The organism is Exiguobacterium sp. s161 (assembly GCF_018619045.1).
Taxonomy (GTDB): domain Bacteria; phylum Bacillota; class Bacilli; order Exiguobacteriales; family Exiguobacteriaceae; genus Exiguobacterium_A; species Exiguobacterium_A indicum.
This window is the reverse complement of the sequence record NZ_JACSNH010000001.1, coordinates 1,033,909-1,445,445: the sequence shown is the minus strand read 5'-3', so window position 1 is coordinate 1,445,445 and position 411,537 is coordinate 1,033,909. Positions and strand designations below refer to the sequence as shown.

Genomic DNA, 411,537 nt, shown 5'->3' with positions numbered 1-411,537 from the left:
ACTTCTACCGTGACGACTTGACTCATCTTTGACACCTCCTTCATCCTAATAATCAACTCCATTATAGATTGACTATAAATGCATTTCATAAGGAAGAACAGTCGGGGACATGCGGTGTCTGAAGACACCCCGTCCCCGAACTCGCTATCATCCCACCCCTAAAGGAGTGGGCTTTCTCGCTCATACATTCTGTAAAATGTCTGTAAAATTAATTCCAATTAGAACCGTGAATTTTCATCACAATGTTTCAGAAAGGAATAAAAACATCCTTTCGTTAAGAAAGTGGGCAGATTGTTTGGTGACTTAAAAATAGTGATAGTGTGTCTTTAAATTATGTAGTGATAGATATAAAGTATTAAAAAACATATGTGAACGTTCTGAACGCGTCATATAAAAGGATTTTATTATATTTTACAACAAGTTTAGTAATAGTTGAGGCTGTTGGGAGAGTAAGTGATCGTTTGCGACGTAGTGATGATAGGACAATGACGAATCGTTCATATGAAAGAGCGTCAACTGCCGACTCTCGAAGTCGACTTCTTCTATGTAGACAAGTTCTGTAGGGCCACCGGAGTGATGGAGAGGAAGCAGTTTTAAGGATAATCTCTCCCGTAAAGCGATAAATAACATGACTTCCATTTTATAAGCCGTAGAAACGGAAGAATCAATAATGGATGAATCGATGGAGAAATAAATAATTGGATTCATAGTAGAGAACGATACCGGATGAGTCATTTCTTTTTGAAGGTGTTGCATGGTGGACCTCCTTATAATAAGAACGTATGTTCATATTATGGAGTATGAATCCATTTTTTGCAATCCTATATAACGTTTAAAGCCTAATGATGTTTTATCCATAATCGTTTGAGTTTTACTATGAAGTAGCGGAATATGCTTTTCGAAAAAATGCTGAAATTCTTATATATCTTGCGATAATCGAATCATATCCGTACATCGGATCCCGTTTTCGATGATCTCTTCTTCATAGTGTCTCAAGAAAAAGTTCGGATCGACTCCAACGATTCTGAATCCACATTTTTGGTAAAGTGCTAGCTGTCCAATACTTGAATTGCCTGTTCCGATTTCAATGGTCGTATACCCCAGTGCTTTCGCTGTACGAATCGCATGTCGTAAAAGACCTTTTCCGATACCTTGTTTTTGATGTGACTCATCTACTGAGATATTTACGATTTCAATCGTTTGGGGTCTTGTCGGGAGAAGTACATATACACCAATCCATTGGTCATTCCTTTCAGCGACGAAACAATGACTTCTTTTTACATAGCTTTCGACTAACTTTTGAGACGGGTCTGCTGCTAGCAACAGCTCCATCGGTGGATTTTCATGGACGGATAATGGTCGGATGTTCATATTCTCTCTCCTCATAGATGTATTGGTATGCGTTTGACTTAGAAGTCAGTTTCACTCTATTGTCTCAATAGTTGATATAGCAGCGTTATGTAAGAACTTGTGAGCCTCCGTTCTTCTTAAGAGTACAAAAGAACATTTAAGAAAAAAAGTCGTCTTCCGTACAGAGTACCGGAAAACGACTTTCTTTCGTTAGATTAAGATCATGATCGTTTAATTAGACGGGAGGAGCTTTACGACATGCAAGGTAGATTTTTTCCGGTTCGTGATGGAGTAAGTGAGTTTCCCATCTTGCAGTAGAGGAGGGGATACCAGCTCTTCAAAGTCTGTTAAAGGAGCGACGGTCTTCGCTTTTAAGTCCGCATACATCAACTGATGGATGCCTTCGCGGAAGACGACTTTTGTATTTGAGAGGAACTGAATGCCGTCGATTGTCGTCTGGGCACTGGAAGCGGAATAGTTCAGCGTCTGTTCGTCCAATCCGATGGGATGGAACATGGCGTCGCCTTCTGTACCGAGAGCGAGATAGGTACCGCTGCGACTGAAATCAATTAATCCGGATATCTCTTTTTTGTAGGCACCATCCAGCGTCTCAAGCACACGGACGTTCTTTCCTTTGTTAAAGTGAGACGTGAATAAGGTTACGCCGTCATCGCTATCGCGGTGCTCGTATGTGAATAGACCGTCTCGTACCTTTCCTGTTTTTAAGATGAAGGACTGAAGTGGTGTGATCTTTCCGGTTTTTAACGAATACGACTTTAATGTAGAGACCGTTTTTTGTGCAGTCGCTTCTTGCGTGATCCAGGACGCACGAGTTGTCGTGACATCGATTCTCGGAGGGGACGTATCAAAGCGACTTTCGCCAGTATCAAGCGTTTTCACCTGATTCGTCGTAATGTTTAGTTGACGAATCGACCATTTCACTCCGGATTTTGTCGGCTGTTCTGTTTCGACCCATAGTAAAAACGCACCTGTACCCGTCATCATCGGGATTGCATGCTTCGTCGCATGGACGATTTTGTTGTGCTGTCGTTTCGTATCGTATGTATAGATGACACTCTTGTTTTCTTTTAGGTCAAAGTAGAAGATCTGGTTTTGATAGAAATATTGCGGATCAATCGAGGCACGGTGTTTGCTCAGTAATGAAGAAAGGTCGTACGTTTTCGTTTGACCTAACGTGACGCGCTCCGATTGCTTTTCTAATTCGATTGCTTGTTGATTCTTGGAGTCGGTCGTTGCTTTCTTCAAGGAAGTGTTTACTTGTTCAGGTGACGCGCTATTTTTCTGTGCTATACGCGGTGTTGCTTGTTCTTCCACCATGGTACAACCCGCTGTCGTCCAAACGATGGTCGAGAGGCAACAGACGGATGCGAATCGATGTACTTTCATATTAGGTAGCTCCTTCAAAGGTTTTCGGAAATGTAGTTCATTGCTGTACCTCATGTGAAGAGGGACTCGGACGACGGGTGTAAAGAAACACGAGATACCACCACTTTAATGTGTAGGCGAACAAGAAGACACACATCCATGCCCACGGTCGCAGTGTCGTCAATCCTTCGTAAAAATGTCTGAACTCTGTAATGTCAAGACGGTACAAAGAGTTCCAAATGAATAGTGCATACAGGAAATGCAACGCTACCACCGCTCGAATCGATGCTTTTCTCAAGGCTGGATGCTTGATCGCGACGAAGATTGCACTGATAAGCGTGATGAAAAAGAAAGCGTAGAATAATACCCACACCCACATGTCATTGATTGGTCCCATATGTATTCTCCTTCTCAGTTAATCATGGATGCGTTTAGACGATCTTCTAAACAAAACAGAAACAATGACATCAATCAGTAAGCCGATCAAGAACCAACTGATCAAGGTCAGGATGTAGATAGGAACAGCGGGACATGGAAGGAATCTAGCCATGTTCCAAGAAAGGATCGTGACTCAAGAAGCCAGAAGACAGGGCTCGTCAGAAACAACAAGATATTTTTGTCGTCGTAGCCGAAGGCATTGAACAGACAGACGGCAAGTGAGAGCATGGGAAGCCAAAGTCGAAAACCTTTACGCATGGTCATTCATCTCCTGTTTGAGTGGGGTGGGTTTCATCGGACTTGAATCAAAAAGGCGGATAGACCGTCGCCATGTTCATTCCATCGCGCAATGACCTCATAGGTATATGTGCCTTGAGCAGACGGTGCGATAAGAATGTTGTTTTTTAATGACACCTGTTCACTTTTCGTTTTTGAATCCCAGCGTACGACGTGAAGCGTATCGGGTTTACGATCAAACGAGAGGTGAATTTTGTCAGAGGGTGAGACGATGACGGGTTTACTTTTTTCAGTCATGTGTAAAGCATCCACATAGATCATGTCCGCACATTGAGCACTGAACAAACTGGACCAGCAATAAGAACCTTGGACAGTTGGAATCGCTTTACCGTTTACTTGGACGTTTGGATCATAGGGTTCAATTCGAAACGGTTCAAAATAGATGAAAAAAGCAATCATAGCGATTAAACAACTAATCAAGATGTATTTCAGAATAGGAGCACCTCCTTAGAATCAGTATCGTAGAGTGGATCAGTCGGTTGTATCTAGTATATTTTTCCACAAGAAACAATTGATTTCCTTCTACTGGTGGATGGAGTTTCGGGATAGTCTGATATTATTGACTCATTCTTTAAACTAAAAGAAGGACAGTGGTTCATGAGCGAATTCGCTGAACCTCTGTCCTTTGGATGGTCGACTATACAAACTGATTTGATTTAACCAATCTTGTCCTCCGTATCCGGTATGGCGTTTCTTCGTTGACGCGATACACCGATTCCTAAAGCAATAGCAGCTCCAAGACAACTCGATAAGCAGCCGAAGAGTAAATACAGAGAGGGTGTGGATTCGCCGATCATGACGGATGCGATTCCGCCGATGACGGGGAAGAGCGCGACCATATAGCCGCTCTTCGCACCACCGATCCGTTCGACGAGTTTCAGGTAAAACAGCCATGCGAGAAATGATGCAATCACGGTTAAATACAGTAAAGCAGAAAGATAGGTGACGGTTGTCGGGAGCGTAAGCGGTGTTCCTTGGAACCAGACGATAGCGCCCATCAGTAGACTCGCGACAGAAAATCCGATCGCGTTGGCATGAACCGGGTTGATTCGTTGCTTGGCGTTCCGCGCTGAACTGGCGTCACCCACTGAAGTCAATAGCGTGCCGACCAAGGCAATCAAGACACCTTTTAAATCGGTCAGTCCATGGATGCTACTTAGACTCGGAACAATCAGGACACCGACGCCGATGATACCAAAACATCCGCCAATCCAAACGTGCGCATGGAGGGTCTCTTTTAAAAACAAGCGCAGAGCAATTGGTGTCAGAATGACCTTGAGTGAGAAAATCAACGTCACGATGGCGGCAGAGCTTAACATCGTCGCGTAATAGAGACATAAGTAACTCAGAGCGAAGTTACAGACACCGAATACGACGATGAAAGGCATGTCCGACGCGGTAGGTTTGTTCGTTCGTTTAACGAATAGCGCGAATAGAATGAAAAGAACAGCGGTCATCGCTAATCGATAGGTCAGGGATACTTCCAAGGCGACAGGTGTTCCTTGGATTTTGACAGCAATGAAATTCAGTCCCCAGACGATCAAACAAAACAGATACATGAAATAGGTCATAGCAGGTCCTCGTTTAAGTAGTTTACTTCCAATTCTTTTCCTGTCTATCATCTTAACAAATATGAACGTGTAGAAAGCAGATTCCGTGAAAATCTTATTCTGGAACAAAAAAAATCACTGACCGTCATATGACAGTCAATGATCCAATAGATAGAAGCGTCAATCATAATTTGATTTTAACGGTGTAGAGATAACCGGTAAATCCGCCATGTACGTTCATCACGAAGGTGTTCTCAGTTTTTGGAACGATGTAAATGACGTCGATTTTTGAATGTAAAGGAGCGAGATATCCTAAATTATCTGAATAGGCTTTTTTATTACGATTGATCGTTTTTTCTGGCGTATAGCTTTTCTCTTGACCATCAATTAAAGGGAAAGTAGATGGTTTGTAGTCAATGTAAGAGTCAGCTGAATCTTCACCTTCTACTTGTAACTCAAGAGTGACAGAAACGGCTTGTTTGGATGATGGTAAATCAGGGAGTTGAACTTGTTTAGCAGAACTAACCTTGAACCCATGGTACTTCATAACATTAGGATCACCTGGATAAGTTTGCTTGCCACCTTTATCCATCAATTTCTTGATGACACCTGTATTCGTTTTTTTCGACTGTTTCTTTTCTCCGGTCTTTGCGGTGGTTGATGTAGCGTCAACAGCATCGACTTCGATTTTGACGGTCGTCGGCTTCGCAATGGCTTCGCTTGTCGCGAGAAGCACATACGTATTTTTATCGCTTGGAACACGGAACACAAGATCGACGCGAGAAACGAAAGGTGGGAAATAGCGATAGCCGTCCTTCCAAGCGTCTGGGTTCCGGTTCTCATAATCGACAGCTTCGTATACATTACCGCTTGTATCCTCTAACGTGAATAGATTTGGCTTATAAATACCATATCCGCCATCTGCGTCTTTATCCTTGTAGTTCTCAAGGATGACGGGAACGGTAACATATTGTTCATCATCAAGAGTTGGTAATTTCAACTCCTTTGGAGGTGATAGGAGAAGTTTATCAACGCGGAAAATATTGCTTTTTGTTTTAGGATCTCCCGGATAGGTTTGAACGACTCCACGATTCATTAGTTGATCGAGCTTGCTCGAATTGACTTTTTTCGTAGAGGACGTTTTCTTTTTCTTGTCTTTTACATCTGCCAATTTCGTTCCTGTCGTCTTGACCGTTGGTGCAACTGTTTGTACCGGTTTCGTGGACGCAGGCCCTTCTTCTGTCGTAGCAAAGAAGAATAGGGAAGCGACACCAACGACAAGGGTACCACCAACTGCGGATAAGGCGAGTCGGAAACGTCGTTCCGTCGCTTTCGTATTCGTTGCGACACTTCCAATCGCAGCATTTGGTGTAATACTGACGGCGCGTTGAGCGGGTAAGAGGGCACCGAGAACTCCCGTGATGGCAGGAATCAACAACATGACACTCAAGAAACCGAGCTCACCTGTTGGGAACTGGTTATAGACGAAGCCGATCATCGCAAGAGCGATCAGTAAGCCGATGATTCCAGCGAACAGTCCCGTCATCAATCCTTCACTTAAGACGAGCGTCCGGATTTGACCGTTCTGCCAACCAGTTGCCTTCAAGACGGCAAGCTGACTCTTTCGTTCGTTGACGTTTTGCCACATGATCTCCGTCGTCGTCAGGATGGCGATAAGTAAAGCGACACCCATCGCAACATAATGCATCGTGCCGACTTCTAGTGCAACGTATTCGCCGAGCCATGTCGCATACAAGACACCTTTCAGTCGGAAGGAGATGAATAGGAAGAAAATGAACAGACTCGTCGGCAAGGCGATCGCGATTGTCGAGAGGATCGTCCGTTGCCAATACGTTGCAAGTTGGTTGATGCTCATCCCAAGGACACTTTGTGCCCGGACGAAGCGACGACCTTTTGAAACTTCACCAGAACGCATACTTTCGAATGGTTGAATCCGGCGGATGAGCGTCATCGGGACGAGCGTACCGCCCCAGTAAATCAATAGACCAGCAAGTCCGATCAAGATGATCCGTGATAAGGCAATCGGATGATCCGTCGTCAGCCAGAACGAACCGAGGATCGTCCAAGAAATCAAGGCGACGAGTGTGCCGAGTAACGTTGCTTCTAGGAACAGAAGCTTCGAGAGCTGACGTGGACGCCAACCGAGCGACAGTAAGATCGCGAATTCCTTCTTGCGGGCATAGAGTAAGATGATGTTTGAACTAAAGACATACACGAGAGCAACAGCGATGACGCTGGCGATGATGCCGCTCATTCCTACCTTCGCTTCTTGGAAAATTGCCATCGACGAACCGAGTTTGATCCACGGTTGCTGGATCCAACCGAGTGCCGATTCACCTTTTAATCCAGGGAGGTATGTCAGCGCGAGCTGTAGCGAGGAGCCAAGCGTGACGTCGGTGATCAGACCGGTCTTGTCCTCGATCTCTTGAGCAACAGCTTTCAACTTTTTCTCACTCGTCGCGTTCATCGTCTCGACACCTTTGACGTTGACACGAATGGCAGAGATGGCTTTATCACCACGTAACTTAAAGGCGGCGTCAAGCGTCGTCAGCATCGATGGTGGTTTCGTCAAGAAGTCATACGGATCGTTCGTCGGTTTGACTTCCCGGACTGGATTGACCGGTTTTTCATTCTTGTCCATGACCCATTGGGCTTTCGCCGGGAAATAGGTCTCCATCGGCAGTTCCGTCAATGGGTCCTTCGAGATGTTCAATTTCTTCGGATCAAAGACACCAATGTAGTTCAAATGCATTTTCGGTACTTTATCAAGGTTACCCGTGTTGTCACCGAAGACACGTGCTTTTCGATACATCGATCGTTTCGAAATGAGGACGTCCTTATCGACCTCTTGAGGTGTTACTTGATAGGTGAACGGCCAACGTTTGGCAAAGGGACTAGCAATCGTTTGATAGTATTCATGATCAATGGGATGTCCCAGACACCGTCACCATAATCGTTCACGACATCATCCTTCGTGAAATAACGACTATGCGTAGCCTTTTTGGTTGCCTGATCGAGTCCAACGAGTTGTGCTTCTGCTTCCGGATCAATCCCGGCAAGCATCACTGCGCTCCCGTAACCGTAGATAGGAAACTCGCCTAATTCTTGCGGTGAAACATCTCGATTCAATCCGTCACTCTCAGGAGGGAACCAACCGGCTCCGGCAAAGAATGAATAAGATTCTGTTTCTTTCTTTAGCCCAGTATCTTGCATATCCGTAAACGAAATTTTGTAAATGCCCGGTTCTTTGAAATTATAGGTATCCGTTTCAGCATTCGTATTGTAGTTCCCAATCATCGCAATCGGTGCTGCGACTTCTACGTCAGCAATCTGCTTGATCGTCTCGTACTGCTTGCGGGTGATCCCACCGTCGAGTCCGCTCATATAGTTCGGTTCGAGCAGGTTCAAGTCTTCCGTAACACTCCGGCTGCCTTCCGGACGTACGACGATATCGTACGATGAGCCCCAGCGTTTTTGCAGTTCATCGACGACCGTTCCGTTGTTCGCTTGCGTCGTACCGATCAAGTAACTCAGTCCGGTACTGACAATCAGGACGCCGAAGAGGAGCAAGATGAACCGCTCCTTGTTACGCCACCAGGAATTCCAGATGAATCTCAGCATGTACTATCCCTCGCTTTCGTTTGATTTGAAGAAAATTGTGTAATAGGACCTCCTTATCATTTATGTACATATCCATATATTTCTTTTTTATTTTTCCATTATATACAAATAATAGTGAATTGACTAAAAAATCTGTTAATTAGTTATGTTCGTTTTTAATAGATTAGAAAAAGCACCTCACGAAGGAGGTGCTACATCAGGAGTGATTCTTTTAAGCATAGAGTGGGCTACATTTCCGCATGATGATTTCGTCGAACGAACGCCCTTCATAGGATACAGCATCAGGAATCGTTTCTACGATGTCAAAGGCAACTTTTTTATACGCAGCGATGGCTCGCTCATTATGCGAAAACACTTCAAGTTCAAGGTGATGAAGTCGAAGTTCCTCGAAACAAAACCGGATGATACACGCGATCGCCTCTGTTCCGTATCCTTGACCGGTCCAGGGGAGGGCACGCATCGAAATACGAAAGCCCGCTTGTTTCAACTCTGCCTCAATGTCTAAAATGGAACACTCACCAATTATTTCACCGGAATTCAAACAGATAGCGAAATCGAAGCGCGATGGATCAGCTTGGATCGAAAGAATGTGTCGTTCGATCTGCTCGAGCGAAAACGTCGCCGTCGTACCAGTCAAATAACGTAATGTCTCATCCTGGGTTTGTTCGAATAAGACGTGCGCATCGGTCACGTCAAGCGGACGGAGGAAAATTCGTTTTGCGGTCAGGTTCATGAATATCTTCCTTTCTCATGACGAAAGTTTGATCGTTTCGTCCGTTTCCGTCGCAAAATAATGCCGTTTCGTTCGATCCTGGACGATCCAAACGATCCATCCACCGATGAACAGGAAGCTGACTGCAGCGACGGTATACGTCAAGCGAATCGAGGTCTCAGCATAGAAACCGATCAACGCCGTCAAGAGAATGACACCAGCTGACTGTACGACGTGGATACTACTGAGGAATCGTCCCATCGTTTCGACCGGAATGTGCGTTTGAGCGAACGTCATGAAGCCGGTGTTCGCAAACGCAAGGGCGAACGTCAGCAAGAAAAAGCCGATTGCTGCCGTCAGGAATGATGTAGCTGTGGCAAAGATCACATAACCGATTGGTGTCATCAGTGCTCCGAATTGAATCAAGAAGCGGAGCGACAAGCGATGCGTGAAGATCGCATTGACGGCAGAACCACAGATGATGCCAATTCCAGCGATACTGACGAGAAATCCATACGTGCTTTCATCCAGTTGCAACACGATCGTCGCAAACGAGGCTTCGAGCGAATCGAGTCCGCTCATCAGGACGATCATCAGCGCATAGAAGGCGTAGACGAGCGTGACGTAGCGCCGCGTCCGTGCAAACTGAAGCGTCTCTTTCCAGTCCGCAAGAATCACTTGGAGTGAGAAGGACGTCGCTGGAGTCTCTGCCTGGCGGACGTCGGGCAAGACGGACAGTAAGGCAGCAGAACACAACAACGCTCCCGCATTCAGGATGATCGCTGTTTCTGGGGAACCAATCAAAAATAAGAATCCAGCAATCGACGGTCCGATAATAAAGCCGGCTGATTGAATAAAGTTCTTCAACGCATTGAACCGTTGGCGACTCGTCTCCGGAACGAGCTTCGTCATGTAGATCAATGACGATGTCTCAAACAGTGTGTTGCCGATGTTCAGGATGAAGACAAGCGCATAGAGGACATACAACGAATCGATCAGTGTCAGTGAAAAGACGAGCCCGGCACGCGAGACGTCAAGCATGACGAGCAAGCGGCGCTGATTGATCCGATCGACGACACTACCGGACCAGAGGCTCGTCAACAGTGCGGAAATTGGCAACAGAATATAGAGAACGGAGACGGCGAACGCTGATCCCGTTCGTTCAAGGACGATTAAATTCAAGGCGATGAAGTAGACCCAAGCGCCGATGTTCGAGACACCGACACCAAGTAATAGCAATCCAGAGTATTTCCAATTCGACATATGACACACTCCTTTTTATTGTTTTTTAAGCCAATAAAAAAATCCCACCTCCAAGACGTTGGTCTTGGGGACGAGACTGTGCGTGTCGTGGTGCCACCCCTGTTCGCGAGACCGTCACCGGTATCGCCTTCATCGGTACGACCGTTTTCAAACGGCAAATACCTGAGCTCGATAACGGGAGCACCCGTCACGATATCCCCGATTCGGTTCCACCGTGCTGCTCAGAGGCTTGGTTCGGTCAATGGCTGATGCTCCTTCTCACCAATCGGAGCTCTCTAGGAAAAGCCGAGATGACGTACTGTTCTCTTCGACGCGTTTAATTCATATGATTTGTCTCATCCTAGCATATACAGAATGAAACCGTAAAGAATTTTATCAATTTTTTACAATTATTGAAAATGATACATAGAAATCAGAATTAGAAAAAGCGACCTAAATGGTAAAAGATGTAACAGGTTGTATGATACATTGTCATGGTCACACGTTCACTTTCAAGAAAGTCGTACGAAAGGAGGGAAAGAAATGAAACGTTTGATTTTTTTTATATCTCCACTCCTTGTTCTAACCGGAGCTGTCTTTTTCACGACGTTCCGTCCAGTCGAGCAAGCAATCTATTTCTTAATCTTATTTTTACTGACCTGTCTATCAGCGATGATTCTAGTGGAGCGTTTCGTCAAACGTCATGATGTGATCCGTCGACTAAATACGATCCATCCACTTATCGGAATCGTAATGGGGACAGTTGTGCTTGCCGTATTAGTCGGTGGTCTCATATGGTTAGCACCTTCGTTGACGAATCCGAGTCTCATCGGTCTTCTCGTTATCTTCCTTTCCATGTATAGCGGAATCCTCGTTCTCGGTTTCATCATCAGTTGTTTCTTCGAAGGCATTACGCGTCAACCGAAGGATCAATTGATTCGCCCAGTCTTTCTGTTCATCGGAACAGGCTATCTCATCTTGACCGTCTTCGGAATTTTGCAACTGTATCGTCAAACCGGATGACAGCAAACCCCACTGAAGTCATGAGACGACAGTGGGGTTATTGTATTTACTGCACTTTTAATAAGAATCCGAATTGTCCGTCTCCTTGTTTCCAGCGCGAGTTTAGTTCGTACGCATAGAGACCAGGTTCTGTCGGGGCATTGAACTGATCTTTTTTCAAAACGACGGGGGATTCCTGTTTTTGATCGTCCCACTGTGATAGTTTCACGCTTTTAAGATCACCGGATAATTCCACACGGACGGGTGATCCAGCAGAGACGGTAACTGGCGTTTTTCCCTTTGCTAGATCAAGACCGTCACGGTACGTCTTATCGACACATTGACTGCGGAGTAAGCTATCCCAGCAATAAGATCCTTGGACAGTCGGAACATCCTTTCCTTTTGCCTCAACTTCGGGATTCGGTGGCGCACCACGGAACGGTTCGAAAACGATGACGCAAACGACGAGGATCAGTAGAACGGCTAATGTTAGACCACGTTTCATGAGACACCCCCGATGGATTTTCTTTATTTTACCAAAATAAATCGAGATAAGCTGAGGTGTCTTTGAAAAAAAGGATATTCATTTCTTAAATTTCAAAATACTTCCGTTCCCTATTATTTTTCAGAAAACAGCTGCAATCGTTTGTTCAACAACTCCGCGACATAAATCGTTCCATCCGAACCGACCGCGATGTCGTGCGCAATCCGGAGTTGTCCCGCTTCTTTGCCCCATGCACCGAATCGTTTCTCAATCCTTCCTTGTTTGTTCAAAATGACGATTTGACTCTGCGCGTTCTTTTTTTGTCCATTTAAATAGTTTCCGCCATCAGCGACGTAGACTTTACCGTTCGCACCGACTTCGATCCCGTACGGTCGACCGAGTTCTTTTGACGACCACGTATCGATGTGTTTGCCGTTTCGATTAAAGATTTGGACCCGGGCGTTGTCCCGGTCCGCCACATAGAGATTCATCTCATCGTCGCTACTGACCCCATGCGGCAGATTGAACTGTCCGTCTTGTTTGCCGAGTTCATTGACTTCCCATTTTACTGTTCCTTTTAGATCAAACATGACGATGCGATTATTCCGGTAGCCGTCAGATACGGCGAACGAGCCGTCCTTGAAAACGGTGACGTCTGTCGGGCGAGCGAACGTTTTCTCATCCAGCTGTAGCGGGATACTTGGCAAGACGTTTCGGATGCGCAGACCGACTTCCGTGAACGGACCATATGCGTTTCCGAACGTTTGCAAGACTTTACCGGACGCATCGAGCTTGAAGACTTGGTTCAGACTGATGTCGGTAATCCAGATATTGTTTTGGTCATCGACTTCGAGACCGTGCGGTGACTTGAACAGTCCTGCGCCTAACCGCTTCTTCACCTGCATCGTCTTTCCGTCGAGCACGATCAATGTCGGTTCTGTGATGTAGGTGTCATCCCCGTATGAATTATTACCTCGGTGTAAATAGTAGACGTCACCGTTCGGAGCAACAGCGACGCCGCTCGCTTCCCCGGCAATCGAACGATCGCGCGTTTCAAGGGGCCAAGCGACCTGTCCGCGATACGTCGTATCTTTTGGGATGGATTGATAGTTGTCTTTCACGACGGGATCTGCGCCACCTCTTGACCAAGAAATACCCAGTACCGTGATGGTGGCTAAAGTCCCTATAAAGATCAATCGTTTTTTCATACATCGTTCCTCCAGACGTGAATCCGTCTCCATATTATATCTAGATATTAAACGAGGACGAATCGTTCTATAGGAGGAGACAGCGGGTTACGGAAGCAGGAAATTAAAATCAGGATGAACGGGTAAAGAAAAGAGATATCATATGGAAGAAAGAAAGTGAGGCAAAAACATGAAGGCAGTTACCGTAACAGGGCATGGTGGGCTTGAGCAGCTCGCCTATATCGATCAAGAGACACCACAACCGAAACAAGGCGAGGTACTGATTGAAATCAAAGCTTGTGCCTTGAACAATACAGAAATTTGGATGCGGGAAGGCGCCTATGATGCAGAGAGTGAATCAGGCTGGAAAGCAGAAGGGGTGCAGTTTCCCCGGATTCCCGGTTCAGACATCAGCGGACGAATCGTCGCGGGCGGAGACGGTGTCGCCGAGACGGAAATCGGACGCGACGTCGTCTTGTTCCCGTTCACGGCGAGTGGAAAAATCGCTGACGAACAGAGTGCCGAGGACTTATCGTTCATCGGTTCCGAGTATGACGGCGGATACGCAGAATATGTCTGCTGGCCGCTCGAACTTTGTTACGACATGCCCCTTGCCTCCTATACAGACAGTGCGGTCTTCTCGGTCAGTGGATTGACGGCGTGGCACATGGTCGAACAATTGGATTTACAAAAAGGACAGACGGTTCTCGTAACAGGCGCAAGTGGCGGTGTCGGTTCACTCAACGTCCAGATTGCGAAGCGTGTCTTCAATGCCCGTGTCGTCGCACTCGTCGGTGACTTGAAGCTGACGGATCAATTGCACGAACTCGGGGCGGACTTGGTCGTTTCCTACCGCGAGCCGGACTGGGATCAGCAGGTCATGCAAGAAGTTGGTCCGGTCGATGCGATTCTCGACGTCGTCGGCGATGCCGTGTTCAAACAAGGACTGGATCTGCTAAAGCGCGGCGGAACTTACTGTATATCCGGATCGTCCGGGGGACAGGTGACTTCGCTCGATTTTCGGACACTTTACTTGAAGCATATCCGTCTACAAGGATCTGTCCTTGGCAATCGCCATGATTATGAGAAATTACTGGAGGCCGTTCGGACGCAGACGATTCAGCCGGTCATTGACCGGACGTTCCCGCTCGCTGAAGCGCGAGAAGCCCAAGCGTACTTCAAACAAGCAGGTAAATTCGGCAAGGTCGTCTTGCTACCATAAGAGAAACCGAACAAAACGAGCTATCCTCTTCCTGTGCAGGAAAGGGTAGCTCGTTGTCGTATCGTTAACGGTTTGGCAAGATGTAAAAAAATGTGACGGTCGAGCTGACAGGTGTCTCTTCCGTATAATCAACCAATTCCTCCTGTGATTCATGAATCGTATAACGGTTGCCCGGAAAGAGTTCCGTTACCCACGTTGGAACGTGTGAAGCGAGAGGGTAGGACTGAATCCGCTCAAGTGGGAAAGGTGTCCCGTCCGGATTCGGAGTGTGGACATGTAGTGCGTCTTGTGAAGCATCTTCGAGGATAATCGTTATGTAAACCTGATATTCAATCTGTTTTTGCTCTAGTTTTTGTCGTATATCCTGCATAGCGCTTATCGCGATCCGAAAATGTGCTTTACGAATGCGTAAACTCGCGTTGCCGTGTCCGTAAAAGTCTGGATGCGTATGCCAGTCATTGAACCAATCGTCTGGATCAATATAGGCAGGAGAAGAAAAACTGTTGAATTCAAGTTCGAGATTTTTAAAATAACGACGTTTACCGCGGAATTTTTTCATGGACCATGCACCTTTCATTAAAGGGAATTTTTTATTTTTCATAAGGGAATTAAGGCGAGCATACTAAAAAATGGGTAAATAGAAACCAATGACTTGAATGGTGTGACTCGTTTGGATCGACGATGGAAAGGTGGAGCCTTATGGAAGCATCGGTCTATGATTTGCAAGAGACGAGAACCAAAATCGATCGGGAGCTGACGATTCGATCGAGCAATGCTGTCATCTTGATGTGTGCGATTTTCATCGCCTCGATCGGATTGAACTTGAATTCGACCGCTGTCATCATCGGAGCGATGTTGATTTCGCCACTGATGAATCCGATTCTCGGTCTCGGTATGGCTTTAGGGATCTCGGATATACCTCTGTTCAAGAAAGCACTTCGGCTGTTGCTCGTCCAGTTGACGATCAGCATCGTGACATCGACCGTCTATTTCTATTTTTCGCCTTTGACGGCAGCGAGTGATGAACTGATTGCGCGGACGTTCCCGACGATTTGGGACGTACTGATCGCCTTTGCTGGGGGAGTCGCGGGATGGATTGGTTTACGCAAAAAAGGGGCGAATAATATCGTTCCCGGTGTCGCGATTGCCACCGCCTTGATGCCACCAGTCTGTACGGTCGGGTACGCCATTGCGAATCAGAACATGACCTACGCGCTTGGTGCCAGTTATCTGTTCCTGATCAACTATAGTTTCATTTTGATCGCGACGTTCCTAGGTGTCAAATGGCTCTTACGGACGGATCAGAGTTTACGGATCCAGGCATCAAAACGAATCAATCGTTCCTTGATCGCGCTAGCCTGTCTCATCAGTATACCAAGTGTCTATACAGCCTATCTGCTTAGTCAGGACAGTTTGTTTGAGACGAATCTTGACCGTTATGTCGAGGAAACGTTTCAAGAGACGTTCGTCGTTCAGCATAGCTATGACGAGAAACGCCAGCAATTGAAGGTGACGACGTTAGGCACACGGTATGATGCACGTGAACGGGAACGGCTGGCTGGAACAGTCGCTCGACGACTATGGACTATCACGTGTCAAACTGACCTTGATCCAGATCCCTGATTTGAATCAACTTGATCCTGACCAACTAGAGAAATTGTTCAATGAACGTATGCAGTGATGAAGGAACTGAGGAGGAAAGAGCATGCTGGCGTTCTTTATCTTGATCCGAAATTTTTTTCATGTCATCCGTATCTTATTCAAGCAAGAAGAACAAAAGGCATTGATGATCATGGTCGGGGCACTTTTCTTGATTGGGACGGTCTTCTATCACAATGTCGAACAGTTCAGTATTCTAGACGCTTTTTATTTCTCCGTTATGACGCTCGCGACGGTCGGATACGGGGATCTCGTCCCTCAGACGGCGTTCGGTAAATTGTTTTCGATCGTGTACGTCATGCTTGGCGTCGGTGTTCTCAGTGCCGTCATCGTGAACTTCAATATGGCCCTAAAACAATATCACCGGTACAAGAAGAAGAAGGAGGAACAGAAATGAAACCACATCTGACGCACTTCTTGCATTGTCTGATCCTCGGAGCAATCGTCGGATTGACGGCTGCCTTGTTTTTAAGTGGCATCAACGCATCGATTCATTATGTATGGGAGTGGTTACCGTCTGTACTGGATGTATCTTTCTATGGACTCGGCGTCGGTCTACTCGGTGGTATCGGTATTGGTCTGATTCAAAAGTCTGTGGGGGATTACCCGAAGACGATGCACGAGACGCTTGCTAACTTTAAGCAAGAAGGTCGTGTACCTTATCGCGGTGCCCTCTGGAAAAACGCCGTTGCCGCATGGATCGTGCTGACGTGTGGAGCGAGTTTAGGACCAGAAGCTGCGCTGATCAGCATCTTAGGGGGAATGGTGACGTGGATCGGTGACCGGCTAAGGTTGACGGAGCCGGAACGGCAAAGTTTCTTGCAGACGGGATACGCTGCGATGCTAGCGACAATATTTCATGCCCCGTTCGTCAGTGTCTCTGAAGCGATCGAGGAGGAACCGATGCAACGAGCAACGTCACGCTGGCAAAAGATACAACGCATCTTTTATTACGGCATTTGTACGCTCGTCGCAATTACCTGTTTTCGTTTCATCATGCACCTCGTACCCCATGACCGCGTGTTCGCAATCAAGATACCACCGATTAATTGGAACGGGACCGTCATTTGGTTCATCCTTCCGGCGATTCTCCTCGGTATCGCGTTCGGACTCTTCTTCTTATGGATGGAGCGGGTGACGAACTGGATGGTCTCTCGCGTCGGCAACCCAATCCTTCTCGCACTCATCGCGGGAATCGCGATTGGTCTTGCATCCATGCTCACACCTTACTTACTGTTTTCTGGTGAACATGAAATCCTAGACTTTACGAAGGAAGGAGCCTCATGGTCAATCGGCGCCTTATTGTTGCTTGCGATCGGAAAGGTGGGATTGACGCATCTTTGTTTTTCCTGCGGCTGGAAAGGTGGAAAGATATTTCCGTTGATTTTTTCGAGTACAGTCCTGGCATTCTGCCTCAGCCAATTAAGTCCGTTCATGCCTGGATTGATCGTAACACTTGTCGTCACGGCAAGTTGTGCTGTCGTCTTGCGTCAGCCACTCGTGACCGCTACGCTTCTCCTCTTTCTATTCCCGTTGCAATTCTTTCCGTTGATCCTACTTGTCTGTCTTGGCGTTCAACAATTCATGAAATACTACGGAAACCATCTTTCATTATCCGATAAATAAATTTATGACTTACTAAATTATTCGTTATTTGTCTTATGGATTGAATGAATCTATACTTTTTAGAAAGACCAAGCAAAAGGAGAAACCATATGATTGATTTTGAATGGTATCGCAGTTTCATTCATGTTTACCAACAGCGTTCCGTCTCGGCAGCGGCAAGAATTCGTTTTTTGACGCAACCGGCGGTCAGCCAGCATATCGCGGCACTAGAAGCAGAACTGGAGACATCCTTGTTCATCCGTGCGCCACGGCAAATGATTCCGACGGACGCGGGAACAGCCCTCTATACACAAGTCGTCGGATTGATTGATCGGCTCGAGGAATTATCGCTTGAGATGAAGTACGAAGCAGGGGAACAACCTCGTCCGGTCCTGAAATTCGGGGGACCTACGGAATTCGTCACGCATGGGATCGTGCCGAAGGTACCGCTCGATGTCGCAAAGTTCACGGCAGTCTTTGATTTGACGGTTCCTCTTTTGCAACGCTTGCTTGCGAATGAGCTCGACTTCATCATCGCAACGAAGCGGATCGATGAGCCGGGCGTCCAGTACGTCCCGATTGCTGACGAACGCTTTCATTTGATCGCCCCGATTGGCTACGATGCTCCGGAAGCAGATCTAAAGGAATGGATGGACCGACAGCGCTGGATCAGTTACGGACTCGAGTTACCGATCATTCGTCGCTACTATCAGACGCAGTTCGGAGAACGACCGGGCATTCGTCCGGAAATGATCTTACCAAACGTCGATGCGATACTAAAAGCGATCGAAGCAGGGCACGGCATCAGCGTTTTGCCCGATTATCTCGTCGAAGCAGCGGTCAGCGCTGGACGAGTACAACGGATTGCACCGGAACGATTCGCGACGAATCAGTTATATGTCGCTTATCGAACGGACTCGCGCCACGATCCGGTTTTGCAACAGGTGATTAAGGCGTTAGGTTGAATTGTATGAAAAAAGTCCAATCCACAAGCAAATGCTGAGAGGGTTAGACTTTTTTTGTATGAATTACATATTACTTTGATACGTAATCTAAGAACGTCAAGTATCGATCAACGACGAGATTGGCACTGTCTGCTCGATAGGCTGGATAGTGTGGTGAGGCGACAGGCTGATCGAAAGCGTCTTGATCACGCCATTGTTCATAAAAGTAGAAGACGTTCGGATCATCGATAGCGCGATGTGTCTGATACGTCAGGCACCCTGCCTCGGCACGCGAAGGGGCGATCACACCTTCGATGATAGAAGCGAACTGTTCGCCTTGATTCGGATGCGCTTCGATCCGGGCAATCAGTTGAATCATCGATAGAACCTCCTATGAAAAGAGATCCTTCATCCAAAGGATCTCTTGTTTCGATTAGTTGAGTGTATTAATGACGGCTTTCGCGACCGCGATCGTTGATTGTGGATTTTGACCCGTGACGAGGTTTCCGTCGACTTGGACGTTTTCCGTAAAGTTGTCAGCCGTGATGATGTTCGCACCGAGTTCACGAAGGCGTGTCTCGAGCAAGAATGGCATGTAGACGTCAAGACCTGTCGCGCGTTCTTCTTCATCCGTGAACGTTGCGATCGTCTTTCCAGCGACGAGTGGTGTTCCGTCTGAGAGTGTCGCACTGACGAGTCCAGCTGGTCCGTGGCAGACCGCAGCGACCGTCTTGTTCGCTTCAAACAATGTCCGAAGGGCGTTGTTCAAGGCATCACTTTGTGGCAAGTCGAACATCGTTCCGTGTCCACCTGGCATGAAGATCGCATCAAATGCTGATAAGTCCTGGATTGCATTTAAATCAAGTGTCTCTTTCAAGAGTGGAGCTGTCGCTTGGATTTCAGCTGGGACTTCGTCTTCAAGGCTCCGTGCGTCGATTGGTGATTCGCCGCCGTTCGGGCTTGCGACCGTTACTGTATATCCTGCGTTTTTGAACTCAATGTATGCCTCTGCGAACTCCGACAACCAAAGTCCTGTCGCGTGACCTTCCTTCATTTCCTTTGCGTTCGTGACGACCATTAAGATGTGTTTACTCATGATATGTTCCTCCTTTTTCGTTTGCCGATTGGCTACGTGATTAGAATACGCCCGCTTGAATCAAAAAACAAATTAATAAAAGTGAGCTTATCGATAAATAAATTTATACATAAAAATAAAAACTACTTCCACCATGATGGCGGAAGCAGTTTGAAAGATAGATTAACGTACGTCAGAAGAATAGTTAGTGAACATCGAGTGACTTCGCACTATCACGATGACACAGGCAAGACTCGCGACCGTTCCAAGGACAGCGACGATGATCGTCGAGGATCCGTTCGGAATCAAGAAGCCGACGGGAATCAGTCCGACGAAGCTAAAGACGATTAAGGATTGATAGACGACATTGATGATCTTCAGGACAGGATGTTCGAAAAATGATAGGACGAGCGGTGGTACGAATAAGAAGACAATTAGTCCAATCGCGATGTAAACCGATAATGGCTCTTCAAACGAAATGGTGTTTCCAGTTGAGTGGCGTGCAGCGACAAGGATGGCGACGATCGCGACGCATAAGGTCACACAAACGAACGTTAACCGTTTTAACATATGAACCCCTCCTTTTTACTCTGATTCCATAATAAACCATTTTTCAAATGGGAGACAATCTTTTTCCGGACGTCCAGTAGTGACGAATCGCTTCGATGATGACGTCAGGGCGATCCCAGTGTAATAGATGTCCTGTCTCCGGAACGAAATGGACCGTCGCTTGTGTCATCTCATGTAATCGGTTCGTTGCCTGCTGACGGATCGATGCTTGATCTGTCGGTAACGTTGCGACGTACAACTGAATGTCCGCTGGTGGAACGTCCGGGAGGAAATCAAGAACATCCTCGTGGTGAAGCGCGCGTACGATCGCAGCAGCCGTCTCTCCTCGCGCATGCCAGTGGAATCGTCCTTCCTCCATCCGAAGGAGGTCGGCACCAGCTAAATCGAGGGAGTGCGAGCGACGTGCATCCGGAGCATAGACAGCAACGTCTAAAAATTCGTCCCATGTCGAAACGGAATCCTCGAAATTTTGTTCATAAAAGACGACTTCTTCCTCTACGGAAAGACCGTAAAGCCGTTTACTATGATAGCCGCCGTCAATCAGAATCGTGCCGAGCACACGATCCGCATGTTCAATCAAATAATAGAGCGAGAGAACACTTCCCCACGAGTGCGACAAGGCATAGAACCGCTTGACATCAAGGATGTGTAAGACTTCGTCGATCCAGTCCGTAAAGGGTTTCATGCGATAGTGTAGGGAATCTGAGAAAGCTGGTGTTTTGCCGTGACCGGGTAAATCAATCGCAATCAGACGGAATTCGTCCGCGAGCGCTTCAGCGATTTCGATGAAGCTGAGACTTGTACTGCCGAGTCCGTGCAGACAGACGATCGTCGGAAGCTGTTCGTTTCCCCATTCCGTAATGTGGACGGATTGTTGCTGACAGGTGATCGTATAACGTTTCATTTACCGTCTCCTTTTTTCTTTTACTGTACCATGAGGAGAATGTTGGGAATTGAAAAATAAGGAAACTTTCTTTAAGGAGTAGCGTAGAGTAAGATGACACGTCATTTACATAGAGGAGAATTCACATGGAAACCATCATCACGATGCTCTTAACAGCCGTTACCTTATATGGGCTCGGTGTCCTTGTCACGAAAGTAAAAGAACGCTTGCGTTAATCAAAAATATGTCCAAAGGAGTCCGTCATGTTTCCAATCGTAAAACAAGAATTCACGAGCAGCTTCAAAAGCATCAAAGCGATTCTATTGATTCTTTTTCTGACGATCACGTCCGTCTTCACAGCATCGTATTTGACGAGGCATCCGGAACTGCTTGCTGGCGTTAATCAACCGTCTGCCTATACTTCAAGCATTAAGTTCTTCATCCTGTTCTTCGGTTTTCTGTTCGTGGCTGCGTTATCACACGACATCATCAATCGTGAAATCGAGACACGGACGATTCGTTTACTGGTCACGAAGACGTCGCGTCTGCGAATCGTTTTGGAGAAGTTTCTCGGATCATTGTTATTCTGGTGCGCGACGCTTACGATCAATTTCCTGATTGTCTCGCTCTACGCGCAGCAATGGTTCTGGATCGATTATCTGACGGTTCTGATCGTCATCCTATACATCACCAGTTTCAACATCTTTTTATCTACGATGATTGCGAAGCCTGGTTTGACGATGTTTCTCGGTATATTTCTCGGGATTGTCGTCCCGATCATCGGTCTCTGGTCAGCGTTCTCGGAAAAATGGTACCTGGTACCGTTTCAATACATCTTGCCGTACCACGCTGTCATCATGTCTGGGACGTTATTACTGTTACCTGTTTTATGGAGTGGGTTGTTTTTGACAGTCTCCTATCTCACGTTAAAGCGAAAGGATTTGTAATATGAGTGCGATTGAAGTAAATGGGTTGAAGAAATCGTTTGGTGCGAAGGAAGTCTTACGAGAAGTGAATTTGACGGTCGAACGAGGAGAAATCTTTGGTTTTTTAGGTCGTAATGGTGCTGGGAAATCGACGTTCATTCAGATTATGACCGGAATCACACAAGCGACAGGCGGAACCGTCGCACTTCTCGGTGAATCCGCTGATCGTCTGGATGCCATCAAACAACGGATCGGGGTCATGCCGGATACATCAAATCTGTATCATGATATGACGGCACGTGCGTTTCTTAACTATATGGCAGGATTATCAGGAGTTCGCATCACGAAGCAAGAAGTTAGAAGATTGCTTGAACAAGTCGGATTAAGCGGGACGGAGCGACAAAAAATCGGGAGCTTCTCGTTCGGGATGAAGAAAAAGATCAGTATCGCACAAGCGCTCACCGGAAATCCGGAATTACTCTTTTTAGATGAACCGACGTCCGGTCTTGATCCAGAATCGGCGATCGAGATCCAGCGATTGTTGCTTGCATTAAAAGCGGACGGAAAAACGATTTTCTTAACCTCGCATAACTTGAATGAGATCGAAAAGATGTGTGACCGTGTCGCCATCATGACGGAGGGAAGAATCGTCCGCTGTGGAACCGTTGCGTCCTTACAAGAAGCAATGAGGCAGGAGATTCAAATCCGTATTCGGACTGTTCCGCGATTAGCGCCATCGCATCTGCCAGCATACGCTCGGCTTTTGTCGCAAGCTGATGATTGTACACGGCTTGATTTATCGACGGAAGAGGATATTCCAGAGTTACTCGTCATGCTTGCGGAACAAGACGTCAAAGTCTACGAGGTGCAGATCGAACGTCAATCGTTAGAAGAGATTTTCTTAGCGGTCTGACCGACTAGCCTCTGATTCCGTCTCCGGAACATCTTCGAGTAAAAGACGACCCCCGTCATTCCACTGACCGTACATCTGATTCCGTTTCGTTTTTTCAATCAACGTCTGCAGACGTTTTTCATAGAGAACGGGATCCTTGCGTACACTTTGAATCGTATCGATCCGGATGCGTCGATAGAGCTCCGGGAAGTCATTAAACTGTTCATAGACGACCGGGTCTTCTTGTAGGCGCGCTTGGATCGTGTCATCAATGACGAACGCATCAGCACGCATGTCTGGTAGAACCTGTCGTCCGGACGGTTGTATCAAGCCGAGGCGCTCTAAGCGACGGACTCGTTCCTTGTTCAGTTCGGTCCAGTTGCTGTTTTTTCGACGCGGGGTGAATCGTTGCGCCAGTTCGCCGTCTTCGGTCTTCTTTGCAATTCCATCAATCCAGCCGAAGCAAAGTGCCTCTTCGACGGCATCGAGATAAAGTAAACCGTCCCCGATTTGTTTTCGACTGAGAATCACCCAACAGAAGGTCGCGCGATTCGCGTGTTTCGTCAGCCACTGTCGAAAGCCATCGCGATCGGTAAAGCGTAAGACATTCGTGATTTCCACGTTCGTTCCTCCATTTCAGATAGCAGTGCCCCCTCCACGTCACGCGAGGGGGCACTTTTCGTATTCATCGCAACGGGTCATGATGAAAGACACAATTCCGACCACTCTTCTTCGCTTGATAGAGGGCAGCGTCTGCCTGCTGGATCGTCTGCAGAAAATTATGGGTCTCAGACGGTTGATGAGTTTGGCGAGACACCCCAATCGATAACGTCACTTGCAACGGTTCCGTCGCTGATAACTCATACGTCCGTTTGGCACTGGCTTCACAGATTTGTTCCGCGAGTCGACGCGTCTCCGGCAACGAATGCTCCGGCAACAGCATCATGAACTCTTCACCGCCGAATCGTCCGAGCACACACGTTGGGGGACAATACGATGCTAGCAAAGAGCTGATTTGCCGTAAAATATGATCGCCGCGGTCATGACCGTAAGTATCATTGACCTGTTTGAAATGATCGACATCGATGATCATGATTGAAAAGTCCGTCTGTTGTGATTTGTAACGTAGGACGGTCTCTTCTAAACGACGTCGATTATCAAGCCCTGTCAACGTATCCGTCAAGGCAAGACGCCGATGCATCCGGACTTGAGTGAAGTGCCAGCGGACTTGATGCAAGATGCTGTGCAAGAGGAGACCGGCGCAACCATTCCCGACGAGAAAGATCGTCATCGCTGTCACATCATTCGGTTGAACATGTTGAACGTATGGTAAACAGAGAATGAGTGCAATGCCGAAAATGATTGGAAACGAGATGAATCGATCCGGTGCTTCATTTTGTAAGTACAAGACAACGATGCTGACAATCAGATACGTACCGATCAGCCAATAGGCATGAGCGGAATCAAAAACGAACGTTTGAAGGGAAGCGAAGACGAGGGTCGTGATGAAGCCGCTACTAATACCTCCATAAATGAAGGCGATGACAATCAAGGTAATCGATAAGTCGAATTGAAATCCCTCATAGGTGATGGCATTATGGATGACCCAGTAGCCGGCACCTGTCGCAAGAATCAGTACTAACAGATTTTTCTTCAGCCAGCTGTCGAACGTGTTTCGAAACTGAAATCGTTTAAAAAAGAACAGGGAGATGAGCACGAAGAAAAAGGTCAGAGCGACGTTGAGGATAAGATGGTTCAGCGTATTCCACATATTCGTGTTCCTCTCAAATGAGTTCTGAAAAATAACTACAAAAAAATGTTTCATTCAATGAATATTTATTCTATATAGCCAACGATACCCTAAAGATGTATGAAAATATCTTAATTTCCGTATATTTTAAAAAAGATTAGATTTCTTCAACTAAGTTAATAATACTCTGAGATTTTCTCACGTGAAGACTCGACGAGATAATCAAGTGAGACGAAATTGCGAATGAATGCATACGAGCCAATTTCCTCGATGGATACGCCTAATCTCTCTGCCTGTTGATTGATGTCATCTTCTTGCGATTGCAGCATCTCGAAGCCTGCTGCTTGCATCCGCTCTCCGTCGAATTCGAGCGTAACGACATCTCCATCCTGCCAATCATTTTTTAATTGATGAAAGTGCGTTTGATACGCTGCGCTTGGAGGATCGACTTCGAAGGCGATCCAGCCTGTTGGTGCGTCGATTTGAAATGTCGGTGACAATCCACCGCGCGTCACGATTGATTTCATGTGATGCCGATGTGTCATATGGCGTAATAGCATGGTCAGACCACTCCTTTTTTTATCTATTATTACGCGACAGCGTCAGAATATCGAGAAAAATTTTCAAAAGAGATGGAAGACTCTTGGATTTTTCTGGTATACTACGTTTTCGGAAAGCGTTTGCACAAAAGGGGGAGAATACATGCAACCATATGCCGTCAAAGCAACAGGACTGACGAAACACTATCAAATCCTACAACGGGAACCGGGATTACGCGGAGCGATCAAAGCGTTGTTTCACCGGACGTACCGGACGAAAGAGGCGGTCAAAGCGATTGATTTGACGATCGCACCAGGAGAACGAGTCGGCTATATCGGTTTCAACGGTGCCGGGAAATCAACGACGATCAAGATGCTCGCTGGTATCCTGCGTCCGGACGCGGGGAACGTCCGGGTGTTCGGACTTGATCCACACGCCGACCGCGTCAAGAACGCGTCACAAATCGGAGCCGTCTTCGGTCAGCGGACACAACTGTTCTGGGACATTCCGGTCCAAGAATCGTTTGAGCTGTTGAAGGAAATCTATCAAGTGCCGACGTCCGAGTTTGCCGAGACGCTCGCGTGGTTTCGGGAGAAGCTCGATCTCGCACCGCTCCTAGACGTACCGGTCCGACAACTGTCGCTCGGACAAAAGATGCGCTGTGAACTAGCCGCAGCCTTCCTGCATCGACCAAAAGTCGTCTATCTCGACGAACCAACGATTGGGCTTGATATCGAGATCAAGGAGACGATCCGTCACTTCATCCGCGAGATGAGTGATCGCTGGGGGACGACCGTCATCTTGACGACGCACGACATGCAGGATATCGAGGAAGTCTGTGACCGTGTGATCGTCCTCGACGACGGTAAAATCATCTATGACGATACGATCGATCAGTTAAAGGCATCGTTCAGTCACGAGCGGACACTTCGAATCACGCTCGAAGAACCGGTGCCGTTCGCTTTACCGACAGTGTTGATCAATCGTGTGATCATGTTTGAGACGGATGAACTAACGTATGAGCTCGCCTTCGACGACCGAGAACTGTCAAGCGGTCAAGTCATCAAGGAAATCGTTTCGCTGTACGCCGTTCGGGACGTCTCCGTGTCCGTACCGAAGATGGAGACGTTAATCCGCAAGCTCTACCAAGCGGGGATCAGTGCATGAGAATCCGTAAATATACCGCGTTGATGCGGTCCCAAATCAAAGTTGATCTCGCCTACACAGCCTGGTACTGGGCAAGCATGTTCAGCGTGACGATGCGTCTGTTCATCCTCTATTTCTTCTGGCAAGCCGTGTATGCCAATAAGACCGATGTTTCCGGTATCTCGCTGTCAACGATGCTGACGTATGCGGTGCTTGCGACGATGATCGATCAGTTCCGCGGGGGTGCCGGACGCGATCTCGCCCGGATGATCAAACAAGGGGCGATCGCAATCGAGTTACTCCGTCCGTATCACTTGCTCGATAAGTTACTCGCCCAAGACATCGGCTCAAAAGTCTCGGTCTTGTTCCGCTCGATCCTACCACTCGTCCTCGTCTCGATTTTGTTCATCGGCGTGGATCGACCACAGTCATGGCTAGCTGGCATTGCCTTCGTCGGTAGCGTGATTTGTGCCGTGTTGCTCGCGACATTGATTGATCTGCTCGTCGGCATCTTTGCCTTCTATACCGTCAACATTTGGGGACTGTCCGTCTTACAGGACGCCATCATCACGATCATGTCCGGTGCGATCGTCCCGTTGACGCTGTTTCCGGACTGGTTTCAGACGATCAGTCTGTACTTACCGTTTGCTTCACTCGTCTACGTCCCGGTTGCGATCTATACGGGAGAAATTGGCGCAAGCGGTATCCTGCAGGCGTTACTGATTCAAATCGGCTGGTTGATCGGATTCTTCGTCATCTTGCGGATCACGTTCGCGCTCGCAATCCGGAAAGTGACGGTGTTCGGCGGATGAAACGATACATAAAACTCTACTGGTTGTATGCCAAAAGTCATTTTAAGGTCATGATGGAATATCGGATCGATTTCCTGATTGGTGTCTTGTCGGTCTTCGGTCAACAGTTCGCCTCACTCTTTTTCCTGTCGGTCGTCTTTCAGCATATCGAGACGCTAAACGGTTGGGACTTTTACGAGATCCTATTCATTTACGGGATTGCCTTTTTAGGGCGAGCCTTACACCATATCTTCTTTGATAACTTGTGGACGATCGGCTGGCAGTACATCCGGACCGGGAATCTGGATCGGTTGTTGATGCGCCCGGTCAATCCACTGTTTCAAATCGTCGCCGAGCGCGTTCAGCAAGACGGGTTCGGTCAACTATTGATTGGCGGGGGGGTGCTCTATGTTGCTTCCGATCACCTCGACATGATCTGGAGCTTCGGTGATGTCTTGATGTTGATCGTACTTGTTCTTTCGAGCGGATTGCTCTATATCGCGATCAACCTGTTTTTTGCGACGTTCTCGTTCTGGATGGTCGACAGTTTACCGGTCGTCTCAGCGGTCTTCAGTCTGAGTGATTTCGCCCGTTATCCGATGACGATCTACTCGAAGGTGTTGATGTTCGTCTTGACCTACATCATCCCGTTCGGCTTTACTGCCTTTTATCCGGCGATGTATTTCTTTGACGGAAGAGGCTATGGTGTAATGGCAGTCGCGACACCACTCGTCGCGATCATCGCCTGTTTGATTGCTTATCGGTTCTGGTTGTTTGGACTGAAGGCATTCGCGAGTACGGGATCTTGAAATAAGAAGAACCTTGAAGTGTTGCGAGGCTTCAAGGTTCTTTTTGTTTCTAATCAATTTAGATATGGATTTCTTTATGTGAAATATGAAACTTTTGTTATTAAATGACAGTATAAAATATTGAGACATGAATCTGAGGGAGGGGTTACATTGAAAAAGGGATGGCTCGTATTACTGTGTTTGGTCTTGGTTACCTTATCGGGGTGTACCGTTTGGGAAAGGACAGAAAACTTCTTTTCACCGAACGACGAAACGATTAAAAACAAGACGATCAAGATTGGTCAAGAGGATCAGGTCAAGATTGTTCCGCTCTATACGCAATACAATCAGTACTTAGAAGAAGCGATGCAGACAGGAAACTCAGACGACAATACGAACAGTTACCTAAAACATGTCTTAGGTTACATCGATGAAATCGGTGAGCAACAAAATCTCGATCTAACATATATGAAAAGTTACTTTATGCTACAAGCAACTGAGTATAAAGAACAATTGATGAGTCGGACGAAAGAGCTGATGAAACAAGATACAGAGATCAAAAAAATCATTGAAAAAAGTTACACTGCTTCACATCGGGCATTACCAAAACAAACGAATACGATATTCATCGTGCCTGTTAACTCGGAATTCATGGAGCGTATGGATGTCATGGGAGGGGTCGCAGGATTGGCAACTAGAGATTGCTTCATGCTATTCCTTACCGCTGACTACGATAAGAAAATGTTGGAATATGCAGTAGCCCATGAATATCACCACACTGCTTTATATGATCGGATGAAGCTAGATACTTCCTTAGGAGAGGAAGCTAGTCCACTGATCCATTCACTCCTCCTTGAAGGGAAAGCGGATCAGTTCGCGAAACGCGTCGTTAAAGGTGTGACACCAGCTTGGGTCGAGCCATTAGAAGAAGAGACGAAACAGCGTGTTCTACGTTTAATGAAAAATGGTGAGTTAACGCAAGATGATATCATGGACGGCAATAAGGAACAGGATGTACCTATGTGGAGTATGTACCGATTAGGTAAAGATATCATGGACGCATATCTTGAAAAATATCCTTCAGAATCGATAGCAGATTGGACGACTAAAGACGCGGAAACGATTTTAAAGGATTACAAGTATAAAAATGATCTACTTTGATTCAAAAAATAGACCCGTCAGCATAAAGAAGCTGATGGGCATATTTTTATACTTTTGAAATTTTTCGAAATTAAGTCGAACGCTTTTGAACGATGGATGAACAGAAATAAAACGGCGAACGTGTTGTTTAGGAAATATCAGTTCGGGCGAATGAACGGATAGCGTTTGACATGGCAGGGGAGACAGGATGAATCTGTTCGATGTAATCGAGGATCACTAGTGCAGCCGTTTTATTATGTGAATAGCCTGGCATCATCTCTGAGAATCGGTTGACCATTTCTGGGAAACGTTGCTCAATCCGACGTTCCGGAGCAAACGGATCAACAGATGTCGCTTCCTCTTTTTCAAATGAGGACAGAACGTGTAACAATTGACCAACGGCAAATTGTTGAATCAAACGGAAGGCTGATAAGGTTTCGCCACGTGTTTCGCGACAGAGCCCGACATATAGATTCGTCAGTGCTTCATGGATGGCGTAATCGACGGATGGATGTTCGCTCGAACTGTTATGTGGTTGTGGGACTAAGCGTTCAAACGCGTCGAAGGAAGGATCGCACCACACGATACGACCAGCGGAAAATGCAATTTCAGAAAGTTCATCTAGTTCGAAGATGGCGAATTCGGCATAGATACCGTCGTCAAACATGACTTTATGTCCATCCTGCGTATTTTGAAATTGAAAGTGTAAAGGGTATGTGTTTTCTAACCAGTCGAGTTGCTCGATGAATCGAGCCTTTTTACCGGGCTTTGCGATGATGAAAAAGTCTAAGTCCGAATAGTCATCGAGTCGTTCAAGTTCTTGACCGACAGAACCGAGTCCGAGCAGGACAAGCGCATCATCTGTTTGTGCAATCGTTTGCCCAATTGCGTCTAATCGTTCCAATAATACGTCTCTATGTGTCATCTCTGTTGCTCCCTCTTTATGGTGTTTAAATGTAAGAATTGCGGACACTTCATTAGGGAAGCGTCCGCGAGTGTCGGTAGGGCGATCAAAAATGATCGCTTTGCATCTTATGGAGCAATTGGTCGAACGTCTCGTGGTCCTTTGATGTAAAGGCACGGAAATAACGATCATCAATCTCTTCGATCTCGGGAGCTGACGTTTGAATCAGCGCTGCACCATCTTCCGTCAAGAGAATCCGTTTTTCCCGGTTGATTCGTTTTCGGATGACGAGGTGTTCCGCGAGTAACTTCTTCACCGTTTGCGAAATGGCACCGCTTGAGAGTTCGAGCGTGCGTTCAAGTGATTTTTGTGTCGCACTCTCTTGATGATACAAGGTCATCAATAAATCGAATTGGGATTTTGAGAGTCCTTTTGGTTTCAATACATCGTTGACTTCTTTCGAATAACGAGAATGGATTCGCTGAATGGCGTTCCAGTGTTGCATTGAAGATTCGAATGTGAAGGTCATGATTTTTCCTCCTCTTCTGTCACGCAGGATTGAGCTTATCGAAGAAACGGATTAATTCTTCCTGTTGTCGCGCAGTCAAAGCAGCGAATTGTTCTTGTTGAAAACGTTCATAGGCAGGCAACACTTCTTGCAGAATGGCTGTTCCTTTTTCCGTCAAGAGCAAATAGTTCGTCTTCCATTTGCGTTTGCGGGTGATGAGTTGCCGATCAAATAAACGTTTGATTCCGTGTGAAATCGTGCCATCGGTCACTTGGATCCGTTCAGCGATTTCCTTCTGGCTCGTGCATGAGGTCGTTTGTAGGCAACGCAATACTTCAAGATTCGTATGGGAGAGATCCCATTGTTTCAAGAACGCATTGACTCGCTTGATTTGTTGATTATGATACGTCGAAATCGTATACCAGCATGTCATGGGATATGTCTCTGTTATTATTGTCATGGGGAACCTCTTAAATGTAGAATGTACTGCTGATGAATTACTTTTACCATACCATATTAAAAATATGTAGTGCTACTAGTTTGAACGCAAACCCATCACTTCCCATCATTGCCTAGGAACTGTACAAAAAAGACCTGAACGTGTCAGGTCGGTTCAGGAAGGAATCCCATTCGAAAGCGTGAGATAGGAATCCGTTAACTGGAATCCATATTTCGTAAAACATTGATCTGAGACGCGTCCTTGTAAGGTGATCGTCGCATAATCGCCACGAATCGCGTAATGAGTGTACTTTTTTTCAATATCATGAATCAATGACTCAAGTAACAGACCACGCTCGCCGAGTCCTTCTTCCCGAACGTTGATCTCAAGTAAACAGAATGTACCGTATTCGGTGAGGGATGTGCGCTCCGTTCGTTCATGAAGCACCGTTAAGAACGAACGTTTTGAAATAAGGGATCGACTATGGGGTGGTTCTAGAATCGTGACGTAATAACTGAGAGCTGGTGGACGTAAATTACGCGTGACTTCGACGACTTGCCGCTGATTGTTGTACGCGAGACCAACGAATTGTTCCTGCGGATGATGCGGCACGGTCAGTCCTTCTTGCTCACAAACGGTTTGCCACTCGGCTTCTGGAATCCAGACAGCCTCTTCGGTTTTCGCTAAAGCTTTAAAGAACTTCACGTTAAACGGATGACCTCCTATAGGGTATGTAAAATGATTATTCCTATCATGCCTGATGGCTAGACAAAAAACGAGTTACAATCTGACGACAAATGCACTTCCTTTGCTATAAGTATACCGTGAAATTTCATTTTAAAACAGACTACACCTGAACGAATCGACTGTCTATACTGAATGTATCCAGTCAGGAGGCGAGCATATGAAACCAGTCGAAGGTCCGTTTTTCCATGGCACGAAAGCCACGTTGCAAATCGGTGACGAATTGAAACCAGGGCACGCGTCGAATTTTCGTGAACAACCGCTCCAGCACGTCTATTTCACGGCAACATTTGATGCAGCGAAGTGGGGCGCAGAGCTCGCACGATCTGACGCTCCGGAACGTATCTATCTCGTCGAACCACTCGGAGCGTATGAGGATGATCCGAACTTGACGAACAAACGGTTCCCAGGCAATCCGACTCGGTCGTATCGTTCGACGGAACCCGTGAAGATCATCGCTGAACTCGGAACGTGGGAACGGCATACCGATGAAGAGATTGAGACGATGAAAGCATCCCTGCAGCGGTTACGCGCAGAAGGGAAGGATACGATCATTGACTAAAAGAGCAAGGGGAGAAGACTTGCCTGTATATGATTTCAAATCGATCCAACCGACGAACGTGAACGTCATTGATCAATTATTGGTTAATCATTTGCATGCCATCCGCCTGAATCAAGACGACGAGCGTTTGATCACGATCCTCGAAGATCCATTCGTTCCACCTGTTGAAACGATCGTTGCAGTCTATTGTGTCTATCGAAAATCAATTCTTGATCTGTTGCAAGGTAGGATTGCCTCCATCGAATCGTATGACTTTTAGAATGCATCTGTGAAAGACAAACTCATGACAGCAGAAAGCGTCGAAGGAGTGCTTGATATGGCGACATTCGTCGTCATTGCCTCAGAAGACAACACCTATATGTCTCACTATTTTATCGGCGGTGAGGCAGAGAAACTTAATTCGATACTAAATGTATGCTTTGGTCATCCGAATTTGATTGACGATCAATCGACGAAGCGTTACATCAAACGCTTCGAGCAGGATGTTTTGATCGTTGAAAAGATGGGATTCATGAAATTGCTTCGAAATGAATAGAGAAACGAATTGAATGTAAGATAAGCACTACCACGTATTTTTTTGACAGAATGCACTGCAAGATGAAGATGGAATGGTACAATATGTAAAAAGGGGGTCGTTCTAATGTCTCGCTTCAAACAAGAAAAGAGACAACCACTCGATCATCTCCGCGACGGTGTCGATCAAGGTCTCGGTAGTGCCGTACCACGTGGGCAAAACGACGGGATGCGTGGTCTTGAGATGCTCGCGGTGCTTGTCGTCCTCGGTGGAGGATATCTACTGTATCAATGGTTTTTCTAAAGCAAGAAGCATCGCCCTCATGAGGACGATGCTTCTTTTTGTTCGATTTCACTGACGATATCATCCAGTGTGACGTGAGCGAGCACCTTTTCAAGAGCAGATTGAGCGAGCTCAAAGATTGGTGTGACCGTCGATTGGATGTTTCGTCCGACCGGGCAATCTGGGTTCGGTGCGGCATGGACGCCGAACAGTTCCTTGTCCGGTACGACAGCGACGGCTTGGTAAACGTCAAGTAGCGTGATGCAAGATGACGGGCGGGCGAGTCGCGCACCGGCGACACCCGGGCGGACCTCAATCAGATCGGCTTTTTTGAGCATGCTCATGATTTTACGGATGACGACCGGATTCGTATTGACGCTGCCAGCAATCAAGTCGGATGTCATCTTCTCGTAAGTCGCAATCAACGAGAGAATATGGATGCCGACGGAAAAACGTGTACTGATGGCCAACGGATGACCCTCCTTCTTAAAAACATTGTTCTCTCATTATACGTCGTATTGTTCATTTGGCAAGAAACGGGGAATAGGAACAACACTGTTGACAAACAAAGTAATTGTAACTATATTGGTTACATGTAATCAAAGTAGTTACATATCAAAAGGAGGAATCATCATGAACATCGGAATCATCGGCGCAACAGGAAAAGCAGGACAATTGATTTTACAAGAAGCAATCACACGCGGGCATGACGTCACGGCAATCGTCCGTAACGCAGCAAAAGTGACCGCAGACGTCACGATTCTCGAGCGCGATGTGCTCGCGCTGACGAAAGACGACTTGAACGGGTTTGACGCAATCGTCAATGCGTTTAACGCAGCACCGGGTGAGGAAACGAAACATATCGAAGTCGGTCGTCATTTAATCAACGTGTTAGCAGGAAGCAAGACACGACTATTCGTAGTCGGTGGTGCTGGAAGTCTATTCGTCGATGCTGAGCATAATGTACGTGTCATGGAAACACCGGATTTCCCGGAAGCGTATTATCCGACAGCTTCGAACATGGGGAAAAACTTGATCGAACTGCAAGGGCAGCAAGACGTGACGTGGACGTATCTCAGCCCCGCTGGATTCTTTGATCCGAATGGTCAACGAACGGGAGTATATACAGTCGGTGGCGAGCAGATGATTCTAAACGCAAAAGGGGAAAGCTACATCAGTTACGCGGATTACGCCATCGCTGTAGTGGATGAGCTTGAAAAAGGTCAACATCTCAACGAGCGGTTCTCGGTCGTTGGCGAACAAGGGTGATGGTGTCAGACCGACTTACGTAGTCGGTCTTTTTTAATGGACGGAGTGAGAGATACAGCGGAGGACGGATGGCATAGTAGCATGGTTTGTTTAATATGAGAATAGAAACGACTAAAGGAGCTCAAATCATGATGCGACGATGCTTAAGTATCATCAGTCTGTTAGCTGTCTTGATCGTCTGTACGACATCTGCGCAACCGTCCCGGTTCGAACGTTCGGAACCGGTCGCGACGATCGAGGATCATTACGAAGGACAAATCAATTGGCCGAGTGAAAGCGATCCGTTGATAGAACTTCACGCCAAACCGTGATCTACATATGACCGATCAAAACCCGTCTCCTTAAAGAAGACGGGCTTTTTGGTGACGTTAAATGACAGTCATTGCGCTCAAGAAGACGAAGAAGAACGTGACGCCGCTCGTCAAAATCAAAAAGGGAAGGACGATCAGTAATTCGAGATGCGGACGAAGACCGTAGTAAAGCAGAAAGAACAAAGTCAAACAGGCGGTCGTGATCGTCAACGCAAGAGAAGTCATCAAGAGATGAAGAGGTTCGACGAACGGAACGAGAGACGATCCTGTGATCGTATCGAAAGCTAAACCGAAGGACAAAAAAATGAGTAAATACAGAAGCGATTTTTGACGAAACATGCGGCATGTCTCCTTTTACTAAACGATACATTTAGTATAAAGCGTAGGTCATCTTGTTTTATCTAACAAAAATGTAAGAAAGCGGATGATTTCAAACAGCTGAATCTTTCTTGTATAACAATGTCAAACGCGTCATCAAAAAGTAAAGGAAAGCGGCGCTACTCGCGATTGCCTGAAAATAGATCGGTTGAAACAGACCTTTGAATACAAGTAACAGTACGCCACCGAGTAATAAAGCGATGCCTTGATTCAGGAGGAGGTGTGTTATCCAAGGTAGTGGACGTGAGCGAAATCGGAAGTAACGAATCGCGTCGGTCAGGATGCCACCGACCGTGATGACGATCACAAACGACAGCAAGGTCTCGAAGACACCTGGATAATACCCATAGTCCGTATCGGGCATGAGTCGTGGTGATGACGGAAGATGTTGATAAAGCATCAGAAAAATCCAATTACTCATCAGAAGTCGAAATGACAGACGGATCATGGTACTCCTCCTTTCCAGTCTTCATGAGGATGAATAGACGGGTGATCATTACATATAAAAAGGCAGCGACTACATTTCCGATGAAAAAAACCGCAGGAAGTGAACTGAACAAGATGAACGCACCGGCAAACACGAAGACCGTACCTTGATGAACGAGGAGATGCGTCATCCACGGTAGCGAACGCTTCGTGAAACGGACAGCTAACAGAGCGTCAGCAATCACGGTACCGCTGAAGAATAATAGCATGACAGCATCCAACTGTTCATTGACAAGCTGCACCGCGTAAGACAAAAACGGAACCATCATCGTCATTGATCCAAACAATTGGAGAAACAGAAAAAAGCTGAAGACGGTCCGACCGAGCCACCCGAACAGATAGGGGAGGAATGATGAGTACTTTCGCGCCGACTCGGAGAAGATGAAATAGATCAACGCTACACCTGAACAGAATAAGATGAGAACAAGCGAAAACGAATTCGATTGCATGAGCAGATAGAGGACAATGCTTGCGAATAATGCCATGATTTGATTGAGGATGGTCCGTTTTACGAAAGAAATATTCGAACGAAATAACAGGCGTGGAAGTCCTTCCGTCAAGAGTGCGCCGGTCAGAATGGCGGGACCGGCAAACAATAGACCAATCATAAAGAAGTCGTTGAAGGAAGTGCCGTATATTGTTGGATCACCCATCCAAGCCCAGCAATGAGTGCATACAAGAAAGCGAACAATATCGCGGTAATAAAACTATTCTTTACGATAGATAACAGAAGGTAAGCCCTTTCCGACTGACGTTTAAAATAGTTTATACCAATACAACGTCAGATCGATATGTGGATTGACGAATTGTTTTAAACTATCGGCACCGCCGAGCTCGAAGCCTTCTCGCTCGTAAAAACGGCAAGCAATCAGGTTATCGTCTTGTGCTTCGAGTGACAGACCACTCAACTCGCGTTGTTGTGCCCATTTCGTCGCAGCAACAAGCAATTGGTGTCCGACGCCAAGTTTACGAAATGCTTGTTTGACCGCGATGTTTTCGATATAGGCGAAACGGTTCCAGTCACGAACAAGGCGAATGTGACCGATACAAGAAGTGCCGGAAAAGGCGAGGAGGACGATTCGATTCTCGTTTTCGATATATGTCGTCCAATCGAGTCGATCGTCAGGGAAACGGGTTTCAGTAGCGGTTTCATAGAGTTCTTCCGTATAGGACCATGTGGTACCAGAAAACTGCGGAACGATGCGTCCGATAATTGGGAATGGATCGTTGGCATGGTTGACGAATGGAATGCTCTCGAACGATAGCGGTTGAATCGTTAGCTTTTCAGTCTCTTTCATTGTCATCCTCCTTTTGTCTATAGAGATCTACTTCACTCTATTCATCATCTCCTACAGACTGAGAATTGTCACGAGGAGAGATGCGAGAACAGGTCAATTTTCGAATGAACCAGGTTTTAATTTTTCTAAAAAAGGAATTGCTTCAACAGGAACGAATACATAGTCAGAAGACGTTGAAACAGTACAGAAAGACAGCAGTAGAGGACGTGACAACATGAATATGGATACGGTCAATCAGTATCTCGATGCCTATGGATATGGCGTTATTTTCATTTTTTTATTTTTTGGCATCGTCGGGATTCCAGCACCGGAAGAATCCTTACTCGTCCTGATTGGTATCTTAAGTGGTCAAAACGAAGAACGTTTAATCTATTCAATCTTGACCGCGTATGCTGGGACGTTTGTCGGTATGCTGACGGCATATGGAGCAGGGCGCTTCTTCGGACCGACCGTCCTACGGTACGGTCGATTCCTCGGATTGACGAAGGAACGCTGGGAGCGGGTGTCAAACGGCTACATGGAACGAATCAATCGAACGATCATCGGCGGTCTTTACATTCCGGGTGTGCGGCAGATCAATCCATATTTTGCAGGCCTGAAGCGGATTTCTTTCGGTCGGTACTTTTTTGTATCAGCAATCGGTTCCGCGCTGTGGGTCGTACCTTTTGTCTTACTCGGTCACTTTGCAGGAAAGACATTTCATATCAAGCCGGAAGTCGTACCGTATTTCGGACTTGCCTTACTCGTATTGTTCCTGATCGGAGTGCTCGTGAAATGGCTCAAGCGGAAGCGACTTGAGAAACGCGTCGTTTCAGGGAAAAACCAAGCGGGAAAAGAAGACTAAACGTTACTTTTTTGTTGAAGGAACGTCGGAACAGTTTGAAGGAGTGGACAAACGATGCAAAAAATAGTGATCTTTCCTTTTTTAAGGATGCGATCCGGTCATCATCTGGTTGCCGAAGCGATCGCCGAACGATTGCAAGGACCAGGGATTGAAGTCAAGGAAGTAGAATTGCTCAGTACGATCAGTCCATTTGCGGAATGGGTGACATCAAAGTTTTACCTGAACTGGATCCGACACTTCTCAAACGGCTACAGTCGTTTTTATCACCAGCATATTGCCGGACGTTCGAGCAATGCCCGGTCGACAGGGTGGACGTCGCATTATTTCCAACAACAGATGTTACGGATCATCCGGACGGAACAACCGGACGTCATCATCTGTACACATGCGTTTCCTTCCTATCTCTTGAATCAATTAAAAGAACGAAACCTTTGTGACGTACCGGTCATCAATGCCTATACCGATCTATTCGTCAGCCGCGTCTGGGGAAAGACGCATATCGAGTATCATCTGTTGCCGAATCGTGAGGCAAGGCAAGAATTGCACGAGCATCATGCTGTACCAAGTGAGCGCTTGTTCGTGACGGGTATCCCCGTCCATCCAGCAATTTCTGGTGGTTCCATCTTTCGCTCGACGCAGTCCCGCAAACAAATTCTTGTTGCTGGCGGAAACGGTGGACTCGGTCAACTCGAGACCTTACTGACGCAGATCGAACAGTGTCCAGAAGCAGATTTCCATGTCTTATGTGGGAAGAACCAAACATTGTATAAACGACTAGCTTCGCGACATCATCCACATATCCATCCGCTCACCTATATCGATTCACGGGATGAGATGAATCAGCTGTATGAACGAATGGATGCGATTGTCACGAAACCAGGTGGCGTGACGGTCAGTGAAGCATTCGAAAAACGTGTACCGTTGTTCATTCAACACGTCCTACCGGGACAAGAAGAGATCAATCGTACGTATTTGATGGAGAAAGGACTTGCGTTCGCATTTCATCAAACGGATACACTCGCGGACGTCATCCGTCGGACGCTTGAGAACCCAGACGTCATGCATGCTTGGCAACAAGCAGTCACGCAGTATCAAAATGATCGTGTCATGGCCGATCAGCGGTTCTTCGCGGAACGGATTGCGGGTTGCCTGCAAGTCCATCGCCGAAAAGTAAATGAATAAAAGGGAGTTAGTTTCTATGCGTTCACGTCTTATCACAGCAGGAATTCTCGCGACACTCGCCTATACGGTCGTCCCGTACGTGGCGTCACGCGTCTTTGGATGGCGCGTGACAAAATCACTGAACTCACGATACGTCGCTTTGACGTTCGATGATGGTCCAGATCCCGTCTATACGGCAGAACTGCTCGATCTCTTACAACAAGAAGGCATTCAGGCGACGTTTTTTGTCGTTGGTCATAAAGCAGAAGCACATCCGGACCTCATTCGCCGGATACACGACGAAGGGCATCAACTTGGTATCCACAATTACGTCCATCGACCGAACTGGTCGATGCGACCGTCGACCGTCCGTTCAGGCATCGAGCGGACGGCTACAGTCATTGAACGGATCACGGGCGACCGACCGACCGTTTATCGTCCACCGTGGGGTGCGCTTAATGCTGGAGATGTCCTCTGTCCTCCTTCTTACAAGATGATTCTCTGGTCGAAGATGGCGGAGGACTGGAAGCTAGAGGGCGGGAAGGCGAAAATCAAACGGCTACTATCAAATGTGTCAGAAGGAGATATCATCTTGCTCCACGATAACGGGGATACGTTCGGCGCGGACCCACAAGCACCTGTGCAGACGATTGAAGCGCTTCGTGAACTCTTGCCGAACTGGAAAGCACGCGGCTTACAGTTTCGTCGCATTGATCAAACGTAAAAAAAAGAGGAGCTATCCGGTGCAGGATAGCTCCTCTTTTGCATGGATTAAGCATTGCGTGACATGTCGTCCTCGTCTGCTTGGAGGATCAAGCGTCGTACGACGAACGAGCGTAAGAATAAGATGAAGGTGATGAGCGGAAGTAGTAACCACCACGATTGCGTTAAAAATAAGTCATCAAACGTCGTGATCATGACGAAATGATGCCCGATGTACAGCCACTTGAACAAGGAACTGACGAACAGAATCGCTTCTGATGTCGTCATGAACTCAAAATCGGATTTCATTGCTTCACTCCTTATGGATGGATGATCTGTTTTTGCATCATCCAGCGCAATCTACTAAATAATCGAATGCGTATGATAAAGATTAAGAACGGACCGGTTCGCGGTCTTGTGTCGTCATGGCTGCCTCAGCATCGACTTCGTACAGAATGACGCGGTTCCGTCCTTGTTCCTTGGCGGCATATAACGCTTCGTCGGCAAGGATATTCATCCGCTGGGCAGCAACGTGTTTCCCATGGGCGATTCCGACGGATGCTGTGATCGAGATGGCGGAAAAACCGTCGAGCTGAAAGCGCGTGTTCGCGATCCGCTCCCGGATTCGGTTGGCGACCTTCGCGACTTTCGAAGGCGTCAAATCATAGACGAGGACCATGAATTCCTCTCCACCGATGCGCGCCGTGATATCGTGCGGACGCGTTTCTTCCTGTAAGATCCGTGCGAACTGTTGCAAGACGAGATCACCGTTCGCATGCCCGTATGTATCGTTGACATGCTTGAAGTGGTCGATGTCGAGTGCGAGCACATTGTAGACACGTCCTTCTTCTTCAAGCAACGCCGTCCGTTCGTCCCAAACACGGCGATTGTATAGTCCCGTCAAGTGATCGACTTCCGCTGATTGTTTATAGCGTTGCACCTGTTCGTTAAGCAACTGAAAATCAATCGTCAACAGGCTCGATAAGAGTCCGACCGCGAGTCCGATCGTCCATGTCGAAGCGAGCAAACGAAGAGCGGCATCACTAAAGCCGAGATTAATCGAGACAGCAATCGAGATCATGAACAAGGCCCAAACGTTCATGATGAGATTTTGCAAGAATGGTCGTTGGAGCAGCCGTTTGTGGATGAAGTACATCCCGGAGCTGATGCCAAGGACAGCAAGAAAGGCGACGACTGCTTGGGGTGTCCAACCGAAATAGAACCGAGAGCAACCGATGATTAGCGTCGCGATGATCAGTGGCGAGCGGACGCCATAAAAAGCGAGCAGAACGAGTGGCAAATGTCGCAAATCCATCCGTAACGACTCGTTGACGGCGATCCCCTTAAACATCAATAGCACCCCGAGCAGCCCGGTCGCGAGACCGACGATGAGGGTTTTCAAGCTACTTGACGCAAGACGCTGACTATAGATGATTTTGGCAATCAAATAAAAGCCGGTGAAGGCGATGCAAGCATTCAATAACAACTCGGCAATGAACATCGGTTCCACATCCTTGAGTATGATACCTTCACGATAGCAGTTTGATAAACGATGTCAACGAGAGACACTCAAAATTTTAGTAAATCAGGTAAAGACTTGCTTCGATATGATCATTTGGTAAAATAAGAGAGCTTTAGGGAAAGGGAGGGATGAGGTTGGAACCGAAACATCTAACGATTGAAGCGCGGAAGTTTGACGGACGTCCGCACTACTCGTGGGACGGAGACGTTCTTGTTCAGACGGAAGCGTATCTGCTCGTCGCGAATACGCCAGTGCGGACACTTTTACATCATCGTCGCGAAGCCGTTTATACATATGACAATTATAGTCTGGAATTCTATCCGCTTGATGCTGATTTTACGGTCGGTCTCGATATAGAGCGGACGGGAGAAGTGACGTACTACTGTAACATTTGCTTACCGCCGGTACTTCAAGGAAATACCTTATCGTTCATTGATCTGGATCTCGATCTCGTCCATCGAGAGGGAGTGTGGACGGTCGTCGACGAGGACGAATTTTTAGAGAACCAACAATTGTACGACTATCCGACTGATGTGATTGAACTAGCTCGTGCATCGTTACTGAACCTACAACAGCGAATCGCGCAGCAACAGTTTCCGTTTGACGGCTTTTTGGATTCATTCATCCCGACCGTCCTACAGATGAAGAGAAGGGGGAATGACACATGAAGACGATTCGTTGCCACCGGGCATTTGGTGTCTATGGATTATTGATGAAGGAGGATGCCTTACTCGTCATCGACAAGAATGGTGGACCGTATATCAATCGCTATGACTTACCAGGGGGAAGCCTCGAAGAAGGAGAGACGCTCGCTACGGCGATGCGCCGGGAATTCACGGAAGAGACAGGGCTCGAAGTGGCACTCGAACGACAGATCGGCGTCGCGGACTTCAAGCTTCCGTGGGATTGGCGCGAGTTCAACGAAGTCCATCACATCGCTGTCTTTTATCTCGTCCGACAGACGGGTGGAACGCTGAGTATCCCCGAACAATTCGTCGGACAAGACTCACTCGGTGCGCGCTGGGTCAATGCGAGTGACGTCTCGATTGATAACGCGTCACCGCTCGTACTCGAAGCGTTTCGCTGGATCGAGGAACAGCGACTCGATCTCGAGGCACGACACTTCTCGAATTGGGACGTCTTAAAATGAACAGGAGCGCTCTTCGTTGACGGAGAGCGCTTTTTTACGTCTGCAATGTCATAAAGACGAATCGTCAGGAGTGTTGGTCAAACCAAGCAGCATCATCTGATTGGTTCGCATGTATTTTTTTCGAACAATCCTCGACTTCTTCCTGTCATATTTCCTAGAAAGGAGGAATCACCATGCAAGCCCCATATCTCCCGGTTCCCCATACGCTCTTACGGAGCGGGACGGCATTTGCGTCTGTCCATGAAAAGATGATCTACCTGATTCTTGAGAGCTTCAGCGGTCAGGATGGTCAAGCATTCCCGTCCTATCAAACGATTGCCGACGCTGTCCCGTGCAGTAAATCGACGGTTAAGTCATGTATCCAGTCCTTGATTGCAAGCGGTCGGATCGAGAAAGTCGAACGGTTCACGAAACACGGAGGACAGACCTCGAATGCTTATCGTGTCCTGTCCCGTGTCGACATACCGTCCCCGGCGAGTCACGAGACGACTGCTCCCGAGGTTTCTGCTGCCTCCGAAGAAGAAGTCTTGAAGAATACGACTTTAAAAAAGGAACTGATGCAGCAGTACGAAACGAATCTCGGCAAGGCGACACCACGAATCGAGCAGGAATTGCTACAGCTGGCAACAGACCATCCGATTGAGCGCATCCAGTATGCGATCGAAGAGGCGGCGCGGGCGAACAGTCGTCATTTTGGTTACATCGAGCAAGTCGTAAAGCGTCTCGCGACTGGATTACCGGCTGAACGGCGAAAACGAATAACCAAACGTTCAAGAAGAGACACTTCATTATTTCAATTACCGAATTGGATGGAACGAGAAAAAGCAGCGCAACGAGTGTATGAAGCACACCAGAAGGAGAACCAGATCATACCTGACGACGCCGAAATTGCTGAACTATTACAAGGACTGACAAGGGAGGGAGCCTGATGCAACTAGAAGAAATACTCCGACGTGCCAATCAAAAACTATCCGTTCCGGGCATGCATCCGTCTGTCGTCCGGATCGCGCGTGACGCGATTCGAGAGCTGTATCCGCATGGAATCAAACTCGGTATAGCGCAAAGTTTTCGGAGCATCGCGGAACAGAACGTATTGTACGCAAAAGGACGGACGACACCAGGACCCATCGTGACGCAAGCCCGCGGTGGACAATCAAACCATAATTTCGGTGTCGCAATCGACGTCTTTCTCTATCAGGATGGAGCATTGTTCCTTTCTCCGCCAGACGCGCGACTCCGGCGGATCGTTGCAGCGATGAAACGACGCGGAATGGACTGGGGAGGGGATTGGTCTCGTTTTCCCGACTACCCACACTTTGAACTGTACGATCATGTCAGTCTAGCGCGTCATCACGTTCCAAAACAAGGGCGCTATCTCCGGGAAAAAATCCAAGCACCGGAACTCGTCCGAGCCATTGAAAAACGCTTGGGTCTTGTGGTGACAGGAATCTTTGATGCCCGATTGACGCACGCCGTTCGAACGTTCCAACAGACATGTCGTCTAGTCGCTGACGGAATCGTTGGTCCGCAAACATGGCGTCAACTCTTTCCGGTGTCACCATGATACGACTTCAGGCGTGGATCCGTCTTTTAATACCGCTCTATGTTTTCCTTGAGTTACTCTTGCCGACGCTCGGTTTTACGGCATTGCCAGTGTCGGCAAGTGACGTCGAACGGTTCGTGACGGGTTTAGTCGGACTAGTTGGTCTACTCGTCGCTTGGTGGAAGAACAATGATGTGACTGAGCGGGCACTGAGACGAAGGCAGGCACAGGAACAGTTGGAAAACACATCCATGACCGATTGAGTAGTCTGGAAGCGTTTGGAATATGCTAGCAACGGGCATTATTTCATACAAACGACTAACAGTTTGATTTCAAGACACCGATAGAAGGGATAGACTTTAGTCAATTAGAAAGAGAAAGAAAGGTCGGTCTTTTTGTGAAATGGTCAACGTTGCAGCGCTATTTGTTTTTGGCACTCTGTGCGCTTTTATTTACAAGCGTATGGAGCTATCAAGCTTTCCTGAAAATCGAACGAGAGAATGCACGCATCTTAAACGAGGCGATTCCCATCTCGACGGAAGCAGCGGAGTTGTTTCCGGCGTTACTAAATCTTGAACTGGTCGTTCGCAGTTACATCCTCTCACCGAACGAGGCGGATATAGCGCAGTATGATCGGACGATTGATCGGCTTGATCAAACGATCAAGCGACTCAATCAACTCGATGAGAATCATCCAATCATGCGAAAGCTCGTTCGGACGGAAGCGATTCCCCGGATCGAGACAGCAACCCGGTTTTATGATGCCCAACTGGCACTCGTTCGAAGCGGGGATCAAGCAGTCGCTGAGGCAAAACGCTATCAAGGAATGCAATATATCGAGACATTTCGTCCGATCGATGCCCGTCTACGGACGGACGTCAACCGAATCATCGCCGAAGCAACGAATCGTTCCGAACAAGCATCGAGTGCTGCGAAATGGGTCATCGTCGTCGTCGCAAGCATCGCCGTTCTTGTCTTGATCGCCTTCATCCAGACGTTTCGGATGGAACGCAGTAAACGAGCCTTGATTCATCGTTCGCTTCACGACGCCTTGACCGGTATCCCGAATCGGCGGGCGTTCGATGAACGATTGGAGCAACTCCTTGAAGAAGCCAAACAACAGCAGACACCACTCTCCCTGATTTTGATCGATGTCGATGCCTTTAAGTCGTATAATGATACGTACGGTCATTTAAAAGGGGATGAATGTTTAAAGGAAGTCGCCCGCGTCTTGAAGCGTCAAGCACGGCATGGACAAGTCGCACGGTACGGTGGAGAGGAATTCACAGTCTTGTTGCCGCGTGGAGCAGAAGAAGCCCGGCACATTGCAGAACGCATCCGACAGGACATTCTCGACTTAAATATCGTACATGAACGGTATGAACCACTTTGCCGGGTCAGTGTCAGTCTTGGTTTGACGTCACTTGTACCCGAAGCAGAGATGACGGAAAAAGAGATGATTGACCAAGCCGATCAAGCGTTGTATCGGGCGAAAGAGAATGGTCGGAACCAAATCGGTGACATGGCAGGGTAAGGCATAATCAGATGGGAATGAAGAATGGTGATACAGGTAGGATTTGTTTTTGAAAAAACGGAAGACATGGAAAACGCTGCTCGAACGGTCTTGGATGCATTTCATTCAGACATAAGATGTCTCGGATACAGTTACGCGACGGATATTGATGGATCACATTGGGGCGAGGAAAAAGGTCTTCCGAATGACTGGCGTCAATTGCTGAGTCATCATTACGGGAATGCCTCGCTCGTCTTCTCAGCGTATCATGGTTTAACGACAATACCTGTTCGAATGACGATTGAAAAAGAGCCTGACTGCTTTGGTTTTCGATTCGGTTTTCAAGTGGAGAAGTTGATTCCGTTGACGACCGACCAGCAAGAATTGATGTTCATGGAGGACATGCAAAGGATTGCTGACAGATCAAGCGCTCTGTATGCCTTTTGTGATTTTGATGCGGAAATCGAGCATGCGATAACGGAACGGGAACACATCAATCGAGAATATGCGATCGTCTACTGGTCCAAGGAGAAGACTTTTTTAAAGAACGCATGGAAAATCGATGGTTTTACAGACCGATGAACACAAAAATACCCCGCGTGAGAATTTGCTTCTCATACGGGGTATTTTAAAATTCATTGTAAGATGACGCAATACGATCGATCGGAAATGAGAGGTGCCGATATGATGTAGACCGTTTTGACGGGAACACCCCCGACACGTGCATCGAGTTGTGTGAGTTGAGACCGAATCTTGCGGCTTAAACCATAGCGAATTTCAGTACTAAGTTCATCGACATCTTCTTGTACGTGTAAGAGAAGTTGGAACGGTTCAAGCGAAAAGATTGAAAAATCACAGGAAATCCGCGGATCTACAAATTTCTCATTCAATTCGTTCTTAATGTAGTAGGCTTCTTGGGCACTGATCATCTTCTCTCACCTCACTCTCCAAGTTGAAAGATTTTTCTCTACTATAGTCTATATTACCCAGTTTTATGGCAACTAATCGTCTGATTTCGAAAAAAAGTCAATTCAATCTGTAAAGTTCTCTAAAATATTTTTTCAAGAGCAATCACATCTGTAAACACAAAAAAACGCCAAGCTTCAATCCGCAAGGCGACTAGATTCAAGAAATTGATGACTGGACTTGGCAGTTCCGAAGATATCGCTCCATCGCTTGGACGAAGAAGGTCAATTGATGTGTCGAGATGACCGGCATTTTCCCATATCGCACTTCAAAGTAGAGCGGATCAACAGGAGATGGAAACGCAATCCGGTCGAACCATTCTGTTACTGTCTCGTGGGTCCGGCGTCGTAAGGAAAGCGGCAATTGTGCATTAAAGTGAACGAGTTGTTTTCGAATCGAGTCAGCAGGCAGGTCTTTTGTCTCATAAATGAAGATTGGAAATCGTGGCGGAAGCACATACCCTGATGGATCGATACGCGGTCGACGCAACCACTGGAGATAATGCCAGAAAAACCAGCTACAAAACAGGAGAACGAGACATAGTATGAGAAGATAAGGAGGTGTCGTCACCGAAGAATCGAACCCTGTCCGGAACCATGGAGCTGGTGGATCGACTTCGCTCATTGTGACCGTGCTTTCACCATAAGACGTTCCTTCTTCGATCGTATCGAAGATCGATTCCTTTGGACCGCAACGGTCGACGCAATATGTATTCGTTGCTGGATCAATTCGTCCAAGGAGTGACGTATAGAGCGACGGGACGAATTGTTGCACGGTAAGTAGTAGTAGACAGACAAGTGGAATAAGAAGCAATAGGCGAGTGCGAAGCGTTTTCACGATAGGGACACCTCCTTTGACGAGTACGTTTAACAGACTTTCGCTACACAGTATAGCAAAAGTGGAGAGGGAATATTTTGATTTTTTCAAAAAATAGTCATTGATTTAGAAGGGAATGAAAGAGATGGATTTACGAACGAGTTACCAAGAAACGACGAAACGTTTAGATGGACATGGTAGTCGGACGGTCGGCGTGTTACAAGAAGCGCTCCGAACTGTCTCGGCTGATCAACCAAGTGATATTTATGGCAACGGCGAATTAATCAAGACGTTTGAGCGCAAGATGGTAGACTTACTCGGACACGACGATGCGGTCTTTTTCCCGAGTGGCACGATGGCGCAACAGATTGCGCTACGTATCTGGTCGGATGAACAGAACAATCGTAAGGTCGCTTATCACCCGCTCTGTCACCTTGAGATTCATGAACAGGACGGCTTAAAGAAATTGCACGGGATAGAACCAATACTAGTCGGAGAAGCCGATCGGATGATGACGATAGACGACGTCAAAGCTTTGCCGGACGTCAGCTGTCTGTTACTCGAACTACCACAACGCGAACTCGGCGGATTGCTTCCGTCGCGTGAAGAACTCGAAGTGATTTGTGCGTATGCCCGCAAACAGAATATCCGTCTTCACTTGGACGGTGCCCGTTTACTTGAGGTCTTACCGTATTATGAGGCAGAAGCTAAGGACATCGCGCAACTGTTTGACAGTGTCTATATCTCTTTTTATAAGGGGCTCGGCGGTGTCGCAGGAGCAATCTTAGCTGGACCAGAACCATTTTGCCAAGAGGCACGGATCTGGAAACGTCGCTACGGCGGTGACTTGATCAGTCTATATCCGTATATTCTGTCTGCCGATTTTTATTATGAACAACGAAAAGACCGCATGGCAGAGTACCATGCAGCCGCAAAGGAGCTTGCGAGCAGATTAAATGCGATTTCGGACATCTCGACTCGTCCCCAAGAGCCAGTCTCGAACATGTTTCATCTCTACTTCAAGGCAGAAAAAGCAGTCGTCGAGGAAAAATTGGTTGAAATCCAGTCTCACGGAAAAGTAGGTATCGCTGGTTATCTAGTTGAGAAAGAGAGCGGCTGCGCGACGGAAGTCAACATCGGCGATAGTTTTCTTACGTTGACGCCTGACGAACGTGAAACAGTCTATCGTCAATTGACGGAGGCGTTCTCAGAGGATTGAACAACATCAGGAGCGGGAATCGTAGGATGGAGGCGACGATAAGTGTCGACTTTTTCTGCGATCATTCGCTCCGTTTCTTGTAATGCTGCTAGCTGTGCTAAGACGTTCGCATGGTGTGCTTCAAGCAAGGCGAGCCGTTCTGGGGTCGTATCCTGCTCGCCGTGAGCAAGGAACAGCGTCACGTAAGAACGGATTTGCTCGATCGGCATATGCGTTTCACGCAAGCGAAGGACGAACCGAAGCCACGTTACGTCTTGGTCGTCGTATCGACGTTGTCCGTTCTGACGCTTCGGAAACAGTAGCCCTTCTTTCTCGTAATAGCGGATCGTATGGGCATTCGTATCGGTCAATCGACTGATTTCAGAAATCGTATACATACATCTCACCTTTCTGCTTGACTTAGAGTTCACTCTAAGGATTAGACTCTCACTATACCAAATCAAAAAGGGGATATGCTACATGAAGTACACGGTCATTACAGGAGCAAGTTCAGGAATTGGATATGAGACGGCAAAACTACTCGCAGGAAAAGGAAAATCACTCGTCCTCGTCGCGCGACGGACGTCTGAGCTCGAAAAACTTCGGGATGAAGTCAAACAGATCTCACCAGATAGTGATGTCATCCTCAAGTCGGTCGATCTCGCCGATAACCAAAACGTCCATGATTTATATGATGGACTAAAGGAACTCGACATCGAGACGTGGATCAACAATGCCGGATTCGGCGATTTTGATCTCGTCCAGGACATTGAGCTCGGGAAAATCGAGAAAATGCTTCGCTTGAACATTGAGGCGCTGACGATTCTATCGAGTCTGTTCGTCCGCGATCATCATGACGTCGACGGAACGACGCTCGTCAATATCTCGTCAGCAGGCGGTTACCGGATCGTGCCGAACGCGGTCACGTATTGCGCGACGAAGTTCTATGTCAGTGCTTACACAGAGGGTCTCGCGCAAGAACTGCAAAAAGGTGGGGCAAAACTCCGGGCGAAAGTACTGGCACCAGCTGCGACTGAGACAGAGTTTGCGGATCGTTCGCGCGGCGAAGCAGGGTTCGACTACAGCAAGAACGTCAAGAAGTACCATACGGCAGCTGAGATGGCAGGCTTCCTGCATCAGTTGATCGAAAGTGACGCGATCGTCGGTATCGTCGACGGTGAGACGTATGAGTTCGAATTGCGTGATCCGTTGTTCAATTACGCAGGGTAAATAAATAACAAGCAAGGTCCCTTTCTCGAAAATGAGAAAGGGACCTTTTGATGTAAACATAATGCATACGAACTAAAACGAATGAATCACTTATTTTTTAAGAATTTTCTTGACTAGTTTCCATACAACATAAACGACTACGCCGATGATCAGAAGATTCATCAGAGCGCCGACAATCATGAATTGCCCCACGAGTTAACCACCTCTACATACTTTTTTAGAGCGATAAGCATCCTATTTACGTTTTCGCTTTGAAAATCTCAAGCTGATAAAAAATAATGCCATCAGCACGATAGCGATATTCACAGCTAACGTTAATCGCTCATTTTCAATCACTCGACCATTCAGGAGATTCAAGATGATAACAAGCATCATTAATGACAATAAAAAGTATTTTATGGATTTTTTTATCATAAACTGCTTCCTTTTTTTGTGGTCTTATATTAGTTTATACATATCTAGTTTTTAAAACAAGGGGAATGGAATCTGGAAATACGATATTTTTCTTATTTCTACTCGGGAGTGATGATATGAAACGAATGTATGTATGGATTACGATAGTGATGATTTTAGGAGTGGGCATCATCGGTGCTTCAGCCTATAAGGTGTTTTACTATGATGAAAAACAAGAGGTCACTCAGGAAATCGATCATTATTTGAAGCAACAGAAGTATATCACATATGTGAAGAACAAGAAAATTCGATACGATACGAGCACGGGTGAGTTCATTGCACGGGTCGTGTTCCAGGATGAACCGGAAAATGAATATGAGATTTATCGATCGGGATCTCATCGCTTTAAAGTCATGGGATTCAAAGATGGCGAACAAATTACGAACAAACAAGAAGGACGGTATATTTCAGAGTATTGACAGCAAGTAGTCAAGAATGGGAGTGAGGTGACAAAATGAAAAACATGGTCTTTTTAGGAAGCGTCGTTGCGCTACTCATGGTACTCTTTTCACTTCATTACGGGCTACATCTAATCAATGATACGACGCTCAAAGTATCGCTTTTGGTTACGCTAATCGTTGTACTGATCGCGCGGAAGAAATGGAAGATTTCGTTTTAATGGGAGATTGATTCGGATGACAAAAGATTGTTTGGAGGAAATGATAAGTGAAAGTCAGTGAATTTTTTGGTTGGAAAATCAGCTTGGATGATGAACTGTATGCCGTCATTGATGAGAAGGCGAGAAAAATGGTAGTGATGGGGGATTTCATCGAACTGACTGCGGTCTTGTGGTTGGATCAAAAGAACATCTTACAATTAAAGCCGACATGGGATTGTGTCATATCCATCGATGATGCTACAAAACAAATTATGATTCGCTCGGCAGAATCATTGAACATGAAAGAAGAATGTTAAGAGGTACATAAATCGAGTCCATTCATGAGCTACCTGAATGGACTCGATTGTTATATAAAGTACATTGTCTTCTTAAACTTATGTTGAGCGGAACTAGTCATTTCGATATTCCGCCGGTCGTATTCAGTCGTCAGTACATGATTCCCAACGATTTCATAGTAGTATGTATAATCCGATTCATTCGTGTATACGACAAAATGAGTGAGAAGGTGGTTCTATACGTTTTTAGATGAGGAGTGATAGGCGATGGAAAAGAATAAAGATGAAATACCGTACAATATGAGAAACGTTCCTTTTTTCTTTCTCACGGCACTTCTCGCACCGGTAGCAGTATTACTTGTACTGCTCAATTGGGATAAGCTCTCGGCACAAATGAGAAATAACCATTTAACCTTTTCAATCTTAATGACCCTGTTATACATCTCAAAAATACTGCCTGATGGTCTGTTTAAAATCATATTCGCAGTCTTTACGTGGACGTTGATTTTATTCGTGACATACATCTACTTCGGTGGCGGAAGAAAAGGAGGGAAATCATGAGTAAGTATCATCTATCAAGCATTCGGTTAGTTCTCATTGTCGTCATTACATCGTCAATCTTGTATTTTGGATTCGACTGGGAACTCGGTTATGGAATTATCTGGTTGATCGGTTTAGTAGGATTCACGATTTATCGCAACTTTGAGGCTGCTCGTAATGAGAAAATCGAAGCGCAAACGAAGAGCGATTGATTTCATCTGAAGTCCATCGTTCTTTTTAAATATGACCCCACCGAACTAAATCGTCGAGATAATCACGATACGATTCTTCGACTTCTTCTTCTGTCAGCTCTCTGGAAAAATCAACTTGGATAATCGCCGATTCAGCTACAAAAAAGGTCAATCGATGACGATAAATAGGTACAGATTGTTCTTTTGGAAAACTGTCTTAGTACATGAATGATATATAGAAGGAGTTAATGACACCATGAATGAAACCTTACCGAGAGCTCTACGCTCTCCAGCAATCTTATCGAGCCTGGAAGCAAACGTCGCGATGATTTATTTTGATCGCCAACGACGTGTCGTCGACGTCAATGACTTGTTTGCAAAAACGATGAAATATAAGCGGGACGAGATGATTGGCTTACAGCACCATACGTTTTGCACACCAGAATTCGCAAACAGCCGTGAGTATCAAGACTTTTAGACACGCCTGTTTTCGGGCTTCAGTACAGCGGATAAAATCAAACGAGTCGATGCCCGGGGCGACATCTTATGGCTTGAAGCAACCTACATGCCGATATTTGAGGGAGAAGAAGTCGTCGGCGTCGTCAAGATCGCGAGTAACATCACGGACCGGATTGACCGGGTACAAGGATATGCGAAAAGCTTCCAGACGCTTGCTGAAGGACTAAATCTGCAATCGGTTCAAGGATCGAAAGATGGCAACCAGCTTCAAGAGACGATGACTACGATCGCGAGTGAAACGGCAGAAAACCAACAGACATTCGAAACGCTGTATGACCAAGCCATCGAGATCACAAAGATTGCTGATACGATCAAGGAGATTGCTGCCAGGACGAACCTGTTGTCTCTGAATGCGGCAATCGAAGCGGCACGGGCAGGGGAGCACGGTAAAGGCTTTACCGTCGTTGCCAGTGAAGTCAAAAACTTATCGGATTTAGTCGGCAGTGCAGTTGTCGAAGTACGCACGAATACGGAAACGATGAACCGTCAAATCATGGCGATGATGAAAAAGATTGAAGCGTCCCATCTCGAAGTCGCGTCGAGCCTTGCGACGGTAAAAGAAACGATGCAACGCTTTACCGCAATCGAAGAGGTCGCACGACAACTCGAGCAGCAAACAGAGGATTTTCGGTCGTATATTTGAAAAGGATATGGTATAAGCGATGGTAATAGGCCATCGTTTTTTTGTTTAGTCAGATGAGTCGTTTTAGAAGAGTAAAGGCGTGGGATATAACAGATGAGCCCGTTGACCACAGAACGAAGGCACGTTATAATTCAAATAGACGTTTGAATGTAAGGTAAAAGGAGGCAACGTCATGGCACATGATCATCATCACCACCATCATCATACCGACAATAAAAAGGTACTGGGCCTGTCGTTTCTGATCATCACCGCGTTCATGATCGTCGAGGTCATCGGCGGAATTTGGACGAACAGTCTCGCGTTGTTATCGGACGCTGGGCACATGTTAAGTGATTCGATTTCACTTGCGATCGCCCTGTTAGCCTTCCAGTTTTCGAGTCAAGCACCGGATGCGAATAAGACGTTCGGTTCAAAACGCTTTGAAATCTTGGCCGCCATCATAAATGGCGTGACGTTAATCGTCATCGCTCTCTATATTTTCATTGAAGCGATTCAACGCTTCATCGATCCACCCGCTGTCGCAACGACCGGGATGCTGATCATCAGTGTCCTTGGCTTGCTCGTCAACATTCTCGTTGCCTGGATCATGACACGCGGCGGAGGACATGAACACAACCTCAACATGCGCGGTGCGTATCTACATGTGTTAAGTGACATGCTCGGATCGGTCGGTGCGATTGCAGCTGCTCTTCTGATCATGTTCTTCGGTTGGGGATGGGCGGATCCACTGGCAAGTGTCATCGTTGCGATCCTCGTCTTACGGAGCGGCTATTACGTGACGAAGGCATCCGTTCACGTCTTGATGGAAGGAACGCCGAGCGACGTCGATATCGATGAGGTCGTTTCGACGATTCAGACGAACGAAGCCGTCCTCGGATTACATGATCTACACATCTGGTCGATCACGAGTGGGTATAACGCATTATCGTGTCACGTCGTCGTCAATGAGGACATGACCGTCAGGGAATCGGAGTCGATTCGTGAACAGATTGATCACGATTTAAAACACGTCGGGATTAACCATGCAACGATCCAGGTCGAAACGGATCAGCATGCGCACGGTAATACGTTGTATTGTGACGGTAAACACGAATCGCATACGCATTAAAAAACGAGCACGCGTCCAAGTCGGACGGGTGCTCGTTTGCTTATGCTCAAATGATCGGCACCGTTGGTAGAAACAGCGTCGCGAACAGACTGATACTCAAGAACATCGAGTATCCGAAAAAGGTCGTTTTGGCATTTCCAGCAGCTCGGTTACCTAAGTACATGAAAAAGACGATGGATAAGAACGTCAAACCCGTCAATACGGACGAGTGGTGTTGATCCGGCGAAGGAGCAAGCGACTGGACAAGATGCGCGAGACCAAGCGGCAGGACGATCAAAAGAAAGTAGTAGCCTAGACGTGCCTCGGATGGGACGTCGACTTGTTCCTGTTCGGTTTCATAGTCATAACGCGTTTGCGTTTTCATGGATCTTCACCTCCCTATGCGTTTTAGTATAGCGAATGAACATGTCGGCTCTGTTACAGACGGGTAAGAATGCCTTAACAGACGATGACGATGTGATGACGAAAAAAGAATGGGCAGCAATTGAGAAAAATTGTAAGATAGACAAGAAGTCGTTTTAGGAAAGGAATAATGCATCATGTCGCGTGCGTTTCGTTTTATGTATGTCTCGGATTTGTTATCGACCGTCGGGACGAGTTTTGTCTATATCGCAATCTACTGGGTGAGTGCGGAAGAGATTAGTGCTTCTGGCGTCGCCTTGCTTGCGACTGGTGTCTTTTTGATTCGTTTTCTCGTTTCAACGTTCGTCGGACCATGGATCGATCGATTCGTCAGTGCATCCTTGTACCAAATGTCGTTGCTCATTCGATTGCTTGCGCTTGGGATCGCGTTAGCGGGAATCGGTCTGACGAACGTCGTCCTACCGTGGTTACTCGGCTTACTCGTCGTGCAGACGATTTTGCAAATCATTGGTGGCAATGCCGTCTTCACGTGGGTCGTTGATTTAGTCGAAGATGACCAATTGCCGCAAGCGAATGCGTACCTTGCTACGATTGAACGGATCGGTACGTTGAGCGGATTTTTACTCGGTGGGATGATGGTCGCCCATTTCTCGATCGCGAGTATCTTATGGCTTGATCTTGGTCTACATCTCGTCGCCTGGTTACTCGTTCGACATATGACAGGGCAAGTCGCAGAAGAGGCGCGTCATGGTTCGTACCGCGAAGCGTTGCTCGCAGGGATCGGACACGTCGTCCGTGACGGTCGCCTGAAATGGATCCTTGGTTGTGCGATCCTCGCAAACTGGATGATCACACCGATGAATACTTTACTTGCGCCATATGCCAAGAGTGTCTTGTCGGGAAATGCCCAGATGTTTTCTGCACTCGAACTGGCGACGGTGATCGGGGGAATCGCGATGTCGCTCCTATACGGGAAGTGGGTCGCCTCCGTACGACAGGATAAGCTGTTTCGTTTTGCCGTCGTCTTGCAAGGTCTCGCAATTGCGATCGTCGCCTATGTCTCATTCGTCCCAGTGGCTGTTGGTGGGTTCATCTTGCTCGGCATGGCGCTGACGTTATTCGGGATTCCATTTGCGACCTTGTTGCAGCGCTCGACGCCTGCGCATTTGCTCGGCCGGGTCCGGACGGCGATGGTCGCAGCATCAACGGCATGTTCCGCGCTCTGTTACGGATTGTCGTCGTACTTGACGTCGTTCTTTAGCATCTCGTTCGTCTTTTTGTTCTTTGCCTTGAGTGGTCTTGTCATGACCAGTGTCTGGTTACTGATTCATCGTACCGTTTCCTTTTCTGAAGTACGACAGGACAAGGTCGGATGAAATATCCGCCTTGAGGTGGAGGTAAGCGGTTTCGCGCTTATGTACACTAGAGATAGAACTGAACGATGAGGAGTGGAGTCGATGGAGAGTTTATGGATCACAGCGTTATTGTTTTTGATTCCGATTAGTGGGATGACGGTCTTCTTGAATGTACTGTGGCGCCGAATGGAAACGGAAGGCGTTTCGGAGTAAGGATGAACTAACTAAACAGTGCGTCTGCTTACCAATTTTAGATTGGACAGCAGACGTTTTTTTCATTTGAGGCATAAATGGTCGTAGAAGAATGACCTCAGATTCGTTAAATCAATACTTCCCGTGTAAACTGAAGTAGCAAGCGGTTTTATGATTTTCGATCGAAGATAAGGGGGAAGCATCAACATGAAAGCAATCATAACAGGTATGAACGGTACGGTAGCACCCGTCGTTGCGGATGTCTTAGCAAAGCACGACATCGAGACAGTCGCCTGGGACCGGAAGAAAGTCTCAACGACTGACGAATCGGCGATGCGGACATTTTTAGAAACGGAACGACCAGATTATTTCTTACATATCGGAATGGGGTCTGTCAGTTGGACGGAAGCGCTCGTCCGCTTGTGCCAAGAATATGCGATTCCATTTTTCTTCACGAGTACGGTGTCTGTTTTCTCGGACGACGTGCCGGCACCGATCGAAAAGGACGCGGTACCGGACGCGACCGACGAGTATGGTGCCTATAAGATTGCTTGCGAGCAAGCGATTCAAGCACTCGATCCACAAGCGAAGATCGTCCGGATCGGCTGGCAAATCGGAACGGAAGCTGGTTCGAACAATATGGTCGACTTCTTCACGAACGAGATGAAGCAGCACGGCGTCATTCGGGCGAGTCGGAACTGGTATCCGTCGAGTTCGGTGCTTGAAGATACGGCTGAAGCGCTCGTTACGATTTTACTTGAACACGAAGCAGGTCTCTATCAGTTGAACGGTAACGATCGCTATTCGATGTACGACTTAGCACGTGCCTTGAATACGCTTCATGCAAAAAACTGGACGATCGAACTGGTCGATGAACCACGCCGTGATAACCGAATGGCAACGGACGTCGTCTTGGTCCGTCCATTGTCAGAACGATTGCCACTCTAATCAAACATCCCGCTCTCCTTGACGTGTGTCAAAGAGAACGGGATGTTTTTTATTGCGCAACTGGTGTTTCTGCTGCAAAAGCGAGTGCTGGTCCAAAGATTTCGTAATGCAGTTTGTCCGAAGACGCCGTAAAGTGTTTAATGACGTAATGAATCATTGCTTCCGGACCACAGACGTATGTCGAATCCGTGATACCTGCGATAACGTCTTTCGGCAGGCGACCCGCTTGATCCATTGCCTGGTGTTCTGCGTAACGAATGACGCGTGCGCCACGTTGCTCAAGCAAGGCAAGTTGCTCGTTAAATGGACGATTGCGTTCGTCTTGGACAGCGTGATGTAACGTTACCTGTCGACCAGCAGCTAACGCTTCGTCTGCCATTGCAAGCATCGGTGTGATGCCGATTCCACCAGCAATCAGCACGACTGGTTCGTCTGACGCATCGAGTGTAAAAGCACCCGCTGGCGCACTAATGAACACCGTGTCACCGACTTGCGCTGCATGTAAGTAGTCCGAGACGATGCCTTCTCGTTTGACACCAATCGTATATGTTTCCATGTTCGATGCCGTCGTCAGACTGTATTGACGATTGTGCCATAAGCCATCTTTGTCTTGAATCCGCACCGTAATGTATTGTCCGGCTCGATAAGCGGGGAGTGGACCGTCCGTGCGGAAGGTCAAGGCGCGAATCCCATCCGCTTGCTCCTCGACATCCGAAATCTCGACTGTCTGATATCCGGAAAATCCTTTTGCTTGTTCATCCTGTGCGTAAAGTTCGGCTTCAAGCGTGATGAACAGATTTGCAATCTCCCCATATGCTTCTCCCCACGCGCGCAAGATGTCTGGCGTTGCGGCTTCTCCTAAGACATCTTGCATTGCCCCGAGTAATTCGTGTCCGACGATGGGATACATTTCCGGTTTGATTTGTAGACTACGGTGTTTATGGAGCACAGGTAATAAGACCGGCTTTAACGTCTCGAGTTGATCGATGTGAGCAGCAGCGGCATACACGGCTGTTGCGAGTGCTTGCGATTGGCGGTCGCTTCGTTGATTCGATTGATTGAAGACGTGTTTCAGTTCCGGATGAGCCTGAAACAAGCGCTGATAAAAGACTTTCGTGATCGCGGCACCGTGCGACGCGAGGACTGGAACAGTCGATTGAACGATTTGAATGGTAGAGGTTGATAACATAAGACCACTTCCTTTTCACTAAGTAATGAAGACAGTCTTAGTATTTCGCAGCCTCACTTTTAATGCAACATTTAAAATACTAGATTAAAGAATACCGTGCGTTTTGTCACAAACAGGTCAAGATTTCGTCAACGATTCGTCACGATTGGTTGGAAATCCAGAGCTTCGAGAAATCAAAGTAACCGAACGAGTCAATCGTGATGTTTTGCAGCTCGATCGGATACGGAATCAGTCGTGTATCGTGATAGAACGGGATGAAGTACGATTCGTCGATCAAGTAACGCTCAATCGTTTGATGAATCGGGAGCCAGTCTTCGAACGGTGTCGCGTCATATTGTTCGATCGATTTCAACATCTCTGGTATCTGCTGAAACAGTCGGATCGGTGGTGAAAACGTATTTGTCATGAACTGATAAAAAGCGTACTGGATATTTCGCTCGAACACTTCGGCATGGATGGCGAGATCGATCGTATCGTAGATATGAAAATTCGTGATGCTCTCTTCAAATCCGACCTCGACGAACTCATACGGAATCCCGTCTTGATCAAATCGCTGACAGAGCCAGCGTGTCACTTTGTCCGTAAAATCAGTCAGCTTGATTCGGATCGGTTGCGTGAATAAAACGGCAGGACCATCCGGGACAGTATACGGTTGACTATAGGACTCAAGAAAACCACAATCGTTCGGTTGTGCCCGTTCATGGAAGTCATGAATGCCACCACGGACTTCGGCGACGAGCCGGTGGATATAATGACGCGCGGCTTTTGATTCAAACGGACCACCGGCGCGTGGATGGAGCAAGACGAGACAAAACCCGGATTGCGTTGCGATCGTATCAATCGGACTGGAGTCAGATGCCGATGTCCGGTAGACCGGGTCATATTTCTCCGGCATCTGGATGAACTCGATCCGGTCGAGCAGGGCACGTATACCGAAGTAATTCGGGAACGCCGTCAGAACGGTCTTCTTGTCGTCATGTTGCGTCAGTTGGAACGGTCCCGTCCCAATGCCATCCTTGATGATGCTCGTGTGAATCGAGGCAAGCTGCGGAAAAATCGAACTCCGGCGCTGATCGAGTGTGAGGTCGACCCGGTACGGACCGTTCGAGACGATCTGCTTTACGTGCCGGTAAGAATAGGCGTAAGCCGGATAGGCAATCAAGGCACGCAGGCTCTTCGTCACTTCCTTACTCGTCAGGAGCGAGCCGTCATGAAAGCGTACGTCCTTCCGTAAGAAGAGACTGAGCGTCGCCCCGTTCCAGACATAATGATGGGCGAGTTCACCCTGGATGTTGCCGTCGACATCGATCGTAAACAGCCGGTTGAAGACGTTCTGGACGAGATGGGCACTATGGATATCGGCTGCTTCTAAAGGGTGTGTCGTCAGGAAGTTCCATTTTCGCGGAATCAGTAACGCATCAGACGTCGTCTGTGTATAGCCGAATTTTCGTTCCAGTTGCCGCATGAAGCGTCCTGCTTGCGCCGGCGACCAGTCCCACGTCAATTCCTCCGTCACCGATTCGATCGAGTCACGGTCAATCCGCTCGAGCATCCGTTTCGCATATTCCCGTTCAACGTGGCGCAACCAGACGAGTTCACTTAAGTTGCCTCGTCCGCGACCACTCGTGTAACCAATCCAGCCGTCTTCCTGCCATTTATTGAGATATCGTTTCGTTTGTTTAGGACTGAGATGGATGGCATCTGCAAGCGTCGCAATCGAGTAGTGTCCATTTCGGCAAGTCTTCCATAACATAAAAAGATAAGCATCCATCGTACTTCTCCTCCTTAAAAAGGGGACATTTTTTTTGAATGACGTCCATTTTTTCTGCGTCTTGTCTTGTTTATGATACAGGTAGAGAATGGAAGGTGACAATATGAAATGGAAAGAAATACCGAAACCAATTAAAGTACGTCTTATCACATCGTTTTTCAACCGGGCTGTCTCGTTCTCCATCATGCCGTTCATGGCCCTCTTCTTCGTCCAGGCATTCAACGAAATCATCGCCGGTGCATTTTTGATCGCGATGGTCTTCGTCAGCTTCATCACGAATCTACTCGGCGGATATCTTGCCGACCGCTTTTCCCGTAAACGTCTGCTTGTCACGACTTCTGCGCTCACGGCGCTGACGTTCATCACGATGACGATTTCGTTGACATTCGATTGGATGCTGTTGTTCATGGTCATTTACGCTGTCTTCTCGGTGACGAGTAATCTTGGCCGGCCGGCAATGGGGGCGATCATCATCGATGCAACGACGAAGGAAAACCGCCAAGCGGTTTATGCGCTCGACTACTGGCTGATCAATCTCTCGATCGCCATCGGTACGGCGCTCGGGGGCTGGCTCTACGTCAGTAACCAACTGCTGTTGTTCGGGATCCTAAGCTTCACGTCGTCCGTTTTACCGATTGCGTACTACCTGTTTCTCGACGACACGCCACGGACGTGGCAGCGTCAAAAACTACGTGGTGTCCTCACGGATATCTTCACGAGTTATCAACTCGCTTGGCGGGATCGTCCGTTCGTCAAGGTCGTTTTCGGTTCGATGTGTATCTTAGCGGCTGAGTTTTCGATGGGCAGTTACGTCGCCGTCCGACTCGCCGATTCGTTCGAACCGCTATCATTTGCCGGGTGGTCGATCAACGGGGTCCGGATGATGAGTATCATCAACATCGAAAATACGTTGCTCGTCGTCACGTTGACGTTCATCGTCCAGCGACTAGCGAAGCGTTTCTCTCCGCGCCGGACGCTCGCTGCGGGTCTCATGCTGTACACGATCGGCTACGTCGTCGTGACGAGTGCCAACAGCATGACGGCACTGATGGTCTTCATCTTCATCGCAACGATCGGCGAGTTGCTCTACTCTCCGGTCTTGAATACTCAAAAAGCGAACATGATGCCAGCAGATCAACGCGGGGCATATTCAGCGTTCGCGGGAACGTCGTTTGCTGGAGCCGATTTACTTTCCCGGTCGACGATTCTCGTCGGGACCTTCTTGATCCCGTCGATGATGAGTGTTTACCTCGGATTGATCCTCTTGACGGGCTTTGGATTAGTCTATACGAGTCTGTTCGTGAAGGAATCTGTCGAGCGAGAGCGAAACGTATCTTAATAAGGGGGAATACAGATGAACTTACCAGATACTATTGAAACGCCACGGCACTTGTTACGCCGTTGGCAAGACGACGATGCAGAAGCATTGTATGCTTACGCGAAGGATCCAAATGTTGGACCAAAAGCAGGCTGGGCGCCGCACGCGTCACTTGACGAAAGCCAAGAAGTGATCGGCATTTTCCAAGCGTCACCTGGCGAATATGCCGTGACCGATAAGGAAACTGGTGAAGTGATCGGTAGCTTCGGTTTTCACTTCAATCGTCGTCCGGACGATTCAATCACCCATGACCGTCAAGTCGAGATCGGCTATGTCCTCGCGCCTGATTACTGGGGAGAAGGGCGGATGCCGGAAATCGTCGAAGCAATACTTGATTTCATCTTCCGGGAACTGCCTATCGATGTCGTCTGGTGCGGGCACTTTGATTTTAATGACCAATCACGCCGTGTCGTTGAGAAACTCGGTTTTACCCCTGTTCTTGACCGACCATTCGTCTTAGAACGAATCGACGGTCGGACCGTGACGAGTCATGTCTACAACTGGACGCGTGAGCGGTATGAAGCAAAGAACGGGATGAAGAATACGTAATACATCAAAAACGACCTCAGCGCTGAGGTCGTTTTGACGCAATTTGATTAAAAAAATCTGAGCTAAAGTGTAATTTACAAAAATAAAAATTTTATGATGCAAAAAATATATCGGAAAATTTATTAGTTGATATAAAAAAGTAATATTTTGTTAATGGTAACTAGTATAATAGTTAAGAATTAAAATAATCTATTAAGGAGTTAGTTCAATTGATCAAACAACAGATTTATTTAGATGGAAAAGAATTTTTATGCATTTATCACGATGGATTTACAGATTACCCTAAAAATCGCGAATTAATTCAAACAGAAAGCCTAGAAGGAACAAAGATAGAGTTTCATGAATCATGGATAGATAATCTTAAAGATGAATTAATTACTTTTGATAACGTTTTTACTGGATTTCTACAATTGAATGACGATAAAAATCCTTATAATTCATTTTGTTGTCAGTTTGAAGAATTTATAATTTATGAAAAACCTTTGATAAAAAATGAAGTTATTGAAAATCTAAATTTTTTTAAAGAAATTACGAATTTTATTAAAAAATGGACGGGACTTGACCTTTACAAAGTACCGTATTTAATGAATAACATAATAATTTTTAAACCAACAAAACTTCAACTGAAAATACGAATGGATGATCAAAACAATCGTAAATTAAAAATCAAATTATTGGAAAATGGATATGAAGAATTAATAGGAGTTATTAAGTTTAAAAATTTTGATATAGTTGTAGATACAAAAATAGTAAAAATTGTTGATTCTACTTTTTATGTTGAATCGTCTCTAGAATGGAAAGCTGTAGATATTGAATTGTTTAAACAAGAAGAACTTGTATTTGCAACTTACAATTCATCATTTATACAATCTGTCAGTATAGATATGCAATTTACTACCAACAGAGTAATAGACAATTTACATCAATCCAAAAGAACAGTTTCTTTTGAAGAGTATTCATCTCAACCAATTGATATAGGTGAAACAACAAATGATTCTAATGAATTAATTACATATCAAATTCAAGAGAAACGACTTAAAAACCACCTTAATTCTAAAATGACATTTAATTTTTTATTAAAAGGAGAATATGAAAAAGGTTTAGATATATTTAGCGAAATTGCTAAAGAGCGAGATTATGTTGAATTATGGATATTTGATCCGTATTTCCTCTCGTATGAGAGTGGAGGCAAAAATCGAATTAACGATATTATTAAAATACTTGGAAGTAATCTTAATTTAAAGAAAAAAATAGTATTTGAAGCAAAGCATGATGACACACAACAAAAATTTAATGATTTTAAAGCTGCAATCAATACAACTGTTAGTAACTTAAAAAGAAAAGGTGCTCTATTAGATTTTGATTTTATCGGTACAAATGAACATTTTCATGATCGATTTATTTTTTTAAAAAATGATTATAAACTAAGATCTTTTATGCTTGGTACTTCTTTTAATTCATTTGGTGAAAATTATTCTGCCATTATAGAATTAGAGGAATTAAACGGTAAATATGTGTTTGAATCTTTAAAAAACAATATTTTAAGAAAGGATAAATTAATATTAAATGAAAATATTCAATGAAGCATAACATTTACAAATATGTATAAAATAAATTTTTGTTTTTATTACCATTTAATTTAAAAAAAACGTTCGAGACATGTTACAGAAGTAAAGATAAAAAATAAATAAATAATGATTTTTAAAATTATATTAGTCTAATAGTTTAGTGATGCTCGTTATTTAGAACGATGGTGCTAGCGCTGCGGTTTTATACTAATAAGCATATAAATAAAAAAATAAAAATAACATATTTTTTTAAAAGTATTTATCGGAGGTAATGAATTGTTAGAAAAGATTAAACAAATCTCACAATTATTTAATGATCAAGAAAAATTAAGATGGTATGGGTTAGAGCCTGAATTAAATAAAATACTTGGTACAAGAACTTTGGAAGAATTAATAAGTGATTTAGAAGAATCATTAGAGACTTTTCCTAGAAAAAAATTACCTCATTACTGCTTAGTGTTTTTTCTTGCGATATTCATTTTAAATGATTATAAACAGTCTGATAATATTATTGCAGATATCAAAAGTAAAAAATGTTATAAAAATCTAATAAATGGGCTAAAAATTTTTTTGGTTTCAAAGTCAGCAGATTTAAGGTATGAAATAGCAGAATCAAACTATGATGATTATAAAAATAAGTATGAGTATGTTGAATCATTTAGCTCATATGTTTACACATTTGAAATTAAAAATAGTGCATTTTTGAATATCTTAAATTTTATTTATTTAGTTGAACCAAAAGATTTTTACAATATTATAGTTCATGACAAACAAAATATTTTATTTCTTTGTTTTTTCACTCGTGGAAGACAAATGTTCAAATATGAAGATTTAATCCAGCTTCTATTGATTGATGATGAAGTAAAATCAAATAGTGTATTTTTTCACTTAATGTTGGAGTGGCGAAGTCTTGTTCGAAAATACTATTCTGAAAATGTTCCAGCAAAGAGAGATGATTTATCTAAAGAAATTGAGAGAATAAATTTAGTTTTTTCTAAAGTGCCAATTGAACGGAGAACTCATTTTATTATTAATTTCTTATTTGTTAAGAATAATAAAATAAATGAATATCCTATTTGCTTTGTTGAAGATTTACAGAATATCGATATAAATATTTTGATTTTTGAAATAAAAAAGTTAGATTTAAGTAACCTTTTTGTTCTAATCAAAATTTTTGAAGTTATGAAATTATTAAGTAGTCAGGAACTGGAAAAAGTCTTTACACAGTATTTCTTGAAATGGATTGATACAAATAGTAACCATTATGTATGGGAACAAAATAAAAAAGAAATTTATAAAATTCTTCATCTTATTACTCCTAAAGCTAAAAAAAATATATCTTCAGAGTTAACACTTCTTAAAAATAAATTATTTATTTCCTCTTTTGATAGGCAAGTTAGGTACACTATATTTTATAAAGACGAAATAAAAGGGAAAATAATTGCAGAATTATTAGCAATAAAAGATATAAATTAATTCGTTAAAAAGAATTTAATATATAGAAGACGTGGAAATATTAAAAGCAACTACTTGTCTTATTTCTATCTTAGCTAATACATTGATATCTGAAATCTTCTTCACCTTTAATTTTTACCAATAGTCATATTTCTTCGATAAAGAATTTTGGTAACTTTCCAAAGACTTGATGGCCATTTTGGATAACAAATGTACTTGTCGAATAAGTTTATTAATCATCATCTATATTAGACGTTTATTACTTAAATTAAAAACCAGTCATTTAAATCGATTTAAGAGTGTAAAATTTTTAATTTGTTTAATTCCTCAGCTAACTATTGTTGAGGAATTTTTAGTTTTAAATAAAGGTAGTATCGATGTTTAATATGTAATATATTACTTGTATGAAACCTACAATTGATGACTTATCCATTGCACGGCTTCCTCTTAGTGAGGAAGTGTATCGACGCCTGCAACATCACATCATCACCTTACGCCTCGCCCCAGGTGAGAAGGTGAACGATCAAGCGCTCGCGGAAATGTTCGGAGTCAGCCGAACACCGGTCCGAGAAGCCTTGAAACGACTCGAAGAGGAGGGATTGATTTTTGCGAAACGGGGCTCACGGACGATCGTGACAGAGCTTGACGCTGAACAGGCACAGCAAACCTATCCGATCATCGCGACGCTGCACGGACTAGCAGCGCGTCTAGCGGGACCACTCTTGAAGGAAGACGACTTAACGGAGCTTCAGACGATTCATCAACAGTTCACGACGGCAATCGATCAACAGGAGACGGAGACAGCACTGACGTTAGACGATGCCTTTCACGATGTCTTTGTGTTGCGCAGTCAGAACGCTCAGCTACGAGAAACGATTCGCCGATTAACACCGCTGATCCGCCGGCTTGAATACGCCCAGTTCGATCGACTCGGACGCCAATCGATTGCCGATCATGCGGCGATTTTGATCGCGTGCCAACAACGGGATATCGAACAGCTCGTCCAAGCGACGGAACACAACTGGAACGGACTCGGACGTCTACTCGTCTCGACCCTAAAGGAGGAGCGCTGATGCGACCGATCATGTATGGCATCCTAGCGGCGATGTTCTTTGCCGTCACCTTCATCTTGAATCAATCGATGCAAGGAGCAGGGGGGCACTGGATCTACAGTGCGTCGCTTCGCTTCTTCTTGATGTTGCCGTTCTTTATCGTCATCGTCTTGATGCGTCGGGGAATTGGTCGCGTCTTACAGGCACTGCGAGCCGACTTCGGTTTTTGGTTACTGTACGGAACGATCGGTTTCGGACTGTTTTACGGTAGCATCTGTCTTGCTGCCGATCATGCGCCGGGCTGGCTGATTGCCGGAACGTGGCAATTGACGATCCTAGCCGGACCGTTGCTTGCGCCCTTGTTCAAGCAACGGATTCCGTGGTCGGCTCTCAAGTATTCCGTCTTGATCGTCCTTGGCGTCGTCGTCATGCAGTTATCCATCGCAGGAAGTCTATCGCTACAATCCTTACTGTTCGGTGCCTTGCCGGTGCTCGTCGCTGCGATTGCCTATCCGCTCGGGAACCGGAAGATGATGGAACGGTATGGGGATGAGCTCGACGTGTTTGAACGGATCCTTGGGATGACGATCGCGAGTCTACCGTTTTGGATCGTGCTCTCCGTAATTGCTTACATACAAGTCGGATTACCAAGTGTCAGTCAAGTGACCCAGTCCGGCTTCGTCGCCTTATTCTCAGGCGTCATCGCGACATCGCTCTTCTTCTACGCGACGTCACTCGTCCGGACGGAACCGGTCCGGTTAGCCGCGATCGAGGCGACCCAGTCGTTTGAGATCGTCTTCACCGTTCTCGGGGAGGTTTTGTTTCTCCATGCGGCACTACCGACGGGACTCGCGACATTCGGGATCATCCTCGTCATGCTCGGGATGACGTTGCATAGCCTGAATCAGGCGGAGCGGACGGTCGTCCGTCCTGCGAAACGAAAAATCAATTGAGAAAGTAGGCTGTCAGATGGTTTTAACAGGTACACTCGTCAATACCGTCCTGATCATCATCGGGACGTTGCTCGGATTGATGTTCCACCGGATTCCGGAACGGATGAAGGAGACGGTCTTGCAAGCGATTGGTCTAGCCGTCGTCGTGCTCGGGATCCAGATGGGGATGAAAAGCACGAACTTTTTGATCGTCATCGGTAGTCTCGTTCTCGGAGGTGCGATCGGAGAATGGTTCCGCCTTGATGAGAAGCTCGACCGGATGGGGGCGTGGCTCGAACGTAAGATCAGTCGCGGTCGTCCATCGAATATCGCCGAAGGCTTCGTCACCGCGACGTTGATTTTCGTCATTGGAGCGATGGGTGTCCTCGGTGCGCTCGACGGTGGACTGCGTCAGGATCACGACGTCCTCTATACGAAGGGATTGATTGACGGCTTCACGGCGCTTGTCCTCAGTTCAACGCTCGGAATCGGCGTCATGTTCTCGGCGATTCCTGTCTTCCTCTATCAAGGGGCGATTGCACTGAGTGCCGTTGCGATCACGAAGTTCATTCCCGACGCCGCGCTGCAAGAATTCATCTTGGAGATGACGGCGACCGGTGGAGTGATGATTGCAGCGATCGGTCTCAATCTCGCCGGAATCACGAAGATTCGTGTCGCGAACTTGTTACCGGGCATCGTCATCGTCGCTGTCATCGTGACGGGCTTACATCTATTCTAACGAAACATCCCCGCCTGTCCGAAAGGACGAGCGGGGATGTTGTATTATGTCTCAATCAATTCATGTGTCTCGTATGCCGTGATTGTATGGCCATCATAATGGAAGTCATGCAGTAAAGGGTGCTCGGTCGACAGAGCAATCGGTAGGTAGTGCCGGAGGTTGCTGATGACACCCATGTTATCGTCGCCTAAAATCCAGTCGAGTGATTTCCAATCGAGGATTCCTTCAACTGTCATGACCGGTGTCGGAAACGGACGAACTTCTAAATCAGCCAGGTAGAGGTACATGCCAGAGGTCTCTTTCCCATGTAAGCGGACGATGCCTTTTGATGTCACTTTATTGAGCATGATACCCGTCTCTTCGAACGTCTCGCGGACGACAGCAGCTTCCGGTGTCTCGCCTGATTCGATTTTACCGCCGACGCCGTTCCACATGCCCATCGCTGGACGTTTTTGTCGATTGACGAGTAAAAAGTGGTCTGCGTGGCGGATTAAACAAAGCGTATAACGATCCATGGTTTACGACTCCCGTCCTAAAAAGTGTGTGTTGTACAGCATCTCGAATTGGGCGGGACCTGCGACCGGTAACTCGGTCGTCGTCGTTTCTTCAATCCGTAACGTCCGCTCAGTCAACGTCTTTTGTCCGGTTGGCGTCCGCATCGCGACGAGGCGACCTTTATTGAACGGCGAAGCGTCGCTCTGCTGGATGATCTGTTCCATCTTCGATAAGTCATCTGTTGTAATGGATGTCTCGCGGTCGAACCGGTAGCCAGTCACAAACTCTGCTTGTCCAGTTCGCTTCATCTCAAGTGTGTCATTATTGATGATCCGGTAACTGCCGCTAGCGGAATGAACGGTCTCCCCACTCAACGGAACAGGAACGAGCGGTAAATTAACGCCGAAGCCGGTATCAAGCAGGTGTGTTTCATTCCAAATGATCGCGACATGGGTCGGTCCGGTCGCTGACCAGGCATCTGACTTCGTATCGTAAACAGTCGCTTGAACGAGTCGAACAGGACAGTTCAGTTCTTGCAGGACTCGATGTAGCAGTCCGTTTAAGTCATAACAGACACCACCGCGTCGCTCTGTCAGAAATGTCTCGATGAAGCGCTCGTCGCTAAACGGACGGATGCGCTTCTCAAGGACGGTCGTATTCTCGAACGGTAACTGGTAGGCGAAGGCTTCGAGTAAGTCAGGTAGTTGATCAAACGTGATTGCATCGAGCGGAAACTCAATCCGCTGTCCTAAGTCTTTCATCCAATCCATCTCTGATTCCTCCTTTGTTCACTACCTGATTATCCCATATTCCTTCAGATAATGTGGCTTTCAGTCTATATTATCTGAAAATAAGGATTTCCCTTTTGTTCGATGGAAATCTTTGATATGCTGAGACAGGATTAATTAAGAATGATTCTCAATGTCGAATCACGAATTAAAGGAGGTCTCACCATGAGACGGAAAACTTGGATGATAGCGTTGACGCTCCTCGTGTTGAGCAGTTTGATGCTTGCAGCTTGTTCAGGTCAAGCAGAGCAATCGAGCGAAAAGACGCGGACGATTACGCACGAAGCAGGAAAAACGAAAGTACCGGAAAAGCCGAAGAAGGTCGTTGCGCTCGAATTCTCGTTCGTTGATGCGTTAGACGAACTCGGCATCACACCGGTCGGGATTGCACAAGAAAACAAGACCGATGTCTCTGGATTACTCGGAAAAGACATCGAGTTCACGGAAGTCGGTACACGCCAACAACCGAATCTTGAAGTGATCAGTTCCTTGCAACCGGATTTGATCATCGGCGACTTCAACCGTCATAAAGGAATTTATAAACAATTACAAGAAATCGCACCGACGATCATCTTGAAGAGTCGCAATGCGACGTATGAAGAGAACATCGATTCGTTCAAGACGATTGCGGAAGCGGTCGGCAAAACGAAACAGATGGACGATCGCCTTGCCCTGCATGAAGAGCGCTTGCAGGCGGCGAAGAAGAAGGTTGATCCAAACGACGACCGGAAAGTCATGGTCGGTGTCTTCCGCGCCGATTCATTGACGGCACACGGTGAGACGTCGTTTGACGGTGAATTGCTCGAGAAGATCGGTATCGAGAATGCCGTTACGAAAACAGCGGAACCGACCGTGACGATCACGTTAGAGCAGATGGTCAAGTGGGATCCGGACGTCATCTTCATGGCGGAAGCCGATCCGAAGTTATTGAAGGAGTGGAAGGATAATCCGCTCTGGAATCAGATCACAGCAGTCAAAAACGGAGAAGTCTATGAAGTCAATCGTGACCTCTGGACACGTTACCGTGGTCTGGACGCTGCTGAACAAATCGTTGACGAAGCAATTCAATTGCTCAAACAGAAATAACGAACGACAAAAAGCCGGAGCAATCTGGCTTTTCGTCTTGATGAAAGGGGAAAGATCCGGTGCAGCGGAAACGTCTGATTTTCGTACTTATCTTACTCAGTTGCTTGGCCGTTTATAGTAGCTTGTTCTTTGGTATCACACAGATGAATCCGGTCCACTTAGTGCAGGAGTGGATCAGTGGCACGACCTCTAAAGCGGGACTCGTGCTGACGAATCTGCGCTTGCCGCGTCTCTTACTCGGATTGTTGCTCGGAGCAAACCTTGCCGTCGCTGGAGCGATCATGCAAGCTGTGACGCGGAACCCGCTCGCTTCACCACAAGTCTTTGGGGTCAATGCCGGTGCGTCGTTTCTCGTCGTCTTAAGCCTGCTCATCTTTCCGTCACTCGGAACGGCGAACTTGCTTTACTTCGCTTTTGCTGGTGCCTTGCTCGGTGGTGTGCTCGTCTTTTCATTCGCTTCGATTCGCGGAATGACGGCGTTAAAACTCGCCCTCGTCGGGATGGCGATTCATCTCTTGTTGACGTCGCTAACGAAAGGCTTGATCTTGTTCAACGACCGGATCACGAACGTCTTGTACTGGTTGTCCGGTTCGCTCAGTGATGCAAGCTGGCTCGAGCTCCGGATCGTCTTACCGTGGTCGCTCGCCGGTTTGATTCTTGCGGCAAGTCTTGCGAAGTCGCTCGCCGTTTTCCAACTCGGGCAAGACGTCGCGGTCGGACTCGGACAAAAAGTGACGCGGATCCGTCTTCTTGCCGGCATCAGTGTCGTGTTACTCGCAGGGGTAACGGTTGCCGTTGCCGGAGCGATCGGCTTCATCGGTCTGATGGTGCCGCATATCACGCGTCGCCTTGTTGGTGAGGACTACCGGATCGTCTTACCCGTCTCTGCCGTCATCGGTGGTCTGTTGTTGACGTACGCCGATGTCCTGGCGCGCTTCATCGCCTATCCGTATGAATCACCAGTCGGCATCGTGACGTCATTGCTCGGGGCACCCTTCTTCCTTATCTTGGCACGCCGCCAGATGAAAGGGGGATTACGATGAGAGAGATGCGTCGGATTCTACTTGTCGCAGTAATCGTTCTTGTCACAAGTTTCGCCTTACTGTCGGTCGGTTCGATTCAGTTGTCGTTAACGGAACTCTGGCAGTCGTTCTTCGGTGGAAAGGATGCCTTCATCGTCCAAAATTACCGGCTGCCGCGAACGGTCCTTGCCTTTTTAGCAGGTGCGAGTTTCGCTCTTGCTGGAGTCATCTTACAAAGTGTCATCCGTAATCCATTGATCTCACCGGACGTGATCGGGGTGACGAACGGAGCGTCGCTGTTCGCTGTCTTGACGATTGCCCTCGTGCCGGATGGTCCGCTCTTGTTGACACCGATCGCCGCCTTTATCGGGGCAGCAATCGTCATGCTGGCATTGATGATGCTTGAGCGGGGAGGAAACGTCTCCCGCAGTTCGTTTGCGTTACTTGGTATCGCCGTTAGTGCGATCTGTGCTTCAGGAACAGAATATCTATTGATTAAATTTCCACTCCAGACGAACGATTCACTCGTCTGGCTTGCTGGAAGTCTGTTCGGGAAAGGGTGGCAGGAAGTGTTGATCTTAGCGCCGGTGCTCGTCGTGATTGGTGCGATCCTCTTCTATCGCCATCGTCAACTCGATGTCTTATCACTTAGTGAGGAAGTCAGCATTGGTCTCGGGTTACCAATTCAGCGGACACGGCACGTCTTCTTGGCGCTCGCTGTCGTCCTAGCCGGTGTTGCCGTCGCAACAGTCGGTGCAATCGGTTTCATCGGTCTGATTGCCCCACATATGGCACGTCGTCTCGTCGGACATAAACACCTCGCTGTCTTACCGATGGCGCTGTTGCTCGGTGGAGGGTTACTCGTCGTCGCTGATGCGCTCGGTCGCGGGATTCATCCGCCGCTTGAAATACCAGCCGGATTGATCACAGCGATCATCGGTGTACCGTACTTCCTGTATCTCTTACGAAGAGAGCGGGCTTCATGAACAGATAGCAGAAAATAAAAATAATCCCCCTCATTTCATAAGTGGAATGGGGGGGATGTTGTATAGAAGTTTTTGTTTGATTCATCATGAGGCAAGTTATTCACTTTATGCCGAGCGAATTTCTGAACCTAAATTCAAGAAGATCTCTTCCAACGACGCTTCCTCGACTTCGAGTCGATACACGTTAACGTGTTGCGAGACGAGGTAGCTATTGATATTAGCAATATCGTGTTCACTTTGGACGATGAACGTCGAGTGAGTAGAGGAGACGTTGACGTCTTTCGCAAGTGTCGACAACTTGGTCTGCAGATGTTGTCGTGTATCATTGTCGAGCAACGCATGTTTTACGTGAACGGTGATGTTCTTCTCATGTTGTTCCCGTAACTCCTCCATCGTGCCTTGCGTCTGAATCGTTCCGTCCTGCATGATCGCAATCTCCGTACACAGTTTTTCGACCTCGTCTAAGTTATGAGACGTTAAGAAAATCGTCGTTCCGTCTGCTGCAATCTTGCGGATCAATGTATGAATCCCGAGAATCGAGTTGGCATCAACGCCAGACGTCGGTTCATCTAAAAATAGGATTTCCGGTCGATTAATCAGGGCTTGGGCGATCCCGAGCTTTTTTTTCATCCCGAACGAGTAGTTTTTCGTTTTCACATCGATGGCGTCTTCGAGTTGTACATCACGGAGGAGTTGTTTTAATTCGTCCGTCGTCGTCTTCAGACCGAGGACTTTACTGAAATACTTCAAGTGATCGAGCGCCGTGAAGTTTTCGTAAAAGGTCGAGTAATCCGGCAGGACGCCGATTCGGGTCCGGACGTCCTTCAAAGAATCGTTCGGCGCTCCGAGTAACTCGAACGTTCCGGATGTCGGACGTACAAGACCTGTGATCATGTTGATGAATGTTGATTTACCGGCGCCATTTTGACCAAGGAAGCCGAAGATGACCCCTTGTTTGATTTCGAGATTCAACTGGTTGACGACGGTCTTATTGCCGTACTGTTTCGTTAGATTGGTTGCGCGAAGGGCTAGCATCATAAATCTCTCCTTTTAAAGATCATCAAGCTCGCGATGACGAAGACGGCGATATGGATCAAGACAAGATACGTGTATGCAGTGTTTTCTTGCGTATAGTAATAATAGGGCGTCAAGTAAGACAACGTATCAACGATGACATTCTTCGAAATAAGACTCCACATCCCGATGACCGGAAGCGCGATCGAGATGAAGATGCCGACGAACATCGTCATTGCAGAGTTATTGACGACTGTTGAAAGAAACAGCGACAGACCGATGAAGTAAGAGACGAAGATGATGCTCTGGATCAAATCGACGATCGGAAACGATTTTGAAAACGGGACGATCAACAAGAGGGCAACTGTCAGACAGAGGATCCAAAACGAGACGTTGCCTAAAAACTTCCCGAAAATGATATTCTTACGAGATGTTTTCGTCGCGAGAAAACGAATCGTCTTTGATTCGATCTCCTTGTTGACGCTACTATGAGAAATACTCGTCACGAATAAAGGAGCAGCTAAGAACAAAAGCAGCATCAAACCGATGATATAGGCGTTGTCACCTAGACCGAGATCACTGAGTTGTCCTTTGAACTGGCTGACGAGCTTAGCGGAACCAATCGACACACCGAACAAGACGACGATGATCAGGATGGCTCGAATACTTTGGAAAAGCGATTTAAATTCTCGAAGTGTAATCGCGAACATTTCGACACACCTTTCTGTTTGAGTTTAGTATTGCCGTGCTACCTTTTTGTTCTTCGTGACGTTAGTGATACCGGCGATCAAGTAAGCGATTGAACCAAAGACACCGGCGAGTAATGTGAAGATCCCACCAAGAATTGCAGTGATGATCAACATCTTTCCAGCTGAACCGTTTTTGCGAATCCGGACGACTGAGACGATTCCGCCAATCGTACATAAGAGAGAGACGGCACCAAGGTACAAGAAGAATTGTTGGAAGGATGTGAGGATTTGGGTAGACGTGACATCCGTAATGTTCTCATCCTGGATGAATTGATCGACCAACTCCTTCATGCCAGCGTGATCCGCAATCGATCCAGACAATAGAAACCCACCTAAACATAATGATCCAAACAAGACGATATCGATGACAGCAAATATGTATTCCGTTGTTCTTTTCAAGTAAAACACTCCTTTTCCTTATTTTTCCGATTTGACAATCCTAAACTACCATGACCCGAATCACTATGACAAGCGAAATAATGAATATATTTTAATTATTTATTGGTTAAATGTTTAATTAATATCAAAAATACTTTAACTTTATTTAATTGGGTGCTATTATGGTGACATGGGAGGGAAATGGTAAATGAAAAAAGATGATGTTCCAGATTGGGTTTTATCTCTAGAATTGGAAGAGATAGAATTCGTTAAAAAATTTATCATAAGCTCGGGTTCCTTAAAAGAACTGGCGAAACATTATGATGTCTCCTACCCCACAGTCCGGATTCGCGTCGATCGGATCATTCAGAAAATCGAAGTGAATGAGAAAATCGAGAATGAACCGTTCATCGCATACATTAAACAAATGGCCATCGAGGATCGGATCACGATTGAAGATGCCAAAAAAATCATCGAAAAATATCGACTTGAGAGGGGTAACAACGAATGAACTTTATCATTTCTGCTTTATTCATCACCGTTGGATTAGGATTACAGCAACTATTATCGAGTCGAAATAATCCGTATCTTGGCGTCATTATGCCAATTTTATTGACAATCGTCATGACGTGGCGATACCTCAATGGTGGGTACAATAGTTTTCTAGCTTATGTATTAATTTTAGGATTCGGTTGGATTGTACTTTCAGTTGAATGGTCGAATGGGCGGAAATCTTTTAAAAAGAAGCAAGAAAAAGAACTAGAACGGATGCGCGTCCACGATACACTATGATGGAAAGCGTGCATCTTTTCTAAAGGAAGACGATCTCAAAAGAGGTCGTTTTTTTAATGACCAGAAGAGAAAGGTACTGCGGTTCATTTCGTACATCAATATAAAGGAATGATTGGCAAAAGGAGCAAATGACTTTAACTTCCTCATCACAGAATCTGTGAATAAATAATGGTCTAAGTCACATCACGCTGAATTCATAAATTTCAATTCGAAAATAAATATAAAATTGAAGTGTGAGTAAGAATAGAAAAACAGACGGTGAAAGTATAGGAAAAGAACAAATAACGTGATAATTTGAGAATATATTACATAATCTAAAAAAAGTGAGTGGAAAAAATGAAGCGTAAAACGATGACGTTCTTAACAGCATTGAGTGTTACCTTAACCAGCTCCTTTATGTACGAGGCATTTGCAGAGGGAAAACAAAAGGCACTGACTCCACAACAAAAAAACCAATATTATCAGCAGTATGCGGTTATTCTTCGTACTATTAATTCGCTCATCCAGATACAGATTTAGAACTCGTCGATCAAAAATCCTTTAAGGAAAAGGATTGGGTGACGCCGAACCGTTTTCGAAAGATAGCGGAAGATCGAGTCAAAGTAAAGTTCGCATCGACGTTCGATTTCTCAAAGAAAGAATCCACATCTAAATCAAAAACGATTCATGCGAAGGGGACAACATTTGCCATTTCGATCACTGGTACATTTGATACCGCACTTCGTGAGGAGGCAGAAAGGCAAGTCTTTAAAACTATCACGTCTATGACGTCAACCGCTTCATCGAGTAAGGGGACATGGAGACAGCTTGGATATACCGCTACTTTGATGGATGGCGGAAGAACATACGATGTAACAGTCGGTGGAGAATTCATTCAACATGGTATTTCTTCCACACACAACATTCCTCTGGAGTTTTATTGTAGTGCAGAAGGTGTGATTAATTAGTTCAAAGTAGCAGTGGAATAGACGTTGATCTGTATCCTATAAAGCAGTAAAAAAAGAAGCTTACATAATGTGTAAGTGTCTTTTTTACTGCTTTTGTACGTAAAAAAGAAGATTCAATCGACACGTGACTTCGATATTTTTTCACAAAAATCATCCGTATGATATACTAATTTATGTAAAATTGTAAAAGAGGTGAATGACTTGGATGATAAAACACAAAAGATCTTACGTATGTGGCTGAGTATTCCTAGATGGATGCGTACTTCCGTTCCGGTACTCCTATCTTTACTTGTTGTGCTCGGTGCCATTTTTAAAGGGATAGAGATGCTGATTCATCCTACTTCACTCTCGATCTCACTCTCGGATCTACTGATTTGTTTCATCCCATCCCTTGTTTTAACTGTAGTGATTATAAAAAATACGAAGTAATCGACAGAACACTCATATGTATAAAGGAGATGAGACGATGGATTCGCGTAAGAAAAAAGTATATTTTGTTGGATATATTCTCTTTTTAATCGTGTTATTGATAGATTATTTGTTCGTCCCGAATACAGCATTTTATTCTGTCTTGTGGGTACTGCTTGGTCTTTTTTTGATATTTAACATTTTTCTGTTCTTCCTTGAACCCAAAACGGATTGAGAACGAGCTGAAGTCATTTTTAGCAATTCGCTGCTTTAAAAAATAGCTATATTCGAATAGATAGGATGTATACAAAGAGGGTGATCCATTTCAATAACGGAATGGATCACCCTTTTGTTTTGATTAAATAAGGTAAGTGATGTGTTGCTTACTCTACTTCATCTAGAGCAGCAGCTCCGATGACGCCTGCCTGTCCTTTCAATTCGGCAAGACGGATATCGACCTTTGAACGAAGGGACGGATATACGAGTTCGCGAACACGTTCCTGTAACGCTTCCCAGTATAAATCAGCAGATCCCGTAACACCTCCTCCAAAGATGATAATTTCCGGATCAATCGTGTGAATGATGTTTGCAAGTCCAGTTGTTAAATGATTAGTAAAACAATCCCGCTCTTGCGGATGGGCGAGTAATCGCTCGATGGATGAGACATGGCGATTTGAAGCGCGTGATTGTAGTGCTGTACCACTGGCATATCCTTCGAGAGAACCTTTGTTCAACACAGGATGCAGTGGACCCGAGGAGTCGATAATCGTATTGCCAATCTCACCAGCGTATCCATTTGCTCCACGGATCAGTTGTTTCTTATAGACATAACCTCCGCCGATTCCTGAACTGACGGTTACATAGTAGACAGATGATGAGTGACGTCCCACACCGTATAACGCTTCACCAAGAGCCGCAGCATTAGCATCGTTCTCGAGAAAGACGGGTAAGTCGAATGCGGAGGAAAGTGGGGTAACCAAGTCGACTTCATCTCATCCTGGTAAATTTGGTGGAGATAACAGAAGTCCATTCTTCGTATCGAGTGGACCAGGCGCGGCAATTCCGATGTTCGATAGGACGAATTCCGTTGACGTTGATCGGTCTGTAAATAATTTTGAATCGTACCACTCCACCCAATTGACATGCTAATCACTCCAAACGATGAGAATTTTAGAAAAACAAATGTATACGTAGATAACGTTATAGGTTCTTAAAAATGGTCTATGAATAAACTAGAACTTACTTTTTTATGGATAGATGGAAAATAAATCTATATAATTATTTTATAAGCATTATTCGATACAATCATTTCAACAATAAGGTGGTAAATAATTTTGAGAATACGTCTAGCGTTCTTTTTATCAATACTCATTTGTTGTGTATCAGGATGTACATTCCAACCGACGCAGTCGACTGAGAAACCCAAGTCCACTATTCGAGAAGTTGAACTAGCAAAAGACCAGCATGCAAAAATCATCACGTTGTATCCAGCCTATATCGACTACATCACAAAAGTTCAGAAAAAGATGAAGGACACAAACGTCACGGACGAGGACCTACATCGAATCTTCGATAAAACCGTCCGTCGGGAACTGGATCGCATTCAGAAAGAGCAGGATATCTTTCTTGATTTCAAGGGGTTCAATGACGTGTTTTCCGCCACTTCCTATTTGAACGATTTAAAAAGATTGACGAAACGTTTGATGCATGAAGAGAAAGAAAATATGAAAGCTGTTCATGAGGCACTCCGAAAATCAGCTGACCACCTTCCTGGTAAAGATAAGATTATCCTGATGCTACCCTTATCGGAAGAGCATCGATACGCCGCAAAGGCGACGAGCGGGCTGATTGGTTTTACGATGAGCGATGGTAGTATGGTGATTATGTTAGGTGAAGAGTATACGCATGAGATACTGGAGTACGTTGTTGCGCATGAGTATAATCATTCCGTAGTGAACGAACATCCTGAAATCAGACAACCAAGTTCCATCGACTATCTCATATTCGAAGGTAAAGCGGAGGTGTTTGCGAAGGAACTTTATCCTAAAGCGCCCCCTATAGAAACAGAAAAGATGGCTTTCAACGATAAAAAGAAGATACTCGAACAGGTTAAGAACAACTCCTTAAGCTACGAAGAACTTAGCACTGGAAGTGAAGCGAAGGATGTCCCTCGATTGACTGTTTACAGTTTAGGAACGGAGTTAATGTCAGATTTCCGACAAAAAAAATCTGAGCAGACACTGCAAGAGTTTTCATTAACACCAGTTTCAGATGTCATTCATGAAGGAAAGTTTAAATTGATTCTTGAGTAAAGAGGAGAAGGTGCATAAAAAACACTGACGTTTGAAGCGAAAAAGTAAATACTTTCAATCTAGAAGGTCAAAACGCCAAAAGCAACCGAAGATATAATAGAGAATGTGAAGAGCATACTCTCAGGTAAAGTTATGCTGAAGTGACAGCGTGACGATCTATTGGATATAAGAATGTTTTCTCTCTTACATATACTCTGAGGGAGCGTTCTTTTTAGACAGTCACATCTTTGTAAGAGCTTAGACATTCGTTATCCAATTCGAACGATCCGATTTTATGCGAAAATCCCTAAAAAATTCAAGACAGATAGTACAAATAAAATTAAAAGAACTATCATTAAAATAAAAGCTAACATTTTGCCTATACCTCGATTACTAAAGATAGCAGCTAATAAAGCAAGGACCAGACCACCAATGAGGATGACGTCGCCCCAAAATCCATTAATCGGGAATGTAAAAAGTACCAAGAAAGTAAGAAACATTAATCCGATAGAAATCCAGCCAAGTTTTGCTCTCAAGAGAATACTTCGTTTTATTTGTATAAATTCCATTATCAGTATACAAAAAATGGGATGTTATTCAAACAATTAAAGGTGTACGTCTCTCTTCTAAACGTCTGTCATCCGATCTCACTTACTTAATGATAACTATGAATCATCCTCTTATACGTATCGTAAATTTTGATTAGGTTAGTTTTTTTATATTGATAAGCATTTTTGATGAAAATCATTAAAGTAAACTTACTTTTTAATACAAATAGAAGGTCGTATGGTAGAGTGATGATTGTCAACTATTAGCTATGAATAAAGGAGATTTGAGGATGTTATCTTGGCTCGGTATACATAACGTAGAGAAACAAAGACATCAATTTTTTGGGAATATCGAAAAGCGGACTATAACTTTAGTTTTAATGACGTCCGTGTTGGTTTCATATGGGATCAAGATGTTGTTTACGTATGTAATTCCATTCGCATTTTTGAAGGATCCCATCGTTGCTGTTTTGCCGGGAATAATTGGAGTATTGGTTGCTGTAATATACGTATTCGTTCTAGAGAGACGACTTCAAGAGAAACACGATGAAAACATTAAGCAAGGCTGACGAATTAATAACATAAATTGATAGATTCATGCTTGGAGGTACTTATCATGTTTACAGTCGAAAACTATATTGATTCAATTAAGACCCATCTTGAAAAGCAGTCAGGTTTAGTGGAGGACCAACTCCAGAAAATCTTTTCTTATCCGTTCTCTAAGGACATCGAAGTACTGGACTTCACAGCATTCATTGAACCGACTAGATTCGAACTTTCGGTCATCATGTTCTCAATGGATAAAGAAGCAAATGAAGTATTTTACGAAGGAAACGATTCAACTGTTTTTGCTGGGAGCGAAGATGTATTACAAGAAGTCGAATATCATCAAATGAACGACAGTCAACTCGAGGTTTTTTTTGAATTTCATGAGCAAAATGAAGAAAAGTTAATTCCACAAGAACAAAGCGTTTTTGCACAATGGTTCAGATTGTGCTGGAAAAAGCTGGTGGAGCGTCACTAAATCTTCCATCGTACTTTACGATACACGATAGTGATGATTCTCTTGATTTAAAAAACAATTGTTGGATGGATGCTGAAGAAAAATGGTCTTGATGAAATAAGAATGGTAAGCTTCCTAAAAAAGTAGACAGCTTTGATATTTCAACTGTCTACTTTTTGGGGGAGCTTTTACTATAGCTACATCTAGATTTTGATAGGTCAAAAACAATACATCATTTTCGTCACGATGGGTGAGGATGGAACAGACTCGATTAAGTCAATCGCCTCGCTCTTCGAGTTTTCAGTCACGCCCTTGAATAGTTGAAGGAAAAAATATCGCATGGGAGTATTATCTACATTTGATAATCGAACAAAGTGGACACGCTAACCAGAAGAACTAAGGATGAAAGCTTTACATGCGGTTCTGACTCAAAAGGAATCGCTCTCTAGCGCTAAAGTATTTTTGGTAGGAATCATATAGTAGAACGATGTTCAGCTCACTATCTTGGTTGATCACTGCGGTCTTTGCTCTTACTTGATCACTTGAGTGTTATTCCTTACACGCAGATAGAATCAATAAAGGGATACAGATAATGGGTACGATTAAGAGTTTCAACATACGATTGTTCTTTCGGTCATTTACTAAATCAACATATTACTGTGGTAGTGTACTTATGATATTTTATGAAACGCAGACTGCTTATAGAACGTAAATGGATAAATAACATGATATCTATTAAAACAGGAGAAAGGAGCAACGATCTTGAACGATTCCATCGTGTATGTCGTGATTTTAATCCCCATGCTAGTGTTTGCGATCGTTTTATCAAGAGGAAAGGGTGCCTCATTGCTTGCAGGATATAATACGATGTCAGAGAGTAAAAAGGAAACATATGACGAAGTCGCCCTGTGTAAATTCATGGGGAAGATCATGTATGGGATTAGCTTTAGCCTATTATTGATCGCATTCAGTGAGATATCTGGATATTCGTTTTTATTCGTAGTAGGCTTCGTTCTACTCGTGTTTTTTATAATTTTTGCAGGCGTCTATACGAATACGAAGAATCGATTTAAAAAAGGACTGTAAATTCGTCTAAGTCAGTATGTCCTTAGTCGTTTAAATCATAATGTAATTTAGAGAAAGGGCGACTAATCTTAAAATCGAAGTCAATCAACGTCTGTATATCATTTTTTTGACGATAAAGTTCTCTCATGAATTGTAAGAAGATGTAGCGACATGTGTATAAATCGTCTCCTGTATCTTCTCGCATCGCTCCGTAATTAATCTCCTCACCAATCGAATCATACACGATCGTCTCAAACTCCAGATTCGTATGCCACATGAAATCTAAAAACCCATGCAAGACTGCTTTTTTATAGGTATCTAGTGAAAAAGTAGCCAAGAGTTGATTTTGATAATAAAATTCTACTCGTTTTTTTCGATAAAAAAATCGAATAATGAACTGGTTAGAAATTTCTTCATTTTCATATGGAAGTGACCAATCAAACTTTTCGATGTCATGCAAATCATTCGTGGTCACACTTTTTATTAACGCATGCCAAAATTGGAATAGCTCGCTCACGTGTGCGTTAAAGGGGAGAGGCGTGCCCTCTATACAAAAGACGACTTTTCCAGCAGGATAGCCGCCAGCTCGACCAAAAGCATAGTTAAAAATATCGTTGTCGATCGTATGGGTCATCTCTACGAATCCTGGATAAGTTTGATTCACATCATGCTCTTCTTTTTCAGGCGGAATTTCATGATAGCTTTTAATTTCGAGATTCATAAAAACGTCCTTTCTGTTATCTCATAAGAGTAAAGCTTTAATAGTTGCTGTTGTCGCTCACTAGAACGTATTAAGCGTCATCAATATTATAAGCGAAAATATACATGGGTGAATTCGTCGTCTCAATCGCCTCAACTAAAGTCCATCCTAATTTTTTATAATATGCTGAAGCGTTCTCTGTTTTTAAATAGATTGTTGTGATCTATCGTGATTTGGCGTAGACGATTAGTTGATTGATCAGTTGCTGCGCGATCCCTTGATTCCGATAGACTTTTTCAACGAATAAAGAAGCGAGCCAAGGCGTATAGGCTGGTCGTTCGTTCAAGTCATTTTCAAAGAGGGAGACGGTTCCAATACACGTGACATCATTTAAGGCAATCAACGTCACAGGATACGACTTATCTGATTTTTTGTCTAAAAAGGCTTTTATTTGTTCATAGGGTGTCGTCCCTTTTTTCTTTTGAACGAATTCGGTATGAATCATTGTGGCAACTACTTCTAATTGTTCAGGATGATTCGATAATGTAACAATGATGATCTTTTCATCCTCCTTTCTACAATTGTTATATCGATCCGTCCTGCAACAGTTATTTAAAACAATACATCTGTCCTCATCAGAATAAAGGAGTTTTAAAATGAACTTAGAACAATACTTGCAACAACATTTTGGGAAGGTGAACTTATTTGATCGTTCCTTTGTCAAGAAGGATTTAGTATTCCACGTAGATTTAGTGAAGGATCTTTATCAGCTAAAGGATAATTTAGATGAAATCAATGAAGAATACTTCAAACAGGTATACAAAAAATCAAACGAACTGTTTGAAGATGTATTCCGAGAAGAGGAGTCCCTTTATTTAATTGTGCATGTGAGAAGTGAGCGCGGTAAGTATCAACAGTCAGCGACGAAAGTGTTTCGTCAGTTAAGACGTAGAGCAGATAAATACAACATAAAGTTTGTAGAGAAAGTGATGGATGAGGAAGAGCAAGTGATCGAATATGCCGTGTTATTACCGAACAAAAACGCATTAGATTACAAGCGTTTAATCAAAGCGATTTGCCATCAGGATTTCCCACCGCTGCAACCAAGATTTCGTCAAACATATACATACTATCCGGAAGTCTTTTTCGTGAACGTAGATCGAAAAATCGTCATGAATATCTATGATGATCGCGGTTGTTTCCTACTGTTCGGTGATTCAGCAACGTATGACGTGTTCAAGAAGAAATATCGTAATGATATCAGCTAATCGAATGTAATCGCTTCTAGAAATACTTAAGCTAGTGCCAAGAAGCCGATTACTGAAAAAATAAAAAGCACCAATAGAGAAGTGAGTAATGTTAACGCAATGATTTTCCCCATATTTCTTAGACTTATGATGGCGCACACTAGCGCAAGCAATAGTCCAGCTAACATATAGTTCGTACCCCAAAAACCATTGAACGGTAAGAGCTTAACAGTGAGGAAAGTGAAAACCACAATACCGATTGAGATCCATCCTAAGTGTTTTCGCATAAACTGCCTCCTCTTAAATGAATACGTATAGTCATAATTTGGTTCTTTTTTAGCATATCATTACAAATGTTTACAGCGAAAGAGTTTTGTAATCGTCGCTTAAAGATAACCTGAATGAAATACGTGTCAGACAACTGCTCGTCACGGGACATACCAACAAGCAGAAAACAATTGAACAGTCATCGACCAACAAACAATCCCTCACTCTAATCAGAATGAGGGATTGTTTCGTTTCATCATTAGACCGTCAACTCAATCACATTACCTTCCGGGTCTGCGATCGTACTTTCATAATACCCGTCACCCGTCGTCCGGGGACCGTCAAGGTGTTGTATACCGGCGTCCCGTAACCGAGCCGTCCAGTCGTCGACCGCTTGTTTGCTGCCGAGCGAAAACGCGAGGTGGGCATACCCGAGCGCATTCATCGTCCGTTCCGTGATATCCGTCCGTTGCATCAACTCCAGTCGCGCACCACTCGAGAACGTCAGGAAATACGACGTGAACCCTTTCGTCGGATTATGATACCGCTCGCCTGCCGTAGCATCAAAATGTGTTTCGTAGAATTGACGCATCCCTTCCAGGTCTGACACAAAGAGGGCGATATGTTCAATCTTCATCTCCATTCCTCCTTTTTTCAAGACGCTTTTGCCAATCGCTGTCTGAATAACATCCGGTTCAAGCCTTCCGTAGCGACCAGCATCAAGAAGATGAGACTGATCGTAAACCAATGGAACAACGATAAGGAATAGGACGTCGCCAGCCATCCGAATAATGGCGGCATGAAGGTACTACCGGTATAGGCGAATGCCATTTGCACCCCCATCAGCCGTTGCGCCGCAGCCTCCCCGAAGCGAACCGGTGTCTCATGGAGCATTGCCGGGTAAATCGGTGCGAGACCAAGCCCGACAAGTACGAAACCAAGCGGCATCCAGGCAGTGGGTGCGAGGATGAAACAGGCTGCTCCGATGAATGCCGTCCATTGACCGACACGAATCAAACGACGATTCGACCAGCGTAGCGATAGAAAACCACTGATAAAGCGCCCCGCAGTGATGCTTCCATAGTAGACGGAAATCCACGTCGCTGCTGATGTTACGGAAAAGGACCGGACTTGCACAAGATAACTACTGCCCCACAGCCCGACGACCGCTTCAACCCCACAATAAAAGCAAAACGCTGCGAGAGCGGCGATCAATCCGCGTGGTTTTCCGGACGACGTATTCACAGTCTGAACCTGTTCAGACACCTGTTTCGGAGCCCGTTTCCAGAGCGGTAAACTGACGATCAAGATAATCATCAAGACAAGTTGCAATGCACCGACGACGAGGTAACCTAAACGCCAGCCGGAATCGAGCAATACACCAGCCATGATGAGCGGACCAGCCGTCGCACCGATGCCCCAAAAGCAATGGAGCCAGTTCATATGATGCGCTTGATAATGGGTGGCAACGTAGTGGTTTAACGCCGCGTCGACGACTCCAGCACCGAGTCCAAGCGGGATCGCAAGGACGAAGAGCCAAATCAAGGACGGAGCAACGTAAAAACCAATCAATGCCAGTGCCGTCAAACCGGCAGAAACTGCCGTGATCGGACCCGTTGAATAACGTTCGATCAGACGACCGCTAAACAGACTCGAAACGATCGTTCCGGCAGCAATCGTCATAAAGAGCCAACCTGCCATGTCGAGCGGTGCGTCGAGATCGAGCCGCATCACGGGCCACGCCGTACCGAGTAACGCATCCGGCAGACCGAGACTGATAAAAGCGAGATAAATCAAAGGTAATAGTAGACGGGTCATCGGGCGAGACCTCCTAACGGAATTTGTTCAATGAATGACTGGATGCTCAGTTGCATCAAACCATCTAAATAATCGGTTTCCCAGTCGCCTTGCCGCAACTGAGGTAATTTGTCGAGCGGAAAGCGCTTGGCGCATCGTTCCGTCAGCCGAGCTAATCCGTCATCTGAGACATCGGACGACGTAAATAAGATGGCATCCGGATTCAAGGTGACGCTAAACGAGAGGATGATTCGACTTAACGCTTCATACCAGTCGTCAGAGTGTGGTGTAGTCGTCGCGAGGACTTGTCCGACATTTCGCTTGTCGTCAAACGGGATGAACGAGATCTCTCCAGCGAAGTGATGCGCTCCGCGGATGACATGACCGGAAACGGCGATGCCAGCTCCCGGTCCGTTCGTTCCGAGATACACATAGACAGTCGTCTCGTTATCAGAAGCTTGGGCACGGACCGCAGCGTTCATATCATTTTCGATGACGACGGGTCGCCCGAACCGTTCCGTCAGTTCTTGTTGCAAGGGGCGACCGTCTAGCGTCGGATAATCTGGGGCGAATAGGATCGTGCCGGTTGTATCAACGGCACCAGCGACACCAATTGCAAGCGTTTGAACATCTGGATGATCGTCGAGTAATGTTGATAGCGTTTTCAATAAATGAGATCCATGATCCGTCGAATCGAAGTTCAGGCGATCCGTTGCGATCAGATGTCCACCGACGTCGTGGATGCGATACTGCAGATACGTGCGTTCGAGATAAAGAGCGAGTCCGTGGAAGTGATCCGCGCGATAGCGATACCGTTTTGCCGGACGCCCTCCGCGAACCAATTCAAGTGGTGTCTCTTCAATTTCCTGTGCAGCGATCATCTGATCGATCTGTTTGCTCGCAGTCGGAAAACTGACATCCAAAACGTGACGAATCGCAGGGATCGTATCGAGATGGTCAACTAAAAAAGCGTGACGTGTACGTGAAATGAGTTCAGTCAAACAAAGACCTCCAAACTAGTTTACTTATTAAAAAAGTTTAATAAGTTTTGATTTGAGTATATCAGGTTGGGAACAAAAGACAAGTTTAAAAAAGAGGTGTAGGATATGAATATTTAGAAAAATCACGTTTCATTCCATCGCTGTCTGGCTATATGTAAAGAAGATAAAAAAATTTTAGTCATATATCTTTGATTCATACTATTCCGATTTGTAATATCTTGGATAGCCTGCAACGGGAGGTAGATGACGAGAGGAGTTTGTAATCATGACCACCCAAATTTCAACCAACCTAGGATCCCAAGATATTTTAGCCTCCCTGCAAGATAATGTCGCAATGATTCGATTCGACCGGCAACGTCGTGTCGTCGACGTCAATGGTTTATTCGCAAAGACGATGAAGTATAAACGAGAAGAGATGATCGGGATGCAGCATCATCTCTTCTGCACGACGGAGTTTGCAATGAGTGACAGTTACCAAGCATTTTGGCAGAAGCTGTTTAGTGGCTTCAGTACGGCAGATAAAATTGAACGCATCGATGCGCATGGTCAATCGATTTGGCTAGAAGCAACCTATATGCCGATTTACGATGGAACGGAAGTGACCGGTGTCTTGAAGATTGCTTCCGATATTACTGATCGTCAGCAGACGATTCAAAAGTTCGCGACTTCGTTTGACACGATTGCTAGTGATTTAAATACTCGGTCGACGCATGGCGAGCAGGAAAGCGAAGCGTTACGGCGAACGATCGAACAGATGGCCGAGACGACCCGTGATAACCATCAGACGATTGAACGGCTGCAACGCCAGGCGCAGGACATCGCTCAAGTGACGGAGACGATCAAAACAATTGCGTCACAGACGAATCTCTTGTCACTCAATGCATCGATCGAGGCAGCGCGAGCCGGAGAACACGGCAAAGGATTCAATGTCGTCGCGACTGAAGTCCGAAATCTCTCAAAGCTCGTCGAACAAGCCGTCGTCGATGTCCGACAGACGACGCAGCGAATGAATGATGAACTGCAGCGGATTGCCCGTGCGATGACGCAAGCAACGTCGGATGCACAAGCAAGTGTCACAGTCGTCGCGGAAACGGTCAATCGCTTCCATGACGTTCAGAGTGCGGCATCGACGTTAACGAAGACAGCGCGAGACTTTACAAAAGCCATTTAAGTGAGAGACGGCATTCCGATAAACGGAGTGCCGTTTTGTATAAAAAGTATCCCTACACCTTGGAATAATATGTTAATATACTACAAAACGAAAAGGGAGCGAACTTCTGATGAATATCCGCACTGCTCGTCCTGACGATTTTCAGGCCTTGATTCCATTGTTCCAGCAAATCCACGATCAACACGTCGCCTTACGACCTGATCATTACCGTCCGCACGAGATGCCGGTTTCGGAAGACTTATATCTGTCGCAACTCGAGAATCCGGATTATGTATTACTCGTTGCGGAACAAGATGGGCTTGCCGGTGTGATCGTCCTAAAGGAAGACTTCGTCGAAGGAAGCGGCTTCGTCTTCGATAAGCATTACTTACGCGTCATCAGTCTCGTCGTTGCGGATACGCATCAAAAACAAGGAGTCGGGAGACGATTGATGCAAGCCGCTTACGCGCACGCGGAAACGATTGGCTGTGACAAAATCGAACTCGGCGTCGATGACGCCAATCAGGAAGCGATCGTCTTTTATGAGACACTTGGAATGGCTGTCCGCTCGAGACGAATGGAATGGAACGTGACGTCAAGCAGGGAAACGACGACTTGACGTCAAACAACAGGTACTAGAAAGGAGAGAGGTCATGTTCAGATTACAAGTATCCGATCACGTATCGCTTCAATTGTTTGAACGGCACCATGCGGAAGGATTATTCGCCCTCGTCGATGCCAATCGCGCACATCTCCGCGAATGGCTCGGTTGGGTCGATGGTGCAACAGAGGCAAGTACATATCAGGAGAGCGTCATTCCAGCATGGCTGCAACAATTCGCCGATGGCAACGGCTTTACGTGTGGCATCTATCTTGAGGACGAGCTCGTCGGAACGATCAGTTTACATGAAATTAATCGGCATCTCGGGCAAACGTCAATCGGCTATTATCTAGGAGAAAAGGGACTACGAAAAGGTGTCATGACGGACGTCGTCCGGTTCGTGACAAACTACTGTTTCGAGACGCTCGGCTTGAACCGTGTCGTCATCGAGTGTGCGACCGGAAACCTCCGGAGCAGACGAATCCCGGAACGACTCGGCTTCACGGAAGAAGGCGTCTTACGGGACGCTGAGAAATTGTACGGGACGTATCATGACATTGTCGTCTATGCGATGTTAAAGCAGGACTGGTTAAAAACAAAGGAGATGGCAGCATGCGCATCGAGCAAATGAGTCAAGCGACGTATGACACCTACTTACCAGTCGCGATTGAAGAATACGCGGCAGAGAAGTGTCGTGCCGGTACGTGGTCGGAGAACGAGTCGCTCGAGAAGGCAACACAAGAATTCGCAACATTGTTGCCAGAAGGTCTGAAGACGAAGGATCACTACTTATTTACGTTTCGTGACGAGACAGGGAACGATCTTGGAATGGTCTGGGTCCATGTGACAGAAGAATCACGCGGACGTTGTGCTTTCATCTTCGATGTCAAGATTACGTCTGAAAAACAAAATCAGGGCTATGGCAAGGAAGCGCTCCGTTTACTAGAAGTGATGTTGAAGCGGATGAACGTCAAGAAGATTTCCTTACACGTCTTCGCGCATAACGAACGGGCGATTCATGTGTATGAATCGCTTGGGTACGAGAAGACGGATTATCATATGTCGAAACGTCTCGATGACAGTCATTAAAAAGCTTCCTCTTGCGCAAGCAGGAGGAAGCTTTTTCGTTTAACGCCATGTCTGTAAGGTATTCGCGAACTGGATGTTCGTCTCCAGTTCTCCTGTGATCTCGTTTTCTGTGAAGTCATTGCCAGCGAGCCAATCGGCAAAGTCGAATGTAACCGGTTCCTGATCACCACCGAGCGCGAACCAGACCTTCAACTCTTCCGGGAAGTAGGCAGACGTATGAATCGTACCCGCCCACTGGGCATATAAATCAGCGAAGACACCTTTATCGGTATCGTTCAAGAGTCGAAATGCGGACTCCGCATCTTGAATCAAATGTTGATGCGTCTTTAACTCCATCATCCGACGTTTCGAGTCATCCAGATGATAGCGGTTTTCGTGTTGCAGCAAATCGAAGTGATTGGTGCACATGTTCGATTCCCGCACTTGGACGTCGCGTGCCGTCGCCTCGATGACGAATGAACGCGCGGATTTATCGTGGACGACATACGTGAACGATCCGCGATGCGGAATCTCCTTGACGAGTGAGATCGCGTCGTCGACCGACGTACACATCTCGAGGATGATCCGCCCGATCATGAAGCTGACGAACCCATCGCCCGGACGGCGACGGTTGATGAAGTTATAGCCCATCGCAAGACCATGTTCATTCATCCCGTCCATCCGACCGGTTACCCGTGATGCCGGACCGATGATCGCTGATCCGCCATCGTTCGGTTGAAAGACGGAAAATCGACCATCATATGTCATCGGATGGTAATCATAGTTACGGACGAGGAAATTATCACCGGTCATGATCGAACAACCACTTTTCGGTCCTTCGACCCGGTAATGCCCGAAATGGAGTAACGTATCCGGAAGCGACAGTTCAAGTTCGTCCTGGAGTCCAAGTAACTCGTCCCAAATATGCGGGGCGTACCGGAGAAACATCTCCTTCGTCTCGACCGGATCGACTTGAAAGCGCGGAACACGGATCTTCCAGTTGTCCTCCCGGTTATGGAGCAACTGGTTTCGTTTGACGTAACGCCCTTGTTCGCGACCAAACTCATAATGACTGCCGCGAAATTGCGTGATTTCATTGGCTACACGTTGCATGGAATCCATCCTTTCTTCTCCTGCTGTATGCTGATTATATCGAACACGAGAGAGAAAGTCGTATGGCAGGGCTTTGCTTGAGCACATCAAAATGAAGGAATATTGAAAAATCAGTCAACTATTTTCATCCTGAACCGATAAAAAAACGGGAGGGGATGGAATGAAACACATGTCAGTCAGACGGAAGATTCAAGTATTGATTGCGACAGCGATCGTCGCGATGCTCTTAATCGCAGGAGCCGCGTTATATTTCTTGAATCAGATGTCAAATGCTTCACGCACGATGTATCAAGAAAATCTGATACCGATTCAAGAGGTGGCACAGATCCGAATCGATACACGGGCGCTCGATTCCTTTTTAGTCGAGATGATTTTGACGAAGGACGAGACTCGAATTGGTGAGTTGCAGGCGGATATCGATACGCGGCAGGCGCAGATCCGTACATCGCTCAATAAGGTAGAAGATACAGGACGATTTACCGCACAGTCAAAAAAACAATTAGAAGACTTAAAGGATAACGTCCTAGCCTATGATAACGGGATGAGCCTCGTCCAAGATGCCGCGACGCGAAACGAGAACGAAGAGGCTTATAAAGCCTACTCGGAGAGTTTGGAGCAAGTCCGGGACAATGTTGCCAGTTCAGCAAAGTCGTTGATGGCTTCGATGACGAGACAGGCGAAGGATCTGAACGCTCAAAATCAGTCAGAAAAACAGACCGCCTTTTACTTAATGCTCGGAATCATCTTGTTAGGTGTCGTTCTATTCGTGGGACTTGCTTTATACATCACGCGTCTGATTACCCGTCCGATTCGTCGATTACAAGGCTGGATGGACCAATCGGGTAACGGTGATTTGACGGTTCGTGGCGATTATGATTCTAAAGACGAACTCGGTCAATTGACGACGTCCTTTAATGAGATGATCGCGTCACAACAACAAGTCGTTTTAGAATTGACGGGAACAGCAGAGCGTGTCGCTGTTGCTTCAGATGAACTCAGCGTCAACGCAGAGTCGACGACCAAAGCAACCGAGATGGTCGCTGTGACGATGGAAGAGATGGCAAGTGGTGCGAGTCAGCAGCTGCATCAAGTGTCCGATGCTTCACGGACGATCGAAGAATTAACGACATCTGTTCGTTATGTCGCCGGAAATGCGCAGCAGATGACGGAACGTACGGCAGATGCAATGGAAAAAGTCGCACTCGGTGGTCAGGTCGTCGGAACACTCGGGACACAGATGGGACGGATTCAAGAAGACGTCTCGCGTCTCAGCCACGTCATCGATGGTCTCGGTAACCGATCGCAGGAAATCGGACAAATTACGGATTCGATCAAGGGTGTCGCGGCGCAGACGAACTTACTCGCGTTAAACGCAGCAATCGAAGCAGCGCGCGCAGGCGAACAAGGACGCGGATTCGCTGTTGTCGCAGCGGAAGTCAAAACGCTCGCTGAGCAGTCGGCAGTCTCGGCAAAACAGATCGAGTCGTTGATTCGTGTCATCCAACAAGAGACGGAAGCATCGGTTGTCTCGATGGAAAAAGTCTCAACCGAGATGACGAGTGGAATCGCTGTCGTCGATCGGGCAGGTGCCTCATTCTCAGAAATTGAGACAGCCATCACCGACGTGACAGGGCACGTCGAGGAGGTATCCGGTGCCGTTCAGGAAATGGCGGCGGCGAGTGAACAGATTGCATCTGTCATGCGGACGATTCAAGCAGTGACGGAAGGAACTGCTGCCGGAACGCAAAACATCTCCGCTTCGACCGAGGAACAGATGGCGTCGATGGAAGAGATTGCGTCCGCGTCCCAATCACTCGCAACGATGGCGGATGATTTAAAACACGTTACCGGACGATTTACTGTATAAGATTAAAAACGACCTCGATGGAGACATGATCGAGGTCGTTTTTATGTAGGGATAAATGAGAAAAGAAGGGGATTCATGGAAACGCGTCGTATGTATCTGAATACTATATTTTAGGAGGCATACATATGAACTTTCAATCGTTAACGACCAATAGGCTGGATTTGATTCGCGTTACGGAAAGTCACGTCGATGCTTTGTATACGATCTTATCTGATTCACGCGTGACTCAATATTATGGCATTGATCCGCTCACGTCTCTTGAGGAAGCAAGTCAGATCATCCATTCATTTGATCAAACGTTTTCTATGAAACGGGGAATCCGATGGGGCATGATCGACCGTTCGACAGGGCGGTTCATTGGAACGGTCGGACTCAATAACTGGAGTCCATATGCGAAAAAAGCCGAACTTGGATTCGAATTACATCCAGATTTTTGGCGACGAGGCTATGTATCGGAAGCTGTTCAAGAAGTCATCCGGTTTTCGTTCGAAGAATTGGCGCTTCATCGGTTAGGTGCGGTGACATTTCTTGAGAACGAAGCGTCCTGTCGCTTACTCGAAAAACTCGGATTTACGTTTGAAGGCGTCTTACGCGGCTATCTCTATCAAGGCGAAAGGTCGCATGATGCACGGATGTACGGTCGGTTACGAACAGACGTTATCACGCCTCAGGTAAAGATTGAAGAAACTGTTTGACAGCACGGCGGGACGTCAAATGAATGACCTGTTTATCGGACGTCGCTGTAAGCGTTGAGAGGATATTCGGTCGTTTATCGATCGGGAAACGCCAAATCCATTTCAGAAAATCGAACGATAGTTTCTCCGGGCAGTCTGCTGCCATATCCGGTCGACCGGTTTTGCGGTAGCGCCAGGTCCGTTTCAGCGCCCGGTACAGACAGAGTGTCCGCGGTAAATCAAGGAAGATGATCGTATCCGCGGCATTGATTCGTAAGTCAAGCGTTCCACCGTAGTTGCCGTCAATGATCCATGCGTCGCGTAACGTGAGCGTATGTTGAATCTGGCGTTGCTCCTCACGCGAAACCGCCTCCCAATTCGGGCGCCATAATAAGGTGTCGAGGTGATCGACGGGATAACCGAGTTTTTTGCACATCTCGCGGGCGAGCGTTGATTTACCGGATCCACCGGAACCAATCAGGATGATCTTTCGCATGCAATACCTCCTATTTTTTGTCATAGGAATCGATCATACCACGGTTTTCTAGTCGAGGATAGGACGAAAGGAGTGGATGAGATGGTACCTAGTTTTATACTGGAAGGGATGACAATCGTTTTTACACTACTCGTAATCGGCTGCGGCGTGATATTCCTGCCGCAGCGATGGAAGCGATATGGCTTGATTTTACTTGGTTTGGTGGCAATCGGGTGTAGTTCCTTCTGGTGCATCCGACCGACGCTCGTTAATCAAAAGATTGCTGAGAATACGAAGCGCGCAAAAGTAGAACTAGCACGCCAGTTTCCAGGTGAAGCATATACGATGAGACCACAGAAGTTTTCATACGAATCGTCAGCAAATCCGTATATGATTGAAGTCGAATTCGCGAATGAACCGAACATGATCTATATGTTGAAATTCCGTGAAAATGATATCGAGTTAGTGGGTTGTGTCATCAAAAATGAAGACATCTCTTATGAACAACAACATCAATTCAAATAAAGACCGGATGGTCAAAAACATCCGGTCTTTTGATTAAGTCGATTTCAAATTTTTCGTAGCAGACATCGTTTTGACAGCGAAGAAGGCAATCAGACCGAATCCGACCTTGTTGATCAAGTCAGCGAAGTTATAGATCAATTCGCGGACGAGTTGCACCTCGATGCCGGGTGCAAACAAGGTGACCGCGTAACCGACTGGATAAATCGCCCATCCAATCAAGATGAACAAGCGCATTTGCAGCAAGGCTTTGCGAATTGGACCAGGCTTATCTTCAGCGGCTTTCGTGACGTTCGTGAACAAGAGATAAATGATATAGAACCATGCGACACAACCGACGACGTATGCCCAAAGACCGAGTTGCGTGAAGCCACCCGCCAGATTGATGGACGACTCGCCGATGTATCCACCGATGATCATGATGATGTCGGCGATGACAAGTTTCGTTAGAAGGGAGCGTCCTTTTCCACCTTTTAAACCGAGTAACAGCGGAAACTTGATCAGCAAGAGAGGTGTCGTGACGAGCCAATCGATGTAGCGGATTTCAGTCGGAAAGCCATCGATCTCCGTCAACAAACCGGATTCCCCGACAGCTTGCTTCATGAAATAATAATGAATCGCAGCGACGAACGTGACGAGTGCAGCGACTGTTGCGGTCGAGCGGTATTCCGGGGCGAGGGAATTTCGTTCGACGAGAAAATAGAGCGTACCGGCGGCCATTCCGACGAATCCGACCCAGAACATATACTGGGTCGCAAGAACGAGAAGGTTGACGTCTTCCATGTTGTTTCGACTCCTTTTCGTAAGTGGACACGACCTTTCATACTTTTATTTTACTGACGATACAGTCTTCAGACACCACGTCGAAACGCTCTTGATGTGTGGTCTATCAACGGTTTGACAACATTTCGACACACTTGAGGAGGAGTGACGGATGCCGAGTAAACGAATGGATCATATCAGTCTGAACGTCGTGAATTTAGAAGAAGCGATTCACTTTTTTTCGCTTTGTGGTCTCGAAGTACGCGGACGATGGGAGATGAAAGGAGAGTTACTCGATCGTTTATTGAATCTAGAGGGAGCGGAGACGGAGTGTGCTGCACTCGGATTACCAGGTGAACCGATATGGCTCGAACTCGTTCGGTTTAAACACCCGCGCGACACGGCTTCCGTGATTCAATCCGTCCATGCCAGTGGATTGCGTCATCTCTGTTTTGAAGTAACAGAACTCGTCGCACTCGTCGAACGTTTAGCGGACAATGGATATCAGTCGATTGGCGACGTCGCGAATTACGAAAATGAGTATCGCCTATGTTACGTAAGAGGACCAGAAGGCGTGATCATTGAGTTGGCAGAAAAAATCGAACCCGTCTAAGACGGGTCCGATGTATATTTTTAAGAACAACAGGAAGTCGATGATTGTGGCAGGGAAACGTTGCACACACCCGTCTCCGGTAATGATAACTTAACCTGTTTGGCACGTGCCTCGTCTCCGATAAGAAAAGCAACGACTGATCGAACTTGTTCATAACCGGCCGCAAGCAGGAAGGTCGGAGCACGACCGTAACTTTTTGCACCGACTAGATAAAGTCCGTGATCTGGATGACGTAACTCTGCTTCCCCATGTGGACGGACAGTCCCGCAACTATGAAGGTTCGGATCGATCAGAGGAGCAAGTATTCGACTACTCTCGGTGACAGGATCGATATCAAGTCGTACTTCCTCGAGGAACGAAAAGTCGGGTCGACTTCCTGCGTTGACGATCAGCTGATCGATATGATGGAGAGACCGACCATCTTGAGCAGTGATGTCAAACGACTTTCCTTTCGATTCAATGGATTGGGTCTTGAAACTGGAGTGAACCCTAATCTGATCTCGTTCAACGAGCTGACGGATACGCGAACCGAGTGCCCCGCGACCTTCCAGTGCATCCTTATCTTCTCCGCCGTAGGCTTGAACGGGGTCAGATTTGCGAAGGATCCAATGAATCTTCGTTTCAGGGTAGTGCGCTTTAATGGAAACGAGTTCAAGAAGCGAGTTCAAAGCCGAGTGCCCGCTACCGATGACAGCGACGGATTGATTAGCGAAAACAACAGTATCACGTTTCGCATTTACGATCGAATACCGGACAGGTAAGTTCTGCTCGATTTCGACTCGATGACCAGAACTGATTGCAGGATTTGGTCGCATGAGGACGCCAGACGCATCGATGACCGCGCGAGCGAGAATATGTTTACGTCCATTCGGCGTGTCTATGACTAATTCGAACGGTGTTACATCACGTGAGGCATTCGTCATCTTGTCTAGACCTGCCCGTGAGATCGAGAGAATTTCATGTTGGAAATGTAGAGATGGAGCAATTTCCGGTAATGCAGCAAGTGGGGCAAGGTATTGTTTGATCAATTCAGTTCCGGTCGGCACAGCATCGTTTGCTGGTGCGATCCAGTCCGTCAGCTCGAGCAAGTGACGTGCTGCGTCACTGATATTGTATTGCCACGTCGAAAACATCCGGACGTGCTCCCATTGTTTGATATGGTGGGCAATCGAAGGACCTTTCTCAAATAATAAAAACGATTGTCCTTCCACTACAAGTTGAGCTGCAGCTGCAAGACCGATCGGACCGGCACCGATGATGACGATGGGGTGAGAAGAACCGTAAGACATGCATAAAACCTCCTTTTTATTTGTAAATTGCAAGTGTTAGAGACATGGTTTACAGCAGACGTCACTCTCGCCCATCTTCGTATTCAGCAAGTCGATTGCCTGGAGGACATGTGCTTTTTCGAAGGAAGTCATCGATGAGAAGATCGAATCAAGATACGTGTTCATCTCTTCGTCAATGGCTTGAGCAACACGCAATCCTTTCTCGGACAGGCGAAGTAGGTGAATTCGCCGATCGTTGATCGCGGGACGCTTTACTAGTAGGTCCCGCTTAATCAATGTTTGTACTTGTCGGCTGAACGTAGTGATATCAAGAGCGAGTTGGTCCGCTATTTCTTGCATTGCGGAGTCAGGATGTTTAGCAACCTGATAAAGCAGATGGCTTTGAACGAGAGAAATTTCTTCTTCTAGGATGGCGCAACAATTCTTATTCAATAATCCGAAACGCCGAGTGAACGTTTGAAATAATTCACGAGTTTCATTCATGTATAGCTCTCCCTTCGTTATTTCGATTATGAATTAGTTATACGATATAAACTTGCAAATTGCAAATAATAAATATATGATTTTCTCATATTCAGTCGTTAATAAGGAAAGGGGAATTCGATGCTTGTTCGTTCGATGGAAGAGAAAGATCATAGCACTGTGTTAGCCATCTATCGTCAAGGAGTAGAAGAAGGGAACGCGACGTTCGAAACGATAATTCATGAGCAAGAGTGGTGGACAACGCTGACGCAATCTGAACGATTCGTTCTAGAGCAAGGTGGAAAAGTGATTGGCTGGGCTAAACTGGGACGTGTTTCTGAACGACATGTCTATCGTGGCGTTCGAGAAGTCAGTATATATCTAGAGCGTTCCGCTCGAGGACTCGGCGGTGGACGATTCTTAATGGAGGCATTGATCACCTATGCGGACGTCAATTGGATTTGGACGCTTCAATCACACATGTTCCCAGAAAACATCGCAAGCAGACGGCTGCATGAGCGACTTGGATTCGAACTAGTCGGTCGACGACGTGCCATCGCACAGCATCATGGTGTCTGGCGAGATACGTTGTTATTTGAGCGACGAAATGACCTCAGGTAATGAAGTGATGTTTACACGCTTGATTGTTCATTTCAAATCTTCTAGCATGACCTGCCTTCGCTGAAGCGAGGGTTTTTTAGTTTATCCCTCGATGGAAGAAGGAAAGTATTAAAGACGAATGATACTACCTAAAATGACGGAGGAGGATGGATGGATGTTGCACGCCTTATTTTTAAACTGCACCTTAAAAGCATCACGTGAACCATCGAATACGGAGGCGCTGATCCGTGACGTGATTGCATATTGGAAACAAGAGGACGTCACTTCAGAAATTGTCCGCATCGTCGATCACCAAGTGGCGTTCGGCGTCACGGAAGACGAAGGCAACGGGGATGAATGGCCCGTGATTTTCGAAAAGGTGAAACGGGCGGACATCGTTGTCATCGGAACACCGCTCTGGCTGGGTGAAAAAAGTAGTGTTGCGACGCAAGTCATTGAACGATTGTACGGAGGGAGCGGCCTGACGAACGATCTTGGACAAGCAATCTACTACAACAAGGTCGGTGGCGTCATTGTCACGGGGAATGAAGATGGAGCTAAACATGCGTCTGCTTCCATCTTGTACGGTCTGTCGCATATCGGTTTTACGATTCCGCCGAACGTCGATGCTTACTGGGTCGGTGAAGCGGGACCCGGGCCATCGTACATTGAAGCAGGACAGAACAACGACTTTACGAAGCGGCACGCACAGTTTTTAGCTGCCAACCTATACCATTTTGCGAAGATGTTAAAGGAACATCCAATTCCAGCAGAAGGGAATGTGATGGAATGAAAAAACAACGTTTAACAGGGTACGGTGTCGCGACATTGTTCGCGATGAGTTTAATGCTTGCGGGTTGCGGAAACGACGAAGCGTCGACGGATAAGGTCGAAGAAGGATCAACGAATTCGAACACGACCGACGACACGATGCAGGACAAGGATACGGTAACGAAAAATGCCGACACCGATTATGACTTCAATAGTCTGTCGATTGAAGCGGTCGTTGATGGGGATAACGATGCCATTGATATTAGTTATGACCGGGATAATGACGGAACAGAGGCGGAATATCGCTATAAAGGAGAGCAAAAGCAAGGAGACGACGCGATGGCGGAACTCGACGCGAAGTTCAAGAACTTAAAGATTGATGCAGATACATCTGAAAAAGAGGTCATCAGTGAGGTTGAGCGTGTGTTTGCGATTCAAGATGCTTCCCGCTTAGAGGTTGAAATCGAATTCTCAGACGGAACCGAAAAAGAATATAAAAAATAAACAATAGGTCTGCGCCCGTAACGGGTGTAGACCTATTGTCTTAGTGTAGCGTCACATGAGCGAGGACACCGTAATGATCGCTCGGTATAAGCTGATGCGGCAGTCGATGTTCTCCGATCAGCTGGACGTGCTGTAAGGTCACAGGTAGAGGCGAACGCTGACAGAGTAACCAATCGTACCGGGAAGGTGTCGTGACGCCGTCATTCTTTTTGGCATAAGGGTTTGTCACGGGATTTAAAGTCGTTGCAGCGAGTTGACCGGTTCGCGTCGCGTAACTGTCAGCAAGATCGACCCACTTGTGTAATGCGACCCGATGCAGGGGAGACTCCGGAAAGTCATTAAAGTCACCGCCTAAGAACTCGATCGTCGTGTCATCCGTCTGTGAGGCAATCCATTCGTTGACGAATCGAAATTGATCGAGACGGATGTCTGAAGCACGCCAATTGAAATGAATGTTTGTCACGGCAAAACGAACACCGTCAATCGAAAACGGGATCCGAATCGCACAGTGGTGGTTGATGTTTGCTGTCGCAGCGGCACTCGAATCCGTTCGTTCGAACGGTAATTTCGTCAGAATGGCAAGTCCTTCATCCGGTGAATCCATGTAAGGATCCATCATCCAATAAGGATAACCAGTCGCCTCTGCAAGATGCTCGGCAATCGAGATGAATGGTTCATCCGGATGGAAGGTCGACATGACTTCTTGTAGGAGGAGAATGTCCGGTTGATGTTGCTTGATCTCCGCGCACAACGCCTCGAACCGTTCTTGTCGTTTGTGCGTGTGATGCCAAATGTTATATGTCGCAATCGATAACGAAAGACTCATAGCTGTAAGCCCATCAGAACCGTATCGTAAAAGCAACCGTCCGATAGTAACCGGTCATGACGCAGTCGTCCTTCTTCCTGAAATCCATGTCGCTGATAGAGACGAATAGCGCCGAGGTTCGTCTCGACGACTTCGAGCTGAATTTTTTGCAGGGTTTGCGCTTTTGCCCAAGCAATCATCCGTTCCATCAGTTGCGTACCGATTCCTTGCCCCCAGTCGGATTGAAGTACACCGAGTCCAAATGATGCCTTGTGCGCGAAACGTTTTAAATGAAAACCACGACACCGGGCGTAGGCGATGAGTCGTCCATCGCGCTCGACGACGAGGATGCGATCCGGAACCGAGGAATTACGTAACTGATCTGCGAAATCCGTCGCCGTCATCACGTCCTCACCAGGCATCCGGTCGAAATATTCCGTTTCCGCATCGAGCGTTTGGCGTAATTCAGCGAGGGCTTCAGCGTCACTGAGTCGAGCCGGTCGAATCCGTTGTGTATCGAACGAGTGGTGCATCGTCTGCATATGTAATCCTCCGTTCTAGATGGAATATGCTATCATTATGGCAGGGATGGTATCATTTGTAAATTTAAGGAGAGAAGAAATGAAAATTCAAACTGGAACGAAGGAAGATAGGACATTCATCCGCGAGCAATTGATTGCCTACAATCGGCAACATGTTCCTAAAGCCTTATATGAACAATCGGAAGAACTTTGTTTTACAGCATATAACGAGAAGGGCGAATGCATCGGAGGAATTACCGCGTCTTACGGTTGGCAACACATTCATGTCCAGTTCATTTGGGTGAGCGATACAGCACGACAGGCAGATGTCGGAACCCGCCTGCTGCAAGCAATCGAAGGATATGCGAAGGAAGCAAGGTGTACGAAAATTCTTTTGGACACGTTTGATTTTCAAGCACCAGACTTTTACCGCAAGCATGGTTATGAAGAGTATGGACGACTGACCGATCATCCATCGATTGGACAAACTCAATACTTCTTCGTCAAGCGGCTTTAACGACGGACATGGACAATCCATGCCGTCATATACGTGAGTGTTCCAACCGAGAGAATGAGAGCGATCGCATAGAACGGAAACGCTGGAAACAGTTGTAGTAACGGCTGTTCAAACAAGAAAGCAATCATCAGGACAGGAAGGCTGATCATAAAAGCGACGTACGCTGCGCGGGTCGCTTTACCGGTGATTTGTGCCTCACGTTCATCTGAGTCGGAAAATTCTGCTGTCGCAAATGAACGCGAACGGTCTTCTCGTAAAAAATAACTGACGATCGAAAGGGCGATTGAAATCATTAAGACTGGTATGACGCCCATTAAATTTAATTCCAGCGACAGGCCCGTACCGGATACAGGATCATCTTGAAATAGTTTCAGATTAGCATGAATCGCACTAATGAGATAAGCAGCTAAAAAGTAGAGACAACAATTAAGTAAAGATTGAGTGACGACACGTTTCATTTGGAATCCTCCTCTAATTGAAATAATTCCTCCACCGGTCGATCGAAGACGCGGGCAATCTGCATCGCGAGTAATAGCGATGGGGTATAGCTTCCTTTTTCAAGCGAGATGACGGTCTGGCGTGTCACGCCGATTCGTTCAGCGAACTGCTCTTGTGTCCACTTATGCTGTTGACGATATAGGCGAACATGGTTCGTCAGTTGCATCTGACGACCTCCTTTCCAGTTGTTTACATTGTAAAGTCTGTTTTACATTTTGTAAAGTGGACTTTACTTTTTAGACGTGAAAAAACCAATGCGTCGATTCGATGCATTGGTGTCGTCGTTCACGATGGACATTCGCTCTATCTTATTAAAGGGATGCGTCACCAGCGAACATCACATGACATGCGGCGTTATAATGACAGCTAGAAGACAAGCGAACGTCGTAATGGTGTGATGACGACGTAAGGACAAGGGAAGCGAAATCAGCCCTGCGATTGTTACACCGGATAAGATCCACCCTAAAAGAAATTCCGAGTCAGGAGAAGCGACTGGAATGCTCAACAAGTAAGCTGTCGCGTACGGAAATAAGCCGATGGCATCTAACAGGATACCGCCAAAGACACCAATCAGCAGCAAGCCGATCGACAGACGAAATAGTGCGTTACGTTTAATCATATGCATGCTCCTATTCTGTTTGGTTGACGCAAGAAATCCTATTGTTGCGCCTATTCAATATGTTTCTACAAAAAGCGAGGGATTCCTTTCTGTTATCTATCCCTGAACTTTATCAAAAATCCTTGCTTCTGCACATAAATCGGAATATTCAGATAATTATCGGGTATTCTGTTGAAAACGCCATCGCCGATTCAGTGGAGAGGAGAAGAGAAGATGATGCCTGAACTGATACCGGATGACCGGGAGCTCGAACGAAGGATTCGGATCGTCCATCTGTTGCGAAAACTGGGTAAGACGGACGAAGCGATTGCCCGATCCTTGTATGTTTCGATCGAATGGGTTCAATCGATTTATGAAGAAGACGACTGGCAGCAAATGCAATCATCCTAAGGCAAGGACGTCTCGTCCTTGTTTTTTCACGTGTTCCGGTATACTAAAACAAGCATCTCAAATCGAGAGGATGAAGTGAAATGAACGTTGCCATCATAGGAGCAGGAATCAGTGGTTTGTATCTCGCGACGCGTATGCAGGAGCTTGGAAACGACGTGACGATCTATGAAGCACGTGACCGAATCGGCGGTAGAATCGAGACAGTCGATTTCGACTTAGCCGGGCAAGCATATGCGTTTGATCTTGGACCGACTTGGTTTTGGCCGGACAGTGAACCACTGATGGTCGATTTGATCCATCGATTCGATTTACCGACACTGGAACAATATGCGACGGGAGCACTTCGACTCGAACGGGCTGACGGAATCGAGTCACATCTGGTTGCGAATCAACCGACGGTGCTTCGCCTTCGTGACGGAATCCGCTCCGTAGCTACGGCACTTGCTACACGACTCACACCGGGAACGATTCGACTCAAGTCTCCGATCAGCCAGATTGATGTCACGAACCGGATTCTCGTCAGTTCAGGAAGAAAGAGTAAACCGTTCGACGAGATCATCCTCGCACTGCCACCGCGTCAAGCGGCAAGACTATCGTATGTTCCAGCTTTACCTGAAGCAGTCCTGGATGAACTCGAAGCATTACCGACCTGGATGGCGCAGCAAGCGAAATGTCTGATTTTTTACGAGAAACCGTTTTGGTGTGATTCGGGCTGGTCCGGTCAGGCAATCAGCTGGACTGGGATGGTGCAAAAGATTCATGACGCTTCCCCACAAGACGGACCGGGAGCGTTGTTCGGTTTTTTCCGGACACAAGCACGTGAACGACAGTTATTGACCGAGGCGGAAATCAAGGAAACCGTACTCGCGCAGCTGGTTCGTCTGTTCGGTGAACAAGCGCGTCAGTCGATTGGTTGGGCGTATAAAGACTGGTCGACGGATAGTTGGACAGTAACACGAGCTGATGCAGCACCGCTCGTGGATTTCCCGGCATATCATGCTATCAATCTCGGAATGGAGCATGCAGCGATTTCACTGATTGGGACAGAGACCGATCCGAGTCATGGTGGACACTTAGAAGGGGCCATACGATCCGTTGAACGCTATTTAGAAAAGAGAGGAGTAAAAAAATGATCAAGAGGCTACATTATGATGTGTTCACGACGACGCCAGGAAGCGGTAATCCAGCTGGGGTCGTCTTAGACGCCGATCAATTGACTGAGTCGGAAATGCAACGAATCGCTCGGATGAACGGCTTTACCGAGACGACGTTCGTCCTGGCTTCCGAGCAAGCGGACTACCGCATGCGCTACTTTGCACCGGAACTGGAAATGGACTTATGCGGCCATGGTACGATCGCTGCATTAACGGCACTCGATTCAAAGATCCGTTTATCTACAACATGTCAGATTGAGACAAAGTCAGGTATCTTGCCTGTGATGCGTTTAGCGAACGGGATGTTTCGCTTGCAATAAGGACAACCACGATTACATCAGTTTGACGGTGACATAAAGCACGTTCTAGCCGCGATTGGTCTTGAATTGACACATCTCGATGACCGGTGGCCAATCGTATACGACAGTACTGGGAACTGGACACTGCTCCTCCCGATTCGTCGACTTGAGGACTTCCACCGGATGATACCGGATAACCAACGCTTTGCCACAGTGATGATCGATCTCCCACAAGCCTCGATTCATCCGATTTGTCTCGATACATATGACCGACAAGCGACGATCCACGGACGTCACTTTTCGGCAACAGGAGCAGGTAGCATCGAAGATCCGGTTACGGGAACGGCGAGTGGTGTGATGGGTGTCTACTACCGAAAATTCATCCAGCCACTTGAAACGGAAACAGCAATCATCGTCGAACAAGGACACGAGATGGGACGACCCGGACAGGTCGGAATCCGTATTTCTGGCGAAGGTCTTGATCATAGCCAATGGAAAGTCGAGATGGACGGGCAAGCCGTCTTTGTCGGCGTCAAGAGAGCGGGAGAGGAAGAGGCAGATGTTGAAACATTTCATTTGGGATTTTGACGGCACCTTGTTTGATACGTATCCGGTGTTAGTCGATGTGTTCGTGGAATTACTCGAGCGTGAGGGGCGAACGGTCGAACGCGAGCAAGTAGCAGAGCTGATGGCGATTTCAGCAAAAACGGCGTATGAGACGTTTGATGTGTCTGAAGCATTCATTCTGAACTACAAGCAACAAAAGATGATGATCGAACAAGAACGATCTGAACCGTTTCCCGGAATCTGCGAACTGCTAGAGGCGTTATCGACGAGAGGTGCGACGCATCATATCGTCACCCATCGCGGAACATCGATTCATGCGTTGCTTGCAAAACATGGGTTGACGCATCATTTTCAAGATGTGTTGACGGCACCGGATGGATTCGCCCGAAAACCGGATCCGGAAGCTGTCACGTATTTAGTCAATCGGCACCAGATGGCACGAGACGAGACAATCATGATTGGAGACCGGGAACTCGATGTCTTAGCCGGACATCGTGCCGGTATCAAGACGTGTTTGATAAGCAACCGACCAAATGAGACCGTTGCGACGTATACCGTAACGTCGCCCGGTCGATTAAAGGAATTGTTACTGACATAACGACAGCCCCGCTTCCAGTGATGGAAACGGTGCTGTTTTTTAAGAAGACAATCGATCTGCTTCGGTTGCTTCAGCGCGTGGTGCACGCCAGAAATACGTCAGGAAAATACCGACTGCGAGCATGGCTGTCGCAAAATAGAACGGATAGTTCAAATTGACGTCAAAGAGTATTCCACCAACGATCGGTCCGAGAATGTTGCCGATGCTCGTAAACATCGAGTTCATTCCGCCGACGAATCCCTGTTCATTTCCGGCAATCTTCGAAAGATAGGTCGTGACAGCGGGTCGCATCAAGTCGAAACCGACGAAGACGACCATCGTCACGAGAATGATCGAGAGATAGTTCGTCACGAACGTCATCAAGACGACGAGCAGTGTCGAACCGATCAAGCTGTACCGGATCAACCGAATCTCACCGAACCAGCGTGTCAAACGATCGAACAGTCCAACTTGGACGATGACGCCGACAATCGCACCGAGAGAAATCGCAAGCGCAATGTCCTTCGCCGTGAAGCCGAACTTCCGGTCGACGAACAAGGCGAATAACGACTCGAATGAGGCAAGACCGAACGATGAGATCAACAGAACAAGAAAAGCGATGAAATAGAGCGGACTGAAGACTTTCCGGAAACCCGTCTGTTGTTTGACCGTCGTTGTCTCGTAGTGACGTTCCGGTTCCTTAAGCGTAAAGACGGATAACACCATCGCTGTCAAACCGAACGCAGCAGCAAAGAAGAACGGCGTCCGCGAGCCGAGGTCAGCGAGGAACCCACCGATCCCCGGTCCGATGATGAAACCGGTCGAGATGGCAGCAGACATATATCCGAGCGCTTTCGGACGAGTCTCGTTCGTCGTGATATCAGCGATGAATGCCGTGACGGCTGGCATAATGAAAGCCGCACTGACACCACCGAGAATCCGTGACGCGAACAGGACTTCGACGCTTTGACCGAGACCGAATAAGAGCTCGGACATGCTGAAGATGAATAAACCGATGATGATCATCGGTTTACGTCCGTACTTGTCAACGGCACGTCCCGCGAGTGGTGAAAGAATCAGTTGCGCAAAGGCAAAGGCGGAAACCATGTAACCGACTGTCGCCCCGGAGATGTTCAACTCGTTCATGATCGTCGGTGTGACGGGAATGACGAGTCCGATACCTAAAAAGGCGATGAATAAGTTGAGCAGGAGTGTACTTAAAATCAATGTATTGTTTTGCATAGTTCACCTCAATAGAATTAAATCGTTTTTGACATACCGCGCCAGACGATCGGCCAGACAGCTTGCTGTCGAGCGTGAAACGCGTCGACACCGTTGTAGACGAGTTCCGTCAGCGTACCTTCCGCAACTGTCAGATAGGCGAGAGCGGCACTTTTGTAATCCGTCGAATAGAGAATCTGTTCCGTTCGGTCTCGTTCGCGTAGTAATCGCGTTAATAGATCGTGCAGTGAATCGAAAAACGGATTGAAGCGGTCCGTCATTTCTTGTTCGAGCTTCTCCGGTGGAAAATAGGCAGCCCGAAGGATGAATCGCATCAGGATATCGTCTTGCTGTTCCGAAATGAACCAATCGAAGAAGCCGTGCAGCGATTGCTCGAGCGGCTGCTGTCGCGTATTCGTGAAATACGTTGCGAAGCGGCGCTTTTGTTCTTGCAGGGCGTACGTCGTCGCTTGCAGGAACAGATCGTCCTTCCCTTTATAGTGCGCATAGATCGATGGCTTTTTTATGCCGACCTCTGTCGCAATTTCTTGCAGCGATGCCCCTTCATAGCCATGCGCGGCAAAATGATGGATGCTCGTCTGTAACAATTGTTGAGCTTTCAGATGAATCACCTTCCTAACGGTCGTTAGGTAACACTGTAACAGCAAATTTCAAATGTAGTCAATCAGATTGTCTTACCGCACAAAAAAACTGACTCCGCGAAGGCGGAATCAGTTAAGGAAGAATCATTATTTATTCATGACACGACCGCGTGTTGCGACGCGTGAGCCGACGATTCCTGCGAATGACGTGAAGATAAGAGTCAGAAGCAGTCCGACGAACGCCCAGATTGAAACTTTTGACGCCGTTTGTGTCGCTTGTTCTGTTTGCTCGCGGACATCTTGGACCGTTTTCTTGAGGTCAGCGGATGTTTCATCAAGCGTTTGTTTCGCAGTCTCAATTTGTTGAGTCGTTTCTTTTGATGCCGTGTTGAGACCATCAACGATGTTTTGCGTCGCTTCTTCCGCTTCAGCACCTGTCAAATCGGTGTTTTTCGCAACAGCATCAGCGATTTTATCTTCATCGACTGATTTCTCGATTTTTTCAGCTCGTGCTGTCAACGAATCACCGAGATCCTGGACGATCGTATCGAAGTTCTCTGGTTTCGTGATCGCTTCCTTACCAGCAGCCGTGACGTCTTCTTGAACAGCGTCAAGTTCGTTCTGCAAGTAACCTGGTTGCAATTCTTTGATGTCCGTATCTTTTAAGATTTCGTCGACGTTCCCTTCAAGTTCTTTCGTATCAACTTGTGACACGTTTTTCGTAATCGAATCGAATCCTTTCGTCGCAGCGTCTTGCGCCGTCGAAGCAACGGATCCGATACCGTTACCAGCCGCACCACCGACCGTACCGAGTAGTGAGCCGACCGATTGTAACGTATTGACCGTCGTGAACGTCAAGAGAGCGAACAGTAGGATGACGCTCGTCGACCATGTCAAGAAACCGTGGACGAGACCGGCACGTGCCGACGTCACACCGGAGACGAATCCGGCAACGAATAGCGAGATGAGCAATGAAAGGATTGCCCAGATGATCAAGCCGGTTCCGACACCATCGAACGGGTTATTCGACGTGACGTCCGTGACGCCGAGTCCGATTGCTAAACCGATTAAACTAAATAAGATCAATAAAGATAGAAATGATACCACACCTGCAAAAATCGAGCTCCATGAGATGTTACGACCTGCTCCGTCCGCTTCCGCTCGGAAATGCGACGAAAAGCCTCTGTTTGTTTTTTCCATACTAAGCACTACCTCTCCCCAAATTGGTCTTTCAAGTTCGAGATGTTCATGAATGTAAAAGCTTCATCTCAAGTTTCTTACGCGCATAGCTCTTATATAACCGGTAACTAAATAAGAGAAACCTAGTATTACAGGTACATGATTAATGGTCGTCTGAACTTCAACGAAGTGATATTGGTTGCGTTTGAAGAAAAAGCATCGTACACTCTTATCAAGTGTCACGTTATACTGTACAGTTTAAAATCAAAAGGAGGTGATCCCCCGCTTCTAGGGGGATACAAGTTGGACATCGTCTTAACACTGAATTTGTTGTTGCTCGTCGTATTGATTGGTTTGACTGCGTTTTTCGTCGGTTCGGAATTTGCTGTCGTTAAAGTCCGGATGTCACGTCTCGACCAGATGGTGCAAGAAGGAAAAAAGGGAGCAGTACTTGCGAAGAAGGTCGCAGGAGATCTCGATTATTACTTGTCGGCCTGTCAGCTTGGTATTACGATCACTGCACTTGGTCTGGGTGCACTCGGAAAACCGACCGTCGAGAAATTGTTGACACCGGTCTTTGATGAACTCGGTGTCGCCGTTGCGCTCTCAACGCTTCTCTCATACAGTATCGCTTTCATCTTCGTCACGTTTCTCCACGTCGTCATCGGAGAACTCGCACCGAAGACGCTCGCGATCCAGTATGCGGAACGGATGACGTTATTACTGGCGCCGTCACTCTATGTATTCGGAAAAGTCATGTATCCATTCATCTGGATCATGAACGGTTCGGCCCGTGTCCTCTTGCGGATGTTCGGTGTGAAACCAGCCGGTCACGAACAAGCCCATTCCGAAGAAGAGTTGAAGATCATCATGGCTCAAAGTTTTCAAAGTGGTGAGATCAATCAATCGGAACTCGCCTTGATGCAAAACGTCTTTGCGTTTGATGAGCGTGTCACACGTGACATCATGGTGCCACGGATGAACATGATGGTCATTTCGGACGAGATGAGTTGGGAAAATCTATTACAGACGATGTCTGACAATCCGTATACACGTTACCCGGTCAGTGAAGGAACGGATAAGGACCGGATTAGTGGTTATATCAACGTCAAGGAAGTGCTCGCCCATCACGCGGTACAAGACGAACGAGAACTTGCATCGTTCCTTAAACCGTTGCCGGTCGTCTCGGAATTGAGACCGCTGCAAGAAACGCTCTTGAAGATGAAGCAGACACGGTCACACATCGCTCTCGTCATCGATGAGTATGGTGGGACATCCGGTTTGATCACGATGGAGGACATTTTGGAGGAAATCGTCGGTGATATCCGAGATGAATTCGATGAAGCGGAGCAAGCTGATATCGAACAGTTACCGGACGGATCGTACCGTTTGGCCGGAACCGTCCTATTAGTTGAGATCGAAGAACGATTTGGTCTTCGTTTCACTGAATCAGATGCAGTCGACACGATTGGTGGGTATATCCAATCACGGACGGCCGCTTTTGAAGAGGGAACCCTCGTTACAGATGAGGCGTTTACGCTTGAGATTTTGCGTTCTGCTCAATACCAGATTCAGGATGTCAAGTTAACAGTGACGGCGCGTTAACAGAAAGACCCGTTTTGCTTAGTAGTTCAATCTACTGAGCTGGCGGGTCTTCTTTTATCAAACGAGGTCTTAGCGCGTTCATCAAAGAGAAGTATGATAATATTCCAGACCGACGAGCTCGCGAATCGATAAGATTTGGCGATAAAGCGAGAGTATATCTACTAGATGCTCAGGAAAGTGGTCTCTTTAATCAACAAACGTTCAAGGTTATACATAATTATTGTGATTTTCCATTCAATTGTTAGAAGTTCGAGACGATATAAGGAATGAAGTTCACAAATAAACGAGGGAGAGAAGCATATGAAATGGTTCGCGAAATCAGCATCACCTTCCTTTGACGCGCTCATTGAAGTCGAACACACGCATGTCATATTGAATGTTCCAGCATCCTTACATGAACAATTACGTCTAATCGGTCTACACGCCATCGATTTACAAATTGCACGAGTCATCCGCGAAGATGTATCCCGTTGGATGCCGAGCATGGTCGATGCGTTCTACGAGGAGCTGGTCCGGGTTCCGTCTCTCCGTCAGTTGATTGAACAGCATTCGACACTCGAACGATTGAAAGGCACCCTCGCTCGGCACATCCTGCAAATGTTCGATGGTCAGGTGACAATGGACTACATCGAAGCTCGGCGCCGAATCGCTGAGCGGCATGTTCAAATCGGTTTGCATAATAAATGGTATATCGCCGCATTCCAAAAAGTCTGGAACGTTCTCAGTGAGAAGATTGACGACAGTGCTTGGCCGGAAGCAGAGCGCGTCCGAATCATGCGGGCAGCGGGCAAACTCTTCAACCTCGAACAACAAATCGTCATGACGATGTATGAGGATCAAATCGATGAAGAACGCCAAGCGATCGCGACAGCAAAACAACACGTCGGGGATGGCGTTCAAAAATCGACCGAGGAACTCGCTGCGATGAGTGAGGAGTCGTCAGCGAACTTCCAGGAGATTGAACGGCACGCCAAACACGTCTCAACGACGACAAACGCGATTTCGATCCAGTTGACGGAAGCGGTCAGTGAAGCAGAAGCGGGTGTCGTCCTCGTCGAAGAGGAGACACGTCGCTTTGAACATGTCGTTGCAGATTTGTCACGGACGACCGAACAAGTCGCTGAACTGTCCCGTCTGTCGCAGGAAATCGAACGGATCGCTGGGATGGTGACGACGATTTCTGATCAGACGAACCTTCTCAGCTTGAACGCCTCGATCGAAGCGGCACGTGCCGGGGAGATGGGACGCGGGTTCACCGTCGTTGCGCAAGAAATTCGGAAGCTTGCCGAAGAGAGTAAACAGTCGGCAACAGAGACGTCGCGGATCGCCCAAGAGATTACACAAAAGATGCTCGTCGTCTCAGAGCGGATGGGAACGACGGAGACAGCGGTCGTCCGGACGACGACAGAGATGCAACAAGTCGTCCGTGCCTTCTCACGGATTTCGGAACAGACCGACAATGTCTCGCGGCAAATTCATGAACTATCGACCGATACGAAGGATGTCGCCGGCACGATCGAAGGCATGCGTAAGATTGCAGAAGCGATTGCTGAGACAGCGGATGACTTACAAGAAGTCGCCGCGACCCTCTGATTTAGTCCTCCTTTCCATGTGAAAGGAGGACTTTTTTGACGTTTTATGGAAAAATAAAGTTGGAGGTGTAAAAGGTTTATGGTGCAGAGTCTATCATTGATTGTTTTATGCTTTTTCGCTTTGATCGGACATTACCTGACGACGTGGGAACTTGCTCCACGTGAGTTTTATGGATTACTTGGTTTAACGGGCGTCGCTTTCTTGATCGGTGGAGTCGAATGGTGGCAAATCCGGCGTGATTTGCGTTATCGTGGACGAGAGGCAGGGGTGTCCGTTCACTTAGCGGACCGGGCGACCCTCTCGCGCATGAACAATGGCTGACGTTCTCACGACGTTATGCCACTTGGTGGCAGGCAATCCTTGTGCGCTTCAAGAAGTTTGAATCGTTTTTCCTCGATGTAACGTTCGACGGAGAAGGAACCCTTCTTCAAATTAAAGAAACGAGAACGAAATGGCTTCGCAATACGACACATTTCGTGATTCGTAAAGATGGACGTGACGTCGGTACAATCCGTACCGATCCGGCACTTCGTCAGCAATTGCGACTACAAGAAGTCTTACTCGTCTCGTATGCCGGTCAGGAGTATCAAATTCGTTCCTCGACAGTCACGAGAAAGATCGGCGTTTATCAAAACGGGGACTGCATTGCGACGGGTTCACTACACGGGGCGCAACTTGACTTTGATTGTGAGACGAATATACGTCTATTAGCTGTCGCAAGCATGATCGTCTTTCAACTTGTTTAATCAAAATGATTTTATTTCAAATACCTCATTGCTGTTAAAATAAAATGAATCGGTTTCAAGGGAGTACGGCATTACATACTAAACGGCTCCGATTACGAAAAATCCGACTGGCTGATACGGAAGCGATGTTTAGAATGGATTATCGGACAATCGTGTCATACGTCATTTGATCAAGGGACCACACGAAATGATGGCGCAAACGAAGGCACGCGTAACGGAAATCCTAACTTCTTATGATGAAGACACTTTTTGCTAATGGAGGATGAAAGAGAATCGCAGTGGTATGTTGATTAATGTCATCGATCTATTCGCTTTCGAGGCGACAACGGTTATAGTATCGGATACGACTAGGGGAACAATGGAAATGGTAGCGAGGAATTAGCTGCAGTCCTTGTCTTTGGTTTTCAAGAAATGCTCCTTTATAAGGTTTCAGTCGCCCATAATATCGATAAAGCTCCAGCAGGAGGAATCATGCAGAAGGTCGGTATGATTCAAGAAGGACTGTATGGGTGATGATTCACAATGCGACTGGAAAATATAAGGATTGTGCAATCGATGGGCTTCTTCCTGAAACTTATGATATAAAAAGAACAAATAACGAATGAGGTGTGGTACGTTGCAAGAAATGACACTGTATCGGAATTTTAACGAACTGGCAGATGATGTATTGGAATTAGCGAAAGAGATTCTACCTGATCAATTGTTATATTTAACGACGATCGAAGAAAACCAACAGATGATTTTACGACTCTCAAATGATCATCAACGAATCGAGATTCGAGCAGGACAAGTGTTTGAGATGGAAAAGACACTTTGTCGTCACATCAATTTCGAACAGAACGAACCCATCTGGTATGAGTCCATTAGCGATGACGAGCGCTTAGAAGATATGCAGGACGCATTAAAAGCGTTACAGATCGAGTCCTATCTCGGGATTCCAATCAGTTTAACGAATGGTCAAACCTTTGGTACGTTGTGCGCTGTCCATGATGAAGCAAGTCAATTCGAAGAGAAGAGCATTCAACTTCTCCAACGGATCGCGAAACTGTTTTCGTATTACCTTGAGCTCGAACAGTTTGCATGGAAGGACACGCTAACACAATTGTATAACCGACGTTATTTGACGAGACAGTGGGAAACGGAACAGCAACATTCCGGTGCGCTGTTTTATCTTGATCTCGACGGATTCAAGCAAGTGAACGACGTGTATGGGCATGAGACCGGCGACAAAGTCTTGATCGACGTCGCGAAACGACTACAGGATAGTACACGTTCTTATAAAGACGCGTTTTCTGTCCGGATCGGGGGAGACGAGTTCTTGATTCGTTTCACCCATCAGAAGACGAAAAAGGAGTACGAACGAATTGCGCAGCAGCTCCTTCAGAAACTTGGAACATGGCAGACGCCATACGCTGTCTCGACCAGCATCGGGATCGTGCTATTTGATGATGAAACCATTAAGCTAAAAACGATCATTCAACAGGCAGACCGTGCGTTATATGCCGCAAAAAAAGACGGTAAGAATACGTTTCGTTTTGCGGATGCTGTCTCACATCGCATCCAATAATCAACGAAAAAACGCGATGTTTCCTCACAAGGAGGAGCATCGCGTTTTCAATTAACCGGTCTTTCGAATCGATTCGAACAAGCGTCCCTTATAGACATCAGCGATCGTATTGAGGAACGTCTCGCTCAGTTTTTTCGGGAAGAACGGTTTTGCATAGACATACTGGTAGGCTTTCTTCAAATCATCCCATTGTGTACACGGTTCGGTTTGACGGAACCTTGCGACATCGATGATCCGTGTTCCATTTGCCGTTAACAAAATATTGCGTAGATGAATATCTGATGGATTAAGACCTACGGCGCGTGCCTCTGCTAGCGCTGCATCGACAGTCGTTAAGACGGATTCTGGAATATAGGTCCCGCTGACGAGGCATTCGAATAACGTTTGTCCCTCGATGTATTCGAGCACAAGGTAATCGGGTCCATATTCGAACATCCTCGCATACGTCGAAAACGTCGTCAGTTGTTCATAAATGCCGCCTTCTAACTCAGCGAGAGGACGAAATGACGGATAGAACTTCTTGATGACGCGGTCGGTGCCACGAACCCGGAATACATAGGCGCTACGACCGGTGCCGATCCAGTCGAGCTCTTTTGGGAGATGTTCGATCGTACAGACCGGTCCCGTTTCTTTCAACTGAATCAAATCGGCTAACTCAGCGTCTGTCTTCACTGTTGCCACTTCCTTTCGCTCTGCTTGATCGTATGTTCATTATACGCTCATCTGACGGGAAAAGTTTCAAAAATCATTCGTGTGTGAAAGTTTTGAACATTTTGTGATATGCTAAAAATGCTACACTGTTACATACTTCAAGGGGGTCTCTAATCATGTCAACGACACAACAATGGCGCGACCATTTTGATGGTCTTCGCGCATACGAAGAAGCCGTCGCATTACTATACTGGGATATGCGGACATACATGCCGGATCAAGGTGCAGCGAACCGTTCCGCTTCAATCGGATTCCTCTCAACAGAGAGCTTCCGTCGCCGGACAGGAAAAACGTACCAACAATTACTGGCAGCGATGGAGCAAGAGACGCTGACGGGCATCGAAGCGATCTCGTTCGCGAAAGCAAAAGAAGCATTCGATCGCGACTCGAAGATTCCAGAAGCCGAGTATCAAACGTTCATCACGTTGATCTCTGAGGCAGAGAGCGTCTGGGAAAAGGCGAAGGACGCGAATGATTGGTCGATGTTTGAACCATATCTCGAGAAAATCGTCGCGATGGAGCGCCAGTTTGTTGAGTATTGGGGTTATGACGCGCACCCGTATGACGCGCTCCTGCATGACTATGAACCTGGGATGACGGTCGCGACACTCGATCCATTGTTTGCGGAACTCCGTCAAGCGATCATCGGTTTGCTCGGTCAGCTCGAAGGAAAAGACTTCCCGAAGCTTGACTGGTCAGCGGACCGCGAGACACAGATCGCCTTGAACCAAGAGTGGCTCCGCGATATCGGCTATGACTTCACGTCTGGTCGCTTGGATGAGACGGTCCATCCGTTCCAGACGACGATCAACCGGAAGGACGCGCGCATCACGACGAAATACGATGAGAACGACTACCGGAACTCCGTCTTCGGCACGATGCATGAAGCCGGACACGCGACGTATGAGCAAGGGATCGAACCGGAACTCGATTCACTCGGTCTTGGTGACGGGGCTTCGATGGGGATTCACGAATCACAATCACTGTTCTTTGAGAACTTCATCGGACGCAACCAAGGTTTCCTCGACGCACGTTATCATGGCTTACAACAAGCGATTCCGTCACTGGCTGACGTTCCGTTCGAACGCTTCTATGCCGCGGTCAATGAAGTCAAACCGTCACTGATTCGGATCGAAGCCGATGAATTGACGTATGCGCTTCATATCATCATCCGCTATGAGCTGGAAAAACGCTTGATGACGAAAGAGCTCGAAGTCAAGGATCTTCCGCAAGAATGGAACCGCCTCTATAAAGAGTATCTCGGTGTGGATGTGCCGAGTGACGCAAAAGGCGTCTTACAGGACGTCCATTGGTCAGGTGGCTCGTTCGGTTACTTCCCAAGTTACGCGCTCGGTCTCGTTTATGCGGCACAGCTGAACGAAGCGCTTCGTCGTGACGTCGATAACGTCGATGGTCTAATCGCGGCGGGAACACTCGCTCCAATTAAAGGCTGGCTGAAAGAGAACATCCACCGTCACGGGAAATCGAAGACACCTGCTGAACTGATCGAAGCAGCAACGGGTCAATCGATCTCTGTCGCACCACTCGTCAACTACTTGACGAAGAAATACACGCGTGTCGTCGAGGCACTCTGATGTTATGGTTTGCACACCGCGGCGTCAGTGACCGTTTTCCGGAGAACACGCTCGAAGCCATCGCTGCTGCGATTGAAGACGACGTCGATGGGGTCGAATTCGATGTCCATTTCTCAAAGGACGGTGTCGGTGTCATCATTCACGATGAGACCGTCAACCGGACGACGAACGGGAAGGGGCGCGTCATCGACATGACGGTTGCCGAACTGCAGGCGCTGGATGCTGGAGCACGATTCAAAGGGGAACCGATCAAGACGAAGATTCCGACGCTTGACGAAGTCCTCGCAATCCTTGCACCAGTGACCCTGCGGCTCAACATCGAGCTGAAGACGGATACGATCCGCTATGACGGGCTTGAAGCGTATGTCCTTGAACGCTGTGCAGCGCACGGCATCGCGACCGACCGATTGTTATTCAGTTCGTTCAACCATTATTCGGTTGCCTTGATCCGGAAGCTCGACCCAAGCGTCGAGACGGCGATTCTCTATCCGTATCCGATCTATCATCCGGAAGAACAAGCCCTCCGAATTGGTGCGACCGGGATCCATCCCGATTATCGACGGGTGACGGAAGCGGACGTCGCGTTCGCTCATGCGCAAGACGTCACGGTCCGGGTCTATACCCCGAAGACGGTCGAGGATGTCCGGCAGATGCAGCGGATCGGCGTCGACGCCGTCATCGTCAATGATCCAAAAGGGATGCGCGATACACTCGAAGGATGAGGAGGAGGAAGGGATGCGCAAGGAATACGTATTCGTCATCAGTTTGTCGCTCGTCGCTTTATTCGTCGGACTTCAGCTTGGCTTTGCCCGCTTGCCGGAACCAAAACCGAAGCAAGTGACAACGACACCGATGCGCCCTGCGGATTATCAGGCAGGACTTGCGTCAGCGAAACGGGAACTGAAGCAGATTCAGCGCTTCACCTTGAAAAGCACCCTTCCTGCGGATGGAACGACGGTGACCTGGATCTATGAGACCCCATCCGATGAACGAATTGCGGTCGATTGGTATTACGTCGAGAGTTATCCGGAAGAACAAGTCCAGATGACACGAAACGAGACATCCCGGATCATCTCGTACGAACGCTATTTAATCGTCATCCGACCGATTTACGGAACGGTCGTCGATAGTGAACTGGAACAGTTCGCTCTTCGCTTTACAGGTTACTTCACGACACAACAACAGGGGGAAAACGATGTCAGGTAAAATCATTCTCTTGATTGGTGGATCGGGCAGCGGAAAGTCCTCCCTGATCAAACGTCTGCGGACGGAATACGCGCACGTCCGGTTCATCCCGTCGGTGACGACCCGACCGAAACGACCGACGGAGATTGATGGAGCAAGCTATCATTTCGTCGACGTCAAGACGTTCCAACAATTGATCCAAGACGACGGCTTCATCGAATACGCCCACGTCCACCGGGCGTGGTACGGGACACCGCGTCAAGCGTATGTCGATGTCCTCGAACAGGATCAAATCGTCATCAAGGACATTGATCCGAAAGGGGCGGCGAACTTCAAGCGTTTGTTTGGCGACCAAGTGATCACGATTTTCGTCTCGGTCCCACCCGACTTGATGAAGGAACGACTGTTGATGCGCGGGGATACACCGGAGTTTGAAGCGCGACTCGTTGATTACGAGGAAGCGTGGAAAGACCGCGATCATTATGATTATATGATTGAAAACATCGATTTTGAGACAGCGTATGCCGATCTGCTTGAGATCATTGCTGGCTACATTCCACAGGCATGACGAAGAGGACGCAGGATGCGTCCTCTTTTTGATGTCAGAAAGGAGTCTTCATGTTACCTTTGCATCCCTTACTCACGCACGTTGTGAGCGAAAGACAGTTATCTGGTCGATCGCGCCAAGCCGTCTGGTCCGTCAAGACGGCAACAGCGCACTACATCGTCAAGGTCGTGACGGACCCGTCAAGTCGTCAATTCGAACGAGAAGCCGCTTTAGCGATTCCAAAACAAGCAGGATTGTCTCATGCCTTACCGCTAGCGACCGGACGGACCGCAACGACCGCTTACGGCATCTATCCGTACCTACCCGGAAAAACCGTTCGAAGCGTGCTCGAGGAGTCACCGGAATTAGCACCCCGACTCGGTCAGGAGACAGGGCGAGCGTTGAGACGCATTCATGACGTCACCGCACCGAGCGGAATAACGTCATGGAGCGAACGTTGTCAGGCGAAACACGATCGCTATCGCGTGGCGATTGATGGGTTGCTTGAGCCAACGTGGATCGAGCGTCTGGATCGATTCATTAGCAAGCGGATTCCGTTACTTCAGGCACGTCCGAATCGATTGCAACATGATGATGTTCATCTCGATAATCTCCTTGTCGAGGATGGGCATCTTTCCGCCTTCCTTGATTACGGGAACCATGATTATGGCGATCCGTGGCATGACTTCGTCAAATGTGGTCTGTTTCAGGTCGAGACGAGTCCGGTATTTGCCTGTCAGATGATCGATGGATACTTTGAGAACGAAGTACCGTCCGACTTTTGGCGAATGTATAGTCTTTACATGGCAATGGTCGTCTTCTCGGCACTCGTCTGGGCGAAGCGGTTCGATGCAGACGGAATGCAAGCGATGCAACGACGTGTCCAGCGAATCATTCAGGATCATGCTGGATTTCAGCGGGACATCCCGCTTTGGTATGAAGGGCAAATTCATGATTAAAAAACAACGGGTTCGTTTCTTTTTAAGAAGAGACGAACCCGTTGTTTTTATAGGTGAATCTTAAGATGAAAATAGAGATTACCACTCGAAGCCTTCTTCACTATACTTGCCGTTCGAATTGAAGAATCGTTCTTCTGTTTTACCGTTTACCGTACTCGTATAAATGACGTAGACGTCGAGATGATCATTTTGATCCGCCATCTTTTTAGCAGCTTTCTTAGCATCGGCTTCAGTCGTATAGGTCTCTGACTTGCTTGCCTTGCCGTGTTTTTCTTGCCCTTGTTCTTCGTAACCTTCTACTGTCCATACTTTTTTTGATGACATCCTTAACTTCCTTTCCTGCCAAAAGTGAGTCCGCTTGGCTGTTACATTATGCTGTGCAAAACGAGCACTCGTCAACCGTTGCCGTTCATTCTTTGACGATCTCGTCCAAATGATCGGCATAATAACGGATTGCTCGGTCAAATGTCTGGATCGATGTGTCTGACGACGTCGTAGCAAGACTCTTTAGCAACCGACCGATTGCCTGATCGGCTTGACCGAGATTGTACTCCGTCATCGCAAGGAAGGCTTGTAAGGCATGGGCGTCCGGAAACTCAAGGAGCGCACGATGAAACACGTCTGACGCAACGTTGAACTGACCGATGACACGATATGTACTGCCGAGCCCGATATATGCCTGCAGACGGTCCTTACCTGTAAGACCGAGCGCTAGGGCTTGTTCGTAATAGGGAACAGCAGCATGTTCCTCACCGAGACTATCATGACACCACGCCATCTGATAGAGGACGGTCGGGTCGTTAGGTGCCGTCTCGACATACTGACGGACGACAGCCTTCGCTGCTTCATATTGCCCCGTCTGTCGTAACTGTTGCACCGATTCGAAATCAAACATCGTGTTTCCTCCTTCTGAATAAAATAAAAAACGGACCCGGTCGTCCTGACCGGATCCGTTCGATTGAACAGCTTAGACTGTTTTTTCAAGCTTCGTTAAGAGCGAACGGAACAACTCCAGTTCCTGATCCGTGAAGTCCTCGAAGACGTCTGCGAGGTAATCCATCTTCATCGATTCGAGTTTTTCATAGAGCTCGATGCCTTTTGGAGTGGCGCGGAGTTCGACGACACGACGATCGAGTTCGCTTCGCTCACGCGAGATCAACTCTTTTTTCGTCAATTCGTCTGCTAATGCCGTGATCATGCTCGCTGAGAATTGGAACTCTTGCGAGAGGGCAGAGGCGATTTGCGGACTGTTCGCACAAAGGGACTTCAAGATGAAGAACTCATTGCGTGTCAAGTACGTCGTGAACATGCTACGCACGTCCTTCTTGATCGCGCGGTAGTTCATCCGTAATCCTTTTTCTGTATCAACGATCAACTGATCGCGTTGTGCTACTTCTAGTGTAGTTGCCATGTATCGTTCACTCTTTCTATACCGTAGTTTCTTTCACTCGTGATTTAGTATAGTGAAAAATTTTAGTTTAATCAATATTTTTCTCTTGAATCATCTGTTTCGACGACGCGGGCGACTTGGGCGACGATCTCTTCGACGTTGCGCAGTTCCGGGTAGAAGCGGCGGAAGAAGTAATCGATTCGGTGTGTATCTTCGCCAGCAATCGTCAGCGCCATGCAGATATAGGCGATGCCGATTCCTTGACGAGGCAGGAACGGATTCGGCATGACCTTCGCACAGCGTAAGGCGAGTGGACTGTGCGTCGTCACGGCTTCAATCAACTCCCCGTATGTCCGGATATCGACATAATGGAACATCCGAATTAGTTCGTTGATCAATTGTTGATCGGAATCGAGCATCATTTGCGATGTAACGAGTCGTTTATCGAGCTCGTTGATAACCGGGGAGTGATCGATGAAGTAGTTCAAGTTATCTGCCGTGATCCGGACTTGATGGGGGTCAGACAAGATTTGTTGAACGGTCTCGTCTTCAAATTGTTTCAACTGTTTCTTGATGTTGACGAACTCCTGATCGGCGATTTCGAGTAATCCTGCCACCCGACTGAAGCTGCGCCGGACTTCTGCTGGGACACTGTTCGGATTTTTATATCCAAGATCATGTTCGATCTCCGCCCACGCGTGTTGCAGGATCGAGCGAATCTGGATCTCAGCCGTGTAATCCTTGAAGCGACCATACTCGCTCAGGGCAAGCCGCTGATCGCTGAGTGAAGCGACGAAGTGGACCGAGAGATAACCGAATTCCGTCGTATCGAGCAACGTCGACTTATCGACCGATTGATCGCGATCAATCGCGAACTCATTCTCGATGATTCGTGCCGCTTCCCGGACGTCGTCATGGAAATAAGTGACGATCCGAATCCCGGTCAAGTCATGGACGTCCTTGAGTGAACGGTATTTGTTCGGTTGCCGTAAGACTTTTTGATACAGACTCTCGGAGTCCTTCGTCCGGGCGACGATTGAGTGGTATTTGATGCCTGCCGCGTCGAGCAACTCGGACAAGAGCATCTTCAACTTGTCGGCGTAGGCATCGTATTCTTCCTTATCGTTGACATATTCGAGCATCATCGTATTTAAATCTTGTGATTGCACCGTTTCGCACCTTCCTCATCCTGTAGTCATCTAGCCATATTGTAGCACTCTGCTTCGTTAAACGCACAGCAAGACCCTGTTTGAAGCAGTACGATTCGTGGGAAAAAGACAAGTAGTACGTGTCCGGGAGGAGATTAATCATGGAAATAGTGGATGCCCGTGCTTTACCCGCCGATCATATGGATGTTTTGCATGTCACACCATCGTCGATCTATTTTCGACGTCGTCTCGATGACGCTCGTTACCACATCAGCAGGTATGATCTTGAAGATCAAGAACAGGTCGATCTAACGCCAGAAGCCTTGACGGATCACGGACCAACCCGACCGTTCGTGCGGCACGGAAGAGTCTATTGTTTAAATGAACATACGCAAGAACAGGGCGGGGAGACGGAAGTGCTCGTCATCGATCTCTTGTCCGGCAAACGGGAGCAGATTGCGTCGTTTTATGTCGAAGGGGATTTGACGCTCTACTGGGTGCTCAATGAGAACTATCTCGTATTCTTACAGACGACGGATACGACGTCCGCGTTTCTGTATGACGTCAAGGATGAATCGCGGCAGACGATTCGCGATCCACGGCTCTACGGGATGACGGAGAATTACCGGGAACTCTATTTCTTTCTCGTCACGCTCGAAGAGAAGGAGTACATCGTCTGTAACGCTCGGCTCGATGAGTTCTCGTTCTATGACGCCCTTGAAAGTGGTGTCATCTCACCAGAAGATCCGATCGACCACTCGGAAAGTCTGTTGATTGCCCCACTGCCGACCTTGATTGAGGAAATCGAACGCGGTGTTGAACACTTATCGTTTGCAACCTTGTTGAAGTTAGAAGGGGAAGGGGATACCGTCCAGTATCTCGGGGAACAGGAAGGGCATCTGATCTTTAGTGCCTATACCGATCGTCTAAACGAAGAAATCTTTTACCGGATCGACACGGAAGCGAGTGTCGAAGAAGTCGCCCGGATTCAGTGGAGTGACTATGAACCGCTCGACTTCACGTACGATGACGTTGAGTCGACGATCTTCATCGTCAATGACCGGTCTGAACACCATCATGAAGTGATCAACTTACGTAACGGTGCCCGATTCCTCGATAAGGAGCCGTTCGAACGCGTCCTACGCGGACGCTTCTATTTACACGAAGCGATCGGAGACGACGCGGAACCGATGGTCACGGTTTACGACGCAGAACACAATGAACGCTATCGGTTCGAGGATGCCTATTATGTCACCGTTTCCGGGGAACTCGTCATCTTATCGGTCCATCAACTATGAAAAAAGAGCGGTTGTTCTTGTCGTGAGAGCAACCGTTCATCATCAAAAATATAATTATTTCAACTACCGAAATTAATATAAAAAACAAAAAACCAGCCGAGAGTAAACCTCTGGCTGGCTAGAAATGCTACACTTATTCTGCGTCAGTCGTACGTGTGTAGACGTCGACTTGGATGTTTCCAGCAGTTGCACGTGAGTAAGGGCAGACCGTATGCGCGACTTTCGCAAGTTCAGCCGCCGCTTCTTCCGAGATCCCGCGGACGAGAACATCGAGTTCGACGGAAAGCATGAATCCGTCAGCTGCTTCGTTTAATGTTACGTGTGCTGTAACTTCACTTCCGTCGTGTTTGATGCCTTGTTTACGAGCAACGAGATTCAATGCAGAGTCGAAGCAAGCAGAATATCCTGCAGCAAAGAGTTGTTCTGGGTTTGTGGCTTGTTTTTTCGAACCTGGTACAGGCATTGCGAGAGCGACGTCAAGGATTCCGTCCTCCGATACGACGCGTCCATCGCGACCTCCGACAGCTGTTGCAGATGATGTGAACATTGGTTTCATGTGTGTAACTCCCTTTCGTTGTTGGATTCAAATAAGTAGCTTACAATTAGATTGTATACAATTTAAATCGAAATGCAACTCGTTTGCTCACGATAGGAGGAATTTTTTATGAACCCATTAGCTTTAGATGAACAACTCTGTTTTCCGTTTTATGCGATATCGCGTGAGATCACGCGTCGTTATCGTCCGTTACTTGAACCACTTGGTCTGACGTATCCGCAATATCTCGTCATGCTCGTCGTCTGGGAGGAGGAGGGACAATCGCTGAAAGCCATCGGTGAACGGCTCCATCTTGATTCGGGAACGTTGACGCCGTTACTGAAGAAACTCGAAGCGGCAGATCTGTTGCGACGCGTCCGTAAGCCGGAAGACGAACGGCACATCCAGATTTTTTTGACAGATGCCGGTCGTGCGTTACGGAAACAAGCAGAGACCGTTCCGCTTGATCTCGTCCGGACACTCGACGTCGACGAAGAAGACTTACGCGTCGTTAAAGCGGCACTGAATCGTCTCGTCATGAAAATGAGCGACCCGGATTAACCGGATCGCTCATTGTCTTATTTACGGCGGAAGCCTTCTTCTTCAAGATAGTTTGCTGCTTCCTTATACGAGTTGAATGCACCGTCTAAAAGATCACCGGCATAAACGAGCCACGTGTCGATGTCTTCATTGAGCAACGTTAATTCGAACTGGTTATCATTGACCCATGTTTCTTCGAGTGTTTCGACCGATTGGACCGTCGAGAGTGCTTTGATTGCATCTTCTAATAAGAGAATTAAAGCAGGCTCTGAGAATTCACGGATGTTGACGAATCCTTTTTCGTCCGTTTCATAACCTGGTAGACCAGCCGCATAGACGAAGCCGTTCCCGTTCGGATGCAAATGATAGACGAGATTCTTCTTCTCATACTGACTGTCCGGGAATTGGAAATTGACGCGCTTTAGCGAGACATCTTTGCGGACGAGTTGTGGGAAGGTCTCGATAATTCGTAGTTTTTCTTCAAAAGTTAACATGGTTCCTCCTTGGTGTTACAGTTCTTCACTTCTATATATGCGATGAAATCAAACGAAATGTCAACCGCTGTCTGAAACCAAGCGACGTTTTTAACCGTAAATGGAAACGAAAGGAAGTGTTTTTTGATGTCTACTGTACAATGGCATACGCTGCCAGAACGATCGATTCGAGCAGAACGGCTCGGATTGTTGCCGTTACACGGCTTGATCGCCGTCATTTTGATTGGAACGACGATTACCCAAGTCATGTGGCTCGACCTGACACCCTGGTGGATGGGCATCGTCGGTCTGCTTTGGCTGATCTATTTCATTCCCCGTATCGTCTACATACCCGTTCTTCGCGTGAAGTATATGCGTTATCGTATCGATGAGGAATTTCTCGTCGTCCGCAACGGCATCTTTTTCCGTCGCGAAGTCACCGTGCCGCTCGTCAAGGTGCAACTGATTGACAGTCAAACGGGACCAATCCTGCGTCGCTATGATTTGATCACACTGGATATTCGAACGGCATCCGGATTCGTCACGTTGACACGACTCGATCGTGCGCAAGGAGACGCGCTACGCACACAAGTCGAACGCTTCGCGAAACTCGAGGAGCGGGAGGAGGAATCGTTATGACCCGGCGCGTCCACCCGCTGTTCATCGTGATGTCGAGTATCTCGATCATCCGCTCGCTCCTGATTCCGTTCGCCGCCTTGATTTTAAATGCGATCCGCAAAGGCGAGATCAACACCTATACGTGGATCGGAATCAGTGTTGGGATTGTGTTCGTCCTCTTATACGGGATCGCCTCCTGGTATTTCTATACGTTCACGATTGATGCCGAGACGATTCGGGTCCGCAAAGGAATTTTCCAAAAAAGTGAACGGACGACGCAACGTAAACGGATCGAGTCGATCGGCATTCAGCAAAACGTCATCGAACGACTGTTGCGTCTTGCGACGTTGACCGTCGAGACATCGTCTGAGAGCGGAACACCGGAAGTCGAACTAAAAGGGATCCGACTTGATTTTGCGAAAGAACTGAAATCGTCGATCAAAAACGAGGGACAGCTCGTCGTCGAAGAACAGCAGGCGGAAGTCGCCTATACGATCCCTGTCCGCGATTTGGCATTAGCCGGTGCCTTGTCAGGACGCGTCGGACTAGCGCTCGTCGGGATCGGGACCGCCTATCAATTCATCGATCAGTTCATTGAACGTTATGTCGATCGACTGTTCTCAGAACTCGCTCATTTATCGTTGTTCGTTTTGACGGGACTTGGCATACTCGTCTTACTCGTCATCTACATCGGCTCGATCATCGTCTATATCTTGAAGTACGGTTCGTACCGTGCCGTCTTGCAACACAACCGATTGTTGATTGGGTACGGGATGTTGAACCGGACCGAGGTCGCGTTTCATGCCGATAAGATTCAAGCCCTCGTCATTCAGGAAAGCTGGATTCAGCGGTTGATCGGTCGAGCGAGTCTGTCCTTACACATCATCTCGGCGACCGGAGAGAAGGAGCGACTATTGCTCCATCCATTCATCCGGACGAACGAGATTGATCCGTTTCTGGCGACGTATCTGCCGCGCTTTCGTCAGTTCAGTCCGCAGCATGAAGTCGCACCGATTGGCTTTCGTTACCGGGTTCGTTGGCCGTTACTCGGTTATGCGCTGTTGTTTACTGCACTAAGCAGTGTCGTCATCATCGTCCTTGATTCCTCATGGCGCTTCCTGATCTTGCTTCTGTTCATCTGGTTACCGTTCTATTACTTCGCTGTGCGCAGCGGTTACCGAAAGACCCGTTTCGGAACCGGCCACGATCTCTTGATGTTACGCAAACAATGGGTCCAAAAAGAGACCGTCTATACGCCACGACTGAAAATCGAGGAATTGACCTGGTCCGTTTCTCGCTGGCTCGAAGCAAAGAAGATTGCCCGGATTGAGATTCAACTACGGGGCAATACTGCTTTTAACGCGCTTTATTTTGAACGAACGGATATCGATACCTTACAACGCTGGTATAAACAATCGTTCCTTTCGACCCCGTTGGCAGGGGAAGTGAAAACCGACGACGAATAAGGAAAGACTCACTGTCGGAAAGGAAGCGAAGCACATGCGCAAATGGGGAATCGGCATCGTGTTGCTCGTCACGTGTCTGCTACTGTTCATCGTCTATGATGGATACCGAATGCAAGAAACATTGATCGGTCAGTCGGACGCTTCTCCGATTCTGAAGACGACGAGAACGGACGGACAGGTGACGAAAGACGAGACATGGTTCAAACAAACGAGCGAGACACAGCAATGGTCGAAGGACGGGCTCGTCCGCTTCGGTCGTTATCTACCGGTTGACGTTAGCAAACAGACAGTCCTCCTCGTCCCGGATGAGATGATGTTTTCACAGACCGGTGTTTATGCCCTTGCCCGCTATTACCATGAGGCGGATTTTAATGTCTTACTCATCGAACGGCGTGGGCAGGATCGAAGCGGTGGCGTCCGGAATTACGGTTGGCTCGATCGACTGGATGTCTTGGAATGGACGAAGCGCTTGCTTGCTGAAAACGGAGACGATACACGGATCGTCTATCACGGACTCGGTGTCGGCGCATCGACCGTCTTACTCGCTTCTGGCGAGACCGTACCGACACAAGTCCGGGCGATCGTTGCTGAAGGAGCTTACGCCCGACTCGACGACTGGTTCAGTCTACTCGCAGATGAACAAATCCTTTACCCGGCACTGCCGTCTCTGACGGTCGCGAGCATGTGGAACAAAGGTGAGCAAGATTTCTTTTATGGCGATGTCTCGGTGACGCGCCAAGCAACGAAGAGTCGGGTTCCGACGATGTTCATCCACGGACTGAAGGACGATCTCGTCCCGGTTCGGATGATGTACGAACTGTATCAAGCAAAAACGGGATTAAAACAATTGTATCCGGTTCGCGATGCCGGTCATGACGAGACGTATACGATGGACCCGGACAACTACGAAAAACGATTACGCTTATTCCTGCAACCGTACTTGCGGGAGATGTAAAGAAGGGAAGACTGATGCATGCAGACGACACAATCATCCTACTACTGGGTCGGATCCGACGAACCATTCGTCGACACGAAGCAGATTGACCAGATTGGTCGGGTGACGCTCGGTCGATTCGGAGGCTGCTCAAGAAGCGGTCAATATAAAAACGAAGACGGGGCTGCCATCTTGATCGGCGACGATTGGGAGATGACCGTCGTCTTAGACGCTCATAAGACAGCGGATAGTGCGGCACTTGTCTTACAGCAGTTGGCACAACACGAGTCGCGTATTCGGACTGATCTTGATGCACCACTTACGGAAGCATTCCGACGAATCGAGACGACCGTGCTGGATCTACTTCAAGACCCGGACTTTTTAGCGGCGTGTGCGATGTTGCAAGGGGAAACCGCTTGTTTGATCGCCGTCCGCAAAGGACGTTTCATCTGGTGGTTCTCCGTCGGTGACGTCGTCTTGTATCTGTTTCACCCGGATTTGATGAAGATGGGACAAGCCGCCTTGAATGAGCGACAGTTCTATGAATGGATTGGACGCGCGAACACCTTTGCGTTACCAGTGCCGAGTTACACACGAGGCGTCCGCGAGTTGCGGCAAGGGGACAACCGATTGTTCGTGACGACGGATGGTTTGCTCGAGTGCCCGGGAACACCGTATGCTGAACCGAAGCAGATGGAGGACACTTTACGATCAGGTGGTATTGCTGAACTCCTCTCGACGATCGAAGTACAGGGCGTTCGTGACAGCACGACGGTCGTCACGTGGACCGTCACGATTGACGAACGCGTCACCCAACCAAGTGATACATGAAATAACCCGCGCTCAAGCACGAGCGCGGGTTATTGTTATTCTGTTTCAGGCGTTTGTTCCTGTTGTTGATCGAGTTCGACCGGTTCTTGGTCCACGGGTGGCTTCGCTTCAGCCAACGGGAAGGCGATGCCCGCACTTGTCAGCAAGGTGATCAAAGCGGCGCTCGTTAATGTTTGACGCATGGTCCGACACGTCCTTTCTGTCTGATTCCGACGCTATATTTTAATAATTCTGAACATTCTTCATCGTTTCGTCAAGCAATCTTTTACTTCCACTACGTATTTTTCCCAAAAACCCAGTATACTTAAACATGAAAAAGGGGGAAATCGATTGAAATTAACGAAAGCCAACACACGTCTATTAGAAACCGTTTTACCACGCTTGAACCTGAATGTCGCAGAACCGGACCGTACGGAAATTGAAGACCGCCTGCGGGCAGATATCTATGAAGCCCAACGCAAGCAGCGTCCATTCGAAGAGATTCACGGTCTATCCGTCGAGGCACGCCTCGATCAGATGATCGCTGAATTACCACAGCGACACCGGATGGAGACACAAAAGCGTTGGACACGAAACTATGTCTCCTCTATCCTGATGTTCATCTTCATAGAAGGGATCGACGGATTGTTCCAGTTCGCTTTGATTGACTACTTATTCTTCTCGATCATCGCTCTATTCTTGATCGACGCGATGTCACAAGTCATCACGGCACCGAAGCTTAAACAAGTCAAACCGCGGGTGTGGATTCAATTCGTCATCAGCTTCATTTTGTTTTCAACCTACAAAGCACTGCTCGTGACGGTCTTCCCGGCACCGGACGTCTTGATTCAAGTCAGCGGAACGCCGTCTTATCTCATCGGCATCGCGGGACTCGTTGGTCTCTACATCTACTGGTCAAAGAATCCGTTACGAAAGCGCGGCGCATAATTCGCGAGAGGAGAGGGTTGCGTGGAGTTCACACATTGGAAACGACGGCTGCAAGATCATTTCGAACGAATGGGCTTTTCTCTACTGACGGAACGATTAGCATCGCAGGACATGGTCAAGCTCGAAGCGACACATGGTGCCTTCTTGTTCTTTCCGGTGACGATCCATCTGTATGAGCGGTCCGGCTGGAAGATGGTCGCCTTCGAGGCAAAGACGGAGGAGGAGCCGCAACTCGTCGAGCAGCAGATTGCCTCGTTATTCCAACTCTTAATGGTGACGTTCCAAGAAGAAGAGCGCGAGTTCCTGCTCGGATTTCACGCGAATACAGGTCGTTACCTGACGGACCGTAATGCACCCGTTGGCCGGCTCGTCCGTCTGATCGAAGAGTGCTGGTATGACGGTGGCGTCCTGCGAGTCGACACATTCGATCCGTTTCCGGGACTGTTCGTCGCGCCACCTTTCGCCCATCAAAGTTATGCCTTCATGCCGGAAGAACGGACGTGGCGCTTATCTGTCGGGCGTACTGGACGTCCGGCGAACGATTATCGATTTGACGGAACGATTTTATCGCCACACCGCTTACCGGAATCGGAATTATTCACCGTGACACCAAAGACGATGCCGTTAGAGGATGAAGAAACGATCCGGACCTTACTGGAAACAGAACGACAGACGATCACTAAATTCCATGATCGCGCCATGGCGACGATTCGGGCGTACGACCCATCATTTGGTTTTGCTTGGCGCGGGACGCAGACATTTTTCCACGGTGTTCCGGTCAATCCATTCGCACAGCGCTTGTGGCTCGAGAACGGCGTGACGCGATACCGGATTCTACAACAAGGATCGACGCGATTGCTTGCTTCCGGTGAGACGTGTGACGCTGTCATCGAGATGCTCGATGCTGCCGTCAGTAGTGAAGAACCGGATGGTCAATCGGTCAGTCCGATTGGTCAACTGATCCTCGGGATTTGGCAACAGATCGAGTCGGACGAAGCGACGTATATCACGAACGTCGATTGCCGCGGCATCTCGCGCACACAAGCCGATAATCGGATTCGTCACGCGCTAGCACGACAAGAGACGATTGAGTGGGTACACCGGGCACCGAACGAAGATGATAGTTGTCGCTTTGCCGGTCTGACGTTGACCTTCCCGCATCGTCCGCCGGGTGTCGTCACGATTGAACGAACGGAAGCAGAATAACACGAACAGGCACGTCCGCGAGTAAGCAGACGTGCCTGTTCGTTTTTTAGTGCGCGTGCTGTGACAATCGATGAAAGACGACGGATAGACTGTAATAGATCATTGCCGTCAGAGCAGCAATCGTAAAAGAGAGCGGCAGATCAAATGCGTCCTTCGTCGTAAAGAGAATCAGGAGACTCGCGATCACGATGCCGGACACTCCGTAACCGAGGACTGTCGGAACATACGCTAATGTCGTCGATGACCGGTTGATGATCATGCCGATGATGAAGTCGAGTAAGAAGCCGGACAGCAAGATGATCGGCAAAGCAAAGATGACGTATGACACAAACGTTGAACCAAGCGAGTCGTACATCGTATTTGCTTCCCTCTCTGTAATCGGTGTATAGGATATGTACGTCAGCACAGTGCAAACGAGACCGGTTGTCACAATAACGGCAAGCAATCGCTTCAGCATGAAATTTCCTCCTTTATATTCCTTATTGAGTATACCAAGCCACACCAAAAAACACACCCTACCTGAGGATGTGTCAAATGATCTATATTCCGAGTGACGCAATCAACCGTCGCACGTCCTGATCCGCTTGTTTAGGTGTCAAAATCAACAGTTGATCGTCTACGAGGACTCGTGTCTGACCACGCGGCGTCAGAATTTCATCTTCACGAATGATGGCAACGACGAGCACATCCTGGGGCATCTCGATATCCTGTAGTGTCTTCCCCGCAATATGACTGTCTTGCGAAACGCGGACCTCGATGATCTCCGCTTGTGGATGGGTGACGGTCATGAATTTCAGGAACGGTTCGACCGTCGTGTCGGGCTGTGTCTCAAGCCCCATCCGCCGGACGATCCACGGCAAGGCCGTTCCTTGCAAAAGAGCAGACGTCATGACGGTGAAGAAGACGATATTGAAAAGAAGCGGCGCTTCAGAAAGACCGCTCGAAAGCGGATAGGTCGCGAGAATGATCGGAACGGCGCCCCGTAATCCGGCTGCCGTGATGACACTCTGTTCTTTGACCGTGTACCGAAACGGAAGCAGCGACAAGACGACGGCAAGTGGACGAGCGAGCAGGATCAACGTCAGGACGATGACGGCCGAGACGAACAATGTCCGGGGATCGAGCAATTGTTTCGGGAAGACGAGCAGTCCGAGCATGATGAACATGCCGATCTCTGCTAAATGCGACAAGCTGCCACTGAATCGTTTGAGCGTCTCACGGTAGATCATGTCATGATTGTTGATCCAAATCCCGGTCAAATAGACGGCGAGAAACCCACTGGCGTGCAAAATCGTCGCGAGACCATACGAGAAGAGAGCACCGCTAAACAGTAAGGTCGGATAAAGGGCGGACGATGGCAACTCGATCCGGTTCAGCAGTTGTGTGACGAGATACCCGATCGCAAGACCCACTAGTGTCCCGAGTCCCATCTCGTAGATGAAGGAAAGAATACCCGCACCGATCGAGAACGATTCCGGTGCTAACGCAAACGATGTGAACAAAATCGTCAGGAAAACGGCCATCGGATCATTCGTTCCGGACTCCGCTTCGAGCGTATGTTTGACTTTTGCATCGACCGGTCGTCCACTAAGCAAGGAAAAAACAGCAGCCGCATCAGTCGAGCCGACGAGCGCGCCGATCAATAATGCGACCGGCCAAGAAAAATCAAGTAATAGATACGCAACGACGGCAATGATCCCGGTCGTTGCAAGGACCCCGACGGTCGCAAGTGACAGGGCGGCAGGGAGGATTTTCCGGAAGTGTGTCCACTTCGTGTGCAAGCCACCGTCAAACAGAATCAGGACGAGCGCCATCGTCCCAAAGAGACGAGCTTGCTCGAAATCACCAAAGTTGATGATTCCTGTGACATCTGACCCTGCCACGATCCCGACGACGACGAACAGGATCAACGTCGGTACATTTAACCGGACGGCAAACTTCGTCGTGATGATCGCAATCAATAGTAACGTTCCTGCGACGAATAAGATCGTCCCTTCTTCCATCCGACCACCTCTTTCGTGATAACATGTTCTTCTTTTAGTATACGTTACTTTTTGAAAATTTCGAAAAATAACGTCAAAACGAGGTGTACAAACGAAAAGAAAAAGGAAAACTAGAAGCAGAACTACATGCGTTCAATACGGAACACAAGGAGGAAAAGGGATGAACATCTGTATCGTCACGGGTGCCAACTCCGGCATGGGGATGGTCACGATTCAAGAATTATTGGAGCGAGGAGATCGGGTCATCGCTACCGTCCGTTCGCAGAAAAAAGCGACGGCACTCGTGCAACTACTGCGAGAACATGGTGTATCGCATACACATCTCGAAATCGAAATCGTCCAACTCGATCAACTGGACTCCGTCCGTCGCTTTGCGGATCGTCTGTTTGATTTAGTCGGTCGCATCGACCGCTTGATTTTAAACGCCGGTGTCATGGTACCGCCGTATCATGTTACGAAGGACGGCTTCGAATCACAATTCCAGGTCAACTACTTGAGTCATTTCTACTTGATTGAGCGCTTATTGCCGTTACTTGAGAAAGGGAACGACCCGCGTGTCATCTCGATTTCGTCGCTCGCAGGTGAAGGCGGCTTGATTCGGACCGACGTCGAACTCGAAGCGATCGCCCACGTCAAAAAAGAACACTATAGTCCGATGCGTTCTTACCGCGAATCAAAGCTCCTGCAAATGATTCATATGCGTGAACTGGCTGAAAAACACGGTGACCGGATCACGTTCGTCAGCGTCCACCCAGGAATCGTCAATACGGATCTGTTCTATCGCGGCAAGTACGGCAAAGTGATGAAGACGTTACTCAAACCGGTCGCGCAAGTCGGATACTGGACCGGAAAACTCTATACGCCGGAATACGGCGCGAAGACGGCACTCTATCTCGCAACGACTGACGATCCGCTCGATAACGGCGGCTACTATACGGATTCCGCTCCACGACTCAGCAATCCGATCGTCGAAGACGACGAGTATCGGGCGCAAGCACGGAATTTGTCGCGTCGCTGGGTTGAACTCGCCTGAACGACAAAAAACGACCGGCTCGTGGGAAGTCGGTCGTTTAACCGTTGTGACGACTGGGGGTCAGATCACTCCTAAAGGATACGTTACATTGAAATAAAATTGTGGAATATGAAAAAAATCACAAAATAATGGGCAAACGTGAAATCTTGAAGCAAAAAGGTTTTCTTCTCGCTGTACATTCGTTAGGATAGAGAAGAAATTTTTTTGTAACAGGAGGAATAACATGATACGACAAGCTACATCAAAAGACGTTCGAAACATCGCAACCCTACTTGAGCAAAAAGCGCTCTCCCTCAAAGCCAGTGGTAGTAGCCAGTGGTCTGCTTATCTGGAGCAAGACATCGAGCAACTCGTCGCGCGAGATTTAGAAGCAGGTCGCTTATATGTCTTTGAGGATCAGAACGAGTTGCTTGGTTCCGTTGCCCTGCTTCCTTCGCTCGAATGGGATCAATCCTTGTGGGATGATGTAGAAGGTCTGTATATCCATCGAATCGTCGTCAGCGACCGTGCCAAAGGACGCGGGGTCGGTCGGAAATTGCTGGAACAAACGATTGCTGTGACAGAGGATGAAGGAGAAATCCTACGACTCGACTGTGTCGCTTCAAACGAGTTTCTCAATGCATATTACACGTCCTTCGGATTCGTCCATCAAGGAACACGGGACGGCTTCTCGATTTATGAGTATGAACGCATCGAAGCGACAGCCTGAAGCGGTTCAATCAAGACAACGGTCGTTTCGTTTGGTATGGTAATAGAAAAAGAACGGTTCAAGGAGTGATCGGATGCGATTGAATATCGGCTTCATCGGCTTTGGCAAAAGTACGACCCGTTACCATTTACCGTACGTGATGATCGAGGACAACTATCACGTCACCTGGATTTACAATCGGAAGGAAAAACCGGAGCTGTTCGCCTCCTATCAGGATCGACTGCCGGATGCCCGTTTTACGACGAATCTGTCCGAAATGCTTGCTGACCCGGCACTTGATGTCGTCGTCATCAATACACCACCGGCGACTCATTTCGAATACGCATTGCTCGCGCTGCAACATCAAAAGCACGTGCTCGTCGAAAAGCCATTTACGGTGACGGAAGAGGAGACGAAGCGTCTATTTGCGGAAGCATACGCGCAAGGCGTCAAGATTCTTGCCTATCAAAACCGACGTTACGACAGCGACTTCCAAGTCGTCGCACAAATCATCCGTTCCGGAAAACTTGGTCGTCTCGTCGAGGTCGTCTCGCAATTTGATCTATTCCGCCCAGAAGCGGCTTCAGCTGACGCGCGTCACGAGAACGGTGCGCTCTACGGACTCGGTGTTCATACGCTTGACCAAATCATCGCCTTATTCGGAAAACCGGACAAGGTCGCCTTTGATGTGCGTAGTGTTCGACTGCCGCACAATCCAGACGACACATTTGCGATTGATCTCTATTATCCAGAGCTCAAGGTCAGCGTCCGGACGAGTCATGTCGCGCTTGCCCCGGCACCCCGGTGGATGTTACACGGCACGAACGGCACGTTCATCAAACAACACGTCGATCGGCAAGAGCTTGATCTGAAAGCGAACTACTTCCCAGGAGAAGAGGGGTTCGGTGAGGATTCAGAAGACGATTATGGGCGTTTAATTTATCATGATGAACACGGTCATCTGCAAGACGTCCGGATCCCAAGTCCTGTTGGCGATTACGGTAAAATGTATCGCGCCTTTTACCGTAGTATCGTCGAGGACGCGCCGCTACCAGTCAAGGAAGAGGATACTTTGTTCGTCGCCCATCTGCTCGAACAAGCATTTGCGCAACCGTCACCATATATTTTAACGATTAAAAATTAAATTTTATTTTGATTTCAGAAAGATGACAACTCGACTGTGCCCATAGGCATGATCGAGTTTTTTTGATATAACGAACAAGGACGTTCCTCATTTTTCAGATTTTTCTAAAGAAATGTTGATTATTTTTTCAAAAAGTTGGGAAAAGGGGAACGAGTCACCAAATTACACCATAGGGGGTCTATCATGAAACGTTTTTTCTCCGTACTGCTGATTGCAGTCATCTTCGTTGGCGTACTCAGTCCTTCGCTCATTGCTGAAGCCGCAACGAAATTAACCGTGACGACGGATGTTTTGCGCGTTCGCGAAAAACCGTCGACATCGAGTAAGATTCTCGGAAAGATTTACAAAGGAAACGTCTACAGTTCAAAAGGCACGTCTGGCAGCTGGTACAAAATCAGCTTTAAATCCCGTATCGGCTACATACACAAGGATTTCGTCAAATCGTCTTCGTCGAAGTACACATCGACCGGGACGAAGTATACGACGGTCGGCACACTTAACGTCCGGACGGGTGCTGGAACGAAGTATAAGGTCGTAGGGCAGCTGAATAAAGGAGTTGCCGTCGCGACATACGGCATGTCAGGGAGCTGGACACGGATTCTCTACAAGGGAAGCTACCGCTATATCTCGACGCAATACGTCTCGAAGTCGAAACCATCGACGACGACGAAGAAGCTAAACGTCCCGTACTACAACCAATATTCACTCGGGTATCCATCTGGCTGTGAGTTCGTTTCACTGAAGATGGCACTCGAATACAAGAAAAAAGCCGTCTCTGCTGCGTCACTCTATAAGCAAATGCCAAAAAGCATGAAGAACGCGACGTATAAGAACGGGAAGTACTACTGGGCAGATCCACAAAAGATGTTTACGGGGAATCCAGCCGGTACGCTCGACTACTACAAGAACTGGGGCATCTACCCGAAAGGAATCCTTCCACTTGCGAAAAAATACCGCAGTGGTGCGGTTGATATCTCGAAAATGGGCGTCTCGAAGATTGAGAGTGAAATCCGTAGCGGTAACCCAGTCATCGTCTGGGCAACGGTCGATTTCAAGAATCCATATGGCTACTTCTCTTGGATCAAACCGGATGGTAAAACATTCACAGGTTACCGGAACTATCACGTCATGCTCGTAACAGGTGTCTCAAGTGGTTCGTTCTACGTCTCGGACCCATACCGCGGTAAGTACAGTGTCAGTCGCTCGCAGTTCACATCCGTTTTCAATCAAACGGGACAATATGCGTTATCTGTTCGTTAAACCCTCATCCGGTCGCTCCGACGCGACCGGATTTTTGTCATTTTCAGGCATATCGATACGAAATCTACTGTAAAATGAAGGAGTTCACCTGCTAGGTGTGTAAAAGAATGACAATGCATCTATGAAAGGAAGTGAAGAGATGGAAGATCCACGGATCACGCGTCTCGAGCAGGAGGTCGCGGCGTTACGACAACGAGTAGCTGCCCTTGAAGGACAGCACACTTCGCCTGTCGCACCTGAACCGAGCGAACCAGAAGTAAGTACGGTCGCTCGCCCAGCTCCGCGCCCTGCTTATACGAAACGAAAACCGGTTGTTCCTCAACCAACATTTAAGGAAAAACGCTCCCGCGAAGAATGGGAACAGGTCATCGCGACCGTCTGGTTACCCCGGATTGGAGCGATATTCGCTGCACTCGGGGCTTTATTCCTTTTCTCCTACGCCTCGGTTGCCGGTCTGATCAGTCCACCAGTCCGCATCGGAAGTGGGGTCTTGATTGGTTTACTCGTCATCGCTCTCGGAGAATACCAGTATGAGAAGAAACGACGTGAGCTCGGGGTCGGACTTGTCGCGACCGGTACGATCGTCGCGTTGGCGGCACTGTTCGCCGGGATGGCCTTATATCAATTCTATCCACCGTCTTTAGCTTTCTTACTTGAGCTCGTCGTCGTCTTCATCGCGTACGGTTTGATGCTCTGGATGCGGTCGCAAGCCTTGCTCGTCCTCGTATCCATCACCGGTTTCTTATTACCGTATCTACAATTATCGGACGAGCCGAACTTACCGCTCTTCTTATTGTACGAAGTCGTCTTGTTCGCAGCGATCTTCTTTGCCGTTGACCGACTGAAGGCCAAAAAAGCGTTCGTCTTCGCTTGGGTGATCTTGACGATCGCACTCGCGTTCGGTCTACTCTCGTTAGAGCTCTACTGGCTTGATGAACAGGTACCACGACTTGATGAGTGGTCGGTCTTACTTGCAGCACTCTTTGGTTACGGTGCGACGTCGTTCGTCGGTCGACGCATCCAGTTTCAGCCAAACGTCCCAAGCTGGCTTGCCGGAATTGTCGTCTTACTGACGTTACTGATCCTTGATTGGTCGTTCGGAATGCTAGTAGCGATTCTGTTCGCCGGAATTGCCTACGTGCTTGCGGAACGATTAAAGGATCCCGCTCAAAACGGCGTCGGTCACGTTGCCTTACTCGTCGCCGTCCTCTTGATTCCGGCAGATGCCCTCAGCTGGACTTATCAACTACGCTACTTCTTGATTGCCGGATTGATCGCCGCATTTTGGTTCGTTCCGCGGGCGCGCATGCCACATCAACGGTTGTTTAACGTCGGCTTGTATGTCGTCTTTATCTTTTCAGCCGTCGTTGATTATGAATCCTATCAAAACATAGGTTTGTCCTACGCTTTGACTGTTCTCGCGATGGTCGTCGCTTCAATGGCATTCGTCTTGCTCCTCGTTCAGACACATCGTGATCCGCTCTGGAAAGGGTCATGGCAACTTGTCCTCGTTTTAGCCGCAATCGGGGTTTTTACGACCTACACGTTGATCATCATGGAGCTACCATTCTACCGCGGTCTTGAAGAGACGGCGCGTAGTACGACGTTGTCCGCTGCCTATATTGTCCTCGCACTCGTCCTTGTCGCGATCGGTCGGATGCGGACGTCGTCGACGTGGCGATTGTCCGGATTGTTGCTACTGACCATCAGTGCCGTCAAGCTCTTACTGTTCGATTTGTCGTTCCTGAGCTTATTCCAAAAAGCGTTCGTCTTCATTGGCTTCGGGATCGTCACGTTCATCATTTCACGGACGTACTTCAAAAAACGCAAAGAACAAGCCTGATAGAGCGCTTGAATCGGTTGAAATAAACCGGTTCAAGCTTTTTTTATTGCCAAAAATTTTTATTGATAACGATTATCATTGTCGTCTATACTATTTAAGGAACTGACTTAATTAGTAACAGGGGGAACCATACATGAAACAAGCATTATTGATGACAGGGGCGCTCGCCGTCGTTTTAGCAGGTTGCAGTGAAGCGAAACAGGCGGAGACACCAGCACCGAAAAAAGAGAATTTTGATCAGGTCGTTGAGGATTACCGGACGTATGCGATTAACGAAATCGATACGTTCGTCCGCGAGACGGAAAAATTCACCGATGCCGTACAGGCTGGCAAGCTTGAAGAAGCGAAAGCATTGTACGCACCGACACGGATGTATTACGAACGCGCAGAACCAATCGCAGAAGTGTTCGGTGACCTTGATCCGAAGATCGATGCGCGAGCAGGCGACGTGAAAGCGTCGGAGTGGGGTGGTTACCACCGGATCGAACAAGGGTTATTTGAAAAGGGAACGACAAAAGGTTATGAAGCGTACGCGAAACAATTGATGAAGGACGTCCACTTACTGCGGGCGAAGGTCGAGACGGTCGAGGTGACACCAGAATTACTCGTCACGGGGGCGACTGATTTATTGAACGAGGTCTCGACGTCAAAAGTGACAGGGGAAGAAGACCGTTATTCGCATACTGATTTATATGACTTCGCGGCAAACGTCGAAGGGGCTGAAAAAATTTACGAACTATTGAACCCGGCGCTGAAAAAACAAGATGCGGCGTTATCAAAAGAGATTGCGGCTCGCTTCAAGGATGTCCATGCGTTACTCGACGCGAAGAAAAAGGGCGATGGCTATGTCCTTTATACGAGTCTCTCGAAACAAGATGTCAAACAGATGAGTGTCGCCATCAATGAACTCGCGGAACCGCTCTCGAAGATGGGCATCGTACTGGAGGGATAAGCATGAAACCAATCCAAGAAGGTGTCACGCGGCGTGACGTTCTTAAGGTCGCGGGCTTGACGAGTCTCGGTGCTGCCCTGTATGCCAGTGGTCTTGAAAAGTTTCTTCCGCGGACATTGACTGTTGAAGCCAGTGATCAAGAGCCGTTCTACGGTACGTATCAAGCGGGAATTCTGACTCCACCACAAAATCACGTCCAAGTCGTAGCGTTTGATATCAAGACGGACCGACGCGACGAACTCGTTGATTTACTAAAGCGTTGGACGCGATTATGTGCCAGACTTGCTGCCGGGTTACCATATGGCGACTCTGAGTCCCGTTACGTTCCACCGGAAGATACGGGGGAAGCGGATGGATTATCTGCCGGACACTTGACGTTTACGTTCGGGTGCGGTCCAAGTCTGTTTGACGGTCGCTTCGGCATCCGTCATAAACGACCGGATGCCCTTAAACCGTTGCCGACGTTCGATCTCGATCGTCTGGACGAAAAATGGAGCGGTGGCGACCTCGTCGTCCAAGTGTGTGGTGATGATGCCCAAGTCGTCTTCCATGCGATCCGCAACCTCGTCCGTGTCGGGCGTGGGACGGTCGCGATACGTTGGTCGCAAGCCGGTTTCCAGCGCAGTAAAGCAGCAGATGCCTCTGGTGGGACGCCGCGTAATCTATTCGGCTTCAAGGACGGCACAGGAAACCCTGACGTCTCGAAGAAGCAGGTCCGGAAAGAATCGCTCTTTTGTCAGTGGCAAGACGGGACACCGTGGTTGACGAACGGCTCGTTCCTTGTCGTCCGTCGCATCCAGATGCATCTCGAAGTCTGGGACCGGACGATCCTAAAAGAGCAAGAACGGACCTTCGGGCGCGAACGCGCTTCTGGGGCTCCGCTTGGCTCTACAGACGAGTTCGCTTCCGTCACACCAGCGAAACGACAAGCTCGTGGCGAAGCCGCCTTACCGGTTGACTCGCATACCGCTGTCGCGCACGGGGACGGAAAGACAGCGATCTTACGCCGTTCCTATTCGTATCAAGACGGCATCGATGAAAAAACAGGTGCCCTTGATGCGGGTCTACTCTTCTTATCGTATCAGCGTTCACCAAAACAATTCATCGAGATTCAGCGCCGTCTTGCCGCACAGGACCGATTGAATGAATACATCACGCACCGTGGAAGTGCCATCTTCGCCTGCTTCGGTGGAATCTCGAAAGGGGGCTACATCGGTGATGCGTTATTTGCGTAATCTCGTCCTTGTATTTGTACTCCTTATAGCCGGTCAACACGCGGTGCCTGTCTATGCTGCTTCGACGGATGATCTTTATGTCGCGATCGGACAAGCCCTGTCTGCCGTCGCAAGTGAAGATCGCGCGGCACTGAATCAAGCAATCGATGAACTAGGACAAGCTGCTCAAGACTTACCTGATCAACAAGCGGCAATCATGAAAGCCGTCAAACAGGTCGATGCTAAACGAGAGGCAGCGTTTCCGGAAGTCCGAGAGCAACTGACAGCACTTTCTGCTGCCGTCCGGAATCAAGAAGAAGCAACGAAACCGAAGACGGATCCGGTCGCGAAAGCAAAGGTGAAGCAATTGCTTTCGTTGACGAAAGAAATGCGGCAGGTCAAAGCGAGCGACCGTCCGGCAGCGGAGCAACGATTGTTGACCGCATGGGCGACGCACGAAAGTCTTGTTCGTAATGACAGTGTCGGTCACTATGGCAATATCGAGATGGCGCTCGCGTCGATCCGGATCGCGGCGGCGCGTGATTCCGCGGATACGAAGGAATGGAAAGCCGCGCTTGATCAGTTCGATATGGCTGTCCAGTCTTTCCTCGACGGAAAGCAGGTCCAGGCAAAGAAAACGGGACTGCAGTCGCTGTTGACGCCACTCGAGGAGGCGCAAACCGCACTAGCTGCAAATGATTTACCGAAAGCGAAACAAGCACTCGAATCGTTTCTGAAGACTTGGCCACGTGCGGAAGGCGAGGTCCGGACACGTAATGAAGGTCTCTATTCCCAGCTTGAATCAGATGTACCACTGTTACTTGCCCGCCTGACGCCGGAAACGCGGGAAAAGACGGCACAAGAACTCCAGTCGTTTGAGAATGCTATCGCACAATTACAAACGAAGACGCATTATACGTTTGTTGATGCAATGCTCGTCATGCTGCGGGAAGGTCTCGAAGCGTTACTGATCGTCAGTGCGCTCGTTGCTTTCGCACGGAAAAGTCGTTCAAAACAAGAAGGGAAGGTTTGGGCAGGCGCTGGGCTTGGTCTGATCGCAAGCGGTCTGTTAGCGCTCATCCTCCAGACGGTCTTTCAGGCCTCGTTCGCGGCGACGGGTCGGGAACAAATCGAAGGCTATACAGGAATCGTCGCGGTCGTTGTCATGTTGTTCGTCGGCTATTGGTTGCACTCGAAAAGCGCCGTTGCGAAACGAAAACACTTTTTATCAACGCTTTCGACGACGTCCTTGTTCTTCGTCAGCTTCTTGACGATCTTCCGAGAAGGCGCCGAGACGTTGTTATTTTATATCGGAATGGCACCAGCGATGACGAAAACTGCCTTATTATCCGGAATCGGTCTCGCGATCATCATCATCGGTCTCGTCTCGTATGCGGTCATCCAGATTGGTGTCCGTTTACCGATCCATCGTCTGTTCCAAGTCGCGTCGTGGTTAATCTATCTAATGGCGTTCAAGATTCTTGGTACGAGTCTGCACGCGTTGCAGCTGACGAACGTCTTACCGATTCATCCGATCAATGGACTCGGAACTGCCGGGTGGATTGGTTTCTACCCAACGCTCGAGACGCTTATCCCACAAGTCGTCCTGATGATTCTGATTGCCTTGTTTACGATCTGGCAAAAGCGGCGTGCGTCTTCAATCCAGACTGCTGCTTGATTCATTTTTCAATTTCAGGTTTCAACTATTATGTTCCGGGTATAACTTCTTATCAGCAGCTTGCTGCATGAAAGAGAGGGATTTTTATGCTTGAAACACGCATCGTACGAAACATGACCGCTGTCGACGCAGAAGTGACGAGCCTCAAATCAAGTGGCTATTCGAATAAACAGATTTACATCTTTGCCAAAGACGAAGAACTCGCGGAACGGATCGCGAATGACACACAGACGTTACCATACCGCGTGACGAAGAAGTCGTTCTTTGAGACGTTATTATCAGCCGTCCGGAGTAACCGAAATGACCGGATTGCTCAGTTGTCCGAGCTTGGCATGACGAAGGATGTCGCTGAGGATCTAGAAGATGAAGTCCGACACGGGCGGATCGTCATCGTCGGTTCGAAGTCCGATTTACTGAATCCAGCGTTCGCGGCGTCTTACGTGACGGATGAAGCAACCGATTATGGTGCTGGAGTTCCGAAACTTGAAGACGAGGAAACGACGACGACGTTACCAGCCGATCAAAACGTCAAGTTAAAAGATGAATGATACAAAAGCCTCCTGTTTCTCAGCGCAGAGACAGGAGGCTTTTGTTTAGCCTTCTCATGGAAGGGAATGGGAAAATTGAGAGGAGGAAAGACAATGCAATTCTTATATGTTGGTTATTATGATGCAGACCGAATGGATGTTTTATCGAAGGAAGAGATCGATGCTTTGATGTCGCGTTGTGATGCGTTGATGAACACCTTCAATGAACAAGTCGATGTCCTATCAGACTGGCACCCGGGTCTTACGACACAAGCATTTTACTGGCAAGATGGGGTCGTACAGAAGAAAGTAGAGCCGGATCGAGCGCATGGAGAGCAGATTGGCAGTTTGATTGTCTTTGAAGCACGTGATTTGGATCATGCGATGGAACTGGCTTCCCTTCATCCGACGACTCAAGTCGCAGAAGGGGAATCTTACGGTTGGCGCGCAGAAGTCCGTCCATTATCAGGTACCTCTTGATGTATGGATTATGGACGACATTTACGACTCAAACCGGACAACGCGACCACGTCATCGCCCTGTTACTTGAAGCTGCGGCTTCTTTAGAGACTCATCCGAGTTGTCTGCACTACATCATCAGTATTTCTGACGAACCGGATGTGCTACATGTCCGTGAAATCTGGACGGATGCCGCTGCACACCTCGCGTCTTTAGAGTTACCGGTGACGCGGCGTTTGATTACGCAAGCGCGTCCATTGCTCGAGCATGTTGAACGCGTGCTCGAAGACCACCCGCTCGGTGGCAAAGGACTCATGTAAACCAAAAACCCCTCCTCTAGTTGAGAAGGGGTTACATGCTGTTAGGTTGTCGTCCACTGGATATCGATGACGTCCGACGATCGCACCATCCGGCGCATACCTGTCGATGTGACGAGTTCAATCGTTCCGCGGTCATGAAAAATCGCTTGGATCGAACCGGATACCGTATCGAGTTGTTTTAATCGGACGTGGACCGTCTGTCCGGTCCGGACTGCACGTTCCATGATGTGTTGTAAGGAGAGGCGATCACGAACGATCGTCTCTTCGCGTGATTGATACAGATGTTCAAGATGAAGGATATGCTGGCGTGAAGTCAGTTGTTTCCACTTGCGATTCGATCGTTTTTTAGATGCGAACATGGCTGACCACCTCCTGAATTAAGTCGTACGCTAGATAGTCGTGCGCTCTGCTTCAGTTATTTCCCTTCACGAACAGTGCTTAAACACGTGCTCCTGACATTTTTTCACGAAATGCCTCGATTGCGGCAATCGCCTCTTGATCGTGCTCGACCTCACCTGGTGCATTCCCTTCGGCAAGAATCGCTGTCTCAAGCGTTGCGCCAAGGAACGATGCGATATGCTCGAACTGCGTGACGAGTGCTTGTCCTTTGACGCGTGGATTATCTCCTCCGACCGCAATCAAGTGGAATCGTTTCCCTGCCATCCGACGTTTGAATTCAAGTTCTTCATCGCGCAGTGACTCGCTGAATCGGTCAATGAATAATTTCATCTTCGTCGACATCGAGTACCAGTAAATCGGAGTGATGAACAGGATGTCATCGTGTTCAAGCATCTCTTCGACGATCCGGCGATAGTCATCGCCAATCGGCAAAAAGCCTCCGTGATGACGGCGGTCTTCAATCGGCTGAATCGAGACGTTCGCCAAATCGACAGCAACATGAGGGATTCCTTTCAATGCTTGTTCCCCGAGCCATTCACTGTTTCCTTTACGTGAGCTACCAAAAATCGTATACATATCGTGCATCTCCTTTTGAATTCGATTGTTCTATTCTATTCCAAACTGCACTGTCAATACACCGATATGCTCACAATTGGTTTTGAATAAGGGTTTTGCGGAAAAAGACAAGAAGACGAAAAACAAATAGGGGAGGAACAGTCGAATGGAGAGAAGTACGCTCATTGCGCTAGAAAAACACTTATATGCCATCCACCTCGAGATGGATGGACTGGCGCGCCTCATTACGAAACAATTAATTCATTTGAGCCAAGTGGCTGCATCCGTCGAACATTTTCGACGGATGAGCTTTGATATCTATAAAAATCGGACGTCACTCGAGCAGATTCCGTCACAAGTCTTGTATGAGACGGCACTCGACTACGAAGACTGGCTCGAGGAAGAGTTTGATGAGATTCCTGCTAGCTGGCAGCTGGCAACGAAAGAAGAAGAGGCACTCGAGCAGCTTTGGTGGTTCGAATTCTCACGAATTCAAGCGGAGCTTGAAGAATGGCTCAGTCTCTATCTGATTCGCCGGATTCGAGAAGACGTTCGTTACATGCCACCGGTGATCGAGAAAAATGCCTATGCTTTATCAGAGGATGCCCGCCATGTCTTTTGGCGTCTCTTACAACGCTCCGTCGCGAAGCCTTCATCAAAGATTAAGGCGAACCAACTGTCATGTCGGATGGGCATCGCTGAGATTGCCCGCTGTGCCCGACTTAATCAAGACCGGACGCGTCGTGCGATTGGTGAACTGACGCGTCGTGGTCTGATTGCGATCGAGGAAGATGATGAGAAGCTAAAAATGCGGCTCCGCCTTCAAGTCATCTGATTGAAGGCGATGAATCGTTCGATCATCCGTTCATCTCGACGTGCGGATGGACCAATCCAAATCAGGTGACCAGGACTTTTCGATTCAATGAACTGCGCGTGAGGAATGCTCCGTCGTGCGTGTTCGGCATGCTCGAACGGAACAGCACGGTCTGACTTCGAATGGACGATCAAGACGGGACACGTGACGGCTTCAAGCCGTTCTCGTTCGATGTCTTGTGTGATATCAAACAAGACACCTCGCCCAGGACCATTTTGAAGACCAACTTCATATAATAACGACGCATCCGTCTCACTAATGTGGGTACGGATCGTTTCGCGTGGTAAAAGACTTGTCATCTCGACCATCCGAACTGCTGCTTCTTCAGGAAACTTGCGTATCTTATCCTTCACATACGTCCAAAGCCCCCACTGGATGAACTGTAAAGGACGTTGTAAGACCGGTTGGATCAGAAGACGATGGTACGGCAGGGAAATCCGGTGCGTCATCGCACACGCTAAGACAAGGGCATGGACGCCTGGATCCATTCCAGCAAGCGCGATTGCCGTCGGTCCGCCGGCAGAGATGCCATAAACGGTGTACTGTTTAATATGACGGGAAGCAAGCCACTTAGAATAGAATGTTGCGAGCGCCTCTGGACTATCAGCGAGCTGAAGTGGGGTTTGTCCGTACCCGGGGCGTGACGGTACGATGACGCGATATCCTGCCGCGATTAACTTCTCGACATGGTAGACTTCTCGGTAATCCGATTGTGTACCATGAATTAATAAAATGACGGGACCACTCCCGCTATCCCGGTATTCAAAACGCTGACCGTTCCATTCTGCGATATAATGCATCCCAATTCTCCTATCTCTTAATTTTTACCATTTTATTGTTAATCTCGTGTTTATTTTCATGTATACTGTAAAGTATAACCAAACCATTGTGACTTAGGAAATGAGGATGCGTAGTGTCTAACGAAAAATTAACGAACCGTGACCGCTTACTTGCTGTACGAGAAATCTTCGAACGTCAGTCGGATGAAGACCATACGTTGACGCTTGAGCAATTGAGCACGGAACTCTCGAAACGAGGACTGATCGAGAAGCTATCCCGAAAATCGTTGAAGGATGATATTGCGGCACTTGCCAAATCAGGTTTTGACGTCGTGGCGGAAGAGACGAAGAATGGACTTGCCATTCCGTATCATCTCGTCAGTCGTCCCTTTGAGCATCATCAACTCCGATTGCTGGTCGATGCCATCGCCAGTGCGAAGTTTATCTCGGAAAGTGAGACGACGTCGCTCGTTCAGACGATTCAGTCGTTGACGAGTGATAAGATGGCGGAGTCTCTCCAGCCGGTACTACATACTGTCAAAAAACCAAAAGGAATGACGTCGCGCTCGATCGATACGATCCAGAAAGCTATCAGTGATGAGTTCGTCATCAGTTTCCAGTACCAAGGAAAGTTTAACGAACGGACGCGAAAGTTCGAGTTACGGAAAGATGGCGAGCATTACCTCGTTTCTCCGGCTCACCTGTTGATGGATAACGGAAATTACTATTTGATTGGACGTGATGAGCGGATCAAAGAGATTCGGACGTACCGGGTCGACCGAATCGTCAATTGTAAAGCGTTTGAACCGATGGAAGAACCGGTCCATGTCGAGCCGAGTTACTTAAGTAACATGTTCAACATGTATGGGGGAGAGAACGAGCAATTGACGCTTAAATTTCAGGAAAGTCTAATGCCGACCGTCGTCGACCGGTTCGGAACGGATATCCGCTGCCGTCGTCTCGATGACCTCTGGTTCGAAGTCAAGGTCGATGCGCTCTTTTCCGACGGGTTCATGATGTGGCTGATTCAATTCGGCAATCAGGCGGAAATCATTGCGCCTGTCGAACGCCGGGAGACATTCAAGAACAAGGTGGCAGGTCTTGCGACGATGTATCAAGTCGAAACACCTGCTCTTTAAGAGTTGAAGCAAGGTTCACTTGACCGTGGTTCTTGCTTTTTTTAATTGTCGAGAAAAAAACTTTTTGTCGTTTTTTGTCGGATATTCATATTTGAATATTTTAAGCGAATAGTTCCAGTTACTATTAAGGATATCTGATACTTATGTAGGAGGAACGACATGCAACAGATGGAAAAAAGCCAATCAAACGGGATGCGGAAACTAGCTACTTTCCTCTTCTTCGTTTGTCTATCCTATACATCGTGGTACTTATTCTCACTTTTTGTCTTTCATCTCGTGTTTCCAGAAGATGTCGTGACATCCTTAGATATCGTCGTATTCGGATTCAGTCCGCTCGTCGCTCTTGTTGTCACCATCGGCTCGTTACGCTTGATCGAACGACGTATGAAACCTAAATTCACACCGCTTTTATTGATCGGATACATCCTTTCGACAAGTGTGCTGATTTATTACTCACTTGCTAACGAACTTCTGCCCCGACTGTGACTTGCAACTCCCTAACAATTGGCATATGCTACGCTTATAGCTTGCTAGGTAAGGGGGGATACGATGAACGCACAGTATATCCTCGACTGGATGCCGCTCGTGATTCCTGTCGGTGCCATCGTCTTTATTGTCGTCATTGCGCGTAAGGCTTCAAAAATCGATGCTGAAAAGTAAGGAGACTCCGATCAGGGAGTCTTTTTTTATTGGCTTCTGTTGGTACTTTATTCACGCGATTTCCCTATTGTGCAAAAACATAACGTCATCCATTTCTATGGTATAAAGGAACTAGGCGAAAGACCTAATATTAGGAAATCATGGAGGGACAGATGAGACAAAGAACCGTCATGACTTTACTTGCACTCAGTCTACTGCTTACCGTATGTATGATGAAAAAACCAACGTTGACGCCAAAAGCCAGTACCATCGATCTCACCATCGCCGTCGTCGGAACGGCTCCAGTTCTTACGCAATCACCGGACTTTCACTCGATTGATCTGCAGGAGATCAAAGGAGATTTACGACGTTACGATGCCGTCATGATCATGCCGGAGTACTTACATCAGGCATCGGGACGTGACTATGCCACCGTCTACCGGAAAGCACAGATTCCGTTTTTCTTCATCGGCTCTCAAAAATCCGTCGAACCGTTTCTTGATCCGAGTCTCTCCTATGAGGAAAGCATCTCGGTGCCGAATCCGACGTTTGCGGCTGGTATGCTCTATGACGATACACAAGAGACGACCTGGTTGTTCGGTGAGGGGATCGAACGACCGAATCGTTCAGAGCAACTCCAAATCTATCAATCAATCTTTCAAACGATTGAACAGAGTCACCTAATAAAGTAACGCTTACATGAAAACAGACCGAAGCGCTCGGAAGTACATCCATTTCCGAGCGCTTCGGTCTATTATTCGTCAATCGACTTGTTTCGTCGGGGCTAAGACGATTTCTCGAATATTGACGTGTTGTGGTTGCTCGAAGGCGAATAAGACGGTGTCCGCGACGATTTGCGGATCGAGACCACCGTCAATCGACTGTTTCCATTCGTTGTAGCCGTCCTTGATCGCGTCACTTGTCGTATGACCGAGCAGTTCTGTCTCGACGACTCCTGGTGCGATCGTCATGACGCGGACACCGTGAGAGGCGACTTCACCCCGGACGTTCTCACTCATCGCGTGGACGGCGAATTTCGTGCCGACGTACGCGGCGTGGTCGGCGAACGTCTTTTTACCGGCAATCGAGCTAATGTTGATGATCGTGCCGGTCTTCCGTTTCACCATCGAGGGAAGGACGGCTTGCATGCCGTGTAAGACACCGAGCGCGTTGACGTCAAACATCTCTTCCCATTCTTCCGCTCCTTGCGTCTCGATTTGACCGAGTAACATCCGTCCTGCATTGTTGATGATCGCTTCGACCGGTCCGAACGCTTCCGTCGCGTCTGCTAAAGCAGCATCGAGGGCAACTCGGTCGGTGGCTGCGACTTGGCGAATCAAGACATCGTCTGAAGCAAGGCTCGCCAGACGATCAATTCGTCGTCCGAGCAATAAGACACGGTATCCTTTCTGAATGAATGTTTGAGCAGTCGCATGCCCGATTCCTGACGTGGCACCTGTGATGGCAATGAATCCTGTTTTCATGATATCGTCTCCTTATTTGATATGATAGATTGAAGATAACAGAGGGAAACTGTTCCGAGAAGTACGCACTTTTAGGTCAGTCGGTTACCTTTTGGTAAGGGAGGGAACGGTATGCCATATCTAAATGAGTTCGATGCGACGATGCGTCAGATTCAAGGCAAGTGGAAAGTGATGATCTTGTACGAGCTGCACGAAGAAGGGAAAGTACGTTTTAATACACTGGAGCGTTATATCCAGGACGTCTCACCAAAGACGCTGACGCAACAGTTGAAACAACTCGAACAAGACGGCTTGATTACACGGACCGTTTACCCGGAGATTCCACCCCGCGTCGAATATGCCTTGAGCGAAAAAGGAATCTCTTTGATTCCCTTACTTGATGCGATTTGCGACTGGGGTCTTGCGACGACACCACGCAACCAATTGATGCGCACGTTATGCGACGAGGAAGCCCCCGCTCCATGAGCAGGGGCTTTTTGTTAACGTTCGATTTGTTCCCGTACTTGACGGCGGAACGTCTGGATGTCGTAAGCTGGTTCACTTGGACTGAACTCGATTCCATCAATCAGACGCGCGTTTGGTGATGCATCCGGGAACTCGATCCGTGTCAGCCATTCAAGCGTCGTCTCTTCATGGCGTCTTGGGAAGGCTTGCTCGAGTTGAGAGGCAATCTTCAGAAGCGGATGATGACTATGCCGCTTTGGCGCATGCGCCCGTACCTGCTTGGAGTGCTTGACGGTTTGTTCTCTTTCGATTGCTATGACTTTTCGCTTCCGGATGACATAAAGCGTAATCGCAACTAAGATCACGGTCAGAAGCGTCGTTGCGATCCAAATCCAATCCGGTGTTCCTGCCTGGACGACAGCTTGATCCACGTCTTGAACACCTTTGATATTCTTTAGCCCCATTGCCCGGTTCGTCATCGTGTCCGCTTCTCGACCAAGTGGTTCCGTCCAAAGGAATAATGAACCGAATGCTTCAAATAGCGGACGAATCGCACTCGTGACGGATCCGACGAGCGCTTCTTTCGTGAGCCGGAAGACGACAGCGATGATCAGCCCCGCGCTGAGGACTAACGCGATCGTCGGTAAGATACGCCGCCATTCTGTCATGTACGTGACGACGAATGGATACGCAATGACGAAGACCAAAATTAAAAATGCGCCAATCGGTGGTGTCACTCCTGGGAACAATACCATCACGACGCCGATGACCATCGCACTCGTAGCGTATCGCCACGGCGAATCGACCGTATCAAGAAACGCGGTCCAGGCGACGAAGACGAGCGCTAAGACGCTAGCTACGGGAGAGAGGAAATATAAGGACCCCGCTACGAGTAGCTGTAATCCGATGCGAAGCGAACGATGCGGCACGAAGGCAAGTGCCGGAAGAGCGAGCGCGAGATAGAACGGAACCGGTAACAGACTTGCAAGGAATATCCACCAGAGAATCATGCGCTCACTCCTTTCTGCCGGTAACCGAGGTGAATCTCCGCCGTCGTCGACGGCACACTACGTTGCAATCGCTTCGTGAAGTACCGGCGCTCGAGCGGTAGATCGTACTCGGAAATCCGGGCAAGGCATTCCATCGTCCGTAGGAATTGATGTTTTCCCATACCAGACGGAACATGGTACCACTGACCGGATCGATTGACCATCGAAATCCAGAGGCTGTAGGAAGCCCCTTGTTTCTCGAGTTCACGGATGATCGTCGCGGCACGCGATAATAGTTTCTCGAAGTCCGAGCGGAGGGCGAGTCCGTCTGCGGACAAGCCATCGACGATGACGGCATAATCATGGTTACGTTTCCGGTCATATTGATACGAGTACAGCTCATTCGTCTTCGCATAAGCGGACCAGTAGATCGACTTCGCATCTCCGGAGTAGGGGACGACGGAGTGGAAACTCGAGCGATCGGTGAACGGACTCGAGCGATCAATCGTCTCACCGGGAATCATCCGCTCATTCCACTCGACTGACGCTGGTGCAAAGTCAGGGAAGACGTGACCCAGCTCTTGGATATCAAGCGTCACATAGATTGTGATCAAATGAAACGGATCCGAGATCATGACGTCAAACGACTGAATCCGAATCGTTCCTCGGTGAGCGGCAATGACATCGATTGAAAACGGCACAATTGTCTGTTTGCTGACATATAAGTGTTGACGCCAAAATTGACTACTCGCATCAGGAAGCTTGATCTGATCCCCGAGCAACCCAGAGATCGTGATGCGACCGAGTGGTAACTTCGTTGGGTTCGACAATTCGAACGGTATCTGGATCGTTTCCTCTCGAAAAGCGCGAACGGTCTCAAGGAGGCGGACGCGAATCCGCTTCGCAACGTATTCGAGATAATACGGCATCACCCAGCCATATAATGTATAGGCGAGTAATAAAGCCGCAATCCAGACAGGACCATAGAGGCCGACGATGACGCCGCTTGCACCTGTCATCGTAAGAATGATGAGGTTAAAGCCTTTTGGTATGATCAATTGCATGATTACACCTCAGTTGGAACAGTGAGTGAATCGAGGACTTGCTCGACGAGACGTTCGTTCGATAGCTTCAGCGTCGCTTCGAGCGTCAAGACGAGACGGTGGGCAAGCAATGGCGTCGCCAAGTGCTTGACGTCCTCTGGTGTGACGTACGTCCGCTCCTGCATCCAGGCCCGTGCTTTTGCTGCTTTTAAGAGTGCGAGCGTCGCTCGTGGACTCGGTCCGATCTCAACGTCACGATGGGCGCGGAGTGCGTCACAGACATCGAGTAAGTAGTTTTCGACGCTATCCTCGATCGAGACGGCGACGACTTCCTCTTTCCAGTCATTGAGTTGTTCGAGCGGAATCTGTAGTTCGGCTGCTGTTAAGTGCGCCCCGCGTAATAATGCTTTTTCCGCTTGACGTGTCAGGGGAGCGAACGATAATTTGAACAAGAAACGGTCGAGTTGGGCATGCGGTAATGGGAATGTACCGTGTCCATCGAACGGATTTTGTGTCGCGATGACAAGAAAGTGTTGCGGTAACGTATAAGATGTATCCCCGATCGTCACTTGCCCTTCCGCCATTGCCTCGAGCAATGCTGACTGTGTCCGTGGAGTCGTCCGGTTGATTTCATCGACGAGGACGATGTTCGCGAACAGCGGACCAAACCGTTGTTCAAACGATCCTGTCAGCGGGTTGAACAGCTCCATCCCAAGTAGGTCGGTCGGTAACGTATCCGCTGTACATTGAACACGTGAGAACTTCGCTTCGAGTGTCTGCGCCAGTGCTTTTGCTAATGTCGTCTTACCGGTCCCCGGACGGTCTTCGAGCAACACATGACCTTCTGCGAGCAAGCCCATCAATAAATGATCAATCACATCGTCCTGACCAAGGACAGATTGTTTGAGTGATGTACGTAACGTTTGAAACATGGATGATTCCCCCTTTAATATGCATCGTATTTCTAAAGTGTACGAAAATTCAGAAAAAACTGCTAGTGATTTTCCAGGAATCACGCATAAAGAAATACGTCTATCTTTTATACTACCAGTTTCATCCAAAATTTTCGTAAAATATCAAAAAAATTGAAACAGGATTATGAAGTTACTTAGCGAATAGAAGGATATAGTCATTGGAATAGGGAGGATGGACAGATGAAACCACATACTTACCGAATCGAACTCTACTCTAAACCAGCAACAGGATGTTGCTCACAGTCCTATTGACGAGTATCAACGTATTGTTGCCGGAGGACCTCCGAATCGCCGAGCCTTTGCCGCGATTCGTCGGCTCCCATTCGGATTACGTTTGCTGACGTATACGCTCGGTTCCTTATTCACAGCATCATCGCTGGTCTCGTCATCAGTCTACTGGGTTAAAAAAGACTCCCTCAGCGTTCTAAGGGAGTCCCATCATTCTTCAAAGAGATCATCCATCAAATCGGTGATCTCTTTTTTACGTGCGTTCGTCTCATCGCGTAAGATCCGAATCGAGCGCCCGGTCCAGTCGAGTCGGTCGCCAATCGTCGCCTGGCGCGGCAAACGACTTTTCGGTAATGTGATCGTCTCGCGTTCGTCCGTCTCGCAAATCGCTAGATCGTCTTCAAAATCAGCTAGGGTCAATCGCATCTTATGCACCTCCACGTCTTGTTATTCCGGTCGTAAGTCGGTCCGGTTCGATTCCTTGATGCCGTCACCAGTCGAGATATACTGGATCGTTCCGCTTTGATCGGTTCGATCAATCGTAATCCGTTCTGTCTTCAGCTCCTGTAAGACGGAGGGACGTGGGTGACGATAGGCATTGTCCTTCCCGGCTGAGATCAATGCTCGCTTCGGATCAACGGCTTGTAGGAAGGGCAGGGAGGACGATGTGTCTGCTCCGTGATGTCCAAGCTTCAAGACATCGGCGCTAAGATCGGCATCTGACTCGAGCAATTGTCGTTCCGTCCGGATCGGTGCGTCGCCCATGAAGAGGAACCGGTCCTGTCCATGTTCGACCCGCAGGACGGCACTCCAGCTGTTGAGATCCTGTGTCCCGTCCGTTAGGGGAGCAAGGAACGTAAAGCGTGCAGCTTCACTCGGTATCTCAAGACCTGCCTTAACCGATTTGATTGTCACCCCTTCGCGTTTGACGGCAAGGAGGAAATCGCGGTATGTCTCTGTCGTATGCGTGACACGCGGGGCATAGACGCTATCGACTGGAAAGGCATCGAGGACGGTATCAAGTCCACCGATATGATCGGCGTCCGGATGTGTCGCGATGACTGCTGTTAAGCGTTTGACACCCAATTCTTGCAGGTAGCGGACGACATCCTCGCCTTTGCCGTTATTCCCGCCGTCAATCAAGATCGCGTCTTCCTTCGTCCGGATGAACGTGCTATCTCCTTGACCGACGTCAAAACCGTAGACCTCCATCTGTCCCGTGTTTGGGGCAGGGGGCTCTTCGTCCCGTGTCGTATAAAAGATGACGATTAAACAGAGTGCTAACAGAATCGTTGATCCCCATTTCAACATGTCGGTTCCTCTTTCTCGAACAGATACAGCATGCCGTTACGCGGATGACCGAACCGTGGCCCCTGGTAACCGCGCCGTTTCAACGCAGCCCGCATTAAAATCATCATGCCGCCGTGACCGACGAGTAAGACCCGTTCATCATCCTCGAACATCAGTTGATTCAACAGGACCTCAATCCGTTCATTCGCTTCCTTGATCTCCGCTTGAATCCGTTTGCTGAACGGGGCTGCGAGTCGACCGAGGACCGCCCAGCCAAGAAACGGTAACCGTAGATTCGACTGAATCGTCGGAAACGGTACTTCCCGTAGTAGATCCGTCACGATGATCTCTTTATCGTAGACACTCTTCGCCGTCTGGACGGCGCGTGGCATGCTACTGGCATAACAGACTGTCCAGTCGATCTGACCGAGCTCGACCGGTTGAATATCGATGTCTGACGTATCATACCGTTCAATCCATTTTTCAATATCGCTGGCACTGATCCAGCCTTTCGTCGGGTATCCTTCCGTCACCCGGTGATGTCTCACTAATCCAATTTGTTTCATACTTCGTGCGACGGTCAAGACCGTCTCCCTCACTTTCATTCATCGTTTAGAGTGCGACGCGAATCGCGAGTCCACATAAAATCGCACCTAAGATACTGAGCAAGCTCCCGATGATGTAATATTCCGCAAAACGGCGATCTTCAAACTGTTTAAAACGGGCCAGTGCCTTCAAAGCAATGATGAAGCCAATCGCTCCGGTTGCGTTCGTGACGACGAGCAGGGTAATGATTGCCCGTTCGACGAGACCGATATAACGCCCGATTCCGTTTAATTCCGTCGTATAACTGCGCGCAGAATCTTCGACTTCATGTGTGACGGTCCGTGAGACGCCGTCGAGTTGCTCCTTACGTGTCACTTTTCGCTCGAAATGCGCTTCGATCAAGCGCGGAGCAAATGGTGCGAGCATCAAAGCAATCCCGTGACCGAGTAACTCTGTCGTCACTAAACTAAAGCACAGAATCCAGAGGACCTGCTCGGGTCGCGCGAACGACAATGACCAATCAATCGGAACGAACACCCATGTCAAGGCAATGATGGCAGCGATATGTAACGCTTGATCGATCCAGTACGCCGCTGCTTGCTTGACGCGACGTTTGAGCGGGGAAGCATCGAGTAGGGCGTGAAACACGAGAATGCTCCCTCCTAGCCATCCGGCGATGTCGAGGGTCAACTGCCCTCGGATGACGAAGAACGCGAGGACAAGTAGCATCAGAGACGCATGGACGGCAAGATGTTGGAACAAGATGCGTCGGTGTCGATGTTTCAGTTGCGCCATCCGTCTCGTCTGTAATGGAAAATCAGCAAGTAAGTGGACAAGGATAAGGCTAAGTAAGACAGTCACCGAATCGCCTCCCAGACTTGGAATTGCTCCAGTGCCTGTGCCAAGGCAGCTTCAAGTCGCTTGCGTTGCTTACGCTGCGAGCGAGAGACGAGTTTTGCGACATTCGCGCGAGCATCTTGTTCCTTAAAGCCCATCTTTAAACCGATCTCTTCATACGTATCATCCGGATATTGATCCATCAACCGGTGCAACTCAATCTGACGGTCCGTCTTCCCGAAATACGCCGGATAGAGCATCTCAAGATAACCATTCAGCAGGGCGGTCGGTAAGTAGGGCGGTCCAGCAAAGGCGATCTGTGACGGAAGCGTCTTCGCCAATTCCTGTGCTTCAAAGGCATGAATGATCGCACTACCATTGGCTTCTTCAGCTTGGGTCGTCGAAATCGTCTCATACTGACCAAATCCAATCCCGATGTAACCTGGTAATTCTTGATTCAATAAGTGCAGAATGACCGGATAACTAACCGGATAATCCGCAAATACCGCTAGTAAGCTATCACCGGATTTGATTTGGAACGGAACGATACTCGTTGGAAATGCCGTATTCAGATTGTTCGCGAGTTCTCGGAGCGCTTGAAGTAATGCTTCTTTGCTCGGATAATCGCGGGAGCCTTTGACATCAAACGACAAGGCAACAGCTTGCATGACGATTCCTCCTGTTCATTTGTTGCCACAATTATGGGAACATTTGATTTGTTACCGTTAAAAAGGTAACATTCGCGGTGTTACTGTTATTAGAGTAACAAAGAATGAAGAAGAAGACCAACAGGACGATAGACCGATTTTTACACGACAGGGGGGATGGATGAATCTGACCAGAAAATCATTTTTTTATTCAAGTTAACATAACATATATTATCAATAGTTATAAGGTTCTGTCTCATAATCAAGGTAAACTTAAGATATTGAGACAAAACAAAAAAAACACGGGATTAACCGTGTTTTCGACAATCATACGGACGTGTCCGTTCCAATCGATGAATCAAACGATCCAAGAAAATATGATGGCGGCGTTCGAGTTGCGTGATCCGATCAAGTGGCAACCACGCGAAATCAAAGAAATCACCGCAATCCTGACCGTCACCAGCCACACAATGCGTCCAGCGGTTCTCTTGGCATTCGATGTGCGCATGGTAGAAATACGTGTAATGCACCCGCATTCGCTCCGGATAGCGCATCTCTTCTTCGCCGATGTACTGGACGGATGCTAACGAGAGACCACTTTCCTCAAGCGTCTCACGGACAGCCGCTTCTTTTGCGATTTCAGCATCTTCGATCGTACCTGCGGGGATCTGCCAATCACTCTCAGGAGCCGATTGTGGATGAAAAACAAGTAGTTCCCATCCGTTAGGTTTTTCCCGAGTGATATAGATTGCTACTTTTTCGCGACGTCTGAATTTCATCTTCATCACCTCTCCAAGGTCGGCAGATTGCACAACAAGCAGCTAAAGGGACGGTCCCGTAGCTGCTTGATCAATTGACGCTATAAGCAAAGCTGCGGAGACGCGTGACCCGACGCTTGTTCGTGACGAATCGTGACCTGACTATTTCTTCTATTGTAGCCGTTATTGGTCAGTGTTTCAATTTGTAAACGATATTTATAGCGATAAATCTCAAAATTCCCCCTCTCCTGCCCCGCTAGATCTAAAAAAGCTCCCCCGTTATCCGGAGGAGCCTCGTCTTATCGTGTATACCAGTCGAGTAAGGGACCGAATTTCTCTTCATCGTAGGCAAATGAACCGTTCGATAAGCGGTCGAGGAACGATAACGAACCGATTTGGATCGTTTTTTCCTGTTCTTTTCCGCTGAGGACCAATTCTTTCGCTTGTGTGACGTCGATCAATGCAGCGACTTGGTGTGGTTTCGATTTCAAGTCACGGAGCAACTGTAAGCCGCGGAGCGCACGGCTCGAGACTTGGAACTGATCCGCGAGACGCATCTTCTTCAAGGCACCCCGTTGCGTCAAGAGGACGATCTGTGGTGCTTCCTTGAAGCCAATTGCACCCGCGACGACATCTTGATCCTTCAGGTTGATCGCTTTAACACCGGCAGCCCGGACACCGACGACAGGAACGTCGTCTTCCGTGAACCAGAGACCGAAACCGTTCTGTGTCGCAAGGAACAGTTCCGATTGACCTGTTGAGACCTGAGCATACAAAACTTCGTCATCTGCCTTCAAACGGACACCTTGAAGTGGTTTTGACTTCCGCTGGGCGTTGTAGTCACTCAGTTTCGAACGCTTGACCATCCCTTGACGAGTCACGAACAAGCAATGCTGTGCTTCGTCGAACGAGCGGACGAGATCCGCTGAGAGAACCCGGTCACCCGGTTCGAGTGGAACGAGGTTCGCGACGTGTTGACCGCCATCTTTCCACTTCGTATCCGGCAATTGATGGACCGGAATCAGCAAGTAATTCCCGCGAACGGTCCAGACGATCAAGTGGTCGGTCGTCATCGCTTGCCCTTGGAGCAACGGACGATCCTGTTCCTTCAAGTCCGGCAAGTCGTTCGAAGCACCGAATGAACGGAGCGACGAACGTTTGACGTAACCGTTTTTCGACAGGAAGACCATCGTTTCTTCGACAGCAATCATGACTTCCGTCTTCAGCTTCAGTTCTTCAACTTCCGCTTCGATCGTCGAGCGACGTTTGTCCGCGACTTGTTCCTTCAAGACTGTCAATTCCTTGATGATCAGACGATTCCGTGTCTTTTCATCGTTAAGGATCTTCTCAAGACGAGCGATTTCCTTCTCGAGTTTCGCAGCTTCTTCCTGTAACTCGACGATATCGGTATTCGTTAACCGGTACAGCTGGAGCATAACGACGGCTTCCGCTTGGCGATCCGTAAAGTTGAAGCGCGTGATCAGCTTCTCCTTCGCATCTGCTTTGTTCGACGCAGATCGGATCAAGGCAAGTGTCTCATCGAGGACAGAGATCGCTGTCATTAAGGCAGAAACGACTTCCTGACGGCGTTTCGCTTGTTCGAGATCAAACGCTGTCCGGCGGATGACGACTTCCTTGACGTGTGCAAGATACGCATCAAGTAGTGTCAAGACGCCCATTTGCCGCGGTGTCCGTTCATGGATCGCGACCATGTTGTAGTTATAGGCAATTTGTAAGTCAGTCTGTTTGAGGTAGAAGTGTAAGACACCTTCTGCGTCCGCTTCCTTCTTCAACTCGATGACGACCCGTAAGCCGTCGCGGTCGGTCTCATCACGGACTTCAGCGACACCTTCGACCTTTTTATCAAGACGGAGTTCTTCCATCCGTTTAACGAGATTCGCTTTATTGACCTCATACGGGAGCTCCGTGATGACGATTTGCTGACGACCACCCCGCAGTGTCTCAATCGTTGAGCGCGAGCGGATGATGACTTTCCCGCGTCCTGTCTCGAACGCCTTCTTGATGCCGTCAAGCCCTTGGACGACACCACCAGTCGGGAAATCAGGACCTTGCATGTGCGTCAACAAGTCATCGACGTTCTGGACCGTACCGGAAATCCGACCAATCGCAGCATCTAGGACTTCTCCCGCGTGGTGCGGTGGAATCTCGGTTGCGTAACCAGCGGAAATCCCCGTCGAACCGTTCATCAACAAGTTCGGCAGGAGCGACGGTAAGACGAGCGGTTCTTCCGTCGTATCATCGAAGTTCAGCGTGTAATCGACGGTTTGTTTGTTGATCCCGTCGAGAATCAGACTCGAAACTTTCGACAGACGGGCTTCCGTATACCGCATTGCTGCCGCGCTATCACCGTCGATTGACCCGTTGTTCCCTTGCATATCGATCAGCGGGTAACGGAGTTTCCACTCTTGGCTCAAGCGGACCATTGCTTCATAGACCGATGAATCACCGTGCGGGTGATAGTTACCGATGACGACACCGACCGTCTTCGCTGATTTCCGGTAGGCCCGGTCGAACAGGTTGCCTTCCGTATGCATCGCATACAAGATTCGGCGTTGAACCGGTTTCAGACCATCCCGGGCATCCGGTAAGGCACGATCTTGGATGATATATTTCGAATAACGACCAAACCGGTCGCCGACGACTTGCTCGAGCGACAGGTTCAGGATGTTTTGTAGATTAGACATGTTCGTTCACACTCTCTTTCGTCACGTGCTCATTCTCGATGATCGAGAGGTCTTCCGCGAGACCGAAGGCGACATTGTCCTCGATCCACGTCCGGCGGTGACCAACGTTATCGCCCATTAAGACCGAGACACGTTTTTCCGCAACAGCAGCATCGTCGATCGTGACCCGAATCAATGTCCGTGTCTCGGGATCCATCGTTGTTTCCCAGAGCTGTGGTGCATTCATCTCCCCAAGTCCTTTGTAACGCTGGATCATATAACCTTTACCGAATTTCTTCGTCGTTTTCTTGAGTGTCTCTTCGTCCCAGACGTATTCAAATTTCTCCGATTTGCCTTTTCCTTTTGAGACACGATAGAGCGGTGGTAAGGCAACGAAGACCTTCCCAGCGTCGATCAACGGACGCATGTAGCGGAAGAAGAACGTCAATAGCAAGACTTGGATATGTGCGCCATCGGTATCGGCATCCGTCATGATGATGACTTTGTCGAAATTACAATCCGACAAGTCAAAATCGGCTCCGACACCGCCACCAATCGCATGAATGATCGTATTGATCTCTTCATTTTTCATGATGTCAGCGAGTTTCGCTTTTTCCGTGTTCAAGACCTTACCACGGAGTGGAAGAATCGCTTGGAACGTCCGGTTTCGTCCTTGTTTCGCAGAACCACCGGCAGAATCACCCTCGACGAGGAACAATTCATTCTTGTCCGCGTTTTTCGAAGCAGCAGGTGTCAGTTTTCCGTTCAAGATGCTCGAACGTTTCTTCTTTTTCCCATTTCGTGCTTCTTCGCGGGCTTTACGTGCTGCTTCACGCGCTTGCGCTGCGCGGATCGCTTTTTTGATCAACAGCGTCGCCGTTTGCGGGTTCTCTTCCAAGTACGTCGAGAGACGACGACTGATGACAGCGTCACAGCTCGTCCGCGCTTCCGGTGAACCGAGTTTCGACTTCGTTTGTCCTTCGAACTGAAGGAATTCTTCCGGAATTCGGATCGAGACGATCATCGTCAACCCTTCGCGGATATCATTTCCGTCAAGGTTCTTATCCTTTTCCTTCAAGAGCGTGTTCTTTCGGGCATATTCATTCATGACCCGTGTCATCGCCGTCTTCGCACCAACTTCGTGTGTTCCACCGTCGCGTGTCCGGACGTTGTTGACGAACGACAGGACGTTTTCCGAGTACGCATCCGTGAACTGAAAGGCGATATCGACTTCGATCTCGTTTTCCGTGCCTTCGAACGCGACCGTCGGATGAAGCGTATCTTTATCATCATTCAAGTACTGGACGAATTCGCTGACACCGTCTTGGTACTGGAAGATATCTTGTTTATCGGACCGTTCGTCCGTCAGCGTAATCTTCAGACCTTTCAGCAAGAAAGCGGATTCGCGTAAGCGTTCTGCGAGCGTATCGTAGTTGTATGTCAACGTACTGAAGATCGAGCCATCTGGTTTAAAGTAAACGCTCGTTCCGTTTTGACGCGTCGTACCCGTTTCAAGCAACGTCGTCTTCGGCATCCCACCGTTTTCAAACGTTTGCTCATATTGTTTCCCGTCACGGAAGATCGTTACTTTCAAATCCGTTGATAAGGCGTTAACGACCGACGCCCCGACGCCGTGTAAGCCACCGGACGTCTTATATCCACCTTGACCGAACTTACCGCCAGCGTGAAGGACTGTGAAGATGACTTCAGCAGTCGGCTTTCCCGATGCATGCATCCCCGTTGGCATTCCACGTCCATGGTCACGGACAGTGATTGCATTATCTTTATGAATCGTGACGTCAATTTGTTCCCCGAATCCTGCAAGTGCCTCATCGATTGCGTTATCGACGATCTCGTAGACGAGATGGTGAAGTCCACGGTGATCGGTTGAACCGATATACATACCTGGGCGCTTCCGGACTGCTTCGAGTCCTTCGAGCACCTGTATGGCATCATCATTGTAGTTATTTAAGTCTGTCGCCATTCATTTCACCTCAAAATTCGAAATTACGACGTCGTTTTTACAAACGTTCGTTCGTTATTTCAAGTAGTCTGTCTCTAATTGTAGGCATCTTCTTGCTTCCTGACAAGCATAACCTGTAAAGCGCATGAAAAAAGACACCTTCACGAACGGGTGAAGATGCCTGAAATCGTGCGATGACTCACAGATATTGATGCTCGATTTTGATGCAACGATTCTCAATATATGGAATACCAGCACCGAGTGCAAGACTTTCTGCTTCGACACTCGAGAGACCAAGCTGATTCCAAATCATCCCGACGTCACCGTGAGCAACAGCATCTTTGGCGACATCCGCTAAAAACTCAGACCGACGGAAGACGTCGACTATATCGATGTGTCCTGGAATGCTTGCGACGCTCGGATAGACTTTTTGACCGTTCCACTCGTTTAACGTCGGATTGACCGGAATGACTTCGTATCCATGTTGGACTAAGTAGTCAGCAATCCAGTTTGCGGTCTTTCCGGAATCACTCGAGACACCGACGACGGCAATGCGTTTAGCATCCTTCAAATACTGACGTGCTTGTTGATCAGTAATCATTTAGAACTCCCCCTTATGAAAATAACTCTTACCTAACACTCTATACCCGAACCAAGATGAAGTATGCGAAATCGAGCACGTTTTCGACGTTTTTCAGAAATCGTCTTGAAATCAAATGAGTCGACCAATGACCCGTCGAACCACTTCTCGATGCAACTGAGAGCGAAATTGAATATTCATTCTTTTTTGATGATTTAGGTTACATAATACTATTATTGTTATTAAAAAGAATGTCGTAGCTCAGAAACGATAAAAATAGGTTGAATTCTCACGTGCATCGAGTTGATCAACGACCCGTCTGGTGCGTTGTCGATGCAACTGAGCGCTCCCTGTCTGACAATTTAACGTTGCGTGAAATAACTATTTCACGCAAACAAGTGTCTTACGTACCAACGTTTGGTATACTACTACTAGAGGGGTGATTGTGGGATGAGTTTATTTAAAAACCTAGGAAAAACGATACATAAAACGACCGTTTCGGCTACAGCACCAGCGATTCCTGGTTATGAGCGGATGCCACGCTTCATTCAGTCCTATTTGGATCAGTTAGCAGCAAAACATTTCTCATTAGCAACGATGCGTCGCTACGTCTATGACTACGAAGCGTTCTTTCAATTCGTCGCTGCGGCGTCTGGCGAAGAAGTAACGGCGCGAGATATTCCGCTTGAAGCGTTCGTCGAGATCGATGCATCAGGAATTGAAGCTTACGCTGAATATCTTGCCTTAACGAAACAAAATGCACCAAGCGTGATCAATCGAAAGCTATCGGCGTTACAGTCGTTGTTCCGTTATTTGGTCGATACCGGTCAGCTGTCAGAAAACCCGGTCGCAAAAGTCAACCGACCAAAACAAGCAAAACGGGAACCGGTCTACCTGACGAAACGCGAGTGGGACGAATTGATTCAGTTGTTACCGTCGAACGTCGAGATGAATGCCCGGGAAGCGTCGCATTATGAACGTGATCGCGTCCGCGACGTGACGTTATTCCAACTACTCGGCTATAGCGGGATGCGTTTGAGTGAGATGACGCAACTCGTCTGGAATGATGTCGATTTCCATGAAAACACGCTCCGCGTCATCGGAAAAGGCAATAAAGAGCGGCTGATTCCACTCGCGAAACCAGCACGGATCGCCTTACGCAAATACGCGATTCATTATCAGATGCCAACGAGTGGCGCCGTGCCTGTCTTCCAAAAACACGGGAAACCACTCAGCCCACGGGCAGTCCAGCATATTTTGCAGCGGCACACCGAACGATTGAAACCGGTCCTCCCCTTTTTAGAGCGCAAAAAAATTACACCGCATAAATTGCGGCATACGTTTGCGACACGTCTTGCGACCGGTGGGGTCGATGTCCTGACGATCCAGCAGTTACTTGGTCATGAATCCGTCGCGACGACACAAGTCTATGCCCATATTGGCGATTCGGAGAAAAAACGCGCCGTCGATTTATTTGATGGTGAACGATAATCATATTATGTTAACTAAAGGAGAGTTGTCATGAATTACGGGCTCAGTGAACGCAAAATCAAACAGATGTCTGATGCCTATGCTTTTCGACGGGGAAAGAAGTATGTCGCCGCTCGAAAGGTCACGTTGCATAATTATCGAATGGGCGACGAGCTGATCGAAGCGAGTGTCGACGGTAAGGAACGATTCACGGTGACGGTCCGCGTCAAGGCGCACGGTGTCGACGCCGGCTGTAATTGTCCATCACTTGCGATGGATACGTCATTTTGCGGACATATCGTCGCCGTTTTACTGGCGATGCATCATGTACAGGCGCACGGTACACCGACGCCGTTATCGCCGCAAATCCGTCCCTTCACGGCGATTCAAGTCGATGACGCCGGCGCGCGCCATTATTTACGCAGTCTCACACCGGATCGTCGGGTAGCGATTCATTTCGAACTGACCGGCCCCGTCGTGACGCTTAAACGATTGACGGACAATCAACAGCATCAACTGTCCCTACCCTACTTCGATCGGTTGCTTGAACAGACGGAGTATTTGCAGCGGGTCGCAGATGTTTCGTTCAGTCCTGATTTACAGGAACGAATCGTCTCCGGAACGCCAATCGTCAAGTTGCATCTTGACCGAACGGCTCGGGAAGTCGAAGTCCGTGTGTCGTTTGATTATCAAGGGATTCAGCTGAATCCGCTCGACGAGACGATTTATGCTGGACGGGATCAAGTAACGGAGCAAAGTGTCTTACGCTATTTACGTGAATTCCAAGCAACACCATCGAATTCGCACTATGTCATCACCACTGACGCCGCGCAGTATGCTTTTTTGCGGAGTCTGCTTGACGAACGAGTTGCGCTCGGTCAACTGGAGTTATTTGCAACGCAAGCGATCCGAACGACGTTACCAAAAGGACCCTTTCATCCGCGGATCGAAGTCGACGTGACAGACCGCCTCGACTGGCTTGTGTTTAACTTTTCGATGGACGGAATTCCGGAAGACGAACTGAAACGTGTCCTAAAGTCGCTCATCTTACAAAAACGCTATCACCGTTTGAAATCCGGACAGTTCGTATCTTTAGAGGCACGGGCCTTTCAGCAGTTGCAACGGGTTCTCGCCCAGATGGAAGCGAGTGAACGCGACTTACGCGACGGGCGACTCGTCTTACCTGCCGTCCGGAACATGAAGCATCTGATCGGTGCCTCCATCCTGCATCTCCATGCCGATTTGCTCGAGAAATGGTTCGAATTGAAATCCGGACAAGGATTCTGGCTCGACTTGCCGAATTCATTAGAGTCACAACTCTATCCGTATCAACGGACGGGCATTCAATTTCTAAAGAATTTGGACGCGCACCGATGTCACGGCATCTTGGCCGATGAGATGGGGCTTGGAAAGACAATTCAAGCGATTGGTTATATAGCAACGATTTCGGATAGTCGTGCACTGATCGTCGCACCAGCATCACTGCTCCGCAACTGGGAGGCGGAATTGAAGCGCTTTTTACTCGGTCGACCGGTTCATGTCGTGACGGGATCTCAAACTAGCCGACTTTCCGAACTGGAGTACTTGGCTGAAAACACAGTGACGATCGTCTCCTACACGACGCTTCGGACCGACGTCCGTCGCCACCCCGTATATGACGTCGTTTTCTTTGATGAAGCACAGCACTTGAAGAATCCGCAGTCACAAACGGTCAGTCAACTGCGACATCTGCAAGCAAAACGACGGTTCGCCTTAACGGGCACACCACTTGAGAATCGTCCGCGTGATATCTGGTCGATTTTCCATGTCTTGTTTCCAGAATTACTGCCGGATTTAGCGACGTTTGAGAAATGGTCATTTGATGACATGCAACAGTTCATCCAACCGTTCTTATTACGGCGTGAGAAACAAGATGTCTTACAGGATTTACCGAAGAAACAGATCGAGCATCATTATGTCGAGCTCGGTCCTAACCAAAAACGGTTATATGCGTCGTATCTTGCCAAATTGCAACTCGAGACGCTGCAGCACTTAGACGAGACGAAACGCGAAGATCGTTTGAAGTTACTGGCTGGGTTAACGCGGTTGCGGCAAATTTGCGACGATCCGGAGTTATTCGTTGAGGGATACACGGGAGAAGCGACAAAACGAACGCGTCTGCTCTCATTGATTGCCGAAAAACGGGCCGCCGGAAAGCGGATCTTGATTTTCTCGCAGTATACACAAATGCTCGAGCGCATTCGCTCGGATCTCGCGCAACGTCACCTCCCTCACTTCCTGTTGACGGGTGAGACACCACTCGAAGACCGGGTGGCGTTATGCGATCGGTTCAATGACGGTGAAGTCGATCTCTTCTTGATTTCCCTGAAAGCGGGTGGGACGGGATTGAATCTCGCAACTGCTGATACCGTCATCCTCTTTGACAGCTGGTGGAATCCGGCCGTCGAACAGCAAGCTGCCGATCGTGCCCACCGGCTTGGACAACAATCCGACGTGACGGTCATCAAATTGCTGACACGCGGGACAATCGAAGAAAAGATGACGGAATTACAAGATCGAAAAGCCCAGATGGTCGATGCCGTCCTGACGGCTCCAGACAGTGATGCCTTGACCGTCAAAGAACTCGTTCATCTCGTAGAAACAAAGGAGGAACATCGGTGACCCTTGATCTCCTGCTTGGTTACCTTATCGGCAGTATTCTTGGCGGTACGCTCTGGAAGTACGTCAGTCGTACCGATTTGGCTCAGGTCGGTTCCGGAAACATCGGTGCCCGCAACGCCCATCGTGCCGGTGGGCTCCCGGCCTTTTTATTCGTGTATCTGTTTGATGCCGCGAAGACCGTTCTTGCACTACAGATCACAGATGCATTTTATCCCGTTGCTCTTGCCGTGCTCATCGGCCACTTGTTTCCATTGTTTCATCCGCGACGTGGCGGTAAAGGATATGCCGTATTTTCCGGCATCGTCTTCGCCATCACGCCGTGGGCATATCTTGTCGGACTAGGCATACTCGGTCTGTCTTATCTCGTAACGAAAGATAGCGTCAAAGCGGGGCTGATTCCGGTTGTTCTGCTCCCGTTACTCCCTGTCTACTTTGACGCGGGACCCATCAATATCTTGTGTGCCGTTGCCGTAAGTCTACTTGTCCTGTGGGCTCATGATGCACTTCACAAGCCAGTCATTACATAAGGAGGACGTCTCATGATCGACTTTTCCATTGCCACCGCTTCGGACGCGGAAGCAATCCATGAACTGAACTACCTCACCTTCACGGAAGAGATTCCGCAACATCAACCGAATATCGAACGGAAACGGATTGACCGGTTTCATGATCAAAATACCTATCTGATCGGCAAGGAAGACGATCGACTCGTCGCGATGATTGCTATTCGAAAGCATCGTCCTTTTTCGCTTGAGGAAAAGGGCGTGACGCTAGATGAGACACTGACGGACCCAGCGGAAATCCGCTTACTCAGCGTTCGTCCCGAATACCGCAATAGTCGTACGTTCATGCAATTAATGCGTTTTTTGATGGTCTACTTGGAGCGGGAAACGATTGATCATGTCTATATCAGTGGTACGACACGGGAAGCTAAACTATATGCGCGGTTCGGCTTCACACCAATCGCAGCAACGCTCGGTAGTGGCGATGCCCAGTTCGTACCGATGTTGTTGTCACGCGCAACATATGAACGATCCGTCATCGCGGACGTTTTACGTCCTCTGCATTTTCTAGCCGGTCCAGTCGAGGTTGCACCAACGGTTCGCCAAGCGGCGCAACAAGCACCGCGCCCGCACCGGACGGCTTCGATGCGCCAGCTCGATCAAGATTTACGTGGTCGGATGTGTCAGTTGCTGGATTTGCCACATGTCTCGATGGCTGTCGGCAGTGGTACCCTCGCCAACGATATCGTCGCACAACAACTGAGTGGACATGGATTGATCCTAAACGGTGGCGAGTTCGGTCAACGCTTGATCGATCACGCGGCACGAGCAGGAAAGTCATTTGATATCCACCTGCTTCCGTCCGGTCACCCAATCGAATTAGAACAACTCGCAAGCCAGCTGCATCAAACGGAATACGACTGGATCTGGTTGACGCATTGTGAGACGTCTACGGGCGTCCTCTACGATCTCGATGCGGTAAAAGCACTGTTAAATCAACGAACCGCACTCATCGTCGATGCGATCAGCGCCGTCGGAACCGGACGTTTCTCATACGCTGGTTGCAGATTCGTCACGACCGTCTCCGGAAAAGCAATTGGTGGTTTACCGGGTCTTGCGTTCATCGGTCATACAGACAGCATCCTACCTTCTCCACGAATTCCACGTTATCTGGATCTCGGACTCTATGCGGAAGGCGTCGCCTTTTCCGGCTCATCGAACTTGTTGCTCGCCTGTCAGGCAGCGCTCGATGCCCTTGATCTCGATCAAGCCGCCATCAAGATGACCTATCTCGAACAGGCCGTTCGGGCGACTGGTTTCAACCTGCTTGCGACTCAAGAAGCACAAGCGCCGGGAATTCTGACGATCGTCCATCCGTCAGCAACCGCTTTAGGAGACGCTCTCCGGATCCAGGGCTATCATGTTCAATATGAAAGCGACTATCTCGTCCATAATCAATGGCTCCAAATCTCAACGATGGGACAGACGACGATGCGGCACATCGAACGTCTCATCCGAGTATTAGTCCGTGAAAACCAACGCATCACCATAAAAAATGAAAAAAATGAAAGACCTCTTAACCCTTGATTTCAAGCGTTTTGGAGGTCTTTCGACTTTAAAAAATAAAAAATAGAGGTTTAAGGATTTAAAACATAGGGGTATAAACTCACTAGCACCGCATCAAACGGTGACTTACTCACACATGTTTCTCAATATCAGCGTAATGACCTGGGAGAGAAATGCAAAGTCACGAAAGCGTCAGATTCAATGCGAGTCTGGAACCGATTGTCTTAGCATATTTAAATTGTTCAGGACTTGTCCTGCTCCTACATTCATTACCTTTTGAGGGCTATACCAAATTCAAGGGGGAAATGAACATGTCAGTTAAATTAACAGCCGAAAAACGCGAGGTACGTCCACGCTCACTCCGTAAACAATTACGTCATGAAGGAAAAGCTCTTGGTGTCGTGTATGGTTACAAAGTGGAAAGTACACCAATCGCATTTGAAGAAAAAGAATTGCTTAAAATCGTTCGAGAAAACGGTGAGAACGTCTTGATTTCACTGAAACTCGACGGTAAAAATATTAACGTCTTAATCAACCGTCGTGATATGGATGTATTCACACCAACTGTCGATCACGTTGAATTCATCGCCGTTAAAATGGATGAAGAGACAGAAGTCGAAGCAGACGTCGTACTCATCGGCGAAGCAGCTGGTGCTAAAGTCGGTGGATTCCTGTCACAGACACTCTTTAAAGTGACAGTCGCAGCAACACCAGATAAATTACCAGAGAACGTCGAAGTCGACGTCACAAACCTCGAAATCGGCGATTCAATCTCTGTAGCTGATCTTCCGGAACAAAAAGATTTCCGTATCGTCACAGAAGGCGACATTCAAGTCGCAGCTGTCGTCGAATCAACGCTTGAACAAGAGCTTGAGGAAATCAAAGAAGCAGAAGCTGAGGCACAAGCGGAAGCTGGCGAAGACAACGAAGCGGAAGCTACGGAAGAGTCTTCAGAAGAAGCAAAAGAAGAGAACGAAGACAACAAATAAGTCGTTTAACGATACGCCTTTCGTGGCGTATCGTTTTTTTGTGTCTTGACAATAGACAGAAGATTGCCTAAAGTGAACAGCGTATCATCTATTACCATATCCACTAGGGGAGCCCATTTGGCTGAGACGATTCACTTCGGACCCTTCGAACCTGATCTAGTTCATACTAGCGTAGGAAAGTGGAGCGATCACATCCAATGACTCCTGCTGCGCGCAGTTTTTCTGAGGACCGCTCTCTTTTTTACGGAGGGCGGTCTTTTTTGGTGTCTCCCCTACTTAAAGGAGGACAAACACGATGCAACACTGGAAAATGAAAGAAATTATGGTCATGATGATGCTCGCCGTCGCTTGCGGGGTCATCTATCTCGGTTGGTCGACACTCTGGTTACCGATGTCTGCAATCTTCGGGCCAGTCGGTGCCAACTGGATGTTTGGGATCTGGATCATCGCAAGCCCGCTCGTCGCAGCAATCATTCAAAAACCAGGTGCTGCCCTCATCGCGGAAATCGTCGCGGCAGCCGTCGAGCTGTTCACGGGTAGTCACTTTGGCTTATCGGCTCTACTGATCGGGGTCTGCCAAGGACTTGGTGCGGAACTCGTCTTCGCGATGACGCGTTATCGCCGTTATGACACCTGGACATTGATGTTATCGGGTGTTGGAGCCGCAATTGGTAGCATCGTCTATAGTCTGATCGCGAACGGATTCGGTTACTACACGACGACGACGTTGCTTGCGACAACAGGTTTACAAATGATTAGTGGTGCATTACTCGGCGGCTTGCTTGCAGCGATTCTCATCCGTCGCCTTGTTGCGACCGGTGTCTTGAACGGGTTTGCGGCAGGACGTGCGAAACGGGAAGTCGCATGATTACTGTCGACGATCTCAGCATCCGCTATCCCGGTCAGATGAAATCGGTGCTCAATCATGTATCGCTGACGATCGAACACGGAACGACCCTTCTGCTCGGACGCAGTGGGAGTGGCAAGACGACACTGCTTCATGCCCTAGCCGGACTGACACCGGAGACGATCGAAGTCGAACAGACTGGTACAGTTACCCGGTCCGGTTCGGTCGGAGTCTTATTTCAAAATCCAGAAGAACAGTTCTGCATGGAAACGATCGGACGCGAAATCGCTTTTAGTTTAGAAAACCGGTCGATTCCACGCGAAGAGATGGAGGAACGCATTGAACGCTTACTCGCACTCGTTGGTCTCCCTCTCCCCTTCTCGACACCAATCGCGAGTCTATCCGGGGGGATGAAACAACGCCTCGCGCTCGCCGCGGTCCTGGCACTTGAGCCGACGATTTTATTACTAGATGAACCAACGGCTCAGATTGACCCGATCGGGCAACACGAGCTGATGGCGTTGATCTTTCGGATTCAGAAAGAACATGATTTAACGATCGTCTTGATCGAGCACCAACTCGATGTCTGTTTGCCGTATGTCGATCAGATCATCTTACTTGAAGACGGATCGGTGACTGCAACGGCGCATCCGCAGGATTTGTTCCCGCAGGGGTATAAAGAGCTTCAATCGAAAGGGATCGCTGTTCCCTCTTTGTATCCGTACACGTTAGAGACGTTACCCATAGATGGACCACAAGCAGCGCGACTTCACGTGCTTCCTCCAGTCGCTACAGCAGGCACTGCCTTGTTACACGTCGCTGCATTATCGACGAAAGCACCTTACCCGCTGACCGATGCGACATTTTTCCTGAAGACGGGAGAATGGGTGATGCTGCTCGGGGCAAACGGATCCGGGAAAAGTACGTTGCTTGCAACACTCGGGCGGTTGCTCTCGCATCAAGGAACATATCGGTTCCAGGAACGTCCGGCTCAGCGTTACTCCCGGCGACGCTTTTATGAGCATGTTGGTTATGTCTTTCAACAACCGGATCTGCAGTTTCTCAAACTGACAGTCGAAGCGGAAATCGACTGGAGTCACCGGGCAGCGACGAGTGATGAGCGCACAGCGTTGCTCGAACGGCTGGAACTCGCATCTGTCAAACAGCAGTCACCGCTTGCGCTTAGTACGGGGCAACAACGAAGGCTCAGCGTCGCGACGATGCTCGGGCAGTCAAAGGATGTGTTGTTGCTCGATGAACCGACGTTCGGACAGGATGGATTGACGACGCGGCGGCTCATGGAACAGTTGTTGACGGAACAACAAAACGGAACGACACTCGTCATGGCAACACACGATATGGAACTCGTCGCCCGATACGCGGATCGTGTCCTCGTCATGGAGCAAGGGCGGATTGCTTTTGACGGGCGTCCGAGCGAGTTATTCGCTGACGTTCCGTTACTCGAACGCTGTCAGCTACAACGTCCACTTTCGTACCAATTCCAGGAGGTGAAGCGCAATGCAGACAAACGCGTCACCGTTCGCTAAACTCAATCCTGTCATTAAGGGGAGCGGATTGGTTTTGATCATGTTTGCCTTGATTGCAACGAACGACTGGGTCAAGACGTTGGTGTTCCTGAGTTTTGCTATCGCTCTGCTACTCCTCTCCGGGTGGGGTCCTCGCGATTTCTTGAAACGACTCGCACCTTACAGTCTATTATTCTTATTGACGTTCTGGATGATGGCAGCCTTCGGCAAAGGAACGAATCCTCTATGGTCGTTTGGTTGGTTTCATGTCACGTCGGAAAGTGTCATGCACGGCTGGTTACTTGCCTTACGGATGGCAACGTTCGTCTGCTTAAGTTTCGCTTTCGTCACGACGACCGATGCGACCCGGTTCGTGATGAGCTTAATTCACCAGGCAAAGGTGTCGCCTCGCTTCGCGTATGGGTTCCTTGCCGGGATCCGCTTTCTGCCACAACTGGTCGAAGAAGTCCGCGTCTTACGGCGAGTCCGAATGATTCGGAACGTGCACAGTCGCTTTCCTGGTGATGCGTTCCTATCAATCGGCTTACCGCTCTTCTCGCGATCGATCCAGCGGGCAGAACGGATGGCAATCGCTTTCGAAGCCCGTCATTTTTCAGTGGAACGGACATATTATGAAGTGCCAGTCGTTCAGCGCCAGGATATTATCTACCTCGTGGTCATCCTCCTGTTTATCAGTCTTGTCTTTTGTCTATGATTACCGCCACCCGTATCCGGGTACATTCTAGCAAGACAGATTGAAGGAGAACGACATGAAACGAATCCTCTTGATTGGTGCAGGGCACGCTCATCTGCATTGCATTACCAATGGACCAACAGAAGACGTCGAGTGGCTGATTTTAAACGCCTCGACGTACCAATATTACTCGGGCATGTACTCCGGACTTGCTGACGGTACATACGACATTGATGAGATCCGTATCGACGTCGCCGTCTTATGTCGCGCCTATGATAAACAATTCATCGAGGAGACCGTCATCAAAATCGACCCCGTTGAAAAAGTCGTCTTCGGTGCATCCGGCAGACACTATACTTATGACGTCGTCTCGACGAATATCGGCTCGTTCGATTGGTCGGAAGATACGACACGATTATCGATCAAACCGAACTACCGGTTACCGGATACATTAAAGCGTCTGCAACAAGCAAAGCGTCCAGTCTTGATTGGAAGTGGTGCAGCGGCCGTCGAGATGGCGGCGTCCTTGAAAGTGGCGGATGTGCCGATTACACTGATCACGGATCCCGAGTTGCTTTCAGGACACCCCGCAGCGGAAGCCATTAAACGACGCTTACAAGAACTCGATGTTCATTGGATTCGAGAACGGCCACTGAACGAGGCGTCTCCTCTCCGCTTTTCACATCACCCACCAATCGAGCCAGATGCCATCATCCGCTTGACGGGTGCGAAAGCTCCGGCATTGTTTGCGGACAGCAAGCTCTATACGGAAGACGGATTTCTACTCGTCAACGAACAGCTGCAAGCGCTCGATGATCCAAGTCTGTTTGCTGCGGGTGACGCGGCGACCCTCGTCGCTTATCCCGATATTCCGAAGAATGGTGTCACAGCTGTCCGACAAGCACCGATCTTACTGGCAAACCTCTTACGGTACGTCCAGGAAGAGGCATTGCAAACCTATCGTCCGCAAACGAACTATTTGACGATTTTATCGATGGGACCACGGCATGCGGTTTCAATGTATGGCAATCAGTATTCGACTCACCCGTTCGGTTGGTACCTGAAGCGCTGGATCGATCAACGGTTCATGCGGAAGTATCGCCCATAAAAGCGTGCGCCGGCGCACGCTTTTTCCTGTACACAAAAACAAGCCATGGATGGGTGTCCATGGCTTGTTGGATTAGACGGTTTGATTTCCTTTGACGTACGAGAGTAGCGTTTCGTTGAATTTCTCTTGTTCATCAAGCAACATGCCGTGTCCACTCTCTTCGAAGACTTCAAGTCGTGCCTGTGGAATTTCCTTTTGCATTTCTTCCGCGAACTCGAACGGACAGACTTGGTCTTTTTTACCGTGGATGATTAACGTATCGACTTTGATGTCTCCGAGTTTTCCACGTAGGTCTTCGTCACGTAAGGCGATTGCTGACTGAATCGTACCGTGGGACGAAGCGGCGATACTAAGTCCATGGAACCATTGTTGAAGTGGTTCTGGATGTTCCTTCGCAAAGAAGATTTCCCCGAATCCTTTGAGCATCGACGGACGATTCTGTTTCGTGTCGGCAATCAATCCATCGACTTCTTCTTTTGTCATCCCGTATGGATAACCGTCGCGTTGTGTAAAGACAGGAGCTGCGGCTCCAGCGAGGACAAGCTTACTGACTTTTGAATCCCCGTAGTGCAAGAGATAGGACAAGGCGATTCCTCCTCCCATCGAGAAGCCGAGCAGCGTGACATTCGTTAATTTCAGCTGTTCGATGACTTCATTGACATCGGACGCCATCGTCTTGTAATCGTATCCCGTTGCCGGCGCATCTGATTTACCATAACCGCGATAATCGATCCCGACGTAACGGTATCCTTCTTCGACGAGCAGATTCTTTTGATACTCGAACATGTTGTTGTTTGCCGGCCAGCCGTGTAAAAAGACGACCGGTTGACCCGATCCGACATCCTCGACATAAATTTTCGTGCCATCAACTGCTTGAATGAATGTACCCATCATAAAACCCCCATAGTAATAGATTGACCGTGCATGCATCTATTATTCCCGAGTCAAGAGATGTCAAACATCTTGATGTCAAAGTGTAATAGAAAATTCTGTCTATTCTAGAAATTATGGTAAAATATAGTCATTAGGATGAAGGAGGGTTTTCATGAGACGCTATATACATACCGGTATTCTCGCAGGCGCAGTCCTACTTGCCGGATGCGGTAAAGAAGAATACCTAGACCTTACATATGACGCCAATTACTGGGGGGGTATTTCGACTACCTTTGATGGGCAAGAGATACCGGATCTCCCGAAAAAACAAACGGCTGCTTTGTTGAAGGGTTGTCAGCAAAAATCTGACATGAAGCGCTTACCTGACCGATACGTGCAACACGAAGGATTCGATTTGTATTTCCTTCCTGCAAATATCCAAGGGCGTGAGTTCCAACACGTTCGTTTCCTATCAGACGAAAAAAAAGACTATCTGGCCTGTCAGCCGATACGCCATGCGGATTATGCGGTCCATCAGATTAAACGAAGTGATTATCCATTCGTCGATTGGTCAAAACAACCGGTTAAAGCTAAATCGACGATTGTCCGCTTTAAACCTGTACCAAAAAAAGTAATGGATCAGCAAAAACAGGAAAATGAAGAAAGTAAGCAATCGAAAGAGATGGGACATTACCTCTTCCCGTCCTACCAGCTGTCCTTACCACCGGAAGGTCAATTCGTTCTTTTCATGAAAGACAAAAGTAAGGACGACGAACAAACACTCTTTGAGACGACCGAATCCCTATCCGGTTCCGAATTGAATTTAGCTTTTCGTGTCATTCCGAATAGTGGTTTGCAACATACATCAATCGAACTAATGACCAGTGGTGATCGTATCGGAATTCCATCCGTCATTCAAGATCATGTGATGGGGCAATCGTATCAAATCGAACGAAAACAACTTCCTGATACACTTTCAGTGGGACAGACGGTTCCTTTTGCGACTGTTCGGAAGAAAGAAGAAGGCAAAATCATTCAGGAAACATCGATTTATATGCGTCTCAATCCGACTTACGAAAAACCCGCGAATTACAAATACGTATTCTTTGATACATCGCCAACCAGCTATGTCGGTTTTATCCATCAATCACCGAAACAGCTCGTCGAGAGCGATTATAAGTTTGTCTCGGCAATACCGGATAAATTAGCGAAAAAAATCGCTCAGGAATTAAAAGAGACCGATGTCATGGAGCCACAGGGCACGAAACTAAATCAGAAAAAATTAACATTGATGCGCCAAGGAAAAAGCCAAACGTTCGAGCTATTTGAACGCAAACGCGCCAAAAAGCTTGAAATCTATGTCGTCAAAAAGGGAACAAAGAACGGTGCTAAGCTGTCGGGTACGACAAGTGAAGCACTCAGTGAGGTGCTTAACAAATGAACAAACGTTACTGGATCGGACTCACACTTGCAGCAACGCTCGCGTTAAGCGGTTGTCAAAGTGATGCGCCGAATTTCAAATGGGATTACTTATCGAAATTGTATGATGGAGCGCGGTTTAAAGGCAAAGAACCTCCGAAGATGTTATCGGAAAAGGAAATGAGTGTCATCATGGAGGAGTGTCGATCAAAAGCGGTAAAAGCTCCAAAAAATTATTCTTACGGTGACACGTTCTCCGTCGTGATGACGGCACCATTTGAAGATTACTTAGGACAAATGGCTCGTTATGTCCAGTCCGGAGAACAAACATATCTGTATTGTCAGAATATGGCTGACAGCGAGTATCACCTCTTATCAACCAAACAAGATGTCTTCGCGAAAACGAAGCTGGTTGAACATCCGAACGAGTTAGAAGTCCATCCAGACACCATTAAAAAAGAGGACTGGTTCTCACGTGATGATAACATCATAAACGGTTCTGTTCGAAAATTAGCGCTACCTGGATCAGGTTACCTGGTGATGAAAGCGACTGATGTAACGAAAAAAGACGAACGAAAGACATTCGTCGTCTATGCAGAAGCCCTTACTCCCTTTACTGAAGATACGAAGCTTTATCTGACGTACAATGAGAAATATAATGAGAATGACGATATATCGTATAACTCCTTTGTACGCATACCGCAATTGATCAGTGGACAGCAGATGGAGACGTCGATCCATGCGATGAAACAGCCCGGAAAAGTCCGCTTCATTCCTGGTGACGGCACACCGGAACATTACGGCACGCTTATCGCAACAGAAAAAAACGGACACCAATTCCGCTACGAATTGTCGATTCAGCACACGATGGAACGTCCGTCTGAGCTTGCTCGACAGGACTTATCGGAAGAAGATGTTCTATCCACTATCAATGACATAACACTCTTCCATCAAAAGCAGTTCAAGCATTATCTTTATGATCAAAGCGATTCTTCTAAAGATCGTCTTAAAGTCGAAGATACGATCATGATGACGAGTGATGAGTCCGGGAAATTGCAAAAAGCAATCAAGACAAGTGAACAGGCTGACGTAAGAGGAAAACGGGCGAAGTGGAAATACTTGACGTTCCGAAAAGGAGTGAAAGGACAACAATACGAAGTTTATCTCGATAAGCGTGTCAAAAAGACCGATATTTACTTGAAGGATCCGAAACGTGACGTGTCGGTTCATCTTTCGGCGACAGGTCGTGACATCATTCTCTCCTTATTTGAGCTATACGAAAAATGACTCACACCATAAAGATGAGATGTTGGAGCAAGTAAATCAAGGAACACCAGAAGATGAAAGCAACCCCCTCGCGTAACCACTCTTTACGCGTCAACGGTTCACGTAAAAAGGACACGCAAGCAAACAGCAAGACGAAGAAGTAGAGATAAATGAAGCCACCGCTCGTCAAGAAACCAAAGAGCAGGATCATACCACCGAGGACGGACAGGCTAGAGACGACAGGTTTACGATAGACCATGCGGTGTCACCTCGTTTCATCTAGTTTGTTAAAGTATACCCAGATTACGGAAAAACAATCTAATCTATCATTACAAACAACACCCCTGAGAGAAATCTTCTCAGGGGTGTTAGTATTTATTCCACGACGGCACTGTGATCAGCGACGATCGCATATTCCGTAACGGTATTCGACGTCACAAGCGGTTTAACTTCGGACGTTCCGTTATCCCGCTTATGGTGCACGCCTTTGTACGCTTGACTCTCTTGCCATGCATGAAATGCTGCTTGATTCGACCACGTTGTCATGATCGTGACGATGTCTTCTTCTTCCTGACTGATATCGACGAGGACTTGCATCCGGTGGAACCCTTCCATCCGTTCAATTCCTTTCGTCGTCTTAAAACGTGCCGCGACCTGATCTGCCGCACCTTTGACGACGTGTAACTGGTTCATGACGATCCACATGTTCTTCTCCCCCTTTTTCGTCTTCAGTATACTAGAAGTCACGGGTCGTAGAAAACACGGATGCGTTATCGCTTGGTAACGTCAAGCGTTGGATCGTCTCTTTCCCGTCTACGCTCGTCGCGATCATCTCGAAATAGAGCGAATGCGGGAAGGCATCCGGTAACGGTTGGACGGTATGGAAACGTTCCTGATCTGCTACCGACAAGGAGCGTTGCATCGGGCGAAGGGGCGCTTCGCCATCAGCCGTCGTCTTATACGGCTCGAACCGGATCGATTTCATTTGTTTCGAACCATTCATGCCGTAGGCGACAAGGTATCGACCTTCGTCCGTCGTCAACAAACGACCTTCAAACCAATCCGACTCCCTCGTCTGTTTTGAGCGAATGATTCGGTCGATTCGTTGTGACTCACCGGTTTGTTGCAGGAGCAAAAACAAGCGGTCGTGCTTCGCTTCAAGATACGCGACGGCATAATGGTCAGATAGTCGTTCGACGAAATAGACATCACGCGCTTCGACTAGTGTGTTTGTCATCTCTGTATATAACTTGGCGACTTGCTTCGCTGTAAAGGAAACGGTCTCTTGACGTGGATGCATCCCCGTCAGCGTTCCGAGCACGAGACCGAACAATAAGATGAGGGAAAGACGCCGTTTCATCAGTCAACCTGTTTGACGAGCAGATGATAGCTCATCCCTGGTGGATAATCATCGATTCGTCCGACTTCGACGAATCCCTGTCGCTCATAAAACGGAAGCGCTTGAAACGAGAACGTCTCGACGCGAATTCGCTGAACACCCGCTGCTCGTGCCCATTCCTCCAGTTGACGGAATAACTGAGTACCGAGCCCACTTCCCCGTTCCTCTTCGACGATGAAAAACCATTCAATATGTAACCAGCCCCAGTACATTTCCCCTGAGATGCCACCGATCGGTTGATCATCATGCGTCGCAAGTAATGTGACGGCTTGTGTTCCCTCGGAGCGTTTCGTCGCATGAAGCGGTGAACGCTCGACATTATATTGACGCACTTGTTTTCGGAGCCAGTCCTGTCCGTCCTCATTTTCATTGAGTTGAAATTTCAACATTTCCGAATCCCCTTTCTTGTTATAGTAGTAGTGGAGGTGAATCCGATGGAACCTACATTCCAGATTGATTGTACGAAGTGTTTTGGTTTATGTTGTACCGCACTCGCTTTTTCGAAATCCAGTGATTTTGGTCATGACAAACCGGAAGCAACACCGTGTCGTAATCTTGACGCGGATTACAGCTGTCGCATCCATGACCGGTTACGCGATAGCGGCTACAAAGGCTGTACCGTCTATGATTGTTTCGGTGCCGGACAGCATCTGTCACAGCGGACATTCGAAGGCGATGATGCACCTAAGCGACGCCAAGCGATCTATGCTGCCTTCCCGAAGATGGTTCATTTGTTTGAAATGATGTGGTACATAACCGACGGGAAACGTGATGTCACGCGTGACATCCACGATCAACTCGATGAGACGCTTGCCGCACTGACTCGGTACGCGGCATTACCAGCCGATCAATTTGAACGACTTGACTTGATAACGGTTCGTCAAACCGTTCGACCACTCCTTGAAATGATTGCATCGCGTGTTCAAGCTCAGTATAGCGGAAGACGCGACCAGACACCACGCGACTGGGTCGGAAAACAGCTACAAGGACGTAATTTCTCAGGTGCCAGTGTTCAGAATCAGTGGTTGCTCGCGACGAACTTGTCGCACAGTAACCTGCGCGGAGTCAACTTTCTTGGGGCTGATTTGCGAGACTGTAACGTCAAGGACGCCGATCTGACGGACGCGCTCTTTTTGACACAGGCACAAATCAATGCGGCAGTCGGTAATGCCGCGACACAGTTACCGCGTCGCTTACTCCGTCCGTCCCATTGGCGTTAAACAAAAGCGAATGATAAAGAGGCACGTTTTCGGTCGATTGATCCGAAAGCGTACCTCCTTTTGCTTGTTATCGTTTACCGAGCGTAAAGCCGTCAAAATAACGCCCACCGAATGGAGCAAGATAATCATCGACTAACGCGACGACTTCTCGTCGGTCATCTGATTGATAATACAACTCGAATGCCAGCGTATGTCGACTGGCATAGTCTTCGTCAAACTCCGCAAGAGCACGAATCGCCCACTTTCCTTGTCCGATGAAGCGACGATTGGCACGAAGGACGAATTCGATGCTCTGTTCATATAAACGTGATGCAATCGCTAAACCTTCCGCGCGGTTCGTCACACTCTCGAAGTCGTCGAGCATATCACTTAAAAAATAACGTGCGCGCTCTTGTTCCGAAGTCGTCCACGCAACAGGTCCGTCCGCCAATTGTTGAACGGCTTCCTGACGGATAGTTGCAAGTCGCGGATGATCCTCGATCGTCCAGCTGTCAGCAATCATTCGTTGCAGGGACGGGCGACCACGTTCCCGGTCACTCTCGAAAAACGGCTGGATCGTCTCAAAGGAATGGACGAATGCTTCGACCGGGACACCGTCATGGATGAACGATTCCCGGTATGCCTGACCTCGACTCACTTCAAAGATGATCACATCGACATCTGATTGAGCGGTCGCTTGCCCTCGCGTATGACTGCCGGCAAGTAAAATAGCGCAGTGATCCGGATAACGTGACGCAACGAGCGGCATGATCCAGTCGCACCACTCCATGCGTGTCTTAGTCTTCAACTTGTTCACCGATTCCGGAGAAGACGGCAAGTTCGTCACCCGGTACGGCAACGATCGTCGCGTCGGCTCGGTGTGGTGCGAGACCGATATCGATCGCCCACGATTCATAATATGTATCCGATCCGTTTAAGACGAGCGTTTGTCCGTTGCTAAACGTTAGGAATAAGTGGGGTGCCGTCTTTCCGATCCGGACACCGGTGATGCGTTCCGCGTGAAGCGAGACGATCAAGTGTAACATCTCTTCCTTCGTCGCATGGCGGACGACCCAGTCCTGTGTCGTCTCGACATCGCCATAAAACAGACGATCCGTCTCGATCCGAAGTCGTAGTTCAGGCGCAGTCGTATCGAACAAATTGATGAATTCGAGCGTGACGTAGCCTGCGACATGGACCGTCGCTAACTGTGTGCCGATGAAATAGGTCGTCAAGAGCTGACGGGCGAGTTGATGATCTTCTTTGTTCATGATGAGCACCTCATTTAAAAAGAATGAATGGTATCGGGATGAGTCCGAGAAACTTACTTCCACTCAATTTACCACAAATTAGTCGATCCGAACATGAGAAGAAAGGCATGTTTTCGGTTTTCTGCGGCACGGAGGTGAGAATACGGTATACTGATGAGGAACTGACGTCGATCGTGATCGACAGAGAGGAGCTCCATTCATGCAATATTTCTACATGAGACCCTATCCGGATGATCCAGACTGTTCTACGCAACAAGCGGAAGCCGACAAGATTGATGTGACGACACGTGTCATCGAGACGCATGATTCGGCCAAACGACGGACGGAATTAGAACAGATGCTCGAGACACTTCAGACGGGAGACGAAGTCATCGTCACGCATCTCTACATCTTAGCAGACTCGACGCGGCACTTGATCGAGATGCTCGAGCACATGGAGACACGCGGTGCGACGCTGTGGTCACTCCGCGAACAGATTCGGACGAGCGAGCGCGCCTCCTTGTCGTTTCTTGAAACGGCACGCCACCTGGTCCAGCTGCAAAGTGATGTCATCAGCATGTCGACGCGTGCCGGACTCTCAAAAGCAAAAGAACAAGGAAAGCAGACCGGTCGCCCCCGGAAGCCGGATGAAAATGTCCGCCGCGCGATCGCAATGTATCAAAGTAAAAACTATTCGCTCGCTGATATCCGCGAACAGACCGGTATTAGTAAAAGTACGTTGTACCGATATCTCGAAAGCGAGACGATCGATGCAACGGATAAAGGCTGACTCCATTGTGGAATCAGCCTTTTTTGTCAGCTATTTTGCTTTAATGTGTTGCCGAGCCATTTTTGGAGGGCTTTACCGCCTTCATAGAACGAACAATCCCGTAATTCATACGTATGACCGCCTTGTTCAATCAAGTCGAGGAACGTATTCCCGACGTCCCGGTTTTCCCATTTCCGCTGATCCGTCAAATACTTGAAGCCAAAGTTACACTCGACGTTGAAGATGATGTGGAAGGGTTCCTTGAAAGATTGGACGGCGCGGATCATCTCGATCAAAATCATTCGTTTTGGTGAAGACGCTTCGAACGTATCGAACAGTGTCGTCCGGCGTCCGTGAAACTCGATGACACGGATTGCGCGTCCGGTATCAGCTTTAAAGTCATAACTCGTCCGAATCGAGACGATGATTTCACGTTGGTCTGGTTGTACTGGCATGGTGTATCGCTTCCTTTCTCTCGGTCGATTATAGCATGGACCTGTTCAATTTTAATAGATGTCAACGACTCAGTCTCAAGAAGGATTGTCGTAACCTAAAATTTGTCTTATACTAAAATTACCAAATACATAAAGGAGCGTTTTCGTGAAACATCTATTTTCGATACTCCTCTCGGCGAGCCTCTTGTTCACGGGTTGCTACTGCACTCTCGATGAACGGACGGATGAGCCGCACTTCAAATCACGTGCCCGCTCCATCTCCTCGTATCATACCTTCGACATCGAATACGCGAAAGGACTACGGAAGGAGCAAGTTTCGAACCGAACAGTCACCGTGACGGATTCGAACGGTGAACGGATGCAAACGGAGATTGAAGTCCTTGACGGCAAAGAAATCCGAATCAAACCACCGCGCTCTGGGTACAAAAAAGGACGCCGCTACATCATCCACATTCGGGATTCGATCGACGCCCGGAAACAAGTCCATACGAATACGATTCGGGAACGAACCTTCACTGTCGACCGCTGACAGACAAGGTTCGTTTTTTTATTTGGATCGAGCAGGAAAGACGGTGTAACTCATCGAGATGACGCCATCGATCACGAGGACGAGCCCCCACAGTTGTAACGTCCGTAAGAGACTCTCCGTCTGCTCAGCATCTCCCAGCCAGAGAATCATCGCACCGAGTAACGTACCACCAATCAAAAAGGCCAGGATGTGTCGATAGAAACCGTTGCGTTCCCGTCGCGCACGCGATATCCGTTCTTTTGCTACGTGCTCTTTTAGGACAAAACGGCGGTAGACTCCGTCCGCCCAGGCAATCATTTGTTTCCCAAATGCAAGTGAGACGCCTATATAGATCGCAGCAAGACCGTGTGCAAGCGTTGCGGTACTGCCGCGACTTAAGTCAAACACTGTTAAGAGCAGTAAGACGATATCAATGACCGGCGACATCGCCATCAATCGAAAACCGAGTCTTTCGCGCCTGAATCCATAACGCACGATCAGTCCGGCGACGATGAATACCCAAAATAAAATCTCACAACCGACGATTGCCCACGCGACGAGTTGCATATCAATCCTCTCCTTTTTAATACGACTGTATTATAAAGATAACATCACATTCGTCACTTGACTAGTCTTTTTAATACATTCGTGCTAAAAAAGATGATATACTTGAGACATGCCAAAACAAGTCAATCACGAAGAACGCAAACACCTCATCGCCGAAGCGACGTGGCGCACGATTTCTCAAGTCGGTATTGAACAAGCCAGTGTCCGGACGATCGCCAAGGAAGCGGGACTCTCACTGGGTGCCTTGCGATATTACTTCACGACCCAGGACGAGTTGCTCCGCTTCTCGATGGACCTCGTCCAAGAACGGGTCCAAGCACGCATCACAACCATTTTCGAGAAAGGAGGAACCCCGGAAGAAACGTTATGTGACGTTTTACTTGAGGTCTTACCTTATGCACCAGAGCATCAGCTCGAGATGAAGGTCTGGTTTCAATTCATGATGTCCGCGTATACGTCCCAAGCGACGGAAAATCCGGACGATATCTACCATATGGTTCAAGTACTGTTGACACAGATTCCGGACGGTACACTCCGCGCGGGCTTAGACATTGAGCTTGAGAGTGAACGGCTCGCAGCACTCGTTGACGGGTTAGCCTTTCATGCTCTGTTTCGACCAGAACGATTACCAAAAGAACGCCTGCGTCATGTGCTCGTCCATCACTTGAACGCCCTCTTCGTCCGTCCTTTAGCGATCGACGACAAATAACCCGCTGTTCCCTTTGCGCGCGAGGGAAACAGCGGGTTATTCATCGTCTTGCTTCTACGAGAATCAACGAGACGGAACGAATCAAGAAGAACGTCAAAAACGCTGCCCAGACGCCCTGATTTCCAAAAGTCGGTGTCAGCAGGAGGACGACCGCAAAACCAATGCCTGCTTGAATCATCGAATTTCGGACGGGTGTTGCTTCAACCCGTCCGGCAAAGATGCCTTCATAAATCATCGCCCAACCGGCGAGAAGCGGTAGGATGATGATCCAGAAGTAATAATCGCGCGCCGCGTCTAAGATCGCCTCTTCTGAAGTGAACAACTGTAGGAGCGGTGTCTCAAGGAATAGGAGCACTAGTGACCAGAAGACGACCGAGTAGAATCCGAACGTCCGTGCCAAACGGACACTCGTCCGGTATCCTGCCTGATCCTGATTCCCTCTCGCCCGACCGACGAGAACGGTTGACGCATGACCGAGTCCACCGAACCAGTACGAAATCAAATACTGGATTTGTAACAGAATCGCGTTGGCTGGGAGGACATTCGGTCCGAATTGTCCTCCAGCACGTGTGAACCAACCGGTAACGAGTAGAAGGAAAATCGTACGAATGAACAAGTCACGATTGACTTGAAAGAATTGACGATACGCGTGCCACGCCGTCAAGGCACGCCATTCATCACGTGTCATCGCCAAATGACCACGAATCAGGTACAGACTACAGACGACGATGCTGATCTCCGCGATGACGGTCGCAACCGCGATTCCAGCAACACCGGCATCCAATCCGTAGACGAATCCGATATCGAGAACGACATTGACTCCTGTACTAAACAATTGGACGAACAAGGCGTGCTTGACCTGACCGGTACCAATCAACCAGCCGAGTAACACATAACCCATCAACACGAACGGTGCACCAATCATCCGGTATGAAATATACGTCTTGACCGTATCAAGCAAGTCAACGGGTGGTGCCAGTAAGTACAGTCCGATTTGCTCGAGCGGCTGTCGGAACAACAGGATAAGCAGACCGATGCAGGATGCTAGAAACAACGGTCGGTAGAGGGACGTCCGTAAGGCGTGCACGTCATTCGCCCCGCTTGCTTGGGCACTGAATCCTGTCGTACTGACTTTTAAGAAACCGAACAACCAGTAAATCGTATTGAAGAAGACGGCTCCGACGGCGATGCCGCCGATCGCCCGCGGATCACCGGATTGACCGATGACGACGGTATCGGTCACACCAAGCAAGGGTGTCGCAATACTTGAGAGAATCAGCGGATACGCGAGTAACCAGTACGTTTTGTGCGTCGGTTGTGCGTTCACCATCTTCCGGCCTCGACGAATCGTTGGGTATACGCACCACCTGATTCCAATCGATCAATCAAATCAACAGCACGACCGTCACGTAAGACGAGTGTTTCCGAACAGAGACGCCGGATGAAGTCGATATCGTGCGAAATCAATACGAGACTGACACCAAGTGTCTGCTGCAAGCGTTTTAGTAGCTCGATGATCTGTGTGCGGGAGACGACATCAAGTCCCGTCGTCGGCTCATCCATCACGATGATGTCGGGTTCAATCGATATTGCGCGGGCGATCGCGGCACGCTGAATTTGTCCCCCGCTCAATTGATGGGGCAATCGATCGAATAACTGTTCCTCGACCCCGACAGCAAACGCGAGAGCTGTAATAAGATCCACTTCTGACGTCGCTGGGAAATGCCGCAAAATCGGACGATGCTGACGAAACGGTTCAAGAATCGATTCCCGCACCGTCCATTCTGGATTAAAGGAAGCGAGAGGATGTTGAAAGACGGCTTGAATAGCTCGTCGCTCGTTTCGTTGCCCACTCGGAAATACCTTTCCATGTAAGGAAATCAAACCATGTGTAGGTTTAAGCAGACCGAGGATCAATCGTCCGAGTGTCGTCTTGCCACTCCCACTTTCCCCGATGATGCCAAGTGACGCCTTTTTCGTTACGTGAAACGAGATATTCGACAAGATAGACTGACCCTTTATCTGATAAGTAAGATCTGTTACGGATAAGACTGGTGACATGAACTCTTCCTTTCTTCCAGTGACGTACGATGCGCTTGCATCAAGCTCATCGTGAACGGATGACGACTTTGCTCGATCATCTGTGGTGTTCCCGTCTCGACGATTCGTCCATTCTGCATTAAGACGAGTTGCTCCCCGTAATGTAAAGCAGGTCCTAATTCGTGGGTGACGAACACAATCGTTGCCCCGTACTGGTGTTGGTACTCGATCAACCAGTCGAGTAAACGACGTGTCAAGACGAGATCGAGTGCCGTCGTTAATTCATCCGCTAAAATCAACCGTGGTTTTAAGGCAACGGCAAACAGGATCGCGAACCGTTGTAATTGCCCACCGCTCAACTCTCCTGGATACCGATCCAACCAGGTCGGGTCCAACTCAAGTGTTCGCAAGACGTCATCGATGTAAGGATGATCGATCTTGCGTCCATGTGCGCGATATGTATCCCGTAACATCTGACGCATCGTTAAAAACGGAAGAAACGCATCGGTATACTGCTGCGGTATGTAACCGATATCGAGACCACGCCGAAGAGGTTCGTCCGAGATGACTTCTCCCCTCGACGACATCCCGTCCGGCAATCGATCTAGTAATCGTTTCAGCAAGAGCGTCTTACCACTCCCGCTCGCTCCGACGAGACAAATGAATTGGTAAGCTGGTAGCGATAGATTCACGTCATGCAGAAGGACGTGTTTCGCCCGAACGTGTAAGCTCCGAATCTGAATCATTTACGTGTCCTCCTTTTTTCTTCATCCACCGTGTCCATCCCATCGTCGCGACGACGGTCAAGACGAAGCACGCACCTGGCAAAAGCATGAGCCGGGGTGCCGAACTGAAATAAGGACGTCCTTCGTTCAACATCGCTCCCCACTCTGGCAGTGGTGCTTGGACACCAAGCCCGATATAAGAGAACGCCGATAAGAATAAGATAACTTTGCCGACATCCAAACTCATTAACACGACGACTTGCCGGATGATGGGCGGTAAGATGTGGCGTCGTAAGATCATTCTATTTGTTAACCCGTTGATGCGAGCCATGCTGATGTATGGTTTTTGAATCGTCTCGGTCACGAGTGTCTCACTTAATCGCGCGTAGGAGATCCATTTGATGAGTAAAATCGCAAAGATCAAACTTTGAGGACTAGCACCAAATAGTCCGGCAATAACGAGTGCTAGAACGGTGTCCGGGAAAATCACGAGACCATCTTCTAACCGATGAATCCACCGCTTGAGACGTCCATCATAAAAGCCAGCTAGACAACCAAGGCAGGTACCGATGCAGGCTGTGAGCAACACCGTAAGTAGACTGAAACCTAAGGATATCAAACCAGCTAAAAAAAGACGAGCTGCGAAATCTCGTCCTAAACCGTCTGTTCCGAGCAAATGTTCGAATGAAAGAGGCTTAAGTCTTTTCGCTACGTTTGTATTAAATGGATTAACGTATACGGTATATGAAATAAATAGTAGGATACATCCTCCGAAAATGAGCCATGTTTTTTTCATGTGTGTATTCCCTTCTGCCAATCTGGTCGTAACGCCCGGTTTAACGATCGGATACCTTGATGCAAGACAAAAATGATGCCTGTCGTCAGCAAGATGTAGCCTTGGATCAGTGGGTAATCGCGTTGCAAAATCGCATCGACCATTAATTTTCCGACACCTGGATACGCGAACAGAACTTCGAGGACGACGACACCCCCGGCAAGACTGCCGAGCGTCAGACCGAACACGGACAGGACCGGTGGCACACTGCCGCGTAACGCATAACGCCAAAGGATCGTCCGCTCGGATATCCCACGCATCCGTGCCAACTCGATGTACGGTTGGTTCAGTTCACGGCGTAGATTCAGTCGAATCAATGGAATATAGACGCTCGCAAGTGGAAAGCCGAGCGATAGAGCCGGGAGGACGAGTGACGTCATCCCTTCCCGTCCCATCACAGGTAACCACCCGAGACGGACGGCAAACAGATCGACGAGCAATAGACCGATCCAAAATCTAGGCACGGCCGCTCCGCTCATGCTGACAAGGTGGGCGAGACGGACGACGCTTCGGCGCGTCGTCAAGGCGCTACCGATTCCTAGGGGTAAGGCGATCAATAAAGCGATCGTAAGACCACCAAGTGCCAGCTCCGCCGTCACGAGATAACTCTCTAACAACATCTCAATGACCGGTCGTCCCGTCTGTAACGAGTTTCCGAGACGTAAGGTGAGTATGTCTTGCAGCCAACGGACGTACTGGACGAACAACGGCTGATCGTATCCTAATTCACGGCGCGCGGCCTCGATTTGTTCGGGCGTCGCTGATAATTCATCGATATTCAATAACGTCAAGACCGGATCACCCGGCAGTAACCGCAGCAAGACAAAACAACCGAACGTGATGAGTAGAGTGAATAGACTCAGCGACAGCAGTCGTTTGACGATCGAACGCATCAATCGGTCACCTGTAGCGTATTCGTGATCATGTAGTACTCACTTTTTTCTGTTTTCCATCCTTTGACGCGTTTGCCGTCGTAGGCAACGAGAGTCGATGGATGGAGGAGAAAACTATTATAGCGGCGTTCATCAACGTAACGGGCAATCTCTTCAGCAAGAATCGATCGATCCTCGACCTTTAACGTCCGGTTCAACGTCTCGATCTGTTTCGTCAACTTCGGATCCGCGACACGACTGAAGTTCAGTCCCCCGTTCGGATGATAGGTCGCGTTTAAATAATAACCAGCATCCCCACGCGGAGCTGTCAGATTGCTGTACGTCGCGATATCCCAGCCCCGGTTACTCGCCATGTATTCTTCTGGGACATCGATCTGTTTGATCGTAATCGCCACGCCAATCTTTTTCGCGTCATCTTGAATGACTTGAGCGATTAATGGAAGGTCTGGTCGAGCCCCATACGTCAATAAGGTCAGTTTTAAAGGGCGACTGTCCTTTTGCATCCGTCCATCTTGCTTCGTATAACCGGCTTGCTTGAGCCATTCCTCAGGCGTCTTCTGCTCTTGTTGCGGGTAATCCGGAGCAAATGGGAATGACGATAGGAACGGACCACGCGCTGGCACCGCATATCCTTGGAGGACGTGATTGACGAGCTCTGTTCGATTGACCAAAGCGTCGATCGCTCGTCGGACTTCAAGGAATTGCATCGGACCGTTGGCGACATTCATCGTCAACTGATGGACGCGGAACGTATCCGTCGCATGGACTGTCAATCCTTCAGACTTCAACTGCTTGACACTCTCGATTTCCGGACGATAGACGATGTCTGCCTGTCCGGCACGCAAAGCGTTCGTCCGTGCGCCAGCGTCTTCATTGAAGACAAAATCAACGGAATCAAGTTTCGCTTGTTCTTGCCAATAGGACTTGAAACGTTTTAACTCGACTTTTGTTCCCGGAGCGAACCGCTCGACTTGGAACGGGCCTGTTCCCATCGGTTCTTTCGTCACCCCTCTCGCCTTCGTGTCAATGATCGCTGTGTTCGGGTTGACGAGTTCCGAGATGAACTCTGGATACGTCGTCTTCGTTTGAATGAGCAGATCTGGTCCGTCCGTTTTAATCGTCTCGATGTTCAAGGCATTTTTGACACCTGGATTTTCGTCGATCGAGCGTTCGAGAGACGATTTGACGGCTGCAGCATCGAGTTGTTTCCCGTTATGGAACGTCACGTCTTCCTGTAAGACGATCCGCCATGTTCGCTTTCCTTCGTAGGACCATTTCTTCGCAAGCCACGGCTCGACCGTCAAACGTTCGTCATCAAGACGGACGAGCGTCTCCGTCACCCCCGCGCGAAGCGGAACATAACTGCTGTCCCGATGCGGATCGAGCGATTGTGTCGCGAAGTTATAGACGAACGTCAAATGATTTTGCTCTTGTGGCGTATCAGAAGCAGCACAACCGGCAAGGGTCAAACCGAGGAAGACACTACCGATGAGGCGCGCAGTTTTATATGTAGACATTGTTTCCCACCTTTAATTCGGAATAATTACGTTTTACATCATATCGTAATGATTCCGATTTAACAAGCGTCTTTTCTATTTCTCTATATTGAATTCGCCATCAAAAAAATACCGAATCAACAACAAGCGAACAGCTCGTGTGATCCGGTATCGATGTGTGTCATAAGACATTGACGAATTGTTTTGCCTGACGCTCGAGTTGTTTCGCTGAATCAGCCAATTGATCGAATTCACTGACTGTATGCTCGAGTTGACCCGTACTGTCCTTGACCTTAGACGAAATCCGCTCGATGCTGTGCGAAACGTCTTCAATCCGTTCAACAATCCCTTCAATGTTGTTCTTAATCTCCCCGATCGAGTGGGAAACTTTGTTCGACAGGTTACGGACTTCGGTCGCGACGACATCGAATCCGCGCCCATGTTCACCTGCACGTGCCGCCTCGATTGCCGCATTCAAGGCGAGCAGATTCGTCTGCGCTGCAATATCACGGATCGTCTTCACGATGTCGGTGATCGAGTTCGCATCCTTTCGTAAGGCAACAAGGCTCGACAGATTCTCGACGGATTCCGCCTCGACTTGTTGGACGGTCGCCAGCACGTTCAGACCATCCTGACGACCACTTTCCGATTTGACCGTTAAGAACGCGGATGTCTCGTTGAGTTCAGCCGCCATCCGTAAGACGTCCTGTTGGCGAATCGTAATGTCCGATGCAATTTTTGAAACCCCGACGATCCGGCGCCCATCATCTGAGTAGATCGGCATATACGTCGCTTCGAGCCATTTCTGTTGCCCATCGGCAGCCCGGCGTTCAATCTTGTCCTGATACGTAATTCCTTGCATCAATTTGCGCCAAAACAACTCATAATCCGGACTGTTGACGTACGCTGGAAAGCAAAGATCACGGTGGTATTTACCGATTAGCTCTTCCACTTCATACCCCATCGTCCGGGCAAACAACTCATTGACGTATGCGACTTTTCGTCGATCGTCAAAGCGAATGATTGCCAGATTTTGCTCGATTGCTCGAATGACTTGTGTGTCGGTGACGTGTGCTGCCTGTTCCTGCATCGACATGCCGATTCCTCCCTGGATTCAAACTCAAGGTCATAATGCTCCTATTGTCATATTATCCCTTATATCGACATGTTCCTGCCATTTTAAAATGTAATCTAGTAAATAAGATACGATTTTTAATACGCACTCCATCCACCATCGGCGACGACGATCGCCCCGTTAATAAAACTCGCCTCGTCAGACACGAGGAACAATGCCAATTTTGCGATCTCATCCGGCTGACCAGCACGTGGATTGAGTCCCATACCGAGCATCGCCCGTCCCATTCCGAATTCATTCAGGTTCGTCATCGATTGCCCGATGTTCGTCTCGACGGCTCCAGGAGCGATGCCGTTACACCGGATCCCCTCTCCGGCGTAAAAGAAGGCGGTATTCTTCGTCAAACCAATGACGGCATGTTTGGAAGCGGTATAGGCTGCTCCTGCTCGGGCACCGTTCAGACCGCCAATCGAGATGTTATTCAGAATGACACCACCTTTTACTTCCTTGAAATGCTTGACCGCTGCGCGCATCAGACGCATCGTTCCCGTCGTATTGACGGCGAAAACATGATCCCAGCGTTCATCGGAGATGTCTTCCACTCCCTCCATTCCGTCCATGATCCCAGCATTGTTGACGAGAACGTCCAGTTTGCCGTAAGCCTCAAGCGCTTGTTGGACGAGTTCTGTTGCTGCGTTAGGTTTGGCGATATCACTCGCAACAGCCATCGCTTCTCCGCCCGCTTCCTTGATGTCAGAGACGACCCGCTCGACGGTTTCCAACCGAATGTCCGCTGCGACGATCCGTGCGCCTTCTTGTGCAAACAATTTGGCCATGGCTTCACCCATTCCTGAGCCAGCTCCCGTGACGATGATCGTTTTACCTGTTAGTCGCATCATGAATCATCCTTTCGTTTATCGTGATACTAATCTATTCCCGAAAAAGGCTCTAGTTTAGTCAAACGTCGTGTCGATTCCATGAAAAAAGACCCGACGAGTTCGTCAGGTCCTGCAGTGAATGCGTTGCAATTGTTTCAATGCGACATCAACGTTGAGCCGGTTTCCGGATTTCTCCGATTCTCGGAACTTGCTCGGATCAAATAATTTAAATTGATGATTGATCCAGTTTTGTCGATAAATTTCGTGTGCTTGTTTTATGATTTCTTCGTCTGACAACTGTTTCATGTCTACTTCCACGCAGTCGAAATCATCTACACCGAACTCAAAACCACAGCATGGACAAATTTCGTTACTCCCCGCAAAGTGTTCATAATATGGTGGATCTTCAAGTTTATTGCATCCACACACAGGACAGATATAATACGGATCGTTTGGTTTCAAAGATACGATGCCTCCTTAGATAATGATCATTCTTATATCTATCGTAACCCATCCAACCGTTATTTTAGAGAGGAAGTCATGTTATGAATACATGAAAAAAAGACCCGACGATTTTCGTCGGATCTTTTGACTTCCTTATTGCAGTTCTCGGCTCTTTTCTTCTTGTTCGTTGTTCGATTTATTTTTTGCTTCAAATTCAGCGCGTGTCATGACGTCCTCAACGTGCATGTTGACTTCGACGACTTCAAGTCCTGTCATGTCACTGATTGATTTTTTGATTTTTGCGACCGTCTCTTGGAAGATCGACGGAATGTTTTTACCGTATTCGACGATGACTTTTAAATCGAGTGCGACTTGGCGTTCGCCGACTTCAGCACCGATTCCTTTCGTGATGTCTTCCGAACTCCGGAGACGATCCGTCAGTCCACTCATGAATCCACCACTCATTGACAAGATGCCTGTCACTTCATTCGACGCGATTCCTGCGATTTTTTTGATGACTTGATCTTCGAACGTCAATTTATTCTCGCGTACTACTTCGTTTTCAGTTGTTGTGTTTACTTCGTTTGCCATTTGAAATCTCTCCTTTTGAATGTTTAGTTAGTAATATATGAATCAGTCCCGTTGAAAGAACTGAATCCACCCTTCGATATCAAGCGCACCATCGCGCCACTTCCCAATCAAGAATCCAATCGCTGCGAAGGCAACGATGAGGATCGTCGGACCAAAGCCAATCGTCAAGAATAAGATGGCGAGGATTAGACCGACAAGTCCTCCGATCAGTCGGAACCGATACGGATAAAGTGCTTCCCTTGTCTTCATGTTCCCTCTCCTCTCTTAGACGACACGTTCTGATGTTTTCGTTTTCGTATCACTGATCGTGACCTTCGTACTCGTGACCGGCAACTCGAGTAAGGATTCGACGGCTTGTTTAGCGCGTTCTTGAATATCCTTCGCGATCGTCGGAAGCCCCTCTTGTCCGAAGACCGAGCAGTCGACTTTTAAAGCGACCGTCTCTTTTTTCGAGTGGATGTCGGCATGGACACGCGGTGTCCGTACGCCACCAATCCCACGAATCGACTCCAGTGCCGTCCGTTCGATCGTTTCCTTCGAAATCGTGATCGTTCCGTCACCCGTTTGAATCAACAGACGTTGACCTTTTGAGCGGCTGAATAATCCTGTGAATAATAGAATGACGAATACGAATGCTAAAAAACCTCCAATGGATAGAACGGTATAGCTATACCATTGCTGATCCTGCCACTGCTCGATTAACGAACTGAGCCGTGGAACATCATACACACCGAGCACAAGCAGCCCTACACTGACGAGTCCGAGTATGCCTATGATGACGAGTAAGAATCGATTGAACCCATTCATCTGCACCTCTCCTTTACGATTGTTAACTTCTTTCACCTAGGTGATTCAACACATGAAATATTATGTGTATGATGTGTTTATTCCCGTTCATTCGAATCCGAAACATTTACATACACTTCTGTTAAAATGTTCATATATTATGATTATTCAGACTATATTTAGCGAAACAAGTGGATTATTTACTATATTTAACGAAAAAATACCTCTTCTATTCAAAGAAGAGGTCAACGATTCATTTATTAACACTAAACATACATCCTGTCAATATATTTTTATCTTGCCTTTCATTTCACTTCAATCGGAAAGGCGAAATCGCCATCACCTTCTTTCCAGTCGGCTGTAATCTGGTAGACGTATCGTCCGGGAGTCGTCGGGACGGAAATCTTCCCGGTCTTCTTATACGTTTTAATTTCTTTTTTATCCTCGACCGACCATAGAACAATCGTGACAGACTTCGGAGTTGGCTCCTCTTCAAAGCGAATCATCAAGCGATCTTCAGGATTTGCTTGCGTACTCGGATCGCCTTTTACTAAATCGACGGCTTCCGACTTCGTATCAGCTACTTCTCCACGAAACATCCCTGACCAACTATAAGTGCCGGTATACACCTTCACGTCGCGACCTTCGATGGTTACAGTAGGTTCTGGTGGTTGATGCCGAAATGGATCAAGCGATAAAAACCATCCGATTGCCATTGCAATCACAATCAATCCAATAAAGAGATACCGTTTCATGAATAAGCCTCCTACACAATGTTTTCAAATCAATAAAAGCGGCAATACCTCTCAAGGAGTACGTTATTCAGAAGGAGGAGTTCAGATGATTCAGGATAAAGTCGTCATCATTACAGGAGCATCAAGCGGGATTGGGGAAGCAACCGCTAAAGAACTTGCAAAACAAGGCGCAAAACTCGTTCTTGCTGCACGCCGGGAAAATCGTTTGCAAGAACTCGTCAAAGCCGTTGAAGCAGAAGGTGCTCAAGCCGTCTATCAAGTGACGGACGTCACTGATCGCGAGCAAGTCGATGCACTCGCTAAGCTTGCGAAAGACAAGTTCGGCTCAGTGGATGTCATCGTCAATAACGCGGGACTAATGCCACTATCACACCTCCATAAGAATCAACAGGATGAATGGAATACGATGGTCGACGTCAACATCAAAGGAGTTCTCCACGGAATCGGAGCCGTCCTCCCGTACATGCGCGAACAAAAAAGCGGGCACGTCATCAACATCTCGTCCGTCGCAGGTCACGAAGTCATGCCGTCAAGCGCCGTTTATAGCGGTACGAAATTCGCCGTTCGCGCCATCACGGAAGGTCTTCGTAAGGAAGAATCCGTTGAAAATCATATCCGCGCAACGATCATTTCACCGGGAGCAGTCGATACGGAATTGAAGGACCATATCTCGGATGAAGAGATCAAACAAGGAATTGGTGACTTAAAAGCCATCGATGCGAGCGCGATTGCGCGTGCCATCGCCTATGCCGTTAACGAACCAGAGGATGTTGCGATCAACGAGATCTTGATTCGTCCAACGGCTCAACGTTAATTATTTGTAGATTTGTAGATTTGTAGACAGGACCCCTCATTAGCCAAACAGCAAACTAGGGGTCCTGTTATGTTTAGAGTAGTCGCTCCGCGATGAGCTGGTACGACTGCAATCGTTTTTCTTGATCAAAGGCATTGTTAATCAGTAAAAATTGATCCGTTTGATAACGGGTTGCTAATGCCTCAAGCTCTTGCGCAACGACATCCGGTGTTCCAACAATCGCTCGCCGGCGATCTTTACGAATCCGTTCCGCTTGCACGTCATTCCAGACCTTTGCTTCTGTCGTCGTAAACGACGGAACGATCGAATTCCCGAGTCGGACGCCTTGAATCCAAGCATCTTGCGTCCGAGCGAGCCGTTCGGCCTCTTCTTGTGTCGGGGCACAGATGACGAAGACACAGACGATGACGTTCTTCCCACCTGCCTCGCGATATGTCGAGAGCGTCTCTTCCCAACGATCCGGATTGATGAAGTGACCAAAAACGAGACCACGATCTTGTTCTGCTGCAATTCGCGCACTACGTGGCGACAGACCAAGGATCGAAATCGGTGACGGTTGACGGTCACGCGGTGTAGTCTTGACGATCCGGTATGGGTGTCGATTCGATAAACCGTCTGTTAAGAAACCCGCCGTTTCATTGACGAGTCGACTAAACTCAGCTGCCCGATTTTTCTCTCCATCCGTCAACGCAAGTCGTGTCCGTTCGCTCCCGCCCGGAGAATTACCGATCCCGAGTTCGATCCGCCCCGGATAAAACGCATCAAGCGTCGCAAAGCTCTCGGCGACTTTCAGTGGATGATACTGCGGCAACAACACTCCACCTGAACCAAGCTTGATTTTTGACGTCTTCGCACCCATTCGGGCGATGAACAACTCCGGTGCCGCACTGAGCAACCCGTTCGTATTATGATGTTCGGCGAACCAGTACCGTTCATAACCGAGTCGCTCGGCTTCTAAGACGAGTCGTTCCGTCGCTTCCATCGTCGCTTCGACCGTATCGCCCTCATGTAACGGCACTTGATCCAGTATTCCTAGTCGCATCACGCATTCCTCCTCTACCCTTTCAGTGTAAAGGGTGGAGGAACGGAGTTCAAAAACGAGGCTCAGACTCGCACGAGACGATCTTCGATGATGACGCCATCTCGCATCTCGATCGTTCGGTTCGCCCGCTCTGCGAGTGCCGGATCGTGGGTGACGAACAAGACGCCGCAGCCCTTCTCTTCGTTTAATGACCGTAAAAGATTGAAAATGATTTCTCCCGTATCCGTATCGAGATTCCCTGTCGGCTCATCGGCAAGCAACCATTTCGGTTCATGAACGAGTGCTCGGGCAACGGCGACCCGTTGCTGTTGTCCACCGGAAAGTTGCGACGGCAAACTGCCTGCTTTATCAGCGAGACCGACTTGCGCGAGTAACTGCTCGGCGCGTTCTTTTTTATCGTATGGTACTTTCCGACCGAACAGAGGCGCCATGACATTCTCAAGCGCTGTCAGCGTCGGAATCAAATGAAACTGTTGGAAGATGAAGCCGATGTTTTCGAAACGGAAATCGGATAGTTCCTTACTGTTCAATTTATTGATCGGCTTTCCGTCATAATGCAACTCCCCACTCGTCGGACGATCGAGGGTTCCGATCAGGCTGAGTAACGTCGATTTTCCGGATCCTGAAGGTCCAATGATCGAGATGAAGTCACCTGCCTCAAGCGTCACATCGATGTCTTGTAACGCATGTGTCTCGACACCGTCTCCCGAAAATGATTTTCCCATCTGTTTGCATTGAAATGTTCCTTCCATATGTAAGCCCTCCATATATTCGTGATACCGTACTATTCAAGAATTTATTGGGAATTCCTTCTAAATGAGAGGAAATAAAAAACAGCATTCTTGAGGAACAAGAATACTGTCAAGAAACACGTGGTTGAATGGAGACGAAATTTTTACGATAGACGAGTTCATACGGTAAGACGAACAATAGGCAAGCGAGAGCCGTGAATTGGATCATGCTACCGAATGGTGGTAACGGAGACAGTGACGCATCATGCCACGCTTCATATAGACCGATGAATAGAAATAAGACGACAGCACTCGTCGTCACGTAGATGAGTAGACGAAGGGTTAACGGATAGTGGCGAACAATCCACAACATTGGTAAACCAAAGATAAAATAGGATAACGTCATCGCAAACGTTCCGAACTGATAGACGATCTCAAAGTCGATCGTCGTCAAGAACGAATACGCTGTGAACGCTAAGAACGAAAGAATCGTCACAACAGCCGCATAACTGATCCAGCGCATACGGTTGGGCTCCTCTCCTGAATGTCGTTCCTGTTCGCGCAATCGCGACAGAAACCGGATATGTACAATTAGTGTAGGCAGTCCGATTTCATTTGTCAATTGTCTTCAGATTGACTTATTCAGTCACTAAACGATTGCACGGGAAGCGGATTCATTGAATAATGGAAAAAACGGACTAGGAAAGTGAGGTTTTACCGATGGAGGACCAATTCACGAATTTTCGTGATCGTTTTGAAGCTACTCCTGATCGCCACGAGGGTCTTTCGTATGACGAGGTCGAGTCACGACTGACGTCTTCGAAACAAGCAGCCCTCGCTTGGATGGAACAGACAGGCGGAGAGCCGAATGTCGTAACCCTTGATGGACGATTCGTCATCGTCGACACTGTCAAAGAGAGTCCGTCTGGTCGTCGAAGCGTCTGTCTGGACGAATCCGCTCGACTTGGTCGAAAGAAAAATGCGCCTGCCGCAAGTGTCGAGTCGATGATTGAGACGCTAGAGGTGCACCTCTTAACACCTGAACAGTATCAAACACTGCAGACGCAGTTTTCGTTTGACGAAAAAACCTCCAGTTGGCTTGCGACGCCGGACGTGATTCGTCAAAAAGGTGGCGCTTTATTCGGAGATCGTCGTTATGAGACGACGTTCATCTATCACAATGGGGCGGATTCCTATTATGCGAGCCGAGGATTTCGTGTCTGCATTAAGCTAGACTAATCAAAAAACACTCTACGATTAAAGTAGAGTGTTTTTTGTAAATTATAGGTAATAAAACCCAATTATGATATGATGGTCGATGAATAGAGGAGGTGGACGTCATATTTGTATTGGGATTGATTGTGGGTGGTCTTCTCATGTTGATCAGTTTCCGGTTATTCCGCCAGCAACAGCCGGATACAATCGCATTGTGTAAAGATATCTTCTACGTGTTCGAAGTCCAGCCGGAATATCGGTTTCGTTATATCAGTCCTTCCCTCGATGACCATATGGGGAAAGGCGTGGCAGCAGCTAGCTACATGGATCCAGACGAGTGTTTCGCGCGGATTCATCCGGAAGACATCGAAGTCTTGATGTCGAAGATTTCGGGCGACTGTGACTACGATCAGCCATTTCGGCAACGCTGGCGGACGAATGACGGAACGTACATCTGGTTCGAAGAATATGCGACACCAATTCGTGAAAATGGACAGATCGTTGCCATCCAAGGGGTGATCCGTAACATTGACGAGCAGTTGAAATCACAACAGGTATTGCTTGATCAATACCGGATCGATGCTTTGACACGTCTTGGTAATCGCCATGCCTTCAACGAGGCTGTCCGCACGCTCGATCAAGATAAGACGACTTATGGGTTGATTCTGCTTGACTTGAATGAACTAAAAGAACTCAACGATCGGTTCGGTCACGCGGTCGGTGATGCCTTGCTTGAACAAACTGGACTTTGCATCCGCCGCTTGACAGATCATGGCTACCGGATCGGTGGCGATGAATTCGTCTTGATTGATGAGAGTCCGTCGATTGAGACGTTTGAGGGATTCGTCGAACACGTTCGCTCGACGTTCGCGACGCACGAAATCGAGCTCGCAATCGGTGCCGTTCATACAACAACAGGACGCCGTGTCGACGACGTCCTGCATGAGGCAGATGAACAGATGTATCAAGAGAAGATAAACGAACGCTTAAGTCGTCAGCATGGATTGATGCGCTTGAAGCAATAAGGCGTTGAAGCGTTCCGGTTGATCGAGATTCGCCGTATGCCCGGCTCCCTCGACTGGTAAAACGATGACGTTTGGCACATGTTCCGCAACGAACGCGGTTGCGTCGACTTCGTATGTTTCATTCGTTCCGTTTAGGATGACGACCGGTAAGGTGATCGACCGCAGCATCGTTTCCGTCAGTGCCGGGAAACGGAATGTCATCAAATCAAGGACTGCCCGCGCCGTCGTTTTCCAGGCAGGACCATGCAACTGTTCGAACTGGTCGGCAATTTCCGGTGCTTGTTGTTCGAGGTCGAGGAAGAACTCTCGTTGCTTGCGCATCAGCGGCTCCATCGCTTTAGGAATGAATGGTGAAAAACCCGTGATACATACCCCTTCGAGTTCGTCCGGTGGATCGAGTGCCAGTTGCATCGCAAGCGTTGCGCCGAGCGACAACCCGAGAATCCATCCTGGACCTTCCTGTGCCATCCGTTCGCGGATGGCACGTGTTGCTTGTGATAAGTAATCTTCCGTTGCCGGTCCCGTCGTCATTCCGTGACCAGGCAGATCAATCGGAATGAACGTAAAATCATCCGCTAAAGCGGATAGCTGTGGTGCAAAGTGTGTTGCTGCCGTCCCCATTAAACCATGCAATACGTACATACGTGTCATACGGTAAACTCCTTAAATTGATGTAGTGTCAATATCGCGTTTGCGATGACGTCCGGACGATCGCGATGCATCAGGTGCGATGTTCCCGGAACGAACGTCACGTTCGCCTGATAGGATAGATTCGCCTGTCGCTGAATCAATTCCTGCCATTTCTCTTCCATCCGCTCCAGTTCGTCTTTTGGAAAACCAGCAGCAATCATCGTCTCGATTGACTGCGCTTTGTCCCGTCCAAGAACGGTCAACGGAACACCGAGATCGCGCATGCGTGGTTGAAGATCTTTCGCATCATCTTTCCACTGCGAGATGATCGCATGCATCGAGCGGTAATACGCCGGGTTCCAATCCGTGCGGTCATCCCCGTCCGGAAAACGGTCACGTAAATCAGTTGCTTTTGATAGTTCCGCAAACCGGTCGATCCAGACAGCGTCATCCCCTTCTCGGTCGAGCACTGGTGTATCCAGCTGATCGAGTTCTGCTAAATCAATGGACGTCGCATCCACGAGGACGAGACCGGCGACGCGTTCTGGATGATGTAAAGCAAAAGCTTGAGCGACGAGTCCACCATAGGAATGACCGACGAGTGTGACTGGAGTCGTGATATCTATCACGTTAAGGAACTGGTCGATTTGGCGTAAGATGCCGGTCGTCCCGTCGATGTAATCCTCCGACCATTCGTGTGGATGAAAGCTGACGACGCGGTAGTCCGGTGTCAGTTTAGTCAGAATGTCCGCCCAGTCCTGATACGTCCCACCGAGCGAGGGTAGAAGTAACAACGGTCGACCTGTCGAACCGTCATCATAATACGTCACTTGTTTTCCCTGATGTTGCATAATTCGTTCCATTATAATCACTCCTCTAAACTTTGAAAGATGGTGTTTACCTTGATTCGTGCCCTATTGTTTGATTTAGACGAGACGTTACATGACCGGTCCGGTTCTCTTCCCTATTTCCTTCGGGATCAGCATCAACGTTTTCGTGAAGTTGCGCATGTTCCGATCGACGACTACATCACGACGTTCTTGGCGCTTGATCAAGAAGGACGCGTCTGGAAGGACGTAGTCTATACGGAAATGATTCGTCGCTTCCAGTTGTCGCTTTCTGTTGAAGTACTGCTACACGACTACGTGACGCGTTATCCGATCTTCGCACGGAGCTTTCCGGGAGTCGACGCCTTTTTTGCGCAATTACCGCCTGAGCTACCCATCGGCTTACTGTCGAACGGTCGGACGACGTTCCAACGTGCCGTCTGTGACGCAATCGGACTGTCACCCTCCTTTACGCAGATCGGGATCTCGGAACAAGAAGGCGTCCGTAAACCGGATTCGACATTTTTTTTCGCTTAACGGACCGTTTAGGTGTTCGCCCGGACGAAGTCCTTTATGTCGGCGACAATTACGACCACGACATCTTACCGGCACGCGCCCTCGGCATGCAGGCGATTTGGAAGCGCACAGGCGATGTTCCATTGATCGACACCCAATTTTCGGACTGGTGCCAGTTACCTGCTCTACTCCAAGACCTGATACGAAAGGAGAACCATCCATGACGGAACAGATTCGCCGTTTCCAACCTGACGATTTTGAGCAGATTCATCGATTGAACGCATTAGAAGGGTGGCAGGATCTCGTTGCTGATCAAGAGCGGACCCGCAACGCGTGGATGAATGCAAATGCCGCTTTCGTCCTTGAGTCTGACGGAGAAATCCTTGCCTATGTCCGCGCTTTAACGGACGGTTCAGTGACGACGTTCGTCTGTGAGCTCCTCGTCAGCCGAAACGCACGCAAGCGTGGGTACGGACAAAAGTTGCTCGATCACTTGCAACTCACCTATCCGACGCGGATCGATCTCCTGGCAACCCGTCAAGCTGCTTCTTTTTATGAACAACAAGGATTTCGTGCTTTCCATGGTTTCCGTAAATCACGATGAAGCGAGTGATTTCGAATAACTCGTGCTCGTTACGCTGTAGCCCATCGCTTGATAAAAGTGATGGGCTGCTTCGCGTTCTGGTCGATTACCACTGTTCAGTAAAACGGCAGTTGCTCCTCTTGCATGCGCCCAGTCTTCCGCTGCTCGGATCAAACGGCGTCCGATTCCCTGCCGACGATGTTTCGCGTTGACGACAAACGCGACGATTCGGACATAGGTCGTATTATGCTCGAACGCTTGCGCCTGAAACAGACCGACGCAGCCGAGAAGCATATCGTCGTCTTCTAACACAAGCAATTCATAATCCGGATGACGAGTGATCCGCGAAAATCGTTCGCGTAAGACGTCCTCGCTTGCCGGATAACCAAGTGGCGTCATCAATCCGACCAATTGTGGTAGATCGTCTGTTGTCCAAGACCGGATGGTCATATTTCTCTCCCCCCTTATCGTGTGGGCGACAGAATCATCACCCGTTCTCGACCCTCTTCCTCACCGACGACCAGCACGTGCTCAGATACCGGATCGTCCTTGACTTGATAGACGGTAAACGCATCGAGGTTCGACGCAAAATCAGATGTGTCCTGTTCTAGTTGCGTATCAGTCAAGACATCATCCGTGACACCGAGTCGCTTCCCTTTCAGCTGTTGCCAATCTGTATCCGTAATTTTTTTGGCTACCGTGTATAACTGTTCATCATAATACATGCCGACGACCATCGATTGCGACGATTGCTCGGGAACGGTCTCATGCAAGGAACTAAAGCCGATGATCGTCAGACCGGCAGCGAGACAAGCAGCTTGTAACGAGCGCCGGCGCCGTTTCGCTTTGCGAATACCTTGGATTGTCCGTTGCCTGACAGATGACGGTACGTCGATCAAGATTTTTGGCTCGTGATTCATAGACTCATCCCCTTCTGTCGTCGTACTTTCTCGAGTGCGCGGTACAACGTGCTTTTGATCGTACTCAGTGGCACATTGAAGGTTTGCGCAATCTCTTGCAATGACAAATCTTCTTCATACCGGAAGTAGACGAGTGATCGCTCGGTCGGCTCGAGGACATCCAGTAAATCGTCCAAGTACAAGCGATCGACGAGACGCTCTTCAAACAACGTCGTTTGACTGGGTTCGATCGCGAGCGGCTGAAACGACGCTCGATGTTGCTGGAAAGCGCAATTCATCGTGATGCGCGTCAACCACGTCTTAAAATACGAAGCATCCCGTAAACTCTTTCGCCCACGCCATGCCCGGTACGCGACCTCTTGGACGTTCTCAAGCGCTGCCGCCTCCTCTTTCAGATAAATGAAGGAAATACGGTACACATAGTCTTCTTCTGCGAATAAAGCTGCTTCAAAAGCAACGTCGGATAATGCTGCACCTGACTTTCGAAACACATCGGCATCCTCCTTTTTGGCAATCACTCCCCTATTAGATACGCGACACGATTAAAAAGTTTCATTTTTTTCAAATTTTTCTTATAATTCCCTTTTCTTGCATGAATGAATTCGATAGGATGGGAAGCAGAGAGGATGATGAACGTGTACAAGAAACTTATTGCTTTACCGGAGCTTACGCATCTCGAAGGGGCGGTCTCCATCCACCAGCAAGGTGAACAAACCTTTAGCCATGCTAACGGATTCGCACATCGGGGCTACCGCGCATCGAATGCAGAAACGACACGCTTCGGAATTGCTTCTGGTGCGAAACTTTTCACGGCGGTCGCCATCTTACGGTTAGTCGAGGAAGGAAAGGTAGCACTCGACGAACACGTCACGACGATTCTACCGGACATAGGAATCGATCTAGACGGTGTGACCGTGCATCATCTGTTAACCCATACGTCAGGCATCGGTGATTATTTTGACGAAGCGACGATGACCGATTTCGAGGAGGTTTTTCAAGATTTCCCGATGTACCGTTTGCGTCGTCCCATCGATTTTTTACCGTTGTTTCAGGACCAAAAAAGACTGTTCACTGCGGGCGAACGTTTTCATTACAACAATGCGGGATACATCCTGCTCGGCCTCGTGATCGAACAATTGACGAAACAACCCTTCTCGGATTACGTGACGAACGAATTATTCGCTCGTGCGCAAATGACACAGTCTGGTTACTTCCGACTCGACTCCCTACCGGCAGATACAGCCACCGGCCATATCGAGAATGAAGACGGTACATGGCGAACGAATCACTATGCGTTACCAATCATTGGGGGACCAGATGGCGGTGCCTTCCTCACAGCATCAGACATGGAACATTTCTGGCGAAGTCTTCTGACGCATCAATTGCTGTCCGAATCGATGACCGCGCAACTGTTTCTTCCTCACGTCAAAGTCAACGATGTTGCGTCTTATGGTTACGGCGTCTGGCTGAAACGACTCGACGCCTCGCACGAGAAGTGGCACATCATGTGTTACGACCCGGGTGTCAGCTTTCATTCCGCCTATTATCCACAATCGGAAACAATCGTCACCGTCTTATCGAATACGTCTGACGGAGCCTACGCGCTCGTTCAGGCCATCGAACAACTTTTACTTGAGAAAGGAATCCATACATGAACCTTTATATCGCTTCTCGCTTTGATCACACATTGACCGTCCGCTGGCTCCGCGATGAACTCCGCTTGCGTGGACACGATTTAACATATGACTGGACGATGAACAATCGGGCAGAGGATCCCGAAGCATTACGAAAGATTGGTCTTGCTGAATTCGAAGCCGTACAACAAGCGGACGCCTTCGTGCTTGTGTTACCAGCAGGAAAAAGTAGTCACGTCGAACTCGGGATTGCGCTCGCGACGAATCGTCCGATTTACTTATGCATGCCGGATGCGACCTACTTCACCGGACCATTGGCCAGTACGTTTTATCATATCGGACGGACGACCTCTTGCTTCGGAACGAAAGAAAATTGGCTCGCGCAGATTCTCGCCGATCGCTTACCGGAAGAACAACTGACGTCATGAGGACCGTCCTGTTGACGATTGGACCGACCCATGCCGGGAAAACGACGTTCGCACGACAGCTTGCTCAACGTCTCTCATCAAGCCTTGTCATCGATCAAGATCTTCAAGCACGTTTTTTGCTCGAACATTATCCAGACCTCGTTCCAACAGAAGGACCAAATCAGATCAAACATGACTTGACGGGATGGTTGATCGAACAGGCAATCACGTCTTCCGTTGAGACGATCATCTTATGTAATGCCAACACCACGCAGACCGGTCGTAAACAATTATTAGATCCATTCTCCCGTTCGACGTTCCGCTCGATCCTCGTCTGGTTCGATTTACCCGAAGTGACAATTGCAGACCGACTGATTCACTCCAAACGCGATGGACGAGAGATTCGTGGCGACTCGTCGTACTACGACATCTATCAGCGGCAACGAATCGAGCCGCCAGTTTCCGGTGAAGCGGACAAAATCGTTCGTCTTCGTTCGACGGAAGACGTTGACACATTCCTCGATCAAGTCACGGATCCGTCGCTTGACGCTCTCTTCGATGCGGTGTCGACTGATTGAAGAACAGGACAATTGTGCGTAAAGCACCCGCTTCTTCATCAACGCATGCAAAAAGACTAACCGATATGTAACCGATTACAAAAAGAAAGAAGGAACACTCATGTCTGAAGAACAACGATTGACTGGCGGAAATGTCTCCGCTGTCTATCAAAAAGGTGAGCATGTCTATCGCTCACAAAAAGAGAACAGCAACAACGTCCAACGGTTATTGCGCCACTTAGAAGCTAAACGCCTATCCGGTGTTCCCCGTTTCGTCGGTATCGACGAACAAAATCGAGAGATCCTGACCTTCCTCCCTGGCGAAACGGCCGATTATCCCCTAAAAGCATACATGTGGCATGATGACGTATTGGACGATGTCGCACGTCTGATGCGCCAGTATCATGACGCGACAGTCGACTTCGACGTCTCACCGGACTGGGCACCGTTGCTCAATACCCCGACTCCATACGAAGTCATCTGTCACAACGATTTTGCCGTCTACAATACGATTTTTCAGGATCAAAAACTGAGTGGCGTGATTGACTTTGACCTCGCGGCACCCGGTCCGCGTGCTTGGGATATCGTCTATACGCTCTATACGTTCGTTCCGCTTAGCAGCAGACGACAAGCACCTGACGAATCCGTTCTTGCTTATTCACCAGAGCAAGATGACACACGTTTCGCCAAGCGAGTGAGTCGGTTCCTTGATGCGTATGGCTATGAAGGACCGCGTTCTGAACTCCTATCCATGTTATTGTTACGCGTCGAAGCCCTCTATCTTTTGATTGATCAAAGAGCTGCGAACGGTGATGCTGCCTTCATCAAGATGAAAGAAGAGGGTCACGATACACATTACCGCGAGGAATACCGTTTCATCGCGGAACATGGGGAGAAGTGGTTCATCGATAAACCTTCGATAACATAATGTTCTACGACATCGATCATCACAAAGGAGTGATTTTTTTGAAGATTATTGATCTCGATTTTTTACTGACGACTGAAGAATATGATCTCGAACTGGATACGATGTCGTTAAAGGCGAACGACCATTACGCGATTGATTTCTATTTTTATGGCGCTGACGAAACATTCAATCTTTTGATTGACGATCCTTCGCGCGATTACTTTTTGATGCGTTTCGAAAAGTACGCCGTTTTCCTAGGAACGTTGCAAGAGCATGGCATCATCGACGACAGACTCCGAAACCCTTGTCCGGTCGTGAAGTCAAAAGAATCGATATTTGGAGAGTTCGCTGCAAAGTATATGAAAACGAAGGAAATTTATACGGAACGGGGGGACTTGCACTTATTTGCCATCAGGACACATGAACAGGATTTTTACATTTTGTCCTACAGTGATCCAATCATCATTGATCATATGGCGAAAGAGGATTAATTGAACAGCAGATGTTGTTACACCCTAAAAAAAGAGGAGTATGAACGTATATTGAAAAAATCACTGACCTTACTTTTCGCTATCCCCTTCCTGTTCTTAACTGCTTGCACGGAACAAGAGAAGACAACACGACCCTCTACTCAACAGATCTTAAAGAGTGAAAAAATACAATCCGAATCTGTAAAAATCGATGCCGAAAGTAAATTGAACATTGTTTTTCTTTATGAACCATACAAACAATATCTACAATCGTCCTTAAAAAACAATGATCCTGAAGAAGATAAAAAGAATTATGCGAAATATGTCTTAAGCTATATCGACAAAATCGGGGAAAAGGAGCAGTTTGCGACAGCCGACTTGAAAGGTTTCCCAATGTTGCAATCAACCGTGTACGAACAAGAGCTACTCGACAAAATCGAGGACTTGATGAAACAACAAGATGACATTACAAAAATCATTAAAAAAAATTACATCGCTTCTCATAAGATCCTTCCCAAAAAGAAAAGTACCATCATCGTCGCTCCGGTTAATCCTGAATCCTCTTTCGATCTTCAGTCAATGAAAGGTGTTACAGGAGCAGCCTATAAAGATGCATTCATTCTCTATCTGGATACAAACTACGATAAAGACATCCTGGCATATTCGACGGCACACGAATATCATCACTTAGTCCTCAAGGATACACCTGATTTTAGTTTAAGTACGACTCTTAATTCCGTCATCGTCGAAGGAAAGGCAGATGCCTTTGCCGACCGAATCGTCAAAGGCGTCTCCCCTCCATGGAATGTCGAAATGGATGAAGTAACGAAGAAACATGTCGTGCATCTGGTCAACAGCTATGAAGTATCACAACTCGACTTCGTCGTAGGTAACAAACAAAAAGAGATTCCTCGCTGGAGTAACTGCATTTTGGGACGTGATATCCTCAATCACTATTTTGAGTCGCATCCAGATCAGTCCATTGCTGACTGGACCTATACGAATCAAGCAGATATCTTAAAAGGGTACACGTATCAAAAGATTCTTGAACAATGAGGTGCTTTCATGAAATACATATGTCCCGTCTGCGGATATGCGCAAATGGACGACGTTGCTTATGACGAAAATGGTGACGCTTCGTTTGAAATTTGTTCTTGCTGCGGCTTTCAGTTCGGAGTAGACGATAATGTCGAAATCGAGGACGGTATCTTTTTATCGAGAAGTGAGACACATGAATTGTATCGCTCAAACTGGCTCAAAGAAGGTGCTAAAGTCTTTAGCCCTTATGCCTTTGAGCCTGGTACAGGAAAGGGTGAACCTTTAGCGAGAACGGCTTTGAAAAAACAATTACGAGCAATTCATATCAGACTAGAAACATAAAAAAGGAGCGCTGCTTTTCACGATGACTCGTGTGAGTTCGTGCTTCTTTTTTATGTCATCATGCTTGAAGCTCGTGCATCATCAACATAATTGTCATGCTAGTTCCTTGATCCGGATGATTTTCAATCGTTACCTCATCGTCAGGTGAAGCAATAATTCGTTTGAAGATCGACGGACACGCCAAGTAAATCAAGGACAAGTCGAAGTAATTTCTTCGTCCACTGTTGTTCCTGAGAAGCAGAAGAATATTTTTAATGTCTTCGACTCCACTACTCTTTTCGTTCCTTACGCCTCTCATCGTCTTAAAAAGATGGTGGTATCAATTCACAGGAGCTTCAGCATGATTCTTCTACTAATGCATAGCCATTTCTTACGTCTTCGTTTCATTTTAAATATCTCCCTAGATTGGGGTTAATCCAATCTTAGAGAGAAGTTATAAGAAAAACATAAATGAGTAAGGATTTCGAAAATAAAAACACAATAGACAAAATTTTCTAAAAATAATACACTATATTTAACCAAATTATGTAAAAGGAGTGGCCACATGAATATTACCTTTCAAGATGTTTCGCACTCGTTCGAGCGAAGCGGTGTCCGGACCGATGTCTTGCATCAACTAAATGGACAATTTTTGCAATCGGAAGTAACGGCACTCGTCGGTCCGTCCGGGTCCGGAAAATCGACGTTCCTTAGTCTCCTTGGTTCGCTCGATCGTCCGTCGTCCGGTCAGATTCTCTATGACAGACAGGACATTACGTCTTGGAAGAACAAACGGTTATCACAATTCCGCTCGCAAGAGATCGGCTTCATCTTCCAGCAGTTTCACTTGTTACCTGCACTGACGGTGTCTGAGAACTTAAAGGTCGCCTTGTTAAAGCAAAAGACATCCTTCAATCAAGAGGAGCGGATTCTCGAGCTGCTCGAACGGGTTGGACTCGACGATAAACGGAATGCTTTACCGGCTCAATTATCCGGTGGACAACAACAACGGGTCGCGATCGCCCGTGCCCTGCTTCACCATCCGCAATGGATTCTCGCGGACGAGCCGACCGGTAATCTTGATTCCGTGACCGGTGACGCAATCTTCGAATTGTTACTAGAGCTGCATCGTGAAGCCAAGTGTGGCGTTTTATTTGTCACACACGACCTAGAACTCGCCGAACGTGCTGACCGGATTCTCTTCATGCAGGATGGACGAATCGTCGAAGATCGCCGGAAGCGTACGGTGCAAAGTGTTTAAGTACTGTTTAAAGGGAGGTGTCTCGCGTTGTACACGTTTCGTGCCAAATTAATCACGAGCTTTATCGGCTCACTTGTCGTTTTTCTGTTGCTGTCGGTATCGACGCAGTCTGCGTATGAAGCGTTTCGGAATGCGGACTTCTCGGAACAGGAGACGACGATCGTACGAGATTGTAATCATGATGACTTATCAAAACTTATTTTCAAAAAAAATAGTTGTACACTCGATAACACAATCGACGAAAATTCTGAAGGTGAAATTTTAGGTATAAGTACAGGTAAAACGGAAAAAGTGGATAGAACAGCACGTGGAAAAGCCAATGCTACCAAGTCGCCAGGCTTTTTAGAATCAGCAGAAGAACAGGCAGGCTCTAGTTTTTCGATCATCCTTCTCTTGTTGCTTCTTGTCGGAAGTTTCATCATTTATTTTGTAATCAAAAAAAGAAAGCGACTCACAGGAAAACATACTTTTGAGAGTGCGGAGGATATGCAAGATCAATCAAACTTTTCTTTCAAGAATAAAACTTCTTCTACAATCACTCAATCGATGCCTACTCCTCCTATCGAATCACTGCGCTTGATGTTGTTTGATTTTAATCAACGATTACCACGTGCCCTCAAACGGCGAAGTCATGAATCGTTGACAGACTGGACGGAGCGCATTCATCTGGTGACGCCACTCTCTCCTTACTTCGTCACCCGCTACGCAGCGCAAGCAGAAGTAGAAGCACTCGATGCACAAGCGATTCACCATTTCGGACAAGATCTTGCGCTTTATTTAAAGACGCAGATCTCCCAATAACAAGCAAAGGAGACTACATATGTTACGCTTTGTCATCAATCAATGGCGTCGGCAGCGCGGGAAGTTCATCCTGACGCTCGTCGGTGCGCTCATCATCAGCGCTGGACTCAGTCTGATGTTCAACTTGACCGATTCAAGTCAGGGAACGGTCGAACAAACATTACAAAAGAAATGGTCGTCTGCGTATGACATCGTCGTACGACCGAAAGGCAGTCAGCTTGCAAGTGAGTCGAATGATTTACTCGAACCGAACTATTTAAATGGTATCAATGGTGGAATTTCCTTTGAACAATACCAACAAATCAAACAAATGAATGCGATTGATATTGCAGCTCCGGTTGCTATTATGGGATATGTAAACGCTGTTACTTCGTTTAAAAATGTATTGAAGTTTCCAAGCGAACCCGGTATGTATCGTCTAACAGAAACGAATTTTATCGAAAATGGTTTTACGAGAGAACGTCAATCACATAGTGTCATCCATATCTCTCAAGGTACGAAAGTAAATGTTCCGAAAAATGCTTCTTTTTTCAATGAACCCATTGAAACGTTTAAAAATGCAATTGCAAGAAACCCAGTATTGATTGTTGGAATTGATCCTGTTGAGGAAGCTCGACTTGTCGGATTAGATAAAAGTGTTCGCTCAAATAAAAAGTCTAGATATTTCAACAGCACAGATCAACACCAATCCGGAAACTATCCGGACGAACACATCATACCTGTCTTAATAAATCCAAACTCCTTTAATAGAGGAAGCTATGAATATACAATCGAAAAATTAGATGCCCCTTTTAAAACAGAGCAGGATCAACAGAAGCTGATTGATAGTCTAGTAAAAAAACAACCGAAGCGTTCAGTTCTTCGTTCAGCGTTAACTACGTATCCTGCAAAAAAAATACAGCATCTCGAAATTCCAGCATCTAAAGTGGAAGAAAACTACCTTCAAACACTTATAGAAAAGACAAATTCTACGTATGTTGATATGGCAAGCGCTGAAGGAGCCCAACTACTATATAAATCTGGACCACTCTCGTTTAAGCCAGCTAATAGTCCATATCCAAGTCGCTGGAAGACTGCCTATGAAGTATCGGCTTCGCCAACTGAGATCAAAAATTGGACATATGGAAAACAGTTTTTCCCTACAAAAGGTTTCCGTTCCCTTGAATCCGTCGGACGTAAGATCAAAAAACCAAAACCAGGTGAGTTGGATACCGTCTTCCCATACCTTGCATTCAATGTCTTCGGACTATACGATCCAAATAACATCAAGGTCTCAAAAGACCCGCTGAACGAGTTACCAATGGAAACTTATCGTCCTTCGTCTGCCGATCTTGTTTTAGATGCGAAGGGGGAACCTGTCAACCCAGCGAAATCGATTGATACGTCTGGTAATCCCGTCGGACTGTTGACGAGTTCTCCAAACATCCTGACGACGATTGACAGCGCGCGAGCAGTCAATGGTGAACAAGCCATTTCTTCGATTCGCCTTAAAATCAAAGGCGCTTCGACCGTCAGTGAAGCATCGGAGCAACTACTCCAAGACGTGAAAAAGCAAATCGAGCGAGAAACCGGGCTCATCGCTACGATAACTAAGGGTTCTTCCCCACAACCGGTCGTCACGAAAGTCGTCGAACAAGGCAAAACACTCAGTTGGATCGAACAACCATGGGTTCATATCGGTGCTGCGATGACGATCTTCCGCGAGATGAGCGTCGGTTTTTCCGGTGTTATCTTCGCGATGCTCGCGGTCGCGATCGTCTATGTCCTCGCGACGAGTTATGTCTCGATGCTCGCCCGCCGGAAAGAATTCGCCGTCTTACTCGCACTCGGCTGGCGGACGAAGGATCTTTATAAAATTGTCTTGATCGAGGCGGCGATCCTCGCCGGATTCGTCTCGACAGTTGCCTTAATTGTCGAAGGAGTCTTCTCGTATGTTCGTAACGAAGCGATGAACGGCTGGAGCCTCCTCTGGATCGCGCTATTCAGTCTCGTCATCTACTTCGCTGGCGCGACCTGGTCAGCGTGGACGATTCGCCGCATCTCACCGTACGAAGCAATTAAGACTGGCGAATACGCGAAAGCGGCTCGTGTCGGACTGAAGCTTCGTTCGACCGTGACATTGGCGCTAAAAGAACTAATTGGGAAATGGAAGCGTAATAGCCTGTCCGTCCTCTCAATCGCTCTACCGACGGCGCTCTTGACGTTCTTCTTATTCGTGACGTTCCATTTACAAGGTGTTCTTTATACGTCTTGGCTTGGTCAATTCGTTGCCTTACAAGTCGGTCCGATGCATTACGTGACGATGGGTGTTGCAATCACGATCGCCATTTTGACGACGGGTGAGATCATGTGGCAAAACGTCACCGATCGCCGCGCCTCACTCGCCGTCTTAAAAGCACTCGGCTGGACGAACGGTGCGATCCGACAATTGATTGTCCTCGAAGGTTTCCTTGTTGGTCTGATTTCTGGAGTGATTGGGCTGATTGTCGCCTACACGACGATTTATGTCTTGTACGATCTTGTTCCATGGAATGAACCGTTATTGATTGGTGTATCGCTCGCCTTACCGATTCTATTCGGTGTCATCGCTGCCTTCATCCCAGCACAACTAGCCGCACGTGTGCAACCGTATCAAGAACTAAAAGATGCTTCGTAATCAAAGGAGTTGTACACATGAATTCTATTCAGGCAATATTTCTTGATCGAGACGGAACGATTGGTGGAGATGCCACCGTCCACTACCCTGGAACGTTTGCGTTATTTTCTTACGTTCCTTCGCTAATCGAACGCTTACGCAATCAAGGGATTTTACTGATTGCGTTTACGAATCAACCTGGTATTTCAAAAGGATTGGCGCGTGAAGAGGATTTTCGAACAGAATTACAGAACTTCGGCTTTGATGATATGCTGATTTGTCCGCATGCAGCGGAAGATTGTTGCACTTGTCGCAAACCTTCACCTGAATTATTATGGCAAGCTCAAGTAAAACACGATCTCCGACTCGATCAATGTGTCGTCATTGGGGACCGATGGAGTGATATGATGGCAGCTGCGCACGCCGGGTGTATCAAAATCTTAGTCCGAACCGGTGCCGGAGAGAGCTCCATTCGTGATTACGCTGACCGGGTGGAACAAGCAAACGTCGACTATATTGCCAACGACTTGACGGACGCGATCGCTTGGCTCGATACGCAAAACTAAACAAACAAAAAGGCGCGCTTCCGCAATGGAAGTCGCGCCTTTGTTATTTCTTCGAATGTTTCGATTGCGAAGATGAGAGGATATTGTGCGCTAACACAAATATGAGTGCAAATCATGTCGTAAGTATTGTACCACCGCATCCTTTAGATGATACTTTAATGGTCTCACTCCTGAAATGTAACAATTACTAGTCATATTTTGTGACTCATAAAGTATGTGATATCTTTTAAAAATTGATTTTTCTCTTGTAAATTCAACATGTAACTATTTTTCTCATCATAACGAGCTACATAATACATATTTGGATTAGCTCCAAGTTCAATTCGTTTACACCATTCATGAAACGTTTCTGAACTCAGTCTTTTCAAATTCAGAGGGAGTGTTTGATTTAAACGTTTGACAGCATCTCGTATGGCATTATTTAGTAAAGTCTCTTCATCCTCATAAAAGTTAGTCACATTATGATTTATCATCGTCGTTTCTTCTGATCTAGATTGACTTAGATAAGGGTTTTTATTAAATAGGACGTTACGCTTTTTCCATGATCGAAGTCCGTATAAAAAAATAATAATGAGAGCTATTATAAAGAAATAATATTTCATGTTTTTAATATTCTCGACGACGTCATTTATGATTTTTTCTAACTTTGATTTTTTTAATTTCGCCGCTTTCACATCTTCCTTAAATAAGTATACTTTCGGATCTACAGAATTCATTTTTTCACTTTTCCCCTTTGTATCCTTAGGCGCGTATCGTGGTTTTAGTAGATTAGGAAGTATCTCGCTTGCAAGTCTAAAGTATTGTCCTGAAGAAGCATCAAGAGATTTTTTTTGATAGTAATTGTATGCATATGAAGTTGATTCTTTAATAATACATATCAAAACAATAACCAATAGTATGTGTAAGACTATTTTTTTTAGCATGACTTAATCAATCTCCTTTCAACTAATGAGGAAATACCAGAAGGTTTTTCTCAATATTCTGAATTTATGTTATGTAAAAGATTGAAGGAAACTTCTAGGGATAGCATTCTTGCATGTAGAGAGACAATAGAAGAACGTAAGCGATCTCGTCGACGACAATCAACTCGAATGTATTTTGATGTTATTGTAACTTCAAATTAATACGTAGTTTTTGCTCCCTCTAAAATCTAGACGTAACTCTAAAAAAAACTCTCTTCAAAAAGTAGATAGTATTGATTGTTTCAACTGTCTATTTTTTGAGGGAGCATATCACAATGGGAGTCGCGCATTTGTTATTGCTTCGAACGTTTCGGTTGAGAAGATGCGTAGACACTGACCGCCAATACAAATAAGATTGAAAACCATGTCCAAAATGACATGCCACCGCCTCCTTTAAATGATGCGTAGTTACTTTAACTACCTTCTTGTTCTTACCAATAAATCCCTGCAACCATTTATTAGCAATTTTTCGTAATAGATAAAGCGCGTAAGTGATCGATGAACAGTCTTCTCCCTGAGAATGATATGAATACTTCCGAGTGACACGTTTATAGATAGATTAAAACCTGACATGTTGTTTTCACTTATGTTTCAATGCGTCTTATATTTAATCTACTATCATAATGCAATAGTCTAAATTTTCCCGCCTTACAATTATGTAATAATTTTCAATAACCCTTCATTTTTAATAGATTCACGTTACACTGAACGTACGAAACAGAGGTGAATACGTTGCAATTAACATTTGAGTACATGCCTTATTATTACGATGATGATCATCAGTTGATTCCAAATGATTTTTCAGACCCTGATAATCTGCGCTTCGTCATCGAACAAGACTACACGTCAGCTTTTAGCATCTTTACGAATCCAGACGATGAATCCTCCTCATTTGAAAGTTCATTTCTTGAAGAGTGGTTTCATCGATTACAAGCTTTCCCATTATTCGTCTGTGTAGAGGTGAATCGTTATGACGAAGAAGAGTTTGAAGCGTTATGTCGCTTTTGTTCAATTACATACAACGATTTGACACCACTTGCGGACAAACGTTTCATCGTCGCTGAACTGAAGCATGCCGAAGACTTTCAACGATTGTATTCTTACATCCATCCCCACGCGAGTTGGAATGATCTCGTTATCTGGTCGACCACACCAAATGTCTTTCGGATTGAATACCGAACGTACTACCACTCCGAACGACCAGAAAAAACGGTCATTATCTCCATGCAGGAAAACATGTCCGTCTTTGCGTTCAGCTACGATGCAGATGTCGTCAATGTTGTCTCGAATCAACCGTTTTTTGAGACAGCCGATCGCTTATTCCAAACCTTACCTGACTTCGTCATTCCGACTTTAGATGACGATACTGAAGACGTACAAGAAAAGGAGTGAATCCCTTGGATACTTTAACGAAACAACTGACTGAATATATGCTCGAGAAATATCGTTTAACCGATTATGTGCTTCATGAATCGTCCTACACGCAAAACAAAAAGAACGATCAAACCGCCTACTCTTTTGAAACGTTTTGGATTCCGCGCGGTACATCAATTATTGAGGAAGAAGATGGCACGATGCTTCCTGAAGGAACTGTACAGATCGCGATAAATCCTGTCACGAAGCACACGACGACGTTATCCTTACATGGTCCGATCTCTCTTCATTCCGTGCCTGACGATTTACGTGATCCAACCACTCGGATCGCTTGGCTCGAGTCAGAGACCGGCATGATTCATGACACGCATTTCATGCTCGAAGAAGACGACGAAACATTTTTCAGTTATGTGAGTTGTCACGACGGGATCCGGCTTTCTCCCGGTTGCTTCATCCATCTGACATTAACGGAAAATGGTCAACTTGATGAGTTGTTCCAATATGGTCCTCATCCGCTTGATCTTCATGTGAATCAGGAATCTTTCGCCTTAACACTTGAGGACATCGAATCGCTAACCAAACAACAAATAAAATGGTTTTCCTACCCTAAAACAGGACATCAATACGCGCACACCGTCGCCGAGACGTTTATGACGCAAGAAGGGGCTATCCTTGTTCCAAGTAAACTAGATTTCACGTCCTCTATCGAAGTGAATGATGTGTTATCTTGGACAAGTTTACCGTCTAAGACGCATAAACGGCATCCGGATCAATCTGGAGAAACCGTGACGGCGAATGACGTGATCAGACAGATCGAACATCCGGATTTTCATCCGATTCCGCAGGAGACGATAAACGATTGTCGTACCTTAATCAAAGACATCATTCAAAACGAGTACCCTGCCGATTCCGGACAATGGACGATTCGGTACATTTACCGGCAACATCCCTACCTTGCTGTCACGTTGTCACGCGCGCACCCGACGTCCTATGTTGATCAGCAGCGACGCGTCACGATTCTCCTTGACGAAAAGACACTTGACTGGATTAGCTTGACCGACGATCAGGAACTCCATACCGCGCTCGCATCCGATACTCCACCGGAGCTCGAGGATGATCAGCAAGATGTCATTTTCAATGCATTACGTCCGTACCTTTTGCTCACACCGCGTTATGTGTTTGACGCTTCAAAAGGTCACTACGTTCTTTGTGGCTTGCTCGATTCAAATCATGCTTACTTACCGGCAACGAACGAAGTCGTTTTATTGCGCGACTTATGAGTCAGTTCAGCCATTGATCTATCCGATTCCTTATTGCTTTTGGAAGAACGAGTCGTCTCAGCTGTTCCAGTCGTTCTCGGTCAGCTTCCTGCTTAGCAAGACAGTGCTCAATCATCGCGACCTTTTGTTCCCGTCCTGGAATCAGTTGATAAATGACATACCAATCAACGAGTGACATGAACGGACGTCCAGCTGAATCGATCGATTGTTCAGCAAACGGATAGACGAACACGCCCTCGTCATGGCGAATCTGCAGTCCGCTCATCAGATCGATATCGATTCCTTCGATGATGAATTCCTGGAACACTTCCGTCGCGTAAAGTGACGTCTCGTCTTGTTCAAGGACAGTTCCCATCTCAGATAACAATAGGACTGCCCGTTCGGCGTCCGCTAATGCGACGACGAGATCAATGTCGAGAGGAGTGACAGGAAGTCCATGCTGCGCCAACAATAATGAACCACCGATACCAAAATGAATCCGTTCTTGCTGCAAACACGCGACGACTTTTACTAACACTTGCTCAAGACTCATCGTCGGAACCCCGCTGCTCGAAACGGTCCTTCCATCGAAATCGTAAAGATGATTCGCGCAATTTCATCCGGTGATGTCTCATTTGGGTGGCTCAACCAGGATTCGATGACACCGAGATGGGCGGCTGAGAGATAGGCAATGAGATAATTTTCTGGAACGAGCCGTTCTCCTTGTTCCGATAGTCCCGAGAACAGAATCTGTTGCATGTAATCACGGACCCGCTTCCGAAACATCCCGTCACTCGTCGGACTGAGTAAGATCCGCATCAGCGTTCGGTGTTCATAAAGAAACGTCAGAAACGGAATGATGCGTCGGTACGGTGAGTCCTCTGTTTTGTTGATCAGGACGAACGGAATCTCCCGTTCAAACGTCGCTTCAATCTTTTCAAAAATCTCATTCGTCATCCGCTCGAGCAGTTCGTATTTATCCGCGTAATGATGGTAGAACGTCCCGCGGTTGACTTCCGCCCGATCCGTCAACAACTTGATCGTCACAGCATCAAAACCAACTTCGTCGATCAGCTGAAGGAACGTCTCACGAATCCTCCTGTCGGTCCGAATAACGCGTAAATCCTGTTTTTTCATCGAAATCGCCTCTTTCTTCAACAGTTTGTCGGAATGTGTCGCTTAAGCGACAGATGGACGTCAACTGGTCATTGCTCCCAATTTCTCTCCCTTTTATAATGAAATTAATCAACACGTTGTTCAATAATTATTTTATAAAAGGAGGGAAATAGGATGGATTTACGACTACACGGTGTATCGAAATCGTTTCATCAGCAGACCGTCCTCCAACAGATTGATCTTTTGATTCCGTCCGGTGAAATTTGTGGCTTGCTCGGTCCGTCAGGTTCTGGTAAGACGACGTTGATTCGTTTGATGATTGGTGCGATCCAGGCAGACGCAGGTTCGATTCAGATCGGTGACACTTCGATGCCAAGCTTCAAGATGTTACCTGAGATTGGTTTCATGCCACAAAACGATGCTTTGTATGAGGATTTATCGGGGCTTGCGAACCTGCAATTTTTCGGTTCCTTATTCAACATGTCCCGTCAGGATTTAGCAAAACGCATCGAGGAGGTCTTGACACTCGTCGATTTAACGAATGATCAAAAAAAGCTCGTTCGCCATTATTCCGGCGGGATGAAGAAACGATTGTCCCTCGCCATCTCAATCTTGCATCGTCCGACCGTCTTATTCCTGGATGAGCCGACCGTCGGGATTGATCCCGTGTTACGCCGCCAGATTTGGAATCAATTCCAAGCGATTCGTGCGCAAGGTACGACGATTGTCGTCTCGACTCACGTCATGGATGAAATCAATGAATGTGACCGGGCAGCATTGATCTATAACGGTCGGATCATCGCCTACGATCCGCTCGACCGTTTGCTCGCACAGACTGAAAACGGTCAGGTCGAGGAACTGTTCCTGCTCGCTGGAAAGGACGTGACGTGATGTGGCAACTCGCACGACGGGTCATCCGTCAAACGTTGAACGATAAACGAAGCGTCGGACTCATTTTGCTTGCTCCGTTATTGATTTTTACCTTGATTTATTTTTTGCTCGGAAACGATGACTACACGCCTGTCGTCGCCATCAGTCAAGATGTACCGGCACCGGTCTCACAAGCGATCGAAAAACAGGATCTGTCGATTAAAACGTATAACGGCAGCGATGCGGACGCCTACCTCAAGGACCATGAAACGGTCGACGTCGTGTTAGACATGAAAGATAACCAGCTAGCATTGAACCTCCGCGAACCTTCAACGAAAAGTTCAAAGGCACTACGCGAGATTCAAGCTGGACTGGCATCCCTGCAACCGACGATGCAACTTGAGACGAACTATCTCTATGGTGATGTCGATCAATCGACGTTTGATGCGCTCGGTTTCGTCTTTTTATCCTTGTTCTCGTTCTTTTTCGTCTTCATCTTATCGGCAATGGCACTCGTCAAAGAACGCAGTGGTGGCACGCTCGAGCGGTTAATGATGACACCGATTCGCCAAACCGACGTCATCTTCGGCTATACGCTCGGTTATAGCGTCTTCGCCTCCATCCAGGCGATTCTTGTGGTCCTGTATGCAACGACCGTTCTCGACTTACCGTCTGAAGGTTCGATCATCTGGGTCTTCCTGACGATGCTTGGACTTGCCGTCGTCGCGGTCTTGTTCGGCGCAACGATTTCGATTTTCGCCCAGTCTGAATTACAAGTCGTCCAATTGATTCCTTTTACGATCATTCCGCAGATTTTCTTCTCGGGCTTGATTCCGCTTGATTTGATCCCATACGGACTCGGTAACATCGGATACATCACCCCGATTTTCTACGGAGCGAGTGCGATCAAAGAGGTACTTGTCTACGGCAACGGTTGGTCGAGCATCTGGCCGTACTGGCTCGGACTATTTCTTTATGGTGCAGCACTGTTCCTCTTAAATATGCTCGCCCTTAACAAGTATCGCGGACACCAAAAAAGACACGGCTGATTACACGAGCCGTGTCTGATTTTGCTTAAGCTGTTCAAGAAAAGCAGTCCGTCGAGAGGGATCGAGTGTCTGTTCTGCCACGTCGGCATAGCGAACGAGCTGATAGATTTCATGCGGGACTGTGACTTCTAAGCGTGTTAACCACTCCGTCAGCGTTTCATATGTCCGCTGTTGCTGCGCTGGAGCAAGTGATTGATTGAACGCGCGCACCGCTTCACGAATTTTTGAATCAAGCATACTGTCTTCTAAGGAGAGCTGGACTTCAGGGGTTAGCGGAAGCGATAAAGCGGTTCGCTTCCTTTGATGTAACGATGGGAATGACCACTGCATACGGTTGAATCGTAGTCGACGATAGAGATAGATGATCATCACTAGAGCGACCATCCAAGGAGCCACGCGAGTGATTTGATTGATTGCATCCGTCAAGAAACCTTGTCCAAGTTCAATCGGTTTTTTCTTTTTAGGTTCCTTCCGATATCCTTCTTTTCCACTTTTCGAAGAATCCGGTTGTTTGATAATTTGCTTTTCTTTCACATAAATGACTTTTTTAGTCGGTAAGATCGTGCTTGGGACATGTACCCAGTTTCCCGTCGACTGATCGATCGGAGGATCGACTAATGCTTGATACGACAGTTTTACACCAACGACGCCTAAAAATAGCAATACGCATGTCATGAAAGTCATTCCAATGATTCGACTTCTCATTTCATCCTGCACCTCCAAAGGAAATTGAAATCCTTAACACAAGACTTTTTCCCATATGTTACCATGAAAGGAGGCGATTCAGATGAGTTACGAAAAAGTATTTCAAATGCCAATGCAACAGCTGTATCAGGTATACCGTCAAAAAGTCGAGCGCAAGCAAAGGACGCAAGAAGAGCTCGATGACGTGCTGTTCTGGTTGACCGGACACACGCAATCAACTCTTGAACAAGCCATACAAACCCAAAACGTCGCAGCCTTTTTCGAGCACGCACCCGCCCTGAATGAACGTCGTTTTTTAGTCACTGGCGTCATCTGCGGGATTCGTGTGGAACATCTAACGGATCCGCTCATTCGTAACATCCGGATTCTCGACAAACTCGTCGACGAACTGGCGAAAGGAAAAGCGTTATCTAAAATCCTACGATAAGGAGGAATGCTGATGTCTACTTTACTCAGTACACTGGCGATCATCGTCATGGTGACCAGTGTGACCTATTTCATCGTCTATCAAGTTAAACGAAACAAAGGAACCCATCGTTCCCCCGTCTATCGACTTGTTTTTAGTGGTCTGTTGGTCGGCTTGATGGTCAGTTATTTTTTGCTGACGTGAGTCGTGATTTTTAGTTTTTGATTTTAACAATAAAATCATTAATACAGTATTTGAAATAATGAAGGGGGTATACGCTTGAAACTTCGAAAATGGATTCTTCCACTTTTATTGCTCACCTGTCTCGCATCACCGAATGCTGCGACGTCGTATGTAAAATGGACGGTCGCTCCAACGGGTCACTATCTCGAACGTCTTCAAGCGGCTGACATTCCTTATAAAGTCCACCAACACACGCTTTACATTCAAGAAAAGGATCTGCGCCGCGTCACGTCGTGTTGTACGTAACAACCATCCAAAAACCCCTCATTTCGAGATGAAATGAGGGGTTTTTATAGTAACTAATTAGCGGATTGTTTTTAACGCCGTTGCCCACGGGATGACTTGATCTAGCATTTGGTTGACCGATGTTTCTTGAACGGCTGCCGCTTTTAAGACCGATCCGTTCTCGAAATCAGTGAACAAGGATAACGCCGGATGCACCCGGACGTCGGCGATCAATAACTCACCTAAGATGCCGCGCAAATGTTCTGCTGCCCGTGCCCCTCCGACAGAACCATAAGAGACGATTCCTGCCGCTTTGTTATTCCATTCGATCCGTAGATAATCGAGCGCGTTCTTGAGTGAGGCTGCAATCGAATGGTTGTATTCCTGGACGATGAAGACGAAGCCGTCTTGTGCTGCGACATCCTTCGACCAAGCAACAGCACCTGATGCATCCGCGTCTTTTTCACCTAGAAGCGGTAATTTGTAGTCGGCGATATCAAGAATCGTGTAGTTTGCATCGCCCCGTTGATCCGCGAGTTGTTTGACCCAGTTCCCGACTTGTGGGCTGAGACGTCCTTCACGTGTAGATCCTAAGATGATACCAATGTTTAATTTCTCCATTTTTATTTCCTCCTCTTATTTTATTTAGATGCTGTCAGTTCACTTTCCTATTAAAGATATTCTTTTTCGATGTTGCGCGTACTCCGGACCGTATCGATTGGACGGACCATTTGTTCGATCTGTGCTCGTTGTGGCTCGAGGAATGGTGGTAATGACAATTTCTCCCCGACCGTTTCGTATGGCTCATCACCCATGAAACCAGGACCATCTGTTGCCCATTCGAACAAGACACCGCGCGCGACACGAGCGTAGAGCGATTCGAAGAAGAAGCGATCGACGTAACCGGACGTGTTGAAGCGTAGCTGTTGCATCCGCTCGATCCATTCTTGTAAGGCAGCCGTATCTTCAACGCGGAAGGCGACGTGGTGCACCGTTCCGAATCCTTGACGTCCGCTTGGTAGAACGACGTTATGCTCAACGATGACTTGGGCACCATTTCCGCCTTCACCCATCTCGAACAAGTGCAGGGAACCCGCTTGATCGACTTCGCGCATCAACATCGCTTGTTCAAGTACCGCTTTTAAATTGTCGAATTCCGCGATCCGGATGTGAATTGGACCGAGTCCCGTGATCGCGAACTCGAGGGGTACCGGACCGTTTTGCCACGGTGTGCCGGAAGCGACACCTTGATTGTGCTCGTCAGAGATCAACATGTATTGTTGCTCATCGAAATCGACGAACGAGAGCGTCTGCTTGCCGAATTGTTCTTTGATACCACGGTGCTTGACGTCGTATTTGTCAAAGCGTTTAATCCAGTATTCAAGTGCCGCATCCGTTGGAACACGGAACGCCGTCTTGAAGATTTCATTCGTTCCGTGTGATCCTTTTTGAATACCAGGGAAATCAAAGAACGTCATATCCGTGCCGGCAGATCCTTTATCATCGGCGAAGAATAAGTGATACGTCTGGATGTCATCCTGATTGACGGTCTTCTTGACCAATCGCATTCCTAGGACGTTCGTAAAGAAGTCATAGTTTTTCTCGGCACTGCTCGTAATCGCCGTCACGTGGTGGATTCCTTTTAGTTCATTCATGAAAAATCGCTCCTTTAATCGTTATTATCTCGAATTCGAGATATCAACCTAAAAAATTTTATTGTTTTTTTGCTTGATAGCCGATTGTTTTGGCTGTCTCGATGAATGCTTCGAGGTCTGACGGGGCTATTCCTTGAAATACTTGATTAATCGCTTGCTCGTGCTTTGGAAAAATCGTTTCCATCAGTTGTTGCCCTTCAGAGGTCAGTTCCGCAAATGTCACGCGCCGATCTTCTGGACATGCTTTACGGAAGACATAATTCTTTTTTTCGAGCTTATCGATGACATAGGTGATGCTACTGCTCGTAATCAAGACTTTTTTCCCAATCAATTGAATCGGTTGCCTGCCCCTGTGAAACAGCAACTCAAGAACCGAGAAATCCGTCGGGTTCAGCCCCCACTGCGCAACGTCCTTCTTGATGACTTCATGTAACGCGTCGACTGCGCGCACCATGACCGTTAATGCTTTCAAGTTCGGGTTCGGTCGTGTCATTTCGTTCACCTCTTTTGTATCTTTAATTCATATATCTTTAATTCGAGATAAATATACCATCTCAATTTTTGTTCGTCAACTGTTTTGATTCACTTTTTAATCACGATGATGAACACAACGGATGTTCGAAGCGTTCATCATCATTTAAAACAAAGCACGTACCCTTCGCCTAATCGATAGTGATCGGTCTCAGATTGAATATACGCCGTATTGTCAGGTAATCCGATCGCATAATTCATTTGAGGCAGGTATTCCTGAAAACGAGCTGCTCGTTTTTCCTGATTCAAATGAGGACAGAGACAACCGCTCAGCCAGCCTTGCCCCAAATCCAGGCAATAGCCCGTTCCGCCCTCATTCGTTCGGATCCCGTATGTCATCGCATAGATTGCTCTAGCGCTGACACCGACGTACCATGCTGTGATTCGGTATACGGTCAAAGTTCCCTCTTGCTCATCGAGCTTTTCACGTCCTCGATCTCCCCCGTCAGTTGTTCGATCCGTACACGTGTCGCTTCCGTCATACCGTATATCCCGTGAACGGCACTGGCGTCGACAGCCGAATCCAGGTTGATGGTTTGCCGTAGACCGATGCATCATCGAGAAAACGTTCCAGTGTTGCAACGGACGCGGTTTGCAACTTGACCATGAAGTTATAGCTACCGGTCAGGCGGTGACACTCGACGACTTCTGGATGTCCTTTACAAAATTCAATCAAGCCTGCGCAACGTGTCTCTTCGAACATGACGATCGCGAGTAACCCTTGCGCGAGTGCTTCTGGATTAATGACAGCGCGGAATCCTTCGATGATTCCTGCGTCCTCCATTTTTCGGACCCGTTCGATGACGGCTGGTGCCGATAACCCGATCTGTCGTCCGAGTTCCGACCATGGGATCCGTGCATCATCTTGCAGAATCCGGACAATCTGGTGATCAATCTGGTCCATTTTCCATCCTCCTTCTGATTCAAAACCACTTTCTTCAAATTAACATGGAATCAAAGGAAAATATAGCCTTTTACTTTGTTCTGCTGCTGTGTTCATTGAATAGTATTTCTTATACTACTAATAGGAGGTGATACGCATGGAACCAACCTGTGTCCGGTGCCAAGAAACGATTGAAACGACGGTCTATCAATGTTCACATGCTTGTACGTTTTGCGAACCGTGTACAAAAACGCTCGATCATATTTGTCAAAACTGTGGGGAGCTGCTCGAACCCGCCACGCCAGTCACTACATAAAAAGACGGATGCCTCGGCACCCGTCTTTTGTCTATTTAGATCGTCTCTTGTGATTGCCGCTCGGTTAAGCACCCTTTTGCTTGTTCTTGATGCGGCTTGATCGCCGACTCCCCGAGTGCTTTCGCTAGACCTCATGTTGGAAGATTGACATACATCGACTCATAATTGCTGACTTCGAACGTCTCATGAAAGATCCCGACCGCTTCTGTTGTCCCTGCTTTCTGATTGAATCGTTTCCACGCCGTCAAATGACGGGAACCATGGGCATATGACATCAATTCTTCCGTCGAACGCCAATATTGAATCAACGTCACGGAACGCCAACCGACAAGTGACTCATGCGAAATCAGACCGACATCGTTTGCATAACACTCTTGTAGCATCGGTCCCATCGCCTGGACCGTCGGCAACCATTGCCGGACGGAACGTAAGCGATTGATTCGTAAACCGATGATGAACACGACGACGTCTTTGTTCGGAGTCGCAATGATCCGTTTCATGTCAATTTCCTCCTTCAAGGGTCTCATGGGAAGCGTCACACCAATCGAGTAACGCCCGTGTCTTCCGAATGCCATAATCAAGCGTCAATAAACAATAGATGGCATCATTCGAGTCCGGATAAGAACGAATCATCGCATCGATCGCTTGATACGTCTCAAGCCGTTCTTCGAGCAATCGCGCGTGCTCCTGAATTTTCTGCAAGGTAACCTCTTTTGAAGCATGTCGAGCGAAGTACAGCTTCAACGATAGGTCGTTCCGTTGCACCGGCAGCTCGACGGACGGTTCAGCGACCCATCGCGCAAGCTCCGCATGCCCGTTTTTCGTCAGGGCGAATTGTTTCCGTTCCCCATCCGTGACCTCTTCAACGATCAATCCTTCCGCCTCTAACCGTTTCAGCGTCGGATAGACTTGTCCGAAGCTGATTTTCCAAAAGTGATTCAAGCTCGTGTCGATCGTATGTTTCATCTCATAACCAGACGTACATCCACATGCAAGAAGTCCGAGAATCGCATAACGGGTCATGTTTTCTTTAGGCATCGGTCCCTCCTATATCTAAAAGATACTATCTTTTAGATATAGTTCCTGTTCATTCAAATGCCAAACAGGAAATTTACTGGATGAAGCAGGAATTCTCGTTTTAAATCCGAATTCTTGTTCACATACTTAATTAAAAGGAGTTCTCACATGACATACGCTAAAGCTTCTATCTTCTTTAGTTTGCTCGGTCTTTTCATCGCCTATATAATTTTCCCACCGCTCAACTGGTCGTTCGGACCGAACTCGATGCTTACGATTCCGATCGGACTTGTCATTTATCTGTTCGGAATCGGACTCGGGATCGTCGCCTTCAAACGACGCGAACCGGGAATCCTCAAATACGTCAGTCTCGCCTGTGCCGTTCCGCTTGGCGTGTTACTACTGCTCTTTCTCGGTTTCATCTTCAGCGGGCAGATTTAATCGCCTTACAATAGTTGTTCATGAGACGTTTTCCCGCTTGCATCGAATGTCAGCTGATGGATTGCTGGACTCCCCATCGCGCCCAGCCACTCATTTGCCGGTCGTTCAGTGTAGTGTTCGAGCACTAACGCCAACACGAGACCATGCGTCGCGACGACCACTCGGTGGTACGGGTGGGTTTTAAGTAGCTGATCGATGGCTACTAGAGCACGATTGCGTGCTATTTGATTCGACTCTCCACCTTTTTGCGCGTAATCGTCATTTTGGAATGATCGCTTCAACAGTTCTTCTAGCCGTTCAGGTGATAAACGTTCGTCTGTTTCCTGAAAACACCGTTCCTGAAACGCTGCCTCGTAGATCGGCAAACCTCGTTGCTCAGCAAGCGGGCGAACGGAGTCCATCGCTCGTTGCATCGGACTCGAATAAATGGCGTCAATCGGCAGCGCTTGAAAGAACGCTACGAGTTCTTGCGCTTGTTCCTGACCTGCATCTGTTAATCCCCGCCCTCGATCACTGCCTGTTTTGATCGATTCGCAATGGCGAACGAAATAGATCGTCCTCATCGCAACTGGACCCACGTTCCTTCAGAAATTACATCTACGTTCGAACCGATGACACGGATCGCTGTCGCGTCGTCGATTGCGTAAGCTGGATTCGTTAATATCTCAGCCCAAGACTTGGCAGCTTGTAAGTGATTGTCCGGTAACTGCGGATGATCGAGATGCGGGAAGATTGAAAAGTCAACGAGACCTAATGTTGCGTCCGATTGCTCCGGCGTCTTTTTCCACCCAACGAAATCCGTTCCAATTCGTGGCGTAAGCACCATGCTACCGGCACTCATCCCGACATAGACCCCTGTCAAATTCGGTAACATGCGATCAAAACCCGATTCGACGAACCAATGATGTAGAAAGAGTGGATCCCCACCATTAACGAGGATGACATCCGCTTGTTCGACAGCTGGTTGCCAAATTGCTGGATCAATTACCGAGACCGCTGATAATTCCAACAGACCGACTGACTTCCATCCTAAATCAACCATCGGTGCCTCATCTTTTCCTTGAATGAAGTTTGTAGCAAGCTCCAATCCTTTGGATAACGCATATGAAGCTGTCGTGATCGCGATGGCATGGCATTCCTCAATCGGTTTTCCGAGCATCTCGCGTAACGCGTTGTGAATCGATGGATTTTGTATCCCACCAGACGTTAATAAATAGTCCATCATGATACCTCCTGTCCTTTGCTTCAGTTTACAATATTTGTACGTTTCTGGTATCCTTACTTTTATTCCCACTAGAATAGGAGGAATCATATGTCTTTCGATTTAATGACGTTACCTGAAACGACGTTACACTATCGTCTGATTCTCGGAACTTCCAATCAACCGACGTTTATCTTTGAAAATGGATATGGACAAGATCTTTCAACTTGGCAACCAATCATGGATCAAGTTGAAGGACTTGGAACGATTTTGATGTATGACCGTACGAACATCGGTGGTAGTATGCAGCATGATTCCGAGACTAGTCGCCAGAGCGTGAATCGCCTTCGCCGTTTGATCGATACCTTATCTCTCAAACCACCCTTTATTCTTGTGGGTCATTCCTATGGCGGCACGTTAGTTCGACAATTTGCATCGCAATATCCAAGTGAAATAAAAGGTCTATTGCTCATCGATACAACACCAGAATCCTATATTCAACGCTTCTTACCAGTAATGCCAAACACGTTCCAAGCCATATACAAAAAACAATTCACGCTCGAATGTACATACGAAGATTTTAAAGAGAGTATTGAAGCGACGAACGTCGATGTCCTCTATCCCTTTCCAGTCGTTGTTCTGTCTGCTGGTAAAAAGGATCATTATTCGCGTGAGGCGCAACTATTGTGGCACGAATTGCAACGACAAACTGCTGCACAGTCGATCCAAGGGTTGTTGATCGAAGTTCCAAACAGCCGGCACTTCATTCAACAGGATGCCCCCCATATTGTTATCGATGCGTTACATCATTTGACTTCAGGTGATTCTTAAGCTCTTTTCAAAGGAACTATTTCCCATTTCAGAACGTATACTTAATATAAGCTTGATTCGACACACTGATTGGAGGCACATATGTATTCGATTCCTAGCTACTTTATACTCTACTTAAAAATCATGCTGACGGATAAGATTCCGGTCTTTTGGTCGTTGATCTTCCCATTGATTCTCGCGTTCGTCTTCGGGTCACGACTCGATTTCACAGAGAGCAATTTTCTCTCATTTCTTGCACTCTTTTGGGGCTATATCTTACTTTCGATTTATGTCAACGGCATTGGTCTCCAACTTGCCCGGATGCGGGAACATGGTTTGATGAAGACGTATATCATGATTTCCGGTAGCAAGATCGGTTTTATTCTCGCACTCGTACTCGTTCAGCTCGTGTTTGCAGCCGTTAGTTTGACGGTCTTTACGACAGTCCTTATGCTCGTATTCGGCCTTTTCTCACCTTTGACGTTGTTACTCGCTTATCTCGTCTTGTTGCTCAGCATCCCGCTTGCTTTTGCAAGCATCGCCTTGACGATGCTTCCGGCTAAGATTTCGAGTATGTCGACATTAATCAACATCGTCATGTATCCTCTGTTCTTGTTCGCGAATAGCCAACCGGATCGCTGGTACAGTTACTTGAATCCTTTTTATGTCATGAAAACACTTGGTCTTGCCGTCTCTGAGCACGTTACGGGAGCATCGTTCCTTATCTTGACCGTCGTACTCGTCGTTTATCTGTTACTTGGTCTATTCTCTGTCAAACGTTTTAATCTCATGTCATTACTGACCCGATAGGAGGATTCAGATGCACGTTCAACACGTACGCTTCAACTATCCGAAATCACCTGATCTGTTACACGATGTCTCCTTTTCGCTTGTTCCCGGGAAACTGAACGTCTTGATCGGGATGAACGGTGCCGGGAAAACGACACTGTTTGATTGCATGACCGGCGCCTTACCGATCACGTCCGGAGAACTGGACTTACCCGATATCTCGGACATTCTCTATTTGACGCAATTCATCTATTACTCGGATGAATTAAAGGGCAAGGATGTCGCCGTCTTCGTCGGTCGGCTCGCTCGTTTGAAAGCATATCGCAAGCAAGAGACGTATACGCGTCATCTGAAACAGCCACGAGAGCTCGATCTATTCGCTCATCTATGGGAGATGAAAATCGGTAAGATGTCCGCTGGTGAAAAGAAATGGTTGTTCGTCACCCTGTTGACGACAGTACCGCGTTCGCTCTACATTTTTGACGAGCCGACAAGTGGCGTTGATCCGGCAACACGACTTCATATCATGCGACGCTTCGAGCAGATGGCAGCAAACGGTCAAACGTGCCTCTTCTCGACCCATCAATTACATGATCTATTGCATACAGATGCCCATGTCATCTTCCTTCATCAAGGTCGTATTTTGTACGAAGGCGACTTCAAGGATTGGTTGAACCGATTTGAGACGACAGATCCGGACGTCGCGTTCGTCCAAATGCTTGAACTAGCAGGGTAACGTTAACCACCTCTCTTTTGGAGGTGGTTTTTTTGTAATATTTGAAATGTAGGTTTTCGAAAAACATGTACAGGATATACACATTATAAGAAAGGAGGACGTCCGATGAACTTCATTTCCGGTCAAGCATTTATCACGATGATGGATTCACTTTTCAACGAAGAGGAATGGAATCGACACGTCTTATACATCACTGCGAATTCAGCAGCGATCCACTTACAAAAACGATCTACCACCATTCTCTCGCATCCTATGGAATATCAGATTTCGTTTCTCGTGCATTTACCAACGCTAGAAAAACGACTGATCGTCAAAATGAATCAACAGGAGACGCGTCAATTTTTCTTTGATTCAATGGCTTCCATCGATTGTATGTGCACTAGTTTAATGCCATGGACGAATCCAGGGCGATTTAATGAGGAGGAAAACGTTCATGTCCATCAACACTCTTGAACAACGCATGAATGCCGTCCTCGATTGTTTGGCGGCCGCAAAGGACTACCAACGTATCGCCGGACGGCATGATGTGTCGTATCAACAATTGTATAACTGGGTCCGGCGCTATGAGAGCGGCGGTATTCCTGCCCTGACGGATCGCCGTGGTCGGAAGTTACGAAGCGAACGACTTACTTCGACTCAGCATACGCCTTGAACCGATCAAGGATCGCCTGCCAACCCGCTTGTTGCATCTCAGGCGGGTTAATCGTTTCGGCATCAAATGATTCGACGACTTCGGTTTGTTCCCCGTTCCGAGAAAAGTCGATCGTCACCTGACGACCATCCTCAAGGACATACGCAATGCGCTCATAAGGAACGATCGCCTCATATGTACCCGTGAAATCAAAACCCACGCTTCCGTCTTTTGCTTCCATTCGATTCGTGAATTGACCACCGACCGTCAAATCATTCGTTGACGCCGTCGTATGCCAATCGTCAGACGCTGCGTTCCAGCGTTTGATGTCTTCCGGTGCGTTCCAGATCTCCCACACGGTCTCGACCGGACGATCAATCACGGCTTGAATCGTTAGTTTCGTCATCTTTCTTCCTCCTTACTAATTTGAAGTTCTCTCCTTTTTTCGAGAATACCTAGACAAATCCCTTGTTTTTATCGATTAATTCAGAGGTGATTTTGCGCTCTTTGTTTTCCATACCACAAACAATAGAATCGCCGGAACGAGACAGATGATTGAATCGGTAACGGTTGGTAGGCGTAATGCTGAGCTTGTTAAAAAACGAACGCCTTCCACCGTCCAAATTGTTAACATCAAGGCGGTCAATATTCCGAGTCGCCAGCGTCTCGGAATCCGGATCCAGTAAGCGAGTAATCGTTCCGATCGCTTCATTCTCATTCCACCTTTCGAACGGCTTTCAAGAAGCTTTGTTCCGTTTTATAGGAGGCCTCGCGCCACATGAAACGTTTTGTATGCTTGAACGTATTTTTTTCAAACTGGTTCCCCGAACTCGTCTTGAAGTAATGGGCGACACTTAAAGGACCGTCGAATGTGTTTCTGATGATCGTGTTATCATGGACGTCATGCTGGACGAGCAATTGACCACCCTCGAGCCCTTTCGTATCATTCCCGATCAGCTGATTTTGCTCGATCCAGACATGATTTGTACCGCCCCGCTTCGTGTCATACCCACCGATCGCAATCCCGGTGTAGACGTTTTTCCGTACATCATTCTGGCGGACGATGACATCTTCTGCGTACCGTCCGGCATGTTCACTCGTTACCTCGATCCCGATGTCACTCGCTTCGACGAGATTCTTCTCAATTGTTAGGTTTTTCCCACCATCGACATAGATGCCGGCTGCATTGTATTCCTTCCCGTAAGCAGGATTCCCGTAGCTTGACGTCCGGTAGACACGATTTTCCGACACGACGCCTTCACGGACGTAGTCGTCTTTCTTCGATCGAGCGATTCCTTCATATCCGATCAAATCAATGCCGATGTTGTCGTTATCCCGTACGACATTCTTCGTCACACGGAAATGTTTGACGTTTCCGTTCAATACGAGGGCTTCACTGAAACCGAGGCGATTCTGCTCGACTCGGTTGCCGGTGATCGTCAGGTGACGAATCGCTCTCGTTCCATAGACAGCGATGCCGTGTGCATTTCCGTCTTTCGCGAGCGTCTTGATCTGGCGAACCGTATTGTTCTTCAACGTGATGTGTAATCCTGATCCCGTGACCAAAATGCCGATCGGTGTCGCATCCGACCGTTTCGACTGAATGGCTTCGATCTTCAGTCCTTGGATTGTCACATATTTTCGATTTTTCACCTGAACGATCGGTAAGGTTGCGTCCCGATCTTTGATATTTTTCCCGCTTAACGTGACCTGCTCGTCTTGATAGTTTCGGAAGGAGATCGGGCGTTCTCTCGTTCCGCTCTGTCTAACGTTCAGTGCCTCGTGATACGTTCCCTTTCGCAAGTAGACCGTCGTACCCGCAGTCGCTTTTTGCGTCGCTTGTCGGATCGTTTTAAACGGATGCTTCAACGTGCCGGTATTTTCGTCACTGCCGTTAGGTGCGACGTATAACGATTTTGCCGTCGATTCGGCCTCTTCACTTGTCGAGGCACAACCGACGAGCAGGACGGTTGCTAATAACCATTTGCCTTTCATGATTTCCTCCTTTATTTAGCAAGAACATTGTTGGTATAATCTAGGTATCATTTCTATTTTTTTGAATATTTCAATTTCATCTCGATTCACTATGACTATGGAAAAGAGGAATACGTCATGAAATATGCGCTCTTATTCACCCTAACCTTCTTGCTTGCTGGTTGCACAACGGAAGCAACCGTCCTTCCAAAAGAAACCGTCAAGATCAAGAAGTCTTCCTTTTCGATCACACCCTCTTCCGCAAAGGACGGGTCGCAGCAACAGCGGACATTTTTCTTAACTGGTACACTCGATCGCCCACTCGAGCTCAAGGCGGTCCAATTTGACGATACAGAACCACCAGAGGTGCTGATCGACAAATCGATTCCTGCCGGTACATATGATCGCACACCGTTCCAGTTGACGTATGATTTGAACCTGCTCAAGGATTCGCATGCCTTCACCTATTCGCTTGATGCGAAGAATGGTATTCCTGAGACGAAAACAGTCTATACCTTACCTCAAAATGTCCAGACTGACAGCGGTCAATTCAATGATCAGAAACAGACGAATGCTTCGTTCTACCCCTTACTCCTCAAACGCTATACGACAGGAGAATCGATCATCGGTCGCTCGATTGACACGTTATCCTCTCCTCACCTAAAGGTCAGAAAACAAGAAGGCGCAATTTTGATCTATTTGACTAAATCACGATAAGGAGAACGGCGGACCGAGAAGAGTCCGCCGTTTTTTTAGTCCGCTATGACATGCGACATGTCAGCTTCTAATCGAATCACGGCTTCCCCATCCCTGTATTCGACGATCGTCAAACTCGTTCCATGAATGAACGGCGGATCCCATAATGTCGCGAAAGGCTTACGTTGAAGATATGTCAGCAAGATGTTAAGGAAGATGCCGTGGGTGACGATTAAGATGTTTTCGTCTTCTTCATGATCTGCCAGTCGTTCCAAAAACGATAGGATGCGCTCGCGGACCGCCTCAAAGGATTCTCCACTCTCCGGTATGTAGGTATGCGGCGTTTGCCAAAATGCAGCATGAGCAAGCGGATGCGCGACTTCAATTTCCGCCGCCGTCCGTCCTTCCCAGGTTCCCATGTGCATTTCACGCAATCGATCGTCGATGGTGACCGGAATCGCTGGATCGAGATCCATCATTCGAACTGTTTCTCGGACGCGACCAATCGGACTGATATAGAGATGATCCAGCTGAACTTCACGTAAGCGGTGACCAAGGTCTCGCGCATTTTGCCTGCCCTTTGCTGTCAAAGGAGAGTCTTCCCAGCCTTGCATTCGTTTTTCTAAGTTCCATTCCGTCTCGCCATGACGCGTAATGTAAAGTGTTGGCATCTGTTCCATCCTTTCGATTTCTAGTTTCTTTCAAAAGTGTATCAAACTCTGGCTGCTTTTTCCTGCAACTAGAGAAAACGAATCCAGAAGAGAAATTCACTAATCCGTTCGGTATGATGAAGATAGACCTAAAGGAGGAATTCGATGAATCGCCAAGAGATGATTGACCTTGCCAAACAAATCCGCTCGGATGAGGAACGTCCTCAAGTCACACCTCCTCATCCACCGCAAGCGACCACGACTACGCTACACGTGCCGACTTCAGTCGGAGATATCCGAGTGCTGTGCCACTCACCGCTTGATGCAGCAGAACCGCTACCTGGATTCATCAGTTTCCATGGTGGTGGCTTCATCACCGGAACGCCAGAGATGGATGAACCATGGAATCTGTTTCTCGCTGAGACCGCCAACTGCCATGTTCTCAATATTGAGTACCCGTTAGCGCCGGAGCATCCATTTCCTGTTCCGGTCCACACCGCCTATGAAGTCGTTCAGTGGATTTTCCAACATGCTGATACGTTACGCCTCGATGCTTCACGCATCGCCATCGGAGGGCATAGTGCCGGTGGCAATCTTGCGACTGCCGTATCGTTATGGAACGCTGAGCAGACAAATCCTGTGCCGCTCATCGCTCAAATCCTTGATTATCCTCCGCTTGATCTCGCAACAGATCCCGCGGATAAACCATTCTTCGAGGAAGCGATTCCCGCTGAACAGGCACGGCAGTTCAATGCGATGTACATCGCTCGTGCGGAAGACGCGTATCATCACCTCGCTTCGCCACTCTATGCGGCTCAACTCGATGCGTTACCACAGACGCTCGTCCTAACGGCGGAGCACGACTCGCTGGCGCAGGAGGCGCGGCAGTATGCGAAACGCCTTCAGGCGGCAGGTGTTGCTGTTGAGCACCAGGAATTCGCTGGTCAAGCTCATGCCTTCACACACCACAGTGATATAGACGCGGCACTTCAGGCTTGGCAATGCATTGCGGATTACCTCAAGTCCGTTTATCGTTCGTAAGTATAGGGGGAGTTGACTCAAAAGTCGGTTTCCACAAAGATAAGGGGGGCAGAATGATGATCTGGCCCCCTTATCGCGTAAATAAAGAATGACGCGTTTCACGCCACTCCTACAGGAAAAAGTGCATTGTTGCGCTGTCAGAGACAAATAAGACCCGCTTACCTGCTTGAATAAGGCAGGTAGGCTGGCTTGTGTCTCGCCTGAGGAAAGGGCGTGAAAAGACACGTCATTCTTTTTTTAATCAGCCTCTTTGTCTATTCGGTCTGGTCAATTGTCTACTCGGTGAGAAGCAAGTCAATCGGACTGTCTGGTGATTTCTGAATCAACCGCATGGTTGTCTCTTCCGGTCGATCACTGACGATCCACATCACGTCTGTTCCGTTTTGGTAGGCAAGATTGAGCTGTTTTCCTTGCTTTTGAACGTGTACCTTCAATCCGTTGATGGTACGTACCCGTTTTCCAAATCGTGCCGGAATCCGCTCACTTTTCAGTCGTGTCTCAATCATCGTGTAATGACGATTCGTGACAAGTTTCGTCGTCATTTTTTTCTTGTTTCCTTCCCACGCTAGGCTCCCTTCGATCGACTCGCCTTTCGTGGATTGATCCCGAGTGAGATCCATCGAACTGCTTAACATCCAGTTCGACTTCTTTTCATAAATCATCAGCGAATCGTATCGTCCATCGATGACGCTTGCTAGCAGTAAATTATAGTCACCGAATTTAGCGTCCACTCGGAAATCGTCTTGCTTTAACGTATAGGTGGACTTGTCGCTCAAGTCATATTTAAACTGATGCTCGGCCGTTTCTACAGCAGTCGGATAGGAGCCACTGTCGAACAAACTCGTACCATCAACGTGAATCTTTTCTTTCACCTCGACATTCTTTTCCGGTGCGCACCCGCTGATACAGAGGAGTCCTACTAGTAGAAGCGGTATCGTTTTTTTATAACTGATTTGTTTCATCACATACGCTCCTTCTTGTTTCATGTACATACTTTTAGACCTGGATCATCTTGCCATCCTTTTTCAATTACTCGTCGCTGAAAAATCGAATGACGCGCGGTGCCGACTTGAAACGGTGGCGTCGGTCGAATGATTTGATCCATAAAGTCATCTGCCCCATATGGAAGGTAAAGTTCAAAGTCTGGTCGTCTCGTCACGCCGATTGCTGTGACGGTCTCAGGAAACTGTGAAATCGCATCCGTTGCGGACTGATAAGGTGGTAATCCATTGACGAGATGCATTCGCGTTTGATTTTTAACAGACCACGGCAAATTCAATACTTTGCGTAACTGTTCTTCATGACGTTTTTCCGTGACTTCCGAAAGATCAGTAGGATCAAAATAGACGATATCGATGTCCGATGTCGCCTGTCGTTCGACGTTCCAAATTTTCGAACGTAAGACACCGGCACAGATCCACCAATCAGGCAAGTGGAGTGTCGCTACCAACGCTAGCATCTCTTGTAACTCATGATCGTTTCGTAATCGCTGTTCAATTTCTTTATGATCCACACTCATCTCCTCCGATTCGTAGAACTATTTTCCCTTGATACTGTCGGGATTCCATCAACTGATGTGCCTCTTGCACTTCTGATAGTTGAAACTCGTGAATCATCGGCATCTTCAATTTCTTATTTTCGAGTAGAAACAGGATATGGGATGCAGCCCGTTTAATCCGATTTGGATCCAATTGACGCGTCGTTCCAAGGCTAAATCCACGAATCGTCCGGCAACTGGCATGGACATCTGTCGTCGAGAGTTCACCTGCTGATCCGCTACTGTTACCAAATTGTACGAGTGTCCCGTAATTAGCGAGACAATCAAGACTTTTTCGCGTTACGTGACCTGCGACAGAATCAAAAATGACATCTGCTCCCTTCCCATTCGTCAACAAAAGGACGTTTTCGGCAAAATCATCATATGTGAATACATGTTCCACACCAAACGATTGTACGTATTTTATTTTCTCAAGATTTCCTACTGTTGCGATGAGTTGCTTCACACCTCTATGTAACGCAAGCTGAATCAATGCAGTGCCTACTCCACCTGCTGCACTATGAATAATGATTGTGTCGGTCGGCTTCACTTGACCAATTTCAGTCAGTAACATCTCGCTCAGAATTCCTACTGTAGTAAATAAGATTGCTTCCCGCAACGAGATCGATAGTGGGACTCGATATACGAGTCGCTCGTCCGCTCGAACGATTTCGGCATATGATCCGGTTTTTGCAAATGCCATGACACGATCGCCTATTTGAAATGCCGAATTTGGGTTAGAAGCTATTACAATGCCGGTTACGTCTAAACCAAGTACGAACGGAAACGTACCCGTTGCTTTTCCTCCTCGGCGTTGTTTTATATCAGCAAAATTCACACCCGCCCAAGCAACTCGAATCAAGACCTCTCCAGGGTTAAGTACTGGATCCAAACATTCATCTTGTTGAAGCACGTTAGCCTCCCCGTATGCATGTTGTATGATACGTCTCATCTTATTCCTCCTTATCACTCTTTCATTTTACCTCATATTTCCATTTAACAGCATAAAAATAGACATCTGCAACCGGCGGATTGCAGATGTCTTTGATTTACAGCCGAATCAATACGATACCACCAAGCATGATGAGCAAGCTGACGATTTGCACACCTGTGACTGGTTGTTTTTTTGCACCGAACCAACCGAAACGATCAATCAATAGGCTGCCAGTCAGAAGACCGATCGTCACGATGACGACAGCGAGTCCTGTACCGACGAGCGGAACGATGAAGGCATTCCCGGCAACGAACAACGCACCGATCAATCCTCCGATCCAAATCCAAGCAGGTAAGGATTGCGACCGATCGATGTGCCACTTCGTTCGGAGGATCAGATTCAGCAATAGCAAGCTAATCGTACCGATGATAAATGAAATCAAGGCGCCTTTGACGGCTGACCCAAGAACACTTCCGAGATGACCATTGATCGCCGTCTGGGCAGCACTCATCATTCCGGTTAGAATTCCGAGCAGACGCCAGACAAACAACGAGTTTTCTGTTGATGCCACCTGCTGTTTACGACGGCGTGCGAAATAATCACCGAGGGCGACCGTTCCGACGACACCGAGTAACACAAGCACTGCGCCGATGACCCGTGTCAACGAAAGTGTCGTGACGTTCGCTTCAAACAATCCAAAATGATCGATCAACAGTCCCATGATGACTTGACCGAAAATCGGCATGATGACCGTTTGGACACCACCGAGTCGCGGAAACAGCAAGATGTTTCCGGTCAAATAGATGACGCCGAGCAGTCCTCCACCCCAAATCCAGAACGGTTCATCGGCGGTAGCTGAGAGACCTGTAAAATCCCCATCGACGAGCAAGACGAGAAGCAGTAAGAAGAGTGAGCCGATCGAAAAGGAAATCAGCGAAGCGAGGAACGGTGAACCGACGACACCCCGCAATCGTGTATTGACACTCGTTTGAACCGGTACGAGCAGACCGATGATGAATCCAATGATGATCGCAAGCATACGAGGACCTCCTTCTTCATGTGCCTTTCCATCATACGGCAGTCTCGCACGCGGAAGCGACAGGAATGCTCAAAAAGGAGCCGGTTCATCGACCGGCTCCACGAATTAGATCTTTTTCCACGACTTCTGATACGTCCGCAGTTCTTTCTTCGTTGGATGCTCGGCATCGAGACGTTTTCCGTTTCGTTCAAGTAGCATATCGGACACGAGCAAAACAATCGCAAGGACGACATAGACGGCAAAACTAAGGAAGAATGGCAAGTCGAATACGATGATCAGTGGGAAAAATAATCCCATTAAGATCACGAACAAAAAATCAGTCACATACTGCCATTGAATGATTTTTTTCATCTGTGGTTTTACCGTTAATGCCATATCACGTTCGACTTCTTGCGAGTGAATCCGCGCAATCCAGACCAATGCTACAAGTAAAAAGAACAATGGCCAGTACACGTCCCGATTGGCGACGACTAATAGGATACTGACTCCGTACAGCAACGAGCTGTACAAACGTGGTTTGACGAGTTGACGCTTTTCTTCTTGAATGAACGCGATACGTTCGGCTTTTGTTTTCATTTAAATCCCCCAACTGATGTGACGTATCTTTTTAATCTGATCGAACCGTCCGTGATCGACCGATGTACTCGACTTTATTTTGAAGTACACGATACATCCGGTATTCTCCCGTCGGTGCCGACTTCAGCTGAACGGCAATCTGATGACGTCGTGATTTCGATGATTCCGACGCTACGAAGTACGGTTTGACCGATGCGATATCATCACGTCCGAACTGCTTCGTCACGTGTCGAACGACTTGCACTTCAACAATCTGCTCATAGGTCGCATCCCGTTCACCTGCGATCATCCACCAACCGACACCGCTAATTACTACGAGTAATAGAATCGCACCGATCGTTTTTCGCATTTCGATCCCCCCGGTTCACTTGCCCTTACTTACTGTTTCAATTCGTGAACGAGGTTTTCCTGCTTTCGTCGGGTGACGAACCAAGCGATGCCTATGACAAGCACTATCAAACCGGCACTGGTTCCGGCAATCGTCGGTACATTGAAGTAAAATGATCCCGTATCATCGATCCGTGTCATGAAGAAGGTCGCACCAAGACCACTGATCAGTCCAAAGGTGATGCCACTCCCAATGAATAAGAGCATTTGAATGAGTGTCAGCTGACGGAGCTTGTTCCGTGTCAACGCAATCGTTCGGAGCAAGGCATACTCGCCTCGTTTTCCACTCACGAAACTGAGCAAGGCGTTCGCAAGTCCGAACCAGACGGATCCACTCATGACGACGAGCGCAATCAAGAAGACGAACCAGCGTTCCGTCGTTTGTTGCTTTGCATCGCGAAGTGCGTCAGATAGTCGATTCACTTGCAATGTCGGATAACTTTCTGTGATCTCTAATAATGTTGTGGTCACTTGCGCCTTCGTTAACTCGGACGGAACGTCGATAAAGACATTCAAGATGTGATCGTTTGGTTGCCGCAGTTGCTCGTTCCGCCAATCCACGAGGACGTCTGGTGCTATCTTCTTTTCAATTCCAACGATTCGGAATTGACCGACCGAAACGTTTCGTTCTTGTTCCCCGTCCCATCGCCCTATTGGCAACATATCGCCTTTTTGAAGACTGTGTGTTTTAGCAAAGGTCCGTGAGACGATGATTCCTTCTGTGTCACTCGTCTGCTCTCCCGCTAAGACATCAAGACGACGATAATCCGTCACTTCGTATTCGATCGAGACATCTTCTTGAGGCGACTGGTATTCGAAGGAATTGCGAGACGACAGAAAGGTCGCTCTTGCGCCAGGTAGGTCCGTTTCAATTTGTCGAATCAATTGCAACGGGTTTCCTTGCGATCCTTCATCCAAACGACTCTTTAGGACGACTTCTGTCGGATATTGGCTGATGATGTACTTCCGCTCGTTTTGTTGCACCGTCTCAAGGAACGTCGAGCCGATGACGACGATGATCATCAAGACTTGAACGATCAGCATCAACCAGGCATTTTTCCGAAGTTGCGGCAACACGCCCCGGAAGGCGACGAAACTCGTTGGTCCCGCTAACCGACGAACAATCGGTTCCGCTCGCTGGAGCACTCCCTTCAAGAGGAGTGGCGTCACAAGATACATCGTCAGTAAAAAGGCAACGGTCGCACCGAGCCAGGCGATTGCCCGTGACCCTTCCGTACTGGCAATCACTTCAGCGAATAACACCAAACTGACGGTCAATCCACTACTGAACAGGACGAGACGTTTTCGCCGGGTCGGTCGTGACGCCGTTTTCAGATTTTCTCGCAAGACGTGGAGTGGTAACACATCCCGTTTTCGGTAAGCCGTACTCGCGAGCAACAGCAGAATTAACAAAGCACTACCGAACGTTACGAGCATCAAGAACGCTCCTTGTTCGATCATGAGGGAGACGATCATTTTACCCTCTGTCGGCCATACGAGTTGACCGAGTAACGGTAAGCAAATACTGCCTAGAATTGTAAGCATCGTGCCCGCTAAGACAATCAATCCAGATTGAACGAAGAACAGCTGAAACAGTTGCCGTGTCGTCGCCCCAAGCGTCCGCATGATCGCAAATTGGACGGCATGTTTACGTAAATACAAGTCAAAATTCGCCATCAAGATGAAGCCGGACACGACAAGGATCAATACTGACAAGATTCCGATGTAGCCGTTCAGCGCCGGTGAGAGCGCTTGCCCTTCCGAAAGTTCAATCCGGAGCTTCGGATTTGCTTTGACGAGTGTATCGGCATAGTGGACGAGATCCGCCTCTTTTTTTAGATTGAGCAAGACGGCTTTCGTTTCGATCGGATGATACTTCTTCAGATCAGCATACGAAAGCAAGACTTGATCGTGCGAGACTCCCGGTGTTTTTGAATTTGGTAAAATCTCACGGATTCGATACGTCGCTTCTCCGACGCGAAGCGTTTGCCCGACACTACGATCAAGCGACGTCGCGAGTCGAGCTGACACGATCACTTCTCCCTGTTTCAATTCGTTCGTGAAATGATACCGACTTTTCGTTAGGGCATCCGAATGAACTCCTATCGTCTCCACGTCGGCCATCGCTTGACCAGCGACGCGCGCTGTCGTCTGTAAGATCGACTCTGCGCCCAAGACATCGTGATCCTTTTTAAGTTGCTCCAACATGGACTGATCCGTCCGCTCGTCTTCAGGTGTATATTTGACCGTCAGATCGACTTGACCATATCTTTGTACACGATCTGTCTCGATAGCGGCTTGATTATGTAGTAAAAAAATGACCATCGTTAAGACAAGACCAATCGAAATCATGACGCTTCCGATTGAGGTCACTAAAATCATCGGACTTTTACGGTACAGTCGGTGGGAAAGACGGAAGAGATGTTGTCGTTTCATACAGCCCCCACGAACTGCTCGTATGTCTCTAAAATCGGCGCCACGTCTCCGGTCGACAGTTGATCGGCAACGATCTGTCCGTCATGGAAATACAGCACACGTTTCGCATGAGCGGCTACGGTCGCATCATGGGTCACGAGCAGGATGCTCGTTTGTTGTTCGCGATTGAGTTCTTGAAGCAACTGCATGATTTCAGCAGATGTCTTGAAATCGAGGTTCCCCGTCGGCTCATCCGCTAAGATGATCGGTGGTCGACTGATCAAGGCACGTGCGATTGCGACACGTTGTTGTTGTCCACCCGACAGCTCTTGCGGTCGATGATTGTTCCACTTCGTCAGTCCGACTCGTTTGAGCCAAGTGTCCACCTCTTGATGGATCGTTTTATCATCCATCCCCTTCAGTATCAATGGTAAAGCGATGTTTTCCTGAACTGTCAAATCATCGAGCAGATGAAACGATTGAAAGATGAACCCGATGTGTTGCTGACGGTATAACGTCGCAGCAGGTTCAGTGAAGATGTCGCGTTGCCGTTTTTCCTTTAAGGTCAACGTTCCGCCGGTTGGCGCGTCAAGCGCTCCCAGGATATTCAACAGTGTACTTTTCCCGGATCCACTCGTGCCCATGATGGCGATGAATCCTCCTTCCTCTAACGTAAAGCTGACTTGCTTCAATGCATGGATCGTCTCCGTTCCACGTATGTAGGTTTTTGATAACCGTTCGACTTCTAATAAAGCTGACACGCATATCCCTCCTTAATTATTCCGTCTTTATCATAACCATAATAAGGATTTTTTAGAAGTAAATGCAAAAAAACTCCTCATCTAAACGACGAGGAGTTACTGGCTATTGTCGGACATATTTTAATGGAATCAAATCTGCAATCCGGACTTTCGTCAACTGATCGTCGATCGTTAAGAGGACAAATGCGTCCGGTGCATAGTCGGAAATCAATTCGCGACACATGCCGCACGGACTGACGACACGAATCGTTCGGTCCGCCTCATCCGAATAGGGATGTCGGACGGCGACGATCGTCTCAAAATCCGTCAATCCATCCGTGATGGCGGAACCGATCGTGATGGCTTCCGCGCACACCGTCACCCGACCGATATAGGCTTCGACATGAACTCCCGTTTTCGTTACGCCATCTTTTGTCCGCAATGCAGCTGCGACGTGATGTTTATCTTCAGCGTAACGGCTTTGAATCGTTTCGGTTGCTCGTTCGACCAGTTGCAGGTCAGCTTCTGTAATCGGATAAGTCTGCATATTGTGCTCCTTACGTGTCTTTTTTCTTATAGGTCAAACCGATGAATTGTGCTTTTTCATTGAATAGTCGACGGTAGGATAGAAAACCAACGAGGACAGATGCCATCGCCGCCGTCGTTAAGATTAGGAATAGAATCAATAGTTGATAAAGGACCGCTTCCATTGGATCCGCGCCACCGATGATCAACCCACTCATCATCCCTGGCAGTTGGACGAGCCCCATCGTTTTTTGCGCTTCGATCGTTGGAATCATACTTGTCCGGATCGCGCCTTTTAAGCTCGTATCAATCGCTGTCTTCGCATCTCCACCGAGTGAAAGAATCAGTTCGATGACCTCGTCGCTTCGTTCGACCTCGTCCTTGAACTTATTGAGAAACAATAAGGACAAGATCATACAGTTTCCGATGACCATCCCGCTGATTGGAATGACTTGCTGGGCTTCGAACGGAATGATTCGTAACCCGAGCAAAATGCCCATCGTCAATGCTTCGACCGCAATCAGTGTGAACAAGATGATCCACTGGATTCCGGGAATCCCGTCCCCTTTACGGATGACGTTCAGTGTCGCTGCACCGATCATCAACAGAATCATCAGTAACATGAAAATTGGACTGCCGCTTTCAAAGACGAACGTCAAAATGTAACCGATGATTAAGAGTTGGACAATCGATCGAACGGTTGCGATGATGATGTCCTTCTCTAGACCAAGCCGTAACGTCCGCGCTAAGACGAGGGGAATCAAAATGAAGATGAGCGAAGTCGCCAGTTGGAGGTAACTCATACCGATTCCCCCTTCAAGAACGCTTGTGTCTCGGCTTGACCACTTGAAACGAGTTCTTTAAAAGCACCAGACTCAATCAATCGACCGTCTTTTAAAAACCAGACGTCGTCACTGACCCGCTTGGCTTGCTCTAAGTCATGCGTAATCCAAATGATCGTCGTCTGTAACTTCTGCTGTAAATCAAGAATCAGCTTCTCAATCTCCTGTACCATCCGATAATCGAGACTTGCCGTGATTTCGTCAAGCAACAGGACGTCCGGTCGATTGACGAGTGTCCGTGCGATTCCGAGCCGGCTCCGTTCACCACCCGACAAATCTTTGACCGGTCGCTCAAGTTCGACGGATAGGTCAACTTGTTGTAGCAAACGTTCCGCTTCTTCGCGCGGTAACGATTCACCGAAGATCGATTTCGGCAAATTGATATTATCGTAGACGGTACCTGGAATCATCGGCGCGCTTTGGAATGCCATCCCGATCCGTTTGCGGACGTCGAGCAGATTCATCTGCTCAAGTGGTTCGCCTCGAAAACGAATTTCGCCGCGATCGGGAGAAATCAGTCCATTGATGTGTTTCAATGTCGTCGATTTCCCGGCACCACTTGGTCCGACGAGCGTTGTAATGACACCTTCGCGGAACTCACCTGTTATTTCGTGTAAGATGTGTTGATAGCTGACTTCGTGAAATGTAAGAATCGACATACCGTGTGTTCACCTGACTTTCTACAAGTTTCGGGTAATGCTCCTGTAGTGTTGTACCCGAAAATCCGTCACGTTAGTACGTCAAGCGACACTTCCTTACGCGTGGATGATCTCTCCGGCAAAATCATACGGTACCGTTCGACCAGCAAAGAGCGATTCTTTTGATGCTTTCGGTAAATTGAGGTGTTTGAACGCTTCTTCACGATCCATCCAGACGAGTCCGGAAATTTCTTCTGGAACATTCGTCTTTAATTGACCGGAAGTGATTTCTCCCGCGAAGAAGAAAAAGAGACAATGTTCCCCCGCTTGTGGGAAGAATGCTTCTGCCAGATGGACGATGTCACTTGGTATGATTGTAAATCCTGTCTCTTCCAGAACTTCACGCGTGATTGCCGTATGTAGCGTTTCGTCGCGCTCGACTGTCCCACCGGGCAATGTATAGTAGTCACCGTGATCGCCACGATTCTCGACCATCAATAATTGATCGCCTGTTTCATTAAATAATGTCGCATAGACGATGTTTTTACGGATATTCATGTTCGTCCTCCTATCGTTTTGTACATCTGCTATTTCTGATCAAAGCGTGTTGTTTTTATTATGTCTTTTCTAGCTCATTTGTCCAAATTTCAATTTGACCCTGTAGGAACGCCATCAACTCTTTCATTTCCGCATCACTTGGTAAGAAGGATACGCCCGCTCTCGCATAGACGTCTTGGATCGAATGGGTTTGACTAAGCGCCAAGGCTGCGATGAAATCTTTCAGCGTTTGGTCAGGGTCTTTCGTGAAATGTTGATAAACCTGGAGAGCGGCGATTTGAGCAATCGCGTACTCGATGTAATAAAAAGGTGTCTCAAAGAGATGGATGACACTCATCCATGCATGACCTTTCCAATCGGGTGTTTCAGACCAATCGATGACGTCCGTATCGTATGATTCTCGGAGATCGGCATAATAGGCATGTCGTTCTTTTGGATCATGACCCGGGTGAGCATAGAGCCATGATTGAAAACGATCGACGATGATCGTCTCGGGTAAGAACTCGACAATGGAACGAATCTGTTCCAGTTTTGCCCGGGCAACGTCTTTTCTATCCGGAATCACCTGATGCCATTCGTTCATCGTAAACAACTCAAGCGACATGGCAGCGAACTCCCCTACTTCAAGCGGAATCGGTTGTAGTCCGTCGTACGTTTCTTTCATCGCATCATGATGTACGGCATGGCCGATCTCATGCATAAAGATGACGAGATCATCAAACGTATGGATACGATTCATAAATAAGAACGATTGTTGTTCGACCGGTAAATACTCACAAAACCCTCCGCCCGCTTTATTTGACCGGGCATCGATATCGAGATGATTCATCTGTCGCATGTCTTTTAATACTTCAGCAAAATAGGGATGGACGCTCTCTAGGATTGCTTGAGTCTGATCTAAGAATGAAGTATCAGAACCGGTCACGTGATGATCAATCTGTGTATAGGCGGATTGCCGAACGTCCCACGGATGGAGCGCCTGTTTGCCGAGAAACGTTTGTTGTTCGCGCTGAAATCGCCGTTTGATTGGTAGAAAGTCGGATTGAATGATGGTGGCGTAATGATCGACATCTTGACTCGTATAATCGACGCGTCCGAGTTCTACAAAAGCTAGTTCCTCGAATCCGATCTTACTACTTGCAGTGGCACGCGCTTGTCGTAACTCAACGAGTCGTGAAAGCAACGGTTGAATGACGGATTCCTTCATGCGGAACGCTTCCTCAATCGATAAGAGCGCTTGTTTTCGAGTGGATTCATCCGCGTCAAATAAAGCAGCATAGAGATCCGAAACCGGCTCTCTCGATTTTTTCAGCATCGTCGCCTCAATTCGGAGATAGTCTTGAATAAGACAAGCTTCCTCTTCTGTCACACTTGTTGCTCTGAGTGATTGTTCAAAACGTGCTCTCGTTCGAAGTGTAACGTCATCACGTGAGACGAGATCCATTTTTACGGAACGTCTCAACGTATCGAGCTTATCCGATAGCTGCTGACGCCCTTGTTCGTATTCAGAAGTGGTACCGGGGTCTGTGACGTCCTGGAGATACGCGATTTTTTGTTTGAGCAAAGTCTCTTCCATTTGGAGAATCGAAGCAATCTGGTGCGTAACATTCTCATCATGATAAATAACGTTATTTACACGTGACTGAGATTTCATCGACGGATTTCACATCTCCTTTCAACTTATTCTAGTATACAGTTTATGCCAACGATATGATCGTTTTACAAATAATTGACTATTATATTGTCTTTTTTGACTATTATCGTTGTCAAAAAGACCATGATAAGTTACATTATATAGGAGGTGAATCCCTATATGAAATCCAGGTTAAAAGAATTACGCGCCCGTCACGGGTGGAATCAGTCTGAACTGGCACGGCGTGCGAACATTTCGCGCCAGACGATCAGCTTAATCGAACGCGAAGAATTCATGCCGTCGCTATTGATCGCTGTCAAAATTTCTCGTGTGTTTGATACGCCGCTAGAAGATATCTTTTATTTCGATGAGGAGGAATTAACATGAACAAGGAAGCAGTCAAGGTCATCATCGCAGCGTTACTCGGTTTTATTAGCAGTTATTTCGTCATGTTTGTCCTAAAAAATATCCATTTGTCACAGTTTGAACGATCGCTCTATCTTGATTACATATTTATTGGTCTTTTCGTTATCTTGACGCTCTTGACTCTCAGTTACATCGTACGCTATTCGCAAATTCGTCAATTGACTCAACACTCTGTTTCTTCCGATGAAGAGGACGCGATTGACGATCAAGTGAATCGATACTATGCAGATGGCATGATGATGGTTCAGGTTTCTACTCTTCTCAGCATCGGGCTCGCATCGTTTAGCATCATTGAAAACCAGTTCGGACTTCATTTGATACTGAGCGGACTCTTTTTTATCATCAGTAGTCTTGCCTCTGTTTTTTATCTTAATCTCATGCATCATATATATCCGGACCGTCAGTTCCCGAAGTACTCGGAAACAAACTATATCAAAAAGCTGTTCGCTGCTTCAGATGACGGCGAGCAACACGTCATGTTAGAGGGACTCATCCGTTCACAGTCTTCTTTGCAACTCCTATTGATGGGGATCATCGTCGTATTGGTCGTGTATTCGTATGAGACCGGTCAATCTCAGATCTTTGCGATCAGCTTATTGATTATCGCCTTGATTTGGAGCAATGCGAAATATTTTCTCCATGTACGCAATCGCTAAACAGGAGCATCCAGTCAATCGACCGGGTGCTCCTTTACTTGCCTTCAAAAATCCCGATGATTTTGTTGCTGATGGACATCATGTTGGTTCAGTGTATATTCCTGATCGTCGAGCGAGCGATGTTTCGATTGACTCCGCGCTGAAATGAACCAAACGACTCCACCAACGGCGAAAAAAATAGCAATGAAGATCATAGACACCCTCCTTTAGATTCCTTTTTTACTTTATTCTTCCAACACCCTGGTTTTTCCTTTACGATAAGATAGAAGATATTAATTTATAGGGGGCGTTAGGATGTTCGGCAAAGAACCGACATGTATGCATTGCGGCAAAACGATTGAAGGAAACGAAAAAGTCTACATCCAGATGCGCTATCCGAAACATCGCGGGATGACGGAAGTCAAAGCATACCTAAAAAGCGAAGGACGTTTCATTTGTGAGCAATGTTTCGCAGAAAAGACAGAGTCAAAGGGGTAAGCACTTATGAACCTGAAAGAGAGTACGATTTTAGTTACAGGAATGACCGGAACGCTTGGCTCTCGTGTTGCGCGACGTTTTCTAGAAGAAGCGCGTGAAGTGCGCTGTTTGTATCGCTCTCAGGAACAAGCGGATCAATACGCTTTCAAAGATGTCCACGCAGTCATCGGTGAGCTCGGTGATCCGGATTCGCTTCTAACAGCACTTCAAGGCGTCGATCTGTTGATTCACTGTGCTGCCTATCTCGGAGATGATCCCGATTTAGCACAGGAAGCAAATGTCACAGGTGTACAACATCTCGCGGATGCTGCGACAAAAGCTCGTGTCAAGCGCATCGTTCATATCTCGACGACTTCCGTGTACGGCGAAGTCGTGAGTGGACATTTTACGGAAACGTCACCACTCCTACCGTCCGAACACGTCTACATTCATACAAAACAGGAATCCGAACGCCTGTTACAGGAAAACACACCCAATTCCGATTTAATCATCTTACGTCCAGGATCAATTTGTGCCGAGAAGCAGTCCTACTGGGGGGATCGTCAAGTCGAGCGGATGAAGGAGGCGGAAGTGATTACCTGGGTGCATCCGGACGATGTCGTCCCGTGGGTCCATACCGATAATCTAGTCGAGATGATCGTCATCGCCGCAAAAAATGCGCATAATGGGGACACCTTTAATGCGATTGATGCGAATCTACCTGAGACGGATTTTCGGATGAAGTTGATCACAGCAAGTGACAAGCCGTACCAAACACCGAATCGTTCGGCGGAATGCGCTACTTTCTCAAACGAACGAATCAAACGACTCGGATATGTTCCGATTCGTACTCCTGAATCAACTATTGAACAGTTGGTCAAATCGTTTTAATAACGAAGAGGCATCGAATCGAGTGATTCGGTGCCTCTTTTTATGCTTATCTTACCGACATCCACTTGATCCAGCGATTCCGGTCGTGAGCTCGTAATTCTTTTATCGTTAAAAGGACTCGTTCCGCCTCAGGGATTCCACTTTTCCCAGTGAGCGATTGAGATTAAAATCCAGCCAGTCGAGCTTTCCTTGAACACTGCTATCGATGACGTGCGTCCAGTCGACATCAGGCAAACGTTGGTTTGTCGCGTAACCATCAAGAAATGCGTTAAATCGAACGCGGTCAAACGTATCGTTTTCCTGCTTCGACCAATAACAGGCTGTCTCGAATACGTCGACGGCTCGATGGATCAGACCCGCAGACTCCCAGTCAATCAGGACTGGACCCGTTGGTGTCCAGAGGACGTTCTTTGGATCGAGATCACGATGACTGACGATCCAGTCTACTGGCAGTTGTTTCTGTGCTTCCTGTGCTAATCTTTCAATTCGTTGCAACTGTTCCTGCTCTTCCATGAATAGATGCAACCACTTTGCTTGCTGCCGTTTTCCTTCTTCTAAATGACCATTCCAATCGATTGAAGTACTTGAGGTATCCGGCTTTATAAAGCCAGTCGTCGCTATAGAAAGACCGTGCAATCGTCCTAATTGAACTCCGATTTGTCGTGCATGTGCCGATCGAAGCTGGTCGGTTGATAACATCTTGCCATCGATCCAGTCAAACAAAAGGTAATCCGAGCCGTCAATCGTTTGTATCGCTTGGTCTTTGATGCGACGTGCTGGTAATGCTGCTAAGTGAAATGATGCTTGCATGGCGACCGCTTCAGACATCTTAAAATTATTTCGTGCTTCAGGGCGTCGCATGATGTCGGGATTCAATCGTTTTAAGACGTAAGATCCAGTCGTCGTATGTAGTCGCCATGTCTCATGCAAGAGTCCGCCAGCCAATCGTACAGGTTCGCTAATCATTTGCCCTAATAAAAAACGTCCACAAATCAAATTCATCGTTTGTTGCATCAGATTCTCCATTTCGTTCGTTCCAACCGATCCGTGAAATGCTACACTAGTTTTGCATGATTTCATTGAACACGAAGGAAGGTTTTAGTATGAAACAAATTCATCACATCTGTATTCAGACGACAGACTATGCTGCGTCTAAACAATTTTATGAACAACTTGGATTCTCACTCGTTCAAGAGTCACCTGGTTTTCACGACCGCGCCTTTAACAGTTGGTTACGTCTCGGTGACTTTTATATCGAATTGCAAACACCTAAATCGGGTCAACCGTTCACCGATTACACAAAACAAGCGGCGGGTCCCGTCCATTTCGCTCTCTACGTTGACGACTTGCAAGAAGAAGTAGCACGCCTGGAACGACTCGGGATGCCTTTTCTACCGAAACACGGCGGAAACATCTACTTCGTCGTCGATGGTCATCTCAGCAAATTAAAAGCACCCGAAGGAACAATCATCGAATTACGGGATACGTTTGCGATCGAGGGCTGAACCGTGATGATGTCCGCTTTAATCTTTATTGCAGCCGGTATAAGTGAGATAGGTGGAGGTTATTTGATTTGGCTGTGGCTAAGAGAGGGACGCCCATCGTACTTCGGTCTGATTGGTGGATTAACTCTCGTTTTGTACGGTATCATTGCAACATTTCAGCAGTTTCCGACATTCGGTCGTGTCTATGCAGCGTATGGTGGTGTATTCATCGTCATGTCCGTATTTTGGGGCTGGATCGTAGATCGTAAGTCACCAGATTCGTATGACATGATTGGTGCTTTGATCTGTTTAATCGGCGTCAGTGTCATGCTGTTTGCTCCGCGGCACTAATTTTTAAGGACCAAGAGAGGAATGTAGCTTTTTCCTCTCTTTGTTTTATCCAATCATCGAGGAATCTTTAGCCCCTAATTCACATCTTTCGATTCACATACAGCAACATAATCGGGAAGAGTAAGATTTGCCCTCCTAATGCTAGCAACAGAGCAAATTGAATGTCTATTATGATCGACAGATTGACGAGAATCAAGATCAAAAATAGATATCCGATACTTACGAGATAAGCGATATGTCCACTACGGATTTTAATCATTCCTTGGCGCTCATCATACGGTTCCGTTGGCGAGAATACCGTTCCTGCGATACGTGACGTGACACCAGCTAAAGTGAGGATGATTCCGAGTGTTTTAGCCGCCGGATCTGTCACCGTTAAGTACAGACCTACTCCAATTAAAATGATATCTAACAACACATTGACTCGCTTCATTCTACTCCCTCCTCATTCACTCGATTCGGTATAAAGATCTCTTCGATTCGCCGTTCAAACAGATCAGCTAGTGTAAACGCGAGGTCGAGTGACGGATTATACCGCTCTTTTTCGATGGAAATGACCGTCTGACGCGACACGTTCAATCGTTTTGCCAGTTCGCTTTGCGACAAACCTCGTTCTTCGCGCATCTCCTTGACCTTATTTTTCATGATTTCACCTCGTAGTCCCACTATATGTAAATAACATACCACCTGTCAAGTTTCCTTTACACCTTCTTCATACGCTCCCACATGATATACCGATCGTCTCTCCCGACCTGAATCAATCCCGCTTTTTCGAGTACTCGGATTGATGCTTGATTCGTCGACTCCGTCTTCGCAAGTACCCCTGTCACTTCCGTTTGTTCAAACGCCCATTCAATCAATACTTGAACTGCTTCCGTCGCAAACCCTTGATTGAGATACGCTGGTAACAGACCATAACCGATTTCGACCGCTTGTCGTATGTCCGGCTTCCCCTTGAATCCGATATCCCCGATTACTTGACCATCCTTTGTCATGACGAGCCAACTGCCCCAGTATAGCAGCGAGGGATCTGACGCTATTGACATCAAATGATGCTGAACTTCCGGTCCGTTATCGTAGTGCTGTTGTTGTAAACGTGTCACGTCATTCGCTGTACATGGATGAATCGTCAATCGCTTTGTTTGAAGGGTTATCATTACGTTGTCTCCTTTTCTAGGTTTGACACCACTGTTGTAGGTGACGCTGGATATACCAACAAGCGATAAAAAAGCTCGTCGCACCGAGTATACTGTAAAAAATAGGAATACCCGAGCGAATCAATCCATATAAGACGGCAAGCAATAAGAACGTCGCTGGTAATCCGAGTAACACACTCTTTAAGAATGTACTCAGTTCTGCCCGTTCACTTCCCTGTTTAACGAGCCAGGCAAAGCTGATCAGACTGACGACGGGCAATGCAGACAACACACCACCCAGTGACGGTGAACGCCGGGCGACTTCCGTGACGAGACCGATGACCAGTGCGCTCGACAGCACTTTAACGAGAAAAGCAGTCATCTGCCGCCTCCCGCAACAATCGAAACGCCTGTTCAATCGCCTGTTGGTCTGTTTTTGACATCGTAGCAAGGACTTGATTTAACCGCTCGGGATCGAGTTCTGTATGACGACGAACGATTGTATCCCCTATGTCTGTCAAACCAATCGTCACTTGGCGTTGGTCTTCTGGATTCCGTTTTTTTTCGATATAGCCTAATCTCTCCAACTTTTTGACGTGCTCGGACGTCGTATTATGTGAGAGGCGAAATGCCTCGGCAATCTGCTTGATCGTCGGATTCACCGCAAATTGAATGTATTGCAAAATACGCACACTTTGGTGAGACAGGTTTTCTTCGAACCGTGGATGTAGTTGATAATAGATTTTTGCGAAATCAGATGAAATCATATTACTCCCCCTTATATCGTATAATACGAATATATCGTAAATTACGATATATAAACAGAGAAAGAGGTATTTTCATGAAAAAAGTGTTAGCTACTATCGTATTGGTCATTCTTTGTCTCAGTGGATGCTTAGCGGAGACGACGATGACAACGACGGATCTCATCGCGGCGGAAGCCATTAAACAAGCTCAAGACGTCAGCCGCTTAAACGATCGCGTGTATCGACTAGATCAGGTCGTAACCGTCTCGAGTCTTTCTTTGACTCCCGGACCACGTATCCAAAAAATATCATCCGAAAAGACGCTCAAGAACGGCATGGCAACTCGTCTTAAGAGCGGTACGGTCATCTATCAAGAAAAAGATGATACGATGTTTCTATATGTGCAGCGAAACAAGAAGTGGTATCGCTATCAATCCATCCCTGAAGGATGAGGAGGAAAACAGATGCAGTATCCAACGACATTGGGCACGAAAAATGGCTACATCCACAATTCAACTTCCAATGAAGCGATTCCTGTCCGTTATCGTTCCGTGATTCGAGACGTCGTCGCCTTCGTACAAACCTTATCCGCGTTTCATGGCGTGTACTTGTATGGCAGCGTCGCCAAAGGAACGGCGCGTCCCTTTGAATCCGATCTCGATTTTACACTGATTTTGACAGAACCTTTGACGGAAGAAGAACACATGCAGTTAGATAAAAGGACGGAACACTGGTTGAAGGACTATCCATTCGTCACCAAAATCGATTATGACATCGGTCTGCTTGGCGACGTCATTCGGGATGACGAAGTTCTTCGCTGGGGCGTCTGGTTGAAATCCGTCAACTTGTTTTTGGCAGGCGAAAATCTCCAAAGCCGATTTCCATCCCTTCGTCCGACACGCGCTCTTGGCTACGCGTTAAACAATGGAGTATGTGAGCAGTTGAAAACGGATTTATTTCTCTTAGAAACCGGTCAGGTCGCTCTGCTTCATTCCGATTCGATCGTGAAACGGATTGTTCGGAGTGCCTATCACCTTATTCTAGAAGACGATCAAAGCTTCGTGCATGACCTAGAGACACTCCGCCCAATCCTGCTTTATTATTTCCCTGACGAACCGCGCTTTTTGTCACTGTTCACCGCATACGATACACACCAAATCGTTTCGCAAGAAGATGTCTACTACTTTGTTGACTGGTTCGCGTCTCGAATGCCGGACGAATCAATCCTTTAATCGAAACAGACCAGTCCACAGTCCAGCATGACCAAATAATGCCTCTGGATTGTCGACGGGTTTCATTTTCGTTAGTTCGATGACGTCGAATGCATCGAATATGGCGAGTAACCGCTCTTTCGTATAGCCGAGTCCACCTTGGAGACTGTTTTCTTGATAGACCTCCCAGTCCGTCAACGTCGCCCCGCCAAGCGGACCGCCCGCAACAAAACACGTCAATCCGAAATATCCTCCTGGGCGCAACATCTCCTTCAGTCGCGTCACATAAGTCACACGTCGATGTGGCGCCATATGATGAAAACAGCCGGAATCGTAAATGAAATCATATGTATTCTGTTCGGTCGTCTCTAGAAAATCTTGCTTTCGAAACGCAACATGTGCCCCAGTCTGTTGCGCTTGTTCTGTTGCCCAGTCTAACGCGGTTGCTGAAAGATCCAGTCCCGTCACCGAGAAACCGTGTGTTGCGAGATAAATCGCATTTCGACCCGGTCCTGTTCCGAGATCTAATGCGTCACCAGGCGAGAGCCAGCCCTCTTCGACGTAGCGAACTAAGTTCTCGTCCGGAATGTTCTTAAAAAACGGGACCGGTTTCGACCGATCTTCATAGAACTTGTCCCAAAACGGTTCTGGTTCACGTAATCGTGCGTCGAGCATCTTTAAAATATCCTCCATCGTATCAATCGTCTGTGTTTCTGTCATTGATCAGTTCCCCCTCTTTTCTTCTATATTATTGTATTCGTGTTTCAGCTCTGATTTTCCTGTATTTCTTGGATAAAAATGCGCTATTTTTCTTACCTTACGATATTGTTAGTATGTTCTCGCAATCCCTCATGCTACACTAGCCTGTAATTGAAACAACCATTCAAAAGGGAGATATCTTGCATGCGTCAACATCCGACTTCCACTTCCACTTTAGCAACGGATGAGAAGATCATCCGCTTGGTTCAAGGTCTTCATCAAATGCACCATTCACCTATGAAAGCTACCCATTATCAAAAGTTAGCAGCTCAACTTCCTTACCCTTCGCTTGAAGAGATCAACGCCCGATTCGGTTCGTGGGCGCACCTGTTAGAACGAGCTGGAATCGTCAAGGCTTCCCATTTATCGACGAAAGAACGCATGACGTTGAACCGTCCCGCTGCAGTCAAGCGAACGAAGCGGTGGTCGATCGAAGAGAGCGTCGCCTTTTATGTCGCTCAAAAAGGAACGAACATGACAATCCGCTCCTACACGGAATTGCGAGATCTACACCCCGAGATGCTGAGTGCGAATACGATCATTCGTCGGTTCGGCACCTGGAAAAAGGCCTTGGCACACTTCGATCTTACCTCGAACGGCTTCTTCACCGATCAAGACTGCTTAGACGCTCTTCAACAAGCTGCAGCCACACATGGACCGCTTCTGACGAGTCAACAATATGCCAAGTGGGCGCGTGCGCACCAAGCACCTTCACTGACGTTGTTGATTGAACGCTTCTCCAGTTGGCGCGAAGCCTTGCGTCGTCTCGACAGCGAATAAAAAGGATCGTGCCCGCTGATTGATTCGACGGGACACGATCCTTTTTGATTATTGTTTTGGCAATCGTAAGAGCTCATGATCCGCCCCTTCAGCGCATTGGCGTAACGTATAGACCGACTGTTCCTTCTCGCTTGTCTTGACGAGTCGCTTACAGACTTCGTTTTTACGATCATCGTCTGTCGTGCCGAATTGATCACGCGATGAATCAGACGTGTATTGATACGACTTGCCATCATACTTGACATCATACAATACCGGGTCTCCTTCAGTCGTAAATGCCGTGATGCGGATCTGATCTGATTTGCCTTGCGTTGACTTTTTTAAAAAGGATTCAAATCGGTCGCTGTTCGTAACATCATTCTGGACGATGATGTCGCCATTCTCCTTCGCCTCTTCCATCGTATATTTTCCACAACCGGCTAAACAAAGCAGACATACTATAAGACCAAGCTTCCGCATCCCTCACCGACTCCTTCTCAACGTTTTGCTAATAATCGATCAAGGCGATACAGTTGCGACGTAAAGCCTTCCTTCATCCCCATACTGAGTACTTCTTGCACGGCTGCTTCTGTCTCATAGGTTGACTCGAAGACGATCAACGTCGTCTCCCCGTGGTCGAGGAATGTCGTGACATTCTCGCTTCCTGGCAAATGTTCAGAGATCGCTCCTGACGCGTCTGAGAAATAATCGGCATGACTATACGTGTTCGGAGCATCGATGTGTCTGAAAATCGCTTTTCCCCACGATTCCATGCCGTAAAAGTCACCTTGCGCCGGATCAACACAGCGCATGCAATAATGCCATACACCACCCGGTTGAAACTCAAACGTCTTGATCGTCGTCTCCCAGCCTTCCGGTCCCCACCACGCTTCGAGCTGCTCTTTTTCCGTGAATGCGGCAAAGACGCTATCTCGTGGCGCCTCGCACGTCCATTCCATTCGTAGCGTCTTTCCCTCAATCGAAGTCTTCAATTTCTTTTTCATTCGTCCCGTCTCCCTTCACGTTCGGCTGAATCTGCTTCAAATGTGCGTCTAGACGATGCATGCGGGCTTCCATTTGCGCAAGCGAGTTGCTCCACATGACGAGCTCTCGAAACGCTTCTGGGCGAAGGCTATACAAGCGACGATTCGCCTGCCGTTCGACAGTGATTAGTTCCGCGTCAAGCAACAGCTTCAAATGCTTCGAGGTTTGCGGTTGGCGTAAGTGTAGTTGTTCAGCTAACTCATTGACGGAGCGAGGACCATTTCGTAACGCTTCGATGAGTTGAATCCGTGTCGCGTCTCCGAGAGCTGAGAATCGTATTGGTATCCGATCATTCATATCCGTTCACCTCTTTATTTTATATATTCCCAATTTGGAATATTCCAAACTAAGAATATAAAAATGCAAAATGATTGTCAGATGCATTCAAATGGCGTACGTTCTAAACAACCTGTATGAAAAGAGCGTGAACCAATGAAGACAGAATGGATGGAAGCATTCCTCGTCACCGCGGAGACCGGTAGCCTGACGAAAGCAAGCGAAGTACTGCATATGACGCAACCGGCGTTAAGTAAACAAATCAAAAGTCTTGAGAGTGCACTCGACGTCTCGTTGTTACACCGTTCGGCACATGGTGTCACGTTGACGACAGCTGGCGAAATTGTCTTTGAAGAGAGTCGTGAACTGCTTGACCGGATCGATCAGATGAAACGACGGATCGGTACGATCGACGAACGGACGACGTTGACACTCGGATCATGGCCAAGCGTCGCGATGACGTATCTCCCGCGTCACGTCTCGCGTCAAGCGACGGCCCCGGATCTCAAATTGAAGACAGCGCATACGACGATCGATTTGATGCAAGGTCTTGAAGAACGCCGATACGATGCTGTCTTACTCGACGATCGTCACCATGTCCATCCGTATCATACGACGCATTTGTATACGGAGAACTTTTTGCTTTATGTGCATCAAGACGACGAACGATTTATAGGCTGTACGTCTGTGGCGTTTGAGCAAATTCGTGACGCCTCTTTCTTATCGCTTCCGATCGATTGCGATTCGACGAACATCCTAAAGGACGCGTTCATCGAGCGAGGTGCCGTCTATCAAGCAGAAAACGAGATGGAATTCGGTTCAAGCGTCCTCGGTTTCATCCGTGCAGGACTTGGTATCGCTCTATTGCCGGAGATTTTCCAAGACGGACTATCCCCTGAAATCAAGACGTTACCGGTCGACGGGTTTGATGTCGTCCGCGAATTGTCGCTCGTCTCACGAGACGCTTCCCATCATGCGATCCTGCTTGATTTACTCGGTCAGTCGCGCTGAAGGTGCACTTGTAGTCCATGTCTCAGATGTTCGATCTGATCTTGTGAAATCGCCGAGTCCGGTGTTTCACCGTACCGGACGAGATGATAGATCGATGGATCGAGCGTGACATCAATCCGTTGTAACCATTCGCCGACCGTCTCTTCGGAGCGGCGGCGTTTTTGTCGTGTCAGTTGCCGATCGAACGTTTGTAACAGACGGCGAATTTCTGACTCTGATTCTTCACCAACAAGTGTTTGTCGTATCGAACGATTTGGGGAAAACACCGGCGGCGGCTCCATTAAATCGTCGATTACAGTCTCTCGTCTGCGTCGTTTTCGTAAACGCTTCAAGAAGTAACGCACACTGAAGATGACGATCAGTAATATGACAAGACCGACGACACCGTAAAAGGTAGCAACTCCTAATGCATCCTTATCCGAAAATCCCCCGCTTTGGATGTCGATTTTTTGCTTGGTCGGTTTTCCTTCTTCTTTTCCGCCTCCATCAACCATAAATCGGGCTTGATAGGTTGCCGGATCATAAAAGAAATAACGATAGACTTCTGTACCGACTAGTTGAATCGCAGCAAGGCTCACGAGAGCTATACATATTGTCACAACTAAACCACGCTTCATCTCATCCCTCCTTTTCAATATTTTACCATCTCTACTTTACTATGGAGTGATTTTTCTTTCTTTTCAGTCAATTTTTCATTAGAGTAAGTTATGACTCTTAGTAAAAGGACGTGACATCATGTATCTTCCAAGTTTTTCGTTAACCGAACAGACATTTCTCATCACTGGAGCTGGACGAGGCATCGGACGCGCGCTCGCCATCGGGATGGCAGAAGCCGGTGCTAACATCATTCTCGTCGCCCGGACGGAACAGGATTTGAAGGAGACGGCACAAGAAATCGAGCGACTCGGTCGAACGGCTTACATATTCCCGTGCGACATCACTGACCGGAAACAAGTCGTCGAGACGGTAGCTCGTGCCTACGAACAAGTACCGCAGATTGATGGGCTCGTCAACAACGCTGGAATGAACATTCGCTCGAAAGCACTCGATGTGACGGAAGACGAGTGGGAAACGATCCAACAGACCAATCTGAAATCCGCTTTCTTCTTTGCTCAAGAAATTGGTAAACGGATGCAGGAGACAGGTGGAAGCATTTTAAATATCGCCTCGGTTGCTGGTCACGTCGCCTTACGGACCGGCGTCGTATATGCGACGACGAAAGCGGCAATGATTCAGATGACGAAAGTACTGGCGCTTGAATGGGGACCACAAAATATTCGCGTCAATGCAATCGGACCGTGGTATTTTAAGACACCATTAACAGAACCATTGCTGGAAGATCCTACATACCTGCAAGAGATCGTTGACGTGACACCGCTCGGTCGGGTCGGTGAATTAGAAGAACTGGTTGGACCAGCTGTCTTCTTATCGTCTGCTGCAGCCCGTTACGTGACCGGACAAACGCTTTATGTCGATGGTGGGATGACGATTAAAGGTTTTTAAAGACAGAAGAAGACGGATGCGCATCTGCCCATCCGTCTTCTCGTATCTGAAAGGAGTTTCATCATGTCAACACGTATTGCACTCGTCGCTGGTGCCTCCCGTGGCGCCGGACGTGGCATCGCTTATGCCTTGGGTGACGCTGGAACGATTGTCTACGTCACAGGACGGAGTACGAATGAACAGGCAACGGATCAACGAAGCGAAACGATCGAAGAGACGGCTGCTGGTGTCACAGCACGCGGCGGACTTGGCATCCCGATCGTTTGTGACCATACGAGTCTTGACGATATCGATCGTCTGATTCAGCAGATTCAGCACCAACATGGTCGAATCGATCTCCTCGTCAACTGCGTGTTCGGTGGTTCGGAAAGCCACTTACCGTCTGGAACCGGACGACGGTTTTGGGAGCGACCACCGGAACATTGGGACGCGATGATGTCTGCCGGACCAAAAGCGTATTTGTGGACGATTCGGGCTGCGATGCCATTGCTGCAACAGAGTCCAGCTGCGCTCGTCATCAATGTGACGTCATTCACTCCAGAGCAGGTGTCTGGAAACCTCTATTATGATTTGGCGATGCAAACGATTAATCGAATGACACACGTCATGGCACTGGAGTTAGCTCAGACGACCATCTCCGTTATCGCGCTCTGCCCCGGTTTCATGCGAACGGAACGGGTCGTCGATGCTGGATTCGCGAGTGCCGCGACTGAATCGACGACCTATATCGGACGAGCCGTTACAGCGCTGATGGCGGATGACGATGTTAGCCGTTATTCTGGACAAGCCATCTTCGTTGCCGATCTCGCGAAGACCTATCAATTTACGGATCAGGACGGGACGCAGCCACTACCGTTTTGACCTATACCGTTAGAGGAGTGTAAACTATGTGTCCTGAAGATAATCAATTGATTTCGCTCGCTTTATCACGATTTGGGATTTCATATGATTCTGCTCTAGATTATTCAATCTCTTTATCGACTTTCGGAATTCATGGTGACAAACATTATCGAATAATTTGTAATAGTAACGCTTATTCTTTACGCTTTCTTGCGGATGATCGATATAGTTCTGAGACAGAACTTGCCTCTGCATCTGATTTGAATCAGCAATTATACGCAACTGATAGGATACGTGAACACGGACTCCCCTTCATGAAACGCGTTCAACCGACAACTGACTCAAATACATTTTCAATGATTCAGGATGATGCTGGTCAAGCATGGCGCTGTGTCCTCTTTGATTGGATAGACGGCACACATATTACTGTACAAACCAAATCATCAGCGTCAAAAATGGGTGCGTTGCTAAGACAACTACATGATATACCGGTCGATTCGCAATTTTCTTTTCCGGTCGTTGACCATACCGTCGCCTATCAAAAATGGCATCATGATTTATCAAAGGTAGATACTGTCATCACCTCAATAGAACAACAAAGGTTAGGTAACTATCTCGATCTCGTCCAGTTTCATATCTGTCAGGCACAACTCAGATCGAAGAACGATATGCTACCTGTTTTATCAACAGACCTCAATGCACTAAATATCTTATGGAGGAACGATCATATCGTCGGAATCGTTGATCATGAACATATCGGTTACTCTGATCGTATACAAGACCTCGCATGGATCCTTAAATGGTATGCACGAAATGAAGGGATTCATTCTTTTAGCGTGTCTCCTGAACTAGCGCAAGCGATTTTAGAAAACTACGACATGAATATTTTTGATCACGATGATTTTGTTCGACTTGAATCCTTACTCTGGCTTTCGGGTTGTTTCAATTTCCATTTCGTTCAACAAACATTCAACCTTTTATCTGATTCTATCGTTACAAACGAGGAATTGAGCAATCACCTAGAACGTTACCTTCAAAGAGGAAAAGCTCTCGTCTCACTACTAGCAAGATGATCAATCGAAGGACCAGGTCACTTCCGTTCCGGTCGCGCTGGATCAAAGACCTCTTTTGCATCAAAGAACGGATCGAGGACGTTCGTCTTTCCAGCAACGGCTTGACGTAAACGTATCCCATCAACGTTGATCCGGGCTTGGCGGAAGTAGTCGGGTCCAACTTGCTTCCAAGCATGTTGACTTGCATCGACATTGAAGAAATAGCGGAACCCACTATCGATGAGTAGACGATATTTCTCACCCGAATAATTATGCCAATCCCCGACATCACTGCCGTATGGATAAATCAGTTGCGTCGTTTTTCCAATCAGCGGGGCAACGTCCTGTTTGTAGCGTTTAAGATCCGCGTCAATCGTCGTGACTGATTCTTTTCCGACCCAAACATGTCCGTACGTATGACTCGCGAACTGCCAGCCGTCCTTTTTTAATGCGACGGCGGTCTGTTTCGCTTGTTTCCGTGCCGTTTCAACCTGTTTATTGTGTCCATATTGATTGTAGGAGGAACGATACCCGAGCACCCCATTATAACCTGTAATACCGAGCAACCCTTTTGCTCCTTTATAGGAAAAGTCAGGATGAGACTGGACGAACGCATCGACGATCGGCACGAGATCATAAGCACCATCCGGTTTTCCGACCATCGTGTTGACGATTTTGCCATCCTTCACTTTTAAATTCTTCGCAAATCCATCGCCTTTCATGTATTCGTAATAATTGACGTCGTCCTGCGACAACACGAGCGGTTGTTTTCCTTTTGGTAAACGGACGGGTGTCTCGACGATCTTCCTGTTCACCTCTTTTGCTAAATCTGTTGGTCGGACGAGTACGTAGTTGTTTTTGTACAACGCATCTAAAATCCGTTCGAACTCCTGTTGTGTCACCATGTAATCATCGTATCCCGCTTCCTTCCGGTCGCCATCAAATGCTTGGTTTGGATCAGCAATCAATGAATGGAAAAAGAGATGTGGCACAGGTTTCGTCACAGGCAGGAGCGTCTGCTTTTTCTGTTCGTATTCCTCTTCCCTCTGTTTCGTCTCTTTTGCGCGGACGGGTTTCAACACTTTGATCGCCCGGTCATAATCGTACTGGGCAGCGTAACGATCAGCACGCTGTATCGTCTTTTCTATGTATGCCTGTTGCGAAGCTTGTCTTTTTTGCTGTGTCTCTCGTGTTTTTTCCGACTTTTTCTCGCTGACTTCGCTTTCCCCACATCCACTTAGTAGCAGACTCAGCGCCACACCGCCAATGATCCAGTTCCGTCTCATGTTTTTCGACTCCTTCATCAATTTTGACGTTTTCATTCCCCTCTATTCTAACTGTTCCCGATTGTTCAGTCGATTAACTACTTTTTTGAGTCATTCCGTTTCGTTATGACTGTCCATCCAAAGCGGAACTTCCGCTCACTCGTCTTGAGGTGTTTAATTAAGGACGTAATGAAATTCACGGAGGTGCAACAAGATGATTGAAAAGAACTTAATTAATGGTGAATGGTACGATACGACAGAAACGATTCCGGTCTACGACCCAGCAACGAAAGAACTGCTCGGACATGTTCCTGCAAGTTCAGCGGAAGACGCACAACGTTCCGTTGACGCAGCGAGCGAAGCATTCGTCAAGTGGTCAAATGAAACAGCAGACACACGCGCGAATTTAGTCGATGCCTGGTATCGCTTGATCAACGAACACCGTGAGGAACTCGCTCGGATCATGACGACAGAACAAGGAAAGCCGTACGTCGAAGCACTCGGTGAAGTCGATTACGGAAATCAATACGTCCGTTGGTACGCTGAAGAAGCACGCCGGATTTACGGTGAAACGATTCCGGCTTCTGTTCCAGGAAAACGACTCTTCGTCGAAAAAGAACCAGTCGGTGTCGTTGCAGCGATCACACCATGGAACTTCCCGGCAGCGATGATCACACGTAAACTTGCACCGGCTCTTGCAGCGGGTTGTACGATTGTCCTTAAACCATCGGAAGAAACACCGTTTACGGCACTTCGCCTCGTTGAATTAGCAGAGGAAGCAGGTATCCCTAAAGGTGTCATCAACGTCCTAACAGGTGACGCGGCAACGATCAGTGGTGTCTGGCAAGCTGATTCCCGTGTCCGGAAGATCACGTTCACAGGTTCAACAGCCGTCGGGAAATTGATCATGCGTCAAGCAGCCGATACGATGAAAAAACTATCACTTGAACTCGGTGGTCACGCACCCTTCATCGTCACGGAAAATGCGGATCTCGATAAAGCCGTCGAAGGCGCGATGCGCTCTAAATTCCGAAATGGTGGACAAGCGTGTGTCGCGACGAACCGCTTCTACGTGCAAGCGTCTGTTCTTGACGCATTCACGGAAAAATTCACAGCAGCCGTCAAACAACTGCAAGTCGGGAACGGGATGGACGCTGACTCGACAGTTGGTCCATTGATCAATGCGAAAGCCGTCGCAAAAGTCAAAGCACACATCGATGACGCTGTCGCAAAAGGGGCAACGATCCTGACTGGTGGTACGATTGACGAATCGGTCGGCTACTTCGTCACACCGACCGTGCTTGCCAATGTCACTGAAGACATGCTTTGCATGCAGGAAGAGACGTTTGGTCCGCTCGCACCGATCTCTGTCTTTGAGACGCTTGATGAAGTCATCGAACGGGCGAACAACACACCATACGGACTTGCGGCTTACGCGTTCTCTGAACGCATCGATGAAGCATTGATGCTCGGAAAACGACTCGAATACGGGATCGTCGGTCTGAACGATGGTGCGCCATCTGCAGCACAAGCCCCATTTGGTGGCTATAAAGAGAGTGGTCTTGGACGTGAAGGTGGCGTCTACGGCATCGAAGATTATCTCGAAGTCAAATACTTGTCACTCGGTTAATCCATTAGACGATTTGTTTGAAGCAAACGATCGTCACTCCTAGGAAACCCCTCATTTCTAAAACGAAATGAGGGGTTTTTGTTTGGCATGCTTACATACTATTTTGTAAGGTATGATTGAATTCAAATGATTATACGAAAAGGAGTGATTTAAGAATGGATGTCATCACCTTCGGGCAGCAAGAACAGAACCAACACTACATAACAAGACCTGCTGTTTATGCGGTCATGCGCGACTCTCAAACAGGTAAAATTGCCGTCATTCAAAAAAAGGACGGTAAGTTGTTTCTTCCAGGTGGCGGTATCGAGACCTATGAGACGTATGAAGACTGTCTTAAAAGAGAGGTACTAGAAGAAACGGGGATGGACATCGAAATCGGTGATTTCATCGGACGAGCCAATCAACATTTCTATTCACAAAACGAAACGGCATATTATTTGAACGAAGGGCAGTTCTATCGTTGCGATGCTGGGCAGAAAGTACAAGATCCGATTGAGGATGATCATGCCTTACGATGGATCGAGCCGGTTGAAGCAATCGAACATCTATTTCACGACCATCAACGCTACGCAGTCCAAAAGACGCTATACATGATTTAAATCAAGACGCACAAAAGGAGCACGATTCTCTTGTTCAGAGAAAACGTGCTCCTTTTAAATATGTGACAAACGAACAGTCTCGTTGTTATTCGACGTATTCGTAGAGAACGACACTCTCGATGTAGTGAATGAAGCGGCGTAATTCCTTCTCCTCTTCGTTCGAGAGATCGCCTTCTTTTGACATATTGGCAATTTCAAGACGCTGAACTTCGATGGCCTTCAGACAGAGTTCTTCCTTCTGCTGATCGACGTCCTTGCCGCCAATCGGCGACGACCAACGCGTATGTTTGAAGCGAAGTCGTTTATAGAACTCCAGCACACTTTGAACGACGTCTGGTGGATAAGATGAGCGGCAATTCTCGAGACGTTCGATCACTGTACCCATTACCTTTTCATACAGTTCATGCTCGACTTGTGTCATTTGAATCAACGCATCAGACGACATGTTCGATCGTTTCCGTTTCCACCATAATTTACGAATTGGCTGGACGATCTGGAAACGCGAATCCTTGCCGATCGCCTTACGACGATTTTCGATTGAGCGGAAGACATCTTTCTTCAACAGATCCGGCACCTTGTGCTCGGCGACGAAGCGCTTCGATTCTTCCTTTTCCCACTGGACGGCTTCCAGTCGCAGTGCTTTCAATTGATTATTGAATTGATCGAGCTCTTCCTGACTTTTTTCCTGTGCCCGAAGTAACCGAAGCATGACATGATACTCATTAAGGAGATCAAACGCAACGACCGCATTGTCTTCGTCCGTCACTTGTTTAATTTCTGAGATTGCCCGGCGAATCATCCGTTGTTTTTGGGCATTCAGGTCGAGTGCGATCGGTGTAGCCGCCTCACCACGGTTCAAGACCGGTAAGAGAATCGTTGCGAGAACGAGTGTATAGATGATGACACCCGCTGCAAGGAAGATGATCAATGAGCGTTCCGGGAAGGCTTCGCCGGACTCCGTCAAGAACGGTAATGACAAGACCCCGACCATCGTGATCGTTCCGCGAACCCCGACCAGTGTCGTGATTAAATCTTGTTTGAAGGACGGTCGACGATGATCGCGGTCCTCTTTTTTAAAGAACCGATGATCGAACCAATTGAAGAACATCGTCCAGACGAGACGGATCGCGAGAATGAATGAACCGATTTCGATGACATATAGCATCAGACGCCAGTTGTTGATCGCGTCATCCGCAAAAATCTCGCGTGTCGCTTCTGGCAACGTCAAACCGAGCAATAAGAAGATAATCCCGTTTAACGTATACGCAATCATCGTCCAGATGTTATCTGTCAACGTCTGCTCTTGCGCAAAGAACGTTTCTGTTCGTTCTTTGATCAAGGCATGCAAGATACCACCTGTGACGACAGCGATGACGCCTGACGCGTGAAACCCTTCTTCGGCGATAAAGAAGATAATGAATGGCGTCAAAATTTGCAGCAAAGCATAAAAAACGACGTCTTCAATGCCGGCGCGACGCAAGCGTACCTTGAGAAAGTTCATGGCGAGTGAGATCGTCAACCCGATCACCGCTCCGACGATGAACATGTAGAAGAACTCTGTTGTCGCACTCTGAATCGAGAAGTAACCCGTGAGAACAGCGGCAACAGCATAACTGAACGCGACTAATCCCGATGCATCATTGATCAGCGATTCTCCGCGAACGAGTGTCAAGATTTGTTCTGGAATCTGGACACGTTTTGCAATTCCGTTGACGGCAATTGGATCCGTTGGCGATAAGATTGCGGCTAAGGCAAACGCAGCAGCGACTGGAATGACCGGAATCAACCAATTGATGAAGTATCCTCCGACGATCGTCGTCAATAAGACGAGGATGATTGCATTACCGAAGATCGCTGTGCGCATCCGCCACAAATCTTCGCGCGGAAAGTGAGAGCTATCGTTATAAAGTAACGGAGCAATAAATAACAGGAGGAACCATTCGGATTCGACTTCAATCGTCAAGCCACTCATCAGGAGAGCGGCGACGGTTCCGGCAATGATTTGGATCAAAGCCGTTGGGATGAAACGGATGTAATGTCCGACGACTTGCGTCAGTAAGATGAGCGCAAGCATCAATAAAATCAGTGATAGTGTTTCCATGGAAGACCCCTTCCTCTATTGTTTCTTTCTAGCTATATCGTAACATAGTTTTTTGATCAATTCTGTCCGAACGGCTTATCGGAATGTTGCACAGCAATCATTTTTTCTGCTTGACGAATCAACTGCTCCCGGAGTTCGAGTGGTTCAAGGACTCGCACTTCCGGACCGAGCCGCATCAATTGGCGTCCGAGATACGGCAGTTCGGTTTCCGGAACCAACCATGTTCGTTCCGACTGAATCGGTAAAATCCCCTCTAGCAACCGTTCGCCTAATGGTGATACTTCCAGTTTCACCGTCGTCATCGGTACACGTGTCATGTCTTGTTCCAAATCTGAAAAGGTTAACTCGGTTGCTGGCAACTCATGAAGCGTCACGTCTTTGATCCGATCAACACGGAACTGGCGATACCCTCGATTCGTCTGTCCATAGAAGTACCAGCGATTCTGTTCGAACGATAAACCAATCGGATCTACGACGATCATGCGTTGTCCTTTTGTCGTCTCATACAGAATATTCCCCATCCGTCCGCTCTCTAACAAGTCGAGTAACGCTGGATTTTGCGGCGACGGTGGTGTGTCGACCGTTTGAAAGCGAAAGCGGTCTTTCCATTTCACAATCTGTTGCTCCGTCATTTTCGGTAACTCGTTCGCATAGCGTTCAGCGACTTCCTGTCGAATCGTACCGAATGGAAAATCGGGAATCTGTCCGACCCATTCCAGAAGGATGAATAAGACAATCGTCTCTTCATCCGTCAAGACGAGTGGCGGCATGTTCCGGTGCGGCAGCATCCGGTAACCCCCCGCTACGCCTGGTTCGCTGTAGATCGGATAACCATTTGCTTCAAGTACCGTCATGTCCCGTTGAATCGTCCGGATCGACACCTGACATTCTTCCGCAAGCATCCGTGCAGAGAAGTGTTCCCCCCGGTTTAACAAGCGGACTAAACGCCATTGTCTCGTATTCATACATTTCCTCCTCAAATAACGACATCTTTTGTCGTCATTATACGCTAAGATGAAGTCACACGATGCAAAAGGAGGAATTATGGATGTCACAACCTACGACCGTTCTTTATATCGCTTGTAGTCTTGACGGGAAAATTGCTAGACTCGACGGTTCACTTGATTGGTTATTTGCCGTTGCCGGAGACGGGGATAATGGTTATCAAGCGTTCTATGATCAAGTCGGTGCCGTCATCATGGGACGAAAAACATATGATGAGGTCCTGCAACTCAGCGAGACATACCCTTACGCAGATATTCCGAGTTATATCTATAGTCGGACGCAACGAACGTCTGAGACGGTCACCTATACGGATGAACCGCTCGATCAACTGCTTGACCGGATCACGCCAACGATCGAAGGTAACGTCTGGCTTGTCGGTGGTGGCGAATTGATTCAAGAAGCGTTGCGTTTAAAACGCATCCGCTCGATTGAACTGGCGATCGCACCCGTCATCCTCGGAACAGGCATCCCGCTGTTTCCGGAAGGGACGAATGAAACGAATCTTCGTTTGACAGCAAGTCGCCATTCGGGACAATTCCTGATGGCGACGTATGAAGTCTTGACTTAAAACAACAACAACCGGTTCGGGAAAGCGAACCGGTTGTTCGTTTATATCAGTCAGGCATTTTTCTTCGTTTTTTTCTCTTTTGGTTCCGTCCACTTGAAGATTTTATTCATGATGTTGTAAATCCGTTTTGATTCCTTCGTCATCAACGGTCCGAGGATGGCGAGAATCAAGACGTACAAGGCTGAGAATGGTGACAAGATATCCATCAACCCACCAGCGATTCCGAGATTCGCGACGATGATCGAGAATTCCCCACGCGAGACGATTGTCAAGCCGATGTTCGAGGATGCTTTGTGTGACAAACCTGCTTTACGTCCCGCGATCATACCAGCCACATAGTTTCCGATGATCGTGATGACGACGGCACCGAGTGCGAGCCAAACGGCGTCAAGTAACATCGTCGGATCGATACTCAACCCGAAACTGAAGAAGAAGATCGCACCGAAGAAATCACGGAATGGTACGACGAGATGTTCGATCCGTTCGCCTTGATCAGTTTCCGAGAAGACGAGACCGAGTAACAACGCCCCGATTGCTTCTGCAACATGAATCGTTTCCGAGAATCCGGCGATGAAGAACAAGGCAGCAAAGACGACGATGATGAAGACTTCGTCCGAGGCGATCTTCAGCATCTTATTCAAAAGCGGTGTTGCCTTCCGAGCGACGATGAAGAACAACAACATATAGCCGAGGGCGATCAAGATCGATGTGAGGGATGCGAGTAATGTCGTCCCACCACCGAGAAGCAGTCCCGATAAGACCGACAAGTAGACAGCGAGGAAAATGTCCTCGAACATGATGATTCCAAGAATCAATTCCGTCTCCGTGTTACCAGTCCGGCGGAGATCAACGAGGACTTTCGCCACGATCGCACTCGAGGAGATCGTAATGATTCCGGCGATGACGAGTACTTCATAGAGTGGGAATCCGGCGATGAATCCATAGAGTAAACCACCTGTAAAGTTAATCGATAAATAGATCGTTCCGCTCGTGACGATCGATTTTCCAGACCGGATCAACTTACCGATCGAGAACTCGAGTCCGAGATAGAACAAGAGGAATAGGACGCCAATTCGTCCGAGGAAACTGATGAACTCAGCACTTTCAATGAACTTGAAGTCTAGTATCCCGATTGTCGGAGCGTGCGGTCCAACAATCATCCCGAGAATGATTAGAAACGGGATGATCGAGAAATTGAGTCTGTTCGCGAGCACTGCCGCGATTGCCACTAAGATAAGCGCGGTACCGACTTCAAATATGAGATGATCCATATATTATCCGCCTCCTTCGATTGAGAATAATGCTTTCGTGATGTGACGGATGTTTTGACGCTCTCCAGATAAGACGATCGTATCACCGGCTTCAAGGCGTGTATCCGGTCCTGGATTGAGTGATTTTGAACGGTCATGCTTGAGCACCGCAATGATTGAAATATCGTAATGGTTACGGACATCGAGTTCACCGATCGTTCGATTGTTGACCTTTGAATCCTGACCGACTTTAAACCATTCAATGACGAGATCATCAAACGCGAGTTCAATTTTTTCGAGATCCTTCGGCTTATAGGATAATCCTCCGAGAATTCCTGCCATCTGACGGGCTTCTGCGTCATTGAACGTCACGCTCGAGATGCTCTCATCAAAATCATCGTCATCGTAGTGATGCATTTCGCGTCGTCCATCATCATGGACGATGACGACCACCTTATCTCCTCGTGTCGTGATGCCTTCGAACTTCCGTCCGATTCCTGGTAAATCTACTTCTCGCATATCCATCTGTTATTTCCTCCTTTTTTTGTTTTTATAAATGATGATTTGCTTTGTGGATGAGTGTCTTGAACGTCTCATCGCTCAATATATCTTGAAGGTCATGCAGCTGTTTCAAATCCGCTTTCGCCATGATGACAAACCCGTCCTCCTCAATGAATGCCACGCGATCTCCTTCCTCCACTTGCAAGGCCTGCCGAATTTTTTTGGGGATGGTGATCTGTCCTTTTGACGTTAACTTTGATAGCTCCATCACGAACTTCCTTCTTTCTGTGTTTTTCTTGTTTTCCTTACTTCCTTACTTTTCTTATTACCATCTTAGCATAGATTTAAACTTATTCCGAGTGTTTTGCTTTGAATTAAAATTTAAAAAACGATTTTCTTTTTGTTTAAGCTTATGTATATGAGTACTTTTGAAACAACTTACAATTGAATAAAGAAAAAACGCATCCTATTTTAAGTGGATGCGTTCTTCGTCTTATTGTTATTCGGAGGTGATTTTATGTCGCAATTATTTTTAATTGCGTTTGTAATCTGTATTTTATCGTTGAATGTGGCAGCGATCTATCTTGTCCATAAACGAATCGTACCAGCTATAGTCGCTGGCTTAACAATTCTCTTCCTGATTCCAACCGTCAGTTGGACCGTCATGGTACTTTTTGTATTCGCTTTATTCGTCACACCAGTCATGGATTGGTTTGAAGGTTTAGAAAGTCTGATTAACCTGATGTGGATTGGTCTGTTGAACGGATGCTGCTACATCTTATTCGGAACCGTCAAATGGATCATTTCAATGATTCGGAGATGATTCTTTGGCTGGATTGATCTTTAGCCCTTTTTCACCTAAGTGATGGAAGGACCGTTCAATCGCTGTTTCGATATATCCATCCAATTGATGCGGCAACAAGATATCATATTCTTGTGGCAGAACGGTTCGTCGGTCCTCTTCTACCTCGCTAACAAATTGCGGAAGTGCTTTCCACCTCGACTGTACACTCACTTCATAAAGCGCTCCGTTGATCGCTTGTTCATTCCAGTTCACGAACGGAGCGATGCGTGTATTGTACCGCCTAAAGTCATCATGATATCTTGAACCGATTGAGGCGTCGGCTATGATCGCTTGTCGCAACCAGGTCATATAAAAGCCGCGTAACCAAATATCGTCCGCTATCAGATGGACGTAATAGCCACTTCGAAAAGATGGATTCCAAGACGCCGAGTCTCTCCAAAACGCTTCGTAGTCAATCGCTCGTGTCCCGCTCGCTAATTCACCCGTATAATAGTGGGCTTGCTCCTTCTCGTCATAGCGCGCATCAGGAGCGATCGTACCGAGAAGAAATCGAGCGGGGTCTAGTTCCGAAAGTAACGTAATCAATCGTTGTCCGATGTAGGCATGCATCAGTCGTGAACCCATCGCTTACTTCCCTTCGTAATCGCTACGCGTGATCGCATAAATTTTTAAGTCCCAGAAACGCTCTTTAACGAATAAAGCACTCCGCGAGATCCCTTCGAACGTCATGCCGATTTTTTCCATGACACGAGCTGATCCATCATTCGCAACAAAACAACGGGCTTGAATGCGCTCGAGTCCGAGTGTCTCAAAACCGTACTGTACGAGACGCGCTGCTGCTTCCGGCATCAAACCCTTCCCCCAGTAATCGCGCGACAGCGCATAACCGAGTTCTGCTTGATGTTGCTCAAACGAGACTTTGATGAAATCAATCGTTCCGATGACTCGTCCGTTCGTTTTGTCTTCGATTGCCCAAGGTGCCGGATTTCCTAGTTCGTATTGACGAAGGATGTGATCGACGAATTGCTCAGAGTCCGCGAGGCTTTTATGCGCATGCCAGCTGACATATCGCGCCGTCTCTTCATCTTTCGTATAGGCATAGATATCTGCTGCATCTTCCATGCGAACCGGTCGCAAACGGAGTCGTTCCGTTTCAAGTATAGGCAAAGCTTGATATAAATCGATGGTCGTTAACATGATCGAACCCTTCTTCCTTTGATTTTTTCCAAGTATACCCACTCTTCCATAAAAAGTATAGAGATATACGAAAACGTTATCAGAATTTTCTGGTATACTATTGGAAAATGATGTAAGAAAGGATGCTGTCATGTCTTCTCGGGAACGAACGCTCTTAAGTGCACTCGGTATTTCACAGTTTGGTGACTTCATTTATCTCGTTGCGATCAACGTTTACATCTATCGCTTGACCGGCTCAGCGTCAGCCGTTGCTGCGCTTTGGATCATCAGTCCGGTCGTCGCTCTCGTCATCAAGTCGTTCGCGGGAAGTTGGGTCGACCGATCCGACTTACGTCGACTGTTGATTCAGACTGATTTGTTACGTGCTTTCTTAATCGGTATCATGCCATTTCTACCATTATCGTTGCTTTACATCGACTTGATCGCCTTAGCTATCATCAAAGCGGTCGTTGAACCGGCAACGTTGACCTACATCACGACGCTTGTTCCACAAAACGATCGGACGTCGTTTAATGCCTATCGTAGTCTGATCACGTCTGGTGCTTTTTTAATTGGTCCGGCTCTCGCTGGAGGACTGCTCTATGTTGCTTCTGCTGACATTGCCATTTGGCTCAATGCCATCTCGTTTCTCGGATCAGCTGTCCTACTGATGCGCTTGCCGCGTTTTACCGCTTCGGTCGAACGAGGGATGCGGCTGCAAGACATTATATCCGATTGGCGGCTTGTCTATCAGTTCAGCAAAAGCGCACGCTACGTGACCGGATTGTATATCCTCGCGATGCTGATGATGATCGCGACACTTGCGCTTGATACACAAGAAGTCGTCTTTTTACAGCGGAGCATCGGATTATCGGAAACCGACTATGGTTTACTGATGAGTCTGACTGGGATTGGTTCCGTCGCCGGCAGCTGGGTCGTCGCCCGCTATGCTAAAACGCTCTCGATTCGGACGATGCTGACGATCGGCTATGTATTTGTCGCTGTCGGTTACATGCTGTATGCGAATGCGAATTCGTTTTCGATCGTCTGTACTGGTTTCTTGTTGCTCGGTAGTTTTCACGCATTTGCGGGGACCGGTTTCCTAACGTTCCAACAGACGAATATTCCACTCCACTTAATGGGACGCTTTACGAGTCTATACGGTGTCGGCGTCAGTCTGCTACAGATTCTAGCGATCGTCGCGATCGGTCTGCTCGGTGACATCTGGTCGATTCGTTTCAGTACGATTCTATTTGCCGGTCTCCTCGTGATCGTGACGATCTGTTTCCTTGGATTGGTTCTCCTCCCGCGCAAGCAACAGTATTTCGCAACGAACGAGATCAACGAAGAACGACATGCCTAAAAAAACAGGGAACCCCGTCAACGCGGTGTTCCCTGTTTGAGTTGCAATTCTAACCGTTCTTTCATTACTTCAACGTGTGCGACGAGCGGAAAAGTTCCGTCTTGTAGTTGTTTTTGCAGTTGTTTTGCTTCCGCTAAAGCGAGCGCGTATTCCGCTTCTGAGACATCCCCTTGCTCCCGTGCTGCTTCTAGTTCGTCCGTGTCGATTAACAAAACTTGTCCTGATGGCAAGGCGATGAGATCGAGAAACAGATCTTCCCAGTAAATACGTTCGTCCTCTACTCCGGTACGAAGACAGATATCGACATAGGTCTGTACCAACTGACCTGTGGCGTCAAACATCGAGGTCACGGCATGATGGGCATCGCTTGGGAATTGTTGTACCCAGACGTAACCAGCGTCAGCGATTCGAATCGTTTCGTCACCATAACGGACGTCTAACGGTGAAGTGACTTCAATGAGTTGAAGGAGTGTCACATGTCCTTTGAACACTTTGTTTTCTACTTGTTCATGAACATAGTGTCGTTGTGTGATGCGACGCCAGTCACGTCGATCGGCATAGCGTTTTTTTATCATTTACCGGTCCTCCGTTTTTTCCTTAGTGTGCCATACCCCACTTCTTTTTCATTCTAATTCTTTAAAAAAAGAGGCAACGGATTTTTTCCGTTACCCCTTACTTCATCATTTGGCCGTCTCTGAACCGTGTAACGCAGCACCATTCGTCTCGATGACGTGACGATACCAATCGAACGAATCCTTTTTCATCCGTTCCATCGATCCGTTACCCTCGTTATCCCGATCGACGTAGATCATGCCGTAGCGTTTTTTCATCTCCCCTGTCGTAAAGGAGACGATGTCGATGACGCCCCACGGCGTGTAACCAATCAATTCGACGCCATCTTCGAGTACAGCTGCTTTGAATGCTTCGATATGCGCACGCAAGTAATCAATTCGCGCCGTGTCATGAATCTGACCATCCTCGATCGTATCAATTGCACCAAAACCGTTCTCGACGATGAACAACGGAATCTGGTAGCGATCGTATAGACGATTCATCGCATATCGGAGACCAACCGGATCAATCGCCCAACCCCAATCACTCGACTGGATGTATGGGTTCTCAACGCCATTTGCGAGACCACCGTTGACGATATTTCCCGTGTTATTGACGACAGCATCATGTTTGACGGTCGTCGACATATAGTAACTGAATCCGAGATAATCGACCGTTCCGTTTCGCAAGATTTCTGCGTCACCGTCTAGAATCGGAATATCATACCCTTCCCGTTTGAACTCATTCAACGCATAAGATGGATAGTAGCCGCGGACTTGGACGTCTGGGAAGAAATAGCGCTGACGCATCGATGTCTCAGCGAGCAGGATGTCTTCCGGGTGCGATGAATACGGATAGATCGGTACGTGCGAGACCATTGCTCCGATCTCGAAGTCCGGGTTGATCGCTTTTCCTTTCGCGACGGCAAGTGCACTTGCGAGTAACTCGTGATGTCCCGTTTGATACATGACTTCCATCGCGTTCTCTTCCGGATCAAGGAGGACACCGGAATTCGTCCAGAGGAATAATGGATTGCTGACATCCATCTTGTTGTTGATCTCATTGAATGTCATCCAGTACTTGACCTTGTCTTTGTAACGCGTGAAACAGACTTCCGCAAATTTTTCGAAGAACAGCGCTACTTTCCGGTTGCGGAATCCACCGTATTCACGTGCGAGGTGGAGCGGCATCTCAAAATGCGACAGCGTGATGATTGGTTCAATGCCGTATTTCAGTAATTCGTCGAAGACGTCATCATAAAACTTCAGTCCTTCTTCGTTCGGTTCCGCTTCGTCTCCGTTTGGGAAAATCCGACTCCAACCGATTGACGTCCGGAGACATTTCAGTCCCATCTCAGCGAACAGGGCAATATCTTCTTTATAACGGTGATAGAAATCAATCGCCTCGTGGTTCGGATAAAATTCATTCTCCTCTACCTGATCCGTGATGCGACGAGCGACACCGTGCGCCCCTGCCGTCAATACATCAACGACGCTCGGTCCTTTCCCACCAGCATTCCAGCCACCTTCGAATTGATGCGCCGCTAACGCACCGCCCCATAAGAAATCGTTTGGTAATGTCTTCATCTTCATGTCCTCCTTCTTTTTCTCTTACTTGATGATCGTCAAAATCTGTGTATTTGCCGTCGTGACCGTCTCGTCCGTCGGTAGAATTCGCGCATAACTCTGCGTGTTCGTGATAATGATTGGCGTGATCGTCTCGAGTCCATGTGTCTCAATCGCTGTCGCATCAAACGTTACGAGTAGATCGCCTGTCGTCACGGATTCGCCTTCTTTGACGTGAAGCGTAAACGGTTTACCGTCGAGCGTCACGGTCTCAAGACCGACATGGATCAAAACTTCGACACCACTCGTCGAGCGTAATCCGATCGCGTGACCTGACGGGGCGACCATGACGACGGTACCGTCAAACGGAGCCGTGACCCGGTTGTTCGTCGGACGAATCGCTACCCCTTGTCCCATCGCACCTGAAGCAAATACAGAATCCGGTACATCTGATAAAGCAACAATCGTTCCTTCAAGTGGTGCGCGAAGTGTCTCTTCGTTTGTCAGAGTTGCGCTGACTTCCTGTTTTGCAACTGGTGTCGCTGTACTTTCAGATGCTACGACCGGAGCAGCCTGCTCCCCGAAACCGAACACTTGAATCAAGACGATGGGTAGAATCAAGGCAATCGCCGTTCCGATCAATAAGCCGATGATCGACGATGGATAGTCGGAGTCGATACCGTTGACGAGCGTCAATGGTCCAGGTAATCCGGCGTAGGCAAAGTAATATGGTTTAAAGAAACTCGCCGTGACAGCACCGATTGCTCCGGAGATACAGCCATAGATGAACGGTTTCTTAAAGCGGAGCGTCACCCCATAGATAGCCGGTTCCGTGATACCGAAGATACCTGTCAGTCCGGCCGAAACCCCGACTTTTTTCGTTTCTTTGTTGCGTGCTTTCAAGATGACTCCGATGACGGCACCGATTTGAGCGATGACGGCAATCGTTTGGTAGGCCTGGAACGAGTCGCGACCATATTGTTCGAAGTTAGCAAGCACCATCGGCGTGACACCCCAGTGGACACCGAAGATGACGATGACTTGCCAGAAGCCACCGATGATGAGACCAGCAACCGCAGGAGCATTCTCTGCTAAGTAGTTATACCCGTTTGCAATCCCTTCTGCACCCAGTGTCGTGATCGGTCCGATCAAGAGAATCGTAAGCGGCACCATCAACACCATGCTGAAGAATGGGACGAACAACGGACGGACGACTTCATGGATCGTCTTGTTCAGGAATCGCTCGACATAGGACAGGATCCAGACGAGGAATAATGGCGGTAAGACCGATGACATATACGTCGTCCCGGATAATGCGATTCCTAAAAACGTGATGGATTCACCAGCCGTGATGCGTGCTGCGATATCTGCCCATGTTGGACTGACCAGTGCCGCACTACAGGCGACCGCAATGAAGGCATTTACCTTAAAATGATTTGCTGCCGTGATGGCAATGAAAATCGGCAAGAACGTAAACGGTGCCCATGAGATGAAGCTGAAGACTTCATAAGTACCTGTCTTTGCGAATGCCGGAAAAGCGAGCGTCGTCAAAATCAATGTTCCCTGCAGAATCCCCGCTGCAGCTAAGATGTAGACAAACGGTGCAAAGACGGCTGACATCGTCGCAATGATTCGGTTGAGAACCGTCCCTTTCGGTGCCTCTTCCGTTTCCGGTTGTTCCAAATCGACAAGCTTCAAAAATTCTTGATGAACTTCCCCGACGTGTTGACCAATGACGACTTGAAACTGCCCGCCAGACTCAACGACCGTAATGACGCCAGGTAGTGCATTGACTGTTTCCTTGGCTGACGAATCCGATCGTTTCAAGACGAGACGAAGTCGTGTGGCACATCGGACGGCGCTGATGACGTTGTCTTCGCCCCCGACGGCTTCTAAAATCGAATGCGCCAATTGTTGATAATCGCGAACCTTGCCCATATCGTGTACCTCCCCTGAATATGACGCGTTGAATACCCTTTCATTTTAATTGTACATGCACAATTAATCAATACATAAATAATTTAATTTACCATGTTATTAATCAAGAGAAGGCTTATGCTATACTGAATAAAGAAAAAGTTTGCAAGAAAAGAAGGTGTCCTATGCTGAAATACCAACAGACAGCCGATGAAATCGAACGGTACATAGAACAACATGAGTTGAAACAAGGGGACAAACTACCGATTCTCGAAGAGTTGATCCGACAGTTCGCTGTCAGTAAGACGACGATGACAAAATCACTTGAGTTACTCGAACGAAAAGGAATCATTTTTCAAGTCCGCGGAAGCGGGATTTTTGTCCGGAAGACGAATCGTACCGGCTACATTCGTCTGTTCTCGACCCAAGGATTCAAGCAGAATCTCGTCGATCATGCGATTGAGTCGACTGTTCTTGCACTCGAACCAATCGCTGCAACGAATAACATCGCGAAGAATCTCGGGATCGAGGCAGGTGAGACGGTTTATTACGTCAAGCGAATCCGCTACATCGACGGCAAGATCCTCTGTCTCGAAGAGTCTTACTATCGTCAATCGATTGTTCCGTACTTAAATCGTGAAATCGTCGAGCAGTCGATCTTCGAATACTTAGAGACGGCACTCCAATTGAATATTGGGTTCTCGGATATGTATATGCACGTCGGGAAGTTAAGCGCTGAGTCGGCTCGTCATCTAAATCTCACCGAGGGCGATCCTGGATTAACGATTGAGACAGTATTTCATTTGACGAACGGTCGTCCGTTCGACTATTCCGTCATCACATACCACTATGAACATTCACAATTCGTCGTTCAGGCAAATGGGCTATACCTTTAACAAACGAAAAAAGTAAAAAAGCGAAGTCTGATGATCGTCTTCATTTTACTGAAGACGTTGCATCGGATTTCGCTTTTTCTTTTAAGAAACTAACTAAAATTAATATACAAAACGGATAAATCGCTAAAACGACAATCAATAATAAGCCAAGAACTGGGCTCGGAAAATCAGTAGGATACGTGACTGGAAACCACTGACTCAGAGCATACAACATAAAGAAGAAATACGGTATCCAACTGAAAGAAGTCGACCAAATAAGTCGGTTTCGAATTGTTATCCCCCGAATCAGTCGAATAGGCGTAAAGAATAGAATAGTGCACACCAATATCAACAGGCCATCGATTAGATAAAAAAATTGGTATGATGTTCCCGTTATGCGGATAATACGTTCGATGTTTAATGTCATCTCAACAGGAAGAAAGAGAATCAAGGCGAAAAACAGACTCCATCCGTTCCATTTTATAAATAATCGCATCCTTTAAATACCTATCTCTTCTTTACTAGAATTTTCGATATACAGTTCCCCATCAAATGTCGTCAAGGCAATCACTTTCCCGTCTTTTTCATACCACGCCGTTGCGCCTTCACGATCGTGTTCTTTCCAACCGGCTTGGCGAATCCGAGTCCCATAGAGTAGACCCGGTCCGTCAGTTTCCGAGACTAGACGGGTTTTGATTTTCCACTCGCCTTGTTTTTCAACTGCTGTAGCAAATCGCGGCACCGGAAAACCGGATACTTTTGATTCTTGAAATCCAGCATACCAACTACCGATGACTATAATGAGCCCAAGACATATAATGGCGATACATTTCTTTTTCATAAGCATTCTCCTTTACTTTCCACCCTCATTTTAAAATTACCAAAATATAGTCTTCTTTCCCTCATCCTAAAGGCGGATTACTGATTTTTTCGTCGTGAAAACACATGAAAATTGTTTCGAATTTATGAAAACATCCAAAAAAATTTCAATTTTTTTCATAAAAAATGCACACCTTTGTTTGTTCTTAGAGTCGCAACGGTTTGACAACTCCCGGCACAGAGCCATTTTCAGTCGTTTTCAAGTGGTTAAGCGCATTAGCAACTTGACTTCATTTCCTGCTATGGTACGATACGAACTTATCAAAGGGAGTGAACAGAACTTATGAAATTCAGAAAAGAAAAAGTCAATGTCGTTGACATGCAGCAAACCAAAAAGAGTGTCTACGCGACCGGAATTGGGAATGCGATGGAATGGTTCGATTTTGGTCTTTATTCCTATCTCGCAATCATCATCAGTCAAAACTTCTTTAGCGCTGTTGAAAATGATGAACTGAAGCTCGTCTTTACTTTTGCGACGTTTGCGATCGCTTTTTTAATGCGACCAATCGGCGGAATCGTCTTTGGACGCATCGGTGATCGTCTCGGGCGGAAGGTCGTCTTAACAACGACGATCGTCATGATGGCTGGTTCCACGCTCATCATTGGTCTATTACCGACCTACGATCAAATCGGAATTTGGGCACCGATCCTGTTATTGTTAGCCCGGATCTTACAAGGATTCTCGACTGGCGGTGAATATGCCGGCGCAATGGTCTACATCGCTGAGTCATCACCAGATAACAAACGGAGTGCCCTCGGAAGTGGACTTGAAATCGGTACACTCGGTGGATATATTCTCGCCTCATTACTGGCTACAACACTTTTCGTCACCTTATCGGATGATCAAATGGCATCTTGGGGATGGCGGATTCCCTTCATTCTTGGAGCACCACTCGGTTTATTTGGTCTCTATTTACGTCGTCACTTGGTTGAATCACCGATCTTCGAAAATGAGATTAATGAAAACACAGAAGAGCCTGCGACATTCCGCGAAATTCTTCGCGACCACAAACGTGATATCATCGTTTGTTTCATCGCTGTTGCCTTCTTCAATATTACGAACTACATGCTCTTGTCCTACATGCCATCGTACCTCGATGAAGTCATCGGCATGTCAAGTTCGACAAGTACGATTCTAATTACTGGTGTCATGGTGATCATGATTCCGCTCGCTTACTTCTTCGGGAAGCTCAGTGATAAAAAAGGGAATCGTAATATCGTCCTTTTCGCGTTAGCCGGACTATCGTTGCTTTCAATCCTGTCGTTCTTCTTGATTGGTCTTAAACCACTCTTGTTCGTCGGAATCGGGATCTTCATCCTTGGCTTCTTCTTGGCGATCTTTGAAGGAACGATGCCAAGTCTTCTACCGAGTATCTTCTATACGGATGTCCGTTACCGGACACTATCCGTGACGTTCAACGTCTCGGTCTCAATCTTCGGTGGAACGACGCCACTCGTTTCGACTTGGCTCGTCCATACGACACAAAATCCGCTTGCTCCTGCTTTCTATCTAACAGCAGTCAGCGTCATCGGATTCGTCACGTTCTTCTTCTTCTTTAAAAATACAGCCGGAAAAGCACTTAAAGGATCGCATCCGACTGTATCGAGTGAAAAAGAAGTCGCGTCGATCGCGAAGAAACCAGACGATGCCCTCTGGTGGGCAGAATAATTGCTATAAGTAAGAGCCGTCTTCTACAGAAGACGGCTCTTTTTAGTAGACAGCACTCAACTCTTTTACGACTCGGTCCGCGACTGCGAGTTCCTGCTCTTGTGCAAAATCGAACTGACAACCGATTGCAGCGAGCCCGTTCGCATGCGCCGCTTTGAAATCAGATAAGCGGTCACCGACAACGTAGCCTGACGAGATATCGTTCATCTTACAAATCTCCCGTACGAGTGCTGATTTATCACCGGAACGAATGTCTTCAATGCTATAGACATGATCGATATACGCTTCAAGTCCATACGTCGTCACGATCGCTGACAAGTAGGATGGCCACCCATTACTGGCGATATAGACGGAGTGACCCGCTTGTTTCAAACGAGCGAGCAACTCGACCGTTCCTGGATATAAGCGACCGTGCCCCGCTTTGACTGCCTGCTCTAAGCTACGTCGAAACTTGTGATCCGCAGCCTGTTGGTCTGTGGCTGAAAAGTCCGGTAGTAACGTCTGCCAGACTTCCGGTAACGAGACGCCCATGATCTGCTGATAGAGGGCGAGTGGGGTTTCCCCCTCCCAGCGTCCCGTTTGACGCAACTCTTGAAAGACCTCTTCTAGCGCATGCGACAGCACGGCATTCGTTTGAAACAACGTTCCATCCATGTCAAAAATGTAGTGTGTCATTCGCTCTCCCCTTTTGCTCTTGATTTATCATTTGAATCACGGATTCTATCGATCTATCCTCAGCAATTAGACGATCTGTCGGGCGGTGATCCCGATCAATCCACCAGCGTTTCATATCCGTCACAGAAAATTCCGTGGGCTGGCGCATTTCATGGCGACGAACCGTTTCTTCAAATGAGACGTCAAAATAATACGCCGCGTATCGTGAAGTAAAGCGTCGTTCTAACCGGTCAATCATCTCACCGTACCAGTCCTGTGCAAGAATGCCTTCCAGCAGAATCGTCGCGTGGCGTCCGTCAGCAAGTCCGATCAACTCTTCGATCCAGCGAATCGCCGGATTTCCTGGTCCATCTTTTACATTCAACATCTCCCTGCGGATGACATCTTGCGAGAATAAGATGCTATCCGGTAAGACCGATCGTAACGCTTTTGCAAGCGTCGTTTTTCCACTACCAGAATTCCCACGGATGACGATCAAGCGCGACTTCATGTCGTGAACCAGTCCCCGTTTAAGGCAGCAATGTACCGCTCTGCAGAGCGCACTACTGCTTCAGACGCACCGCTTTCGATTTTCCGATGAAAGGCGTCATATAATTTTTCAAAGTGAAGCGGACGTAACGTTTCTGCCATTCGCGCGACCGTCTTTGCCGGAAGCGGAATCACATTCGGATAGCTGTACATGAAACTGACCCATGCCCGATCGGCAACGATCCGAATGATGTCTCCTGTCAACAATAGACCTGCTGATGCGTCTTTTCGTTCACAAATGACTGCTCCTTTGAAGTGACCACCGACGCGATGTAACATCACATCTTCCGTCAACTCCAAGCGTTCACCACTCCAGAAGACGATGCGCTCACTTGGTCGCGTCACGAACGACGCATCATCTTCATGAATATAGATCGGCACGTCAAAAGTCTCCGCCCATTCGACTTGTGTCGCGTAATAATGCGGATGTGATAAAGCAATTGCCTGAATCCCGCCTAATTCGTCAAGTTGCTCTTTCGTTGTTGAATCAAGATATGTAATGCAGTCCCATAACAAGTTGAACGATTTTCCTTGGACAAGATATGCCGTCTGACCGATACCAAACGCCGGTGTCGTCTGAATCGCATAGACGCCTGCTCCGTCGTCGCTAATGACGTTTTGATACGTTCCTGACGTTTGCATGGCAGCGAGCGTCGTCCACGTTTGACCAGTTGGATTGACATACTGTCGTTCCTCTAAGCAAATCGGACATGTTTCGCGTTGCGGATTGATTTGTTCAACACCACACGTCGTACAGATGATGGTTTCCATATCATCATTCCCTTCCTATTCGTAAATGATTTTCCTGATATATCATAACATATTCCATTTATAGGGATTGGAGGAATTAAGAGGCGGTTATCGAAAAGAACATGTATGAAAACAAAGGAGGAGATTCTGATGTCAATTTCGACCCACCTCATTGCGCCCCGCTTGAACGCTGTCTTTTTGCATGTTCAGGATGTGAAACGTGCCGCCGCTTGGTATCACCAGTTACTGCAGCTGCCGTTTGATGCGTCGCGCGTCTCGTCACCTGTCTACAATCTTCCACTTGAGGGTCCAACGAGTTTGACACTCGATGATCATACGAATGACGCAACGTACCGACATCACCCTTCTCCCCATGCCTTGTTTAATTTTTATGCGACGGACATCGATGCATCCTATCAGTTTGTGCGGTCACTACACGCACCCATCATTCGAGACATCGAACGTTTCGATGACTTTGCTTACTTTACGTTTGCAGATCCCGACGGCAACGTCTTGATGCTCTGTACAGGATAAGACAAAAGCAGGTCGAGCCACATTAGTGGTTCGACCTGCCTTGTTTAACGAGATGTTCGATCGTCATTTATGACGCTTTGAAAACGTTCTGTGAACCGATTGATTGCCTCTTCCGTGTCTAAAATACCTAAAAACCAGATCTTTTTGTCTTCCGAAAATGTAAGATGCAGTGACCCTTCTATTGTGGACTTCACTTCAAGCGTAGCAATCGTATCCGACTTCATTAAAGTCTTTTGTGATAGAGTGACCAGTTCATTCGTCAACGTTTCGCGTGTACCTTCTGATGTCTTTTCACGAAGTAGATGAATCGTTTTGCGGAGCAGTTCGGTCTTTGAAACACTTAAAAGATTCAATTCGCGGATTTCGAAAGTATAGGCGTTCTCGTCTACCCCGGATTGTTGAACGATGAATCGCGGGGATTGCACTAAGCGTTGAATGAAGTGAACGAACATTCCGATGGTCATTTCGGACATTGCAAAAACCTCCCTTTTACATGGATCAATGGACGGATTCCTTTAATCCTTTATCTGAATGGGATTAAAGTCCCTTATTATAATCTAGACAGTGAACAGAATGAAGGTACAATTCCCCTTCAATATAGCTAATACAATAAACAAGTACAAATTGAACATGTTTTAGTTGTAAAAATAAGATTCGAATAGCATCCGAATCTTGTTTATAGTAACATAAGAGATACTAGTTTTTAGTATAAACGGATCATAATTAATTATGAGTGTCTGTTTTCATTATGTACAAGGATAAAGAGCCAGAGAGCAATCCTTTGTCTCTGACTCTTTACTTCAATCATTGATCGATGGCGCAATTAAGTCTAGTAACGTATAGGCTTGAAGTGCGTCCGTGAAGGACGTGAATGCTTGATCGAACGCTTGTCGTGTGTTCTGTAAACTACCATTTTTATTTGGAACTGTCACATTTTCGAGATAAGACACTTCTTCGAATAAATGGACGATTTCTCCTAATGTAATCGTATCTGGCGATTTCGCTAACTTGAATCCACCATTACGACCTTGTACGGAGATTATGAGACCGAACTTACTTAAAGAATGGACAATCTTCATTAGATGGTTTTTAGAAATATCGTAATGTGTTGCTACTTCTTGAATTTGTACAAGTCTAGTCGGATGCGACGCTGCATAAATTAGCACACGAATAGCATAGTCCGTAGAGCGAGTCATTTTCATCCATTTCACCTTCTTTTTAATTCCTCTTACAGAAATAGTACAAAAGCTCTCTCGCTTTCACAATTGATAGTGTGGTTTCAAGTGCAGCAACAAATAACCAACAGTGATTTTGCACATAATATATAGCCTATCTTATAGGATAAGAAGTGCGAAAATCTAGTTGTTTTTTCGTAAAAAGGCAAAATGATATTTTAGAAATTTGTAACTCTTGTTTCCTATCACGAATATCTAAACGAATTGAATGGTCGTCCACTCTTAAAAATGAAAAGCGTTTAGATTTTTCTGCTGTTTACGAATCGATGAATAGTGGAACACAATTAATAACATGTATGAAAATGATATGAATAATATAGAACTAGGAAGTGAAAAAAGTGGAAGGTGATTTAAATCAAATCGTCTGCTGTTTGAATCAAGATTTCAGACAACAGCGAACTGTGTTTAGTGCATTGACCTTGAAAGAAACCAATCCCTGTATCGTCTTAATGGAAGATCATCTTCATAGGCAAATGAATGATGCGCTGTATCAATATCCAGAATTTATTGTAGAACTAGAAACGTTGATTTACCGATGTTTGATCGATGTGCGAGGAGCACGTGAATCCGTCTCACCTTCCGAGATTTTTATTTCCAAAGCTCAGTTATACTCGCCTTATCATTATTTAGTCACATTTTTATGAACAAGTGTAATCCGACCGTTCAGATCAGAAGAAAGATCCAATATTAAGCTGAATAGTTGATTTTATATCACTCGGATCTGGTCCAACCAAAAATATAGTATTTATTTTAGTTAAACGACAAAAAACCGCGATTTAGATGAAGGCGGTTTTTTCCTATTTCAATCATGAAATCGAGCACGCGTCTCTGATGAAGGCAGCGCACAATGTTGTTTTACACCGAACCACTGATGTCGATTTTTGGCGACAACATCATACACACAATCTCGGAATGACCGTGGAAAAATACGTAAAATAGTCAACAGTTTCCATCCACCCTGTAAATGACCAGCAATTCGTAACGCTGCGTCCGATTTGATATAGGGTACTCCTCGTTCAATTACGACGACACTGTCAATCGTTGCCGGGAGATGATGACGCTTTACGAATTCTTGTCCGGTCTTTCCTTGTAACGATGCAAAATCATGGTACCCTTGGTCTCGTTTTAAGATGAACTGGACGCTTGCGTCACAGAGATTACACTCTCCATCAAATAAGACGATTGCTTTCATGAGTGATTCATCCTTCCCGTACTGTTTATCGAATTACTGTGTTACTTACACTTTACCTTTACTACACTCTTTTTTGATAGGCGTGATGTCATGATGTTAAATATTGATAGCGCTTTCTTTCTCAGTCCTCCATACGCTATACTAATTTCTGTAAACATCTGGTTTTTATGAATGTATTTACATAAAGGAGAATACATATGACTCGACCTATTGCCATCGTAACCGGCGCCAGTCAGACACGCGACATCGGAGCTGCCATTTGCCGCAAGCTTGCCTCGTCCGGACATGACCTGGTCTTTACTTATTTTAAAGCAACAGCGGATTGGGCGGCTAGTTTTACGACCGAACTCGAAAATCAAGGTGCCCGCGTCCTTGCGATCGAGCTAGATTTAGGTCAAGCAGATGCTGCTGACGATTTATTCGCACGCATTGAAGACTTTGGAACACCAAGCATCCTGATCAACAACGCTGCCCATTCGACGATGACGGATTGGAAAACGCTTGATGCAAAAAGTCTCGATCAACACTATGCCGTCAATCTCCGAGCACCGCTGTTGCTTGCGACACGTTTCACGAAACGATTCGCTGAAGCACATCTAACGTCCGGTCGTATCATTCAACTGACGTCCGGACAAGATCTCGGTCCGATGCCTGACGAGATTGCTTACGCTACGACAAAAGGTGCCTTGTCGACATTTACAAAGACTTACGCGGCAGCCGTAGCACCGCTTGGCATCACCGTTAATGCGGTCAATCCGGGTCCGACAGACTCGACTTGGATGGATGAAGCAACACGGACAGCGCTTAAACCTAGTTTTCCGTTCGGGCGAATCGGTGCGCCAGAAGACGTCGCACGATTGATCCAATTCCTCGTGAGTCCTGACGGTAGCTGGGTGACTGGACAGATCATTCATTCCGAAGGCGGCTTTGAACGCTGAACATAGAGAACATAAAATCCCCCCTGATTTTTACATCAGGAGGGATTTTTGCGTTATCGAAAAACCGGACCCAGTTCCGTCAAAAAATCGTTCCAGGCTGTTTGATGCAGTTCGCTATAGAGTTCTGGCATTTGGTCTCTTTCAAAAAAAGCAATATCGAGTGATTCATCGGAATCAATCGTCAATTGCCCCCCATTGATTCGGCAAACGAAAAAATGGACGATCGGTTGGGCGACATCCCCGTTCGGATACATCTCTTCGTACTTCGAATAGACACCACTCAAACGTTCAATCGTGACATGAAAACCGGTCTCTTCGAAAATCTCACGCTGTGCGGCTTCGACAATCGACTCTCCCAGTTCCAGTGCGCCACCGGGAAAGCCCCATGCTTGTTGCTCTCGCCGTTTTTGAAGAAGAATGCGCCCCTCCTCGTCGAAGACGATGCCACCCGCAAAGTTCAACATCACTTTTTCTTGACCGACCTTACTGCGAAGAAAACGTATGTAGTCCATCTGTCGCCCCTTGAAGTTTGACGTGCTTCAGCCATGAAATCAGTTGCTTGACCATGGCATCGGTCACGGTATGATTGACACCTGGAAAAACGTCTAATACGGTCGTTTGCGCCATACCTGCTTGAACAGCTGTCCCGTGATAAAACTGCTGGATCGATAGTGGAATGATGTCATCGGCATCGCCGTGCAGGAGCAATCGCGGACGCTCATCCATCACACTGATCGGATCGAGCTTCCATGGTACATCCTCCTGTTTGATGGCAGGTCGCCCGTCACGAACGCGGAATTGACGTTCCGCTTCAAGATAGGCACCGCCCCCATTGATCGCAACAAGCGCTTTAATCGGCTGACGTGCCATGATCCCATGGGCAATGAACCCACCCATCGAGACGCCGATTGCCATCACATCTGAAACATGCCAGCCTGATTGTTCGATGATAGCTGTCGCTTCCGTAATCGATTGTTCGACGACCGTCCAAAAATAGGTCGTCGTTACTTCTGAATCAAACGGATGATCAAACGGTTTACGTTGATCATGTCGAATAAGTTCCGGAATAAAGACATCGAATCCTTCTTCAGATAATTGTTGTGCAAACTCTAGATAAGAAACAGCCGTTCCGCCCCAACCATGGTAGAGCAGAATGGCTCCCGTTGGTTGAGAGGCACGGACACTATGGACATGAAAATCAAGCTTCATTTTTTAGCTTCTCCTGGTTCAAGCGGACGATCGTTTTCGCGAAGTCATCCTCCGGTAATCGTTGTCCGTTCTTGAGAAACGGTTTCCAGTACGGTCGAATCTTAAATAGTGAGACCGTATCACGATAGACTGTTCGACGGACGATTTGTTTTGTCGTCAACGGCAATCCATTCTCGCTTTCAACCTGGATGCCGCAAATCTGACCACCAATCGTTTTTCCGTTCAACAGTTTCAATTGCGCGACTTCTCCTAGAAAACTGATCGTCGGTTGTGTCACGACAGCGTGAACGACTTCTGACTTCACACGTCGTAACACCGTTTTTTCGATGACGACAGAAAGTCCGAAATAAACAGCTTGGTTGATGATATACGCACCGATTCGTCGTTTTGTCGTTGAATGCATGGATGGTCCTCCTTATACGTTGAAATAGACGACAGCGCCAAGTCCACTGACGGCAATCAAATAAAAGACGATCGCGAGTCGTTTGTTTGCGGCAGAGATATCCTTTCGGACGAGGATCTTACTATACCGATACGTCAAAAATGCGAACACGAGCAATGCCAAAATCAATAATGGTGCCATTTGATTCCCCCCTTTTCTTTCTTATTCTACATCATTTCTGGTTTCGAATTGTTATATTTTACAAGTAAAGTGGTATATGCTTGATCCATATATCATCAATCCAACAATGAAATGAGGTTTACATGTTGAACACTACAACGATTTGCTGTCTTGTGGAGTCGAAGACGCCTGGTTATCTTGTTCGGGAACTGCCGCCGCTTGGCATCTATGACGTCCACGTCCGCACCTTAGCCGGTGCCATCAGTATCGGTGCCGAACTTCCCCAATGGCTGGAACAAGACATGACCGAATCCAGCTATGACTATCCGCTCGAGACAGGATATGAAAGTTATGGCGAAGTGCTTGCAGTTGGTGACGCCGTCCAAATCGTCAAGCCCGGAGATCGGGTCGTCAGCTTCTATGGTCATCAAGATCAAGCGATCGTTCCTGAATCGAAAGTCATCCCTGTTCCTGCTCATATCTCACCCCGTGAAGCCTTACTACTGATTCTGTCTTGTGACGCGGCAAAAGGCGTCCGTAAGCTGACATTGACACCCGACACTAGCGTCTTAGTTTCCGGAATGGGTACGATCGGTTTACTGACGGTGCATTACTTACGGCATTACGTCAACGTTCGTCAGATTGATATCCTCGAGCCAATTACGTCCCGAGCGGAGTTAGCGCGTCAATTAGGTGCACGTGTCGTCACACCGGATTCAAGTATGTATGACGCCGCCATCGAATGTTCCGGACGCCAAGCGGCCTTTGCCGAGCTTCAGTCCGCTGTCCGTCCTCATGGTGCAATCTGCGTCTTATCGGACGGCAACCGGGAAGCCTTGACGTTGACGCCCGCGTTTCACGCAAAAGAACTTCAGATCGTTGCATCGAGTGACGGCTGGGACTACCGCAAGCATGCAGACTGGCTCTTTTCAGACGAGCGTCACGCGACATTGCCCGCTTTGTTCGAACACGAGACTTCGTTTTCGAAGCTTGCCAGTTGCTTCGCTAGCTTAATGGAAACATCAGATCTCCCAATCAAAGTATTCGTTGATTATGAGCAGACGAGCTGAACACCGTTCGGATCCGTACCTACGAGCGATACGTCGGAAAAGACTGCTTCTTGTAAGACGGTCTTCTCTCCGCGGACGGTTTGGATTTGTGAAATCGGTCGATCGAACAGTTTCGTTAAATCCGCCTCTAATCCTTCGCGCGGTGTCGTTAGAATTAAACGCTCAAGTGTCGTTCCATCAGTATCCGCAATTGCATCTTCATGGACTTGCAATTCAATCCGTAATCCGTATGGTGTCTGCAAGAACGTCCGCCGCTCGTTCGCTTGGACCGTGAACGATAACGTTTCTGCGCGATCAAGAATCGTTTGCACGTCACCAGGCTGAATCAAAAATCCGATGTGATCGAAGCGAACCGTTTTTCCGAATCCGATCGTCACATTGACCGCTCCCCGTTTCATTTCAATGATTCGGAATAAAATTTGATCTGCTCGAAAATCATCCCATGATAGAGGTGGATTGAACGACGAAAATTCTCCGTCTTTCTTCCCGATCCGCTGGGAAACGTGAAATCCGCGTGCCGTGTACCAAGCTTCTGTTTCTTCCAAATGTGGTGTCCAGATATGGTAGTGAAATAGCATTTACATACACTCCTTTTCGTTGTTCCAATCGTTCCACGTCATCACTTCGACTTGGTTCGATTCATTCAAATATTGTCGTAATAACGGGAGGTGCGCAGCACCGTATAAACAGACGATTCGTTGTTCGTCTGTGCGAGGTGCAGTAAACGATTTGCGATCTTTTGATTACGGACTCGCCAGTAGCGTTCAACCCAAATCCGCCCGCTCTCCAGTCGTTCGATTTGATCATAGATTCTAGCCGACGCTGCAATCGTTTCTTCAGCGTGCAATCGATCGAGCCCTTCGGAGAAGGATAACTGCTCCATCGCGTGCTCTAACTGTTGGGTCCGTTTCATCTCAGCCGCGACGATCGTCTCAAAGGCTTCCGGATGATGTGAACGGACGATTCCTAAATCCGGTACGCCGGGTACGATTTCGTTCCAATCGACCCCATGGAGATCTGCTACTCCTGCCATCCGGGCTAAGCGAAAGCCGATTTGTTGCCGTTCATTTTCGGTTAAATCACTTTCGTGTTGATAGGTGTCATATGTATGTTGCAGGTCACTTATGCGTTCAGGTGACGTCTCAAGGGCAACGCCTGTCGGTCGAAATGCGTTCAATCGAGCAACGACTTCTTGGATTTCTCGTTGCCTTCTCTCTGACGCGATATCAAAAATTGCTGGACGAATCATGTCACCATTTGCCGGGCGATCGAGTTGGATCATGCCTAACAGTAAAATCTGAGGTTTCATCTATCTCCCTCCTTTTCCTGATTTTACCTTATAATTGGTAAAGGAAGCGACTTTTACCTATCATGAATTTACGTTACTATTCAACGAATACTTATATAAGGAGGTTCCGATGAAAAAGATATTCGTCATTGTGTTCATTGGATTTTTATTCGGATGCAGTCAAACCGGTACAGAGGACGAAGCTAGTCATGCCATGATCGTCATTGTGAATAACAAAGAGTATAACGGAACAGAAGTTGAATTCGATGCATCTATGCAACAAGGAGAAAAAATGAGCACGATATTAAAGAAAACAAAAGCATATGAAATGCCCCAAGCGAACAGTCAATCGAATCTTTTTTCAGTCGGGTCCACCATCTATTCTGTTAAAGGAACAGAAGATTTTATCATCAGTAAAAGACAAAGAAATTGAACTTCCACTAGGTTAAAGCCGTAGTGGATTCCTGAGTTATCCGACCTAGCGGTCGAAAAATGATCAGGCTAACCCCGTCGTCCCGACGGTTGAAGAAGCTAAGATACGTTCTGCTTCTTGTTTGAGATTCAGTCCTGCGTTCATATCGCGATCATGATGGACTCCGCAACTCGGACATGTCCATTCCCGTAAAGCGAGATTCTTAACGTCTTTGTGTTGATGACCGCAACCGGAGCACAGTTGACTTGATGCGAAGGTCTTGCCGACCTTAACGACGGTCTTCCCGTACCATTCCGCCTTGTACTCCAGCATGCGGAAGAACGCCGACCAGCTGACCTCGGAGATGGACTTGCTTAACTTGCGGTTCTTCTGCATGCTCTTCACCTGTAAGGTCTCGATTCCGATGACGTCGTGGTTTTTGACGATCTCGGTCGATACCTTGTGCAGGAAGTCGGTGCGTTTGTTGGCAATCTTTTCGTGGATACGGGCGACCTTCCGCTTCTGCTTCTGGTAGTTATTGGCCTCGGACAGCTTCACCTTCCTGTTCAGGGCGATGTGCTGACGTCGTGACAGCTTTCTCTGCTCGCGCGCCAGTTTCTTCTCAAGCGAACGGAGGTAACGGTCGTTCTTGTATACTGTGCCGTCCGACAGGATGGCAAAGTTCTTGAGTCCGACGTCGACGCCAACAGATGAACCGGTCTTCGGCAATTCGTGGATCGCCTGCTCGACGAGTAGGGAGACGAAATATTTCCCTGAAGCGTTACGTCGGATCGTAGCGTTCAAAATACGTCCTGCAATCTGTTTCGAATAGGCGAAACGGACCCATTTCAGCTTCGGAAGTTTGAGCTTGTTCTCGATGATGGAGACTTCAGGAAGTTGAGACTTGCCTTGGATGTTCGTCTTGTACGATTGCACAGGGTTTCGCTTTGATTTAAAACGAGGACGTTCATTCTGTTTCTTGAAGAAACGGTCATAGGCATCGGCAAGATGTTTGACGCTAGTTTGCATGGAAGTACTATCGACTTCTTTCAGCCATTCAAACTCCTGCTTCAGGATAGGAATTTCTTTGGAACAAGAACCGTAGGAGAGTCCTTTTCCAGTCGCTTTGTAAGTCTCATCCCACTTCGCCAAGAAGTGGTTGAAGACGAATCGTGAACAACCAATCGTCTTCGCGATCAGGATTTCCTGCTCTTTCGTGGGGTAGATTCTGAATTTGTAGGCCTTGTACTTTTTCATATTGATTTCCACCTCCTTTTGGCATGCGTTTAATATCTACAATATATATACATGTTAAATAAGGGATGACGTCAAATGGAGCGCGTATCAAAATTAATTATATTTCCAAAAAATTTAGTAGAGTCAATAGAGAAATATCAAAAAGAGAATTATATTTCTTCTTTTGCCGAAGCGGTGTATGAACTGATTCGCAAAGGTTTAGAAAAGTAATGGAGTGATATCTCCTGTAGCATCGGAAATGTCAGCAAAGAAACCGATTCAAAAATACATCCAGACACAAGGAAGTTAAGCTTACATCCCTTAGCTTAAAGGCATAGGGGTTTTACGCCCGCTTATATAAAAAATGGCTTTTAAAAAAGGTAAGGGATATCAAAAACGAATTGAATGATGTAATCTAGAACACCTTTATATTGGTACATCTTTTAGAAGTACTAACAGTGGAGGTGTTTTAACATGTACTTTTAACTGAGGTATGATGAAAAATCATTAAAAAAGTGGACAGATGTCACGATCTGCCCACTACCTTCATCCTGTTAAACTTGATTTAACGAGTAAAATTTTCCCGCTTTCCTCTGCATCGATATAAGAAACGGCTTGTACATCGAGATGGATATCACGACCGAATAAACGGTACAGCCGTTCCATCAGAATTCGTTCGTCTGATTGACTGAACCGCTCTGCGTCCGGAACGTAGTAGATCGATACGCTATCTGTCGTCATTTGAACATATTGAATACGCTCGATACTGTTTGGCAAATGTTTGACGAGACTCGCCAGTTGCGCTTCAAAAATCTTTTGTCCATCCGGTTTTTGAATGAATGCCCGCCCCCTGCCGTCAATCGATTCGATGATTGGTCCCGGGTGACCACAGGAACAGGTGCGCTGACTGAGCGTCATCCGATCTCCGACCCGGTAGCGAATGAGGGGGGTTCCGTGTGTATCAAAACTCGTCACAAGAATCTCCCCGTCTGTATCGAGTTCGATGATCCCCATCTCATGGTGCAGATGTTTTTGACCAAACCGGCATTCAGAAACGATAGGTGCCCCTTCAGACGATGCATATTGATCAAAGACTGGTCCGTGAAACACTTCTTCGATGACTTGGCGCTCTTCCGCGTCGATCCGTTCTGCCGTCGGGAAAATCGCAACCGGTTGACACGTCAAGCGGATCCCTTCTCGCTTCGCGAACCGCGCGAGCTCAATCATCGCTGACGGAAGACCATCAATCGTTTCTGGTTGAAAACGTTCGATGGCTTCAAGATACGCTGCCATCGTCCGTGGGGATAACCGTTTCACCGTGAACAAGAGTTGATTCGCCGCTCGATTTATCCGCCAGTAGACGTCCACCTGTTGACGCTCGGGTACGAGATCCTGTGCCGTAAAGCTGATTCGTCGCATGCCACGGTAGACACCGTGGGTCGCCTTGAAATAATCCAGATGGGCCATGCGAATTTGCATATCCGGTATCGTATATCGTACTTGCAGTGACGTGCCTGTCGTTCCACCCGTTTTCCCTATGATTGGCGCAGCGACATCTGTTTGAATGTCCTCCATGTGCGTTCGTAATATTTCTTTTGATAGTACAGGAATATGTTTTAGTTCGGATAAGTCCGTTAAAGGTAGGCAAATGTCATGTGAAGTGAAGAGCTGACGGTAATAGGGACTGTGTTCAGTACAGAAGCGAAGGAAGTCATTTAAACGATCAAGTTGTTCCGCTTTGACGTCGATCGTCGTATGTTCTCGTTCGAGGAGCATCCGGAACCGTTCTTGATAGACCGGTCCATAACGTTCGCGATGCAATTGATACCCATAGAGGGTTGTGAAGAGGTGCTGGAGAAATAGAGGAGAGCGATTGTAGATCTGCTCTTTGATACCCATGTCATCACGTCCTTTCGCAAGGGAAGTAACGGTTTCGATGTCTCTACGATAGCCTATGTACCTGACAGGAATATGACAAAAATAAGGGAACATGCCTCCTGACAAATTGCTATCACCTTGGACAGGTCCGACGATCATCGCTCTACTATACTGAAAACAAGGAGGTGACAAGATGTGGCTCGAATCGATTCAACGCGTCATTGACTATATCGAAGATCATTTAGAAGACTCGCTCGATCTCAACGTTATGACAAAAGTCGCTCAGATGCAGGCTTATCCTTTACAACGGGCGTTTTCGTTACTTGCGATGATGACGTTACCGGAATACATCCGAGGACGACGTCTGACGCTCGCAGCGCAACAATTGACACAGACGGACGAAAAAATCATCGATCTCGCCTTACGTTTTGGTTACGAGACGCCGGAAGCTTTCACAAAAGCTTTCAAACGTCAGCATGGTTGTTCGCCGACGTTGATGCGAAACGAGCGACGTCCGATTCACGCCTATAACCGCCTGAGCATTCAGGTGACCTTGAAGGGACTGGAGCAAATGGATTACCAACTCATCGAACGACCGGCTTTACAGATTTCAGGATGGCGAAAACATTTCTCGACGCAAGATGGTGCCCAAAAACAGCTGATTCCGTTGTTTTGGAATGATGTAAATCATTCTGGTCAAGATGCTACTTTGTTCAAACAAAATGACGGTCAGATTGAAGGTGTGATTGGTGTCTGCTCCAATTTCACCGAAACATCGATGGATTATTGGATCGCGACGACGACAACAGAAATCCTTCCCGATCAGGAAACGATGACGATTCCGGCGAGTCTTTGGGCGACGTTTCCGGTCGTTGGTCCAATGCCGCATGCCATTCAAGAGATGTGGCAGCGTATCTATCAAGAGTGGCTCCCATCGCATGAATATGATCCTCTCCCTCACGCTGAACTCGAAGTTTATTCGGCAGGCGACCCGTCTGCCGCCGATTATCAATCTGCCATCTGGATTCCGGTGCGGCCACGCGACTGACAGTTTCAGGACACACGAAAAAGCGAGATCATCGATGATCTCGCTTTTTTTTGTGTCATGCATACTGTTGTTTAATCAGTAACGTTTTTCCACTGATTTCTTTCGGAATTTCCGGTACCGCGCGCATGACGACATTCAATTGTCCGTCAAACAGTCGGTCCAGAACGAAAAAGAGCTTCTTCTCATGTTCTTTCTCGAAACATCGTTCATCCGGAACATATAATAAAACAACCTCGTCCCGCGTCTCTTGAATGTATTGTACGCGTTCGATACAGTTCGGGAACGCTCGAACGATTCCCGCAAGTTCGCCTTCAAAGACACGGTGTCCGTTTCTGAGTTGAATGAAGCTTCTACCCCGTCCGTCGATCGAAGCGATGATCGGACCTTGATGACCACAAGGGCACGTTTCCTGACTGAGCGTCATCCGATCGCCGACACGGTAACGGACAAGTGGTGTACCATGCGTATCGAAGCTCGTCACAAGGATTTCACCGTCCTCATCACGTTCAATGATTCCCATCTCATAATGTAGATGTTTTTTCCCATACGGACATTCGGCGACGATCGGCGCCCCTTCTGACGACGCATACTGATCATAGATCGGTGCATGGAAGACGTCTTCGACGAGCGTTCGTTCTTCTGCCGTCATCATCTCTGCCGTCGGGAAAATCGCTTTCGGTCGAAACGTACAGGTCATCCCATATTTTTTAGCATATCGCGCGACTTCGATCATTCCTGAAGGCAACCCATCAATCGATTCCGGCTGAAACCGATTCAGTTGTTCGATGTATGCAGCGGCGGTTTTCGGATTGATGTTTTTGATCGAGAACAACATCTGATTGATGACTTTATTCGTCCGCCAATAAACCGGTGCCTTTTGTTGCGGGGAAGCAAGCGTTTGACCGGTAAAACTTGCACGGCGCATCCCTTGATCGACTCCATGGGTCCACTTGAAGAAGTCAAGATGTGCCATCCGGATTTGCATGTCTTCCTTTGTATAATGCACTTGAATCGATTTACCGGTCGTACCGCCCGTTTTTCCGAGAATCGGGGCATGGACGTGCGCATGGACGTCCTCATTTTGTTGGCGTAAGATTTCTTTCGTCAAAGGGGGAATCTGTTTTAGTTCGTCAATCGATTTTAGCGGGAGCTCTAGTGCAATGGTAGAAAACAATTCCTGATAGTATGGACTATGTGTTTGGCAAAAAGAAAGGAAGTCGTTTAATCGATGCAATTGTTCTGCTCGAACGTCATGCGGTCGTCCTAACTTCTGTTTCAGTTCTTGTAAACGTTGCTGATAGGCGGGACCGTATCGTTCATGGAACAGGCGACGTCCTTGTAAAGTCGTCAACAAGTTTTGGATGAAAATCGGTGAGTGAAAGTAGATCGATTCTTTGAGCTGCATGATGTCACTCCTTCCATAGTTAGACCACCTTTTACTGATACTTTCATCTTATTTCCAGTCGCCGCCCATCTCAATTAGTTCTTCGTGAATAAACTTAGCTTTTATTTTCATGGCGATTTATTTTAATGAACTCTGATTCACGAACATCTTCTTACCGATTCTTGAACTTACAACTTTTCTTCCCTCACAAAAAATCCGATTGATGAAGAGGAGTTTCTTCATCAATCGGATTCATACGAGTGGCATTACGATTTCGCACCTTTTTGTAGCATCTGACATCCGTATGCCCGTAATTTAATCGCTTCGAGTACGAGCGACATCTGTTGCTCATCCAATCGTTCAATCAGCTCGATGATCGTGATCGTCGTTCGTCCATCATACAATTGGACGATCAAGTGGATGATTGCTTCTAACGCTGGACTCGGATAGGGTTCAGCCAGAAATTCACGATCAAAAAACTCACCACTATCCGGAAAGAAGTAATCCGAGAACCGTTCGAGCACTTGTGGCTGTCCTGTCGCAAGGTACAGCATCGAGACCATCGCTGCATCTTCTCGTTGTTTCGGCTTTAATCGTCTCCACAACAGATCGAATCGTCGTTCATGTCCCTCTTGCATGAATTGTATCGTCTGCATGGTTGAAGCCCCCTTTGTTTTCATACTTCCTGTTGGTTCTTTTCCATATGTTACTATTCCCTATTCCATTCAACTGAATCGTCTCAGCATATCCTCTTGCGATTGAACCGACTCGATTGGGGGTACATTACAACAGATATAAGAGAGGAGTTTACATCCATGCCAACGCGCCTAGCTTTAGCCGGAGCCACCGGATACATTGGTCACAATTTACTGAACGAACTAAAGAAAAAATATGACGTCATCGCCCTTTCACGAAATGGTGACGACAAGGACAATGAGGAACGTGTCGAATGGCGATCGTGCGACCTCTTTTCTCTAGACGATACGATCGCTGGTATGAAAGGAGCAGACATCGCTGTCTACCTCGTCCATTCGATGATGCCATCTGCTAAATTGACACAAGGATCGTTTGAGAATATGGACTTATTGTTAGCCGATAACTTCGCCCGTGCCGCAAAAGAAAACGGCATCCGGCAAATCATCTACTTAAGTGGTATCATCCCCGAGGAAACAGAAAATCTATCGCGTCACTTAAAGAGTCGACTTGAAGTCGAACGCGTTCTCGGTGCGTACGGAACACCGGTGACGACGATCCGTGCTGCGTTAATCGTTGGTCCGAAAGGTTCATCGTTCCCAATCTTATCGAAACTCGTCAAACGCTTACCCGTCATGGCACTCCCACGATGGACACGTAACAAGACACATCCTGTCGCCTTACCCGACGTCATTCATGCTCTTGGTGAAAGTGTCGATCGCGATGATGTCAAAGACCGGGCCATCGATATCGGTGGTCCGGAAGCGATGACCTATAAAGAGATGATCCTTAAAACAGCCGACATCATGGGTAAACGACAACCGACGATCGATATTCCTATATTGACCGTTAAATTATCCCGCCTTTGGGTGACACTCGTGTCCGGAGAACCAAAAGAAACCGTCTATCCACTCGTTGAAAGCATGGTCCATGAGATGGTTGCGGATCCAGAAAAAATGGTTCCCGGCATCAGTGACGGCAAAATCACATTCGAACAATCAGTCCGAGATGCGTTAAAAGAGGAGGAGGAACAAAAAGGATCTTCTTCCTCGTCGTCTTCGACACCAGACGTCCTTGACGTCCGTTCAGTCCAACGTGTTCTTTTGCCAAAGGATCGCGATGCCGACTGGGCAGCTGACGATTATATGAACTGGTTGTCATCATTTGCCCGCCCTTTCCTATCGTCAACCGTGAAAGATCAAGTCGTTGGAATCCACATTCCGTTTTACGAACAACCGCTGCTTGAATTGACGAAGGAACCGGTTCACGATCGACACATGGCGACATACCGGATTACCGGCGGATTGTTCGCAAAAGTCGAGCAAGACAGCCGTGGTCGGATTGAATTCCGGCAAATTCCCGGTACGCAGGAATGTATCATCGCCATCCATGAATTCGTCCCTGCGCTACCGTGGATACTCTACAAGGCAACACAGGCGAATGTTCACCTGCTCGTCATGTATCTCTTCAAATTACACTTGTTGCGCCGGATTCATTCGACGGAACAAGAATCGACACGCGCGGACGAAATCGTTCCGTCGTCTTAATGCCAATCAAAACAATCCGCCTCTTACTGAGCGGATTGTTTTTTGACGTTTGCAGAAGGATGACGAAACGGAAAAAATCGTGATACACTGGACGATGACTGAAAGAAAGGGGTTTCATTGCATGCGCTCATTTGAGGAACGATTATCGAACCAACTCGAGGCGACGGCTTCACTCGCCACATTGATTCAACCTTCAACGGATCAACTCCGTTTAGATAAACTAGATAAATTTGCTAGCAAACTATTAAAACGAGAGTTCACGATTGCGTTTGCTGGTCATTTCTCGGCTGGAAAGTCGAGCATGATCAACGCCTTGACGGGTGAATCGGTCTTACCGACGAGTCCGATTCCGACGAGTGCAAACATCGTAACACTTCAGCAAGGTGAGATGGATTCAGCAATCGTTCACTTTCATGAACAGCCGTCTGTTCGTCTGACAGCAACAGAGCAAGAGGAGCATCTTCAATCGCTTGGGAAAAGTGGTGATGTCCGACAAATCGATTTGACGCATGCCGCGTCCGAGCTTCCGCCTGGTCTCGTCTTAATGGATACGCCAGGCGTCGACTCGGTCGATGATGCCCACCGTGTATCAACGGAGTCTGCCCTTCACTTGGCTGACATCTTGTTTTACGTCATGGACTACAATCATGTTCAATCCGAATTGAACTTCATGGTGACGGATGAATTACAAGCTGCCGTACCGGAATTATATTTAATCGTCAATCAAATCGATAAACATCGTAACGATGAACTATCATTCGACGCCTTCCGCCGCTCGGTTCATGCGTCCTTCGCTGAACACGGTGTCGTGCCGAAAGGAATCTTCTTTACGAGCCTACGGGACCCAGCCCATCCGCATAACGATTTCACGGAAGTCGAACAGCTCGTCAAACAAAGCATTCGGGACGCTCAACCGAAGTTGTTGACTTCTGCCGCTTTGACACTCGAAAGTCTTCACCAGGAGCATACACGTTATCTCACACGTCTCGTCTCAGAAACACACGAGACGATGGCTGAGCAATTGAATGACGCTGAACGACGGGATCCGGCGAAAATCGAAACCGAATTAACGCGTGTCTCGCAACAATTAGAAGCACGCCAACCGGACCGCTGGGTACAGACGTTTTCGCTTCATCGGGATCAACTCTTGAAAAATGCGACATTGATGCCATTTGAGTTACGCGAGAAGATGCGCCGCTTCCTCGAGTCACGTCAGCGTGATTTCAAGGTTGGATTATTCCGTAGCGCGAAAAAAACGGAAGCGGCTCAAGCAGAGATCGCACAAGACGTGCTCCGTGCCTATCAGACAGTGACCGCTTCCGAAATTTCGCTTCATTTACGTAACTTGATGAAACAATCATTACGTGACCTTGGTCTCCTGCAGGATACGCATATCGTCGCAATCGATCAGCTATCACTCGACCCACCGCTTTCCGTACTCGAAAGTGCCTTGCCAACCGGTATTACGATCACAGGTGAATCAGTGCTCCAGTTCACGAATCGTGTCGCCGAACAGACACAAGCGTGGTTCGTCAAGGAAACGAACGCGTGGCGTGAGCTTGTTCGTCAAGAGTTGACGGCAACTTTCCCGAAAGAACAAGCTGAACTATTGCAACAACAGACGTCACTACAGCATAAATGGAATAGCGTTCAAGCATGGCAACAGGCTACCGTAGCACTCGAGCGATATGAGCATGGCGTTGCCAATCCATCTGACCAACAACTCGAACGGGCTCGGACGCAAGTCTCAGTTTGGGAGGAGCAATTGATTCAGCAAGAAGCGGCGATCGTTTCCTTTACCGGGTATGAATCGGTGACAGAAACTACTGCGTTTGAAGTTGCGACGACGATCAGTGAGCAACAAGCCGTCCGTTATGCACCGGAAGACGTCGCTCAAATCCGTCAGCATCTAAATGGTCTTCAAGGTTTTGAAGATGCCGTCGCTTATTTGAATGACAAATTGGACCGACTGACACATCAATCGTTCACGATTGCCTTATTCGGTGCCTTCAGTGCTGGGAAATCGTCGTTTTGCAATGCCTTACTCGGAGACAAGGTCCTCCCGGTCTCTCCGAATCCGACGACCGCATCGATCAACCGGATTCACCCTGTTGACGCTGCACACCCGCACGGCGTGGCAGAAGTCACGTTCAAGTCGGAAGCAGCGATGCTGGAGGACTTAAATGAAGCGATGGTCGGAACGATGACATTCGAGTCAACGAAACAGGCATACGATACGCTCTTATCACGTGCCGCGTCACTGACGGACCCGTTCTTGCGTGCTTTCTTGAAAGGATTCCCTGCCGTTCAATCCTTCATCGGTACCGCTCAGACGGTCGATCAAGACGCATTTAAACTGTATGTCGCGCAGGAAGAACGAAGCTGTTTCGTAGATGTCATCGATTTCTATTACGATAGTCCGTTAACACGTCTCGGCGTGACGCTCGTCGATACGCCAGGAGCAGATTCAATCAATGCCCGTCATACTGATGTCGCTTTTGATTACATCAAGAACGCGGATGCGATCTTGTTCGTCACGTACTTCAATCATGCCTTCGCCCGCGCTGACCGTGAATTCTTGATTCAACTCGGTCGTGTCAAAGACGCCTTCGAACTCGATAAGATGTTCTTCCTCGTCAATGCGATTGATCTCGCTGCTTCAGATAGCGAACGTCAAGATGTCTTGAACTATGTCGCGACGGAATTGCAACGCTTCGGGATTCGGTCGCCCCGACTCTATGGAGTCTCGAGCTTACAAGGACTCACCGAAAAGCAACAAGAGCGATCGGATTCAACTTCCGGTCTACCCGAATTCGAGGAGGCATTCCATCACTTCCTTGCAGAGGACTTGACCGGTCTTGCCAAAGTCTCGTTGTCTGAGCAGACGGAAAAGACCGTCCAGCGACTCGAACGATTTATCGCTGCGACTGAAGCGAATCTGTTGCGAAAAGAAGAACGGTTGGCTGAGCTGTCTACTCTAGAACAGCAGGTCACGGATCGTTTCGAAGACAATCGCGCCGCTGTGATCGAACCTGCACTCAAAGCAGAGATCCATGAGCTGTTGCACCATGTCGTACAACGCATTTATTACCGTTTCCCTGACTTTTTCAAGGAAGCCTATAACCCTGTTCGTTTTGCTCAAACTGGCAAAGGAGTGGCATTACAGGATGCGTTAACGGAACTGTTGACGTTCCTTCGGTTCGATTTTGAACAAGAGCTCCGGGTTACGCATTTCCGTGTCGACCAATGGCTCGAAGCGGCCATGATCCGGCGTCAACAAGAGGAGCAACAGTTGCTAGAGCAATGGAACGAATCCTTCCAGCTCGCGCCTGTTACGGTCTCTCGATTAAACGAAATGACGTTCGACGGGCCCTTCGAAGATGCAACGCCTTATATCGGCGTCAAACGTCATTTCCGGAATGCGAAAGCCTTCTTCGAGAAAAATGAGAAGGAGCAGTTGAAGGAAGAGCTGGCGACATTAACCAAACAAGAAGCACTCGCGTACACTGCCACTCAAGAAGAACGCTTGCTGGCAGTCGCGACGGCACATCTGGATGTTTCTTTGACCGCCGTTTCAAAGCACCTGTTACGTCAAACACTCGAGCAACTTGAGAGTGAACGCGCGACGTTACAGGCACAAGAGACGCTGACTCCTTATAAACAAGTAGCAAAGCAGATTCGCAGTCTGACGCAACACGTCACTTCATAAAATACAATCGTTCAACACAAAAGACCGGAGCGCGATGCGTTCCGGTCTTTTTTCCTCATCGCGCAGGCGTTGGCCAATACGACTGAAAATAGTGAACGATGTATTGGTGGACGTGCCGGACAACAGGACGTAATTCCGTCCCGACGAGTCGGTTCAACGAGACATCCCATAACATCGGTGGGTCGAACGGGATGATTTTAATGTCATCCGCATGATGAAACCGTAGTATCGGCTCCGGTAGGATTGAGATGACGTCAAGTTCTTGGACCATCCCAATCAACAAGTCCCATGCTCCTGACATGAAGAAGATATTCGGCTCTTGCTGCACTTTACGAAACTCCGATAGTATTTGATGATGTAACATGAATCGATCGTTCAAGATGACAAGTGGTTCATTTCCGATATCACGATACGATAACGCTTCTTTGGCTTGAAACGGGTGATTCGGACGCACGGCGACGACGACCTCATCTTCGATCAATCGAAAACGTTCGATACCATAGGATTCGCCCGGTTCAATCAATATGGCCAAGTCGAGTTCTTCAAGTAACAGTCGACGCTTGAGTTCAAACGCTCCCTCTTCGATGATTTCGAGTTCGATGCCTGGATGTTCCGCCATGAACTTCGGAATCAATTGCGAAAATAAAACTGGTAATATGACGGGTGGGATGCCGAGACGGACCTTTCCTCGGACGACGTTCGAACGTTCACGCAGATGACCCATCAATGCTTGATGACGTGTCAGAACGATCTTCGCATCCTCATACAATTGACGTCCCGTTTCCGATAATCCTGTCAACCGTCCGTGCTTTCGAATGAACAGTTCTACTTGCTCCAGCTGTTCGAAGTCGCGGATCATCTGACTAAGCGCCGGTTGCGAGATCGACAAGTGCTTCGAAGCACGCGTTAAATTATAGCCTTGCTCGACGATCGTCGTAAAAAAGAGCAATTGTCGAATATCCACTTACATCCCCCCCTTATTCATCAAACCAGCGATTTTTTTTGAAGAACAGAATCATTCCTAAAGCGAGAAGTCCCATTGCCCCTAACGTTACGAAATAACCATACCGGGTCGTCAGTTCTGGCATGTGTTCGAAGTTCATGCCATATATACCTGCGATGAACGTCAACGGCATGAAAATCGTCGTGAAGATCGTCAATGTCTTCATGATACTATTCATCCGGTACGAGTTGAGAGAGATGAAATTATCCCGAAACTCAGACGTCATCAATCGATTGTATTCGATCATTTCCGATAATTTCAGTAAGTGATCGTATAGATCGCGAAAGAATGCCTGTTTCTTCGGATGAATCGATAACCGCTTCGATTCGACGACACGGTACAATAAGTCCCGCATCGGCATGACCGTCCGTGAGATTCGAAGTAACCGCGCGCGTAGTTCGAAAATCTCCTCCATCAACCGACGATCGTTTCCACGCGTCCGGTAGCGTTCCTCAAGCGCAAACAATTCATCTTCCGTCGCATGAACGATCGGAAAATAACCATCGACGATCTTGTCCATGATTTTATGGACGAGGTCGACCGTTTCTTGTTTGTCGAGGCGTCGGCTACACTGTTCAAACACGATATCAATTTCTGGCGAAGATTGCTCATGGTAGCTGACGAGATGCCGGTCGCTTGCGAACAAATTGATTTCGCGACTTGTCAACGTTCCTTCATCGAGCGCATGAAGGACAAAAAAGCTATGTTCTGTATAATATTCAAGCTTCGGACGTTGTAAGTAATGGAAACAATCTTCAATCGCTAGCGGATGAAAATCAAAGACTTCAATCAATTTTTGCTTTTCTGCATCTGTCGGTTGATCGAAATCAACGAAATAACGTGTGATGCCCGATTCCTGTATCCGACTTACATCATCAGTCAAAATGATTGTGTCATTCGCATCAATCAGTATACAACGAATCAACTTTTTCTCCCCCTTTTCCTATGTAAGCGTACTACATTTTTTCAAATGCAACAAAAAAAGGATTTCTCCGAAGAGAAATCCTTTCAGATTGTTGACTTGTAGACAAATGGACTGACTCAAAAAATGACGCACCCTTTCACGCCCTTTCCTCAGGCGAGACACAAGCCAGTTTTCCCGCTTCATTCGAGCAGGAAAACCTGTCTTGTTTGTCTCTGACAGCGCAAAATCGTGCTTTTTCCTGTAGGAGTGGCGTGTAATGCGTCATTTTTTTATATCCGGAAGAAGGATCCGAGAAGCATTTTGTTCACTCGAGATTGTTTCTTAAGGAAAAACAAGCAAGAGCGACCCTTGCAGCGAAGCGAAGCTGCGTGATGCTTGTCCCAGGAAAACGATGCGAGACGAACAAAAAAAGCGCAATCCTTCTCGTTAGAGAACAATTGCACTTGTCTTCAGTCTCAAAAGATTTCCCCGAAGAGAAATCCGTTTCATATAGCAATCAACCATGTTCAATATAAAATCCGCTCCAATAAACCTGACGATACGTAAACTCTTTTCCACTCTTCGTCGTCACAAGCATTTCATCTTCTGCCATGACGGCGATTTTAATGGGTACTTCACCGTGATCCGTCAAATAATTGAGGATCTCAAGATGCCGATTCAACCAAAGACGACGGCGGAACCAACGAAAACGACTGAATGCCGCACTGAAGTGGAGTAAGGCAAGCGCAAGGATAATTAAAGCAAACGGAAGTGGAATATCGAACAACGCAATCAAATATACATCTGCGATCAGCAAGGATAACGAGAGACCCATTTCCGTCATCTCCATGAAAGATGCTTTATAGGTCGCAAAGTAGGTCATCACACGAAATAGGAAGATGACCGTGAGGTACGGTACGAAATACATTTGAAACACATGGTCCGTGCCGCTGTTGACGAACATGAGCAACGGCAGGAAGAATAGCAATTTCCAGATTAGGATGGCGGAATAAAATAAAGTATGATCCGTGTAGCGTCTGCGTACGATGGCTTGACTCATATTCATTGCCTTCCCCTCCTTCATGATGGACCGTTTCAAAGTCGATGATGACAGGACATGATGCCTATAAGGGTATGTTTCCGAATTCAGCTGTTTCTAATCGTCTAATTCACAGTTTTTAGAAACTGTATATTTAGTATACGTCATGACGCGCTAAATGGTTCACTTTCCCCATCATTTCCCATCATTCGATGTGCTACAGATTGGAAACCCGCTCTTGCTAGTCGTCCGGATCTTCTACTGCTACAATAAAAGATATTCCAATTGAACAGAATCGAGTTGAATCTTTCATGTACACCCATATCATCATTGGCGCCGGAATTCTCGGTGCCTCGACTGCCTATCATTTATCGAAGGCTGGTGAACGCGTCTTACTCGTCGATCGGAAGGAACCCGGTCGAGCCTCTCATGCGGCAGCCGGCATCATCTGTCCATGGATGACACAGCGGCGAAATAAGGCATGGTACAAATTAGCGAATAACGGGGCTCATTTTTATAAGACATTGATTCCTGAACTGGAAGCACTCGGTGAGACGAGTACGGGTTATCAGCAAGTTGGCACGATCGCCTTACACGAAACATCAAAAATCGAAAAGATGGAGACGATTGCGCAAAACCGTTTTCCGGAAGCGCCTGCCATCGAACGTATCGAGCGACTGGACCAAGATCGTGTCAAAACGCTCTTTCCACTCGTCGAACAGATCGAGGATGCCTTATTCGTTTCCGGTGGTGCCCGCGTTGACGGACGTGCCTTGTGTGCCTCATTGATTCGTGGTGCTGTCGAACACGGTGCGACCGTCCTAGAAGGAGATGCTACTCTTGTCGTAGACAAAGGAGTCGTCACTGGTATAACCATGGAAAATGAACAGTACTCGGCAGAACAGTTCATTTTAACGGCGGGTGTTTGGTTAAATGACCTACTCCGTCCACTTGAGCTTAAAATCGATTTGCATCCGGAGAAGGGACAGATCCTGCAACTCGATTTGACGGATTCTACATCAACGACTTGGCCCGTCGTCATGGGACAACGCGGATTATATCTCGTCTCCATCCACGAAGGGAAACTGATCGTCGGTTCAACACACGAAAAACAGACCGACTACGACTTGAAACCAACCGTTAAGGGGATGTATGCCTTATTGAATCGGGCTTTACCTGTCTTACCGCGTCTCGAAGAAACAACGATTGATGAACTGCGTATCGGCTTACGCCCGTATACGAAAAACTCCCTTCCGGTGATCGGACCGCTTCAAAATCATCCGAACGTGTTCCTAGCGAACGGACTTGGTGCATCTGGTTTGACGATCGGACCCTATCTCGGTAGCCAATTAGCGAAGCTTGCACGTCATCAAGCGCCTGATATCGAATGGACGACTTATGAGCCGACCTATGTCTCTCTCGACTCCTGACCCACTCTATGCTTCACTTTGAAAGGAAGTACACCATTGTCCATGAAACCAATCGTTCCTCTTGAATTATTCGATGCTTTAGATATACGTGTTGGTACAATACAGTCGCTTTCGGATCTTACCGATGGCTCAATTCAGCTTGAACTACAATTCGACGGATTTACGCGTTTATTCTCACTCGACTGGGAATCACTGCGACCCGATGTCCATGAATTGCTTGGAAAACAAGCGATTGCCGTACTCAATATACCTGGTCGTACGCCTGAAGAGTCCGGTCGGGTGCTTGAGATCGGTCGCTCGGAACAATGGATGCCGATTCTCGTCGTACCGGAACATCCGATTCCGGAAGGAGCACGTGTCGAATAAGGCATATCATTTAGAAAAACACTCCCTGTGTCGCTTCCTAATGGAAGCTTTCAAGTGGGAGTGTTTTTTGATGTGCCGTTACATTTTTTCTAAATAATGCACGCTGAATCGTTCATCGTCATCGATCCAACAATTGACTGAATGAAAACCACTTTGACGGGCAAGTGTCTCAAACTCTTCTTTACTATACTTATAGGAGTTTTCCGTATGAATCGTTTCCCCTTGTTTGAATGGAACCGTCACATCTCCAACTTGCACGAGTTGATCGAGTTGACTCCGAAGATGCATTTCGATTCGTCCTTTTTCTTCGTTATAAAAAGCATGATGTTCGAATCGTGTCACATCAAACGTTCCCTCGAGCATCTGATTCAAATGCGTCAACATGTTCAAATTGAATGCTGCTGTGACACCGGCTGCATCATTATAAGCCCGTTCAAGCACATCAACAGACTTTTTCAGATCAACACCGATCAAGAATCCATCGCCCGTTTCAAGAATTCGTGAGGAATGACGTAAGAAGCGCATCGCTTCCTCCGGTTCAAAGTTACCAATCGTCGATCCCGGGAAAAAGATGACTCGTTTTTGAGACTCCTCGACCGGTAAAGAAATCGATTGTGAGTAATCCCCACAGACCGCTTTAATATGCAGCGCAGGATACCGTTCCGACAATTGGCGTGCAGATTCCATTAGGAAGTCTTTTGAGATATCAATGGGCATATACGTATCGAGATGTGTAAATGTCTCCAGTAACATCTGGATTTTACGACTGCTGCCACTTCCATATTCAATCAGTGTATGCACATCGCCGATACTTCGTGCAATCTCCGCTCGATGCTGCTCCAAGATGGCGAGTTCTGTCCGTGTCGGATAATATTCCGGTTGTTGCGTAATCTGTTCGAACAACTGGGATCCGATATGATCATAAAAATATTTTGCCGGTAAGACCTTTTGTTCTCGCATCAGACCTTCAATGACTTCTAAACGCATGTTTTGTTGCGGCGTATATAAATCGTACCCAATGACTGTCTCTCGCATCACATGTGACCTGCCAATCGGAAGCCGCCAAATAACCAACGTTTATCAGGCGGGAAGAAGTTGCGGTATGTCTCGCGAATGTGATCGTCAGGCGTCACGCACGCTCCTCCACGCAGTACCATTTGATTACACATGAACTTCGCATTGTATTCCCCGAGCGCTCCTTCGAGCGGTTTACTGCCTGGATATGAACTATAAGCGCTCGACGTCCACTCCCAGACGTTTCCGAACATGCTCGCAAGCGTTGTCTCTGACTCTTCGACGGCTACCGGATGGAAGGTTCCGCTTCCCATCATATTACGCTTCGTGACAGAATCGACTTGGCGAGAAGCCCATTCCCATTCCGCTTCTGTCGGCAAGCGTTTCCCTATAAAGCGACTATAAGCGTCCGCCTCATAAAAACTGACATGACAGATCGGTTCATCGAGACGAAGTGGTTCGACACCGTTCATCGTAAAGATCGTCCATTCTCCCGCGTCATCCTTCATCCAATATAACGGGGCTTTCCAGCCTTCTTTTTGAACCGTCGCGTACCCATCCGATAGCCAGTACTCTGATTTTTCATAGCCCCCTGCTTCAATGAACGCCAAATACTCCCCGTTCGTGACAGGACGCGTCGCTAATTCAAACGGATATAACCACGTTTTATGACGTGGACTCTCGTTGTCAAACGCAAAACCGTCTCCTGTATGACCGATCTCGACGAGTCCTTCCTCGAATTGGATAAACGATGTTTCCTTGACTGCATTTTCAGGCACATCTGTTGTCAACGACTTTGACTGATAAGCAGGTAACAGTGGATTCGTGAAAAAGTTATACTTCACGTCCATCAAGATCAATTCCTGGTGTTGTTGCTCGTGTTGCAGTCCCATCTCGACTAACGCTTCGATTTTCCGTTGGTCTTCTGGAGTCCGTTCTTCTTTCAAGAACTCGACCATTTGTCCATCGACATATGCTCGGTAAGCAATGATGTCTTCGACGGTCGGACGTGACAACATCCCTCGTTGTTGACGAGGCTGGTAAGCACCAATCGAGTTGTAGTACGAATTGAACAGATAATTGTACTTCGGATGGAAGACGCGATAGCCTTCACTATATTCTTGTAGTATCATTCGTTCAAAAAACCAAGTCGTATGGGCGATATGCCATTTCGGCGGACTCACGTCCGAACTCGCTTGAATGATGAAGTCTTCTGCTTCGAGCGGTTCAATCAAGGCAATTGTTTGGTTACGAACAGTGGCAAATTTTTCGATTAAGTACGATGTCGTTTCAAATAGCATGTCAATCACTCCCTATCCAAAATATTCCGAATCTTTTGGTCCATTTGATGTATACCCCTCCAATGGAAGAGTTATGCTAAAGAAACAAAAAAAGTCCGCTCCGTTAAGAGCGAACTGATCACTTTAATATACTTTATCACCGTTGAAGATCGAGTTCTTGACGACGACGTAGTCGACCGTCCGAATCGCCTGCAATTTATTTCCACCAGCATACGAAATTGCCGATTGTAAATCTTGCTCCATCTCGATCAACGTATCCACTAGACTTCCTTTATGCTCGACGAACATCTTCTTTCCTTCGACGTTCTTGCGTTCCCCTTTTTGGAACTCAGAAGCAGAACCGAAGTATTCCTTGACGAGCACCCCATCTACTTCATGTGTCTCACCAGGCGATTCCTCGTGCCCTGCGAAGAGTGAACCAATCATGACCATCGAAGCACCGAACCGAACTGACTTCGCGATATCGCCATGCGTCCGAATCCCGCCATCAGCGATGATCGGTTTACTTGCTGCTTTTGCACACCAACGAAGTGCCGCGAGTTGCCAACCACCTGTACCGAATCCTGTCTTAATCTTCGTAATACACACTTTACCTGGTCCGATCCCGACTTTTGTTGCGTCGGCTCCCGCATTCTCAAGTTCGCGCACCGCTTCTGGCGTACCAACGTTACCCGCGATGACGAAACTTGCTGGTAGAAGCGACTTGATGTGACGAATCATCTGAATGACGGCTTCCGAATGACCGTGTGCGATATCAATCGTGATGTATTCAGGAGTCAGCCCTTCTGCTGCGAGCTGTTCGATCAGCTGATATTCCTCTTCCTTGACACCGACGCTGATTGAAGCGAACAGTTGACGTTCTTGCATCATACGTACGAATGCCAAACGACGAGCCGGTTCGAATCGATGCATGATATAAAAATAATCGCCTTCCGCTAAGAACAAAGCAATCGATTCATCAATGATCGTTTGCATGTTTGCCGGTACGACCGGAAGCTTGAAACGTCTACCACCGAACTCGACTGACGTATCACATTCCGAACGACTACCAACGATTGATTTTGCTGGAATTAATTGAATATCTTCATAATCGAATACTACATCCATGAATAACACCTCTAATTACGAATATTTTTTAATATATTGGCGATAATCATTCGCCCCTTGACTACTATAACGAACTGTCATCATAGTGTCAAAGAAATTTTCGCGTTTTTAAGGTTTTTCAAGAACTTTATTCCGTTATCAGCAATTTAATGTTCGGTTTTTACCGATTTTGTTGTTGTAAATCTGTCAACCAGTGCTCTTCCCAGTCAAAATAGCTCGTTGCTTCGGATGCTTCAAACACGTGATCAGGATAAGGCAGTGCTAAAGGAGGACGATCCTGTTTCGGAAAATACGCCAGTTGCTTTGATTCGCCATCGATGGCTTCGAGCGTTCCGCCGACTACCTTACACTCGAATACCGTCGCTACATATTCAACTTCGTTTCCATCTGGGTACGTCAAACGGAACGACTCTCCACCGAAGGTCGCAATCAGACGGACCGGTCGGACGAATAGACCCGTCTCTTCATAGACTTCGCGAATGACTGCCTGTGCCGGTGATTCCCCCAGTTCGATTGCTCCAGCAGGCAAACTCCAAAACGGACCTCCTGGATCCTGAAAGAGGATGTGACCTGCTTCGTTTCGAATGATCGCTGCGACGCATGGTGTAAAAAGACGCTGCGTTCCGACAAGTTGGCGCAGATTGGCATAATAATTAGAGATTGGCATGACGTGACTCCTTTCGGTCTTCTTTTAATAGGGCAAACAAAACAAAGTCTTCCCAGGCATCGTTGATGAAGAGATTTTGTTTCGCGATTCCTTCTTTACGAAATCCGACTTTTTCAAGGACACGGATCGAGCCGATATTCTCTGGCATGACTTCAGCTCGGATCCGGTGGAACTGGTGGACATCAAATAAATGATCTACGAACAATCCGACCGCTTGTGCCATATATCCTCGTCCTGAAAAGGCGGCATCCAACTGGTAGCCAATCATGCACGTCTCCGCTGGTCCACGTTGAACGAACATCGCCGAAACATCCCCAATCAACTGGTCCGTCTCGGATAAAAAAACACCATACGCATAATAAGCATCTTGACGCATCAACTCTAGATGACGATGAATCCGTTCTCGTTGCCCTTCTATCGTGTATTGTTCAGGTGACGGCTTGATAGGCATCCAGTATTCAAAGTGATCACGGTTTCGCAAATTCACATCAAGGATCGCCGCTGCATCCTCCAAGATGTACGGGCGAATGTATACAGGAAACATATAACGTCCCTCCATTTCCATTATTATCTTTAGTTCAAGAAGTTTGAGTGTTTCATAATTCATATAGCGGGAATCTACATAATAGTTTTATTACATTACAGTGACAGCATACTATAGAGAAAACTGTCGAAGAAGGAGTGACCTATGTATTCAGACATTGATTTGCTCAATCAAATCAAACAACGCGATTCCGTCGCGTTAGAACGATTATACGATCGTTACGAAAAAACACTCTTTCTTCTATTCCGTCGCACACAAGTCGAGGATGCACTCATTCATGCCGCGATGACGCAATTGTTTCGTACCGTTTGGGAACAACCGACACGTTATCCGAACTTCCAAGGATTCATTTTGCATACATTACGACAACTCAGTAGTAAAAGAGAACATATTCCGATTCGTTGAAAGAATCAGTTATACTCTTTCGACACAAGTAGAATGAACCCTTTAATTGCATGCTTTATTCAGAGAAGAACAGCTTCGTTTGTTCTTTTTTTGTTTTGTCCTTTCTTTTTCGATTCAGGCATGCTATATTATTAAGTAATTATTGTTGTTCGGTGGAGATACGAAGTGTTTCACTTTATATTCGATGAAATTGATCACGGTAGTAATAATCAGTGTGCCAGTCACACGCAGGAGGCAATACACATGGAACAAGGTAAAGTAAAATGGTTTAACGCAGAAAAAGGATTCGGCTTCATCGAGCGCGAAAGCGGAGACGACGTATTCGTACACTTCTCAGCAATCCAATCTGAAGGTTTCAAATCACTTGACGAAGGTCAAGAGGTTTCTTTCGAAGTTGAAGAAGGTCAACGTGGACCACAAGCAACTAACGTTGTAAAACTTTAATTTCTTTTAGACCCTGCTCACGCAGGGTCTTTTTTTGTTTATATATGCTACACTAGCGATTCAGGAAGAAAGGAGATGTAACATGACACTCGAACAAACGATGCAACACCTTCAAGATGCTATGCTAAAAGGAGATTTATCACAAGTCTCGCATCTATTATCTCCCGAATTTACGTTCATCGATGCATTAGGGCGGTCATTTGATGCCGAGACCTACCTCGATCATTACGTGGATCCTGCAAACATCCGCTGGTTATCCCGGACCGATGATTTTTCATACATTGATCATTTCGAAGATACGGCAATCCAGTATAGTTTGACAGAAGACCGATTTGAATACGGGACAACTCAATACGTTGGTCGTTTCCGGATCGTATCCATCTATCGTGCTACGTCAGAGGGTTGGAAATGGCACTTTGGTCAATTGACATCTCTTGATCCGTCGTAACGGATTCAAGGGATGTTTTTGTTTTCATTTTCCATTCATCGTCAGTTGGAATTGCTTCTCATTTTTCATTCCGTTACACTTGAGTGGTACATATTTTCTGAAAATTCAAGAAGGAGTGTTCCTCATGACGGTTTATAACTTTTCTGCCGGTCCAGCAGTCCTTCCTGCCTCGGTCCTATTGAAGGCTCAATCCGAGCTACTCGATTATGAAAATTCAGGACAATCCGTTCTTGAAATGAGTCATCGTTCGCCAATCTTCGAATCGATTCGGGAGGCGGCTGAAAAATCCTTACGGAGACTGATGTCGATTCCCGATTCGTACTCCGTATTGTTTCTTCAAGGAGGAGCTACACTTCAGTTCGCGATGTTACCGCAAAATCTGGCGACGATGACCGGACGGATTGATTTCATCGATACCGGCGGCTGGTCGACGAAGGCGATTGCAGATGCCAAACTGTACGCCACGGTCAACGTGCTCGCCTCTTCCGCTGATCATGGTTATCGCTTCATTCCAGAAGGTCCGTTCACGTCAACAGCCGACTATTTGCACATCACTTGGAACAATACCCTCGAAGGGACGACGTATCAGACACCGCCTCTCGTCGATGTGCCACTCGTCGCAGACGTCTCGTCATCGATTTTGTCTGAACCATTGCGAATCGAGTCATTCGATGTGTTGTATGCTGGTGCTCAAAAAAACCTTGGCGTCGCTGGTTTAACGGTCGTCATCGTGAAGAACGAGTTGCTTGATCGTGTTCCTGACACGATCGGTGCCTACTTACGGTATGACATCCATGCAAAACAGCGATCTCTTTATAACACGCCACCGACGTTTAGTCTTTATATGACGAAATTAGTGCTCGATTGGATTGAAGAGACGGGACTCGAGACGATCGCGGCACGAAACGTCTCACAAGCGCGCATGTTATATGAAGCAATTGATCAATCCGATCTATTTCATAACCATGTAGCCGTCAAGGATCGAAGCCGGATGAACATTCCATTCTCGACCGGAAGCGAATCGGAAGACGCTGCTTTCTTGAACTTCGCTGCGCGTCACGATTTGATCAATCTTGCCGGTCATCGCTCGATTGGTGGAATGCGCGCGAGTCTTTACAATGCGATGCCGACCAAAGGGGTTACGGCACTGATTCATATCATGCACCGTTTTGAACAGGGGGAACGTTAAATGTATCAAGTCCAACTATGGAATGATCTATCAGACAAAGGATTAAAACGATTCACAGACGACTATCACGTCCAGCGAGAAACGGAGCAGCCAGACGCCTTTCTCGTCCGCAGCAAGGATTTACATGACATGCGCTTTCCAGATAGTCTCAAAGCCGTCGCCCGAGCTGGCGTCGGTGTCAATACAATTCCACTCGATCAACTCGCGAACCGCGGGATTCCCGTCTTTTCGACACCAGGTGCCAATGCGAATGCCGTCAAGGAACTTGTCATCGGTAGTTTATTCCTGACGGCGCGAAAACTCGTCCCAAGTCTGCTTTGGACGAACAACTTACGCGGACCAGATATTCCGGAGCGGATCGAAGCGAACAAAAAACAATTCGTCGGAACGGAGTTGCTCGGGAAACGAATCGGGATCGTCGGACTCGGGGCAATCGGGGCAAACTTAGCCAACACCCTTCACGAGCTTGGCATGACCGTCACAGGCTATGATCCACATATGTCCGTTGAGTCTGCCTGGCGCGTCTCGAATCAGATTCAGCGGGCAACACAGCTCGAGGATCTCCTCGCGACAAGCGACTACATCACGTTGCATCTCCCGCTCGTTGATGCGACGACGGGTTTACTCGATGCGTCACTCTTCTCGAAGATGAAACACGGCGCGACCCTACTCAACTTCTCGCGTGGTGAACTCGTCGATGAACAAGCGTTAGCAGAAGTGCTCAGGTCCGGTCGCCTGGCGAATTATGTGACGGATTTCCCGAACGCCTTCATCTTGTCCCTCCCCCGAGTCATTGCCTTACCACATATCGGGGCATCAACAAGTGAAGCGGAGGAAAACTGTGCCATCATGGCGGTCGATCAACTGCGTCTGTTCCTTGAGACAGGAAACATCCGCAATGCGGTCAATTTCCCAGCCGTCGAGCTACCGTTCACTGGAAAACGACGAATTACGATTGCTCACCACAACATTCCGAACATGGTCGGTCAAATCGCCTCGGTGTTAGCGCAAGAGTCGATCAATATCGCGAATATGATCAATGGTAGTAAAGATGCGATTGCCTATACAATCATCGATATCGATAACCATGCGGACGAGATGATTTCGCTCGACCGACTGAATCAGATTCCTGGCGTCTTGAAAACACGCCTACTCTAAAGGAGTGAACCCCATGCCAACTTTCGAACCTTTTGCGGCGTTACGACCGGACTCAAAATATGCGGCAGAATTTGCCGCCTTACCGTATGATGTTTATTCGCGCGAAGAAGCACGTTCCGAGATCCGACGTCATCCGCTGTCTTTTTTACGGATCGACAAAGCAGAAGCCACCCTTCCGTCATTGATCGCTGAAGATGACCCACGCGTTTATCAGCAAGCGGCGCTTGCCTTCGAAGAGAGTCAAACAAACGGCATCTTACAGCTCGATACGGACGAAACGTATTACATTTATCAGTTGTCAGACGGGACACATACGCAATCCGGTTTCGTCGGATGTGTTGCCGTCAGCGATTATGAGACGAATCAAATTCGTAAACATGAATTCACACGTCCAGATAAAGAGCGCGACCGTGTCCGACACGTCGAACAGTTACAAGCACATACGGGACCGATTTTACTGGCGCATCAGACGGATCCACAACTCGAAGCAATCGTCACGACGGTCACTGCTGGCGATCCCCTATATGATTTCACCGTCGATGGAGTGACGCACCGAATTTTTAAAATCGCCGATCGTAATCACCTGTTGACGATCGGGAGCCAGTTCGCCCGTCACGATGCTCTCTATATCGCTGATGGTCACCATCGTGCTGCAGCAGCAGCCATCGCTGCCAGTCGGACCGACCAGGAGGAAGCCCAACGTTTTCTTGGCGTCTCCTTCCCGCAGGATCAATTACGGATTCTCGGTTACCATCGCGTCGTTGAAGATTTGTACGGTCAATCCGTCGTTGATTTCCTCGAGCGATTAGCCCATCGCTTTACGATCACAAAAGGACGTGCCGAACAAACGAAGCCTCACCAAATCGAGATGTATCTCAACCGGCAATGGTATACCCTTTCGTACAATTCTGAACGAACAGGTACGAAAGCGAATCTCGACGTCTCGATTTTGCAAGAAGAGCTGTTGACACCGTTACTCGGTATCGAAGATCCACGGACGGACGCACGGATCCAGTTCGTCGGTGGTCATAAGGGGTATGCCGGCCTTGAGCAAATCGTGGACTCTGGACATGCCGCTGTCGCCTTCCACTTGCATCCGACTTCGATCGAAGATTTAATGGCGGTGGCTGATGCCGGAGAAGTGATGCCACCGAAATCGACTTGGTTCGAACCGAAACTTCGGAGCGGTTTACTGATCCATCCGTTTGATTCGTAATGCACACTAAAAAAGCAAGTCGCGGATGCGATATCCACGACTTGCTTTTTCTTATACGTGTGCAAAAGAAGAGCTGACACAGCTTCTACTTGAATAGTTCCCGATAACGTCGTTGCGTCTAACAGACTTTCATACGTTCCTTCAAGCGAAAGAGATTGTACCTCTTCACTGACGTTGACGACGAGCAAGTAAACCTGTTCGCCCTGACGTCGTTCGACAATAAATGTTTGTCTTGTATCATCGATCCTTTGGAAATGATACGTTCCGGCATTTGCTAAAACCGGATGCTGTTTTCGAAGATCGATCAACTGTGCAACGTGATCGAACAACTCACGGTTCTGCTTCGTCTCATCCCATTCCATACACGCACGGTTTGCCGGGTCTTGCCCCCCAGTCATTCCAATCTCATCGCCATAGTAGATGACGGGTGAACCCGGAAACGTCAACAGTGTAGTGAAGAGTAACTTCATTCGATCGATATTCCCTTTCGCACGCGTTAGAGCACGCGGCGTATCATGCGAGTCAATCAAATTGAACATGACCTCGTTGACATTTTGAGAATGCCAGTTTAAATTCCGGCTGACTGCATGTGAGAAATCACGAACGCTCGTCTCGCCCGTCGCAAAACAAGTCAAAAAGCTCTCTGTCAAACCGTAATTCATGACGGCATCAAATTGATCGCCGAGGAGCCATGGTTGCGAATCCGTCCAGCATTCGCCGACGATATAACATGTTCCGTTCGCAGCCCGGACTTCCTTTCGAAACTCACGCCAAAACGCATGATCGACTTCACTAGCGACATCCAGACGCCAGCCGTCAATTCCGAATTCCTCGACCCAGTAACGTCCGACGTGAAGCAAATAGTCTTTGACGTCCGGATGGGCAGTATTCAACTTCGGCATGTTTCGTTCAAATGCAAACACTTCATAGTTTGGAATCGATGGATCGACCGGGAAGGAATCAATCGTAAACCAGTTGGCGTATTTCGAGTCTTGTCCCTTTTCTAAGACATCTTGAAATGCTGGGTGCTCTTCACTAATATGATTAAAGACGGCATCGAGTAATACGCGGATACCGTTCTCATGTAGCACATCGATCATCTTGCGGAACGTTTTCTCGTCACCGAACGCAGGATCAAGCTTCAAGTAATCAAGCGTATCGTATTTATGATTGGATGGCGCTTGAAAGACTGGGCAGAAGTAGACACCCGTGACGCCGAGACGTTGTAAATGATCGACGTGATCAATGACCCCTTGAAAATCTCCACCGAAGAAATTCTGAAAAGCCGGTGCTTCACTTCCCCACTCCTTCGTTCCCGCTGGATCATTCGCCCGGTCACCATTCGCAAATCGTTCCGGGAAAATTTGATACCAGACCGTATCCTTCACCCAGTCCGGTGTATCAAAGACATCCGTCGCATGAACATATGGCACAGAAAAATAATAGCCTGGATGATCGAGTGGTGCTTCGTCATACCAGCCACGCTCGGTTAATACGGCTGTCGTATCGCCATGAACCTCAAACCCATACCGTACCCGCTTCCGTTCTGGACGGATTGCAATGAACCAATAGTCATACGTCGCATCACTTCCATTGTGTTGCATCAGCGTCCGTTTCACTTTCCATGATTTTTCTTTCTCCGGATCAAAATTCCAATCTCGGTCTTCTTCTTTTTCCGCTTCCCATTCATACGGATCACCATATATCAATTCAACTTTTTCAATATCGCCTTTAGCCGTCATGAGTCGGATATGGACCGTCTCTTGATCATAGGTATAAACAAATGGTGATAATGCGCGATGAACTACCCCAGCCTGGTTCAAATTCTGCCACTCTCCCTTAAATTGATATTTCTCTATCGGTAAAGTTCCTTTCTTCCACATCGCTTAAACGTATTTAATAGAAATTCAACGGTTCCACCGACATTTTAGTTCAGTCTGTCAGGTAGTTTAAGGTATACTGATAACGCATAGGAAATCAGGGATTTCTGATATTACGGAAAGAGAGTGGATACGAAATGGGTCGTAAATGGAACAACATCAAGGAAAAAAAAGCATCAAAAGACAAAAATACGAGTCGGATCTACGCAAAGTTCGGTCGTGAGATTTATGTAGCGGCTAAACAAGGTGAACCCGATCCAGAATCAAACCAAGCATTAAAGGTCGTTCTCGAACGAGCGAAGACATACAACGTGCCACGTGCCATCGTCGATCGGGCGATTGAAAAAGCAAAAGGTGGAGCGGAAGAAAACTACGATGTCTTACGTTATGAAGGATTCGGTCCAAGCGGTTCAATGGTCATCGTCGAAACGTTGACGAACAACGTTAACCGGACGGCTTCTGACGTCCGTGCTGCATTCGGAAAAAATGGCGGAAACATGGGCGTGAGCGGATCCGTCGCTTATATGTTCGATGCGACGGCAATCTTTGCCTTCGAAGGTAAAACTGCAGATGACGTTCTCGAATTGATGATGGAAGCGGATATTGATGTGCGCGATATCCTCGAAGAAGACGAATCTGTCATCATCTACGCTGAGCCGGAACAATTCCATGCTGTGCAAGAAGCGTTGAAAGCTGCAGGGATCACCGAGTTCTCACTTGCCGAACTCGTCATGCTCGCTCAAAACGAAGTCGCGTTGTCTGAAGACGACGTCGCACAATTCGAGAAAATGATCGATGCACTGGAAGATCTTGAGGATGTGCAACAGGTCTACCATAACGTAGAACTATAATCAAAAAGACAAGGGGATGGTCATGACCATCCCCTTGTCTTTTTGATTATAGTTTCTGTATCGGTTAACGCCCGGAATCGGTCACGCACCGTCTGTATTCATCATAAAGTATGAAACGCGTTTCATAACAAGAACTAAAAAAAGATTCATTTATGATGTTTATTTCTTGAATTTAATGGGAATAGTAATATTCGGTGTTAATTATAACTTATTTTATTTTGAAGAAATAAAAGGAGGAACGAACGATGACATATTCTTTAATCGAAACATTCAAACACATCGTAAGCGAGGCAACTAGCTTTAAGCGTGTTGATTTCGGAGGATACGATATTTATATGCAGACAACAGATGGACGAACGATTACGGCACACATCCGCTATGATGGTGGTGGAACAGACTTCAATGAAGCTTATTTAATGCTCGAATCGAGTACCGGTCAACGTCGCACAGCGACCTTAACGCTTTATCAATTCGAACATCTCTCTTCTTATACTGCACACAGTGAACGGACACGTGCCCTAGTCACAACAAGTGCTTAATGACCATAAAACACGCCTCTCATTCGAGAGACGTGCTTTTTTAATTTTCTTCTCGCTCGAGGCGTTCGAGTTCTGCGTGTGTTTGTGGGAATCCATTCGCTTGCCAATCTGCCCGATGAATGGAATCCAGTTGTGTCAGTCCGACTTCAGCCGGATCGCGTTTCGCGTCGACACTTGGACGATGGTCAATATCATCTGAAGTCGATTTTCGTTGTTGGTATTGTTGATAGGCGATTGTCGCAATCGCTGCTAGACCACCTAAAATAACACCTGTCTTGAATGTTGCTCGCATGAAAGTTCCCCCTCTATGGTCATTAGTTGTGCTCTAGATAAATGTACCCGCGTTCCTTGAGTTTGAATCATTCTTCTCATGGATCCACGTGTTTTTTGAAAAAAATCAAAAAAATTTTCAGCCTATTTCTGCCGTGTTCCTACATATTTAATAATCAAGAGAAAAAATGGCTCTATCCCTTATGCTTCAACGCTTCACGTCATGCAAGAAGGAAAAAAGTACGCTATACTTGATTCAGAAACATCTTCGACGAACAAAATGAATCGTGTCTTCTACTGGACAGTTCCGAGCTTCAACAGCTTGCGTTCGCGTCCCTTTTTCATTTTTGGTCGTCGATGTCACAAAGGAGGGAATTTCGTGTCCGTGATGCACGGGGCTATTTTACTGCCCATATTGATCAGTCTTTTCATTCCGCTTCTAGCGAAACGCCTTCCGAACATTCATACCGGTTGGTTTGTACTTGTCGTACCTGTACTGCTCGTTTCGTATTTCAGCCGCTTTCTCCCTGGTACGATGTCAGGTGAGACCTTTACGGCACGTATGCCGTGGATACCATCGCTCGGTATCGATTTCGTCACGTATCTTGACGGACTCGGCTTATTGTTCGCACTATTGATCACAGGAATCGGCTCACTCGTCGTTCTTTATTCGATTTTTTATTTAGATGCGAAAAAAGAATCACTCGGAACATTTTATGTCTATCTGTTGATGTTCATGACCGCCATGCTTGGGGTCGTACTGTCAGATAACATGATCGTCCTCTATCTGTTCTGGGAATTAACGTCGATTTCGTCGTTCTTATTGATCGCCTACTGGTACGAGCGGGAACGTTCTCGTTACGGCGCTCAAAAATCGATGCTGATCACCGTCTTTGGTGGATTAGCGATGCTTGGGGGAATCGCGATTCTCTCTACACTCAGTGGATCGTTAAGTATTCGTGAGACCTATGCGTCGCTTGAGTCGATTCAAGGTGAACCCTTCTTTACGGTCGCCCTTGTTTTATTCTTGCTAGCCGCCTTCACGAAATCGGCTCAATTTCCGTTCCACATCTGGTTACCAGATGCGATGGAAGCACCGACCCCTGTCAGCGCCTACTTGCACTCGGCAACGATGGTCAAGGCAGGGTTGTATCTTGTCGCTCGTTTCAGTCCGATTTTTGCGGATGAGTCGCTCTGGTTCTATCTCGTCTCATCTGTCGGAATATTCACCTTATTCTGGGGTTCACTCAATGCGGTGAAACAACATGATTTAAAGGGAATCCTTGCTTACTCGACGATTTCTCAGCTTGGATTGATCATGTCATTACTTGGACTCGGAGCAGCTGCCTTGCACGTCGACGCGTTAGATGACGGATTATATACGATTGCGACAGTCGCTGCGATCTTCCACCTGATCAACCACGCGACGTTTAAAGGCAGTCTCTTCATGATGGCGGGAATCGTCGATCACGAGACTGGTACTCGCGACATTCGGAAGCTCGGTGGTCTTGCGCAACTCATGCCGATTTCGATGACGATTGCGATGATCGGGACCCTTTCGATGGCGGGGATTCCTCCATTCAATGGTTTCTTAAGTAAAGAGATGTTCTTGACAGGTGTACTTGAAGTTTCAGGATCTGACTTGTTCCACTTACCGTCTTACGGTTGGATCATTCCTGTACTCGCCGTCGTCGGAAGTATCTTTACATTCGTCTATAGCATCTTGATCGTCCGCAGAGCGTTCTTCGGTAAGCGTCAAGACGACAAGTTACCGAAAACACCACACGAGGCACCGATTGGCATGTTGATTCCACCTCTCGTCCTCGTCTCGCTCGTCGTCATCATCGGACTCTTCCCGAATCTATTATCGGATACGTTGATTCGACCGGCAGTCGAAGCGATCTTACCGCAAGTCGTTGATGCGGGTGGCAAGATTGATGTGCATATTTCAATGTGGCATGGATTCAATACTGAATTATTCCTGACACTCGTGATCATCAGTGCTGGCGTAATCTTGTATAAAACACTCCCACGTTGGCAATCGCTTTACAACCGGATGCCACGTGCCGTCTCCTTGAATCATCAATATGACGCCTTGTTACGTCGTGGTGAACAGACATCGACAAAGATCCATGATACGGTCATGACCGGATACATGCGGTCGTATCTCGTCTACATCTTCGGATTCATCGTCATCTTGATCTTGACGGCATTATACGGGTTTGATGCCTTCCGCTTCGCGGTTGATCCAATCAGCTCGATTGACGCGTATGAGATCATCCTTGCACTCGTTCTCGTTTCGAGTGCCCTCTCGATCACCTTTGCGCGTTCACGACTGACATCGATCATCTTGCTCGGTGTGACAGGTTATACGGTCGCTCTGTTCTTCGTCTTGTTCCGAGCGCCAGACCTTGCCTTGACGCAACTCGTCATCGAGACAGTATCGGTCGCTCTGTTCCTGCTCGTTTTCTATCGTTTACCGGAAATCAGCCGGAAAGAAGAGCGCATTCCGTTCAAGCTCGGCAACGCCTTGATTTCGGCACTCGTCGGACTGACGGTGACACTCGTCGCACTTGCTTCTCTCAGCCAACGATCGTTTACTTCAATCGCCAAATATTACATCGATAATGTCGCTGATCTTGCCGCTGGCGGTAATATGGTCAACGTCATTCTCGTCGACTTCCGTGGCTTCGATACGTTGTTTGAGATTGCCGTTCTCGCACTTGCCGGAATCGGAATTTACACGATGATTAAATTCAGACGAACAGGAGGGATGGATAAATGAAAAAGCAGACAAAAAAGCATACGAATGACGTCATCTTAGAGTCCGCGACTTCCTTTATCACGTTCATCATCTTCCTGTTTGCTGTCTACTTGTTCTTTGCTGGACACTATACGCCAGGTGGCGGTTTCATTGGTGGTCTTGTGACGGCGTCTGCTCTTGTCTTGATTTTACTTGCTTACGACATCAAGACGTTACGCCGGATTTTGCCATTCGACTACAAATGGATCACGGCTCTTGGCATGTTGATTGCCGTACTGACGGCTTCAGGAGCGCTTGTCTTTAACGTCCCGTTCTTCACACATGCACATGACTATTTCAACCTACCGTTATTCGGTAAGACATCACTTCATACGGCGATGTTGTTTGATCTTGGTGTTTATCTTGTCGTCGTCGGTGTGACGATGACGATTATTCAAACGATTGGGGAGAGTGATTAATATGGAAATCATCATGGCGATCGCCGCAGGCATCCTGACGATGTGTGCCATTTATCTCATTCTTTCGAAAAGTATTCTTCGCATTATCATCGGAACAGGGTTGCTCAGCCACGCTGCCCATCTACTCGTCATGACGATGGGTGGATTAAAACGAGGCGCGGCTCCGGTCTTAAAGGACGGCGTGACTTCCTATACGGATCCACTACCGCAAGCACTCGTCTTGACCGCCATCGTCATCAGCTTTGGTGTCACTGCCTTTTTCTTGGTACTCGCTTATCGTGCCTATCAAGAACTCGGAACCGATAATATCGAAGAGATGAAAGGAACCGATTCGAATGATTAACTTACCACTACTACCAATCATCATCCCTTTGTTGACTGGTGTCATCTTGATGTTTTTCCCGCGACACCTCAAAGGACAACGAATCGTTTCCCTCTTTTCGACGATTTTAACTGTCTGTGCCTCCATCTATCTTGTGCTGACTGTCCGGTCGAACGGAATCTTAACAGTCACACTCGGTAGCTGGCCAGCACCTTTTGGTATCACACTCGTCTCTGACATGCTATCCGCTTTACTCGTCACGACGACAAGCATTCTTGTTCTTTGTATCATCTGGTATGCCATTGTCTACTTGAGCGTTTCCTATCAACGATACTACTATTTCATTGCCGTCCAATTCTTGCTCGTTGGTGTCAATGGTGCCTTTACGACAGGTGATATCTTCAACATGTTCGTCTTCTTCGAAGTCTTCCTGATTTCGTCTTATGTCTTGATCGTTCTTGGCGGGAAACCGGCACAATTACGAGAATCGCTGAAGTATCTTTTGATTAACGTCATCTCGTCCGCATTATTCGTCATGACAGTTGCCTTCTTGTACGGGATCATTGGATCGCTCAGCATGGCGGATATCAGTCAAAAGATTTCAGAGGTCGGACAACCGGCAATCCTAAACGTCATCGCCTTGTTATTCCTGATCGTCTTCGGATTAAAAGGTGCGATCTTCCCGCTCTACTTCTGGTTACCTGGTTCTTATCAAGTACCGCCGACGCCTGTTCTTGCTCTGTTCGGTGCCTTGCTGACGAAGGTCGGGGTCTACGGGATTTTACGGACGTATAGTTTGTTCTTCTCAAATGAGATTGGAACGATTCATCAAATCTTAAGTATCCTTGCTCTCAGTACGATCGTCATCGGGGTGATCGGTGCGCTTGCGACACGGGATGCGAAGCAAATCATCATCTACAACATCATCGTCGCAGTCGGAGTCATCTTGTACGGGGTTTCCCTCATGACACCGCAAGCGCTAGAAGGTGCGATTTTCTACCTTCTTCATGATATGTTGATTAAAGCCGCTTTATTCCTACTCGTAGGAATCATGGTCGGAATTGCCGGCTCGAGTAAGCTGAAAGATATGGGCGGGATGATCAAAGCCTATCCTGTATTAGGTTGGACGTTCTTCATCGCGGCGTTATCACTTGCCGGGATTCCACCGCTCAGCGGGTTCATTGGGAAATTCCTGATTGTTCGTGGTGGTATTGAAGCTGGTGAGTTGATTGGACCGATCATCGTCTTACTATCAAGTCTGCTCGTCTTGTATTCCGTCGTTCAATTGTTCATGCGTGCCTTTTGGGGAACACCGAAGACCTACTCGGGTGATAAACAAGCGCTTGTTCCCAAGCTGCTAGTTCCTACGATTGCCTTAGTTGCGCTCAGCGTTCTCTATGGAGTAGGTGCTGAGGCGATGCGTCCACTTATTCAACAAGCCGTCGAACCGTTGACGAATCCAACGCTCTATATCGATGCCGTACTAAAAGGAGGTCGTTAATTCATGGCATTTCAAGTCTTGCTCAACTTATTTCTTGCATTCTTGTGGATGTTTCTCTCAAACAATTTCTCGGCCTCCGGTTTCGTCATCGGTTACGCGCTAGGGCTGATTGCGATGTTCGCTTTCCGTCGCGGCTTCAAAGGTCGCTTTTATCTCGGACCTGTCGTCGCACTCGTCCTATTGTTTTTCCGCTTTCTCTACGAGCTTGTCGTCGCGAACATCGATGTCTTGAAAATCATTTTAAAGCCGAAGTTAGATATTCAACCTGGTATTTTCGCCTATGAGACCGAACTCGATCAACCGTGGCAAATCACGTTGCTGTCAATGCTGATCACGCTGACACCGGGAACGCTTGTCGTTGATATCTCGGATGATAATAAGACACTCTACATTCATGCACTCCACATGCCAGAGGTCGATGAAGCGGTCGCTTCGATTCGTGATAGTTTTGAGAAAGCCATTCTGGAGGTGAGTCGGTGATGTTCGATATTTTAATCTATATCGCACTCGGGGGTGTCTTTCTCTCGATGCTTGGTCTGTTTTACCGGGTCATCAAAGGACCAAGTGTTGCGGATCGTGTCATCGCGCTTGATTCAATTGGTATCAGCTTGATTTCAATCGTTGGACTTGTCTCGATCATCTTACGGACGAGCGACTACCTCGAAGTCATCCTGTTGATTGGTATACTCGCCTTCATCGGTACAGTTGCCTTTTCAAAATATATCGAGAAAGGAGAGATCATCGAACGTGATCGCAACCAATGAATTGATCGTCGCGGTCTTCGCCTTGCTCGGTATGGGATTTAGTCTCGTCACCGCGCTTGGTCTGATCCGCTTACCGGATGTCTATACGCGTGCTCACGCTGCATCTAAAAGCGCGACATTAGGTGTCATGTCGATTTTAATCGGCGTCATCATCTATTTCGTCACTGAAGATGGATTCTTCTCCTCTCGTGTCGTTCTCGGCATTCTGTTCGTGCTCATCACAGCACCAATTGGAGGACATCTGATCGCTCGTGCTGCATATTACAGCAATGTGCCGCTATGGAAATCGTCTGTTCGAGACGACTTGTCCCAGAACAAAGAACATGTGGAACCAAAGAAACGTCAAGATGATGTATAAGTATCGCTATGACAAAACCCTCGCTTCCATTCACGGAAGCGAGGGTTTTTTGATTAGGAACGCTGTAAAAATGAGGCAGCAAACAAGAGTGCCAACTCATCACGATTATCTAGCAATTCTTCTAATGTATGCTGTTCCAGTTCCCGGATAAAAGCTAGAAGCGCTCGTCCGAGCACACCTTTTAGACGGCATCCTGGTTCGATGACACAATGACTGTTGCTTCCAAAACACTCGACGATATCCATCGGTTCCATCTCCCGAACGACTTTCCCGATGTTGATGTCTTTTGGCTCACGAATCAAACGGAGTCCGCCTGACCGACCTCTTGTTGATTCGACATAGCCAAGTTTCGCTAATTGTTGTGTTACCTTCATTAAATGGTTGGATGAGATGCCATAATGCTTGGCAATCTGCGGCATTGGTGTGATAACATCCCGGTGCACCCCGAGATACATCAACACACGTAGTCCATAATCCGTATACTGTGTAATTCTCACGACCTCACTCCATTCCTTCCCAAAACTGCACTGTTATCGTACCATGAAATACGAAACTGACTACATTGTTTTGTCTCATGATTCGAAATTCTGATAAACCTCTATAGGGTTTACGTATGGAATGAAATATTGGATTTAAAATACGAGTTTTAAAAACAAAAAACTATTCCTCCTTTCCTGTTCGAAAGAAGAAATAGTCCTGTTTCGTTTTTACTTTATTTTTTGTACAGCCCTTTCACGACATCATTGAAACGGTCAGCATAGTTCGTAAAAACACCTGTAACACCATAATCAAGCATACGTACCATATCCGCTTTTTCATTGACAGTATACGGGTGAAGTAATAAATCATGCGCGCGAATCGCTGAGATGTTCTCACGTGTCAACGCTTTGAAGGAAGGACCGACACCGACTGCATACTGACGGATTGCAGTCAATCGATCATCCGTCAATGCCTTGACTTCGTTCGCTTCCATCAACTGAATAAGCGGTACATTCGGATCCATGGCTTTGATTTTTTGAAGGCTTGCTTCACTGAACGATTGAATTAAGACTTGACCCGGTTTTACACGATCACTCGATAAACCATAAGCTTTTAAGGTATTCAATAACTTCTCTTCCATACCTGGATAAACCTCTGGCGATTTTGTTTCAATATAATAGTTCGCATGCTTTCCATATGTCGAGAAAATTTCTTCAAGTGTCGGCACTTTTAATCCAGCGTACTCTTTTCGAGCAAGTGAAGGGTTTACTTCATTGAACCAGCTTCCTGCATCAAGCTTCTTGATTTCTTCAAGTGTCTTGTCTTTGACAGCACCCGTCCCATCTGTCGTCCGATCAACCGTTTCATCGTGCATCGCAATCAATTGACCATCTTTTGTCATCTGTAAGTCAATCTCGATGTAATCTGCTTTAAATTTCTTATGTCCCATTTCATAAGCTGGCATCGTATGCTCTGGTGCATACCCTGAAGCTCCGCGGTGAGCGACGTTGATGATTCGATTTGGATCGAGCAATGATTTTCCTTTTGATTGTGCACCGACATCTTCTGTCGGAAAACCTGTACTTAATATCGCGCCTGCAGCCATCGTTAACCCAAATTGTTTCAACATAATTGATTCCCCCTTGAAATATTCTTACAATACCTATCCTAAGTCGTATGTATGAAGCTGATATAGAGAAAATGTAAATGTCATTTCGTGATTTGATGACAAAGTGTTATTACGACATAGAAAAAGACCCGTTCGATCAAACGGGTCTTCTTGAAACTTACGCTTCGAAAATCAATGACTCTGGATCTTCAAGCAAATCTTTGATGTGCTTCAGGAACGTAACGGCTTCTTTTCCATCAACGATTCGGTGGTCGTAGGAGAGTGCGACATACATCATCGGACGGTTTTCCATGCGTTCAGCATCAATCGCTACAGGACGCAAGTTGATTGCGTGCATTCCGAGAATCGCGACTTGTGGACCGTTTAAGATCGGTGTCGACATGAGTGAACCGAACGTACCACCATTCGTGATCGTGAACGTACCACCCGTCAAATCAGATAGACCGAGTTTATTATCACGCGCCTTGACCGCTAGTTGAATGATGTCTTTTTCAATCTCAGCGAAGTTCTTCTTATCCGCATCACGAACGACCGGAACGACGAGACCGTCTGGTGCTGAGACCGCAATCCCGATATCGTAGAATTTCTTCAGGACGATTTCATCCCCTTGAATCTCAGCATTCAAGTATGGCATCTTCTTCAGTGCTGCGACTGCTGCTTTTGTAAAGAATGACATGAAGCCGAGCTTGACTTCGTTTTCCTTCACAAATTTCTCTTGGCGACGTTTACGTAGTGCCATGACCGCTGACATATCGATCTCATTGAATGTCGTCAACATCGCTGCCGTTTGTTGAACTTCAACGAGTCGGTTCGCGATTGTCTTACGACGGCGTGACATCTTGATTCGCTCTTCCGGTTTCCCAGGAGCGGCTGCAGGTGCTGGTGCCGGTGTAGCAGGTTTCGTAGGAGCCGGTTTTGCTTGCTCACGTGGTGCTACTTCAAACGTCGCGACGTCTTGGACGCGGATGCGACCGAGCGGATCTTGCGTTGCCACTTGTGCTAAATCAATTCCTTTTTCACGAGCCAGTTTACGGGCAGCAGGTGAAGCAATCGGACGATCCGCAACAGATGTACTTTCAGTCGCTGCTGCAGCCACCGGTTGTTCCGCTTTTTCTTCTGCTTTTGGTGTCTCTTTTGGCGTTTCTTGTACTGTTTCTGCCGCAGCCGGTTTTGGAGCCTCGCCACCAGCAGAGATGACAGCAATCGTTTCCCCGACGCGAACTGTATCTCCTTCAGCAGCCATCACTTCCGTCAACGTACCAGCTTCATCTGACGGCACTTCGATGTTGACCTTATCTGTCTCGAGCTCAACGATGGCTTCCCCTTTTTCCACGTGATCACCTGGTTGTTTTAACCAAGACGCCACCGTTCCTTCTGTAATTGATTCGGCAAGTTCTGGTACTTTGATTTCCATCGTATTCTCCCCCTATGACTCGATTCTATCTTAAGTTATGATGTGTGATTTGATACGTGTGATGGCGCTGTTGGAATAGAAGCAGTCGCTGTGAGTGCATCATTGATGATACGTGCCTGCTCTACTTTATGACCTGATGGGTCACCTTCTGCTGTACTGGAACGACGACGACGACCGATGTAACGGACCGTTTGGATACCATTCGGTGCGACTGTCTCAAGTCGAGGTTCCATGAAGGACCACGCCCCCATGTTTTTCGGTTCTTCTTGCACCCAGACCATTTCTTCGACGGATTCATAGCGCGCGATGACTTCTTTTAAGGCTTTTGCCGGGAATGGATACAACTCCTCGACCCGGACGATTTGTAGCCAATCGAGATTCTCATCTGATTTCGAAACGGCTTCAGCTAGGTCGATTGCCATCTTACCAGAACAGAACACAAGACGTTTGACACGATCTGGTGCTTCTCCGAGCCCTGATTGTTCAATGACACGTTGGAAACTACCTTCCGTCAACTCAGAGACATCCGATGTTGCAAGCGGATGACGCAAGAGACTCTTCGGCGTCATGACGACGAGCGGTCGGACTTCCTCTTTTCCGAGAATCGCTGCTTGTCGGCGCAATAAGTGGAAGTACTGGGCAGCACTCGATACGTTCGCGACCGTCCAGTTTTTCTCACCCGATAACGTCAAGAAGCGTTCTAAACGACCACTCGAGTGTTCTGGTCCTTGCCCTTCATAACCATGCGGAAGCAACATGACGAGACCTGATGTTTGTCCCCATTTCGCTCGGCTAGCTGAGATGAACTGGTCGAAGATGACTTGACCTGAGTTCGCAAAGTCCCCATATTGCGCTTCCCATAATACGAGCGTTTCCGGAGCGAAGACGTTATAACCGTATTCAAAACCAAGTACACCTGCTTCAGACAACGGACTGTTGTAGACCGAGAATGATGCAGTTGCCGTTGATAAGGCATGGAGTGGCGAGAAGCCTTCTCCTGTTTTCACATCATGAAGATTAATGTTCCGTTGTGCGAACGTTCCTCGTTCAGAATCTTGACCGCTCAAGCGGATTGGTGTTCCATCTGAGAGAATCGAAGCAAACGCCAATGTTTCGGCATGTCCCCAGTCAATTCCGTTCTTTGTCGAGAACGCATCCGTCCGTCGCTTCAGGACCTTCTCAAGTTTATGGAACACTTGGAAGCCATCCGGCCACTGTAACAATTCTTCGTTGTACGCCGTCAATGTTTCAATCGAGACTCCTGTCTCAATCGTCGGAACCCCTTTAAAGACTACGTCCGGCATGACCCCACCATACTCTTTCTCCGCGTTCGGTACTTTTTCACGAGCCGCTTTCATTTGATCATTGATCGACGTTTCAATCGATTGAATTTCGTCAGCTGTCGCATCCCCGTTCGCGACAAGCGTTTTCCCGTACAAGACACGAATTGGATCATGTTTATGAATCAAATCGTATAAGACCGGGTTCGTATTCATCGGTTCATCCATTTCGTTATGACCAAAACGACGATATCCGATTAAATCAATCATGACATCCTTCTTAAACGTTGCCCGGTACTCGCTCGCGAGCAAAGCGACTGCGAGACAGCTTTCCGGCTCATCCGCGTTGACGTGGAAGACTGGGATCTCGTATCCTTTGGCAAGATCACTCGAGTAACGTGTCGAACGGGAGTCCGTCGGCTCCGTCGTGAAGCCGATCGTGTTGTTCGCGATGATATGAATCGTTCCGCCGGTGTTATATCCTTTGAGATTCGCTAAATTCAAAGTTTCAGCCACAATTCCTTGACCTGGGAACGCTGCATCCCCATGAATGAGGATCGCAGCTGCTGCTGCTTGCTCTTGACGTGGTGCCCCTTTTTGCGAGCGATCATCTTGTGCCGCACGTGTGAAGCCTTCGACGACTGGGTCGACGAACTCAAGGTGCGACGGATTGTTCGCAAGCGTCATCCGCACGTTACGTGTCTCTTGCTCGAGTTTTCGGTTTAAACCGAGGTGATACTTCACGTCGCCCGTCCAACCGTACGTGATCCCGATCGATCCTTCAGATGGTACGAGGTCGTGGTTCGGTGCATGCTGGAACTCAGCAAAGATCATTTCATATGGCTTCCCAAGTACGTGCGCCAAAACGTTCAACCGTCCACGGTGTGCCATTCCGATATTGATCGTCTCCGACCCATTCGAGATGAGGTGTCCGACGATCGTGTCGAGCAATGGCACCATCGCGTCAAGTCCTTCAATCGAGAAGCGTTTTTGACCGACATATGTTTTGTGCAAGTATTTTTCGAAGAGGTCCGTTTCAGCTAAGCGTTTGAACAACTGTTTCTTTTGTTCAGCGTCTAGCGTCGCCGTCAAAGCACCTTGCTCGATTTTCTGTCGGAGCCATTTCTTTTCATCGAGATCGTCGACATGCTGGAACTCAACTGCGGCTGCTCCCGTGTACTGCGCTTTTAAATGTTCGATGCCTTCAAACGCGTCCTGTAAACCAGTTGGTGGTTCAGGACAGACGAGTGAGACTGGCATTTTTCGAAGATCTGCCTCTGTCAATCCGTACTGACTCAATTCGAATAATCCTGTTTCTCGCGGATGGTCCTTCAGCGGATAGATATCCGCCGCAAGATGTCCTTTTGCACGAATTTGTTCCGCTAAACGATTCGCCGCAAGATATTTTTCGAAATCTCCTGTCTCGACTTGCATCGGTACGACTGGTTCCGTCACGGGTGCACCATGCTCTTCGAAATAAGCACGTGTCTCCTCATCAACGGATGTCTTGTCTTCTAAAAAACGCTCGTACAATTCAATGATGTAGCCAAGGTTTGGTCCATAGAATGCTTGTTGATCTTGCTCGTGGCCTGCCATGTACGGTTCCCCCCGTTTCTATATTTCTCCCCACACATCCAGTGGATACTCGATGTGTTTCCAGCCCTCTACCTGTTAGCGCTTTCAAAAGGAATTGCATGAATAAAACGCTGAACGTCATGAGAAGGAATGATCGTGTCATTCTCCCATAAAAGTGCCTTCGTTACTATATTACTACTCTTTTCCTGTGTGTGCATTTCGAATTCCCGAATTCTCACGCTTAAATGTATAAGTTTTTCTTATGAGCGCTTAGACAGTTATTTATGATTCGTCAAAAAACCGGCGTATCCGCATTTAGATACGCCGGTTCCATCATAAGACCTTACTAAGGAACGATTGCGTCCGTTCGTGTTGTGGAGAATCAAACAATGCTTGTGGCACGTTCTCTTCGACGATATAGCCACCATCCATGAATAAGACGCGATCTCCGACCTCTCGAGCGAATCCCATCTCATGGGTCACGACGACCATCGTCATGCCTTCAAGGGCAAGTTGTTTCATGACGGCAAGCACGTCACCGACCATTTCCGGGTCAAGCGCTGACGTTGGCTCATCAAATAACATGATTTTCGGATTCATTGCAAGCGCGCGGGCAATCGCGACCCGCTGTTTTTGCCCCCCAGATAATTCACCTGGATAATTATCCGCTTTTTCACGTAATCCGACTTTATCGAGTAGTTCAAGTGCCCGCTGTTTCGCCTGTTCTTTATCCGATTTACGCACTTTGATCGGTGCAAGCGTGACGTTTTCTAGCACGGTCTTATGCGGGAAGAGATTAAAATGTTGAAAGACCATCCCGACTTCTTCCCGGACCTTGTTGATATCGACCTTTGGACTCGTAATATCGAAATCATCGACGATGACCGTGCCACCTGTAATCTCTTCCAATCGATTCAAACAGCGTAAAAACGTACTTTTCCCAGATCCCGACGGACCGATGACACAAACGACTTCTTTTTCGGCAATCGAGACGTTGATGTCTTTTAAGACTTCATTCGAACCGAATGATTTCTTTAGATTCTTTACTTCTATGATACTCATCGTAATGTAAACCTCCGTTCCAAGAACTTCGCCACTACGGACAAGAGATAAATGATGACGAAGTACATCAATCCGACGACGGACCAGACGATGAATGGTTCAAACGTCGTTGACTGCTGCACTTGACCTTGTTGTGTCAAGTCAGCGATTCCGATAATCGACAACAACGATGTATCTTTTAAGCTGATGATCGATTGGTTCGTAATCGTTGGTAACATCCGTCGGAATGCTTGCGGTAAGATGATCTGTACCATCGTTTGACGCCCTGTCATCCCGAGTGAACGCGCAGCTTCTGTTTGTCCTTTATCAATCGACTGGATACCAGCTCGAATGATCTCCGCAAAATAAGCACCGGCATTGATTGCGACCGTCAGTATCCCTGCATACATCCGGTCCATCGATAACCATTCGAGCGAATTGAGTCCAAAATAGATGAAGAATAACTGAACGATGAACGGCGTTCCGCGAATGACATCAATATAGACAATTGCGATCCCGTTTAAGATTTTTGATGGTGATAACCGCATCAATGCGACGACTAAGCCAATCAGAAAGCCGACGATGACCGCGATGATGAAAATATACAATGTGACTTGAAGCCCTTCCAAGAAAAATGGAAATGCGGTTTTGACCACTTCCATTGGCTATCCCACTCCCTTATCGCCTTGCGACTTATTTCAGATACGTGTCAACGATTTTATCGTATTCACCGTTTTCTTTCAGATTCGCAAGTCCTTTGTTGATTTTCTTCATCAGATCCTCGTTCTCACCTTTTAAGACAGCGATTCCGTAGTTGTCCCCGTTGAGACGGTCTCCGACAAGTTTTAATCCAAGGTTTTGTTGTTTGTTTGCATATGAGATGACAGGATAATCTTCAATCAAAGCAGCAGCGTTACCGTTCTTCACTTCTTGGAACATCGCTGGACTGTCATTGAACTGTGTGACCGTGAATCCCAGTTTGTCTGCGTTATCCGTTGCATATTTCGCACCCGTCGTTCCCTTTTTGACGGCTACTTTTTTCCCTTTTAAATCGTTGACGGATTTAATACCATTCTCATCTTCTTTGACGACTAGAATAAGACCAGCTTTGAAGTATGGATCCGAGAATGTGACGACTTTCTTCCGTTCTGGCGTAATACTCATACCAGCAATGGCAACGTCCAATTGATTTGCTTGAAGTGCCGGAATAATGCCGCTAAAGTCCATCGCTTCAAATTGAATCTTGAAGTTCTGATCCTTCGCGATTGCTTTCATGAGATCGATGTCGATTCCTTTGTACGTATCCCCGTCTTTATATTCGAATGGTGGATACGTGACGTCAATGCCGACCTTATAAGTCTTTCCTTCAGACGACTCTTCTTCTTTCGAACCGATGCTACATGCACCAAGTACGAGAACACAGCTCATCAAGAGCGCTAGCAAGATACTCCCTTTTTTCATGTTTGTTTCCCCTCTCCTATGTGTTAAAGATTGTCTACTTCACTTAGTACTTTCCCTGAAGAGTACCCTCTTTAAAACGTATTTTACCAGAAAAATTCTAAAAAGATAAATATTTCTGAATTTTTATTAGTTGTAATCGTTTTCTATTCAGCAACAAAAAAGAAGGCAACCCCTTGCTGGGATTGCCTCCTTCAATCATTTATGCCGCCGAGAGGACTTGAACCTCCACGGTGTTGCCACCACTAGATTCTGAGTCTAGCGCGTCTACCAGTTCCGCCACGACGACGTTGATTTATGATATTAATATAGCGGGTAACGAACTGAGTTGTCAATCATTTCGCAAGATGTTGCGAACGAACTTCTCGACGACATCATCATACAATGCCGGATCCTCAAAATAGGCCATCGCGTGAGCGGCATTTGGAATGACGACGAGCTCTTTTTCCGTTGGACAAGCTTCATACAGCTCATATACCATGTCTGTCGGTACAAACGTATCCGCCCCACCATGGATGAACAAAATCGGTACCTGTGCTTTTTTGACTTGTTTCAACGCTGATGCTTCACGGAACGTATAACCTGCCTTTAGCTTCGTCAATACGCTCGTCATGCCTAAGAACGGAAAGTGTGGTAGTCGATACATCCGCTTCATCTGATACGCAAGGACAGCATTGACGGACGTATAGGCACAATCAGAAATGATTCCTTTGATTTGTGGTGGGAGTTGTTCGCCACTCGTCATCAATACGGTCGCCCCTCCCATCGACACCCCATGCAAGAACAGTTTCGCATCCTGTCCGATCCGTTCAATCAGATAATTCGACCAACTGAGACAATCTTCCCGATCATGCCATCCGAATCCGATATAGTGACCGTCACTCATTCCGTGTCCACGATTATCGGGCATCATGACATGGAAACCGGCCTGATGGTACAGATAGGCGAATCCGGCTAAATCCGTTCCGACGCCTCCGTACCCGTGCACGAGAATGACGATCCGATCTGACGGAACAGGTGACGGAAGAAAATGCCCGCGTAACGTTAAACCGTCTTTCGCTTCAATCTCGATCCGCTCAAGCGGTTGCTCCTTGATCCACGTCTGACCAGGTTGCATCAATCGGACCATCTCGTCACTTAAATCTCGATTATTCGATAAGAATGGCTTTGGATTCGTGGCGATTGCCATCTCATAAAAATAATAACTCGCTGCTACTAATCCGGATCCGATGACTCCGATTCCAATTTTTGTTCTGCGACGCATCTGCCCCACTCCTTCTTTCCGTTATAGCTCGATCTTCAGTTGAGCAGCATGGTCATCCTCTTCATCCTGCAAGACTTGTTGACGTAATCGTTGTTCTTGTTGCTGACGCCGGTAGGCAAACTCTTGGACAAGCTCTGTACCCGTGAATCCATCTTCTACGAGTTCGCTCAATAAATCTGTTTCTGTCTCGACGACCTCCCCCGGACGTCGCATGACGAGAACATCTCCGACTTGTGCAATCAGCAATTCATCTTCTAGACGAAGTGCATCGTAAAATGGTTCCGGTAACGTCATACGACGTGTCTCCGGGTTGATATGGACGCGTTTATAAACGCCTAGTGCTTGAAACTTACGACGTGCCATTGCGTGCTCTCCTTTTTAGTTGAACGTCAGATCGATTCGTGAATCTTTTCCTTGAATACGAACCGTACCCGTCGCTCCATTGATTAACGTCAACTGTGGCGGCTGATGACCGATGTCAAGATCGTATAAGACTGGTAAGCCCGTCTCATCCGCTAGATATTGGTACACGTCTAGCCATGTCAGATCTTCTGTAATCCTTGCAGACGTACGCCCGAATAAAAAGCCAGCCGCATGGTCAAACCACCCAGCATACGCCATTTGTCGCAGTGTCCGGTGCACCTCTGCCGAATTCGCTTCAGACACCTCGAAGTACCAGAGTATCGGTTCTCCGTTTATTTCTTCACGCTGGAAACGCTGCACATCTCCATACGGTGTCCCAATCAGATGGCGAATCGTCTCCAGACATCCACCAAGTAAACGTCCGGTCACCTCGGTTCGCTCATCAAGTGCTTTCCATTCCATCGCTTCCGTTAGCTGAAATAACGAACCTGCTGGACGTTCTTCATCAGTCCACTCGGGTTGATAACGATCGGAAGCCCACTGTGTGACGGTTCCTCCAGTTGGCGTCGCGAGCACCCGTCGCCAGGCACTTGTCGTCTCGTCCCATTCTTCACTTCGAAGCTCAACGAAATTTGGACCATGTGCTGTCGCGATTCCCGTCTGAAGCGTCAGACTGAGCAATAACGTACTGATATCGGAATAGCCAAGCAACCATTTTGTTTGGTAAGTAGCTAGCGTCAACTCGGGGAATAGATCAATGGCGCGTTCCCCGCCAAATGGCGGGATGACGGCATCAATCGTCTCATCCGTCATCATGTGATTCAATTCTTCGGCGCGTTGTTTGACCGGTGCACTCTCAGCAAGTTGATGCGACCAAATCGTTTCGCCTAAACGGACGTTCATTTGCCGTGCTTGTACCTGTTCAACTGCTTGTTCGACCCATTCCTGTTGCTGTTCACGTAATCCGGAGGAGGGCGCCGTCACTCCGATCGTTTGACCTGTCCAACCTAAAAATGGATATTTCATGGTGACCCCCTATAATGTCATAGTGTGGAACTATCTTCTCGTCAAAATATGAGTTCATTATACCGTTCTTATGCCGCATTACCAACTTTTATCCTGTTAGAACGTCGTGATACGAACAAAAAACACGATTCCGTACAAGCGACCTGAATGAACAAGTCGCATCGACGAAACCGTGTTTGATTCCTTTATTAGCTTGATGCTGATAGTTCAGCGTATTCCTCTTGCGTGAACGCACGGGAGCGTGTCAAAAAACGTTTCCCTTCGACACCTTCAAGAGAGAACATTCCGCCTCGACCATCCACGACATCAATGATGAGTTGCGTATGTTTCCAGTACTCATATTGATCTTCATGAATATAAAACGGACAACCACCGATCTCTCCCAGTTTTTTATCCTGATCTCCCAGGAATAGATCACCCTGCGCAAAACACATCGGGGAACTGCCATCGCAACAACCACCAGATTGATGAAACATCAACGGACCGTGTTTTTCTCTCAACTGGTCGATTAACTCTAAACAAGCTGCTGTCGCCTGAACACGTTCCACCATTTGCATCCACGTCCTTTCCGACTTAGAAGAAACCGAGTTTATTCGGGTTGTAACTAACGAGTAGGTTTTTCGTCCGTTGGTAATGGTTGAGCATCATCTTATGGTTTTCACGTCCGATCCCTGACATTTTGTAACCACCAAACGCCGCGTGAGCTGGATATTGGTGATAACAGTTCGTCCAGACGCGTCCTGCTTCGATCGCACGCCCAAACCGATAAGCACGGTTCATATCACGTGTCCAGACGCCCGCACCAAGACCATATAACGTATCATTCGCAATTTCGAGTGCTTCTTCTTCCGTCTTGAATGTCGTGACCGATAGAACCGGTCCGAAAATTTCTTCTTGGAAGATTCTCATCTTATTGTGTCCTTTGAAGATCGTTGGTTGGATGTAATATCCTTCTGCGAGATCCCCTTCGAGCATGTTGCGCTCTCCACCGATGAGACATTCTGCGCCTTCTGACTTACCGATTTCAAGATATGAAAGAATTTTCTCCATCTGCTCGTTCGAAGCTTGAGCACCCATCATGACGTCCGAATCAAGGGGATTTCCGATCTTGATGGCTTTGACGCGCTCAAGAACACGTTCCATGAACGGTTCGTAAATCGATTCTTGAATCAAGGCACGCGACGGACACGTACAGACTTCTCCTTGGTTCAACGCGAACATCAGTAATCCTTCGATTGCTTTATCGAAGAAAGCATCGTCTGCCTGCATGATATCCTCAAAGAAGATATTCGGTGATTTCCCACCGAGTTCGAGTGTGACTGGAATCAAATTTTGTGATGCGTACTGCATGATCAAACGTCCTGTCGTCGTCTCACCCGTAAAGGCGATTTTTGCGATTCGTTTGCTTGAAGCGAGCGGTTTCCCTGCTTCAAGACCAAAACCGTTGATGATGTTAAGAACACCCGGTGGGAGTAAATCCTCAATGAGCTCAACGAGTACCATGATGCTCGCTGGTGTTTGTTCTGCTGGTTTTAAGACGACGCAGTTCCCTGCCGCGAGTGCTGGCGCTAGTTTCCAGACAGCCATCAGGAGTGGGAAGTTCCATGGAATGATTTGACCAACGACGCCAAGTGGCTCATGGAAGTGATACGCGACCGTATCTTGATCGAGTTCGCCGACCGAACCTTCTTGGGCACGGATGACGCCGGCGAAATAACGGAAGTGATCGATTGCGAGCGGTAGATCGGCGTTGAGTGTCTCACGGACCGCTTTCCCGTTCTCAAGTGTCTCTGCATAAGCGAGCATCTCAAGGTTTTCTTCCATCCGATTCGCGATTTTATTTAAAATGTTTGAGCGTTCCGTTACAGACGTTTTCCCCCATGCTTCTTTTGCCGCGTGTGCTGCGTCAAGAGCCAGTTCGATATCTTCCTTACCGGAACGAGCGACTTGGCACAATACTTTACCAGTGACAGGTGTGACATTATCAAAATATTCTCCCCCGACAGGTGCAGTCCACTTTCCGTTGATGTAATTTTCATACCGTTCCTTGTACTGTACTTTTGACCCTTGCTTGTTCGGAATGTCATAAATCATGCATTATTTCCTCCCTCAACTAAAATGGTCAAGCAGTGAGACGGATGCTTGTATGCGCTTACATTTTAATATAGGCTAAAACAGCCCCCTCGATACCATCGTACCAAAATTATATGAAAAGTCAAAAAATTCCGGTAACTATTTATGATTTTTTTCGAGAAAAAAACATCTCCATTTTCGGGAGATGTTTTTGCCGGTCAAGACCGAGTCGGGTCAATTCCGTCTTCTTGGTCAGACGGTGTATCGGAACTACCGAAATCACTTACTTTCGAGAATCCATCCGTATCACCGTCGATGTCTTTCCCGCGGGCTGTGACAGATGGATCCAGTACGTCTTCTTCGCTTGGTCGCGAATTCGGGTCGTTCTCGTTTTGTTCTGCTTCTTCTTTTGCATGCTCGATGCATAATAACGTTTCCGGAATGATATCAAGACGTTCAATCTCAATCTCTTTTCCACAGACCTTACAAATGCCATACGTTCCGTCCTCGATCGCTTTTAGGGCACGGTCCACATCCGAGAGCATATCCTCTTGCATGTCCGTGATTGCTTGATCGCGTTCCCGCAAGAACAATTCATCGCCGGAATCGGCAGGATGATTATCGTAACTCGACAATTCACCTTCATCGTAGTCGGTATCGCGTTGTTCGATGTTTGATGTCGTCTTTTCTTTTTCCTTTAATAACCGTTGCTTGAATTCTTCCGTCTGTTGTTTAGATAACATGATTGTTCGACTCCCCTTCGTTAGAACCTCTGTTAAGAATGTAGCCTATTCGAAGAAGAGTTAAACCATCACGAACACTTATAAGAACGAATTGATCCATGAAGATCACAGATGACCGTCATGCATTCATTCCCATCGTTAAAACAAATCTGATGTGATCGTCCGTTCTTGGATGTCGTGATGTCATCAATCCACAGTTGCGAAGCATCTGCCGAAGACAGCATCGCAATTTTGTCACGAATCATGAATAAATCAAACGGTAACAGATTCAAGGATTGAATCGTCAAACCATGTTTACGGAAGAGTGGATCAAGCTGATATTGCGAAAGACTATACAAACACTTCTCGGCCCCACCAATCAACAACTGAATCGAATGGGAGGGCTCATGACTATCGATGCGCTCCTTGTGCAGGATGATTCGTCCTCGAACACCAGACTCATTGAAAATTCGTTGCGTATCCTCTTGTGAAAGGCGTGGTCCACCTTCCTTCACCTTTAAGACGATGTGGGCGAATTCAGCAAAATCAGGTTTCCCGATTTCAAGAGCCGGGATATGACGGACTTCTTCGCGTTCAATGATTTCAATCAAGTCACGCTCGACTTGGACACTGACCGTATCTGTCGAAAAGACACGGACGTCGATCACGAATTGATCAAGTACCGCATTTACTTCGATCGTGTACGTCAAATCAAGGTTTTTTTCTTGTTCAACCAATAGTCGATTCAAGATGAGTTGATGCAATAAATGGACTGGCGTACGCGAAGAAAATTGACTCGAATAAATCAAATGTTTTGGTCCGGTTCCTTTTGTAGTTTTTGGTCGTGCTCCGTTTAATCTATATACGTTCACTTTATAATTCAACATATGATCACCTTCTCTTACCTGAAAAATCGGAATAGAGATGTTCCGTTCATATAGCGTACAATGTATTTTAATCGCTAAATATTCGTTTTCGAATATTCCAAATTTAATATACAAATTGTAATCAAATTGTGATAGAAGAATTTCAAAAACTGATCATTTCGATGAGGACGTCGCATTTAATTCGATATACAAAAACACCTTTCACATCCCGTGAAAGGTGTTGAGAACACTTATTCTTAAGCAATCGAATTGACTTGGTGTTGCATCGCTTCATAATGTTCGATGATTCGAGATCCAAGTGGATCCGTTGCCGATAATTGTAAATACGCGTTTAGCGCATCTTCGATTCCATGTTTCGTAATATATGCATTTAATTCTGAAGATTCTGAATCATTTGGATCGAAATAGGTTAGAGCTGCTGCGATCCCACGCGCTAATCCATCTGCTTCGATGCCACGCTCCATCAATTCCTTTGCTGGTTTGACGAGTCGGTCACTTGGACTCAGTTTACGAATCGGTGAACGAGCGACACGTATGATTTCATCATGAATCCGCGGGTTTTCAAAGCGTTTCATATTCTTTTGGATATACGCACTATGATCGACCGGATTAAAGCCGTACTTTTCAAGTAATAGCCATCCTGTTTCGTAAAGTGCTGTCTGGACACCACGACGGATGCGTGGATCCGTTAGACTTTCAGCGATCGTCTCTTTATGGAATAGTGCTCCGAGATAAGAAGCGATCGCATGTCCCGTGTTGACGGTGAACAGCTTCCGCTCGATGAACGGTTCGATGTTCTCGACATAGGTGACACCTTCGATCCGTGGATAGGCTTCCGGTAGTCCAGTCGTCTCAATCACCCATTCAAAGAATTCTTCCACTTCGACGTACAACGGGTCTTCGTGATGTTGAAGCGGTACGATCCGGTCAACCGCTGCATTCGGGAAATACCAGTTTTCCGCTACGGGGTGATGTTTCGCTACCTCTGCTTGCAAGTGTTTTGACCCACCAATCATGTTCTCACACGCAATGACGTAGACAGGTGTCTTTTGATCACGTTGACGTAACCCTTCCGCGATCAAAGGAGCTACTTTCGACAACAAGCTCGGACCGACAGCTGTTGTAATCACATCTGCATCGCGAATCGCTGCAATGACTTGATCCGGTTCAGACAAACTGTTGAGCGCCGTTACGCCGTCGACCCGTTCACGTCCCCCTTGTTCAGAGGCATAACCGACCTCATAGGTATGGCGTGCTTTTAATGCATCGACGACCGTCGTATTGACATCTACGAAACAGACTTCGTAACCCGTCTTGACAAGTTGTAAGCCGATGAAACCACGTCCGATGTTACCGGCACCAAAATGGATGGCTTTCATGGTTACACCTCCGCTGTCAATAAGGCGATGATTTCTTCTTTTGATGTCGCTGCCACGATACGCTCGACGTTCTCCTCATCGGAGCAAATGACCGCGATATTCGAGAGCAACTCGAGATGTTCGTCCCCGACGCCAGCGATACCGATGACGAGTCGTGCTTGTTCCGTTCCGAACGTTACGCCTTGCGGTACTTGTAGAATCGATAGTCCTGTTTTCTTGACTTGTGATTTAGCCGACTCTGTTCCGTGGGGAATTGCGACATGATTACCGATATAGACCGTCGATAAAGCGTGACGCTCTTGCATTGAATCGATATAACCCGCTTCGACATATCCATGATCGACGAGGAGTTGACCGGCAGCCGTAATGGCTGCCGTCTCGTCTGCGAATTGTTGGTCCAGTAATACAAGTTCCGGTGAAAGGTTCATTGTCGTTGTCATGTTTATTCCTCCTTGAATATCTCTATCTTTATTTTTAAGAAATCTTATTTCTTGCTGTTTCGATCTCATGAACGAGTTGATCATAATATCCGGCATTTAAGAAATTATCGACTGATCGGTGTTCTGCCGTTGGTACCTGTTCCTTCGCCCGCTCCGTCAAATCACGATGCGTGATGATCAGTTCGGCGTTTGGCGGCAATTGACTGATCGACGTATTCGTTACCTTGATCGGTAAGCCCGCTTTATTGATCTTATTGCGAAGGACGGATGCTCCCATCGCACTCGATCCCATACCAGCGTCACAAGCGAAGATGATATGTTCGACTTCCGCAAGTGGTTTGGCATCAGCTGAAACGAGTGTCGAGGCAATCGATTGTTTTCCTTTCATCGCACTGACGTTCGCGCTTGCTTCTTCAAGGGATGTCTCTTTTGCTTTGCTTGTCTTCAGCAGAACAGTTGAGACAACGAAGGTCACAGATGCTGAAACAAGGACACCGGCGATCAATCCGACGTAAGAACCGCGGGATGCCATTGCAAGAACCGCAATGATACTACCTGGTGAAGCAGGTGCAACTAAACCGACATCAAATAGGACGAATGTGAGGATCCCACTCATACCACCTGCGATCATCGCAAGCAATAAGACCGGCTTCATCAAGACATACGGGAAGTAAATTTCGTGAATCCCACCGATGAACTGAATGAACGCGGCACCCGGTGCTGTTTTCTTTGCTGCACCAGAACCGAAGAACGAGTAAGCGAGTAACAATCCGAGACCCGGACCGGGGTTAGCTTCGAGTAAGAACAGAACTGATTTGCCCGCCTCGTTTACTTGATCGAGACCCAGTGGGCTTAAGATGCCGTGGTTGATGGCGTTGTTCAAGAATAAAATTTTCGCTGGTTCGATGAACAAACTCGCTAATGGTAGCAAGTGTGCACTGACGATCGCACCAACTGCTGCAGCCATGATGTCGTCAAGACCTGTCATGAGTGGTCCGAATACTTTGAATCCACCGAGCATCAACAAACCACCGATGATTCCGACCGAGAAATTGTTGACGAGCATTTCGAGACCTGGTTTGATTTTTCCTTCGATCAACTGATCGAACTTTTTGATGACGTATCCGCCAAGTGGTCCCATGATCATGGCACCGAGGAACATCGGAATCTCTGTTCCGACGATGACCCCCATCGTCGCGAGCGTCCCGACGACGCCCCCTCTGACGTCATGCATTAATTTTCCGCCTGTGTATCCGATCAGCAACGGTAAAAGATAGGTGATCGTCGGACCGACGAGTTCACCGAGTTCCTTATTTGGTGCCCATCCAGTTGGGATGAACAGTGCCGTGATGATCCCCCAGGCGATGAATGCACCGATGTTCGGCATGACCATACCGCTTAAAAAGCTTCCGAACCGTTGAACTTGTACACGGATGCCCCGTGCTCCATTTTGAGCTGTCGCCATTGCGTTAGCCTCCATTTCGTGTATGAGTTGATAAGATGATTGCTTTGCTATGACCTTATTGTAAGAGTACTGCAAGCGCTTACTCAATCTTTCCTAGTTCAGTCTTTGTCCAAGAAGTTGGACAGACTGAAAAGAAGCCTGCTTGACGTGAAAAAATCCCTGTCACTTCAGGAATGGAGTGACAGGGATTTTTCAAGTATGACCTAGGAATTGATCAATGACCGTTCGAAACGTTCGATTCAAAAGCAGACGAATCGTCTGTTCCTCCCCGAACTCGAATTGATCCATTTGTTCGGGACTCTCGATGATCGCAGCACTGATCGAACTGAGTAATTCAAGCAGTTCGTTCGAGGTCTCTTCCGGTGCGACCAAGACGAGGAGCCGTTCGACGGATTGTAACTGTTGATCCATTCCGAGCAAGTCGATCGGTTCAGGCAATTCAAAGATGAGGAATCCCCCTCGTTGAATCGTCGCATCGCGTCCGTGAAACAGCGCAAGCCGCGTTCCCGGAATACCAAGACCTGACATCTCATGACGACGTAGCAATTGTCCAGAGAGCGAAACAGCTGACTTCGCCAATCCTTGCTCGACCATGCGTGTACTGATCTCAAACAAGAGCGATTCAATCCCATCGCCCACGCGCTCTAACCGTTCCATCTTGAATCCATTCGATACTTGGATTGACGATGCGACGAGACGATGCAGTTGCTCAAGATCGAGCCATTCCGTTTTCGTCTGCCGTGGTGCCGGTTGAAAGGATTTAGGCAAGGCGAGAATTAATTTCCGGATCCGTTCGACCTCATCCTGAGGAAGTAACGGGTTAACGAGAAGATGTGGTGGGCGGATGTCAGGCAACGGTACGGTCGATAAAACGAAGTCGTACGATTCGATCGGTAACCGTTCGATGCCAAACAACGACGAGTTATCGATGTGCTCGAGTTCAGCGAATTCTTGACGCAATCGATTCATTAGTAACTTCGAAGAACCGAGTCCAGCAGAGCAGACGACTAGAACACGATATGGGAGTTTTGGTGTCGGTTTGCTGAGAACGGCACCGAAGTGCATGACCCAAAAAGCTAAATCCACGTCTTCGAATGTAACATCGGTGAAGATCGACAGTGCTGCTTGTTTGACCGCATCAAACAAGCGCGGATATTCCCGTTCGATTTGTTTGATGACATAAGATGGATTGACACTATTTTGACGTGTGTACGATTGAATATGCGAAACGAGTCCGCGTTCTAGCGCATGATCCTTCGTGAAGTTCGTTCCATACATTAAGGAAACACGTTCAATCAATCGTTTCACACGAAGACGCGTGACGAGTTCTTCCGTATCTCCTGCGTCCGATTGAAAGAAAGCACGCAACTCTTCTGATAACCATTGGCGTTCGGCAATCGACAATGTGTCAGGTAGTCGCTCTTCGACGCGTTCCACCCATTTGAGGATTTCGACCGGATACGCTTTTAACTCGTAACGCATCGGAAACTGATCTTTGCGCAACGCTTGTAAAGCTAAGCTGAGTGTCGCACGCATGATTTGTCGGTCATTGAGACGCCCTTCTTTCGTCAATGGCGCAATGACCGCGTACGCTTGATTGATCATCTCAAGCCAAGATGTTCGATTCAAGCGTAACAGATGAGGTAATTGCCCGGCGTCACCTTGTAACAACCGATAGAAAGCGAGAACATCCCATTGCGTAAAAATCAATGAAATCAGTAAACGGCGTTTGTTGATTTCTTCACCGATGACTTCAGCACCAATACCTTTTTTGCGCTTGATTTCAAGGTCATATTGCAGAAACCACTCATCAATCCGCTCTAAATCCTGGCTGACCGTGCTCGGAGCCACATACATCGCATGGGCGATCGCCTGTAATTTGACCATCCCTTCTTCTTGTAGTAGCCGATACGCTAACTCGACTTGGCGATCTTCAGCGTTCGGTAATTGTTTATGTGACAACAATAATTGGTCCCGTAATACATGTTTGGCTTCGTCCGTTCCTTCAATTAAGAGGCCTCTGCCGCGGACATATGTCAAACGCAAGTCATGATCTTCTAAAGATTGGGCAAGACGATCGCGTTCACGTTGAATCGTTCGTTCCGATGTCTCGAGCGTTTCCGCGATCTCTTGTATTTGAACAGGTTCTTCACGTGATAAGAGGAAAAATAAGATATCATGTTCCCGTGGTGTAAATTCAGTCATGCAGCCTCACTCTTTTCTGCCAAGATTCGAGGATGACATCATATGCAGTCGGATCAAGAACCCGATCGACAGGATGCACAGAACAATGTGTTTTCCATACGTGTCGATGGACGAGTTGCGTTTCTCCGACGATAAAAGATGCCTGATCAGGTAGTTCTGCGATCCGACATGTCTTAACGTCTGTCGTAATACCGCACTCAAGTAAGCGCTTTCTTAAAATCGTAGCCCCCATGATACTACTCGCCATTCCACTCTCGCATACGAAATAGATGATTTCTGAATTCACCTGTCATACCTCCTCTTCATTTTATAAGAATAGCAGAAATATTTTCGGTGTTTCACCTTGAAACAAAATCAATAGTTATTTTTGAACTGGCAGATTTCTTTGCCAAACACAAAAAAGCCTGGATTTCCGATGTTGCCAGAAAATCCAGACCATGTGATTTAGCCTGTTTGTTGCATTGCTTTTAAATAGTGTCCGACGGCTTCTGCTACTTCACGACCTTCGCGAATCGCCCAGACGATCAATGATTGACCACGTCTTGCGTCACCTGCGGCAAATACCCCTGGACGGTTCGTCGCATAACGCGTCGTCTTGATTTTCCCACGTTCCGAGGCGACTGCTAAATGTTCGAGTACGTTCTCTTCGACACCACTGAATCCAATGGCAATCCAGACTTGATCGACTGGGAAGTAACGATCGCTCCCTTTGATCTCCTCAAAGATCACTGTACCCGATTCATTTTTTGTTTTCGTCGTCTGAATCGTCCAGACACCGGTGACTTGACCCGATTCACTTGTTGTGAATCGCTTGATCGCGATCAAGTATTCACGAGGATCCCGACCGAATTGTTGAAAAGCTTCTGCGTACCCATAATCGATGGAGTAGAGTGACGGTGTATCCGGCCACATGTTTCCTGTTGCACGCGTCGTACCCGGTTGTTCATGTTTACCGAATTGGACGACGGAGCGACAACGTTGACGGAGTGCAGTTGCCACACAGTCCGCTCCGGTGTCGCCTCCACCGATGACGAGAATATCTTTATCTTTTGCGTCATGATCGGCAGACAACGGTTCTTGCGAGAGCACGTGACGTGTCACCCCTGTCAAATAATCCATCGCATAACCAACTCCACGCGTTGGCGCATCCGTTAATTTGCGTGGTTCCGTCGCGCCGACACATAAGATAACGGCGTCATACTCCGCTTCAAGTGTCTCGAGAGTGATATCTGCACCGATCGTGACGTTCGTCCGGAAGTGGATCCCTTCTGCTTCAAGCAAATCAACACGGCGCTGTACGACCTCTTTATCAAGTTTCATGGCTGGTATACCGTACGTGAGTAATCCGCCAATCCGATCTTCCCGCTCGTAGACCGTCACTTGGTGACCGGCTTGATTCAGCTGATCGGCAGCCGCAAGACCGGCAGGACCAGATCCAACGATGGCAATCGAACGTGTCGATCGTATTGCTGGAATTCGGGGCACGACCCATCCTTTTTCGAAGCCAATGTCGATGATCGTCCGTTCGATATCTTTGATTGCGACCGCAGGTTCATGAATCGACAACGTACACGACCCTTCACATGGCGCCGGGCAGACGCGACCCGTGAATTCCGGGAAATTGTTCGTCTCAAGAAGGCGATCGAGTGCCTCTTGAAAACGTCCTTCTTCTACGAGCAAGTTCCATTCTGGAATCAAGTTATAGACTGGACAACCAATCTTCACTTGATCAAATACTTCCCCTACATGGCAAAACGGGGTGCCACAATCCATACATCGACTTGCTTGTTGACTCGCTTCTGCTTCCGTCAAAGCCGTCTTATATTCCTTAAAATCACCCACTCGTTCGCTTGGATGTCGTTCCGTTCCACCCGAACGAGCAACTGTCATGAATTGATCGCGTCGTTTCATCGTACCCCTCCTGTTCTGCGCCCTAGATGTGTCTCAAATGCGAGCAACATCGCTTCTTCGGTGTTGTGTCCTTGTTTAGCGAAATCAGCCATCAACGTTGTCACTTTCTCATACGTCGAAGGAATGACGCGGATGAACGAATGAATGACATGATCCCAGTTCGCTAGAATCGCATCTCCCTGCTCACTTCCAGTCCGTGCGACGTGACGTTCGATGAACGTCTTCAGTCGCGCAATCTCTTCGACATGCGTGACAGGTCCCGTCGAAACGAGTTCGCGGTTGACACGTTGTAAAAATTGTTCAGGATGACGCGGCAAGACATAGGCGACACCACCTGACATACCGGCAGCAAAGTTTTTTCCGACATCGCCAAGTACTACGACGGATCCACCGGTCATATACTCGAGTCCATGGTTGCCGATTCCTTCGACGACGGCGACGGCTCCACTGTTTCGAACCGCAAATCGCTCACCTGCCTGACCGTTGACATAAAGTTCTCCACTTGTCGCCCCGTAAAGTGCGACATTACCAATGATCGATTGATCGGACGAGACGAACGAAATCGAACGTGGAGGATGAACGGCGATGATACCTCCGGACAATCCTTTCCCGACGTAATCATTCGCTTCTCCCGTGACATCAAGCGTTACTCCGCGTGGTAAATACGCGCCTAAACTTTGTCCGGCAGATCCATTCAGTTCGAGTTTCAATCGATCCGTTGGCAGACCAAGGGCCCCAAACCGTCTTGTTAGCATGGCACCGGTCTGCGTTCCGATCGCACGGTCTGTATTTTGAATCGTTAAACGTAGTGTCTGAGGCTGACTGAAATCTGTCGCCTCCAAATACGGCGAGATTTCACGCGCGTCAAAGGAACGCTCGACATGATGCTGTTGTTGTTCAGCCGGACCGTGTGTCACATGGACGAGGAGACGCGAAAAATCAAGACTCTTCGCCTTCCAATGCGTCCGTTGTCGCTCCGATGGTTCGAGTAGGTCCGTCCGCCCTACGAGATCTTGTAATCGGCTAACACCGAGTTTCGCTAAATGTTCTCGTACTTCCTCAGCAATGAACGTCATGAAATGGACGACGTCATCGGCAGATCCCGTGAATTTCTTACGGAGCTCTGGATCTTGCGTCGCGACACCAACAGGACACGTATCGAGATGACAAGCACGCATCATGATACATCCGACGGCGATGAGCGGAGCTGTCGCAAACCCATACTCATTCGCTCCGAGCATCGCGGCGAGGATGACGTCGCGACCAGTCAATAGCTTTCCGTCGGTTTCAAGGACGACACGCTCGCGCAACCCGTTTAATGTCAACGTTTGGTGGGTCTCAGCAAGACCAAGTTCCCATGGCAGTCCGGCATGTTGAATACTCGTCTTCGGCGAGGCACCCGTGCCGCCGTCATGACCACTGATGACAATGACGTCCGCAAGCCCCTTCGCAACTCCAGCCGCGATCGTTCCAACGCCACCTTTTGCGACAAGTTTGACGCTAATCCGGGCTTGATCGTTGGCACGTTTTAAGTCATGAATCAACTGGGCCAAATCTTCAATCGAATAGATATCATGGTGTGGAGGTGGGGAAATCAATCCAACACCCGGTGTCGATGCACGCACCCGTGCGATCCACGGATAGACTTTTTCACCAGGCAATTGACCGCCTTCTCCGGGCTTCGCACCTTGTGCCACCTTGATTTGTAATTCGTCCGCGTGAACGAGGTAATGACTTGTCACCCCAAAACGACCAGAGGCGATCTGCTTGATTCGACTCATCCGGAAGTCACCATTTTCATCCCGTTCGTATCGTTCCTCCTCTTCACCGCCTTCACCACTATTACTCTTTCCGCCTAGGCGGTTCATCGCGATCGCAAGCGTCTCGTGCGCTTCTTTTGATAACGAGCCGTATGACATCGCACCCGTCTTGAAGTATTTGACGATCTCGCTGACAGGCTCAACTTCTTCAATCGGGATCGCCGTCGTCTCCTTGAACGTCAACAGATGTCGTAGCACCGTTGCCGGTTCCTCCTGAATGCGTTGAGCGTACTTTTGATAGAGCCGGTAATCATTCGTACGGCATGCGTGTTGCAACAAATGAATCGTTGCTGGGTTAAAGGCATGATGTTCTCCCGCTTGACGGTACCGGAAGACACTACCGGACTCTAAATAAATCCGTTCATCTGCAACCTGTTGTGCTCGTCGGACTTCTTCTTCCATCAGTTCAAGCGTCATCCCGCTCAATTGAGAGACCGTACCAGTGAAATGCTGGTCGATGACGGAGCGATCGATTCCGACTGCTTCAAAGATTTGCGCACCACGGTAGCTGAAGACCGTCGAAATGCCCATCTTCGACATGACTTTGACGACGCCTTCCGTGACTGCTTTTTGGTAACGTTTGTCTACATCCGTAAAACGATCCCCTACCGCTTCTTCAAGCGTCGCATATGCCAGGTACGGATAAATCGCATCCGCACCATATCCGAGCAACGTCGCGACATGGTGGACTTCACGAATCTCTCCCCCTTCAACGATCAAGCTGAGATTTGTACGTAATCCCTTGCGGATCAGCGCATGATGAATCGCACTCGTCACTAAGAGGATTGGCATCGGCAATGTGCCGGGGCGTACTAGACGATCCGATAATGTCAATAATTCATACCCGTTTCGTGCAGCGGTCACAGCCTCATCAACGATCATGTCGAGCGCTTCTGCAAGCGAGTCAGTGAACGTCGTCGAAATCGTTTTTTGCTTAAGTCCACTTTGTTTAAGCGCATAGGCTTCGTCGGGTCGCAGAATCGGGGTCTCTAAGCGAACACGACGACAGTTCGCGCGGTTCGGCGTCAGCAGTTCCCCTTGTCGACCAAGCCATGTCAGCGTCGAGGTGACGATCTCTTCGCGTAACGCGTCAATTGGTGGATTCGTGACTTGTGCGAACAGTTGCTTGAAATATCGGAACAAGGATTGAGGGCGTTCACTTAAGACCGCTAGCGGTATATCCGTCCCCATCGCACCTAACGGATCCTTTTGTTCTTCGACGAGCGGGATCAAGTATTGATCGATATCTTCACGCGTATATCCGAAGTGTCGTTGTTTCGTTCCCAGTTCAACGAGTGTTTCCTTGAAGTCGTTACTTGAAAGGGAAACGACTTCTTGAGCGAGCCACTCCGCGTAGGGATGACGTGTCGCGAGCTCCCGTTTAATCTCTTCGTCTGCGATTAACTGACCGGACGCAAAGTCGAGTAAAAGCAGTTCACCCGGTGCTAATCGTTTTTTGTACAGAATGTCTTGTTCACGAAGAGGGAGTACACCTGCTTCTGACGACAACATGAAGTGACCGTCGCGCAACAATACATATCGCGCTGGGCGTAAACCGTTTCGGTCAAGCGTCGCACCAATCTGCTTCCCGTTCGTAAAGACGATTGCAGACGGACCATCCCATGGTTCCATCATGCTACTGTGGTATTCATAGTACGCGCGCTTCGCCGGTCTGATCTCAGCGTGTTCGAATGGTTCCGGTACGAGCATCAGTGCTGTCTCAGCAAGCGAGAGTCCGGACAGATGAAGAAACTCAAACGCATTATCAAGCATCGACGAGTCACTACCTGTCTCATCTAGAATCGGTAACACTTCCTCTGCCCGATTACCATACGTCGTCTCAGCAAGTCGACGTTCTCGACCGCGCATCGCCCGAATATTTCCTTGCAACGTATTGATTTCGCCGTTGTGAATCAAATAACGGTTCGGATGGGCACGTTTCCAACTTGGGAACGTATTTGTACTAAAACGCGAATGCACGATACCAAATCCTGATTGATAACGCTCGTCTCGTAAGTCATCGAAGTACGCGCGCAATTGATCCGTCGTCACGAGTCCTTTATAAACGATTGTTTCACTCGAGCTACTCAAGACGTATTGTTCAAGACCGAGTTGCTCCGATTCACGTTCAAATGCGCGACGAATCAAAAAGAGTGTTCGTTCAAATGTCAATCCTTCCATCGCCTTTGCACCAATGAAACATTGACGAATGACTGGCTCAGTGCGGCGGGCACCCGACCCAAGCACTTCGGACTGGACGGGTACGGTACGCCATCCTAAGACGTCTTGTCCTTCCGTCAAAATGATTGACTCTAACGTTCGTTCGAGTCGCACCCGTTCTCGTTCCTCACGTGGTAAGAACATCATGAAAACGCCATAATCCCCTTTTTTAGGGAAGGAAATGTGACGAACCGTTTCACGAAATAAACGATCTGGTAATTGCGTTAAAATACCCGCCCCGTCTCCGGTCTTCGCATCGCTTCCTTGTCCACCACGGTGTTCCATTTGACAAAGCATGGCCAATGCATGTTCAACGATTTCATGACTCGCTCGTCCTGTTTGATGTGCGTAAACCCCGATCCCGCACGCATCATGTTCCATACGAGGGTCGTATAATCCCTGCTGTTCAGGGTATTGATGAAATGTCATAGTAGCACTCTCCTTGCCTTCTTAATTTTCTGTATATTCAGTTAAATTATACTTTACACCCTTTTATGTTTATTCGCTACTATGCATAATCTTCATTTTATTTAACCTTCGAAGGTAGAATTACCATATATCAATATTGATAACGCTTACATAAACTTGGATATTCATTCAATATTTTTTTTGGTTGAATTCTACACTTTGTGCGCGTATTACTTTGCCCGAACATATGATTCCGTGGTATTTTTAACTATGAAAAGAGTTATTGATCATGGAAATAAAGAGAGGAATAATACGATGAAAAAAACAATGCAATTTACGGGTCTCTTGATCGCAGGAAGCTCGATTTTATTAAGCGCATGTGGTCAGCAAGAGGAGAAGGCAACCGCATATGATAAGATTCAAAAAGAAGGAACGATCGTCGTCGCGACGGCTGGTACACTTTTTCCGACATCTTATCATGAAGAGAAAAACAATAAGTTGACTGGATTTGATGTCGAAGTCGTCAAAGAAGTAGCAAAACGTCTTGATTTGAAAGTGAAATTCAAAGAGATGTCATTCGACGGTATGTTGACAAGTGTTAATACGGGTCAAGTTGATCTTGCCGCTAACGACATTACGATCACCGATGATCGTAAAGAAAAATTCGCGTTCTCAAAACCATATAAATATACGTATGGTACGGCAATCGTCCGTAAAAGTGATTTGTCAGGCATCAAGTCTCTTGAAGACTTAAAAGGGAAAAAAGCTGCCGGAGAAGCTACAACGACGTATATGCAGATTGCTAAAAAATTCGGTGCAAAAGAAGTCACGTACGATAACGCGACGAACGATCAGTATCTACGCGATGTCTCAAATGGTCGAACAGACGTTATCTTGAATGATTACTACTTGCAAACACTCGCTGTCGATTTCTTCAAGGACTTCGATATTACGATTCATCCTGATATCGCTTATAATCCAAGTCAGGTTGGTTTAATCATGGATTTAGATAACAAGGAACTTCAATCCAACATTAACGAACAACTCGATAAAATGAAGGAAGATGGCACATTAAAAGAAATTTCGAAGCAATTCTATGCCGGAAAAGATGTCTCCCAAATGCCTGACGTCAAAACGACGATTGTCGATGTGAACTAACGATGTCTTCAATTGATTGGCGGTCCGTCTTCAATCCGGAATTGGCGGTCGAATCGTTTCCTTATATTTTGAGTGGATTGGGACAGACGCTATGGATTTCCTTGCTCAGCATGGCCATTGGTCTCGGAATCGGGTTAATCCTTGCCCTTTGCCGTCTGTCTCACCTTCGACTTTTACGCATCGGAGCGAGCGCTTATATCTCGTTCATGCGTGGTGTTCCGATTCTCGTGTTGCTGTTCATGTTGTATTTTGGACTGCCGGTCATCAATATTCAACTTGACGCGTTAACAGCAGCCATCACCGGTTTTAGTTTGAACAGTGCTGCGTACATGGCGGAGATCATTCGCTCCTCCTTGTTGTCGATTGATCGTGGTCAAGAAGAGGCGGCAGCGTCACTCGGTTTATCCAGGTATCGGACGTTTGTCGGCATCATTTTGCCACAAGCGATCCGGATTGCCATCCCACCACTCTCAAACGTTTTGCTTGATCTGGTTAAAGCTTCATCGCTTGCTGCCATGATTACAGTTCCTGAGATTTTTCAAAAAGCAAAAATCGTCGGTGGGCGCGAATTCGATTATATGACCGTCTATTTTGTCGTTGCGTTCATTTACTGGGGAATCTGTTCTTGTATCGCAGTCATTCAAGAGATTCTCGAACGTCGGTTTGCGCGGTATCTGTGATTCATTGATATACAGTTATACAAACAGGCGATGGACTATGTCCATCGCCTGTTTCCTTTCTTTTTTTGATATACCATATCGTCAGCCTTCTCGATATATCGTCAAAAAGTGTTCTAATTGTCTTGGTTGTAACGGGCGATGGAAGAGATATCCTTGCAACGTATGACATCCCAATCGCTCGAGCAATACCGCCTCTTCTTCTAATTCAATCCCTTCAGCTACAATTGTCATATCTAATCGCTTTCCTAACTGAATGATCGTCTCGATCATTGCTCGTTTCTTCTCTGAATGAATGGCTTCTTGAACGATTTCTTTTGGAATCTTCAATTGATCGAACGGTAACTCCACTAACGATTGCATCGATGAGAATCCCGTTCCGAAGTCATCGAGCGCAATCCGGATCCCGTATAAATGAAGTGCGTTTAATGTCTCGATGATTTGCTCTGTTCCTTCAATGAAGATGTGTTCTGTCATCTCGATTTCGAGTAATGACGGAGGGAAGCCAGACTGTTTTAAGATCCCCAATACGCGATCCATAAAATCAGATTGACGTAATTCCCACGGTGAGACATTCACGGAAATCGTTAACGGCTCCTTTCCCTCTTCCAACCATGCTTTTCCTTGGAAACAAGCTTGACGCATGACCCAAACGCCTAATGTCTCAATGAAACGTGTCCGCTCCGCAAGTGGAATGAACTCATTTGGCGGAACGAGACCATATTCCGGATGATTCCAACGAATCAATGCTTCGACTCCTGTAATTTGACGCGTTTTTGCATTGACCTGAGGTTGAAATAAAATAAAAAAGTCGCGATCCAGCTCTGCATCGTATAAGTCGCGTGTTAATTGAAGCGCCCGTTTTCGTTCATTTTGTGTCGCTAAATCTGTAATTGCATACGTATTTTTCCGATTGGATTTAGCTGTGAATAAGGCAATCTCCGCATCATTAATGACATGGTCCGTCGTTTCGTCATTTACATAGGAAACACCGATACTTGCAGTGACGTTAATCTGTTTAAAGTCAATTTGAACGCGCTCTGATACACTCGATAAAATATCGTCACAAAGAGTTCGTGCATCGTAATGGTTTGGAGCATGCAGTAAAAAAGCACTTCCGCTCGCTTTCGCAATCGTACAATCCGGAAAGCGATTCATTAACCGACGACCAATGATGTGCAAAGTGCGGTCACCTGTCCGGTAACCAAAAGCATCATTGACGGTTTTAAAATCATCCAGATCAACAAGACAAATCATGTCGCCTTCTCGTTTTTTCTTGTCCACTTCTATGACAAAAGAAGAACGGTTCGACAAACCTGTCACAGTATCCGTAAATGCTTGTTCTTGTAAACGTGCTAAGTAGTCAATATTACGTTCAAGACGGGTAACGTATTGATTATGGATTAATAAACTGATGATCGTCGCAATTAAGATAAGTCCAATTCGTGCGATATGATCAGACGCAAACATCGTAACGTTTTCTAATGAAGGAGTTTGATACCAGATATAGAGTAGGGAGATTGTCGTGATGCTCGTTGCGTATAACAACATCGTTCGGTTAATAACAACAAGAGACGCTAAAATGAAAAGTAGTGCGCATGCCCAAACGGACTGAACGCCTCGATCAATGAATGGATAATAAATATAAGGAATCAATAAGAAAATACTCGACATCATATGTGGCTTCAATCGATCCGACAATGTACTTTTACCAATGAAATATTGCACGATTCCAGCACTTGCAATGACGATTGCTCGCACCCAATCGGCTCCATCTAAACCGGAGCGACTAAATATATTCGCAACAATGTATAAAACGGCACCACAACTCGTCAACACAAAAATGATCATCCCGAACAACTGATAATTTGCCCGAATTTCTCGATGATATTGCAGACTATCGGAAGAACGTCGCTGTGTATTCACCGCCATCCCCTCTTTCTAGTTCCTGTCGTTTATTTTCCTTATCAGAACCAAAATAAAACCTGAATTTTCTAAAAATAATAAAATGTGGAGAAGTCATGATTTTGAGCAGAATGGGAATAGATAAGTATAGAAAGGAGTAATGTTTATGTCACATTTACTATTCATTGAAGCGAACGATAGCACACATCAAAAAAAAGGCATTAGCTCTGAATTGAACGATGCCTTTTTGAACACGTATCGCGAATCACATCCGGATGATACAGTTACGGTTTTGAATTTATTCGAAGAACGTCTTCCCTTCTTCGACTTGAAACTTGCGAGCGCAGCAGGTCGTCTCTTTAAAGGCGAGGAATTAACTGGAGAGGATGCGACACATGCGCAGCGACTTCAGGAATATTTAAACGGGTTTTTAGACGCCGACAAGGTCGTCTTCTCGTTTCCAATGTGGAACTTGACGGTTCCAGCACCACTGCACAATTATATGGATTACCTTGCCCAAGCTGGTCAAACGTTTCGTTATACGGCAGAAGGTTCGATCGGACTTGTTGAAGACAAACAAGTGCTGTTGATTCATTCACGTGGTGGTGATTATTCGACGAAAGAGAAAGCATCGAGTGAACACGCTGTTCGCTACATGCTCGATCTATTAGCATTCTTTGGCATTGAAGATGTATCGACTGTCATTCTCGAAGGACATCAGCAATACCCGGAACGTGCAGCTGAATTAATCGAACAAGCACTGCAAGAGTGCCGACAATTCGGTCGTAAGTTTTAAATGGTGAAAAGAACGTACTCTGCATGTTCTTCCAGAAGTATTTTTTCGTGAAGTGGCATATCAAATGCTCGAAAGACAGAATAGGCCATCGTAAAATCACGTTGGATAGCTGAAAGATCGCCATTTAGTTGTTGAGTGAAATATCCTCGCTGATAATAAAAGTGACCTAAGAAATGACCATCTTCTATTTGAAGACTCTCTTGAATACCTTGTTCGGTGATTTTTAGACCGGCAAGGTATTTTTTTTGCATTAATAGTTGTTGTCCATAATTATATAAAATCTTGATGCGAACTTTTTTCAATTCGATGGATGGATAATTCGAATGAATCAATGTTTGAAAGATACTCTCCGCTAAATCGAAGTCACCGTGTTCAACATACAAATTTGCTATCGCCATCTGAACTCTTACATACAGAGTAGCTGATTCAAACCAAAGGTGTTCTTTATTGAGTAATCGTCCGAGCGCTTGAATGGCTTTTAGATAGTGAAGTTGACCACTTTTTTCCTGAACGATGACTTGATAATATGCTACTAAATCACGAACTTCCTCAAAATCAACCGTTGAAAGAACATGTTCGATCATCTTTAAAGCATCAACGTATTGATTAGTCCGCAATAGTTCTGCTAATTGCTCGTCATACGTTTGAAAAACATCACTTCGTAAATGATCTTGAAACAACATCGACAATGGTACCTTTAATCGTTTTGCGACTTGTTGTAGCAAATCGATGGTGGGTGAATTTTTACCATTTTCGATTTTACTGATTTCAGCTTGGCTACAAATGCCCTCACACAATTCTGCTTGTGTAATCTTTTTTTCTTTTCGAAGCCGCTTGATTTCATAACCAATCGAGACGGGTAAGTGATCCATTATATCATCCTTTCTTTCACTTCCATCCTCACATTTGAAAGTGGAGAAATTGTTTTTTACCTTTTAAGACTAACGCGGCATGATTCTCATTGCCGAAGGCAGTAAAAAGTGAATAGGCATGAGTAAACGCATCATGGATATCACACTTTCGATAATTCAATTCTTCATAGAAACATCCTCTTTGATAAAAGAAATGTCCTAACATCGCTGTATCTTTTCGTTCGATGGATAAACAAATTCCTTGTTCAGTAACCTGTAGTCCTGTTTTGAAGTCATTTTGAAAATACAACTGTTGCGCATGATTATATATGATTTTACACTGTAATTTTTTGAGTGCGTATGTAGAATACTCATACGTTAATAAATCTTCGTAGATTTTTCGTGCATATGGATATTGACCGTTCAAATAATAATAGTTCGCGACTGACATTCGAATACGTAAATAAAGAACAGGATACTCTATTTCCATTTGGTGTTCATCCGATAAGCGAAGCAATTGGGAGATACATGTCCGGTAATCGATATCTTTTTTACCTTCGCGAGCGACCCAGTCAAAATATTGAATCAATAATTGAACGGAAGAAGGAAGACTAGTCGGTAAACGTTTCATAAATTCTAGCATTTCATCATAACGACGTTGCCTAGAAAAGTCCGACAGTTGTACGTCATAGTCCTGAAATAGCTTTACTTCATTTGAATCGATGAAGATTTGATCCATTGAAATATGTAATTTTTGAGACAAACGTTGAACAAGATCGATCGTTGGAATTATTTTTCCATTTTCAATCTTACTTAATTCCGCTTGACTACATACACCCTTTGCTAATTCTTTTTGTGTTAAATTTTTCTCGATTCGTAGTTGTTTTATCTGTATACCAAATGACTCGATACGCAATCTTCCTCCTCCTTTCTTGTATTTTTTAGTCATGATCTTAGTCCAGTACAGATTGTAAATAAGAACCTTTCGTCTTTAGAACGATGGTAGCGTATTGTTTCATCTGAAAAGCAGAGAATAATTCATACGCCATCGTATAATCATATTTCATCTGCGTGACGTCCGTATCCATCCGTTCATGAAACTCACCACGTTGATAATACAAATGTGCTAAATAGGAAGTCTGTCTCAATTGTCGACTGAGCTGTATGCCTTCCTCGATGATACGAAGACCCTTTTGAGACTGATCCATTTTATATAATAATTTTGCATAGTTATAAAGGATCTTTAGTCGCTCACTCTTCAGACCACTGATTTCTGTAGTAATGCGTAATACTTCATCATATATTTTTTCTGCTTGTTGGTACTGTCCGCATTCCGCATATAAAATGGATAATGCCATCTTGATTCGAAAGTAAAGCATCGGATCTTTCACCCATAGATCCTCTCGGTCCATCCATCGCGTAAATAAAACGGAGGTCGTTCGATAATCAACTTGTTTTTTTCGATATGCAATCACAATTTCATAGTAGGTCATTAATCGTCTTATTTCATCAGAAGATTCACTTACTGAGATTTTTTTCATTTCATGAAAACATTCATCGAAAGCATTCTCGCGTAGTAAGGTACTAAGTTTTTGATCAAGGATATTTACCTGCTCCAATTGATGTTCAGAATTGCTCTTTAATAATTCTGATATAGGAACACGAAGTACTGTTGCGAGTTGTTGTAATAATTCCACAGTCGGCATCGTCTTCCCGTTCTCGATCTTACTAATTTCAGCTTGACTACAAATCCCTGCACTCAGATCTTTTTGCGATAACCCATTCAATTGTCGGAAAAATTTTAGTTTCTTACCAATAGGATGTTCGTCCTTCATCTCATCACCTCTTTAAAATAACGAGTTGCACTTTTCATGAAAAAACCTTCTTGTTTACCAAGAAGGTTACGTATCCTTTTTATTAATTCTCAAAAGTGAACAACATATACCGTTCCTTCATACGAAGAATCATTTTCTTTCGAACGTCGTGCTCAAATGCATGAAATAGTGCATAGGCGACTGAATACTGTTTTTGGAGTGACTTCTCATCCTCACCTGAGTATTCATCATAATGAGCGAGTTGATAATAAAAATGACCGAAGAGAAATGTATGATTATGCATCAAGCATAACTCATATCCTTTTTTTGCGATGACGATACTTTCCTCAGACTTCCCTTGGTACTCAAGAATCTGACAATGATTGAAGTAAATTTTCAATAGCGCATTTAGATGGATAGTGGACTGAAGAACTTCGATTTCATTTTCTAATTCCTGATACACGGATTCCGTTAAATGAAATAAGTCCTGCTCTGAATACATATTCGCAATTGCCATTTTGATTCGAATGTACAATTGAATGGACTGAGACCAGACTTCTTTTTCAATCAACAAGTTGCTGAGTAGGCTTGCCGCTGCCCGAAAATCGATTCGATTTTGCTTTAGGTCAATGATCGTCTTGATGTAGCTTTTTAAAATGTCGATTTCGACAATGCTATCCTTTTCTTGCTGGTGAATTCGCTCTAACGCCTCTTTGTATTTCTCTTCTCGAAGCAAATCGGATAAGAATCGATCTAGTTGAAAGAACTTTTCCTCATCGGTATGTTCTTGAAACAACAAAGAGATGGGAACTTGCAACCTTACAGCAAGTTGTTGTAATAAATCAACAGTCGGAGAATTTAACCCGTTTTCAATTTTACTAATTTCAGCTTGACTACATAAATCAGCACATAGTTCTTTTTGAGAATACCCCTTTTGAACACGAAATCGTTTTAAGTTTTCTCCAATTGGATTAGCATTAACCATTTTATCAAATCCTCCAAATATCTTAAAACGTCACATTGTGTTTTGAATCATGCTTCGTGTTTAACGGTAGACTCAAAAGTAAACAATAAATAATCTTTCTTTAAGTCAATGACTAATTGTTTCGTCGTTTGAAATTCAAATGCGTGTAACAATGTATAAGCTATCGTATATGTCTTTTGAAATAAAGCGTTACCGACAGCTTCTTGATAATTTCCTAATTGAAAATAAAAATGCCCTAACAGAAAAGCCTGTTGAGATTCTAAGCATAAATTAATTCCTTTTTGAATAAACACATTGGCTTCTTCAAATAAATCTTGATACAAAAGAATTTGAGCATGATTAAAATAGATTTTTATCAAAGAAGTAATACATAAGGAACTTTTGAGTCGTTCTAATAGCGTTTCAATGTCGGAATAAGTACCTGTAGTTAAATGATATAACTCATGTTCAGCATATATATTGGCAATTGCCGTTTTAATCCGAATGAATAAAGAAATGGATTCGTTCCAAACATCATACTCGTTTAAAAGGTTACTTAATAAGGAAGTCGCTGTTCTAAAATCAAACCGATTTTGTTTCATATCCACGATGATCTGAAAGTAAGCACTTAATATGATTAAATTCATATTCGTTTTGTAATCATACTTTGAAATGAGTTGTATGATTTGATCAAAATTCTCTTCTCGAAGTTGATCTGAAATAAATTTATCAAAAAAATCTATTTCTTCATTAGCTTGAGGATTCTCGAATAAAAGTGCAATCGGACTAATTTAAACGAGCGGTAATTTTTTGTAATAATTCTACGGTTGGTGAATTTAAACCGTTCTCGATTTTACTGATTTCAGCTTGACTACAAATACCCTCACATAGTGCTTGTTGAGTCAATTGCTTTTCGATACGCAATTGTCTGGTTTTTGCACCGATTGATGAAGTTAAATCATCCATCTTTATCATTCCTCACTCACTTTCATCTACAGGAAATAGCAATAGATCTGATAAATGTGTTTCAAGAATTTTTCGGTATGCGTGATTATTCGTCGCCATGAAAAATGAGTAAGCAATTGTATACGCTTCTTTAATACTGTTCTCGGAAGCGTTTAACGCTTCTAAAAAGAAGCCCTTTTGATAATAAAAGTGACCAATGTATGTTAAATCTTCTAGCTCTTTGGTTTCTTTTATAGCGTGTTCAACTTCTTTTAATCCTTCCTCGAATCGCTTTAGCCGATATAAGTTGCGTAAGTAATTATATATGATTTTCATTTTAATTTTTTTATACTCGCGTGTACGGTAAGGTAGTTTTAATAACTCTTCGTAAATTTGATGAGAATGCGTGTAATCCCCATGATTCGTATATAAAACAGCGATTGCCATCTGAATTCTAGTGTAGAGAAGAAATGACTTTTCAACTAAACTTTCTTCAATGACTAATTTTAGTAACGCAGAAATACATGTTCTAAAATCGATGTTTTCTTTTTCATGTAATAATAGCTTTTGATGATATCGAATTAACACTTGAATTTCAAATTCAGTATTTGATTTCGCATATTCTTCTAAATCCCTTTCCATAGCTGAGTAAGTTTTCTCTCTCATATGGCGCAGCATTCTTTGATCAATTTCATTTAACTTTTGTGATACGATTTCATCTTCAAAAAACAATGAAATCGGGATGCGTAGTCTTCGACAAATCTGCTGTAACAAATCAATCGTTGGAGAATTTCGACCATTTTCGATTTTACTGATTTCAGCCTGACTACAAATTCCTTCACAAAGTGCTTTTTGTGTCATTCCTTGTTTTTTTCGTTCTTGCTTGATTTTATCACCAACAGAATGAATGACTGGATGCATAGAGGTCACTCCTCAAATCAAAAATATCGAACTCATGAAAAAAGTCTTCCGTTTCAAGTATATATCACTTGAGACGGAAGACGTGTCTATGCTTCCGGCGAGAATCGAACTCGCACTGCAGCATTACCATTGCTGAGGTCTGCCATTAACCTACGGAAGCTTGCAAAACCTGATTCTAGTATAACTTATAAAAAAAGACAAAACAAGAAGTCGATGCTTTTCAGATCAACTTCTTGTCACTAATTTACAATGTAGTTTTCGTTAGCGAGTTATCATAGACGACTAAAACTGAATAATGTTCATCCGCTTTAGACGCAACGAATGTTGAAAATTTTAATGTAATGATGGCGTTCGATCCGACCCCATTATTTTCAAAAAATTCATTTAGTCTCTGCTCTAACTCCTCAGGCGATCGCCCGACGACTACTTTAGAATGCAACATGATCATCACTCCGTTTCGTTATGGTAGGTTCGAGTTTAGTAATTACCTGATCGTATAAATGTTAAACCTTTATTTTTTTCGACTTGCCCCACACTCTCTCTATCCGCTATGGTGAAATGGAGTCATTCAACTATTGAAGAACAGGAGTGAAGTCTGATGGAACAAATCAATTTTGATGAAACGATCGAGAAACGAAATACTGGATCCGTCAAGTGGGACGGGCTCCCTTCGCTATATGGATCAGATGAGCTAATTCCGATGTGGGTCGCCGACATGGACGTTCGTCCACCACACCATTTGACAGAACGATTGACTAGACGTGCTGCTACAGGTCATTTCGGTTACTCGATGTTTGAAGACGAAGCAAAACGAGCGATTCAACAATGGTTTCAAAAGCGATATGACGTCACAATCACTACTGATACCATTCTCTACTCGAGCGGTGTCGTTCCAGGACTTGCGCATACCGTCCTCGCATTGACTGAACCGAGTGATGAAATCATCATCCAGACACCGGTCTATCCTCCATTTCATCAAATCATTCAGTCTAATCAACGACAACTCATTGAAAATCCGCTTCTTTTAGACGGTGAGACGTATCAGACAGACTTTCCACTTCTCGAACGGCAAATGCGAACAGCACGTATGATGATTCTCTGTAGCCCGCATAATCCAAGTGGTAAGGTCTATCCGAGAGAAGAATTACAACAAATCGTCGAACTCGCGAAGCAACATGATGTTTATCTTGTATCCGATGAGATTCATGCGGACCTCGTCTATACAGGTTCCGTTCACACCCCTATTCTCGGTTTGGATTATGAAAAACTCATTTTAGTGAGTGCACCATCCAAAACGTTCAATATTCCGGGGCTATATGCGTCTTATTTGATTGTACCTGACATCTCGATTCGTCAACAGATCGAGCGTATCCAGCAACGTCATTTCGTTCACCCGAATGCATTAGCTTCGACTGCGATTACAGCAGCGTATGGTGATGTTGCGAGCGAGCAATGGCTGTCACAATTACTTATGTATTTAGAAGACAATCGTGACCACGCCATCCGTCGGATTCGCCAAGAGATGCCAAAATTAGACGTCGTCATTCCAGAAGCAACTTTCCTGTTGTGGATCGACTTCAAAGCACTAGAACTAGATAGTAAAACACGATCAGATTGGCTCGTCAAGGAGGCAAAAATCGCTCTAACGCATGGTTCTTCGTTCGGATCTGGTGGCGAAACGTTTGAACGTTTAAATATCGGTTGTCCTCGTGCACAATTAGATCAGGCACTAGACCGTTTAAGCGCCGCATACCAACAGTTTTGGACCAATTAACGTGACATAAATGATCCTAATTTATTAGGGTCATTTATGTTTTATTTCATTATTCTGAATATTTGGATTAGTAGAACTTCAACAGGGACTAAAACCGTCCCAACCCCTTAAGGCACTAGGCGTGGCGGCACTTTTCATGAAAATGAAGTGACTTGCAAAGTCGTTTTATCCCCTGTAAGGTGGGGAACATATCATTTGGCGAACAAGTCAATACATGCTTGATCGCTGAAAAAACTATTGCATTTGGAGGATTTAACTTTATGACGCAAGAATGGATTTCGATCATCCTGTATCTTGTTCTCATGTTGGCAATCGGTTATTTTGCCTACAAGCGAACGACGAATACAGAAGATTACATGTTAGGCGGACGCGATCTCGGTCCAGGTGTCACAGCACTCTCTGCTGGTGCATCGGATATGAGTGGATGGATGCTCATGGGACTTCCCGGCGCCATGTATGCAACAGGTGTATCAGCCCTTTGGCTCGCACTCGGTTTATTGATTGGATGTTACGTAAACTACATCGTACTCGCACCACGTTTCCGTCTCTATACAGAAATGGCAAACGACTCAATTACGATCCCTGATTTCTTAGAGAATCGTTTTGAAGACAAATCACGCGTGCTTCGTACCGTATCAGCACTCGTTATCATCATCTTCTTTACGTTCTACACATCAGCCGGAATCGTATCTGGCGGAAAATTGTTCGTCAGCTCATTTGGATTTGATTACCACTATGGTATGCTCTTGACGATTGCGGTCGTAATCGCCTACACACTTTTCGGCGGTTTTCTCGCAGTTAGTTGGACCGATTTCGTCCAGGGCTGTATCATGTTCATCGCACTCGTTCTTGTACCGATCGTCGCATTGACAGACGTCGGCGGAGTCGATGGTGCATACAACTACGCTGAAAAATTAGACCCTTCGTTGTTTGATCCACTTAAAGGAACAACAGTTCTTGGAATCATCGGATTCCTTGCTTGGGGACTTGGTTACTTCGGTCAACCCCATATCATCGTCCGCTTTATGGCGATTCGTTCTGTTAAAGATTTAAAAAGTGCCCGTCGTATCGGGATCGGCTGGATGTTCGTCTCAATCATCGGTGCCATGATGACAGGACTTGTCGGAATTGCTTATTTTGAAGGACAAGGAAATGGACTCGGTGACCCGGAAACAGTATTCATCCGTTTCTCGGATGTACTATTCCACCCGTATATCACAGGATTCCTAATGGCTGCGATTCTTGCAGCAATCATGTCGACGATTTCATCACAATTACTCGTTACTTCGAGTGCGTTGACAGAAGACTTTTATAAGACGTTCTTGAAAAAAGACGCATCGGATAAAGAACTCGTCCTGACAGGTCGAATTGCCGTTCTTGTCGTTGCCGTCATCGCAAGTATTCTCGCGTGGAATCCGTCAGCGACGATTCTTGCACTTGTCGGTTATGCATGGGCTGGATTCGGTTCTGCCTTTGGTCCGATCATCTTGCTTTCTCTCTACTGGAAACGGATGACGAAACAAGGCGCACTAGCTGGTATTATCTCAGGTGCCTTGACTGTCATCATCTGGGTTCAACTTGGACTTAGTACGACGCTTTATGAAATGGTACCTGGATTCTTCACAAGCTTGATCTTTACGGTCGTTGTCAGCTTGATGACGAAACAACCGGTCAATGCCGTTCAGGAAACGTTTGAAGAGATGGAAGACGAATTAAAAGACGCAGTTCAATAATCAGCGAATAGCAAGTAAGACCTCTGCCGTATGATTGGCAGAGGTCTTTTTTTGATCTACAGTTCAATCACGCCATAATGCAACTTCGACGTCTTCCGCTTTGTTCGTTCGAACCCAAACCGTCCAAACAAGGGACTCTCATAATGTGCTTTTAACACGATGCGCTGACGTGCCACACGCTTCGCCTCCACCATCGCTTCCTCGGATAAGGCTTCATAGTTCGCAAGCGTTCGTAAAGCGTCGAGATGTGTCGATTCTTCGACAGTCTGTTCGAACATAGGATCAAAGTAGATGACATCAAAGGAATTATCCGGACATTCTTTCAAATAAGCGAGATGGTGTTTGACTTTCACTTCAATTCGTCGCATCGCTTGATTGATCGGTTCGTAGGATTCTTCCCACCGTTTTAATCCGTTCTTGACGACAAATGCTGTCTCAACGCGGCTTTCTAAGCCGGTGATCCGCCCTCGCTCTCCGATGGCATGACTCATGACAATGGCATCTGCTCCAAGACCAAGTGTGCAGTCAAGCACACGCATCCCTTCCGATAAGCGTCCGATCGCAACGAGAGGGTCGCCTCCTCCTGCATCAATTTGTTTGATGCGAAACACCGCACTCGAAGGATGGAAAAAGAACGATGTCGCCTCGCCTAGTGGATATAAATCAAGCCGTTGTTTATCGACGACAAGCACCGGTAATCCTGTCTCCTGTTGCAAGTGTTCTATGCTTTTTTTCTGACGCACGACGTAGATAAAATGTATCGTCTCATCCGCTAACAACTGCTTCACACGATGATGCACGTCGTCAGTCGGACGAAGACATGTCGTCAGTCCAATGGTTGGTTTCATAATGTGTCCTCCACAAAAAAATAAGCTAGCCGGAGCTAGCTCATTTCTTTTTCTTCAATAATCCTTCGATATCTTCAATCAATGCTTTTTTCGAAATCAGGTCTTCTTGCTTTTCCTGTTCGACTTTTGCATCGACCGTCGTCCGCTTCATGAGTGCCTGAAGCGTCTCATCGATGCTTGACTTCAAATGATCGCGGTCTTCTTTATTAAGGGAAAGATCATGTTGAACTTCATCCCCTTGTTCATCTAATTGGCGTAAGCGTTCCGTCAATTGTTTCGCTTCACGATTCAAGTCCGAATACAATCGTTCGATTTGCTCTAGACGCAATTTGATTCCGTCACGTTCTGTGAACACGTTTTCCAGCCCCTTCCAGTATGCAGTTGTCTACATCATTACTTTACCATATTCCGAGGTAATTAAAACAATCACAAGATGATTACAGAATGACTTTTTTTAGATTTCTTCCTGCGAATCGACTCCAGTTAATTTTTGCAATTGCACAGAGGGTATCGCTATAATGTAAACGAAGCATCAATTGGGATGAGGGAGGATTTTGTGATGGAATTGAGACGTCGAACATTACGTCATGTCGATCAAGCTGAGTACGATCATTTCTTGAAGTATGGCGAGCAAGCATATGGACTGACTCCGCAAGAAATCAAAGGGTATGACCATGAGCTTGGAGAAGAGCGGGCTTTTGATTCCGTCGAGCACAGTTATCCTGAAGATTATTACTTTGATATCGTTGAAGCGGATACGATCGTGGGGCGGGTTTTGCTCTTAAAAATGGGTCACTACTTCCAACTCGACTTCATGGTGTTTGATCCCTATACGCGTCGGGGTCTAGCTACTCAAGCAGTTGCTGAAGCATTGACGTATTCTGGGGTACTAGATCGTCACGAAGTACGTGCGCGTGTCCTTGAACAATCACCGCACGCTTCGTTTGCAAAACGCATTTTAGAAGCGAATGATTTTACATCGACAGAGAACTATTACGTCAAAGGAAGACGTCGTCGATACTCGCTGCAACGAATGGGCTAAAGACCGTCCGAAAGACCATGAAACTCATGGTCTTTTTTAATGCCCTCATCGCTTCATCACCTTTGACAGTTGATCGATTTCAGCGTACAATTTTCATTTGTATGAACAGAAAGGAGTACATCTCATGAACGAATGGTTATGGATCCCTTCCATTTTCTTAACGATGGGATTATTGATTTTCAGTTATTATTTATTTGGTAAGACAGGATTGTTGATGTGGATTGCCATCGCAACAATCATTGCAAACATCCAAGTTACACAAACCGTCGATATTTTTGGTTTCGTCTTCACGTTAGGGAATGTCGTATATGGCAGTTGTTATCTAGCGACAGATATCCTCAATGAAAAATACGGAAAACAGGTCGCTCGTAAAGGAGTCTATATGGGGTTCTTCTCCCTGATCACGACGACCGTTCTCATGCAGTTCAGTCTCTTATATACACCACTTGCTGATAAGGCTGCACTCGAAACATCCGATTCCTTGCATTTATTGTTTGGACTCTTACCATGGATTGCTGTTGGTAGTCTTGCCGCTTATCTTGTCTCGCAACTATTCGATGTCTTTATTTATTCAAAGATCCGTCAGAAGACAGGCGAACGGAAGCTTTGGTTACGGACGACAGGGTCAACTGTATTAAGTCAATTGCTTGATACGTTGACGTTTTGTGCGATCGCCTTTCACGATATGCCCTTCTCCATCTGGTGGCAAATCTTCATTACGACGTATCTCGCGAAATTCGTTGTCGCTTGGTTCGCGACACCATTCATGTATTTAGCAAAACGTATCCATCCGACGAAACAATCGACAGACGCTGCTGCATGACCTAAAAAAAACTAGAAGACTTGACGAAATTGTCGGATAATGGGAGTGGAGGTGCCTACATGAAAATCAAACGCAATGAACCGTTTCGATATACGCTGAAGACTCCTATAATTGGTGAATTTTACTTGCTCAAAGATGAACAGCGTACACCGAAAGGGTTGATGAAGATTCATAATATCTCACCGAACGGACTAGCAATCAGCACAGAACTAAAACTTCCACTCCTCAAATCAATGAAAATCGTCGTTGAATTCTCATTGATTGAAGGACAAGTGCCACTATGCATCGAAGGGTTTTTATTGCATGAGAAGCCTTCCGGTCCTGGGCGGTTGTACGGTATCCATCTCAATTCGACAACAACTGATCGTGAAAAAATCATTTCACAAGTGAAACAGATCGCGAAATCAGAACGTTCCCTTCTTAATGATTAAAATGGCATTGCCCCTACATATGTAAGGGCAATGCCATTTTTTATCGAAACAATTTATGCGTCAAACGTACGGAAGACGACGGCCTCATAAGGTCGAAGTGTGAGTTCGTCGGTAACAACGGACCCATCATAGTTTCCAATGACCCGATCTGACGTATCATGCGTAGACGGAATATTCACATCATGATCCGCAAACGAACAGTAGACATACCAGGTCTCCCCTTCAAGCGTTCGTGAGTAGGCGTATACTTTTGGATGATCTTCGAGTAAGAGTTCATAGCGACCATAGACGACGAGCTCATGGTCATGTCGTAGACGAATCAACTGTTGATAGTAATAAAAGATGGATTGCTCATCTGCAAGCGCCTGTTCGACGTTGATTTCCGGATAGTTCGGATTGACCTTCAACCATGGTGTTCCCGTTGAGAAACCAGCGTTCTCCGACGCATCCCACTGCATCGGTGTCCGCGCATTGTCGCGTCCTTTGATATGGATGGAACGTAGTAGTTCAGCCGGTGATGCCCCTTGTTCCGTACGTTCTTTCCACATGTTCCGAATTTCGATATCTTCATAGTCCGCGATGTCTTCAAAAGCGACGTTCGTCATGCCGATTTCCTCGCCTTGATAGATATATGGCGTCCCTTTTAACAAATGCAACAATGTAGCAAGCATCTTAGCTGACTCGACGCGGTACGTCGTGTCATTTCCGAATCGACTGACGACGCGGGGTTGATCGTGGTTGTTCCAATAGAGCGAGTTCCACCCCGTCTCATGTAAGGCCGTCTGCCATTTGGTGAAGTTTTGCTTGAGTTTGAGTAAATCAAACGGAATGACGTCCCATTTCCCGTTCGGACCTGAATCAAGATCCATATGTTCGAACGTAAAGACCATGTTGACCTCTTTACGTGCCGGATCCGTGTAAAGAATGGCATCATCCGTCGTCGCTCCTGGCATCTCACCGACTGTCAGGACATCGTATTTACCGAAGGAAGCTTCGTTCATCTCGTGTAAAAACTCATGGACACGTGGTCCGTTGATATAATGTTCTCCACCATCTCCATACAGTGCTCCTGGATGGACCGTCGCATCTGGTAAGCCAGGTGTCTTCGAAATCAAGTTGATGACGTCCATTCGGAAACCATCAATCCCTCGATCCAACCAGCGACGAATCATCCCGTACACATCGTGACGCATCTGCTCATTTTCCCAGTTCAAGTCAGGCTGCTTCTTCGAGAATAAGTGAAGATAGTATTCATTCGTTGTTTCATCATATTCCCAGGCAGGTCCAGAGAAAATCGACCCCCAGTTGTTTGGTAGAGAACCGTCTGGATTTGCCGGGCGCCACATATAATAATCCCGATATGGATTGTCCTTGCTTTGACGCGATTCCGCGAACCACTGATGTTCATCTGACGAATGATTGATGACAAGGTCCATGACGATTTTGATATCTCGTGCATGTGCCTCATCTAGAAGACGATCAAAATCATCCATCGTCCCGAATTCCTTCATGATGGCTTCATAATCACGAATATCATAGCCATTATCGTCATTCGGTGAATCATAGACAGGACTTAGCCAAATGACGTCGATACCAAGTGTCTTCAAATAATCCAACTTTTCGATGATTCCGTTCAAGTCACCGATTCCATCCCCATTCGAATCATTATAACTACGTGGGTAAATTTGATAAACGACACTATCATGCCACCATTTACGTTCCATCCTCAACACTCTCCTCTTTTATGTACGTAACGTGCTACATATTGAGCAAACGATTGCATCAATTTGTAAAAGCGCTTTCAATTCTCACAACGTCATCTTAACATGTCCATGAGAGGTGCTCAAGCAAGAACCTTAACATATTTGATATCATGAAATATGAAATACAAGTGTTTACTACATCCAAGATGATGGGAAAGAAAGGTATGAGAAAGGAGTGTGGATAAATGTATCGTCGATATTTGCTCTTCCTTGTCTGGGCGATTGCTATTGTCTTCATCTTATTATTTGGAAATAATCGTGTCTTTCCAGAAGGTTTCTTGATGTCGTTTTTACGTTTCGACCAAAGTCAATTTGATACATCCGCGTTAAGTTTATTTGCCTTACTCGGTATTTATCCGTTCGCTTTCTTTTTACTATTTCTAGATGAGAAACGATTCATGCGCCCGGGACCGCTCGTCGCAAGTATTGGATCGTTCTTCTTAGGTGCCTTCGTGTTGATGCCTTATGTCGCCCTCGCTATTCCAAGGAAAACGTTTCTTCCTTTTCGTCGTCGCGGGTGGATTCCTACCGTCGCCGCCTTACTTAGCGTAGTGACGACATTATTGCTTTGGATTGCTCTTGCTCGATCTGATTGGAGTATATTCCGCATCTACTTTGAGACCAATCAATTCGTTCGAACGATGACCGTCGATTTGTTATTATTCTACATTCTGCAAGTCTATCTGCTCCGGCGCATTCGTGTTCGGAATGCACAATCATTAGAGTGGCAAGACGTGATTCCGCTCTTTGGCTTATTTCGTTATCTATTCGCAAGACATTTACCGACATCCTCAAAATCTTAATTTATGGTACAATGAAATTTGGATTTTTCGAAAAGGAGATGTCATCCGATGGAACAATATCATGCACTTTGCGAACACATTTTGGAACACGGAACAAAAAAGGAAGACCGGACGGGAACGGGAACACTCAGCGTGTTTGGTCACCAAATGCGCTTCTCCCTTCAAGATGGTTTTCCTCTCATTACGACGAAAAAGTTACATATGAAGTCGATCATTCATGAGTTGATTTGGTTCATCTCGGGTGATACGAATATTCGTTATCTACAGGAAAATGGTGTGCGGATTTGGAACGAATGGGCCGATGAGAACGGAGATCTAGGTCCTGTTTACGGGGCACAATGGCGCTCTTTTCCACGTCCAGATGGCACGACGGTCGATCAGCTGGCACAAGTCATTGAACAGATCAAAACGAATCCGGATTCTCGTCGTTTGATCGTCAGTGCTTGGAATCCTGGACAAGTCGATGAGATGGCTTTACCACCTTGTCATCTCTTGTTCCAATTTTATGTCGCTGACGGAAAACTATCATGCCAATTGTATCAACGTTCAGCTGATGTTTTCTTAGGCGTACCATTCAATATTGCATCTTATGCGTTACTGACACATATGATTGCTCATGTGTGTGGACTTGAAGTCGGAGACTTCGTTCATACGCTCGGTGACGCTCATATCTATTCAAACCATGTGGAACAAGTCAATCTTCAGTTGACGCGTACCCCGAAAAAATTACCGACGCTGCGCTTCGCACGAACGGTCGATCGTATCGAAGACTTCCGCTTCGAAGACATCATTATTGAAGGCTATGATCCTGATCCGCACATTAAAGGTGTGGTAGCCGTATGATCACACATATCGTAGCGTATACGAAAAATCATGTCATTGGTCGTGACAATGCGATGCCTTGGCATCTTCCAGCTGATTTGGCTCACTTCAAGCGTACGACGATTGGCAAACCGATCATCATGGGACGAAAGACGTTCGAATCCATCGGACGACCGTTGCCCGGTCGAGAGAACATCGTCATTACGCGCGATCAGACGTTTGCAGCCGAAGGTGTAACGGTATGGCATGATCTATCTGCTTTACAACCATACGTCGATTCAGAAGAAGAAGTCTTTTTGATTGGTGGTGGAGAGTTGTTTGCTCAAACGCTTCCTCTTGCTCGCCGCCTGTATGTCACTGAAATTGATACGGTTCTTTCTGGAGATGTACATTATCCCGAAATCCCATCTTCATTTCAGATTACTTCCGAAACACATTATGATGCGGTCGAGGGAAACGATTATCCGTTCATCATTCGTCGATATGATCAGTAACTAAAAAACAGCCACATTGCTCCGTATGACGGACAAATGTGGCTGTTTTTTTAAGGAATTTGCATAATCCATTCAGCAATCCATTCCTCCATATCAGAATCGAACTGTGAGGTCATGATATAGTCTGTCGCACCGCATGATAGCGCATTGGCTAAACGATCGTCTTCTTGATTTGTCACGATCAAAGCATCAATGATCGATTCCCGTTGTTGTCTCCACTCCTCTAATCGTACAAAGTTCTCGCTTGCTAACTGATCGAGTGAAAGAATCGCCAATTGTATTGGCGACGTCCGTTGATCGTCTAGCGAAATCACCTCAATATGGTATTTCGGATGATCCGGCATATCAAGCGTATGTACCTGTTTAAGGAATCCTTGCTCGACACGGATATAGACCGGTATTTTTTCGATCGATATCGCTGTTGAATAGGACACCACTTGATTACGGCCGTTACGTTTCGCTTGATACAGAGCTTCATCTGCCTCTGCTGTTGCTTGCGCCAGGGATGTGTGGAGATCAAAAGCAAAAGACAGACCAATCGAAACTGTTACTTTTAATCCGTTCGCAAAAATATGGCGCTCGACACGCTCGCGAATTTTATTCATACTCGCAACTGCTTGCGGTACTGTTTCTGCTGAAAACAATAAGATGAATTCCTCACCACCGAAACGAATGAATTCATCATCGAGACGAGCGGCTTGTTGAACGACGGTAGCTAGTTCGGAGAGGACCAAATCCCCCGTTGGATGTCCATGTAAATCATTGATCCGCTTAAAATGATCGATATCAAAAATCGCTAACCCAAATGTCCGCTGTTCACGTTCGAGACGTGCTACGCGACGATCATAGGCACTTTGGAGGTATTTCCGGTTATAAGCTCCCGTCAGTTCATCGACTAAGATCGTCGAAGATACGACCCTTAATTTTCGTAATAGTCTCGCTAGACGAACATGTCGTTCTTCATTCGTCACTGTCTCATCCCAGTAGTCATCAGCTCCCATCTCATAGCTGACTTGACGAATGTCAGACCGGTTCGGACCTACGATGATGACGGGAACGAATGCTGACTCCATTTGTTTGATCAGTTTTTGAGTCAATTCTAAGGATTCCGCGATAGATGCATGGTCGATGATGACAGCATCCATAGCAATATCATGTGATATCGACAACGTGTCTTCCACCGAACTGAAGAATCGTGACATATAGCGCTCCTGTTCGAGCGATTTCTTCCATTTGATATTCTCAAGAAATCGTCTTGTCACAGTGACGACCAATTCTTTTCGAATCCGATTGGCGCGTGAGCGTTCAGACAACTGATCGACGATTGGCCGCAGTAATTCTTTAACGATCGGCTGAGTGATGACCGCATTCATTTGTTCCCACGTCGCTTTTTCCCGACTCACTTGATCGGCAAGTCCTTTAAACAGTTCCTCTCTCCCGAGCCCTTCAAGCCAGCTTGCTAATGCGAGCAATTCTGTCCGTGGCACGGTCGGCATCCGAAGTAACGTCTCCACCATGATGATCGTCTGTTGCAGTTGTTTTTCTATCCGTTTTCGACTCCGTTCCATCCAATTCCCTCTCTTTCCATACATCCGAAGAACCGTCCTCGGATAAAGAGAAAGCGAGGGAATTCCCCCGCTTTTTCAACTCACGCTTTTAAGTTCGGACGGACCATATCTGCTGGTACGATCCATTGATCATATTGTTCTTCTGTTAGTAGACCAGTCGCAAGTGCTGCTTCTTTTAAGGTTGACCCGGATTGATGCGCTGCCTTTGCAATTTTCGCCGCATTCTCATATCCAATGTGCGGGTTGAGTGCAGTGACGAGCATCAACGAACGTTCGACGTTCTCAGCGATGACGGACTGTTCTGGTTCGATTCCGATCGCACAGTGGTCATTGAACGAATGCAAGGCGTCTGTCAGTAAGCGAACGGATTGTATGAAGTTATACATGATGACCGGCTTGAAGACGTTTAGTTCGAAGTTTCCTTGACTTGCAGCAAAACCAATCGTCGCATCGTTTCCAAGGACTTGCGCAGCGACCATCGTCAACGCTTCACTTTGAGTCGGATTGACTTTCCCAGGCATGATTGAGCTTCCCGGCTCATTTTCTGGAATCGTGATTTCGCCGATCCCTGCTCGTGGACCTGATGCGAGCCAGCGAACGTCGTTTGCGATCTTCATCGCGTCCATCGCTAACGCTTTGACCGCACCATGCGTAAAGACGAGTTGATCGTGGCTTGTTAGGGCGTGGAATTTGTTTTCCGCACTCGTGAATTCATATCCCGTTTCTTCACTCATCTTTTGCGCAGCCAAATCACCGAACTCAGGATGTGCGTTGATGCCCGTTCCAACAGCCGTACCGCCGATTGCTAATTCCGTTAACGGATCAAGCGTCCGTTCGATCATTTGCTTCGAAAGTGCAAGCATCCGGACCCAACCGCTGATTTCTTGACCGAGTGTGATGGGTGTAGCATCTTGCAAGTGTGTCCGTCCGATCTTGACGATATCTGCAAACGCGTTCGCTTTTTCGTCAAGTGTCGCATGCAAAGCATCGATTGCTGGGAATAGTGATTCCAACAAGACTGTCTTCGCCGCTAAATGCATCGCTGTCGGATATGTATCATTTGAACTTTGTGATTTGTTGACGTCATCATTCGGATGAATCGTCGTCTCACTGCCTTGTTCTTTCAACTTGCGTGTCGCGACCCGAGCGATCACTTCGTTGACGTTCATATTTGACTGTGTACCTGAACCCGTTTGCCAAACGACAAGCGGAAACTCATCATCGAATTTCCCCGCGATGATCTCGTCACATACTTCAGCGATGACACCCGCTTTTTCTGCCTCAAGCACGCCTAAGTCGCGGTTCGCAAGCGCCGCTCCTTTTTTCAGGACTGCAAAGGCACGAATGACTTCAATCGGCATTTTTTCCGTTCCGATCTTAAAGTTTTCTAGACTACGTTGTGTTTGTGCGCCCCATTCCTGCGCTTCTGGTACACGAATTTCCCCCATCGTGTCACGTTCTACACGGTATTCCATAAACAAATTCCCCCTTTTGATTATTTCTCTTTTAGTTTAACGCAAAAGTAGACAGAATGGGAATGAGAGAGACAGTTTTGGGGAATAGTTTATTATCGAAAAAGGAGTGAAGATTTCATGTGGTTGATTAACTTAACGATTGTACTGCTTTTGATTCTAGCAAACGGTATTTTTGCGATGACCGAACTCGCTTTACTTTCCTCAAAACGGTCGAAATTAGAGAAAGCAGCGAATGATGGCAAAAAGTCAGCCCATGTTGCGTTAGAGTTACTTGATCGACCAACCGATCTGTTATCGACTGTTCAAGTCGGCATCACGTTAATCGGCATCGTCAATGGTGCCTTTGGTGGTGCCGCTCTCTCAGGACCGGTCATCAAGTGGCTTGCTCAATTCGCGTGGCTCGCCCCTTATGCCAGTACGATCGGCTATATTCTAGTCGTAACGATCATCACCTATATTTCACTCGTCATCGGTGAACTCGTTCCTAAGCGTGTCGCCCTTGTCAGTCCAGAACGGGTCACGATGTGGCTTGCCCCACCGATGCGTTTTTTCTCGATTGTGCTTCGACCATTCATTTGGGTTCTAAGTAAGTCGACGAGTTCCATCTTCCGTTTGATTGGTCTGGATCGCCTGCAAACAGAAGACGAGACGGAAGACGAAGTTCGGCAATTACTGATTCGTGGTACGCAAGAGGGAACCTTCAATCGGTCTGAAGCGGAGCAAGTCTCTCGTGTGTTTGATTTTCATGATTTGTACGCGTACGAACTGATGGAGCCGCGTACCGTTACCGAATGGATTGACTTAGCGGATGACTCCGATACGATCTTACAAGAGCTCCGGCAAGCGCGACATCGAAACTTACCGGTTGGTCATGGTGACTTGGATCACTTCGTCGGTTTCATCGATGCGAAAGAGGTGCTATCAACGGAACGACCTGTTCAAGAACTTGAACGGCTGATTCAATCACCGCTGATCGTTCCCCGTCAATTAAAAGCAACCGTCTTGCTTGAACGGATGCGCAAAGAGACGGTATCAATCGCATTTGTTCTCGATGAATACGGTGGTTTCCTCGGCATGATCACCTTATTCGACATCCTCGAAGCATTCGTTGGCGAAATTTCAAGCGTTGAGGAAGAACCGGAACTCGTCATGCGAAAGGATGGCTCCTTCCTAGCGGATGGTCTATTGCACATCGATGATTTAAAGCGGACGCTCGGTTATACAGAAGACTTACCCGGTGAACAGTTGAACGCCTATCATACGGTTGCTGGTTTGATTCTATATACGTTAGGTGATGTCCCCTCCCGTGGGAGTACTGTCGAAATTGGACCGTACCGGTTTGAAGTCGTTGATTTAGACGGACGACGCGTCGACCAAATTCTGATCGAGCGAATCGAACATGAACAAACACCCCTACCGTGAGGATAGGGGTGTTTGTCGTCAATCATGCTTCGTATAATCGTAACGCCTCTCGTGCGACACGATCTGCTTTGTTCTCCGACCGTGGAATCCACTTCACGAAAGCGAGTGGTAAGAGTTGATAACGCGCAAAGGCAGGATCAAAAATCGTCTGCGTTCGTTTGTTCTTGACGAATTCGCGTTCGACTGCGAGTGCAACGGCTTCTGAATCCGTCCGAAACGAAATGACGCTCTCGCCTTGTGCAATCAGTTCGTGCGCCCACTCGACGGCTGTCGCAAAAGCAATAAATTCTGCTTCATGATTATTGATCGCTTGAATTTGATACATTTTTTCCGTGACTTCGCCCTCGGAATTTTTACTAAACAGCCCAACCGCCGCTTCATCATTTGAAGGACGGACCGTACCGTCAAAATAAAGTTCAACCATGTTCAATTGCCGCCTCGATTCCTTTTCGTATCGCTTGTTCATCCAGCCCTTTCCCAATGAAGACGAGCGTCGTCTTTGGTTGTTCGCTAAATGGTTCTCTGATTGCTGTGCCATAAATCATGCCAGTACCTTGTAAAATAACCTTTCGATCCGTATCTGCAAAATGAATGATTCCTTTATAGCGATAGAGATCTTCCGCATACGCTTCTAACACCTCACGTAGGACCATTCCAAATCGATTTCGGTTCAAGGGTCGTTCCTCGACAATCGTCAATGCCGTGAAATCCTCAACCGATTGATGAATCTGATCCGTTTGTTGACTGAGTCGTACTTGCTCTTCTTTTGGAAAATGGAACGTTTCAAACAGTCGGTCCGATTCAAGTTGAGCCTGTTCCGTTTCAATGATAGCTGCAGAAGGATTTCGTTCGCGAAGTAAAGCGGACAACGTTTCGCGCTTTGACTCGTCAATCAAATCCATTTTATTCAAGATCAGGACGTCAGCAAAGCCGATTTGTTTCACATTTTCTTGGAACGTCAGTTGACGTTCCAAGTGATACGCATCGATGACCGTAACGACACTTGAAATCTGATAGGACTGTTCAACAGCCGGCTCAAAGTAGAATGTCTGTAGAATCGGTCCTGGATCAGCAACGCCTGTCGTCTCAATCAATAATCGATCAAACGATAACTCCCCATCTCGACGACGTTTTGCGATCCGTAGCAACGCATCCCGTAAATCACCGCGAATCGAACAACAAATGCAACCATTCGTCAATTCGATCATCTCTTCGTCACTTCGTTCAATCAATGCTTCATCAATATGAACAGAACCTACTTCATTGACGAGCAAGGCAAACTTCTCTGTCGGTTGAGAAACGAGATGATTGAGTAGCGTTGTTTTACCGGCACCTAAAAAACCAGTAATGACGGTCGTACGTATTTTGTCTTGCATGATTTCACTCCTTAGCGTCCTTGTTGCTGACGCCATTTTTCTTTTCGTGCATCGAGTAGATCAATCGCATGAAGATACCAAGCATCTGTCGTTTGCGGCGTAACACTTGATCCCCACTCGCGTTTACCATGGTGTGATAATACCATATGCATGAGACGGTGATAAACAGCACGAGGTAATCGGATATCTTCTTCTCGAAGTGTTTGTTCGAGAACAAAACAACCATACGGCATATGACCCATCAATACACCGTCCGGATCAAGCGCAATACCCGCCAGTTCTTCCTCTTCTTCTGTTACGTGCAACAGTCTTGAAAAACGATCTGTCGATGCACCCGCATGCGTATACTCCCATAGCTTTCCGATGTCGTGCAATAAAATACCGAGCAGCAACTCATTCGGATTCGGTCGTTGATCTAACAGAGCAATCCCTTTTGCCGCTTGATAGAGGGCATCAAAACTGTCATCCCAAGAAAATTGACGTATCTCTCGTTCAGCTGCTTGGAAGAGTTCATTTTTATGATCGGCTTCTGCTTCTTGAATACATTTGAGTAGCGTCAAGTATGGTTGTTCACTATCACAAATTCCTCGACCAATCGTCATCATACAAGCAGTATGTTTCAGCAACCCACCGATATAGGCATGGTGATGAAACAGCGCAGCCGGTCGTGTTGAAAAATCCGCCCAGTACTGTCGCAGAATCGAGAGCGCGATTTCTTGGTAAGGAGAATCAAGTTGACCGACTAGTCCAAGCAACTGATCACGATACGTTTCAAGCGATTCATCTGCTGGTAATTGTGGTAGGAACTGCGTCGGTGAGGCGTCATGAATCGGAGTGACGCGCTGAACGGTCAATGACTTGTTTCCGGATTGCGGCGGATATTCCTCTACCTTTGCCTCGACCCGAACGATCCGTGTTTCGAGATATGGACGAAGTGCTTCTTCTGCCGTTCCTTGATTGATCCACTGTTTCCCCTTACAAGATCCAGCGGGCGAATTGAACGTGAACTGCAGCCACTCTCGTCCGGTTTGACCTGTGCGGATTTCACCCGAGGCAACGAGTAACACTTCTTCGATTCGTTCACCCGAAACAAGCGTCTCTATCGAAAGTCCAATCGGTTGATTCGATTGATGGATGGAAAAAGTATCATTTCCATAAGAAGGCATCGTCACTTCCGGAAGTGCTTTGAATAATTGAATCACGTCATCTCACTCCTTTTTCTTCACTCATATCATAGCAGACACGATTTCATCACGACTACTAGTAAACAGATATTGTAAGCGTTTTCTAAATGAATTATGATGAAACTGGAAGTCCATTTTATGCTTAAGGAGGAGAAACGATGATTCGACCACTTACTCAACTATACAGTGAAGCTGTTGGCACACTCGATCAATGGACGGTATCCGAAATCGTGACCCGCGATCAAATTCGGCAAGCTGTCCAGTTGTACGATCCATATCAAATGCATACGTCGTATGCTTTGGAACATTTGTTGATTCATGAATTGCGTGAGGCTTGTCATTATGTCCAAGAACAAGGGCTAACGTTGGCTGATGCGCAAACAGAGCTTCTCATCCTCTCTGCTTTCCAAAGTGATGCCGGCTATCAAGCAGAGGAAATTCAAGATATGTCTCCCACTGCAATCAAACGGCACTTATCTTCGCTAGACGCCGCCTTCAACCGACTATTACATCAACTATTCTTACATCAATCGCAACCAGACATCCTCTGTCAGCGATTCATGACGATCCTTTCAGGTGCGGTCGCCACAAAATGTGCAATCCGTGCTAAACGCCTCAAGGAAGCGACACTTGTTCATCCATAAAAAAAATCCTGACTCACATGAGTCAGGATTTTTCATTCAACGACCTGGCATTCCAGCTCCTTGATTGGTTTTGTATGAAAATGCGGCGTTCCGCTTCGTCATATTATATAGTTATCATGCCAAACTATTCAAGGTCTGTCAATTCTTTTCTAAAAAAAAGTGGACCGATTTTCGATTGAAAATCAGTCCGAATGGAAGAGTGAATAATTACCATGGCAATGCTTGATTTCATCATACAATGCAATGGAAGCGTTTACAACCCTTTTTCGTTAAATTTTTTCAAGAAAATATTCGTTTGCGAGTGGCAAGTGGATGACTTCGATTCCACTTTGTCGCATGAGATTCAATCCGTCCCCGTATTCATAACCTGTCGAATAAACGACACGATCGATTTTAGAAGCGATGAGCGCTAAACTACACGCATGACACGGACTATGTGTGACATAAGCTGTTGCATGACGAGCGCTCGTCGAATCGGCTGCTAGCTTACCGAGCGCGTTGATTTCAGCATGAATCTCGTGTTGCTTTGACCATTCATGGTGTTCTTCCTGATTTTCGCACCGATAAAAGAGAATCCCGTTTCGTTCAACCAATTCTTCAACAATCGGGTGGTCAGGTCGTGATGTATAGAGAATACCATTTTGCTTTAAGTAAATTTCGTTGCAATTCACATGCTGACTAGGTGTTCCGTTTATTCCAATTGAAATCGGCTTTTCATCCTTGACGATGACACAGGCAACGGATTTTGAGGCACATTTTGAATGACGGTCTGCCATCATCCGTGCGAATAATAACCATGTCGTATCCCATTTCAACTGCTTCTCTTCATTATTCATTCAAACTCTCCTTTCATGAAGGAAAGGAACACGAAATGTCGTGTTCCTTAGTATGGTCGATTCGGTAATTCTCTGCTTTTTGAGGCGACTTCGATGACTTTTTGTTTCAATTCATTCTCCATTCGCTCTAGTTCATGCTCTGCGTCGCGGCGCTTTTGTTTTCCTTCTTGTTGGATGCGTAATGTCTCATCCAGTGTCTCGATCAAGTTTTGGTGCGCCACTTTTAACGATTCAACGGATACGATGCCTTTTTCGTTTTCTTCCGCAATTTCAATTGACGATTCCTTCAGCAACTTCGAATTTTGCTCAAGTAACTGGTTCGTCGTATTGGTGACATCCTTCTGCATTTCAAGCGCTGCTTTTTGACGCGACAGACTCAAAGATAGGACAACTTGGTTCTTCCAAAGTGGAATCGTATTGACGACTGCTGATTCAATTTTTTCCGCTAGAATTTGGTTATTTTGTTGAATGACACGAATTTGCGGTGCCATCTGCAAGCTAATCGTTCGGGATAATTTTAAATCATGGATTTTCTTTTCAAAACGATCCGTCAATTGAATCAAGTCATTCAATTCCTGTAACTTCGTTTGATCCCGCGATACCTCGACTTCCGTTCGTAACGGTTCGATTTCATGTTGACGAACGTGAGCGATTTTCGTCTCGCCAGCTGCAATATAGACGTTTAATTCTTCGAAATAACGCTTGTTCTTTTGATACATTTGATCGAGTAACGTGATGTCCTTCATCAATCCAAATTTTGATCGATCAAGATTGTGTACGACTTCTTCGAGATAAGCGCTCATTTTCTCGTATTGCAAGAAATACGTTTCCGCTTTTTTCTTCGCCCGACCGATGACCGGCACGTTCGACCAGAAGCTCTTTTTTTCTTGAAGCGTATCTGGATCCATTTGGCGGACACGCTGCATTAAGTCACTCAGCAATTTCCCTGCTTCCCCGCCGTCCTTCATCTTCACTTCACTTAAGACTTGATCAGAGAATTGTGATAGTTCACGCTGGACTGGGGCCCCGAATTGCATGACGGCATCCGTTTTTTGTAGATCGATCACCTGCAGTAGACGTTCAATCTTTTGTCGTTGTTCTGCCGGAACATCCGAAGGAATCATTTCTTCGACAGGGCGAGCCGGCATTTTGGGCGGTGTCTCCGCTACGTTTAAGTCGACCGACGGATCAGAAATTGTCGGTTGATCTTGCTCATCAGGCCATTGTTGCCATGTATCTTTATCAGAATGGGTCATGTCGGTAACTCTCCTCCTGTTTTCGTTGTTCAGTCTCTTGCGTCAACACCTTTTCAATCGTCAAGAGTTCCCGTTCTAAATCAACGGTATCCCCTTCAAGCAACAAGGTTTGTTGTTGCTTTAATTTTTGTCCGATCATTTTCAAGTTCGAAATCAATTGATTTTTCGTATCCAATTGAACTTGAGCGCCACGGCGTTCCAAATCGGCATATTTTTCTGAAATCGACAATAAGGAATCCAGATAGAACGTAAAGAAGTCCCGAACTTTTTTGACGTCGCGTGGACTTTCATATAACTCCTCGAACAAGACATGTGCTTCCCGTGAGACGATCCGCATCTCACTTCTGATTTCACCATCTCGAATCGAGGGAACGATTTGATCGTACGTCTGGATTTTTGTGAATCCTTCTTCGATCGTCCGTTGCAATACTTGAAGTTCTAAATCATCCGTCTCTTCAAATCGGCGTGTCGCCCGTTCCGGTTTTAAAATGACACTTCCGACGAACTCATCTTCGTCATCAAGTAGTAATTTCTTTTTCACATTTTTCCGCTTGATTTCGGTCGATTTCCGTTCTGTCCGATATCGTCGACCTGGTTTTGTTCGATAACCGCTCCAAATGAACCACAAACCAAGAGCGATGAAGATTCCCGAGAAGTTGAACGTATCGGCCAATTGTAGAAATACGAACATCATACCGATGGAACCAAATATCCACCATGAAGACTTCATGTCATCCCCTCTTCCTTCGTACTGATTCTTCTATCAGGTTTACGTGTCTTTATTTTAACATTACGTAACGTCTAACAAAAAGTTTCCCGTTTTTCCGAAATGTTACGCCTCGTGTATTTATATTTCAACATACTTTTAAAAATATCGCATCAGACCGAAGAATGAACTATCCGTTCTTTCTTTCGCATGATTCTTTTGACAACAAATAAGGTAGTCGACAATTTTGTCGACTACCTTAAAAAAGTGATCAATTATCCGAATAATGGCCATACAAGGATGATCAAAATCGCGATCGGACTCAAGTAACAAACACTCACACGCCACACAGGTACGATTTTTTTCATGGATGGACTCGTCACGAGTTCCTGTTCGACAAGAGTACGATCGAGCTTGTACCCAGCAAAAATCGAAATCAGTAATGCACCAATCGGCATTAAAATATTCGAAACAAGGAAATCAACGCTGTCAAAGAACGTTTTTCCCATGAATTGAGCATCACTCAACATCCCGAACGAGAGTGCGGACGGAATTCCGACGATCGCAATCGCAAGTGTCGCAAGCCATGTCGTCCGCTTTTTATCACGCGATGTCGCATTTTCCTTACGATCCGTTAATGAAGCAACAACGACCTCAAGCATAGCGATCGATGAAGTGATCGATGCGAAAGCAAATAGAAGGAAGAACAGTGTCAAGAACACCGAGCCAAACTGGATCTGACTGAAAACAGTCGGCAATACGATGAAAAGCAATGCCGGTCCTTCTGCAGGGTCAAGACCCGAAGCAAAAACAGCTGGGAAAATCGCGAATCCAGCTAATAATGAGACGGCGACATTCATCGCGACGATCCATGCGGCGGAACGATTAATCTCGCCACGTTCCTTCATGTAGGAAGCATACGTCAGCATCGCCGATACACCGAGCGATAAGGAGAAGAACGCTTGGCCCAGCGCACTCAGGACAGAAGTTCGGTTGAGGACCGAAAAATCAGGCTGTATGAAGAATTTAACACCTTCCATTGCACCATCAAGTGTCAATGATCGAACGACAAGGATGATGAAGCACACGAATAATAATGGCATCATGATTTTACTCATTTTTTCAATACCGGATTGAACACCACGTAAGACGATCCAACATGTCAAAGCGAGGAAAATCAATTGCCCTGAAATGACATATAACGGTGAGGCGGAAATCGTTCCGAACAATTCACCAAGCGCACCACTGTCCATCGTCGTCAGGCGACCTGTGAAACCAAGAATGGTATAAATCAAGACCCATCCTCCGATGACGCTGTAGAAAGAGAGCAACAAGAAACAAGCGATGACACCAAGTACACCAATAAATGTGAACTTCTTATGACCAAGTGCCGAGAACGCTTGAAGTGCTGTTTTTCCACTCGTACGACCGATTAAAAACTCGGCAATTAAAACGGGCAGTCCAAGTAATAAGGTAAACACGAGGAACAAGAGTAAAAACGCGCCTCCTCCGTTCGTTCCAGTTGTGTACGGGAATTTCCAGATGGCCCCCAGACCAATGGCGGATCCCGCTGCTGCCAAAATAAATCCAACTTTTGAAGCCCATGCGTTTCCTTTCATGGTGCTCCACCTCCTTTTCAAAATACTTTTTCATTGTACAGAAAGAATCATTGAAAGTCATCCTTTATCAAATATTTTCTTTAAAGCGTCAAAGCATAACCGCATATATGTACTGAAAGATATAAAAAAAGAAGACCGTTTTTTATGACGACCTTCTTTTCATTCATTACTTTATATTATTGTGTGCCTCCATACATGCGCAGATACTCCGGCAATACTTTAACTGTAACCGGTGTATGGATGGCTTTCTCACCATCTGTATCGATCACTTTTGCGTCTTTTGTTTTCAACTGAAACCCACTCGTCAAGATATGTGTAAAGGAAGGATCATTGGCAAGACCAATTTTTTGAAGAATCACATCTCGAATGGTTGTCAAATTTACTTCATCGACGATCACTAAATCAAGTTTCCCGTCATTATAGGCTCCATCTGATAAGTTCGTCTCGATTCCACCGAGCGATTCTCCGTTTGCTGCAAGAATGAGAACCGCTTCGCCGGTCATGTGACGGCCTTCATCTAAAATCAGTTCATATTCGAAGGGTTGTGCTTCTAGACTTGAGCGAATCGTCGATAGATAATATCCCATCTTCCCGAGGCGTGCTTTTTCTTCTGTATCGATGCCAATCGATGCCTCTGCGACAAGACCGACACCAAGGAAATTCAAGAAATAGCTATTTTCGACTTGTCCGAGATCGACCTGAACAACGTGTTGCATCGCGATCGCTTCTGCAGCAAGCCGAGGAGCCATCGGTAAGCCAAGCGTTCGAGCGAAGTCGTTACAGGTCCCTCCAGGAATGATACCGAGTATCGGGCGATCATCCAGTTTTGCGACCCCGTTGATTGTCTCGAACACCGTTCCATCTCCACCGATGACGACGACCGCATCAAATGCGGACGAATCTTCCGCAAATTGCATCGCATCTCCAGCTTGCTTTGTATTTTTGATGACGATTTCATCGAATAATGTACTTAATGGTTCGATGACTTCTCCAAGTAACCCGGTGCCGTTCGTCCCAGCTGTCGGGTTACTGATCAGTAAAAGTTTCATTGAATGACGCCTTCCTTCTTCAGGTAATCACGAGCGACCTCATTCGCCGTCTTTCCGCCGTATGCGACAGCTTCATTCATTTTTGACATCTCTTCATCTGAAATTTTACCTGACAATTGCTCAAGTGCTTGTTTTACTTCTGGATACTCCTCGATCGTCTCTTGTCGCAGAAGAGGAGCTCCTTCATATGGAGGGAATAGTTGCTGATCGTCTTTTAAGACGACCATGTCGTATTTCGCAATCTCCGGATCTGTCGAGTAAGCATCAATGACATCGATCTCACCTGACTCAATTGCTTTATAGCGCAATTTTGGTTCCATCGTGACGACTTTCTGGAAATTAACATCATATTTATCTTGAATCCCTTTATACCCATCCTGTCGGTCCTTAAATTCTAACGTGAATCCAGCTGTCAACTGATTCGCGACCTGTTTTAAATCAGAGATCGTCTTCAAATCGTAACGGTCTGCTAATTTCTTTGGAACAGCTACAGCATAGGTATTGTTATAGTTCATCGGTGGTAGCAAGGCTAAATCTTGTTTTTCAAGACCGGCTTTTGCCTGTTCATACACTTCTTTTGCATCATTCGACTTCGGTTTTTCATTCGTCAAACTAGCGAGCACCGTTCCTGTAAACTCTGGATACGCATCAATATCACCTGATTCGAGTGCCTTATAGACGAAGGTCGTCTTCCCGAAGTTCGGTTTGACTTGTACCGTCAAATCCGTTTCATCTTCAATGACAATCTTATACATGTTCATTAAAATTTCCGGTTCTACACCTAGTTTTCCAGCGACGACGAGATCTGGTCGTTCACTACGACCGAAGGCAAAAGGTGCGACGACGATCGCAACCATTAAGACAACTGCCGTTACGAGACGTGCTGTTTGTCGTTTACGAGTCGCTACTTCCGTTTGACGTAATAAGCCATCAAATAAAAGCGCGAGCAGTGCTGCCGGAATCGCACCGAGCAATAATAGATAGTTATCGTTACGGTCAATCCCGAGGAGAATGATCGAGCCTAATCCTCCAGCACCAATCAAGGCAGCAATCGTCGCTGTACCAATGATCAGTACCATCGCGGTCCGAATCCCGGCCATCATGACAGGTAAAGCTAGTGGGAGCTCGACTTTCCAAAGGCTCTGCATCGGAGTCATCCCACATGCGCGTGCCGCTTCCTTAATTGAAGGATCGACTTCGGCAAGCCCTGTATAAGTGTTTCGAACGATCGGTAATAAAGAATACAAGACAAGTGCAATGATCGACGGTACTGTACCAATCCCGACAAGTGGTATCATCAAACCGAGTAATGCGAGTGATGGAATCGTTTGGATGACTGAGGTCACACCAATCGACCACTCACTCAGACGTTTGTTACGTGATAAGTAAATCCCAAGCGGAATAGCGATTACACAGGCAATGAGCAAGGAGATAACAGATAATTGGATATGTTCGATCAACGCTTGAAGCAATTCAGTCTTCCGGTCTTGATACGTTTCGATCAATCCATTCATTCGACACTCCCCCTGACTTGACGCATGAATTCTTGAACGAACGGATCGTTACTTGCTAATACCTCTTCCTTTGTACCGATGAAAGCAATCTCTCCAGCGTTCATCAGACAGATACGACTGCCTAGTTTCAACGCTTCGTTCATATCGTGCGTGACGAACAAAATTGTTTTACCAAGCTCTTCGTTTAGATGCAACAAATCATTTTGTAGTTGTTCACGTGAAATGGGATCAAGCGCAGAAAATGGTTCGTCCATCAAGATGACGTCTTGTTCTGCTGCGAGTGCCCGCATAACCCCAACACGTTGTTGCTGTCCACCAGAGAGTTCACTTGGATATTTTTTCTTAAGTGAGGTATTTAACCCAGTCAACCGAAATAATTCATCGACCCGTTGTACTACTTTCTCCTTATTCCACTTCAATAACTCAGGCACGACGCTGACGTTCTCCTCAATCGTCATATGTGGAAAGAGGGCAATCTGTTGTAAGACATAGCCAATTCGCCGACGGAGTTCATGTTCATTGATCGACATGATCGGTTCACCATCGATCCAAATTTGTCCTTCCGTATGATCAATCAATCGATTGACCATTTTCATCGTCGTTGTTTTACCGCACCCTGAAGGGCCAATCAAACAAAAAATCTCGCCTTGTTCAACCGTAAAATTCACGTGTTGCACTGCCTTTGTTCCGTCTGCATACGTTTTGCCGACATCCTTGAATTCAATCACGAACCATCCCTCGTTTCCCGGTTTATTATCTTTGTAAAATTCCCCTTTCTTAGACATTCTAAAACCTATTCCGTTCACTCTTTCCCCTGTTTTCTAAATCCAACATCGAACAGATCGTTATTATATTCTTCATCAAAACAAAAAAGACGATGGAAACTATCCATCGCCTAACCATATACGTCTCTTATTCGAACGTCACCGTGACTTGACGGCGACCCCATTTTAAAGCTTCTTGTTTTGAACCGACAAGAAGATCCATGATTTTCCCGCGAATCGCACCACCTGTATCAAGTGCAATCGCATCGCCGAAACCTTCTACATGTACCTTAGTTCCAAGCGGTACGACCGATGGATCGACAGCAACGATGCGACGTCCTTCGTATGTAATCGTATTCGTGACGTCATAACCCGATGCCGTTAAGGCACGACCATTATACAAACGGCTTCCATTGTTTTCTGGATTCGTCGTATATGCTGTCGTCTCAAATGTTTCCGTACGTTTTGTGGAACGGTCAGCGTTTGCTTGTGTTCGACTTTGTTTCTTTACCTGTTGTGCTTCCTTTTTGGCTTCTTGTGCTGCTTTTGCTTTTTGCTCTGCTTTTGCTTTTTGCTTAGCCAAGGCTTTTAGACGCGCTTGTTTTTTCGCCTCTGCTTGTTCACGCTTTTCTTGAGCAGCTTGACGTTTCATCTCTAATGGATTTTGTACGATCGTCTTCTCCGTGCCGATCCCGATTTGTGCTGCCGATGCTTCATGATGCGGCAAAAGAATAAATATGAATCCCGTTAAACAAAGGGATAAAAGGAATGATGTTCGTTTCATGTTGATGCCAACCTTTCTCGCCGTTTTACGACCCGCACAACGTATCATGGTGACAAATAGTTTGAAAAGCGAACACTATAAATTGAAATATATCTGTCAAAAAGTAACGAAATGGTTACACGCTTACAAAAAACGCTCTCAATCGTTGTGTATCAACGTTTTTATATTTTGTAACCGTTCTGTTACGAATTAGTCTTTGTTACTCTTTTGTAATAAATGTATCTTTTCGATGTTTTCAGTCATTTTGTCCAATTCTTCAAAAATTAAAAGAATGTATGATTTCATTATTATTCAGTTCACTGGATGAACATAAAAAAGCACACCAATTATATGGTGTGCTTTCATACATTATTTTGTTTTACGTTCTAACAATTCAATCTCTGACTTTAATAAGACTTGTTTTTCGAACTCTAAGCCGAGTGCCTCAAAGTTTTTCGTGTGGGATACATCACCAACGACCGTATTTGTCAATACAGCCGTTACTTCTGCTACCCAGCCTTCTTTCGTTTTTACCATATCGCCAACGATATAATCGAATAACTCTTCTGTTTCTTCCATTTGACTCATCTCCTGACACGTTCAATTACAGTTAATCATATAAAATAACGACCGAAAAAGCTAGTCACGCGTCAATTGAGCCAAGAACTGGCGCAAGATTTTAGCGGTTAATCCCCAAATCAGATAATCCCCGTGCTCATAAAAATGCTCCGTGACTGTATACGTACGATCCAGGTATGCTTCTCGATTCGCCATGCGTTCGGTCGGCACTTCCTTACCAGGGCGAATTCGCCACTCCATATCTCCTTTAATCGGCTTCGAAGTCATTAATTCCGTTAATGACACAAGAAACACATGATCGACTTCGGCAGGAGAAGGATTAAAGTCTGTCGCATGGAGAATGCCAAGATACGGGTAAATGATCGACCGGTTCGGTGTCACGAGTGGTTCTAGCGTTCCAATCACTTCGATCTCAGAAGCACTGACATTTAATTCTTCGACCGTTTCACGGATAGCCGCTGCTTTCGGTAATTCACCGCCATCGATCCGACCACCCGGAAAAGCGATTTCACCTGGTTGCGAACGTAATGTCTTGGCTCGTACTTGAAATAACAAATAGACTTCGCCATCCTGCTCAACTAACGGAACGAGTACGGCTGCCGCATGACGAGGTAAACGTTCTTCAGAATCTACGTAATGCTTTCGGATATCGGCTAAGTTCACCTGTTTCATCGCCCTTCTTGTGCAACGTGTTGGTACGCCTCTTCCAGATGGCGCATACGGACGATGAGATCCGCATTCTTAGCAATCCGGTCCGATAAAATCGATCCTGCTACCGTCTTGTAATAGGCGTTTAAGGCATGTCGTTTCGTCAGATGTGCCTCGTTCTGACGGATGTATTCCTTAAAATTCGCAATCAATCGTTCTGTCGTAAAAAGTTGTTCGTTCACAAGTTTCATCCTTTCACACGTCAAGCGTGTCATCAATAGTTTAATGGTAACGAGTTTTGGCTAAGATGTAAATTAAGGGGGGTTATCCGTGAATAAAAAATTAGATGTCCTCATTATCGGTGCCGGACCAACCGGTTTAACACTCGCACTCGCACTCTCGCGCTATGGATTATCCTTTCGCATCGTCGAACGTGCAAGCGGACCATCCGTCGTCTCAAAAGCGATTGGGATTCAAGCGCGTTCTCTGGAGTTGTTCGCAAGGCTTGGTGTTGCAGAAGACTTGATGGAGAATGCGATTAAAATCAATCAAGGAAACCTCTATGTCAATGGCGCATGGCAGGCAAAACTTGATTTTACGGATTTGAACACACCCTTTCCGTTCGTCACGCTGTTACCTCAAAGTGAGACGGAACGGATTCTTGAAGCACGACTCGCCACATATGGACACGTAGTCGAGCGCGAAACAGAATTAACAGGGTTTGCTCAATTTCCAACGTTCGTTACTGCATCCTTACAACATAAAGGAGAAACAGAGACGGTCGATGCTTCCTTCATTATCGGAGCAGATGGCGCGAACAGCTTCGTCCGTCGAGAGCTCGGACTCCCATTCAGTGGAAAGTCGTTCAAAGAATCGTGGGCACTGGCTGACATCGAGGTCGACTGGCCGCTCTCTTCTGAGGAGGTTCATATCTTCTTCTCTGATCATGGCGTCATCGAGTCTTTCCCACTTCAGTCGAACTTGTTCCGGATTACCGGCAATCTAACGAGCGGACCTGTTCCGACCGACCATAAAGCGATTGACGATTTTTTACAAAATCGAGCCAAAGTACCGTTTGAGCTCAAAAAAGTCCATTGGTATTCCATGTTTCGCGTCCATAACCGGATTATCGAGAAATTCGGACACCACCGGATTTATTTGATCGGGGATGCAGCACACATCAATTCACCCGTCGGTGGTCAAGGAATGAATACCGGAATTGCTGATGCGATGAACCTCGCTTGGAAACTATGGTGTGTCCATCAGTTTAAGGCGAGTTTTCCGTTACTTGATTCTTACAGCGTCGAACGCCGAGAAGCGGCACAAGGGATCTTACGATCAACCAATCTTGCGACGGAACTTTTGCAAATCAATATTCCTTTTTTATTGCCCTTGCAGGAAAAAGTCATTCGAAATAGTCTCAAAATCGCACCCTTACATCATTTCGTGACGAACCGAATTGCACAGCTTAACAGCCACTACCCAGCGAGTTCGACCTTCGTCACACAAGGACACTTTAGTCCATTGACACCAAAACCAGGTGAACCGATGCCTTACAGTGAAGTCGTTCACCCGCGGACGAAAAAGAACGAACTATTGTTACGTCGTGCCGATCGGAATTTCTTATTACTACTGTTCTTACCAAAAAATGCAACCGATGATCTTCTTGAGCCATTCAAGGAACTCGCCTATACCTATCCCGATCTATTTGAGACAGTACCGATCCATCAGTCCCTTAAAGAGGATGGTGTCGTCGATCAAGGCGGTGAACTGGCACGACGCTTTGGCATCAAGCAATCCGGATTATATTTAATTCGCCCTGACGGTTATATCGCGTATCGCCAACAAGGTTTGAAAAGTAAATCGTTCGCCCGCTATGTTGAACGTTTACTTTATGCGCGTTAACTCGGTATGATAGTAAATGAGGTGAAGGCAAAGATGGATATACAGCTAGTTCGAACGGTTTTAATCATTCTTTTAGTCATTGCATTTCTCGTCATCGTCAGCAGACGAACGAAGGAAAACCTTCGATGGTCACTAATCGGGGAAGCATTTGGTGAAAAAGGAGAAGATTTATTAAAGGACGCTGCGCGACTCGAAGCAGCTGAGTTAGAGATTCGAGTCGAACGCGGCGTCAAAACTTCGTTTTTATTCCGACGTTTCAGTAAAGACTTGGATGATCGCGTAGCGGTGTATGTCTTGAAAGAAGACTTGGATCAAGCTGAAGACATTCTTGCGTCTCGACCAAGACGATGAATTCAAACGAAAAGGCAGTGAAGCGAGCGCTTCACTGCCTTTGTTCATTCCTGTTGCTGCGCGAGATAAAACGCAACTTGTTTTCGTTCTTGCTCTTGAACAGGGGAGGATTTCTTTGAGACGATGAACGCCCGCACATCTTTAAAGCTGTGCCCCGTCGGGAATTTAATTCGTTCCGTCCGCATCTGTGGTGCATTCGGAAAAAGTGTAATGCCATGAATCGGAATGATGATCCCTTGTTCTTTTAGCGTTTTTCGAACCGCTTGAACGATTTGTTTCGACTGATGGATGGGATGAGGTGCAAACACTTTTCTTCCATGCTCAGAATCCATGACATGACAAGATTCCTCCGTCATCCATTCTACGACCGCATCGTTTTGTAACACGAGGAACAATCCTTTTGGTCCGATCAGCGCAAAAGGAATGACAATCGTGTCAGAAAGACGAATCCGATCAAACAACATCCAATCAAAACGACAAACATGACGGATTTCATTACAGAGTGCATCCGTCTCACTCGTCGTCGTACTCACTTGTTTACTTGCAAAAAAACGACGGCGCGGTGGTTCAGGAACAGAAGCAGTCATGACTTGTAACATGGTTTATCATCCTTTGTAGTATGTATTATTAGTTATCTTAACACCGTTTTCGTTCAGATGACGATTCTTTCAAAAAGAAGGAAATAAAAAAGACACTTCTGATCTGACAGAAATGTCTTTTTTGATGCGTCAATCTTGGTGCGGACGTCCGAAAACGGCCTTCTCTAGATTCGAAATACGACGTAACATATCATAGTTCGATGAACTTGATACTTGTGGTTCCGCTTGTTCGACGCGGCGTTCTTCACGTCTTACCGGTTGTGCTGGTGCTTGTTTTAACGCCTCGTTCTCTTTCTTGAGACGTTCGATCTCACGTTCGAATCCTTCATAATCTTTAATGATTTGATCCAAGTATCCATCGACATCTTCGATGACATAGCCACGGAGGCCGGTTTTGAATTCCTTTTTGTAAATATCGTCCGCTGTCAACAATGGCTTATACATCCTATTCACTCCCACTGATCATTGTATTGTAATTCTTGTTCGAGCCAAGATAAATCATCTTGTGTAATTAAAAACAACTGATAATCGGATTGTTCCATTTCTATTCTAGCACGCTCTACTAAAAATTTCGCCGATCCTCCATGTTCTTCATCAAATACCGACAATAATCCTTGGCTTTTTTGAATCATAAACTCGGTTTTATTCCGTAACTGCGATGGATCCGTATACGGTTTCTGACTGATTGCTTCGACGAAGTCCGCTTGTTCAAGAATGGAAAGGTACTGCGCTTGAACGGGCTCTTTCCAGCGTGCTTCCTGTTCCAAGAACGGCAAAAGAATACCGAGACGAATATGGGGATACTCTTCCTTTAATTCAAGTACGACCTCGCATGCCCAGATTTCGCAACCCGGTGAGGCATTCGTGATAAACCACTCTGTGCCTCGATCCTCAATTAAGCGAATCATCCGCTCTCGATAGGCTGCCTTTAAGACTTGGATACCAGGGTGTTTTTGATCAAAGATACCTAGTTCATTGGGTTTGTATCCTGTGATGGCGACAACTTTCACGCGTCACACTTCCTTTTCAACCGACGTCCTCGATGATCCAGCTCTGCCAAGATTCGTTCTTTTTTAGTAATCAACCAATGATGTCGCTCGACGTGTTGTCGTGCTCGTTCCGTATAATCATAAGCAAGCACTGGATCTTTTGCAATGTGCTCTGCCCACTTCGCAAGCTCAACATACCCTAAATAACTGTCGCTCTTCAAGAAACAATCTCGAGCTTGTTCATGGTTCTTCATTTTTTTATGCAAATATCCTTGGCGCAACCATCCTTCTGCTGATAGTTCTTTGACTTGTTGAAAATGAGCGTGTGATCCTTCATGAATTCCGAGATCTGCCAGCCAAATCGCGATGTTTTCTTGAATTGGGGAAGGCGCCTCCGCTCGATGTGTGACGAGTCGGTTGCACGCATCATACAGTCCGACAAGCGTCAGACAATCATCCAGATGATGTTGCAAGACCCCTGTCATGATATCCGGATGCTGGTGTTCGACGTACTGGAAGTAATGCATCGGTGCCAAAAATCCAGGTAGATCCCCTTCCCGTTCAAATCCGATTCGCTCTTCCATCGCAGTCAATCGATAGGAATCATACATTCCTTTAAAGATTCGCCGCGCAACATGAAGTAAATCGAGATGGCCGACTTTCGGCAAACGAGGAACACGTTCCCGAACGAAGACATGACGTGTCTTGATTTGCGGCCAATCAAAGCTTTTCCCGTTATAGGTCACAAAGCGGACATCATCTCCGATATCGTGCAGGAAGTGATGGTAAAAGGCAGCTTCAAAGTGCGGATGCGGTAAGAAATATTGTCGCATCAGCAATCCGCCCTGCTCAAAGCGCGCGAACCCGAGTAAAAAGATCGTCGTTCCGGTTCCTCGTAATCCTGTCGTCTCTGTATCAAAGAAAATGACCTGCTCGAGCGGGACATCTAACGCAAGCGGCGGATGCGGCAATTGTAAGGACTCATACACTTCAGCAAAGCTTCGGTCTCCATGTCGATCTGTTAATGCATATCGCTTGTCGATCCTGACAATCCACTCTTCTTCGAACGTCAAGATATCGGCCCCACGATCAATCCAGGCTTGCTGTTCGTCAGTCCATCCGATTGGTGTCTTCAGCGTCTCCACTTCAGGAGCGGAAGACACTTGATCCTCCGTTGCGGCGTCTGATGTAGATTTCAGCATACGTCTAAGACGATTTTTCATGATAGTTCCTTCTCCATTTCTGCTAACAACTGAATCGTTCGTTCTTTCTCATCTGATACGCCAACCATACCGATACAAGCAGGACAACCGTCCTGACAAGGGCATGTGACGATCGAATCACGGGCGGCACGCAACATGACACCGCGTTGCTTATAAATCGACTCTGCGAGACCGACACCCCCTGGATAACGATCATATAGATAAACAGTTGGCTGTTGCGTGTGTGTCGCCTTGACTTGCGGCACGACGAAGACATCACTGGCATCACACATCAAATAAAGCGGTGCGACACGTCTGAGACTATTCGCGACCCCTTCTAACACTTGTTCGAGCTCTGTCGAAGAGCGTGCGTGATCGGGTAAAGTGAACCAAACACCTGTTGTATGAATTTCTCGTTCCGGTAAGTGAATCGGACCAGACCCGATGTTCTCATGCGTACCGAACTTAATCTTCTTAAACATCGTTGCCATTCCGCGGACGCTGACATCGCCGCGCGCAACACTATATTCTCCCTCTGCATACTGTTCATCTTCTTCGAGCACGGAAAGGTCGACTGAAAAATTAGCATCCGTATAATAATCAACGTCCACGGCACGGACGAACGCTTTTTTCTCTTCAAAATCCAAATGCTCAACTTGGTATTGATCGGCTCCGTGAAGATAAATGGCCTCGTCATGTAACAATGTCATCGCACTAAACGTATCCATTTCACCGATGACTCGATTCGGTACCTCGGTCTGATCGACGATGATGACGTTCTCTTGATCACTCGACCGAAGCGATATTCCATGAGCCGGAAACGCATCGTTCATCCAATAAAAGCGATCGCCACGTTCGTGCAGGACACGCTCTTCGACTAAGTATTCGAGGATATCTTCCGTCTCGAGAGTCCCAAATGATTCTCCTTTCGTAAAAGGCAGTTCAAACGCTGCACATTTGACGTGATCGACGGCAATGATCAGATTATCCGGATCAAGTCGGGCTGCTTCCGGGGATTGATTCAAGAATAACTCTGGTCGTTCTGCGACATATTGATCGAGCATACCGGAAGAAGCGACGAGAATGATTAGTGCATCATCTTGTCGACGTCCCGCACGCCCTGCCTGTTGCCAGAGCGAAGCAATCGTTCCCGGATAACCATTCATGATACAGACTTGCAGTTGCCCGATGTCGACACCAAGTTCGAGAGCATTCGTCGAGACGATACCGGTGATCTCTCCTTGACGTAACCGTCGTTCGATATCCCGTCGCTCACTCGGCAAATAACCGCCCCGGTACCCTTCGATGGATCGAGGACCGAGTTCATGCGGATAGATGCTTCGTAGATACGTCAGCAAGACTTCAACGCGAACGCGTGACCGTGCAAAGACGATCGTTTGGAACTTTTTCTTGATGAAGCGCATCGCCAGTTGTTTCGTCTCAAGCGTCGCTGAACGTCGAATGCCGAGTTGTGCGTTGACGATGGGTGGTTGATAGACGAGAAAATGTTTACGTCCTGTTGGCGCACCGTTATCATCAATCAAACCGACTGTTTTTTCTGTCAGTCGTTCTGCTAGTTCCTGCGGATTGGCGATCGTTGCACTCGTCATGATGAAGACGGGATCACTACCATAATACCGACAAATCCGTCGCAGGCGACGAATGACATTGGCGACATGGCTACCAAACACACCACGATATGTGTGTAATTCATCAATGACGATATACTTCAAGTTCTCGAACAGTTCGATCCATTTCGTATGGTGTGGTAGGATGCCGGAATGTAGCATATCCGGATTCGTGATGACGATATTACCAGCTTTTCGTACTTTTGTTCGAATCGTCGGTGACGTATCTCCATCATAGGTAAAACATCGGATCGGCGCCTCTAATTGATCGATCAGTTCAAGTAATTCACTATTTTGATCCTGTGCGAGGGCCTTTGTCGGATAGAGATATAATGCCCGCGCGTTCGGATGCTCTAACAAATGCGATAAGACCGATAAGTTAAAACAATAGGTCTTTCCGGAGGCAGTCGGTGTGACGATGACCGTCGACTCTCCCGCTTGTACACGTTCAAATGCTAACCCTTGGTGACGGTACAATTGCGTGATCCCACGTGTTCGAAGAGCTTGTCGTAAACGCTCCGGTAGTCGTTCTGGAAAATCGACATACCGCCCAGCTGTCGCTTCCATCGTTTTCATATACGTAATCCGCTCCATGAACGAGCGGTCCTGTTTCAATTCTTCGAGAAATGCAACGAGCGTTTGTTTCGCTTGCATGCCTTCACTTCCTTCCACTTCTCATTATACAAAAAAAGAGGCAAGACCAAAGAACGAACTACTCGTCTTTGGTCTTGTCTACTTTACAAGTGACGCTCCTTTATTAATCTTCAGAGTCATCTCCATTGTTATTCGGATTGTTGGTATTGTTGTTTCGTTCCGTCGAACCATTCGAATTGTTTTGCGCGTTTGCTCCATCATTCGAATTCGGTGCATCTGTTGCTGGTTCGTCCGTCGTCGGTTCATCCGTTGCCGGTTCATCCGTCGTCGGCTCGTCCGTTGTCGGTTCGTCCGTTGCAGGTTCATCCGTCGTCGGCTCGTCCGTCGTCGGTTCATCTGTCGATGGTTCGTCCGTTGCAGGTTCATCCGTCGTCGGTTCATCTGTCGATGGTTCGTCCGTTGCAGGTTCATCCGTCGATGGTTCATCCGTCGTCGGTTCTTCTGCTTCAGGATCGGTAACCGTTACCGTCGTCGAGACCGGACCAGATTCCTCTCCAGACGCTTTCGCTACGACTTGGAACGTTGACCGTCCTGGTTTCAAACCATTGATGGCAATTCGATTCGTCGTGCTCGTACCAATCGTTGATGTTTCACCGTCAGCATCTGTCATCGTCACTTCAAACGATACATCGTCATACCCATTGGCACGAAGCGCAGCATCATTATAGTTCCAAGTCAGTTCACCGCTCTTTGTGTCTTCATCGTAAGATGCTTGTAATCCAGTCGGAGCGGGTACCGTCTTTTTTTCAACGACAGGTTCCTTCGTCCCTTTCACGTACAATTCGTTTCCGATACTGAGGACAGAACTAGGTTGTTCAAATGGTGCTGGCGTACGATCACGTGTCTTCGTGATGAAATCTTTCCAGATTTGCTGTGCCATCGTACTGTTGTACGGACCGCTAAGTCCGGCTCCATTGTTGTTTCCGGATTTCGTCGTTCCTGTCCAGACACTGATTGAGACATCCGATGTATATCCTGCGAACCAAACATCTTTATAGGCATTCGTCGTTCCTGTTTTACCGGCTGCATCAAATGACAATCCAGCACTCGGGAACGTACCACCTGGTTTTAAGACGTCACGCAGCATATCCGTCAACATATACGCTGTATAGTCTTCCATTGCCTTTTTCGATTTGATCGGTGATTTGATTTTCGATCCATCACTGTACTCAATCGATTTGATGACGTGTGGCTTGATATAATCGCCACCATTACCGAGTGTGGCATACGCTCCTGCCATCTGTGTCGTATTGAAACCGTGTTTCATCCCACCAATCGCATACGCAGGCGAAATCGACTCATCGTCTTTCATCTTTAAGCCAGATTTTTCAGCGAACGCCTCGACTGAATCACCACCGATTTCTTGATACGTTTGGATGGCCGGTGTGTTCGCCGAGATTTTTAACCAGTGGCGGATCGTATTCGTGCCACGGTATCCATCATAATAGTTTCCAATCTCTTTGCCGTTGACTTCTGTTGGTTTATCCGTCAATTGTTTCGCAGTCGACCACTTATCATTTTCGATCGCTGGTCCGTAAGCGAAGAATGGTTTTGCAGACGATCCCGGTTGATGCGGTTCATTCGCAAAGTTTCGTCGCGCTGTGCCTTTACCTGGATTTTTACCATCAACGACCGCAAGGATTTCTCCGGTTTGCGTGTTGACCGCTGTCGCAGCTGTTTCCGCATATTCCGGTAACTGAACGATTTGGTCTTTCTTGATCGCTTCATTCATATAGTCATGCATCGGTTTATCGATCGATGTATAGATCTTCAACCCTTGACCGTAAATGTCTTTTCCTTCTAAACCAAAATCATCTTCTAACTCTTTTGATACCATATCGAAGATGACGCTGTCGTACGATTCATCCTTCGTCGACTTCGGCGCCGGATTGATTAATTTTGAGATCGGTTGTTTGACCGCTTTGTCTCGTTGCGCTTGTGAGATGACGCCTGTCGTCAACATCGCATCAAGAACTTGTGTCTGACGCCATTTCGTCAGTTTTGGATCTCCTTTAATTGGATCGTATGCTGTCGGACGTTGTGGCAGTCCTGCGAGCATCGCAGCTTCTGCATAATTCAACTTATCAACTGATTTGTTGAAATAAGCTTTTGAAGCCGTCTGAATCCCAAACGAGTTTTGACCATAATAGTTTTTGTTCAAGTACATCTCTAAAATTTGATCTTTTGTATAGTCCTGCTCTAACCGGATTGCGAGCCATTGTTCTTGGACTTTTCGCGTGACCGTTTTATCGAAGCTAAGGAATGATTGTTTGACGACCTGTTGTGTGATCGTCGACGCACCTTCCGATCCGAAACCATCCGTCACGTTCGCGATGATGGCTCCGCCCAGACGACGGAAATCAATTCCGTTGTGCTGATAGAAACGACGGTCCTCAATCGAGATGAATGCGTCTTTAACGACTTCCGGTACTTCATCGATTGACACGTATTCTCGACTCGTTCCGCCTTTCGTAATCTCTTCCTTATTGCTCGCATAGATTTTCAATGGCAAAGCATCTCGAAGTTCTGTCTCATCGAGCTCAGGTGCCGTAGCAATCGCGTAAGCGGCAAATCCGCCTCCGACTAACATCATGACGATGAATAATCCGGTAGCGATCAGCAATAACTTTTTCCAAAGTGGACCTTTCCCACCGGAACCTCCACCTGACTTTTTCTTTTGGGGACGTTTCGTCCGTTTCATCTTTTTCTCAGATGACTTCGTCTCTTCACGACGTGCGACACGACTTCTTTCCATATGCTATCCTTCTCCTTCAATCAAAAAGTGTCTGAATTGAAATATAGTTCGTCCACTGCCTTTAAATAATCGATGGCAGGGTACGCGCCAGTCTCGACTTTGATACCGTCTCGTTCAATGACCGTCAGCGGAATTGATTTTCGTCCGCTTTCTAGTTGATCCCACCAGGGGAACACGTGCTCGACTGAAAGCACATATTGCACATTATACAGACTGAAACGAATGATGACAAAACAAATTCCTCCATGTTCGACACATTGTCGCATGTGTGCGATTTGATGGGGGTGAAAATTTTTTATCGGGAAAGACGTTTTATTCGTCGTCTCCTTCGCTTCGAAATCAATATATTTTCCGCGATAAACACCGTTATAGTCCGTCGTCGACGGTTGCTTGAAATAGGCTTCCTTGACGACCGCTGCCGACCGTTTCGGATAATCAACTTGGACGATTTGTAACGGAGTGGGTTTCTTGTGAATGATTGCCCGATTATGGGTCAGGTAAAACGTATTACTTTCATTCAATAATTTTTCGAGCGTCATCCCTCGATTCGAAAAGGTGGAATCGGTTGATCGCGCCTTCTTTATTCGGGTTCCATGCGACTCGAGTGGCTTTTGAAATTTTTTCCCGTTCGGGTAATTCAAAACGATTCCCCTCCTATCGCGTTTATTGTACCATGATATGTGATTGTACCGTATCGGCCGAGAGGAGTAGTTAAAAACCAATGACAATTGAACCGTTATTACAAGAGATTGAACGTATTTATCAAGAAGGACGTGCCGGAACCGAATATGATTTCAATCGAGACGTCGTACCGTTCGTTGAACGAGCGGATCAACTGATTGCACAGTGGCAAACGAATGCCCAAGATAGTCCTTACTTACGACCTAGCATGGTCGAAAGCGCCGTTGATCAATTGAAGCAAATTTCCGTCCAAGCATTTCAGCCGAAAACGAGTCTGAAGCGCTTCAATGAAACGATTAAATCCGTTCGTTATATCGATCGCTTGATGAATGGTGAAGAATAACGATTAAAAAACAGGAATTATCTTCCTTAAGTCGAACACCTAATCATACGAAGGAATGTTTCTACGGTTTCACTTATCAGGCTATGGCTTTTCAGCCGCCTAGCGTGTAAAGTGGCATCAAGAGCATTTCTTTCGAAAAGACTGTGTAATTATTGTGCAATTGGAGGAGATTCATTTGAACAAACGGGTACAATCGAACGTCAAAGGCGTTGACGTCAAAGGATTTCCTAAGAATTCGACCCCTGCCCCGAAGAAATACATCATGTTCGTCGACGAAACTGGGACACCGAAGGGTAATACACAATTCAACTTAACGGGTGTCTTGATGGAATATAAATATGCCATCGATTCGGACGAGACCGGTGAACCAAGTCCGCTTCGTCAACGTTTGATGGATTTTAAGGCAAAAGTTTTTGAAGATCCGCATATTCCCCTTCATTTGAAGGAGATTTTAAAAGCTGAGCATCCGTATGGTAAAGAAGATGGTATCACGATCGATATGTTACGTCATTTCTGGATCGCCTTACCAGAATTTTTAGTTGATATCGATTGTACGATCGTCAGCGTCGAAGTCGATAAACAGAAGCTACAAGACTTCTTCTCGACACCAAAGGATCCTTATGTCGTTGCCTTCGCCCATCTGATGAAGTCATTTTATTCCTTCCTCGATGAGACAGAAGCAACGAGTGCGCGTGTCGTTCTTGAAAGCCGTGATGATTATCAAAACTTGCTCATTCAAAAGGCGTTCTTCGATATCTTCAATTCGGGAACGGTCCATCTCGACGTCGAAAAAAGCCGTCAAAAAATCAAAGGCTTCATCTTTGCTGAAAAAGACAGCGACCTCTACCAATCTGGTCTTGAGATTGCCGACTTGGTCTGCTTACCTTTATCTCGCGTCCGTCGTGGTGTCATCGAGGTAAAACCACGGTTTGTCCATTATGGGGACGAAAACCGGATTTTTAAAGCCATCAAAGATAAGATTTACATTCGACGCGATAGTCCGGACCAAGATTTCCGAAACTGGGGATTCAAAAAAGTACCGATCACGAAAAAGCGTCGTGAATGGTCCGATACTCCTTGGAATGGGTAATGACTCAAAAATTAGTCTCTACAAAGATAAGGGTGGCAGAATGATCTGTCACCCTTATCTAATAAAAAAGAATGACTCGTCTTTTCACGCTCTTTCCTCAGGTCTTGTTTGTCTCTAACAGCGCAAAATGCGCTTTTCCTGTAGGAGTTGCGTGTGACGAGTCATTCTTTTTTTGAGTCTGTCCCTTTTTAGGGTGTAGCTATTCCTTTTGTTCGTTTTTTCCCTTCTCGACACATGTCGAGTAACGGGCACGCTTCACAGTTCGGACGTTGTGCCTTGCAGTGATAACGTCCAAAGAAGATGAATTGATGATGGAGCTTTGACCAACGCTCCCGTTTGAAACGACGCATCAGTGTTGCTTCGACCTGCGTGACATTATCCTTCCAGCGACAGATCCCGAGGCGTTTCGAGACACGTTCGACATGTGTATCGACCGCAAAGGCCGGTACATCAAAGGCGACAGACAAGACGACGTTCGCCGTCTTGCGTCCTACGCCAGGTAAGGCTTCGAGCCCGGCGCGTTCCGTCGGGACTTCTCCGTCGTGTTGCGCAAGGAGCTGTGCCGCAAGCGCCTTGATGTTTTTGGCTTTATTCCGGTACAATCCAAGTCGTTTGATTTTGTCCTCGATTTTCTCGACGGGTGCCGCAGCAAGCGACGCAGGATCCGGATACGCTGCGAACAACCCAGGCGTCACCTGATTGACAAGTACGTCGGTCGCTTGTGCACTGAGTGCAACCGCTACGACCAGTTCAAACGGGTTGCGATGAATCAACTCACAAAATGCATCTGGAAACATCTCTTCTAACGTTGCTTCAATCCGATCGATTTCTGCCTTTCGTAACATTTCCTTAACCTCCCCGCCCTGCGAGATCCTCAAGCGTCTTGATCCCTTCACGTTCCCACGTCCGTAAAATTTGATTGATATAGGTCATTTTGCGGACATTATGATAGACCGCTTCTCGAAGTGCGGCAAGTACTAGCTCTTCCGAAATGTTCTCGATCGTCAACCACTGAATGATTTGCTCCATCTGAAACGGTGACATCATCCCGAGTTCCCGCTCGAATTGTTGGAAGACGGACGGATTGATCGTATCAAAGTTCGGTGCTTCCTGTTCCGGTGGTGCCATCAGCTTTTCGTAAAGCGGAACAAGCGAATAACGTTCAGACCCGTTGACGTTCTCCATTGCCAGTAATCCTTTTTGTAATAAACCGAGTGTCGTCTCGATCGTTTCCGTCTCGGATAGTCCAAGTCGATTACTTAACTCTTCTGGTGACGGCATCTCCATGCCCTCTGCCCGGCAAGCAAACAATTGACCAATTAACGTGAACTCGACAAAACTGATGCCTAACCGTTTTGCCTCGGTGAACAATCGTTTCGGTAAGACGACCGTCCCTTCCTCGAATAATTGCACTAAATTATGATTCATCGTATTTCCTCGATTCTCTAGTCTAAACAAGAAATCGACCCGTCGAGACGATGGGTCGATGTTTTTCCTTACTGCTTATGGATAGAGGCGGTTTAGCAAACGTGGGAACGGAATCGTTTCCCGAACGTGCTCGACACCTGTGATCCAAGCGACTGTCCGCTCTAAACCAAGACCGAAGCCACTGTGTGGAACAGAACCGTATTGGCGTGTTTCGAGATACCATTTATAAGCACCTGTCTCGTCAAGACCATGTTTCTTCATCTCAGCGAGGAGTTTTTCATGATCTTCTTCACGTTGTGAACCACCGACGATTTCCCCGTATCCTTCAGGGGCAATCAAATCATCACACAAGACGAAGTCTGGGTTTTCCGGATCTTCTTTCATGTAGAACGGTTTGATTGCTTTTGGCCAGTGCGTGATGAAGACAGGACGTGCGAAGCTGTTTGCGATTGCTGTCTCGTGTGGTGCACCAAAGTCATCGCCGAATTCGATATCGTCGAATCCTTGCTCCTTGAGCATATCGATTGCTTCCGTGTACTTGACGCGCGGGAACGGTGCTTTAATGTTTTCAAGGACCGTCAAGTCACGTCCAAGCAACTCAAGTTCTGCACGACAGTTTTTCAGTGCTGATTGCACAAGGTGCGAAACATAGTTTTCTTGGACTTCGAGGTTCATCTCGTGATCGTGGAATGCCATCTCAGGCTCCATCATCCAGAATTCGATCAAGTGACGACGTGTTTTTGATTTTTCAGCACGGAACGTTGGACCGAACGAGAAGACCTTTCCAAGTGCCATTGCTGCCGCTTCCATGTAAAGCTGACCCGATTGTGAAAGATACGCATCTTCATCGAAATATTTCGTATGGAACAATTCTGTTGTTCCTTCTGGTGCGCTACCTGTCAAGATTGGCGGATCCACTTTGATGAATCCTTCTTGGTTAAAGAATTCGTACGTCGCACGAATCAATTCGTTTCGAACGACCATGACCGCATGCTGGCGCTTTGAACGCAACCAGAGGTGACGGTTATCCATTAAGAAGTCCGTTCCGTGTGCTTTTGGTGTGATCGGATAATCGATTGCTTCATGGATGACTTCGATTTTTGAAATTTCCATTTCATGACCGATCGCTGTCCGACCGCCATCTGATTTGATGACACCTGTCACCCATAGTGATGATTCCTGCGTTAAGCCTTTTGCTTGTTTGAATAAGTCTTCGCCGACTGTTTCTTTGACGACGACACCCTGCATGAATCCAGAGCCATCCCGAAGTTGGAGGAAGGCGATCTTACCGCTTGAGCGTTTGTTTGCTAACCAACACCCGATCGTCACTTCTTCTCCTACATATTTGTTTACATCCCGAATCATTGCTTTCAACAGTCAACATCCTCTCTCTATTAAACGGCTGTATGTGCCGTGATGAATCCTTCAATCCGGTCGAGTGCCTCTAGGACACGTGCCGGATCCGTCGCGTAAGATAGGCGGACATAGTCCGGTGCACCAAATCCTGAACCTGGAATCAAGGCGACCTTCGCTTCAGATAAAACAGCTGTACACCAGTCATCGACATTATCGAATCCACACATCTCGGCAGCTTGCTTTGCATGTGGGAACAAGTAGAATGCCCCTTCCGGCTTCAGACACGTTAATCCTTCGATCTCGATGAGTCGTGCATAGATTTTTTCAAGTCGTTCTTCAAAGATGACACGCATCGCTTCGACCGGTGCATCGCCTTCTGCATACGCAGCAACCGATGCTGCTTGCGCAATCGATGTCGGGTTCGACGTCGAATGGCTCGCTAAGTTCGTCATCGCTGAGATGATCTCTTTCGGTCCGATTGCATACCCGATCCGCCAGCCTGTCATCGCATGGGACTTCGAGACACCATTGATGATGACCGTCCGTTCGCGCATCTCTGGCAAGGACGCGATCGAAATATGTGTCGCACCGTTATAGAGCAACTTTTCATAAATCTCGTCACTGATGACGAGTAGATTGTGCTTGATCGCAACATCTGCTACCATCTCGAGCTCTTCTTTCGAATAGACCATTCCTGTCGGATTCGATGGTGAGTTCAAGACGAGTGCTTTCGTTTTTGGGGTAATGTGTTGCTCGAGCAATTCCCGTGTCACTTTGAAGCGAGACGATTCGTCCGTTTCTAAAATGACCGGTATGCCGTCACTGAGTTTAATTTGCTCTGGATAACTGACCCAGTATGGTGCTGGGACGATGACTTCATCGCCTGGATCGAGAATCGCTTGGAACAACGTTGATAGTGCATGCTTTGCGCCTGAAGCGACCATGACTTCCGAGCGTTCGTATGGCATCCATAAGTCACGGCGTGTCTTTTCGATGATCGCATCCTTTAAGGCAACCGTTCCGCCAGACGGCGTATACTTCGTATCGCCCGCTTCTGCTGCCTCGAATGCTGCTTGGATGATGAATTCCGGTGTATTGAAGTCGGGCTCTCCCGCACCTAAACCGATGATGTCTTGACCTTCTTCAAGTAGTGCCTTGGCTTTCGCTGTGATGGCTAGCGTCGTAGATGGTGTCAATTGTCGTACGCGTTTCGATAACATGTCGCCCACTCCCTTTACTTGATTCGTAATCGCTTGATGAAAGAACCTTCTTGATACGTGTAATACGAATAATCATAGCCTGTCGTCGTCTTTGAAACGATCTCGATGACGGCACGATCCTCAAAGCCGTACTTAGCAGACACGATGTCTCCTAGTTCCGGATGATCCGCGATGACCGTTTTGATGGCAATACCATCAGCAACTGGTCGTGTCTCAATCGTTCCTTTTTTCGGAACGAACGCCCGTACCGCCTGTCCATTCTGCTTCATCGTAAAAACGACATATTGACGTTTCCCGTTAAAGACTGATTCGAACCGGACGTCCGTTGGTTTGAGTTCTTTTTTCAGACGCGCCTCTGCTTGTTCGGCGACGCTCTGTTCCCGGTCTTTTGCCTCAGCGATCGTCACCTGATAAACGGCGGTGCCAAGTACAGTCAAAAGGATGAGTGCACTTAGCAGACCAAGCGTGATTTTCCACTTCATGTGCGGTAGATGGTAAAGACCATCTGCTCCTTGTCTTTTTCATCGAGAGCAAGACCGAACATTAAATCTTCCGTTTTCAGTGTCCGATTCAACAAGTCGACGATTTTATACGTATCGTCATGGCGGTTCACTTTGACGGTCGCAAGTGTTTCAATTTTTGAATCCATCTGTATGTCCTCCCTCATTTTTCTCTATCTATTATAATGCGATAGGGTTTATCTGAATAGACTTAATCGCCATCATTCAAGAACAATTCTAGTTCTGCCGTCAGTTCATCAAGCGGTTTTGATAAAACAGGCACTTTCGGCAGACTCGTGACGAACCGTTTTCCATAACGCGTCGTCTCAATCCGGCGATCAAGTACGAAGACGACACCTCGGTCGTTCGTCGTCCGGATCAAGCGACCAAAGCCTTGCTTAAAGCGAATGATCGCTTGCGGTAAGCTGTATTCGAAAAATGATGATTTCCCGAGTTTTTCGATCCGTTCCGAGCGTGCCTGGACGATCGGTTGATCCGGTGGCGCGAACGGTAGTCGGACGATGACGAGACAACTGAGATCATCTCCTGGGATATCGACCCCTTCCCAAAAGCTAGCCGTCCCGAACAAGATACAGGCGTCGAGTTGCTTGAACTGTTTCATCAGTCGTTGCCGTGAACCTTGCGTGACCCCTTGCGAGAGTAACGTAAACCGTTCAGGTAACAGTGGTTTCGTCGCTTCATGCGTCAGTCTTAGCAAGTCATTTGAGGTAAACAAGACGAGCATCCGTCCTTCCGTCACCTCTGCGATTTGTAAGATGGCTTCCGCAATCGTCTCTGCGAATTCCGGCAATGGTACATCCTGTAGGAGCGGGAGATCCGTCGGAATCATCAATCGCACGTTATCGGCATATCCGAACGGCGACGGAACGACGAAACGACGTGTCTCAAACGCATCGAGCCCTAAACGGTTCTCAATGAACTGGAACTTGTTCGAGACAGTCAGCGTCGCAGACGTCAGGATACACGTCCGTTTCGAAAAGACATCGCGTCGCAGTCGCTCTGAAATGTCGATTGGTTGTGTGTAGACCCGTGTTAGTTTCCGGTTCTTAACAGACGTCTCGATCCAAGATACCGTCTCATCGTGCGGGGCAAGCATCGTCTCGAAGATGGCGAGCTCCGCTTCTTCGATTTGTGACGTGATCGCTTTTAAATCCGCGACGAGTGAACGTTCGCGATAACTCATCTGCTCCCGGTGTTCATGGAACAGTTTATGAATCGCCCGGATTGCTTGACGCAAACGCCGCAACACCAATTCAACCCGCTTGGCACTTTCCTGGACGGCACGCATCGAACGGTCGAGTCGCTTGAAGCGAATGCTGACCATTCCTTCCCGTCGTGCTTTGCGAGAAGCCAGTTCAAGCCCGTACGCTTGAATGATCATCAATAGACCGTCTGCTTCTTCGAGTAACGTCGTCAGTGCCTCATCGACTGTCTCACTATGGGCTTCGACCATCTCGGCGATGTCCCATTCTTCCGACAGATCGAGCAAGCGGTGTAATAATTTTTTATCGGACGAATACCCGAGTTGTCGGAACAGACGATCAAACGTATGTCCATCAAAGACAAGACCAAAATGATGGCTCGCGACTTCTTCGATTTGGTGTGCCTCGTCAAGAATCAACGGACTTCCTTTCGGCAAGACCCCTGCTTCGAACTGCAGGTCACTAAACAACAAGGCATGGTTCGTGACGATGATCGTCGCATCCTTTGCTTGGCGAATCGCATGTTGGAAGAAGTCCCGGCTGTACCACGGGTCAAATCGTCCGAGCTGCGATTGGCTATCAGACTGGATCAACTGTTTAATGCCGATATTGCCTTGCGCTGCACCGCCTGGTAAGCTGACTTCCTCTAAATCTCCCGTTTCCGTCTCCGTCAACCAGACGAGCAGAATCGCTTTTGCGAGCGTGAAGTTATAAGCATCCTCTTGATCATTCAAGAAAAATTCGAATTTCCGTAAATCAATATAGTTACTTCGTCCCTTAAGCAATGCAATCTGGACCGGCGCATCGAACAGTTGACGCAAGAGCGGTAAATCACGCGCGAACAGTTGCTCCTGCAATTGAATCGTGTGCGTACTGACGACGATCGGGACTTCATGTTCGAGCGCGTAATGCGCTGCCGGAACAAGATAACCGAGCGATTTCCCGGTTCCCGTTCCCGCTTCGACGAGTAACGGCGTTTCTTGATCGAGCGATTGATAGACATGACGCATCATCTCGAGCTGCCCACGTCGCTCTTCATATCCTTCGAATAAACGAGGGAACGTCACGGCATTCAATTCATCAACGAATGGTCCGAACGGTTCAAGAACGGGTGGATGTGCCAACCGCTCTGTCGTCTGGCGCTTTTTCAAAGCGATTTTTCGAAAACGATCAAACTGTGAATCCTCCTCGATGCCGACTAAACGAATCGCATGGTCGATTTCCTCTTCGATGGCACTGAACAGGCGTGGTGATAAACGTCTTAAGTGCTTCAATGTCTCAAGCGGCAACGTATGTAGTCGTTTGAGTAGTTCAAGCAACAATTCAGCCGTCGCCGAAGCGTCACTCCCTGCCCGGTGCGCTTCTTGATGGGCAAGGTGTAATGACTCTGACAGATGCGACAGCGCGTGGCTTTCTGCTGTCGGAAGTAAGATTCGTGCGAGTTCGACCGTATCGATGACAGGACCTGTGTACGGCAAGTATCCTTCCTCTTCTAACGCATCGTTTAAGAAGTTTAAATCGAACTGCACATTATGTGCGACGAAGACACCACCATCGAGCAATGATAAGACACGCGGTGCGATGACATCGAATGTCTGGGCCTCTTTGACATCCTCATCCGTGATGCCCGTCAACTGGGAAATGAACGGAGGAATCGGTTGGGTCGGACGCACGAAGGCAGACAATTGTTCTGTCAACTGTCCATCTTCAATGACCGCCATGCCGATCTCAATCATCTCATCGCCAGCCTTTATGGAATGACCTGTCGTTTCCAGGTCGACTACGACGTACTTTTTCTTCAACACTGATCCTCCACCTTTTATCCATCCTCTCCATGACCGGATGGCATTTCATTCTTCATCTTAACAAAAAAAGAGACCCGCTGACATGATCGGGTCTCTAAAATTTCATAAGATCGTGTGGGCAATTTCTTGAGACAACATTTGTTTGATGTCGTTCTGTTCATTTAGAACAGCCACTTTTGGAACATGTGTCGCGATTTCTTCCGTCGATAGTTGCGCGTACGCCATGATGATGACCTCATCTCCGACTTGGAAATGGCGAGCTGCCGCACCGTTCAAACAGATGACACCTGAACCACGAGCACCTTTAATCGCATACGTTTCAATCCGTGCACCGTTCTGATTGTTCGTCACTTGGACTTTTTCATTTTCAAGAATCCCGACAGCATCGAGTAAATCTTCATCGATCGTAATCGAACCAACATAGTGTAAGTTTGCCTCGGTGACCCGAGCTTTGTGTAGTTTAGCGTGCATGAATGTGCGTAACATCGTCATGCTCCTCTCGTATATAGTAAATTATCGATCAAGCGTGCCGATGCAAACTGCACGGCGACAGCTAAGAGAATCGTAGTCGTTTGTTCAGTGACGGGTCTTAGTGACGGGTAGTCGACGGCTTCGACGTAATCGATCGTCGTCCCTTCGAATTGAAGTGCTTCGCGCGTCCGCTCGAGAACCGTTTCAACAGGCACCCCTTGATCGAGTGCTTGTTTCGCTTGTTGCATCGCCTGCTGGATGCCCGGTGCTTGCGCCCGCTCTGTTTCCGATAGATAGACATTGCGTGACGATTTTGCTAGACCATCCGCTTCGCGAATGATCGGGCAACGGACGATCTCAACCGGAACAAAGTAATCAGCGACATACGCTTCAATCAATGCGAGCTGTTGTGCATCCTTTAAGCCGAAATATGCACGGGTTGGACGGACGACGTTCAATAGTTTGCTGACGACCGTCAACACACCATCAAAATGTCCTGGTCGTGATGCGCCGCATAAGACATCATCACCGGAGCGGACCGTAACACGGGCCATATCCAGCGGATACATCGTCTCGTTCGTCGGATAGAACAGATAATCGACCCCTTCTGCCTCCGCGATCTTCTGATCGCGTTCCGCGTCTCGTGGATAACGATCTAAATCTTCGTTTGGTCCGAATTGTGTCGGGTTGACGAAAATACTCAAGACAACGACATCGTTCTCTTGTCGTGCTTGTTTGAGCAAGGAGACATGCCCTTCATGCAAGAATCCCATAGTCGGTACAAAACCGATTGAACCGGCTCCCGCTA

At 47.0% G+C, this 411,537-nt stretch carries 481 protein-coding genes, 2 tRNA genes, 2 pseudogenes and 1 riboswitch (1 of these 486 only partly in view); of the genes and pseudogenes, 217 read left to right on the top strand and 268 right to left on the bottom strand.

Features of this window, described 5'->3' with window-relative positions; all coding sequences use genetic code 11:
• Window positions 1-411 precede the first annotated feature (411 nt).
• The 12 genes from KNQ14_RS07455 to KNQ14_RS16960 form a co-directional block, all read right to left on the bottom strand.
• On the bottom strand, window positions 412-756 hold the full coding sequence (locus KNQ14_RS07455) for a hypothetical protein (RefSeq protein WP_214745541.1): 345 nt from the start codon (window positions 754-756) through the stop codon (window positions 412-414).
• 162 nt (window positions 757-918) lie between these two features.
• A complete protein-coding gene (locus tag KNQ14_RS07450) occupies window positions 919-1,371 on the bottom strand; it encodes a GNAT family N-acetyltransferase (protein ID WP_214860372.1) in 453 nt (150 codons plus the stop codon).
• A 210-nt stretch (window positions 1,372-1,581) separates the two neighbouring features.
• The gene (locus tag KNQ14_RS07445; RefSeq protein ID WP_214860370.1) at window positions 1,582-2,757 is read right to left on the bottom strand and encodes a hypothetical protein; all 1,176 of its coding nucleotides are present in this window, start codon (window positions 2,755-2,757) and stop codon (window positions 1,582-1,584) included.
• Window positions 2,758-2,794: 37 nt separating this feature from the next.
• Window positions 2,795-3,133 (bottom strand): hypothetical protein, encoded by a 339-nt coding sequence (locus tag KNQ14_RS07440; protein WP_214860368.1) that lies wholly within the window; start codon window positions 3,131-3,133, stop codon window positions 2,795-2,797.
• 107 nt (window positions 3,134-3,240) lie between these two features.
• Window positions 3,241-3,432 carry a hypothetical protein gene (locus tag KNQ14_RS07435; RefSeq protein WP_214860365.1) on the bottom strand — a complete coding sequence of 64 codons (192 nt, stop codon included), beginning with the start codon at window positions 3,430-3,432 and terminating at the stop codon, window positions 3,241-3,243.
• 33 nt (window positions 3,433-3,465) lie between these two features.
• A complete protein-coding gene (locus tag KNQ14_RS07430) occupies window positions 3,466-3,891 on the bottom strand; it encodes a hypothetical protein (protein ID WP_251138292.1) in 426 nt (141 codons plus the stop codon).
• Window positions 3,892-4,127: 236 nt separating this feature from the next.
• Entirely contained in the window at window positions 4,128-5,042 is a 915-nt protein-coding gene (locus tag KNQ14_RS07425; RefSeq protein ID WP_214860358.1) for a DMT family transporter, read from the bottom strand.
• Window positions 5,043-5,205: 163 nt separating this feature from the next.
• On the bottom strand, window positions 5,206-7,854 hold the full coding sequence (locus tag KNQ14_RS07420) for an ABC transporter permease (RefSeq protein WP_251138291.1): 2,649 nt from the start codon (window positions 7,852-7,854) through the stop codon (window positions 5,206-5,208).
• A 44-nt stretch (window positions 7,855-7,898) separates the two neighbouring features.
• The gene (locus KNQ14_RS16720; protein ID WP_251138290.1) at window positions 7,899-8,663 is read right to left on the bottom strand and encodes a hypothetical protein; all 765 of its coding nucleotides are present in this window, start codon (window positions 8,661-8,663) and stop codon (window positions 7,899-7,901) included.
• A 211-nt stretch (window positions 8,664-8,874) separates the two neighbouring features.
• Window positions 8,875-9,396, bottom strand: a complete 522-nt coding sequence (locus KNQ14_RS07415) for a GNAT family N-acetyltransferase (protein ID WP_214860356.1) — start codon at window positions 9,394-9,396, stop codon at window positions 8,875-8,877.
• A gap of 15 nt (window positions 9,397-9,411) precedes the next feature.
• A complete protein-coding gene (locus KNQ14_RS07410; RefSeq protein ID WP_214745557.1) occupies window positions 9,412-10,638 on the bottom strand; it encodes an MFS transporter in 1,227 nt (408 codons plus the stop codon).
• A gap of 25 nt (window positions 10,639-10,663) precedes the next feature.
• Entirely contained in the window at window positions 10,664-10,822 is a 159-nt protein-coding gene (locus KNQ14_RS16960; RefSeq protein WP_480002962.1) for a hypothetical protein, read from the bottom strand.
• A gap of 338 nt (window positions 10,823-11,160) precedes the next feature.
• Here KNQ14_RS16960 and KNQ14_RS07405 point away from each other — a divergent pair, with 338 nt between their 5' ends.
• Window positions 11,161-11,640 (top strand): hypothetical protein, encoded by a 480-nt coding sequence (locus KNQ14_RS07405; RefSeq protein ID WP_133208673.1) that lies wholly within the window; start codon window positions 11,161-11,163, stop codon window positions 11,638-11,640.
• A gap of 46 nt (window positions 11,641-11,686) precedes the next feature.
• Here KNQ14_RS07405 and KNQ14_RS07400 read toward each other — a convergent pair whose 3' ends face one another.
• Both KNQ14_RS07400 and KNQ14_RS07395 read right to left on the bottom strand, forming a co-directional pair.
• The gene (locus KNQ14_RS07400; protein WP_214745563.1) at window positions 11,687-12,124 is read right to left on the bottom strand and encodes a hypothetical protein; all 438 of its coding nucleotides are present in this window, start codon (window positions 12,122-12,124) and stop codon (window positions 11,687-11,689) included.
• 113 nt (window positions 12,125-12,237) lie between these two features.
• The gene (locus KNQ14_RS07395; RefSeq protein WP_214860354.1) at window positions 12,238-13,311 is read right to left on the bottom strand and encodes a peptidyl-alpha-hydroxyglycine alpha-amidating lyase family protein; all 1,074 of its coding nucleotides are present in this window, start codon (window positions 13,309-13,311) and stop codon (window positions 12,238-12,240) included.
• Window positions 13,312-13,480: 169 nt separating this feature from the next.
• On the opposite strand from KNQ14_RS07395, the gene KNQ14_RS07390 reads away from it, so the two are divergent.
• The gene (locus tag KNQ14_RS07390) at window positions 13,481-14,512 is read left to right on the top strand and encodes a zinc-binding dehydrogenase (protein WP_214860352.1); all 1,032 of its coding nucleotides are present in this window, start codon (window positions 13,481-13,483) and stop codon (window positions 14,510-14,512) included.
• A 64-nt stretch (window positions 14,513-14,576) separates the two neighbouring features.
• Here KNQ14_RS07390 and KNQ14_RS07385 read toward each other — a convergent pair whose 3' ends face one another.
• Window positions 14,577-15,071 (bottom strand): hypothetical protein, encoded by a 495-nt coding sequence (locus tag KNQ14_RS07385; protein ID WP_214860350.1) that lies wholly within the window; start codon window positions 15,069-15,071, stop codon window positions 14,577-14,579.
• 140 nt (window positions 15,072-15,211) lie between these two features.
• Here KNQ14_RS07385 and KNQ14_RS07380 point away from each other — a divergent pair, with 140 nt between their 5' ends.
• The 4 genes from KNQ14_RS07380 to KNQ14_RS07365 all read left to right on the top strand — a co-directional run bounded on the left by KNQ14_RS07380 (window position 15,212) and on the right by KNQ14_RS07365 (window position 18,741).
• A complete protein-coding gene (locus KNQ14_RS07380; RefSeq protein ID WP_214860348.1) occupies window positions 15,212-16,135 on the top strand; it encodes a DUF389 domain-containing protein in 924 nt (307 codons plus the stop codon).
• 82 nt (window positions 16,136-16,217) lie between these two features.
• A complete protein-coding gene (locus tag KNQ14_RS07375; protein ID WP_214860346.1) occupies window positions 16,218-16,568 on the top strand; it encodes a potassium channel family protein in 351 nt (116 codons plus the stop codon).
• Entirely contained in the window at window positions 16,565-17,797 is a 1,233-nt protein-coding gene (locus KNQ14_RS07370) for a chloride channel protein (RefSeq protein WP_214860344.1), read from the top strand. The genes KNQ14_RS07375 and KNQ14_RS07370 overlap by 4 nt, the downstream gene beginning before the upstream one ends.
• 89 nt (window positions 17,798-17,886) lie before the next feature.
• A complete protein-coding gene (locus tag KNQ14_RS07365; protein WP_214860342.1) occupies window positions 17,887-18,741 on the top strand; it encodes a LysR family transcriptional regulator in 855 nt (284 codons plus the stop codon).
• 70 nt (window positions 18,742-18,811) lie between these two features.
• Here KNQ14_RS07365 and KNQ14_RS07360 read toward each other — a convergent pair whose 3' ends face one another.
• From KNQ14_RS07360 to KNQ14_RS07345, 4 genes are all read right to left on the bottom strand, one after another.
• Complete coding sequence (locus tag KNQ14_RS07360) at window positions 18,812-19,099, bottom strand: putative quinol monooxygenase (RefSeq protein ID WP_214860340.1); 288 nt, start codon at window positions 19,097-19,099, stop codon at window positions 18,812-18,814.
• A gap of 54 nt (window positions 19,100-19,153) precedes the next feature.
• Window positions 19,154-19,816 carry a type 1 glutamine amidotransferase domain-containing protein gene (locus KNQ14_RS07355; protein ID WP_214860338.1) on the bottom strand — a complete coding sequence of 221 codons (663 nt, stop codon included), beginning with the start codon at window positions 19,814-19,816 and terminating at the stop codon, window positions 19,154-19,156.
• Window positions 19,817-19,978: 162 nt separating this feature from the next.
• Window positions 19,979-20,365, bottom strand: coding sequence for a hypothetical protein (locus KNQ14_RS07350; RefSeq protein WP_214860336.1), 387 nt, complete (start codon window positions 20,363-20,365; stop codon window positions 19,979-19,981).
• A 43-nt stretch (window positions 20,366-20,408) separates the two neighbouring features.
• Window positions 20,409-21,269: an alpha/beta fold hydrolase gene (locus KNQ14_RS07345; RefSeq protein ID WP_214745584.1), complete on the bottom strand. Its 861-nt coding sequence runs from the start codon at window positions 21,267-21,269 to the stop codon at window positions 20,409-20,411.
• A 242-nt stretch (window positions 21,270-21,511) separates the two neighbouring features.
• Between KNQ14_RS07345 and KNQ14_RS07340 the strand changes: the two genes are divergently transcribed.
• Window positions 21,512-22,195, top strand: coding sequence for an ABC transporter permease (locus tag KNQ14_RS07340; RefSeq protein WP_023468151.1), 684 nt, complete (start codon window positions 21,512-21,514; stop codon window positions 22,193-22,195).
• A 1-nt stretch (window position 22,196) separates the two neighbouring features.
• A complete protein-coding gene (locus KNQ14_RS07335) occupies window positions 22,197-23,087 on the top strand; it encodes an ABC transporter ATP-binding protein (protein WP_035397616.1) in 891 nt (296 codons plus the stop codon).
• On the opposite strand, the gene KNQ14_RS07330 is transcribed toward KNQ14_RS07335, so the two are convergent.
• The 3 genes from KNQ14_RS07330 to KNQ14_RS07320 all read right to left on the bottom strand — a co-directional run bounded on the left by KNQ14_RS07330 (window position 23,076) and on the right by KNQ14_RS07320 (window position 25,376).
• The gene (locus KNQ14_RS07330; protein WP_214745587.1) at window positions 23,076-23,687 is read right to left on the bottom strand and encodes a YdeI/OmpD-associated family protein; all 612 of its coding nucleotides are present in this window, start codon (window positions 23,685-23,687) and stop codon (window positions 23,076-23,078) included. The two genes, KNQ14_RS07335 and KNQ14_RS07330, sit on opposite strands and share 12 nt — an antisense overlap.
• 64 nt (window positions 23,688-23,751) lie before the next feature.
• Window positions 23,752-24,837, bottom strand: a complete 1,086-nt coding sequence (locus KNQ14_RS07325) for a GGDEF domain-containing protein (protein ID WP_214860334.1) — start codon at window positions 24,835-24,837, stop codon at window positions 23,752-23,754.
• A gap of 155 nt (window positions 24,838-24,992) precedes the next feature.
• On the bottom strand, window positions 24,993-25,376 hold the full coding sequence (locus KNQ14_RS07320; RefSeq protein WP_214860329.1) for a hypothetical protein: 384 nt from the start codon (window positions 25,374-25,376) through the stop codon (window positions 24,993-24,995).
• A gap of 142 nt (window positions 25,377-25,518) precedes the next feature.
• Between KNQ14_RS07320 and KNQ14_RS07315 the strand changes: the two genes are divergently transcribed.
• The 4 genes from KNQ14_RS07315 (at window position 25,519) to KNQ14_RS07300 (ending at window position 29,242) form a co-directional block, all read left to right on the top strand.
• Complete coding sequence (locus KNQ14_RS07315) at window positions 25,519-26,523, top strand: ABC transporter ATP-binding protein (protein WP_214860328.1); 1,005 nt, start codon at window positions 25,519-25,521, stop codon at window positions 26,521-26,523.
• Window positions 26,520-27,314, top strand: coding sequence for an ABC transporter permease (locus KNQ14_RS07310; RefSeq protein WP_208796383.1), 795 nt, complete (start codon window positions 26,520-26,522; stop codon window positions 27,312-27,314). The genes KNQ14_RS07315 and KNQ14_RS07310 overlap by 4 nt, the downstream gene beginning before the upstream one ends.
• Window positions 27,311-28,102: an ABC transporter permease gene (locus KNQ14_RS07305; RefSeq protein ID WP_214745600.1), complete on the top strand. Its 792-nt coding sequence runs from the start codon at window positions 27,311-27,313 to the stop codon at window positions 28,100-28,102. The genes KNQ14_RS07310 and KNQ14_RS07305 overlap by 4 nt, the downstream gene beginning before the upstream one ends.
• Before the next feature lie 150 nt (window positions 28,103-28,252).
• Window positions 28,253-29,242: a DUF2268 domain-containing putative Zn-dependent protease gene (locus KNQ14_RS07300; protein WP_214860327.1), complete on the top strand. Its 990-nt coding sequence runs from the start codon at window positions 28,253-28,255 to the stop codon at window positions 29,240-29,242.
• Between the two features lie 127 nt (window positions 29,243-29,369).
• Here KNQ14_RS07300 and KNQ14_RS07295 read toward each other — a convergent pair whose 3' ends face one another.
• The 4 genes from KNQ14_RS07295 to KNQ14_RS07280 form a co-directional block, all read right to left on the bottom strand.
• Window positions 29,370-30,146: a hypothetical protein gene (locus tag KNQ14_RS07295; protein WP_214860326.1), complete on the bottom strand. Its 777-nt coding sequence runs from the start codon at window positions 30,144-30,146 to the stop codon at window positions 29,370-29,372.
• Window positions 30,147-30,231: 85 nt separating this feature from the next.
• Window positions 30,232-30,654, bottom strand: a complete 423-nt coding sequence (locus KNQ14_RS07290; RefSeq protein ID WP_023468160.1) for a MarR family winged helix-turn-helix transcriptional regulator — start codon at window positions 30,652-30,654, stop codon at window positions 30,232-30,234.
• A 19-nt stretch (window positions 30,655-30,673) separates the two neighbouring features.
• Complete coding sequence (locus KNQ14_RS07285) at window positions 30,674-31,066, bottom strand: MarR family winged helix-turn-helix transcriptional regulator (protein WP_214775377.1); 393 nt, start codon at window positions 31,064-31,066, stop codon at window positions 30,674-30,676.
• 180 nt (window positions 31,067-31,246) lie between these two features.
• The gene (locus KNQ14_RS07280) at window positions 31,247-31,777 is read right to left on the bottom strand and encodes a hypothetical protein (RefSeq protein WP_052017138.1); all 531 of its coding nucleotides are present in this window, start codon (window positions 31,775-31,777) and stop codon (window positions 31,247-31,249) included.
• A 199-nt stretch (window positions 31,778-31,976) separates the two neighbouring features.
• On the opposite strand from KNQ14_RS07280, the gene arr reads away from it, so the two are divergent.
• The 4 genes from arr (at window position 31,977) to KNQ14_RS07260 (ending at window position 33,195) form a co-directional block, all read left to right on the top strand.
• Entirely contained in the window at window positions 31,977-32,378 is a 402-nt protein-coding gene (arr, locus tag KNQ14_RS07275) for an NAD(+)--rifampin ADP-ribosyltransferase (protein ID WP_058265846.1), read from the top strand.
• A 19-nt stretch (window positions 32,379-32,397) separates the two neighbouring features.
• Complete coding sequence (locus tag KNQ14_RS07270) at window positions 32,398-32,637, top strand: hypothetical protein (protein WP_214860325.1); 240 nt, start codon at window positions 32,398-32,400, stop codon at window positions 32,635-32,637.
• A gap of 24 nt (window positions 32,638-32,661) precedes the next feature.
• Complete coding sequence (locus KNQ14_RS07265) at window positions 32,662-32,913, top strand: hypothetical protein (protein WP_214775379.1); 252 nt, start codon at window positions 32,662-32,664, stop codon at window positions 32,911-32,913.
• A 105-nt stretch (window positions 32,914-33,018) separates the two neighbouring features.
• The gene (locus tag KNQ14_RS07260; RefSeq protein ID WP_214860324.1) at window positions 33,019-33,195 is read left to right on the top strand and encodes a hypothetical protein; all 177 of its coding nucleotides are present in this window, start codon (window positions 33,019-33,021) and stop codon (window positions 33,193-33,195) included.
• Window positions 33,196-33,212: 17 nt separating this feature from the next.
• Here the strand turns inward: KNQ14_RS07260 and KNQ14_RS07255 are convergent, their stop codons facing one another.
• A complete protein-coding gene (locus KNQ14_RS07255; RefSeq protein ID WP_214745621.1) occupies window positions 33,213-33,644 on the bottom strand; it encodes an Rrf2 family transcriptional regulator in 432 nt (143 codons plus the stop codon).
• Between the two features lie 163 nt (window positions 33,645-33,807).
• On the opposite strand from KNQ14_RS07255, the gene KNQ14_RS07250 reads away from it, so the two are divergent.
• Together KNQ14_RS07250 and KNQ14_RS07245 are read left to right on the top strand one after the other, a co-directional pair.
• The gene (locus tag KNQ14_RS07250) at window positions 33,808-34,443 is read left to right on the top strand and encodes an NAD(P)-dependent oxidoreductase (RefSeq protein ID WP_214860322.1); all 636 of its coding nucleotides are present in this window, start codon (window positions 33,808-33,810) and stop codon (window positions 34,441-34,443) included.
• Between the two features lie 128 nt (window positions 34,444-34,571).
• Window positions 34,572-34,754 carry a hypothetical protein gene (locus tag KNQ14_RS07245; protein WP_214745627.1) on the top strand — a complete coding sequence of 61 codons (183 nt, stop codon included), beginning with the start codon at window positions 34,572-34,574 and terminating at the stop codon, window positions 34,752-34,754.
• A 57-nt stretch (window positions 34,755-34,811) separates the two neighbouring features.
• Here the strand turns inward: KNQ14_RS07245 and KNQ14_RS07240 are convergent, their stop codons facing one another.
• From KNQ14_RS07240 to KNQ14_RS07225, 4 genes are all read right to left on the bottom strand, one after another.
• Window positions 34,812-35,093 carry a hypothetical protein gene (locus KNQ14_RS07240; RefSeq protein ID WP_214745630.1) on the bottom strand — a complete coding sequence of 94 codons (282 nt, stop codon included), beginning with the start codon at window positions 35,091-35,093 and terminating at the stop codon, window positions 34,812-34,814.
• 91 nt (window positions 35,094-35,184) lie between these two features.
• Complete coding sequence (locus tag KNQ14_RS07235) at window positions 35,185-35,553, bottom strand: hypothetical protein (RefSeq protein WP_214745633.1); 369 nt, start codon at window positions 35,551-35,553, stop codon at window positions 35,185-35,187.
• Window positions 35,546-36,271: a hypothetical protein gene (locus tag KNQ14_RS07230; protein ID WP_214860320.1), complete on the bottom strand. Its 726-nt coding sequence runs from the start codon at window positions 36,269-36,271 to the stop codon at window positions 35,546-35,548. The genes KNQ14_RS07235 and KNQ14_RS07230 overlap by 8 nt, the downstream gene beginning before the upstream one ends.
• 102 nt (window positions 36,272-36,373) lie before the next feature.
• Window positions 36,374-36,916 carry a GNAT family N-acetyltransferase gene (locus KNQ14_RS07225; protein WP_214745639.1) on the bottom strand — a complete coding sequence of 181 codons (543 nt, stop codon included), beginning with the start codon at window positions 36,914-36,916 and terminating at the stop codon, window positions 36,374-36,376.
• Between the two features lie 214 nt (window positions 36,917-37,130).
• Here KNQ14_RS07225 and KNQ14_RS07220 point away from each other — a divergent pair, with 214 nt between their 5' ends.
• The 3 genes from KNQ14_RS07220 (at window position 37,131) to KNQ14_RS07210 (ending at window position 39,645) form a co-directional block, all read left to right on the top strand.
• Entirely contained in the window at window positions 37,131-37,760 is a 630-nt protein-coding gene (locus tag KNQ14_RS07220; RefSeq protein WP_214745642.1) for a DedA family protein, read from the top strand.
• 87 nt (window positions 37,761-37,847) lie between these two features.
• Complete coding sequence (locus tag KNQ14_RS07215) at window positions 37,848-38,942, top strand: MGDG synthase family glycosyltransferase (RefSeq protein WP_214745645.1); 1,095 nt, start codon at window positions 37,848-37,850, stop codon at window positions 38,940-38,942.
• Between the two features lie 16 nt (window positions 38,943-38,958).
• A complete protein-coding gene (locus tag KNQ14_RS07210) occupies window positions 38,959-39,645 on the top strand; it encodes a polysaccharide deacetylase family protein (protein ID WP_214745648.1) in 687 nt (228 codons plus the stop codon).
• A 47-nt stretch (window positions 39,646-39,692) separates the two neighbouring features.
• On the opposite strand, the gene KNQ14_RS07205 is transcribed toward KNQ14_RS07210, so the two are convergent.
• Together KNQ14_RS07205 and KNQ14_RS07200 are read right to left on the bottom strand one after the other, a co-directional pair.
• Window positions 39,693-39,932, bottom strand: coding sequence for a hypothetical protein (locus tag KNQ14_RS07205; RefSeq protein ID WP_214745651.1), 240 nt, complete (start codon window positions 39,930-39,932; stop codon window positions 39,693-39,695).
• An 82-nt stretch (window positions 39,933-40,014) separates the two neighbouring features.
• Window positions 40,015-41,124, bottom strand: coding sequence for a GGDEF domain-containing protein (locus tag KNQ14_RS07200; RefSeq protein ID WP_214745654.1), 1,110 nt, complete (start codon window positions 41,122-41,124; stop codon window positions 40,015-40,017).
• Window positions 41,125-41,279: 155 nt separating this feature from the next.
• Between KNQ14_RS07200 and KNQ14_RS07195 the strand changes: the two genes are divergently transcribed.
• The 7 genes from KNQ14_RS07195 to KNQ14_RS07165 all read left to right on the top strand — a co-directional run bounded on the left by KNQ14_RS07195 (window position 41,280) and on the right by KNQ14_RS07165 (window position 45,933).
• Entirely contained in the window at window positions 41,280-41,813 is a 534-nt protein-coding gene (locus KNQ14_RS07195) for a DUF402 domain-containing protein (RefSeq protein WP_214745657.1), read from the top strand.
• Window positions 41,810-42,295, top strand: coding sequence for an NUDIX hydrolase (locus tag KNQ14_RS07190; protein WP_214860318.1), 486 nt, complete (start codon window positions 41,810-41,812; stop codon window positions 42,293-42,295). Before KNQ14_RS07195 ends, KNQ14_RS07190 begins: the two co-directional genes overlap by 4 nt.
• 173 nt (window positions 42,296-42,468) lie before the next feature.
• The gene (locus KNQ14_RS07185; protein WP_214745663.1) at window positions 42,469-43,224 is read left to right on the top strand and encodes a helix-turn-helix domain-containing protein; all 756 of its coding nucleotides are present in this window, start codon (window positions 42,469-42,471) and stop codon (window positions 43,222-43,224) included.
• Complete coding sequence (locus KNQ14_RS07180; RefSeq protein WP_214745666.1) at window positions 43,224-43,859, top strand: M15 family metallopeptidase; 636 nt, start codon at window positions 43,224-43,226, stop codon at window positions 43,857-43,859. Before KNQ14_RS07185 ends, KNQ14_RS07180 begins: the two co-directional genes overlap by 1 nt.
• Window positions 43,856-44,101, top strand: coding sequence for a phage holin (locus KNQ14_RS07175; protein WP_214745669.1), 246 nt, complete (start codon window positions 43,856-43,858; stop codon window positions 44,099-44,101). The genes KNQ14_RS07180 and KNQ14_RS07175 overlap by 4 nt, the downstream gene beginning before the upstream one ends.
• Before the next feature lie 134 nt (window positions 44,102-44,235).
• A complete protein-coding gene (locus KNQ14_RS07170; RefSeq protein WP_214745672.1) occupies window positions 44,236-45,372 on the top strand; it encodes a GGDEF domain-containing protein in 1,137 nt (378 codons plus the stop codon).
• Between the two features lie 66 nt (window positions 45,373-45,438).
• Window positions 45,439-45,933 carry an Imm64 family immunity protein gene (locus KNQ14_RS07165; protein ID WP_214860316.1) on the top strand — a complete coding sequence of 165 codons (495 nt, stop codon included), beginning with the start codon at window positions 45,439-45,441 and terminating at the stop codon, window positions 45,931-45,933.
• Between the two features lie 53 nt (window positions 45,934-45,986).
• Here the strand turns inward: KNQ14_RS07165 and KNQ14_RS07160 are convergent, their stop codons facing one another.
• Together KNQ14_RS07160 and KNQ14_RS07155 are read right to left on the bottom strand one after the other, a co-directional pair.
• Entirely contained in the window at window positions 45,987-46,280 is a 294-nt protein-coding gene (locus KNQ14_RS07160; protein WP_023468187.1) for a hypothetical protein, read from the bottom strand.
• 196 nt (window positions 46,281-46,476) lie between these two features.
• A complete protein-coding gene (locus KNQ14_RS07155; protein ID WP_214860314.1) occupies window positions 46,477-47,154 on the bottom strand; it encodes a hypothetical protein in 678 nt (225 codons plus the stop codon).
• 115 nt (window positions 47,155-47,269) lie between these two features.
• Between KNQ14_RS07155 and KNQ14_RS07150 the strand changes: the two genes are divergently transcribed.
• A complete protein-coding gene (locus KNQ14_RS07150; RefSeq protein WP_371743334.1) occupies window positions 47,270-48,352 on the top strand; it encodes a threonine aldolase family protein in 1,083 nt (360 codons plus the stop codon).
• Here the strand turns inward: KNQ14_RS07150 and KNQ14_RS07145 are convergent.
• Window positions 48,322-48,729, bottom strand: coding sequence for a MerR family transcriptional regulator (locus KNQ14_RS07145; RefSeq protein ID WP_214860312.1), 408 nt, complete (start codon window positions 48,727-48,729; stop codon window positions 48,322-48,324). The two genes, KNQ14_RS07150 and KNQ14_RS07145, sit on opposite strands and share 31 nt — an antisense overlap.
• Window positions 48,730-48,811: 82 nt before the next feature.
• On the opposite strand from KNQ14_RS07145, the gene KNQ14_RS07140 reads away from it, so the two are divergent.
• The 9 genes from KNQ14_RS07140 (at window position 48,812) to KNQ14_RS07105 (ending at window position 53,909) form a co-directional block, all read left to right on the top strand.
• Window positions 48,812-49,561, top strand: coding sequence for an SDR family NAD(P)-dependent oxidoreductase (locus KNQ14_RS07140; RefSeq protein WP_214860309.1), 750 nt, complete (start codon window positions 48,812-48,814; stop codon window positions 49,559-49,561).
• Between the two features lie 479 nt (window positions 49,562-50,040).
• The gene (locus tag KNQ14_RS07135; protein WP_371743333.1) at window positions 50,041-50,433 is read left to right on the top strand and encodes a DUF3139 domain-containing protein; all 393 of its coding nucleotides are present in this window, start codon (window positions 50,041-50,043) and stop codon (window positions 50,431-50,433) included.
• A 35-nt stretch (window positions 50,434-50,468) separates the two neighbouring features.
• On the top strand, window positions 50,469-50,633 hold the full coding sequence (locus KNQ14_RS07130; protein ID WP_214860307.1) for a hypothetical protein: 165 nt from the start codon (window positions 50,469-50,471) through the stop codon (window positions 50,631-50,633).
• A 47-nt stretch (window positions 50,634-50,680) separates the two neighbouring features.
• Entirely contained in the window at window positions 50,681-50,929 is a 249-nt protein-coding gene (locus tag KNQ14_RS07125) for a hypothetical protein (protein WP_214860306.1), read from the top strand.
• Between the two features lie 246 nt (window positions 50,930-51,175).
• A complete protein-coding gene (locus tag KNQ14_RS07120; protein ID WP_214860305.1) occupies window positions 51,176-51,469 on the top strand; it encodes a hypothetical protein in 294 nt (97 codons plus the stop codon).
• Complete coding sequence (locus KNQ14_RS07115) at window positions 51,466-51,660, top strand: hypothetical protein (RefSeq protein WP_214860304.1); 195 nt, start codon at window positions 51,466-51,468, stop codon at window positions 51,658-51,660. Before KNQ14_RS07120 ends, KNQ14_RS07115 begins: the two co-directional genes overlap by 4 nt.
• Before the next feature lie 235 nt (window positions 51,661-51,895).
• Window positions 51,896-52,117, top strand: a complete 222-nt coding sequence (locus KNQ14_RS16715) for a PAS domain S-box protein (protein WP_251138288.1) — start codon at window positions 51,896-51,898, stop codon at window positions 52,115-52,117.
• An 87-nt stretch (window positions 52,118-52,204) separates the two neighbouring features.
• Window positions 52,205-52,801, top strand: coding sequence for a methyl-accepting chemotaxis protein (locus tag KNQ14_RS07110; protein WP_251138287.1), 597 nt, complete (start codon window positions 52,205-52,207; stop codon window positions 52,799-52,801).
• A gap of 172 nt (window positions 52,802-52,973) precedes the next feature.
• Window positions 52,974-53,909: a cation diffusion facilitator family transporter gene (locus KNQ14_RS07105; RefSeq protein WP_214860303.1), complete on the top strand. Its 936-nt coding sequence runs from the start codon at window positions 52,974-52,976 to the stop codon at window positions 53,907-53,909.
• A 46-nt stretch (window positions 53,910-53,955) separates the two neighbouring features.
• Here the strand turns inward: KNQ14_RS07105 and KNQ14_RS07100 are convergent, their stop codons facing one another.
• Complete coding sequence (locus KNQ14_RS07100; protein WP_023468204.1) at window positions 53,956-54,273, bottom strand: hypothetical protein; 318 nt, start codon at window positions 54,271-54,273, stop codon at window positions 53,956-53,958.
• 175 nt (window positions 54,274-54,448) lie between these two features.
• On the opposite strand from KNQ14_RS07100, the gene KNQ14_RS07095 reads away from it, so the two are divergent.
• Both KNQ14_RS07095 and KNQ14_RS07090 read left to right on the top strand, forming a co-directional pair.
• Window positions 54,449-55,648, top strand: coding sequence for an MFS transporter (locus KNQ14_RS07095; RefSeq protein WP_214860301.1), 1,200 nt, complete (start codon window positions 54,449-54,451; stop codon window positions 55,646-55,648).
• A 378-nt stretch (window positions 55,649-56,026) separates the two neighbouring features.
• Entirely contained in the window at window positions 56,027-56,767 is a 741-nt protein-coding gene (locus KNQ14_RS07090; protein WP_214860299.1) for a sugar nucleotide-binding protein, read from the top strand.
• A gap of 49 nt (window positions 56,768-56,816) precedes the next feature.
• Here KNQ14_RS07090 and KNQ14_RS07085 read toward each other — a convergent pair whose 3' ends face one another.
• Both KNQ14_RS07085 and KNQ14_RS07080 read right to left on the bottom strand, forming a co-directional pair.
• Entirely contained in the window at window positions 56,817-57,956 is a 1,140-nt protein-coding gene (locus tag KNQ14_RS07085; RefSeq protein ID WP_214860297.1) for a globin domain-containing protein, read from the bottom strand.
• 139 nt (window positions 57,957-58,095) lie between these two features.
• Window positions 58,096-59,709 (bottom strand): ABC transporter substrate-binding protein, encoded by a 1,614-nt coding sequence (locus KNQ14_RS07080; RefSeq protein WP_251138286.1) that lies wholly within the window; start codon window positions 59,707-59,709, stop codon window positions 58,096-58,098.
• A 121-nt stretch (window positions 59,710-59,830) separates the two neighbouring features.
• On the opposite strand from KNQ14_RS07080, the gene KNQ14_RS07075 reads away from it, so the two are divergent.
• The 7 genes from KNQ14_RS07075 (at window position 59,831) to KNQ14_RS07045 (ending at window position 67,400) form a co-directional block, all read left to right on the top strand.
• Entirely contained in the window at window positions 59,831-61,066 is a 1,236-nt protein-coding gene (locus KNQ14_RS07075; RefSeq protein ID WP_214860293.1) for an MDR family MFS transporter, read from the top strand.
• A gap of 15 nt (window positions 61,067-61,081) precedes the next feature.
• Window positions 61,082-61,654: a GNAT family N-acetyltransferase gene (locus KNQ14_RS07070; protein WP_214860291.1), complete on the top strand. Its 573-nt coding sequence runs from the start codon at window positions 61,082-61,084 to the stop codon at window positions 61,652-61,654.
• Between the two features lie 209 nt (window positions 61,655-61,863).
• Window positions 61,864-63,237 carry a hypothetical protein gene (locus KNQ14_RS07065; protein ID WP_214860289.1) on the top strand — a complete coding sequence of 458 codons (1,374 nt, stop codon included), beginning with the start codon at window positions 61,864-61,866 and terminating at the stop codon, window positions 63,235-63,237.
• Between the two features lie 261 nt (window positions 63,238-63,498).
• A complete protein-coding gene (locus KNQ14_RS07060; RefSeq protein WP_214860286.1) occupies window positions 63,499-64,698 on the top strand; it encodes a hypothetical protein in 1,200 nt (399 codons plus the stop codon).
• A gap of 383 nt (window positions 64,699-65,081) precedes the next feature.
• Complete coding sequence (locus KNQ14_RS07055; protein ID WP_214860284.1) at window positions 65,082-65,750, top strand: GntR family transcriptional regulator; 669 nt, start codon at window positions 65,082-65,084, stop codon at window positions 65,748-65,750.
• Window positions 65,750-66,682: a DMT family transporter gene (locus KNQ14_RS07050; protein ID WP_214860282.1), complete on the top strand. Its 933-nt coding sequence runs from the start codon at window positions 65,750-65,752 to the stop codon at window positions 66,680-66,682. The genes KNQ14_RS07055 and KNQ14_RS07050 overlap by 1 nt, the downstream gene beginning before the upstream one ends.
• 16 nt (window positions 66,683-66,698) lie before the next feature.
• On the top strand, window positions 66,699-67,400 hold the full coding sequence (locus KNQ14_RS07045; protein ID WP_047395308.1) for a DUF554 domain-containing protein: 702 nt from the start codon (window positions 66,699-66,701) through the stop codon (window positions 67,398-67,400).
• A gap of 44 nt (window positions 67,401-67,444) precedes the next feature.
• Here KNQ14_RS07045 and KNQ14_RS07040 read toward each other — a convergent pair whose 3' ends face one another.
• Together KNQ14_RS07040 and KNQ14_RS07035 are read right to left on the bottom strand one after the other, a co-directional pair.
• Window positions 67,445-67,915, bottom strand: a complete 471-nt coding sequence (locus KNQ14_RS07040; protein ID WP_214860280.1) for an NUDIX hydrolase — start codon at window positions 67,913-67,915, stop codon at window positions 67,445-67,447.
• A 3-nt stretch (window positions 67,916-67,918) separates the two neighbouring features.
• On the bottom strand, window positions 67,919-68,665 hold the full coding sequence (locus KNQ14_RS07035; protein WP_214860273.1) for an arylamine N-acetyltransferase family protein: 747 nt from the start codon (window positions 68,663-68,665) through the stop codon (window positions 67,919-67,921).
• Window positions 68,666-68,848: 183 nt separating this feature from the next.
• Here KNQ14_RS07035 and KNQ14_RS07030 point away from each other — a divergent pair, with 183 nt between their 5' ends.
• Genes KNQ14_RS07030 through KNQ14_RS07020 form a run of 3 tightly spaced genes read left to right on the top strand, consistent with a single transcriptional unit; the run spans window position 68,849 to window position 71,777 of the window.
• Entirely contained in the window at window positions 68,849-69,769 is a 921-nt protein-coding gene (locus KNQ14_RS07030; protein WP_214860271.1) for an ABC transporter substrate-binding protein, read from the top strand.
• A gap of 59 nt (window positions 69,770-69,828) precedes the next feature.
• Complete coding sequence (locus KNQ14_RS07025; protein ID WP_064300928.1) at window positions 69,829-70,812, top strand: FecCD family ABC transporter permease; 984 nt, start codon at window positions 69,829-69,831, stop codon at window positions 70,810-70,812.
• A gap of 5 nt (window positions 70,813-70,817) precedes the next feature.
• Window positions 70,818-71,777, top strand: a complete 960-nt coding sequence (locus KNQ14_RS07020) for a FecCD family ABC transporter permease (protein ID WP_214860430.1) — start codon at window positions 70,818-70,820, stop codon at window positions 71,775-71,777.
• Window positions 71,778-71,882: 105 nt separating this feature from the next.
• Here the strand turns inward: KNQ14_RS07020 and KNQ14_RS07015 are convergent, their stop codons facing one another.
• From KNQ14_RS07015 to KNQ14_RS07005, 3 genes are read right to left on the bottom strand one after another with little or no spacing between them, the layout of a single operon-like run.
• A complete protein-coding gene (locus KNQ14_RS07015; protein ID WP_326937798.1) occupies window positions 71,883-72,815 on the bottom strand; it encodes an ABC transporter ATP-binding protein in 933 nt (310 codons plus the stop codon).
• Complete coding sequence (locus tag KNQ14_RS07010) at window positions 72,812-73,501, bottom strand: ABC transporter permease (protein ID WP_214860269.1); 690 nt, start codon at window positions 73,499-73,501, stop codon at window positions 72,812-72,814. Before KNQ14_RS07010 ends, KNQ14_RS07015 begins: the two co-directional genes overlap by 4 nt.
• 24 nt (window positions 73,502-73,525) lie before the next feature.
• Window positions 73,526-73,939, bottom strand: coding sequence for a DUF4064 domain-containing protein (locus KNQ14_RS07005; protein ID WP_214860267.1), 414 nt, complete (start codon window positions 73,937-73,939; stop codon window positions 73,526-73,528).
• A 187-nt stretch (window positions 73,940-74,126) separates the two neighbouring features.
• Between KNQ14_RS07005 and KNQ14_RS07000 the strand changes: the two genes are divergently transcribed.
• Both KNQ14_RS07000 and KNQ14_RS06995 read left to right on the top strand, forming a co-directional pair.
• Window positions 74,127-74,429, top strand: coding sequence for a DUF2089 family protein (locus KNQ14_RS07000; protein WP_214860266.1), 303 nt, complete (start codon window positions 74,127-74,129; stop codon window positions 74,427-74,429).
• Window positions 74,426-74,710, top strand: a complete 285-nt coding sequence (locus tag KNQ14_RS06995) for a hypothetical protein (protein ID WP_055967960.1) — start codon at window positions 74,426-74,428, stop codon at window positions 74,708-74,710. Before KNQ14_RS07000 ends, KNQ14_RS06995 begins: the two co-directional genes overlap by 4 nt.
• Window positions 74,711-76,448: 1,738 nt before the next feature.
• On the opposite strand, the gene KNQ14_RS06990 is transcribed toward KNQ14_RS06995, so the two are convergent.
• Together KNQ14_RS06990 and KNQ14_RS06985 are read right to left on the bottom strand one after the other, a co-directional pair.
• The gene (locus tag KNQ14_RS06990; RefSeq protein WP_214860265.1) at window positions 76,449-77,045 is read right to left on the bottom strand and encodes an ROK family protein; all 597 of its coding nucleotides are present in this window, start codon (window positions 77,043-77,045) and stop codon (window positions 76,449-76,451) included.
• Window positions 77,046-77,057: 12 nt separating this feature from the next.
• Window positions 77,058-77,198 carry a hypothetical protein gene (locus KNQ14_RS06985; RefSeq protein ID WP_203229911.1) on the bottom strand — a complete coding sequence of 47 codons (141 nt, stop codon included), beginning with the start codon at window positions 77,196-77,198 and terminating at the stop codon, window positions 77,058-77,060.
• A 348-nt stretch (window positions 77,199-77,546) separates the two neighbouring features.
• On the opposite strand from KNQ14_RS06985, the gene KNQ14_RS06980 reads away from it, so the two are divergent.
• The 3 genes from KNQ14_RS06980 to KNQ14_RS06970 all read left to right on the top strand — a co-directional run bounded on the left by KNQ14_RS06980 (window position 77,547) and on the right by KNQ14_RS06970 (window position 80,993).
• Window positions 77,547-78,377, top strand: a complete 831-nt coding sequence (locus KNQ14_RS06980) for a DUF2268 domain-containing putative Zn-dependent protease (protein WP_214860263.1) — start codon at window positions 77,547-77,549, stop codon at window positions 78,375-78,377.
• A 1,143-nt stretch (window positions 78,378-79,520) separates the two neighbouring features.
• Window positions 79,521-79,928: a hypothetical protein gene (locus KNQ14_RS06975; RefSeq protein ID WP_214860261.1), complete on the top strand. Its 408-nt coding sequence runs from the start codon at window positions 79,521-79,523 to the stop codon at window positions 79,926-79,928.
• 780 nt (window positions 79,929-80,708) lie between these two features.
• Window positions 80,709-80,993 (top strand): DUF3784 domain-containing protein, encoded by a 285-nt coding sequence (locus KNQ14_RS06970; RefSeq protein ID WP_051353626.1) that lies wholly within the window; start codon window positions 80,709-80,711, stop codon window positions 80,991-80,993.
• A gap of 22 nt (window positions 80,994-81,015) precedes the next feature.
• Here the strand turns inward: KNQ14_RS06970 and KNQ14_RS06965 are convergent, their stop codons facing one another.
• Window positions 81,016-81,693 (bottom strand): hypothetical protein, encoded by a 678-nt coding sequence (locus KNQ14_RS06965; protein WP_214860260.1) that lies wholly within the window; start codon window positions 81,691-81,693, stop codon window positions 81,016-81,018.
• Window positions 81,694-81,895: 202 nt separating this feature from the next.
• The gene (locus KNQ14_RS06960; protein WP_214860259.1) at window positions 81,896-82,177 is read right to left on the bottom strand and encodes a GNAT family N-acetyltransferase; all 282 of its coding nucleotides are present in this window, start codon (window positions 82,175-82,177) and stop codon (window positions 81,896-81,898) included.
• Between the two features lie 151 nt (window positions 82,178-82,328).
• Here KNQ14_RS06960 and KNQ14_RS06955 point away from each other — a divergent pair, with 151 nt between their 5' ends.
• Window positions 82,329-82,940 (top strand): DUF3885 domain-containing protein, encoded by a 612-nt coding sequence (locus KNQ14_RS06955; protein ID WP_055967974.1) that lies wholly within the window; start codon window positions 82,329-82,331, stop codon window positions 82,938-82,940.
• A 26-nt stretch (window positions 82,941-82,966) separates the two neighbouring features.
• On the opposite strand, the gene KNQ14_RS06950 is transcribed toward KNQ14_RS06955, so the two are convergent.
• The 4 genes from KNQ14_RS06950 to KNQ14_RS06935 form a co-directional block, all read right to left on the bottom strand.
• Window positions 82,967-83,206: a hypothetical protein gene (locus KNQ14_RS06950; RefSeq protein ID WP_214860258.1), complete on the bottom strand. Its 240-nt coding sequence runs from the start codon at window positions 83,204-83,206 to the stop codon at window positions 82,967-82,969.
• 239 nt (window positions 83,207-83,445) lie between these two features.
• Window positions 83,446-83,823 (bottom strand): VOC family protein, encoded by a 378-nt coding sequence (locus KNQ14_RS06945; protein ID WP_214860257.1) that lies wholly within the window; start codon window positions 83,821-83,823, stop codon window positions 83,446-83,448.
• Window positions 83,824-83,840: 17 nt separating this feature from the next.
• A complete protein-coding gene (locus KNQ14_RS06940; protein ID WP_214860256.1) occupies window positions 83,841-85,004 on the bottom strand; it encodes an MFS transporter in 1,164 nt (387 codons plus the stop codon).
• Window positions 85,001-85,984, bottom strand: a complete 984-nt coding sequence (locus tag KNQ14_RS06935) for an ROK family protein (RefSeq protein WP_214860254.1) — start codon at window positions 85,982-85,984, stop codon at window positions 85,001-85,003. Before KNQ14_RS06935 ends, KNQ14_RS06940 begins: the two co-directional genes overlap by 4 nt.
• 265 nt (window positions 85,985-86,249) lie before the next feature.
• Between KNQ14_RS06935 and KNQ14_RS06930 the strand changes: the two genes are divergently transcribed.
• The 4 genes from KNQ14_RS06930 (at window position 86,250) to KNQ14_RS06915 (ending at window position 88,824) form a co-directional block, all read left to right on the top strand.
• Entirely contained in the window at window positions 86,250-87,155 is a 906-nt protein-coding gene (locus KNQ14_RS06930) for a methyl-accepting chemotaxis protein (protein ID WP_214860252.1), read from the top strand.
• Between the two features lie 109 nt (window positions 87,156-87,264).
• Complete coding sequence (locus tag KNQ14_RS06925) at window positions 87,265-87,753, top strand: GNAT family N-acetyltransferase (protein WP_214860250.1); 489 nt, start codon at window positions 87,265-87,267, stop codon at window positions 87,751-87,753.
• 34 nt (window positions 87,754-87,787) lie between these two features.
• Entirely contained in the window at window positions 87,788-88,366 is a 579-nt protein-coding gene (locus KNQ14_RS06920; protein ID WP_214860248.1) for a GNAT family N-acetyltransferase, read from the top strand.
• Window positions 88,348-88,824, top strand: coding sequence for a GNAT family N-acetyltransferase (locus KNQ14_RS06915; RefSeq protein ID WP_214860246.1), 477 nt, complete (start codon window positions 88,348-88,350; stop codon window positions 88,822-88,824). Before KNQ14_RS06920 ends, KNQ14_RS06915 begins: the two co-directional genes overlap by 19 nt.
• A gap of 39 nt (window positions 88,825-88,863) precedes the next feature.
• Here KNQ14_RS06915 and KNQ14_RS06910 read toward each other — a convergent pair whose 3' ends face one another.
• Window positions 88,864-89,916 carry a C45 family autoproteolytic acyltransferase/hydrolase gene (locus tag KNQ14_RS06910; protein WP_214860428.1) on the bottom strand — a complete coding sequence of 351 codons (1,053 nt, stop codon included), beginning with the start codon at window positions 89,914-89,916 and terminating at the stop codon, window positions 88,864-88,866.
• Between the two features lie 160 nt (window positions 89,917-90,076).
• Between KNQ14_RS06910 and KNQ14_RS06905 the strand changes: the two genes are divergently transcribed.
• Together KNQ14_RS06905 and KNQ14_RS06900 are read left to right on the top strand one after the other, a co-directional pair.
• A complete protein-coding gene (locus KNQ14_RS06905; RefSeq protein WP_214860244.1) occupies window positions 90,077-91,783 on the top strand; it encodes a methyl-accepting chemotaxis protein in 1,707 nt (568 codons plus the stop codon).
• A 125-nt stretch (window positions 91,784-91,908) separates the two neighbouring features.
• Window positions 91,909-92,478, top strand: a complete 570-nt coding sequence (locus KNQ14_RS06900; protein ID WP_214860242.1) for a GNAT family N-acetyltransferase — start codon at window positions 91,909-91,911, stop codon at window positions 92,476-92,478.
• On the opposite strand, the gene KNQ14_RS06895 is transcribed toward KNQ14_RS06900, so the two are convergent.
• The gene (locus tag KNQ14_RS06895) at window positions 92,444-92,953 is read right to left on the bottom strand and encodes a DNA topology modulation protein (RefSeq protein WP_214860240.1); all 510 of its coding nucleotides are present in this window, start codon (window positions 92,951-92,953) and stop codon (window positions 92,444-92,446) included. The two genes, KNQ14_RS06900 and KNQ14_RS06895, sit on opposite strands and share 35 nt — an antisense overlap.
• Before the next feature lie 81 nt (window positions 92,954-93,034).
• Between KNQ14_RS06895 and KNQ14_RS06890 the strand changes: the two genes are divergently transcribed.
• A complete protein-coding gene (locus KNQ14_RS06890; protein WP_214860233.1) occupies window positions 93,035-93,457 on the top strand; it encodes a hypothetical protein in 423 nt (140 codons plus the stop codon).
• A gap of 33 nt (window positions 93,458-93,490) precedes the next feature.
• On the opposite strand, the gene KNQ14_RS06885 is transcribed toward KNQ14_RS06890, so the two are convergent.
• Entirely contained in the window at window positions 93,491-94,237 is a 747-nt protein-coding gene (locus tag KNQ14_RS06885; RefSeq protein WP_214860231.1) for a bacteriorhodopsin, read from the bottom strand.
• A 151-nt stretch (window positions 94,238-94,388) separates the two neighbouring features.
• Between KNQ14_RS06885 and KNQ14_RS06880 the strand changes: the two genes are divergently transcribed.
• Complete coding sequence (locus tag KNQ14_RS06880) at window positions 94,389-94,829, top strand: VOC family protein (protein WP_214860227.1); 441 nt, start codon at window positions 94,389-94,391, stop codon at window positions 94,827-94,829.
• A 20-nt stretch (window positions 94,830-94,849) separates the two neighbouring features.
• On the opposite strand, the gene KNQ14_RS06875 is transcribed toward KNQ14_RS06880, so the two are convergent.
• Entirely contained in the window at window positions 94,850-96,118 is a 1,269-nt protein-coding gene (locus KNQ14_RS06875) for an NAD(P)-binding domain-containing protein (RefSeq protein ID WP_214860225.1), read from the bottom strand.
• Between the two features lie 36 nt (window positions 96,119-96,154).
• A complete protein-coding gene (locus KNQ14_RS06870) occupies window positions 96,155-96,601 on the bottom strand; it encodes a MarR family winged helix-turn-helix transcriptional regulator (RefSeq protein ID WP_214860223.1) in 447 nt (148 codons plus the stop codon).
• 135 nt (window positions 96,602-96,736) lie between these two features.
• Here KNQ14_RS06870 and KNQ14_RS06865 point away from each other — a divergent pair, with 135 nt between their 5' ends.
• The 3 genes from KNQ14_RS06865 to KNQ14_RS06855 all read left to right on the top strand — a co-directional run bounded on the left by KNQ14_RS06865 (window position 96,737) and on the right by KNQ14_RS06855 (window position 98,455).
• Window positions 96,737-97,201 (top strand): GNAT family N-acetyltransferase, encoded by a 465-nt coding sequence (locus tag KNQ14_RS06865; RefSeq protein WP_214860221.1) that lies wholly within the window; start codon window positions 96,737-96,739, stop codon window positions 97,199-97,201.
• Between the two features lie 154 nt (window positions 97,202-97,355).
• Complete coding sequence (locus tag KNQ14_RS06860) at window positions 97,356-97,973, top strand: flavodoxin family protein (protein ID WP_305798059.1); 618 nt, start codon at window positions 97,356-97,358, stop codon at window positions 97,971-97,973.
• Window positions 97,970-98,455, top strand: a complete 486-nt coding sequence (locus tag KNQ14_RS06855) for a YusW family protein (RefSeq protein ID WP_251138285.1) — start codon at window positions 97,970-97,972, stop codon at window positions 98,453-98,455. Before KNQ14_RS06860 ends, KNQ14_RS06855 begins: the two co-directional genes overlap by 4 nt.
• Window positions 98,456-98,495: 40 nt before the next feature.
• On the opposite strand, the gene KNQ14_RS06850 is transcribed toward KNQ14_RS06855, so the two are convergent.
• Both KNQ14_RS06850 and KNQ14_RS06845 read right to left on the bottom strand, forming a co-directional pair.
• A complete protein-coding gene (locus KNQ14_RS06850) occupies window positions 98,496-99,281 on the bottom strand; it encodes an endonuclease/exonuclease/phosphatase family protein (RefSeq protein ID WP_214860218.1) in 786 nt (261 codons plus the stop codon).
• Window positions 99,278-99,802, bottom strand: coding sequence for a GNAT family N-acetyltransferase (locus KNQ14_RS06845; RefSeq protein ID WP_214860216.1), 525 nt, complete (start codon window positions 99,800-99,802; stop codon window positions 99,278-99,280). The genes KNQ14_RS06850 and KNQ14_RS06845 overlap by 4 nt, the downstream gene beginning before the upstream one ends.
• A 79-nt stretch (window positions 99,803-99,881) precedes the next feature.
• Here KNQ14_RS06845 and KNQ14_RS06840 point away from each other — a divergent pair, with 79 nt between their 5' ends.
• A complete protein-coding gene (locus KNQ14_RS06840) occupies window positions 99,882-100,298 on the top strand; it encodes a GNAT family N-acetyltransferase (RefSeq protein WP_214860214.1) in 417 nt (138 codons plus the stop codon).
• On the opposite strand, the gene KNQ14_RS06835 is transcribed toward KNQ14_RS06840, so the two are convergent.
• From KNQ14_RS06835 to KNQ14_RS06825, 3 genes are all read right to left on the bottom strand, one after another.
• Window positions 100,295-100,756 (bottom strand): DUF2178 domain-containing protein, encoded by a 462-nt coding sequence (locus KNQ14_RS06835; RefSeq protein ID WP_064300958.1) that lies wholly within the window; start codon window positions 100,754-100,756, stop codon window positions 100,295-100,297. The genes KNQ14_RS06840 and KNQ14_RS06835 overlap by 4 nt on opposite strands.
• The gene (locus tag KNQ14_RS06830) at window positions 100,753-100,962 is read right to left on the bottom strand and encodes a helix-turn-helix transcriptional regulator (protein ID WP_064300959.1); all 210 of its coding nucleotides are present in this window, start codon (window positions 100,960-100,962) and stop codon (window positions 100,753-100,755) included. The genes KNQ14_RS06835 and KNQ14_RS06830 overlap by 4 nt, the downstream gene beginning before the upstream one ends.
• A gap of 171 nt (window positions 100,963-101,133) precedes the next feature.
• The gene (locus KNQ14_RS06825; RefSeq protein WP_214857600.1) at window positions 101,134-101,415 is read right to left on the bottom strand and encodes a hypothetical protein; all 282 of its coding nucleotides are present in this window, start codon (window positions 101,413-101,415) and stop codon (window positions 101,134-101,136) included.
• A 213-nt stretch (window positions 101,416-101,628) separates the two neighbouring features.
• Here KNQ14_RS06825 and KNQ14_RS06820 point away from each other — a divergent pair, with 213 nt between their 5' ends.
• From KNQ14_RS06820 to KNQ14_RS06805, 4 genes and pseudogenes are all read left to right on the top strand, one after another.
• Window positions 101,629-101,805, top strand: a complete 177-nt coding sequence (locus tag KNQ14_RS06820; RefSeq protein WP_169738094.1) for a hypothetical protein — start codon at window positions 101,629-101,631, stop codon at window positions 101,803-101,805.
• 80 nt (window positions 101,806-101,885) lie between these two features.
• Window positions 101,886-102,938, top strand: coding sequence for a flavin monoamine oxidase family protein (locus tag KNQ14_RS06815; protein ID WP_214860212.1), 1,053 nt, complete (start codon window positions 101,886-101,888; stop codon window positions 102,936-102,938).
• Window positions 102,935-103,846, top strand: a pseudogene (locus tag KNQ14_RS06810) (PhzF family phenazine biosynthesis protein). Before KNQ14_RS06815 ends, KNQ14_RS06810 begins: the two are co-directional and overlap by 4 nt.
• Window positions 103,818-104,423, top strand: a complete 606-nt coding sequence (locus tag KNQ14_RS06805; RefSeq protein WP_214860210.1) for an HAD-IA family hydrolase — start codon at window positions 103,818-103,820, stop codon at window positions 104,421-104,423. Before KNQ14_RS06810 ends, KNQ14_RS06805 begins: the two are co-directional and overlap by 29 nt.
• A gap of 39 nt (window positions 104,424-104,462) precedes the next feature.
• Here the strand turns inward: KNQ14_RS06805 and KNQ14_RS06800 are convergent, their stop codons facing one another.
• The 3 genes from KNQ14_RS06800 to KNQ14_RS06790 all read right to left on the bottom strand — a co-directional run bounded on the left by KNQ14_RS06800 (window position 104,463) and on the right by KNQ14_RS06790 (window position 107,425).
• Window positions 104,463-105,644 (bottom strand): MFS transporter, encoded by a 1,182-nt coding sequence (locus KNQ14_RS06800; protein ID WP_214860208.1) that lies wholly within the window; start codon window positions 105,642-105,644, stop codon window positions 104,463-104,465.
• Between the two features lie 17 nt (window positions 105,645-105,661).
• Window positions 105,662-106,255 carry a TetR/AcrR family transcriptional regulator gene (locus KNQ14_RS06795; protein WP_290722106.1) on the bottom strand — a complete coding sequence of 198 codons (594 nt, stop codon included), beginning with the start codon at window positions 106,253-106,255 and terminating at the stop codon, window positions 105,662-105,664.
• 117 nt (window positions 106,256-106,372) lie between these two features.
• Entirely contained in the window at window positions 106,373-107,425 is a 1,053-nt protein-coding gene (locus KNQ14_RS06790; RefSeq protein ID WP_251138284.1) for a YrzE family protein, read from the bottom strand.
• A 282-nt stretch (window positions 107,426-107,707) separates the two neighbouring features.
• Between KNQ14_RS06790 and KNQ14_RS06785 the strand changes: the two genes are divergently transcribed.
• The 5 genes from KNQ14_RS06785 (at window position 107,708) to KNQ14_RS06765 (ending at window position 112,915) form a co-directional block, all read left to right on the top strand.
• Complete coding sequence (locus KNQ14_RS06785; protein ID WP_214860207.1) at window positions 107,708-109,009, top strand: hemolysin family protein; 1,302 nt, start codon at window positions 107,708-107,710, stop codon at window positions 109,007-109,009.
• A gap of 300 nt (window positions 109,010-109,309) precedes the next feature.
• Entirely contained in the window at window positions 109,310-110,602 is a 1,293-nt protein-coding gene (locus KNQ14_RS06780) for a globin-coupled sensor protein (protein ID WP_214860206.1), read from the top strand.
• A gap of 78 nt (window positions 110,603-110,680) precedes the next feature.
• Window positions 110,681-110,923, top strand: a complete 243-nt coding sequence (locus tag KNQ14_RS06775; protein WP_214860205.1) for a hypothetical protein — start codon at window positions 110,681-110,683, stop codon at window positions 110,921-110,923.
• A gap of 155 nt (window positions 110,924-111,078) precedes the next feature.
• Window positions 111,079-111,348: a hypothetical protein gene (locus tag KNQ14_RS06770; RefSeq protein WP_214860204.1), complete on the top strand. Its 270-nt coding sequence runs from the start codon at window positions 111,079-111,081 to the stop codon at window positions 111,346-111,348.
• Window positions 111,349-111,973: 625 nt separating this feature from the next.
• On the top strand, window positions 111,974-112,915 hold the full coding sequence (locus KNQ14_RS06765; RefSeq protein WP_251138329.1) for a sensor domain-containing diguanylate cyclase: 942 nt from the start codon (window positions 111,974-111,976) through the stop codon (window positions 112,913-112,915).
• Between the two features lie 51 nt (window positions 112,916-112,966).
• Here KNQ14_RS06765 and KNQ14_RS06760 read toward each other — a convergent pair whose 3' ends face one another.
• Complete coding sequence (locus KNQ14_RS06760) at window positions 112,967-113,596, bottom strand: serine/threonine protein kinase (RefSeq protein ID WP_371743332.1); 630 nt, start codon at window positions 113,594-113,596, stop codon at window positions 112,967-112,969.
• A gap of 146 nt (window positions 113,597-113,742) precedes the next feature.
• On the opposite strand from KNQ14_RS06760, the gene KNQ14_RS06755 reads away from it, so the two are divergent.
• From KNQ14_RS06755 to KNQ14_RS06735, 5 genes are read left to right on the top strand one after another with little or no spacing between them, the layout of a single operon-like run.
• Window positions 113,743-115,221: a carboxypeptidase M32 gene (locus tag KNQ14_RS06755; protein ID WP_214860201.1), complete on the top strand. Its 1,479-nt coding sequence runs from the start codon at window positions 113,743-113,745 to the stop codon at window positions 115,219-115,221.
• A complete protein-coding gene (locus tag KNQ14_RS06750) occupies window positions 115,221-115,943 on the top strand; it encodes a glycerophosphodiester phosphodiesterase (RefSeq protein ID WP_064300967.1) in 723 nt (240 codons plus the stop codon). The genes KNQ14_RS06755 and KNQ14_RS06750 overlap by 1 nt, the downstream gene beginning before the upstream one ends.
• Window positions 115,944-115,956: 13 nt before the next feature.
• The gene (locus KNQ14_RS06745; RefSeq protein ID WP_023468285.1) at window positions 115,957-116,427 is read left to right on the top strand and encodes a hypothetical protein; all 471 of its coding nucleotides are present in this window, start codon (window positions 115,957-115,959) and stop codon (window positions 116,425-116,427) included.
• Window positions 116,417-116,974: a guanylate kinase gene (locus tag KNQ14_RS06740; protein WP_029341679.1), complete on the top strand. Its 558-nt coding sequence runs from the start codon at window positions 116,417-116,419 to the stop codon at window positions 116,972-116,974. The genes KNQ14_RS06745 and KNQ14_RS06740 overlap by 11 nt, the downstream gene beginning before the upstream one ends.
• A 50-nt stretch (window positions 116,975-117,024) precedes the next feature.
• Window positions 117,025-117,912: a phosphotransferase family protein gene (locus tag KNQ14_RS06735; protein ID WP_214860199.1), complete on the top strand. Its 888-nt coding sequence runs from the start codon at window positions 117,025-117,027 to the stop codon at window positions 117,910-117,912.
• A gap of 78 nt (window positions 117,913-117,990) precedes the next feature.
• Here the strand turns inward: KNQ14_RS06735 and KNQ14_RS06730 are convergent, their stop codons facing one another.
• The 4 genes from KNQ14_RS06730 to KNQ14_RS06715 form a co-directional block, all read right to left on the bottom strand.
• Window positions 117,991-118,236 (bottom strand): hypothetical protein, encoded by a 246-nt coding sequence (locus KNQ14_RS06730; protein ID WP_029341681.1) that lies wholly within the window; start codon window positions 118,234-118,236, stop codon window positions 117,991-117,993.
• Window positions 118,237-118,321: 85 nt separating this feature from the next.
• Complete coding sequence (locus tag KNQ14_RS06725; RefSeq protein ID WP_214860197.1) at window positions 118,322-118,807, bottom strand: tetratricopeptide repeat protein; 486 nt, start codon at window positions 118,805-118,807, stop codon at window positions 118,322-118,324.
• A 72-nt stretch (window positions 118,808-118,879) separates the two neighbouring features.
• A complete protein-coding gene (locus KNQ14_RS06720; RefSeq protein ID WP_214860195.1) occupies window positions 118,880-119,323 on the bottom strand; it encodes a MarR family winged helix-turn-helix transcriptional regulator in 444 nt (147 codons plus the stop codon).
• A 71-nt stretch (window positions 119,324-119,394) separates the two neighbouring features.
• Complete coding sequence (locus tag KNQ14_RS06715; protein WP_231681756.1) at window positions 119,395-120,471, bottom strand: GTP pyrophosphokinase; 1,077 nt, start codon at window positions 120,469-120,471, stop codon at window positions 119,395-119,397.
• A gap of 140 nt (window positions 120,472-120,611) precedes the next feature.
• On the opposite strand from KNQ14_RS06715, the gene KNQ14_RS06710 reads away from it, so the two are divergent.
• Complete coding sequence (locus KNQ14_RS06710; RefSeq protein WP_058713078.1) at window positions 120,612-121,748, top strand: hypothetical protein; 1,137 nt, start codon at window positions 120,612-120,614, stop codon at window positions 121,746-121,748.
• A gap of 133 nt (window positions 121,749-121,881) precedes the next feature.
• Here KNQ14_RS06710 and KNQ14_RS06705 read toward each other — a convergent pair whose 3' ends face one another.
• On the bottom strand, window positions 121,882-122,304 hold the full coding sequence (locus tag KNQ14_RS06705; protein ID WP_029341685.1) for an organic hydroperoxide resistance protein: 423 nt from the start codon (window positions 122,302-122,304) through the stop codon (window positions 121,882-121,884).
• Between the two features lie 108 nt (window positions 122,305-122,412).
• Between KNQ14_RS06705 and KNQ14_RS06700 the strand changes: the two genes are divergently transcribed.
• A complete protein-coding gene (locus tag KNQ14_RS06700) occupies window positions 122,413-122,844 on the top strand; it encodes a MarR family winged helix-turn-helix transcriptional regulator (protein ID WP_029341686.1) in 432 nt (143 codons plus the stop codon).
• 17 nt (window positions 122,845-122,861) lie between these two features.
• On the opposite strand, the gene KNQ14_RS06695 is transcribed toward KNQ14_RS06700, so the two are convergent.
• Entirely contained in the window at window positions 122,862-123,317 is a 456-nt protein-coding gene (locus KNQ14_RS06695; protein WP_023468294.1) for a hypothetical protein, read from the bottom strand.
• Window positions 123,318-123,443: 126 nt separating this feature from the next.
• Between KNQ14_RS06695 and KNQ14_RS06690 the strand changes: the two genes are divergently transcribed.
• From KNQ14_RS06690 to KNQ14_RS06675, 4 genes are read left to right on the top strand one after another with little or no spacing between them, the layout of a single operon-like run.
• On the top strand, window positions 123,444-123,935 hold the full coding sequence (locus tag KNQ14_RS06690; protein ID WP_064300972.1) for a PH domain-containing protein: 492 nt from the start codon (window positions 123,444-123,446) through the stop codon (window positions 123,933-123,935).
• Window positions 123,932-125,380 (top strand): PH domain-containing protein, encoded by a 1,449-nt coding sequence (locus tag KNQ14_RS06685; protein ID WP_214860193.1) that lies wholly within the window; start codon window positions 123,932-123,934, stop codon window positions 125,378-125,380. The genes KNQ14_RS06690 and KNQ14_RS06685 overlap by 4 nt, the downstream gene beginning before the upstream one ends.
• A gap of 34 nt (window positions 125,381-125,414) precedes the next feature.
• Window positions 125,415-126,335, top strand: coding sequence for an alpha/beta hydrolase (locus KNQ14_RS06680; protein WP_214860191.1), 921 nt, complete (start codon window positions 125,415-125,417; stop codon window positions 126,333-126,335).
• A gap of 18 nt (window positions 126,336-126,353) precedes the next feature.
• Window positions 126,354-127,145 (top strand): PP2C family serine/threonine-protein phosphatase, encoded by a 792-nt coding sequence (locus KNQ14_RS06675; protein ID WP_214860189.1) that lies wholly within the window; start codon window positions 126,354-126,356, stop codon window positions 127,143-127,145.
• A 35-nt stretch (window positions 127,146-127,180) separates the two neighbouring features.
• Here the strand turns inward: KNQ14_RS06675 and KNQ14_RS06670 are convergent, their stop codons facing one another.
• Window positions 127,181-127,327 (bottom strand): hypothetical protein, encoded by a 147-nt coding sequence (locus tag KNQ14_RS06670; protein ID WP_023468299.1) that lies wholly within the window; start codon window positions 127,325-127,327, stop codon window positions 127,181-127,183.
• Between the two features lie 148 nt (window positions 127,328-127,475).
• On the opposite strand from KNQ14_RS06670, the gene KNQ14_RS06665 reads away from it, so the two are divergent.
• Window positions 127,476-128,072 carry a hypothetical protein gene (locus KNQ14_RS06665; RefSeq protein WP_023468300.1) on the top strand — a complete coding sequence of 199 codons (597 nt, stop codon included), beginning with the start codon at window positions 127,476-127,478 and terminating at the stop codon, window positions 128,070-128,072.
• Window positions 128,073-128,093: 21 nt separating this feature from the next.
• The gene (locus KNQ14_RS06660) at window positions 128,094-129,278 is read left to right on the top strand and encodes a hypothetical protein (RefSeq protein WP_214860187.1); all 1,185 of its coding nucleotides are present in this window, start codon (window positions 128,094-128,096) and stop codon (window positions 129,276-129,278) included.
• 46 nt (window positions 129,279-129,324) lie between these two features.
• Here KNQ14_RS06660 and KNQ14_RS06655 read toward each other — a convergent pair whose 3' ends face one another.
• Both KNQ14_RS06655 and KNQ14_RS06650 read right to left on the bottom strand, forming a co-directional pair.
• Complete coding sequence (locus KNQ14_RS06655) at window positions 129,325-129,735, bottom strand: hypothetical protein (RefSeq protein WP_214860185.1); 411 nt, start codon at window positions 129,733-129,735, stop codon at window positions 129,325-129,327.
• Between the two features lie 82 nt (window positions 129,736-129,817).
• A complete protein-coding gene (locus tag KNQ14_RS06650) occupies window positions 129,818-131,281 on the bottom strand; it encodes a potassium/proton antiporter (protein WP_214860183.1) in 1,464 nt (487 codons plus the stop codon).
• Between the two features lie 160 nt (window positions 131,282-131,441).
• Between KNQ14_RS06650 and KNQ14_RS06645 the strand changes: the two genes are divergently transcribed.
• The 11 genes from KNQ14_RS06645 (at window position 131,442) to KNQ14_RS06595 (ending at window position 142,399) form a co-directional block, all read left to right on the top strand.
• Window positions 131,442-132,314: an SDR family NAD(P)-dependent oxidoreductase gene (locus KNQ14_RS06645; RefSeq protein ID WP_214860181.1), complete on the top strand. Its 873-nt coding sequence runs from the start codon at window positions 131,442-131,444 to the stop codon at window positions 132,312-132,314.
• 223 nt (window positions 132,315-132,537) lie between these two features.
• Window positions 132,538-133,023, top strand: a complete 486-nt coding sequence (locus KNQ14_RS06640; RefSeq protein WP_214860180.1) for a GNAT family N-acetyltransferase — start codon at window positions 132,538-132,540, stop codon at window positions 133,021-133,023.
• 73 nt (window positions 133,024-133,096) lie between these two features.
• Window positions 133,097-134,146 carry an oxidoreductase gene (locus KNQ14_RS06635; protein ID WP_214860178.1) on the top strand — a complete coding sequence of 350 codons (1,050 nt, stop codon included), beginning with the start codon at window positions 133,097-133,099 and terminating at the stop codon, window positions 134,144-134,146.
• A 183-nt stretch (window positions 134,147-134,329) separates the two neighbouring features.
• Window positions 134,330-135,406: a C39 family peptidase gene (locus KNQ14_RS06630; protein WP_214860176.1), complete on the top strand. Its 1,077-nt coding sequence runs from the start codon at window positions 134,330-134,332 to the stop codon at window positions 135,404-135,406.
• 139 nt (window positions 135,407-135,545) lie between these two features.
• On the top strand, window positions 135,546-137,249 hold the full coding sequence (locus KNQ14_RS06625; RefSeq protein ID WP_214860175.1) for a DUF2339 domain-containing protein: 1,704 nt from the start codon (window positions 135,546-135,548) through the stop codon (window positions 137,247-137,249).
• 133 nt (window positions 137,250-137,382) lie between these two features.
• On the top strand, window positions 137,383-138,201 hold the full coding sequence (gene efeO / locus KNQ14_RS06620; RefSeq protein WP_023468309.1) for an iron uptake system protein EfeO: 819 nt from the start codon (window positions 137,383-137,385) through the stop codon (window positions 138,199-138,201).
• Window positions 138,202-138,203: 2 nt separating this feature from the next.
• A complete protein-coding gene (efeB, locus tag KNQ14_RS06615; protein WP_251138283.1) occupies window positions 138,204-139,436 on the top strand; it encodes an iron uptake transporter deferrochelatase/peroxidase subunit in 1,233 nt (410 codons plus the stop codon).
• On the top strand, window positions 139,420-141,093 hold the full coding sequence (locus KNQ14_RS06610) for an FTR1 family protein (RefSeq protein WP_214860418.1): 1,674 nt from the start codon (window positions 139,420-139,422) through the stop codon (window positions 141,091-141,093). Before efeB ends, KNQ14_RS06610 begins: the two co-directional genes overlap by 17 nt.
• Before the next feature lie 86 nt (window positions 141,094-141,179).
• Window positions 141,180-141,641, top strand: coding sequence for a YflT domain-containing protein (locus KNQ14_RS06605; RefSeq protein ID WP_023468312.1), 462 nt, complete (start codon window positions 141,180-141,182; stop codon window positions 141,639-141,641).
• Window positions 141,642-141,734: 93 nt separating this feature from the next.
• Window positions 141,735-142,100, top strand: coding sequence for a YciI family protein (locus KNQ14_RS06600; protein ID WP_023468313.1), 366 nt, complete (start codon window positions 141,735-141,737; stop codon window positions 142,098-142,100).
• Window positions 142,100-142,399, top strand: coding sequence for a putative quinol monooxygenase (locus KNQ14_RS06595; RefSeq protein ID WP_041255111.1), 300 nt, complete (start codon window positions 142,100-142,102; stop codon window positions 142,397-142,399). Before KNQ14_RS06600 ends, KNQ14_RS06595 begins: the two co-directional genes overlap by 1 nt.
• A gap of 41 nt (window positions 142,400-142,440) precedes the next feature.
• On the opposite strand, the gene KNQ14_RS06590 is transcribed toward KNQ14_RS06595, so the two are convergent.
• Both KNQ14_RS06590 and KNQ14_RS06585 read right to left on the bottom strand, forming a co-directional pair.
• Entirely contained in the window at window positions 142,441-142,758 is a 318-nt protein-coding gene (locus KNQ14_RS06590; protein WP_023468315.1) for a hypothetical protein, read from the bottom strand.
• A gap of 79 nt (window positions 142,759-142,837) precedes the next feature.
• A complete protein-coding gene (locus tag KNQ14_RS06585) occupies window positions 142,838-143,374 on the bottom strand; it encodes a flavodoxin family protein (RefSeq protein ID WP_035397365.1) in 537 nt (178 codons plus the stop codon).
• Window positions 143,375-143,519: 145 nt separating this feature from the next.
• Between KNQ14_RS06585 and KNQ14_RS06580 the strand changes: the two genes are divergently transcribed.
• Window positions 143,520-144,188, top strand: a complete 669-nt coding sequence (locus KNQ14_RS06580; protein ID WP_023468317.1) for a hypothetical protein — start codon at window positions 143,520-143,522, stop codon at window positions 144,186-144,188.
• Here KNQ14_RS06580 and KNQ14_RS06575 read toward each other — a convergent pair.
• Window positions 144,176-145,027: an alpha/beta fold hydrolase gene (locus KNQ14_RS06575; protein WP_214860174.1), complete on the bottom strand. Its 852-nt coding sequence runs from the start codon at window positions 145,025-145,027 to the stop codon at window positions 144,176-144,178. The genes KNQ14_RS06580 and KNQ14_RS06575 overlap by 13 nt on opposite strands.
• Before the next feature lie 113 nt (window positions 145,028-145,140).
• Here KNQ14_RS06575 and KNQ14_RS16915 point away from each other — a divergent pair, with 113 nt between their 5' ends.
• From KNQ14_RS16915 to KNQ14_RS06560, 3 genes are all read left to right on the top strand, one after another.
• Complete coding sequence (locus KNQ14_RS16915) at window positions 145,141-146,145, top strand: helix-turn-helix transcriptional regulator (protein ID WP_035397361.1); 1,005 nt, start codon at window positions 145,141-145,143, stop codon at window positions 146,143-146,145.
• A gap of 159 nt (window positions 146,146-146,304) precedes the next feature.
• The gene (locus KNQ14_RS06565) at window positions 146,305-146,631 is read left to right on the top strand and encodes a hypothetical protein (RefSeq protein WP_055968121.1); all 327 of its coding nucleotides are present in this window, start codon (window positions 146,305-146,307) and stop codon (window positions 146,629-146,631) included.
• Between the two features lie 326 nt (window positions 146,632-146,957).
• On the top strand, window positions 146,958-147,476 hold the full coding sequence (locus KNQ14_RS06560) for a hypothetical protein (RefSeq protein ID WP_214860173.1): 519 nt from the start codon (window positions 146,958-146,960) through the stop codon (window positions 147,474-147,476).
• Between the two features lie 69 nt (window positions 147,477-147,545).
• Here the strand turns inward: KNQ14_RS06560 and KNQ14_RS06555 are convergent, their stop codons facing one another.
• On the bottom strand, window positions 147,546-148,268 hold the full coding sequence (locus KNQ14_RS06555) for an SDR family oxidoreductase (protein WP_214860172.1): 723 nt from the start codon (window positions 148,266-148,268) through the stop codon (window positions 147,546-147,548).
• Between the two features lie 111 nt (window positions 148,269-148,379).
• Here KNQ14_RS06555 and KNQ14_RS06550 point away from each other — a divergent pair, with 111 nt between their 5' ends.
• Window positions 148,380-148,733, top strand: a complete 354-nt coding sequence (locus KNQ14_RS06550) for a winged helix-turn-helix transcriptional regulator (RefSeq protein WP_214745750.1) — start codon at window positions 148,380-148,382, stop codon at window positions 148,731-148,733.
• Window positions 148,734-148,747: 14 nt separating this feature from the next.
• On the opposite strand, the gene KNQ14_RS06545 is transcribed toward KNQ14_RS06550, so the two are convergent.
• The 12 genes from KNQ14_RS06545 to KNQ14_RS06490 all read right to left on the bottom strand — a co-directional run bounded on the left by KNQ14_RS06545 (window position 148,748) and on the right by KNQ14_RS06490 (window position 161,272).
• Window positions 148,748-149,722, bottom strand: a complete 975-nt coding sequence (locus KNQ14_RS06545) for a hypothetical protein (RefSeq protein WP_214860171.1) — start codon at window positions 149,720-149,722, stop codon at window positions 148,748-148,750.
• Complete coding sequence (locus KNQ14_RS06540; RefSeq protein ID WP_214860170.1) at window positions 149,719-150,765, bottom strand: DUF58 domain-containing protein; 1,047 nt, start codon at window positions 150,763-150,765, stop codon at window positions 149,719-149,721. Before KNQ14_RS06540 ends, KNQ14_RS06545 begins: the two co-directional genes overlap by 4 nt.
• A gap of 2 nt (window positions 150,766-150,767) precedes the next feature.
• Window positions 150,768-151,676, bottom strand: a complete 909-nt coding sequence (locus KNQ14_RS06535; RefSeq protein ID WP_058265957.1) for an AAA family ATPase — start codon at window positions 151,674-151,676, stop codon at window positions 150,768-150,770.
• Window positions 151,677-152,156: 480 nt separating this feature from the next.
• The gene (locus KNQ14_RS06530) at window positions 152,157-152,372 is read right to left on the bottom strand and encodes a DUF3006 domain-containing protein (RefSeq protein ID WP_214860169.1); all 216 of its coding nucleotides are present in this window, start codon (window positions 152,370-152,372) and stop codon (window positions 152,157-152,159) included.
• Window positions 152,373-152,393: 21 nt separating this feature from the next.
• Entirely contained in the window at window positions 152,394-153,257 is an 864-nt protein-coding gene (locus tag KNQ14_RS06525; RefSeq protein ID WP_251138282.1) for a ComEC/Rec2 family competence protein, read from the bottom strand.
• Entirely contained in the window at window positions 153,251-153,841 is a 591-nt protein-coding gene (locus KNQ14_RS06520) for a histidine phosphatase family protein (RefSeq protein ID WP_251138281.1), read from the bottom strand. Before KNQ14_RS06520 ends, KNQ14_RS06525 begins: the two co-directional genes overlap by 7 nt.
• Before the next feature lie 7 nt (window positions 153,842-153,848).
• The gene (locus KNQ14_RS06515) at window positions 153,849-154,643 is read right to left on the bottom strand and encodes a DUF3307 domain-containing protein (RefSeq protein ID WP_023468331.1); all 795 of its coding nucleotides are present in this window, start codon (window positions 154,641-154,643) and stop codon (window positions 153,849-153,851) included.
• Complete coding sequence (locus KNQ14_RS06510) at window positions 154,640-155,287, bottom strand: hypothetical protein (protein ID WP_214860166.1); 648 nt, start codon at window positions 155,285-155,287, stop codon at window positions 154,640-154,642. Before KNQ14_RS06510 ends, KNQ14_RS06515 begins: the two co-directional genes overlap by 4 nt.
• A gap of 287 nt (window positions 155,288-155,574) precedes the next feature.
• Window positions 155,575-156,045 carry an NUDIX domain-containing protein gene (locus KNQ14_RS06505; protein ID WP_231681758.1) on the bottom strand — a complete coding sequence of 157 codons (471 nt, stop codon included), beginning with the start codon at window positions 156,043-156,045 and terminating at the stop codon, window positions 155,575-155,577.
• Between the two features lie 278 nt (window positions 156,046-156,323).
• Window positions 156,324-158,729 carry a DNA topoisomerase IV subunit A gene (gene parC / locus KNQ14_RS06500; protein WP_214860165.1) on the bottom strand — a complete coding sequence of 802 codons (2,406 nt, stop codon included), beginning with the start codon at window positions 158,727-158,729 and terminating at the stop codon, window positions 156,324-156,326.
• On the bottom strand, window positions 158,722-160,692 hold the full coding sequence (gene parE / locus KNQ14_RS06495) for a DNA topoisomerase IV subunit B (protein ID WP_214860163.1): 1,971 nt from the start codon (window positions 160,690-160,692) through the stop codon (window positions 158,722-158,724). The genes parC and parE overlap by 8 nt, the downstream gene beginning before the upstream one ends.
• Window positions 160,693-160,870: 178 nt before the next feature.
• Complete coding sequence (locus tag KNQ14_RS06490; protein ID WP_023468336.1) at window positions 160,871-161,272, bottom strand: CoA-binding protein; 402 nt, start codon at window positions 161,270-161,272, stop codon at window positions 160,871-160,873.
• A 429-nt stretch (window positions 161,273-161,701) separates the two neighbouring features.
• On the opposite strand from KNQ14_RS06490, the gene KNQ14_RS06485 reads away from it, so the two are divergent.
• The 9 genes from KNQ14_RS06485 (at window position 161,702) to KNQ14_RS06445 (ending at window position 172,615) form a co-directional block, all read left to right on the top strand.
• Window positions 161,702-162,742 carry a tyrosine-type recombinase/integrase gene (locus KNQ14_RS06485; RefSeq protein WP_071908794.1) on the top strand — a complete coding sequence of 347 codons (1,041 nt, stop codon included), beginning with the start codon at window positions 161,702-161,704 and terminating at the stop codon, window positions 162,740-162,742.
• 30 nt (window positions 162,743-162,772) lie between these two features.
• A complete protein-coding gene (locus KNQ14_RS06480; protein WP_214860161.1) occupies window positions 162,773-165,382 on the top strand; it encodes a DEAD/DEAH box helicase in 2,610 nt (869 codons plus the stop codon).
• Window positions 165,379-165,909: a glycerol-3-phosphate acyltransferase gene (locus tag KNQ14_RS06475; RefSeq protein ID WP_214745769.1), complete on the top strand. Its 531-nt coding sequence runs from the start codon at window positions 165,379-165,381 to the stop codon at window positions 165,907-165,909. The genes KNQ14_RS06480 and KNQ14_RS06475 overlap by 4 nt, the downstream gene beginning before the upstream one ends.
• Window positions 165,910-165,921: 12 nt before the next feature.
• Entirely contained in the window at window positions 165,922-167,472 is a 1,551-nt protein-coding gene (locus KNQ14_RS06470; protein ID WP_214860159.1) for a GNAT family N-acetyltransferase, read from the top strand.
• Window positions 167,473-167,762: 290 nt separating this feature from the next.
• Window positions 167,763-168,440: a 50S ribosomal protein L25/general stress protein Ctc gene (locus tag KNQ14_RS06465; protein WP_214860157.1), complete on the top strand. Its 678-nt coding sequence runs from the start codon at window positions 167,763-167,765 to the stop codon at window positions 168,438-168,440.
• Window positions 168,441-168,535: 95 nt separating this feature from the next.
• A riboswitch (TPP riboswitch) is annotated at window positions 168,536-168,635 on the top strand.
• Between the two features lie 100 nt (window positions 168,636-168,735).
• Window positions 168,736-169,308: an ECF transporter S component gene (locus tag KNQ14_RS06460; protein WP_214860155.1), complete on the top strand. Its 573-nt coding sequence runs from the start codon at window positions 168,736-168,738 to the stop codon at window positions 169,306-169,308.
• Window positions 169,305-170,834 carry an ABC transporter ATP-binding protein gene (locus KNQ14_RS06455; RefSeq protein ID WP_251138280.1) on the top strand — a complete coding sequence of 510 codons (1,530 nt, stop codon included), beginning with the start codon at window positions 169,305-169,307 and terminating at the stop codon, window positions 170,832-170,834. Before KNQ14_RS06460 ends, KNQ14_RS06455 begins: the two co-directional genes overlap by 4 nt.
• Window positions 170,806-171,528 carry an energy-coupling factor transporter transmembrane component T family protein gene (locus tag KNQ14_RS06450; RefSeq protein WP_214745782.1) on the top strand — a complete coding sequence of 241 codons (723 nt, stop codon included), beginning with the start codon at window positions 170,806-170,808 and terminating at the stop codon, window positions 171,526-171,528. Before KNQ14_RS06455 ends, KNQ14_RS06450 begins: the two co-directional genes overlap by 29 nt.
• A gap of 55 nt (window positions 171,529-171,583) precedes the next feature.
• Window positions 171,584-172,615, top strand: a complete 1,032-nt coding sequence (locus KNQ14_RS06445) for an NAD(P)/FAD-dependent oxidoreductase (protein WP_214860153.1) — start codon at window positions 171,584-171,586, stop codon at window positions 172,613-172,615.
• A 72-nt stretch (window positions 172,616-172,687) separates the two neighbouring features.
• Here KNQ14_RS06445 and KNQ14_RS06440 read toward each other — a convergent pair whose 3' ends face one another.
• Window positions 172,688-173,506: an alpha/beta fold hydrolase gene (locus KNQ14_RS06440; RefSeq protein WP_214745788.1), complete on the bottom strand. Its 819-nt coding sequence runs from the start codon at window positions 173,504-173,506 to the stop codon at window positions 172,688-172,690.
• Window positions 173,507-173,660: 154 nt separating this feature from the next.
• On the opposite strand from KNQ14_RS06440, the gene KNQ14_RS06435 reads away from it, so the two are divergent.
• A complete protein-coding gene (locus KNQ14_RS06435) occupies window positions 173,661-174,929 on the top strand; it encodes a hypothetical protein (RefSeq protein ID WP_214860152.1) in 1,269 nt (422 codons plus the stop codon).
• Entirely contained in the window at window positions 174,926-176,194 is a 1,269-nt protein-coding gene (locus KNQ14_RS06430; protein WP_214860151.1) for a hypothetical protein, read from the top strand. The genes KNQ14_RS06435 and KNQ14_RS06430 overlap by 4 nt, the downstream gene beginning before the upstream one ends.
• A gap of 1 nt (window position 176,195) precedes the next feature.
• Here the strand turns inward: KNQ14_RS06430 and KNQ14_RS06425 are convergent, their stop codons facing one another.
• The 4 genes from KNQ14_RS06425 to KNQ14_RS06410 form a co-directional block, all read right to left on the bottom strand.
• The gene (locus tag KNQ14_RS06425) at window positions 176,196-176,432 is read right to left on the bottom strand and encodes a hypothetical protein (protein ID WP_214745798.1); all 237 of its coding nucleotides are present in this window, start codon (window positions 176,430-176,432) and stop codon (window positions 176,196-176,198) included.
• Between the two features lie 116 nt (window positions 176,433-176,548).
• On the bottom strand, window positions 176,549-176,878 hold the full coding sequence (locus tag KNQ14_RS06420; RefSeq protein WP_058703391.1) for an antibiotic biosynthesis monooxygenase: 330 nt from the start codon (window positions 176,876-176,878) through the stop codon (window positions 176,549-176,551).
• A 31-nt stretch (window positions 176,879-176,909) separates the two neighbouring features.
• Window positions 176,910-177,533, bottom strand: coding sequence for a hypothetical protein (locus tag KNQ14_RS06415; RefSeq protein WP_214860150.1), 624 nt, complete (start codon window positions 177,531-177,533; stop codon window positions 176,910-176,912).
• A complete protein-coding gene (locus KNQ14_RS06410; protein ID WP_214860149.1) occupies window positions 177,533-177,961 on the bottom strand; it encodes a GNAT family N-acetyltransferase in 429 nt (142 codons plus the stop codon). The genes KNQ14_RS06415 and KNQ14_RS06410 overlap by 1 nt, the downstream gene beginning before the upstream one ends.
• 45 nt (window positions 177,962-178,006) lie before the next feature.
• Here KNQ14_RS06410 and KNQ14_RS06405 point away from each other — a divergent pair, with 45 nt between their 5' ends.
• Window positions 178,007-178,792: a pentapeptide repeat-containing protein gene (locus tag KNQ14_RS06405; protein WP_214860148.1), complete on the top strand. Its 786-nt coding sequence runs from the start codon at window positions 178,007-178,009 to the stop codon at window positions 178,790-178,792.
• A 67-nt stretch (window positions 178,793-178,859) separates the two neighbouring features.
• On the opposite strand, the gene KNQ14_RS06400 is transcribed toward KNQ14_RS06405, so the two are convergent.
• Window positions 178,860-179,687, bottom strand: a complete 828-nt coding sequence (locus KNQ14_RS06400; RefSeq protein ID WP_251055686.1) for a nucleotidyltransferase domain-containing protein — start codon at window positions 179,685-179,687, stop codon at window positions 178,860-178,862.
• Window positions 179,569-180,042: a hypothetical protein gene (locus KNQ14_RS06395; RefSeq protein WP_029341746.1), complete on the bottom strand. Its 474-nt coding sequence runs from the start codon at window positions 180,040-180,042 to the stop codon at window positions 179,569-179,571. Before KNQ14_RS06395 ends, KNQ14_RS06400 begins: the two co-directional genes overlap by 119 nt.
• A gap of 199 nt (window positions 180,043-180,241) precedes the next feature.
• Here KNQ14_RS06395 and KNQ14_RS06390 point away from each other — a divergent pair, with 199 nt between their 5' ends.
• On the top strand, window positions 180,242-180,811 hold the full coding sequence (locus tag KNQ14_RS06390; RefSeq protein ID WP_214728686.1) for a recombinase family protein: 570 nt from the start codon (window positions 180,242-180,244) through the stop codon (window positions 180,809-180,811).
• Between the two features lie 26 nt (window positions 180,812-180,837).
• Here the strand turns inward: KNQ14_RS06390 and KNQ14_RS06385 are convergent, their stop codons facing one another.
• Window positions 180,838-181,245: a hypothetical protein gene (locus KNQ14_RS06385; protein WP_035407875.1), complete on the bottom strand. Its 408-nt coding sequence runs from the start codon at window positions 181,243-181,245 to the stop codon at window positions 180,838-180,840.
• Window positions 181,246-181,390: 145 nt separating this feature from the next.
• Here KNQ14_RS06385 and KNQ14_RS06380 point away from each other — a divergent pair, with 145 nt between their 5' ends.
• Window positions 181,391-181,774 (top strand): hypothetical protein, encoded by a 384-nt coding sequence (locus tag KNQ14_RS06380; RefSeq protein ID WP_029341748.1) that lies wholly within the window; start codon window positions 181,391-181,393, stop codon window positions 181,772-181,774.
• 18 nt (window positions 181,775-181,792) lie between these two features.
• Here KNQ14_RS06380 and KNQ14_RS06375 read toward each other — a convergent pair whose 3' ends face one another.
• A complete protein-coding gene (locus KNQ14_RS06375) occupies window positions 181,793-182,320 on the bottom strand; it encodes a hypothetical protein (protein ID WP_214860147.1) in 528 nt (175 codons plus the stop codon).
• Between the two features lie 109 nt (window positions 182,321-182,429).
• Here KNQ14_RS06375 and KNQ14_RS06370 point away from each other — a divergent pair, with 109 nt between their 5' ends.
• Window positions 182,430-183,029: a TetR/AcrR family transcriptional regulator gene (locus tag KNQ14_RS06370; RefSeq protein ID WP_214860146.1), complete on the top strand. Its 600-nt coding sequence runs from the start codon at window positions 182,430-182,432 to the stop codon at window positions 183,027-183,029.
• A 40-nt stretch (window positions 183,030-183,069) separates the two neighbouring features.
• Here the strand turns inward: KNQ14_RS06370 and KNQ14_RS06365 are convergent, their stop codons facing one another.
• The 13 genes from KNQ14_RS06365 to KNQ14_RS06305 form a co-directional block, all read right to left on the bottom strand.
• The gene (locus KNQ14_RS06365; protein WP_214860145.1) at window positions 183,070-184,359 is read right to left on the bottom strand and encodes an MATE family efflux transporter; all 1,290 of its coding nucleotides are present in this window, start codon (window positions 184,357-184,359) and stop codon (window positions 183,070-183,072) included.
• The gene (locus KNQ14_RS06360; protein WP_214860142.1) at window positions 184,353-185,090 is read right to left on the bottom strand and encodes an ABC transporter ATP-binding protein; all 738 of its coding nucleotides are present in this window, start codon (window positions 185,088-185,090) and stop codon (window positions 184,353-184,355) included. Before KNQ14_RS06360 ends, KNQ14_RS06365 begins: the two co-directional genes overlap by 7 nt.
• Entirely contained in the window at window positions 185,069-185,815 is a 747-nt protein-coding gene (locus KNQ14_RS06355; protein ID WP_214860141.1) for an ATP-binding cassette domain-containing protein, read from the bottom strand. Before KNQ14_RS06355 ends, KNQ14_RS06360 begins: the two co-directional genes overlap by 22 nt.
• Window positions 185,763-186,470, bottom strand: coding sequence for an ABC transporter permease (locus tag KNQ14_RS06350; protein ID WP_214860140.1), 708 nt, complete (start codon window positions 186,468-186,470; stop codon window positions 185,763-185,765). The genes KNQ14_RS06355 and KNQ14_RS06350 overlap by 53 nt, the downstream gene beginning before the upstream one ends.
• Before the next feature lie 116 nt (window positions 186,471-186,586).
• A complete protein-coding gene (locus tag KNQ14_RS06345) occupies window positions 186,587-187,522 on the bottom strand; it encodes an ABC transporter permease (RefSeq protein ID WP_214860139.1) in 936 nt (311 codons plus the stop codon).
• Complete coding sequence (gene nikA / locus KNQ14_RS06340) at window positions 187,522-189,039, bottom strand: nickel ABC transporter substrate-binding protein (RefSeq protein WP_214745834.1); 1,518 nt, start codon at window positions 189,037-189,039, stop codon at window positions 187,522-187,524. The genes KNQ14_RS06345 and nikA overlap by 1 nt, the downstream gene beginning before the upstream one ends.
• 160 nt (window positions 189,040-189,199) lie before the next feature.
• Window positions 189,200-190,114 (bottom strand): methyl-accepting chemotaxis protein, encoded by a 915-nt coding sequence (locus KNQ14_RS06335; protein ID WP_251055687.1) that lies wholly within the window; start codon window positions 190,112-190,114, stop codon window positions 189,200-189,202.
• Between the two features lie 116 nt (window positions 190,115-190,230).
• Window positions 190,231-190,989, bottom strand: coding sequence for an SDR family oxidoreductase (locus KNQ14_RS06330; protein ID WP_214745837.1), 759 nt, complete (start codon window positions 190,987-190,989; stop codon window positions 190,231-190,233).
• Window positions 190,990-191,094: 105 nt separating this feature from the next.
• Window positions 191,095-191,433, bottom strand: coding sequence for a hypothetical protein (locus KNQ14_RS06325; protein ID WP_214745839.1), 339 nt, complete (start codon window positions 191,431-191,433; stop codon window positions 191,095-191,097).
• Window positions 191,434-191,568: 135 nt separating this feature from the next.
• Window positions 191,569-192,006 carry an Asp23/Gls24 family envelope stress response protein gene (locus KNQ14_RS06320; RefSeq protein ID WP_023468370.1) on the bottom strand — a complete coding sequence of 146 codons (438 nt, stop codon included), beginning with the start codon at window positions 192,004-192,006 and terminating at the stop codon, window positions 191,569-191,571.
• Window positions 192,007-192,048: 42 nt separating this feature from the next.
• The gene (locus tag KNQ14_RS06315) at window positions 192,049-192,255 is read right to left on the bottom strand and encodes a DUF2273 domain-containing protein (RefSeq protein ID WP_035397250.1); all 207 of its coding nucleotides are present in this window, start codon (window positions 192,253-192,255) and stop codon (window positions 192,049-192,051) included.
• A gap of 15 nt (window positions 192,256-192,270) precedes the next feature.
• Window positions 192,271-192,813 (bottom strand): alkaline shock response membrane anchor protein AmaP, encoded by a 543-nt coding sequence (gene amaP, locus KNQ14_RS06310; protein WP_023468372.1) that lies wholly within the window; start codon window positions 192,811-192,813, stop codon window positions 192,271-192,273.
• A 284-nt stretch (window positions 192,814-193,097) separates the two neighbouring features.
• Window positions 193,098-193,547 carry a hypothetical protein gene (locus KNQ14_RS06305; RefSeq protein WP_214860138.1) on the bottom strand — a complete coding sequence of 150 codons (450 nt, stop codon included), beginning with the start codon at window positions 193,545-193,547 and terminating at the stop codon, window positions 193,098-193,100.
• A gap of 85 nt (window positions 193,548-193,632) precedes the next feature.
• Here KNQ14_RS06305 and KNQ14_RS06300 point away from each other — a divergent pair, with 85 nt between their 5' ends.
• The gene (locus KNQ14_RS06300; protein WP_214860137.1) at window positions 193,633-194,361 is read left to right on the top strand and encodes an SDR family oxidoreductase; all 729 of its coding nucleotides are present in this window, start codon (window positions 193,633-193,635) and stop codon (window positions 194,359-194,361) included.
• Window positions 194,362-194,434: 73 nt separating this feature from the next.
• Here the strand turns inward: KNQ14_RS06300 and KNQ14_RS06295 are convergent, their stop codons facing one another.
• From KNQ14_RS06295 to KNQ14_RS06285, 3 genes are all read right to left on the bottom strand, one after another.
• Window positions 194,435-195,403 carry an LLM class flavin-dependent oxidoreductase gene (locus KNQ14_RS06295; protein ID WP_214860136.1) on the bottom strand — a complete coding sequence of 323 codons (969 nt, stop codon included), beginning with the start codon at window positions 195,401-195,403 and terminating at the stop codon, window positions 194,435-194,437.
• Between the two features lie 62 nt (window positions 195,404-195,465).
• Entirely contained in the window at window positions 195,466-196,155 is a 690-nt protein-coding gene (locus KNQ14_RS06290; protein WP_050677982.1) for an ABC transporter ATP-binding protein, read from the bottom strand.
• Between the two features lie 109 nt (window positions 196,156-196,264).
• Window positions 196,265-196,657 carry a hypothetical protein gene (locus tag KNQ14_RS06285; RefSeq protein WP_050677983.1) on the bottom strand — a complete coding sequence of 131 codons (393 nt, stop codon included), beginning with the start codon at window positions 196,655-196,657 and terminating at the stop codon, window positions 196,265-196,267.
• Window positions 196,658-196,854: 197 nt separating this feature from the next.
• On the opposite strand from KNQ14_RS06285, the gene KNQ14_RS06280 reads away from it, so the two are divergent.
• Together KNQ14_RS06280 and KNQ14_RS06275 are read left to right on the top strand one after the other, a co-directional pair.
• Window positions 196,855-197,373 (top strand): DUF4256 domain-containing protein, encoded by a 519-nt coding sequence (locus KNQ14_RS06280; protein WP_214860135.1) that lies wholly within the window; start codon window positions 196,855-196,857, stop codon window positions 197,371-197,373.
• A 137-nt stretch (window positions 197,374-197,510) separates the two neighbouring features.
• Window positions 197,511-198,374 carry a sensor domain-containing diguanylate cyclase gene (locus KNQ14_RS06275; RefSeq protein ID WP_214860134.1) on the top strand — a complete coding sequence of 288 codons (864 nt, stop codon included), beginning with the start codon at window positions 197,511-197,513 and terminating at the stop codon, window positions 198,372-198,374.
• Here the strand turns inward: KNQ14_RS06275 and KNQ14_RS06270 are convergent.
• Window positions 198,336-199,025, bottom strand: coding sequence for an alpha/beta fold hydrolase (locus tag KNQ14_RS06270; RefSeq protein WP_055968224.1), 690 nt, complete (start codon window positions 199,023-199,025; stop codon window positions 198,336-198,338). The two genes, KNQ14_RS06275 and KNQ14_RS06270, sit on opposite strands and share 39 nt — an antisense overlap.
• A complete protein-coding gene (locus KNQ14_RS06265; RefSeq protein ID WP_214860132.1) occupies window positions 199,022-199,867 on the bottom strand; it encodes an alpha/beta fold hydrolase in 846 nt (281 codons plus the stop codon). The genes KNQ14_RS06270 and KNQ14_RS06265 overlap by 4 nt, the downstream gene beginning before the upstream one ends.
• A gap of 39 nt (window positions 199,868-199,906) precedes the next feature.
• On the opposite strand from KNQ14_RS06265, the gene KNQ14_RS06260 reads away from it, so the two are divergent.
• From KNQ14_RS06260 to KNQ14_RS06250, 3 genes are read left to right on the top strand one after another with little or no spacing between them, the layout of a single operon-like run.
• Window positions 199,907-200,368, top strand: a complete 462-nt coding sequence (locus KNQ14_RS06260; protein ID WP_214860130.1) for an HAD family hydrolase — start codon at window positions 199,907-199,909, stop codon at window positions 200,366-200,368.
• Entirely contained in the window at window positions 200,353-200,571 is a 219-nt protein-coding gene (locus KNQ14_RS16955) for an HAD hydrolase-like protein (RefSeq protein WP_214860411.1), read from the top strand. Before KNQ14_RS06260 ends, KNQ14_RS16955 begins: the two co-directional genes overlap by 16 nt.
• Complete coding sequence (locus KNQ14_RS06250; RefSeq protein ID WP_214860128.1) at window positions 200,568-200,951, top strand: GNAT family N-acetyltransferase; 384 nt, start codon at window positions 200,568-200,570, stop codon at window positions 200,949-200,951. Before KNQ14_RS16955 ends, KNQ14_RS06250 begins: the two co-directional genes overlap by 4 nt.
• Here KNQ14_RS06250 and KNQ14_RS06245 read toward each other — a convergent pair.
• Genes KNQ14_RS06245 through KNQ14_RS06235 form a run of 3 tightly spaced genes read right to left on the bottom strand, consistent with a single transcriptional unit; the run spans window position 200,943 to window position 202,341 of the window.
• Entirely contained in the window at window positions 200,943-201,380 is a 438-nt protein-coding gene (locus KNQ14_RS06245; RefSeq protein ID WP_214860126.1) for a GNAT family N-acetyltransferase, read from the bottom strand. The two genes, KNQ14_RS06250 and KNQ14_RS06245, sit on opposite strands and share 9 nt — an antisense overlap.
• Before the next feature lie 14 nt (window positions 201,381-201,394).
• The gene (locus tag KNQ14_RS06240; protein WP_214729472.1) at window positions 201,395-201,850 is read right to left on the bottom strand and encodes a type 2 periplasmic-binding domain-containing protein; all 456 of its coding nucleotides are present in this window, start codon (window positions 201,848-201,850) and stop codon (window positions 201,395-201,397) included.
• Complete coding sequence (locus tag KNQ14_RS06235) at window positions 201,847-202,341, bottom strand: sigma-70 family RNA polymerase sigma factor (protein ID WP_214860124.1); 495 nt, start codon at window positions 202,339-202,341, stop codon at window positions 201,847-201,849. Before KNQ14_RS06235 ends, KNQ14_RS06240 begins: the two co-directional genes overlap by 4 nt.
• Before the next feature lie 144 nt (window positions 202,342-202,485).
• On the opposite strand from KNQ14_RS06235, the gene KNQ14_RS06230 reads away from it, so the two are divergent.
• From KNQ14_RS06230 to KNQ14_RS06200, 7 genes are all read left to right on the top strand, one after another.
• A complete protein-coding gene (locus KNQ14_RS06230; RefSeq protein ID WP_371743329.1) occupies window positions 202,486-203,505 on the top strand; it encodes a serine hydrolase domain-containing protein in 1,020 nt (339 codons plus the stop codon).
• On the top strand, window positions 203,502-203,912 hold the full coding sequence (locus KNQ14_RS06225) for a group-specific protein (RefSeq protein WP_214860123.1): 411 nt from the start codon (window positions 203,502-203,504) through the stop codon (window positions 203,910-203,912). The genes KNQ14_RS06230 and KNQ14_RS06225 overlap by 4 nt, the downstream gene beginning before the upstream one ends.
• Complete coding sequence (locus tag KNQ14_RS06220) at window positions 203,909-204,469, top strand: AAA family ATPase (RefSeq protein ID WP_214860122.1); 561 nt, start codon at window positions 203,909-203,911, stop codon at window positions 204,467-204,469. Before KNQ14_RS06225 ends, KNQ14_RS06220 begins: the two co-directional genes overlap by 4 nt.
• A gap of 100 nt (window positions 204,470-204,569) precedes the next feature.
• Complete coding sequence (locus tag KNQ14_RS06215) at window positions 204,570-205,376, top strand: phosphotransferase (RefSeq protein ID WP_214860121.1); 807 nt, start codon at window positions 204,570-204,572, stop codon at window positions 205,374-205,376.
• Window positions 205,377-205,414: 38 nt separating this feature from the next.
• The gene (locus KNQ14_RS06210; RefSeq protein WP_214745896.1) at window positions 205,415-205,846 is read left to right on the top strand and encodes a hypothetical protein; all 432 of its coding nucleotides are present in this window, start codon (window positions 205,415-205,417) and stop codon (window positions 205,844-205,846) included.
• Window positions 205,847-206,050: 204 nt separating this feature from the next.
• Window positions 206,051-206,881 (top strand): DUF2268 domain-containing putative Zn-dependent protease, encoded by an 831-nt coding sequence (locus tag KNQ14_RS06205; RefSeq protein ID WP_251138279.1) that lies wholly within the window; start codon window positions 206,051-206,053, stop codon window positions 206,879-206,881.
• Between the two features lie 9 nt (window positions 206,882-206,890).
• Complete coding sequence (locus KNQ14_RS06200) at window positions 206,891-207,205, top strand: hypothetical protein (RefSeq protein ID WP_214860119.1); 315 nt, start codon at window positions 206,891-206,893, stop codon at window positions 207,203-207,205.
• Between the two features lie 58 nt (window positions 207,206-207,263).
• Here KNQ14_RS06200 and KNQ14_RS06195 read toward each other — a convergent pair whose 3' ends face one another.
• A complete protein-coding gene (locus KNQ14_RS06195) occupies window positions 207,264-207,404 on the bottom strand; it encodes a hypothetical protein (protein WP_214860118.1) in 141 nt (46 codons plus the stop codon).
• A gap of 345 nt (window positions 207,405-207,749) precedes the next feature.
• On the opposite strand from KNQ14_RS06195, the gene KNQ14_RS06190 reads away from it, so the two are divergent.
• From KNQ14_RS06190 to KNQ14_RS06175, 4 genes are read left to right on the top strand one after another with little or no spacing between them, the layout of a single operon-like run.
• Window positions 207,750-208,445, top strand: coding sequence for an ABC transporter ATP-binding protein (locus KNQ14_RS06190; RefSeq protein ID WP_214745905.1), 696 nt, complete (start codon window positions 207,750-207,752; stop codon window positions 208,443-208,445).
• Window positions 208,446-208,472: 27 nt separating this feature from the next.
• Window positions 208,473-209,246, top strand: a complete 774-nt coding sequence (locus KNQ14_RS06185; protein WP_214860116.1) for a hypothetical protein — start codon at window positions 208,473-208,475, stop codon at window positions 209,244-209,246.
• A 19-nt stretch (window positions 209,247-209,265) separates the two neighbouring features.
• Window positions 209,266-211,902: an ABC transporter permease gene (locus KNQ14_RS06180; RefSeq protein ID WP_214860114.1), complete on the top strand. Its 2,637-nt coding sequence runs from the start codon at window positions 209,266-209,268 to the stop codon at window positions 211,900-211,902.
• A 17-nt stretch (window positions 211,903-211,919) separates the two neighbouring features.
• Entirely contained in the window at window positions 211,920-212,447 is a 528-nt protein-coding gene (locus KNQ14_RS06175) for an HAD-IIIA family hydrolase (protein WP_214860112.1), read from the top strand.
• A gap of 191 nt (window positions 212,448-212,638) precedes the next feature.
• Here KNQ14_RS06175 and KNQ14_RS06170 read toward each other — a convergent pair whose 3' ends face one another.
• Window positions 212,639-213,370: a hypothetical protein gene (locus KNQ14_RS06170; RefSeq protein ID WP_214860110.1), complete on the bottom strand. Its 732-nt coding sequence runs from the start codon at window positions 213,368-213,370 to the stop codon at window positions 212,639-212,641.
• Between the two features lie 771 nt (window positions 213,371-214,141).
• Between KNQ14_RS06170 and KNQ14_RS06165 the strand changes: the two genes are divergently transcribed.
• On the top strand, window positions 214,142-214,801 hold the full coding sequence (locus tag KNQ14_RS06165; RefSeq protein ID WP_214860108.1) for a hypothetical protein: 660 nt from the start codon (window positions 214,142-214,144) through the stop codon (window positions 214,799-214,801).
• A 5-nt stretch (window positions 214,802-214,806) separates the two neighbouring features.
• Complete coding sequence (locus KNQ14_RS06160) at window positions 214,807-216,063, top strand: hypothetical protein (protein WP_214860106.1); 1,257 nt, start codon at window positions 214,807-214,809, stop codon at window positions 216,061-216,063.
• A 1-nt stretch (window position 216,064) separates the two neighbouring features.
• Here the strand turns inward: KNQ14_RS06160 and KNQ14_RS06155 are convergent, their stop codons facing one another.
• Together KNQ14_RS06155 and KNQ14_RS06150 are read right to left on the bottom strand one after the other, a co-directional pair.
• Window positions 216,065-216,595 carry a nucleotidyltransferase family protein gene (locus KNQ14_RS06155; RefSeq protein WP_214860104.1) on the bottom strand — a complete coding sequence of 177 codons (531 nt, stop codon included), beginning with the start codon at window positions 216,593-216,595 and terminating at the stop codon, window positions 216,065-216,067.
• A complete protein-coding gene (locus tag KNQ14_RS06150; protein ID WP_214860102.1) occupies window positions 216,592-217,179 on the bottom strand; it encodes a TetR/AcrR family transcriptional regulator in 588 nt (195 codons plus the stop codon). The genes KNQ14_RS06155 and KNQ14_RS06150 overlap by 4 nt, the downstream gene beginning before the upstream one ends.
• Before the next feature lie 153 nt (window positions 217,180-217,332).
• Between KNQ14_RS06150 and KNQ14_RS06145 the strand changes: the two genes are divergently transcribed.
• Complete coding sequence (locus KNQ14_RS06145) at window positions 217,333-218,049, top strand: ABC transporter ATP-binding protein (RefSeq protein WP_214860100.1); 717 nt, start codon at window positions 217,333-217,335, stop codon at window positions 218,047-218,049.
• The gene (locus tag KNQ14_RS06140) at window positions 218,049-219,077 is read left to right on the top strand and encodes an ABC transporter permease (RefSeq protein ID WP_214860098.1); all 1,029 of its coding nucleotides are present in this window, start codon (window positions 218,049-218,051) and stop codon (window positions 219,075-219,077) included. Before KNQ14_RS06145 ends, KNQ14_RS06140 begins: the two co-directional genes overlap by 1 nt.
• Here the strand turns inward: KNQ14_RS06140 and KNQ14_RS06135 are convergent, their stop codons facing one another.
• The gene (locus tag KNQ14_RS06135) at window positions 219,078-219,752 is read right to left on the bottom strand and encodes a hypothetical protein (RefSeq protein ID WP_214860096.1); all 675 of its coding nucleotides are present in this window, start codon (window positions 219,750-219,752) and stop codon (window positions 219,078-219,080) included. It lies immediately after the preceding gene.
• Window positions 219,753-219,864: 112 nt separating this feature from the next.
• Between KNQ14_RS06135 and KNQ14_RS06130 the strand changes: the two genes are divergently transcribed.
• The 3 genes from KNQ14_RS06130 to KNQ14_RS06120 all read left to right on the top strand — a co-directional run bounded on the left by KNQ14_RS06130 (window position 219,865) and on the right by KNQ14_RS06120 (window position 220,677).
• Window positions 219,865-220,209: a DUF2200 domain-containing protein gene (locus KNQ14_RS06130; RefSeq protein ID WP_214860094.1), complete on the top strand. Its 345-nt coding sequence runs from the start codon at window positions 219,865-219,867 to the stop codon at window positions 220,207-220,209.
• Window positions 220,210-220,221: 12 nt separating this feature from the next.
• Window positions 220,222-220,392, top strand: coding sequence for a hypothetical protein (locus KNQ14_RS06125; RefSeq protein WP_214860092.1), 171 nt, complete (start codon window positions 220,222-220,224; stop codon window positions 220,390-220,392).
• Between the two features lie 75 nt (window positions 220,393-220,467).
• Complete coding sequence (locus tag KNQ14_RS06120) at window positions 220,468-220,677, top strand: hypothetical protein (protein ID WP_214860090.1); 210 nt, start codon at window positions 220,468-220,470, stop codon at window positions 220,675-220,677.
• Window positions 220,678-220,734: 57 nt separating this feature from the next.
• Here KNQ14_RS06120 and KNQ14_RS06115 read toward each other — a convergent pair whose 3' ends face one another.
• From KNQ14_RS06115 to KNQ14_RS06095, 5 genes are all read right to left on the bottom strand, one after another.
• Window positions 220,735-221,277: an NADPH-dependent FMN reductase gene (locus KNQ14_RS06115; protein WP_214860088.1), complete on the bottom strand. Its 543-nt coding sequence runs from the start codon at window positions 221,275-221,277 to the stop codon at window positions 220,735-220,737.
• Between the two features lie 50 nt (window positions 221,278-221,327).
• Window positions 221,328-222,311: a ring-cleaving dioxygenase gene (locus KNQ14_RS06110; protein WP_214860083.1), complete on the bottom strand. Its 984-nt coding sequence runs from the start codon at window positions 222,309-222,311 to the stop codon at window positions 221,328-221,330.
• Between the two features lie 58 nt (window positions 222,312-222,369).
• On the bottom strand, window positions 222,370-222,804 hold the full coding sequence (locus tag KNQ14_RS06105) for a MarR family winged helix-turn-helix transcriptional regulator (protein ID WP_214860082.1): 435 nt from the start codon (window positions 222,802-222,804) through the stop codon (window positions 222,370-222,372).
• Window positions 222,805-222,944: 140 nt separating this feature from the next.
• The gene (locus KNQ14_RS06100; protein ID WP_214860081.1) at window positions 222,945-223,400 is read right to left on the bottom strand and encodes a type 1 glutamine amidotransferase family protein; all 456 of its coding nucleotides are present in this window, start codon (window positions 223,398-223,400) and stop codon (window positions 222,945-222,947) included.
• Window positions 223,321-223,746 carry an Lrp/AsnC family transcriptional regulator gene (locus KNQ14_RS06095; protein ID WP_214860080.1) on the bottom strand — a complete coding sequence of 142 codons (426 nt, stop codon included), beginning with the start codon at window positions 223,744-223,746 and terminating at the stop codon, window positions 223,321-223,323. The genes KNQ14_RS06100 and KNQ14_RS06095 overlap by 80 nt, the downstream gene beginning before the upstream one ends.
• Window positions 223,747-223,882: 136 nt before the next feature.
• On the opposite strand from KNQ14_RS06095, the gene KNQ14_RS06090 reads away from it, so the two are divergent.
• The gene (locus KNQ14_RS06090) at window positions 223,883-224,041 is read left to right on the top strand and encodes a DUF1272 domain-containing protein (RefSeq protein WP_081780359.1); all 159 of its coding nucleotides are present in this window, start codon (window positions 223,883-223,885) and stop codon (window positions 224,039-224,041) included.
• Window positions 224,042-224,172: 131 nt separating this feature from the next.
• On the opposite strand, the gene KNQ14_RS06085 is transcribed toward KNQ14_RS06090, so the two are convergent.
• Both KNQ14_RS06085 and KNQ14_RS06080 read right to left on the bottom strand, forming a co-directional pair.
• Window positions 224,173-224,541, bottom strand: coding sequence for a DUF4188 domain-containing protein (locus KNQ14_RS06085; protein WP_251138278.1), 369 nt, complete (start codon window positions 224,539-224,541; stop codon window positions 224,173-224,175).
• Window position 224,542: 1 nt separating this feature from the next.
• The gene (locus tag KNQ14_RS06080) at window positions 224,543-225,079 is read right to left on the bottom strand and encodes a PadR family transcriptional regulator (RefSeq protein ID WP_214860078.1); all 537 of its coding nucleotides are present in this window, start codon (window positions 225,077-225,079) and stop codon (window positions 224,543-224,545) included.
• A gap of 147 nt (window positions 225,080-225,226) precedes the next feature.
• On the opposite strand from KNQ14_RS06080, the gene KNQ14_RS06075 reads away from it, so the two are divergent.
• Complete coding sequence (locus KNQ14_RS06075; RefSeq protein ID WP_214860076.1) at window positions 225,227-225,499, top strand: hypothetical protein; 273 nt, start codon at window positions 225,227-225,229, stop codon at window positions 225,497-225,499.
• A 5-nt stretch (window positions 225,500-225,504) separates the two neighbouring features.
• Here KNQ14_RS06075 and KNQ14_RS06070 read toward each other — a convergent pair whose 3' ends face one another.
• Window positions 225,505-226,062, bottom strand: coding sequence for a histidine phosphatase family protein (locus tag KNQ14_RS06070; RefSeq protein WP_214860074.1), 558 nt, complete (start codon window positions 226,060-226,062; stop codon window positions 225,505-225,507).
• Window positions 226,059-226,721, bottom strand: a complete 663-nt coding sequence (locus KNQ14_RS06065) for a Type 1 glutamine amidotransferase-like domain-containing protein (protein ID WP_214860072.1) — start codon at window positions 226,719-226,721, stop codon at window positions 226,059-226,061. Before KNQ14_RS06065 ends, KNQ14_RS06070 begins: the two co-directional genes overlap by 4 nt.
• 90 nt (window positions 226,722-226,811) lie before the next feature.
• Between KNQ14_RS06065 and KNQ14_RS06060 the strand changes: the two genes are divergently transcribed.
• From KNQ14_RS06060 to KNQ14_RS06040, 5 genes are all read left to right on the top strand, one after another.
• Window positions 226,812-227,531: an alpha/beta fold hydrolase gene (locus KNQ14_RS06060; protein WP_214860071.1), complete on the top strand. Its 720-nt coding sequence runs from the start codon at window positions 226,812-226,814 to the stop codon at window positions 227,529-227,531.
• Window positions 227,532-227,612: 81 nt separating this feature from the next.
• A complete protein-coding gene (locus KNQ14_RS06055; protein WP_214860070.1) occupies window positions 227,613-228,320 on the top strand; it encodes a hypothetical protein in 708 nt (235 codons plus the stop codon).
• Window positions 228,321-228,330: 10 nt separating this feature from the next.
• On the top strand, window positions 228,331-229,035 hold the full coding sequence (locus KNQ14_RS06050) for an AAA family ATPase (protein WP_214860069.1): 705 nt from the start codon (window positions 228,331-228,333) through the stop codon (window positions 229,033-229,035).
• Window positions 229,036-229,140: 105 nt separating this feature from the next.
• Window positions 229,141-229,488, top strand: coding sequence for a hypothetical protein (locus KNQ14_RS06045; RefSeq protein WP_214860068.1), 348 nt, complete (start codon window positions 229,141-229,143; stop codon window positions 229,486-229,488).
• Complete coding sequence (locus KNQ14_RS06040) at window positions 229,469-229,687, top strand: helix-turn-helix domain-containing protein (RefSeq protein ID WP_047394678.1); 219 nt, start codon at window positions 229,469-229,471, stop codon at window positions 229,685-229,687. Before KNQ14_RS06045 ends, KNQ14_RS06040 begins: the two co-directional genes overlap by 20 nt.
• Here the strand turns inward: KNQ14_RS06040 and KNQ14_RS06035 are convergent.
• The 3 genes from KNQ14_RS06035 to KNQ14_RS06025 form a co-directional block, all read right to left on the bottom strand.
• Complete coding sequence (locus KNQ14_RS06035; protein WP_029341816.1) at window positions 229,662-230,072, bottom strand: SRPBCC family protein; 411 nt, start codon at window positions 230,070-230,072, stop codon at window positions 229,662-229,664. The genes KNQ14_RS06040 and KNQ14_RS06035 overlap by 26 nt on opposite strands.
• A gap of 75 nt (window positions 230,073-230,147) precedes the next feature.
• Window positions 230,148-230,378, bottom strand: a complete 231-nt coding sequence (locus tag KNQ14_RS06030) for a hypothetical protein (protein ID WP_214860067.1) — start codon at window positions 230,376-230,378, stop codon at window positions 230,148-230,150.
• Window positions 230,379-230,380: 2 nt separating this feature from the next.
• On the bottom strand, window positions 230,381-231,661 hold the full coding sequence (locus KNQ14_RS06025; protein WP_214860066.1) for a right-handed parallel beta-helix repeat-containing protein: 1,281 nt from the start codon (window positions 231,659-231,661) through the stop codon (window positions 230,381-230,383).
• A gap of 117 nt (window positions 231,662-231,778) precedes the next feature.
• Between KNQ14_RS06025 and KNQ14_RS06020 the strand changes: the two genes are divergently transcribed.
• Window positions 231,779-232,357 carry a hypothetical protein gene (locus KNQ14_RS06020; RefSeq protein WP_214860064.1) on the top strand — a complete coding sequence of 193 codons (579 nt, stop codon included), beginning with the start codon at window positions 231,779-231,781 and terminating at the stop codon, window positions 232,355-232,357.
• 35 nt (window positions 232,358-232,392) lie between these two features.
• Here KNQ14_RS06020 and KNQ14_RS06015 read toward each other — a convergent pair whose 3' ends face one another.
• Window positions 232,393-233,007 carry a histidine phosphatase family protein gene (locus tag KNQ14_RS06015; RefSeq protein ID WP_214860063.1) on the bottom strand — a complete coding sequence of 205 codons (615 nt, stop codon included), beginning with the start codon at window positions 233,005-233,007 and terminating at the stop codon, window positions 232,393-232,395.
• A 144-nt stretch (window positions 233,008-233,151) separates the two neighbouring features.
• On the opposite strand from KNQ14_RS06015, the gene KNQ14_RS06010 reads away from it, so the two are divergent.
• Window positions 233,152-234,027 carry an alpha/beta hydrolase gene (locus tag KNQ14_RS06010; protein WP_214860062.1) on the top strand — a complete coding sequence of 292 codons (876 nt, stop codon included), beginning with the start codon at window positions 233,152-233,154 and terminating at the stop codon, window positions 234,025-234,027.
• Window positions 234,028-234,302: 275 nt separating this feature from the next.
• Here KNQ14_RS06010 and KNQ14_RS06005 read toward each other — a convergent pair whose 3' ends face one another.
• From KNQ14_RS06005 to KNQ14_RS05945, 13 genes are all read right to left on the bottom strand, one after another.
• The gene (locus tag KNQ14_RS06005) at window positions 234,303-235,013 is read right to left on the bottom strand and encodes a hypothetical protein (RefSeq protein WP_214860061.1); all 711 of its coding nucleotides are present in this window, start codon (window positions 235,011-235,013) and stop codon (window positions 234,303-234,305) included.
• Complete coding sequence (locus tag KNQ14_RS06000) at window positions 235,010-235,540, bottom strand: nucleotidyltransferase family protein (protein WP_371743328.1); 531 nt, start codon at window positions 235,538-235,540, stop codon at window positions 235,010-235,012. The genes KNQ14_RS06005 and KNQ14_RS06000 overlap by 4 nt, the downstream gene beginning before the upstream one ends.
• The gene (locus tag KNQ14_RS05995; protein WP_214860059.1) at window positions 235,530-236,516 is read right to left on the bottom strand and encodes a quinone oxidoreductase family protein; all 987 of its coding nucleotides are present in this window, start codon (window positions 236,514-236,516) and stop codon (window positions 235,530-235,532) included. The genes KNQ14_RS06000 and KNQ14_RS05995 overlap by 11 nt, the downstream gene beginning before the upstream one ends.
• A gap of 97 nt (window positions 236,517-236,613) precedes the next feature.
• Window positions 236,614-237,537: a DMT family transporter gene (locus KNQ14_RS05990; RefSeq protein WP_214860058.1), complete on the bottom strand. Its 924-nt coding sequence runs from the start codon at window positions 237,535-237,537 to the stop codon at window positions 236,614-236,616.
• 105 nt (window positions 237,538-237,642) lie between these two features.
• Entirely contained in the window at window positions 237,643-238,113 is a 471-nt protein-coding gene (locus tag KNQ14_RS05985; RefSeq protein ID WP_214860056.1) for a hypothetical protein, read from the bottom strand.
• A 31-nt stretch (window positions 238,114-238,144) separates the two neighbouring features.
• Window positions 238,145-238,462 (bottom strand): hypothetical protein, encoded by a 318-nt coding sequence (locus KNQ14_RS05980; protein WP_195864945.1) that lies wholly within the window; start codon window positions 238,460-238,462, stop codon window positions 238,145-238,147.
• Window positions 238,463-238,491: 29 nt separating this feature from the next.
• Window positions 238,492-240,936 (bottom strand): ABC transporter permease, encoded by a 2,445-nt coding sequence (locus KNQ14_RS05975; RefSeq protein WP_214860054.1) that lies wholly within the window; start codon window positions 240,934-240,936, stop codon window positions 238,492-238,494.
• A complete protein-coding gene (locus KNQ14_RS05970; protein WP_214860408.1) occupies window positions 240,933-241,682 on the bottom strand; it encodes an ABC transporter ATP-binding protein in 750 nt (249 codons plus the stop codon). Before KNQ14_RS05970 ends, KNQ14_RS05975 begins: the two co-directional genes overlap by 4 nt.
• A gap of 97 nt (window positions 241,683-241,779) precedes the next feature.
• On the bottom strand, window positions 241,780-242,202 hold the full coding sequence (locus tag KNQ14_RS05965; RefSeq protein WP_214860052.1) for a cytidine deaminase: 423 nt from the start codon (window positions 242,200-242,202) through the stop codon (window positions 241,780-241,782).
• A gap of 10 nt (window positions 242,203-242,212) precedes the next feature.
• Window positions 242,213-242,983 carry an ABC transporter permease gene (locus KNQ14_RS05960; RefSeq protein WP_064299780.1) on the bottom strand — a complete coding sequence of 257 codons (771 nt, stop codon included), beginning with the start codon at window positions 242,981-242,983 and terminating at the stop codon, window positions 242,213-242,215.
• Window positions 242,980-243,681, bottom strand: coding sequence for an ABC transporter ATP-binding protein (locus KNQ14_RS05955; protein ID WP_214860050.1), 702 nt, complete (start codon window positions 243,679-243,681; stop codon window positions 242,980-242,982). Before KNQ14_RS05955 ends, KNQ14_RS05960 begins: the two co-directional genes overlap by 4 nt.
• A 96-nt stretch (window positions 243,682-243,777) precedes the next feature.
• The gene (locus KNQ14_RS05950) at window positions 243,778-244,218 is read right to left on the bottom strand and encodes an NUDIX domain-containing protein (RefSeq protein WP_214860048.1); all 441 of its coding nucleotides are present in this window, start codon (window positions 244,216-244,218) and stop codon (window positions 243,778-243,780) included.
• Window positions 244,219-244,276: 58 nt separating this feature from the next.
• A complete protein-coding gene (locus KNQ14_RS05945; protein ID WP_214860046.1) occupies window positions 244,277-245,872 on the bottom strand; it encodes a M3 family metallopeptidase in 1,596 nt (531 codons plus the stop codon).
• A gap of 159 nt (window positions 245,873-246,031) precedes the next feature.
• Between KNQ14_RS05945 and KNQ14_RS05940 the strand changes: the two genes are divergently transcribed.
• Both KNQ14_RS05940 and KNQ14_RS05935 read left to right on the top strand, forming a co-directional pair.
• Entirely contained in the window at window positions 246,032-246,238 is a 207-nt protein-coding gene (locus KNQ14_RS05940) for a helix-turn-helix transcriptional regulator (protein ID WP_023468455.1), read from the top strand.
• Window positions 246,235-246,933: a DUF3169 family protein gene (locus KNQ14_RS05935; protein ID WP_214860043.1), complete on the top strand. Its 699-nt coding sequence runs from the start codon at window positions 246,235-246,237 to the stop codon at window positions 246,931-246,933. The genes KNQ14_RS05940 and KNQ14_RS05935 overlap by 4 nt, the downstream gene beginning before the upstream one ends.
• 44 nt (window positions 246,934-246,977) lie before the next feature.
• Here KNQ14_RS05935 and KNQ14_RS05930 read toward each other — a convergent pair whose 3' ends face one another.
• A complete protein-coding gene (locus tag KNQ14_RS05930; protein ID WP_214860041.1) occupies window positions 246,978-247,127 on the bottom strand; it encodes a hypothetical protein in 150 nt (49 codons plus the stop codon).
• Between the two features lie 100 nt (window positions 247,128-247,227).
• Here KNQ14_RS05930 and KNQ14_RS05925 point away from each other — a divergent pair, with 100 nt between their 5' ends.
• Both KNQ14_RS05925 and KNQ14_RS05920 read left to right on the top strand, forming a co-directional pair.
• Complete coding sequence (locus KNQ14_RS05925) at window positions 247,228-247,410, top strand: hypothetical protein (protein ID WP_023468458.1); 183 nt, start codon at window positions 247,228-247,230, stop codon at window positions 247,408-247,410.
• Window positions 247,411-247,416: 6 nt separating this feature from the next.
• Window positions 247,417-248,280 (top strand): NAD-dependent epimerase/dehydratase family protein, encoded by an 864-nt coding sequence (locus KNQ14_RS05920; RefSeq protein WP_214860038.1) that lies wholly within the window; start codon window positions 247,417-247,419, stop codon window positions 248,278-248,280.
• A gap of 108 nt (window positions 248,281-248,388) precedes the next feature.
• Here KNQ14_RS05920 and KNQ14_RS05915 read toward each other — a convergent pair whose 3' ends face one another.
• Window positions 248,389-249,294: a phosphotransferase gene (locus tag KNQ14_RS05915; RefSeq protein ID WP_214860036.1), complete on the bottom strand. Its 906-nt coding sequence runs from the start codon at window positions 249,292-249,294 to the stop codon at window positions 248,389-248,391.
• An 89-nt stretch (window positions 249,295-249,383) separates the two neighbouring features.
• Between KNQ14_RS05915 and KNQ14_RS05910 the strand changes: the two genes are divergently transcribed.
• Both KNQ14_RS05910 and KNQ14_RS05905 read left to right on the top strand, forming a co-directional pair.
• Entirely contained in the window at window positions 249,384-249,785 is a 402-nt protein-coding gene (locus tag KNQ14_RS05910; protein WP_214860034.1) for a VOC family protein, read from the top strand.
• A 6-nt stretch (window positions 249,786-249,791) separates the two neighbouring features.
• Entirely contained in the window at window positions 249,792-250,115 is a 324-nt protein-coding gene (locus KNQ14_RS05905) for a YnfA family protein (RefSeq protein WP_081637374.1), read from the top strand.
• A 79-nt stretch (window positions 250,116-250,194) separates the two neighbouring features.
• Here the strand turns inward: KNQ14_RS05905 and KNQ14_RS05900 are convergent, their stop codons facing one another.
• The 5 genes from KNQ14_RS05900 to KNQ14_RS05880 are packed head-to-tail and all read right to left on the bottom strand — an operon-like array spanning window position 250,195 to window position 252,018.
• Complete coding sequence (locus KNQ14_RS05900) at window positions 250,195-250,548, bottom strand: DUF2178 domain-containing protein (RefSeq protein ID WP_214860025.1); 354 nt, start codon at window positions 250,546-250,548, stop codon at window positions 250,195-250,197.
• Entirely contained in the window at window positions 250,545-250,760 is a 216-nt protein-coding gene (locus tag KNQ14_RS05895; RefSeq protein WP_251138277.1) for a helix-turn-helix transcriptional regulator, read from the bottom strand. The genes KNQ14_RS05900 and KNQ14_RS05895 overlap by 4 nt, the downstream gene beginning before the upstream one ends.
• 56 nt (window positions 250,761-250,816) lie before the next feature.
• Window positions 250,817-251,272: a GNAT family N-acetyltransferase gene (locus KNQ14_RS05890; protein ID WP_251138276.1), complete on the bottom strand. Its 456-nt coding sequence runs from the start codon at window positions 251,270-251,272 to the stop codon at window positions 250,817-250,819.
• Window positions 251,273-251,288: 16 nt separating this feature from the next.
• A complete protein-coding gene (locus KNQ14_RS05885; RefSeq protein ID WP_214860024.1) occupies window positions 251,289-251,633 on the bottom strand; it encodes a DUF3147 family protein in 345 nt (114 codons plus the stop codon).
• Window positions 251,614-252,018, bottom strand: a complete 405-nt coding sequence (locus KNQ14_RS05880) for a MarR family winged helix-turn-helix transcriptional regulator (protein WP_214860023.1) — start codon at window positions 252,016-252,018, stop codon at window positions 251,614-251,616. Before KNQ14_RS05880 ends, KNQ14_RS05885 begins: the two co-directional genes overlap by 20 nt.
• A 74-nt stretch (window positions 252,019-252,092) precedes the next feature.
• Between KNQ14_RS05880 and KNQ14_RS05875 the strand changes: the two genes are divergently transcribed.
• Together KNQ14_RS05875 and KNQ14_RS05870 are read left to right on the top strand one after the other, a co-directional pair.
• Complete coding sequence (locus tag KNQ14_RS05875; protein ID WP_214860022.1) at window positions 252,093-252,449, top strand: hypothetical protein; 357 nt, start codon at window positions 252,093-252,095, stop codon at window positions 252,447-252,449.
• 12 nt (window positions 252,450-252,461) lie between these two features.
• Window positions 252,462-253,229, top strand: a complete 768-nt coding sequence (locus KNQ14_RS05870) for a nucleotidyltransferase domain-containing protein (RefSeq protein ID WP_214860021.1) — start codon at window positions 252,462-252,464, stop codon at window positions 253,227-253,229.
• On the opposite strand, the gene KNQ14_RS05865 is transcribed toward KNQ14_RS05870, so the two are convergent.
• On the bottom strand, window positions 253,218-253,928 hold the full coding sequence (locus KNQ14_RS05865; RefSeq protein WP_214860016.1) for an SAM-dependent methyltransferase: 711 nt from the start codon (window positions 253,926-253,928) through the stop codon (window positions 253,218-253,220). The genes KNQ14_RS05870 and KNQ14_RS05865 overlap by 12 nt on opposite strands.
• Before the next feature lie 183 nt (window positions 253,929-254,111).
• Between KNQ14_RS05865 and KNQ14_RS05860 the strand changes: the two genes are divergently transcribed.
• Window positions 254,112-254,747, top strand: coding sequence for a homing endonuclease associated repeat-containing protein (locus KNQ14_RS05860; RefSeq protein WP_214860014.1), 636 nt, complete (start codon window positions 254,112-254,114; stop codon window positions 254,745-254,747).
• 48 nt (window positions 254,748-254,795) lie between these two features.
• Here KNQ14_RS05860 and KNQ14_RS05855 read toward each other — a convergent pair whose 3' ends face one another.
• The 3 genes from KNQ14_RS05855 to KNQ14_RS05845 are packed head-to-tail and all read right to left on the bottom strand — an operon-like array spanning window position 254,796 to window position 256,067.
• Window positions 254,796-255,206, bottom strand: coding sequence for a DUF4362 domain-containing protein (locus tag KNQ14_RS05855; protein WP_214860012.1), 411 nt, complete (start codon window positions 255,204-255,206; stop codon window positions 254,796-254,798).
• Window positions 255,207-255,223: 17 nt separating this feature from the next.
• The gene (locus KNQ14_RS05850) at window positions 255,224-255,730 is read right to left on the bottom strand and encodes an SRPBCC family protein (RefSeq protein ID WP_214860010.1); all 507 of its coding nucleotides are present in this window, start codon (window positions 255,728-255,730) and stop codon (window positions 255,224-255,226) included.
• A complete protein-coding gene (locus KNQ14_RS05845) occupies window positions 255,702-256,067 on the bottom strand; it encodes an ArsR/SmtB family transcription factor (protein WP_214860008.1) in 366 nt (121 codons plus the stop codon). Before KNQ14_RS05845 ends, KNQ14_RS05850 begins: the two co-directional genes overlap by 29 nt.
• Before the next feature lie 135 nt (window positions 256,068-256,202).
• On the opposite strand from KNQ14_RS05845, the gene KNQ14_RS05840 reads away from it, so the two are divergent.
• Complete coding sequence (locus KNQ14_RS05840; protein WP_214860004.1) at window positions 256,203-257,057, top strand: LysR family transcriptional regulator; 855 nt, start codon at window positions 256,203-256,205, stop codon at window positions 257,055-257,057.
• On the opposite strand, the gene KNQ14_RS05835 is transcribed toward KNQ14_RS05840, so the two are convergent.
• A complete protein-coding gene (locus KNQ14_RS05835) occupies window positions 257,045-257,674 on the bottom strand; it encodes a hypothetical protein (protein ID WP_214860003.1) in 630 nt (209 codons plus the stop codon). The two genes, KNQ14_RS05840 and KNQ14_RS05835, sit on opposite strands and share 13 nt — an antisense overlap.
• A 118-nt stretch (window positions 257,675-257,792) precedes the next feature.
• Between KNQ14_RS05835 and KNQ14_RS05830 the strand changes: the two genes are divergently transcribed.
• From KNQ14_RS05830 to KNQ14_RS05820, 3 genes are all read left to right on the top strand, one after another.
• Window positions 257,793-258,560 (top strand): SDR family NAD(P)-dependent oxidoreductase, encoded by a 768-nt coding sequence (locus KNQ14_RS05830; protein ID WP_214860001.1) that lies wholly within the window; start codon window positions 257,793-257,795, stop codon window positions 258,558-258,560.
• Window positions 258,561-258,623: 63 nt separating this feature from the next.
• Window positions 258,624-259,421: an SDR family NAD(P)-dependent oxidoreductase gene (locus KNQ14_RS05825; RefSeq protein WP_214859999.1), complete on the top strand. Its 798-nt coding sequence runs from the start codon at window positions 258,624-258,626 to the stop codon at window positions 259,419-259,421.
• A gap of 26 nt (window positions 259,422-259,447) precedes the next feature.
• Window positions 259,448-260,473 carry a phosphotransferase enzyme family protein gene (locus KNQ14_RS05820; protein WP_214859992.1) on the top strand — a complete coding sequence of 342 codons (1,026 nt, stop codon included), beginning with the start codon at window positions 259,448-259,450 and terminating at the stop codon, window positions 260,471-260,473.
• Window positions 260,474-260,490: 17 nt separating this feature from the next.
• Here the strand turns inward: KNQ14_RS05820 and KNQ14_RS05815 are convergent, their stop codons facing one another.
• The gene (locus KNQ14_RS05815; protein ID WP_251138275.1) at window positions 260,491-261,738 is read right to left on the bottom strand and encodes a polysaccharide deacetylase family protein; all 1,248 of its coding nucleotides are present in this window, start codon (window positions 261,736-261,738) and stop codon (window positions 260,491-260,493) included.
• 193 nt (window positions 261,739-261,931) lie between these two features.
• Here KNQ14_RS05815 and KNQ14_RS05810 point away from each other — a divergent pair, with 193 nt between their 5' ends.
• Window positions 261,932-263,347 (top strand): NAD-dependent succinate-semialdehyde dehydrogenase, encoded by a 1,416-nt coding sequence (locus KNQ14_RS05810; protein ID WP_029341858.1) that lies wholly within the window; start codon window positions 261,932-261,934, stop codon window positions 263,345-263,347.
• A 155-nt stretch (window positions 263,348-263,502) separates the two neighbouring features.
• Window positions 263,503-263,946: an NUDIX hydrolase gene (locus KNQ14_RS05805; RefSeq protein WP_214859989.1), complete on the top strand. Its 444-nt coding sequence runs from the start codon at window positions 263,503-263,505 to the stop codon at window positions 263,944-263,946.
• A gap of 85 nt (window positions 263,947-264,031) precedes the next feature.
• On the opposite strand, the gene KNQ14_RS05800 is transcribed toward KNQ14_RS05805, so the two are convergent.
• Both KNQ14_RS05800 and KNQ14_RS05795 read right to left on the bottom strand, forming a co-directional pair.
• Complete coding sequence (locus KNQ14_RS05800) at window positions 264,032-266,047, bottom strand: Na+/H+ antiporter (protein ID WP_214859987.1); 2,016 nt, start codon at window positions 266,045-266,047, stop codon at window positions 264,032-264,034.
• A 56-nt stretch (window positions 266,048-266,103) separates the two neighbouring features.
• Complete coding sequence (locus tag KNQ14_RS05795; protein WP_214859980.1) at window positions 266,104-267,012, bottom strand: helix-turn-helix transcriptional regulator; 909 nt, start codon at window positions 267,010-267,012, stop codon at window positions 266,104-266,106.
• Between the two features lie 83 nt (window positions 267,013-267,095).
• Between KNQ14_RS05795 and KNQ14_RS05790 the strand changes: the two genes are divergently transcribed.
• On the top strand, window positions 267,096-267,620 hold the full coding sequence (locus KNQ14_RS05790) for a dihydrofolate reductase family protein (RefSeq protein ID WP_133207409.1): 525 nt from the start codon (window positions 267,096-267,098) through the stop codon (window positions 267,618-267,620).
• Window positions 267,621-267,670: 50 nt separating this feature from the next.
• Here KNQ14_RS05790 and KNQ14_RS05785 read toward each other — a convergent pair whose 3' ends face one another.
• From KNQ14_RS05785 to KNQ14_RS05775, 3 genes are read right to left on the bottom strand one after another with little or no spacing between them, the layout of a single operon-like run.
• Window positions 267,671-268,891 carry a cation:proton antiporter gene (locus KNQ14_RS05785; RefSeq protein WP_214859976.1) on the bottom strand — a complete coding sequence of 407 codons (1,221 nt, stop codon included), beginning with the start codon at window positions 268,889-268,891 and terminating at the stop codon, window positions 267,671-267,673.
• A 3-nt stretch (window positions 268,892-268,894) separates the two neighbouring features.
• A complete protein-coding gene (locus tag KNQ14_RS05780; RefSeq protein WP_029341865.1) occupies window positions 268,895-269,395 on the bottom strand; it encodes a cation:proton antiporter regulatory subunit in 501 nt (166 codons plus the stop codon).
• A gap of 25 nt (window positions 269,396-269,420) precedes the next feature.
• Window positions 269,421-269,639, bottom strand: coding sequence for an AbrB/MazE/SpoVT family DNA-binding domain-containing protein (locus KNQ14_RS05775; protein ID WP_023468485.1), 219 nt, complete (start codon window positions 269,637-269,639; stop codon window positions 269,421-269,423).
• 249 nt (window positions 269,640-269,888) lie between these two features.
• On the opposite strand from KNQ14_RS05775, the gene KNQ14_RS05770 reads away from it, so the two are divergent.
• Entirely contained in the window at window positions 269,889-270,194 is a 306-nt protein-coding gene (locus KNQ14_RS05770; protein ID WP_214859975.1) for a hypothetical protein, read from the top strand.
• Here KNQ14_RS05770 and KNQ14_RS05765 read toward each other — a convergent pair.
• Both KNQ14_RS05765 and KNQ14_RS05760 read right to left on the bottom strand, forming a co-directional pair.
• Window positions 270,177-270,800, bottom strand: coding sequence for a zinc dependent phospholipase C family protein (locus KNQ14_RS05765; protein WP_214859969.1), 624 nt, complete (start codon window positions 270,798-270,800; stop codon window positions 270,177-270,179). The two genes, KNQ14_RS05770 and KNQ14_RS05765, sit on opposite strands and share 18 nt — an antisense overlap.
• A gap of 3 nt (window positions 270,801-270,803) precedes the next feature.
• Entirely contained in the window at window positions 270,804-271,373 is a 570-nt protein-coding gene (locus tag KNQ14_RS05760; RefSeq protein ID WP_214859967.1) for a GNAT family N-acetyltransferase, read from the bottom strand.
• Window positions 271,374-271,503: 130 nt separating this feature from the next.
• Here KNQ14_RS05760 and KNQ14_RS05755 point away from each other — a divergent pair, with 130 nt between their 5' ends.
• Entirely contained in the window at window positions 271,504-272,715 is a 1,212-nt protein-coding gene (locus tag KNQ14_RS05755; RefSeq protein WP_050677237.1) for an MFS transporter, read from the top strand.
• Between the two features lie 17 nt (window positions 272,716-272,732).
• Here the strand turns inward: KNQ14_RS05755 and KNQ14_RS05750 are convergent, their stop codons facing one another.
• The 3 genes from KNQ14_RS05750 to KNQ14_RS05740 all read right to left on the bottom strand — a co-directional run bounded on the left by KNQ14_RS05750 (window position 272,733) and on the right by KNQ14_RS05740 (window position 276,770).
• Window positions 272,733-273,290: a ribonuclease FAU-1 family protein gene (locus KNQ14_RS05750; protein WP_214859965.1), complete on the bottom strand. Its 558-nt coding sequence runs from the start codon at window positions 273,288-273,290 to the stop codon at window positions 272,733-272,735.
• Window positions 273,291-273,395: 105 nt separating this feature from the next.
• Window positions 273,396-274,853: a 6-phospho-beta-glucosidase BglA gene (gene bglA / locus KNQ14_RS05745; RefSeq protein ID WP_214859963.1), complete on the bottom strand. Its 1,458-nt coding sequence runs from the start codon at window positions 274,851-274,853 to the stop codon at window positions 273,396-273,398.
• Window positions 274,854-274,877: 24 nt separating this feature from the next.
• Complete coding sequence (locus KNQ14_RS05740) at window positions 274,878-276,770, bottom strand: beta-glucoside-specific PTS transporter subunit IIABC (RefSeq protein ID WP_214859961.1); 1,893 nt, start codon at window positions 276,768-276,770, stop codon at window positions 274,878-274,880.
• 164 nt (window positions 276,771-276,934) lie between these two features.
• Here KNQ14_RS05740 and KNQ14_RS05735 point away from each other — a divergent pair, with 164 nt between their 5' ends.
• Complete coding sequence (locus tag KNQ14_RS05735) at window positions 276,935-277,645, top strand: GntR family transcriptional regulator (RefSeq protein ID WP_214859959.1); 711 nt, start codon at window positions 276,935-276,937, stop codon at window positions 277,643-277,645.
• Between the two features lie 478 nt (window positions 277,646-278,123).
• Here the strand turns inward: KNQ14_RS05735 and KNQ14_RS05730 are convergent, their stop codons facing one another.
• The gene (locus KNQ14_RS05730) at window positions 278,124-278,465 is read right to left on the bottom strand and encodes a hypothetical protein (protein WP_214859957.1); all 342 of its coding nucleotides are present in this window, start codon (window positions 278,463-278,465) and stop codon (window positions 278,124-278,126) included.
• Window positions 278,466-278,786: 321 nt separating this feature from the next.
• Between KNQ14_RS05730 and KNQ14_RS05725 the strand changes: the two genes are divergently transcribed.
• Window positions 278,787-280,172: an MFS transporter gene (locus KNQ14_RS05725; RefSeq protein ID WP_214859950.1), complete on the top strand. Its 1,386-nt coding sequence runs from the start codon at window positions 278,787-278,789 to the stop codon at window positions 280,170-280,172.
• Between the two features lie 42 nt (window positions 280,173-280,214).
• Here the strand turns inward: KNQ14_RS05725 and KNQ14_RS05720 are convergent, their stop codons facing one another.
• From KNQ14_RS05720 to KNQ14_RS05710, 3 genes are read right to left on the bottom strand one after another with little or no spacing between them, the layout of a single operon-like run.
• On the bottom strand, window positions 280,215-280,847 hold the full coding sequence (locus KNQ14_RS05720) for an HAD hydrolase-like protein (protein WP_214859948.1): 633 nt from the start codon (window positions 280,845-280,847) through the stop codon (window positions 280,215-280,217).
• Window positions 280,828-281,337 carry an AAA family ATPase gene (locus KNQ14_RS05715; protein ID WP_214859947.1) on the bottom strand — a complete coding sequence of 170 codons (510 nt, stop codon included), beginning with the start codon at window positions 281,335-281,337 and terminating at the stop codon, window positions 280,828-280,830. The genes KNQ14_RS05720 and KNQ14_RS05715 overlap by 20 nt, the downstream gene beginning before the upstream one ends.
• Entirely contained in the window at window positions 281,334-282,146 is an 813-nt protein-coding gene (locus KNQ14_RS05710; RefSeq protein ID WP_214859946.1) for an MBL fold metallo-hydrolase, read from the bottom strand. Before KNQ14_RS05710 ends, KNQ14_RS05715 begins: the two co-directional genes overlap by 4 nt.
• Before the next feature lie 129 nt (window positions 282,147-282,275).
• On the opposite strand from KNQ14_RS05710, the gene KNQ14_RS05705 reads away from it, so the two are divergent.
• Complete coding sequence (locus tag KNQ14_RS05705; RefSeq protein ID WP_251138274.1) at window positions 282,276-282,659, top strand: VOC family protein; 384 nt, start codon at window positions 282,276-282,278, stop codon at window positions 282,657-282,659.
• Window positions 282,660-282,703: 44 nt separating this feature from the next.
• Here KNQ14_RS05705 and KNQ14_RS05700 read toward each other — a convergent pair whose 3' ends face one another.
• A complete protein-coding gene (locus KNQ14_RS05700) occupies window positions 282,704-283,132 on the bottom strand; it encodes a hypothetical protein (RefSeq protein ID WP_214857824.1) in 429 nt (142 codons plus the stop codon).
• Between the two features lie 327 nt (window positions 283,133-283,459).
• Window positions 283,460-283,861 carry an RrF2 family transcriptional regulator gene (locus KNQ14_RS05695; protein ID WP_214859944.1) on the bottom strand — a complete coding sequence of 134 codons (402 nt, stop codon included), beginning with the start codon at window positions 283,859-283,861 and terminating at the stop codon, window positions 283,460-283,462.
• A 371-nt stretch (window positions 283,862-284,232) separates the two neighbouring features.
• On the opposite strand from KNQ14_RS05695, the gene KNQ14_RS05690 reads away from it, so the two are divergent.
• On the top strand, window positions 284,233-284,538 hold the full coding sequence (locus KNQ14_RS05690; protein WP_064299743.1) for a hypothetical protein: 306 nt from the start codon (window positions 284,233-284,235) through the stop codon (window positions 284,536-284,538).
• Window positions 284,539-284,696: 158 nt separating this feature from the next.
• On the opposite strand, the gene KNQ14_RS05685 is transcribed toward KNQ14_RS05690, so the two are convergent.
• Window positions 284,697-285,086 carry a thiol-disulfide oxidoreductase DCC family protein gene (locus tag KNQ14_RS05685; protein WP_214859943.1) on the bottom strand — a complete coding sequence of 130 codons (390 nt, stop codon included), beginning with the start codon at window positions 285,084-285,086 and terminating at the stop codon, window positions 284,697-284,699.
• Between the two features lie 197 nt (window positions 285,087-285,283).
• Between KNQ14_RS05685 and KNQ14_RS05680 the strand changes: the two genes are divergently transcribed.
• Window positions 285,284-286,024 (top strand): SDR family oxidoreductase, encoded by a 741-nt coding sequence (locus KNQ14_RS05680; protein WP_214859942.1) that lies wholly within the window; start codon window positions 285,284-285,286, stop codon window positions 286,022-286,024.
• Between the two features lie 53 nt (window positions 286,025-286,077).
• On the opposite strand, the gene KNQ14_RS05675 is transcribed toward KNQ14_RS05680, so the two are convergent.
• The 4 genes from KNQ14_RS05675 to KNQ14_RS05660 are packed head-to-tail and all read right to left on the bottom strand — an operon-like array spanning window position 286,078 to window position 287,816.
• A complete protein-coding gene (locus tag KNQ14_RS05675) occupies window positions 286,078-286,536 on the bottom strand; it encodes an NUDIX hydrolase (RefSeq protein WP_214857828.1) in 459 nt (152 codons plus the stop codon).
• Complete coding sequence (locus tag KNQ14_RS05670; protein ID WP_214859940.1) at window positions 286,508-287,233, bottom strand: alpha/beta fold hydrolase; 726 nt, start codon at window positions 287,231-287,233, stop codon at window positions 286,508-286,510. The genes KNQ14_RS05675 and KNQ14_RS05670 overlap by 29 nt, the downstream gene beginning before the upstream one ends.
• A complete protein-coding gene (locus KNQ14_RS05665; protein WP_149427523.1) occupies window positions 287,223-287,636 on the bottom strand; it encodes an RDD family protein in 414 nt (137 codons plus the stop codon). The genes KNQ14_RS05670 and KNQ14_RS05665 overlap by 11 nt, the downstream gene beginning before the upstream one ends.
• A 12-nt stretch (window positions 287,637-287,648) precedes the next feature.
• Window positions 287,649-287,816 carry a hypothetical protein gene (locus KNQ14_RS05660; RefSeq protein WP_214857830.1) on the bottom strand — a complete coding sequence of 56 codons (168 nt, stop codon included), beginning with the start codon at window positions 287,814-287,816 and terminating at the stop codon, window positions 287,649-287,651.
• Between the two features lie 122 nt (window positions 287,817-287,938).
• Here KNQ14_RS05660 and KNQ14_RS05655 point away from each other — a divergent pair, with 122 nt between their 5' ends.
• Window positions 287,939-288,865, top strand: a complete 927-nt coding sequence (locus tag KNQ14_RS05655; RefSeq protein ID WP_214859939.1) for a zinc-dependent alcohol dehydrogenase — start codon at window positions 287,939-287,941, stop codon at window positions 288,863-288,865.
• Here KNQ14_RS05655 and KNQ14_RS05650 read toward each other — a convergent pair.
• Together KNQ14_RS05650 and KNQ14_RS05645 are read right to left on the bottom strand one after the other, a co-directional pair.
• On the bottom strand, window positions 288,847-289,443 hold the full coding sequence (locus tag KNQ14_RS05650) for a hypothetical protein (protein WP_214805088.1): 597 nt from the start codon (window positions 289,441-289,443) through the stop codon (window positions 288,847-288,849). The two genes, KNQ14_RS05655 and KNQ14_RS05650, sit on opposite strands and share 19 nt — an antisense overlap.
• Before the next feature lie 65 nt (window positions 289,444-289,508).
• Entirely contained in the window at window positions 289,509-290,174 is a 666-nt protein-coding gene (locus KNQ14_RS05645) for a DUF5694 domain-containing protein (RefSeq protein ID WP_214859938.1), read from the bottom strand.
• A 109-nt stretch (window positions 290,175-290,283) separates the two neighbouring features.
• Between KNQ14_RS05645 and KNQ14_RS05640 the strand changes: the two genes are divergently transcribed.
• Window positions 290,284-290,586 carry a hypothetical protein gene (locus KNQ14_RS05640; protein ID WP_214859937.1) on the top strand — a complete coding sequence of 101 codons (303 nt, stop codon included), beginning with the start codon at window positions 290,284-290,286 and terminating at the stop codon, window positions 290,584-290,586.
• 63 nt (window positions 290,587-290,649) lie between these two features.
• Here KNQ14_RS05640 and tnpB read toward each other — a convergent pair whose 3' ends face one another.
• Window positions 290,650-291,822: an IS200/IS605 family element RNA-guided endonuclease TnpB gene (gene tnpB / locus KNQ14_RS05635; RefSeq protein ID WP_214859936.1), complete on the bottom strand. Its 1,173-nt coding sequence runs from the start codon at window positions 291,820-291,822 to the stop codon at window positions 290,650-290,652.
• A 75-nt stretch (window positions 291,823-291,897) separates the two neighbouring features.
• Here tnpB and KNQ14_RS16865 point away from each other — a divergent pair, with 75 nt between their 5' ends.
• Window positions 291,898-292,032, top strand: a complete 135-nt coding sequence (locus tag KNQ14_RS16865) for a hypothetical protein (protein ID WP_255998092.1) — start codon at window positions 291,898-291,900, stop codon at window positions 292,030-292,032.
• Between the two features lie 315 nt (window positions 292,033-292,347).
• On the opposite strand, the gene KNQ14_RS05630 is transcribed toward KNQ14_RS16865, so the two are convergent.
• The gene (locus KNQ14_RS05630; protein WP_214859935.1) at window positions 292,348-293,700 is read right to left on the bottom strand and encodes a phenylacetate--CoA ligase family protein; all 1,353 of its coding nucleotides are present in this window, start codon (window positions 293,698-293,700) and stop codon (window positions 292,348-292,350) included.
• A gap of 172 nt (window positions 293,701-293,872) precedes the next feature.
• Between KNQ14_RS05630 and KNQ14_RS05625 the strand changes: the two genes are divergently transcribed.
• Entirely contained in the window at window positions 293,873-294,727 is an 855-nt protein-coding gene (locus KNQ14_RS05625; protein ID WP_214859933.1) for an AraC family transcriptional regulator, read from the top strand.
• Between the two features lie 55 nt (window positions 294,728-294,782).
• Here KNQ14_RS05625 and KNQ14_RS05620 read toward each other — a convergent pair whose 3' ends face one another.
• Both KNQ14_RS05620 and KNQ14_RS05615 read right to left on the bottom strand, forming a co-directional pair.
• Window positions 294,783-296,132, bottom strand: coding sequence for a phenylacetate--CoA ligase family protein (locus tag KNQ14_RS05620; protein WP_214859931.1), 1,350 nt, complete (start codon window positions 296,130-296,132; stop codon window positions 294,783-294,785).
• A 245-nt stretch (window positions 296,133-296,377) separates the two neighbouring features.
• On the bottom strand, window positions 296,378-296,767 hold the full coding sequence (locus KNQ14_RS05615; protein ID WP_214859929.1) for a hypothetical protein: 390 nt from the start codon (window positions 296,765-296,767) through the stop codon (window positions 296,378-296,380).
• 159 nt (window positions 296,768-296,926) lie between these two features.
• Between KNQ14_RS05615 and KNQ14_RS05610 the strand changes: the two genes are divergently transcribed.
• Together KNQ14_RS05610 and KNQ14_RS05605 are read left to right on the top strand one after the other, a co-directional pair.
• Complete coding sequence (locus tag KNQ14_RS05610) at window positions 296,927-298,351, top strand: NAD(P)H-binding protein (protein ID WP_214859927.1); 1,425 nt, start codon at window positions 296,927-296,929, stop codon at window positions 298,349-298,351.
• Window positions 298,352-298,472: 121 nt separating this feature from the next.
• Entirely contained in the window at window positions 298,473-302,060 is a 3,588-nt protein-coding gene (locus KNQ14_RS05605) for a dynamin family protein (protein ID WP_214859925.1), read from the top strand.
• Window positions 302,061-302,115: 55 nt separating this feature from the next.
• On the opposite strand, the gene KNQ14_RS05600 is transcribed toward KNQ14_RS05605, so the two are convergent.
• From KNQ14_RS05600 to KNQ14_RS05590, 3 genes are all read right to left on the bottom strand, one after another.
• Window positions 302,116-303,024, bottom strand: coding sequence for a LysR family transcriptional regulator (locus KNQ14_RS05600; RefSeq protein WP_023468518.1), 909 nt, complete (start codon window positions 303,022-303,024; stop codon window positions 302,116-302,118).
• Between the two features lie 13 nt (window positions 303,025-303,037).
• Entirely contained in the window at window positions 303,038-303,988 is a 951-nt protein-coding gene (corA, locus tag KNQ14_RS05595; RefSeq protein WP_214859917.1) for a magnesium/cobalt transporter CorA, read from the bottom strand.
• Between the two features lie 496 nt (window positions 303,989-304,484).
• Complete coding sequence (locus KNQ14_RS05590) at window positions 304,485-305,033, bottom strand: hypothetical protein (RefSeq protein ID WP_023468520.1); 549 nt, start codon at window positions 305,031-305,033, stop codon at window positions 304,485-304,487.
• 284 nt (window positions 305,034-305,317) lie between these two features.
• Here KNQ14_RS05590 and KNQ14_RS05585 point away from each other — a divergent pair, with 284 nt between their 5' ends.
• Window positions 305,318-306,436: an NAD(P)/FAD-dependent oxidoreductase gene (locus tag KNQ14_RS05585; RefSeq protein ID WP_035397025.1), complete on the top strand. Its 1,119-nt coding sequence runs from the start codon at window positions 305,318-305,320 to the stop codon at window positions 306,434-306,436.
• Between the two features lie 42 nt (window positions 306,437-306,478).
• Window positions 306,479-306,802 (top strand): hypothetical protein, encoded by a 324-nt coding sequence (locus tag KNQ14_RS05580; protein WP_133207443.1) that lies wholly within the window; start codon window positions 306,479-306,481, stop codon window positions 306,800-306,802.
• A 78-nt stretch (window positions 306,803-306,880) separates the two neighbouring features.
• Here the strand turns inward: KNQ14_RS05580 and egtD are convergent, their stop codons facing one another.
• From egtD to KNQ14_RS05555, 5 genes are all read right to left on the bottom strand, one after another.
• On the bottom strand, window positions 306,881-307,837 hold the full coding sequence (egtD, locus tag KNQ14_RS05575; RefSeq protein WP_055968420.1) for an L-histidine N(alpha)-methyltransferase: 957 nt from the start codon (window positions 307,835-307,837) through the stop codon (window positions 306,881-306,883).
• Complete coding sequence (gene egtB / locus KNQ14_RS05570) at window positions 307,837-309,117, bottom strand: ergothioneine biosynthesis protein EgtB (protein ID WP_214859915.1); 1,281 nt, start codon at window positions 309,115-309,117, stop codon at window positions 307,837-307,839. Before egtB ends, egtD begins: the two co-directional genes overlap by 1 nt.
• Window positions 309,118-309,240: 123 nt before the next feature.
• On the bottom strand, window positions 309,241-310,224 hold the full coding sequence (guaC, locus tag KNQ14_RS05565; protein ID WP_195864874.1) for a GMP reductase: 984 nt from the start codon (window positions 310,222-310,224) through the stop codon (window positions 309,241-309,243).
• Between the two features lie 160 nt (window positions 310,225-310,384).
• The gene (locus tag KNQ14_RS05560) at window positions 310,385-310,891 is read right to left on the bottom strand and encodes an NUDIX domain-containing protein (protein WP_052017109.1); all 507 of its coding nucleotides are present in this window, start codon (window positions 310,889-310,891) and stop codon (window positions 310,385-310,387) included.
• Window positions 310,878-311,435 carry a GNAT family N-acetyltransferase gene (locus tag KNQ14_RS05555; protein ID WP_050679082.1) on the bottom strand — a complete coding sequence of 186 codons (558 nt, stop codon included), beginning with the start codon at window positions 311,433-311,435 and terminating at the stop codon, window positions 310,878-310,880. The genes KNQ14_RS05560 and KNQ14_RS05555 overlap by 14 nt, the downstream gene beginning before the upstream one ends.
• Before the next feature lie 144 nt (window positions 311,436-311,579).
• Here KNQ14_RS05555 and KNQ14_RS05550 point away from each other — a divergent pair, with 144 nt between their 5' ends.
• The 6 genes and pseudogenes from KNQ14_RS05550 to KNQ14_RS05525 all read left to right on the top strand — a co-directional run.
• Window positions 311,580-311,840, top strand: a complete 261-nt coding sequence (locus KNQ14_RS05550; RefSeq protein ID WP_050679081.1) for an RNA polymerase sigma factor — start codon at window positions 311,580-311,582, stop codon at window positions 311,838-311,840.
• A gap of 243 nt (window positions 311,841-312,083) precedes the next feature.
• Window positions 312,084-312,284 (top strand): cold-shock protein, encoded by a 201-nt coding sequence (locus tag KNQ14_RS05545; RefSeq protein ID WP_023468529.1) that lies wholly within the window; start codon window positions 312,084-312,086, stop codon window positions 312,282-312,284.
• A gap of 82 nt (window positions 312,285-312,366) precedes the next feature.
• The gene (locus KNQ14_RS05540) at window positions 312,367-312,732 is read left to right on the top strand and encodes a nuclear transport factor 2 family protein (RefSeq protein ID WP_214859913.1); all 366 of its coding nucleotides are present in this window, start codon (window positions 312,367-312,369) and stop codon (window positions 312,730-312,732) included.
• Window positions 312,733-312,856: 124 nt separating this feature from the next.
• Window positions 312,857-313,921 (top strand): 3-phosphoserine/phosphohydroxythreonine transaminase, encoded by a 1,065-nt coding sequence (gene serC, locus KNQ14_RS05535; RefSeq protein ID WP_214859911.1) that lies wholly within the window; start codon window positions 312,857-312,859, stop codon window positions 313,919-313,921.
• Window positions 313,922-315,079 (top strand): phosphoglycerate dehydrogenase, encoded by a 1,158-nt coding sequence (locus KNQ14_RS05530; protein ID WP_133207446.1) that lies wholly within the window; start codon window positions 313,922-313,924, stop codon window positions 315,077-315,079.
• Between the two features lie 13 nt (window positions 315,080-315,092).
• Window positions 315,093-316,013 (top strand): annotated as a pseudogene (locus KNQ14_RS05525) (DUF1015 domain-containing protein); the annotation flags it as partial.
• Window positions 316,014-316,105: 92 nt separating this feature from the next.
• Here KNQ14_RS05525 and KNQ14_RS05520 read toward each other — a convergent pair.
• Window positions 316,106-318,118, bottom strand: a complete 2,013-nt coding sequence (locus KNQ14_RS05520) for a glycoside hydrolase family 13 protein (protein ID WP_251138273.1) — start codon at window positions 318,116-318,118, stop codon at window positions 316,106-316,108.
• A 194-nt stretch (window positions 318,119-318,312) separates the two neighbouring features.
• Between KNQ14_RS05520 and KNQ14_RS05515 the strand changes: the two genes are divergently transcribed.
• Window positions 318,313-319,026 carry a YebC/PmpR family DNA-binding transcriptional regulator gene (locus KNQ14_RS05515; RefSeq protein WP_023468535.1) on the top strand — a complete coding sequence of 238 codons (714 nt, stop codon included), beginning with the start codon at window positions 318,313-318,315 and terminating at the stop codon, window positions 319,024-319,026.
• 245 nt (window positions 319,027-319,271) lie between these two features.
• On the top strand, window positions 319,272-319,565 hold the full coding sequence (locus tag KNQ14_RS05510) for a hypothetical protein (protein WP_023468536.1): 294 nt from the start codon (window positions 319,272-319,274) through the stop codon (window positions 319,563-319,565).
• A 40-nt stretch (window positions 319,566-319,605) separates the two neighbouring features.
• Here the strand turns inward: KNQ14_RS05510 and KNQ14_RS05505 are convergent, their stop codons facing one another.
• The gene (locus KNQ14_RS05505; protein ID WP_029341919.1) at window positions 319,606-319,857 is read right to left on the bottom strand and encodes a hypothetical protein; all 252 of its coding nucleotides are present in this window, start codon (window positions 319,855-319,857) and stop codon (window positions 319,606-319,608) included.
• A 357-nt stretch (window positions 319,858-320,214) separates the two neighbouring features.
• Between KNQ14_RS05505 and KNQ14_RS05500 the strand changes: the two genes are divergently transcribed.
• Genes KNQ14_RS05500 through mnhG form a run of 7 tightly spaced genes read left to right on the top strand, consistent with a single transcriptional unit; the run spans window position 320,215 to window position 326,002 of the window.
• Window positions 320,215-322,620 (top strand): Na+/H+ antiporter subunit A, encoded by a 2,406-nt coding sequence (locus KNQ14_RS05500; RefSeq protein ID WP_214859908.1) that lies wholly within the window; start codon window positions 320,215-320,217, stop codon window positions 322,618-322,620.
• Window positions 322,617-323,057: a Na(+)/H(+) antiporter subunit B gene (locus tag KNQ14_RS05495; RefSeq protein ID WP_023468539.1), complete on the top strand. Its 441-nt coding sequence runs from the start codon at window positions 322,617-322,619 to the stop codon at window positions 323,055-323,057. Before KNQ14_RS05500 ends, KNQ14_RS05495 begins: the two co-directional genes overlap by 4 nt.
• 1 nt (window position 323,058) lies before the next feature.
• Window positions 323,059-323,400, top strand: a complete 342-nt coding sequence (locus KNQ14_RS05490) for a Na(+)/H(+) antiporter subunit C (RefSeq protein WP_023468540.1) — start codon at window positions 323,059-323,061, stop codon at window positions 323,398-323,400.
• Window positions 323,393-324,880 (top strand): Na+/H+ antiporter subunit D, encoded by a 1,488-nt coding sequence (locus KNQ14_RS05485; protein ID WP_064299715.1) that lies wholly within the window; start codon window positions 323,393-323,395, stop codon window positions 324,878-324,880. Before KNQ14_RS05490 ends, KNQ14_RS05485 begins: the two co-directional genes overlap by 8 nt.
• 3 nt (window positions 324,881-324,883) lie before the next feature.
• Complete coding sequence (locus KNQ14_RS05480; protein ID WP_023468542.1) at window positions 324,884-325,360, top strand: Na+/H+ antiporter subunit E; 477 nt, start codon at window positions 324,884-324,886, stop codon at window positions 325,358-325,360.
• Window positions 325,361-325,407: 47 nt separating this feature from the next.
• Window positions 325,408-325,644, top strand: coding sequence for a Na(+)/H(+) antiporter subunit F1 (locus tag KNQ14_RS05475; RefSeq protein ID WP_369792030.1), 237 nt, complete (start codon window positions 325,408-325,410; stop codon window positions 325,642-325,644).
• Window positions 325,628-326,002 carry a monovalent cation/H(+) antiporter subunit G gene (mnhG, locus tag KNQ14_RS05470; protein ID WP_023468544.1) on the top strand — a complete coding sequence of 125 codons (375 nt, stop codon included), beginning with the start codon at window positions 325,628-325,630 and terminating at the stop codon, window positions 326,000-326,002. The genes KNQ14_RS05475 and mnhG overlap by 17 nt, the downstream gene beginning before the upstream one ends.
• Before the next feature lie 53 nt (window positions 326,003-326,055).
• Here the strand turns inward: mnhG and KNQ14_RS05465 are convergent, their stop codons facing one another.
• From KNQ14_RS05465 to gltB, 22 genes are all read right to left on the bottom strand, one after another.
• Complete coding sequence (locus tag KNQ14_RS05465; protein WP_214859907.1) at window positions 326,056-326,499, bottom strand: Rrf2 family transcriptional regulator; 444 nt, start codon at window positions 326,497-326,499, stop codon at window positions 326,056-326,058.
• Window positions 326,500-326,714: 215 nt separating this feature from the next.
• Window positions 326,715-327,611, bottom strand: a complete 897-nt coding sequence (locus tag KNQ14_RS05460; RefSeq protein ID WP_214746132.1) for a glycerophosphodiester phosphodiesterase — start codon at window positions 327,609-327,611, stop codon at window positions 326,715-326,717.
• Between the two features lie 157 nt (window positions 327,612-327,768).
• Window positions 327,769-329,025, bottom strand: coding sequence for a 2-oxoglutarate dehydrogenase complex dihydrolipoyllysine-residue succinyltransferase (gene odhB / locus KNQ14_RS05455; protein WP_050678279.1), 1,257 nt, complete (start codon window positions 329,023-329,025; stop codon window positions 327,769-327,771).
• A gap of 35 nt (window positions 329,026-329,060) precedes the next feature.
• Window positions 329,061-331,901: a 2-oxoglutarate dehydrogenase E1 component gene (locus KNQ14_RS05450; RefSeq protein ID WP_214859906.1), complete on the bottom strand. Its 2,841-nt coding sequence runs from the start codon at window positions 331,899-331,901 to the stop codon at window positions 329,061-329,063.
• Window positions 331,902-332,213: 312 nt separating this feature from the next.
• Window positions 332,214-332,942 (bottom strand): amino acid ABC transporter ATP-binding protein, encoded by a 729-nt coding sequence (locus KNQ14_RS05445; protein ID WP_023468549.1) that lies wholly within the window; start codon window positions 332,940-332,942, stop codon window positions 332,214-332,216.
• Entirely contained in the window at window positions 332,939-333,583 is a 645-nt protein-coding gene (locus KNQ14_RS05440; RefSeq protein WP_214859905.1) for an amino acid ABC transporter permease, read from the bottom strand. The genes KNQ14_RS05445 and KNQ14_RS05440 overlap by 4 nt, the downstream gene beginning before the upstream one ends.
• A gap of 31 nt (window positions 333,584-333,614) precedes the next feature.
• A complete protein-coding gene (locus KNQ14_RS05435; RefSeq protein WP_023468551.1) occupies window positions 333,615-334,382 on the bottom strand; it encodes a transporter substrate-binding domain-containing protein in 768 nt (255 codons plus the stop codon).
• A gap of 202 nt (window positions 334,383-334,584) precedes the next feature.
• Window positions 334,585-334,668: transfer RNA gene (locus KNQ14_RS05430), tRNA-Leu, on the bottom strand.
• A 42-nt stretch (window positions 334,669-334,710) separates the two neighbouring features.
• The gene (locus KNQ14_RS05425) at window positions 334,711-335,643 is read right to left on the bottom strand and encodes an alpha/beta hydrolase (protein WP_029341930.1); all 933 of its coding nucleotides are present in this window, start codon (window positions 335,641-335,643) and stop codon (window positions 334,711-334,713) included.
• 21 nt (window positions 335,644-335,664) lie between these two features.
• The gene (locus KNQ14_RS05420; protein ID WP_023468553.1) at window positions 335,665-336,006 is read right to left on the bottom strand and encodes a hypothetical protein; all 342 of its coding nucleotides are present in this window, start codon (window positions 336,004-336,006) and stop codon (window positions 335,665-335,667) included.
• 15 nt (window positions 336,007-336,021) lie between these two features.
• Complete coding sequence (locus tag KNQ14_RS05415; RefSeq protein WP_214859904.1) at window positions 336,022-337,032, bottom strand: S66 family peptidase; 1,011 nt, start codon at window positions 337,030-337,032, stop codon at window positions 336,022-336,024.
• A 188-nt stretch (window positions 337,033-337,220) separates the two neighbouring features.
• Entirely contained in the window at window positions 337,221-337,583 is a 363-nt protein-coding gene (locus KNQ14_RS05410) for a DUF779 domain-containing protein (RefSeq protein WP_023468555.1), read from the bottom strand.
• A 22-nt stretch (window positions 337,584-337,605) separates the two neighbouring features.
• Window positions 337,606-339,126, bottom strand: coding sequence for an aldehyde dehydrogenase (adh, locus tag KNQ14_RS05405; protein WP_214859903.1), 1,521 nt, complete (start codon window positions 339,124-339,126; stop codon window positions 337,606-337,608).
• Between the two features lie 197 nt (window positions 339,127-339,323).
• Window positions 339,324-339,848: a TraR/DksA C4-type zinc finger protein gene (locus tag KNQ14_RS05400; RefSeq protein ID WP_023468557.1), complete on the bottom strand. Its 525-nt coding sequence runs from the start codon at window positions 339,846-339,848 to the stop codon at window positions 339,324-339,326.
• Between the two features lie 68 nt (window positions 339,849-339,916).
• A complete protein-coding gene (locus KNQ14_RS05395; RefSeq protein ID WP_050678284.1) occupies window positions 339,917-340,714 on the bottom strand; it encodes a hypothetical protein in 798 nt (265 codons plus the stop codon).
• 236 nt (window positions 340,715-340,950) lie between these two features.
• Complete coding sequence (locus KNQ14_RS05390) at window positions 340,951-342,093, bottom strand: mannitol-1-phosphate 5-dehydrogenase (protein WP_214859900.1); 1,143 nt, start codon at window positions 342,091-342,093, stop codon at window positions 340,951-340,953.
• A 2-nt stretch (window positions 342,094-342,095) separates the two neighbouring features.
• Window positions 342,096-342,533 carry a PTS mannitol transporter subunit IIA gene (locus tag KNQ14_RS05385; protein ID WP_231884652.1) on the bottom strand — a complete coding sequence of 146 codons (438 nt, stop codon included), beginning with the start codon at window positions 342,531-342,533 and terminating at the stop codon, window positions 342,096-342,098.
• Between the two features lie 34 nt (window positions 342,534-342,567).
• Window positions 342,568-343,998: a PTS mannitol transporter subunit IIBC gene (locus KNQ14_RS05380; protein ID WP_064299708.1), complete on the bottom strand. Its 1,431-nt coding sequence runs from the start codon at window positions 343,996-343,998 to the stop codon at window positions 342,568-342,570.
• Window positions 343,999-344,190: 192 nt separating this feature from the next.
• Entirely contained in the window at window positions 344,191-346,203 is a 2,013-nt protein-coding gene (locus tag KNQ14_RS05375) for a BglG family transcription antiterminator (RefSeq protein ID WP_214859898.1), read from the bottom strand.
• Window positions 346,196-346,489 (bottom strand): PTS sugar transporter subunit IIB, encoded by a 294-nt coding sequence (locus KNQ14_RS05370; protein ID WP_214859896.1) that lies wholly within the window; start codon window positions 346,487-346,489, stop codon window positions 346,196-346,198. Before KNQ14_RS05370 ends, KNQ14_RS05375 begins: the two co-directional genes overlap by 8 nt.
• Before the next feature lie 158 nt (window positions 346,490-346,647).
• Complete coding sequence (locus KNQ14_RS05365) at window positions 346,648-348,114, bottom strand: glutamate synthase subunit beta (protein WP_214859894.1); 1,467 nt, start codon at window positions 348,112-348,114, stop codon at window positions 346,648-346,650.
• Window positions 348,111-352,583 (bottom strand): glutamate synthase large subunit, encoded by a 4,473-nt coding sequence (gene gltB / locus KNQ14_RS05360; protein ID WP_214859892.1) that lies wholly within the window; start codon window positions 352,581-352,583, stop codon window positions 348,111-348,113. The genes KNQ14_RS05365 and gltB overlap by 4 nt, the downstream gene beginning before the upstream one ends.
• Window positions 352,584-352,877: 294 nt before the next feature.
• Here gltB and KNQ14_RS05355 point away from each other — a divergent pair, with 294 nt between their 5' ends.
• Both KNQ14_RS05355 and KNQ14_RS05350 read left to right on the top strand, forming a co-directional pair.
• Window positions 352,878-353,720, top strand: a complete 843-nt coding sequence (locus KNQ14_RS05355; protein ID WP_064299704.1) for a transporter substrate-binding domain-containing protein — start codon at window positions 352,878-352,880, stop codon at window positions 353,718-353,720.
• 2 nt (window positions 353,721-353,722) lie between these two features.
• A complete protein-coding gene (locus tag KNQ14_RS05350; RefSeq protein ID WP_214859890.1) occupies window positions 353,723-354,400 on the top strand; it encodes an amino acid ABC transporter permease in 678 nt (225 codons plus the stop codon).
• A gap of 81 nt (window positions 354,401-354,481) precedes the next feature.
• On the opposite strand, the gene KNQ14_RS05345 is transcribed toward KNQ14_RS05350, so the two are convergent.
• Window positions 354,482-356,329, bottom strand: a complete 1,848-nt coding sequence (locus tag KNQ14_RS05345; protein WP_214859888.1) for a putative bifunctional diguanylate cyclase/phosphodiesterase — start codon at window positions 356,327-356,329, stop codon at window positions 354,482-354,484.
• Between the two features lie 139 nt (window positions 356,330-356,468).
• Here KNQ14_RS05345 and KNQ14_RS05340 point away from each other — a divergent pair, with 139 nt between their 5' ends.
• Entirely contained in the window at window positions 356,469-357,098 is a 630-nt protein-coding gene (locus tag KNQ14_RS05340; protein WP_214859887.1) for an FMN-dependent NADH-azoreductase, read from the top strand.
• Here KNQ14_RS05340 and KNQ14_RS05335 read toward each other — a convergent pair.
• From KNQ14_RS05335 to KNQ14_RS05300, 8 genes are all read right to left on the bottom strand, one after another.
• Window positions 357,095-357,970 (bottom strand): helix-turn-helix domain-containing protein, encoded by an 876-nt coding sequence (locus tag KNQ14_RS05335; protein ID WP_214859886.1) that lies wholly within the window; start codon window positions 357,968-357,970, stop codon window positions 357,095-357,097. The genes KNQ14_RS05340 and KNQ14_RS05335 overlap by 4 nt on opposite strands.
• A gap of 28 nt (window positions 357,971-357,998) precedes the next feature.
• Entirely contained in the window at window positions 357,999-358,865 is an 867-nt protein-coding gene (locus KNQ14_RS05330) for a helix-turn-helix domain-containing protein (RefSeq protein ID WP_214859885.1), read from the bottom strand.
• A 37-nt stretch (window positions 358,866-358,902) separates the two neighbouring features.
• Window positions 358,903-359,784 carry a helix-turn-helix domain-containing protein gene (locus KNQ14_RS05325; RefSeq protein WP_214859883.1) on the bottom strand — a complete coding sequence of 294 codons (882 nt, stop codon included), beginning with the start codon at window positions 359,782-359,784 and terminating at the stop codon, window positions 358,903-358,905.
• Between the two features lie 82 nt (window positions 359,785-359,866).
• On the bottom strand, window positions 359,867-360,748 hold the full coding sequence (locus KNQ14_RS05320; protein WP_214859880.1) for a helix-turn-helix domain-containing protein: 882 nt from the start codon (window positions 360,746-360,748) through the stop codon (window positions 359,867-359,869).
• A 47-nt stretch (window positions 360,749-360,795) separates the two neighbouring features.
• The gene (locus KNQ14_RS05315) at window positions 360,796-361,449 is read right to left on the bottom strand and encodes a hypothetical protein (RefSeq protein ID WP_371743336.1); all 654 of its coding nucleotides are present in this window, start codon (window positions 361,447-361,449) and stop codon (window positions 360,796-360,798) included.
• A 64-nt stretch (window positions 361,450-361,513) separates the two neighbouring features.
• A complete protein-coding gene (locus KNQ14_RS05310) occupies window positions 361,514-361,693 on the bottom strand; it encodes a helix-turn-helix domain-containing protein (RefSeq protein ID WP_214859878.1) in 180 nt (59 codons plus the stop codon).
• A 12-nt stretch (window positions 361,694-361,705) separates the two neighbouring features.
• Window positions 361,706-362,593, bottom strand: a complete 888-nt coding sequence (locus KNQ14_RS05305; protein WP_214859877.1) for a helix-turn-helix domain-containing protein — start codon at window positions 362,591-362,593, stop codon at window positions 361,706-361,708.
• Between the two features lie 89 nt (window positions 362,594-362,682).
• Window positions 362,683-362,753, bottom strand: a tRNA-Thr gene (locus KNQ14_RS05300).
• A 438-nt stretch (window positions 362,754-363,191) separates the two neighbouring features.
• Between KNQ14_RS05300 and KNQ14_RS05295 the strand changes: the two genes are divergently transcribed.
• Window positions 363,192-364,367: a MalY/PatB family protein gene (locus KNQ14_RS05295; protein WP_214859875.1), complete on the top strand. Its 1,176-nt coding sequence runs from the start codon at window positions 363,192-363,194 to the stop codon at window positions 364,365-364,367.
• A gap of 260 nt (window positions 364,368-364,627) precedes the next feature.
• Complete coding sequence (gene putP, locus KNQ14_RS05290; RefSeq protein ID WP_214859874.1) at window positions 364,628-366,100, top strand: sodium/proline symporter PutP; 1,473 nt, start codon at window positions 364,628-364,630, stop codon at window positions 366,098-366,100.
• Window positions 366,101-366,156: 56 nt separating this feature from the next.
• On the opposite strand, the gene KNQ14_RS05285 is transcribed toward putP, so the two are convergent.
• Both KNQ14_RS05285 and KNQ14_RS05280 read right to left on the bottom strand, forming a co-directional pair.
• Window positions 366,157-366,948 (bottom strand): class I SAM-dependent methyltransferase, encoded by a 792-nt coding sequence (locus KNQ14_RS05285; RefSeq protein WP_214859872.1) that lies wholly within the window; start codon window positions 366,946-366,948, stop codon window positions 366,157-366,159.
• A 40-nt stretch (window positions 366,949-366,988) separates the two neighbouring features.
• A complete protein-coding gene (locus KNQ14_RS05280; RefSeq protein WP_023468579.1) occupies window positions 366,989-367,303 on the bottom strand; it encodes a hypothetical protein in 315 nt (104 codons plus the stop codon).
• Window positions 367,304-367,507: 204 nt separating this feature from the next.
• On the opposite strand from KNQ14_RS05280, the gene KNQ14_RS05275 reads away from it, so the two are divergent.
• The 3 genes from KNQ14_RS05275 (at window position 367,508) to KNQ14_RS05265 (ending at window position 369,244) form a co-directional block, all read left to right on the top strand.
• Window positions 367,508-367,990 carry a GNAT family N-acetyltransferase gene (locus KNQ14_RS05275; RefSeq protein WP_064299696.1) on the top strand — a complete coding sequence of 161 codons (483 nt, stop codon included), beginning with the start codon at window positions 367,508-367,510 and terminating at the stop codon, window positions 367,988-367,990.
• 124 nt (window positions 367,991-368,114) lie between these two features.
• Window positions 368,115-368,813, top strand: coding sequence for a queuosine precursor transporter (locus KNQ14_RS05270; protein WP_029341956.1), 699 nt, complete (start codon window positions 368,115-368,117; stop codon window positions 368,811-368,813).
• 59 nt (window positions 368,814-368,872) lie between these two features.
• Window positions 368,873-369,244, top strand: a complete 372-nt coding sequence (locus KNQ14_RS05265) for a PilZ domain-containing protein (protein ID WP_214747276.1) — start codon at window positions 368,873-368,875, stop codon at window positions 369,242-369,244.
• Between the two features lie 53 nt (window positions 369,245-369,297).
• On the opposite strand, the gene KNQ14_RS05260 is transcribed toward KNQ14_RS05265, so the two are convergent.
• Window positions 369,298-370,968: a glycoside hydrolase family 13 protein gene (locus tag KNQ14_RS05260; protein WP_214859870.1), complete on the bottom strand. Its 1,671-nt coding sequence runs from the start codon at window positions 370,966-370,968 to the stop codon at window positions 369,298-369,300.
• Between the two features lie 224 nt (window positions 370,969-371,192).
• Between KNQ14_RS05260 and KNQ14_RS05255 the strand changes: the two genes are divergently transcribed.
• The 3 genes from KNQ14_RS05255 to KNQ14_RS05245 are packed head-to-tail and all read left to right on the top strand — an operon-like array spanning window position 371,193 to window position 373,126.
• Window positions 371,193-371,810 carry a hypothetical protein gene (locus KNQ14_RS05255; RefSeq protein ID WP_214859863.1) on the top strand — a complete coding sequence of 206 codons (618 nt, stop codon included), beginning with the start codon at window positions 371,193-371,195 and terminating at the stop codon, window positions 371,808-371,810.
• Window positions 371,811-371,858: 48 nt separating this feature from the next.
• A complete protein-coding gene (locus tag KNQ14_RS05250) occupies window positions 371,859-372,653 on the top strand; it encodes a thymidylate synthase (protein WP_029341960.1) in 795 nt (264 codons plus the stop codon).
• The gene (locus tag KNQ14_RS05245) at window positions 372,650-373,126 is read left to right on the top strand and encodes a dihydrofolate reductase (protein ID WP_064299692.1); all 477 of its coding nucleotides are present in this window, start codon (window positions 372,650-372,652) and stop codon (window positions 373,124-373,126) included. The genes KNQ14_RS05250 and KNQ14_RS05245 overlap by 4 nt, the downstream gene beginning before the upstream one ends.
• 50 nt (window positions 373,127-373,176) lie before the next feature.
• Here KNQ14_RS05245 and KNQ14_RS05240 read toward each other — a convergent pair whose 3' ends face one another.
• Both KNQ14_RS05240 and fumC read right to left on the bottom strand, forming a co-directional pair.
• Window positions 373,177-374,694 (bottom strand): GGDEF domain-containing protein, encoded by a 1,518-nt coding sequence (locus KNQ14_RS05240; protein ID WP_214859860.1) that lies wholly within the window; start codon window positions 374,692-374,694, stop codon window positions 373,177-373,179.
• 80 nt (window positions 374,695-374,774) lie between these two features.
• Window positions 374,775-376,169, bottom strand: coding sequence for a class II fumarate hydratase (fumC, locus tag KNQ14_RS05235; RefSeq protein WP_050677406.1), 1,395 nt, complete (start codon window positions 376,167-376,169; stop codon window positions 374,775-374,777).
• A 117-nt stretch (window positions 376,170-376,286) separates the two neighbouring features.
• On the opposite strand from fumC, the gene KNQ14_RS05230 reads away from it, so the two are divergent.
• Complete coding sequence (locus tag KNQ14_RS05230; RefSeq protein WP_055968472.1) at window positions 376,287-377,591, top strand: hemolysin family protein; 1,305 nt, start codon at window positions 376,287-376,289, stop codon at window positions 377,589-377,591.
• 22 nt (window positions 377,592-377,613) lie between these two features.
• Here KNQ14_RS05230 and KNQ14_RS05225 read toward each other — a convergent pair whose 3' ends face one another.
• Genes KNQ14_RS05225 through KNQ14_RS16910 form a run of 3 tightly spaced genes read right to left on the bottom strand, consistent with a single transcriptional unit; the run spans window position 377,614 to window position 380,169 of the window.
• Complete coding sequence (locus KNQ14_RS05225; RefSeq protein WP_214857883.1) at window positions 377,614-378,015, bottom strand: reverse transcriptase-like protein; 402 nt, start codon at window positions 378,013-378,015, stop codon at window positions 377,614-377,616.
• Complete coding sequence (locus KNQ14_RS05220) at window positions 378,008-378,967, bottom strand: CobW family GTP-binding protein (protein WP_023468590.1); 960 nt, start codon at window positions 378,965-378,967, stop codon at window positions 378,008-378,010. Before KNQ14_RS05220 ends, KNQ14_RS05225 begins: the two co-directional genes overlap by 8 nt.
• An 11-nt stretch (window positions 378,968-378,978) precedes the next feature.
• A complete protein-coding gene (locus KNQ14_RS16910) occupies window positions 378,979-380,169 on the bottom strand; it encodes an HD domain-containing protein (RefSeq protein WP_064299689.1) in 1,191 nt (396 codons plus the stop codon).
• 140 nt (window positions 380,170-380,309) lie between these two features.
• Here KNQ14_RS16910 and KNQ14_RS05210 point away from each other — a divergent pair, with 140 nt between their 5' ends.
• Entirely contained in the window at window positions 380,310-380,795 is a 486-nt protein-coding gene (locus KNQ14_RS05210) for a hypothetical protein (RefSeq protein ID WP_064299688.1), read from the top strand.
• A 269-nt stretch (window positions 380,796-381,064) separates the two neighbouring features.
• Here the strand turns inward: KNQ14_RS05210 and KNQ14_RS05205 are convergent, their stop codons facing one another.
• The 11 genes from KNQ14_RS05205 to yvfG form a co-directional block, all read right to left on the bottom strand.
• Window positions 381,065-381,631, bottom strand: a complete 567-nt coding sequence (locus KNQ14_RS05205) for a deoxycytidylate deaminase (RefSeq protein WP_214859858.1) — start codon at window positions 381,629-381,631, stop codon at window positions 381,065-381,067.
• A 47-nt stretch (window positions 381,632-381,678) separates the two neighbouring features.
• Complete coding sequence (locus KNQ14_RS05200) at window positions 381,679-382,887, bottom strand: toxic anion resistance protein (RefSeq protein WP_023468594.1); 1,209 nt, start codon at window positions 382,885-382,887, stop codon at window positions 381,679-381,681.
• A complete protein-coding gene (locus tag KNQ14_RS05195; protein ID WP_050677413.1) occupies window positions 382,874-383,617 on the bottom strand; it encodes a 5-bromo-4-chloroindolyl phosphate hydrolysis family protein in 744 nt (247 codons plus the stop codon). Before KNQ14_RS05195 ends, KNQ14_RS05200 begins: the two co-directional genes overlap by 14 nt.
• Before the next feature lie 251 nt (window positions 383,618-383,868).
• Complete coding sequence (locus KNQ14_RS05190) at window positions 383,869-385,212, bottom strand: sodium-dependent transporter (protein ID WP_214859856.1); 1,344 nt, start codon at window positions 385,210-385,212, stop codon at window positions 383,869-383,871.
• Window positions 385,213-385,388: 176 nt separating this feature from the next.
• Window positions 385,389-386,261, bottom strand: coding sequence for a diacylglycerol/lipid kinase family protein (locus KNQ14_RS05185; protein WP_035396868.1), 873 nt, complete (start codon window positions 386,259-386,261; stop codon window positions 385,389-385,391).
• Window positions 386,258-387,775 carry an ABC transporter permease/substrate-binding protein gene (locus tag KNQ14_RS05180; RefSeq protein ID WP_064299686.1) on the bottom strand — a complete coding sequence of 506 codons (1,518 nt, stop codon included), beginning with the start codon at window positions 387,773-387,775 and terminating at the stop codon, window positions 386,258-386,260. The genes KNQ14_RS05185 and KNQ14_RS05180 overlap by 4 nt, the downstream gene beginning before the upstream one ends.
• Complete coding sequence (locus KNQ14_RS05175) at window positions 387,772-388,503, bottom strand: ABC transporter ATP-binding protein (RefSeq protein ID WP_214857889.1); 732 nt, start codon at window positions 388,501-388,503, stop codon at window positions 387,772-387,774. The genes KNQ14_RS05180 and KNQ14_RS05175 overlap by 4 nt, the downstream gene beginning before the upstream one ends.
• A 184-nt stretch (window positions 388,504-388,687) precedes the next feature.
• The gene (locus KNQ14_RS05170) at window positions 388,688-389,323 is read right to left on the bottom strand and encodes a 3D domain-containing protein (RefSeq protein ID WP_251138272.1); all 636 of its coding nucleotides are present in this window, start codon (window positions 389,321-389,323) and stop codon (window positions 388,688-388,690) included.
• Window positions 389,324-389,671: 348 nt separating this feature from the next.
• Entirely contained in the window at window positions 389,672-389,881 is a 210-nt protein-coding gene (locus KNQ14_RS05165; protein ID WP_023468601.1) for a hypothetical protein, read from the bottom strand.
• A gap of 60 nt (window positions 389,882-389,941) precedes the next feature.
• Window positions 389,942-390,553, bottom strand: a complete 612-nt coding sequence (locus KNQ14_RS05160) for an NUDIX hydrolase (RefSeq protein WP_058704911.1) — start codon at window positions 390,551-390,553, stop codon at window positions 389,942-389,944.
• The gene (gene yvfG, locus KNQ14_RS05155; protein WP_217448908.1) at window positions 390,550-390,780 is read right to left on the bottom strand and encodes a protein YvfG; all 231 of its coding nucleotides are present in this window, start codon (window positions 390,778-390,780) and stop codon (window positions 390,550-390,552) included. Before yvfG ends, KNQ14_RS05160 begins: the two co-directional genes overlap by 4 nt.
• A gap of 79 nt (window positions 390,781-390,859) precedes the next feature.
• Between yvfG and KNQ14_RS05150 the strand changes: the two genes are divergently transcribed.
• Together KNQ14_RS05150 and KNQ14_RS05145 are read left to right on the top strand one after the other, a co-directional pair.
• On the top strand, window positions 390,860-392,434 hold the full coding sequence (locus KNQ14_RS05150; protein ID WP_050677419.1) for an FAD-dependent monooxygenase: 1,575 nt from the start codon (window positions 390,860-390,862) through the stop codon (window positions 392,432-392,434).
• 33 nt (window positions 392,435-392,467) lie between these two features.
• Window positions 392,468-392,785, top strand: coding sequence for a hypothetical protein (locus KNQ14_RS05145; protein WP_214859853.1), 318 nt, complete (start codon window positions 392,468-392,470; stop codon window positions 392,783-392,785).
• Between the two features lie 44 nt (window positions 392,786-392,829).
• Here KNQ14_RS05145 and KNQ14_RS05140 read toward each other — a convergent pair whose 3' ends face one another.
• From KNQ14_RS05140 to recU, 7 genes are all read right to left on the bottom strand, one after another.
• Window positions 392,830-393,384, bottom strand: coding sequence for a nuclease-related domain-containing protein (locus KNQ14_RS05140; RefSeq protein WP_064299684.1), 555 nt, complete (start codon window positions 393,382-393,384; stop codon window positions 392,830-392,832).
• Window positions 393,385-393,513: 129 nt separating this feature from the next.
• Window positions 393,514-393,828, bottom strand: coding sequence for a cell division regulator GpsB (gene gpsB / locus KNQ14_RS05135; RefSeq protein WP_050677422.1), 315 nt, complete (start codon window positions 393,826-393,828; stop codon window positions 393,514-393,516).
• A 5-nt stretch (window positions 393,829-393,833) separates the two neighbouring features.
• Window positions 393,834-394,394, bottom strand: a complete 561-nt coding sequence (locus tag KNQ14_RS05130; protein WP_214859852.1) for an SLOG family protein — start codon at window positions 394,392-394,394, stop codon at window positions 393,834-393,836.
• Window positions 394,391-395,575, bottom strand: coding sequence for a ribonuclease H-like domain-containing protein (locus KNQ14_RS05125; RefSeq protein WP_251138101.1), 1,185 nt, complete (start codon window positions 395,573-395,575; stop codon window positions 394,391-394,393). The genes KNQ14_RS05130 and KNQ14_RS05125 overlap by 4 nt, the downstream gene beginning before the upstream one ends.
• Before the next feature lie 17 nt (window positions 395,576-395,592).
• Window positions 395,593-397,857: a DEAD/DEAH box helicase gene (locus KNQ14_RS05120; protein ID WP_214859851.1), complete on the bottom strand. Its 2,265-nt coding sequence runs from the start codon at window positions 397,855-397,857 to the stop codon at window positions 395,593-395,595.
• Window positions 397,858-397,960: 103 nt separating this feature from the next.
• Window positions 397,961-400,612: a PBP1A family penicillin-binding protein gene (locus KNQ14_RS05115; RefSeq protein WP_214859850.1), complete on the bottom strand. Its 2,652-nt coding sequence runs from the start codon at window positions 400,610-400,612 to the stop codon at window positions 397,961-397,963.
• A gap of 20 nt (window positions 400,613-400,632) precedes the next feature.
• Complete coding sequence (recU, locus tag KNQ14_RS05110) at window positions 400,633-401,259, bottom strand: Holliday junction resolvase RecU (RefSeq protein ID WP_035396916.1); 627 nt, start codon at window positions 401,257-401,259, stop codon at window positions 400,633-400,635.
• Between the two features lie 74 nt (window positions 401,260-401,333).
• On the opposite strand from recU, the gene KNQ14_RS05105 reads away from it, so the two are divergent.
• Complete coding sequence (locus tag KNQ14_RS05105) at window positions 401,334-401,636, top strand: DUF1798 family protein (RefSeq protein WP_023468613.1); 303 nt, start codon at window positions 401,334-401,336, stop codon at window positions 401,634-401,636.
• A gap of 175 nt (window positions 401,637-401,811) precedes the next feature.
• Window positions 401,812-402,726 (top strand): DUF3800 domain-containing protein, encoded by a 915-nt coding sequence (locus tag KNQ14_RS05100; RefSeq protein WP_023468614.1) that lies wholly within the window; start codon window positions 401,812-401,814, stop codon window positions 402,724-402,726.
• A 188-nt stretch (window positions 402,727-402,914) separates the two neighbouring features.
• On the opposite strand, the gene nth is transcribed toward KNQ14_RS05100, so the two are convergent.
• The 9 genes from nth to panC all read right to left on the bottom strand — a co-directional run.
• A complete protein-coding gene (gene nth / locus KNQ14_RS05095) occupies window positions 402,915-403,571 on the bottom strand; it encodes an endonuclease III (protein WP_149427574.1) in 657 nt (218 codons plus the stop codon).
• Between the two features lie 4 nt (window positions 403,572-403,575).
• A complete protein-coding gene (locus KNQ14_RS05090) occupies window positions 403,576-404,154 on the bottom strand; it encodes a DnaD domain-containing protein (protein ID WP_023468616.1) in 579 nt (192 codons plus the stop codon).
• A 75-nt stretch (window positions 404,155-404,229) separates the two neighbouring features.
• Window positions 404,230-405,519 (bottom strand): asparagine--tRNA ligase, encoded by a 1,290-nt coding sequence (gene asnS / locus KNQ14_RS05085; protein WP_174316766.1) that lies wholly within the window; start codon window positions 405,517-405,519, stop codon window positions 404,230-404,232.
• 29 nt (window positions 405,520-405,548) lie between these two features.
• Window positions 405,549-406,730: a pyridoxal phosphate-dependent aminotransferase gene (locus tag KNQ14_RS05080; protein ID WP_214859849.1), complete on the bottom strand. Its 1,182-nt coding sequence runs from the start codon at window positions 406,728-406,730 to the stop codon at window positions 405,549-405,551.
• A gap of 14 nt (window positions 406,731-406,744) precedes the next feature.
• Complete coding sequence (locus KNQ14_RS05075) at window positions 406,745-407,212, bottom strand: hypothetical protein (protein WP_023468619.1); 468 nt, start codon at window positions 407,210-407,212, stop codon at window positions 406,745-406,747.
• A complete protein-coding gene (locus KNQ14_RS05070; protein ID WP_012370646.1) occupies window positions 407,209-407,379 on the bottom strand; it encodes a YpmA family protein in 171 nt (56 codons plus the stop codon). Before KNQ14_RS05070 ends, KNQ14_RS05075 begins: the two co-directional genes overlap by 4 nt.
• A gap of 62 nt (window positions 407,380-407,441) precedes the next feature.
• Entirely contained in the window at window positions 407,442-410,258 is a 2,817-nt protein-coding gene (gene dinG, locus KNQ14_RS05065; RefSeq protein WP_371743325.1) for an ATP-dependent DNA helicase DinG, read from the bottom strand.
• 102 nt (window positions 410,259-410,360) lie between these two features.
• Window positions 410,361-410,744 carry an aspartate 1-decarboxylase gene (gene panD, locus KNQ14_RS05060; protein ID WP_029341994.1) on the bottom strand — a complete coding sequence of 128 codons (384 nt, stop codon included), beginning with the start codon at window positions 410,742-410,744 and terminating at the stop codon, window positions 410,361-410,363.
• Between the two features lie 2 nt (window positions 410,745-410,746).
• A protein-coding gene (gene panC, locus KNQ14_RS05055; RefSeq protein ID WP_214859847.1) for a pantoate--beta-alanine ligase crosses the window boundary here: on the bottom strand, window positions 410,747-411,537 show its 3' portion. It continues 40 nt past the right edge of the window; 791 of the gene's 831 nt are visible here — the last part of the coding sequence; the start codon falls outside the window, past its right edge; its stop codon occupies window positions 410,747-410,749.

Bases quoted from the DNA above. Each gene is read 5' to 3' on its own strand.
- KNQ14_RS07455 (WP_214745541.1), bottom strand. From the start codon at position 756: ATGCAACACCTTCAAAAAGAAATGACTCATCCGGTATCGTTCTCTACT.
- KNQ14_RS07450 (WP_214860372.1), bottom strand. From the start codon at position 1,371: ATGAACATCCGACCATTATCCGTCCATGAAAATCCACCGATGGAGCTG.
- KNQ14_RS07445 (WP_214860370.1), bottom strand. From the start codon at position 2,757: ATGAAAGTACATCGATTCGCATCCGTCTGTTGCCTCTCGACCATCGTT.
- KNQ14_RS07440 (WP_214860368.1), bottom strand. From the start codon at position 3,133: ATGGGACCAATCAATGACATGTGGGTGTGGGTATTATTCTACGCTTTC.
- KNQ14_RS07435 (WP_214860365.1), bottom strand. From the start codon at position 3,432: ATGCGTAAAGGTTTTCGACTTTGGCTTCCCATGCTCTCACTTGCCGTC.
- KNQ14_RS07425 (WP_214860358.1), bottom strand. From the start codon at position 5,042: ATGACCTATTTCATGTATCTGTTTTGTTTGATCGTCTGGGGACTGAAT.
- KNQ14_RS07420 (WP_251138291.1), bottom strand. From the start codon at position 7,854: ATGTATCGAAAAGCACGTGTCTTCGGTGACAACACGGGTAACCTTGAT.
- KNQ14_RS16720 (WP_251138290.1), bottom strand. From the start codon at position 8,663: ATGCTGAGATTCATCTGGAATTCCTGGTGGCGTAACAAGGAGCGGTTC.
- KNQ14_RS07415 (WP_214860356.1), bottom strand. From the start codon at position 9,396: ATGAACCTGACCGCAAAACGAATTTTCCTCCGTCCGCTTGACGTGACC.
- KNQ14_RS07410 (WP_214745557.1), bottom strand. From the start codon at position 10,638: ATGTCGAATTGGAAATACTCTGGATTGCTATTACTTGGTGTCGGTGTC.
- KNQ14_RS07405 (WP_133208673.1), top strand. From the start codon at position 11,161: ATGAAACGTTTGATTTTTTTTATATCTCCACTCCTTGTTCTAACCGGA.
- KNQ14_RS07400 (WP_214745563.1), bottom strand. From the start codon at position 12,124: ATGAAACGTGGTCTAACATTAGCCGTTCTACTGATCCTCGTCGTTTGC.
- KNQ14_RS07395 (WP_214860354.1), bottom strand. From the start codon at position 13,311: ATGAAAAAACGATTGATCTTTATAGGGACTTTAGCCACCATCACGGTA.
- KNQ14_RS07390 (WP_214860352.1), top strand. From the start codon at position 13,481: ATGAAGGCAGTTACCGTAACAGGGCATGGTGGGCTTGAGCAGCTCGCC.
- KNQ14_RS07385 (WP_214860350.1), bottom strand. From the start codon at position 15,071: ATGAAAAAATTCCGCGGTAAACGTCGTTATTTTAAAAATCTCGAACTT.
- KNQ14_RS07380 (WP_214860348.1), top strand. From the start codon at position 15,212: ATGGAAGCATCGGTCTATGATTTGCAAGAGACGAGAACCAAAATCGAT.
- KNQ14_RS07375 (WP_214860346.1), top strand. From the start codon at position 16,218: ATGCTGGCGTTCTTTATCTTGATCCGAAATTTTTTTCATGTCATCCGT.
- KNQ14_RS07370 (WP_214860344.1), top strand. From the start codon at position 16,565: ATGAAACCACATCTGACGCACTTCTTGCATTGTCTGATCCTCGGAGCA.
- KNQ14_RS07365 (WP_214860342.1), top strand. From the start codon at position 17,887: ATGATTGATTTTGAATGGTATCGCAGTTTCATTCATGTTTACCAACAG.
- KNQ14_RS07360 (WP_214860340.1), bottom strand. From the start codon at position 19,099: ATGATTCAACTGATTGCCCGGATCGAAGCGCATCCGAATCAAGGCGAA.
- KNQ14_RS07355 (WP_214860338.1), bottom strand. From the start codon at position 19,816: ATGAGTAAACACATCTTAATGGTCGTCACGAACGCAAAGGAAATGAAG.
- KNQ14_RS07350 (WP_214860336.1), bottom strand. From the start codon at position 20,365: ATGTTAAAACGGTTAACGTTCGTTTGTGTGACCTTATGCGTCGCGATC.
- KNQ14_RS07345 (WP_214745584.1), bottom strand. From the start codon at position 21,269: ATGAAACGTTATACGATCACCTGTCAGCAACAATCCGTCCACATTACG.
- KNQ14_RS07340 (WP_023468151.1), top strand. From the start codon at position 21,512: ATGTTTCCAATCGTAAAACAAGAATTCACGAGCAGCTTCAAAAGCATC.
- KNQ14_RS07335 (WP_035397616.1), top strand. From the start codon at position 22,197: ATGAGTGCGATTGAAGTAAATGGGTTGAAGAAATCGTTTGGTGCGAAG.
- KNQ14_RS07325 (WP_214860334.1), bottom strand. From the start codon at position 24,837: ATGTGGAATACGCTGAACCATCTTATCCTCAACGTCGCTCTGACCTTT.
- KNQ14_RS07320 (WP_214860329.1), bottom strand. From the start codon at position 25,376: ATGCTATTACGCCATATGACACATCGGCATCACATGAAATCAATCGTG.
- KNQ14_RS07315 (WP_214860328.1), top strand. From the start codon at position 25,519: ATGCAACCATATGCCGTCAAAGCAACAGGACTGACGAAACACTATCAA.
- KNQ14_RS07310 (WP_208796383.1), top strand. From the start codon at position 26,520: ATGAGAATCCGTAAATATACCGCGTTGATGCGGTCCCAAATCAAAGTT.
- KNQ14_RS07305 (WP_214745600.1), top strand. From the start codon at position 27,311: ATGAAACGATACATAAAACTCTACTGGTTGTATGCCAAAAGTCATTTT.
- KNQ14_RS07295 (WP_214860326.1), bottom strand. From the start codon at position 30,146: ATGACACATAGAGACGTATTATTGGAACGATTAGACGCAATTGGGCAA.
- KNQ14_RS07290 (WP_023468160.1), bottom strand. From the start codon at position 30,654: ATGACCTTCACATTCGAATCTTCAATGCAACACTGGAACGCCATTCAG.
- KNQ14_RS07285 (WP_214775377.1), bottom strand. From the start codon at position 31,066: ATGACATGCTGGTATACGATTTCGACGTATCATAATCAACAAATCAAG.
- arr (WP_058265846.1), top strand. From the start codon at position 31,977: ATGAAACCAGTCGAAGGTCCGTTTTTCCATGGCACGAAAGCCACGTTG.
- KNQ14_RS07265 (WP_214775379.1), top strand. From the start codon at position 32,662: ATGACAGCAGAAAGCGTCGAAGGAGTGCTTGATATGGCGACATTCGTC.
- KNQ14_RS07260 (WP_214860324.1), top strand. From the start codon at position 33,019: ATGTCTCGCTTCAAACAAGAAAAGAGACAACCACTCGATCATCTCCGC.
- KNQ14_RS07250 (WP_214860322.1), top strand. From the start codon at position 33,808: ATGAACATCGGAATCATCGGCGCAACAGGAAAAGCAGGACAATTGATT.
- KNQ14_RS07245 (WP_214745627.1), top strand. From the start codon at position 34,572: ATGATGCGACGATGCTTAAGTATCATCAGTCTGTTAGCTGTCTTGATC.
- KNQ14_RS07240 (WP_214745630.1), bottom strand. From the start codon at position 35,093: ATGTTTCGTCAAAAATCGCTTCTGTATTTACTCATTTTTTTGTCCTTC.
- KNQ14_RS07235 (WP_214745633.1), bottom strand. From the start codon at position 35,553: ATGAGTAATTGGATTTTTCTGATGCTTTATCAACATCTTCCGTCATCA.
- KNQ14_RS07230 (WP_214860320.1), bottom strand. From the start codon at position 36,271: ATGGGTGATCCAACAATATACGGCACTTCCTTCAACGACTTCTTTATG.
- KNQ14_RS07225 (WP_214745639.1), bottom strand. From the start codon at position 36,916: ATGAAAGAGACTGAAAAGCTAACGATTCAACCGCTATCGTTCGAGAGC.
- KNQ14_RS07220 (WP_214745642.1), top strand. From the start codon at position 37,131: ATGAATATGGATACGGTCAATCAGTATCTCGATGCCTATGGATATGGC.
- KNQ14_RS07215 (WP_214745645.1), top strand. From the start codon at position 37,848: ATGCGATCCGGTCATCATCTGGTTGCCGAAGCGATCGCCGAACGATTG.
- KNQ14_RS07210 (WP_214745648.1), top strand. From the start codon at position 38,959: ATGCGTTCACGTCTTATCACAGCAGGAATTCTCGCGACACTCGCCTAT.
- KNQ14_RS07205 (WP_214745651.1), bottom strand. From the start codon at position 39,932: ATGAAATCCGATTTTGAGTTCATGACGACATCAGAAGCGATTCTGTTC.
- KNQ14_RS07200 (WP_214745654.1), bottom strand. From the start codon at position 41,124: ATGTTCATTGCCGAGTTGTTATTGAATGCTTGCATCGCCTTCACCGGC.
- KNQ14_RS07190 (WP_214860318.1), top strand. From the start codon at position 41,810: ATGAAGACGATTCGTTGCCACCGGGCATTTGGTGTCTATGGATTATTG.
- KNQ14_RS07185 (WP_214745663.1), top strand. From the start codon at position 42,469: ATGCAAGCCCCATATCTCCCGGTTCCCCATACGCTCTTACGGAGCGGG.
- KNQ14_RS07180 (WP_214745666.1), top strand. From the start codon at position 43,224: ATGCAACTAGAAGAAATACTCCGACGTGCCAATCAAAAACTATCCGTT.
- KNQ14_RS07175 (WP_214745669.1), top strand. From the start codon at position 43,856: ATGATACGACTTCAGGCGTGGATCCGTCTTTTAATACCGCTCTATGTT.
- KNQ14_RS07165 (WP_214860316.1), top strand. From the start codon at position 45,439: ATGGAAAACGCTGCTCGAACGGTCTTGGATGCATTTCATTCAGACATA.
- KNQ14_RS07160 (WP_023468187.1), bottom strand. From the start codon at position 46,280: ATGATCAGTGCCCAAGAAGCCTACTACATTAAGAACGAATTGAATGAG.
- KNQ14_RS07150 (WP_371743334.1), top strand. From the start codon at position 47,270: ATGAAAGAGATGGATTTACGAACGAGTTACCAAGAAACGACGAAACGT.
- KNQ14_RS07145 (WP_214860312.1), bottom strand. From the start codon at position 48,729: ATGTATACGATTTCTGAAATCAGTCGATTGACCGATACGAATGCCCAT.
- KNQ14_RS07140 (WP_214860309.1), top strand. From the start codon at position 48,812: ATGAAGTACACGGTCATTACAGGAGCAAGTTCAGGAATTGGATATGAG.
- KNQ14_RS07135 (WP_371743333.1), top strand. From the start codon at position 50,041: ATGGAATCTGGAAATACGATATTTTTCTTATTTCTACTCGGGAGTGAT.
- KNQ14_RS07130 (WP_214860307.1), top strand. From the start codon at position 50,469: ATGAAAAACATGGTCTTTTTAGGAAGCGTCGTTGCGCTACTCATGGTA.
- KNQ14_RS07120 (WP_214860305.1), top strand. From the start codon at position 51,176: ATGGAAAAGAATAAAGATGAAATACCGTACAATATGAGAAACGTTCCT.
- KNQ14_RS07115 (WP_214860304.1), top strand. From the start codon at position 51,466: ATGAGTAAGTATCATCTATCAAGCATTCGGTTAGTTCTCATTGTCGTC.
- KNQ14_RS16715 (WP_251138288.1), top strand. From the start codon at position 51,896: ATGAATGAAACCTTACCGAGAGCTCTACGCTCTCCAGCAATCTTATCG.
- KNQ14_RS07110 (WP_251138287.1), top strand. From the start codon at position 52,205: ATGCCGATATTTGAGGGAGAAGAAGTCGTCGGCGTCGTCAAGATCGCG.
- KNQ14_RS07105 (WP_214860303.1), top strand. From the start codon at position 52,974: ATGGCACATGATCATCATCACCACCATCATCATACCGACAATAAAAAG.
- KNQ14_RS07100 (WP_023468204.1), bottom strand. From the start codon at position 54,273: ATGAAAACGCAAACGCGTTATGACTATGAAACCGAACAGGAACAAGTC.
- KNQ14_RS07095 (WP_214860301.1), top strand. From the start codon at position 54,449: ATGTCGCGTGCGTTTCGTTTTATGTATGTCTCGGATTTGTTATCGACC.
- KNQ14_RS07090 (WP_214860299.1), top strand. From the start codon at position 56,027: ATGAAAGCAATCATAACAGGTATGAACGGTACGGTAGCACCCGTCGTT.
- KNQ14_RS07085 (WP_214860297.1), bottom strand. From the start codon at position 57,956: ATGTTATCAACCTCTACCATTCAAATCGTTCAATCGACTGTTCCAGTC.
- KNQ14_RS07080 (WP_251138286.1), bottom strand. From the start codon at position 59,709: ATGTTATGGAAGACTTGCCGAAATGGACACTACTCGATTGCGACGCTT.
- KNQ14_RS07075 (WP_214860293.1), top strand. From the start codon at position 59,831: ATGAAATGGAAAGAAATACCGAAACCAATTAAAGTACGTCTTATCACA.
- KNQ14_RS07070 (WP_214860291.1), top strand. From the start codon at position 61,082: ATGAACTTACCAGATACTATTGAAACGCCACGGCACTTGTTACGCCGT.
- KNQ14_RS07055 (WP_214860284.1), top strand. From the start codon at position 65,082: ATGAAACCTACAATTGATGACTTATCCATTGCACGGCTTCCTCTTAGT.
- KNQ14_RS07050 (WP_214860282.1), top strand. From the start codon at position 65,750: ATGCGACCGATCATGTATGGCATCCTAGCGGCGATGTTCTTTGCCGTC.
- KNQ14_RS07045 (WP_047395308.1), top strand. From the start codon at position 66,699: ATGGTTTTAACAGGTACACTCGTCAATACCGTCCTGATCATCATCGGG.
- KNQ14_RS07040 (WP_214860280.1), bottom strand. From the start codon at position 67,915: ATGGATCGTTATACGCTTTGTTTAATCCGCCACGCAGACCACTTTTTA.
- KNQ14_RS07035 (WP_214860273.1), bottom strand. From the start codon at position 68,665: ATGGATTGGATGAAAGACTTAGGACAGCGGATTGAGTTTCCGCTCGAT.
- KNQ14_RS07030 (WP_214860271.1), top strand. From the start codon at position 68,849: ATGAGACGGAAAACTTGGATGATAGCGTTGACGCTCCTCGTGTTGAGC.
- KNQ14_RS07020 (WP_214860430.1), top strand. From the start codon at position 70,818: ATGCGTCGGATTCTACTTGTCGCAGTAATCGTTCTTGTCACAAGTTTC.
- KNQ14_RS07015 (WP_326937798.1), bottom strand. From the start codon at position 72,815: ATGATGCTAGCCCTTCGCGCAACCAATCTAACGAAACAGTACGGCAAT.
- KNQ14_RS07010 (WP_214860269.1), bottom strand. From the start codon at position 73,501: ATGTTCGCGATTACACTTCGAGAATTTAAATCGCTTTTCCAAAGTATT.
- KNQ14_RS07000 (WP_214860266.1), top strand. From the start codon at position 74,127: ATGAAAAAAGATGATGTTCCAGATTGGGTTTTATCTCTAGAATTGGAA.
- KNQ14_RS06995 (WP_055967960.1), top strand. From the start codon at position 74,426: ATGAACTTTATCATTTCTGCTTTATTCATCACCGTTGGATTAGGATTA.
- KNQ14_RS06975 (WP_214860261.1), top strand. From the start codon at position 79,521: ATGTTTACAGTCGAAAACTATATTGATTCAATTAAGACCCATCTTGAA.
- KNQ14_RS06970 (WP_051353626.1), top strand. From the start codon at position 80,709: ATGCTAGTGTTTGCGATCGTTTTATCAAGAGGAAAGGGTGCCTCATTG.
- KNQ14_RS06965 (WP_214860260.1), bottom strand. From the start codon at position 81,693: ATGAATCTCGAAATTAAAAGCTATCATGAAATTCCGCCTGAAAAAGAA.
- KNQ14_RS06960 (WP_214860259.1), bottom strand. From the start codon at position 82,177: ATGATTCATACCGAATTCGTTCAAAAGAAAAAAGGGACGACACCCTAT.
- KNQ14_RS06955 (WP_055967974.1), top strand. From the start codon at position 82,329: ATGAACTTAGAACAATACTTGCAACAACATTTTGGGAAGGTGAACTTA.
- KNQ14_RS06950 (WP_214860258.1), bottom strand. From the start codon at position 83,206: ATGCGAAAACACTTAGGATGGATCTCAATCGGTATTGTGGTTTTCACT.
- KNQ14_RS06945 (WP_214860257.1), bottom strand. From the start codon at position 83,823: ATGAAGATTGAACATATCGCCCTCTTTGTGTCAGACCTGGAAGGGATG.
- KNQ14_RS06940 (WP_214860256.1), bottom strand. From the start codon at position 85,004: ATGACCCGTCTACTATTACCTTTGATTTATCTCGCTTTTATCAGTCTC.
- KNQ14_RS06930 (WP_214860252.1), top strand. From the start codon at position 86,250: ATGACCACCCAAATTTCAACCAACCTAGGATCCCAAGATATTTTAGCC.
- KNQ14_RS06925 (WP_214860250.1), top strand. From the start codon at position 87,265: ATGAATATCCGCACTGCTCGTCCTGACGATTTTCAGGCCTTGATTCCA.
- KNQ14_RS06920 (WP_214860248.1), top strand. From the start codon at position 87,788: ATGTTCAGATTACAAGTATCCGATCACGTATCGCTTCAATTGTTTGAA.
- KNQ14_RS06915 (WP_214860246.1), top strand. From the start codon at position 88,348: ATGCGCATCGAGCAAATGAGTCAAGCGACGTATGACACCTACTTACCA.
- KNQ14_RS06910 (WP_214860428.1), bottom strand. From the start codon at position 89,916: ATGCAACGTGTAGCCAATGAAATCACGCAATTTCGCGGCAGTCATTAT.
- KNQ14_RS06905 (WP_214860244.1), top strand. From the start codon at position 90,077: ATGAAACACATGTCAGTCAGACGGAAGATTCAAGTATTGATTGCGACA.
- KNQ14_RS06900 (WP_214860242.1), top strand. From the start codon at position 91,909: ATGAACTTTCAATCGTTAACGACCAATAGGCTGGATTTGATTCGCGTT.
- KNQ14_RS06895 (WP_214860240.1), bottom strand. From the start codon at position 92,953: ATGCGAAAGATCATCCTGATTGGTTCCGGTGGATCCGGTAAATCAACG.
- KNQ14_RS06890 (WP_214860233.1), top strand. From the start codon at position 93,035: ATGGTACCTAGTTTTATACTGGAAGGGATGACAATCGTTTTTACACTA.
- KNQ14_RS06885 (WP_214860231.1), bottom strand. From the start codon at position 94,237: ATGGAAGACGTCAACCTTCTCGTTCTTGCGACCCAGTATATGTTCTGG.
- KNQ14_RS06880 (WP_214860227.1), top strand. From the start codon at position 94,389: ATGCCGAGTAAACGAATGGATCATATCAGTCTGAACGTCGTGAATTTA.
- KNQ14_RS06875 (WP_214860225.1), bottom strand. From the start codon at position 96,118: ATGTCTTACGGTTCTTCTCACCCCATCGTCATCATCGGTGCCGGTCCG.
- KNQ14_RS06870 (WP_214860223.1), bottom strand. From the start codon at position 96,601: ATGAATGAAACTCGTGAATTATTTCAAACGTTCACTCGGCGTTTCGGA.
- KNQ14_RS06865 (WP_214860221.1), top strand. From the start codon at position 96,737: ATGGAAGAGAAAGATCATAGCACTGTGTTAGCCATCTATCGTCAAGGA.
- KNQ14_RS06860 (WP_305798059.1), top strand. From the start codon at position 97,356: ATGTTGCACGCCTTATTTTTAAACTGCACCTTAAAAGCATCACGTGAA.
- KNQ14_RS06855 (WP_251138285.1), top strand. From the start codon at position 97,970: ATGAAAAAACAACGTTTAACAGGGTACGGTGTCGCGACATTGTTCGCG.
- KNQ14_RS06850 (WP_214860218.1), bottom strand. From the start codon at position 99,281: ATGAGTCTTTCGTTATCGATTGCGACATATAACATTTGGCATCACACG.
- KNQ14_RS06845 (WP_214860216.1), bottom strand. From the start codon at position 99,802: ATGCAGACGATGCACCACTCGTTCGATACACAACGGATTCGACCGGCT.
- KNQ14_RS06840 (WP_214860214.1), top strand. From the start codon at position 99,882: ATGAAAATTCAAACTGGAACGAAGGAAGATAGGACATTCATCCGCGAG.
- KNQ14_RS06835 (WP_064300958.1), bottom strand. From the start codon at position 100,756: ATGAAACGTGTCGTCACTCAATCTTTACTTAATTGTTGTCTCTACTTT.
- KNQ14_RS06830 (WP_064300959.1), bottom strand. From the start codon at position 100,962: ATGCAACTGACGAACCATGTTCGCCTATATCGTCAACAGCATAAGTGG.
- KNQ14_RS06825 (WP_214857600.1), bottom strand. From the start codon at position 101,415: ATGATTAAACGTAACGCACTATTTCGTCTGTCGATCGGCTTGCTGCTG.
- KNQ14_RS06820 (WP_169738094.1), top strand. From the start codon at position 101,629: ATGATGCCTGAACTGATACCGGATGACCGGGAGCTCGAACGAAGGATT.
- KNQ14_RS06815 (WP_214860212.1), top strand. From the start codon at position 101,886: ATGAACGTTGCCATCATAGGAGCAGGAATCAGTGGTTTGTATCTCGCG.
- KNQ14_RS06805 (WP_214860210.1), top strand. From the start codon at position 103,818: ATGTTGAAACATTTCATTTGGGATTTTGACGGCACCTTGTTTGATACG.
- KNQ14_RS06800 (WP_214860208.1), bottom strand. From the start codon at position 105,644: ATGCAAAACAATACATTGATTTTAAGTACACTCCTGCTCAACTTATTC.
- KNQ14_RS06790 (WP_251138284.1), bottom strand. From the start codon at position 107,425: ATGGAAAAAACAAACAGAGGCTTTTCGTCGCATTTCCGAGCGGAAGCG.
- KNQ14_RS06780 (WP_214860206.1), top strand. From the start codon at position 109,310: ATGAAATGGTTCGCGAAATCAGCATCACCTTCCTTTGACGCGCTCATT.
- KNQ14_RS06775 (WP_214860205.1), top strand. From the start codon at position 110,681: ATGGTGCAGAGTCTATCATTGATTGTTTTATGCTTTTTCGCTTTGATC.
- KNQ14_RS06765 (WP_251138329.1), top strand. From the start codon at position 111,974: ATGACACTGTATCGGAATTTTAACGAACTGGCAGATGATGTATTGGAA.
- KNQ14_RS06755 (WP_214860201.1), top strand. From the start codon at position 113,743: ATGTCAACGACACAACAATGGCGCGACCATTTTGATGGTCTTCGCGCA.
- KNQ14_RS06750 (WP_064300967.1), top strand. From the start codon at position 115,221: ATGTTATGGTTTGCACACCGCGGCGTCAGTGACCGTTTTCCGGAGAAC.
- KNQ14_RS06745 (WP_023468285.1), top strand. From the start codon at position 115,957: ATGCGCAAGGAATACGTATTCGTCATCAGTTTGTCGCTCGTCGCTTTA.
- KNQ14_RS06740 (WP_029341679.1), top strand. From the start codon at position 116,417: ATGTCAGGTAAAATCATTCTCTTGATTGGTGGATCGGGCAGCGGAAAG.
- KNQ14_RS06735 (WP_214860199.1), top strand. From the start codon at position 117,025: ATGTTACCTTTGCATCCCTTACTCACGCACGTTGTGAGCGAAAGACAG.
- KNQ14_RS06730 (WP_029341681.1), bottom strand. From the start codon at position 118,236: ATGTCATCAAAAAAAGTATGGACAGTAGAAGGTTACGAAGAACAAGGG.
- KNQ14_RS06725 (WP_214860197.1), bottom strand. From the start codon at position 118,807: ATGTTTGATTTCGAATCGGTGCAACAGTTACGACAGACGGGGCAATAT.
- KNQ14_RS06720 (WP_214860195.1), bottom strand. From the start codon at position 119,323: ATGGCAACTACACTAGAAGTAGCACAACGCGATCAGTTGATCGTTGAT.
- KNQ14_RS06710 (WP_058713078.1), top strand. From the start codon at position 120,612: ATGGAAATAGTGGATGCCCGTGCTTTACCCGCCGATCATATGGATGTT.
- KNQ14_RS06705 (WP_029341685.1), bottom strand. From the start codon at position 122,304: ATGAAACCAATGTTCACATCATCTGCAACAGCTGTCGGAGGTCGCGAT.
- KNQ14_RS06700 (WP_029341686.1), top strand. From the start codon at position 122,413: ATGAACCCATTAGCTTTAGATGAACAACTCTGTTTTCCGTTTTATGCG.
- KNQ14_RS06695 (WP_023468294.1), bottom strand. From the start codon at position 123,317: ATGTTAACTTTTGAAGAAAAACTACGAATTATCGAGACCTTCCCACAA.
- KNQ14_RS06690 (WP_064300972.1), top strand. From the start codon at position 123,444: ATGTCTACTGTACAATGGCATACGCTGCCAGAACGATCGATTCGAGCA.
- KNQ14_RS06685 (WP_214860193.1), top strand. From the start codon at position 123,932: ATGACCCGGCGCGTCCACCCGCTGTTCATCGTGATGTCGAGTATCTCG.
- KNQ14_RS06680 (WP_214860191.1), top strand. From the start codon at position 125,415: ATGCGCAAATGGGGAATCGGCATCGTGTTGCTCGTCACGTGTCTGCTA.
- KNQ14_RS06675 (WP_214860189.1), top strand. From the start codon at position 126,354: ATGCAGACGACACAATCATCCTACTACTGGGTCGGATCCGACGAACCA.
- KNQ14_RS06670 (WP_023468299.1), bottom strand. From the start codon at position 127,327: ATGCGTCAAACATTAACGAGCGCCGCTTTGATCACCTTGCTGACAAGT.
- KNQ14_RS06655 (WP_214860185.1), bottom strand. From the start codon at position 129,735: ATGCTGAAGCGATTGCTTGCCGTTATTGTGACAACCGGTCTCGTTTGC.
- KNQ14_RS06650 (WP_214860183.1), bottom strand. From the start codon at position 131,281: ATGGAAGAAGGGACGATCTTATTCGTCGCAGGAACGTTACTATTGATT.
- KNQ14_RS06645 (WP_214860181.1), top strand. From the start codon at position 131,442: ATGAACATCTGTATCGTCACGGGTGCCAACTCCGGCATGGGGATGGTC.
- KNQ14_RS06640 (WP_214860180.1), top strand. From the start codon at position 132,538: ATGATACGACAAGCTACATCAAAAGACGTTCGAAACATCGCAACCCTA.
- KNQ14_RS06635 (WP_214860178.1), top strand. From the start codon at position 133,097: ATGCGATTGAATATCGGCTTCATCGGCTTTGGCAAAAGTACGACCCGT.
- KNQ14_RS06630 (WP_214860176.1), top strand. From the start codon at position 134,330: ATGAAACGTTTTTTCTCCGTACTGCTGATTGCAGTCATCTTCGTTGGC.
- KNQ14_RS06625 (WP_214860175.1), top strand. From the start codon at position 135,546: ATGGAAGATCCACGGATCACGCGTCTCGAGCAGGAGGTCGCGGCGTTA.
- efeO (WP_023468309.1), top strand. From the start codon at position 137,383: ATGAAACAAGCATTATTGATGACAGGGGCGCTCGCCGTCGTTTTAGCA.
- efeB (WP_251138283.1), top strand. From the start codon at position 138,204: ATGAAACCAATCCAAGAAGGTGTCACGCGGCGTGACGTTCTTAAGGTC.
- KNQ14_RS06610 (WP_214860418.1), top strand. From the start codon at position 139,420: ATGCGTTATTTGCGTAATCTCGTCCTTGTATTTGTACTCCTTATAGCC.
- KNQ14_RS06605 (WP_023468312.1), top strand. From the start codon at position 141,180: ATGCTTGAAACACGCATCGTACGAAACATGACCGCTGTCGACGCAGAA.
- KNQ14_RS06600 (WP_023468313.1), top strand. From the start codon at position 141,735: ATGCAATTCTTATATGTTGGTTATTATGATGCAGACCGAATGGATGTT.
- KNQ14_RS06595 (WP_041255111.1), top strand. From the start codon at position 142,100: ATGTATGGATTATGGACGACATTTACGACTCAAACCGGACAACGCGAC.
- KNQ14_RS06590 (WP_023468315.1), bottom strand. From the start codon at position 142,758: ATGTTCGCATCTAAAAAACGATCGAATCGCAAGTGGAAACAACTGACT.
- KNQ14_RS06585 (WP_035397365.1), bottom strand. From the start codon at position 143,374: ATGTATACGATTTTTGGTAGCTCACGTAAAGGAAACAGTGAATGGCTC.
- KNQ14_RS06580 (WP_023468317.1), top strand. From the start codon at position 143,520: ATGGAGAGAAGTACGCTCATTGCGCTAGAAAAACACTTATATGCCATC.
- KNQ14_RS06575 (WP_214860174.1), bottom strand. From the start codon at position 145,027: ATGCATTATATCGCAGAATGGAACGGTCAGCGTTTTGAATACCGGGAT.
- KNQ14_RS06565 (WP_055968121.1), top strand. From the start codon at position 146,305: ATGCAACAGATGGAAAAAAGCCAATCAAACGGGATGCGGAAACTAGCT.
- KNQ14_RS06560 (WP_214860173.1), top strand. From the start codon at position 146,958: ATGAGACAAAGAACCGTCATGACTTTACTTGCACTCAGTCTACTGCTT.
- KNQ14_RS06555 (WP_214860172.1), bottom strand. From the start codon at position 148,268: ATGAAAACAGGATTCATTGCCATCACAGGTGCCACGTCAGGAATCGGG.
- KNQ14_RS06550 (WP_214745750.1), top strand. From the start codon at position 148,380: ATGCCATATCTAAATGAGTTCGATGCGACGATGCGTCAGATTCAAGGC.
- KNQ14_RS06545 (WP_214860171.1), bottom strand. From the start codon at position 149,722: ATGATTCTCTGGTGGATATTCCTTGCAAGTCTGTTACCGGTTCCGTTC.
- KNQ14_RS06540 (WP_214860170.1), bottom strand. From the start codon at position 150,765: ATGCAATTGATCATACCAAAAGGCTTTAACCTCATCATTCTTACGATG.
- KNQ14_RS06535 (WP_058265957.1), bottom strand. From the start codon at position 151,676: ATGTTTCAAACGTTACGTACATCACTCAAACAATCTGTCCTTGGTCAG.
- KNQ14_RS06530 (WP_214860169.1), bottom strand. From the start codon at position 152,372: ATGCGATTGACCCTAGCTGATTTTGAAGACGATCTAGCGATTTGCGAG.
- KNQ14_RS06525 (WP_251138282.1), bottom strand. From the start codon at position 153,257: ATGTTGAAATGGGGATCAACGATTCTGTTAGCACTCTGTTTAATCGTC.
- KNQ14_RS06520 (WP_251138281.1), bottom strand. From the start codon at position 153,841: ATGAAAGTGAGGGAGACGGTCTTGACCGTCGCACGAAGTATGAAACAA.
- KNQ14_RS06510 (WP_214860166.1), bottom strand. From the start codon at position 155,287: ATGCAAGCTGTTGCCTTGTCGTTTGATGTCAAAGGCTCCCGCGATTAT.
- KNQ14_RS06505 (WP_231681758.1), bottom strand. From the start codon at position 156,045: ATGAAATTCAGACGTCGCGAAAAAGTAGCAATCTATATCACTCGGGAA.
- parC (WP_214860165.1), bottom strand. From the start codon at position 158,729: ATGTCTAATCTACAAAACATCCTGAACCTGTCGCTCGAGCAAGTCGTC.
- parE (WP_214860163.1), bottom strand. From the start codon at position 160,692: ATGGCGACAGACTTAAATAACTACAATGATGATGCCATACAGGTGCTC.
- KNQ14_RS06490 (WP_023468336.1), bottom strand. From the start codon at position 161,272: ATGATTACTGATCAACAAGCACGTCAGTATTTGAAGGATGCTAAACGC.
- KNQ14_RS06485 (WP_071908794.1), top strand. From the start codon at position 161,702: ATGAGTTTATTTAAAAACCTAGGAAAAACGATACATAAAACGACCGTT.
- KNQ14_RS06480 (WP_214860161.1), top strand. From the start codon at position 162,773: ATGAATTACGGGCTCAGTGAACGCAAAATCAAACAGATGTCTGATGCC.
- KNQ14_RS06470 (WP_214860159.1), top strand. From the start codon at position 165,922: ATGATCGACTTTTCCATTGCCACCGCTTCGGACGCGGAAGCAATCCAT.
- KNQ14_RS06465 (WP_214860157.1), top strand. From the start codon at position 167,763: ATGTCAGTTAAATTAACAGCCGAAAAACGCGAGGTACGTCCACGCTCA.
- KNQ14_RS06460 (WP_214860155.1), top strand. From the start codon at position 168,736: ATGCAACACTGGAAAATGAAAGAAATTATGGTCATGATGATGCTCGCC.
- KNQ14_RS06455 (WP_251138280.1), top strand. From the start codon at position 169,305: ATGATTACTGTCGACGATCTCAGCATCCGCTATCCCGGTCAGATGAAA.
- KNQ14_RS06450 (WP_214745782.1), top strand. From the start codon at position 170,806: ATGCAGACAAACGCGTCACCGTTCGCTAAACTCAATCCTGTCATTAAG.
- KNQ14_RS06445 (WP_214860153.1), top strand. From the start codon at position 171,584: ATGAAACGAATCCTCTTGATTGGTGCAGGGCACGCTCATCTGCATTGC.
- KNQ14_RS06440 (WP_214745788.1), bottom strand. From the start codon at position 173,506: ATGGGTACATTCATTCAAGCAGTTGATGGCACGAAAATTTATGTCGAG.
- KNQ14_RS06435 (WP_214860152.1), top strand. From the start codon at position 173,661: ATGAGACGCTATATACATACCGGTATTCTCGCAGGCGCAGTCCTACTT.
- KNQ14_RS06430 (WP_214860151.1), top strand. From the start codon at position 174,926: ATGAACAAACGTTACTGGATCGGACTCACACTTGCAGCAACGCTCGCG.
- KNQ14_RS06425 (WP_214745798.1), bottom strand. From the start codon at position 176,432: ATGGTCTATCGTAAACCTGTCGTCTCTAGCCTGTCCGTCCTCGGTGGT.
- KNQ14_RS06420 (WP_058703391.1), bottom strand. From the start codon at position 176,878: ATGTGGATCGTCATGAACCAGTTACACGTCGTCAAAGGTGCGGCAGAT.
- KNQ14_RS06415 (WP_214860150.1), bottom strand. From the start codon at position 177,533: ATGAAACGGCGTCTTTCCCTCATCTTATTGTTCGGTCTCGTGCTCGGA.
- KNQ14_RS06410 (WP_214860149.1), bottom strand. From the start codon at position 177,961: ATGTTGAAATTTCAACTCAATGAAAATGAGGACGGACAGGACTGGCTC.
- KNQ14_RS06405 (WP_214860148.1), top strand. From the start codon at position 178,007: ATGGAACCTACATTCCAGATTGATTGTACGAAGTGTTTTGGTTTATGT.
- KNQ14_RS06400 (WP_251055686.1), bottom strand. From the start codon at position 179,687: ATGAATCGTGGGCGATCGATATCGGTCTCGCACCACACCGAGCCGACG.
- KNQ14_RS06395 (WP_029341746.1), bottom strand. From the start codon at position 180,042: ATGAACAAAGAAGATCATCAACTCGCCCGTCAGCTCTTGACGACCTAT.
- KNQ14_RS06390 (WP_214728686.1), top strand. From the start codon at position 180,242: ATGCAATATTTCTACATGAGACCCTATCCGGATGATCCAGACTGTTCT.
- KNQ14_RS06385 (WP_035407875.1), bottom strand. From the start codon at position 181,245: ATGCCAGTACAACCAGACCAACGTGAAATCATCGTCTCGATTCGGACG.
- KNQ14_RS06375 (WP_214860147.1), bottom strand. From the start codon at position 182,320: ATGCAACTCGTCGCGTGGGCAATCGTCGGTTGTGAGATTTTATTTTGG.
- KNQ14_RS06370 (WP_214860146.1), top strand. From the start codon at position 182,430: ATGCCAAAACAAGTCAATCACGAAGAACGCAAACACCTCATCGCCGAA.
- KNQ14_RS06365 (WP_214860145.1), bottom strand. From the start codon at position 184,359: ATGGTGAACGCACAACCGACGCACAAAACGTACTGGTTACTCGCGTAT.
- KNQ14_RS06360 (WP_214860142.1), bottom strand. From the start codon at position 185,090: ATGTCACCAGTCTTATCCGTAACAGATCTTACTTATCAGATAAAGGGT.
- KNQ14_RS06355 (WP_214860141.1), bottom strand. From the start codon at position 185,815: ATGATTCAGATTCGGAGCTTACACGTTCGGGCGAAACACGTCCTTCTG.
- KNQ14_RS06345 (WP_214860139.1), bottom strand. From the start codon at position 187,522: ATGCGTTCGATCGTCAAACGACTGCTGTCGCTGAGTCTATTCACTCTA.
- nikA (WP_214745834.1), bottom strand. From the start codon at position 189,039: ATGTCTACATATAAAACTGCGCGCCTCATCGGTAGTGTCTTCCTCGGT.
- KNQ14_RS06335 (WP_251055687.1), bottom strand. From the start codon at position 190,114: ATGTCGATGCAGGAACAGGCAGCACACGTCACCGACACACAAGTCATT.
- KNQ14_RS06330 (WP_214745837.1), bottom strand. From the start codon at position 190,989: ATGCGACTAACAGGTAAAACGATCATCGTCACGGGAGCTGGCTCAGGA.
- KNQ14_RS06320 (WP_023468370.1), bottom strand. From the start codon at position 192,006: ATGGCAAACGAAGTAAACACAACAACTGAAAACGAAGTAGTACGCGAG.
- KNQ14_RS06315 (WP_035397250.1), bottom strand. From the start codon at position 192,255: ATGAAGACAAGGGAAGCACTTTATCCGTATCGGTTCCGACTGATCGGA.
- amaP (WP_023468372.1), bottom strand. From the start codon at position 192,813: ATGAATGGGTTCAATCGATTCTTACTCGTCATCATAGGCATACTCGGA.
- KNQ14_RS06305 (WP_214860138.1), bottom strand. From the start codon at position 193,547: ATGAAACGGTATCTCTTTATTGGATTGATTGTGATTGCAATGGCAATC.
- KNQ14_RS06300 (WP_214860137.1), top strand. From the start codon at position 193,633: ATGATTCAGGATAAAGTCGTCATCATTACAGGAGCATCAAGCGGGATT.
- KNQ14_RS06295 (WP_214860136.1), bottom strand. From the start codon at position 195,403: ATGCGACTAGGAATACTGGATCAAGTGCCGTTACATGAGGGCGATACG.
- KNQ14_RS06290 (WP_050677982.1), bottom strand. From the start codon at position 196,155: ATGGAAGGAACATTTCAATGCAAACAGATGGGAAAATCATTTTCGGGA.
- KNQ14_RS06285 (WP_050677983.1), bottom strand. From the start codon at position 196,657: ATGCGCTGGATCAGTTATGCGGCTGTTGTGACGATTCTTTCGTTCTTA.
- KNQ14_RS06280 (WP_214860135.1), top strand. From the start codon at position 196,855: ATGGAGGACCAATTCACGAATTTTCGTGATCGTTTTGAAGCTACTCCT.
- KNQ14_RS06275 (WP_214860134.1), top strand. From the start codon at position 197,511: ATGTTGATCAGTTTCCGGTTATTCCGCCAGCAACAGCCGGATACAATC.
- KNQ14_RS06270 (WP_055968224.1), bottom strand. From the start codon at position 199,025: ATGACACGTATGTACGTATTGCATGGTTTAATGGGGACGGCAGCAACA.
- KNQ14_RS06265 (WP_214860132.1), bottom strand. From the start codon at position 199,867: ATGGAACGAATTATGCAACATCAGGGAAAACAAGTGACGTATTATGAT.
- KNQ14_RS06250 (WP_214860128.1), top strand. From the start codon at position 200,568: ATGACGGAACAGATTCGCCGTTTCCAACCTGACGATTTTGAGCAGATT.
- KNQ14_RS06245 (WP_214860126.1), bottom strand. From the start codon at position 201,380: ATGACCATCCGGTCTTGGACAACAGACGATCTACCACAATTGGTCGGA.
- KNQ14_RS06240 (WP_214729472.1), bottom strand. From the start codon at position 201,850: ATGAATCACGAGCCAAAAATCTTGATCGACGTACCGTCATCTGTCAGG.
- KNQ14_RS06225 (WP_214860123.1), top strand. From the start codon at position 203,502: ATGAACCTTTATATCGCTTCTCGCTTTGATCACACATTGACCGTCCGC.
- KNQ14_RS06220 (WP_214860122.1), top strand. From the start codon at position 203,909: ATGAGGACCGTCCTGTTGACGATTGGACCGACCCATGCCGGGAAAACG.
- KNQ14_RS06215 (WP_214860121.1), top strand. From the start codon at position 204,570: ATGTCTGAAGAACAACGATTGACTGGCGGAAATGTCTCCGCTGTCTAT.
- KNQ14_RS06200 (WP_214860119.1), top strand. From the start codon at position 206,891: ATGAAATACATATGTCCCGTCTGCGGATATGCGCAAATGGACGACGTT.
- KNQ14_RS06190 (WP_214745905.1), top strand. From the start codon at position 207,750: ATGAATATTACCTTTCAAGATGTTTCGCACTCGTTCGAGCGAAGCGGT.
- KNQ14_RS06180 (WP_214860114.1), top strand. From the start codon at position 209,266: ATGTTACGCTTTGTCATCAATCAATGGCGTCGGCAGCGCGGGAAGTTC.
- KNQ14_RS06175 (WP_214860112.1), top strand. From the start codon at position 211,920: ATGAATTCTATTCAGGCAATATTTCTTGATCGAGACGGAACGATTGGT.
- KNQ14_RS06170 (WP_214860110.1), bottom strand. From the start codon at position 213,370: ATGCTAAAAAAAATAGTCTTACACATACTATTGGTTATTGTTTTGATA.
- KNQ14_RS06155 (WP_214860104.1), bottom strand. From the start codon at position 216,595: ATGAGTCTTGAGCAAGTGTTAGTAAAAGTCGTCGCGTGTTTGCAGCAA.
- KNQ14_RS06150 (WP_214860102.1), bottom strand. From the start codon at position 217,179: ATGAAAAAACAGGATTTACGCGTTATTCGGACCGACAGGAGGATTCGT.
- KNQ14_RS06145 (WP_214860100.1), top strand. From the start codon at position 217,333: ATGGATTTACGACTACACGGTGTATCGAAATCGTTTCATCAGCAGACC.
- KNQ14_RS06140 (WP_214860098.1), top strand. From the start codon at position 218,049: ATGTGGCAACTCGCACGACGGGTCATCCGTCAAACGTTGAACGATAAA.
- KNQ14_RS06135 (WP_214860096.1), bottom strand. From the start codon at position 219,752: ATGACATGCGTATTGCTATTTTTAGGCGTCGTTGGTGTAAAACTGTCG.
- KNQ14_RS06130 (WP_214860094.1), top strand. From the start codon at position 219,865: ATGAGTTACGAAAAAGTATTTCAAATGCCAATGCAACAGCTGTATCAG.
- KNQ14_RS06125 (WP_214860092.1), top strand. From the start codon at position 220,222: ATGTCTACTTTACTCAGTACACTGGCGATCATCGTCATGGTGACCAGT.
- KNQ14_RS06115 (WP_214860088.1), bottom strand. From the start codon at position 221,277: ATGGAGAAATTAAACATTGGTATCATCTTAGGATCTACACGTGAAGGA.
- KNQ14_RS06110 (WP_214860083.1), bottom strand. From the start codon at position 222,311: ATGAATGAACTAAAAGGAATCCACCACGTGACGGCGATTACGAGCAGT.
- KNQ14_RS06105 (WP_214860082.1), bottom strand. From the start codon at position 222,804: ATGACACGACCGAACCCGAACTTGAAAGCATTAACGGTCATGGTGCGC.
- KNQ14_RS06100 (WP_214860081.1), bottom strand. From the start codon at position 223,400: ATGATGCATCGGTCTACGGCAAACCATCAACCTGGATTCGGCTGTCGA.
- KNQ14_RS06095 (WP_214860080.1), bottom strand. From the start codon at position 223,746: ATGGACCAGATTGATCACCAGATTGTCCGGATTCTGCAAGATGATGCA.
- KNQ14_RS06090 (WP_081780359.1), top strand. From the start codon at position 223,883: ATGGAACCAACCTGTGTCCGGTGCCAAGAAACGATTGAAACGACGGTC.
- KNQ14_RS06085 (WP_251138278.1), bottom strand. From the start codon at position 224,541: ATGAAACGGATCATTGCGACTCCGAACAAAGACGTCGTCGTGTTCATC.
- KNQ14_RS06080 (WP_214860078.1), bottom strand. From the start codon at position 225,079: ATGCCTAAAGAAAACATGACCCGTTATGCGATTCTCGGACTTCTTGCA.
- KNQ14_RS06075 (WP_214860076.1), top strand. From the start codon at position 225,227: ATGACATACGCTAAAGCTTCTATCTTCTTTAGTTTGCTCGGTCTTTTC.
- KNQ14_RS06070 (WP_214860074.1), bottom strand. From the start codon at position 226,062: ATGAGGACGATCTATTTCGTTCGCCATTGCGAATCGATCAAAACAGGC.
- KNQ14_RS06065 (WP_214860072.1), bottom strand. From the start codon at position 226,721: ATGGACTATTTATTAACGTCTGGTGGGATACAAAATCCATCGATTCAC.
- KNQ14_RS06060 (WP_214860071.1), top strand. From the start codon at position 226,812: ATGTCTTTCGATTTAATGACGTTACCTGAAACGACGTTACACTATCGT.
- KNQ14_RS06055 (WP_214860070.1), top strand. From the start codon at position 227,613: ATGTATTCGATTCCTAGCTACTTTATACTCTACTTAAAAATCATGCTG.
- KNQ14_RS06050 (WP_214860069.1), top strand. From the start codon at position 228,331: ATGCACGTTCAACACGTACGCTTCAACTATCCGAAATCACCTGATCTG.
- KNQ14_RS06045 (WP_214860068.1), top strand. From the start codon at position 229,141: ATGAACTTCATTTCCGGTCAAGCATTTATCACGATGATGGATTCACTT.
- KNQ14_RS06040 (WP_047394678.1), top strand. From the start codon at position 229,469: ATGTCCATCAACACTCTTGAACAACGCATGAATGCCGTCCTCGATTGT.
- KNQ14_RS06035 (WP_029341816.1), bottom strand. From the start codon at position 230,072: ATGACGAAACTAACGATTCAAGCCGTGATTGATCGTCCGGTCGAGACC.
- KNQ14_RS06030 (WP_214860067.1), bottom strand. From the start codon at position 230,378: ATGAAGCGATCGGAACGATTACTCGCTTACTGGATCCGGATTCCGAGA.
- KNQ14_RS06025 (WP_214860066.1), bottom strand. From the start codon at position 231,661: ATGAAAGGCAAATGGTTATTAGCAACCGTCCTGCTCGTCGGTTGTGCC.
- KNQ14_RS06020 (WP_214860064.1), top strand. From the start codon at position 231,779: ATGAAATATGCGCTCTTATTCACCCTAACCTTCTTGCTTGCTGGTTGC.
- KNQ14_RS06015 (WP_214860063.1), bottom strand. From the start codon at position 233,007: ATGCCAACACTTTACATTACGCGTCATGGCGAGACGGAATGGAACTTA.
- KNQ14_RS06010 (WP_214860062.1), top strand. From the start codon at position 233,152: ATGAATCGCCAAGAGATGATTGACCTTGCCAAACAAATCCGCTCGGAT.
- KNQ14_RS06005 (WP_214860061.1), bottom strand. From the start codon at position 235,013: ATGAAACAAGAAGGAGCGTATGTGATGAAACAAATCAGTTATAAAAAA.
- KNQ14_RS05995 (WP_214860059.1), bottom strand. From the start codon at position 236,516: ATGAGACGTATCATACAACATGCATACGGGGAGGCTAACGTGCTTCAA.
- KNQ14_RS05990 (WP_214860058.1), bottom strand. From the start codon at position 237,537: ATGCTTGCGATCATCATTGGATTCATCATCGGTCTGCTCGTACCGGTT.
- KNQ14_RS05985 (WP_214860056.1), bottom strand. From the start codon at position 238,113: ATGAAAACAAAAGCCGAACGTATCGCGTTCATTCAAGAAGAAAAGCGT.
- KNQ14_RS05980 (WP_195864945.1), bottom strand. From the start codon at position 238,462: ATGCGAAAAACGATCGGTGCGATTCTATTACTCGTAGTAATTAGCGGT.
- KNQ14_RS05975 (WP_214860054.1), bottom strand. From the start codon at position 240,936: ATGAAACGACAACATCTCTTCCGTCTTTCCCACCGACTGTACCGTAAA.
- KNQ14_RS05965 (WP_214860052.1), bottom strand. From the start codon at position 242,202: ATGCAGACTTATCCGATTACAGAAGCTGACCTGCAACTGGTCGAACGA.
- KNQ14_RS05960 (WP_064299780.1), bottom strand. From the start codon at position 242,983: ATGAGTTACCTCCAACTGGCGACTTCGCTCATCTTCATTTTGATTCCC.
- KNQ14_RS05955 (WP_214860050.1), bottom strand. From the start codon at position 243,681: ATGTCGATTCTTACATTTCACGAAGTCAGCTATCAACACATCTTACAC.
- KNQ14_RS05950 (WP_214860048.1), bottom strand. From the start codon at position 244,218: ATGAATATCCGTAAAAACATCGTCTATGCGACATTATTTAATGAAACA.
- KNQ14_RS05945 (WP_214860046.1), bottom strand. From the start codon at position 245,872: ATGAAATCTCAGTCACGTGTAAATAACGTTATTTATCATGATGAGAAT.
- KNQ14_RS05940 (WP_023468455.1), top strand. From the start codon at position 246,032: ATGAAATCCAGGTTAAAAGAATTACGCGCCCGTCACGGGTGGAATCAG.
- KNQ14_RS05935 (WP_214860043.1), top strand. From the start codon at position 246,235: ATGAACAAGGAAGCAGTCAAGGTCATCATCGCAGCGTTACTCGGTTTT.
- KNQ14_RS05930 (WP_214860041.1), bottom strand. From the start codon at position 247,127: ATGATCTTCATTGCTATTTTTTTCGCCGTTGGTGGAGTCGTTTGGTTC.
- KNQ14_RS05925 (WP_023468458.1), top strand. From the start codon at position 247,228: ATGTTCGGCAAAGAACCGACATGTATGCATTGCGGCAAAACGATTGAA.
- KNQ14_RS05920 (WP_214860038.1), top strand. From the start codon at position 247,417: ATGAACCTGAAAGAGAGTACGATTTTAGTTACAGGAATGACCGGAACG.
- KNQ14_RS05915 (WP_214860036.1), bottom strand. From the start codon at position 249,294: ATGCAACAAACGATGAATTTGATTTGTGGACGTTTTTTATTAGGGCAA.
- KNQ14_RS05910 (WP_214860034.1), top strand. From the start codon at position 249,384: ATGAAACAAATTCATCACATCTGTATTCAGACGACAGACTATGCTGCG.
- KNQ14_RS05905 (WP_081637374.1), top strand. From the start codon at position 249,792: ATGATGTCCGCTTTAATCTTTATTGCAGCCGGTATAAGTGAGATAGGT.
- KNQ14_RS05900 (WP_214860025.1), bottom strand. From the start codon at position 250,548: ATGAAGCGAGTCAATGTGTTGTTAGATATCATTTTAATTGGAGTAGGT.
- KNQ14_RS05895 (WP_251138277.1), bottom strand. From the start codon at position 250,760: ATGAAAAATAAGGTCAAGGAGATGCGCGAAGAACGAGGTTTGTCGCAA.
- KNQ14_RS05890 (WP_251138276.1), bottom strand. From the start codon at position 251,272: ATGATAACCCTTCAAACAAAGCGATTGACGATTCATCCATGTACAGCG.
- KNQ14_RS05885 (WP_214860024.1), bottom strand. From the start codon at position 251,633: ATGACTGCTTTTCTCGTTAAAGTGCTGTCGAGCGCACTGGTCATCGGT.
- KNQ14_RS05880 (WP_214860023.1), bottom strand. From the start codon at position 252,018: ATGATTTCATCTGATTTCGCAAAAATCTATTATCAACTACATCCACGG.
- KNQ14_RS05875 (WP_214860022.1), top strand. From the start codon at position 252,093: ATGAAAAAAGTGTTAGCTACTATCGTATTGGTCATTCTTTGTCTCAGT.
- KNQ14_RS05870 (WP_214860021.1), top strand. From the start codon at position 252,462: ATGCAGTATCCAACGACATTGGGCACGAAAAATGGCTACATCCACAAT.
- KNQ14_RS05865 (WP_214860016.1), bottom strand. From the start codon at position 253,928: ATGACAGAAACACAGACGATTGATACGATGGAGGATATTTTAAAGATG.
- KNQ14_RS05860 (WP_214860014.1), top strand. From the start codon at position 254,112: ATGCGTCAACATCCGACTTCCACTTCCACTTTAGCAACGGATGAGAAG.
- KNQ14_RS05855 (WP_214860012.1), bottom strand. From the start codon at position 255,206: ATGCGGAAGCTTGGTCTTATAGTATGTCTGCTTTGTTTAGCCGGTTGT.
- KNQ14_RS05850 (WP_214860010.1), bottom strand. From the start codon at position 255,730: ATGAAAAAGAAATTGAAGACTTCGATTGAGGGAAAGACGCTACGAATG.
- KNQ14_RS05845 (WP_214860008.1), bottom strand. From the start codon at position 256,067: ATGAATGATCGGATACCAATACGATTCTCAGCTCTCGGAGACGCGACA.
- KNQ14_RS05840 (WP_214860004.1), top strand. From the start codon at position 256,203: ATGAAGACAGAATGGATGGAAGCATTCCTCGTCACCGCGGAGACCGGT.
- KNQ14_RS05835 (WP_214860003.1), bottom strand. From the start codon at position 257,674: ATGAAGCGTGGTTTAGTTGTGACAATATGTATAGCTCTCGTGAGCCTT.
- KNQ14_RS05830 (WP_214860001.1), top strand. From the start codon at position 257,793: ATGTATCTTCCAAGTTTTTCGTTAACCGAACAGACATTTCTCATCACT.
- KNQ14_RS05825 (WP_214859999.1), top strand. From the start codon at position 258,624: ATGTCAACACGTATTGCACTCGTCGCTGGTGCCTCCCGTGGCGCCGGA.
- KNQ14_RS05820 (WP_214859992.1), top strand. From the start codon at position 259,448: ATGTGTCCTGAAGATAATCAATTGATTTCGCTCGCTTTATCACGATTT.
- KNQ14_RS05815 (WP_251138275.1), bottom strand. From the start codon at position 261,738: ATGAGACGGAACTGGATCATTGGCGGTGTGGCGCTGAGTCTGCTACTA.
- KNQ14_RS05810 (WP_029341858.1), top strand. From the start codon at position 261,932: ATGATTGAAAAGAACTTAATTAATGGTGAATGGTACGATACGACAGAA.
- KNQ14_RS05805 (WP_214859989.1), top strand. From the start codon at position 263,503: ATGGATGTCATCACCTTCGGGCAGCAAGAACAGAACCAACACTACATA.
- KNQ14_RS05800 (WP_214859987.1), bottom strand. From the start codon at position 266,047: ATGGAAACACTATCACTGATTTTATTGATGCTTGCGCTCATCTTACTG.
- KNQ14_RS05795 (WP_214859980.1), bottom strand. From the start codon at position 267,012: ATGAATACGAGACAATGGCGTTTAGTCCGCTTGTTAAACCGGGGGGAA.
- KNQ14_RS05790 (WP_133207409.1), top strand. From the start codon at position 267,096: ATGTCACAACCTACGACCGTTCTTTATATCGCTTGTAGTCTTGACGGG.
- KNQ14_RS05785 (WP_214859976.1), bottom strand. From the start codon at position 268,891: ATGGATCATCTCATATTTGAAGTCGGTACCGCGCTTATCTTAGTGGCA.
- KNQ14_RS05780 (WP_029341865.1), bottom strand. From the start codon at position 269,395: ATGGATATGCGAGAAGTAGATTTACCAGGAATCGGACGGAAGTTCGAA.
- KNQ14_RS05775 (WP_023468485.1), bottom strand. From the start codon at position 269,639: ATGGAGCTATCAAAGTTAACGTCAAAAGGACAGATCACCATCCCCAAA.
- KNQ14_RS05770 (WP_214859975.1), top strand. From the start codon at position 269,889: ATGTCGCAATTATTTTTAATTGCGTTTGTAATCTGTATTTTATCGTTG.
- KNQ14_RS05765 (WP_214859969.1), bottom strand. From the start codon at position 270,800: ATGGGTTCACGACTGATGCATGCCTACATCGGACAACGATTGATTACG.
- KNQ14_RS05760 (WP_214859967.1), bottom strand. From the start codon at position 271,373: ATGTTAACGACCATCGATTTATATCAAGCTTTGCCTATACTTGAAACG.
- KNQ14_RS05755 (WP_050677237.1), top strand. From the start codon at position 271,504: ATGTCTTCTCGGGAACGAACGCTCTTAAGTGCACTCGGTATTTCACAG.
- KNQ14_RS05750 (WP_214859965.1), bottom strand. From the start codon at position 273,290: ATGATAAAAAAACGCTATGCCGATCGACGTGACTGGCGTCGCATCACA.
- bglA (WP_214859963.1), bottom strand. From the start codon at position 274,853: ATGAAGACATTACCAAACGATTTCTTATGGGGCGGTGCGTTAGCGGCG.
- KNQ14_RS05740 (WP_214859961.1), bottom strand. From the start codon at position 276,770: ATGGGCAAGGTTCGCGATTATCAACAATTGGCGCATTCGATTTTAGAA.
- KNQ14_RS05735 (WP_214859959.1), top strand. From the start codon at position 276,935: ATGCTGAAATACCAACAGACAGCCGATGAAATCGAACGGTACATAGAA.
- KNQ14_RS05730 (WP_214859957.1), bottom strand. From the start codon at position 278,465: ATGAAAAAGAAATGTATCGCCATTATATGTCTTGGGCTCATTATAGTC.
- KNQ14_RS05725 (WP_214859950.1), top strand. From the start codon at position 278,787: ATGAAATTCAGAAAAGAAAAAGTCAATGTCGTTGACATGCAGCAAACC.
- KNQ14_RS05720 (WP_214859948.1), bottom strand. From the start codon at position 280,847: ATGACACACTACATTTTTGACATGGATGGAACGTTGTTTCAAACGAAT.
- KNQ14_RS05715 (WP_214859947.1), bottom strand. From the start codon at position 281,337: ATGAAGTCGCGCTTGATCGTCATCCGTGGGAATTCTGGTAGTGGAAAA.
- KNQ14_RS05710 (WP_214859946.1), bottom strand. From the start codon at position 282,146: ATGGAAACCATCATCTGTACGACGTGTGGTGTTGAACAAATCAATCCG.
- KNQ14_RS05705 (WP_251138274.1), top strand. From the start codon at position 282,276: ATGTCAATTTCGACCCACCTCATTGCGCCCCGCTTGAACGCTGTCTTT.
- KNQ14_RS05700 (WP_214857824.1), bottom strand. From the start codon at position 283,132: ATGTCCGAAATGACCATCGGAATGTTCGTTCACTTCATTCAACGCTTA.
- KNQ14_RS05695 (WP_214859944.1), bottom strand. From the start codon at position 283,861: ATGAAAATGACTCGCTCTACGGACTATGCTATTCGTGTGCTAATTTAT.
- KNQ14_RS05685 (WP_214859943.1), bottom strand. From the start codon at position 285,086: ATGAAAGCAATCGTCTTATTTGATGGAGAGTGTAATCTCTGTGACGCA.
- KNQ14_RS05680 (WP_214859942.1), top strand. From the start codon at position 285,284: ATGACTCGACCTATTGCCATCGTAACCGGCGCCAGTCAGACACGCGAC.
- KNQ14_RS05675 (WP_214857828.1), bottom strand. From the start codon at position 286,536: ATGGACTACATACGTTTTCTTCGCAGTAAGGTCGGTCAAGAAAAAGTG.
- KNQ14_RS05670 (WP_214859940.1), bottom strand. From the start codon at position 287,233: ATGAAGCTTGATTTTCATGTCCATAGTGTCCGTGCCTCTCAACCAACG.
- KNQ14_RS05665 (WP_149427523.1), bottom strand. From the start codon at position 287,636: ATGCATTCAACGACAAAACGACGAATCGGTGCGTATATCATCAACCAA.
- KNQ14_RS05660 (WP_214857830.1), bottom strand. From the start codon at position 287,816: ATGGCACCATTATTGATTTTGGCATTGCTCGTGTTCGCATTTTTGACG.
- KNQ14_RS05655 (WP_214859939.1), top strand. From the start codon at position 287,939: ATGTTGAACACTACAACGATTTGCTGTCTTGTGGAGTCGAAGACGCCT.
- KNQ14_RS05650 (WP_214805088.1), bottom strand. From the start codon at position 289,443: ATGCTATTTCACTACCATATCTGGACACCACATTTGGAAGAAACAGAA.
- KNQ14_RS05645 (WP_214859938.1), bottom strand. From the start codon at position 290,174: ATGAAACCTCAGATTTTACTGTTAGGCATGATCCAACTCGATCGCCCG.
- KNQ14_RS05640 (WP_214859937.1), top strand. From the start codon at position 290,284: ATGAAAAAGATATTCGTCATTGTGTTCATTGGATTTTTATTCGGATGC.
- tnpB (WP_214859936.1), bottom strand. From the start codon at position 291,822: ATGAAAAAGTACAAGGCCTACAAATTCAGAATCTACCCCACGAAAGAG.
- KNQ14_RS16865 (WP_255998092.1), top strand. From the start codon at position 291,898: ATGGAGCGCGTATCAAAATTAATTATATTTCCAAAAAATTTAGTAGAG.
- KNQ14_RS05630 (WP_214859935.1), bottom strand. From the start codon at position 293,700: ATGGGTATCAAAGAGCAGATCTACAATCGCTCTCCTCTATTTCTCCAG.
- KNQ14_RS05625 (WP_214859933.1), top strand. From the start codon at position 293,873: ATGTGGCTCGAATCGATTCAACGCGTCATTGACTATATCGAAGATCAT.
- KNQ14_RS05620 (WP_214859931.1), bottom strand. From the start codon at position 296,132: ATGCAGCTCAAAGAATCGATCTACTTTCACTCACCGATTTTCATCCAA.
- KNQ14_RS05615 (WP_214859929.1), bottom strand. From the start codon at position 296,767: ATGCAGACGATACAATTCATGCAAGAGGGACATGAACGACGATTCGAT.
- KNQ14_RS05610 (WP_214859927.1), top strand. From the start codon at position 296,927: ATGCCAACGCGCCTAGCTTTAGCCGGAGCCACCGGATACATTGGTCAC.
- KNQ14_RS05605 (WP_214859925.1), top strand. From the start codon at position 298,473: ATGCGCTCATTTGAGGAACGATTATCGAACCAACTCGAGGCGACGGCT.
- KNQ14_RS05590 (WP_023468520.1), bottom strand. From the start codon at position 305,033: ATGAATATGAGTCAAGCCATCGTACGCAGACGCTACACGGATCATACT.
- KNQ14_RS05585 (WP_035397025.1), top strand. From the start codon at position 305,318: ATGTACACCCATATCATCATTGGCGCCGGAATTCTCGGTGCCTCGACT.
- KNQ14_RS05580 (WP_133207443.1), top strand. From the start codon at position 306,479: ATGAAACCAATCGTTCCTCTTGAATTATTCGATGCTTTAGATATACGT.
- egtD (WP_055968420.1), bottom strand. From the start codon at position 307,837: ATGCGAGAGACAGTCATTGGGTACGATTTATATACGCCGCAACAAAAC.
- egtB (WP_214859915.1), bottom strand. From the start codon at position 309,117: ATGCTATTTGAAACGACATCGTACTTAATCGAAAAATTTGCCACTGTT.
- guaC (WP_195864874.1), bottom strand. From the start codon at position 310,224: ATGGATGTAGTATTCGATTATGAAGATATTCAATTAATTCCAGCAAAA.
- KNQ14_RS05560 (WP_052017109.1), bottom strand. From the start codon at position 310,891: ATGCCAATCTCTAATTATTATGCCAATCTGCGCCAACTTGTCGGAACG.
- KNQ14_RS05555 (WP_050679082.1), bottom strand. From the start codon at position 311,435: ATGTTTCCTGTATACATTCGCCCGTACATCTTGGAGGATGCAGCGGCG.
- KNQ14_RS05550 (WP_050679081.1), top strand. From the start codon at position 311,580: ATGTATTCAGACATTGATTTGCTCAATCAAATCAAACAACGCGATTCC.
- KNQ14_RS05545 (WP_023468529.1), top strand. From the start codon at position 312,084: ATGGAACAAGGTAAAGTAAAATGGTTTAACGCAGAAAAAGGATTCGGC.
- KNQ14_RS05540 (WP_214859913.1), top strand. From the start codon at position 312,367: ATGACACTCGAACAAACGATGCAACACCTTCAAGATGCTATGCTAAAA.
- serC (WP_214859911.1), top strand. From the start codon at position 312,857: ATGACGGTTTATAACTTTTCTGCCGGTCCAGCAGTCCTTCCTGCCTCG.
- KNQ14_RS05530 (WP_133207446.1), top strand. From the start codon at position 313,922: ATGTATCAAGTCCAACTATGGAATGATCTATCAGACAAAGGATTAAAA.
- KNQ14_RS05515 (WP_023468535.1), top strand. From the start codon at position 318,313: ATGGGTCGTAAATGGAACAACATCAAGGAAAAAAAAGCATCAAAAGAC.
- KNQ14_RS05510 (WP_023468536.1), top strand. From the start codon at position 319,272: ATGACATATTCTTTAATCGAAACATTCAAACACATCGTAAGCGAGGCA.
- KNQ14_RS05505 (WP_029341919.1), bottom strand. From the start codon at position 319,857: ATGCGAGCAACATTCAAGACAGGTGTTATTTTAGGTGGTCTAGCAGCG.
- KNQ14_RS05495 (WP_023468539.1), top strand. From the start codon at position 322,617: ATGAAAAAGCAGACAAAAAAGCATACGAATGACGTCATCTTAGAGTCC.
- KNQ14_RS05490 (WP_023468540.1), top strand. From the start codon at position 323,059: ATGGAAATCATCATGGCGATCGCCGCAGGCATCCTGACGATGTGTGCC.
- KNQ14_RS05485 (WP_064299715.1), top strand. From the start codon at position 323,393: ATGATTAACTTACCACTACTACCAATCATCATCCCTTTGTTGACTGGT.
- KNQ14_RS05480 (WP_023468542.1), top strand. From the start codon at position 324,884: ATGGCATTTCAAGTCTTGCTCAACTTATTTCTTGCATTCTTGTGGATG.
- KNQ14_RS05475 (WP_369792030.1), top strand. From the start codon at position 325,408: ATGCTTGGTCTGTTTTACCGGGTCATCAAAGGACCAAGTGTTGCGGAT.
- KNQ14_RS05460 (WP_214746132.1), bottom strand. From the start codon at position 327,611: ATGTTGAAACAATTTGGGTTAACGATGGCTGCAGGCGCGATATTAAGT.
- odhB (WP_050678279.1), bottom strand. From the start codon at position 329,025: ATGGAAATCAAAGTACCAGAACTTGCCGAATCAATTACAGAAGGAACG.
- KNQ14_RS05450 (WP_214859906.1), bottom strand. From the start codon at position 331,901: ATGGCAGGCCACGAGCAAGATCAACAAGCATTCTATGGACCAAACCTT.
- KNQ14_RS05445 (WP_023468549.1), bottom strand. From the start codon at position 332,942: ATGAGTATCATAGAAGTAAAGAATCTAAAGAAATCATTCGGTTCGAAT.
- KNQ14_RS05440 (WP_214859905.1), bottom strand. From the start codon at position 333,583: ATGGAAGTGGTCAAAACCGCATTTCCATTTTTCTTGGAAGGGCTTCAA.
- KNQ14_RS05435 (WP_023468551.1), bottom strand. From the start codon at position 334,382: ATGAAAAAAGGGAGTATCTTGCTAGCGCTCTTGATGAGCTGTGTTCTC.
- KNQ14_RS05425 (WP_029341930.1), bottom strand. From the start codon at position 335,643: ATGCGTCGCAGAACAAAAATTGGAATCGGAGTCATCGGATCCGGATTA.
- KNQ14_RS05420 (WP_023468553.1), bottom strand. From the start codon at position 336,006: ATGGCACGTCGTAAGTTTCAAGCACTAGGCGTTTATAAACGCGTCCAT.
- KNQ14_RS05415 (WP_214859904.1), bottom strand. From the start codon at position 337,032: ATGAAATATCCATTTTTAGGTTGGACAGGTCAAACGATCGGAGTGACG.
- KNQ14_RS05410 (WP_023468555.1), bottom strand. From the start codon at position 337,583: ATGGTGGAACGTGTTCAGGCGACAGCAGCTTGTTTAGAGTTAATCGAC.
- adh (WP_214859903.1), bottom strand. From the start codon at position 339,126: ATGATTTATGACATTCCGAACAAGCAAGGGTCAAAAGTACAGTACAAG.
- KNQ14_RS05400 (WP_023468557.1), bottom strand. From the start codon at position 339,848: ATGTTATCTAAACAACAGACGGAAGAATTCAAGCAACGGTTATTAAAG.
- KNQ14_RS05395 (WP_050678284.1), bottom strand. From the start codon at position 340,714: ATGTTGAATTATAAAGTGAACGTATATAGATTAAACGGAGCACGACCA.
- KNQ14_RS05390 (WP_214859900.1), bottom strand. From the start codon at position 342,093: ATGAAAGCCATCCATTTTGGTGCCGGTAACATCGGACGTGGTTTCATC.
- KNQ14_RS05385 (WP_231884652.1), bottom strand. From the start codon at position 342,533: ATGACAACGACAATGAACCTTTCACCGGAACTTGTATTACTGGACCAA.
- KNQ14_RS05380 (WP_064299708.1), bottom strand. From the start codon at position 343,998: ATGGCGACAGCTCAAAATGGAGCACGGGGCATCCGTGTACAAGTTCAA.
- KNQ14_RS05375 (WP_214859898.1), bottom strand. From the start codon at position 346,203: ATGACTGAATTTACACCACGGGAACATGATATCTTATTTTTCCTCTTA.
- KNQ14_RS05365 (WP_214859894.1), bottom strand. From the start codon at position 348,114: ATGAAACGACGCGATCAATTCATGACAGTTGCTCGTTCGGGTGGAACG.
- gltB (WP_214859892.1), bottom strand. From the start codon at position 352,583: ATGACATTTCATCAATACCCTGAACAGCAGGGATTATACGACCCTCGT.
- KNQ14_RS05355 (WP_064299704.1), top strand. From the start codon at position 352,878: ATGAAAAAAACAATGCAATTTACGGGTCTCTTGATCGCAGGAAGCTCG.
- KNQ14_RS05350 (WP_214859890.1), top strand. From the start codon at position 353,723: ATGTCTTCAATTGATTGGCGGTCCGTCTTCAATCCGGAATTGGCGGTC.
- KNQ14_RS05345 (WP_214859888.1), bottom strand. From the start codon at position 356,329: ATGGCGGTGAATACACAGCGACGTTCTTCCGATAGTCTGCAATATCAT.
- KNQ14_RS05340 (WP_214859887.1), top strand. From the start codon at position 356,469: ATGTCACATTTACTATTCATTGAAGCGAACGATAGCACACATCAAAAA.
- KNQ14_RS05335 (WP_214859886.1), bottom strand. From the start codon at position 357,970: ATGGATCACTTACCCGTCTCGATTGGTTATGAAATCAAGCGGCTTCGA.
- KNQ14_RS05325 (WP_214859883.1), bottom strand. From the start codon at position 359,784: ATGAAGGACGAACATCCTATTGGTAAGAAACTAAAATTTTTCCGACAA.
- KNQ14_RS05320 (WP_214859880.1), bottom strand. From the start codon at position 360,748: ATGGTTAATGCTAATCCAATTGGAGAAAACTTAAAACGATTTCGTGTT.
- KNQ14_RS05310 (WP_214859878.1), bottom strand. From the start codon at position 361,693: ATGGATGATTTAACTTCATCAATCGGTGCAAAAACCAGACAATTGCGT.
- KNQ14_RS05305 (WP_214859877.1), bottom strand. From the start codon at position 362,593: ATGCATCCAGTCATTCATTCTGTTGGTGATAAAATCAAGCAAGAACGA.
- KNQ14_RS05295 (WP_214859875.1), top strand. From the start codon at position 363,192: ATGGAACAAATCAATTTTGATGAAACGATCGAGAAACGAAATACTGGA.
- putP (WP_214859874.1), top strand. From the start codon at position 364,628: ATGACGCAAGAATGGATTTCGATCATCCTGTATCTTGTTCTCATGTTG.
- KNQ14_RS05285 (WP_214859872.1), bottom strand. From the start codon at position 366,948: ATGAAACCAACCATTGGACTGACGACATGTCTTCGTCCGACTGACGAC.
- KNQ14_RS05275 (WP_064299696.1), top strand. From the start codon at position 367,508: ATGGAATTGAGACGTCGAACATTACGTCATGTCGATCAAGCTGAGTAC.
- KNQ14_RS05270 (WP_029341956.1), top strand. From the start codon at position 368,115: ATGAACGAATGGTTATGGATCCCTTCCATTTTCTTAACGATGGGATTA.
- KNQ14_RS05265 (WP_214747276.1), top strand. From the start codon at position 368,873: ATGAAAATCAAACGCAATGAACCGTTTCGATATACGCTGAAGACTCCT.
- KNQ14_RS05260 (WP_214859870.1), bottom strand. From the start codon at position 370,968: ATGGAACGTAAATGGTGGCATGATAGTGTCGTTTATCAAATTTACCCA.
- KNQ14_RS05255 (WP_214859863.1), top strand. From the start codon at position 371,193: ATGTATCGTCGATATTTGCTCTTCCTTGTCTGGGCGATTGCTATTGTC.
- KNQ14_RS05250 (WP_029341960.1), top strand. From the start codon at position 371,859: ATGGAACAATATCATGCACTTTGCGAACACATTTTGGAACACGGAACA.
- KNQ14_RS05245 (WP_064299692.1), top strand. From the start codon at position 372,650: ATGATCACACATATCGTAGCGTATACGAAAAATCATGTCATTGGTCGT.
- KNQ14_RS05240 (WP_214859860.1), bottom strand. From the start codon at position 374,694: ATGGAACGGAGTCGAAAACGGATAGAAAAACAACTGCAACAGACGATC.
- fumC (WP_050677406.1), bottom strand. From the start codon at position 376,169: ATGGAATACCGTGTAGAACGTGACACGATGGGGGAAATTCGTGTACCA.
- KNQ14_RS05230 (WP_055968472.1), top strand. From the start codon at position 376,287: ATGTGGTTGATTAACTTAACGATTGTACTGCTTTTGATTCTAGCAAAC.
- KNQ14_RS05225 (WP_214857883.1), bottom strand. From the start codon at position 378,015: ATGGTTGAACTTTATTTTGACGGTACGGTCCGTCCTTCAAATGATGAA.
- KNQ14_RS05220 (WP_023468590.1), bottom strand. From the start codon at position 378,967: ATGCAAGACAAAATACGTACGACCGTCATTACTGGTTTTTTAGGTGCC.
- KNQ14_RS05210 (WP_064299688.1), top strand. From the start codon at position 380,310: ATGATTCGACCACTTACTCAACTATACAGTGAAGCTGTTGGCACACTC.
- KNQ14_RS05205 (WP_214859858.1), bottom strand. From the start codon at position 381,631: ATGAATAATGAAGAGAAGCAGTTGAAATGGGATACGACATGGTTATTA.
- KNQ14_RS05200 (WP_023468594.1), bottom strand. From the start codon at position 382,887: ATGACCCATTCTGATAAAGATACATGGCAACAATGGCCTGATGAGCAA.
- KNQ14_RS05195 (WP_050677413.1), bottom strand. From the start codon at position 383,617: ATGAAGTCTTCATGGTGGATATTTGGTTCCATCGGTATGATGTTCGTA.
- KNQ14_RS05190 (WP_214859856.1), bottom strand. From the start codon at position 385,212: ATGAAAGGAAACGCATGGGCTTCAAAAGTTGGATTTATTTTGGCAGCA.
- KNQ14_RS05185 (WP_035396868.1), bottom strand. From the start codon at position 386,261: ATGAAACTTTTACTGATCAGTAACCCGACAGCTGGGACGAACGGCACC.
- KNQ14_RS05180 (WP_064299686.1), bottom strand. From the start codon at position 387,775: ATGAATGGATTGATCGAAACGTATCAAGACCGGAAGACTGAATTGCTT.
- KNQ14_RS05170 (WP_251138272.1), bottom strand. From the start codon at position 389,323: ATGAAACGAACATCATTCCTTTTATCCCTTTGTTTAACGGGATTCATA.
- KNQ14_RS05165 (WP_023468601.1), bottom strand. From the start codon at position 389,881: ATGGAAGAAACAGAAGAGTTATTCGATTATATCGTTGGCGATATGGTA.
- KNQ14_RS05160 (WP_058704911.1), bottom strand. From the start codon at position 390,553: ATGAAACAGGTGAACTTAGCCGATATCCGAAAGCATTACGTAGATTCT.
- yvfG (WP_217448908.1), bottom strand. From the start codon at position 390,780: ATGAAACTTGTGAACGAACAACTTTTTACGACAGAACGATTGATTGCG.
- KNQ14_RS05145 (WP_214859853.1), top strand. From the start codon at position 392,468: ATGGATATACAGCTAGTTCGAACGGTTTTAATCATTCTTTTAGTCATT.
- KNQ14_RS05140 (WP_064299684.1), bottom strand. From the start codon at position 393,384: ATGTTACAAGTCATGACTGCTTCTGTTCCTGAACCACCGCGCCGTCGT.
- gpsB (WP_050677422.1), bottom strand. From the start codon at position 393,828: ATGTATAAGCCATTGTTGACAGCGGACGATATTTACAAAAAGGAATTC.
- KNQ14_RS05125 (WP_251138101.1), bottom strand. From the start codon at position 395,575: ATGCTGAAATCTACATCAGACGCCGCAACGGAGGATCAAGTGTCTTCC.
- KNQ14_RS05120 (WP_214859851.1), bottom strand. From the start codon at position 397,857: ATGCAAGCGAAACAAACGCTCGTTGCATTTCTCGAAGAATTGAAACAG.
- KNQ14_RS05115 (WP_214859850.1), bottom strand. From the start codon at position 400,612: ATGGAAAGAAGTCGTGTCGCACGTCGTGAAGAGACGAAGTCATCTGAG.
- KNQ14_RS05105 (WP_023468613.1), top strand. From the start codon at position 401,334: ATGACAATTGAACCGTTATTACAAGAGATTGAACGTATTTATCAAGAA.
- nth (WP_149427574.1), bottom strand. From the start codon at position 403,571: ATGTTACGAAAGGCAGAAATCGATCGGATTGAAGCAACGTTAGAAGAG.
- KNQ14_RS05090 (WP_023468616.1), bottom strand. From the start codon at position 404,154: ATGAATCATAATTTAGTGCAATTATTCGAGGAAGGGACGGTCGTCTTA.
- asnS (WP_174316766.1), bottom strand. From the start codon at position 405,519: ATGATTCGGGATGTAAACAAATATGTAGGAGAAGAAGTGACGATCGGG.
- KNQ14_RS05080 (WP_214859849.1), bottom strand. From the start codon at position 406,730: ATGTTATCGAAACGCGTACGACAATTGACACCATCTACGACGCTAGCC.
- KNQ14_RS05075 (WP_023468619.1), bottom strand. From the start codon at position 407,212: ATGAAGTGGAAAATCACGCTTGGTCTGCTAAGTGCACTCATCCTTTTG.
- KNQ14_RS05070 (WP_012370646.1), bottom strand. From the start codon at position 407,379: ATGGATTCAAAAATTGAAACACTTGCGACCGTCAAAGTGAACCGCCAT.
- panD (WP_029341994.1), bottom strand. From the start codon at position 410,744: ATGTTACGCACATTCATGCACGCTAAACTACACAAAGCTCGGGTCACC.